The 461,373-nt window shown below is 65.5% G+C and carries 397 protein-coding genes, 4 tRNA genes, 1 other RNA gene, 2 pseudogenes and 1 riboswitch (1 of these 405 only partly in view); of the genes and pseudogenes, 120 read left to right on the forward strand and 284 right to left on the reverse strand.

What is annotated here, in order from left to right; translation table 11 throughout:
* Together KA261_10370 and KA261_10375 are read right to left on the reverse strand one after the other, a co-directional pair.
* Nucleotides 1–76 (reverse strand) — tRNA-Ala (locus KA261_10370).
* A 76-nt stretch (nt 77–152) separates the two neighbouring features.
* A complete protein-coding gene (locus tag KA261_10375) occupies nt 153–1,529 on the reverse strand; it encodes an MFS transporter (GenBank protein ID MBP7698203.1) in 1,377 nt (458 codons plus the stop codon).
* 230 nt (nt 1,530–1,759) lie between these two features.
* On the opposite strand from KA261_10375, the gene KA261_10380 reads away from it, so the two are divergent.
* The 8 genes from KA261_10380 to KA261_10415 all read left to right on the forward strand — a co-directional run bounded on the left by KA261_10380 (nt 1,760) and on the right by KA261_10415 (nt 9,046).
* Nucleotides 1,760–2,335, forward strand: coding sequence for an RNA polymerase sigma factor (locus tag KA261_10380; protein MBP7698204.1), 576 nt, complete (start codon nt 1,760–1,762; stop codon nt 2,333–2,335).
* Between the two features lies 1 nt (nt 2,336).
* A complete protein-coding gene (locus KA261_10385) occupies nt 2,337–2,915 on the forward strand; it encodes a zf-HC2 domain-containing protein (protein ID MBP7698205.1) in 579 nt (192 codons plus the stop codon).
* A gap of 27 nt (nt 2,916–2,942) precedes the next feature.
* Nucleotides 2,943–3,791 (forward strand): hypothetical protein, encoded by an 849-nt coding sequence (locus KA261_10390; GenBank protein MBP7698206.1) that lies wholly within the window; start codon nt 2,943–2,945, stop codon nt 3,789–3,791.
* 135 nt (nt 3,792–3,926) lie between these two features.
* Complete coding sequence (locus KA261_10395; protein ID MBP7698207.1) at nt 3,927–5,111, forward strand: phosphopentomutase; 1,185 nt, start codon at nt 3,927–3,929, stop codon at nt 5,109–5,111.
* On the forward strand, nt 5,108–5,812 hold the full coding sequence (gene deoC / locus KA261_10400; GenBank protein ID MBP7698208.1) for a deoxyribose-phosphate aldolase: 705 nt from the start codon (nt 5,108–5,110) through the stop codon (nt 5,810–5,812). Before KA261_10395 ends, deoC begins: the two co-directional genes overlap by 4 nt.
* Nucleotides 5,813–5,891: 79 nt before the next feature.
* The gene (locus KA261_10405; GenBank protein MBP7698209.1) at nt 5,892–6,083 is read left to right on the forward strand and encodes a hypothetical protein; all 192 of its coding nucleotides are present in this window, start codon (nt 5,892–5,894) and stop codon (nt 6,081–6,083) included.
* 81 nt (nt 6,084–6,164) lie between these two features.
* The gene (locus KA261_10410; protein ID MBP7698210.1) at nt 6,165–6,707 is read left to right on the forward strand and encodes a hypothetical protein; all 543 of its coding nucleotides are present in this window, start codon (nt 6,165–6,167) and stop codon (nt 6,705–6,707) included.
* A 62-nt stretch (nt 6,708–6,769) separates the two neighbouring features.
* Nucleotides 6,770–9,046: a DEAD/DEAH box helicase gene (locus tag KA261_10415; protein MBP7698211.1), complete on the forward strand. Its 2,277-nt coding sequence runs from the start codon at nt 6,770–6,772 to the stop codon at nt 9,044–9,046.
* Nucleotides 9,047–9,067: 21 nt separating this feature from the next.
* On the opposite strand, the gene KA261_10420 is transcribed toward KA261_10415, so the two are convergent.
* The 5 genes from KA261_10420 to KA261_10440 form a co-directional block, all read right to left on the reverse strand.
* Nucleotides 9,068–9,370, reverse strand: a complete 303-nt coding sequence (locus KA261_10420; GenBank protein ID MBP7698212.1) for a hypothetical protein — start codon at nt 9,368–9,370, stop codon at nt 9,068–9,070.
* A gap of 151 nt (nt 9,371–9,521) precedes the next feature.
* A complete protein-coding gene (locus KA261_10425; protein MBP7698213.1) occupies nt 9,522–10,154 on the reverse strand; it encodes a hypothetical protein in 633 nt (210 codons plus the stop codon).
* 11 nt (nt 10,155–10,165) lie between these two features.
* The gene (locus tag KA261_10430) at nt 10,166–11,101 is read right to left on the reverse strand and encodes an MCE family protein (protein ID MBP7698214.1); all 936 of its coding nucleotides are present in this window, start codon (nt 11,099–11,101) and stop codon (nt 10,166–10,168) included.
* Nucleotides 11,102–11,158: 57 nt separating this feature from the next.
* Entirely contained in the window at nt 11,159–11,929 is a 771-nt protein-coding gene (locus KA261_10435; GenBank protein MBP7698215.1) for an ATP-binding cassette domain-containing protein, read from the reverse strand.
* Nucleotides 11,926–12,744, reverse strand: coding sequence for an ABC transporter permease (locus KA261_10440; GenBank protein MBP7698216.1), 819 nt, complete (start codon nt 12,742–12,744; stop codon nt 11,926–11,928). The genes KA261_10435 and KA261_10440 overlap by 4 nt, the downstream gene beginning before the upstream one ends.
* 155 nt (nt 12,745–12,899) lie before the next feature.
* On the opposite strand from KA261_10440, the gene KA261_10445 reads away from it, so the two are divergent.
* A complete protein-coding gene (locus KA261_10445) occupies nt 12,900–13,931 on the forward strand; it encodes a hypothetical protein (GenBank protein MBP7698217.1) in 1,032 nt (343 codons plus the stop codon).
* A gap of 30 nt (nt 13,932–13,961) precedes the next feature.
* Here KA261_10445 and nusB read toward each other — a convergent pair whose 3' ends face one another.
* The 23 genes from nusB to KA261_10560 all read right to left on the reverse strand — a co-directional run bounded on the left by nusB (nt 13,962) and on the right by KA261_10560 (nt 40,284).
* Nucleotides 13,962–14,399 carry a transcription antitermination factor NusB gene (nusB, locus tag KA261_10450; GenBank protein ID MBP7698218.1) on the reverse strand — a complete coding sequence of 146 codons (438 nt, stop codon included), beginning with the start codon at nt 14,397–14,399 and terminating at the stop codon, nt 13,962–13,964.
* Between the two features lie 43 nt (nt 14,400–14,442).
* Nucleotides 14,443–14,913 carry a 6,7-dimethyl-8-ribityllumazine synthase gene (locus KA261_10455; GenBank protein MBP7698219.1) on the reverse strand — a complete coding sequence of 157 codons (471 nt, stop codon included), beginning with the start codon at nt 14,911–14,913 and terminating at the stop codon, nt 14,443–14,445.
* A 3-nt stretch (nt 14,914–14,916) separates the two neighbouring features.
* Nucleotides 14,917–16,128: a bifunctional 3,4-dihydroxy-2-butanone-4-phosphate synthase/GTP cyclohydrolase II gene (locus KA261_10460; GenBank protein ID MBP7698220.1), complete on the reverse strand. Its 1,212-nt coding sequence runs from the start codon at nt 16,126–16,128 to the stop codon at nt 14,917–14,919.
* 18 nt (nt 16,129–16,146) lie between these two features.
* Nucleotides 16,147–16,782 (reverse strand): riboflavin synthase, encoded by a 636-nt coding sequence (locus KA261_10465; GenBank protein ID MBP7698221.1) that lies wholly within the window; start codon nt 16,780–16,782, stop codon nt 16,147–16,149.
* A gap of 1 nt (nt 16,783) precedes the next feature.
* Nucleotides 16,784–17,887, reverse strand: coding sequence for a bifunctional diaminohydroxyphosphoribosylaminopyrimidine deaminase/5-amino-6-(5-phosphoribosylamino)uracil reductase RibD (gene ribD / locus KA261_10470; GenBank protein ID MBP7698222.1), 1,104 nt, complete (start codon nt 17,885–17,887; stop codon nt 16,784–16,786).
* 81 nt (nt 17,888–17,968) lie between these two features.
* A riboswitch (FMN riboswitch) is annotated at nt 17,969–18,092 on the reverse strand.
* A 65-nt stretch (nt 18,093–18,157) separates the two neighbouring features.
* On the reverse strand, nt 18,158–20,296 hold the full coding sequence (locus tag KA261_10475) for a response regulator (protein MBP7698223.1): 2,139 nt from the start codon (nt 20,294–20,296) through the stop codon (nt 18,158–18,160).
* Complete coding sequence (locus KA261_10480; GenBank protein MBP7698224.1) at nt 20,293–22,371, reverse strand: hypothetical protein; 2,079 nt, start codon at nt 22,369–22,371, stop codon at nt 20,293–20,295. Before KA261_10480 ends, KA261_10475 begins: the two co-directional genes overlap by 4 nt.
* Before the next feature lie 36 nt (nt 22,372–22,407).
* Nucleotides 22,408–23,991 carry a GAF domain-containing protein gene (locus tag KA261_10485; protein MBP7698225.1) on the reverse strand — a complete coding sequence of 528 codons (1,584 nt, stop codon included), beginning with the start codon at nt 23,989–23,991 and terminating at the stop codon, nt 22,408–22,410.
* Between the two features lie 159 nt (nt 23,992–24,150).
* Complete coding sequence (gene rnhC, locus KA261_10490) at nt 24,151–24,810, reverse strand: ribonuclease HIII (GenBank protein MBP7698226.1); 660 nt, start codon at nt 24,808–24,810, stop codon at nt 24,151–24,153.
* Entirely contained in the window at nt 24,810–25,370 is a 561-nt protein-coding gene (efp, locus tag KA261_10495) for an elongation factor P (GenBank protein ID MBP7698227.1), read from the reverse strand. Before efp ends, rnhC begins: the two co-directional genes overlap by 1 nt.
* A 196-nt stretch (nt 25,371–25,566) precedes the next feature.
* Complete coding sequence (locus KA261_10500) at nt 25,567–27,405, reverse strand: PAS domain S-box protein (GenBank protein ID MBP7698228.1); 1,839 nt, start codon at nt 27,403–27,405, stop codon at nt 25,567–25,569.
* Between the two features lie 36 nt (nt 27,406–27,441).
* Nucleotides 27,442–28,224 (reverse strand): prepilin peptidase, encoded by a 783-nt coding sequence (locus KA261_10505; protein ID MBP7698229.1) that lies wholly within the window; start codon nt 28,222–28,224, stop codon nt 27,442–27,444.
* Between the two features lie 27 nt (nt 28,225–28,251).
* Nucleotides 28,252–29,010, reverse strand: a complete 759-nt coding sequence (locus tag KA261_10510) for a 16S rRNA (uracil(1498)-N(3))-methyltransferase (protein ID MBP7698230.1) — start codon at nt 29,008–29,010, stop codon at nt 28,252–28,254.
* A gap of 3 nt (nt 29,011–29,013) precedes the next feature.
* Nucleotides 29,014–29,895, reverse strand: a complete 882-nt coding sequence (locus KA261_10515; GenBank protein ID MBP7698231.1) for a 50S ribosomal protein L11 methyltransferase — start codon at nt 29,893–29,895, stop codon at nt 29,014–29,016.
* Between the two features lie 13 nt (nt 29,896–29,908).
* The gene (gene dnaJ, locus KA261_10520; GenBank protein MBP7698232.1) at nt 29,909–31,081 is read right to left on the reverse strand and encodes a molecular chaperone DnaJ; all 1,173 of its coding nucleotides are present in this window, start codon (nt 31,079–31,081) and stop codon (nt 29,909–29,911) included.
* A gap of 11 nt (nt 31,082–31,092) precedes the next feature.
* Nucleotides 31,093–33,015: a molecular chaperone DnaK gene (gene dnaK, locus KA261_10525; protein ID MBP7698233.1), complete on the reverse strand. Its 1,923-nt coding sequence runs from the start codon at nt 33,013–33,015 to the stop codon at nt 31,093–31,095.
* Between the two features lie 31 nt (nt 33,016–33,046).
* Complete coding sequence (locus KA261_10530) at nt 33,047–33,679, reverse strand: nucleotide exchange factor GrpE (protein ID MBP7698234.1); 633 nt, start codon at nt 33,677–33,679, stop codon at nt 33,047–33,049.
* Entirely contained in the window at nt 33,672–34,730 is a 1,059-nt protein-coding gene (gene hrcA, locus KA261_10535) for a heat-inducible transcription repressor HrcA (GenBank protein MBP7698235.1), read from the reverse strand. Before hrcA ends, KA261_10530 begins: the two co-directional genes overlap by 8 nt.
* Nucleotides 34,731–34,948: 218 nt before the next feature.
* Nucleotides 34,949–35,353, reverse strand: coding sequence for a hypothetical protein (locus tag KA261_10540; GenBank protein MBP7698236.1), 405 nt, complete (start codon nt 35,351–35,353; stop codon nt 34,949–34,951).
* Between the two features lie 66 nt (nt 35,354–35,419).
* The gene (locus KA261_10545) at nt 35,420–37,012 is read right to left on the reverse strand and encodes a DUF4384 domain-containing protein (GenBank protein ID MBP7698237.1); all 1,593 of its coding nucleotides are present in this window, start codon (nt 37,010–37,012) and stop codon (nt 35,420–35,422) included.
* A gap of 53 nt (nt 37,013–37,065) precedes the next feature.
* A complete protein-coding gene (locus tag KA261_10550; protein MBP7698238.1) occupies nt 37,066–37,923 on the reverse strand; it encodes an HmuY family protein in 858 nt (285 codons plus the stop codon).
* A 221-nt stretch (nt 37,924–38,144) separates the two neighbouring features.
* Nucleotides 38,145–39,494: a sigma-54-dependent Fis family transcriptional regulator gene (locus KA261_10555; protein ID MBP7698239.1), complete on the reverse strand. Its 1,350-nt coding sequence runs from the start codon at nt 39,492–39,494 to the stop codon at nt 38,145–38,147.
* 76 nt (nt 39,495–39,570) lie between these two features.
* Nucleotides 39,571–40,284 (reverse strand): hypothetical protein, encoded by a 714-nt coding sequence (locus KA261_10560; GenBank protein ID MBP7698240.1) that lies wholly within the window; start codon nt 40,282–40,284, stop codon nt 39,571–39,573.
* Nucleotides 40,285–40,563: 279 nt separating this feature from the next.
* On the opposite strand from KA261_10560, the gene purD reads away from it, so the two are divergent.
* The 3 genes from purD (at nt 40,564) to KA261_10575 (ending at nt 43,281) form a co-directional block, all read left to right on the forward strand.
* Entirely contained in the window at nt 40,564–41,844 is a 1,281-nt protein-coding gene (gene purD, locus KA261_10565; GenBank protein ID MBP7698241.1) for a phosphoribosylamine--glycine ligase, read from the forward strand.
* A gap of 3 nt (nt 41,845–41,847) precedes the next feature.
* Nucleotides 41,848–42,294 carry a 5-(carboxyamino)imidazole ribonucleotide mutase gene (gene purE / locus KA261_10570; GenBank protein MBP7698242.1) on the forward strand — a complete coding sequence of 149 codons (447 nt, stop codon included), beginning with the start codon at nt 41,848–41,850 and terminating at the stop codon, nt 42,292–42,294.
* A gap of 78 nt (nt 42,295–42,372) precedes the next feature.
* Nucleotides 42,373–43,281 (forward strand): tetratricopeptide repeat protein, encoded by a 909-nt coding sequence (locus KA261_10575; GenBank protein ID MBP7698243.1) that lies wholly within the window; start codon nt 42,373–42,375, stop codon nt 43,279–43,281.
* A gap of 145 nt (nt 43,282–43,426) precedes the next feature.
* Here KA261_10575 and KA261_10580 read toward each other — a convergent pair whose 3' ends face one another.
* From KA261_10580 to KA261_10840, 53 genes and pseudogenes are all read right to left on the reverse strand, one after another.
* Entirely contained in the window at nt 43,427–44,668 is a 1,242-nt protein-coding gene (locus tag KA261_10580) for a hypothetical protein (GenBank protein MBP7698244.1), read from the reverse strand.
* A 94-nt stretch (nt 44,669–44,762) separates the two neighbouring features.
* Entirely contained in the window at nt 44,763–47,669 is a 2,907-nt protein-coding gene (locus KA261_10585; GenBank protein ID MBP7698245.1) for a T9SS type A sorting domain-containing protein, read from the reverse strand.
* A 208-nt stretch (nt 47,670–47,877) separates the two neighbouring features.
* Complete coding sequence (locus tag KA261_10590) at nt 47,878–48,162, reverse strand: integration host factor subunit beta (protein MBP7698246.1); 285 nt, start codon at nt 48,160–48,162, stop codon at nt 47,878–47,880.
* 191 nt (nt 48,163–48,353) lie between these two features.
* A complete protein-coding gene (gene sppA / locus KA261_10595; protein ID MBP7698247.1) occupies nt 48,354–49,256 on the reverse strand; it encodes a signal peptide peptidase SppA in 903 nt (300 codons plus the stop codon).
* A 12-nt stretch (nt 49,257–49,268) separates the two neighbouring features.
* Nucleotides 49,269–51,506, reverse strand: coding sequence for a LysM peptidoglycan-binding domain-containing protein (locus KA261_10600; GenBank protein MBP7698248.1), 2,238 nt, complete (start codon nt 51,504–51,506; stop codon nt 49,269–49,271).
* Between the two features lie 178 nt (nt 51,507–51,684).
* Nucleotides 51,685–52,614: a tRNA (adenosine(37)-N6)-dimethylallyltransferase MiaA gene (gene miaA / locus KA261_10605; GenBank protein MBP7698249.1), complete on the reverse strand. Its 930-nt coding sequence runs from the start codon at nt 52,612–52,614 to the stop codon at nt 51,685–51,687.
* On the reverse strand, nt 52,607–54,481 hold the full coding sequence (gene mutL / locus KA261_10610; protein MBP7698250.1) for a DNA mismatch repair endonuclease MutL: 1,875 nt from the start codon (nt 54,479–54,481) through the stop codon (nt 52,607–52,609). The genes miaA and mutL overlap by 8 nt, the downstream gene beginning before the upstream one ends.
* Nucleotides 54,478–57,087: a DNA mismatch repair protein MutS gene (gene mutS, locus KA261_10615; protein ID MBP7698251.1), complete on the reverse strand. Its 2,610-nt coding sequence runs from the start codon at nt 57,085–57,087 to the stop codon at nt 54,478–54,480. The genes mutL and mutS overlap by 4 nt, the downstream gene beginning before the upstream one ends.
* Nucleotides 57,084–58,085 (reverse strand): SPOR domain-containing protein, encoded by a 1,002-nt coding sequence (locus tag KA261_10620; protein ID MBP7698252.1) that lies wholly within the window; start codon nt 58,083–58,085, stop codon nt 57,084–57,086. The genes mutS and KA261_10620 overlap by 4 nt, the downstream gene beginning before the upstream one ends.
* A gap of 31 nt (nt 58,086–58,116) precedes the next feature.
* Nucleotides 58,117–59,211 carry a tetratricopeptide repeat protein gene (locus KA261_10625; GenBank protein MBP7698253.1) on the reverse strand — a complete coding sequence of 365 codons (1,095 nt, stop codon included), beginning with the start codon at nt 59,209–59,211 and terminating at the stop codon, nt 58,117–58,119.
* Between the two features lie 2 nt (nt 59,212–59,213).
* A complete protein-coding gene (locus tag KA261_10630; GenBank protein MBP7698254.1) occupies nt 59,214–59,579 on the reverse strand; it encodes a LapA family protein in 366 nt (121 codons plus the stop codon).
* Between the two features lie 124 nt (nt 59,580–59,703).
* Nucleotides 59,704–60,390, reverse strand: a complete 687-nt coding sequence (locus tag KA261_10635; GenBank protein ID MBP7698255.1) for a hypothetical protein — start codon at nt 60,388–60,390, stop codon at nt 59,704–59,706.
* A 108-nt stretch (nt 60,391–60,498) separates the two neighbouring features.
* Nucleotides 60,499–61,362 (reverse strand): DUF3473 domain-containing protein, encoded by an 864-nt coding sequence (locus KA261_10640; protein ID MBP7698256.1) that lies wholly within the window; start codon nt 61,360–61,362, stop codon nt 60,499–60,501.
* Between the two features lie 24 nt (nt 61,363–61,386).
* Nucleotides 61,387–62,184, reverse strand: a complete 798-nt coding sequence (locus tag KA261_10645; protein MBP7698257.1) for a CpsD/CapB family tyrosine-protein kinase — start codon at nt 62,182–62,184, stop codon at nt 61,387–61,389.
* 7 nt (nt 62,185–62,191) lie between these two features.
* Nucleotides 62,192–63,313 (reverse strand): hypothetical protein, encoded by a 1,122-nt coding sequence (locus KA261_10650; protein MBP7698258.1) that lies wholly within the window; start codon nt 63,311–63,313, stop codon nt 62,192–62,194.
* A gap of 3 nt (nt 63,314–63,316) precedes the next feature.
* Nucleotides 63,317–64,819 carry a hypothetical protein gene (locus KA261_10655; GenBank protein ID MBP7698259.1) on the reverse strand — a complete coding sequence of 501 codons (1,503 nt, stop codon included), beginning with the start codon at nt 64,817–64,819 and terminating at the stop codon, nt 63,317–63,319.
* 12 nt (nt 64,820–64,831) lie between these two features.
* Nucleotides 64,832–65,788 (reverse strand): polysaccharide biosynthesis/export family protein, encoded by a 957-nt coding sequence (locus tag KA261_10660; GenBank protein MBP7698260.1) that lies wholly within the window; start codon nt 65,786–65,788, stop codon nt 64,832–64,834.
* 167 nt (nt 65,789–65,955) lie between these two features.
* Nucleotides 65,956–67,599 carry a GGDEF domain-containing protein gene (locus KA261_10665; protein MBP7698261.1) on the reverse strand — a complete coding sequence of 548 codons (1,644 nt, stop codon included), beginning with the start codon at nt 67,597–67,599 and terminating at the stop codon, nt 65,956–65,958.
* 45 nt (nt 67,600–67,644) lie between these two features.
* Complete coding sequence (locus KA261_10670; protein ID MBP7698262.1) at nt 67,645–67,938, reverse strand: hypothetical protein; 294 nt, start codon at nt 67,936–67,938, stop codon at nt 67,645–67,647.
* 14 nt (nt 67,939–67,952) lie between these two features.
* The gene (locus KA261_10675; protein MBP7698263.1) at nt 67,953–68,339 is read right to left on the reverse strand and encodes an STAS domain-containing protein; all 387 of its coding nucleotides are present in this window, start codon (nt 68,337–68,339) and stop codon (nt 67,953–67,955) included.
* A gap of 88 nt (nt 68,340–68,427) precedes the next feature.
* Nucleotides 68,428–70,470: a SpoIIE family protein phosphatase gene (locus KA261_10680; protein MBP7698264.1), complete on the reverse strand. Its 2,043-nt coding sequence runs from the start codon at nt 70,468–70,470 to the stop codon at nt 68,428–68,430.
* A 109-nt stretch (nt 70,471–70,579) separates the two neighbouring features.
* Nucleotides 70,580–72,412 carry a PorV/PorQ family protein gene (locus KA261_10685; GenBank protein MBP7698265.1) on the reverse strand — a complete coding sequence of 611 codons (1,833 nt, stop codon included), beginning with the start codon at nt 72,410–72,412 and terminating at the stop codon, nt 70,580–70,582.
* A gap of 4 nt (nt 72,413–72,416) precedes the next feature.
* Nucleotides 72,417–76,073: a hypothetical protein gene (locus KA261_10690; protein ID MBP7698266.1), complete on the reverse strand. Its 3,657-nt coding sequence runs from the start codon at nt 76,071–76,073 to the stop codon at nt 72,417–72,419.
* A 272-nt stretch (nt 76,074–76,345) separates the two neighbouring features.
* Entirely contained in the window at nt 76,346–77,251 is a 906-nt protein-coding gene (locus tag KA261_10695; protein MBP7698267.1) for a bifunctional 5,10-methylene-tetrahydrofolate dehydrogenase/5,10-methylene-tetrahydrofolate cyclohydrolase, read from the reverse strand.
* Nucleotides 77,251–78,138: a TIGR00282 family metallophosphoesterase gene (locus KA261_10700; GenBank protein MBP7698268.1), complete on the reverse strand. Its 888-nt coding sequence runs from the start codon at nt 78,136–78,138 to the stop codon at nt 77,251–77,253. Before KA261_10700 ends, KA261_10695 begins: the two co-directional genes overlap by 1 nt.
* A gap of 154 nt (nt 78,139–78,292) precedes the next feature.
* Nucleotides 78,293–79,858, reverse strand: coding sequence for a ribonuclease Y (gene rny, locus KA261_10705; GenBank protein ID MBP7698269.1), 1,566 nt, complete (start codon nt 79,856–79,858; stop codon nt 78,293–78,295).
* Nucleotides 79,859–79,958: 100 nt separating this feature from the next.
* Complete coding sequence (locus KA261_10710) at nt 79,959–80,261, reverse strand: cell division protein ZapA (GenBank protein MBP7698270.1); 303 nt, start codon at nt 80,259–80,261, stop codon at nt 79,959–79,961.
* A gap of 108 nt (nt 80,262–80,369) precedes the next feature.
* Nucleotides 80,370–80,621: a cell division protein ZapB gene (gene zapB / locus KA261_10715; GenBank protein MBP7698271.1), complete on the reverse strand. Its 252-nt coding sequence runs from the start codon at nt 80,619–80,621 to the stop codon at nt 80,370–80,372.
* The gene (locus tag KA261_10720) at nt 80,618–83,002 is read right to left on the reverse strand and encodes a phenylalanine--tRNA ligase subunit beta (GenBank protein MBP7698272.1); all 2,385 of its coding nucleotides are present in this window, start codon (nt 83,000–83,002) and stop codon (nt 80,618–80,620) included. The genes zapB and KA261_10720 overlap by 4 nt, the downstream gene beginning before the upstream one ends.
* A gap of 3 nt (nt 83,003–83,005) precedes the next feature.
* Nucleotides 83,006–84,019 carry a phenylalanine--tRNA ligase subunit alpha gene (pheS, locus tag KA261_10725; protein ID MBP7698273.1) on the reverse strand — a complete coding sequence of 338 codons (1,014 nt, stop codon included), beginning with the start codon at nt 84,017–84,019 and terminating at the stop codon, nt 83,006–83,008.
* 17 nt (nt 84,020–84,036) lie between these two features.
* The gene (gene rplT, locus KA261_10730; GenBank protein ID MBP7698274.1) at nt 84,037–84,387 is read right to left on the reverse strand and encodes a 50S ribosomal protein L20; all 351 of its coding nucleotides are present in this window, start codon (nt 84,385–84,387) and stop codon (nt 84,037–84,039) included.
* A 37-nt stretch (nt 84,388–84,424) separates the two neighbouring features.
* A complete protein-coding gene (gene rpmI, locus KA261_10735) occupies nt 84,425–84,619 on the reverse strand; it encodes a 50S ribosomal protein L35 (GenBank protein ID MBP7698275.1) in 195 nt (64 codons plus the stop codon).
* A gap of 21 nt (nt 84,620–84,640) precedes the next feature.
* Nucleotides 84,641–85,306: a translation initiation factor IF-3 gene (gene infC, locus KA261_10740; protein MBP7698276.1), complete on the reverse strand. Its 666-nt coding sequence runs from the start codon at nt 85,304–85,306 to the stop codon at nt 84,641–84,643.
* 54 nt (nt 85,307–85,360) lie between these two features.
* Nucleotides 85,361–87,268: pseudogene (thrS, locus tag KA261_10745) on the reverse strand (threonine--tRNA ligase).
* 92 nt (nt 87,269–87,360) lie between these two features.
* Nucleotides 87,361–87,437, reverse strand: a tRNA-Val gene (locus tag KA261_10750).
* A gap of 340 nt (nt 87,438–87,777) precedes the next feature.
* On the reverse strand, nt 87,778–88,698 hold the full coding sequence (locus KA261_10755) for an HDOD domain-containing protein (GenBank protein MBP7698277.1): 921 nt from the start codon (nt 88,696–88,698) through the stop codon (nt 87,778–87,780).
* Nucleotides 88,695–89,093: a hypothetical protein gene (locus tag KA261_10760; GenBank protein MBP7698278.1), complete on the reverse strand. Its 399-nt coding sequence runs from the start codon at nt 89,091–89,093 to the stop codon at nt 88,695–88,697. The genes KA261_10755 and KA261_10760 overlap by 4 nt, the downstream gene beginning before the upstream one ends.
* Nucleotides 89,094–89,236: 143 nt before the next feature.
* The gene (locus tag KA261_10765) at nt 89,237–89,689 is read right to left on the reverse strand and encodes a hypothetical protein (GenBank protein ID MBP7698279.1); all 453 of its coding nucleotides are present in this window, start codon (nt 89,687–89,689) and stop codon (nt 89,237–89,239) included.
* Between the two features lie 9 nt (nt 89,690–89,698).
* Complete coding sequence (gene fliS / locus KA261_10770; protein ID MBP7698280.1) at nt 89,699–90,133, reverse strand: flagellar export chaperone FliS; 435 nt, start codon at nt 90,131–90,133, stop codon at nt 89,699–89,701.
* A 23-nt stretch (nt 90,134–90,156) separates the two neighbouring features.
* Complete coding sequence (fliD, locus tag KA261_10775) at nt 90,157–92,493, reverse strand: flagellar filament capping protein FliD (GenBank protein MBP7698281.1); 2,337 nt, start codon at nt 92,491–92,493, stop codon at nt 90,157–90,159.
* A 155-nt stretch (nt 92,494–92,648) separates the two neighbouring features.
* Nucleotides 92,649–94,814, reverse strand: coding sequence for a hypothetical protein (locus tag KA261_10780; GenBank protein ID MBP7698282.1), 2,166 nt, complete (start codon nt 94,812–94,814; stop codon nt 92,649–92,651).
* A 269-nt stretch (nt 94,815–95,083) separates the two neighbouring features.
* Entirely contained in the window at nt 95,084–97,714 is a 2,631-nt protein-coding gene (locus KA261_10785; GenBank protein ID MBP7698283.1) for a tetratricopeptide repeat protein, read from the reverse strand.
* Nucleotides 97,715–97,888: 174 nt separating this feature from the next.
* Nucleotides 97,889–98,356, reverse strand: coding sequence for a flagellar assembly protein FliW (locus tag KA261_10790; GenBank protein ID MBP7698284.1), 468 nt, complete (start codon nt 98,354–98,356; stop codon nt 97,889–97,891).
* A gap of 24 nt (nt 98,357–98,380) precedes the next feature.
* A complete protein-coding gene (gene flgL / locus KA261_10795; protein MBP7698285.1) occupies nt 98,381–100,300 on the reverse strand; it encodes a flagellar hook-associated protein FlgL in 1,920 nt (639 codons plus the stop codon).
* Between the two features lie 25 nt (nt 100,301–100,325).
* Nucleotides 100,326–100,664, reverse strand: a complete 339-nt coding sequence (gene csrA, locus KA261_10800) for a carbon storage regulator CsrA (GenBank protein ID MBP7698286.1) — start codon at nt 100,662–100,664, stop codon at nt 100,326–100,328.
* Between the two features lie 40 nt (nt 100,665–100,704).
* A complete protein-coding gene (gene flgK / locus KA261_10805; GenBank protein ID MBP7698287.1) occupies nt 100,705–102,096 on the reverse strand; it encodes a flagellar hook-associated protein FlgK in 1,392 nt (463 codons plus the stop codon).
* Nucleotides 102,096–102,584 (reverse strand): flagellar export chaperone FlgN, encoded by a 489-nt coding sequence (gene flgN / locus KA261_10810; protein ID MBP7698288.1) that lies wholly within the window; start codon nt 102,582–102,584, stop codon nt 102,096–102,098. Before flgN ends, flgK begins: the two co-directional genes overlap by 1 nt.
* Before the next feature lie 30 nt (nt 102,585–102,614).
* Nucleotides 102,615–103,088 (reverse strand): lytic transglycosylase domain-containing protein, encoded by a 474-nt coding sequence (locus KA261_10815; GenBank protein MBP7698289.1) that lies wholly within the window; start codon nt 103,086–103,088, stop codon nt 102,615–102,617.
* 566 nt (nt 103,089–103,654) lie between these two features.
* On the reverse strand, nt 103,655–104,779 hold the full coding sequence (locus KA261_10820; GenBank protein ID MBP7698290.1) for a flagellar basal body P-ring protein FlgI: 1,125 nt from the start codon (nt 104,777–104,779) through the stop codon (nt 103,655–103,657).
* Nucleotides 104,780–104,801: 22 nt separating this feature from the next.
* The gene (locus KA261_10825; GenBank protein MBP7698291.1) at nt 104,802–105,389 is read right to left on the reverse strand and encodes a flagellar basal body L-ring protein FlgH; all 588 of its coding nucleotides are present in this window, start codon (nt 105,387–105,389) and stop codon (nt 104,802–104,804) included.
* Between the two features lie 12 nt (nt 105,390–105,401).
* On the reverse strand, nt 105,402–106,127 hold the full coding sequence (gene flgA / locus KA261_10830) for a flagellar basal body P-ring formation protein FlgA (protein ID MBP7698292.1): 726 nt from the start codon (nt 106,125–106,127) through the stop codon (nt 105,402–105,404).
* Nucleotides 106,128–106,132: 5 nt separating this feature from the next.
* A complete protein-coding gene (gene flgG / locus KA261_10835; GenBank protein ID MBP7698293.1) occupies nt 106,133–106,921 on the reverse strand; it encodes a flagellar basal-body rod protein FlgG in 789 nt (262 codons plus the stop codon).
* Nucleotides 106,922–106,998: 77 nt separating this feature from the next.
* Nucleotides 106,999–107,730: a flagellar hook-basal body protein gene (locus KA261_10840; protein MBP7698294.1), complete on the reverse strand. Its 732-nt coding sequence runs from the start codon at nt 107,728–107,730 to the stop codon at nt 106,999–107,001.
* 360 nt (nt 107,731–108,090) lie between these two features.
* On the opposite strand from KA261_10840, the gene KA261_10845 reads away from it, so the two are divergent.
* Both KA261_10845 and KA261_10850 read left to right on the forward strand, forming a co-directional pair.
* Nucleotides 108,091–108,366 carry a hypothetical protein gene (locus KA261_10845; protein ID MBP7698295.1) on the forward strand — a complete coding sequence of 92 codons (276 nt, stop codon included), beginning with the start codon at nt 108,091–108,093 and terminating at the stop codon, nt 108,364–108,366.
* A gap of 514 nt (nt 108,367–108,880) precedes the next feature.
* A complete protein-coding gene (locus KA261_10850) occupies nt 108,881–109,132 on the forward strand; it encodes a GlsB/YeaQ/YmgE family stress response membrane protein (GenBank protein MBP7698296.1) in 252 nt (83 codons plus the stop codon).
* Nucleotides 109,133–109,336: 204 nt separating this feature from the next.
* On the opposite strand, the gene KA261_10855 is transcribed toward KA261_10850, so the two are convergent.
* A complete protein-coding gene (locus tag KA261_10855) occupies nt 109,337–110,443 on the reverse strand; it encodes a hypothetical protein (GenBank protein MBP7698297.1) in 1,107 nt (368 codons plus the stop codon).
* Nucleotides 110,444–110,704: 261 nt separating this feature from the next.
* Between KA261_10855 and KA261_10860 the strand changes: the two genes are divergently transcribed.
* From KA261_10860 to KA261_10870, 3 genes are read left to right on the forward strand one after another with little or no spacing between them, the layout of a single operon-like run.
* Nucleotides 110,705–111,946: a hypothetical protein gene (locus KA261_10860; GenBank protein MBP7698298.1), complete on the forward strand. Its 1,242-nt coding sequence runs from the start codon at nt 110,705–110,707 to the stop codon at nt 111,944–111,946.
* Nucleotides 111,943–113,577, forward strand: a complete 1,635-nt coding sequence (locus tag KA261_10865) for an ATP-binding protein (protein MBP7698299.1) — start codon at nt 111,943–111,945, stop codon at nt 113,575–113,577. The genes KA261_10860 and KA261_10865 overlap by 4 nt, the downstream gene beginning before the upstream one ends.
* A complete protein-coding gene (locus tag KA261_10870) occupies nt 113,570–114,889 on the forward strand; it encodes a sigma-54-dependent Fis family transcriptional regulator (GenBank protein ID MBP7698300.1) in 1,320 nt (439 codons plus the stop codon). The genes KA261_10865 and KA261_10870 overlap by 8 nt, the downstream gene beginning before the upstream one ends.
* A gap of 104 nt (nt 114,890–114,993) precedes the next feature.
* Here KA261_10870 and KA261_10875 read toward each other — a convergent pair whose 3' ends face one another.
* Complete coding sequence (locus KA261_10875) at nt 114,994–116,184, reverse strand: T9SS type A sorting domain-containing protein (protein ID MBP7698301.1); 1,191 nt, start codon at nt 116,182–116,184, stop codon at nt 114,994–114,996.
* Between the two features lie 254 nt (nt 116,185–116,438).
* Nucleotides 116,439–116,639, reverse strand: a complete 201-nt coding sequence (locus KA261_10880; GenBank protein ID MBP7698302.1) for a hypothetical protein — start codon at nt 116,637–116,639, stop codon at nt 116,439–116,441.
* Nucleotides 116,640–116,947: 308 nt separating this feature from the next.
* Between KA261_10880 and KA261_10885 the strand changes: the two genes are divergently transcribed.
* On the forward strand, nt 116,948–117,709 hold the full coding sequence (locus KA261_10885) for a hypothetical protein (GenBank protein ID MBP7698303.1): 762 nt from the start codon (nt 116,948–116,950) through the stop codon (nt 117,707–117,709).
* Between the two features lie 71 nt (nt 117,710–117,780).
* Here the strand turns inward: KA261_10885 and fliJ are convergent, their stop codons facing one another.
* From fliJ to KA261_10990, 21 genes are all read right to left on the reverse strand, one after another.
* Nucleotides 117,781–118,236, reverse strand: a complete 456-nt coding sequence (fliJ, locus tag KA261_10890; GenBank protein MBP7698304.1) for a flagellar export protein FliJ — start codon at nt 118,234–118,236, stop codon at nt 117,781–117,783.
* Nucleotides 118,237–118,253: 17 nt separating this feature from the next.
* Nucleotides 118,254–119,549, reverse strand: a complete 1,296-nt coding sequence (locus KA261_10895) for a FliI/YscN family ATPase (protein MBP7698305.1) — start codon at nt 119,547–119,549, stop codon at nt 118,254–118,256.
* Nucleotides 119,550–119,566: 17 nt separating this feature from the next.
* Nucleotides 119,567–120,268 (reverse strand): hypothetical protein, encoded by a 702-nt coding sequence (locus KA261_10900; GenBank protein MBP7698306.1) that lies wholly within the window; start codon nt 120,266–120,268, stop codon nt 119,567–119,569.
* Complete coding sequence (fliG, locus tag KA261_10905) at nt 120,261–121,280, reverse strand: flagellar motor switch protein FliG (GenBank protein MBP7698307.1); 1,020 nt, start codon at nt 121,278–121,280, stop codon at nt 120,261–120,263. Before fliG ends, KA261_10900 begins: the two co-directional genes overlap by 8 nt.
* Nucleotides 121,280–122,842, reverse strand: coding sequence for a flagellar M-ring protein FliF (gene fliF, locus KA261_10910; GenBank protein MBP7698308.1), 1,563 nt, complete (start codon nt 122,840–122,842; stop codon nt 121,280–121,282). The genes fliG and fliF overlap by 1 nt, the downstream gene beginning before the upstream one ends.
* A gap of 61 nt (nt 122,843–122,903) precedes the next feature.
* Nucleotides 122,904–123,224, reverse strand: a complete 321-nt coding sequence (locus KA261_10915) for a flagellar hook-basal body complex protein FliE (GenBank protein MBP7698309.1) — start codon at nt 123,222–123,224, stop codon at nt 122,904–122,906.
* 1 nt (nt 123,225) lies between these two features.
* The gene (locus tag KA261_10920) at nt 123,226–123,540 is read right to left on the reverse strand and encodes a hypothetical protein (protein ID MBP7698310.1); all 315 of its coding nucleotides are present in this window, start codon (nt 123,538–123,540) and stop codon (nt 123,226–123,228) included.
* Between the two features lie 17 nt (nt 123,541–123,557).
* Entirely contained in the window at nt 123,558–124,052 is a 495-nt protein-coding gene (gene flgC / locus KA261_10925; protein ID MBP7698311.1) for a flagellar basal body rod protein FlgC, read from the reverse strand.
* An 11-nt stretch (nt 124,053–124,063) separates the two neighbouring features.
* The gene (gene flgB / locus KA261_10930; protein ID MBP7698312.1) at nt 124,064–124,471 is read right to left on the reverse strand and encodes a flagellar basal body rod protein FlgB; all 408 of its coding nucleotides are present in this window, start codon (nt 124,469–124,471) and stop codon (nt 124,064–124,066) included.
* 178 nt (nt 124,472–124,649) lie between these two features.
* A complete protein-coding gene (locus tag KA261_10935) occupies nt 124,650–125,396 on the reverse strand; it encodes a flagellar motor protein MotB (protein ID MBP7698313.1) in 747 nt (248 codons plus the stop codon).
* A gap of 2 nt (nt 125,397–125,398) precedes the next feature.
* Nucleotides 125,399–126,163 (reverse strand): flagellar motor protein, encoded by a 765-nt coding sequence (locus tag KA261_10940; protein MBP7698314.1) that lies wholly within the window; start codon nt 126,161–126,163, stop codon nt 125,399–125,401.
* Between the two features lie 211 nt (nt 126,164–126,374).
* Nucleotides 126,375–127,730, reverse strand: a complete 1,356-nt coding sequence (locus tag KA261_10945) for a sigma-54-dependent Fis family transcriptional regulator (GenBank protein MBP7698315.1) — start codon at nt 127,728–127,730, stop codon at nt 126,375–126,377.
* Nucleotides 127,727–129,097: a PAS domain S-box protein gene (locus tag KA261_10950; GenBank protein MBP7698316.1), complete on the reverse strand. Its 1,371-nt coding sequence runs from the start codon at nt 129,095–129,097 to the stop codon at nt 127,727–127,729. The genes KA261_10945 and KA261_10950 overlap by 4 nt, the downstream gene beginning before the upstream one ends.
* Nucleotides 129,098–129,283: 186 nt before the next feature.
* Nucleotides 129,284–129,712 (reverse strand): response regulator, encoded by a 429-nt coding sequence (locus KA261_10955; protein ID MBP7698317.1) that lies wholly within the window; start codon nt 129,710–129,712, stop codon nt 129,284–129,286.
* 7 nt (nt 129,713–129,719) lie between these two features.
* Nucleotides 129,720–130,109 (reverse strand): response regulator, encoded by a 390-nt coding sequence (locus KA261_10960; GenBank protein ID MBP7698318.1) that lies wholly within the window; start codon nt 130,107–130,109, stop codon nt 129,720–129,722.
* A 19-nt stretch (nt 130,110–130,128) separates the two neighbouring features.
* Complete coding sequence (locus KA261_10965; GenBank protein MBP7698319.1) at nt 130,129–130,479, reverse strand: STAS domain-containing protein; 351 nt, start codon at nt 130,477–130,479, stop codon at nt 130,129–130,131.
* Between the two features lie 95 nt (nt 130,480–130,574).
* Nucleotides 130,575–130,997, reverse strand: a complete 423-nt coding sequence (locus KA261_10970) for an ATP-binding protein (GenBank protein MBP7698320.1) — start codon at nt 130,995–130,997, stop codon at nt 130,575–130,577.
* The gene (locus tag KA261_10975) at nt 130,997–132,334 is read right to left on the reverse strand and encodes a SpoIIE family protein phosphatase (protein ID MBP7698321.1); all 1,338 of its coding nucleotides are present in this window, start codon (nt 132,332–132,334) and stop codon (nt 130,997–130,999) included. The genes KA261_10970 and KA261_10975 overlap by 1 nt, the downstream gene beginning before the upstream one ends.
* 85 nt (nt 132,335–132,419) lie before the next feature.
* Nucleotides 132,420–133,733 carry a ribosome biogenesis GTPase Der gene (gene der, locus KA261_10980; protein ID MBP7698322.1) on the reverse strand — a complete coding sequence of 438 codons (1,314 nt, stop codon included), beginning with the start codon at nt 133,731–133,733 and terminating at the stop codon, nt 132,420–132,422.
* A complete protein-coding gene (locus KA261_10985; protein ID MBP7698323.1) occupies nt 133,730–135,031 on the reverse strand; it encodes a DUF512 domain-containing protein in 1,302 nt (433 codons plus the stop codon). Before KA261_10985 ends, der begins: the two co-directional genes overlap by 4 nt.
* A gap of 99 nt (nt 135,032–135,130) precedes the next feature.
* Nucleotides 135,131–136,417 (reverse strand): NAD(P)/FAD-dependent oxidoreductase, encoded by a 1,287-nt coding sequence (locus KA261_10990; protein ID MBP7698324.1) that lies wholly within the window; start codon nt 136,415–136,417, stop codon nt 135,131–135,133.
* Nucleotides 136,418–136,647: 230 nt separating this feature from the next.
* Here KA261_10990 and KA261_10995 point away from each other — a divergent pair, with 230 nt between their 5' ends.
* The gene (locus KA261_10995) at nt 136,648–137,259 is read left to right on the forward strand and encodes a DNA-3-methyladenine glycosylase 2 family protein (protein MBP7698325.1); all 612 of its coding nucleotides are present in this window, start codon (nt 136,648–136,650) and stop codon (nt 137,257–137,259) included.
* A gap of 32 nt (nt 137,260–137,291) precedes the next feature.
* Here the strand turns inward: KA261_10995 and KA261_11000 are convergent.
* Both KA261_11000 and KA261_11005 read right to left on the reverse strand, forming a co-directional pair.
* Nucleotides 137,292–137,362: transfer RNA gene (locus KA261_11000), tRNA-Gly, on the reverse strand.
* Nucleotides 137,363–137,468: 106 nt separating this feature from the next.
* On the reverse strand, nt 137,469–138,260 hold the full coding sequence (locus KA261_11005) for an enoyl-CoA hydratase/isomerase family protein (GenBank protein MBP7698326.1): 792 nt from the start codon (nt 138,258–138,260) through the stop codon (nt 137,469–137,471).
* 290 nt (nt 138,261–138,550) lie between these two features.
* On the opposite strand from KA261_11005, the gene KA261_11010 reads away from it, so the two are divergent.
* On the forward strand, nt 138,551–139,810 hold the full coding sequence (locus tag KA261_11010) for a T9SS type A sorting domain-containing protein (GenBank protein ID MBP7698327.1): 1,260 nt from the start codon (nt 138,551–138,553) through the stop codon (nt 139,808–139,810).
* Between the two features lie 118 nt (nt 139,811–139,928).
* Here the strand turns inward: KA261_11010 and KA261_11015 are convergent, their stop codons facing one another.
* The 9 genes from KA261_11015 to sucC form a co-directional block, all read right to left on the reverse strand.
* On the reverse strand, nt 139,929–140,282 hold the full coding sequence (locus tag KA261_11015; GenBank protein ID MBP7698328.1) for an ASCH domain-containing protein: 354 nt from the start codon (nt 140,280–140,282) through the stop codon (nt 139,929–139,931).
* Between the two features lie 169 nt (nt 140,283–140,451).
* The gene (locus KA261_11020; protein ID MBP7698329.1) at nt 140,452–141,108 is read right to left on the reverse strand and encodes a SagB/ThcOx family dehydrogenase; all 657 of its coding nucleotides are present in this window, start codon (nt 141,106–141,108) and stop codon (nt 140,452–140,454) included.
* Between the two features lie 115 nt (nt 141,109–141,223).
* On the reverse strand, nt 141,224–141,976 hold the full coding sequence (locus KA261_11025; protein ID MBP7698330.1) for an N-formylglutamate amidohydrolase: 753 nt from the start codon (nt 141,974–141,976) through the stop codon (nt 141,224–141,226).
* 7 nt (nt 141,977–141,983) lie between these two features.
* A complete protein-coding gene (locus tag KA261_11030) occupies nt 141,984–142,505 on the reverse strand; it encodes a L,D-transpeptidase family protein (GenBank protein ID MBP7698331.1) in 522 nt (173 codons plus the stop codon).
* Between the two features lie 79 nt (nt 142,506–142,584).
* Nucleotides 142,585–144,513: a sulfatase-like hydrolase/transferase gene (locus tag KA261_11035; protein MBP7698332.1), complete on the reverse strand. Its 1,929-nt coding sequence runs from the start codon at nt 144,511–144,513 to the stop codon at nt 142,585–142,587.
* 168 nt (nt 144,514–144,681) lie between these two features.
* Complete coding sequence (locus KA261_11040; GenBank protein MBP7698333.1) at nt 144,682–145,230, reverse strand: transposase; 549 nt, start codon at nt 145,228–145,230, stop codon at nt 144,682–144,684.
* A gap of 64 nt (nt 145,231–145,294) precedes the next feature.
* Nucleotides 145,295–145,711: a hypothetical protein gene (locus KA261_11045; protein ID MBP7698334.1), complete on the reverse strand. Its 417-nt coding sequence runs from the start codon at nt 145,709–145,711 to the stop codon at nt 145,295–145,297.
* Nucleotides 145,712–146,018: 307 nt separating this feature from the next.
* Nucleotides 146,019–146,885 carry a succinate--CoA ligase subunit alpha gene (gene sucD / locus KA261_11050; protein ID MBP7698335.1) on the reverse strand — a complete coding sequence of 289 codons (867 nt, stop codon included), beginning with the start codon at nt 146,883–146,885 and terminating at the stop codon, nt 146,019–146,021.
* A 256-nt stretch (nt 146,886–147,141) separates the two neighbouring features.
* Entirely contained in the window at nt 147,142–148,332 is a 1,191-nt protein-coding gene (gene sucC / locus KA261_11055) for an ADP-forming succinate--CoA ligase subunit beta (protein ID MBP7698336.1), read from the reverse strand.
* A 155-nt stretch (nt 148,333–148,487) separates the two neighbouring features.
* On the opposite strand from sucC, the gene KA261_11060 reads away from it, so the two are divergent.
* Nucleotides 148,488–149,981 (forward strand): T9SS type A sorting domain-containing protein, encoded by a 1,494-nt coding sequence (locus KA261_11060; GenBank protein ID MBP7698337.1) that lies wholly within the window; start codon nt 148,488–148,490, stop codon nt 149,979–149,981.
* Nucleotides 149,982–150,009: 28 nt separating this feature from the next.
* Here KA261_11060 and KA261_11065 read toward each other — a convergent pair whose 3' ends face one another.
* The 3 genes from KA261_11065 to KA261_11075 all read right to left on the reverse strand — a co-directional run bounded on the left by KA261_11065 (nt 150,010) and on the right by KA261_11075 (nt 152,596).
* Nucleotides 150,010–150,819, reverse strand: coding sequence for a hypothetical protein (locus KA261_11065; GenBank protein MBP7698338.1), 810 nt, complete (start codon nt 150,817–150,819; stop codon nt 150,010–150,012).
* 47 nt (nt 150,820–150,866) lie between these two features.
* Nucleotides 150,867–151,865, reverse strand: coding sequence for a T9SS type A sorting domain-containing protein (locus KA261_11070; protein ID MBP7698339.1), 999 nt, complete (start codon nt 151,863–151,865; stop codon nt 150,867–150,869).
* Nucleotides 151,866–152,005: 140 nt separating this feature from the next.
* Nucleotides 152,006–152,596, reverse strand: a complete 591-nt coding sequence (locus KA261_11075; protein MBP7698340.1) for a hypothetical protein — start codon at nt 152,594–152,596, stop codon at nt 152,006–152,008.
* Nucleotides 152,597–152,830: 234 nt separating this feature from the next.
* On the opposite strand from KA261_11075, the gene KA261_11080 reads away from it, so the two are divergent.
* The 3 genes from KA261_11080 to KA261_11090 are packed head-to-tail and all read left to right on the forward strand — an operon-like array spanning nt 152,831 to nt 156,258.
* The gene (locus tag KA261_11080) at nt 152,831–153,565 is read left to right on the forward strand and encodes a succinate dehydrogenase cytochrome b subunit (GenBank protein ID MBP7698341.1); all 735 of its coding nucleotides are present in this window, start codon (nt 152,831–152,833) and stop codon (nt 153,563–153,565) included.
* A gap of 3 nt (nt 153,566–153,568) precedes the next feature.
* Entirely contained in the window at nt 153,569–155,482 is a 1,914-nt protein-coding gene (locus tag KA261_11085; GenBank protein ID MBP7698342.1) for a fumarate reductase/succinate dehydrogenase flavoprotein subunit, read from the forward strand.
* The gene (locus KA261_11090) at nt 155,482–156,258 is read left to right on the forward strand and encodes a succinate dehydrogenase/fumarate reductase iron-sulfur subunit (protein ID MBP7698343.1); all 777 of its coding nucleotides are present in this window, start codon (nt 155,482–155,484) and stop codon (nt 156,256–156,258) included. Before KA261_11085 ends, KA261_11090 begins: the two co-directional genes overlap by 1 nt.
* 119 nt (nt 156,259–156,377) lie before the next feature.
* On the opposite strand, the gene KA261_11095 is transcribed toward KA261_11090, so the two are convergent.
* The 18 genes and pseudogenes from KA261_11095 to murJ form a co-directional block, all read right to left on the reverse strand.
* Nucleotides 156,378–157,160 carry an MBL fold metallo-hydrolase gene (locus tag KA261_11095; protein MBP7698344.1) on the reverse strand — a complete coding sequence of 261 codons (783 nt, stop codon included), beginning with the start codon at nt 157,158–157,160 and terminating at the stop codon, nt 156,378–156,380.
* Nucleotides 157,157–158,188: an aminotransferase class I/II-fold pyridoxal phosphate-dependent enzyme gene (locus tag KA261_11100; GenBank protein MBP7698345.1), complete on the reverse strand. Its 1,032-nt coding sequence runs from the start codon at nt 158,186–158,188 to the stop codon at nt 157,157–157,159. Before KA261_11100 ends, KA261_11095 begins: the two co-directional genes overlap by 4 nt.
* 107 nt (nt 158,189–158,295) lie before the next feature.
* The gene (locus KA261_11105; protein MBP7698346.1) at nt 158,296–158,502 is read right to left on the reverse strand and encodes a cold shock domain-containing protein; all 207 of its coding nucleotides are present in this window, start codon (nt 158,500–158,502) and stop codon (nt 158,296–158,298) included.
* 108 nt (nt 158,503–158,610) lie between these two features.
* Entirely contained in the window at nt 158,611–159,252 is a 642-nt protein-coding gene (locus KA261_11110; GenBank protein MBP7698347.1) for a phosphatidate cytidylyltransferase, read from the reverse strand.
* Nucleotides 159,242–161,008 carry a peptidylprolyl isomerase gene (locus KA261_11115; GenBank protein MBP7698348.1) on the reverse strand — a complete coding sequence of 589 codons (1,767 nt, stop codon included), beginning with the start codon at nt 161,006–161,008 and terminating at the stop codon, nt 159,242–159,244. The genes KA261_11110 and KA261_11115 overlap by 11 nt, the downstream gene beginning before the upstream one ends.
* 90 nt (nt 161,009–161,098) lie before the next feature.
* The gene (locus KA261_11120) at nt 161,099–162,805 is read right to left on the reverse strand and encodes a PAS domain S-box protein (GenBank protein MBP7698349.1); all 1,707 of its coding nucleotides are present in this window, start codon (nt 162,803–162,805) and stop codon (nt 161,099–161,101) included.
* A 96-nt stretch (nt 162,806–162,901) separates the two neighbouring features.
* On the reverse strand, nt 162,902–164,101 hold the full coding sequence (locus KA261_11125) for a type II secretion system F family protein (protein MBP7698350.1): 1,200 nt from the start codon (nt 164,099–164,101) through the stop codon (nt 162,902–162,904).
* Between the two features lie 26 nt (nt 164,102–164,127).
* Entirely contained in the window at nt 164,128–165,204 is a 1,077-nt protein-coding gene (locus KA261_11130) for a type IV pilus twitching motility protein PilT (GenBank protein ID MBP7698351.1), read from the reverse strand.
* 145 nt (nt 165,205–165,349) lie between these two features.
* Nucleotides 165,350–167,047, reverse strand: a complete 1,698-nt coding sequence (pilB, locus tag KA261_11135) for a type IV-A pilus assembly ATPase PilB (GenBank protein ID MBP7698352.1) — start codon at nt 167,045–167,047, stop codon at nt 165,350–165,352.
* Nucleotides 167,048–167,132: 85 nt separating this feature from the next.
* The gene (locus KA261_11140; protein ID MBP7698353.1) at nt 167,133–167,630 is read right to left on the reverse strand and encodes a roadblock/LC7 domain-containing protein; all 498 of its coding nucleotides are present in this window, start codon (nt 167,628–167,630) and stop codon (nt 167,133–167,135) included.
* Nucleotides 167,631–168,085: 455 nt separating this feature from the next.
* Nucleotides 168,086–168,655: pseudogene (locus tag KA261_11145) on the reverse strand (GTPase domain-containing protein).
* 38 nt (nt 168,656–168,693) lie between these two features.
* Complete coding sequence (locus KA261_11150; protein ID MBP7698354.1) at nt 168,694–169,035, reverse strand: roadblock/LC7 domain-containing protein; 342 nt, start codon at nt 169,033–169,035, stop codon at nt 168,694–168,696.
* On the reverse strand, nt 169,019–170,011 hold the full coding sequence (locus KA261_11155; GenBank protein MBP7698355.1) for a hypothetical protein: 993 nt from the start codon (nt 170,009–170,011) through the stop codon (nt 169,019–169,021). The genes KA261_11150 and KA261_11155 overlap by 17 nt, the downstream gene beginning before the upstream one ends.
* A gap of 16 nt (nt 170,012–170,027) precedes the next feature.
* Complete coding sequence (locus KA261_11160) at nt 170,028–170,876, reverse strand: hypothetical protein (protein ID MBP7698356.1); 849 nt, start codon at nt 170,874–170,876, stop codon at nt 170,028–170,030.
* Between the two features lie 105 nt (nt 170,877–170,981).
* Nucleotides 170,982–171,350, reverse strand: a complete 369-nt coding sequence (locus KA261_11165; GenBank protein MBP7698357.1) for a hypothetical protein — start codon at nt 171,348–171,350, stop codon at nt 170,982–170,984.
* A 2-nt stretch (nt 171,351–171,352) separates the two neighbouring features.
* A complete protein-coding gene (locus KA261_11170; GenBank protein MBP7698358.1) occupies nt 171,353–172,555 on the reverse strand; it encodes a DUF4388 domain-containing protein in 1,203 nt (400 codons plus the stop codon).
* A 109-nt stretch (nt 172,556–172,664) separates the two neighbouring features.
* Nucleotides 172,665–174,917 carry a ComEC/Rec2 family competence protein gene (locus tag KA261_11175; protein ID MBP7698359.1) on the reverse strand — a complete coding sequence of 751 codons (2,253 nt, stop codon included), beginning with the start codon at nt 174,915–174,917 and terminating at the stop codon, nt 172,665–172,667.
* Nucleotides 174,917–176,449, reverse strand: coding sequence for a murein biosynthesis integral membrane protein MurJ (gene murJ, locus KA261_11180; protein MBP7698360.1), 1,533 nt, complete (start codon nt 176,447–176,449; stop codon nt 174,917–174,919). Before murJ ends, KA261_11175 begins: the two co-directional genes overlap by 1 nt.
* A gap of 115 nt (nt 176,450–176,564) precedes the next feature.
* Between murJ and rpsT the strand changes: the two genes are divergently transcribed.
* Nucleotides 176,565–176,825, forward strand: coding sequence for a 30S ribosomal protein S20 (gene rpsT, locus KA261_11185; GenBank protein ID MBP7698361.1), 261 nt, complete (start codon nt 176,565–176,567; stop codon nt 176,823–176,825).
* Nucleotides 176,826–177,009: 184 nt separating this feature from the next.
* On the opposite strand, the gene KA261_11190 is transcribed toward rpsT, so the two are convergent.
* From KA261_11190 to argF, 6 genes are all read right to left on the reverse strand, one after another.
* The gene (locus tag KA261_11190; GenBank protein MBP7698362.1) at nt 177,010–177,825 is read right to left on the reverse strand and encodes a hypothetical protein; all 816 of its coding nucleotides are present in this window, start codon (nt 177,823–177,825) and stop codon (nt 177,010–177,012) included.
* A 249-nt stretch (nt 177,826–178,074) separates the two neighbouring features.
* Nucleotides 178,075–180,807 carry a M20/M25/M40 family metallo-hydrolase gene (locus KA261_11195; GenBank protein ID MBP7698363.1) on the reverse strand — a complete coding sequence of 911 codons (2,733 nt, stop codon included), beginning with the start codon at nt 180,805–180,807 and terminating at the stop codon, nt 178,075–178,077.
* Between the two features lie 165 nt (nt 180,808–180,972).
* The gene (locus KA261_11200; GenBank protein MBP7698364.1) at nt 180,973–181,728 is read right to left on the reverse strand and encodes a hypothetical protein; all 756 of its coding nucleotides are present in this window, start codon (nt 181,726–181,728) and stop codon (nt 180,973–180,975) included.
* Complete coding sequence (locus KA261_11205; protein ID MBP7698365.1) at nt 181,637–182,068, reverse strand: PaaI family thioesterase; 432 nt, start codon at nt 182,066–182,068, stop codon at nt 181,637–181,639. Before KA261_11205 ends, KA261_11200 begins: the two co-directional genes overlap by 92 nt.
* A 143-nt stretch (nt 182,069–182,211) precedes the next feature.
* Nucleotides 182,212–183,060, reverse strand: coding sequence for a hypothetical protein (locus tag KA261_11210; GenBank protein MBP7698366.1), 849 nt, complete (start codon nt 183,058–183,060; stop codon nt 182,212–182,214).
* Between the two features lie 52 nt (nt 183,061–183,112).
* Nucleotides 183,113–184,015 (reverse strand): ornithine carbamoyltransferase, encoded by a 903-nt coding sequence (gene argF / locus KA261_11215; protein MBP7698367.1) that lies wholly within the window; start codon nt 184,013–184,015, stop codon nt 183,113–183,115.
* Nucleotides 184,016–184,227: 212 nt separating this feature from the next.
* Here argF and KA261_11220 point away from each other — a divergent pair, with 212 nt between their 5' ends.
* Nucleotides 184,228–184,983 carry a cell wall-active antibiotics response protein gene (locus KA261_11220; protein MBP7698368.1) on the forward strand — a complete coding sequence of 252 codons (756 nt, stop codon included), beginning with the start codon at nt 184,228–184,230 and terminating at the stop codon, nt 184,981–184,983.
* Nucleotides 184,984–185,007: 24 nt separating this feature from the next.
* Here KA261_11220 and hslU read toward each other — a convergent pair whose 3' ends face one another.
* The 17 genes from hslU to KA261_11305 form a co-directional block, all read right to left on the reverse strand.
* Nucleotides 185,008–186,360: an ATP-dependent protease ATPase subunit HslU gene (gene hslU, locus KA261_11225; GenBank protein MBP7698369.1), complete on the reverse strand. Its 1,353-nt coding sequence runs from the start codon at nt 186,358–186,360 to the stop codon at nt 185,008–185,010.
* Entirely contained in the window at nt 186,357–186,893 is a 537-nt protein-coding gene (gene hslV, locus KA261_11230) for an ATP-dependent protease subunit HslV (protein MBP7698370.1), read from the reverse strand. The genes hslU and hslV overlap by 4 nt, the downstream gene beginning before the upstream one ends.
* A 10-nt stretch (nt 186,894–186,903) precedes the next feature.
* Complete coding sequence (locus tag KA261_11235; protein ID MBP7698371.1) at nt 186,904–187,818, reverse strand: tyrosine-type recombinase/integrase; 915 nt, start codon at nt 187,816–187,818, stop codon at nt 186,904–186,906.
* Between the two features lie 119 nt (nt 187,819–187,937).
* A complete protein-coding gene (topA, locus tag KA261_11240) occupies nt 187,938–190,235 on the reverse strand; it encodes a type I DNA topoisomerase (GenBank protein ID MBP7698372.1) in 2,298 nt (765 codons plus the stop codon).
* 46 nt (nt 190,236–190,281) lie between these two features.
* Entirely contained in the window at nt 190,282–190,503 is a 222-nt protein-coding gene (rpoZ, locus tag KA261_11245) for a DNA-directed RNA polymerase subunit omega (protein ID MBP7698373.1), read from the reverse strand.
* Between the two features lie 34 nt (nt 190,504–190,537).
* Nucleotides 190,538–191,152, reverse strand: coding sequence for a guanylate kinase (gene gmk / locus KA261_11250; protein MBP7698374.1), 615 nt, complete (start codon nt 191,150–191,152; stop codon nt 190,538–190,540).
* Nucleotides 191,153–191,171: 19 nt separating this feature from the next.
* Complete coding sequence (locus KA261_11255) at nt 191,172–192,047, reverse strand: YicC family protein (protein MBP7698375.1); 876 nt, start codon at nt 192,045–192,047, stop codon at nt 191,172–191,174.
* Nucleotides 192,048–192,218: 171 nt separating this feature from the next.
* Nucleotides 192,219–194,081, reverse strand: coding sequence for a PAS domain-containing protein (locus KA261_11260; GenBank protein ID MBP7698376.1), 1,863 nt, complete (start codon nt 194,079–194,081; stop codon nt 192,219–192,221).
* A 247-nt stretch (nt 194,082–194,328) separates the two neighbouring features.
* The gene (locus KA261_11265) at nt 194,329–197,160 is read right to left on the reverse strand and encodes an AsmA family protein (GenBank protein ID MBP7698377.1); all 2,832 of its coding nucleotides are present in this window, start codon (nt 197,158–197,160) and stop codon (nt 194,329–194,331) included.
* Between the two features lie 189 nt (nt 197,161–197,349).
* Nucleotides 197,350–198,027, reverse strand: coding sequence for a metal-dependent hydrolase (locus tag KA261_11270; GenBank protein ID MBP7698378.1), 678 nt, complete (start codon nt 198,025–198,027; stop codon nt 197,350–197,352).
* Nucleotides 198,028–198,124: 97 nt separating this feature from the next.
* Nucleotides 198,125–199,297 (reverse strand): tRNA 2-thiouridine(34) synthase MnmA, encoded by a 1,173-nt coding sequence (gene mnmA / locus KA261_11275; protein ID MBP7698379.1) that lies wholly within the window; start codon nt 199,295–199,297, stop codon nt 198,125–198,127.
* Between the two features lie 66 nt (nt 199,298–199,363).
* Entirely contained in the window at nt 199,364–200,539 is a 1,176-nt protein-coding gene (locus KA261_11280) for a cysteine desulfurase (protein MBP7698380.1), read from the reverse strand.
* Nucleotides 200,540–200,659: 120 nt separating this feature from the next.
* Complete coding sequence (locus tag KA261_11285; protein ID MBP7698381.1) at nt 200,660–202,594, reverse strand: BamA/TamA family outer membrane protein; 1,935 nt, start codon at nt 202,592–202,594, stop codon at nt 200,660–200,662.
* Nucleotides 202,588–206,142: a translocation/assembly module TamB domain-containing protein gene (locus KA261_11290; protein ID MBP7698382.1), complete on the reverse strand. Its 3,555-nt coding sequence runs from the start codon at nt 206,140–206,142 to the stop codon at nt 202,588–202,590. The genes KA261_11285 and KA261_11290 overlap by 7 nt, the downstream gene beginning before the upstream one ends.
* Complete coding sequence (locus tag KA261_11295; protein ID MBP7698383.1) at nt 206,142–206,801, reverse strand: carboxymuconolactone decarboxylase family protein; 660 nt, start codon at nt 206,799–206,801, stop codon at nt 206,142–206,144. Before KA261_11295 ends, KA261_11290 begins: the two co-directional genes overlap by 1 nt.
* Nucleotides 206,802–206,945: 144 nt before the next feature.
* Nucleotides 206,946–207,713: a citryl-CoA lyase gene (locus tag KA261_11300; protein ID MBP7698384.1), complete on the reverse strand. Its 768-nt coding sequence runs from the start codon at nt 207,711–207,713 to the stop codon at nt 206,946–206,948.
* Between the two features lie 62 nt (nt 207,714–207,775).
* A complete protein-coding gene (locus KA261_11305) occupies nt 207,776–208,597 on the reverse strand; it encodes a hypothetical protein (protein ID MBP7698385.1) in 822 nt (273 codons plus the stop codon).
* A 270-nt stretch (nt 208,598–208,867) separates the two neighbouring features.
* Between KA261_11305 and KA261_11310 the strand changes: the two genes are divergently transcribed.
* The 9 genes from KA261_11310 to KA261_11350 all read left to right on the forward strand — a co-directional run bounded on the left by KA261_11310 (nt 208,868) and on the right by KA261_11350 (nt 215,928).
* Nucleotides 208,868–209,599, forward strand: coding sequence for a cobalamin biosynthesis protein CbiA (locus KA261_11310; GenBank protein MBP7698386.1), 732 nt, complete (start codon nt 208,868–208,870; stop codon nt 209,597–209,599).
* Nucleotides 209,600–209,620: 21 nt separating this feature from the next.
* Nucleotides 209,621–209,854 carry a 4Fe-4S binding protein gene (locus KA261_11315; protein ID MBP7698387.1) on the forward strand — a complete coding sequence of 78 codons (234 nt, stop codon included), beginning with the start codon at nt 209,621–209,623 and terminating at the stop codon, nt 209,852–209,854.
* Between the two features lie 20 nt (nt 209,855–209,874).
* Nucleotides 209,875–211,038 carry a 3-methyl-2-oxobutanoate dehydrogenase subunit VorB gene (vorB, locus tag KA261_11320; GenBank protein ID MBP7698388.1) on the forward strand — a complete coding sequence of 388 codons (1,164 nt, stop codon included), beginning with the start codon at nt 209,875–209,877 and terminating at the stop codon, nt 211,036–211,038.
* 7 nt (nt 211,039–211,045) lie between these two features.
* The gene (locus tag KA261_11325; GenBank protein MBP7698389.1) at nt 211,046–211,813 is read left to right on the forward strand and encodes a 2-oxoglutarate oxidoreductase; all 768 of its coding nucleotides are present in this window, start codon (nt 211,046–211,048) and stop codon (nt 211,811–211,813) included.
* Nucleotides 211,813–212,376, forward strand: a complete 564-nt coding sequence (locus KA261_11330) for a 2-oxoacid:acceptor oxidoreductase family protein (GenBank protein ID MBP7698390.1) — start codon at nt 211,813–211,815, stop codon at nt 212,374–212,376. The genes KA261_11325 and KA261_11330 overlap by 1 nt, the downstream gene beginning before the upstream one ends.
* A complete protein-coding gene (locus KA261_11335) occupies nt 212,373–212,855 on the forward strand; it encodes an NAD(P)H-dependent oxidoreductase subunit E (GenBank protein ID MBP7698391.1) in 483 nt (160 codons plus the stop codon). Before KA261_11330 ends, KA261_11335 begins: the two co-directional genes overlap by 4 nt.
* A 77-nt stretch (nt 212,856–212,932) precedes the next feature.
* The gene (locus KA261_11340; protein MBP7698392.1) at nt 212,933–214,708 is read left to right on the forward strand and encodes an NADH-quinone oxidoreductase subunit NuoF; all 1,776 of its coding nucleotides are present in this window, start codon (nt 212,933–212,935) and stop codon (nt 214,706–214,708) included.
* A gap of 3 nt (nt 214,709–214,711) precedes the next feature.
* Nucleotides 214,712–215,497 (forward strand): (2Fe-2S)-binding protein, encoded by a 786-nt coding sequence (locus KA261_11345; GenBank protein MBP7698393.1) that lies wholly within the window; start codon nt 214,712–214,714, stop codon nt 215,495–215,497.
* A complete protein-coding gene (locus KA261_11350) occupies nt 215,494–215,928 on the forward strand; it encodes a 4Fe-4S dicluster domain-containing protein (GenBank protein MBP7698394.1) in 435 nt (144 codons plus the stop codon). The genes KA261_11345 and KA261_11350 overlap by 4 nt, the downstream gene beginning before the upstream one ends.
* Nucleotides 215,929–216,012: 84 nt before the next feature.
* On the opposite strand, the gene KA261_11355 is transcribed toward KA261_11350, so the two are convergent.
* A complete protein-coding gene (locus KA261_11355; GenBank protein ID MBP7698395.1) occupies nt 216,013–217,863 on the reverse strand; it encodes a hypothetical protein in 1,851 nt (616 codons plus the stop codon).
* A 426-nt stretch (nt 217,864–218,289) separates the two neighbouring features.
* On the opposite strand from KA261_11355, the gene KA261_11360 reads away from it, so the two are divergent.
* From KA261_11360 to KA261_11405, 10 genes are all read left to right on the forward strand, one after another.
* The gene (locus KA261_11360; protein ID MBP7698396.1) at nt 218,290–218,628 is read left to right on the forward strand and encodes an STAS domain-containing protein; all 339 of its coding nucleotides are present in this window, start codon (nt 218,290–218,292) and stop codon (nt 218,626–218,628) included.
* A gap of 90 nt (nt 218,629–218,718) precedes the next feature.
* Nucleotides 218,719–219,141: an ATP-binding protein gene (locus KA261_11365; GenBank protein MBP7698397.1), complete on the forward strand. Its 423-nt coding sequence runs from the start codon at nt 218,719–218,721 to the stop codon at nt 219,139–219,141.
* 29 nt (nt 219,142–219,170) lie between these two features.
* Entirely contained in the window at nt 219,171–221,459 is a 2,289-nt protein-coding gene (locus tag KA261_11370; GenBank protein ID MBP7698398.1) for a SpoIIE family protein phosphatase, read from the forward strand.
* Nucleotides 221,440–222,009 carry an NUDIX hydrolase gene (locus tag KA261_11375; protein ID MBP7698399.1) on the forward strand — a complete coding sequence of 190 codons (570 nt, stop codon included), beginning with the start codon at nt 221,440–221,442 and terminating at the stop codon, nt 222,007–222,009. Before KA261_11370 ends, KA261_11375 begins: the two co-directional genes overlap by 20 nt.
* A gap of 3 nt (nt 222,010–222,012) precedes the next feature.
* On the forward strand, nt 222,013–223,461 hold the full coding sequence (locus KA261_11380) for a HAMP domain-containing protein (protein MBP7698400.1): 1,449 nt from the start codon (nt 222,013–222,015) through the stop codon (nt 223,459–223,461).
* On the forward strand, nt 223,454–224,782 hold the full coding sequence (locus KA261_11385; protein ID MBP7698401.1) for a sigma-54-dependent Fis family transcriptional regulator: 1,329 nt from the start codon (nt 223,454–223,456) through the stop codon (nt 224,780–224,782). Before KA261_11380 ends, KA261_11385 begins: the two co-directional genes overlap by 8 nt.
* A gap of 138 nt (nt 224,783–224,920) precedes the next feature.
* Nucleotides 224,921–226,684, forward strand: coding sequence for a BamA/TamA family outer membrane protein (locus KA261_11390; GenBank protein MBP7698402.1), 1,764 nt, complete (start codon nt 224,921–224,923; stop codon nt 226,682–226,684).
* Nucleotides 226,685–227,338, forward strand: a complete 654-nt coding sequence (locus KA261_11395; GenBank protein MBP7698403.1) for a DUF4390 domain-containing protein — start codon at nt 226,685–226,687, stop codon at nt 227,336–227,338.
* Between the two features lie 98 nt (nt 227,339–227,436).
* Nucleotides 227,437–229,251, forward strand: coding sequence for a GAF domain-containing protein (locus tag KA261_11400; GenBank protein MBP7698404.1), 1,815 nt, complete (start codon nt 227,437–227,439; stop codon nt 229,249–229,251).
* A 68-nt stretch (nt 229,252–229,319) separates the two neighbouring features.
* Nucleotides 229,320–232,232, forward strand: a complete 2,913-nt coding sequence (locus tag KA261_11405) for a tetratricopeptide repeat protein (GenBank protein MBP7698405.1) — start codon at nt 229,320–229,322, stop codon at nt 232,230–232,232.
* Between the two features lie 356 nt (nt 232,233–232,588).
* Here KA261_11405 and KA261_11410 read toward each other — a convergent pair whose 3' ends face one another.
* Nucleotides 232,589–234,895, reverse strand: a complete 2,307-nt coding sequence (locus KA261_11410) for a hypothetical protein (protein MBP7698406.1) — start codon at nt 234,893–234,895, stop codon at nt 232,589–232,591.
* 49 nt (nt 234,896–234,944) lie between these two features.
* Nucleotides 234,945–236,699, reverse strand: a complete 1,755-nt coding sequence (locus KA261_11415; protein ID MBP7698407.1) for a chloride channel protein — start codon at nt 236,697–236,699, stop codon at nt 234,945–234,947.
* A gap of 192 nt (nt 236,700–236,891) precedes the next feature.
* On the opposite strand from KA261_11415, the gene KA261_11420 reads away from it, so the two are divergent.
* From KA261_11420 to KA261_11430, 3 genes are all read left to right on the forward strand, one after another.
* Nucleotides 236,892–238,046, forward strand: coding sequence for an FAD-binding oxidoreductase (locus tag KA261_11420; GenBank protein MBP7698408.1), 1,155 nt, complete (start codon nt 236,892–236,894; stop codon nt 238,044–238,046).
* Nucleotides 238,047–238,117: 71 nt separating this feature from the next.
* The gene (locus KA261_11425) at nt 238,118–238,855 is read left to right on the forward strand and encodes a hypothetical protein (GenBank protein ID MBP7698409.1); all 738 of its coding nucleotides are present in this window, start codon (nt 238,118–238,120) and stop codon (nt 238,853–238,855) included.
* A 125-nt stretch (nt 238,856–238,980) separates the two neighbouring features.
* The gene (locus tag KA261_11430; GenBank protein MBP7698410.1) at nt 238,981–239,754 is read left to right on the forward strand and encodes an alpha/beta fold hydrolase; all 774 of its coding nucleotides are present in this window, start codon (nt 238,981–238,983) and stop codon (nt 239,752–239,754) included.
* A gap of 34 nt (nt 239,755–239,788) precedes the next feature.
* Here KA261_11430 and KA261_11435 read toward each other — a convergent pair whose 3' ends face one another.
* Entirely contained in the window at nt 239,789–240,574 is a 786-nt protein-coding gene (locus KA261_11435) for a hypothetical protein (GenBank protein ID MBP7698411.1), read from the reverse strand.
* 269 nt (nt 240,575–240,843) lie between these two features.
* Here KA261_11435 and KA261_11440 point away from each other — a divergent pair, with 269 nt between their 5' ends.
* The gene (locus KA261_11440; protein ID MBP7698412.1) at nt 240,844–242,265 is read left to right on the forward strand and encodes an amidophosphoribosyltransferase; all 1,422 of its coding nucleotides are present in this window, start codon (nt 240,844–240,846) and stop codon (nt 242,263–242,265) included.
* An 83-nt stretch (nt 242,266–242,348) separates the two neighbouring features.
* Here the strand turns inward: KA261_11440 and KA261_11445 are convergent, their stop codons facing one another.
* The 23 genes from KA261_11445 to KA261_11555 all read right to left on the reverse strand — a co-directional run bounded on the left by KA261_11445 (nt 242,349) and on the right by KA261_11555 (nt 263,839).
* Nucleotides 242,349–243,797 (reverse strand): NADH-quinone oxidoreductase subunit N, encoded by a 1,449-nt coding sequence (locus tag KA261_11445; protein MBP7698413.1) that lies wholly within the window; start codon nt 243,795–243,797, stop codon nt 242,349–242,351.
* Nucleotides 243,798–243,842: 45 nt separating this feature from the next.
* Nucleotides 243,843–244,055 carry a glutaredoxin family protein gene (locus KA261_11450; protein ID MBP7698414.1) on the reverse strand — a complete coding sequence of 71 codons (213 nt, stop codon included), beginning with the start codon at nt 244,053–244,055 and terminating at the stop codon, nt 243,843–243,845.
* Nucleotides 244,052–245,650, reverse strand: coding sequence for an NADH-quinone oxidoreductase subunit M (locus KA261_11455; GenBank protein MBP7698415.1), 1,599 nt, complete (start codon nt 245,648–245,650; stop codon nt 244,052–244,054). The genes KA261_11450 and KA261_11455 overlap by 4 nt, the downstream gene beginning before the upstream one ends.
* Nucleotides 245,632–247,596 (reverse strand): NADH-quinone oxidoreductase subunit L, encoded by a 1,965-nt coding sequence (gene nuoL / locus KA261_11460; protein ID MBP7698416.1) that lies wholly within the window; start codon nt 247,594–247,596, stop codon nt 245,632–245,634. The genes KA261_11455 and nuoL overlap by 19 nt, the downstream gene beginning before the upstream one ends.
* Before the next feature lie 13 nt (nt 247,597–247,609).
* A complete protein-coding gene (gene nuoK, locus KA261_11465) occupies nt 247,610–247,912 on the reverse strand; it encodes an NADH-quinone oxidoreductase subunit NuoK (protein ID MBP7698417.1) in 303 nt (100 codons plus the stop codon).
* A gap of 1 nt (nt 247,913) precedes the next feature.
* Entirely contained in the window at nt 247,914–248,519 is a 606-nt protein-coding gene (locus tag KA261_11470) for an NADH-quinone oxidoreductase subunit J (GenBank protein MBP7698418.1), read from the reverse strand.
* Nucleotides 248,516–249,022, reverse strand: a complete 507-nt coding sequence (nuoI, locus tag KA261_11475) for an NADH-quinone oxidoreductase subunit NuoI (GenBank protein MBP7698419.1) — start codon at nt 249,020–249,022, stop codon at nt 248,516–248,518. The genes KA261_11470 and nuoI overlap by 4 nt, the downstream gene beginning before the upstream one ends.
* 18 nt (nt 249,023–249,040) lie before the next feature.
* Complete coding sequence (gene nuoH, locus KA261_11480) at nt 249,041–250,024, reverse strand: NADH-quinone oxidoreductase subunit NuoH (GenBank protein MBP7698420.1); 984 nt, start codon at nt 250,022–250,024, stop codon at nt 249,041–249,043.
* A gap of 5 nt (nt 250,025–250,029) precedes the next feature.
* Nucleotides 250,030–252,600, reverse strand: coding sequence for an NADH-quinone oxidoreductase subunit NuoG (gene nuoG / locus KA261_11485; protein MBP7698421.1), 2,571 nt, complete (start codon nt 252,598–252,600; stop codon nt 250,030–250,032).
* Between the two features lie 6 nt (nt 252,601–252,606).
* The gene (gene nuoF, locus KA261_11490; protein MBP7698422.1) at nt 252,607–253,944 is read right to left on the reverse strand and encodes an NADH-quinone oxidoreductase subunit NuoF; all 1,338 of its coding nucleotides are present in this window, start codon (nt 253,942–253,944) and stop codon (nt 252,607–252,609) included.
* Nucleotides 253,944–254,420, reverse strand: a complete 477-nt coding sequence (gene nuoE / locus KA261_11495; GenBank protein MBP7698423.1) for an NADH-quinone oxidoreductase subunit NuoE — start codon at nt 254,418–254,420, stop codon at nt 253,944–253,946. Before nuoE ends, nuoF begins: the two co-directional genes overlap by 1 nt.
* Nucleotides 254,417–255,589: an NADH dehydrogenase (quinone) subunit D gene (gene nuoD / locus KA261_11500; protein MBP7698424.1), complete on the reverse strand. Its 1,173-nt coding sequence runs from the start codon at nt 255,587–255,589 to the stop codon at nt 254,417–254,419. Before nuoD ends, nuoE begins: the two co-directional genes overlap by 4 nt.
* A complete protein-coding gene (locus tag KA261_11505) occupies nt 255,589–256,128 on the reverse strand; it encodes an NADH-quinone oxidoreductase subunit C (GenBank protein MBP7698425.1) in 540 nt (179 codons plus the stop codon). Before KA261_11505 ends, nuoD begins: the two co-directional genes overlap by 1 nt.
* A 49-nt stretch (nt 256,129–256,177) precedes the next feature.
* The gene (locus KA261_11510; protein MBP7698426.1) at nt 256,178–256,681 is read right to left on the reverse strand and encodes an NADH-quinone oxidoreductase subunit B; all 504 of its coding nucleotides are present in this window, start codon (nt 256,679–256,681) and stop codon (nt 256,178–256,180) included.
* Nucleotides 256,672–257,028, reverse strand: coding sequence for an NADH-quinone oxidoreductase subunit A (locus tag KA261_11515; protein MBP7698427.1), 357 nt, complete (start codon nt 257,026–257,028; stop codon nt 256,672–256,674). The genes KA261_11510 and KA261_11515 overlap by 10 nt, the downstream gene beginning before the upstream one ends.
* A 204-nt stretch (nt 257,029–257,232) precedes the next feature.
* A complete protein-coding gene (locus tag KA261_11520) occupies nt 257,233–257,640 on the reverse strand; it encodes a hypothetical protein (protein MBP7698428.1) in 408 nt (135 codons plus the stop codon).
* A complete protein-coding gene (locus KA261_11525; protein MBP7698429.1) occupies nt 257,637–258,689 on the reverse strand; it encodes a PHP domain-containing protein in 1,053 nt (350 codons plus the stop codon). Before KA261_11525 ends, KA261_11520 begins: the two co-directional genes overlap by 4 nt.
* Nucleotides 258,682–260,001, reverse strand: coding sequence for an MFS transporter (locus KA261_11530; GenBank protein MBP7698430.1), 1,320 nt, complete (start codon nt 259,999–260,001; stop codon nt 258,682–258,684). Before KA261_11530 ends, KA261_11525 begins: the two co-directional genes overlap by 8 nt.
* A gap of 8 nt (nt 260,002–260,009) precedes the next feature.
* Nucleotides 260,010–260,579 (reverse strand): HDIG domain-containing protein, encoded by a 570-nt coding sequence (locus KA261_11535; GenBank protein ID MBP7698431.1) that lies wholly within the window; start codon nt 260,577–260,579, stop codon nt 260,010–260,012.
* Between the two features lie 128 nt (nt 260,580–260,707).
* The gene (locus KA261_11540) at nt 260,708–262,585 is read right to left on the reverse strand and encodes a S8 family serine peptidase (protein MBP7698432.1); all 1,878 of its coding nucleotides are present in this window, start codon (nt 262,583–262,585) and stop codon (nt 260,708–260,710) included.
* A gap of 128 nt (nt 262,586–262,713) precedes the next feature.
* An RNA gene (gene ffs, locus KA261_11545) (signal recognition particle sRNA large type) lies at nt 262,714–262,977 on the reverse strand.
* Nucleotides 262,978–263,065: 88 nt separating this feature from the next.
* A tRNA-Ala gene (locus KA261_11550) sits at nt 263,066–263,138 on the reverse strand.
* A gap of 86 nt (nt 263,139–263,224) precedes the next feature.
* Complete coding sequence (locus tag KA261_11555) at nt 263,225–263,839, reverse strand: hypothetical protein (GenBank protein ID MBP7698433.1); 615 nt, start codon at nt 263,837–263,839, stop codon at nt 263,225–263,227.
* Between the two features lie 140 nt (nt 263,840–263,979).
* On the opposite strand from KA261_11555, the gene dnaX reads away from it, so the two are divergent.
* The 5 genes from dnaX to KA261_11580 all read left to right on the forward strand — a co-directional run bounded on the left by dnaX (nt 263,980) and on the right by KA261_11580 (nt 269,245).
* Nucleotides 263,980–265,638 (forward strand): DNA polymerase III subunit gamma/tau, encoded by a 1,659-nt coding sequence (gene dnaX / locus KA261_11560; protein ID MBP7698434.1) that lies wholly within the window; start codon nt 263,980–263,982, stop codon nt 265,636–265,638.
* A gap of 24 nt (nt 265,639–265,662) precedes the next feature.
* Nucleotides 265,663–265,989 (forward strand): YbaB/EbfC family nucleoid-associated protein, encoded by a 327-nt coding sequence (locus KA261_11565; GenBank protein ID MBP7698435.1) that lies wholly within the window; start codon nt 265,663–265,665, stop codon nt 265,987–265,989.
* Between the two features lie 22 nt (nt 265,990–266,011).
* Nucleotides 266,012–266,608 carry a recombination protein RecR gene (gene recR, locus KA261_11570; GenBank protein MBP7698436.1) on the forward strand — a complete coding sequence of 199 codons (597 nt, stop codon included), beginning with the start codon at nt 266,012–266,014 and terminating at the stop codon, nt 266,606–266,608.
* On the forward strand, nt 266,562–268,652 hold the full coding sequence (locus KA261_11575; protein MBP7698437.1) for a hypothetical protein: 2,091 nt from the start codon (nt 266,562–266,564) through the stop codon (nt 268,650–268,652). Before recR ends, KA261_11575 begins: the two co-directional genes overlap by 47 nt.
* Before the next feature lie 131 nt (nt 268,653–268,783).
* Nucleotides 268,784–269,245 carry an RDD family protein gene (locus KA261_11580; GenBank protein ID MBP7698438.1) on the forward strand — a complete coding sequence of 154 codons (462 nt, stop codon included), beginning with the start codon at nt 268,784–268,786 and terminating at the stop codon, nt 269,243–269,245.
* A gap of 47 nt (nt 269,246–269,292) precedes the next feature.
* Here the strand turns inward: KA261_11580 and sthA are convergent, their stop codons facing one another.
* The 6 genes from sthA to KA261_11610 form a co-directional block, all read right to left on the reverse strand.
* Nucleotides 269,293–270,687, reverse strand: a complete 1,395-nt coding sequence (sthA, locus tag KA261_11585) for a Si-specific NAD(P)(+) transhydrogenase (GenBank protein ID MBP7698439.1) — start codon at nt 270,685–270,687, stop codon at nt 269,293–269,295.
* Between the two features lie 2 nt (nt 270,688–270,689).
* On the reverse strand, nt 270,690–271,751 hold the full coding sequence (rmuC, locus tag KA261_11590) for a DNA recombination protein RmuC (protein ID MBP7698440.1): 1,062 nt from the start codon (nt 271,749–271,751) through the stop codon (nt 270,690–270,692).
* Nucleotides 271,752–271,762: 11 nt separating this feature from the next.
* Nucleotides 271,763–273,349: a hypothetical protein gene (locus KA261_11595; protein ID MBP7698441.1), complete on the reverse strand. Its 1,587-nt coding sequence runs from the start codon at nt 273,347–273,349 to the stop codon at nt 271,763–271,765.
* Between the two features lie 144 nt (nt 273,350–273,493).
* On the reverse strand, nt 273,494–274,468 hold the full coding sequence (locus KA261_11600; GenBank protein MBP7698442.1) for a PorV/PorQ family protein: 975 nt from the start codon (nt 274,466–274,468) through the stop codon (nt 273,494–273,496).
* Between the two features lie 12 nt (nt 274,469–274,480).
* Nucleotides 274,481–277,207: a T9SS type A sorting domain-containing protein gene (locus KA261_11605; GenBank protein ID MBP7698443.1), complete on the reverse strand. Its 2,727-nt coding sequence runs from the start codon at nt 277,205–277,207 to the stop codon at nt 274,481–274,483.
* Nucleotides 277,208–277,223: 16 nt separating this feature from the next.
* Nucleotides 277,224–279,890: a TonB-dependent receptor gene (locus KA261_11610; GenBank protein ID MBP7698444.1), complete on the reverse strand. Its 2,667-nt coding sequence runs from the start codon at nt 279,888–279,890 to the stop codon at nt 277,224–277,226.
* Between the two features lie 328 nt (nt 279,891–280,218).
* Between KA261_11610 and KA261_11615 the strand changes: the two genes are divergently transcribed.
* The 5 genes from KA261_11615 to KA261_11635 are packed head-to-tail and all read left to right on the forward strand — an operon-like array spanning nt 280,219 to nt 285,323.
* Complete coding sequence (locus KA261_11615; GenBank protein MBP7698445.1) at nt 280,219–281,160, forward strand: ABC transporter substrate-binding protein; 942 nt, start codon at nt 280,219–280,221, stop codon at nt 281,158–281,160.
* Entirely contained in the window at nt 281,157–282,827 is a 1,671-nt protein-coding gene (locus KA261_11620) for a HAMP domain-containing protein (GenBank protein MBP7698446.1), read from the forward strand. The genes KA261_11615 and KA261_11620 overlap by 4 nt, the downstream gene beginning before the upstream one ends.
* Before the next feature lie 27 nt (nt 282,828–282,854).
* Nucleotides 282,855–283,226, forward strand: a complete 372-nt coding sequence (locus KA261_11625) for a response regulator (protein MBP7698447.1) — start codon at nt 282,855–282,857, stop codon at nt 283,224–283,226.
* Between the two features lie 10 nt (nt 283,227–283,236).
* Nucleotides 283,237–283,605, forward strand: coding sequence for a response regulator (locus KA261_11630; protein ID MBP7698448.1), 369 nt, complete (start codon nt 283,237–283,239; stop codon nt 283,603–283,605).
* The gene (locus KA261_11635) at nt 283,602–285,323 is read left to right on the forward strand and encodes a response regulator (GenBank protein MBP7698449.1); all 1,722 of its coding nucleotides are present in this window, start codon (nt 283,602–283,604) and stop codon (nt 285,321–285,323) included. Before KA261_11630 ends, KA261_11635 begins: the two co-directional genes overlap by 4 nt.
* 121 nt (nt 285,324–285,444) lie before the next feature.
* On the opposite strand, the gene KA261_11640 is transcribed toward KA261_11635, so the two are convergent.
* Entirely contained in the window at nt 285,445–286,461 is a 1,017-nt protein-coding gene (locus tag KA261_11640) for a hypothetical protein (protein ID MBP7698450.1), read from the reverse strand.
* 3 nt (nt 286,462–286,464) lie between these two features.
* Nucleotides 286,465–288,510 (reverse strand): excinuclease ABC subunit UvrB, encoded by a 2,046-nt coding sequence (gene uvrB / locus KA261_11645; protein ID MBP7698451.1) that lies wholly within the window; start codon nt 288,508–288,510, stop codon nt 286,465–286,467.
* Between the two features lie 252 nt (nt 288,511–288,762).
* Between uvrB and rplU the strand changes: the two genes are divergently transcribed.
* From rplU to lpxD, 4 genes are all read left to right on the forward strand, one after another.
* Complete coding sequence (gene rplU / locus KA261_11650; protein MBP7698452.1) at nt 288,763–289,083, forward strand: 50S ribosomal protein L21; 321 nt, start codon at nt 288,763–288,765, stop codon at nt 289,081–289,083.
* A 66-nt stretch (nt 289,084–289,149) separates the two neighbouring features.
* The gene (gene bamA, locus KA261_11655) at nt 289,150–291,573 is read left to right on the forward strand and encodes an outer membrane protein assembly factor BamA (protein MBP7698453.1); all 2,424 of its coding nucleotides are present in this window, start codon (nt 289,150–289,152) and stop codon (nt 291,571–291,573) included.
* Between the two features lie 24 nt (nt 291,574–291,597).
* Entirely contained in the window at nt 291,598–292,128 is a 531-nt protein-coding gene (locus KA261_11660) for an OmpH family outer membrane protein (protein ID MBP7698454.1), read from the forward strand.
* Nucleotides 292,129–292,187: 59 nt separating this feature from the next.
* Nucleotides 292,188–293,204, forward strand: a complete 1,017-nt coding sequence (gene lpxD / locus KA261_11665; GenBank protein MBP7698455.1) for a UDP-3-O-(3-hydroxymyristoyl)glucosamine N-acyltransferase — start codon at nt 292,188–292,190, stop codon at nt 293,202–293,204.
* A gap of 3 nt (nt 293,205–293,207) precedes the next feature.
* On the opposite strand, the gene KA261_11670 is transcribed toward lpxD, so the two are convergent.
* Both KA261_11670 and ssb read right to left on the reverse strand, forming a co-directional pair.
* Nucleotides 293,208–293,786, reverse strand: coding sequence for a hypothetical protein (locus KA261_11670; protein MBP7698456.1), 579 nt, complete (start codon nt 293,784–293,786; stop codon nt 293,208–293,210).
* A gap of 172 nt (nt 293,787–293,958) precedes the next feature.
* Nucleotides 293,959–294,387: a single-stranded DNA-binding protein gene (gene ssb / locus KA261_11675; GenBank protein ID MBP7698457.1), complete on the reverse strand. Its 429-nt coding sequence runs from the start codon at nt 294,385–294,387 to the stop codon at nt 293,959–293,961.
* 246 nt (nt 294,388–294,633) lie between these two features.
* On the opposite strand from ssb, the gene KA261_11680 reads away from it, so the two are divergent.
* The 4 genes from KA261_11680 to lgt are packed head-to-tail and all read left to right on the forward strand — an operon-like array spanning nt 294,634 to nt 297,927.
* Nucleotides 294,634–295,449: an NAD+ synthase gene (locus KA261_11680; protein ID MBP7698458.1), complete on the forward strand. Its 816-nt coding sequence runs from the start codon at nt 294,634–294,636 to the stop codon at nt 295,447–295,449.
* A gap of 10 nt (nt 295,450–295,459) precedes the next feature.
* Nucleotides 295,460–296,170, forward strand: coding sequence for a 16S rRNA (cytidine(1402)-2'-O)-methyltransferase (gene rsmI, locus KA261_11685; GenBank protein ID MBP7698459.1), 711 nt, complete (start codon nt 295,460–295,462; stop codon nt 296,168–296,170).
* 4 nt (nt 296,171–296,174) lie between these two features.
* Entirely contained in the window at nt 296,175–297,095 is a 921-nt protein-coding gene (locus KA261_11690; GenBank protein MBP7698460.1) for a phosphatase PAP2 family protein, read from the forward strand.
* Nucleotides 297,085–297,927, forward strand: coding sequence for a prolipoprotein diacylglyceryl transferase (gene lgt / locus KA261_11695; protein ID MBP7698461.1), 843 nt, complete (start codon nt 297,085–297,087; stop codon nt 297,925–297,927). The genes KA261_11690 and lgt overlap by 11 nt, the downstream gene beginning before the upstream one ends.
* 72 nt (nt 297,928–297,999) lie before the next feature.
* On the opposite strand, the gene KA261_11700 is transcribed toward lgt, so the two are convergent.
* Nucleotides 298,000–299,604 carry a hypothetical protein gene (locus KA261_11700; protein MBP7698462.1) on the reverse strand — a complete coding sequence of 535 codons (1,605 nt, stop codon included), beginning with the start codon at nt 299,602–299,604 and terminating at the stop codon, nt 298,000–298,002.
* Between the two features lie 261 nt (nt 299,605–299,865).
* On the opposite strand from KA261_11700, the gene KA261_11705 reads away from it, so the two are divergent.
* The 3 genes from KA261_11705 (at nt 299,866) to KA261_11715 (ending at nt 302,698) form a co-directional block, all read left to right on the forward strand.
* Nucleotides 299,866–300,684 (forward strand): sulfite exporter TauE/SafE family protein, encoded by an 819-nt coding sequence (locus KA261_11705; protein ID MBP7698463.1) that lies wholly within the window; start codon nt 299,866–299,868, stop codon nt 300,682–300,684.
* Between the two features lie 144 nt (nt 300,685–300,828).
* A complete protein-coding gene (locus tag KA261_11710) occupies nt 300,829–301,647 on the forward strand; it encodes a ZIP family metal transporter (GenBank protein ID MBP7698464.1) in 819 nt (272 codons plus the stop codon).
* Nucleotides 301,648–302,245: 598 nt separating this feature from the next.
* The gene (locus KA261_11715) at nt 302,246–302,698 is read left to right on the forward strand and encodes a ferritin family protein (GenBank protein MBP7698465.1); all 453 of its coding nucleotides are present in this window, start codon (nt 302,246–302,248) and stop codon (nt 302,696–302,698) included.
* Between the two features lie 172 nt (nt 302,699–302,870).
* On the opposite strand, the gene hemB is transcribed toward KA261_11715, so the two are convergent.
* The 4 genes from hemB to KA261_11735 form a co-directional block, all read right to left on the reverse strand.
* On the reverse strand, nt 302,871–303,845 hold the full coding sequence (hemB, locus tag KA261_11720) for a porphobilinogen synthase (GenBank protein ID MBP7698466.1): 975 nt from the start codon (nt 303,843–303,845) through the stop codon (nt 302,871–302,873).
* Nucleotides 303,845–305,371: a uroporphyrinogen-III synthase gene (locus KA261_11725; GenBank protein MBP7698467.1), complete on the reverse strand. Its 1,527-nt coding sequence runs from the start codon at nt 305,369–305,371 to the stop codon at nt 303,845–303,847. Before KA261_11725 ends, hemB begins: the two co-directional genes overlap by 1 nt.
* 61 nt (nt 305,372–305,432) lie before the next feature.
* Nucleotides 305,433–307,187 (reverse strand): FAD-dependent oxidoreductase, encoded by a 1,755-nt coding sequence (locus KA261_11730; protein ID MBP7698468.1) that lies wholly within the window; start codon nt 307,185–307,187, stop codon nt 305,433–305,435.
* A gap of 96 nt (nt 307,188–307,283) precedes the next feature.
* On the reverse strand, nt 307,284–307,601 hold the full coding sequence (locus tag KA261_11735) for a TusE/DsrC/DsvC family sulfur relay protein (protein ID MBP7698469.1): 318 nt from the start codon (nt 307,599–307,601) through the stop codon (nt 307,284–307,286).
* A 655-nt stretch (nt 307,602–308,256) separates the two neighbouring features.
* Here KA261_11735 and KA261_11740 point away from each other — a divergent pair.
* Together KA261_11740 and KA261_11745 are read left to right on the forward strand one after the other, a co-directional pair.
* Complete coding sequence (locus KA261_11740; protein MBP7698470.1) at nt 308,257–309,189, forward strand: respiratory nitrate reductase subunit gamma; 933 nt, start codon at nt 308,257–308,259, stop codon at nt 309,187–309,189.
* Nucleotides 309,186–310,802: a (Fe-S)-binding protein gene (locus tag KA261_11745; GenBank protein MBP7698471.1), complete on the forward strand. Its 1,617-nt coding sequence runs from the start codon at nt 309,186–309,188 to the stop codon at nt 310,800–310,802. The genes KA261_11740 and KA261_11745 overlap by 4 nt, the downstream gene beginning before the upstream one ends.
* Nucleotides 310,803–310,836: 34 nt before the next feature.
* Here the strand turns inward: KA261_11745 and KA261_11750 are convergent, their stop codons facing one another.
* From KA261_11750 to KA261_11760, 3 genes are all read right to left on the reverse strand, one after another.
* The gene (locus tag KA261_11750; protein MBP7698472.1) at nt 310,837–311,778 is read right to left on the reverse strand and encodes a SufD family Fe-S cluster assembly protein; all 942 of its coding nucleotides are present in this window, start codon (nt 311,776–311,778) and stop codon (nt 310,837–310,839) included.
* Nucleotides 311,775–312,518: an ABC transporter ATP-binding protein gene (locus KA261_11755; GenBank protein ID MBP7698473.1), complete on the reverse strand. Its 744-nt coding sequence runs from the start codon at nt 312,516–312,518 to the stop codon at nt 311,775–311,777. The genes KA261_11750 and KA261_11755 overlap by 4 nt, the downstream gene beginning before the upstream one ends.
* Before the next feature lie 104 nt (nt 312,519–312,622).
* Entirely contained in the window at nt 312,623–314,089 is a 1,467-nt protein-coding gene (locus KA261_11760) for an NAD(P)/FAD-dependent oxidoreductase (protein ID MBP7698474.1), read from the reverse strand.
* A gap of 555 nt (nt 314,090–314,644) precedes the next feature.
* Between KA261_11760 and rsgA the strand changes: the two genes are divergently transcribed.
* Entirely contained in the window at nt 314,645–315,724 is a 1,080-nt protein-coding gene (gene rsgA, locus KA261_11765) for a ribosome small subunit-dependent GTPase A (GenBank protein ID MBP7698475.1), read from the forward strand.
* Nucleotides 315,725–315,786: 62 nt separating this feature from the next.
* Here the strand turns inward: rsgA and KA261_11770 are convergent, their stop codons facing one another.
* Together KA261_11770 and KA261_11775 are read right to left on the reverse strand one after the other, a co-directional pair.
* Nucleotides 315,787–316,641: a hypothetical protein gene (locus KA261_11770; GenBank protein ID MBP7698476.1), complete on the reverse strand. Its 855-nt coding sequence runs from the start codon at nt 316,639–316,641 to the stop codon at nt 315,787–315,789.
* Nucleotides 316,642–316,755: 114 nt separating this feature from the next.
* Nucleotides 316,756–318,993 (reverse strand): S46 family peptidase, encoded by a 2,238-nt coding sequence (locus tag KA261_11775; GenBank protein ID MBP7698477.1) that lies wholly within the window; start codon nt 318,991–318,993, stop codon nt 316,756–316,758.
* A 156-nt stretch (nt 318,994–319,149) separates the two neighbouring features.
* On the opposite strand from KA261_11775, the gene KA261_11780 reads away from it, so the two are divergent.
* The 8 genes from KA261_11780 (at nt 319,150) to KA261_11815 (ending at nt 328,720) form a co-directional block, all read left to right on the forward strand.
* The gene (locus KA261_11780; GenBank protein ID MBP7698478.1) at nt 319,150–319,788 is read left to right on the forward strand and encodes a hypothetical protein; all 639 of its coding nucleotides are present in this window, start codon (nt 319,150–319,152) and stop codon (nt 319,786–319,788) included.
* 120 nt (nt 319,789–319,908) lie between these two features.
* On the forward strand, nt 319,909–321,021 hold the full coding sequence (locus KA261_11785) for a DUF3524 domain-containing protein (protein MBP7698479.1): 1,113 nt from the start codon (nt 319,909–319,911) through the stop codon (nt 321,019–321,021).
* A 150-nt stretch (nt 321,022–321,171) separates the two neighbouring features.
* The gene (locus tag KA261_11790) at nt 321,172–324,294 is read left to right on the forward strand and encodes a VWA domain-containing protein (protein MBP7698480.1); all 3,123 of its coding nucleotides are present in this window, start codon (nt 321,172–321,174) and stop codon (nt 324,292–324,294) included.
* 121 nt (nt 324,295–324,415) lie between these two features.
* Nucleotides 324,416–325,522 (forward strand): hypothetical protein, encoded by a 1,107-nt coding sequence (locus KA261_11795; GenBank protein MBP7698481.1) that lies wholly within the window; start codon nt 324,416–324,418, stop codon nt 325,520–325,522.
* Nucleotides 325,523–325,757: 235 nt separating this feature from the next.
* Nucleotides 325,758–326,264: a TlpA family protein disulfide reductase gene (locus KA261_11800; protein MBP7698482.1), complete on the forward strand. Its 507-nt coding sequence runs from the start codon at nt 325,758–325,760 to the stop codon at nt 326,262–326,264.
* 17 nt (nt 326,265–326,281) lie between these two features.
* Nucleotides 326,282–326,494 (forward strand): DUF4266 domain-containing protein, encoded by a 213-nt coding sequence (locus KA261_11805; GenBank protein ID MBP7698483.1) that lies wholly within the window; start codon nt 326,282–326,284, stop codon nt 326,492–326,494.
* Nucleotides 326,479–327,828, forward strand: a complete 1,350-nt coding sequence (locus tag KA261_11810; GenBank protein ID MBP7698484.1) for a DUF3570 domain-containing protein — start codon at nt 326,479–326,481, stop codon at nt 327,826–327,828. Before KA261_11805 ends, KA261_11810 begins: the two co-directional genes overlap by 16 nt.
* A gap of 61 nt (nt 327,829–327,889) precedes the next feature.
* Nucleotides 327,890–328,720, forward strand: a complete 831-nt coding sequence (locus KA261_11815) for an FAD:protein FMN transferase (GenBank protein ID MBP7698485.1) — start codon at nt 327,890–327,892, stop codon at nt 328,718–328,720.
* Nucleotides 328,721–328,725: 5 nt separating this feature from the next.
* On the opposite strand, the gene KA261_11820 is transcribed toward KA261_11815, so the two are convergent.
* Together KA261_11820 and KA261_11825 are read right to left on the reverse strand one after the other, a co-directional pair.
* Nucleotides 328,726–330,876, reverse strand: a complete 2,151-nt coding sequence (locus KA261_11820) for a T9SS type A sorting domain-containing protein (protein MBP7698486.1) — start codon at nt 330,874–330,876, stop codon at nt 328,726–328,728.
* A complete protein-coding gene (locus KA261_11825) occupies nt 330,873–334,598 on the reverse strand; it encodes a S8 family serine peptidase (GenBank protein ID MBP7698487.1) in 3,726 nt (1,241 codons plus the stop codon). Before KA261_11825 ends, KA261_11820 begins: the two co-directional genes overlap by 4 nt.
* Before the next feature lie 427 nt (nt 334,599–335,025).
* On the opposite strand from KA261_11825, the gene asnB reads away from it, so the two are divergent.
* Entirely contained in the window at nt 335,026–337,002 is a 1,977-nt protein-coding gene (gene asnB, locus KA261_11830; GenBank protein ID MBP7698488.1) for an asparagine synthase (glutamine-hydrolyzing), read from the forward strand.
* A gap of 144 nt (nt 337,003–337,146) precedes the next feature.
* Here asnB and KA261_11835 read toward each other — a convergent pair whose 3' ends face one another.
* The 18 genes from KA261_11835 to KA261_11920 all read right to left on the reverse strand — a co-directional run bounded on the left by KA261_11835 (nt 337,147) and on the right by KA261_11920 (nt 355,706).
* A complete protein-coding gene (locus KA261_11835) occupies nt 337,147–337,989 on the reverse strand; it encodes a hypothetical protein (GenBank protein MBP7698489.1) in 843 nt (280 codons plus the stop codon).
* 279 nt (nt 337,990–338,268) lie between these two features.
* Nucleotides 338,269–340,512, reverse strand: a complete 2,244-nt coding sequence (locus KA261_11840) for a vitamin B12-dependent ribonucleotide reductase (GenBank protein MBP7698490.1) — start codon at nt 340,510–340,512, stop codon at nt 338,269–338,271.
* A gap of 192 nt (nt 340,513–340,704) precedes the next feature.
* Complete coding sequence (locus KA261_11845; protein MBP7698491.1) at nt 340,705–342,012, reverse strand: hypothetical protein; 1,308 nt, start codon at nt 342,010–342,012, stop codon at nt 340,705–340,707.
* 155 nt (nt 342,013–342,167) lie between these two features.
* Nucleotides 342,168–342,812, reverse strand: coding sequence for an acetate uptake transporter (locus KA261_11850; protein ID MBP7698492.1), 645 nt, complete (start codon nt 342,810–342,812; stop codon nt 342,168–342,170).
* Between the two features lie 127 nt (nt 342,813–342,939).
* On the reverse strand, nt 342,940–344,421 hold the full coding sequence (locus KA261_11855) for an ATP-binding cassette domain-containing protein (protein ID MBP7698493.1): 1,482 nt from the start codon (nt 344,419–344,421) through the stop codon (nt 342,940–342,942).
* 55 nt (nt 344,422–344,476) lie between these two features.
* Entirely contained in the window at nt 344,477–345,928 is a 1,452-nt protein-coding gene (gcvPB, locus tag KA261_11860; GenBank protein ID MBP7698494.1) for an aminomethyl-transferring glycine dehydrogenase subunit GcvPB, read from the reverse strand.
* 41 nt (nt 345,929–345,969) lie between these two features.
* Nucleotides 345,970–346,638, reverse strand: a complete 669-nt coding sequence (gene bamD / locus KA261_11865) for an outer membrane protein assembly factor BamD (GenBank protein ID MBP7698495.1) — start codon at nt 346,636–346,638, stop codon at nt 345,970–345,972.
* Nucleotides 346,639–346,650: 12 nt separating this feature from the next.
* Entirely contained in the window at nt 346,651–346,821 is a 171-nt protein-coding gene (locus tag KA261_11870; protein MBP7698496.1) for a hypothetical protein, read from the reverse strand.
* A 17-nt stretch (nt 346,822–346,838) separates the two neighbouring features.
* Entirely contained in the window at nt 346,839–347,240 is a 402-nt protein-coding gene (locus tag KA261_11875; protein MBP7698497.1) for a zinc ribbon domain-containing protein, read from the reverse strand.
* Nucleotides 347,240–347,515, reverse strand: coding sequence for a hypothetical protein (locus KA261_11880; GenBank protein MBP7698498.1), 276 nt, complete (start codon nt 347,513–347,515; stop codon nt 347,240–347,242). The genes KA261_11875 and KA261_11880 overlap by 1 nt, the downstream gene beginning before the upstream one ends.
* Before the next feature lie 49 nt (nt 347,516–347,564).
* A complete protein-coding gene (gene gcvPA / locus KA261_11885) occupies nt 347,565–348,920 on the reverse strand; it encodes an aminomethyl-transferring glycine dehydrogenase subunit GcvPA (protein MBP7698499.1) in 1,356 nt (451 codons plus the stop codon).
* A 129-nt stretch (nt 348,921–349,049) separates the two neighbouring features.
* Entirely contained in the window at nt 349,050–349,433 is a 384-nt protein-coding gene (gene gcvH / locus KA261_11890) for a glycine cleavage system protein GcvH (protein ID MBP7698500.1), read from the reverse strand.
* 26 nt (nt 349,434–349,459) lie between these two features.
* A complete protein-coding gene (gene accC, locus KA261_11895) occupies nt 349,460–350,968 on the reverse strand; it encodes an acetyl-CoA carboxylase biotin carboxylase subunit (protein ID MBP7698501.1) in 1,509 nt (502 codons plus the stop codon).
* Between the two features lie 295 nt (nt 350,969–351,263).
* Nucleotides 351,264–352,433, reverse strand: a complete 1,170-nt coding sequence (locus tag KA261_11900) for a PilT/PilU family type 4a pilus ATPase (protein ID MBP7698502.1) — start codon at nt 352,431–352,433, stop codon at nt 351,264–351,266.
* 30 nt (nt 352,434–352,463) lie between these two features.
* Entirely contained in the window at nt 352,464–352,967 is a 504-nt protein-coding gene (accB, locus tag KA261_11905; GenBank protein ID MBP7698503.1) for an acetyl-CoA carboxylase biotin carboxyl carrier protein, read from the reverse strand.
* 228 nt (nt 352,968–353,195) lie between these two features.
* Nucleotides 353,196–354,272: an aminopeptidase P family protein gene (locus KA261_11910; protein MBP7698504.1), complete on the reverse strand. Its 1,077-nt coding sequence runs from the start codon at nt 354,270–354,272 to the stop codon at nt 353,196–353,198.
* 86 nt (nt 354,273–354,358) lie between these two features.
* Entirely contained in the window at nt 354,359–354,946 is a 588-nt protein-coding gene (locus KA261_11915; GenBank protein MBP7698505.1) for a hypothetical protein, read from the reverse strand.
* Nucleotides 354,939–355,706 carry a tetratricopeptide repeat protein gene (locus KA261_11920; GenBank protein MBP7698506.1) on the reverse strand — a complete coding sequence of 256 codons (768 nt, stop codon included), beginning with the start codon at nt 355,704–355,706 and terminating at the stop codon, nt 354,939–354,941. The genes KA261_11915 and KA261_11920 overlap by 8 nt, the downstream gene beginning before the upstream one ends.
* 240 nt (nt 355,707–355,946) lie before the next feature.
* Between KA261_11920 and KA261_11925 the strand changes: the two genes are divergently transcribed.
* Nucleotides 355,947–357,491, forward strand: a complete 1,545-nt coding sequence (locus KA261_11925) for a hypothetical protein (protein MBP7698507.1) — start codon at nt 355,947–355,949, stop codon at nt 357,489–357,491.
* Nucleotides 357,492–357,526: 35 nt separating this feature from the next.
* On the opposite strand, the gene rfaE2 is transcribed toward KA261_11925, so the two are convergent.
* Together rfaE2 and rfaE1 are read right to left on the reverse strand one after the other, a co-directional pair.
* Nucleotides 357,527–358,003 carry a D-glycero-beta-D-manno-heptose 1-phosphate adenylyltransferase gene (gene rfaE2 / locus KA261_11930; GenBank protein ID MBP7698508.1) on the reverse strand — a complete coding sequence of 159 codons (477 nt, stop codon included), beginning with the start codon at nt 358,001–358,003 and terminating at the stop codon, nt 357,527–357,529.
* A 29-nt stretch (nt 358,004–358,032) separates the two neighbouring features.
* Nucleotides 358,033–359,067: a D-glycero-beta-D-manno-heptose-7-phosphate kinase gene (gene rfaE1 / locus KA261_11935; protein MBP7698509.1), complete on the reverse strand. Its 1,035-nt coding sequence runs from the start codon at nt 359,065–359,067 to the stop codon at nt 358,033–358,035.
* Between the two features lie 135 nt (nt 359,068–359,202).
* Here rfaE1 and KA261_11940 point away from each other — a divergent pair, with 135 nt between their 5' ends.
* The 3 genes from KA261_11940 (at nt 359,203) to KA261_11950 (ending at nt 360,341) form a co-directional block, all read left to right on the forward strand.
* Complete coding sequence (locus tag KA261_11940) at nt 359,203–359,538, forward strand: DUF3467 domain-containing protein (protein MBP7698510.1); 336 nt, start codon at nt 359,203–359,205, stop codon at nt 359,536–359,538.
* A 62-nt stretch (nt 359,539–359,600) separates the two neighbouring features.
* Nucleotides 359,601–359,819: a hypothetical protein gene (locus tag KA261_11945; protein MBP7698511.1), complete on the forward strand. Its 219-nt coding sequence runs from the start codon at nt 359,601–359,603 to the stop codon at nt 359,817–359,819.
* 102 nt (nt 359,820–359,921) lie between these two features.
* Entirely contained in the window at nt 359,922–360,341 is a 420-nt protein-coding gene (locus tag KA261_11950) for a response regulator (protein MBP7698512.1), read from the forward strand.
* A gap of 66 nt (nt 360,342–360,407) precedes the next feature.
* Here the strand turns inward: KA261_11950 and KA261_11955 are convergent, their stop codons facing one another.
* From KA261_11955 to aspS, 5 genes are read right to left on the reverse strand one after another with little or no spacing between them, the layout of a single operon-like run.
* Nucleotides 360,408–361,667 carry an HlyC/CorC family transporter gene (locus KA261_11955; GenBank protein ID MBP7698513.1) on the reverse strand — a complete coding sequence of 420 codons (1,260 nt, stop codon included), beginning with the start codon at nt 361,665–361,667 and terminating at the stop codon, nt 360,408–360,410.
* A 4-nt stretch (nt 361,668–361,671) separates the two neighbouring features.
* Complete coding sequence (gene ybeY / locus KA261_11960) at nt 361,672–362,103, reverse strand: rRNA maturation RNase YbeY (GenBank protein MBP7698514.1); 432 nt, start codon at nt 362,101–362,103, stop codon at nt 361,672–361,674.
* Nucleotides 362,100–364,349, reverse strand: a complete 2,250-nt coding sequence (locus tag KA261_11965) for an HDIG domain-containing protein (GenBank protein MBP7698515.1) — start codon at nt 364,347–364,349, stop codon at nt 362,100–362,102. The genes ybeY and KA261_11965 overlap by 4 nt, the downstream gene beginning before the upstream one ends.
* A 14-nt stretch (nt 364,350–364,363) precedes the next feature.
* Entirely contained in the window at nt 364,364–365,347 is a 984-nt protein-coding gene (locus tag KA261_11970) for a PhoH family protein (protein ID MBP7698516.1), read from the reverse strand.
* Between the two features lie 19 nt (nt 365,348–365,366).
* On the reverse strand, nt 365,367–367,193 hold the full coding sequence (gene aspS, locus KA261_11975) for an aspartate--tRNA ligase (GenBank protein MBP7698517.1): 1,827 nt from the start codon (nt 367,191–367,193) through the stop codon (nt 365,367–365,369).
* Nucleotides 367,194–367,586: 393 nt separating this feature from the next.
* On the opposite strand from aspS, the gene KA261_11980 reads away from it, so the two are divergent.
* Entirely contained in the window at nt 367,587–368,087 is a 501-nt protein-coding gene (locus tag KA261_11980; GenBank protein ID MBP7698518.1) for a PTS sugar transporter subunit IIA, read from the forward strand.
* A 78-nt stretch (nt 368,088–368,165) separates the two neighbouring features.
* Here KA261_11980 and KA261_11985 read toward each other — a convergent pair whose 3' ends face one another.
* Both KA261_11985 and KA261_11990 read right to left on the reverse strand, forming a co-directional pair.
* Nucleotides 368,166–371,630 (reverse strand): M6 family metalloprotease domain-containing protein, encoded by a 3,465-nt coding sequence (locus tag KA261_11985; GenBank protein MBP7698519.1) that lies wholly within the window; start codon nt 371,628–371,630, stop codon nt 368,166–368,168.
* Nucleotides 371,631–371,780: 150 nt separating this feature from the next.
* The gene (locus KA261_11990) at nt 371,781–372,686 is read right to left on the reverse strand and encodes a DMT family transporter (GenBank protein ID MBP7698520.1); all 906 of its coding nucleotides are present in this window, start codon (nt 372,684–372,686) and stop codon (nt 371,781–371,783) included.
* 234 nt (nt 372,687–372,920) lie between these two features.
* Between KA261_11990 and KA261_11995 the strand changes: the two genes are divergently transcribed.
* The gene (locus tag KA261_11995) at nt 372,921–373,652 is read left to right on the forward strand and encodes a ribonuclease Z (GenBank protein MBP7698521.1); all 732 of its coding nucleotides are present in this window, start codon (nt 372,921–372,923) and stop codon (nt 373,650–373,652) included.
* A 67-nt stretch (nt 373,653–373,719) separates the two neighbouring features.
* On the opposite strand, the gene KA261_12000 is transcribed toward KA261_11995, so the two are convergent.
* From KA261_12000 to KA261_12010, 3 genes are all read right to left on the reverse strand, one after another.
* Nucleotides 373,720–374,778 carry a serine protease gene (locus tag KA261_12000; protein MBP7698522.1) on the reverse strand — a complete coding sequence of 353 codons (1,059 nt, stop codon included), beginning with the start codon at nt 374,776–374,778 and terminating at the stop codon, nt 373,720–373,722.
* A gap of 123 nt (nt 374,779–374,901) precedes the next feature.
* A complete protein-coding gene (locus KA261_12005) occupies nt 374,902–375,585 on the reverse strand; it encodes a zf-HC2 domain-containing protein (GenBank protein ID MBP7698523.1) in 684 nt (227 codons plus the stop codon).
* On the reverse strand, nt 375,542–376,150 hold the full coding sequence (locus KA261_12010) for a sigma-70 family RNA polymerase sigma factor (protein MBP7698524.1): 609 nt from the start codon (nt 376,148–376,150) through the stop codon (nt 375,542–375,544). The genes KA261_12005 and KA261_12010 overlap by 44 nt, the downstream gene beginning before the upstream one ends.
* Before the next feature lie 281 nt (nt 376,151–376,431).
* Between KA261_12010 and KA261_12015 the strand changes: the two genes are divergently transcribed.
* Complete coding sequence (locus tag KA261_12015; GenBank protein MBP7698525.1) at nt 376,432–377,274, forward strand: aminotransferase class IV; 843 nt, start codon at nt 376,432–376,434, stop codon at nt 377,272–377,274.
* Nucleotides 377,275–377,375: 101 nt separating this feature from the next.
* Complete coding sequence (locus KA261_12020; GenBank protein ID MBP7698526.1) at nt 377,376–378,218, forward strand: hypothetical protein; 843 nt, start codon at nt 377,376–377,378, stop codon at nt 378,216–378,218.
* Nucleotides 378,219–378,248: 30 nt separating this feature from the next.
* On the opposite strand, the gene KA261_12025 is transcribed toward KA261_12020, so the two are convergent.
* From KA261_12025 to KA261_12055, 7 genes are all read right to left on the reverse strand, one after another.
* Complete coding sequence (locus tag KA261_12025; protein ID MBP7698527.1) at nt 378,249–378,983, reverse strand: creatininase family protein; 735 nt, start codon at nt 378,981–378,983, stop codon at nt 378,249–378,251.
* Nucleotides 378,984–378,986: 3 nt separating this feature from the next.
* Nucleotides 378,987–379,730, reverse strand: coding sequence for a DUF2064 domain-containing protein (locus tag KA261_12030; GenBank protein MBP7698528.1), 744 nt, complete (start codon nt 379,728–379,730; stop codon nt 378,987–378,989).
* Between the two features lie 164 nt (nt 379,731–379,894).
* Nucleotides 379,895–381,826: a thioredoxin family protein gene (locus KA261_12035; GenBank protein ID MBP7698529.1), complete on the reverse strand. Its 1,932-nt coding sequence runs from the start codon at nt 381,824–381,826 to the stop codon at nt 379,895–379,897.
* 72 nt (nt 381,827–381,898) lie between these two features.
* Complete coding sequence (locus KA261_12040) at nt 381,899–383,125, reverse strand: hypothetical protein (GenBank protein ID MBP7698530.1); 1,227 nt, start codon at nt 383,123–383,125, stop codon at nt 381,899–381,901.
* 5 nt (nt 383,126–383,130) lie between these two features.
* Entirely contained in the window at nt 383,131–383,955 is an 825-nt protein-coding gene (locus KA261_12045; protein MBP7698531.1) for a rhomboid family intramembrane serine protease, read from the reverse strand.
* A 423-nt stretch (nt 383,956–384,378) separates the two neighbouring features.
* Complete coding sequence (trxA, locus tag KA261_12050) at nt 384,379–384,705, reverse strand: thioredoxin (GenBank protein MBP7698532.1); 327 nt, start codon at nt 384,703–384,705, stop codon at nt 384,379–384,381.
* A 141-nt stretch (nt 384,706–384,846) separates the two neighbouring features.
* On the reverse strand, nt 384,847–389,070 hold the full coding sequence (locus tag KA261_12055) for a CoA activase (protein MBP7698533.1): 4,224 nt from the start codon (nt 389,068–389,070) through the stop codon (nt 384,847–384,849).
* Nucleotides 389,071–389,191: 121 nt separating this feature from the next.
* Between KA261_12055 and dtd the strand changes: the two genes are divergently transcribed.
* Genes dtd through KA261_12095 form a run of 8 tightly spaced genes read left to right on the forward strand, consistent with a single transcriptional unit; the run spans nt 389,192 to nt 397,302 of the window.
* Complete coding sequence (gene dtd, locus KA261_12060; protein MBP7698534.1) at nt 389,192–389,644, forward strand: D-tyrosyl-tRNA(Tyr) deacylase; 453 nt, start codon at nt 389,192–389,194, stop codon at nt 389,642–389,644.
* A complete protein-coding gene (maf, locus tag KA261_12065; protein MBP7698535.1) occupies nt 389,625–390,239 on the forward strand; it encodes a septum formation protein Maf in 615 nt (204 codons plus the stop codon). Before dtd ends, maf begins: the two co-directional genes overlap by 20 nt.
* Nucleotides 390,240–390,249: 10 nt before the next feature.
* Nucleotides 390,250–391,173: a DUF4115 domain-containing protein gene (locus KA261_12070; protein MBP7698536.1), complete on the forward strand. Its 924-nt coding sequence runs from the start codon at nt 390,250–390,252 to the stop codon at nt 391,171–391,173.
* 1 nt (nt 391,174) lies between these two features.
* On the forward strand, nt 391,175–391,792 hold the full coding sequence (locus KA261_12075; protein ID MBP7698537.1) for a hypothetical protein: 618 nt from the start codon (nt 391,175–391,177) through the stop codon (nt 391,790–391,792).
* Entirely contained in the window at nt 391,773–395,513 is a 3,741-nt protein-coding gene (gene smc / locus KA261_12080; GenBank protein MBP7698538.1) for a chromosome segregation protein SMC, read from the forward strand. The genes KA261_12075 and smc overlap by 20 nt, the downstream gene beginning before the upstream one ends.
* Before the next feature lie 8 nt (nt 395,514–395,521).
* A complete protein-coding gene (gene ftsY / locus KA261_12085; GenBank protein ID MBP7698539.1) occupies nt 395,522–396,460 on the forward strand; it encodes a signal recognition particle-docking protein FtsY in 939 nt (312 codons plus the stop codon).
* Between the two features lie 19 nt (nt 396,461–396,479).
* Nucleotides 396,480–396,839, forward strand: a complete 360-nt coding sequence (locus KA261_12090) for a secondary thiamine-phosphate synthase enzyme YjbQ (GenBank protein MBP7698540.1) — start codon at nt 396,480–396,482, stop codon at nt 396,837–396,839.
* Nucleotides 396,832–397,302, forward strand: a complete 471-nt coding sequence (locus KA261_12095; protein MBP7698541.1) for a 23S rRNA (pseudouridine(1915)-N(3))-methyltransferase RlmH — start codon at nt 396,832–396,834, stop codon at nt 397,300–397,302. Before KA261_12090 ends, KA261_12095 begins: the two co-directional genes overlap by 8 nt.
* 52 nt (nt 397,303–397,354) lie before the next feature.
* Here KA261_12095 and pyrE read toward each other — a convergent pair whose 3' ends face one another.
* Together pyrE and acpS are read right to left on the reverse strand one after the other, a co-directional pair.
* Nucleotides 397,355–397,933, reverse strand: a complete 579-nt coding sequence (pyrE, locus tag KA261_12100) for an orotate phosphoribosyltransferase (protein MBP7698542.1) — start codon at nt 397,931–397,933, stop codon at nt 397,355–397,357.
* Nucleotides 397,930–398,304 carry a holo-ACP synthase gene (gene acpS, locus KA261_12105; protein ID MBP7698543.1) on the reverse strand — a complete coding sequence of 125 codons (375 nt, stop codon included), beginning with the start codon at nt 398,302–398,304 and terminating at the stop codon, nt 397,930–397,932. Before acpS ends, pyrE begins: the two co-directional genes overlap by 4 nt.
* Before the next feature lie 470 nt (nt 398,305–398,774).
* On the opposite strand from acpS, the gene KA261_12110 reads away from it, so the two are divergent.
* Nucleotides 398,775–400,586 carry a DUF4153 domain-containing protein gene (locus KA261_12110; protein MBP7698544.1) on the forward strand — a complete coding sequence of 604 codons (1,812 nt, stop codon included), beginning with the start codon at nt 398,775–398,777 and terminating at the stop codon, nt 400,584–400,586.
* 122 nt (nt 400,587–400,708) lie between these two features.
* Here KA261_12110 and frr read toward each other — a convergent pair whose 3' ends face one another.
* From frr to KA261_12195, 17 genes are all read right to left on the reverse strand, one after another.
* Nucleotides 400,709–401,266 carry a ribosome recycling factor gene (gene frr, locus KA261_12115; protein MBP7698545.1) on the reverse strand — a complete coding sequence of 186 codons (558 nt, stop codon included), beginning with the start codon at nt 401,264–401,266 and terminating at the stop codon, nt 400,709–400,711.
* 31 nt (nt 401,267–401,297) lie between these two features.
* A complete protein-coding gene (locus KA261_12120) occupies nt 401,298–402,026 on the reverse strand; it encodes a UMP kinase (protein ID MBP7698546.1) in 729 nt (242 codons plus the stop codon).
* Between the two features lie 3 nt (nt 402,027–402,029).
* On the reverse strand, nt 402,030–402,623 hold the full coding sequence (gene tsf, locus KA261_12125) for a translation elongation factor Ts (protein MBP7698547.1): 594 nt from the start codon (nt 402,621–402,623) through the stop codon (nt 402,030–402,032).
* A 13-nt stretch (nt 402,624–402,636) separates the two neighbouring features.
* Nucleotides 402,637–403,425, reverse strand: a complete 789-nt coding sequence (gene rpsB, locus KA261_12130) for a 30S ribosomal protein S2 (GenBank protein MBP7698548.1) — start codon at nt 403,423–403,425, stop codon at nt 402,637–402,639.
* A 142-nt stretch (nt 403,426–403,567) separates the two neighbouring features.
* Complete coding sequence (gene rpsI / locus KA261_12135) at nt 403,568–403,960, reverse strand: 30S ribosomal protein S9 (GenBank protein ID MBP7698549.1); 393 nt, start codon at nt 403,958–403,960, stop codon at nt 403,568–403,570.
* Between the two features lie 16 nt (nt 403,961–403,976).
* Entirely contained in the window at nt 403,977–404,408 is a 432-nt protein-coding gene (rplM, locus tag KA261_12140) for a 50S ribosomal protein L13 (protein MBP7698550.1), read from the reverse strand.
* Between the two features lie 192 nt (nt 404,409–404,600).
* Complete coding sequence (locus tag KA261_12145; GenBank protein ID MBP7698551.1) at nt 404,601–405,260, reverse strand: SprT-like domain-containing protein; 660 nt, start codon at nt 405,258–405,260, stop codon at nt 404,601–404,603.
* Nucleotides 405,261–405,354: 94 nt separating this feature from the next.
* Nucleotides 405,355–406,362: an S-methyl-5-thioribose-1-phosphate isomerase gene (mtnA, locus tag KA261_12150; protein ID MBP7698552.1), complete on the reverse strand. Its 1,008-nt coding sequence runs from the start codon at nt 406,360–406,362 to the stop codon at nt 405,355–405,357.
* A gap of 15 nt (nt 406,363–406,377) precedes the next feature.
* The gene (locus tag KA261_12155; protein ID MBP7698553.1) at nt 406,378–406,794 is read right to left on the reverse strand and encodes a secondary thiamine-phosphate synthase enzyme YjbQ; all 417 of its coding nucleotides are present in this window, start codon (nt 406,792–406,794) and stop codon (nt 406,378–406,380) included.
* A gap of 20 nt (nt 406,795–406,814) precedes the next feature.
* Complete coding sequence (locus KA261_12160; protein MBP7698554.1) at nt 406,815–408,473, reverse strand: AMP-binding protein; 1,659 nt, start codon at nt 408,471–408,473, stop codon at nt 406,815–406,817.
* A 134-nt stretch (nt 408,474–408,607) separates the two neighbouring features.
* Complete coding sequence (locus KA261_12165; GenBank protein MBP7698555.1) at nt 408,608–410,707, reverse strand: hypothetical protein; 2,100 nt, start codon at nt 410,705–410,707, stop codon at nt 408,608–408,610.
* 141 nt (nt 410,708–410,848) lie between these two features.
* Nucleotides 410,849–412,135: a hypothetical protein gene (locus KA261_12170; GenBank protein MBP7698556.1), complete on the reverse strand. Its 1,287-nt coding sequence runs from the start codon at nt 412,133–412,135 to the stop codon at nt 410,849–410,851.
* A 16-nt stretch (nt 412,136–412,151) separates the two neighbouring features.
* The gene (locus KA261_12175) at nt 412,152–413,732 is read right to left on the reverse strand and encodes a hypothetical protein (GenBank protein ID MBP7698557.1); all 1,581 of its coding nucleotides are present in this window, start codon (nt 413,730–413,732) and stop codon (nt 412,152–412,154) included.
* A gap of 16 nt (nt 413,733–413,748) precedes the next feature.
* Nucleotides 413,749–414,369 carry a type 4a pilus biogenesis protein PilO gene (gene pilO / locus KA261_12180; GenBank protein ID MBP7698558.1) on the reverse strand — a complete coding sequence of 207 codons (621 nt, stop codon included), beginning with the start codon at nt 414,367–414,369 and terminating at the stop codon, nt 413,749–413,751.
* 12 nt (nt 414,370–414,381) lie between these two features.
* Entirely contained in the window at nt 414,382–415,146 is a 765-nt protein-coding gene (locus tag KA261_12185) for a PilN domain-containing protein (protein ID MBP7698559.1), read from the reverse strand.
* A gap of 7 nt (nt 415,147–415,153) precedes the next feature.
* Entirely contained in the window at nt 415,154–416,206 is a 1,053-nt protein-coding gene (pilM, locus tag KA261_12190; protein MBP7698560.1) for a type IV pilus assembly protein PilM, read from the reverse strand.
* Between the two features lie 261 nt (nt 416,207–416,467).
* On the reverse strand, nt 416,468–416,974 hold the full coding sequence (locus KA261_12195; GenBank protein ID MBP7698561.1) for a GspH/FimT family pseudopilin: 507 nt from the start codon (nt 416,972–416,974) through the stop codon (nt 416,468–416,470).
* Between the two features lie 369 nt (nt 416,975–417,343).
* Between KA261_12195 and KA261_12200 the strand changes: the two genes are divergently transcribed.
* On the forward strand, nt 417,344–419,725 hold the full coding sequence (locus tag KA261_12200) for a S8 family serine peptidase (GenBank protein MBP7698562.1): 2,382 nt from the start codon (nt 417,344–417,346) through the stop codon (nt 419,723–419,725).
* A gap of 90 nt (nt 419,726–419,815) precedes the next feature.
* Here the strand turns inward: KA261_12200 and KA261_12205 are convergent, their stop codons facing one another.
* The gene (locus tag KA261_12205) at nt 419,816–420,916 is read right to left on the reverse strand and encodes an aminopeptidase (GenBank protein MBP7698563.1); all 1,101 of its coding nucleotides are present in this window, start codon (nt 420,914–420,916) and stop codon (nt 419,816–419,818) included.
* Nucleotides 420,917–421,186: 270 nt separating this feature from the next.
* Here KA261_12205 and KA261_12210 point away from each other — a divergent pair, with 270 nt between their 5' ends.
* From KA261_12210 to KA261_12220, 3 genes are all read left to right on the forward strand, one after another.
* Entirely contained in the window at nt 421,187–421,537 is a 351-nt protein-coding gene (locus tag KA261_12210) for a hypothetical protein (protein ID MBP7698564.1), read from the forward strand.
* A gap of 271 nt (nt 421,538–421,808) precedes the next feature.
* Nucleotides 421,809–423,365, forward strand: coding sequence for a VCBS repeat-containing protein (locus KA261_12215; GenBank protein MBP7698565.1), 1,557 nt, complete (start codon nt 421,809–421,811; stop codon nt 423,363–423,365).
* Nucleotides 423,366–423,379: 14 nt separating this feature from the next.
* The gene (locus KA261_12220) at nt 423,380–424,942 is read left to right on the forward strand and encodes a VCBS repeat-containing protein (GenBank protein MBP7698566.1); all 1,563 of its coding nucleotides are present in this window, start codon (nt 423,380–423,382) and stop codon (nt 424,940–424,942) included.
* 66 nt (nt 424,943–425,008) lie between these two features.
* Here KA261_12220 and KA261_12225 read toward each other — a convergent pair whose 3' ends face one another.
* Nucleotides 425,009–426,829 (reverse strand): S41 family peptidase, encoded by a 1,821-nt coding sequence (locus tag KA261_12225; protein ID MBP7698567.1) that lies wholly within the window; start codon nt 426,827–426,829, stop codon nt 425,009–425,011.
* Nucleotides 426,830–427,171: 342 nt separating this feature from the next.
* Here KA261_12225 and KA261_12230 point away from each other — a divergent pair, with 342 nt between their 5' ends.
* Both KA261_12230 and KA261_12235 read left to right on the forward strand, forming a co-directional pair.
* On the forward strand, nt 427,172–427,963 hold the full coding sequence (locus KA261_12230; protein ID MBP7698568.1) for a hypothetical protein: 792 nt from the start codon (nt 427,172–427,174) through the stop codon (nt 427,961–427,963).
* A 247-nt stretch (nt 427,964–428,210) separates the two neighbouring features.
* Nucleotides 428,211–428,876 carry an HAD family hydrolase gene (locus tag KA261_12235; GenBank protein MBP7698569.1) on the forward strand — a complete coding sequence of 222 codons (666 nt, stop codon included), beginning with the start codon at nt 428,211–428,213 and terminating at the stop codon, nt 428,874–428,876.
* Between the two features lie 146 nt (nt 428,877–429,022).
* On the opposite strand, the gene KA261_12240 is transcribed toward KA261_12235, so the two are convergent.
* Entirely contained in the window at nt 429,023–429,682 is a 660-nt protein-coding gene (locus tag KA261_12240) for a hypothetical protein (protein ID MBP7698570.1), read from the reverse strand.
* Nucleotides 429,683–430,143: 461 nt separating this feature from the next.
* Here KA261_12240 and KA261_12245 point away from each other — a divergent pair, with 461 nt between their 5' ends.
* A complete protein-coding gene (locus KA261_12245) occupies nt 430,144–432,483 on the forward strand; it encodes a TolC family protein (GenBank protein MBP7698571.1) in 2,340 nt (779 codons plus the stop codon).
* A 206-nt stretch (nt 432,484–432,689) separates the two neighbouring features.
* Here the strand turns inward: KA261_12245 and KA261_12250 are convergent, their stop codons facing one another.
* From KA261_12250 to KA261_12295, 10 genes are all read right to left on the reverse strand, one after another.
* Nucleotides 432,690–433,739, reverse strand: coding sequence for a hypothetical protein (locus KA261_12250; GenBank protein ID MBP7698572.1), 1,050 nt, complete (start codon nt 433,737–433,739; stop codon nt 432,690–432,692).
* A 441-nt stretch (nt 433,740–434,180) separates the two neighbouring features.
* Entirely contained in the window at nt 434,181–435,170 is a 990-nt protein-coding gene (locus KA261_12255; protein ID MBP7698573.1) for a hypothetical protein, read from the reverse strand.
* Nucleotides 435,160–435,741, reverse strand: a complete 582-nt coding sequence (locus KA261_12260; GenBank protein ID MBP7698574.1) for a hypothetical protein — start codon at nt 435,739–435,741, stop codon at nt 435,160–435,162. The genes KA261_12255 and KA261_12260 overlap by 11 nt, the downstream gene beginning before the upstream one ends.
* A 4-nt stretch (nt 435,742–435,745) precedes the next feature.
* Complete coding sequence (locus tag KA261_12265) at nt 435,746–436,345, reverse strand: hypothetical protein (protein ID MBP7698575.1); 600 nt, start codon at nt 436,343–436,345, stop codon at nt 435,746–435,748.
* The gene (locus KA261_12270; GenBank protein MBP7698576.1) at nt 436,342–438,141 is read right to left on the reverse strand and encodes a hypothetical protein; all 1,800 of its coding nucleotides are present in this window, start codon (nt 438,139–438,141) and stop codon (nt 436,342–436,344) included. Before KA261_12270 ends, KA261_12265 begins: the two co-directional genes overlap by 4 nt.
* On the reverse strand, nt 438,141–439,283 hold the full coding sequence (locus KA261_12275; protein MBP7698577.1) for a hypothetical protein: 1,143 nt from the start codon (nt 439,281–439,283) through the stop codon (nt 438,141–438,143). Before KA261_12275 ends, KA261_12270 begins: the two co-directional genes overlap by 1 nt.
* 17 nt (nt 439,284–439,300) lie before the next feature.
* A complete protein-coding gene (locus tag KA261_12280; GenBank protein MBP7698578.1) occupies nt 439,301–440,260 on the reverse strand; it encodes a hypothetical protein in 960 nt (319 codons plus the stop codon).
* Nucleotides 440,261–440,268: 8 nt separating this feature from the next.
* Nucleotides 440,269–441,231, reverse strand: coding sequence for a hypothetical protein (locus tag KA261_12285; protein MBP7698579.1), 963 nt, complete (start codon nt 441,229–441,231; stop codon nt 440,269–440,271).
* Nucleotides 441,232–441,251: 20 nt separating this feature from the next.
* Nucleotides 441,252–444,443 (reverse strand): cytochrome c3 family protein, encoded by a 3,192-nt coding sequence (locus KA261_12290; GenBank protein MBP7698580.1) that lies wholly within the window; start codon nt 444,441–444,443, stop codon nt 441,252–441,254.
* A 17-nt stretch (nt 444,444–444,460) separates the two neighbouring features.
* Nucleotides 444,461–444,934: a hypothetical protein gene (locus KA261_12295; GenBank protein ID MBP7698581.1), complete on the reverse strand. Its 474-nt coding sequence runs from the start codon at nt 444,932–444,934 to the stop codon at nt 444,461–444,463.
* A gap of 175 nt (nt 444,935–445,109) precedes the next feature.
* Between KA261_12295 and KA261_12300 the strand changes: the two genes are divergently transcribed.
* Entirely contained in the window at nt 445,110–445,820 is a 711-nt protein-coding gene (locus tag KA261_12300; protein ID MBP7698582.1) for a cytidylate kinase-like family protein, read from the forward strand.
* 183 nt (nt 445,821–446,003) lie between these two features.
* Here the strand turns inward: KA261_12300 and KA261_12305 are convergent, their stop codons facing one another.
* A complete protein-coding gene (locus KA261_12305) occupies nt 446,004–446,285 on the reverse strand; it encodes a PEP-CTERM sorting domain-containing protein (GenBank protein ID MBP7698583.1) in 282 nt (93 codons plus the stop codon).
* A 269-nt stretch (nt 446,286–446,554) separates the two neighbouring features.
* Here KA261_12305 and KA261_12310 point away from each other — a divergent pair, with 269 nt between their 5' ends.
* The 12 genes from KA261_12310 (at nt 446,555) to KA261_12365 (ending at nt 455,416) form a co-directional block, all read left to right on the forward strand.
* On the forward strand, nt 446,555–447,259 hold the full coding sequence (locus KA261_12310; GenBank protein ID MBP7698584.1) for a hypothetical protein: 705 nt from the start codon (nt 446,555–446,557) through the stop codon (nt 447,257–447,259).
* 42 nt (nt 447,260–447,301) lie between these two features.
* Nucleotides 447,302–448,054, forward strand: coding sequence for a hypothetical protein (locus KA261_12315; GenBank protein MBP7698585.1), 753 nt, complete (start codon nt 447,302–447,304; stop codon nt 448,052–448,054).
* 59 nt (nt 448,055–448,113) lie between these two features.
* A complete protein-coding gene (locus KA261_12320; GenBank protein MBP7698586.1) occupies nt 448,114–448,422 on the forward strand; it encodes a hypothetical protein in 309 nt (102 codons plus the stop codon).
* On the forward strand, nt 448,409–448,792 hold the full coding sequence (locus KA261_12325) for a hypothetical protein (protein MBP7698587.1): 384 nt from the start codon (nt 448,409–448,411) through the stop codon (nt 448,790–448,792). Before KA261_12320 ends, KA261_12325 begins: the two co-directional genes overlap by 14 nt.
* Nucleotides 448,793–448,934: 142 nt before the next feature.
* The gene (locus KA261_12330) at nt 448,935–449,354 is read left to right on the forward strand and encodes a hypothetical protein (protein ID MBP7698588.1); all 420 of its coding nucleotides are present in this window, start codon (nt 448,935–448,937) and stop codon (nt 449,352–449,354) included.
* Nucleotides 449,355–449,365: 11 nt separating this feature from the next.
* Nucleotides 449,366–450,469: a hypothetical protein gene (locus tag KA261_12335; protein ID MBP7698589.1), complete on the forward strand. Its 1,104-nt coding sequence runs from the start codon at nt 449,366–449,368 to the stop codon at nt 450,467–450,469.
* Between the two features lie 137 nt (nt 450,470–450,606).
* Nucleotides 450,607–452,019 carry an exo-alpha-sialidase gene (locus KA261_12340; protein ID MBP7698590.1) on the forward strand — a complete coding sequence of 471 codons (1,413 nt, stop codon included), beginning with the start codon at nt 450,607–450,609 and terminating at the stop codon, nt 452,017–452,019.
* Nucleotides 452,020–452,022: 3 nt separating this feature from the next.
* Nucleotides 452,023–452,835, forward strand: coding sequence for a hypothetical protein (locus KA261_12345; GenBank protein MBP7698591.1), 813 nt, complete (start codon nt 452,023–452,025; stop codon nt 452,833–452,835).
* Nucleotides 452,836–452,846: 11 nt separating this feature from the next.
* On the forward strand, nt 452,847–453,221 hold the full coding sequence (locus tag KA261_12350; protein ID MBP7698592.1) for a hypothetical protein: 375 nt from the start codon (nt 452,847–452,849) through the stop codon (nt 453,219–453,221).
* A gap of 1 nt (nt 453,222) precedes the next feature.
* Nucleotides 453,223–453,564: a hypothetical protein gene (locus KA261_12355; GenBank protein ID MBP7698593.1), complete on the forward strand. Its 342-nt coding sequence runs from the start codon at nt 453,223–453,225 to the stop codon at nt 453,562–453,564.
* Nucleotides 453,561–454,310 carry a hypothetical protein gene (locus KA261_12360; GenBank protein MBP7698594.1) on the forward strand — a complete coding sequence of 250 codons (750 nt, stop codon included), beginning with the start codon at nt 453,561–453,563 and terminating at the stop codon, nt 454,308–454,310. The genes KA261_12355 and KA261_12360 overlap by 4 nt, the downstream gene beginning before the upstream one ends.
* Nucleotides 454,311–454,336: 26 nt before the next feature.
* Nucleotides 454,337–455,416: a hypothetical protein gene (locus tag KA261_12365; protein ID MBP7698595.1), complete on the forward strand. Its 1,080-nt coding sequence runs from the start codon at nt 454,337–454,339 to the stop codon at nt 455,414–455,416.
* Nucleotides 455,417–455,474: 58 nt separating this feature from the next.
* Here KA261_12365 and KA261_12370 read toward each other — a convergent pair whose 3' ends face one another.
* A complete protein-coding gene (locus KA261_12370; GenBank protein MBP7698596.1) occupies nt 455,475–456,749 on the reverse strand; it encodes an NAD(P)/FAD-dependent oxidoreductase in 1,275 nt (424 codons plus the stop codon).
* 92 nt (nt 456,750–456,841) lie between these two features.
* Here KA261_12370 and KA261_12375 point away from each other — a divergent pair, with 92 nt between their 5' ends.
* The gene (locus KA261_12375; protein ID MBP7698597.1) at nt 456,842–457,354 is read left to right on the forward strand and encodes a tryptophan-rich sensory protein; all 513 of its coding nucleotides are present in this window, start codon (nt 456,842–456,844) and stop codon (nt 457,352–457,354) included.
* 83 nt (nt 457,355–457,437) lie between these two features.
* On the opposite strand, the gene KA261_12380 is transcribed toward KA261_12375, so the two are convergent.
* Both KA261_12380 and KA261_12385 read right to left on the reverse strand, forming a co-directional pair.
* Nucleotides 457,438–459,705 carry a T9SS type A sorting domain-containing protein gene (locus KA261_12380; protein ID MBP7698598.1) on the reverse strand — a complete coding sequence of 756 codons (2,268 nt, stop codon included), beginning with the start codon at nt 459,703–459,705 and terminating at the stop codon, nt 457,438–457,440.
* 357 nt (nt 459,706–460,062) lie between these two features.
* On the reverse strand, nt 460,063–461,373 hold the 3' portion of the coding sequence (locus KA261_12385; protein MBP7698599.1) for a carbohydrate binding family 9 domain-containing protein. 987 nt of this gene lie beyond the right edge of the window; only the last 1,311 of its 2,298 coding nucleotides appear in the window; its start codon lies off the right edge, out of view — the gene reads right to left on this strand; its stop codon occupies nt 460,063–460,065.

Below are 461,373 nucleotides of genomic sequence, written 5' to 3' on the forward strand. Positions count from 1 at the left end.
TGGTGGAGCCAGGGGGAGTCGAACCCCCGGCCTCTTGAATGCCATTCAAGCGCTCTCCCAACTGAGCTATGGCCCCAAATGACCTGTAGGTTCGCCAGTATACGCCCTCCCCGAGAGGTTGTCAACTGCATTTTACGGCGCCGGCGGACCTGTCAGACTCCGGCGGCGGGAGGCTCCGGCGCTCCGCCCCCTTGTCCCGGACGCGGCCGGTTGTGCCGCGTGAGGCACAGCGGCACCGTCAACAGCGCCACCCCGAGCGAGACCTTCACGACATCATGGAAGGCCGCGACGAACAGGGCGGCCGGGTCGCCGAGACTGACCGCCCGCCGCGACCGAAAATAGGCGAAGAGAGCTGTCGCCATTGCGATCCCGATCGAGTTGCCGATGTTGCGCGCGGTCCCGATAATGCTGCTGGCCCGGGCCCGCTCCGTCGGTCCGACCGACCCCATGATCGACGAGGAGTTGGGCGTGTTGAAGATGGCCGCGCCCAGGCCGATGACCGCCAGCACGAGCATGATGAAAGCGTCTGATGAAGCGGCATCCAGGTGCAGCAGCAGATACTGCCCGAAAGCCGCCACCGCCGCTCCGCTCGTCGTGAGGAAAAGAGACCCGATGCGGTCGGAGATTCGCCCCGACAGCGGCGCCACCACGAACATGATGGCGGGGATGATCACGAGGAACAGGCCGATGCGGCTGGGGCCGTACCCCTTGACGCTTTCAAAATAGAACGGCAGGAGAATGGCCCCGCCGGCCATGGTAACGAACATCAGGATCGCCGCCGCAATCGCGGTGGAGAACTGGCGGTTCCGGAACATGTCCAGGCCGATCATGTGGCGCGCCGGGCGGCTCTCGTAGCGAAGGAACAGCAGGAACGCCCCCGCCGCCGCCAGCGCCGGCGCCCAAACCTGCCAGTCGCGCAGCGCGTGCTCCGAAACCATCGACAACGCCAGTGTGCCGGCCACCAGGGCGGTCGCGATCGCCGCCCCGCCGGCCAGGTAGATCGGGCGATCGTCCTCCGGCTTCGGTAGGAGCCGGAAATAGCGGGCCGCCAGCGCGATCCCCACGGCGCCGATGGGAAGATTGATCACGAAAATCCACTGCCACGGGAGAAACTGCAAAATGAACCCGCCCAGCGGCGGCCCGGCCATCAGCCCGGCCGCCACCATCATCACCATCATCCCGATCCCTCTCCCCCTCTGTTCCGCCGGAAAGACGGCCGTCACCAGACCCGGTCCGACCGCCTGAAACATCGCCGACCCTATCCCCTGCACTACCCGGGCGAGGATGAGCGAGTGGATCGACGGGCTCAGCGCACAGGCCGCCGACCCGAGAACGAAAAACGAGTAGGCGAACCGGTAGGCGAAGTCGTACCCCTTGCGCTCGGTCCAGGCGCCGAAGATGAGCATGAGCGAGATGATCGTCAGCGTATAGGCGAGGACAACCCATGCCACCAGGTGAATGTCCGCCCCCAGGTCGGCGGCGATCGTGGGCAGGGCCACGTTGAGGATCGACCCGTCCAGGGTCGACATGAAGGTCCCTATGGCCCCCACGAGAAAGAATCGGTGTCGATGCGCCTCGATGATGCGCTGATGTTCGCCTGAACTGCCCACGGGTATAAGTTGTTGCCGTAAAAAAGATTGACAAACTTCAGCGGCAAGCATATGCTTGCCGTCGGGGATAGTCAACAGAATTTTCACCCCGATGATTGCACAGGTGGCGATGCCGTACGTCTCTTCGATACATCATGACTTCGGGGATTATGCATAAGACTGTCCCGGAGTTAGTGGATGATTTCGTCCGAGGGAGTGACGCCGCCTTCACTGAACTTGTCCACCGGTACCAGCGGAAGGTCTACTCCCTGGCCTACCAGGTGCTCGGCAATCACCTGGATGCCGATGAAGTCGTCCAGGAGACCTTTGTCCGCATTTATCGACGACGAAAGGAGCTGGCCGAAGTAAAGTTTTTCTCGACCTTCCTGCTGCGCATCGCGTCCAACTACGCCATTGACGTCCTGCGCAAGCAGAGGGGCCACAGCCGGATGCCGGAAGATTCGTCCTCCCTGCCGGGGGAGGTCCAGATCGATCTGGCCCGGCAGGTGGCCACGCCGAGCGAAGAATTCGAGAACAGGGCTTTGCTGGAGGAGATCAAGCGGGCGCTCAGGGAGCTTCCTCCGCGACAACAACTAACCGCCATTCTGCACGACATCGAAGGGTATTCGAAGGCGGAGATCGCGGCGATGTTGGGTTGCCCGGAGGCGACCGTCCGCTCCAATCTCCATATCGCCAGATCCAAACTGCGAAAGGCCCTGAAGAAGCGCCTGAGGAAAGGGAGTTGAGATGACCTGCTCTGATGTCGTAGCGCGGCTGGATGACTTTCTCGACGGCGAGCTGTCGGCCGAAGCCGCCGGGCGCGTGCGCGACCACCTGGCTGACTGCGCAGCCTGCCGGCGCGAACATGACCTCGCCGTCCAAGTCCGCGGCCTGCTCGGCTCGGCCGCCGCGCCCGACCCCGGGGACGAGTATTTCGCCGAAAGCGAGAGCCATATCCTCGCCCGCACGGTTCTGGCCGGCGACCCAGAGGCGGTTCGCCGCGGGGGCGGCGAAGGCGCCGCGCCGCGCTCCTCCACCGCCCTCCTGCGGGCGCTGGTGTCGGTGGCGGCCTCGCTGGCGATCCTCTTCGCCGCCATCTACCTCGGATCCAGCCGGGAGCTCCTGATCAGCCGGACGATCGGCCCGGAGATTCCCGTGCTGGCGACGGCCGAGGTGCGCTCCGAGCTCGGCGACAGCCCGGTCTTCACCCGCGAAGATCGGGCCCGGATCACCCGCGGCATGATGCTCATCGGCGGGCCGGGAATCCTCGGCCGTTTCACCGCCCTGCCGCAGATAGTCAAAACCAACCCGCTCGACGAATCGTAATAGCCTCTGGGAAGGAGTCTCGGAATTGTGACCAGACTAACCGCCTGCCTCTCCGCAGTCATCCTCGCCGCTGTGCTCGCGCTGGCGGCCTGCCAGCAGGGCGAGAAGACCGTCCTGTTGCGCTACAAGTTCGCCCCCGGACTTCAGCTTGTCTACAACCAGGACATGAAGCGCAACGTCCTGGTCGCCCGGGGCGACTCGATCATCGAAAAGAGCAGCACCGCTTTCAAGGTCCGCGTCATGCAGACGATCGAGGAGGTCCGCGACGAGAACACCGCCCTCATGCGCGAGGTCGACTCCTGGTCCTACACGGTGCCGTCGCGCGAAGACACCCTCAAGCGCGACTCGGTGTCCATGGAGCGGACCATGCGCATCCTCATGCAGAGCGACGGCAACGTCCTCGATGTCAAGTTCGACGACAGCGACGACCTCCCCTCGCAGAACTACATCAAACACTTCATGGAGCAGGGCATGCCGGTGTTCCCGCCCGGCGAGGTGTCCCCCGGTTTCTCCTGGACCCAGACCGCCAAGGTGCTGCTGCCCAATGAGAACATGGAAGCCTCCACAACCTACGAAGTGGTCGCCTTCGTCCGCGAGGCCGGCTACGACTGCGCCCTGCTCAACGTCGACGGCAACCTGGTGATCCCGGTCGAGCCCAACCCGAAGGACAGCGTCCAGCGGTTCGGCGTCGACCGCATCCGCACGACCGGCAAGATGTATTTCGCGTTCCGCGAAGGCATGGTGGTGCTGCAGCGGGAGCGCTGGATCATTCAGGGCGACTACACGCGCGTCAAGAAGAGCGACACGGCGACGTACGATGTGCGGATCGAGGCGGACGTCGACTACGCGCTCGAGTCGCGGAAGATCACCCCGTAACCCGCACGCCTGCGGCCGGGCGGCCGGTTCCCGGTCTTGGTCCCGGCCAACGCGAAGCCCCCGGCGCCGCGGGCAGCGTCCTTGTGCGCCCCGTTTTCGGTTTACAACCGGCCGGCGCCGGCCTACTTTGGCGGCATGTATATCCGGCGCGCCATCATCCTTGTCATCGACGCCTGCGGGGTCGGCGCTTTGCCTGACGCCGCTGCATACGACGACGTCGGGGCCGCCACCGTCCCGCACTGCGCCGCCGCGGTCGGCGGGCTGGACCTGCCGAACTGCCGGCGCCTCGGCCTCGGCAACATCGTCCCCATCGCCGGCGTCCCCCCGGTCGCCGCGCCGGCGGCCGCGTTCGGCAAGATGGCCGAGCAGTCGGCCGGCAAAGACTCGACCGCCGGCCACTGGGAAATCGCCGGTCTCATCACCCCGGTGCCCTTTCCGACCTACCCGCACGGTTTCCCGCCAAGCCTTGTCCGAGAGTTCGAGCTCCAGGCGGGCGTCCGGACGATCGGCAACATCCCCGCCTCCGGGACCGCCATCATCGAGCAGTTCGGCGAAGAGCATCTCCGGTCCGGGGCGGTTATCCTGTATACCTCGGCCGACTCGGTCTGGCAAATGGCCGCCCACGAGGAGCGCTACCCCTTGGCCGAGCAGTATCGCTACTGCGAGGCGGCCCGCGAACTGCTCACCGGTGAGCACGCGGTCGCCCGGGTGATCGCCCGCCCCTTCATCGGCTCCCCCGGACGGTTTGTCCGCACCGCCGGCCGCCGCGATTTCTCGCTGCCCCCCGGCGGACCCACCCTGCTCGACCTGATGGTCGCGGCCGGCCGCCCCACGTACGCGGTCGGCAAGATCTGGGACCTGTTCGCCGCCCGGGGCATCACTTCCCACGTGAAGCCCGAGGGCAACGCGGCGGGCATGGAAGCGACCATCGAGCTGGTCCGGGGCGACCGCGACCATGGCCTCATTTTCACGAACCTCGTCGATTTCGATCAGGCCTGGGGGCATCGCCGCGACCCGGCGAATTTCGCCCTCGCCCTGGAGGATTTCGACCGCCGCCTCGGCGCGCTCCTTGACGCCCTGCGCGAGGATGACATGCTGATCATCACGGCCGACCACGGCTGTGACCCGACCCTGGCGCGCCACACCGATCACACCCGCGAGTATGTCCCGCTCCTGGCGTACGGGCGGCGGGTGAAAGCCGGCGTCAATCTCGGCGCCCGCGCGACCTTCGCCGACGTCGGCGCCACGGTCGCCGAGCTGTTCCGCCTGCCGGGCAGCCTGGCCGGGAACTCCTTCGCCGGAGAGGTGGGACTGCGATGAGCGACCCGCTCCTGCACGAGCTCCACCGTCGCTTCGATCACGCCGCGCTGAAACCGGACGTCACCGCGGCCGACATCGGGCGGCTGTGCGCCGAGGCGCGCGCCCACGAATTCTGCGGCGTCGCCGTCAATCCCGTCTGGATCCCCCTCTGCGGCGATCACCTCCGGGGAACGGGCGTCAAAGTGATCGGGGTCGCCGCCTTCCCGCTCGGAGCGAACCGCACCGACGTCAAGGTTGAAGAAGCCGTGAAGGGCGCGGCCGATGGTGCGCGGGAGATCGACTTGGTCGCCAACATCGGCTGGCTGGTCGAGGGACGGTGCGCGGACGTCGCGCGCGAGATCAGCGCCGTGCGCCGCGCCCTCCCCTACAACGTCCTGCTCAAAGTGATCATCGAGGCCGGCCTTCTCCCCGCCTCCCGCTGGGCCGAAGCGGCGCAGGCGGTGATCGACGGCGGCGCACAATTCGTCAAGACCGGCACCGGGTTTTTCGGCGGGGCGACCGTGGAGCAGGTGCGCGCTCTTTCTCGGGCAGCTGGCGGCCGGATCGAGGTCAAAGCCTCGGGCGGGATCCGCACGCTGGCCGATGCGCGCGCCATGCTCGCCGCCGGCGCCTCGCGGCTGGGCAGCTCGGCCTCGGTCGCGATCATGCGCGAACTGGCCAGCCCGGAACCGGGCGGCGACACCGCAGCCGGGTCTCACTGACGGCGATCGAATCCTTCGCCCCCAGGGCCTCCTCCAAGTGATTGATTTTTCCGTTTTTCTTCCGTATTCTTGTCAGCGTATGAACGGTCCGAAAGACGCCCATCACCGGCCTTTTCTCGGGATGTATTTCAAGTGCTGCCGAGTCTACTCGCGCATCTACCTGAACCGGGAGGGTTCGGCCTTTGTCGGGTGGTGTCCGAAATGCGCCGGCCAGGTGCGGGTGGGTGTGTCCCCGACGGGCCGCAGGGACCGCTTTTTCACGGCCGAGTGACGCACAACCGCCGGCTGCCGATGAAGGGCGACCCGGCGACAGGTTGCGGCCGCCCGAGCCGACGGCCGGGAATTGGGGTTCATGGCGATATTGAGATCTAAGATCGTGGTCGTCCCGCTCGGTGAGGTTGACCCGATGATGGTCAACCGGTTAGCCGCCGACATCGGCCCGGTGTTCAACCGGTCCGTCGACATCCTCAAGGGCATGAAAATGCCCAGCGAGGCCCTCAACGTCGTCCGCAGCCAGTACTATGTCACCGTCCTCTTGGCCAAACTCGAGCGCGTCAAAGCCAATTCCCGCGAAAAAGTGATCGCGGTGTGCGAAGAAGACCTCTATCTTCCCGACCAGGACACCCTGCTCGGCCACGCCGACATTGTCGCCGGAACCTCGGTGGTGTCCCTGTACCAGTTGCGGCAGGAGTTTTACGGCCTGCCCGAAGATGAGAAGAAGGTGTATCCCCGGCTGTACAAGGAGGCGCTCCACCAGTTGGCCCATTTGTTCGAGTTGCGGGAGTGCCGCAACCCCCGGTGCGTCAACTACTACAGCCAGATGATGCTCGATATCGACAACAAGGGCCGGAAGTTCTGTGATGTGTGCCGCCGTAAACTGACCGGCGTGGTGTGAACGGCCGCGCCGCCGGCGCCCGCGATCGGCTCCTCCGGCGCCCAAACCCAGACTGGCTATCCATGAACCTCGAACAAGTTCTCGATCTCCTCCGCTCCGACAAGGACATTTCTGAGAATGTGACGCACTGGCGGTCGTTCGATGCCCGTCCGGCCCGCTATGTCGATTTCCCCGGCGCCCTCGACGGCCGCCTGATTGGGGCCCTCAAGACCCGCGGCATCGACCGCCTCTACACCCACCAGGGCGAGGCGGTCGCCCACGTAGCCGCCGGCCGCGACGTGGTCGTCGTCACCCCCACCGCCTCCGGCAAGACGCTCTGCTACAACCTCCCGGTCCTCGACCGCATCATGCGCGAGCCGGAGTCGCGGGCGCTCTACCTGTTTCCCACCAAGGCCCTCTCCCAGGACCAGCTCTCGGAGCTGTACGACCTGATCCAGAAGCTGGGAGTCGATATCGGGACGTATACGTTCGACGGCGACACGCCGCAGACGGCGCGGCGGAGGATTCGCGCGGCCGGCCACATCGTCATCACCAACCCCGACATGCTCCACGCCGGCATTCTCCCCCACCACACGAAGTGGATCAAGCTGTTCGAGAACCTGAAGTACGTGGTGATCGACGAGGTCCACCAGTACCGGGGCATCTTCGGCTCCCACCTGGCGAACGTGATCACGCGCCTGCGGCGGATCTGCCGGTTTTACGGCTCCGACCCGCAGTTTATCTGCTGCTCGGCGACCATCGCCAACCCGGCCGAGTTGACCGCGCGGATCATCGGCCGCCCGGTCGAGCTGGTGGACAACAACGGTGCGCCCGCCGGCGAGAAGCACTTTCTCATCTACAATCCGCCGGTGGTGAACAAGCAGCTCGGGATTCGCCGCTCTGCCCTCAACGAGGCCGCCCGCCTGGGCGCCCTCTTTCTGCGGCAGCGCATCCAGACCATCATCTTCGCCCACTACCGGCTCTACGTCGAGGTGCTCCTCACCTACCTCCAGCGCGAGCTGCAGGGGGATTTTGGCCGCGGCGTCGTCATTGCCGGCTACCGCGGCGGCTACCTGCCGAACGAGCGCCGCGCCATCGAACAGGGTCTCCGGGCGGGGCGCATCCACGGCGTCGTCTCCACCAATGCCCTGGAACTCGGGCTCGATATCGGCAGTCTCGACGTCTCCATCATCGTCGGCTACCCCGGCACCATGGCCTCGCTCTGGCAGCAGGCCGGGCGGGCCGGACGGCGCTCGAAGACATCGCTTACCGTCATGATCGCCAACTCGACCGCCATCAACCAGTTCCTCTGCGCCGAACCGGAGTACATCTTCGGCCGCACCCCCGAATCCGGCATCATCGACCCGAACAACCTCATCATCCGCAGCAACCACCTCAAGTGCGCGGCCTTCGAACTCCCCTTCGAGGAGCACGAGTACGCCCGCGACGACGGCACCCGCGAGATCCTCGAGTACCTCGAGGACGCCAAGATCGTCCGCCACGCCGGCGCCCGCTACCACTGGTCGTCGGAAATCTACCCCGCCCAGGAGGTGTCGCTGCGCTCCGCCTCCCCGGAAAACTTCGTCATCCTCAACGAGAGCAACCGCTCCGAGGTGATCGGCGAGGTCGATTTCTTCTCCGCGCCCATCTTCCTCCACCCGCAGGCAATCTACCTCCACCGCGCCAACCAGTACCAGGTCACCCGCCTGGACTGGGAGGGGCGCAAGGCGTACGTGAAAGAGGTCTCCGTCGATTACTACACCGACGCCGAAACCAAGACTGACCTGAAGGTGCTCGATGTCGACCGGACCCGGCGGTTCGGCGAGGCCGACATTTCGTGCGGCGAGGTCACGGTGACCAGTGTCACCGTGCTGTTCAAGAAAATCAAGTTCGAGACCCACGAGAACGTCGGGTGGGGCAAACTCACCATGCCGGAGATCGAGATGCACACCCACGCAGTGTGGTACTCGTTCGCGGGCGACGTGGCTTTCCGGGTCGGGGTGGGCGGCGAGGATTTCGGCGGGGCGTTGCGCGGCCTCGCCAACATCCTCGGCAAGATCGCCCCCCTGTGGGTGATGTGCGACGCGCGCGATCTGCGCGCCGTCTCCCAGGTCCGCGCCCCCTTCACCGAGTGCCCCACCATCTTCCTCTACGAAAACATCCCCGGCGGCGTGGGGCTGGCCGAGAAGCTCTTCACCGAGCACGAACGGCTCTGCGAGGCGGTCTACCACCGCCTCCGCGGCTGCGGCTGTGAGGCCGGCTGTCCCGCCTGTGTCGGACCGTCCATGGAAATCGGGGCCGGCGGCAAGGCGGGCGCCCTCCGCCTCCTGGAGTACATGCTCGCCACCGCCCCCGTCTAGCCGGCCCCGCCCGGCCCGGACTCAGTTGCCGGAGCCGTCCCGCGCCCCCCGGCCGTGGCGCTCGAGAATCGCGTCGATTTCCTCCATCGTGAAGTAGGTCAACTGCGTCACTTTCGCCTGGGAGCGAAAGGCCGGCGGCACGACGCTGCGGGCGGCCTCCCGCGTGTCCGTCTCGACCGTGATCCAGGCCTTGTGCTCGCCGTCCTCGCACCCCCAGTCCGCGTGGGTGAGAAAATGCGATCCGGTCTCCAGGAACACCTTCACCACCCGGGCGCAGGCGACCGTGTCTTCCTCGTGGGGCACTTCGATGAGATAGCGCGGCATCGTAATCACGCTCCTTTCGTCCGACGCATTATGCAATGTATGGATCAAAATAATCTACGATACGCCTGCCCGCCGGGCAAGCGCAAAATGCATTCCCGCAGCGGCGCGTTCGTCCGCCGCCGGATGTGGGTCGCCGGCCCAGATCCCCTCTTTACCGGGGGCTGTACAGGAGGTAGCGCGCCCGCGGCGCCTCCCACCCGGCGTCCGTCTGGACCGGACGCCCCCACTTCTCCAAACTCAGCGACAGATCGATCGTGCTCACCTGCCCGTCCGCCACCACGATGCTGTCCACGAGAACGGGCCGGAAATAGTAGTCATAGGGCGGCATCGACTTGACCGGGTCGGTGATGGTCGTGTCCCCATCCGGACTCACCACAGTATCCAGCTTGGTCTCCGCCCGACCCAGCCGCGACACGTAGACGAGCAGCGTGTACCTCCCCGGCGGGACGCTGTCGAGCACGCTCTCGAATCCGTCAAACTCGCGGTACCGGAGCACCTCGTAGTTGGCGATGGAATCCATGAGCGCGTACTGGTGCAGGCCGAGTTCGAAGGGCTGGAGGGGAATCGGCCCGCGCAGGTGGTAGAAACCCCTTGAGACAATCTCGGGCGAATAGGGGCCGGTGATCAGGCGAATCACGCCGAAACCCTCCGGGACCGCAATGACCCGGTCGGGAACGACCTGGGGACGGTCCGGGTTCGGGGCAGGCTGCTCGGACTTCGAACAACCGCCGACAGCGAGGACCGACAGGGCGGCAAGCACAACGAGGATACGGCAGCGGCGCATTCCAACTCCCATCAGAAAATCGAAAACCCCAGATACTTTTTCGGATCGTCCTGAATATCCTTGACCAGCCGGTTGCTCCGGGCCAACAGAGCGGCGATCTCCACGTACAGGGTCGTATCGTTGACCAGCAGCCCGAGACTCCCTTCGGCCCGGTTGATCTTCGTCAGGGTCGAGTCCAACTGCGAGGTAAGCGCAGTCAGATTGGCGTAGAGCATGGTGTCGGTCACCAGCCGCCCGACTGTCCCCGTCGAGTCATCGAGCTTCTCCCCCACGTCGGCCATCGTGTTGGCCGCCCGGGTCACCGAGGTCAGCAGTTCCTTTTGGTTGGCCTGGAGACCGCGGGCGAGGTCGGCCATCTCGGAGGCCAGCCGCGTCATCTGCACGTACAACTCCTGGTTGGTGGCGAGCATTCCGAGCGTGCCGACGCCGGCGTTGGCCCGGGCGAGCAGCGTATCGAGGTTGGCCGCCAGCGCCTCCGCCTCACCGATGGCATTCTCGGCCGCCGCGAATACCGCTTCGGCGCTCCCCACGTCTTGGGGCGGAATGAGCGATCCCTCGGGAAGGACCGGCCCGCCGATTCCCCCGGGGATCACTTCGAGGTACTTGTCGCCGAGAAACCCGATCGTCCCGAGCTGCACCCGGGCGTCGCTTGTCACCATCTTGTGCACCGACTCTTTGACCGTGAAGGTGATCAGGACCCGCCGGAGGCTGTCGAGGTTGACGAATTCGATGCGGCGGACGTTCCCGACTTCGACCCCGGCCATCCACACCGGCGCCCCGGCGACCATTCCGCTGACATTCTTAAAGTAAGAGTGGTAGGTGAATTTGGCGGAGAAGATCGAGGTTCCGCCGCCGCTGAGCGAGGCCCAGAGCAGAACCAGGATCGCCAGCATGATGAGGATCCCCACCTTCAACCCGCCCCACTTGACACCGACCGTACTTCTCATATGCGCGCCTGTCGCTTGCCTTTTTCCTTTGGCGGCCAAACCGCCGCCGCTTCGACTCTATATAAAACGTTTTCTGCTGACTTCCGCAAACGATTCCCGGAAGGGGGCGAGGAAATCGAGCACCCGGGGATCGGCGCTATCGCGGAGAGCCTCGAAGGTCCCGTCGAACGCCACCTCGCCGGCCGATATGAGCACAAACCGGTCGGCCACCGCGAGCGCATCGGCGATCTCGTGGGTCACCACCACCGACGCCGTTCCCTTGTCCGCGTTCAGCCGCTGGATGAGCTTGAGCACCTGCTCGGTGGAACGCGGATCGAGACCCGTTGTCGGCTCGTCGTAGAGCATGATTCGGGGATTGGTCGACAGCAGCGCCCGCCCGATCGCCACCCGCCGCTGCATGCCGCCGGAGAGCTCCTCGGGCAGCTTGTCGATGATCTCGTCCGCGTCGAGCCCGACGAACCCGAGCATCTCGCGCGCCCGGCGGTCGACCTCGTCCCACGGCAGCCGGGTGTGCTCCAGCAGGTAGTAGGCGACATTTTCGCCCACGGTGAGCGAATCAAACAGCGCCCCCGCCTGGAACACCATCCCGATCTTCTTGCGCACATCGATCTTCCGTGACTCCTTCATGCGGCAAATGCTCTCGCCGTCGATGATCACGTCGCCCCGCTGGGGACACTCCAGCCCGAGGATGAGCCGGAGGATGGTCGACTTGCCGGAGCCCGACGGCCCCAGGATCACCATGGACTCCCCCTCCGCCAGCGAAAACGACACATCCCGGAGAATGGGCCGGTCGGCGTAGGCGAAATGGACGCTGCGGAGCGCGATCACAGCCACCCCTTAATGGTTGCGAACACCACCCGGGTGATGAAGAAATTCACCACCAGGATTGTGATCGACGAAATCATCACCGATTCCGTGGTCGCCCGGCCCACGCCCTTGGTGCCCCCCTCCGCGGTGAACCCTTTGTACGTCGACACCAGGGCAATGACCACCGAGAACACCACCGGCTTCAGCAAACCGATGAACAGGTTTCCGAATACGAGGCGCTCTTTCACCGCCGCCCAGTAGATCGACGGCGCCAGGTGCGCCACGAGCGTGCCGACGATGTACCCTCCGAGAATGGCCAGCACATCGGTCACCACCGTCAGCACCGGCACCATCACGAGGAGCGCGATGATGCGGGGGACGATGAGCTTCTTGCGCGGGTCGACCCCGAAGGCCACCATCGCATCGATCTGGTGCGATGATTTCATCGCCCCCAGCTCGGCCGTGATCCCGGACGACACCCGGGCGGCGATCATCAAGGCCGCCAGGAGCGGCCCCAGCTCCCGCACCACCGCGATCGCCATGATCCGACCCAGGTAGTTCTTGGCCCCCAGTTCCGCCAGTTCAACCGCGAAAGCGTAAGCCAGCCCCTGCCCGGCGAACATCCCGGTCAGGATCACGAGAAAGAGCGACCCCACCCCGACGTTGTACATTTGCTCGATAGTCTCGGTCCCGTAGAAAGGGCGCTGGAAGAGGGCCGCCGACGTGCGGAGCGAGAAGAAGAACATCCGTTGGAGCTCGAAAGCGAAGTGCTTGAGCCAGCTGTTGATCGCGCGGAGAATGGCTGCTTTCCTTTCCCACCGTCGGTTGCGCCACAAATTAGCCGCCCCGCAGCATCAAGTCAAGGTCTTTGCCCTTGCCCGGTCGGCGGCCGGACGTATATTGTCACCGCCTGTCCGGGCGGCCAACAGTCCGTCGCCGGCCGGCGTATAGAGGCCAGCAGCAACGACGTAAAGAAGGACTATGCCAGCCCATGTATAACGGTAGCGGCGCCAAACGCGGCCACGCCATCGCCCTCTTCTCCGGCGGCCTGGATTCGGCCCTGGCGATTCTCCTCATCCTGCGCCAGAACATCGAAGTCACCGCCCTCACCTTCATGACCCACTTCGGCTGTGATCTCGGCGACCGGTCCTCCTGCGGCTCGAACCCGTACCCGACCGCCGAGAAGTTCGGTTTCAACGTCAAGCTCATGCACCTCGGGCAGAAATTCATCGACATCGTCGAGAACCCACGGTTCGGCCGCGGCAAAAACATGAACCCCTGCACCGATTGCCGCATCCTCATGCTCACCGAAGGCCGGACCTTCATGGAGATGGTAAACGCCGACTTCATCATCACGGGCGAGGTGGTGGGCCAGCGGCCCATGTCGCAGATCAAGCCGAAACTGCGCCTCATCGAGGAAGAGACCGGCCTGGCCGGCCGCCTCCTGCGACCGCTCTCGGCCAAGCTGCTTCCCCCCACCATTCCCGAACGCACCGGCCTGGTCGACCGCAACCTGCTCGAGGGGATCGAGGGGCGTTCCCGCAAACGCCAGCTCGAGCTGGCCGCCGCATTCGGTCTGGAGGATTACCCCACGCCCGCGGCCGGCTGTCTGCTCACCGACGTCGGCTATTCAAATCGCCTGCGCGACCTCATGGCGCACACCGACCGGCTGACTTTCGACGAGCTGAACCTGCTCAAGTACGGCCGCCACTTCCGCCTCGCGCCCGACGCCAAAATCGTGGTCGGCCGCGACGAGGAGGACAACCGGCATCTGCTCGCGCTCAAGCGGCCCCAGCACGTCCACCTCGAGGCCCTCGACACCAACTCCCCCGTGACCCTCCTGGCCGGCCGGGACCGGTCGGAGGAGATACTCCGCACCGCGGCGGCGATCACGGCGCGTTACTCCGATGCCAAGCACGCCGCCGCCGTGGCGGTCACGATTTTCGAGGAGGGTGCGGCGCCCCGCGCGATCAGCGTCGCACCGGCCGCCGACGCCGATATCCAATTGCTGATTCTCAAGTGAAGGGACAGACTTCGCCGCCGGCCGCTCGCCCTACGTCCCCGGGCCCGTTCCCCGGTCGTTCCGCTTCACCCACGCATCGAGGATCCCGTTGACGAAGGCCGACGATTCGGCGGTCGAGAACTTCTTCGCCAGTTCGATTGCCTCGTTGAGCACCACCTTCACCGGCGTATCGGGGAACTCATCCAGCTCCACCAGCGCCATTCGCAGGATCACCCGGTCGACGGCCGCGATGCGGTTGATATTCCAGTTGACCGCCAGCTCGGCGATGGCGGCGTTGGCCCATTCGACCCGGCGCCGCGTCGAGGCGAACAGACGCTGCGCAAAGGCCGTCGCCCCTTCGGCCAGCGGCTGGTCGGCGAGCAGGTCGGCCAACGCTTCCTCCGGCCGCGCGCTGCCGAACTCGGTGGCGTAGAGCGCCTGGAGCACCAGTTCGCGCGCCTGCCGGCGGGGTTGTTCGAACGGTCTCACGCGGCCCCCCCGTCGCCTGCGGCGTTCTCCGCCGCCGCCCGCTTCATTCGATCGCCCTGTAGAGATTCACCATTTCGAGCGCCGCCTCGGCCGCGTGCCACCCCTTGTTCCCCGCCTTGGTCCCCGAGCGTTCGATCGCCTGCTCGAGCGTGTCCGCCGTCACCACGCCATAGATCACCGGGATCCCCGCCTCCATCGCCAGCCGGGCAATTCCCTTGGCCGACTCGGCGGCGATGTACTCGAAGTGCGGCGTGTCGCCGCGGATCACCGCGCCCAGGCAGACCACGGCGTCGTACTTCCCCGACCGCACCATGCGTGCCGCGACGGGCGGCACCTCGAATCCGCCCGGGCAGTAGGCGACGGCGATTTTATCCTCGCTCGCCCCGTGCCGCATCAGGCAATCAAGGGCGCCCTCGAGCAGTTTGTCGGTCAGGAAATTGTTGAACCGGCTCACCACCAGCCCGAACCGAAAGCCCGCCGCCTCCAGCTTGCCCTCATAGGTCTTGTAGGCCATACGCTACGCTCCCATCCGTTTCAGTGAGAGAAAGTGTCCCAGCTTGTCCCGCTTCGCTTCCAGATAGCGGCGGTTGTATTTTCCGGGCGCGAACTCCAGCGGCACGCGCTCGGTGATCTCCAGACCGTACCCTTCCAACCCGATCACCTTCTTCGGATTGTTCGTCAATAGTCGGATCGAACTCAGCCCCAGATCAACCAGAATCTGCGCCCCGACGCCGTACTCCCGGAGATCCGGCTTGAACCCGAGCGATTCGTTCGCCTCCACCGTATCCTGCCCGTCCTCCTGAAGCCGGTAGGCGCGGATCTTGTTGGCGAACCCGATCCCGCGCCCCTCCTGCGTCATGTAGAGCACGACGCCGCAGCCTTCCCGGTCGACCTGGCGCATCGCCGCGTGGAGCTGCTGCCCGCAGTCGCACCGGCAGGACCCGAAAATGTCCCCGGTCACGCAGCTCGAGTGGACCCGGACGAGCACGTCTTTTTTCCCCGCCACTTCCCCTTTCACCAGGGCGACGTGGTAGTGGTCATCGAGTTTCGACTTGTACAGGTGAAGGCGGAAATCCCCGTATTCGGTGGGGAAGTCGACGGTCTCCACGCGCTCGACGTTCTTTTCGGTCCGGCGGCGGTAGGCGATGAGGTCGCGCACGGTAATGAACGCCAGCCCGTGCTCCCTGGCGAACTGCGCCAGCCGGGGTACCCGCGCCATGCTCCCGTCGTCATCCATAATCTCGCACAGCATCCCCACCGGGTTCAGACCCGCCAGCCGCGCCAGATCCACCGCGGTTTCGGTGTGCCCGGCGCGCTTCAGGACGCCTCCGGTCACCGCCTGGATGGGAAAGATGTGTCCCGGCCGCGCCAGATCCTCCGGCCGCGAGGCTGGATTGGCCAGCACCCGCACCGTTTTCGCCCGGTCGGCCGCGCTGATCCCGGTCGTCGTCCCCTCCACCGCGTCCACCGACACCGTGAACCGCGTGCCGTGGAGCGCCGTGTTCCGATCCACCATCGGGTGCAGCGCGAGCCGGGCGATCCGCTCCTCGGGCATGCAGACACAAATCAGACCCCGGCCGTGTTTGGCGAAGAAGTTGACCCACTCCGGCGTCACTTTCTCGGCCGCCATGATCAGGTCCCCTTCGTTCTCGCGGTCCTCATCGTCGGCGACTATGACACACCGCCCCGCGTGAATCTCCTGGATGGCTTCTTCCACCGTGTTGAATATCTGCTCGTCCGCCATGGCTTACCATCCGCTCTGCCTGAGCTTATCCAAGGTTAAAGTATTACTTCCGGTTGATTGCCGTATCTTAATGATATATTTGCCAATCATATCGAATTCAATGTTCACCCGCCGGCCCGCCTGATATCCGCCCGCGGTCGTCCGGGCAAGGCTGTGCGGAATCAGAGATACCGCCAGCCAGGCCGATCGCACGGCATTCACCGTCAGCGAAATCCCGTCAAGCGCAATCGACCCTTTCTCGACCACGAGCGCATCGAAGGCCGGGTCGAAGGTCACGGCGATCTCCCGCGATTCCCCCGCCGATCGGGCGTGCTCGATTGTCCCGGTCGTGTCGACATGTCCGAGGACGAAATGCCCGCCGAGCCGGTCGCCCGCCCGCAGAGCCCGTTCGAGATTGAGCCGGTCGCCGCGCCGGTAGTCATTCAAAATTGTCCGCGCCGCCGTCTCGGGCGACGCCTCCACCGTGAACGTCCCCGCCCCGACCCGGACCACGGTCAGGCAGGCGCCGTCGCAGTTCACCGAATCGCCGATCCGCAGATGCTCATCGGCCAGCACCGAGACTATCGACAACACCCGGTAGTTCCCCCGCAGGCCGATGTCGGCGATCGTCCCCACGTCTTCGACCAACCCGGTAAACATCTCACTTCCTCCTCTTCGGATACCCGATGACGACGATGTCCGGGCCGCAGGTGAGTATTTCAGTGCGCGCGAAGGTCAGCGCCCTGTCGATCGAGGCGATGCCGAGATCGCCGACGGCGTCGATTCCTGTGCCGAGGAGCTTGGGGGCCACGAACGCGACATACTTGTCGACCAGCCCGGCTTTGAGAAACGACGTTGCCACCCGGCTCCCCCCCTCGACCAACAGCGAGCGCAGACCGAATTGGCCCGCCTTGCGCACCAGGTCGGCCACGTCGAGCTGCCCATCCCGGCGCCTCCGAATCGACCAGAAGGTGAGCGAGCGTCCGCGCCGGGTCCGCGCAAACCGCTCGACATTTTCGGCCATCGTCGCGATGATCGTGCGGGCGTCGGCGTTGTCGTCCAGAAGGCGGCAGGATTTGGGGAAACGCAGGGAGGCGCTGAGGATGACGCGGTAGGGATCGGGTCCGGTGACGTGGCGCACGGTCAGGGCGGGGTTGTCGCGCCGCACGGTTCCGCCCCCCACTACGATCGCATCCGCTTCGGCCCGCAGTTCGTGGGCCATCCGCCGCGAGGCCGGACTGGAAATCCATTTCGAGTCGCCGTTGCCCGCCCCAATCCGGCCATCGAGTGTCTGCGCCGTCTTGAGGATAATGAACGGCCGGCCGGTCCGATGGAAGGCGAAGAATACTTCGTTGAGCCGAACCGCCTGCTCGCGCAGGATCCCGGCCTCTACCCGGATACCCGCCTGCCGGAGCCGCCGCGCCCCCTTTCCCCGCACGCGGGGGTCGGGATCGGTGGCGGCGAACACGACGCGCGCCACGCCGTGCTCGATGAGGGCCGCCGTGCAGGGACCGGTGCGCCCGGTGTGGCAGCACGGCTCCAGCGTCACGTACACCGTGCTCCCGGCCACCGGCTCGACGGCGTTCCGGATGGCCGCGATATCGGCGTGATCCGAGCCTGCCTTCCGGTGATACCCCTCGCCGATGATGCGCCCCTGGCGGACAATCACCGCCCCGACCATCGGGTTCGGCGCGGTTCGGAACCGTCCCCGCGCCGCCAGCTCGAGCGCCCGTTGCATGTACCTGATGTCCGTCTCGTCGGCCACGAAAAAACCCCGAATGCAGAGTTTCGGGGCCGAGGCGCACGGGCCGCCGGGCGGCATACACGGCCGCACCGCCGGTCGAATCGCAATCTTCTCCCATCCGGACTGTACCGTCGGCGCCTGAATTTCACAGGCTCAGTCCCACTCTCGTGGGAGTCGCGGGCTCTCACCGCCGGTCGAGGATTTTCGCCTCGCCCCGAAGACTGTTACCGGGAATAATATACGGCGCGGCGCGCAAAAGGCAACGGTTTTGTCCTGGCTGTGAGAAAGTTCTCAGGCGCCCGCCAGTTCGTCGACGAGCGCGCGAATATCCTTGAGATGAAACGGCTTAGACAGCACCGCCCGCACTCCCTTGGCCGCTATCTCCCGCTGGTCCAACTGCGTCCCCCAACCCGTGATCATGGCGATCGGCATTTTCGGCGCCTGCTCGTGCACAGCCCCGGCCAGATCGAGCCCGGACATCCCCGGCATCCCCAGATCGGTGATCATGATATCAAACGGCTCCCGGTTCACGGTCTCCAGCGCCTCGAAACCGTTCGCGCACGCCACCGCCTGGTGGCCGGCGATCACGAGCATGTCGCGGAGAACCTCCCGGATCTGGTCGTCGTCGTCGACCACCAGGATGCGCAGCCCGGCGGCGCTCGCCTTCCGCCGCGTGGTGACCTCGGAGATCTCGGCCACCGTCGCGGGCCGCTTGAACGCCGCGGTGAACACCGTCCCGGCATCCGGCGTACATTCGTATCCGACTTTGCCGCCGTGTCGCGACACGATGCCGTGGACAATGGCCAGGCCCAGCCCCGCCCCGCGCTCCGTTTTTGTGGTGAAGAACGGGTAGAAGATCTTCTTGCCTGCCTCCGGCGGAATCCCCTTGCCCCTGTCGCACACCTGCAGCCGGTAGTCGGAGGCGTCGGCCGCCAGCGCCACCGCCACGGTGGATCCTTCCGGCGCGTGCTCCACGGCGTTTTCGAGAAGTTTTCGCAGGACGGTGGCGAGATCCTCAGCGCAACCCTCGATGACCGCGGCCTCCGTTTCGGGGCGGAATTCTATCCGGATACTCTTGCTGACCGCCAGTTCCCGCCAGCGCGCCTGGGCTGGCTGCAGCGTCTTTTGCACGAGCGCGACAAGGTCGACCGGCTGCACATCCTTGGCCCGCCCGCTGGTGGCGAACTCCTGCAGACGGCGAACCGTCTCCGCCCCCTCGGCGACCAGCCGTTCGACCTTCGCCAGCTCGTCGTTGAACTGCGGGAGTTCCCTCGCACGGAGGCGGAGCAGTTGCACGCGGCCCATGATCCCGCCGAAGATGTTGTTGAAATCGTGGGCCACGCCGGAGGTCAGATCGGTCAGCGCCGCCATCGCCTCGGCGTCGGCGAGCCGGTCGGAGGACCGTTCGAGGAGCCGGTTGGCCCGCTGCAGCCGCCGGAAGAGGAGCGCGTTCCGGAGCACCGTCTGGGCAAACACCGCAAACACCGACAGCAGCTCCCTGTCGTTCGCCGACAGGCCGTGCTCCCCCGTCGCGCCGACCGCAAGCAGGTAGTACAACTCGTCGCCGGGCGCGACCGGTAGCACGACCAGGTCGGTCAGGCCGAGGGTATCGGCCCGCGCGAGATCGCGGCAGCGGAACCGGCGCGTGTCATCCTCATCGCCCGCCGCCTCCACCTGCGTGAGCGGCTCGGCCGCCCGGAGGATAAAGTCGCACAGTTCGGACGAGGGTTTCCGGTCGCCGTACGACTCCGCGCAGCCGATTCTCCCGGTCCTGCGGTCGCGCGCCAGAAGCACCACGTACGCCGTCGGGCAGATCCGCGCCGCCCGCCCGAGCGTCGCGCTCACCAGGGCCGAGAACTTCGTTTCCTCCAGCGGCGCCTCGAACACCGGGAGCAGCTCGGAGAGGCGGGTCGAGTAGTTCTCGACCACGAGCAGTTGGTCGGCGATCGACAGGGCCGCCCGCAGCACCGACCCGACCAGATCGAGCATCCGCTCCGCTTCGCCGGCGATCGCGCCCGGCCGCTCAAACCAGTAGCCGATCACCACCGCGCACAGCCGCCCATCCTCGTGCACCGGGAGAAGGTAGCGGCAGGCGAAGCCGTTCGCGGCCCCGAAAGCGTCCGCCGCAGACGCCCTGGCCGGCAAGTCCCGCAAACCCCGCTCCGGCGGCGTCTTCTCCACCTCGGCCTCCCCCCACGCCTTCTCGAGCAACTCGAGGTTCCGAATGCTGAGGTGGCTCCCGTGCTGATACGACACGGGAATGAGCGTGCGGTTGCCCGCGGTCCGGTAAAACACGGCGCAGAAGTCGCAGCCGAGTTGCCGCGCCGCCATCAGCGAGAGCGTGTCGACCTGGGCGATGATGCCGGCCAGCTTATGGCCCGTGCGCACGTGGTAATATTTCTGAATGAGTATCCCCGAAGTGCGCATCACCCCACCTCCCGGTCATGCCGATCCACCGGCCGGTCGGGCCGGAGGGTGTTGATGTCGTGCCGGATCGCCAGCCACGCCCGCTGGGGATCGCGCCCGCGCGCGTCGCACACCCATACGTACCGACCCGCGTCGAACAGGGTGCGCCCGCCTCCCTCGCGTTCTCCCGCCTCCCCGGTCCATACCTGCATAACGTCCGCGATACTTCTCCGGCCGAGCAGCGGCGCGGGACAGGTCACTTCCACCGCGTCGGCTCCCCGGTGAGTGGCCGCCCGGATGCGCACTTCGCCCGACCGAACCGCCGCCTCCATGACCGCCAGCAGCGCAGGGTAGAGATGGTCGTAGAGATCGCGGCGCAGAATCGAAAACGAGCGGCCCGACGGCGGCCCGATTGCCACTGTCAGCGCGAGGCCCCTTAGGTCCTCCAAGTGGTGCGCCTTCCCTTCCAGCATGCCCGGCAGTTCGGCCAGCGCCCGCTCGACCGCGACCGGCTCATCCGCCGCCGACGCCGTGTCGCGCACGAGGGCGCGCAGGTGGTCGAGGCTGCGCACGACCCGGGCGAGCGCCTCGCCGGCCGGAGAATGTCCAGTCTGAGCGGCCGCGCCGCCGATCGCCGCCGCCACCTCCGTCTTCCCCAGCAGCCCTGAGAGGGTGTCGTACACGGCGTGGAAATGTCCCTCCGCCATCGCCGAGGCTGTCGCCCAGCGCCGCTCCGGTTTTCCCTGGGCATCCGCCGCTCCCGGTGACGCGTTGAGTCTCCCCTCCAACTGATAATAGAGGTCCAGCAGCATGGCGGTCGAGTCGAGGAGGCGCTCGAACTGCCGCAGTCGGAGCCCGGTCTCCGGATGGCCGAAGGCGACGAGCGTTTCGCCGCAACCGGCATCCCGCGGCCGCACGCAGTATTCGGAGCGCACGTTGTCCAGGTAGTAGCGCTTCGCCTCGTCGTCGTCGAGGAGCCCCAGGGCCGACACATCGGGCGAGAAACTGCGGCCGCCGCGCGCCGCCGCCTGAATCGCCGCGGCGATCCCCGGTGAGGATTCGGCGCGCACCGACGGCGGCATCTCGGGGCGGCCGACCGCGGCCGCGCCCCCGCCGTCGGCGGCCGCCAACACGATTCGGGAGAGCCCCATCCGGCGCTGCAGCACCTCGAAGAGGTTCTCCAGCAGCTCCCGGCCGGGCCGCCCCTGGTCGCAGGCGAAACGGAACTGGCCGCACACGTTGATCAGATCCTCGGTGATGCTCAGGCCGTCCGCATCGAGCGCGGCGATGAAGCGCGCGATCGTGAGCAGCCGCTCCCCGGCCTCGCGCGCGATGTCGCCGGGCACGGGCATGATGACGAAGGACCGGGGACGACTGCAGCGCAGCCCCTCATGCACGAACAGGAAATCGGGGGCGGCATCGAGAAGCATGGGGCGTTCGGGGAGAAACCCCGCCGGCAGAAAGTGGCGCCCCACGGCCAGCCCCTCCATCCAGCGCCCCACGGTCGCGTGCGGCAGCGTCCCCTCGAGCATGTCCCACATGGCGATGTCGCCGACCGCCGTCCGCAGCCCGTACACGCCCTCCGATTCGCCGTACACGGCCGCCAGTCCCGATGGGACCTGCTCGACGAGGAGGTTCAGGGCGTTGCGCAGCAGCCGCTCCGGCGACAGGTCGCAGGCCACCAGCGCCGCCGCCAGTTCCGCCTGCGCCGGAAGCAGCGTCGCCTGAGTCGCGATCTCCCGCGTCCGCAGCCAGTCGAGCACCGCGGCCTTGAGCGCAGCGCCGTCCGGCCGGTCCATGCCGCTGAGGAAACCGCGCACCGCCCCGCCGACCACCAGAGGACAGAAGCGACCGCTATCGTCCACCGTCAGCCCTTCCGCCGAGGCGAACTGACCCTCCGTCGCCGGCGTCGTCGGCACGAGGCTGTCCAGAGTGCCGGCCGGCACATAGAGCCATGCATCCGCGCCTTCGGCGGTGCCGAGGCGCCGGAACAACTGGGGAATGCCTCCGCCGGTGTAGAGCGCGGCTGCGGCGGGCAGCTCCGGCGGGGCCGCCTCCGGGCCGCGTGCGGCGCACCGCTTGTAGGTCGGCACATCCATGCTGCGTGACCGGGGGATTTCGCCGATCGGCGGCGATCAGCGCGCCGGCGTCTCCTCCGAGAAAATTGTTTCGATGCGCCGGGCCGACCGATCGATGATCTCCACGAAGCGTTCGGCCTCAGGGCCGACCGGGCGGGCGCGGAGCATCTCCACCGACCCGAGGATGCCGGTCAGCGACGAGCGAATCCGGCCGCGCAGCTCCGCCCGGCGGTCCGCATCCTCGCCACTCTCGCGATCCCGCCAGGTGAGCGCGCCCCAGGGTGTCTCGTGCAGGCGCACGGCCTGGGCCAGCACCGCCGCCACGGCCGCGGCGAATGTCCGGTCGTCGTCGGTGAATCCGAACCGGCGGCTCCCCCGGCGGTCGGCCAGGGCAATGATCCCCAGCGTCTCGGTTCCCGCGGTGATGGGCGACAGGAGCGCGGTCGAGAGATCGCTCTGGTATATTTGTTGCGCCTCCGCCGCCGACATCCGCTCGGCCGCCTCGGCCTGGCTGATCAGGAGCGCCTCGCCCGTCGCCTGGACCGACTGGTGCAGGGGCATGAGCGAGCGGATCAGGTACCCGGTCGCCGGCACGGCGTTCTCCACCGGGTGCGCCGCCGCCGCGGCCCGCGACCGCAGGAACTGCCCGTCGTCTTCAAACAGCGCGATCCGCACCGCAGCCGCTCCGGTCGACCGGCGAAGGACGTCGGCTGCTTCGGCGAACAGCCGGTCGATGTCACCCAGCCGGGCCGCCGCCTGGGCGGACAAACGGGCGAGCGCCTCCGACCGCTTCATCCCGCGCGCCAGCCGGTCGCGTTCCCGTTCGACCGCCACCGCCAGCCGCAGCGGAAAGCGCACCTGCGCGGCGAGGTAGCGTTCGCGCTCGCCGAATTCCTCGGCCGAGCGCGCCGCCGCGACCAGCATCGCCGCGCCGCCCGGATCGCCGAGCGGCACCAACAGCGCCGCCGCCAGTTGCTGGCGGCGAAGCACCGCGGCCAGCGCCGGCTCGAGGAAACGCTCGAAATCCACGGTCACGAACGGTCGGTCCGGAGGCGGGCTGTCATTCTCCTGCGGGAGGCCCGCCGCCTCCCGCGCCAGCGACTTCTCCGTCAAATGCGTCCCGTTGCCGCCGGCCGTATAGCGGCGGATATCCCACTCCCCGTATGCCATCGCCAGCGAACTCAATTCTCCCCCGAGCGCCGCTTTCAACACACGCGCAATCGCCGTGAACGAATCCGCCAGCGGCGCCCCGAGGGCGAGTGCGTCCTGGAGCTGGGCGCGGACGATTTCCGCCTCGCGCCGAAGCGGTTCTGACGGGACGTCATGGAGGATCTTCCCCGTCCGACGCGCCGGCAGCCACACGGAGGCCCCGGAGGCCGTCAGCACGGCCCCGGTGATCGCGAGAATCGCCGCGCTTACCTCCAGGAACGGCGGCTGCGAAATGAACGGCACAGCGGCCGTCGCCCCCGTCGCCTCGCCGAGGTAGAGCACGGCCACCAAACCGAACAGGCCGACGCCGACGACGAGATTGCGGAACTGCTCGCGGTATTGATCCGCCAGGTATTTGCCATATAGTCTGAGCAGCACCAGCAGCGCCAACATGAACAAGGCGGCGCCAAACGGCGCCCACGGCAAAGCCATACACCCTCCGGTCGGGCTAACTGATTATCTTTTTTCAGATTATCGGCAGAACCGGGGGACGGTTTATGCATCGTCGGAACTTGTCACCGGCACCGGAGGCCTCGCCGTCTCAGTTCCGTATCCCCCTGAAACACAAAGCCTTGTGGCCACGAAAAGGCCTCACGACGGGAACAAAGAAGGATTGATGACTCGCTGATAGTTCTTGAAATGGATCTTGGCCGTCTTCCGCAGTATGTCCCGCCCGTGCTGCCGCACCAGCGCGGCTCCCGCCCGATCCACGATTGCCGCCGCCCCTTTCGGCAATTCCACTCCCATTTCGCGCGAGAGCGTCTGCAGTTGCCGGATGAATTCGGCCCGGGCGATGATGGAAGCGGCGGCGACCTGTGGAATTTCCTCGGCGCGAAACCGCTGCTCGAGCGCGACCGAGTGCCCATGGAACGCCACGGCCTCGGCCACGAGGGCAGTCTTGCCGAACTGGTCGACCACCACCAAATCCGCCGGGTGGTCGCGCAGCAGACGGTCGATCGCCCGGGCGTGGAGATCGGCCAGCAGCCGATTGAGATTGCGGATTTTCTCGTAAGCCCGGTTGTATTCCTCGGGCGGCATGATTTCAACTGCGAAGGGGTAGGCGCGCCGCAACTGCTCATCGATCGTCAGGAGACGCCGGTCGGCAATTCCCTTGCCGTCGCGCACCCCCAGCCCCTTCAGGTCCGCCAGCGCGCTGTCGGGCGCCGCCAGCGCGGCGACCACCAGCGGGCCGAAGAAGTCCCCCTTGCCGGATTCGTCGACCCCGATGACGCGGCGGTCCCCCGCCGCCACTAGTTCGCCCGCTCGAGATACTCGCCCGTCCGCGTGTCCACCTTCACCATGTCCCCCTCCTTGACGAACGGCGGGACTTTCACCTCGAGCCCGGTGGACAGCTTGGCCGGCTTGGTGACATTGCTCACCGTGTCGCCGCGGGCGGCCGGTTCCGTATAGATGACCTCGAGAGTGACCGATGCCGGCAGATCGACCGAGATCGGCTGACCATCCAGGAAGAACACCCGGTACTCGCTGTTCTCCACCAGGTACCACTTGGCGTCGCCCAGCGAATCAGCCAGGATCACCACCTGCTCGAACGACTCGGTGTCCATGAAACTGAACTCCCCGGCGTTCTCGTACAGGTACTGCATTTTTCGTTCCTGGGTGTCGGGCGCCTTGAACGTGTCGTTCGAGCCGAACACCCTTTCGATCACCGCCCCGGTTTTCATGTGTTTCAGCCGCGTCCGGATGTTGGCTCTCCCGCGGCCCATTTTCACATGCTGGTAATCGACAATGTAGAACGGTTGTTCGTCGACTATTATGCGCAGCCCTTTTCTGAAATCCGACGGTGAATACATCAATTCCTCCTAGAGAATCGGCCCCAAATATAACAAAAAGTCGGATCCGCAAAAGACCTTTTTTCCCCGGCCGCCGTGGCGGCCCGGCGGGGTTTGCCGCGGCCGGAGACCCCGGTCGGCGCCCACATCCCAGGCGCGACCAACCCTCCCTTTATCCTGGTGAGAAAACAGTGCGGCGCCGGTTGCCCCGGATTCCTTACCCCCGTACCCGCATCTCCGCCGGCCCTTCGGCGGCGGCGGGCTGCGGCGCGCCGACCGGCAGGGTGATCGTAAACGTGCTCCCCCGGCCCACCCGCGAATCCACCTCGATCCGCCCCTTGTGCAGGTCGACAATCTTGCTGACGAGGGCCAGCCCCAGCCCGGTGCCCGAGGGGCGCGAGGAATAGAACGGCGTGAAGATCTTCGCCACATTCTCCGGGGCGATCCCGCAAGCGCGGTCGCGGACCCGGATAGCCGTTTCCCCGTTCCCCGCCGCCGCGTCGATCTCGATTTTCCCGGCCGCCCCGGAGTAGGCGTTGGCTGCGTTCTCGATCAGGTTGAGAAGCGCCTGGCGCAAGAGGAGCGGATCGGCGGGAATCACGACCTCGGGGATTTCGCCCACCGCAATTTCGACCCGCGGATACGCTTCCCGCGTGGCAAAACTCGCCGCCGCCTGGCCGATCAGGTCGCGCAGCGGGACCGCCTGGAGATCCGCCTGCAGCGGGCGGGCGAATTCCAGGAACCGCCGCACGAGCGATTCGGCCTGCGCCGCCTCGTCCGCGAGCTCCGCCACCGCCGGTTCCTCCACCCCCCGCTTGCCCAGCCGCCGCTTCAGAAGGTTCAGGTAGCCGGCGATCGCCCCCAGCGAGTTGCGCAACTGGTGCGCAAGCCCGCCCGACATTTCGCCGAGCGCCGCCAGCCGCAACCGCCGTTCGAGCTGTTCCCGCAACTGAGTGATCTCGGTCGCGTCATTGATCAGCAGCGCCGCGCCGATCGGCTCCCCTTCTCCGTCCCACACCGTCGAGGCCGCAATCCCCAGCACCGGTGTATCCGGCAGCCCCGCCGGCGTCACCTCCCGATACTCCCCGCCCGCTTCGTCGACAAGCGGCCCCGCGATAGCCTCTGCCAGTTCCCGGGGCATCAGCTCCGCGTGGAACCGCCCGCGCGCCTCGCCTTCCCGCAGGCCGAGAATCCGCTCCGCCGCCGCATTGATCGTCTGGATCCTGCCCGCCCGGTCGACCGTGACAATCCCCGATGGCATCGAGGCCAGCAGGTACCGGTTGAACTGCTCGAGCGAGCCGGCCCGCCGGCTGATCTCGAGGTTGAGGCGAAGCAGTTCCCGCTCTTTCTCGCGCAGCTCCGCGATCATCCGCCGGTAGTCGTTGAGCAGCACCTCGACATCGTCATCGCTCTCGTCCACCGTCCGGCCGGCCGTGCGCGCCTCTTCCTTGGCCTTCCGGAAGGGCGCAAAGATGAGCCGTGCGAGAATCACATACACCGCGGCGGTGGCCACCAGCGCAATGAGCGACATGACCAGCGCCAGCCGGTAGACGTCATCGAGGCGGGCCAGTTCCGGCTCGCGGCGGGAGACCAGGAGCAGCTTCGCCCCCCCGGGTCCCGGCGCCGCCTGGAGAAGGAAATACTCCGCGCCTTCCCCGCGATTGAGCCGGCCCGGTTTTCCGGCGACGACCTGCCGCACAATTCCCGGCACCCGGTCCGGGGGAAACCGGTCGGCCACCGCCGCGAGCCAGCGCCGCCGGTCCTCGACCGCCCGGCTCTCGGGCGCCGCCGGCAGGATCCACAGGCTCTCGAGACGGAACCGGCGCATGATTTCCGACTGCCCTTCCCCGGTCGCGCCCTCGGCCCCCCGCTCAGCCATCAGCCGGAGGACCGCCTGCCCCGCCTCGGCCAGGTGCGCCGCCACCGCCGCCCGTTTGCTCGAGCGCGCGGCGTAAAGGAGAAAATTGGACGTGAAATTCAGAAACAAAAGCAGGAAGACCAGGGCGAGAATGCCCAGTTGCACCTCGGTCTGGAACTTGTGCCGGCCGGGCCTCATACCGCGTTCGATCCCTTCCGCCTGCCCCCACCCGGGTCAGTTGAGGCCGACGATCCGGGTCAGGTAGAACCCGATGATGCGGTCGCCGTAGAGGCCGCTGATCACGGCGGCCACCGCCAGGTACGGCCCGAAGGGAATCATCCGGTCGCGGCGCATCTTCGATGAGATCAGCATGGCGATGACGCCCACGACCAGGCCGATCACGGCCGCCGCGAGAAACACCAGGAGCACTTTCTGCCATCCGAGGAAGGCCCCCAGCATCGCCGCCATCTTGATGTCCCCGCCGCCCATCGCCTCTTTGCGGAACAGCGCCTCCCCCAGCACCGCGATCAGGTAGAGCGATCCTCCACCCACGACGAGACCGATGAGTGACTGCACGATGCCGAGCCCGTTCGGTAGAAACGACGCCGCCAGCCCCGCCGCCATGCCCGACAGCGTGATCGAATCGGGAATGATCTGGTGGTCGAGATCCACGAAGATGATCACGATGAGGGCCGAGACGAGTGCCGCCCAGACAAAGAACATGGGGCTGAACCCGAGGTAGGCCCAGAAGTACACGTACGCCCCGGCCGTCATCAGCTCCACCAGCGGGTACCGCCACGAAATCGGCTGCCGGCAGAATGCACACTTCCCCCGCAGAGCGGCCCAGCTGGCCAGCGGAATGTTGTGGTACCACCGCAGCTGCGTCCCGCACTTCGGACAGATCGACCGCCCGAGGCCGAACCGCTTCTTCAGCGGCAGCCGGTAGATGACGACGTTGAGAAACGAGCCGATCGCCAACCCGACCGCGCCGATCCAGATGAGAATGAGTGTATTCATACACTCTCTGTATCGGCGGATCGGGCGCTAACTCAACTCGCCGAGCGCGTGCATGACCAGCGCGCAGACCACCGGACCGGCTGTCTCGCTCCGAAGGATGCGCGGGCCGAGACTGATCGGCGCGTAGCCGGCCGCGATCGCCCGCCCCGCCTCGGCCTCGGAAAACCCCGCCTCCGGACCCACCAGCAGCGAGACCCTTGACACGCCCGGCGGGATCGCCTGGGCCGAGAGCGGCTTTCCCCCCGGCGCGGCGTGAAACACGAGGTTCAGGGCCTCGGGGTCGGTGTACGCGAGGAACGACTCGAGGCCGGTCGGCAGGGCAATCTCCGGGCGATAGGAACGGCGGCATTGCTTGACGGCCGCCAGGGCCACCTTCTCCAGGCGGCGCACCCGGGCCGCCGCCCGCCCGGCGTCCTCCATCCTGACCTTGGATTTCTCCCCGAGAATCGGCACGAACCGCTGCACGCCCAGCTCGGTTCCTCTCTGGACCACGGCGTCGAACTTCGCCCCCGCCGACAGCCCGGCCGCCAGCGTCAGCCGCACGGCCGGCTCCCCGAAATTGCGGATCGTGTCGCGGACTCGCACGGTCACCGTCGCCCCCCGCGCTCCCGCCTCGACGATCTCCCCCCGCCGCGCGGCGCCGAGACCGTCGATCACCAGCAGGCGGTCCCCGATGCCCAGGCGCAGGACGCGCAGGGCATGGTGCGCCTCATCCCCCCGGAGCACAACCGCGTCTCCGGAGAGGTCCTCAGGGGGAGCGTAGAAGATGGGGAGCGGGGTCGGCATGGTTCAGGCAAACGTGATGGTGATCGTGCGCCACTCGTTGTCCGGGAGCACCGCCCGGTCGGCCGCGCCCAGGCGGTCGAGGCCAGCCGCCACCTCCGGAACATCCTGTTCGAGCAGCCCGGAGAGCACCAGGTGTCCCGGCCGGCCGGTCAACTCGACCAGCCGCGGGAGCATCTCCAGAATCGTGCTCTTGATGATGTTGGCGACGGCCAGGTCGTAGGGACGGTCGCCCCGGCATTTCCCGATGGAGCCGAAGAGAATGTCGTGCGGGGCCGCCACCGCGTTGCGCCGGAAATTCTCGCGGCAGTTGTCGATCGCCGTCACGTCATAGTCAATCGCCTTGATGTAGCCGGCACCCATTTTGTCGGCGAGGATCGACAGGATTCCCGACCCGCAGCCCAGGTCGAGGACACGCCCTCCCGGCTGGAGATGCTGCCGGATGATCCTCAGACAGGACCGGGTTGTCTCGTGGGTCCCGGTCCCGAACGCCATTTTCGGCTCGATGACGATGTCGTAGGGGGTGGCGATCGGCGCCGGTGCCCAGGGCGGTCGGATGACGATGTCGCCGATCACCACCGGCTGCACTGAGCGCCGGTATTCCTCTTCCCACGCCCGGTTCCTGATTTCGGTGGCCGTGACCAGCCGCCCCGGGTCGACGTCCGCGCCAAGCAGCTGCACGACATACCCCCTGACCATCGCCATCTGCGCCGCCACCGCCTCGGGGTTGGCGTAGAACAGCACCCGTGTTTCCGGGGACCCTTCCTCCTCCTCGAGCACCAGTCCGGCGCTGATTCGTTCGACGATGAAATCCGACAATGCGTCGACCTGAGCGCGCGGGACCCGCACGCGAATTTCGTAGATCGATTCCGGCGAAGTTGCCGCCATAGGCGCGCCTCCGTTACACTCCGAGTGTCTCGCGCAGTTTCGACAGGAACGATTTCCCGCCCTGGGGCGCTTTGAACGATTCACACCGCGCGAGTTGTTCGAGCATCTCCCGCTCGCGCGCCTCGAGCCTGGTCGGGACCCAGACATGGATGCGCACGAGTTGGTCGCCGCGGCCGCCGGTGTGCAGATGGGGGATCCCCTTCCCCTTCAGTTTCAGCACTTTCCCCGGCTGTGTGCCCGGCGGGACTTTCAGCTTGGCCGACCCGTCAAGCGTCGGCACCTCGACCGTTCCGCCGAGGGCCGCGGTCGCGAACGACACCGGCAGCTCCATGACCACGTTGTCGCCGTGGCGCTCGAACGTCTCGTGCTCCTGCTCGTCGAACACGGCGATGAGATCTCCGGGCGGGCCGCCGGCCGGCGCGGCGTTCCCCATCCCCTCGACCGCGAGGTAGTTTCCGCTCGCCACGCCCGCCGGGATGTTGATTTTGACGGTGCTCTCGCCGCGCACCCGCCCCTCGCCGCCGCAGCTCGGACACGGATCGGCGATGATCTCCCCCGACCCCCGGCACATGCTGCAGGTCGACACCTGCTGGACCGTGCCGAGGAACGTGCGCGTGACGGTGCGCACCTGCCCCCGTCCTTTGCACTGCGGGCAGGTTTTCTTTGACGATCCGGCCGCCACGCCGGTCCCGTCGCACGCGTCGCAGGTGACCAGCCGCTTGACGCGGATCGATTTTTCCAGCCCCGTGTTGATTTCTTCCAGTGCCAGCGGGATCCGCACCCGCAGATCTTCGCCGCGCACGGTGCGCCGCTGGCGCGTCCCGCTCCCCATGCCCATGCCGAAGAGATCATCGAAGATCGAGCCGCTGCCGCCGAAGTCGCGCATGAACGCCCGGAGCGCGTCGCCGAGGTCGAACCCCTCGAATCCGCCGCCGAATCCGCCGAACCCCGGTCCGCCGGCGCCCACCCCGGCGTGCCCGAACTGATCGTAGGTCTGCCGTTTCCGCGGATCCTTCAGCACCTCGTACGCCTCGGTCGCCTCCTTGAACTTCTCCTCCGCCTCCTGATTCCCGGGGTTGCGGTCCGGGTGGTACTTCAACGCCAGCTTGCGATAGGCGGACTTGATCTGCTCTTCGGTGGCGCCGCGGTCGACCGCCAGCACCTCGTAGTAGTCTCGTTTGTTCATCCGGGCTGCGTCTACTTCTTCTTGTCGTCGTCAACGACCTCAAAGTCGGCGTCGACCGCACCCTCGCCGCCGGGGGCGCCGCCCGCCGGGGCCTCGCCCGCCGGGGCGCCGCCCGGCGATCCCTGGCTCTGCGCCTGGCGGTACATTTCCTCGGCCAGCTTGTGCGACGCCGCAATGAGCTCGTCCTTCGCGCTCGTGATGTCCTGGAGCGACTCGCGCGGAATCGCCTCGCGCAGTTTCCTGATCGCGCTCTCGACCCGGCTCCGCTCCTCGGCGGAGATCTTGTCCCCCGCCTCCTTGAGGGTCTTCTCGGTCGAGTAGGCCAGCTGGTCGGCCTCGTTGCGGGCCTTGATCAGCTCCTCGCGCCGTTTGTCGTCGGCCGCAAACCGCTCGGCATCCTTGACCATCCGGTCGATCTCCTGTTCGGAGAGTCCCGACGAGGCCTCGATTCGGATCGACTGCTCCTTGCCCGTCGCCCGGTCCTTGGCGCTCACGTGGACGATGCCGTTGGCGTCGATGTCAAACTTTACCTCGATCTGCGGGATTCCGCGCGGGGCCGGCGGGATGCCGACCAGGTCGAATCGGCCGAGCGTGCGGTTGTCCTGCGCCATGGGCCGCTCGCCCTGCAGGACATGGATCGACACGGCGGTCTGGCTATCCTCGGCGGTCGAGAAGATCTGCGCCTTGCTCGTCGGAATCGTCGTGTTCCGCTCGATCAGCCGGGTCATGACGCCGCCGAGGGTCTCGATTCCGAGCGAGAGCGGCGTGACGTCGAGCAGGACGATGTCCTTCTCGCTCATCTCGCCGCCGAGAATTCCGCCCTGGATCGCGGCCCCGAGCGCCACCACTTCGTCGGGGTTGACGCCCTTGTGCGGCTCGCGCCCGAAAAGCTCCTTCACGAGCGCCACGATGCGCGGCATGCGCGTCATCCCCCCGACGAGGATCACTTCGTCGATGTCCGAGAACGAGAGCTTGGCGTCCTGCACCGCCCGCCGGCACGGTTCGACCGTCCGCTGCGTGAGCTGGTCGGTCAACTGCTCAAGCTTCGCCCGCGACAGCGTCAGGTCGAGGTGCTTCGGGCCGTTCTGGTCGGCCGTGATGAACGGCAGGTTGATGTTCGTCTGCATGGTCGACGAGAGCTCGATCTTCGCCTTCTCGGCCGCCTCTTTCAGCCGCTGGAGAGCCATGCGGTCCTTGCGCAGGTCGATTCCGTTTTGCCGGCGGAACTCGTCGGCCAGCCAGTCGATCACGGCCTGGTCGAAATCGTCGCCGCCCAGGTGGGTGTCGCCGTTGGTGGCGCGCACCTCGAACACCCCGTCGCCGATCTCAAGGATCGAGATGTCGAAGGTGCCGCCGCCCAGGTCGTAGACCGCAATCTTCTGGTTCTTGTTCTTCTGGAGCCCGTAGGCGAGCGAGGCCGCGGTCGGCTCGTTGATGATGCGCAGGACCTCCAGCCCGGCGATCCTGCCCGCATCCTTGGTCGCCTGCCGCTGCGAATCGTTGAAATAGGCCGGCACGGTGATCACCGCCTGCGTGACCTCGTGGCCGAGGTAGTTCTCCGCCGCCTGCTTGAGCGACCGAAGGATCATCGCCGAGATCTCCGGCGGCGTGTAGCGGCTGCCGGCTGCCTCCACCTGCACCATGCCTTCGGCGCTGGCGACGATCTTGTACGGCACCAGCTTCTCTTCCGACTGCACCTCGCTGATCCGGCGGCCCATGAAGCGCTTGATCGACGAGATCGTGTTCTCCGGATTGGTGACCGCCTGGCGTTTCGCCGGCGCGCCCACCAGCCGCTCGCCGTCGCGGGTGAAGGCCACCACCGACGGGGTGATGCGAGACCCTTCCTGGTTGGGGATGACTGCCGGCTCGTGGCCCTCGAGGACCGCGACCACCGAATTGGTCGTTCCCAGGTCGATGCCGATTACTTTGCCCATGCTGCCAAAACTCCTTCCCTCACTATCTCACTCAATTCTCTTTCCCTTCGTCGGGCGCCTCCGGCGCTCCCGTGCTGACGCCCACTTTCGCGTACCGCAGCACCCGCTCCCCCCGCCGGTAGCCCCGGCTCACTTCCACCGCGACGGTCCCCGCCGGGTGCTCGGCCGACGGCACCCGCAGGAGCGCCTCGTGCACGTTGGGGTCGAACGGCCGCCCCACCGCCTCGATCGGTGTGACGTCGTAGCGCGCCAACAGCTCGGTCATCTGACCGTAGATCAGTTCCGTGCCCTGCCGGTAGGCGTCCATGTTCCCCTCGCCGGCGGCCGCGTCGAGCGCCCGGCGGAAATTGTCCACGATGTCGAGGAGGTCCGACAGGACGCGGTCGGCGGCCGTCTTCACCAGTTCGTCGTACTGGCGCGCCTGCCGTTTGCGGTAGTTGTCGAAATCGGCCGCCGTCCGCAGCAGGCGGTCCTCCAGCTCGGCGATCCGTCGCCGGAGCTGCTCCTCTTCCGGGATCTCCCCTGGCGGCGGGCCCGGTTCGGCGTCGCCGTTTTCTACGCCGGCCGCCGGAGGCGCCTCCCCTGATCCGCTGCGCTCGACACTTTCGCACGGCTGCCCTCCCGGCGCCACCGGGTCTTCCGGCTCGATATCCTTCTTACGCATCCTTCGATTCTCCCTCTTTGCTGCTCATGCCCGAGAGCACCTCGGTGATCGCGCGCGCCGTGTAGTCGACGATCGACACCAGCTTCCCGTACTCCATGCGCGTCGGCCCGATTATGCCGATGGTCCCGGCAATACTCCCGACTTTGTATGACGACGTCACCAGGGAGCAGTTCAGAATCTCATCAAACTTGTTCTCCCGCCCGATGGTGATGAACAGCCCTTCTTCGTAGGCGCTGCTGAGAAACTCCTTGAGCGTACGGTTGTCCTCGAGCAGGCGGACAATGCGCGTGATGCGGTCGATCTCGGAGAATTCGGGCTGGCTGAGCAGCCGCTCGACTCCGGCGAGGTGGATCGCCCCCGCCGGATCATCCGCCCAGATGCGGTCCCGCGAATCGATGATGAGCTTGACCAGGCGCCCCGACCCGGTGTGGTCGGCCAGCCGCTTGCTGATCGTGGTGCGAATCTCCCCCAGCGACAGCCCGGCGAGCCGCTCGTTGAGCACCTGCTCCACCTCGCGGAGCGAGGCTTCGTCGATGCTCGTTTCGACCTCGACAATCACGCTGCGGGCCAGCCCCGATTCGACCACCACGACCGCCATGATCCGACCCTGCGACAGCGAAATCAACTCGATCCGGCGCAACACCCCCCGGTCAAAGCGCGGCGCGATCGACACTCCGAGCTGATTGGTGATATCGCTCAGCACCCGGCAGGTCTGCCCCAGGATATCATCCAACCCCCGTCCGTGGCTCACGATCACATCCTTGATCCGCTCCTTCTCCGACTCCGTGAGATCCTCCGGCTTCAGGAGGTAGTCCACGTACACCCGGTACCCCAGGTCGGTGGGGATTCGCCCGGCCGAGGTGTGCGGCTGACGCACCAGCCCCAGCTCCTCAAGATCCTGAAGCGTGTTGCGGATCGTCGCCGAAGACACTCCCATCCGGAACTTGTGGGCGATCACCCGCGACCCGACCGGATCTGCCGAACGGATGTAGTGCTCGATCAGATTCGACAGAACCTGCTTTTCGCGCTCTGTTAAATTCTCAAATGCCATAACAGCTTAGTGTTTACCCACCGGGGGCTCCTGCCATTTTGGCAGCATACCTGTCAGACCGCTAACAAATGTATACGATTTATAACGCAAGTCAAGCCCAAATGATTCCGGCGATCACAACTTCTCACGTTCAACTCGCCCCGAACCGGCCCCCAAAAAAGAAAGCCGGGCTGTTCGTCCGGCTCCATCTTCGGTCCCCTCACTTCACTGCCCGATTACTACTTCCCGTCCTTCTTGTCCGTGGCCTTCTTCGGCTCGACCTTCTTGACTGAGTCCGCCTTCTTCGAACCGTCCGCTTTCTTGCTCTCCGCTTGTTTGGCCGAGACCGACTGCGCCTTCGCTCTGGCGGCCTGCGATTCCGCCACCGCCTTGTTCTTCAGGTTCTCCCGGCGGTCATCGATCCCATTTCCATTTTCATCGACGAAGGTGTCGAACTGCTTGGTCGCCGGCTTCTTCGCCGCCGCCGGATCTTTTTTGACGGGAGCGTCCTTCTTCACCGCACCGGCCTTCGTCTCGGTCTTGGCCTTGTCGTCCTTGCTCTTCTTCTCGACCGCCCCGGCGTTTCCGCCGAGCGAGAAGAGGAGACCGGCGCACACCAGGGAAATGAATATCCGCTTGATCATTTTCTCAACTCCCTCCGGTCGACTCCCCGGGGTAGAAGCCCCGGGGAGTCTCCGTCAGTCTGCCTTTTACCGGCCGCCTTTTCCTTTGCCTCCGCCGCCCCCGCTCTTCACTGTCCCGCTGCCGCCCGAACTCTTTCCGGAGGGACTTGATCCGCCCGAAGGTTTGCTCGGCGGGGCGACGGTTGCGCCCTTCCCCTTGGAGGAGCCGCCGTCGGACGGCTTGTACGAGGGTCGCGACCCGCTCGATCCTTTGGATCGGCCCTGGTTCACTTCGACCTCGCGCCGCTGCGCATTTTCCTTAAAGCCGGAGCGGCCCGCATCCGAACCGGACTTCCGCTGGTAGTATTCGGAGCTGGTGCGCTCGCGTTCCTGCGTGACGGCTCCGCCCTGATTCTTGCTCTCCGTCTGCCCGTCCTTGCCGACTACCACGTCCCGCTTGCCTGAGGCATACCCGCTCCCGGGCCCCTGGTAGCCGTCCGACGGCTTGGTGCTGCGCCCCTCGGAGCCGGCGGTGAACTTCTTGGAAGACCGGCTGTAGGACGACTCCGCCCAATCCGGGACGAGCCCGGCCGTTTCGAACCCGCGGTCGGTCTTGACCAAATTGGTCGCCCCCCGCACGTGCGTCTTCGGACCGATCGCCACCTTCTCCACTGTGCGTTCGCCCGACGGCCGCTGCACGGCCACCTCTTCTGTACGCACACCCTTGGCGCTCGCGATCTGCTTGGTCCGCGCGACATAATCCGGGTAACCGTTCTTCACCGGGTCACGGTAGCCGGCCACCACCACTTCGCGGTACTTCGACTTCACGTGGGGCGCCGGGCGGATATGGTGATGGTCGAGCACCAGCGTGTGGTAGCGCGACACATGGATATCCGACTCCCAGCAGTACCCCCAGTGGTCGATGACGGTGATCGTGTGCCATCCGACGTACACCCGCGGCAGGTACAGCGGCGTGCAGCCCCAGTAAATGCCGTTGATGTACACGGTCGCGCCGAACGGGTAGTCGATATAGACGTTGCCCGCCAGCGTCCACGGATGGTACACGGGGTAGTAAACCGGCTGGAAATAGTACTCCTCCCACTCGTTGACGTGAATGGCCGTGCGGTCGTAGGCGAAGCGCTGCCCGCCGTAGCCCACGAAATACCGGTCATTCAGATAATCCATGTACGCCATGCGGTCGTCCCCTTCCGCCATGATGCCCGACACCGGGTACCAGTCGGGGATAGGGAACGGCTCGCGCGACGCGACAATCTGGATATTCTCGACTCCCTCGGGACCCGAGACCACGAGGTCATAGTCGGCCTGGGACGCGGGCAGCCGGTGTGTCACCCCCCCTTGGACGAAGTTGTCCTCGTTCGGCCCGGCCGGGAACAGGAGGTTCACCCGTCCCCGCGAGTCGATGCTGTAGATCGCCACAAAGGCGTCCCGGTTGGCCCGGAAATTCAGCACGATCCGATCCCCCTCATAGTACTCGCCGTCGTGATGGTTCGGCCAGATCTCGACCCCGAGGTAGCGGTCGATCTGCGCCTGGTCCCCGTACTCATACCCATAGTCGTAGGTATCGTCGCGGTCGACGCGTACGATGCTCTGCTGCTGCGACAGCGCTGCCGGCGCCGCCAGGGCCAGCGCCGCGAGCGCCATCACTGTCAGTCTGGTCACCTGCCGCAACATCGTCTATCACCTCTTTCCGATTCGTGTTCTCACTCAGTCTATTACATGGCGGGACGTCCCGCCGTCATCTCCGTCGCTCCGCCGTGGGGCGCAATCAACTCCGGGTTGTTCACCTGCGGCTGCCATGCCCACTGGAACATCACCGTCCCCGTGACCCCATCCACGCTGATCACCCGCAGCTTGGCGAAATGCTCGTCATCCGTCCAGATGATGTAGGTGTGTCCAATGATGATCTCCGCCCAGCCGAGGTTCGACCAGCCGTCGGTCGGCGCCCAGCCGATCACATCCCAACTCCCCGTGAACCCCATGTCCTGAATGTCCGTGTAGCGCGTGCCGAGGGTGTCGCCCGCATTCAGATAGAGGATACCGTCAAAAGAGTCAATCCAGACGTCGGCCGAGGGGCTTCCGGCCGACACCACGTTCTTGCCGTTGAAGTCAAAACCGGCGTTGTTTACATCGAGCGCGTAGTCCCGCAGCGTCACCACGCCCTCCGGCCGGGGCGTGTCAAAAACCGGCTCGGCCGACAAATCCGAAACCCGGCCCGCGTGGTCCACGGTCGCCAGCGCATACCAGTACGTTTTCCCGTTGTCCACCGAGTTGTCCCGCGTCGAGTCCCAGACCAGGTTCAGTTCCGGGTTATCCACGGCCGGCACGCGAAACTGCAGCGTGTACTCTTCGGGCGGTTCGTCCATCGGCGCCTCAGCCCGGTAGACGAGGAACTCCTTGATATCCCGATCGTAGGGATACATCCACCAGAGATCAACCCATCCGTCGCCGGTAATGGAGAACACTCCCTGCGGGGGCTGCGGAATCGGATCGTACACCGGATCGTCATCCTCGCAGCCGGCCAGGGCCATCAGTACCAGAATCAGACCGCCGAATGTCAACGCCTTCTTCATATCCCAAACTCCTGCCATACTGGTTTTCGTTACCTTCACACGACTATTCATCAAAAGCCGTGCCAATCGGTGCATCTCATTGCTAATCAATTTCTTATACACATAACAGGGAATCCGGAGCGGTCCGCGATGCACAAAAATTGTGCGGTCGCGCGCCGGGAAGCACAGAAATTGTCGGGGAGTCGCTGCAGCCGGGAAGCGGTAGATTTGACGGTTGGCGCCTAGCCCTGCGTGAGCCCGTATTCCTTTATTTTCGCCCGCAGCGTATTCCGGTGGATTCCCAGGAGTTCCGCGCACAGGGTGATATTCCACGCGCGCGTCTCCAGGCACCGCTGGATGTGGCGCCGCTCCACCTCCGACAGCGGCAGCACTTCTTCCGAGGCCTCGGCCGCGGGCGCCTTTTCCAGCCCCGAGAGGTCCTCCGGCGAGATGCGGTCGCGGTCGCAGACAACCACGGCCCGCTCCAGCACGTTCTGCAGCTCGCGGACATTCCCGGGCCACGCGTACGAGGTGAGCAGGCGCGCCGCCTCCGGCTCGATCCCCTTCACGTCCCGCCCGATCTTCTGCGCAAACCGCCGCACGAAGGTGTCGGCGAGTAGAAGGATATCTCCCGGCCGCTCGCGGAGCGGCGGCACGTGAATGGTGATCACGTTGAGCCGATAGTACAAATCCTCGCGAAACGTCCCGGCGGCCACCGTGGCGGCGAGGTCGCGGTTGGTGGCCGCCACGATGCGGATATCCAGCGGAATTTCTTTCACCGACCCGAGCCGCTGGATCACCTTGGCCTCCAGCACCCGGAGCAGTTTCACCTGCATCGACAGCGGCATCTCCCCGATTTCGTCGAGGAAGAGGGTTCCGCCGTCGGCCAGCTCGAACCGTCCCTGCTTTGCCCGGTCGGCGCCGGTGAACGCTCCCTTCTCGTACCCGAAGAGCTCCGATTCCAGCAGCGTCTCCGGGAAGGCGGCGCAGTTGATCGCCACGAGCCGCTGCTCGGCCCGCCCCGAGAGGGCGTGGATCGCCTGGGCCACCAGCTCCTTGCCGGTTCCCGAAGCCCCCGTGATGAGCACGGTGGCGTCTTTCGGCGCCACCAGCGAGATCATGCGCCGGACCTGCTGCATGGCCGGCGATTCCCCGATAATCTCGGTCCGGGGAAACACCTCCGCCAGCCGCTGCGCCATGGCCTGGCGGTCGACCACCAGGCGGTTCTGCGCCTCCGCCTTCTGCAGCTTGATCAGCAGTTCATCGAGATCCTCGACCGGTTTGGTGAGGTAGTCGAAGGCCCCGGCCTTCATCGCCGCCACCGCCGTCTCTACCGACCCGAACGCCGTCAGCATGATCACCTGGAGAAACGGGTTGATCTCGCGCAACCTGCCCAGCAGCGTGATCCCGTCCATGCCCGGCATCTTCATGTCCACCAGGGCCACCGGCGCGAACACCTCGTGGTACGCATCGAGCGCCTGCGCGCCGTTCTCGCAGGGATAGACGGCGAACCCGTGCTTGGCCAGATATCCACAGAGCAGGTCGCGCTGCACCGCCTCGTCGTCGACAATGAGGAGTTTTGTGTCCGCCATGTTTGCCCCGGGCCTCCCGCGGCCGGAATAAAAAAGCCCGCCGGTGACCGACGGGCTTGTCGTGCTTAAGTTCGCATCAGTCCCCGGAACCGATGATCATCTTCACGCCGGCGTTGAGGGTGAAAACGCCCGCGTTCTCACCGAACACGTAGTCGTCCGCCCCCAGGTAGGTCCCCACGGCGTCGTCGGTCATCGCGTAGTGGTACCCGGCTTCCAGGAACAGGCCGCTATAGTCGGCCGTGTAGTAGAAGAGGCCGAGCGAGGCGCCGATCGCCACCGCGGGATGATACGATAGTTCGCGGAAGATCCGCTGCTGGCCCGGGATGGCGCTCCGGTTCAGAACGGCGGTGCTGAATTTCGCGTTCTCCATTCCCACCCAGCATTTCACGAAGGGCACAAAATAGGACTCGCCCTCAAACGCATACTTGGCGTACAGGTTCGGATTGAACAGCCGGTGCGCCTGCGACCCGTCGAGGTCCGAGTCAATCCCGAACTCCGTGTACCGGAAGTTGACGCCGGCCGTCAACCGCGGCGTCACGTAGTACCCGAGATCAATGGCGATGTCCCAGCCGGTTTTGGCTCCGCGGTCGTACAGCTTGTCGGCATCCGCCTGCTGAAGCGGCAGCCCCATCCCGGTGGCGAAATCCGCGATACCGCCGACCGGAACGGCCAAGCCGCCGTACAGACTGATCTCCAGAATGTCCCGGGAGACGACCTCCTCCTGCGCGCACACCGTCGCGCTGCCCAGCAGCAGGGCCGCGGCCAACACCGATAGAAATGTCTTTGTCATTCGCAATCCCCGAATATGTGTAAACGAACTCCTAGTCAAACAAAGACGGTTCGCGCGCCGGTCGCTGTTCAAGACAAAGACCGGCCGCCGTAATTTCGGGCAATAAACATTCGGGGCTATCCTTTGTCAACAGATTATGTGGCGCCCCCGCATTCTGCGGCGCGGGCCGCGCCCCCGTTCCCGCGACCGCGCGTCGGGAGAAAAAAGCGCTTGAATTCGGGGGATATTCTCCTATAATTCAGGTTCTGGTTTATTTGACGACATGCTCGAAGGAGAGCTATGAAGGTTCTGGTGATTGGTTCCGGCGGGCGGGAACATGCTCTTGTCTGGAAGCTGAGCAAGTCCAAGAAAATCGACAAGATCTTCTGCGCGCCCGGCAACGCCGGGATTGCCCAGTTGGCCAAGTGTATCAGCCTCAAACCCACCGATACCCGCGGCCTCGCCGACTTCGCCCTCCGCAACAAAATCGCCCTCACCGTGGTCGGACCGGAAGATCCCCTCGCCGGCGGGCTGGTCGACGAATTCCAGAAGCGCCGCCTCAAAGTCTTCGGCCCCGACCGCAAAGGCGCCCGCATCGAAGCCAGCAAGGTGTTTGCCAAGCAGTTCATGCGCAAATACCACATTCCCACCGCTGCCTTCCGCGTGTTCTCCACGGCCGCCGAAGCCATCGGCTTCTGCCGCAGCGTGGAGTTCCCGGTGGTCATCAAGGCCGACGGCTTGGCGGCCGGCAAGGGCGTCTTCGTCGTCGACAACCTCAAGGCCGCCACCCACGCTCTGGAGAGACTCATGCTGGAGCGTTCTCTGGGCAAGGCCGGCGACCAGGTCATTGTCGAGTCCTGCCTGAAAGGTCAGGAAGTGTCGCTCATGTGCCTTACCGATGGGAAGACGGTCGTCCCCCTTCTGTCCAGTCAGGACCACAAGCAGGCATTTGACGGAGACCGCGGGCCCAATACCGGCGGGATGGGCGCATACAGCCCTACCACATTGATCGACAAAGAGATGCTGGAGCAGATCACCGACTTCATCCTCACTCCCACGATCAAGGGCCTCCAGCAGGAAGGGATCACCTACCGCGGCGTGCTGTATATCGGTCTCATGATCACCGAAACCGGACCAAAAGTGCTTGAATTCAACTGCCGATTCGGCGACCCCGAAACCCAAGTTGTCCTGCCGCTGTTAAAAAACGATCTGCTGGATCTTCTTCTCGCTGTTACCGGAGGCAAGCTGGCCTCGGTCGGGCGGCTTGACTGGCGCCCGGAATCCGCCGCCTGCGTCGTCATGGCCTCGAAGGGCTACCCGGGGAGCTACCACGCCGGCAAACGCATCACCGGTCTGCAGGAGATCGACGACAGTCAGACGTTCGTTTTCCATGCCGCGACAACCCTAAAAGGGAACCTACTGCTGACGGCCGGCGGGCGGGTGCTGAATGTCGTGGCGGTTGACAGGACGCTTAGCCAGGCGCTCGCCCGGGCCTACCGGTCGGTGCACAAGATTCGTTTCGACGGCGCTTTCTTTCGGCGCGATATCGGGGCTCGAGTGCTCAAAACTGCGCGGAGATGATGCATGCCCAAAGTACTCATCCTCATTGGTTCGAAATCCGACCAGGAATTCGCCGACACGTGCCGGGAACAGCTCGCCGCGCTCGGCATCGACGCCGCCATCGAGGTCTCGTCCGCCCATCGGCATCCGGACAAGACTGCCCGTCTGGCGGCGGAAGCCGAGGCGAACGGGTACGAGGTGATCGTCGCCATGGCTGGTCTCGCGGCCGCTCTGCCGGGCGTAGCTGCCGCCCACTCCAACCTTCCGGTCATCGGCGTGCCGCTGCCCGCGGCGCTCGGCGGACTGGACTCACTTCTCTCGATCGTGCAGATGCCGCCCGGCATTCCGGTGGCCGCCGTCGCCATCGGCGCCCCCGGGGCGAAAAACGCCGCCGTGCTGGCCGCCCGCATTCTTGCGCTCCGGCACCCGGGTGTCCGCGATGCTCTGCGCAAGCACCGCGCCGCGCTGTGAAAACCCTGAACGAATCGGCTGGGAACTGGTACAAATAACAAATTGGACATTGGATAGTGGAAGACTGAAGGGAGACCTATGAACAACCGTAATCGAATTCGTCTGCTCGCCCTCCTCGGCCTAGCGCTCGTGATCGGGCTCGCCGCCGCACCCCCCGCCGCGGCCGACGCCGCCAAAGCCAAAGAAGCGTTCAACGCCGGCGTCAAGGCCATGCAGGCGGGCAATGTCGACGAGGCGATCGTCAATTACAAACTGGCTATTCAGGAAGATCCGGCTTACGCCGACCCGGCGATGAACCTCGGCGCCATCTATTTCGACAAGCAGGCCTACCAGGAAGCCCTCACCGCCTTCCAGACCGCGACCGAGCGCGACCCCAAACGGGCCGAGGCCTGGTCAAACCTCGGCAAGGTCCACTACACGCTTAAGCAGTGGGTCGAGGCCACCACGGCCTTCCAGAAAGCGGCCGACCTGGAACCGAACAAGGTCCAAAACTTCATCGACCTCGGCAAGACTTTCAGCCAGCGCGACATGGCCGCCGAGGCGGCCGCCAGCCTCGAGAAGGCCCACCAGTTGGGCGGCGGCGATTACCTCTCCTGGTACTATCTCGGCAAGGCCTACGAGGGGCAGAGCAAGCCCACCGAGGCGGTGGCCGCGTATGAGAAGTCGATTCAACTGAAGGATGACTTCTACTACTCGCACTCCGCCCTCGGCAATTACTACCTGTCCAAGGAGAAATACGGGCTGGCCGCCGGGCATTTCAAGAAGGCCGCCGCGACCGGCGATACCCAGGCTTACCGTGCCGCCTACAACTATGCCATCGCCGTGCAGTCGGAAGATCCGGAGGACTACGAAGCGGCCACCGTCGCCTGGGAGTCCTTCATCCAGAGCTACAAGAACAACCCCAAGGCCGCCAAGCAGGTCGCCGGCGCCCGCGAGACGTTGAAGGCGCTGAAGGAAGCGAAGGATCAGGCCTCGAACATGCAATAGCCCGCACGTGCGGTGAGAAGTTTCTCATGGCGAACAGCCCGGTCCCCCCGGACCGGGCTTTCTTGTGCCTCCGCAATGCAAACGGCGGGTTCTCCTGCGAACCCGCCGTCTTCCCTTCATTCCGATTGCACCGAACTTGCCGCCGCTAACGCCGGTCGAACTCGACCGACGCAAAATCTTCCCACGCCACTTCCACCGTCTCCCCGTCGCCCTGCGTTACGAAGATCCCCTTGTTGTCGCTGTCGACGTCGTTGGAGCCCCGGAGCCGGAACTCCCGGCCGTCCCACAGCGTGACCATGGACGATCGGTTGGTGCGCTTCTCGATCCGTTTTATGGCTCCGAATTCGATGTCGAACTGGATGTCCTGGCTGTCGCCGTCGAGAATCTCCCAGGTGTGCGACTCGTCGTCGTCCCACCGGATCCGGCCCGTGTAGGTCTTGCCGTCTTCTGTGGCCACTTTGCCGGAGAGCGGCCGGCCGCCGTCAAACGCGTCATACGATGCGCGGTCCTCGTTCGGACGGCTGAACTCGACCCGCTCGAATTCATCCCAGCCCACGATCACCTGCCCGAATGACGGGTCGGCGACAATGATTCCGCGGTTGTCGTCGTTCACATCGTTGGTCCCCCGCAGCACGAGCTCGTCGCTGCCGGAGACGAGAGACACGGTGGCCCCGCTCGACGAGTAGCGCTCGATCGTCTTGATCTTGGCGAACTGGATCTTCCGCGACCGGTCCCCTTCCTCGCCGTCCAGCACATCCTGCCCGAAGACCTCGTCGACATCCCAGGCGATGAACCCGGTGAACGTTTCCCCCCGCCGCGTGGTCAGGGTCCCATACAGCCGTTCTCCAAAGACCGACTCGCTGTCTTTGTCGGTGAGCTGGAAAATGACTTCCTCGATATCCCCCCAGACGAGGTGCACTTCGCCTTCGCCGGGATCCTCGACCACAATCTCCCGCACGCCGTCTCCCAGATCAGTCGAACCTCCGGACAGTTCGACTCTCTGGCCCGACTTGAATTCCAAAAGCGCCCGATCGTCGCCCAGGGGCTGCAACCGCCGGAGGTGGCCGAAGCGCACGCCGCACTGGGCGGAGGGGGACCACCAGGAGTCCGATTCGGTGCCGACGGTGAATCCGAAAATCTTGATCCGCCGCTCGGTCTTGCCCCGCGTCGTGCGGTCGCTGTCGTCGCCGCCCTTTTCGGAGCTTCGGATGCCGTCGAGCATATCCGCCCAGGAGGCCTCGTTTTTGTCCCAGCGAATCAATCCCTCGTACTCGTCGCCATCGACCGTTACCACCCTCGCGTAGATGCGGTCGCCGCCTGCGGCGTGCGCACACGCCGCCAGGAGCGCTCCGGTCGCCACGGCGAGGATCAAGCGAATGCCGTTCATGTCTGTCCTCCGACACCTTTCCGGTGACCGCTGTCTTTATCTGCGTTTACGAGATTGCCGGGAAAAGGTTTAGCCCGAGGCCGAATTTGAACCCCTATTTGACCAGGATCATCTTGGCCACCAGCGCTGTGTCCGCCGTCTCCAGGCGGTAGAAATAGACACCCGAGGGGGCCTCTCCCCCCTGCTCGTCCTTTCCCGCCCAGTGAACGCGGTAGACGCCGGGGGTGTGCACCCCCTCGGCCAGAACCGCCACCCGTCGCCCGAGCACATTGAACACCTCGAGCCGGACCGGCGAGGTCTTCGGCACCGTAAACGACAGTGTCGTGCCGGAGTTGAACGGATTGGGGAAGTTCTGCGACAGCCCGACCGCGCCCGCCGCCTCCCGCTCCCCCTCCTCGCCGACCCCCCCCGGGCTCTCCAGCGCCACCCGCCCCGCCTGCACCACGGGAAACTTTGTGTCCCCCTCGTCGGTCACCACCACCGGCGAGAGCGAGTCGCTGTCCAGCGCCCGCAGCGAGACGATTCCGGTCACGCTATCGGCGGTGAAGTAGATGCGGGCCAGAAGGTACTCGCCCGGCGCCAGGGCCGTGTCGCTGGTCGTACGGACCAGTTGCACGACGATCGCCGAAGCGGCCGGTTCAATCCGGTAATAGCGGTCGAGAAAGTAGGGCAGTCCCTCCCCGAATTGCAGGGAATCGAACGAAATCAGTCCGGGCGAACACTGCAGCGGCAGAACGAGCGCCGCCAGCCGGTTGTGGATGCGTGCCCGGATCGAGGTCACACCCGACTGGCCCGGCCTGACGGTCGCCGGCTCGACTACAATTGTGTCGGTGCGCAGCGGCGCCCACGTCAACGAGACGCCAACGGACGCCGAGTCGGTATACGAGCCCGGCGCATTCACGGTCAGCACCGCCGTGTTGGCTCCCGGTGCGAGCTGCCCCGCGTTGGCCGTCAGCCGGACCGTCCCCGGCCCCACGCCGGCGGCGGGCTCCGCCTCGAGCCAGGCTGCGCCGCCGGAGACGCTCCAGATCAGGCTTCCCCCGCCAGCGTTGGCGACGGTGAAAGCGGTATCGAAATCGGCCGGGTCGGCCACGGTCGTCGCAATCGCCGGCGGGGCCACGGCCAGCACCGGCAGGTCATCGCGGACCTCCAGCACCACGGCCACCGTAGCGGGAGAATTCTCGGCGGCACCGGCATCTATGACGATTTCCGCAGCGTAGGTTCCGGCGGCCAGGGCGCGGGCGTCGATAGCCGCGACCACGACCGAGGGGGCCGACCCGCCGGTTGATCCGAGGCCCAGCCAGGGCGCGCTCTCCGCCGCCGTCCACGTCATCGCCCCCGGGCCGTCATTGGCGATCGTGAAGGCCTCGTGGAGCACGGTGTCGTATCCCTCCGGGGCCAGTGCCCGGATGGTGTCGACGGAGACGCTCAACCGGGCCGAGCGGACCTCGAGCCGCACGGCCGCGTCGATCGCCGAGTCGCTCGCCATCGGCGCGCGAAAGCGCACGTACCCGAGGTAGACGCCGTTGGGAAGGGTGTCGGAGGCGATCGCCACGGCGACCGAATCCGGCGTCGTTCCGCCGAGCGGCGCCACGGTCAGCCACCGGCTGTGCGACACCACCTCGAAATCGAGAGCGTTGTACCCCCGGTGGTCCAGGGCGATCGTCTGGGCCGGCGGTATCGGTCCGCCCACGCGCATGTCGAATGCCAGGTCGAGCGGCGTGACGGTCAGTCCCGGGCTGTTGTACCGCTTGACCGAGGCGAAAATGTCCCAAGCGACGTCCTCGCGCTGGTCCGTCCACACCACATAGCGGTAGGCGCCGTCGGCCGCCGCATCGGGATTGTACTGATTCCCCGCCGTGGCTGTGCTTCCGGCGAAATTCGCTTCCCGCACCACGCCGTCGGCATCGACCATCTGCCCGATCACGTCCCACCCCGAGGTGGTCGAATCCCCCCACACGATCACCGTGTTGCCCATCCGGTCGGCACCGATCGCGGCGCCGCGCTGCACCGGGTTCGTCCCGACGGAGTTGAGCCGGAGGTTGGCGGTGAGCGGCGTCATGGTGGTGTCGAAGCGGGCCGCGTAGATATCCGGATTGCCCGTTCCGTTGCGGTAGTCGGTCCAGACGACCGTGAACCGGCCCGCGCCGTCGGCCGCTACGTCGGGGGCCGTCTGCTCCGCGGACCCGGCGTCGGCGTTGACTTTCACGTTTGGCCCCACGCGCTGGCCGGCCGCGTCGAATCGCTGCACGAAGATGTCGTGGTGTCCGAACCGCTTATCCTGCCAGGCCACCACGAACCATCCCCGCGGCGAGCAGGCGACCCGCGGTGCGTGGCGCGCGCTGTCGAGCACGGTGTTCGCCCGCCACAGCGGCCCGGTGACATTCCCGGCCGTATCGATGCGCTTGCCGAGAATTCCCCAGTGCCCGCCGGAGTACTCGCCCCAGACGAGCACCCCGCCCCATGAGGAGAACGCCAGATCGGGCGCCTGGCGGATAGCGATCGTGTCGGTGATCCGCACGTTCCCGCCGAGCGGCGTCCCGGCCCCGCTGAACCGCTGCAGGTACACCTGGGGGTCGATGGGAAATCCGCCGCGGTAGTCCAGCCAGGCGACGACAAAGCGCCCGGCGTAATCGGCCGCCACTGCCGGCTGCGCTTTGGCCGACCCGACCGGGTCGTCGCTCACGCGGCGGTTGCCGCCCAGCCGCGCCCCGGCGCTGTCGAAACACTGGATGAAGATGTCGCCGTTGGCCCCGAGGCGGCGGTCCGACCAGACCACCGCAAAGGTGCCGTTGGCTGCGACGGCCACCCGGGGGTCGGCCTGAATGGCCGACCCGGCGTCGTCGTTGACGCGCAGGTCGCTCAGCTCGCCGGCCGCAGCCGGCCGGGCGCACAGGAGAGCCGCGCTGAACGCCGTGCGAATGAAAAGAGCCCGCCACGGGTGGCGGGCTCGAATCGCCGCATCGTTGGCTGGACGGATCGTGTCGAGGCAGCGCAACATCCGTGTTGTCCGCAGCAACGAAGTAACTTGGAGGCCTTCGGGCCGGCAGGCAATCCTGCCGCCCCGCCCAGCAATCAACACAACCTATCTGATTTTCTTCTTATGGCGATTGGCACGTCTGCGCTTTTTGCGCTTGTGCGTCTTGATTTTGAGCCGTTTCCGCTTCTTGCCGCTGGGCATTGATCCTCCAAAATCACTGGTGCGTGGTTCAGATCTCCAACTTGGTGATCATGTTTTTAAACTCATTGGACGGCTTGAACACCGGGACCTTGCGGTCCGGCACCGGCACAACGTCGCCGGTCCGTGGGTTCCGGGCCTTCCGAGCCTTCCGTAATTTGACCTTAAACGTGCCGAAACCGCGAATCTCGATGTTGTGTCCCGTCTCGAGCGATTTCTTGACGGTGTCGAGAAACGAATCAACGACAACGGCGACGTCCGTTCTGGTCAGACCGGTCTTCTCAGCAACCCGCTCAACCAAATCAGCTTTCGTCACAGCGTTCTCCCTCGACCAGGTTTATGCATTCGTGTTATTCTCTGTTTCGGTCCAGTCCTTCTCCGTCCCCGGGGCCGATAAGTTAACCCTTTGAGACACGAAAAGATACACACCGTAGAGGAAACACGTTGCCGGACTGGTTGTCAACTATTTTTCGCGCCCAAACCCAAAAAAAACGCCGTAACTGACTGTTAGCGGTACAAATACAGCAATTCCGGGCCGCTCATCTCCCGGACCAGGTCCGTCTGCGTCGCCCGGAGCAACCCCCCGAGCAGGTCAAAGACTGAAATTTGGCGTCTTTTGACCGGCCGGACCACCCTCGGCGTCCCCTCTAAGTCGGCCAGATCCGCCGCCACCTGAATCGCCTCGTTCAAACCGCCCAAAGTATCCACCAGGTGCAGGTTGAGGGCCTGGAGTCCCGTGAAAATCGACCCGTCGGCGAGCGGATAGATCTGCTCCGGGTCGAGTCCCCGCCCGTCCGCCACCGCCTGCACGAACTGCTCGTAAGTGTCCATCACAACCGACCGGAGCATGAGCCGCTCTTCCTCGGTCATCGCCCGGCCGAGCGAGCCGACGTCCTTGAGCTCGCCCGACTTGACCGTCTCCGTCTCGATCCCCACCTTTTCCATCAGCTTGCCGGCGGTATAGAACTGGAAAATGACGCCGATCGAGCCGGTGAGCGACCCGGGATTGGCGACCACGCGGTCGGCGGCACAGGCGATGTAGTAGCCGCCGGAGGCGCACACGGAGGCCATCGAGGCGACGACCGGCTTGACATCACGGGCCCGTTTCACGGCATCGTAGATTTCCTGGGAGATGGCCACGCCGCCGCCGGGGGAGTTGACGTGCAGCACGATGGCCCGGATGCCCGAGTTGTCCTTCCATTCGTCGAGCAGGTCGATAATCGGGCGCCCCATCTCCTCATCGATCGTGCCGTACACTTCGACGAGTCCGATGTTGCCGCCCAGCCCGGCGAACCGGAATTCCCCCGACTCGGCCAGCATGCCCGCGATCATGAGGCCGAAGAACCCGATCGCCCCCAGGAAGACGACCGCAATAACCACCCCGACCACTACGTCGCGCGTCCGCGCCATACCCGACGTCCTTTACTCCGTGTAGATCCTCAGCTGGTCCCCGACCTGAAGCTGGTCGGGGTTACTCAGCGCATTCGTTTCGATAATCTTCGCGATCGTGGTCCGGTACTTCTGGGCAATCTGGCTGAGCGATTCGCCGCGCCGGACGCGGTGAATCACGTAGTCGGCGGCGGCGCCGGAACCACCGCCCACGGTGAGGACCTGCCCGGGGTAAATGCGGCTGGAGCGCCCGAGGTTGTTCAGGCGGCGGATGTTCGAGGTCGTTGTCCCAAACTTCCGCGCGATCTCCCACAGCGTATCGCCGGAGCGGACCGTGTATCTCTGCGAACTGCCGGAGGACTTCTTCGAAGCCGCCGGCGTTCCGGCGTAGGTCCGACCCGCGTCGGCCGGATGGGATCCGCCGGGGATTCTGAGTTTCTGGCCCACATAGATGCGCGCCCCGCGGCCGATGGCGTTGCTCCGCCGCAGCGCATCCACGGACGTCCCGAAGGCTTTCGCAATATCCCACATGGTGTCGCCCGAGCGCACCACGTAGACGCCGTTGCGCGATTCGTAGGACCTTCCGTCGCCCCCGCCCGACGGCGCGCCGTCAAGCGGCACGGGCACGATCAGCGTCCTGCCCGCGTAGATCTTCGAGCGGCTGCTCATGTTGTTCGCGGCCAGGATGGAGTACTGCGACACCCCGTAGCGGGAGGCGATGGAGCTGACCGTCTCCCCCCGGCGAATGGTGTGCCGCACCCAGCTCGACTCCTTGGGCGATTCCATGCTCTCGTAGGCGGCCAGGAATTTCGTCCGCGACCCGGAAGGGATCTTCAGCCGGTAGTCCTTCACGTTCGGGGGCGTAAACTTGCGCAGCAGTTCCGGATTGAGGTCTTCCAGCTCGCCCACCGTGCAGCCGACTGCGTCCGCCACCACCGTGAGATCGAGGCACCGGTCGATCGAAACTTCGTCCCAGGTGAGCTCGTCTTCGAACTCGATACTCTCAAAACCGTACTTCTCGGGTTCTTTGGAGATCATCGCCGCCGCCATGATGAGCGGGACGTAGTCCATCGTCTGGCGCCGCAGGTTGAGTTTCCAGAAATCCCGCGTCCCCTGCTTGGCGATCGTCCGCTCCACCCGGCCGGGACCGCCGTTGTAGGCCGCCATGGCCAGTTCCCACGACCCGAATTTCTGGTAGAGATCCTTCAGGAAACGGCAGGCGGCGTGGGTCGACTTGATCGGGTCGCGCCGCTCGTCGATCCACCAGTCGCGGTCCAACCCGTAGAGGCGCCCGGTGGAGGCGATGAACTGCCACAGTCCCGAGGCCCGGGCCCACGAGTAGGCGCGCGGATTAAACCCCGACTCGACCATCGAGAGGTACACGAGATCCTCCGGCATCTCGTACTGCCGGATGATGTCCTTCATCATCCGGTCATATTTCTTCGACCGCCGCAGAAACTTCTCGAACGCCTCCCGCGCCACGGTCTGGAAATACACCACCGACTTGCGCACCCGCTCGTTCATGTAGACGGGGATATCGAAAGTGATCTCCTCCGGCTCGGTCGTGAACACCAGCATGGAGTCGTTGCTGAGATTGTTCGCAAGATCGCCGAACCGCTCGATCAGCACGGCGGGCGAGACGTCCCCCTGCAGATCGCCGAGCGACAGAAGGGTGACCCGGTAGTCGGCGATGACGTCGTCCAGGAGGATGCTGTAGGCCGCCGCCTCGGGCGTCTCCAGCGAGTCGCCCTCGATGTCGAGCGACGCCAGGATGGTCAGGCCCTGCTCGAAATAGTACTGGGCCTCCTCCCAGCTTCCCTCGCGGTTGGCGATCACGCCCATCGCGTGGTACTCTTCGGCCAGGTCGAGCTGCCGCCACAGCTCGTCATCCACGGCCGCTGTCGAATCCCCCACGTCCCCCATTTCCACGAGCGTGTCGGTCGAGGGCGAGGGGTCGCTGATCGCGGTCGCATTGCGGCGGTTGTATTCGCGGACCAATTCCTCGCGGGAGCGTTTGCCCGCGGGATCATGATTTGTCGCAAGGGAAGTGTCCTGGTCGGCCGGTGCGGCCGCGGCCACGGCGCCGGAGGATGCCGGCGCGGCCTTCGAACCGGAGTCGCCGGTGGCGCTCCGCGAGGATTCGGTGAAATTCGGCGGTCGGGAAATGGCGGCCTTGCCGCCGCACCCGTCCATGACCAGCCCCGATACCCCGAGTGCACATGCCACAAACAGGGCCGGCAGACGGCCGTCGGCAATCGTCATTCGTCTCATGCGTGATCCCACGGTTGCGGTTTTTGATCCCATTATCGGTCATCCGCCCACCCCCCTTTAAAGGGGCGGTCATTGTGTCAACCTGGCCAAAGTACGGGTGTAAAAACCTCGTGTCAATTTTCAACAAGCCGGCCCGGTGATTTTCTCGTACTGCGCAAAAAGTGCACAGGCCCCGCCGTCACGCGCCCTGCAGCGCCGCCAAATTGGCGCGGAGCTCCTGCATAAGTGACGGTCGATCGGCGAAAAATCGGCAATCAGCCTGGTGGCGGAACCATGTCAACTGGCGTTTGGCGTAGCGGCGGTGGTTCTGTTTGACCAGGGCCACCGCCTCGTCCAGCGCCAGGCGCCCCTCCGCGTGATCGAGCAGCTCGGTGTAGCCGATCACGTTGGCCTTCCGCACCTGTTCCGGACCGATCCGGGCGGCCAGGCCGCGCACTTCCGCGAGCAGCCCCGCCGCCATCATCTGCTCCACCCGCGCATCGATGCGGGCGTACAGTTCCGGGCGCTCCGGGGCCAGGCAGAGGTATGCAAAGCGATGCGCGGCCTTGCGGTATCGGCCGGTCACGGCCAGTTCCGAGCGTGTGCGGCCGGTCACTTCGAATATCTCCAGCGCCCGGATCACACGCACGCGGTTGTTCGGGTGGAGCCGGGCCGCCTCCAGCGGATCGATCCGCGTGAGGTGGGCGTAGAGTGCCTCCGCGCCCTGCTCCGCCATCTCCCGCTCCAGTCGCTCCCGGATCCCCAGATCCCCCTCGGCGATCTCCACAATTCCGGTCGTGAGCGCCCGCAGATAGAATCCCGTACCCCCGACCACCAGGGGTATGGCTCCGCGGCGGAGAATGTCGTCGATCGCCGCCGTCGCATCATCGATAAACTGAAAAGCGGTGTACCGTTCTCCGGGATCGATAACATCGACGAGGTGGAAGGGCACAGCCGCGCGCTCCTCGGGCGTCGGTTTGGCCGTCCCGATATCGAATCCCCGGATCATCTGGCGGGAATCGGCGGAGACGACTTCGATGGGCCGCCCGTGCGCGGCTTCGACGGCCGCCGCCGTCTTGCCGGCGCCGGTCGGCCCGCAGAGGATCGGTATGGCGCGCGGCTCAGGCACGGCCGAATTGCCTGTCGAGGTCGCTGCGCGTAATGCGCACGAAAGTCGGGCGCCCGTGCGGGCAGGAGTAGCGGTCCCGGCACTGCAGGAGGGCCTCGAGGAGGTGGACCGCCTCGTGCTCGCTCAGGCGGTCGCCCGCCATCACCGCCGCCCGGCAGGCGATCGATTGCGCCATCGCCTTGGTGAGATCCTGCCCGGCCCGGCGCAGTGATCCGAGGTCATCGAGAATGTGCAGGAACATCGTGTCGGGCGACCTCTGCCGGCGGGCGAGCACCGAGGGCGTCGCGTCGATCGTCACCGTCCGCCCGCCGAAGGGCGCCACGGCGAATCCCGACCGGTTGAGCAGATCGCATGATTCCTCAAACACGGCGAATTGCTCGGGGCTCAGCTCCACCTGGGCCGGAAACAGGAGGCTCTGCCCGCTCAGCGACTGCTCGGCCAGCCGCCGCAGAGTCTCCTCGTAGAGCACTCGCTCGTGCGCGGTGTGCTGGTCCACGACATAGAGCTCCTCGGCGCTTTCGATCAGCAGGTAGAGATTGGCGAACCGGCCGATGAACCGGAAACCCTGAGAGGGACCCGGAGCCGCCGGGCCGGAGTCCGCCGGCTGATCGCCGCGCACCTCGCCGGTCACCGTATCCACCGTCAGCCCCGGCGGCAGCGCCGGATCCGCCGCGGCCGGGCCGTCTTCCGGCGGGCGGTAGAACTCTCCGAGTTGGTCGAGGCTGACCGGCCGCGCGTGGTAGACGCCGGGGATTACGCCCTGGCGGGAGGGAGGCACGGGCACGGGACGGATACCCGGCGGCCCGCCGCCGCTTTTCTCCCCGTCGCCCGTACGCAACGGGAAAGTCGGGACGATCCCGTCCTGCCGCAGCGTCTCGCTGACCAGGCGGCGGACGGCCTCGTGGAGTTCCCGCTCGTTCGACAGCCGCACTTCCGCCTTGGTCGGGTGCACGTTGACGTCGACCTCGCGCGGGTCGACTTCGATGAGGAGCGCGCCGACAGGGAACATGCCTTTGGGAATCAACTCGCCGTAGCCAGCCAGGAATGCGTGCGCCAGCGTCGCCGATTGAATGAACCGGCGATTGATGAAGAAAAACTGCCCGTAGCGGTTGTTCTGAATCATGTCGGGGCGCCCGATGCAGCCGCTCAGGCGCACCGGCCCGGCTTCCCCGGCAACCGGCAGAAATGGCCGGCCCGGACTCAAGAGGGTCGGGACGCGTTCGGCCACGGCCTCGGCCGCCGGCGCCGCGAACATCTTCCGCTCGTTGAGCGTGTACGAGAACGCGACATCCCAGCGCCCGATCGCCAGCGCCATGGCCATACGCGAGATATGCCGGGCCTCGGTCGTTTCGGCTTTGAGGAATTTCCGCCGCGCCGGGGTATTGAAAAACAGGTTCTCGACCTCAATCGTGGTGCCCGGCGCCGCCGCAGACGGCCGCTTGGTCATCAGCACCCCCCCTTCGTAGATGATCTCGGTTCCGTGCGCCGCCTCGCGCGGGCGCGTCACCATGCGCAGCCGCGAGACGGAGGCCACCGAGGGCAGCGCCTCGCCGCGAAATCCGTAGGTGTACAGCTCGTTGAGATCGTCAAACACGGCGATCTTCGAGGTCGCGTGGCGCGCGAATGCGATTTCGACCTGGTCTTCCGCAATGCCGCAGCCGTTGTCGACAATCTTGATCAGCCGGGCCCCGGATTTTTCGACCACGATGTCGACCCGGTCGGCGCCCGCGTCGAGCGCATTTTCGACCAGTTCCTTGACCACGGCAGCCGGCCGCTCGATCACTTCGCCCGCCGCAATCTTGTTGACCACCCGTTCGGGCAGGGGGCGTATCCGCTGCGGCGCCGGGGAATCGGTCGGCCGGGTCATGCGAGATCCTCTTTCATTTTGCGCAGCGCGTCGAGCGCCTCCAGCGGCGTCATGCGGTCAAGGTCGAGGGCCCGGATTTGTTCTTCGGTTGCCGACGGCTTCTGATCGAAGAGCGTCGGCTGCACGCGCTCCTTATACAGCCCTCGTCCCAGCTCGCTGCGGGTGAATTTTCCCGATTCGAGCAGACGGAGAATCTGGCGGGCGCGGGCGATCGCCGACCGGGGCAGCCCGGCCAGCCGGGCCACCTCGATCCCGTAGGAGTCATCGCACCCGCCGGGGATAATGTGGTGGAGGAATACCACCCGGTCTTCCCACTTCTTCACCTGCACCTGGTAGTTGTGGACGGACTCGTAGATTTCCGCCATCCCGGTCAGTTCGTGGTAGTGGGTGGCGAACACGGTGCGCGCGCGGATGTGCTCGTTGATGTGCTCGACGACCGCCCAGGCGACCGAGAGTCCGTCGAACGTCGACGTCCCCCGCCCCACTTCGTCGAGCAGCACGAGCGAACGCGCGGTGGCGTTGTGGAGGATGTTCGCCGTCTCCACCATCTCGACCAGGAAGGTCGACTGCCCGCGGGCGAGGTTGTCGACGGCGCCCACCCGCGTGAACACCCGGTCGGCCAGCCCGATCTCCGCTTTCTCCGCCGGCACGAACGACCCGATTTGGGCGAGGATCACGATGAGTCCGATCTGGCGAAGGTAGGTTGATTTGCCCGACATGTTCGGCCCGGTGAGGATGTGGATGCACCCCGCGTCGGGCGAGAGCGTCACGTCGTTGGCGACGAACGAGCCGGGCGGCAGCACGGCCTCGATCACCGGGTGGCGGCCGCCTGTGATCCGCAGCCGGGCGTCCTCGTAAATCTCCGGCTGCACGTACCCCCGCTCCACCGCCGTCTCGGCCAGCCCGGAGACGAGATCGAGCTCGGCGGCCAGCTCGGCCGCGAGCTTGATCGCGGCGATGCGGGTGTTGAGGAATTCCATCAGCTCCAGATAGAGCTCTTCCTCGAGCTTGAATATTTTCTCCTCGGCCGAGACGATGAGGTCCTCTTTCTCCTTCAGCTCGGGCGTGATGAACCGCTCGGCGTTCACCAGGGTCTGCTTGCGGATGTAGTCCGGCGGCACCAGGCCGAGGTGGGACTTGGTGATCTCGATGTAGTATCCGAAGACCTTGTTGAACCCGACCTTGAGGTTGCCGATCCCCGTCCGCTCGCGCTCGGTTTTGGCGAGGCCGGCGATGTACTGCCGGGCGTCGCGGATTCCGTCGTTGAGGGCGTCGAGGCGCGGGGCGTACCCCCGGCGGAAGATGTCCCCCTTCAGGTGGGTGAGCGGCGGTTCATCGACCAGGGCGCCGGCGAGGCGGTCGACAATCTCGGTGGTATCGGGGAGGGCCGCCGCGAGTTCGGTCAATAGCGGGCTGTGCGCCGCAGCGATCAGGCGGCCGAGCGCGCGGCACTCGGCCAGTCCCTCGCCGATCGCTTTCATCTGGCGCGGGTTCAGCTTCCCGATCCCCAGCCGCCCGGCGATCTTCTCCAGGTCCGGCAGCCGCTGGGTATGTTCGCGCACGCGGGCGGCGAGGTCCCGGTCGCGCACCAGTTCGGCCACGCCCGAGAGGCGCTTCTCGATCCGCGCTTTGTTGCGGAAGGGCCGCACGAGAGCGGCCGCCAGCCGCCGCGCCCCCGGGGCCGTCCGGCACCTGTTCACCGCGGCGAAGAGCGAATTCGGCTCGGTCCCCTCGGCGAGATTGCGCAGCAGCTCCAGATTCCGCACCGTCCCGTAGTCCAGCACCATGTACTCCGCGGTGTCGAACCGCACGATGCGGTCGATGTGCGACAACCGCTCGCGGTGGTTTTCGCGGAGGTAGCGGAACACCGCCCCCGCGGCCGCAATCCCCAGGCGCGCCTCGCCGATCCCGAATCCGTCGAGCGTGCTCGTCCCAAAATGCTCGCTGAGCTCCCGCACCGCCGTCCGGTAGTCGAAATTCCACTCCGCGAACCCGGTCAGGTGGATCGCGCCATTGGCCGGATCGAACCCGGGCCGGCCGTCCTCCGCTTCCCCGCCGGTGGGGTACAGAACCTCGCGCGGTTCGAGGACGCGCAGGCGCTCGCGCACCTCGTCGGTCGGCCCCTCGTCGACGAGGAACGCCCCGGTTGACAGGTCGAGCGCAGCCAGCCCGAGCGCGCTGTCTCCCCGCGGGCAGACGGCCGCGAGCCACACCGCCTGCCGGTCCGAGGCCTCTCCCTCGATCGTCGCCGTCCCCGGCGTCAGGATTTCCACGATCTCGCGTTTGACCAGCCCTTTGGCGGTCCTGGGGTCCTCGACCTGCTCGACCACCACCACCTTCTCCCCCGCCGCGAGCAGGCGGGCGAGGTACTTGTCGGCCGAATGGTAAGGCACGCCGGCAAGCGGCACGCGCTCGTTGGCGCCGTGGGACCGCGAGGTCAGCGCAATCCCCAGAATGGGGGCTGCCTTCACCGCGTCGTCGCCGAACATCTCATAGAAATCCCCCATGCGGAAAAACAGGATCTTGCCCGGATGCTGCGCCTTCACCGCGTAGTACTGGCGCATGAGGGGAGTAAGGGAATCGTCTGTGTCCCGCGGGCCCGTCATCGCGCGACGACCTGGTAGGTTTCGTTCATCTCGCGTTCGAGGCGGGCTTTGGCGGCGGCCGCCTCCTGGTAGGCGGCGAACCGCCCGACATACACCGCCCGGTAGGTCACGCGGGAGATGGTCTTGTCGGCGATCTCGGTCTTCCAGCCGGTCTGCCGGAAGCGCTCGGCCTGGGTGCGGGCGTTGTCGGCATCGGTGAACACCCCCACCTGAATGGTGTAGTACGTGCCGGTCACCTGTTCGGCCTCGGCGGCGCGGCGCTCGACTCCTTCGGCCATGACTGCCAGCCGATCCACCAGCGCCTCGAGCCCGACCGCGTTCGGGTACGCCTCCCGCAGCACGTTGTAGTAGAAGACGGCGTCGTCGGCCTTTCCCCGCCTTGCGGCATCCATCGCCAGCAGGTATAGGGCCTGGGGGACGCCTGGTCCGGTCTTTTCGCGCGCCAGTCCGCGGAGCATCTTATCGGCGCCGATTTCCTTCTTGCTCCCCTGGAGCACCCGCGCCTTGTCGATTTGCCCCCACTGCTGCGCCAAGCCCGATCCGTACTCGACCAGGTACCGGTCGGCCTGGCGGAGGGCCGATTCGCCGGCCCCGGCCTGCTCGTCCAGCAGCGTGGAGAATCGCATCATCTGTTCGCGGTAGCGGCCGTGCTCGAACTTCGCGCGGTAGTTGACAATCACGCGCTCGAGCTTGTCCCAGGCCTTCGTCAGGGAGTAGTACTGGGCCAGCCGCAAATTGGCCAGTTCGCGGTACTCCGCCCCGACGCCCGCACCGAGCGCCACCTCCAACAGCTCGGCCGCGCGTACGGCATCGGGCTCCAGGAGCGCCTGGAAGAACAGCGTGGCGCCGTCGCGCACCGACGCCGTCGACACCCGCGACAGTTCCTGCCGCGCCTCATCGAGTTTCCCCTGGGTAATCAGGCGGTAGATGAGGTCGTCGGCGGAGGCCGGGGCGGCCGGGGCGGCGGCCAGCATGACCATGCAGAGCAGTTTTTTCATGACCGGTGGCGCGGGCGGATTCCCGTTCGGATCAGGCGGTCCCGATCATCTTGCCGCCCGGGGCCGTGCGGGCGTCGGCCGCCGGCTTCTCCAGCCGCCCTTCGAGCTGGCGAAAAAACCGGTCGATCTGCCGCCGGTTGCCCTTTTCGACGAGCAACCGGAGATAGCCGATGATGGCTTTGAGGTTTTCCGGCGAACGCTCCACGACCTCGGCCAGGAGCGTCTCGGCCTGGTCGATTTCCCCTTTCGCGTGGTAGAACTCGGCGAGCGACAGCCGCGCCTCGACATTGCCCGAGTCGTGGGCCAGGATGTTGTGGCAGATGTCGGCCAGTTCGCTGAACCGGCCCAGATCGTAGAGCGCCTTTTTCAGCCGGTCGATCACGAGATGCCCCTTGTCCGGCACCGCTTCGATCAGCTTGACCCAGAAATTGACCGCGTCCTCGTGCCGCTCCTCCAGCCGGTAGGAATCACCGACCGCCAGGTAGGCCGGCGCGTAGGCGGGGTTCAGCCCGATCGCTTCCTTGAAGAGAATCCGCGCCTTGTGGTATTCCCTCTGTTTGTACAGCTGCATCCCCTGCTGGTACTTGTAGAAGGCGAGCGGTTTTTTCGACTTGTTGTTTTCGAGTTTGAGGATGTGGGCCGCCGTGTCGAAGGCCTCGTCCCAGCTCTGCTTCGCTTCCTGGATCTTCAGCAGCTTGATATGCGCCCACCGGTTGTTGCCGTCCAGCGAGATGAGTTCCTTGATGGCCGCGGCGGCCATGTCATAATCCTTCAGCTCGGAGTAGTCCTCGGCCAGCTGGTGGAGGATGCCCATCTTCTGGGAGGGCGGCAGGCCCGCCCGGAGCGTCAGATCCTTGTGGATCTGGAGGGCCCGGTCCGGCTTGTTGCCCTCGCGGAGGATCTGCCCCAGCCGGATGTAGGCGTCGATGTTGTGGTAGTCCTCGTTGACAACCTGGCGCAGTTTTCCGAAAGCCCGCACCCGCTGGCCGTCGAGGAGGTCCCGGAGGGCCTCCACGTAGAGGGCGGTCGACGGCATGGGCGTTCGGCGCACCAGCCGGTCGTAGCCGAGGTAGAAGATGATTGAGGCGGCCAGGAGAATGAGAAATGCCAGCACGTATTCGGCCATAGCTACTCCCGCTCGTCAAAGGGCGACGTGAGGTCCCGCCGGCCCGGAACGTCCTCGTCCAGCACCTGCGCCGACTCCTCGATCGGCCGGTTGCGCAGCACGGCCAGCTCGGCCTCCAGGGCCCGCACCTGCTTGCGCATCGCCCGCCCGGCCATGGACAGGCGGATGTACACCGACACGAACATCACGAGCGACACGGCGATGCCGGCGACAAACGACCAGAACACGACTTCCACCAGCGCAACCTGGTGGTAGCTCTTCCAAATCAGGTTGACGTCGACCTTCTGGTATTCGCCGACGTTATGGATCGCAAACGCGACGACCGCGATGACGATCACGGTGATGAGCACGGCCCTGACGGCCCACATACGACCTCCATCGCTCGCTGAAACCTCAGCTTTACATGATAGGACTGCGGAAGCGCCCGGTCAACATAAAAGAAAGGCCGGTCCCCGCCGGCCTTTCCCGAACAAACTGTAGCACGCTGCCCGCTCAGCGCGGCCACTTCAGCCCCTCGATCATGGTCCGAATCTCCTGCCACACCGAGGAGTGGTACATACCTTCGCTCATCAGGTGGAACAGCAGCAGGTTGTCGCCGTTTTTGACGGCCACGATGGTCCCGGCGTAATCGCCGTTCACCCGCTTGCCGCTCTGCGCGGCCGCAGAGAGGGTGACGTTCTTCACGTACTGCGCCTCACCGAACCAGAGCGACGCCGGTAGGGAGTCGAGATACAAGAGCTCGCGCGACTTGGTCACCACCGGCTCCCGCCGCGTCCCCTCGCCGATCGACACGTCATTGAGGATCTCAAAGTACTTCCGGATATCCTTCTTCTGGTCCGATTCGTAGGTCTTCGACAACAGCGAATCGCGGAACTCCAGGGCGCTCATCGTCGTCTGCAGAACATAGACCGTCAGGCGAGGCACTTCAGTGTAGTCCTCGGCATCGAGGTACTCCGGAGGGATCTGGTAGTTTTTCTGCACGAGGACCGCCCGCACCGGGTCGTCCCCGTCCTTGATCGCCACGCTCCAGTTTCCCGGCACCTGGAATTTGAAGTCATATTTCGCGTCGACATACCAGCCGTCCTTGATCGCCCCCGCTTTCGGCTTCTTCTTGGCGCCTTCCGCCGGGATCACGCAAACAGCCAGAGCAAGAACCGCAAGTAGCAGTCGTTTAAGCATTTGTCATTAACCTCCTCTTGGTTCTCCGGTCTCCCAACCAAGGTTTACTCTTATACACATTTAGTCAAGGATATTTTGCGGAAAACGTCGCGCTCCCGCCCCCGCCGGCTACGGGCGTTCGAGAAATCCGATCTGCCGCCGCTTCAGAAGGCGCAGGTAATCGGCCAGAGCGCAGAACTCGAAATCGCTGAGCAGGCGATCGAGCTTGTGGTAGAAAATCGAGGTCGAGCCGTACATGCGCAGCCGCTGCATCGCCGTCAACCCGGCCAGTTTGGGGGGGTCGGGGTCGATCTCCCAGGGGTGCATGTAGACGACCGCCGGCACTCCCGAGGTGTTCAGCCGCCGGATGATGTGTTTCGAGTACCAGTAGGGGGAATGCCGGAGAAACCCGCCGCCGCCGATGGGGATGTTTGATCCGAGAAGGCGGTAGGTCGAGGCCGGCACTTCATACAGGAGCCGGTCGTCCTCCAGGTGCATACGGTGGATCACCCGCGGCCCGTGCGGCATCCCGTAAATGTCGTGCTTGATGGGGTAAATCGAGCTGTCGTAGTCGAATTCCAGTTCCGCCAGGATGCTGAACGCCCACGGGATGCTGTCGTTGATCGACCAGCTCGGCGCCCGGTAGCCGCGGGGGCGGCGCTGCACGGCGGCAGTGATAGCCTCCAGCGCCCGGAGGGTGTCGGCCCGGAATTCCTCGGGCGTCAACGTATCCACCCGCCGGTGGTAGTAGCTGTGGCAGGCGATCTCGTGCCCCTCCGCCTCGATCTCGGCAATCAGCTCCGGGTGGCGCTGGGCCACCCACCCCAGCACGAACCAGGTCGCCGAGACCCGGTGCCGCCCGAAGAGCTCCAGGAGGCGGTGGCAGTTCTTGGCCACCGTCGACTCCAGCCCGTCCCACTGGCGCGATTCCAGCCGCTCGGCCAGGGCCTCGACGACAAACCACTCCTCCAGGTCCACGGTCAGAATGTTCATCGACGATTCCATAGGGGCGCGGACTCAGTGCTGTTGCTTGATCGGATTGTCTTTCGAGGGGCCGGCGGCGCCCCGGCTGCCGCGCCGCCAGTGCCTGCGGCCCGCCTCGGCCGACCCCTCCGTCGGCTTGTCTGTCGGGTATTGGTAGCCGTAGTAGCGATAGTCGTAGTAGTAGGGAAGGCTGTTGTTGACGTTGTTGAGGATCACGCCGAGCACGCGGTCGCGGTGGAGTTCGAGCATGTCGACCGCCCGTTCCACCACCTCGCGCTGCGTGGACCCGGCCTTGACCACCAGGAGGAGGCCGTCGACTTTGGCCGCCAGCAGGAGCGGATCGGACACCGGCAGGAGCGGGGCGGCGTCGACGATGATGAGGTCGTAGAAGAATTTCATTTCCTCGATGATCGTGCCGATCGCCTCCGCGTCGAACACCTCGGCCGGCTGAGGCGTGGCCCGTCCGGCGGTGATCAGGTGCAGGTTCTCCAACGCGGTTTTCCGGATTACGTCGGCCGCCGCCACCCCGTTGCCGAGGGTGTCGGCCAGTCCCGGGGCCCGCTCGGTGGAGAAGAACTTGTGGATCGAGGGCCGCCGCAGATCGCTGTCGATGAGCAGGGTTTTCAGCCCCTTCTGGCGCGCCGCGGTGAGCGCGAGCAGGGCCGCGATCGTCGATTTCCCTTCCGCGAGCATGGCCGAGGTGATCATGATCGCTTTCGTCTCGCGGCTCTCGCCGTGCTTGCGCAGCCGGTGGAGGAGCCGGCGGAACTCCGTGGCGAAGGGCTGGTCGAGAGAAAACAGGTCGATGATGGACAGGGGTTTCCGCGCCATGTGGTGATTATCCTTTCGGCCCCATCGCTTCCAGCGTGGAGCGCATCCGCTCGTATTCGTCTTCCGCCGCTCGCAGCCGCTCGACCGCCTGGGTCAGGGCGGGATTGAGTTCCGTGGCCCGCCGGTACTGCGCGATCCCCTTCTGCCACCCCAGCCGCGCCCGCTCCAGGTAGCAGCGGCCCAGTTCCGTGTAGAGGTCCACGTAATTCGGATTGCGCCGCACCTCCCCCTCGAGGTAGCGGATCCGCTCCTCGATCATCTGCTCGGACACCCATTCCGGGTGGAGCACGTAGCGCATGTGGAATCCGGCCAGCTCGCGCCGCCGCCGGGCCTTCCACGCGGACTTCACTTCGTTCATCGCCGCCCACGCCCGGGTCGCCTCGCCCGCCGCCAGCGCCCGCATGCCGTCGTCGAAATAGCCGGCGTCGTACCCGACGTTGACCATGGCGGCGCGGCGGAAACAATCGGCCGCCTTGTTCAACAGCGCGCGCGAGTCCTTGACCATCTCGTTGGTGCTGGCCAGCCCGACGTAGGTGAGGCCGAGATTGAAGTAGGCGTCGCCGTAGTAGAGGTTGATCTTGACGGCTTCGGAGAACTCGCGGTGGGCGCGCTCGAACTGGCCCGCGGCCAGGAGCGCTTCGCCGCAGCCGTTGCGATAGTCGGCGTAGCCCGGCCGGGCCGTGGCCGCGGCTTCGGCGGCCGCCACCGCCTCATCGACCTCGTCGAGCGCCAGGCAGGTCATGCCGAGGTAGGCGCGGGCCAGGTGGTTTTTCGCATCCAGCGCCACCGCCGCCTGAAAGACGCTCCGCGCGTCGGCAAAGAAATTCCTGTGAAAGAGCGCCGTCCCCAGGTGCAGCATCATCTCCGGATTCCCCTCGTTCATGATCCGGCGGTAGGCCCCCAGGAGCGTCTCGAGCTCCTTCTTCCGCTCGCCGTGGGTTTCTTTCAGCAGCGAGAGGACTTCCTCGGCCCGGATGTCGGGCGGGTGGGGTTGGCTGGCGGCCTCGGCCAGCCGGCCGTCGATGTAGATTTCCGACGAAATGGCGCCGAGGTTGGCGTCGTTGGCCGTCTGGATGACGAACTCGCGGTCGTGGTCGACCAGTCTGCTCTTGAGACGATATGTTTCCATGGTCTAGCGCCTGACGCTCCTCAACTTGTCGATGCGCGGGATGGTGGCGAGCACGGGCAGCCCGAGGCGCTCCTCGATATCCTCGATCCGCTTGACCGAGGTATCGAATATCTCGGCCAGAAACACGGCCGCCCCGCCGAGGAGGAAGCCGAGCACCACCCCGAACACCATGATCTTTTTGCGGTTCGGCCACTCCGGCGCCACCGGCACCCGCGCCGGCTCGATCACCCGGTAGGTCGTCCGCTCCTTGGTTCGCTCCGACAGAATGCCGACCGTGGTCTCCTCCGACTTGAAGGCGTCCCGATACTTCCGGGCATCATCCACGCGTCGCTCGAGCTCCTGAATTTCGGCCTGAAGGCGGGGGAGGCGGTTGACCCGCTGATCGATGTTGGCCAGCGAGGTTTCGAGCTGGGATTTGCGCGACCGCGCCACGTCAAGATGCTCCTCGGCGATGAAATACCGTTTCAGCAGATCCCGTTGGCTCGCCTCATAGGAGGCAAACTGGTTGTCGACCGCCTGCTGGATCGCCCCCTCGAGCCGCCGGAGGTTGTCGTTGAGGCGGACGTTGACGTTGATGACGTTCTGCTCGTTCCAGGCGTACTTCTCCATCATGGTGGCAAACCGGGTCATCTGCCCGTCGATCTCCGTCCGCAGCTCCACGATGGAATCGGTGTATTTCAGGCGGGCCGACGCCAGGGCGAGTTCGGCCAGGCGCCCGCGGAGCTCGTCGCGCTCATCCGAGTAGTCGTCGATCTCCAGCTGGGTCTTGTCGATGTCGGTGACGATGTCGCGGCGGTTGGCCTCGGCGGAGATGTTCTCGGGAAGCTGCAGCGACTGCAGGCGCGCCTGGGCCGCGGTCAGCGAGTCCAGCATCTGCCGGTAGCGGAACTCCGTCTTCTGGAGCTGCAGGTCGGCGAAATCCTGGTTGTCGAGAATCTTCTCGAGTTCGTACTTGGTGCGCTCTTGTTCCATGATCCGCGCCAGGCTCACGACCATATCTTTCGCCTGCACCGGGTCGGAGGACTTGACCGCCAACTCGATCTGGTCCTTGCCGACGAACGACACCTCGACCCGCCCGCGGATGTCGTCCACCAGCAGGTTGAGCTTCAACTGATCGAGGGAGTAGGAGAGGTTCGCCTCACGCATCTTGGCCGCCTGGCGCGTGACCTCCGGGTCGTTGTCGAGCCCGAGCTCTTTGATCAGCTGGAAGAGGTACGTCTGCGAGGTCAGCTCGTTCTGCAGCGCCTGGACCTGCCGCCGCTGCTCCTCGCTGCTCACTCGTCCCTCCTGTTCGCGCCCGAGGATCATCCCGAGTTCGCGGGACACGTTCGACGGCTGGTCGATCCAGATGATGGTCGAGGACCGGTACACGGGCGTCATCAGGTAGGTGCTGGCGAAGGCCAGACCGGTGACGGCGATGATGGGGATGATCACCAGCCACTTCCGCTTCAGGAGAATGGCGGCGATGTCCTTGAGATTGAGCGGTTTTTCCTGCGGTGTCTGCATGGCTGTCCCGGTTTAGTCATCCCGGCGCAATTGATCGTACACGAGGATCGAGGTGGTGATCACGCCGGCCAGGGTCGCTACCGTGGTGACGTTGAACCCCTGGAAGAATCCGCTCTTGTGCGGCACGACCACGACATCCTCGCGGCCGAGGACGTAGCGGGCGGGGGCGCCGGAGCGGCTGTAGCGCTCGAGGTCGATCTCGAGCGCCTGGCCGTAGAACTCGTCCTTGCACACCACCCGCGCCTTCTTCACGTTCGCTTCGTTGGTCGGGCCTCCGGCCAGCGCAACCGCCTCGAGCACGTCGATGTTCGGCTGGTACTCGACCGGGCCGGGCGTGGTCACTGCGCCGACTACGTAGACCAGGTTTTTGCGCTCGGCCGACCGGTCGAAGCTCGCCGAGGGCAGCCCCACCGGCGTGCGGGGGATGTCGATCGTGTCGCCCCGCCGGATCTTCGGCAGCCCCCCGAGCTGGCCCGCGGCGATCGCGGCGGCCACGTTCACGACCTCGACGCGGCCGGCCTCCTCGCCGCCGCGGATAATCGTCACCCGGCTCAGGTCCCCGGTCTCGGTTACACCGCCCGCCTCATTTATGATCGTCCACAAATCCGGAATCTCTTCAAAGGTCATCTTGCCCGGATGGTTCGCCTGTCCGGACACGAACACGTAGAGGTAGTTATACTCCTGCACGCGGACAACCGCCTGCGAAATCCGCTGGTTCAGGCGCGACATCTGGCGCACGATGTCCTCCTGCAGCTCCTGCGTCGTCCGGCCCGAGGCTTTGATCTCCCCGATGATGTCCAGCGTGATCGTCCCGTCAAAGGACACCCGCAGCGTCGAATTCAGGGTCGGATCCTGCCAGAATTCGATCTCGAGGACGTCCCCGGGACCGATGCGGTATTCCTGGCCGGAGCCGATCCCGCAGGCGGTCAGGACGAGCAGCGATGAGAGCAACAACAATCTCGTGTTCATACTTTTTGTGCCAACCTCCCTGTAAGTATCCGGCATCTAATGTCTTATATACATATCGGCGCGTCGCCGAGACTCCATTAAATCAAAATACACTCTTCCAACATCTCTGTAAAGGCATATCTGCGTTTGCGCTACGGAGGCCGCGATGCTTCCCGCCGGCTGGAGATTCACGGTGACTCGGCCGGCGCGTCCCCATACAGAACCGCTTTGTTCCGCCCTTGTTCCTTGGCCTTCAGGAGCGCCATGTCGGCGGCGAAGATCAACTGGCGCGGGTTGTCGGCGTGGTCGGGGTAGAGCGCTCCTCCGAGCGAGGCTGTCGAAGTCAGGGGCGCTGCCAAACCGGTCACCGGGAACTCCGCTTTGGCCACCTCGATCTTGACCCGCTCCATGAACCGGATGGACATAGCGCGGTCGGCCTCGGGCATGATGATGCAGAACTCGTCCCCGCCGTAGCGGGCGATGATGTCGATCGATCGGATGTTGTTGCGCAGGATCCGCCCCATCTGCCGTATGAGCGAATCGCCGGCCAGGTGCCCGTACGTGTCGTTGGTCTGTTTCAGACCGTCGAGGTCGAAGAAAATGAGGGCCAGCCGGCGGCCGTAGCGCTTGGCGCGCTGCACCTCCTCCTCCAGCCGGCGCTTGAAATACCTCTGGTTGGCCAGCCCGGTGAGCGCGTCCGTCTGCGACAGCTCCTCGATCTTCTCGTATGTTTCGACGTTGGCGATCAGGTCGCGGACGTGGCCGCGCACAGTGTCGATTTGCTCCCGGGGCACCGCCCCGGTCCGGTCGCTGTAGGCCAGCAGAGCCGGCCGCCCCTGTATCGCCGGGAAGGCCGTCACGTGGTCGAGCCCGGCCTCGCGGAGGCTCTTGACCCACTCCCGCAGCCCGGGCTGCTCCTGGGCCAGCCGCGCGAGCGTGTAGACGTCCTCATTCTTGATCGCCCGCAGGACCCCCTCGACCTGCCCCTTTTCCTGCGCCGGCAGGTTCATCCGGACGCCGTCCTGCACCACCTGCGGTTCCCCCCCGCCGTTGGGCTGATAGAGGTAGGCCACCCGCTCGAGTCCGAGATCCTTGCGGATCGACTCCACCAGTTTCGGCAGAAGCGTCTGCGAATTGCGGTGCGTGACCAGCCGCAGCAGGTGGCTGGCGGCGCGCCCTTCCCCTGCAGGCGGTTTTTGTGCCGAGGCCCGCGCCCGCTCGAGCTGCTCGCGCACCAGGTCGTAGCGCGACTCATGCCACTTGATGTGGTAGGCCGCCGCGAGCGAGTGGGCCAGGCTCGCCACCAGCACGTGAAACGACGGCGATTGGGTCTCCAGCGTGCTCCGCACGAAGTACAGCCCGTAGAGGTTGTCCCGCCAGAAGACGGGGAAATAGAGCCCGAAACCGTGGGTCCGCAGCCGCTCAAGGTAATCGTCGGCGAAATGCCCCTGCAGCCGATCGAGCGGCGCGGGGCGAAAGTCGGTCGCCAGCGCAGCCAGCAGGCCCCGTTCGGCCGCCGCGCGGAGCTGCGCCCGGTCGATGTCCCGCAACCCGTGGTGGTAGCTGAGCTCCAGGAAATCCCGTTTCTTGCGGAGGAACAGGATCAGGTCGCACCCGAACGCCGTGCGCAGCAGATCCGACACTTTCCGCGCCACTTCGACGATGTTGCCCTCGACGCTGTTGCGGCGGAGGAACTCGCTGAATTCCTCGAGTTTCATGCGCCGCAGGCCTTCCACCTGGCGCCGCTCCCGGCGAATCCGGTGGACCAGGAGGGCGGCCAGCACGACCACCAGCAGCGCCAGTGCAACCGTCAGGACCGTCTGGTCATCCATTCCGCTTACTCTCTGCCAAAGAAGAACCTGCGGGGAAGCCGGGGCTCAGAACCGCCGGGCCGGACCCCTCCCGCGCCCGCGCCCAAAGCGAAACCGCGAGCGGCGGCTCAGCAAGCCATGCCGGCGGAGAACGCCGAAGATTCGCCACCACCCGGCATCCGGGAACAGACCCGTTTCACGGACGGCGCGGCTGAGTTCGGAAATACTCGCGAAGGGGTCATCCTTGACCAGGCGAAGCACCGCGGTGTCCAGATCCCCGCCGTTAAGCACCTCGTCGGCCGGCCCGATCCCGCGCGGCCCCCAGCGGTCGGCCGTCTCAACACCAAGGTCGTCAACCACCGTCAGTCCGGCGGTCACTCCGCTTTTTTTTTTGCCTCTCCGGACTCCGCGGCCCCGAACTCCCGCCGCGCCGCATCCACGCTCTCGTGCGCCCGGAGGACTCTGTCGAACTCCAGCAGCTCGTAGATCTCGTAGACGTTCGGCACCATATTCGCGAGCTTGATGTCGCCGCCGAGGTTCCGCACGTCCTTGATGTGGGAGATGAAGATGCCCCAGCCCGCCGAGGAGATATAGTCGACGCCGGCCAGATCGACCACGACCCGGTAGCGCCGCCGCTTCATCAGCGCATCCATGACCTCTTCGAGCTCCCCCGCCGTCGTCGTGTCGATCACGCCGTCGACCCGGATCTCAGAAATGTTGTCGCGCTCGCTCTCGGAGAGCGAAATGGAGATATTTTCCATGGCCGTTTCTGCAGCCGGAGCTGCCTGGGTTCAGTCGGCCTCAAGGAAAGGATTCCGCCCGATGCAGGCAAGCATAAAACACGGCCGGTCAGTTCGGCCCGCCGGCCGCCGTCGGGTTCGACGGTCTCTCCCGCGCCCCGTCGGCCGTCCCCTCGGGCGGGTCCGCGAGGCGGCCCAGCGCCGCCCGCCCGATGATGAAGGTGATATCGTCGGCCGGCCCCGACAACCCGCAGAACTCCTCGAGCTCGGCCATGAGGGCCGCCGAGATGCCCGGCAGTTTCACGTCGGGCTGGGCCAATTGCGCCTTCATGAACCGGATGAGCCGGTCGATGCCGTAGTACTGCCCCTCCCGGCTCGACGCCTCCGTGATCCCGTCGGTAAACATGAAAAACAAGTCCCCGTCCTGCAGCTCGAGCTCGTACTGCTCGAGGCGCTGCTCGAAGGTCGTGTCGATCGCGGCCGGCACGCCCATGGGCATTCCGGCCGGGTTGAGGGGGCGGATTTCCCCGCTCGCCGCGTGGTAGTACAGGAGGGGGTTGTGGCCGGCCGACACGAAATTCAGCCTCCGCCGCGCGCTGTCGTACACCGCCAGCATGATCGTGATGAACATCCCGGGCGGGATGTTCTCCCGCAGGTACTCGTGGACGAGGACGAGGGTGCGCCGCGAGGAGTGCGACTGCCCCGCCTGGATCTGGATCACCGTCCGCAGCATCGACATCACCAGCGAGGCCGGCACCCCCTTGCCCGAAACGTCGGCCACCGCCAGGCAGTACATGCCCGGGTCGATCTCGAACACGTCGTAGAGGTCGCCCCCGACGACGGCCGCCGCCCGGTAGAACGTGTCGATTTCCAGCCCCGGCAGATCGGGCAGGCGGCGCGGCATGAGGGTCTTCTGGATCTGCGAGGCCACCTCGATCTCTTTGACCATCTTCTCCCGGGCCACGATGTTTTCGCGGTCCTGGCTCACCCGGGTCATGAGGTCGTTGAAGGCGCGCGAGATTTCGTAGAACTCCTCCGCGCCCTCCAGCGACAGTTCCGAGCGCAGGTCCCCCGAGGCGAAGCGCCGGACCCGCTGGGTGATGCGCACGATCGGGTCGACGAAGTAGTTCGACAGGACCCAGATCCCGGCCACCCCCACCATCAGCAGGACGAAAGTGAGGACGAGAATGCGCCGGCGCGCCTCGGCCAGCCGCTGCTGGAGCTGCTCGGAGGAATACACGGCGTGGACCGTCCCGAACGACCGGTCCCCCTGCCGGATCGGCAGCATCAGGTAGCTCAGCGCACGCCCGTTCTCGGAGAACCGGAAGGGCACCCCGACGCGGGCCGCGTGCACCTCCGGCGGGGGCGCGTACGGTTTGCGGATGTTGTGGATGTCGTCGGAGTGGGCCAGGATCGTTCCGGCCGTGTCCGTGAGCACCACCTGCCGCAGGATGCCGGCGTTGGAGCGCACGGCGCTCACGATCAACTCGTCGAACTCGACGTCCGACCGCCGGTTGATCACGTACCCGGCGGCCTGATCCCCGATCGTGTTCACCAGCGACGCCACCGTCTCGTCGAGGTGCGATTTCATCTGCCGCGTCGTCTGGCTGTCGAAGTAGTAGTAGGCGCCCCCAACGATGACCAGCACGATGAGGAAGGTCCAGACCGAAAACTTCGCCCGCAGCGTGGCCATGTGGCGGAGGAAGGGGATGCTCTCGCTGGCCACCGGCTGCGCCTGCTTGATCATCCGCAGTTCATTGTACCCCGCCGAGGAGATGTACTCCACCGAGTCCATGATCTTCTTGATCATGTAGAACCCCAGCCCCCCCTTGCGGCCCGATTCGACGAGGCGCTGCAGGTCGAGCTTGCCGTCCGACTCCGGCTGGTACGACCGCCCGGTGTCGATGAGCGAGAAGACGATCATTTTCTTGTAGATCACGATGCGGAGCCGGATGGTCCCCTTCTCGTAGAGGTAGGCGTGGCGGATGATGTTGGTGGCCCCCTCCTCGATCGCCAGCAGAATGGGCGAGACCTCTTTCCTGGACAGCCCGGCCGAGAGGCAGGCCTCGCGGGTGATGCGCTGGAGGCTGTCGAGGTATTTCTCCTCCGCCACGACTTCGGCGTTGATCTCTTTGACGGGACGACGGAACATAGGTCGATAGTATGCGATGGACGGGCCGGCGTCCATTTAAAAAACGCGCGTCCCGGCGGGACCGCGGGTCGGGGCGCCGCGCCGTGCCGCCCCGGCAGCCGATGGCCGCCTAGTCCTGGTTGTTCGACTTGAGGCGGAGTCGAGCCTGCTCAATGTTGTCCAGCGTGGCTTCGTTGCCCGGATACCGCTCCAGCACCTTCTCCCACGCGTCGATCGCTTTCTGGTACTCCTGGTTCCGCATGAAGCGCAGGCCCTCGAGGTACAGCTGCCAGGCCTCGGGATCCTGCTGGATCTCGTCGAGCGTCGGCGGATGCTCAAGCGCGGTCTCGATGCGGCGCAGGTACTCCTGGGCCACCGGTTCGTCGGGACTGGCCGAGAGCACGAGCTCGAACTGCCGCCGCGCATCCCCGTACCGGCCGGCCTTAAACAGGTCGATGCCGGTGTTGAGGTGCCGCCCGACATCGAGACTCCGGGCCAGCGCTTCTTTTCCCCGCTGCGCCGTCACGTTGTTGGGGTCGAGGTAGAGGACGCGCTCGTAGGCCTCGATCGCGGCGACCGTGTTGCCGTCGCGCCGCGCCTCGCGGGCGGTTTCGAGAGTTTCCGACACCGCAGTCGCCATCGCCGCCTCAATCCCCGCCTTGAGCGCCCGCGCCGGCGCGTAGTTCGGATCGACCTCGAAAATCAGCTGGATCATGTCCAAGGCCGCGGGGTAGTACTCTTTCCCCGCGAAATTCCGCGCCTGCTCGAGATAGGACGCCATCATCCGGTTCAACTCGTGCTGCCGCTCGAGCAGATCCGTCTGCTCGCTCTGCTGGATCCGCTGCGTGCTCTCCATGGCCGCGATCGCCCCGATAATCTCCTGATTGTTCTCGTCGAACGCCAGCGCCCGCTGGTAGTAGGTCAGGGCGGAATCAAGCCGGAAGCGGGCGCGGAATTCGTCCGCCTTCTGCTTGTACAGATTGAACTGCCGCCGCCGCTCTTCCTCGAGCAGATCGGTGCCTTTGCGTAGTTCCGCCAGGCGCTGTTCCTCAGCCTGCTCGGCGACCGAGGGCCCGATGTCGTAGGAGATGGAGAACCGGTGCGAGTCGGGGATGTAGTCCATCAGCTTGTAGGTGTAGTCGACCTGGAACCGCCCGCGGCGGAAGCCGGCACCGAAAGCCAACTGGTCGCGGTCCCAGCCGGCCCGCACGGCATAAGCTCCGGCGAACAGGAGCTCGCCGCCGGTGTGGACCCGCACCGCCCGGTCCTCGATCTGCTCCAGCTCGAACGAGATCAGCCCCGCGATGTCGTCGCGAATCCGCAGCCCGCTGACCGACATGCCTCCGGCCACCGACAGGGGCGCGGTTTCCTCTTCCTGGTTGAGAGTGAGGCCGGCCGGAATCACGTCCCGCAGCACCATCCCCACCGAAACCTGCTCGTGCGGCCGGGCGAGCAGCCCGAGATCCGCCCCCACTCCCCAGTTCGAGTAGACGTCGAGCGTCTGGTACACGACTTTGAGCGAGGCCCCGGCGGCGAAGTGGGGGTGGAACCGCCGCCCGTAGGACAGCAAAATTTGCGATTGCACATAGTCAAACGTGCCGGTTTCAATGAACTCCTCGCGGCGCACGATATCGCCCGTTCCCAGGCGCATGACGCCGAGCCCGAACCCCCCGCGCGACACGGTCGGGTACACCCAGGCCGCGTAGTCGTAGATCGTCCCCTCGAGCAGCGACATGTGCATGGCCGTGACTTCCTGGTAGTCCAGGCGCGTCAGGCCGGCCGGGTTGTAGTAGATGGTCGCCGCGTCGTCGGCCACCGAGGTGAACCCGCCGCCCAATCCGAGCGCCCGCGCTCCCACGCCGACGGTGAAGGGCGACTCCCGCCCGGCGTCCCCGGCAGTCACCGCCGCGGCCGTCGCCAGCAGCAGCGCCGCCGCCAGCCCGCTCAGAGATCGGCGCCCCATCATGCTACTTCACCACCGCCACTTTCATGCGCGCCTCTTCGCCGGTCCGCACCACCTTGACCGCCACGATGTATACGCCGTTGTTCACCATCCCGCCTTCACCGTTGCGCCCGTCCCATGCGAACTCGATCCGCACGTCCCCCTGCGGCACCTCGTCCTCGTATACCGTCTCGCCGGTCAGCGTAAACACCCGCACCTCCACGGCCGAAGGCTCGGCGATTTCCAGTTCGAAGCGCGCCGGGCCGACTTTCGGGTTGAACGGGTTGTTCTCAATCACGTAGGATTCCTCGAGCCCCCGCCCGCGCATCACGTAAGTGCGCGAGAACAGGTACGGTCCGGCCGGCCCCTTCACCCGCACCGGGAAACCGTCGTGCGTTCCCCCCTGGAAAACGGCCTCGAACCCGTCGGTCTCCAGGCCCAGCGTGAAGGGGGGCGGCAGGCTGTTGACGAATCCGCCCCGGAACGTCAGTGACCGGGTGTGGCCCGAGGCGATAGTCAATCCGTCGAAAGCAACCGCGATCTGGTCGGCTACCGTCACTTCGGCCGGCACCGGCACACCGTCCTCGAGCACAACGGTGCGGTCGGCGACGAACAGCCGCGCGGCATCGGTCGGCCGCCCGGTGCGGTCCCGGACATCCATGCGCATCCGCTCCAGCCGGATGACGGAGACGGTCGACGATCCCTCGTTGGTCAGATCGATGCGGAACAAGTCCCGGTCTTCACCCGGACTAATCAGGTTGGATCCGAGCTCGGTGACTTTCACGAACAGGTCGGCGTCCTGCGACTCGACACGCAGGATAAAGGAGAACTGGTCCTCCTCGATGTGCGCCGGCGCCCCGAGGTTGAGGTCATGGGGAATGCGCAGGAGCCGGAACTGGAACAGGGCCGCGGTATCGAAGGACGGCGCGGTGAAGGGGAACTCGATGTGGCGTCCGACCGCGATGGGTCCCTCGAGCGTGTCCGGGGCGCCGAAATCGATGCCGCCGGTGAGCAAGCGGTAGAACCCGCTGTCGACAGCCGCCTCGCCGCGGTTTTCGATCTCCACGGTGAGCCCGAAGGGCGTGCTGTGGTCCACGACGACGGCCGGGAGCACGCCCCAGAGGCTGTAGGTCAGGCGCAGGTCCGCCGGTAGCTGAATGCGCACCAGCGCCACGTTATCATCGGGCGGCTGCACGACCGCCTGGTCGGGCGTGTCCGGCTCCGCCCGCACCTGGAATATTTCGCCCGGATTGGGCGCGGCCGCCGCCCGGCAGTCGAAATACACATCCGCCGTGTCTCCCGGCGGAATGTGGGCGACCGTTTCTGCGCTGTCATAGGTCGAGTAACCGTCGCTGGTCAGGCGGAGCGTCACCGGCCCCACGTCGATCGTCGAGATATTGGCCACCCGCGCGAGCAGCCGGAACGCCTGATCGGTGTTCACGTTGGGGGCATTCGGCGCCAGCACGTCGAGCGCCGCCACCCGCACGACCCCGAGACTCCGCACCTCCACCCCCTCCCCGCCGAAATCGAGCGCCACCGTGTCGGACACGCCGGCCGATGGGATATATACGACCGCCGTTCCCGCGCAAGCCAGCGTCCCGCCGACCTGGCTCTCGGGAACAAACAGCGCCTCCGTCGCCATCGGGTTAAGTCCCGGCGCCGGCGCCCCGTCCACCGGGGCAAAACTGGCAAAGGCCGCGAAATCGACCCCGGTGAGGCCGAACGCCGATTGGACGCCCTGCCACTCCACGTCGTAGGCGACCGCGAGATCGAGATCGAACATGAAAGCCGAGTGGTACCCGCCGGGGACTAACCGCGGGCGGAGGGATCCCGGCGCGTAAGTCAACCGCACCGGCTCCAGCACGACGGCGGTATTCGCGGTGAACGCCGCCTCATATATCTGCCCGTCGGTGTACAGCGTGACGGTCAACTCGTAGGGTGTGGCCGCCGCAGGGATCGCGGGAGCCGCGGCCGGCAGACCGCGATACTGCAGGATCCCGTCCTCGCCGGCTGTCGCGGCGGCGATGCCGGAGAACAGCGCGGGGCTGATTCCGGCCAGCGCAATGGTAACCCGCGTGGAGTCCACCGGCAATGCCAACCCGCTCACGCGCACATCGAACCCGAGTTCCAGGGGCATTTCCGGATAAAGTGTATCCGGCCCCAAAGACTCGGACACCAGGTCCAGAGCGATGGGCGCAGTGATCGTCACCGGATACAACGCGGTTTGTTCCACCGGGTAGATCCGGCCGCCGATCTCAAACTCCGCCGCCAGGCGGAGCGTCAATTCCGTTTCTCCCTCCGGCAGACCGGCGGTGGAGATGCTCAGCAAGACCGTATCGGTCCGGCCGTCGGAGCCGCCAACAAAAGTGGCCGTGCCGCCGCCCGCCGGGCTGCTCGCGAAATCCGCTTCCAGCGCAGCCGGTCCCGCCGGCGCCAGGAGCCCGCGGTTGGAGACAACCACCCGTAGCGCGGTGATCGACTCGGCCGGGAGCGCCGCCGGTGTCCCGCCGTCCGGCCCCAGCAGCGCGAGAAAGTCATATCCGCTGAACGACACCGGCTCGGTGTCGGACACGGCGTAGGCGGTTCGACCCGAGATCGTCGTTTGCGCCGTCGGTCCCCGATAGACCACACCGGCTGCGTCAAGATCGATGATGCCGCCGCTGATGAAGGCGTTGTCGTCGAGAAACGCCGGTTCCAGCGCTCCTTCCCCGCCCATCACCTCCAACGGGTCGGCCGCGAGATCGTGCCCGCCGCAGAGATTGCCGCAAGCATCGAACACGAGCACGCGGGCGGGACCGAAGAGCGGCTGCCCCACCAGTTGCTGCGGGGGGACATCAAAATCCAGCAGGGCGGCCGGCCCGGCAATCACGGTGATCAGGCCGGAGAGGGCCGTGAGACCTCCAAGGGTCGCCTGCACCCGCCCACTCCCGACCGTGCGTGTCGCCAGCGTATTGCCGCTCACCGTTCCGATCGCTCCTTCCATGAGCGACCAGCTCACCGGGGGATCATCGACCCGGTTGCCGAATTCGTCGTACCCGGCCGCCCCGAACGCCAGTAGCGTCCCCGCGGTCACCGTCGTATCGGCCGCCGGGAACACCTCCAGCGACTGAATCGCGCGCGGGTAGATCCGGAATGGATCTGACAGCACCGGGCCGGCCAGAATCATCCCCTGCCGGTCGAACGCCAGACCGGCAGCCTGATAGTAGCCGGCCGTCTGCGGATTGATTACGTCAGCTATCACCAAAGTGAGCGTTACAAGCGAATCCGTCTCTCCGGGCTGGCCGTAGACGCCGAGCCCGATCGTCACGACGTTGTCGGCGATCACGGTTTCCTGGATGACGAACTTGAGTCCGGCGTTGTCGTCGGTGAGCGCCCCCACTTCCGCGTGGTGCAGGCTGAATCCCTCGGGGAACGAGAACACGAACCCGCCGAGGCTGTTCACCAGAATCCACGGTGCGGTCACCCGGCAGGTGAGCGTGTAGCGCGCGGTGTCCGCGGCCACGGAATCGTCAAGCGCCACGGCAAACTCCCGGAACTCGACATAGACCGCAGATGACGGAGGCGCCAGGCGGCCCTCGCGGAGCAACGGACCATAGGTGTTACTGATTGCCTGGAGATCGACGGCGCCGAAGGCACGGGCCGCGAGGAGGACAGAAAGGAGTATCTTAAGCGTCAACTTCATCTGTTTCAGGCGTTGGAACCTACCTACCGGGTGTAGAAATCCTAGCGTCGCAAAAAGCAAAGTCTATGCCCTCAAACTTCGCTATCGCTGTTGCAGACTGACATGCCCGCGAGTTCGCTCCGCCGGGCCGGACGGTACGGTAACGTATTGGCATGGAATCGGTTGGAGAATCGTGAGGAAAGCGAGAACGTCCGCTGCGGGCGATTGCCGACCAAAAGATCCATCCTGTCCGCCCGGAACCGAAACGATGCGCAAGCGCTTGCGCACTTTAGCTAGGTGCTTGCATAGTCGGTTGCGCCGACCAGTGCGAGTTCGGCCGCCGCCACGGTGTTGGACATCAGCATCGCGATTGTCATCGGGCCGACGCCGCCCGGCACCGGGGTAATCCACGAGGCCCGCTCGGCGCAGGCTTCGTAGTCGCAGTCCCCGACCAGGCGATACCCCTTCTTGGCCGATTCGTCCTCCACCCGGTTGACGCCGACATCGATCACCACCGCCCCCGGCTTGACCATATCGCCCGTGATAGTCTGCGGCCGGCCGATCGCGGCGATCACGATGTCGGCGCGCCGGACCACGGCGGCGAGATTTGCGGTCCGCGAGTGCGCCACCGTCACCGTGGCATTCGCCCAGGCCGCCTTCTGCAGCAGCATCGCGGCCACCGGTTTGCCGACAATATTCGACCGCCCGACAACCACGACTTCTTTCCCCGCCGGATCGAGGCCGTAAAATTCGAGCAGCTTGACGATGCCGTGCGGCGTGCAGGGTAGCAGCCGGGGAAATCCGAGGGCCATCATCCCGACGTTGTAGGGGTGAAAGCCGTCGACGTCTTTGCCCGGTCTAATCGCCAGGGTGACCGCCATCTCATCGATGTGCCGGGGCAGGGGCGACTGCACGAGCACGCCGTGGATTTTCGGATTCGCGTTGAGATCGGCCACGATGCGCATCAGCTCGTCCTGTCCGATATCCGCCGGCCGCCGAATCACCTCGGAGTAGAGGCCGATCTCCTCGCACTTCTTGGCTTTCGACCGCACGTAGGTCGCCGAGGCCGGATCCTCGCCCACGAGGACGGCCGCCAGTCCGGGCGTCACCCCCCGCTCCCGGAGGGCCGCGATGCGCGGCTGGAGGCGGTCCAGCACGCTGGCTGCGACTTCTTTTCCGTCGATAATCTTCGCGCTCATCAGACCTCTTCCCCGTCGGCTTCATTGTCGAATTCCTCCTCCGGCGCCGCGTCCTCCGTCCCGTCGGCCGGCGCGATGTCGGTGGGCCGGAAGGTGGCGATGTCGAAGGGGTACATGATCCGCTCGATCCGGTGAGCCCGCCCCGTCTCCGATTCGATCGTGAGGACGGCGCCGGCCAGCCGGCAGTCTCCCTCGGCCGTGTTGAAGCGCTTCGGCATCCCCGTGAGAAAGCGCTCGAGCGACGGCTCTTTGTCCATGCCGATGATCGAATCGTAGGGCCCCGTCATCCCCACATCGGTGATGTAGGCCGTCCCTTTCGGCGTCACCTGCTCGTCGGCCGTGGCCACGTGGGTGTGCGTGCCGATCACCGCCGACACCTTGCCGTCGAGCCAGTAGAGCATGGCCTGCTTTTCGGAGGTGGCTTCGGCGTGCATGTCGACGATGATCACGCTGGTTTCCCGCCGCACCTCCTCGACCAGCCGCCGGGCCACCTGGAAGGGGCAGTCGATATCCTTCATGTAGGTCCGTCCCATCAGGTTGATCACGGCGATGGTGACTCCGTCCACCCGGTCGACCGAGCACCCGCGGCCGGGGACGCCCTCGGGGAAATTCGCCGGCCGGAGCATGCGGGGGTTCTCGTTGAGGTACCGGATGATGTCGTACCGGTCCCAGATGTGGTTTCCCGAGGTCTGCACGTTCACGCCGTAGGCGAACACCTTGCGCGCCATCTCGGCCGTGATCCCGAAGCCGCCGGCGGCGTTTTCGGAGTTGGCGATGACGTAGTGCGCGCCGTACTTCCGCCGCAGCGGTTTGACCATGTGCGCCAGCGCCTGGCGGCCGACTTTGCCGCAGACATCGGCGATAAACAACACGGTGACTAACGACATGAGTGAACTTTCCAGGGCGGGCCGACTGTTTTCCCGCGGCCGGGGCGCCCACCGCTTCCACCCTGCCGGCCGCACAGACTAAAGGCGGAGTTTACAACAACTCCGCCTTCAGCGCAACGAATAATCTCCGCCCGTCCGGGCGGGCGTATCGTCTCTAGCGCGCGAACTCGGTCGCCCGTGTTTCCCGCACCACCGTGACCTTTATCTGCCCGGGGTACTGCATTTCGCGCTCGATGCGGGCGGCGATGTCGCCGGCAAGAATCGAGGTCGCCAGGTCGTCGAGGGTATCGTTTTCCACGATCACCCGGATCTCGCGGCCCGCCTGGATCGCGTAGGCTTTCGCCACCCCCTTGAAACTGTCGGCCAGTTCCTCGAGCTGCTGGAGGCGCTTGATGTAGGCTTCGAGGGGCTCGCGCCGGGCGCCCGGCCGCGCCCCCGAGATCGCGTCCGCCGCCTGCACGAGCACCGGGTAGGGGCCCACCATCGGCACGTCGCCGTGGTGCGACTCGATAGCGTTGATTACTTCCGGCGCCTCTTTATACCGCCGCATAAAATCCGCCCCGATCTGCGTGTGCGTCCCTTCCGTCTCCCGATCGATCGCCTTGCCGATATCGTGCAGGAGCCCGCACCGCTTGGCCAGCGGCGCATCGAGCTCCAGTTCGGCCGCCATCAGACCGCACAGCATGGCGACCTCCTTGGCGTGGGCGAGCACGTTCTGCCCGTAGGAGGTGCGGAAGTGCAGTTTGCCGAGCATCTTGATGATGTCCGGATGCAGCCCGTGAATGCCCAGCTCGAAACAGGCCTGCTCCCCCGCCTCCCGGACGATCACTTCCATTTCCTTCTGCGCCTTCTCGACCACCTCTTCGATCCGGGTGGGGTGGATGCGCCCGTCGGCAATCAACTTCTCCAGCGCCATGCGGGCGATCTCCCGCCGCACCGGATCGTACCCCGAGAGGATCACCGCTTCGGGGGTGTCGTCGACGATCACGTCGATTCCGGTGGCGGTTTCGAAGGAGCGGATGTTCCGTCCCTCCCGGCCGATGATCCGCCCCTTCATCTCGTCGTTGGGGAGGTTGACGACGGAGACGGTGGTTTCGACGGTGTGGTCGGCGGCGCAGCGGTAGATGGAGGAGAGGATGATTTCGCGGGCTTCTTTTTCGGCGTCGGCTTCGGCCTTCTCGCGGATTTCCTTGATGTATTGGGCCGCCTCCATGCGCGCGGCGTTGATCATGTTGTCCATCAACTGCTTCTTGGCTTCTTCGGGCGTCATCTGCGCGATTTTCTGGAGGCGTTCATTTTGTCGGGCGATGATCTGGTCGAGTTCTTCCTCCCGCAGAGCGATCCCCTTTTCCCGCGCCTGGGTGGCTTTTTCGCGGTTGACGAGATCTTTTTCTTTGGCGTCGAGGTGCTCGGTCTTGCGTCCCAGGTTGGTGTCGAGTTCGGAGAGCCGTTTGTCGGCTGCGTCGAGTTCCTGCCGTCGGGCGGCCACCTCCCGTTCAAAGTCCCCTTTGAGCTTGAGGAACTCCTCGCGGGCCTCGAGGCGGGCCTCTTTCCGCCGGATTTCGGCTTCCTTTTTGGCCTCCTCGACCACGCGCTCCGCCTCGACCGTGGCCGCTGCGAGCTTCTCGCGATTCATCCGCTGGGCCGCACGCCAGGAGAGGAAGTATCCGATGACGCCGGCGACAACCGCGGCGGCGGCAACGATGATGATTTTATCCATTGCGTCCTCCACCCCGGCACCGCGTGCCGGTGGACTGATGCATGTATCTCAAAAAGGGAGTAAGAAGAGAACGGCGCGGATCGGAGTTTCGCTGATCCACTCAACGACTGTCGGAAACCGGCGCCAGCTCACGATCGAGGCGATCCAGCAGGGAATCGAGGTTGCCCTCGACCTGTCCCAGGGTCGATTCCAGTTGCTCTGATTTCTCCAGCAGCTCCGATGCGATTTGCATGGCTGCCAGGATCGCAACTTTGTCGCGAGCCTTCACCCGGCTGCTCTGCGCGATTTGCTGCATCCGCGCATTGACGAAATCTGCAACCCTGGAAATATGAGCGGCATCAGTCACACCCGTGATCGGGTAGTCCTCGCCGTATATATTCACCACGACAATGTTCGCTGCCATACTTTCAAACGCCGTTGTGGGCGGTTTGTCAGATCGCGCTTGTTCTCTCTTATCCCGCTTACAGTCAACGATTTATAATTCGAGCGGAGAATCCTGTCAAGAAAAAATTTACTGCCCCTCGGTGCGCTCCAATTCGTCCAGCCGCTGTAACACGCTGGACAGCTTGGAGGTAACCAGATCCGCCCGGTCGGCGGCCTGGAGTTTTAACCGGTGGCACTCCGCCCGTAACCCGGCCAGCTCCCGCTTCAATGAATCGTTCTCCCGGCTCAGGTCGGAGTTCTCTTTCCGAAGGGTCTGGCTTTGCCTGGTGAGGCCGCCGACCTGCTCCAGCAATTTCTGAAATTTCTCCTCAAGGTTCACTTGTCCCGCACCTCTGCGTTAAACAGTTTCTTCACCGCCGCGACCACCTTCTGCTGCGCCGCTTCAACTTCCTCGCTGGACAAGCTGCGTTCTTTGGAGCGGTAGGAGATCGCCACGGCGATCGATTTTTTTCCGGCCTCGATTTGCTTGCCCGTATAGAGATCGAAGATACTCACGTCTTCGGCCAGTTCCCCGGCCGCCGTGCGGATCGCACCGACAATATCGCCGGCCGGCACCGTTTCGTCAACGACCAGGGCGAGGTCGCGCGGGGCGGCCGGATAAATCGGCAGCGGCTCGTACGCCGCCACCCGCGAGGAAAGCGGCAGAAGCGGCCCGGTCGCCACCTCCGCCAGCCATACCGCCTGCTTGATATCCGCCTGCCGGGCCAGCTTCACCGACAACTGCCCGATGGCCCCGATCTCGGTTTCCCGCACCCGCAGCCGGAACGAAGCTCCCGGCTCCAGGAACGATACCGCCTGCGGGACGAACTCCAGCGCCGGCCAGTGGAAGTGTTCCGCCAGCCTCTCCAACCCGGCCTTCACGTCGTAGAAGTCGTGCGGGCGCGGCTTCTCCCGCCAGGTGTGCGGGGTATCGCCGGTCACTGCCAGCAGGATCCGCTCGTCCTCGATCCACTCGCCGGCCGGGGTCGGCGGGAAGTACACTTTGCCGATCTCAAAAATCCGCAGGTCGACATTGCGCCGGGCCACGTTATGGCCGAGGATGGGGACAGCCGAGAGGATCATACTGTTGCGCATGATGTTCAATTCCGCACTGGCCGTGCTGACCAGCCGCAACTGCGGAAGCTCCGGCGCCGCGAGGTCGGCCAGGCGGCTGTCGGCGAGACCGTGGCTGAGCACCTCGTCGAATCCCGCCCCCGTCAGCACCTGCCGCACCTGGTCTTTGAAGGTGTCCTCGAAATGCAGCGGCGTGAACAGCGGACCGATCGTCGACCGGGCGTCTTCCACCCGGTCGAACCCGAGAATCCTCACGACTTCTTCGATCAGATCAATCTCGCGCTCGACATCCGGCCGAAAGGTCGGCACCGTGACCCGCAACGGGTCGCCGTCCTCGACGGCGAACTCCAGCCCCTCCAGGATCTCCTTCATCTGTGCGGCGGTCAGGTCGGTCCCGAGCACGTCGTTGCACCGGCGGGGGCGCAGGGCGATGGCTTTCGGGTCGATCCGCCGGGGGTAGGCATCGACCATCCCGGCGAGCACCTCGCCGCCGCCCAAGTCGGCCAGGAGAGCCGCCGCCCGGTCGATGGCGTACTCGATCCCGTTCGGGTCAACGCCCTTCTCGAAGCGCTGCGACGATTCGCTCTGGGTGGCGAGCGCGCGGCGGCTTTTGCGGATGGTCGGCGGATCGAAATACGCCGCTTCCAGAAGGATATTGCGGGTGGTTTCGGCCACCTCCGAGTTTTCGCCGCCCATGACGCCCGCAGCGGCCACGCCGACCGCGCCGTTGGTGATCAGCAGCACCTGCGGGTCGCACACGTGGGTCTTGCCGTCGAGCGTCGTGAACCGCTCGCCCTCGCGCGCCCGCCGCACCACCACCTCGCGCGACCCGAAGCGGTCGAGGTCGAAGGCGTGGAGTGGGTGCCCGCACTCGAGCATGACGAGGTTGGTGACATCGACCACGTTGTTGATCGGGCGGACGCCCGACATCATGAGCCGCCGGCGAATCCACCAAGGGGACCGGCCGAGGGTGACGTTCCTGATCACGCGCGCGGCGTAGCGGGGACAGGCCGCGGGATCATCGAGCCGCACACTGATGACATCGGCCGCCTTCTCCGCCGTTTCCCGGAGGCGGACCGCGGGCCGCCGCAGGCGGACTCTGGCCAGGGCCGCGATGTCGCGTGCAATCCCGATGGCCGACATCGAGTCAGGGCGGTTGGGCGTCAGCTCAAAGGTCATCCGGTAGTCGGCCGCGTCCAGCGCCTCGGCCAGCGGCGCGCCCACGGGCATCTCGGGTTCGAGCACCATGATTCCGCTGTGGTCGTCCGACAGCCCCAGCTCCCGCTCCGAGCAGATCATTCCAAGCGACTCGACCCCGCGGATGGTCGCGCGCCGGACCTCGACCTCCCCGGCCAGTTTGGCGCCGAGCAGCGCCACCGGGACCTTCTGTCCCGCGGCGACATTGGGGGCCCCGCAGACCAGGTCCAGGGTCTCCGCCCCGATCGCCACCGTCGCCCGCCGGAGCTTGTCCGCGCCGGCAATCGGCGCGACCGCGCACACCTCGCCCACCACCACCCGGTCCATGTGCCGGGCGAAGGGGGTAATGCCCTCGCAGGCCGTCCCGCACAGCGTCAGGCGGCGCGCCATTTCCTCAACCGACCAGGTCACCCCGGTCAGCTCGATCAACCACTGGTAGGAGACTTCCATGAGCTAGCGAAATTGCCGAAGGAATCGGATGTCATTGTTGAAGAACAGCCGGATGTCGTTGATCCGGTACTTCAGGAGCGCCTGCCGCTCCACCCCCATCCCGAACGCGTAACCGGTGTACTTCTCGCTGTCGATCCCGGCCTTGGTCAGGACGTTGGGGTCGATCATCCCGCACCCCAGAATCTCCAGCCACCCGCTGAACTTGCACAACTGGCAGCCCGTCCCGCCGCAGAGGATGCAGGAGATGTCGACCTCGGCCGAGGGTTCGGTGAAGGGGAAGAAGGACGGGCGGAACTTGAGCTTGATATCCGGCCCGTAGAACGCCCGGCAGAAAGCGACGAGGGCGCCCTTCAGATCGGCGAGCGTCACGCCCTCGTCGACGAGGAATCCGTCCACCTGGTGGAAAGCGACGTGCGAGCGGGTGGAGATCGCCTCGTTGCGGAACGTCCGGCCGGGCGTGATGCACTTGATGGGCGGGCGGCGCGTCTCGAGCACGCGCGCCTGCACGGGGGTCGTGTGCGTGCGCAACAGCCTCCCCCCTTCGACAAAGAGCGTGTCCTGCATATCGCGGGCGGGGTGGTCGGGCGGGAAATTGAGCGCCTCGAAATTGTAGTAGTCGGTCTCGACGTCGGGCCCCTGCGCCGTCTCGAACCCCATCCCGTAGAACGTCCGGCAGATATCCCCCATCACCTGGTTGATCACGTGAACGGCGCCGACATACTGCCCGGTTCCGGGAAGCGTCGGATCGATCGTCCCCCTGGGGCCGGCTCCCTCGAGGCGCCCGGCCGCCTCGGCGAGCCACTGCTCGAGCGCGGCGCGGGCCCGGTTGGCCGCGGCCCCGACCGCTTTGCGCTCGTCCGGGGGAAGCTGTCCGAGTCCTTTGAGGATGGCGGTGATCCCGCCCTTGCGCCCGAGGTACTCGATGCGCAGTTCATTAAGCAAATCAAGCGAATCGGCGGAGCCGATTCGCTTCTTTGCTTCCTGCTCCAATCTCGCGATGTCATCCGGGAGCGTCATGTCACGCGGTCCCGGATCTACTTGCCCGACGCCATCTTGGCCAGCGACGAGAAGGTCGCCATGTCGCGGGCGGCGATATCCGCCAGCATTTTCCGGTCGAGGTTCACCCCCGCCGTCTTCAACCCCGCGATCAACTGCGAGTAGTTGGTGTCGCACATGCGGGCCGCGGCCGAGATGCGGGCGATCCACAGTTGGCGGAATTCCCGTTTTTTTGCCCGGCGGTCGCGGTAGGCGTACTTGAGACCTTTGTGGACCGTTTCGAGGGCGGTGCGGTAGAGTTTGCCGCGGCCGTTCCAGTTGCCCGAGGCCCGGTCCAGCACCCTTTTATGCCGCCGGTGGGCGGCCACGTTGTTTTTCGCGCGTGCCATCTGCGTGGTACTCCTTCGGTACGACTGTCGTCAAATCTCAGTTAGGCAGCATCCGCTTGACCCGCCCCTGGTCGGCGTGTGAGAGGATCGCCGGCCGGCGCAGTTTGCGGATCCGCTTGGGCGTTTTCTTCGTCAGGATGTGGCTCTTGAACGCCCGTTTGCGCTTGTACTTGCCGGTCCCGGTCTTCTTAAACCGCTTCGCGGCCGCGCGCTGGGTTCTCATCTTGGGCATGGTGCTGCTATCCTTCTCTCGTTACTCGTTATTTTCACCGGTCCGGTCGCCGCCGCCGTCGGCCGGGGATTCCTGGAGCTCCCCGGGCTGTTCGTCGGGCATGGCCTCGCCCGCCTCGGCCGCGCGCTCCCGCTCTTTGAGCTCGGCCCGCTCTCTCTGTTCCGCCTTCTGCTTGAGCACCTTCATCACCTCGGGCCGCGGCGCCACCAGCATGTTCATGTTCCGGCCTTCCATCTTGGGGGCGCTCTCGACGGTGGCGATGTCTTTCAGTTCTTCCGCGACCCGGTCAAGCACCTTGCGCCCGTACTCCTGGTAGGCCATTTCCCGACCGCGGAACATGACATACACCCGGACCTTGCTCCCCGACTCGAGGAAGTTGCGCACGTGTTTGGTCTTGAACTCGAAGTCGTGTTCGTCGATCTTGGGCCGGAAACGCATCTCCTTGAGCTGGAACGAGTGCTGCCGCTTTTTCGCCTGCCGGTCTTTCTTCGACAACTCGTACTTGTACTTGCCGAAATCCATGATCCGGCAGACCGGGGGGCGGCTGTTGGGCGACACTTCCACGAGGTCCAGCCCGAGGGTTTCCGCCCGTTCGAGCGCTTCTTTGGTCGGCAGAATGCCGATCTGCTCGCCTTCGGGACCAATCAGCCGCACGGGCGACACCCGGATGCGGCGATTGATGCGCAAGTCTTTGCTGCTGATAGAACCTCCTTACCTGGCGCCGGCGCCGCTCTGGGCCAGTCCCCTCGTCCGGATTTCCGCGAGCAGCATATCGCGGGCCTCCTCCAGGGACCGGACGCCGAGATCCCCGACGCCGTGTTTGCGCACTGCCACGTTCCGATTCTCGGCCTCGCGGCCGCCGACCACGAACATGTAGGGCACCTTCATCAGTTCGGCGTCGCGGATCTTGGCCCCGATCTTGTCCGATCGGTCGTCCACCTGCGCGCGAATGCCGTGCCGCTTGAGCTCGTCCGCGAGCGCCCGGCCGTAGTCGTTCTGGCTGTCCGTGATCGGAAGCACTTTCACCTGCACGGGCGCCAACCAGAGCGGGAACTTCCCGGCATAGTGCTCGATGAGCACGCCGAAGAACCGCTCGATCGATCCGAGCAGGGCGCGATGGATCATAAAGGGCCGCTTCGGCCGGCCATCGGCGTCAATATAGTGCATGTCGAACCGTTCCGGCAAGTTGAAATCGAACTGGATGGTCGAGCACTGCCACGACCGGTTGAGCGCGTCTTTAATTTTGATGTCGATCTTGGGGCCGTAGAACGCCCCGCCCCCCTCGTCCACGTCGAACGGCAGCCGGCGCACCTCGAGGGCCTGCCGCAGGCTCGCCTCGGCGCGCACCCAGTCCTCCTCGCGACCGGTCGATTTCTCCTTCGGCCGGGTGGCCAGGTAGATGTCGTAGTCCTCGAAGCCGAACGAGCGGAGCATGTGCACGCAGAAATCCAGCACCCACCCGACCTCCTCCTCCATGGCCTCCTGGGTGACGAAGTGGTGGGCGTCGTCCTGGGTGAACCCGCGCACCCGCATCAGCCCGTGCATCACCCCCGAGGCCTCGAACCGGTACACGGTCCCGAGTTCGGCCCACCGGAGCGGGAGATCCCGGTAGGACCAGCGCCGGGACCTGTACATGACAATGTGGAAGGGGCAGTTCATCGGCTTGAGCTGAAACTCGCGCTCCTCGATCGTCATCGGCCCGAGCATCGACTCCTGGTAGAAATCGAGGTGGCCGCTCGTCCGCCACAGCTCGCGGTTGGCGATGTGCGGGGTGTAGACGAGGTCGTAGCCCGCTTTCAGATGCTCGTCGCGCCAGAACTTCTCGATCTCATGCCGCACCATGGCCCCTTTCGGATGCCACAGGACGAGTCCCCCGCCGATCTCATCGGAAATCTGGAAGAGCTCGAGCTGTTTGCCCAGCAGGCGGTGGTCCCGCCTCTTGGCTTCCTCAATCCGCTGGAGGTAGGCGTCGAGCATCGCTTTCTTCGGATACGACACCCCGTAAATGCGCTGGAGCATGGGGCGGTGTTCGTCGCCGCGCCAGTACGCGCCCGAGGTCGCGGTGAGCTTGAAGGCCTTGATGATCCCGGTGTGGGGAATGTGCGGCCCGCGGCACAGGTCGATAAAGCGCGAGTGGGTGTAGAAACTGACCTCGTCGTCCGCGAACCCCTCGAGCAGCTCCACCTTGTAGGGCTCCCCGCGCTGCCTGTAGTAATCGATGGCCGCGGTCCGCGACCGGTGCTCGCAGCGGAACTCCGCGTCTTCGTCGATGATTTCCTGCATCCGCCGTTCGATCCGGGCGATGTCCTCCGGCGCGAACGGCTTGGCGACGTCGAAATCGTAGTACCACCCCTCGTCGATAGGCGGTCCGATCGCCAGCTTGACGTTGGGGAACAGCTCGACCACGGCCTGCGCCATGATGTGCGAGCTGGAGTGCCAGAACACCTGCCGCCCGTCGGGGTGGTCGAACGTGAGGATCTCGACGGTCGCCTCGGAGGGCAGCGGCGCGTTGAGATCCCGCACCGCGCCGTTGACCCGCACCGCGATCGCCTCCCGGGCCAGGCGCGGGGAAATCGACAGGGCGAGGTCGGCCCCGGTGGTTCCCTGTTCGCAGGGCCGCACCGACCCGTCGGGCAATGTGATCTGCATGGTCGCCACGAATCTTTTCCGTTTACAGCACGAGCGGATTGACGGGTGGGGTTCCCCCACTGGCAAACCCGCTCATCGTTTGGACTCACTAATGGTGGGCGATACTGGAATCGAACCAGTGACCCCTTGCATGTCAAGCAAGTACTCTAACCAACTGAGCTAATCGCCCATGTCCGTTGTTCCCCACCAACTTAAGCTATCGGCGGGCAGTTGGTTATTTTATACCCTGGGCGAACAGTTGTCAAGCCGAATTTTCCCGGCCGCGGGCAAGACCCGCGCCGGCCGAATCGCGACTCCGCCAAGGACGTCGGGCCACCGGTCAGCTTCGAATCCTGTAACCATCGCCGCCCCACCCGGTTCCTCGGAATTGCGGGACCACAAACGGGGGACACGCGAGGCGGTACCGGCCCGCCTTTCCGGGCAAGGAGACCGGACATTACCCTTGGTGAAAGCGAAAGACCCCGCGCCGTGGGGCGCGGGGTCGTCGTCGAACTCTCAGCGGGGCGCCCCTACCCCGTCAGCCCCAACATCTGCATGAACGTCTCCGCCTTCGCGTACTCGTCCCGCAGCTTATCAGCGAATCCCTCCAATCGGCCCTCATCGATCCCCAGCTTCGCCAGGGCTTCCGGATCGGGGTGGCCGATGAGATGCTGGTCCTCGCGCCCGTAGAACGTGTGCTTGGCGACGAAGTTGCCGGAGTGGACGATACAGGCGAGCAGCTCCGGGGCCGGGGCCGCGGTGGGCGAGTGGTGAAACGCAATCGCATCCCCCAGGCGCTGCGGCAGCTTCCACTGCATGGCCAGAAAGCCGCCGAGGTGGTCGTGGGTGTACCCGAGCGTCTCGCGCTCGATTTCCAGGTCGGTCGCGGTCACGTTGTCGCACCGGACGGCGGCGAACTTGGCGTACTCCTGCGCAAGGAAGCACTCGATCACCAGCTTGCCCACGTCGTGGAGCAGCCCGGCGGAGAAGGCCGAGTCGGGATCGATCATACCCCGGTCCCGCACGCTCCGCGCGATGAGGCGGGAGCAGAAGGCGGTGGCCAGCGAGTGGCGCCAGAACCGTTCCTGCCGTTCCTGGTCGAGAGTGTTTCCCTTGAACATGTCCAGCACGCTGGCCGAGAGCACGAGGTTCTTGATCGCCTCCATGCCGACCACTACGACCGCCTGTTTGACCGACTCCACCTCGCGCGCCAGCCCGTAGAACACCGAGTTGGTCAGCTTGAGCACTTTGACCGACATCGCCGGGTCTTCCCCGAGAATGGCCGCCACCTGGGCCGCCGAGGCGTTGGGGTCGCTGATGACTTTCTGAATCTGGTGGAAGACCACCGGCGGGGTGGGCAGATTGCGGATATTCGAGACAATCTGTCGAATCCGCGTGTCTATGGTCGCCGCTGGCGTTTCCACGTGCGTGCTCACTGCTTCGTGCGTCATTCGTCTTTCGGGGTCTCGGGTTGTTCCGGCGACCGCCGGCACATTTCGTCCGCCAGGCGGTCGGCGATCTGTCGCTTGATCTCGGGCCGGTCGTAGTACCCGGAGCGCATCCGGTCGCTCGCCAGCCGCATCTTCTCCATCCTCAGTCCCTCGGCGTCTTCGGGGGGCGGCGTGAGGATTTCCTCCGCGCGGGCGGCGTCGGCCAGCGCGGCCAGCCGTGCCCGGGCGTCCTCCGAGATCACCAGTTGATCGCCGGGCGTGCCGGCCTTCCGCGCTCCTCCGCCCTCCTCCGGCGCGGCGTTGTTCCTGCCTTTCCTGCGCACCGTCGTCTCATCGCCCGGCGTCCGCGCCGTGTCGAGCGACGGCCGCACCGTCCGAACCCTTCCTATGTTCATACGGCTGCCTCATGGTGTGAAAGTCCTGCTTCTATCCGGCGCACCCGCCGGCGTTACCTTCCTATGGCGCGCTCCGCGCGTCGCGCCGACCGCACCCGTGGCCCTCTCATCTCTGCCCCCGCCCGGCGGGCGGGGCCGACTCCCTACTTCTTTCCGTCCACAAACTGCGGCGACGGATCCGGTTCGCTGAGGTACTGGAGAATCTGCTGGCTGTTGCGCAGTTCCCCGAGCTCCTCCTTGATCCGGTTGACCCGTCCCTGCAGGTATTCGTCGCATTCGGACACCACGTCGACGCTCTTTTTGACCAGCGTCCGGATGCTGTTGATCGTCCTCTTCACTTCCGGGAGCGCCGCGGCGAGCCGGAAGGCTTTGGGGTGTTTTTCCTGAAGCTGCCGGATCGTCAACTCCGACCGGGCGATTCTCTGGCGGTAGCGCTCGACCTCGGCCAGCAGATCCAGGAGGTGGTCGTCGCGGTTGAAGCGGACCGCGTCCCGCTGCTTGTCGAGGGTGAGGTAGAGCGACTGGTAGAACGTATACTCTTCTTTGAGCACCGCCAGCAGTTCGCGTTCGAGTTGTTTGAGCACGTCGTAGTCCATGGCGCTCTCTCATGCCGAGCCGACGAAACCGCCGGGCGCGGCCGCCGGGGCCGGCCCGCTCGGCGCCGGATCGGCCGATTGGGCGCGAAGGCCGATCCAGCCCTCGCGAAGGTTATTGAGTATGGCAATGTTGTCGTCAATCACGCCCGGGTCGCCGGTGGCCGCGGCCACACTGATCCGGTTGATCACGTAGGCGTACAGCCGCCCGAGTTGTGCGGAGATGTCGCCGCCCCGCTCGGCGTCCAGGGTCGTGTAGAGGTGGGTGACGAACGTCTGCGCCCGCTCCAGTTGCTCCCGACCGCCGGCCGCGTCGTCGCTCCGGTACCGGTCGGCCGCCGCCCGGAAGGCACTGATGGCCCCGTCGTACACCTGAATCACCAGTTCCAGGGGCGACTTCCCCGCCATCTCCTCCCGCCGGTACGCGGCCACTTTGCTGCTCGCCATCTGTTGTTCTCCTCCCGAAGGCACTACTGCTTGCTCGTTCGAAATCCCCAGTTCGTGTTGATGCCCGCGAGTTGCGATTCGAGGTAGTTTCCGATGCTCTGCATCTCTCCGAGCGTCTGCTCCATGAGGTAGTATTTCTGCAGGAGCGACTCGCGCCGGAGCTTGAGCCGCTCGTCGATTTCCGCCACCCGTTTGGCGATCGTGTCGACCTGGGACTGGTAGCTCTTGATCCGCCGGTCGAAAGTCCCCTCCTCGGCCTTGGTCAGGCTCTCGACGACGTCTTTGAGGCGGGCGGCCACGCCCTTGGTCACCGTCACCTGCCCTTCGGCGCCGGAGATCACCTGCGTCTCATCGAGCGTCACCCGGAGCACCAGGCCGTCGGTGGTCGCGTTTCCCGTTTTTCCGGTCAGCAACTGCCCCTTGCCCTCGGCCGTCTCGCCGTTGATGGTTCCGGCCACATCTTGCCCGGCGACGCTCTCTCCGGCGGCGAGCCCGAGCGCCACGGCGGCCGAATTGTCGACCGCCTCGATTGTCACTTTCGAGGCCGACCCGTACGAGGCGCTGGCGATCGTCAGGTACCCGCCGCCGGCGCTGCTCACCCAGGTGACCGTCACCCCGCGCGGTCCGAGGTTCTCATCGGTGGCGATCCGCGCCTGGATTTCGGCCGCCAGGGCCTCGCCCGAGCTGTAGCTCCGCGGCGTGAGGTACAGCTCCTGCGACTTGATCCCGTCGACCGTGATCTTGAGGGTGTTGTTCGACCCCGTAAGCACGAGCGGCGCAGCCTCGAGATTCCCCAGATCCCCCCCCCGGTAGTACCCCTTCGTCGCCGCCTGGGTGATGTCGACGGCGTACCCCTGGCCGACTTTGGTCGCGGCCGTCGAGGAGACGAATTCGATGCCGGTGCGCGAGGCGGACCCGGTTCGCGACATGAGCGCAATGACGTCGTCGAGATTGGTGCGCAGGGCCTCTTCGAAACGACCCGCGTCGGTAATCGCGAGCCGTCCGTCCCCCTGCGTCCGGATTCCCAGCGCGTACAACTGGGTGAATTTCGAGTCGATCCCCGGAATGCGGTCGGCGACCGCGTTGCTCAGCGAGTTCCGCACCATCCACAGGGTCGCGTCGCCGAACAGGATCCCCGCCTCGTCGGCCTCCTGGTCGTAGCTATTCTGTTCCTCGATGAAATCGATGACTTCGTTGTAGCGCTTGATGAAATTCTGCACCCTCTCGCGGATCGCCGTGATGTCCCGCTCCGTGCCGACCGTCACCGTCTCCCCGGGAGCCGTCAACTGCGAGGCCCGCAGGGTCAGCCCTCCGATCACGTTGGTGAAGGTGTTGGTGGCCGAGGTCACAACGATGGGGGATCCCTGGCCGTCCTGCGAGCCGATGGCGATGCGGGCGTCCGAGGCTTCCTGCAGCGTGGGGGCGAACGTGCTCACCTGGAACGTGTCGCCGCCCGTCAGGATCCCGGCCGACAGGGTAATTTTGAGCCCGTCCGATCCGACCCCGGCCAGTTCCGTCTCCAGGTCGGCCTGGGTGACGACGATGGCGCCGCTGTTGGTCCCGTCGGTCCAGTTCAGCGTGATCGGCTCGTTTCCGACCGTGACCGTGGAGGTCCCGGCCACGGTGAAGGTGTAGATCCTGTTGGCCGTTCCCGTGTACGCCGCGGTCGTGCCGAGGAACACCTTGGCCGTCGACCCGCCCGCGAACGACAGTACTTCGGGCGCGTCGAACGACGGCGTTGCGAAATTCAGGTTCGCCCCGCCCGTCAGGTCGGATGTCACGGTGATTCGGTTCGCCCGTCCCGTCTTGTCCGCCGTGAGCACGAGCCGGTAGGGGTTCGAGGACGAGCCGTCGTTGACGATGCTCGCGGTGACCCCGGCGCCGGCGTCGTTGATCGCCTGGCGGATGCCCGCGAGCGAGTTGTTTGTTCCGTCGATCGTAATCGTCTTCAGCGGTCCCGCGCCGGTCTGAATCCGGATCGTCCCGGTCCCGAGCAGCGCCTGGGTGTCGCCGGCGAACCCCTGGGCGGCGAGCTGGTGGTTGCGCGCGAGCGACAGCACCTGGACGTCGTACGACCCGCCGGTGACCCGCCCGCTCGCCGTCGCCGAGAGCACGTCCGGGTCGGAGACGGTCACGGCCGCCGCTTCGTAGGACGAGGCCCGCACGAGCTGGGCCAGTTCGGTGTTGAGCGCGAGGAATTTTGCCTGGAGCGCCTTGAACGCGGAAATGATCGCCGTCTTCTTCGCCTGCTCCTCTTCGAGCAGGTCGGCGTTGCGCCGCTCCCCCTTGATGATGGTGTCGACGATCTCGGTCGTGTTGAGACCGGAGATTATTCCATCGATGGATCCTATCCCGGCCATCCCGCTCCTCCTGATGTCGGCGACGTCACTGTCATTGTCCTTCCGTCTCCCCGTTCGGTCCGGCGCCCGGCCGCCGCGGCGGTCGGGCCGTTCCGGTCAAGTGGCCGGGGGAGGCATTGGCCTCCCCCGGCACATGTGGTTCGGCCGCGGTTCGCTTACTGGAACAGCGACAGAATGATCTGCGGAACCTGGTTGGCCTGGGCCAGCATGGCCGTGCCGGCCTGCACCAGGATCTGGTTCTTCGTGAACTCCGACATTTCTTTCGCCATGTCGGTGTCGCGAATCATGGACTCGGACGCGGTGAGGTTCTCGGCCGCGATCCGCAGGTTGCGGAGGTTGGATTCCAGGGTATTCTTCTGGAACGAACCCAGCGTGCCGCGGGTCGTCGACACCTCGTTGATCGCCGCGTCGATGATCGCCTGGGCGTCCTGCGCCCCCTGGACCGTCGTCACGTCGATCTCGGCGAGCGAGCTGAACATGTTGGCCGCGAAGCCGCGCCCGAGCGCGCTGGCCGCCATGTTGCGCAGGCCGATCTTGGCCGTCTGGCCGACGTTGGCGCCGATCTGGAACACGAGCGAGCGATCGACGTTGTTGATCGTCTCGGTCCCGCCGGCCGAGGTCAGATCGTACCAGAGGACTACCGACTCCGAGCGGTCGGCATTGTAGACCGTGGTGTTCACACCCGCGGTGACCGAGGTCGCCGGGCCGCCGTCGAGGCGCACGTCGAACTTGGCAGCCTTGACGTCGAGCAGCGCGCTGCCGACGTTGAGGCCGGTCGAGGCCTTGGCGATCGTCAGGTTCAGCGTCCCGCGGCCCACTTCGCCGGCCGCCTTGTTGGCGATCTCAACGTCCCACGTCGAGCCGTACTTCACCCGGTCCACCGACTGGGTGTAGTTGTCGAAGCGGATCAGGGCGTCGGTCCCGGCGTTGGCGATCGAGTCCTCGGTCAGGCCCAGGATGTGCTCGAGATTGCCGGTCGCCGTGCCCAGCGTCCCCATCTGGAGGCCGTAGGCCGAACCTTCGTCCTTCGTGCGGATCTGAATCTTGTCGCTGTCGGTGACCACCGCATCGACATCATGCTCGCCCGCAGCGCCGCCGGCCACCAGGCCGAAGGCCGTCCCGAGCTGGGTGTCGATCTCGGTCACGATATCGGCCAGCGAGGTGTAGGTGCCCGCGGTCAGCGTGATCGTCTGCGACACGGTCGAGTTCGCTTCCGTGGTCGCCGTCAGCGTCAGCTGGTTCGCGCTCACACCCCGGTCGCTGGTCGCGGCGACCGCAAACAGGGCATCGGTCGCGTCGGTCGACGAGGCCGTCGTCCGGATCGAATACTGCGCGCCCTCGTTGGAGGCGGCCAGCGTGACCACGCCGGCGGCCGCCGAGGCGCTGATCCGGCCGGAGAGCACCGAGTTCATGCCGATCTCGGTGTTGATCTTGGCCGCCACCGCGTCGGCGTCGTCGCCGAGCTCGATATCGACCGCGATCGTCTGGGCCGAGGTCGTGCCTTCATTCACGTCCGAATACTGGACGGTGAAGGTGTAGGTGCCGACGTTGCCGGCGGTCGCCGCCGCAAACGCGCCCGTCGCGATCGAGGCCGCATCGGCGGCCGCCGCGATCGTCAGAGCGTTGCCGAAAGCGTCCGCGATCTGCACCGACCCGGAGGTCTTCTTCGCCACGTCGGAGGCCTGCACGATGTCGAGGTTGTGGATGTTCTCGGTCAGGTTGGCCGGATCGCCGTCCGTGTTCGCCAGCGTGAACCCGAGCGCGGTCGTGTTCAACGTCGCCGTCGAATCGGCCGTCTTGGTCGCCGTAATCGAGTGCGTGCCGCTCGTCAGGTTCGACTGGCGGACCGTCACGGCGGAGTTGTTCGAGCTGGTGATGGTGGCGATGTTCGCCTTGGAGCCGTCGAGCAGCTTCTTGGTGCCGAACTGGGTGTTGGCCGCGATTCGATCGATCGTGGCGATGGCGTTTTCGATTTCCGCCTGGTCGGCCGCCAGCTGGTCGGCGTCGTTGAACCCTTCGTTCGCGGCGTGAATCGCCAGTTCGCGCATGGAAATCAGCAAATTGTTGATTTCGTTCAGCGCGCCCTCGGCGGTCTGCACCATGCTGATCGATCCTTCCGAGTTGTCGATCGCGCGGTTGAGGCCGGCGATCTGCGCCCGGAACTGCTCCGAAATCACCAGGCCGGCCGGGTTGTCGGCGCCCTGGTTGATGCGGTAGCCCGAGGACAGCTTCTGCATGGACTGCTGCAGCGAACTGTTCGTGTTCACCAGGTTCCGGTGAGCGTTCAGCGCTGCCAGGTTGTGGTTAATGCGAAGTGACATCTGTCATCCTCCTTGAACATTTCGGGGTATCCCTACCCCGCGGTATGTGGTTCTGGTCTGGTTTGGCAACTCGTCACTTCCCATGTCGCTTGCGAAATCCGTCCTGGGTCCCGATTCCTCTTGCCCCGGCGCAGCGGACCGATCCTCCTTCTCTCCTCAACTGACTTCGACCTTTGCGTAACACCTATTGCTTATTCCAACATCGGCACTTCGGCCCCGAACTTTATCCCCGGCGCTCCCTTGGCCCCCCGGAAAGCGGAGAGACGGCCTCAGCCCGGTCTGACGGTTTCCAACAGCTCCTGCAGCCGCCGCTGGGCCGGCTCGAAGTCGCGGTCAAGTTCGAGCACCCGGCGGTAGCCAAGCATCGCCGCATCGCGGCAGCCCAGCTGAAAATAGCATTCCGACAGGCTGAAGAGTGCCAGCCGGTCTCCCGGGTTTCGCTGCAAGCATCTCTCGTACAACGAAATAGCCTGCCGATAGGCGCCTTGCCGGGCGTGCAGGTCGGCGATCAGATGCACCACCTCCGCCTGCGTCGGATCGGTCTCCGCGCTCCGTTCGAGTGCGGCAATCGCCTCGGCCGGCCGGCCTTGTCGCACCCGGGTCAGCCCGAGATTGCGCAACACCGCCGCCGACTCCGGCGCCAGTTCGAGCGCCCGGCCGTACCAGTGCTCCGCCTGTTCCAGATCCCCGGTTTTATAGAAACACCCGGCGAGATCATTATAGAGGTCGCTGTCGGGCTCACCCTCGGCCGCCAGGGCCTCGTACAGCTCGGCCGCCGGTTGGTACTGCCCCGCTTTGAAACAGATCTCGGCCGCCGCCCGCCGCCCCGCCCGATCCAGACTGCCGGTCGCCGCGGCGGCCACGGCGAACCGCGCCGCCTGTTCCCGCGCATCGTAACGCAGCAGTAGCGCGGCCTGGGCCGCCAGATCCGCTCCTTTGGTTCCCGCCACCTCGAGCGCCCGCGCCATGAGCAGCTCTCCGGCGCGCTCCCGTCCGGATTCGCGGAGGACCAGCGCCTGGCCGACTAAGGCCGCGGCCATTTGGGGCTCGGCCGCGAGCTGCCGGGCAAAGCATTGCCCCGCCTCCGCCAACCGTCCCGCCGCCAGGTGGAGGTGGCCCATACGAAGGTGAACATCGAGAAAGTCCCCGCCGTCAGCCGCCGCCTGCTCATAGCACTCCCGGGCCCGCTCGTAATCGGCGCGCGCCTCGGCCGCCATCCCCAGCCCGTACCAGGCCGCGTGGCGGCTCCGCAGGTGCACGACGATGATTTCGTCCCGCTCGGCGGACGGATCGTAGGCGGCCTGAGCCTCCAGATAGGCACGGTAGGACTCCTCCGCCTGCTCCGGTTCCCCCGTGCGCAGGTGAACGTGGCCGAGCAGCAGCATCGGATCGAGGTAGTCGTCTTTCAGCGCGAGCGCCCGGAGCGCCTGCTGGCGGGCCTCGTCATAGGCCCCGGTCAAGTAGCAGGCGAGCGCCCTCTGGTAAGTCGCCATCAGGTGAATGTGCCGTTCGCCCGGAGCGGACGGGTCGGTCAGTTCCGTCGCCCGCCTCGCCGCGTCCATTATCCGCTGCGCCGTCGCTTCGTCCGCCGGCGCCCCCAAACCCAGAAGCACCTGCGCGGTGTTGAACAGGGCGAAAGCGTTGTCGGGATCCTCGCGGAGCTGTCGCTCGAGCAGCGTGAGCGTGCGCTCGGCTTTCGCCCGCATCTTCTCCGGCGCCAGGGCGTAGCCCAGGTGCTCGATGGTCGCCGCCGCGCGCACCACCGGTTCAGCCGGGTCCAGCAGGAGCTGGTTGTGCACGATCCCCTCGTAGCGCAGGCCAAGTTCCCGCCGGAAAAGGCGCACCGAGGGCAGAAACGTCGTCAACTCGCCGTGCGCACCAGCGGCGTTCAGGATATTCACGGCGATCGCCCGCGCCCGCGGATCGTCCAGGTACCGGCGGATCGCCGGCACGTCCGCCTCGCTGAACCGCTCGTCGGCGTCGATCACGAGGATCCAGTCGCCGGTCGCCTGCGCCAGCGAATAATTCCGGTGTTTCGCGAAATCCCCCTCCCAGGCCTGATGGAAAACCTTCGCCCCGTACTCCTGCGCGATCGCGGCCGTCCGGTCGGTCGATCCGGTGTCCACCACGATGATCTCGTCGACCCAGTCGCGGATCGATGCGAGGCAGCCCGGCAGCAGCTCTTCTTCGTTTCGGACGATCAGGCAGGCCGACACGGTCGGCCGCGCCACCAGCGTTTCCGCCAGCATCCGCAATTCATCGGTCCGGGCGCAGGCCCTGAGTCCCCGCTCCACGGCCGCGCAGGCCTCGTCCCGGCGGCCGTCCCGGCGGTACGCTTCGGCCAGGCTCAGGTAGGGCGCCTGATGGCCGGGATCGGCTTTGATCGCGCGTTCGAAAGCGGTGGTGGCCGCCGCCCGGTCGCCGCGCGCGAGCGCCGCCTGTCCCTGAATCTCAAGCACCTGCGAGAGGCACCGGTAGTCCCCGGTGTACTCGTCCCCCCGCCCGTCGGCCTGGAACGCGCGGCGAAAGGCCTCGATGTATCTTTCGGCGGCCGCCTCGGCCTCCGCGTACTCGCGCAGCCGGGCGGCGACGCGGCACAAGATGTAGTGGGCATCGAGCGACTCCGGGTCGATGGCCAGCGCCCGCCGGGCTTCTTCCTCGGCCGTCAGCGCATCGTCGCGCCGCCACCGGGCCAGGGCGCGCAGACGGAAAAGGCGGCTCTTGGCCGCCGGCTCGGCCGGGAGGGTGTCCCCTCCGCCGTCGAGCGCTTCGAGCGCCTGCTCCGCCTCGCCGCGCCGGAGACACGCCTCGGCCTGGGCTAGCCGCGTCGGCCAGTCGCGGGGGAGCTGCAATGGAGCCGCGGGCGCGCCCGCCGCGCGGGCTTCGCGTATCGGCCGCATCGAGGCGGCCTTCCGACGCGACCGCGCCGCCCCGGTTCGCCGCACACCTGCCCCCGCGGTCGCGCGCCGCGGACGGCCGGACCGTATGCGTCCTGTCGCTTTTGCCATGTTTGCCTCTCTCCGCGTGCGAGCGCCGCCGCCGGCCAACCCGAGTGCGCCGGGGCCCGCGCCGCCCTAGACTTCGACGGTCTCGCGTTCGCGCACCGGTTCTTCGTCGGCCGCCGGCAGCAGCCGGTGCCGCACGCTGTAGCTCGAGTTCACGAGCACCAGTTGCTTGGCGAAATTGTTGCCCCGGTTGATCACGATCGGACCCTGCAGGTTCACCGAAATGTCCCGCGGGTTTTCCGGAACCGTCACGATCACGTACGTCTCCACCTGCCGCAGCGAGGTAATCTCCAGGTCCCTCACCTCTTCGGCGTGCACTTCGATCCGATAGTCCGGGCGCACCAGGAGGGGGTTGATCACGATGAAAGCGAGGTCCGGACGGTCGGCCGACTGCAGCCAGAGAAACGGCCGGAACTCATCCTGCTCGACCAGGAAAAACGTCGCACACCCTTCGAAACCGAGAATCGGTTTCTGCAGACGTATGAGCTTTTCCTCGGGCGCCTCGATCGGACCAAAGCGTTCTGTCTGCACTACCATAGTCCCATTTCCTCTCCGCTTGCCTTATTGCAGAAAATCCAACAGGCTCGGCTGGATAATCCGGGCACTCGCCATGAGTGCGGCTTGGTAATTGTTCTCGTACGTGGCCAGGTCCGTGACGAGCTTCGTCATGTCCGCGTCTTCCACCTCCGACAGGAGCTTCGTGAACCCGAGCTCCAGGTCGGTCAGGCGGCTGTGGGTGCGTTCCAGGCGGATATCGCGCGCCCCCACCGAGGCCCGCTGGTTGAGCAGGTGCTCGATCCCGTCATCCAGATTTTGCAGCAACCTCCCTGTCCCCTCCTGGTCGTCCGCCCGCAGCGACTCGATCAGAAGGAGCATCGAGCCCATGAGGTCGGCCCCGCCCCAGACGCCCAGCGCCTTGGCCGCCCGCCCGTTTCCGACGTCCGCAACCACCAGCGAGCGCGTCGAATCGTTGTTGTCGATTTGAATTCCCCGCCCGCCGGCGTTGATCGCAGCCGTAATATCCAGGCCGCAGCCGTTGAGGGCGTCGATCAGATCCTGCACGGTCACCATCCCCGGCGCATCGAGCGCGATCGTCCGCGTGCGCTCTCCCTGGCGGAGGACGATCTCCCCCTCGCCCAGCCCCAGTCCGTGCTGGAGCGACGCGAGCGGCGTCGTCGGCTGCAGGCGCGGGTCGAGGTCGTTCCCCGCGAAGTCGCCCGTAATGTCGCCCGCCAGGCCGAGGTCGGTCGCCGTCGTCCCGGTCGTCTCGGCCACCCGGAACGCGGCCGTCGGCGCCAGGTCCGCTCCCACCAGGAGCGACCCCACGGTTCCCGCGAGGCCCAGATTGGCTGCCGTCGTCTGGTCGGGCGCGACTTCCTCGATCCGCAGGCCCAGCGGGGGCGCCCCGGCATCGGTGATCGCAAGCCCTGTCCCGGCCGCGTTGAGGCCCATGGTCACGCCGCCGTAACCGGCCGCGCTCATGTGGGCGTTGAAGGCGGCGATGATGTCGCCGACCGTGGCCGCCCCGGAGAAGTCGATCACCTCGTTGATCCCCGCCCCGTCGGTCACCCGGATCTGGCCCGGCTGGAGGTCGACCCCGTTGCCGCTGTTCAGGCGCGCGAGCGCCGTGGCCGCCGAAATCAACCCGGTCTCGCTCGTGTCGAGCATCAGGTTGTTCCCCTCGGCTCCGGGCCGGGCGGTCAGGCTGGTGATCCCGTCCGCCGCAAGCTGCGCGTTGATGGCCGCGATGACGTCATTGAGGGTCGCTGCCCCCGACACGTCGATGGTTGACGTGAGGCCGAGGTTGAGGTCCGTAATCGTGAATGTCCCGGGCGCCGTGTCGATGCCCGCACCGTTATGCAGATCGGCCACGAGCGTGCCGCCGGAGACGCCCGCGTCGAGGTCCGCCTCGGCGCCGACCGGCCGCAACTGCCGGAGAAACACTTCCGACCCGATGAGGTTGACGGTGAGGCGGGCCGAGGCCTCGATCTGGTAGTCGATTTGGCCGGTGTCGCCGCGGTAGACGACGCCGGTTGCGGTCGAGGTGAGTGCCTTGGTGGTCGTGCGGTGGCCTGAAAACACCTGCCGCCCCTCCAGTTCGCTCGTGGCCAGCTGGAGAATCCGCTCGTAGAGGGACTCGACCTCGGCCGCCGCGCCGTTCCGCGTCACGTCATCGTAGACGCCGTTGGCCATCGCGACCGCGATCTCTTTCGCGCTCGAGACGATGTCCTTGAGGTCGCCGAGGATCGTGTCGTAGGACTGCATCCACGTCTGCGCCTGCTCGATGTTGCTCCGGTACTGCTCCCCTTTGGCGAGTTCCGTCCGGTAGCCCAGGTCGCGCTGCGTTCCGACGGGGTCGTCCGAGGGCTGGTTGATGCGCCGTCCCGACGACATCTGGGTTTCGAGCCGCAGAAACCGCGCGAGCGAGCGCTGCATGTTGAAGACCACGCGGTCGTTGAGCATGTTGGTGGAGATTCGCATCGTCACCCTCTCGGCCGACCCGCCGTCAGCTCTCGTCCTTACTCCGGTCCGTCTGCCCGCCCGGTTTCCGTTTGGGCGAGGGTTTCCGGTAATCGATCGGCGCCGGCTTGTCCTTCTCCTGTTCCTTGCCCGTGATCTTGTCTTTCAGCAGGTTGACCATGCCGAAGAGATCCCCGCGGATCGACTTCGACGCTTTGCGGTTTTCCTGCTGGATCTTCACGTAGATTTCCTCGCGGTGGACGACGACGTCGTTCGGCGCATCGATCCCGATGCGGACCTGGCGGCCGTGGATCCCCAGAACGGAGACGCGGATGGAGTCTCCGATGGTGATCGATTCGCCCAACCTCCTTGTGAGTATCAGCACAGTACCCTCCGTGGTGGTTACCGTTGAGGACTCGTCCTTGTTATCGTCCGACTACCCCCATCCTGGAGATAACCGTGTCCAGCGCCTCGTCCATGGTCGTGATGACGCGGGCCGCCGCGTCGTAGGCGTGCTGGAATTTCACCATATTGGCCATTTCTTCATCGAGCGACACCCCCTGGACAGCCTGGCGCGCACTCTCGATTTGGTGCACGAGCAGGGCGCTGTTCTCGGCGAACGAGGTCGCCTGGTGCGCCTCCACGCCGAGTTGCCCCACGAGACTGCTGTAGTAGTCGTTGATGGTGGTGGTCCCCGAGGCCATCACCCGCTCGTTGCGGAGGTTTTGAACCGCCAGCGTGATTGACCCGTCGCCCACCTCGCCGCTCGCCGAGGCGGCGATCCGGTGCGGCGCGGCGACCAGATCCTCGTTGATCCGGATCGACTCTGCGTCGGTGTAGCGGCTATCGAAGAAGTTCAGCCCGGTCGACCCGTCCAGCCCGTATCCCGTCCGGTGCACCGCGTTGACCTGCTCGACCAGGGTGCGCGCGAGCGCGCCCAGCTCCTGGAGGTAACCGGGGATGATCTTGTCGCGGGTGTCCAACAGCCCCTTCAGCTCGCCGTTCACATTTTTCAATTCGACCGCCGTATTCCGCCACACCAGTTCGTGGGTCATGCGGCCGTTGTCGTTGAGAATCCGCGTCGCGATCGGGATCGTGTCCAGACCGGTCACGATCTCCATCGCCCCGACCATCACCCGCACCGCTCCGTTCGCATCCTCGATCGTGTTCACGTCGAGCAGCGAAGAGAGCTCGTCGATCAACTGGTCGCGGCGGTCCCGGAGATCGCTGGCCCGCGACCCGTCCACTTCCTGCGTGACAATCTGGCGGTTGAGGGCGGCGATTTCGCCGGTCGTCTGGTTGATCTGGCTGGTGTAGGTGGCCAGGTCGGCGTCGACCGAATCGCGCAGCTTGTTGATGTCGCGGGCGAGGGTGTGGAAACTCTCGGTCAGCAGGCGGGCCGCTCCGATCACCCCTTCCCGGTTGGTCGCGTTGGGGTTTTTTGACAGGTCGTCCCAGGAATCCCAGAACTCGTTGAGACGGTCGGCCAGGGTGTTGTCGTTGGGTTCGGCGAACAGCGACTCCACCTGGCTCAGAATTTTCTGCTTGTAGGTCCACTGGCCGAGGGTCTTGTTTTCCTGGCGGTACTGGTCGCCGAGGAACAGGTCGCGCACGTGGCGGATATCCTCGACCGTGACGCCGGTCCCGACCAGTCCGGCGGCCGTTTCCGACGGGTAGGTCGAGCTGATCGTGACCCGCTGCCGCGAGTAGCCGGGTGTATTGACGTTGGCGATGTTGTGGCCGATTGTCTGCAGGTTGACCTGGTGCGACAGCAGCGCCCGTTTTCCGATTTCCAGTCCCGCCATTAGTCCGGACATCACACCCTCCGATCCAGGGCGACCGTGCGGGCCTCGGCCCCCGCGGCGCCCGCCGGCGCGTACGTTTCCGCCCGGGGGCTCGCAATCCGCGAAAGCAGTTCCATGGTCCGCCGGATATACTCGCGCGACCGGTTGAGCAGCAGGACGTTCTGGTTCCGGAGCCGGAGTATTCGCTCGTTGAGGTCGAGGATCGTGCCCCGGAGCGCGGCGAGGCGGTCGGCGCGGTCGGCATCGACCATCGCCACCAGCCGCGTCACCGTCAGGTCGCCCTCGATCGCGTTCGTCCGCCGGATGTCGGCGAGCACGCCTTCCCGCTCCTCGTGCAGCCGCCGGCTTTCCGCGAGCGTCTCCCGCTGGAGATCGGTGACCCGCGTGAGTTCTTCCTGGTCGTTGGCGACCAGGGCGCGCTGTTGCCGCTCGAGCAAAAGGAGAAAGCGTTCGAAGAGGGCCGCTTCCCTGCCGATGATGTCGATGAGCCTATCCACCATGTTTCTGCATCCTGCAAGACCCCTGTGGTGTTATCGGCGCGCGCCGCCGGGGGCTTTAGACTCCCCGTCCGGAGCCCCCCCGTCGGCCGCGAGCGCCCGGGCCGAATCCAGCACTTTCTCCACGTAGGCCCGGGTCTCGGCGTAGGGCGGCACGCCGCCGTGCCGCTCGACCGTGCCCGGTCCCGCGTTGTAGGCCGCCAGCGCCAGCTTGAGATCGCCGAAGCGGTCGATCAGCCGGCGCAGGTATTTGGTTCCCGACATGATGTTCTCGCGCGCATCGAACGGCTCTTTCACACCCATGTCCGCGGCGGTGGTATCCATGAGCTGCATCAGTCCTTTCGCGCCGGCCGGCGATACGGCGCGCGGATTCCCGCCCGACTCGGCGGCGATGACCGCGCGGATGAGCGCGGAATCGAGCCGGTTGGCCTCGGCCGCCTCGTCGATCCACCGTCCGAACCGCGCCTGGATGGGATCGGCCGCGTCGGCCGGGGCGCTTTCGGGCATCGGCTCGGCGGGCGGCGCCTGCACCGGCGCGCGCGGCGGCGGCGGGGCAGCGGGCGGCGCCGCGTGATTCGGCCGGGGCGGAAGCGGCGGCGGCCGTTTCGGCGCCAGGGGCGCCGGGTGCGGCTCCCCCCGGTCCAGCGGCAGCCGCGGCCCCTGTATGGCAATCGCCTTGCGCTCCCGGTCGCCGCTCTCCAGCGGCCGGATCGCCGTCGGCACGGGCGTCTGCCCGGAATCCGCGGTCACTGTTTTTTCCAGCGCTCGGCAGAGGATATCCGAGATCGACCCGTGCCCGCCGGTGGCCATGCCGCGCGCGAGCTCCAAATCAAAAAGGTCAGTGTAGGTGTCCTTGCCCAGGCTTCCGCCGAGGGGGAGGTTTTTCGCCAGGGAGCTCTCTCCCACCGTCTGCCGCATCGCTTTGAGCATCTGGTACATGAAGAGGGCCTCGAATTCCTGGGCCGCCTTGCGCAGACGCGCTCTCTCCTGCTCGGGGGTAGCGGCGGGGCCGCGCAGCCGATCGAGGTCGCCGTTCGCGACGACCGGCGCGTCTATGGGTCGCAGGGTTGACATTACAGAATCACCAGCTCCGCGCGGAGCGCCCCGGACTGCTTTAGCGCCTGGAAGATGGCGATGATGTCGCGCGGGGTCGCCCCGATCCGGTTGAGGGCGTTGGCCACGTCCGACAGATACACCGCCGGCTTGAGTTCCACCACCCGCGCTTTCTCATCCTGGACCTGGATCCGCGCGTCGCTCGTCACCACCGTCTCCCCCTGCGAGAAGGGTTCGGGCTGTGAGATCACGGGCGTGCTTTCAATATTGACCGTGATCGACCCGTGGGCGATCGCCACGGCGTCGATCGTCACGTGCTCCCCGGCCACAATGGTCCCCGTCCGCTCGTTGATGACCACCCGCGCCGGGTTGTCCGGCACCACCTGGAGCTGGCCGACGTCGGACAAGAACTCGATCCGCGCCGTCGGGTGCGACAGCGAGTCGGGCACCACCAGTCGCACCGACCCGGCATCGACCGGGTAGGCGAGGAGGCCGTACTTGATGTTGATCCGTTCCGCCACCCGGTGAGCGGTGGTGTAGTCGGGGCTTCGCAGAGAGAGGTAGATTTCACGCTCGGTGGCGTTCTCAGGGGTCGGCGGAGCGGTGACCTTGCCGCCGTTTGGCACCCGCCCCACGAGCGTGTAGTTGTTGTAGAGCTTGTTCGATTCGTCGACCTGAATGTTGAACCCGCCGATCGACACCGGCCCCTGGGCCACCGCCCGCACCGTCCCGTCAAGTCCGCTCAGCGGGGTCATCAGCAGCGTCCCCCCCTGCAGCGATTTCGCGTCCCCGATCGACGACACGGTCACGTCGATCAGCCCGCCCTCCGTCTGGCTGCTCGTGATCCGCCCGGTGACCATGACCGCCGCCACATTCTTGACCTTGACCTTCTCGACGTCCACCGTCATTCCCATCCGCTGCATCATATTGACCAGCGACTGCACGGTGAACTGGGTCCCGGTCCCGTCCCCCGTTCCGTCGAGACCGATCACCAGTCCGTAGCCGATCAGGTCGACCTGCTGTTCGTTGCGGAAGTCGGCGATATCCTTGATGCGGACCTTGTTCGCCTCCGCAGTTGTCGCCCAGGCGAGGAGAATCGCCAGCGCGATCACGAGCCCGGTCGGCGTCGCCAGTCGATGGCACATTGTTCCCACCACGTCCCGCCTCCTAGAAGAGCCAGTTGATGATTCGGGTGAAAATGCCCGGCCGAGTCCCGCTGTTCAGGCTCCCCTTCCCCGTGTAGTGGATCTCGGCGTCGCCGATGAGGTACGAATCCACCGTGTTCTGCGGGGTGACGTCCTTCTGGCGCACCACCCCGGCGAGGTGGAGCGTCTCACGCTCGCCGTTGATCCCGATCGTCCGCGATCCTTCGATCACGAGGTCGCCGTTGGCGCGCACCTCGACCACCGTCACCGACATGCGCGCTCGGAGACTCCCGTTGCGCGAGTTCGATCCCTTGCCGTCGAAGGTGCTCTCGTTTTTCGCGTCCGCCCCGAACAGCTTGATGAAGTCGAGGCTCCCGACCCCCGGTCCCCCCGAGGTCGAGGCTTCCGTGCTCTTCTCGGTTTTGGTCTGGGCGTTCTGCTGCGCCGTGTTGTTCTCGTAGATGAGCACGGTGAGCAGGTCCCCGACCCGGTTGGCCTTTACGTCCGTGAACAGCGAACGGCTCTGTCCGAAATCCTGCCCCTTGAGCTTCAGCGAGTACGGAAGCAGCAGCAGGATCAACAGGATGATGAGCGCTTTGAGCAGTTTCATCGCTCCGCCTTCCTATGGCTCCACGGTCACCGCGCCGGCGTCGGCGACGCGGGCCGTGATGACTTTGCCCGATGAATCGTTTCTCACCTTGATGGCCTCCCCGACCCGCCCCGCCTGCAGCGCCGTCCCGCGGGTGGCGATCCGGCACTGACCGTCGCGGTACACGATCTCCACCGTGCGCCCCGATTCGACGTCCGGCGGGATCTCCACGCAGGCCGTCGTCAGCACCGTCCCCTTCCGGATCATGCGGGCCGCCCGCATCCCGGCCAGTTCGCCGACCGCGGTGAGCGGCTTTTCGTACATCGTCGTCACGTCGACCCGCCGCACCTCGACCTGCTCCGGGGCGATCGGCGCGCGCATGTCGATGCGGTCGGCCGCCACCAGGACCTGGGCGAATTTCGTGATGCGAAAGCGGATCATCGCGCTCTCGACCGGCGCCCCGCCCTGCTCCACGGTCGCCTCCGCCGTAAACAGCCCGAGCGGCTCTTTGGCCGAGAGCGGCCGCAGGGTCAGTCGGGACGGCTCGGCGGCCGCGCCCGGCGCGGTCGCGGGGATGGTCCCGACCTCCGTCGTGTGGAGCCGGTTGAGGTCCACGTCGATCGCATACATCGTCGTGTCGAGCCCGTACATGCGCACCAGTTCATCGATCGCCGCCTGCGTGACCGGAACGGCCCCGCCGGCAGCCGCGAACGCGAGAAAGAGCAGGATCAGGATGATTTTCCGTATCAGCTCGGTCATGGCCGCTACCTCTTGAGGTTGTTCGCGATCTGCGCCATGTCGTCGGCGGTCTGAATCGCCTTCGAGTTCATCTCGTAGGCCCGCTGGGCGACGATCATGTTGACCATTTCATCGACCACTTTCACGTTCGACATCTCGAGATACCCCTGGTCGATCTGGCCCAGCCCGCTCTGCGTCGGCACGTCGGTCAGGGCGTCCCCCGAGGCCCGCGTGGGCGTGAGCAGGTTGCGCCCGACCGCGAGCAGTCCGGCCGGGTTGACGAACCGCGCCAGTTCGATCTGGCCGATCTCCACCGGATCGCTCTGCCCCGCCACCATGACTTCGATCGTCCCGTCGGTGCCCACCGCCAGCGCCGTCGCATCCTGCGGGATCGACACCTGCGGCAGCAGGAAGTATCCGTCGGAAGTGACTATCTGGCCGTCGCCCGAAATCTTGAAGGCCCCGTCGCGCGTGTAGGCCGTGGTCCCGTCCGGCATCTGCACCTGGAAGAACCCGTCGCCGTCGATCGCCAGGTCGAGCGGATTTCCTGTCGGGGTCAGGTTCCCCTCCGCGTACTGCCGGACGGTCGCCGAGGCGCGCGTGCCGTACCCGATCGCCAGCCCCGTGGGCACCTCGGTGCCGATCGCGGTCGCCGTCCCGGCCCGCCGGAGATTCTGGTAGAGCACGTCCTGGAATTCGATTTTCGCCTGCTTGAAACCCGTGGTATTCACGTTCGCCAGGTTGTTGGCGATGTTGTCGACATTCATCTGCTGGGCGACCATTCCGGTCGCCGCCGTCCGCATCGCTTTGATCATCTCATATCTCCTGTCTCACGCGTGCATCAATCTTCTCGCCGGATCCGGCCGCCGGCGCAAACGGGGTGATCGGCCGCTTATCCATCGCCGCCCACCCGCCGGAAGAGGTTGTCCAGGCTCTGGTCCTGGGTCGTCACCGCCCGCGCGTTGGCCTCGTATTCGCGGAAGGCCACGATCATGTCGATCATCTCGCGGACTATATCCACGTTTGATTCTTCGACGTACCCCTGGCGGATCTCAGCGTGTTCCACCGGGATCAGCTCCGTCCCCTCCGGGACGGCGAAGAGCGAGGCCCCGATTTTCTCGAGCGCCCCCACATCGGCCGTGGTCACCGGTCGGACCTGCCCGACCGCGCTCCCGTCCACCTCAATCTGCCCCGCCGCGGTCACGGTGAGCTTTCCGTTGCCGACCTCCACCGGCCCCCCTTCGGCCAGCAGCGTCGAGCCGTCGGCCAGCGCCATCAACCCGTCGCGGTTGATCGAAAACGCGCCCGACCGCGTGAGCGCGGTGCGGCCATCGGGGAGCTGCACGGTGAAGAACCCGTCCCCGTCGATCGCCAGGTCGAGCGGATTGTCCGTCCGGCTGAACGAGCCCCCTTCGAAATTCGTGTACACCTCGTCCACCATCGGCTGCTCCCAGTCCGATTTGACGGGCACGAGTTTTCGCTGGGCGCGGGAGAGTTCTTTGGTGAACACCGCGTCTTTCTTGAATCCCGCGGTGTTGGCGTTCGCGACGTTGTTCGCGATGGTCTCCTGCCGCTTGATGGCGGGCAGCATCCCGGAGGCTGATCTGAAGAGTCCTTTGATCATAGTATTTCTCCGGGGATTCCTAAAGCAGGAGGCGTGCCACAACCGGCTCTCGCCCATAAGGTCTTGCTCAGTAACAACTTGGAGAGGCCCCCGAAACCGCGGGCGGACTGCCTTCGGGAAAGAAATTCAGATCCGGTACGGACGATTTTTCCCTCTCCCTGCGGGAATACCGGATCCGGGTGGCCCTGGGCGCCGATCCAGCACGGTGACACGTCAACGCGCAGGTCGGACGCAGCGCAGCCTCGGGCCGCATTTCGGCGACGCGCTCCCAATCACGCCGGTCGATGCGTGGTCGAGGCCAGAGCGAACTACGCATCCAGTGACCATTACGTTCCGTTCTCCCTCACCCGAGTGCAGCCGGTGGTGAGCGGGACAAAGAAGTTCTACCTGACCACGATGACCGACAATACTTCCGACGAGTTCGAGATTCGGAATCTCCGCCTGACGGCGATGTTCTTCCCAACCGCATACGGTAGTGTGGAGGCCACCGGGTCGTCCGCTGACACTCCGGAGCACTCGGAGCTATATGACGCCCGGGGCGCGGTTGAAGCGGAGCGGGCGGCCGAGCTGGAGGCACAACGCAGGTTGATCGAGGCGAAAGTCCAGGGGTCGGCCCGGAACAAATCGGACAAGTAGAATGAAGTAGACGCTACTTGATGCGGCAGTCATCCGCGGCCCAGGACGACCCGACTTCTGGTGGACGGCGGTCGATTTGACCGGCGCTTACCGATACGCGGCTCTTGGCGGCCGCCCATGCATACGCCTTTCCCTGGCTCCAACGCGCGTACGGGCGGGGTCTGCCTCTGCCCCGACGCAAGGGAACCGGACATGCGACTCTCGTGAGAGAGAACCGGCCCACAGATTATCCGAGTGACGATGACATTCCTTAGGCGCCGCTTCCGTCTTGGGCTCGCCCCCCTGCCCTATGCTTCCCCATGCCTCCTTTGGCAGGTTCCAGCTCATCAATCCCCCCCGCACCACCTGGTCTGCTGCCGACACCGTCGAATTCCGCTTGCCCCCCATTTTGACAACTGCGTAATTGACCGCGAAACTAGGCGCCTGCGCTGACACGGAAATACCTGTTCTCCCGCGTCAGCCTCCCGGGCGCCTCCGGTTCGATTGGGATCCTGCAGTCTGAAAGGAGCTCTCCATGCTCAACATTCTCTGGTACATTATCGTCGGCTTCCTGGCCGGCCTCGTCGCGCGGGCGATCCTGCCCGGCGCCGACCACATGGGCTTCTTCGCCACTACAGCCGTGGGTATTGTCGGAGGCATCCTCGGCGGTCTCATCGGCGACCGCTTCAGCAAAACCCCGAGTGCGGCCAAATTCCGTCCCGCCGGCTTTATCATGTCCGTCATCGGCGCCGTCATCTTGCTCATTGTCCTCCGGCTCCTCCGCTGACACCCGACAGAGCCTCGCCGCGCGGGAGTCCCTCGGCTCCCGCGGCTTCCCGGAGGCGAGGGTATCCCGGCGCGGTCTCCGTCTCCTGCGTCAAACTAACAAAGCAACGGTCCCCCAAAACGCCGCAGGCCCCCCGGGAGGAGCGCGGCGCCGGAGAGCCTGCGGGTGCGATAGAATCGCGCTATCGGTTATGATCGTCGTGCCTCATTTCGCCGCCGCCACCGGCTGGGCGCCCACTGCGTCCGCCGAATCGACCAGCGCCCCGGCCGGGAGCGGCTCGGAGAACTGCGGCGCCGCCTCGGCCAACACCGGGATCGTCTCCGCCCGGATCAACGTCGACACCACCGGGCCCGCTTTCAGAAGCACTCCCTCCCGCTCGGTCGCCACGATCAGCTTGCGGCCGAATGTCCGCACAAGGGTGGCGGCGCGGTCCTCGAGCCTCGCCACCGGCGCCACATCGTAGTTGAACCACGACGCTACTCCCGCCGGTGTCCCGAGGTAAACGACCCACCCCGAGGCGTCGATCGACCTGATCCGATTCGACGGCAGCCCGTCGTCAGTCGTCACCGTCTCCCACCGCCCGCCATCGTAAACATAGAGCGCCTCGTCGGTGCCGACAAAGAGGTGGCCGTGGGCGAAGGCGAGGGCGTTGATGAAGTCGAACACCGCCGTGTCGCGAAGCAGATAGCGGCGCTGGAACTCCGCCCCATCCCAACGATAGAGCCCCTGTCCGCCGGTCCCCACCCACAGTTCATCGCTATCCCCCGCCATAGCGGTCACGTCGATTCCTTCGAAGAGCGCCTCATCGCCGAAAATCGAAGACGCGAAGAGCCCCGTGCTCGTCCCGATCATGAGCCGGTACTCGTGCCCGGTCAGGGCGCGAATGGTCCCGTCGAACGCCGCCGCCGCCGGTTCGAGCCCGGTCTCCCCCAACTCGTAGAGTGCGGTTCCGCCCGCATAGATCTTCCCGTTGTGCTCCGTCACGGCGTACAGCCCTTCGGCCGCGCTCACCCGCCGCTCGCTTTTGGTTTTGAGATCGGTGATAATCAGCTCGTTTCCGGCCACCGCGTAGAGGGTCGAATCGACGCGGATCATGTCGGCGATCGGAAACCCCTTTTCCCCGGTCACCGCGGGCCGGCTGGCCCCGAGCAGTTCGGCTCCCGCAATGGTGGAGGGCATGGCACCGGCCTCAGCCGCCGGCGCCGCCTGGTTCGGCTTCTCCGCTTTGCCGTCGCCAGAGCAGCCAGTAAGAGTGAACACCGCGACAGCCATCGCTATCGCCATCATTTCAAGAATCCTTTTCGTTTTCATCACTACCTCCAGAAATTCGAGGGTTCGGTTCATGTCGAGTTCCCTCATCTCAAGCGATATGCCAAATTGACTAACATATTGTCAATCAATAGCATACGTGGAATTCCCCGTGGTCGATGCCACCCCTGGTCTGTGTCTCTCATGACACAATTGTTGCGCGAGCAGTCGGTTGCCGATATAATTCAACAGGTTATCGCGTGTCATGCGTGACACACATATCCGGCAGGCCTTCTCACGTGTATACAGGGCATGAGGTCTCAGGTGACTCGTTGCTCATGGATCTTCGCGCTTCCGCTCCTCCTGGCGGCCGTCTGCGCAGCGCAGCCGGGCGACAGCCTGTGGATCGAGAGTCGCCCTCTGCAGGTCAAGTTGGACCGCCTCTACCTCGATTGCGGACTGGAGGCGCGTGTGTTCCCCGACTGCCGGTTTGTCGTGCATCGCGGTCCCGATTCGCTCTACAGCGGATGCATCGAATCCTCCTACCCCGGGGTGGCGGTCAGCTCCCCGGTCGGCGGCTTCTTCGACACTCTCCGCCTGGCCGATCTCCGCGTGTGGCTGGAGCGTGCCCCTTATGACACGCTGGCCCCGATCGTGCTCGGCCAGGTCGGCTTGCTCCCGGCGCCCCTGGCCGGCGTCGGCGACTCGACCGCCGGAGGCCGCGTCGTGTTCCGGCCGTATGCTTCGCATTTTGAGGCTTCGCTGGCATTCGAGGATCAGGTGATCGACGGGTTCTTCTCGTACCGCCGGTACACGGCGGGCGGAGAAGATGTCGCCTCAGTCAGTCGGCCCGCTCCCTTCTTCGTCGCCCTCGTTCCCAACCCGGCGCGGGCGATTGCCCAGCGTGGTTTTCTGTCCACGTCGCTCTACTATCGGCTCGATCCGCAGCGGCTGGCGATGATATTCGAGGGGGATGAGCTCCGCGCGTTCAACCGCTGCGGGGTGGGTGGCGACACGGCCGCGCGTCCCTACCCGTACGCGCCCGGCCCGGGCCGCGCGCTGCTGAACAACCTGCGCGGTCCCTCCCGCTCGGTCGTCATCGCCGTGGAGCACCCGATGTTCGAGCCGGCCGCCGGCTACTTCGCGGACATCCTGTCGCGCGATCGTTTCCGCCCCACCGTGACCTCCACGCTCGCCGGAGCCGACCTTCGCCTGGTCGCGGTTCCGCTCGGTGAGAGCGAGGCGGATGGTCTGCGCTGCTTGAGCGGCCTGCTCGCCCTCGATACTCTGGCCGGCTCGGCGGCGGCGCAGTCGCTGCAGGCTGTCAGCAGTTGCCTCGATTCGGCGGCCCTGGCGGCGGAGCCGGCGGCGGCGCTGCGGTACGTGCAACTGGCCGAGAGCGTCCTGCGCGACGACCTCGGGGTATTCCCGCTGTTTCGCCCCACCCTGTATTTCACGGCCCGCCGGAGCCTGCTCGGCGAGGTGTTCGACCGCCGGGGCGGTATCGACGTATCCGGTCTGGCCCGCGTCCGAATTCCGCAGAACCGGAAGGACTGCCGGCCATGACTTTCACGGGCCGCATCCGCTTGTACCTGATCCTCGTGGCCGTGGTGCCGACGGTCCTGGTGGTGTCGGTCATCTACCTGCTCGGGATGCGCCAGGCTGCGGCGGCCGAGCGGCGGTCGGCGCAGCACAGCCTTGACCGGTTCGCGCAGTACCAGCGGGCGGTGGCCGATGAATTGCGGCAGGCGGTGATCGCCGCCGCCGCCACGCCCTCGGCCGCGCGCGCCCTGCTTCTGCTCAAAGCCGGCCGGGCATCGGATGTCCGTTTCGACGCCGTACCGGCGGGGCTGGACTTCTTCGAAATTGCCGATTCCTCCCTGCTCGTGCAGGCCAGCGCCCGCCGCCCGGGGCTCATCGGGGAGAGGCTCCCGTCCCTGGACAGCCTGGCGGCGGACTCGGCGCCGCTGGCGTCCGTGGAGTATGACCTGAACGGCCCCCACGCCGCGCTGGCGTGGAGACTTCCGGCCGAAAGCGCCTATGTCGTCTATGCCGGCCGCTATCTCGACAGCCAGTACACCGGGACGGTGGCGCGCCTGATCGGAGCCGACGTGCGCATTGTGCTGGCCGGCGACACCGGCGGCGGGTTGTCGGGCATGGACCCCGGCCGTCTCTACGCCGAACGGGATTCGCTGGTCGCGGTGCTCGCCGGCGGCGATGCAGCCGGCTGGTTCCTCGCCGCTTCCTTCCGGTCCGGCCCCGAGCAGCGCGTTTTTGGCAACCTCCTGGTTGTGAGCGGGCTGGTCGCGCTCGGATCGGTGCTGGCGGCCGTGGCGCTCGGCCTGTATATCAGCGGGCGCGCCCAGCGGGAATTCGACAACCTCCTCACGGCGACCGCCCGCGTCTCGGGCGGTGACCTCAGCACGCCCGTCATGGCCTACGAGGAAGGGGAGTTCGCCCAACTGGCGGATTCTTTCACGGCCATGACCTTCCGCCTCCGAGACGCCCAGCGGCGGCTGGCCACGACTGAGAAGATCGCGGCCTGGCAGGCCGTCGGCCGCAAGATCGCCCATGAGGTCAAGAACCCCCTCACCCCGATCGTGATCAGCACCGACGATCTCCGCCGTTCGTTCCAGGAACAGCTCCCGGATTTCCCCAGGATCCTCGAAGAGACGACGGCGACGATCAAGTCCGAGGTGGAGCGCCTCACCCGCCTGCTCGATGAATTCGTGGGCTTCGCACGGATGGGACCGCCGGTCATCCGGGATGTGGCCCCGGCGAGACTCCTGGAACCGCTGGCCGCGCTCTACCGCGGCGAGACGGGCACTGGCCGTCTGACGTTGTCGAACAGGAGCGCGCGGCGGAGCGTCCGCCTCGACCCGGAGATGATGCACCAGGTGCTGGTCAACCTGGTGAAGAACGGTCTTGAAGCCTCGCCCGAGAGCCGGGTGGCGGTTGCGCTGGGGGACGAGCCCGGGGCGCTCGTGATTACGGTAGCCGATACCGGCCCCGGTTTCGCCCGCGACCTGCTCGAGCGCGGTCTGGAACCGCGGGTTTCAACGAAGAAGGGCGGCAGCGGGCTCGGGCTGGTCATTTGCCAGCGAATTGTCCACGACCACGGCGGCGCGATCGATCTGCAGAACCGCGCCGACGGCGGCGCACTGGTCACCCTCAGACTGCCGGTGGAACATGGCTAAGATCCTGATTGTCGACGACGAGGAGAGCATCCGCAGTTCGCTGAAGGCGGCGCTCGAGCGCCGCGGCCACGAGGTTGTCACGGCCGAATCGTACGCGCGCGGCGAGACTTTCATGTCCGGACGTTTCGATCTCATTTTTCTCGACGTGCTGCTCGGCGACGGCAACGGCATCGACCTGCTGAAGGCGGCGCTCGAGAAGAATCCCCGGCACATCATCGTGATGTTCTCCGGCCACGCCGACATCGACATGGCGGTCCGGGCCACGCGCGCCGGGGCCTACGATTTCATCGAGAAACCCCTGTCTCTGGACCGCGTGCTCGTCACGGTCGACAATGCGGTGCGGACCCGGCGGCTACAGGCCGAGGCCGACCGCCTCGCCCTGCGCGCCTACGGGGAGTTCGTCGGCGAGTCGCCGGAGATACTCAAACTGAAGTCCGACATTTTGCGGGCGGCCCCGAAAGCGGCGCGCTTTCTCATCCTCGGCGAGAACGGCACCGGCAAGGAGCTTGTCGCCAACATGATTCATCGCGCCAGCGGCCGGAGCAACGGACCGTTTGTCGCCGTCAACTGCGCCGCTCTGCCATCGGAATTGGTCGAGTCCGAGCTTTTCGGGCATGTGCGGGGCGCTTTCACCGGCGCCCGCGCCGACCGCCGGGGAAGATTCGTCGAGGCCGACCAGGGGTCGATTTTCCTCGACGAGATCAGCGAAATGCCGGCCGGCGCCCAGGCGAAAATTCTCCGCGTCATCGAGACGCGCGAAGTGACCCCGGTCGGGGCAAGCAGAACGTACTCGGTCGACTGCACGATCATCGCCGCCTCCAACCGCGACCTGGAGACGATGGCGGCCGACGGCTCGCTGCGGCAGGATTTGCTCTATCGCCTGAACGTCGTGACTTTCCACCTCCCCCCCCTGCGGGAGCGGACCCAGGACATCCCTTTGCTCGCCGATCACTTCCTGGCCCGCTTTGCCGGCGAAACCGGCTCGGTCCCGAAACGTCTCGAGCGCGACAGCCTGAAGCTGCTGTGCGCTTACTCCTTCCCAGGCAACATCAGAGAACTCAAGAACCTGATGGAGCGGGTCAACATCTACTGTGAGCGGAGTGTCGTGACTGTGGCCGACCTGAAGCCGCTCCTGCCGGCGGCCGCGCGCGGCGGTCGCCGGTCGCTGAAAGAGGCGATGGCGGAGTTCGAGCGCGAGTATCTCGAGGCCGCAATCGCGCGCCACGGCGGCAACATGACCGAGGCCGCCCGCGAGCTCGGCATCGAACGCTCCCTGCTGTACAAGAAGCTGCGCCGCCTGGAGGAGGGCTAACCGCCTCCGCCCTCGGGCGCGGCGCGCCGCCTGGCCGCCCCGCCCGCAAAAAAAAGCGCGGCCCTGCCGGACCGCGCCCTTCACTTTGTCCCTGCCGACCCGACCTACTTCATCAAGATCATCTTTCGGGTCACGACCGTCTCCCCCGCCGACAACCGGTAGAGGTACACGCCGCTGGCCACGGCACTGCCGGTGCCGTCGGTTCCGTTCCACTCGACCGAGTGAACGCCGGCATCGAAAGGCCCGTTGGCCAGCGTCCGCACGAGCCGCCCCTGGACATCGTACACGCGCAGGGTGACCGGCCCGGCCTGGGGAAGGGCGAAGGTGATCTGGGTTGACGGGTTGAAGGGATTGGGATGGTTGGCGAGTGCGAAATCGGCCGGGGCCTGCACCTTTCCGGTCGGGCCGCCCCCGCTATTGCCCTCCGGCCTCCCGCCGCGCTGCACGCGCACACAATCGACGCCGCTAAGAGGAGTGCCGTCAAGCAGCGATCCGGTCAGGACGAGCGGTGCGTAATCGCCATCGGCGGCAAACGAGACGGCCGGGGCGACCTCTGCGCGATAGAACTTGAGGGTCAGATCCATGTACCCGTCGGGGCCGTACTCGTGGCACGCGCAGGTGTCGTATGGATCGGCTTTCGGCCGGCCGACATCTTCGTAACTCCAGCGGACAACTTCGGCGCCGCCCAGCGCGAGCGTCGGCGGGTTGATCGTGCGGACGTCGAAATCCGGCGCGCCGAGAACGGCGGCCGGCAGCACGGCCTTGCCGTTGTCCGACGGTCCGACGAGATTGAGCGGGTTCGGACACGACCCGGGTTTGATGTCGAGGGAAACCTCCCGGTATGCCGGCGGGGCCGTGAGGAATCGGCAGACGGCGAAGCTCTCCCCGTTCGCCGTCCAGATCACGGGGGGCGCAGCCGCAACGGGCACGCCGTTGACCACAAAGCGCAGCGTATCCCCCGGTTCCGCGCCTTCATCCTCGGCCGAATAGGCGTCATCCCGGTAGACGGGAGCGAACCCGTACATGCCGTCGGCATGGACAATTGCCGCGCCGCAGCACATGTTGTCCGGGTCGTAGACGAAGATCGTGTCGCCCGGCGCCAGCGGCGCGCCGTCGAGCGTGGGCTCGCCGCAGTATATGTCAATCCACTCGTAGGTGGGCGTCACGGGCAGGGTGTCGCCCGCCCCCGGCAAGACGGTGACAGTCGGCACGCTCCCTCTTCCGGGCGTGCCGGCCGCCGGGGCGGCGGCCGCGACGAGTGCGCTCACCATGACGACCGCAATTAAACGAAACATTCCGAGCCTCCACACATAGGTCGACTGCACACCACGCATCTGCTTGTTTACGCGAGTCGTAGATCGCGGCAGGACCCTAATGAACCCGCGCTCCACCGCCGCCAGGGCGGGGGCGCCATGCAGTATGGGGCAAGGATAGGCAGATTTCGGCAAATCCGCAAGAGGGATTGCGCGCCGACCGGGGGCGCGGGGCTCCCCGAATTCGTCAGGACAGATCCTGGCAGCGGCGCTCTCCCCGGTCACGGGGAAGGGTCTTACTTGTCCAGACCGGCGTAGACCGCCCGGGTCCTGTCGATCAGGCGGTCCATCGCCTCGTGGAATGCCGCCTCGTCGGAGTATTCGCCGTTGCACTTCCGGTACAGCGGGCAATCGGTCTTGTACCCGAAGCACTTAAGCTCATCCGCGAGGTAGCAGGCCCGGATGTAAGTACACCGGAATACTGTCCTGGGGGTCATTTCCTCCGGCATATCCCCTGTATCGGCGGGCGGGGTGAGGTTTGTGAGACGCTCCCCGTATTCCGGGGTGGGAAAAGGGTTGCAGCACCGCTTGTGCAACCCGCCCGGCCGCGGTTGGCGGACGCCTGATCTTTCCGGTTGCGCCGCCGGTCGATTGTCCCTATATTACTTTCCGGAAAGAGCTTCGCTCATAGTTACTTACATTCACCCCCCGGTTCCGGCCGGGCAACCTGGTAGGCCAAGCGACCTTTCTTCGATAACGCGCATTGAATTTGCTCAGTTCAGTCGTGAAAGAAAGGGTTATCCGTATGCAGAGTCGGATTGCACGAGCTTGCCTGTTGTGTCTTGCCGGGATGGTTCTCCTGGCGCCCGCCGCGGCGGCGCAGGATCCCGGTATTCCGGACACGGTGCACGTTGACTCGATCGGCGCTTTCACCAACACTCGCGCCATCGTTCCGGTCAACTTCTACAACGACGAGCCGCTGGGCGGGCTGGAGGTGACGCTGCACTTCAGTTCTCCCGATGTCCATGTCGACTCCTTCTCGTTCGCGGGCGGCCGGCTGCAATCGTATTCGGTCAAGGGGACCTACACGCCTTCCGGGGGCTTCTCGATCTACTGCGTGCCGTTCGCGGGAGAACCCACGATCCCGGCCGCTTCCGGCCTCCTCGGGCGGCTCTATCTCTCGTGGAGCGTGGGAATCAGCCCGCAGCTGGTGAGCATCGACACCATCACGATTGTGAATGTCGACGTCTCCTATTCGACCAGGTTCTCGACCGCGTCGGCCGTGGCCTTCACGCCGAAATACCGGCGCGGCTGGGTGAAGATTGACCAGGGGTTCGGCTGCTGCATCGGGACCCGGGGAAATGTCGATGGCGATCCGACCGACGCCGTGACGCTGCCGGATCTCACCCGCTTGATCGGGATTTTGTTCCGCGGCATGGCCCCGGCTGATTGTCCGGAAGAAGCCAACATCAATGGCGACGCCACGCCTCAGCCGACGGTAGCCGACATCACGTACCTCATCGCCTACCTCTTCCGGGGCGGTCCACCGCCGGCTCCGTGCCAGTAGCGGCCGGAGTTGATGGTCGCAGGCCATTCAAAATGATTCTGAAGACAGCCCGGCGCCGCCGGGCTGTTTGTTTAGGCCGGTTTTCCGCGGCCCGCCCGAAAGACGTTCAGCCCGATTTCGTCGGTCTCTTTCCGCTCGCGTTGTTCGGCCTCGTGGTAGAATTCGCTGCGTCGGTGATCCTTGAGCGTGTCGTAGATCTTGCGGTTCTTGGCGGCCTCGAGAAGCGCCTCGCGTTTCTTGGCCTCGGTCTTGCGGAGGGCGCGGAGGACCTCGTCCGCCCCCAGCGTCTCGCGTTTGAGCCGATGGAGGAAGCGCGCGCATAACTGCAGTTCGGCGACGGCCAGGGTGCCCGTCTGCCGCGCGCGCTTGTGTGCGAGCGTTTCCCGGCTGCGCTCGATGAGGCCGTCGAGCGCCTGTTTCTGCCGCGCCGTCCGGCGCATCGCCTCGGCGAGTTCGCGCCGGCGGTCCTTCTCAATCTGTTCCCGCTGCTTGAGGAGCGCTTCCAGGCGAAAACGAAACTTCTTCACGCGGCGCCTCCGGGACCTCAGTCGGCGAGGAGCTGCCGGAGCTGGGCGACCGATTGGTCGAAGTCCGAGATTTCGTGAATACCCTGCCGGAAGAACGCGTCGAGCGCATCCATCTTGGCGATGGCCCGATCGATCTTGGGATTGGAACCCCTCACGTAGGCCCCGATGTTGATGAGGTCCTCGGCCTCGCGGTACACCGAGAGGAGCTCCCGCACCTGGCCGGCGAGTTCGACCTGCTCGGGCGTGCAGACCGATTTCATGAGCCGGCTGACGGAATCGAGGATGTCGACGGCGGGGTACTGGTTGCGGGCGGCCAGGCGGCGCGACAGAGCCACGTGCCCGTCGAGGATCGACCGCACGGCGTCGGAAACCGGCTCGTTGAAGTCGTCGCCCTCGACCAGCACGCTGTACAGGCCGGTGATCGATCCCTTCTCGGCCTGGCCGGCCCGCTCGAGCAGGCCCGGCAGGAGGGCGAAGACCGAGGGCGTGTATCCTTTGGCAGTGGGCGGCTCGCCGATCGCGATGCCGATCTCCCGCTGCGCCATCGCGATACGGGTGAGCGAGTCCATCAAGAGGAGAACGTCCATCCCCTGATCGCGGAAGTGTTCGGCAATGGCGGTCGCCACCAGAGCCCCCTTGATGCGGATGAGAGCCGGTTGATCGGAGGTGACGGCCACCACGACCGAGCGCCGCATCCCCTCCGGGCCGAGGTCGGATTCGACAAACTCGCGCACTTCGCGGCCGCGTTCGCCGACGAGGGCGAGGACGTTGACATCGGCGCTCGTCCCCCGCGCCATCATCCCGAGCATGATTGATTTGCCCACGCCGGAGCCGGCGAAAATCCCCAGGCGCTGTCCCTTTCCGACAGCGGTCACGAGGTCGACGGCCCGGATTCCGGTGCGGAGCGGTTCGGTGATCCGCCGCCGTTTCAGCGCCGGGATCGGTTCGCCGCTGAGTTGCCGCCACGCGCCCGTGCCGAGCGGACCCTTGCCGTCGATCGGCTGCCCCAGGCCGCCGAGCACGCGCCCGATCAGTTCGCGGCCGACCGGCACCCGCAGGTGCTCGGCGGTCGAGGTGACGATCGCCCCGGGCGTGATGCCCGTGATCGGCCCGAGCGGCATCAGCAGGATCCGGTTGTCCCGAAAACCCACTACTTCCGCCCGGATCTTGGCTCCGGTGTCGTGGTTTTCGATGGTGCAGAGCTTTCCGATCGAGACCGCCGGCCCGGCCGACTCAATCACGAGACCGACCACCTGCATCACTTTGCCGTAGTGTCGGATGGTGTGGGCGGCCCGAATCCGCTCGGCGTACATATGATAGGAGGGAGCGCTCACTGGCCGGCCTCTTCGGCGAGGAGAACCTCGCGCACGACTTCGAACTGCGATTCCAGCCGGGCGTCGACATCGCCGTGCGGCGTTTCAATCAAACATCCCCCTTCGCGAACGCGGGGGTCGGGCTCGATCGTGAGTTCCTTGATCAGGGCCGAGCCTCCGAGAAACTGCGCGATGCTCTGTTCCACGATGGGGAGGTGGCCGGGGTGGACCTTGATCCTGATGCGCGAGCGGTCGAGCAGGGTGTCGATCACGCCGTTGATCAGCCGCAGGGTCGACTCCGGATCGATCGTGACCGCGTCGAAGGTCACTTTGCGGCTGATCTGCACGACCAGGTCGAGGATCTCCCGCCGCGCCTCGTCGAGCAGCCGGTGCCGCTGTTCGATTGCGTCCGCAATCGCGGCGTCGAACCGGCTGAGCACCTGTTCGGCTTTCGCCAATCCCTGGGCGAGCCCGGCCTGCTGGCCCTCCCGATAGCCGCGCCGGTATTCCTCCTCGTGCGCCGCCCGGCAGGCGTCCTCCATTGTGAAAGCTTCTTCGACCGGGATGAAGCGCGCTCCGCCGGGGTCGGTGACGATCGCCACCGCCGGGAAGAGCCGGCCGAGGACGGCGACGGCGCGGGATTGGCGGTCATGGTCGAGTTGCCGTTCGCCCACGCACACCGTCGGCGCCGGCCGCACGTGTCGCAGTACCTTAGACAATGATATCTTCCTTGCCGCCCCGGCCGGAGACGATGATCTGGCCTTCCTCCTCGAGACGGCGCACGGCCTCGACGATCCGTCCCTGGGCCGCCTCGACATCGGACAGGCGGGTCGGTCCCATGAACTCCATCTCTTCCCGGATCATCACGGCGACGCGTTCGGAGACGTTGCTGAAGATCTTGTTCTTGACTTCATCGCTGGCCGCTTTGAGGGCGATCGCGAGGTCCTTGGTCTCCACTTCCTTCAGCAGCCGCTGGATCGACCGGTCGTCGAGCAGCGTGAGATCGTCGAAGACGAACATCATGTTCTTGACTTCGGCGGCGAGGTCGGGGTCGTCGGCCTCGAGCGACTGGAGGATGTTCTTCTCCGCCGTCGTGTCGATCAGGTTGAGGATTTCGGCGATGGCTTTGGCGCCGCCGGACGCGGACATCTGGGCCGCGGCGCCGGCGTCGAAATGCCCCGAGAGGGTCTGCTCGATCTCGTGGAGGATCTCCGGCGCGATTTTCTCCATCATGGCGATGCGCAGGGCCACCTCCCCCTGCAATTCCGGCGAGAGCTCGGAGAGCACGGCCGCGGCGTGCTGGGGCGAGAGCTGGGTGAGGATCAGGGAGATGGTCTGGGGGTGTTCATTCTGGAGAAAACTGGTCAACTGTTTCGGGTCGATGTCTTTCAGGAGCGAGAAGCCGGAGGATTTGATGGTGGTTTCGAGGCGCTGCATGATTTCGCGCGCTTTGGCGACGCCGACCGCCGATTCGAGGATCTTGCGGGCGAAATCAATTCCCCCCTGTGAGATGTACTGGCGCGCCATGAAAATCTGGTAGCACTCGTCGATCACCTTGTCCTCGACATCGGGCGGCACTTCCCGCAGATTGGCGATTTCAATGGTGATCTTCTCGAGGTCGGCCTCGGGCATCCCCTTGAGGACGTGGGCCGACACTTCCGGTCCGAAGGCTACCAGGGCGACTGCCGCCTTCTGCAGGGGCGTCATCGATTCGTACTTGAGCGCTCCCATCAGACGTCACTCATCATGGTTTTGATCGCGCGGGCGATCTCTTCGGGCTGCTTGCGGGCCGCGTCCTGCATCTCATCGACCAGGCGGGTTCGCCGCTGCTCGGGGATCACGCGCGGCCCTTCCTCCGCGGCGGCTTCGGGGGCCGCGCCCGGCGTCAGCGGCCGGGCGGGGGTCCGTTTCGGCGCCGCGGCCATGGCCCCGATCGACTGGAACAGCCGGCTCACCTTGCGCCGCAGGTACAGGAAGACCAGGAGGGCGAGCAGGACAAGGCCGACTTTCTTGGCGATTTCGAGGTAGAAATCCCGCCGGTACATGCTGTCGAGAGCCTGCTGGTCCTCGATCAGGTCGCGGCGGTCGAAGGCGATGTTGACCATTTCGATCTGGTCGTTGCGCTGGGAGTCGAAGCCGACGGCGTTGCGGACGATCGCGGCCAGCCGGTCCAGTTCCTCCTGGGAGCGGGGCTGGTAGGACATCGCCGCGCCGCCGTCCTCGGCGGCCGCCGGGGTATAGACGCCGTCCACCATCACCGCCACCGAGAGGCGTTTGATCGAGCCGATCCCGTTGATGATGTGCTCGACCGTCTTGTTGAGTTCGTAGTTGGTGATGGTCGTTTCGGTGGATCCCTGTTCCTGGCTCTCGCTGGCCTCGGCGGCCTTGTCGGTCGAGGCGTTGGTCTGCTTGGTGCGTTCTTCGCTGCGCACGGCCGGCTGGTTGGCGTCGTACGTCTCCGAGGTCCGCTCGGTCTGGTTGAAGTCAAGTTCGGCGGTGACCCGGATCACGGAGCGTCCCGGCCCGAGCACGTCGTCCAGCATCGACTGCGCCTTGTGTTCGAGATAGGTCTCGGCCTGTTTGCGCACGTCGAGCTGCGAGGCGGTCAGTCCGGCCAGCTCATCGGTCGGCTGGCCCGAGGAGAGCAGGTTGCCGTCGTAGTCGACAATCGAGATATTTTCGGGCCGCAGGCCTTCCACCGAGGCCGCGACGAGGTGGGAGATCCCGTTGATCTGCTGTTTGGTCAGGCCGCCGCTGCGCAGTTTGAGGACCACCGAAGCGGTGGCCTGTTTCTGGTCCTGCTTGAAGAGGCGGTCGGAAGGCATCACGATGTGGACCCGGGCGGCCTGCACCTCCGACAACTGCATGATCGTGCGCGTCAACTCCCCTTCGAGGGCGCGGCGGAAATTGAGGTTCTGCAGGAAGTCGGTCATCCCGAGGTTGTTCTTGTCGAAGATCGAGTAGCCGATGTTGCCGTTGCGGGGAAGGCCCTCGGAGGCCAGCGCAATCCGCGTCTTGTAGACCTGGTCGGAGGGTACCGCGATCGTCCGCCCGCCGTCGCTCAACTCGTAGGGGATCTTGTTGTCGTTCAGGTAGGCGACCACCTCGCCGGCCTCGGCCTCATCGACGTCAGAATAGAGGCGGGCGTAGGTGACGGTATTGACCCAGCCGACGAGGAGGATCGTGCCGACGATGGTGCCGGCGGCGATTCCCAGCAGCATCATGACCTGGCCGGGCGAGAGCCGGCCGACCCACGCGGCGAGGTTGCGGAAAAACTGTCTCACTTGCTCCATGGCATCATCCTATGTCACGTCCGCGGCCGGTCCCTGGCCGCGCACCCACGTTGGCTGCCGACTACAAGGGCATCTGTATAAGCTGCTGGTATCCCTCGACCAGCTTGTTGCGGATTTCAATGAGGAGCTCGGCGGCGACCCCGGCTTCCTCCGCTTTCACCATCACCTGGTGCAGTTCGACCGGCTCGCCTTCGAGAAACGCCTGCTGGATCTGCGCCGATTCGTACTGCAGCGAGTTGACGCCGCTGACAAAGTCGGAGAGCATCTCACCGAAACCGTCCTCGGCCTTCATCTCCGGCAACGGCACGGTCTTTCCAGTCGGCTCGAGCCGCGCCACGAGTCCCGGCACCAACCGGGTGAGGCCATTGACAGGTGCCGTCATGTTACACCTTCACGTCGATCAGTTTACCGAGCACCCGGGACTCGGCGGCCTCGCCGCCCAGGGCCGCTCCGAAGCGGCCGGAGTCGCCGAAGCGCTGGAAGAGCAGCTCCAGGGCCGCGCGCTCGGCCTCGGTGAGGAAATCGGCGTAGGATCCCTCGGGCGCTTTGACCGCGAGGTCGGATCCGGACGCGGCCGCCTGCGGCGCGATGGTCAGCTCGCGTGCGGCGTCGGCCGGCCGGGCCTGCTCGTCCGGGCGCTGCGGCTGCCGCTGCACGAGCTGCTGGTACGACTGAATTGCTGTCGGGTTAATCTTCATGGCTGCCTGTCACTTTCCTATATGTCCAGTGCATCTTTGGCCATCTGCTTGGCGGCGGCGATCGTCACCGTGTTGGCCTCGTAGGCGCGCGCCGCCGCCATCATGTCGACCATCTCGTTGACCACCTCAATGTCCGGCATCTTCACGTACCCCTGCTCGTCGGCGTCGGGATGCTCGGGATCGTGGATGAGCCGGTAGCTCGATTGCGGATCCCGGATTTCCTTCATGTCGACGTCGGGGACCTCCACCTCAGATTGCACACACACGCCGCGGGCGGGGAAATGCCGGGTGTTGGTGCGCTCGAGGGAGACGCCGGCGCGCCGCATGGCCTGCCGGAACGACACCCCCGTCTCGTCTTCCCGCACCTGCACGCGCTTGCGCCGGTAAGGGCCGCCCTCCGGGGTCTGCGTGGTCTCGGCGTTGGCGATGTTTTCGGCCGTGGCGTTCATTTTTGCCCGCTGGACCGACAGTCCGCGCGACGCAATCTCAATGGCTCCGAGTATGCCCGCCATACCTTACTCTCCTATCTCCCCGCTATGGCCCGCCGCAGCCCCTCAAATTTCTTCTGCAGGAGCCGAGCGGCCACCGTAAACTGAAGTTCGTTCTGGGCCATCTGCGAGACCTCCCGGTCGATGTCGACGGCGTTGAGCTCATCCGGTTTGGGTCTGGTCTCCTCGATATCCGGTTCGCGGTCGCGGTGCGCGCCGAGAGGCAGGTGCGCGGGGTGGGTCAACTCGCCGGCCACCCGGCCGGTCTCGCCGGTGAGGCGCGTGTACTCGGCTTGAAAGTCGATGTCCCGGGCGCCGTACCCGGGCGTCGACACGTTGGCCACGTTGCTGCTGATCAGCTTGTGCCGGAACGAGGAGACATCCAGGTACGCCTCGAATCTGTGGACGCCGGTCGACTTGAAGAGAAAGTCCGCTATTTTCATACGGTCACACACGGCCTCATGGTTTTTCTCGCGCTGCGTCTATGCAACGTGCGTGCCGAATCGCGGTCGGACGCCGCAGGCGGTTGCGGCCCAGCGGGTTGGACTGACGCGCGCGGTCCCACAGCGCGGGGCGAGCCCGAGTGTCAGGGAAAGTATTTCCGGAGGAGCCGGGAAAAGACTACTCGTTGGCGGCCGTGAAATACAACTGCGAGGTCGGTTCTTTGAGCGAGAGTTCCATGGTGAGGATCACGATGTCGACGCGCCGATTCATGGCCCGGTTCTCGATCGAGTTGTTGGGGCGGATCGGCCGGAACTCCCCGTAGCCGAGCGCGGAAATGCGGTCGGGCGGGAAATCGTGTTGGTTCACGAAAAAGCGCACGACCTCGGTCGCGCGGGCCGCCGAGAGCTCCCAGTTGGAGGGAAACCGCAGCGTGGCGATCTGGCGGTCGTCGGTGTGCCCCTCGATCCGGAGGTGGTTGGGCATAGCGCGGACTTCGTCGTTGATGAGATCGAGGACGTCGATCGCCTGCGGCTTCAGGTCGGCCGCCCCCTCGTCGAACAGCGCCCGGTCGACAATGTGAATCACCAGCCCGCGCTCGGTGATCTCCGAGCTGACGTCGTCCAGCCGGTTGATTCCTTTGAAGCGTTCCTCCACGCGGGCCTGCAGCATGCGCAGGTTGCCGAGTTTCAGCAGGCCATGGCCGTCCTCGGTCGGTTTCGCCTCGTCGTAGTCGAAGACGTTCTCCCCTCCTTTAAGAATGCCGTGGAGAGCCTTGGCCATCTGCCCGAAGCGCTTGGCGTCGACCTGCGACATGGAGTACATGACGACGAAGAACGCCAGAAGCAGCGTGATGAGGTCGCTGTAGGTGAGCAGCCAGCGATCGAGGTTCTCCTTGTCTTCGACCCGGCGGCGAAAGCGGCGCATGGCTACTCCTCGTGGTTGCGGTGGATCGGGGCGATGAAAGCGAGCAGGCGGGTGCGGATGTGCCGCGGGTTCTCACCGGACTGGAGGGCCATGATCCCCTCCATGATCAGTTCGAGGTGGGCGATCTCCTCCTCGTGGCGCATGCGCAGTTTGTCCGAGACCGGGAGAAAGAACAGGTTGGCCAGTCCGACTCCCCAGAGGGTGGCGATGAACGCGGCCGCGATATGGGCCGCCATGCGCGAGGCGTCCGAGGTGTTCCCCAGCGTGTGCACCAGGCCGAGGACGGTCCCGAGGATCCCCATGGTCGGCGAGTAGCCGCCCGCTTTCTGGAAGAAAGTGATGCCGCGCTTGTGCCGCGCCTCGAGGTAGGCGATCTCGGTTTCGAGGATTTCGCGGAGCGCGCTCGTTTCCGTCCCGTCGATGACCAGGCGCACGGCTTTCCGGAAAAACGGGTTCCGGATGCGCTCCATGTCGCGCTCGAGGCCGAGAATGCCTTCCCGCCGGGCCTTCTCCCCCAGTTTCACGATCTGCTCGATCGTGTCGCTGAACCGGTGCGACCGGCCGAAGAAGGCGATGCGCAGGTAGTGGGGAATGTGGTTGACGGTGTCGATCGAGGTGGTCACCGTGGTCGCCCCGAGCGTGCCGCCGACCACGATCAGGATGGGCGCGGCGAGGAAGACGGCGTCGAAGGATCCTCCCTCCATGAGGAACGACCCGCCGACCGCGCCGAACGCCACCACCAAACCTATCAGTGTCGCCAGATCCATGGGTATGTCAACTCGGTTACGACCGCACCGGGGTCACCGTCCCGGCCCGCGGCCGTGACGGGTGGGGCGGGGCGCCGGCGTTTTCGGCCGTCCGACGTCTGTGCGCCGGGCGTCCCGCACATCCTACCCCAATACTATCGGCAGGGGGGATGATTAGTGGAGGGCGGGCGGGGCGGCAACTGCCCGCCCCGTACCCGCTTGCAGAAACTGCTCAGGAATTGGACACTTCTTCGCCGTACTCGGCCAGCTTGTTGCGGATGGTCCGGGCCGAGATCCCCAGCGCCTCGGCGGCCCGGGTCTTGTTGCCGTTGAACTTCTCGAGCGTCTTGAGGATCAGGTACTTGTTCCCCTCCTCCAGTTTCATCGGCACCCGCAGAGCCGCCAGGCTGTCGGCCGCCCGACCGAGAGCCAGCTCGGCGGGGAACTCGTCCTCGGTGAGGATTTCCTTGTTCCCGGTCACGACCGCCCGCTCGATATAGTTTTCCAGCTCCCGCACGTTGCCCGGCCAATGGTAGTGCATCAGCAGCCGCATCGCCTGAGCGTCGACCCCTTTCACGGTCCGGCTGTTCTCGCGGTTGTACTTGGCGATGAAGTGCTCGACCAGTAGCGGGACGTCTTCCTTGCGCTCCTCCAGCGGGGCCAGGTGGATCGGGATGACATTCAGGCGGTAGTAGAGATCCTCGCGGAACCGTCCGGCGGCGATGTACTCGCGGAGATTCCGGTTCGAGGTGGCGACCAGCCGGACATCGACCTGGATGGTCTGGCTCGATCCCACCCGTTCGAACTCCCGCTCCTGGATCACGCGGAGCAGCTTGGACTGCAAGTTGAGCGGCATTTCGGAGATTTCGTCCAGCAGGAGCGTCCCGCCGTCGGCCAGTTCGAACCGCCCCCGGGTCGTCTTCTTGGCGTCGGTGAACGCCCCCTTCTCGTAGCCGAAGAGCTCCGACTCGACGAGGTTTTCGGGCAGCGCCGCGCAGTTGAGTTTCACGAACGGTTTGTCGGCCCGGCACGAGCTGTAGTGAATGGCCCGCGCCACCAGCTCCTTGCCCGTGCCGGAAGCCCCGGTGATGAGCACGGTCGAGCGGGCGTCGGCGATGCCCTGGATGAGGTCGAACACTTCCTTCATGACTTTGGACTTGCCGACGATGTTGTGGAACTTGTCGGCCAGGTCTTTGCGCATGAGCTCATTCTCGCGCCGGAGCGCGATCACCTCGGCGACCCGGCGGATGATGTGCTCGACGGTCTCGGGGGAAACCGGCTTGAGGAGGAAATCATAGGCCCCGTTTTTGATGGCTTTCACCGCCGTGTCGATCGTGCCGTAGGCAGTCATCATGATGACGATCGTCTGGGGGCTCGCCTTTTTCACCTGGGCCAGCAGCGCGAGGCCGTCCATGCCGGGCATTTTCAGATCGGTGACGACGATGTCGAAATCCCGCTCGTTGAGGCGGGCCAGGGCTTCCTCGCCGGAATGGGCCGCCGTGCAGTCATAGCCCGCCCTTCGGAGCGTTTCAACGAGGAATTCATTGACCAGTCGGTCATCGTCGACGACCAACACCGCGTAGTTCATCTGCGCACTCCCTGTCCTCCGGCCCGCCGGACAGGCAGGAGGAGCCGGAAGAGCGCCCCGCCCGCCGGGCGGTTCTCCGCCAGCACCTCGCCCCCGTGGGCCTTCATCACTTTCCACACTACCGCCAATCCCAGCCCGTTGCCGTCGCCCCGGGTGGTGAAGAACGGCGAGAAGATCTTCTCGAGGTTTTCCGGGGCTATGCCCGTCCCCTGGTCGGCCACCGTTGTCTCCAGCACGGTCTCATCAAGACCCAGTAGGAGCCGTTTTCCCCAGACCGCGGCGGCCTCCTCCCGGCCGTACACGCGGTAGCCGACCTCGATTTCGCCGCCGCCGGCCATCGCTTCGGCCGCATTGGTGAAGAGGTTGAAGTACGCCTGGCGCAGGAGCATCGGGTCGACTTCAATCCGCGGGTTCCGCACCCCTTCAGCCGGGGGACGCAGCGCAATGCGCGCGCCGGCGAGCCGCTCGCTGCAGTCGCGCTCGAACTGCCGCACCGTCCCCTGGAGGAAATCATAGTAGGCGATCTCCGTCCGATTGGTCTCCTCGAAACGCGTGTAGTTCAGCAGGGTGGTCACCGTCTCGTTCAGATTGCCGACTCCCTTGAGGATGTTGCCGACCAGCCGGTACCTGGGATCTTCGGGATCGAGATCTTTCTGCAGGAGGGCGGCGAACCCGCCGATGCCCGAGAGCGGATTGCGGACTTCGTGGGCGATCGTGGCCGCCATCTCGCCGAGCGCGGCCAGGGTGTTCAGCCGGGCCAGCTCCTGCTCCATGCGCTTGATCTTGGTCAGGTCGTGGAGCACCTCCACCGCCCCCGCCGACTGGTTGGCGGCGTCGCGGAGAATGGTGGTCGACACCGACAGGTACAGCCGGGTGCCGTCCGGCTGCTCGATCACCCGCTCCACCGAGTCGATCGCCTCGTCCCGCTCCACCGAACGGAGGGCGTTGGCGTCGGGGGGCGTGCCGGGGCGGACGCAGTCCCGGTACTGTCTCCCCAGAGCCTCGGGCGCCGCTGTCCCCAGGATGCGCGCCGCGGCGCTGTTGAAGTGCGTGATTACGCCCCGGCGGTCGACCGCGATGACGCCGGCGTTGATGGAGTTCAGAATGCCGTTGAGAAATTCGGTGACCGCGAGGTTCCGCTCGGTCAGCTCGGTCAGACGGCGGTTGGCCTCCGCCAGCTCGCGGTGCTGGGTCGTGAAGTCGTCCTCAAGCTGGATATACCGGCGCTGGAGGGAGTTGATGATGCGGGTGAAGGACGCGTAGGAGTCGGCGAACCGTCCCACCTCTCCCCCGGCCGCCGTATCTTCCTGCCCGCCTTCGAGTTCGGCGATAGACCTAACGCTGTCATCCATGATCGTTTCTTCCACGGCGTCTCCGGGCAGGCCCGCCGGCCACCCAACACTCCATGCTCGTGTCTGAACCACCCTACCTTAGGGCGGCTCCGAAAAGCATTCAACTAAAAACTTCCGGGAGGAAAGAGACCGGAACGATCGGCGGGGAAAAGGCCGTTGCGGCGAGGGGCGCACGGTTTGATCGCGGCTGCTTATGAGTCGTCACCGTGGCGGTGCGGCTCCGCCGGTGAGCGCCAGGGCCGCCAGTTCCTGGCGTCCCCGTTCGACCGCCCGAGGCAGGATAGTCGCCAAGTCCTGGATTTCGTAGGGTTTGATGATGTAGTCGAATGCACCCTGCCGCAGGGCGGCGATCACGGCCCGGACCGACGGTGCGCCGCTCATGACGATCACAGGCATCTTGGGCTGGTTCAACTGCAGTTCGGAAACGGCCGCTTCGCCGGTCCCTGGCCCGATTGTTACATCGAGAACGGCAGCCGCATAGGGCCGGGTCAGGGCCATTTGGATAGCCTCGCCGAGGCTCCCCGCGCCGTCCACCGCGTAGCCGAGTTGGCCGAGGTAGTCGCAGAGCCGCCGGCGCATGCTTTCGTCCCCCTCGACCACCAGCACCGGCTCCCGTGTTGCGCTTTTCATGGCCGTCCTACTCGCTTTTGGCGGCGGCTTCTTTCGCCGCCACCTGGGCCTCGACTATTTTGTACAGGTTATTGATGTTGAACGGCTTGGTCACATAATCGGCCACCCGATGCCGAAGCGCCGCCACCGCCGTGTCGACCGAGGGATACCCGGTCATGAGGACCACGGGGAGCCCCGGCCGCAGTTCCCGGAGCTCGGCGGTCAGTTCCAGGCCGTCGATCCCCGGCATGCGGATGTCGGCCAGCACCAGATCGACCGACCGGCGTTGCAGGATTTCCAGAGCCTTCTCACCGCTGTCGGCGATCGCGGTGTCCCATCCCTGCCCGGTGAAGAAGTCGTACAGCAGATCCCGGATGAGCAGTTCGTCGTCGACAATGAGAATCGATGGTTGCGGCATTGGCGGTCTCCTGTGTCGATCAGTCAATGACGGCGGCCCGGTTGGACACCAGCGCTTCTTCTTCAGTGGGAAAGATCTCGAAGATATGGGACAGCTGGGTGATTTCGAAGATCTCCTGCACGTAGCTCGCCAGGTTGGAGAGCGTGAGCCGTCCCTTCCGCAGCCGGGTTTCCTTCATGGTCGACACGAGGGCGCCCAGCCCGGAGCTGTTGATGAACTCGACGCCGGCCAGGTTCAGGTGCAGCGTGGTGCGGTCCTGGGCGAAGAGGTCTTTCGCCTTCTGCTTGAGCTCGGCGCCGCTGGCCAGATCCAGGCGCCCGTTCAGTCGGAGCACCGCCACATTTCCGAAAGTTTCGACTGTTATAGTCATCGCGCCTCCAGTACATCCCGCACGAATGGTTTCTTGCAGCCGGATCGCCGTACCCCGGGGCCTCCCGCGGGTCCGGAACCGGCCGCCGCTTCTCCTCATCCCCTTGTTCTCTCTACTAGTCGGCGGAATCGGACCGATACTTTAAGGCCGCCGGTAAGGGTCTCGCCGAAGACCACTTCCGCGGCAAAGTGCTCCATCAGCCCGATCCCCCGCCCGTGGTCGTCGAGCTGACCGGTTTGGGGCCGCGCGGCGAGTTCGGCCAGTCCGCAGTTGCCCTCATCGGCCACCTCCGCGGAGACCGTCGCCTCGTCCACCCGGACCTCCACCCACACGGTCTTGGCCGGATCGAGCCGGTTGCCGTGGACCAGAGCGTTGGTGAAGGCCTCGGACAAGGTCAACATCATCGCCCGTCGCACGTCCTCCTCAAGCCTCTCCCGTTGTGCCACCTGCGCCAGATCGTTGAGAAACCGCTCCTCGGATTCAACCACGGAGGGGTAGGCAAACCGATGTGTCGCCATCACTTCACCAGCACCTGCAAAACGGTGAAATCGTCGTGCGAATCTTCCGGCGCGCCTGACGCGAACCGGTCAATCCACTCCCGTATGCGAACACAGAACTCTTTTGGGGGAAGGCCGATCTCCATCGCGAACACTTCTTCCGCCTGTTCCCGTCCGAATATCCGTCCGTCTTTGTCGACGGCCTCGGTGAGCCCATCGGTGCACAAAAACAGGCGGTCGCCCGAACCGATCGGGCACGAACCGAGATCAAAGTGCGCTCCCGGAAACTGGCCGACAATCGGGCCGCCGGTCGACAGCCTGGCCACCGTCCCCTCCCGGGCCGACCAGAACATCCCCGGGACGTGGCCGCCGTTGCAGTAGGTCATCCGGCCCCGGGCGAGATCGAAGCGGGCGAAGAAGAGGGTGATAAACATCTCGCGGTCGCGGATGATCTCGCGTGCGAGAATCTCGTTCAGGCGGGAGGCGAGTTCATTGACCGCGATCTCGGGGCTGCGGTCGAGGATGGATTTGATGATTCCCGCAGCCGCCGACATCACCAGCGCCGCCGGCACCCCCTTGTTGGAGACGTCGCCGATGAAGACGAGGAACTCGTTATCCGACAGCGCGTGGACGTCGTAGAAGTCGCCGCCCACTTCCTGCGCGGGGTAGTAGGAGGCGCCGATTTCCACGCCGCCGACCGCATCGATGTCCTGCGGGAGGATGGTTTCCTGGACCTGGCGTGCGATCGCCATCTCCTGTTCGATCCGCTGACGGCTGAGCTGCTCCTGCATGAGGCGGGCGTTGTCGATTGCCACGGCCACGAAATTGAGGAGCATGGCCAGGCGCTCCCGATCCTCGTCGTTGAAGCCACCGCCGCCGGCCCGGTTGAGAATCAGCAGGACGCCGTAGCGCCGGTCCCTGGTCCCGATGGGCATGCAGATGACGGCGTCGATGCGCCGCCCGTCTTCATCGCGAAGGCTGAGGTCGTTGAGGATCACCGTCTGCCCGGAGGCCAGCACGCGGGTGGGCAGGTCCATACCGCCGGGAGGGGCGGTTTCCCCGGCGGGCAGCAGTTCTTCGGCCGTCTCGCCGCCCGGGAGTTTGGGGATGAGCCCCTCCTGGACGCCCCACGAGATTTCGATACCCAACTGCCCGCTTTTCTCCAGCAGGATCGCGCCCACCTCGCCATCGACCAGCCGCAGCGACATGTCCATGACGACCGAGAGGATGGCGTCGATGTCGTGAATGGACGCGATCACCGCGCCCATGGTGGCGAGATCCTGAAGGTCGGCGATCCGGGCCGCCAGCGAGGCCGCCAGCTGCTCCGGGTCGACATCGTACACCGGCCGGGTTTCCATACCGGGATTATCGGCAGCGGCCGGGCGTGAATTGACTCAGGGGGCTGTGCGACAGCGTCGGGTGCCAATCGGCGCGGGGCGGTTGCTACTTGCGGCGGAATTTCAGCCGGAGCGACACGCCCGCAAATCCCCAGCGCTCCCGCAGTTGGTTGTGCAGGTAATTCACGTACGACCTGTCGACGAGCTTGGGGTAATTGGCGAAGATGACAAAGGAGGGCGGGGCCGCGCCGGTCTGGGTGATGTAATTGAACTTGATGTGTTTGCCCTGCCGCGCCGGGGGATGGCGCCGCGCCGTCACCTCGGCGAGCCAGTCGTTGAGTTCGGGCGTGGGCAGCTGCCGCGTATTCTCCGCGTGCACCTGGTCGACCAGCGCCAGCACTTTGCCCACCCGCTGTCCGGTCAAGGCCGAGATGAAAACGAGCGGCAGATAGGAGTAGTGGGCGAGCGCCTCGTTAATCTGCCGCGCAAAGCGTTCGGCGGTGCCCGTCTCCTTCTCGATCAGGTCCCACTTGTTGACCGCCAGCACCGCGGCGCAGCGCGTTTCAACAACATCCTCGAGAATGCGCTGGTCCTGCGACGTCACGCCGTCCTGCGCGTCGATCAGCACTACGGCGACCTCGGCGCTGTCGATTGCCCGGCTCGTCCGCAGCGTCGTGTAGAATTCGATATCCTCGTGAACTTTGAACTTCCGGCGCAGCCCGGCGGTGTCGACGAGAATGTAGTTCCGCCCTTCGAAGGAAAACGGCGTATCCACGGCATCGCGCGTCGTTCCCGCGATCGGGGTCACAATGGCCCGCTCTTCTCCGGTGAGTTTGTTGATGAACGAGGACTTGCCCACGTTCGGCCGCCCCACGACTGCCACGCGGACGGCGCCGGAACCGCCGACGTCGTCCGCGGGCGCCTCCGGCAGCAGCGCCACGATTTTGTCGAGGAGCTCGCCGATACCGCGCCCGACGGTGGCCGAGACCGCCATCGGCTCGCCCAGGCCGAGGCGGAGGAAATCATACACCTCCAACTCCAGCCGGGGATTGTCGGCTTTGTTGGCCACCAGGATGGTGGGTTTGGCGGACTGCTGCAGGCGGCGGGCGATTTCTTCATCGATGTAGTCGGCGCCGACCATGGCATCGACCACCAGCAGCACGAGGTCGGCTTCGTGGATGGCGAAATCGGCCTGCTCGTAGATCAGCCGGTTCATGAGATCGCCGGACTTGGGGACCAGGCCCCCGGTGTCGATCAGGCGGAACTCCCGACCGGCCCAGTCGCACACCGCGTAGTTGCGATCGCGGGTGACGCCGGGGGTTTCATCCACCACGGCCAGGTATTTGCGGAGAAACCGGTTGAAGAGCGACGATTTCCCCACGTTCGGGCGTCCGACAATGGCCACGGTCGGGAGTTTCATGAGAAGGCCTCTTTCAGCGATGCCGCGACGTTGTATTGCCCGACCAGCACCGGTTTGGCCAGCACGCCCCGGAACTGCTCCAGGCTCAGGTTGTCCAGGAACAGATCGTCGTCGTTCAGGCAGTTGGGCGGCACGACGAGCACGTCCCAGTTTTCGTGCCGCCGGCGCGCGTGCCGCAGGAGATCCTGTCCGGTGAGCAGGCCCGACACGGTGACGGTCGGACCCCAGAATTCGTTCTTGACCGCCTCGACCTCCAGCCGCAGCCCCAATTGATCCCGGGCGTACGCGGCCACGTGCGACTCGAGAAAGGGCCGGGCCGACTCGCCGGTGAGAAAGAGCACGCGCTGTCGGCCCCGGACTTTCCGGAGCATGGCCCGGCGGCGGTTGAAGCCGGTGATCGTCTCCCGCACCATCCCGATCCCGTTCTCGAACTGGGCCATGTCCTCGTATTCCGCCCGGTTCGGGAACGTCCGGCCGCCGAGCACATAGAATTCGTCGGCCGGCCACACAAACCGGCTCCCGCGTTCGCGCCGGAACACTTTCTGGCGCCTCTCGATATAATCGATGATCCCGCCCGCCTCCTCCCGCGTGTACGTGCGCAGCTTCGTCTGCCCCTCGCGGAACCGGGTGAGCCCCACCGGGACAACCGCAAGCGTCGCCACCTGCGGAAAGAGGGCGGCCAGTTCATCGATCGTTTGCGCGAGCGCTTCTCCATCGTTGATCCCCGGGCACAGAACGACCTGGGTGTGCATGGTGATTCCGTGGCCGCCGAGGCGGCGGAGGGTCGGGACGATGGGGGCGAGTTTCTCGTTGCGGAGCATGCACCGGCGCAGGGTATCGTCGGCCGCATGCACCGAGATGTACAGGGGGGACAGGCGCTGCTCGATGATCCGTGCGAGGTCGGCCTCGGTCATGTTGGAGAGGGTAATGAAATTTCCGTGGGTGAACGACAGCCGGTAGTCCTCGTCTTTGGTGTAGAGCGCCCGCCGCATGCCGGTCGGCTGCTGGCGCACGAAGCAGAAGATGCAGTCGCACTTGCAGGTTCTGATCCGGGAGTCGTCGAGCGTCAGTCCCAGCCCGGCCGCCAGGCTCTCCCCCGCCCCCTCGTCCTCGGCGAAATCGAACGACAGCTCCCGGCCTGCCGGGTCGGCGAAGACGATCGTCACCCGCTCCTCTGCCAGTTTGTACCGAAGGTCGATGGTGTCGATCACTTCCCGGCCGTTGACCGACACGATGCGGTATCCCGGCCGGACGTAGCCGAACAGGGGGGATCCCGGATCGACATAGAGTATCTTCATCGCACATTCACCTTGCAGACATCACCTCGGTCGGAGCGCCGGTCGGGCGCGCCGCTTCTCCCCGGGAGCGACCTAAGGAACGAAATCGGGGGGCCGAAGTCAACGCCGGCCGTCGGCCCGGCTGATCAGCCGCGCGCCGCGGTTGCGGGTGATGTAGCTCCAGACCCACTGCACGAGAACGACCAGGCGGTTGTCGAATTCCACCAGGTACATCAGGTGGACGAACAACCAGGTCAGCCAGGCGGGGTAACCCCAGAAACGGAGGCGTTTGTAGGTGCCGACCGCGGCGTTGCGGCCGATGGTCGCCAGGTTCCCTTTGTCGAAGTAGCGGAACGGCCGCACCGTCTTTCCCCTGAGGCGCCGTCCGATGACCCGGGCGACATAGCGCCCCTGTTGCATTGCGACCGGAGCGAGGCCGGGCAGCGGTGCGCCGGTCTGGTGCCGGTAGCTCGCCAGATCGCCGATCACAAAGATCTCGGGACGACCGGGCACGCTCAAGTCGGGGGCCGTTTCCACGCGTCCGACCCGGTCGAGGAGGTCCGTCCGATCCCCCACCACCATCCGGCCCAGCGGACTGGCCGACACCCCGGCTGCCCACAGGACGGTGCGGCAGGGCACCACGGTCGTGACGCCGCCGGAGGCCAGGGTGACGGACTCGGGAGTGAGGTCCGTGACCAGAGTCCGCGTGCGCACAGTCACCCCGAGCTTGTGAAGCGACCGAACCGCCTTCTCAGAGAGAAAGGGCGGGTAATTCTGGAGGACCCGTTCGGCGCCTTCGACCAGGATAATCTCAGCCTGGCCGGGGTCGATGCGGCGGAATTCTCCGCGCAGGGTATGGTGGGCGATTTCCCCGATGGCCCCGGCGAGTTCAACGCCGGTCGGTCCGCCCCCGGCGACCACGAAGGTCATGAGCGCCCGGCGGGCCGCCTCATCGCTTTCGATCTCGGCCTGCTCGAACGCCGCCAGCAGGCGGCTGCGGATGTCCACGGCGTCTTCGATTGTCTTCAATCCCGGTGCCAGGGGCGCCCACTCGTCGTGCCCGAAATACTGGTGAGCCGCGCCCGCGGCCACCACCAGGGTGTCGTACGGAAAGTCGCCCGCCGAGGTCCGCACAATCCGGGAGGCGATGTCGACAGCGGTCACTTCGGCCATGATGACGCCGGCCCGGCGGTTCTTCTTGAGCACGGAACGCAGCGGAGCAGTGATATCGCCGGGGGACAGCCCGCCGGTAGCGACCTGGTACAGAAGCGGTTGAAAGAGATGGAAGTTGCGCCGATCGATCAGGAGCACGTCGACCGGGACGCGCCGGAGGTTCTTCGCCGCATACATACCCCCAAACCCCCCGCCGACAATTATGACTCGATGGCGCATGTGCCGGTTCTCCATGCTTGGAGCCTCCAGGTTGGACCGCACCCGGACCCGGTCCCGGGAGCTTCAGACTGCTATAATGGTTTGCTGCCTCGCCCGGTTCCCGGTTGCCGGGGCCCGGATTCGGCCGAAAACGAGGTCCAGTCAGTCCACGCAAGGGCCGGGTCGGCCCCGAAAATCAAACGACGGTCCCTTTTGGCTACATCTCCTCACTTGCCCGCGGCCGATTGAATCCCTATCTTCGGGCCATGCTAGTCCCGACACCGATACTCAAGCATCTGGGTGGGGCGGATCCGACGCTCGGACGCGTCATTCGGAAGATCGGTCCCCTGGATATTACGCCGCAGCCGGGCGGGTTCGACCGACTGGCACGGTCGATCATGCATCAGTCGCTGGGCCTCCGGGCCGCGTCGACGATTATCGAGCGGGTGGTGACGCGCGCCGGCGGGCCGCCGCTCACGCCCGAGCGGGTCGCGACGCTCCGGGAGCGCGACCTGATCACCTGCGGTCTCTCGCGTCCCAAAATCCGCTACCTTCGGGGCCTCGCGGCGGCCGTCGCCTCCGGCGAACTGCGCCTCGCCCGGCTGGCGCGCCTGTCTGATGAGGCGGTGATGGAGGAACTCACGAAAGTCTGCGGCATCGGCCAGTGGACGGCCGAGATGTACCTCATCTTCGTGCTTAGCCGCCACGACGTCTTCCCGGTGCTGGACGCGGGCATCCGGGCCGCCGTGGGCGCAATCTACAAGATCCCTCCGGAGCGTTTCCGGGCAGAGGCGCCGCTTATTGCCGAGCGCTGGCGACCCTATCGTTCCATCGCCTGCCGCTATCTGTGGGAGTGGCTGGACAGCCGGTCGAAATGACTTCGGGCTGCCGGCCGCCGGCCATAAGAAAAAGCGGGCGATGGGAATCGAACCCACATATCAAGCTTGGGAAGCTTGCATTCTACCACTGAATTACGCCCGCCTTGGAACCGTTCAGCCGGTCGCTTCGGCCTGAAGGCGATCTAATCTATGCCGGCCGCGCCGGGTTGTCAACTCCCTTGCCGACATAAATCGGGGGGAGCGGGCCGTTACTGGCGGATCGTGATCCGGCGCAGGCTGGCCCGGATCTCCGGCGTGTACCAAATCTCCACGAATCGTTTGATAGTGGCTTCCTCGCGGGCGACGATGAGGTCGATGACCGGTCGGCGGAGCATCGACTTGGCCTGTGCAAAAGCGTCGGGACTGATCTCCCCGAGGCGGGCCGCCTCGCCGAATGCGACCGCCTCGAACTCGCTGGCGGCGCTGCGGTTGCCGACCGACGGCCCCGGGCGTTCGGGCGCGGCGGCGAGATCGACAAGACCGATCGCACGCGCCTCCTCCGCGGTGTACATGCGGCCGCCGAAGAGAACCTCCTCGGCATGGCGCGAGCCGATCCAGTACCGCATGAGTTCCACGGCGGTCTGGAAGACGGTGGACCCGAACGTCAACTCGTTGAGCGAGATGCGGGGTTTTCCAGTCGCCATGACGCGACGGTCGCAGGCGGTGGCCAGAATGCAGCCGCCGGCGATCGCGTGGCCGTTGATCGCCGCCACCAGCGGCTTGGGAAAGAGAAACAGACCGCGGCAGAGGTCAGTGAAGTTGCGGAGAAAGGCGGCGAAGTCATCGGGCGGAAGATCATACAGCTCGGGAACGTCGAGCCCGAACGAGAAAAACGAACCGCGGCCGGTCAGAATGACCGAGCGGATGGCCGGGTCGGCCTCGAGGTCGCGGAAGGCCGCCCGAAGGCGGTCGACGAGATCGCCGTTGACCGCGTTCACCTTGCCGCGCTGGAGAGTGACCACCGCCAGGGAGCCGGAGGTAGTGATGTCTACGGTGTCCATACTTTCAATTACGCTAGCGGGGGGCGGTGGGGCAAGCAGTTCCGGCGTAGAGTTCCGGTTGGGACGGCACTCAGGATGCCGGGCTCCTCGCCCGCCCTCGGCCGGCCTGGATTCCCATCGGCGGGGGCCGGCGGGGGCCCGGAAGGCGGATCTCCCCCGGCCGAGCGCCGCTCCAATAGTCCCGCGGTGCATTATCTTCGGTCTATACACTCTATTTTGACGCGGCTACGGAAACTCCCGTACCCTTCGCCCGTATCCCGCATGGGAATCGTATTGGAAGAGGATTTGACATGGGCCGGAACGCTTTCGCATGGCTCGCCTGCGCAGTCATCGGCCTCGGCGCCCCGGGCACGAACGCCGACTGGAGCTCAGTTACCGGTTTCGACGGACTGGAAGTCACCGATTTGTTTGTGTCCCGCGACACCCTGTATGTCGCCACTCCCGGCGCTGTCCACATCCACCCGGCCGGATCGGCTGCGTGGTCGCCGACCGCCCCGCTCGGCGAGGGCATCGAGATCTCGCAGGTCATCAAGGTCGGGGGGCGCCTCTTTGCCGGAACGTACGGCCACGGCGTCTACGAATCGGTCAACAACGGGCAGACCTGGCAACCCCGCAGCGCGGGGCTGAGCGGCCTGGGATCGCTGGCCATCATGGCCTTCGCTGTCCGCGGCGACAGCCTGTACGCGGGGACGGGCGGCGCCGCGGTTTGGGTGTTCAACCTGAACGGAGGGGGCGCCTGGCAGACGTTCCGCGACGGTTTGGGGTTCACCGTCTCCTGGGACTCCTACTCGCTGCATGCGTGGGGACGCTGGCTGCTGCTCGGCGCCGGTCAGAACGCCTACATCCACCGCAACCCCGCCGGTTCCGGTCTGTGGACCGGCGTCGAGTACACCCCCTTCAGCGCGGGCGGCGAGGCGATGTGGGCATTGGCCGACCACGACGGCGCACTCTACGGAGCGGCCTCCGGCGGGCTATTCGTGAGCCCCGACAGCGGCCTGACCTGGACGCCGTTTTTCGGCCCGTGGCGCCCGTCCGATCACGGCGCGGTCGCGGCGACCGACCGCGCGGTCATCGGAATCCTCAGCTTCCTCTCCCACGGCACCTACGTGTATCTCCGCGAGGGGGACTCCTGGACGCAGATCGAACACCTCGCGGGGGTAGCGGTCCACGATGCAGTCGTATTCGACAACCGGGTGTATCTCGCCCACTTCGCCGGGCTGCTGTACCAGCCGCTTGCTCCCACCACGGTCCCCGAGCCAGCGCCTCGGCCGGGCGGTTTCGCGCTGCATCAGAATTTCCCCAATCCGTTCAATCCGGCCACGGTTATTGCCTATGACCTGCCGTCTGCCGCCGACGTCAACCTGAGCATCTACGACCTCCTCGGCCGGCACGTGGCGACCCTGGTTGATTCCCGCCGGCCGGCCGGACATCACCGGGTGGTGTGGCAGACCGCAGATCCATCCGGCACCCGCCTGCCCTCGGGGGTCTACTTGTATCGGCTTGTGGCCGATGATCGCCGGATCACACGCAAGATGCTGCTGCTCAAGTGAGCTGACTCCCGCTCCCTCCCCTCTCGCCCGGGATCAGGCGAGCCGTGCGATGGCCCGACGGGATCTCGTCATCGGGGCCGCCTTTCGATCCCATGCGAATTTGCGGACTGCCGGCCGGCTACTTTCGCGGCCTGCGGGGGCGCGGCCATGTCACTTCGTAAAGGCCCAGCCGACCTTTCCACGGGAACGGTTTGATCCGCCGCGGATTTTCGAGGATCCAGGCGAACTGCCCCGGGGACCATGGGCACATGGCGGCCTTGGCATCGGAGCGCCGGAAGGGGCGGCAATCGACGAGGTCAACGATGCCGAGGGCATGCCCGGCAGGGCCTTGGTTTGTCGGGCGGGCGCTCGAAACGATCAGGAGCCGACCGCGGTGTTTGGTGGTCCAGGTGTGGACCTCGATGGTCTTGAGGCCGGCAATAATGTTCACGGCGTGCGGGTTCCTGATACTGATCGTTCTGATGGTAGCCATCGGGTATTCCCTTGTGTCAAGTGACGGATGAAAGGCCCACAAGAATCCTGACCCGACCGGTTCCGTTGACGGCAAGAACGTCAGGGCCGCCAGGGTCCTGACCTAAACGATCCCGGAGACAGACCAACTCCAAACGGCGGGCCGCCTTTATGGGGTTGCATGCCCGTGGCTACTCCTTCGGGTAACCGATCGTCTGGGCCAGGAGGGGACGCTGGTCGGCCGACAGCGACAGGGTTTTGGCAAGTCGCTCGCTGTCTATAGAGGCGCGCACGACTGCGGCCAGGCCCGCCGAGGCGCAGTACAGGTAGGCGTTCTCGCACATGAAGGCGGCATCGGCATAGGCCATGTTCTCGCGCCGGAGGCGTTCGCCCTCGTCTTTAGGGGGATCCCCCATGCGAGTGAAGTTGGCGACATAGACCAAATTGACCGCGGCATCCTTGACGAACGGCTGCATACCCGTTTGAGCGCGGATGTCGCCGGCGAGAACCGGCTGGAGCGAGTGGTCTTTCGGCTCGTAGCGGTAAGCGGCGTCAGGCAGGGCGACATAGATGTCGATCTCCTGCCAGTTCATGGCCGACGGAGCGGTGCGTTTGCCCGATTCGGGGCGGTTGATGCCGCCCGCCGCCCAGAGGAGATCGGACAGAACCGCCGGCGGGAGCGAATCCGGGCTGAACTCGCGGGTCGACCGACGGTTCTTGATCGCCTCCATGAGCGGTTTGCCGCCGCTGGTGTCGGGCGGGGGGAGCGTGATCGGGGCAAGGTCCTGCGCCATGACCGAGGAACTGAGAATCAGGGCAGGGATGATGGTCTTGTGTATGCGCTTCATAAGAACCTCCAGGTTGAACTGTTCGCGCCGGGAATATACGAGACCGCCGGAAGAAGGGCAAGGCACCGGCGGCACTTTCTCCGCGATCGCGAGCCGTTGTGTCGGGCGCTCCGCCCTACTCCGCACGGCGCTGCAGGTCGGTGAGGAGGCGGCCGAGGAGTTGGGCGATGCGCGTGAAGCGGGCGGTCCTCTCCCCTGTGCGCTCATCCATATAGAGCCGCCGGTTGATCTCGATCATGATGCTCCGCACCCGCGTATCCGCCCGATAGTAGCCCGCAGGGACGAGCGCTCCGGCGAAGGGACGGTTGAGCGCCACCGAGAAACCGCTCGACTCCAGTGCGGCGACCAGGTGCGCCGTGAGAGCATACGGCGTATGGAAACTGTCCGTGCCGATGCAGATGTCGGGGCGGTCCGGGCTTTGGTCCTCCTCGTAAGGCAGCGGCCGCGAGGGAAAACTGTGGCAATCAATGATCAGGCAGCGTCCGAGGTGCGCCAGTTCCAGGCCGACAAGCTCGGTGAGCCGGCGATGGTGAGGATGGTAGTAAGCGGCCAGCAACTGCTCGCGCTGGGCGGCGGTGGGCGCAGTACGCAGCGGGCGGCCATCGGCCGTTCTCACATACACGACCCCCATCCCCTTCCCCGCCATCGGCTCCCGCGAGTCATCGATAAACCGCTCCGGGTCGACCACGAGGCGGCTCACCGGGAAAATCACCGGCGTGGCCGGGCGAACGCCGAGCGTGAAGAGAGTATCGGTGTGAGCATCGGTGAGAGCCAAAAGCTCGGCCCGGAGCTCGTCATCGGACAACAGCAGCGCCGCCCGCAGGTGAGCGGGAATGCGGTCCGAGGAGTGCGGGATATGGAGCAACATCGCAGCCTCAGGGATAGATGGTAATCGGAGTGCCAACCGGGACCACGCGCCAGAACTCGGCCATCTCCGGATTCGTGATCGCAATGCATCCGTTGGTCCAATCCACATACGAGTAGAGGCGCCCGAAGAAGGCATGACCGGGCGCAGCGCCGTGGATCATGATGTCCCCGCCGGGCATGCAGCCGAGCGAGTCCGCCATCCGGCGATCGCGCGGCTCCGGGTAGGAGATGTGGTAGGACAGGAAGAAACGGCTCTTCGGGTTCCGATAATCGAGCGTGTATCCGCCCTCCGGGGTCCGGCCGTCCCCCTCGCAGCGCTTCGGCCCTGCGGGGCAGCGGCCGAGCGCAATCCGATACTCCCGCAAGCTCCGTCCACCTTTCATCAGCCGCATGACCCGCTCGTCTTTGCGGACTTCTACCCTGTCGATCACTGTTCCCTCGGGCAGCGGGTCGAAGGGGCGGTTCGCCCAATACCAGATCCCGGCACACGCCAGAATGCAGACTCCCGCGGCGATTATGGTCTTTGTCATCATGGCTGTCGCGGGTTGCCTCCGGATCCGGGGCGAAAGGTGCGGTCGTTCGTATCCGACATCCCCACGGCCCGGCCCATCACTCCCGACTGCACGGTCCCAAACCGCCGCATGCGGAGGCGCGGGCAAAATGCAGGCCGCTTGGAGCGCGATCGAAGAACGCCCCGCCTGCTCCGACGCCGTCTGCCTCCGAGACGGCGGCGGCGGGGAACATCCGCCTGAGATGGTAAATCGAATCGATAACGTCCAGCACGCGCCGCTTCTCCCCCGGCGGCGCCGTCGGCCAGAGATCGTTGGTCTGGTTGCGATCGGCGGCGTCGAACCAGCGCGGACCCTCGATATCGGAATAGACAAACCGCCGGTCTCGCCGGAAAATGCCGAACCCCTCATGCTCCCACTGCCGGATATCGTTGGTATTGAGAGCGACCGTATTGCGCTCCGGCGGAAGCGGCGCAAAGAGCGACGCGCCGTTCAGGCGGGCGCGCAGGCCGGCGTTGGCCGAGTCGCAATTCGCCCCGATCGCGGCGAGGATGGTCGGGAGAATGTCGAGATTGGCGACCACCCGCCCCTCGTTCTCGCGCAGCGCGGCAAGGCGGTCGGGGTGGTCGGTCAGCCACGCCGCCGGGACATAGACGAGAAACGGGATATTCATGATTTCATCGTAGAAATTATAGAGCCGGTGCACCTGGGAGTGAATCAGGCTGTCGGTGTCGCCGTGGTCCGCGGTGATGATGATGAACGTGCTGTCCAGCAGGTGATGGCTTGCGAGCGACTCGCAGAGAAGCCGGATAGCGCGATCGAGCACGGCCGCGCTGTTGCAGTAGCGGGAGGAATAGGCCGGAGTCAGATCGGGCAGAAGGTCGCTGGCGGTCTGGCCGGGAGTGTGCAGGGCGTTGGAATTGTACACCGCGCAGAACGGCCGCCGGGCGGGGTTGGCCAGCACGCTGTCGCAGAAAAGCTGCATGGCGGCGATTTCATCGATCCCGGTGTCGTTGATGAGCGGCCGACCGGTCTGGTCCCCGCCGAGATAGAGGTCGGGACCGGGGGACCGGAAGAAGTCATCGAGGTTGGCCCAGCTGAATTGCTGCGCGCTCACGAAGGCCGTGCGGTAGCCGGCCGCGGCCGCCCAGTCCCAGACCAGGGGCATCGTGTGCAGCGTGCCGCTCTGCTCCCAGGGGGCGACGCCGGAGAGGATCGAGGGCACGCTGATGTCGGTGGCGCCGGAGTTGGTGAAGGCGGTCGGGAAGACGAAGAAGCGGCCGGACTCTCGCCGCGTCCACTCGCGAAGGAAGGGCATCGGGCAGACCGCCGAGTCGGCGGTCGGAAACGCCCGCTTGCCGAACGATTCGTTGATCAGCAGGATGACGTTGCAGGAGGAGGCGTTCCTGATCGGGGCGACCGGGAGACGCTCGGAGCGGTAGAGACCGTTGTGGACCACCGATCTCAGGCGTTTGGCCGCGACCGCACAGGAGGTGTCGATCGGCAGCTTGCGCCCCCGGGCGAAATAGATGATTTGGTTGAGGCCGACAAAATAGACGGCGACCACGACAACCAGCAGCGGCAGGTGAAGACGCAGCGAGCGCACCGGCCGCGGGCGGGCGCGCGGAACCCACACCCATAAGATCAACCCCCACAGGACGAGGAAGCCGAGGCTGTTCACGTTGAACAAATACGTACGGAGGAAGGCGGCGAAGTAAGAGGGGTTGGAGACGATAAAGCGGAGCATCGACTGCGAGATGTACTCGCCGAACTGCTCGAAAACGAAATAGGTTGCGACGAGCAGGAAAGCGAGCACAAAAGAGACCAGGAACGTCCAGGCGATGCGCAGGGCGCGGGGCAGCAGGCGATACACGAGGTCGAGCGCATAGAAAAAGCCGAGGCTCATGGCGAGGCCGGCGGCGTAGACCGCAAGGTCGAATGTCCACACCGGGCGGCGGAGGAGCGAAATGACAATGTCGGCTGCCACGAAAAGCACAAACAGCCGGAGCCAGTGCGGGAAACGGATCATGCCGGGTAGGGTAAGGAATAGGGGGCCGGGAGGCAAGCGGCGTTCAGGAGGAGTATCGCAGGATAGTGAGCGGAAGGCGGCTGCGAATGCTCGGTTACCGGAGGGTGAGCGCCGGGACGGCGACCGGGTAACTCCGGTGGCCCATCATTTATGGTGGGGGCCTCTCTATTACACGTCGACGCCGTCAATGTCAAGCAAAACGCCCGGCCAGCCGGCGTACCAGCGGCCACTTGACCATGGCCAGTCCTCCGGTTGCGCCACCAGACCGGCTCTCACCGGATTTGCATGGCAGTAGTTGATCTCCTCCCTCACTTCTTCCGGCGGACGGCAATTCCGATCGTAGCACCAGCGCCGCCAAAGAGCGGCATGGCCATCTGAACGGAAGCGGCGCCGGTTCTGGGAAAGTTGTCCCAGCACCACCCGGACAGTACGAGCTTTGAATCGGCCGATAAGACCGCCTACGTCACACTTCTCCGGCGGGAGGATAACAAGGTGCATATGATCGGGCATCAGCACCCATGCCAGGAGACGAATGCGATGTTGCACCCGGAGGGCTTTCAGTTCGGGGAGGATCAAATTGCGCATGCCGGCCGATTTGAAATGAGGGTAGTGGCGAAAGCAGGAGAAGGTGAGAAAACGGGCGACGCCTAAATCGTCATAGTGTCGGAGGCGCGGCATGAGTGGAAGATGAGCGGCCTTCCAGGTGAGGTCAATCACATTTCAAAAAGAGAAACCCACCATAGATGGTGGGCCACGTGTCCGGCGGGCAGTGATGCTGGTTTCACTTCTTGAATCGTATGGCTACGAAGCGGTTCTGTTTCTCTTTGGTTGTCCCAAAACCACTGAAAGCAGAATAGCTCATATGGGAATCTGAATCCTGCGAGAGCAGGACGATAGCATCAGCATCCCACTGACAAGCCTTTTTCTGCGCCTCGGCTATTTGCCGCTCGTGCGACACGCTAAAAAACTCGGAATTGCTTTCTTGTGCAGATATGATCACACCAAGTTCCTCAAAGGTCCCAGCTTGTGGCATATTAGCCAGTACGCGAATGTATTCGTAATTGGCCGGGTCGCTGCACCACTCCCCGTCACGCTCGACAATCCAGCTTGAACTTGGATAGGCTGCCATCTTGACAGGTGCAGCACAGGCGCTGATGAGGCACGAGACCGCGATCACGACTGTAATCAAGCTCTTCATTGCTGATCCTCCCGTCGACTCTTCCTGACCATTTCTCAGATCTTCTGTCGAATGTCCTGCTTGAAGTTATCCGACTCTCACCGGTGGTCCACGATCTATGGTACGAGCGTCCTTGGCTGCACCTCCCCGCCGTCTGTTTCAGGAGATATGTGCGACCCGAGCAGCGTGGCCCCCGAACTGGCTAATCGGCCTGCCCGCGCGGGACGCCCCACCGAGCTTCAGCAATCGCGCTGCATTAGATAATACCCCGGCTGCCGCGCCGGGGCAATCACATTTTGGGAGGGGGAGAAAGGGGTAACCCACAGCTCTATACGCCCAGCTTCTTCAGTGTTTCCGGAATCTCCGAAAACGTGCGGCAGGGGTGGGCGCCGTGGTCGGCGAGCAACTCGAGCTTCTCTTTCGCGGTGCCCATGGTCCCCTCAACGATGGCGCCGGCGTGGCCCATGCGTTTGCCGGGGGGCGCATACACACCGCCGATCATGACCAGCACCGGGGTGCGCATATCGGGGATCACGCGGGCGGCGCGTTCTTCGTAGACGCCGCCGATTTCGCCGCACATGACAACCGCTTTGGTCGCCGGGTCGCTCTCGAATTTGAGCAGGATTTCATCGAAAGTCGAGCCCAGCACCGGGTCGCCGCCGAGGCCCACGCAGGTGGTCTCGCCGTAACCGGTGCGGCTGAGCGTATCGGCGACATAGTAGGTGATCGAGCCGGAGCGGGAGACGGTGCCGACGCGCCCGCGGGTGAAGGCGATGTCGGGCATGATGCCGAGGTTGGCCTGGCCGGGGGTGATGATGCCGGCGGTGTTGCCGCCGATGACGGTGGCGCCGTGCGCGACCGCCTCCCGGCGCACGTGGAGCATGTCATGAATAGGAATGTGCTCGGGGATCACGACGAGGAACTTGAGGCCGGCGCGGATGGATTCGATCGCCGCTTCTTTCACAAACTGCGCCGGCAGAAAAATGACCGAGGTGTCGGCGCCGGTGGCGGCGACGCACTCGGCGACGGTGTCGAAGACGGGGAGGCCGGCGGCCGTCTGGCCGCCTTTGCCGGGGGTGACGCCGCCGACGATGTTGGTGCCGTAGGCGATCATGCGTTCTGTATGGAACAGGCCCGCGCCGCCGGTAATCCCCTGGACGAGGACGCGGGAGTTCTTGTCAACGAGGATGGACATCAGCGGGCTCCTTTGCGACGGGACGGGTGGAGAGGGCGGATCGCGCGGTTTCGGCGAAAGATGTCAGGACCACAAGGGGCCTGACCTACAGGAGGAGACGGAGTCCGGGAGACCGGAGTGTGGTGGTGCTGCCGGAACGCAGGTCGGCCAAGAGAATCCGGCCGGCGTGTCGGCCTTTGCCCGGCCATCGATCCTGCTCCTCTCAGCGCTGCTCGCACGCGCAAGGCGCCGCGCCCGGCTGCGGCCTCTCCCCTGCTCATGAGGCCGTCCCCCTGGCCAATTCGACCGCACGGCGGGAGATTTCCTCGATGGGAGTCTCGATGCCGTGGATCTCGATGCGCGCAAAAAGCTCGGGCGACTGAGTGCGGGCCTCCTCGAACAGGCGGACGCCCTCCTGCCACATGTTGCCGGTCATGCGCATCACCATCGGTTTGGAGAGGCCGTGCTCGCGCAGGAATTTGATGACCCCTTTCGCGAAATCATCGCAGCGGGAGATGCCGCCGAAGCGCGCGGCGAAAATGGCTTTGACGTTGGGGTTTTCATCGAGCAGGACGAGCATGTTGGCGAGGCGCTCGGGAGTGGGGCCGCCGCCGGAGTCCATGAAGTTGGCGGGGCGGCCGCCGTAGTAGTGGATGAAATCGTTGCCCATGATGCCGAAACCGGCGCCGCCGGGGAACATGCCGATGTCGCCGTCGAGGTCGAGGTACGGGATGCCCCATTCGGCCGCCCGGCGCTCGCGCGGCGTCATCTCCCCCTCCTCGTGCCGGTGGGCGATGCCCAGGGCCTGCAGTTCGGGGTGCCGGAACAGGGCGTCGTCATCGAGCGACACGCGCGCGTCGGCGGCGATGAGTTTGTTGTCGGCGGTGAGCACCAGCGGGTTGATCTCGACGAGCTTGGCGTCACAGCGGCGGAAGAGCCGGTAGAGATTCACAATGATCGGAGCCGCGCTTTTGAGGAGATCCGAGGGGAGGCCGATCTGTTTGGCAATCGCGAGGGCATCGAACCCGTAGAACTCCTCGTCGATGCGGAGGTGGTGGCGCACGATTTTCTCCGGGTTTCGGACGGCGGTCTCCTCGATATCGACCCCCCCTTCGCCGGAAGCGATGACGACGACGGTGTAATTGGCCCGGTCGATGGTCACTCCGAGGTACAGCTCACGCGCAATGTCCAGCCGGGGTTCGACCAGAACGGCGGCGACCTCGTAGCCGCGGATTTTCACGGCGAGGAGGTCGGCGGCGATGTGCTGCGCCTCTTCGGGGGTGGCGGCGAGTTTGACGCCGCCGGCTTTGCCCCGCCCGCCGGTGAGCACCTGGGCTTTGACCACCACCGGGCCGAGTTCCAGAGCGGCAGCGCGCGCCTCCTCCGGTGTACGGCAGACGCGGCGGGGGGCGGTGGGGATACCGATTTTCTCGAACAGTTGTTTACCTTCGTGTTCATAGAGGCGCATGGTCAGGGTCCTTAGTAAAGGGGCGCGCAGGGGCCGATGTTCGCGTTATTTGCGGGATAATGTAGGGAGTCGGGAGCGGGAGGTCAAGGGGTGTCGATTTCTGGGTTGGGAAATGGGGCGGAGGGGGTTTATTGAGGGCAGGCGGAGGTATTCTGATGAGACGATTCGTTCTGTGGGTTCTTCCGGTAGTAATGTGGGTGGGGAGTTCGGTCAAGGCGGCCGAGGCGCAGGTTGAGCTGACGCGGGTACTGGAGTCCGGAGATGGTATCACCGCGGTGCTGCCAATTACCGGGGCAAACGGAGAGTTGCGGGCGCTCGCGTATGTCAAGGACAAGCTGGTGCTTTATGATGACCTGTCGGCGACGAGTCTTGATACGGTCGCCATTCGCGGGCAGTGGGTCGGCCGCGTGTTGTGTCGGAGCGGTGGGGACACGACGCGGATATATGCGGTGTCGAGCGTTTGGTACGAGGGAGGCAGCCTTCCGCTGCTGACTCGAGTTGATTACGTCAACGGAGAGGTGGGGAGGGACACGTTGTACCTGTTCGACGCCGACGATTTCTGGGGACCGTGGGGGGATATGTACCCGACGGTGCTATACCTTGATCTGGACAGCGCGAGTTTCGGCGCGGGCGGCCCGATCGCCAGTTACACGTTTGACCGGTACCAGTACATCATGACACTGGGGTATTGGACCTGGTACGAGTCGAAGTCATGGTGGGTGTCATGGGACATGGGCGAGGTGATCTCCTACCGTCACGGCCTGCGAGTACAGCCGGGCGATTTGCGGAGCGATGGGTCGGCGGCATTCGCGACAACCCTACCATATGACAGGTCCCACGCAGATGAGCCGGGCGATTACTATCACTACAGCGGGACGGAAGTGTACTTCTCGGATGTCTTCGGGCTGCAAACAAGCGGCGGGGGAAGCCGAGATTTGTGGGTGGATGATTTCGTGCCCGATGTTCCCGGTGACGAAATTCTGTACTATGGCGTGAATCAGGAGTTCACCGGGGCGTTCGAGGGGCTGCGCACATTTTTGGGCTGCTACAGTATCCACGACAGCACACTCAGCCTGATGTGGCTTGATACAACGCTCGGATACACGCCGGTTGACGTTTTCCCCTCGGGGCGCAAGATAATCGGTACACGCGTCACGGCGACGACGCGGTATGATGTGTTTATAGAGTACGCAACGGGCGAGGTATTGGGGGAGGTCGATCTGGGACGGAAGACAGAGACTCAGGACTTCTTCTACACCGGAGGTGGAGCAGAACTGCATGCAACGGGACGTCTGGGGGATTCGGTGTACGTCTACTCTTTCGACGTGGCGACCGGCGTATCTGATGAGCCCGACAATGGGACGAAACCCGCGGGATTTGTGCTCCATCAGAACTATCCGAATCCGTTCAATGGCGAGACGGCGATTCAACTGGAGCTTTCCGCCACGAACAACGTCACGGCCACAATCTACAATCTTATCGGCCAGCGGGTGCGGCTCGTCACCAATGAAACGCTGCGACCAGGAACGCATCGGCTATCGTGGGACGGAACTACCGACGGCGGACAGGACGTGGCGAGCGGAGTGTACCTACTGAAGGTTCAAGTCGGGGCGGCATCGCGCGCAATTCGGATGCTCTACCTCAAGTAGAGCTGCTACGACCCTACCTGATCCGGCACTATCGAGATGAACCGGCTGAATCCGGTTGCCGGGCAAGCGTGTCTGCAGTCAGGTCGAGGCGGAACTCGACCGCGCCGTTGTGGAAATCGATGAGCCGCTTGGGCTGGTTGCGGGCGGCCGGATCGACGCACTGGCGCGGCGCGCCGGTACGGTTGGGAAAGGCGCCGGCGGCGGAATCGGGGGGGTTGCCCGAGTAATCGATCACGCGGCGCGAGAGAATCAGGGTGTTGCCGGACCGGTCGGAGAGCGTGTTGTCGCCGCAGTTCTCCCAGAAAAAGTAGATCGGGACTATGCCGTCGTCGGTTTCCAGCAGGTGCTCGTTGGACACGACCAGGCGGAGGAGCGAGGCCTCGCCCTCCACCGTGTAGCACCGGGGCTGGGTGCTGTCGGGGATGAACTGGGCGAGGGCGACGGCGTTCCAGACGAGGCGGGGGTAATTCTCGCGGCCGGGCGTCTCGAGCGGGCGCGCGGTGAAGTACTCCCAGCGGCAGGTGTCGTAGAGAGCGCCGGGAAGGACCTCGACAATCTGCACGCGGCGGTCGTCGACGGCGATCTTGAAAGCGTAGCCCGCGATCGGAAAGCCGTGGGCGGTCAGTGTCACCTCAAGGGTATCGCGCAGCCGCATGTCGGCCACGCGCACCTGCTCGATCGCAACCTGCAGCGAGGTCGGGAAGACCGGGGCAGGCTCGGCCGGGGGAGCCGGCGCCGGAGGCGGCGCCGGGAGTGGATCGGCGTTCAGTGAATCCTCCGGCCCGCCGGCGGCGGTGCCGGCCAGCAACAGGAGCGCGACTTTCAGCAGCCATGTCATGGCGTGAAGATACGCTGCGGCGGGTGGAAAGCACAGCGTTATTTGGCCTACCGCAGCAAGAGCATCTTCCGCGCGCGACTTTCGTCCCCGACGGTCAGGCGGCAGAGATAGATGCCGGAGGCGGCCGGCGAGCCGGCCCGGTCACAGCCATCCCACGAGACCGCCACCGCGTCCCCGTCGGCCCGGCCGGAAAAATCGCGGACCCGGCGGCCGAGGAGGTCGCGGATCTCCAACCGCCACGCCGCTCCGGGCGGGCACACGAAACCGATAGTGGTGCCGGCGTTGAAGGGATTGGGGTAGTTCTGGTCCAGGCGGAGGCCGGAGGGCAGGAGGGTCGGGACGGCCTCCGGGACGCCGGTAGGCACCTCGAGCGCCAGGCGGGTGGACTCGAAGACCAGTTGCCGCTTCACAGTAGTGTCGCCGACCGCCAGTTGGCCGAAGCAGTCATCGCACAGACCGGCGGTGGTCGGCGGGGGGATCCTCTCGGAGGTGATGTCGGCGCCGGTCGGATCGCGCACGTCCAGGGAGACCAGAAGGTCAGGGTCCCCGGCTTTGACCAGAAGGTTGTCGTCGCAGGCGCCCCAGTAGAACCAGACGGGGGCATACGGTTGCGTTCCCGGCGGCGCAACGGGGCGAAAGATGATGCGGACGAGGACGCTGTCGCGCGGACCGGCGCCGGGGACGTACCCGGCCGGGCGGCGGCCAAGGATCTTGGCGCTCCAGTACGTCGGTCCAAGCGACGGCGCGGTCTCCTGGAACCAGGAAAAGCGCCAGGCCGCCTCCGCGCCGTCCGCGGCAGCGACGCTCTGGCATTGGAGCAGGGTGGAATCGTAGACGATGGCGAGATTGAAGAAGGCCAGCGCCCCCGGCGCGGCGGGCGGCTCACAGGTGACCACGGCGGCCGGCGGGCCGCCGGAGCTGTCGCACGTCTCCGGGACCAGGCGAATAACCGGGTCCGCGTGGGCGGCCCCGAGCAGCACGACAACGGCCAGCAGAGACCGCCCGCGCAGGCAGACTCCGCCCCGATGGTTCCGAGTAACGGCCATGGCTGACATCCCTTTCCCCTCGGGTGCCTGGCAGCGAACAGGATCTGAGCGGTCGCGGGTGTGCTCCGCCTCGGCGCCCGGACCTATAGGTTATAGAATCGGCCCGGCGGGGAACCGCCGGGCCGGCGCTCTGACTTACCCTATTCTTTGACGACGCGGAACACGAGCGGGCCTTTCCAGGCGGGCTCCTGCGTGGCGTCCGGGTTCGGGGTCGCCAACATCCAGTACCCGCCCGGCGGGTAGAACGCGGAATCCACCTGCATGAGGCCGGTTTCGGGCACGATCATTCTGAACGAGAGCACCTTTTGGTACGGATGCGGCTTGTACTCGTTCTGAACGCAGAGGCCGCCGAAACCGAGCAGTTCCGGCATTTCGCCGTTCCAGTCGGACTCGACCGCATAGACGCCGCCGAAATTCCAGACCGACTGATCCTGCCAGCCGTTGAACCCCTTGATATCGCCGGCGGGGTTGAGGCCGTTGCCGCTGTCGGCGACGTGGATCACCCGTTTGACGGAGGAATCCGGCGAGGTCAGGGCGAAGCCGAAAGCGAAACCGGTGAAGAGCGAGTCGTTCTCGATGTAGAAGTCGACGGAGACCGGGAGACCGGCTTTGACGGTCGTGTCATTGAGGACGCCGTCGCCCGAGAGCTTGACTCCGACAGTGCCGGCCGAGCCCAGCCCGGCGCAGAGCAGCACGGCGGCAACCGCGGTCATGAGAATTCGGAACACCATTGGAATCTCCTCAAAAGCTACTGTATCTGAAACAGTTGTGATCTCTTCGCATGATTCTCAACATAGGTCAGCCGCCGGGGCTTGTCAAACGGATTCTCACGGCTGTATGTCTTATACCCGGCCGGGCGAAAATCGTCCGCGCGGGCGGCCAATCTCCCGCGCGCGGTCCGATTGTCTTTTTGTTTGACCGTCCGGGGCGGACGGCTGTATCTTCGCGACAGGAAAGGAGGGCCGATGGCGACAAATCAGATCAGTCGTGTCACCGACACAAAAGTCATCCCCGAGCCGCCGACCATGACCTCGATCGTGCGCAAGTTCTGGATGGCCGTCTCGGGGGTTATTATCCTTACTTTCGTGGTCGGGCACATGCTGGGGAACCTCCAGGTGTTCCTGGGTCCCGACCAGATCAACGCCTACGCGCAGAAGCTCCGGGCGGTTCCGGCGCTCTTGTGGGCGGTCCGGGTGTTCTTTCTCGTCTGGGCGCTGGTGCACGTGGTCGACGGCGCCGTGCTGTGGCTCCGCAACCGCCAGTCGCGGCCGCAGACCTATGTCAAACAGCGGTTCCAGGAGGCGACGCTGGCCTCGCGGACGATGATCTGGACGGGGCTGGCGATCTTCTTCTTCATCGTCTACCACCTTCTCCACTACACGCTGTTTGTGACGAACCCGGAGTATGCCGGTCTGACGCTCCCGGACGGCCATCACAATGTCTATGCGATGCTCGTGCAGGGGTTCCAGAACCCGCTCATCTCGGTTGTGTACATTCTCGCGATCTTCTTCCTCGCCGTGCACCTCACCCACTCCATTTCGAGTTTCTTCCAGACGTTCGGCTGGACGCGCACGGAGCTGCAGCCGATTTTCCGCGGGATCGCCTGGACGGCCGCGGCCATCATCTTCATCGGCTATGTCAGCATCCCGATCGGCGTGCTGACGGGGATCATCGCGCCGATGGCGGAAAGGGGGTTTTGAGGCATGAAGCTTGACAGCAAAGTACCATCGGGGCCGCTGGCCGAGAAGTGGGACAAGCACCAATTCGAGAGCAAGCTGGTCAACCCGGCAAATAAGCGGAAGTTCAGCGTGATCATCGTCGGGTCGGGGCTGGCCGGAGCCAGCGCGGCGGCCACCCTGGGCGAACTGGGGTACAACGTGGCCGTATTCTGCTACCAGGACAGCGCCCGCCGGGCGCACAGCGTGGCGGCCCAGGGAGGCATCAACGCCTCGAAGAACTACCAGAACGACAGCGATTCGGTGTACCGGCTGTTCTACGACACCATCAAGGGCGGGGATTTCCGCTCGCGCGAGGCGAACGTCTACCGGCTGGCCCAGGTGAGCGAAAACATCATCGACCAGTGCGTGGCCCAGGGAGTGCCGTTCGCCCGCGACTACGGCGGCTACCTGGACAACCGGTCGTTCGGCGGGGCGCAGGTGTCGCGGACATTCTACGCGCGCGGCCAGACGGGGCAGCAGCTGCTCATCGGGGCCTACCAGGCGATGATGCGGCAGGTCGGCCGGGGGCAGGTGAAGCTGTACCCGCGGACGGAGATGCTCGACCTCGTGCTGGTCGACGGCCACGCGAAGGGGATCGTGGTGCGGGACATGATCGGCGGCGGGATCTATTCGCACTCGGCCGACGCGGTGGTGCTGGCCACGGGCGGCTACGCGAACGTCTTCCACCTCTCGACCAACGCCAAGGGGTGCAACGTGACGGCGACCTACCGCGCGTACAAGCGCGGGGCCGCGTTCGCCAACCCGTGTTTCACGCAGATTCACCCGACCTGCATCCCGGTGTCGGGAGAGTACCAGTCGAAGCTGACGCTCATGTCGGAGTCGCTGCGCAATGACGGGCGGATCTGGGTCCCCCGGCAGGCCGGCGACAGCCGCGGGCCGAACCAGATCCCGGAGGCGGACCGGGATTATTTCCTGGAGCGGAAGTACCCGAGTTACGGCAATCTCGCGCCACGCGATATTTCCTCGCGATCGGCCAAGGAAGTGTGCGACGAGGGGCGGGGGGTCGGACCGGGCGGCCGGGGCGTGTACCTTGATTTCCGCGATGCCATCAAGCGGCTCGGCAAAGACGTGATTGCAGACCGGTACGGAAACCTGTTCGACATGTACGCGAAGATCACCGGGGAGAATCCGTACGAGTCGCCGATGCGCATCTACCCGGCCTCCCACTACACCATGGGCGGGCTGTGGGTGGACTACAACCTGGAGAGCACGATCCCGGGGCTGTTCGTGATCGGGGAGGCGAACTTCTCGGATCACGGGGCCAACCGGCTGGGCGCGAGCGCGCTCATGCAGGGGCTGGCCGACGGGTATTTCATTCTGCCCGCGACCATTTCCCACTACTTCGCCCGGACCGGGGCGAAGAATATCGGGATCGACCGGCCCGAGTTCCGGGCGGTGGAACAGGAGGCGGCCGACCGGATCAGGAAGCTGCTGGCCATCAAGGGGAAGCGCTCGCCCGACGCGTTCCACCGGGAGATGGGGAAGCTGATGTGGGAGAAGTGCGGCATGGGCCGCAACGCGACCGGCCTGCGCGAAGCGCTGGCCAAGCTCCCCGAGATCCGCGAGGAATTCTGGCGAAACCTGTCGGTGCCAGGGGACGGCGAAGAGCTCAACCAGGCGCTGGAGAAAGCCGGCCGGGTGGCCGATTTTCTGGAGTTCGCCGAAGTCCTGTGCTGGGATGCGCTGACCCGCGAAGAATCGTGCGGGGCGCATTTCCGCGAGGAGCATCAGACGCCCGACGGCGAGGCGCTCCGCAATGACGCGGACTTCGCCCACGTCGCAGCCTGGGAGTACAAGGGCGTCGGCGTCAAACCGGCGCGGCACGTGGAACCGCTCGCGTTTGAGTTCGTCGAGCTGGCGACAAGGAGTTACAAGTAATGAACCTCACACTTTACGTATGGCGCCAGAAGGACGGCCGCTCGAAAGGGCGGATGGAACGCTACGAGGCGAAAAACGTCAACGAGCACATGTCGTTCCTCGAGATGCTCGACGTGGTCAACGAGGAACTGATCGAGAAGGGCGAGGAGCCGATCGCGTTCGACAGCGACTGCCGGGAAGGGATCTGCGGGACGTGCGGGATGATGATCAACGGTATCGCCCACGGACCGCAGCGGGGCACGACCGTGTGCCAGCTCCACATGCGGTTCTTCAAGGACGGCGATCAGATCTACATCGAGCCCTTCCGCTCCCGCGCCTTCCCGATCGTCAAGGACCTCGTGATCGACCGCTCGGCGCTCGACCGGGTGATCGCCGCCGGCGGCTTCGTGTCGGTCAACACGGGCGCGCCGCCCGACGGCAACGCCGTCCCGATCTCGAAGAAGGACGCCGACACGGCTTTCGACGCGGCGGCCTGCATTCAGTGCGGCGCGTGCGTCGCGGCCTGCAAGAACGCCTCGGCGATGCTCTTCGTGGGGGCCAAGGTGTCGCACCTGGCCAACCTGCCGCAGGGCCGGGTCGAGGCGGCCGAGCGCGTGCGCCGGATGGTCTGGCAGATGGACCGCGAGGGGTTCGGCAACTGCACGAATTACTTCGAGTGCTCGGCGGCCTGTCCGAAAGAGATCCCCGTCCGGTTCATTGCGCAGATGAACCGGGAGCTGTACAAGTCCAAGGCGGCCTCCCGGGCCGGCGCGAAAGCGACGGGCGGCGCCGGCTGACCGGCGGTCCGGGCAATACATGCGAGGCAGGTTCCGGCGAACCTGCCTTTTCTTTTGGCACGCGCACCCGCGGCGGCCCCGTGACCGCGCCTCTCCCCTGCCCGGCCCGAGCCCGTCGATCAGAGCGGGAACTCCATGCCGTCGACCGCCACGACGTAGTTTTCCAGACCGGCCGCCTGGAGGGCGGCGTGAAGATCGCGGACGTGGGCCGCGCTCTGGACGTGTGTGAAGATCCATCGGCCGACGGCGGCGCTGCGGGCGAACTCGACGAGCGGGGGAAGATCCACGTGGGTGGCCTCGATGAGGACACAGGCGCAGCCGTCCACCCAGGGCCGAATTTCCTCGAATGCCTTAAGGTCGCCGCTGTACACGAGGCGCCGCTCGCCGACTGCGATGTCGAAAGAATGGCTCTGCATGCGGTTGGGCAGGCCGAGGCGGGCGAACAGCTCCCGGTTGTGGACGAGGTGGTCGTTGGCGCGGGCCGTGAGCGTGAAATCGCCGGAGTAGCGGAAGCCGTCGCTGTAACCGCACAGCCGCGGTTCGAAAGGGAGCTTCTCCCTCGGGATGTACATGGCGGCCAAAAGCGCGCGGAGGGGTTCCACGAACTCATCGGGGACAAACAGCTCAACCGGGTCGGTGCGGCCGGCGAGGTGCAGCATCTGGAGAAAGAGGGGGAGTTCCGTGCAGTGGTCGGGGTGGGTGTGGGTGACGAAGACGCGGTCGACCGCTAGCGGATCGCACCCCCTTCGCAGGAACGAGGCGCATATGCCGCCGCCGCAGTCGAGGAGCGAGTGGCGGCCGTTGACCGTCAGCAGGCAGCCGGAGCCGGCGCGGTCGGGCTGGGGCATGCCGGCCGAGGTGCCGAGAATGGTGAGTTTGTCGGCGGGGCGCGGCGCGGTCATACGAGGATGGTCCGGAGCCGCGCGACGGCTTCCTCGCAGTCCGCGCGCGGGACATCGAGGTGGGTGACCAAGCGAATACGTTTGAGGCCGAAGGCGATGGCCCACACGCCGACCTCGTTCATCCGGGCGAGCACGGAGTCGGAGGTCTCCGCGCCGTTTATGTCGGCCAGGACGATGTTGGTCTGGACGCGGGCCAGGTCCACGCTGAACAGCTTGAACTCGTTGAGCGCCGCGGCGAGATAGCGGGCATTGGCGTGGTCCTCGGCCAGGCGCCCAATGTGATGCCGCACGGCGTAGAGACCGCCGGCAGCGACGATGCCGGCCTGGCGCATGCCGCCGCCGAACAGCTTCCGCTCGCGCCGGCAGACGTCGATGAGCGCCGCGGAACCGAGGACAAGCGAGCCGACCGGCGCCCCGAGACCCTTGGAGAGACAGACCGACACCGAGTCGAAGGGCGCGACGAGTTCGGCCAGCGGGCGCCCGGTGGCGACGTGGACATGCCAGATGCGGGCGCCGTCGAGGTGGAATACGAGCCCGAACTCATCGCACACCTCGCGGACTCTGAGGATTTCGTCCTGGGGCAGGATGGTTCCCCCGTGACGGTTGTGGGTGTTCTCGAGCGCGACAACCTTGGTGCGCGGGGTGTGGAGGTTGACGGGACGGATGTGGCTGCGGACCACCTCGGCCGTCAGCAGGCCGTATTCGGTCGGGATGAGATTCACCAGCAGGCCGCTATGGACTACCGGCCCGGCGACCTCGTAGTTGACGATGTGGCACTCGCGGTCGCAGAGGAGCTCCCACCCCCGCCGCGTCTGGGCTTTCAGGGCAATTTGGTTGCCCATGGTGCCGGAGGGGACATAGAGGGCGGCTTCTTTTCCGAATAAATCGGCGACCGTGCGCTGGAGCTCGTTCACGGTCGGGTCATCGCCGAAAACGTCGTCGCCCACCTCGGCGGCCGCCATCGCCGCCCGCATGGCCGGGACCGGGCGGGTGACGGTATCGGAGCGCAGATCAATGATCTTCCTCATGGGCGGGAATATAGGGAGCGCGGAGGGCCCGGACAAGACGCGGGGGGAAAAAGAAAAGGCCGTGTTCCAGCGGCACGGCCTTTCAGAAGTCGGTGATGCAGAACAAGTCAGCGCGAGGGAAGAACGTTTTGGGCGAGGGGGCGCCCATTGCTGTGAATCAGGTCGAACAGGACTTCCTGTCCCTGACGCAAGGTCTTGAATCCGTTCATGTTAATTGAGGTGTAGTGAACGTAGATGTCCTCGGGCGAATCCGCGCTGGAAATGATGCCCCATCCCTTCAGATCGTTAAAGTACTTCACAGTACCCTTGGACATAGACCCTCCGCTAGCGGGTTCGGGTTATGACAGATATGTCAGCCTTCACTTAATTATACGGGATTTCGACCCCGGCAGACAAGCAAAAAAGGGCGGGCCGGCCGATTTTCAGCCCAGAATACGCAATACGAGGGTCATGACCAGGCCTGACAGCAGCGGAATTGTGACGTTGTCGTCGATCTGAAGGGGGAGGGCCTCGACCACGGTGGCGGCCAGAGCGCCGGCAAACGCGGCCGGGGCCGCCAGATTTGGAGTGAGTAGAGCCACGATTACCGTGCCGGCCAAGCAGGCCAGCGAGCCCTCGACCGATTTGCCGTGGAGAAACCGGCGCCGCCCGAAGCGTCGCCCGATCACCGCGGCGAGACTGTCGCCGACCACGGTGAAGGCGAGGGCGGCAACCGCAACCGCTTTGGGGAACAGGGCCACGGTGGCGACGGTGGAGGCGAGGATGTAGGTGGCACCGGTGAAATCCCCGGCCGCCTCGTGGGCCCGGATCATGCGGCCGAAAAGCGGCCCGAAGATGTCCCGCCAGAGCGGGCGCCCCTGCAGGCGCGCGAGATCGACAAAGAAGGTGCACAGGGCCACCGGGATCATGACCGCGAGCATGGTCCCGCGCCCCAGACCGAGAACGTAGTAGCCGGCCGGGATGACGAGTGCGAACATGTGCGTGGCTTTGCGCGCCAGCTCGCTGCGAAAGCTGATCGGCGGCGGAGCGGACGGCGGCGCCGAGACTGTCACATCACTGTCCATCCTGCCCCTCCTGCCGGTCGCGTATGGGGCGGAGGTCAACCGCCGGCAGGCGATTCGGGAAGGAGACGGCGAAGCGGCGGTAGAGCCGGTCGCGGAAAGTCGTGGTGATCTCGCGGAGGTGCTGATCGCGCAGGGTCTGCCGGATCTGCGTCCGCACTTTGTCCAGAGTTATCGGCGTGCGATGCTCCAGCACTTTGATGACGTGCCACCCGTACTGGGTTTGGACGGGAAAGCTGACGTTGCCATCGGGCGTCACCCGGGCCGCCTCATAGAATTCCGGGGACACGTCCTGCGGCCCGATCGGCCCGAGGTCGGCGAGGTCGCGGCGGAGACTCGAATCGCCGGGGTAGTACTGCTCGGCGAGAGCGAGGAAATCGTGGCCGGCGAGCGCCTGGTCGCGGAGGAAAGCGGCCGACGCGGAGTCGGGCGCGATGATGTGCTGGACGACGAGGGGTTTGTCGATCGGCGTCTCGCGGTAGTTCCGGCGATAGTAGGCCTCGATCTCGGCGTCGGACGGCGTCCAGCCGTCATCCAGCCCCTGCCGCAGGACGATCGTCTTCTGGTACTGGCGGCGGAGCTTGAACTCCTGCTCCCTCACGTCCGGGAGTTCTTCGATCCCGGCGGCGCGGGCCGCCTGCACCAGCGCATACCGCCGGGCGGCAATCTGGATCATCTCCCGCTTCATGTCGGGGGTGGTGTTGTCCACCCGGTGGCGCTTCCGGAATCCCTCCTCGAGGCTCTGGAGGTCGGCCATGTCGACCGTATCGCGGCCGTTGACCACCGCCGCCCACAGCGGCTTGGGCAACAGGAAGACATTGCTGTCAAGGATGGCCTCGTTGATTTCAAGCTGCATGGCCGCATCGAGCGAGTCCAGGAACGGACGGGCGAGGGAGTCGGCGGCCGCCGTGCGGAGATGGACGGTGACCTGGTCGGCGATCGTCCCCTCCAGCGGGGCGGTGGTGTCGGAGTGATAAGCGGCGACGTAAATAAGATGCCAGCTGTTCGAGGCGAAATACGGATCGGAGTACCGGCCCGGGGCGAGACCGAAAGCGACCGAATCGAAGGGGTGTTCATAGACGCCCCGCCGGACCCAGCCGATCCGCGGGCCGTAGGAAGCGATCAGGTTGTCGTGGGAATACTCGCGGGCGATGGAATCGAAGGGATGACCCTGGTCGAGCAGGGATTTCACGTACCAGGCATGCTTCTCGGCCGCCGCCGCCAGTTCCGGCTGGGTGAGGCCGCGATACTTCAGCGAATCGCGGTCGTGGGGCAGGTTCCCGGCGGCGATCAGAATGTGCGAAACGTCGACCTCCTCCGGGGTCGTGAACTGCGCGAGGTTCTGTTCGTAATACTGCCGCACGGCCGCGGAATCGACCGAGGTCTTTTCAAAGAAAGCCACCTGGCCAAAACGGCGGAGAAGGTACTCGTAGTACCGCTGGCGGTAGATGCGGTTGAGCTCGTAGTTGGCGCCGAGGTTGACGGTGTCGGCGACCAGACCGGCGAGCGTGTCCATGACGACGCGATCCAGTTCGTCGGCCACCTCCCGCTGCGACAGCCGGCCGCCGTCGGGCAGCAGAATGCTCTCTTCCAGTTTCCGGTAGAACTCGGGGAAGGTGAGGGTGTAGACGGTATCGACGCGGGCGACGACCCGGTCAAAGCGGTCGACGGATTCGTGGGTGAGCGTCGGCGGCTCGCCGCAGGCGGCGATCACGAGTGCGAGGACGCCCGTCAGCCGGGCATAGGTTCGTAAGGCCATCATCTCTCCGTCACGGTTGCGATCACACGGGATCCGGTTGGCTGATTAAGTTATACAACGGGCGGAGAAAAGCCAACCAAAATCGGGCGGTCAGCGGACGGCGGCGGGGGCCGCCGAGGCGGTCGCGGCGCCCTGGAGCTGGGGCCGCGGCATGCACACCGGGAATTCGAGCGTGACCGTGGCCCCCCGGCCGGGAGCGGAGTCGACGGCGAGGCCGATCTTGAGGGCAGTGCAGACGCGGTGGACAATCGCCAGGCCCAGGCCGGTCCCCTGGCGCTTGGTCGAAAAGAACGGCTGGAACATGCGCCGCATGACTTCCGGTGCCATGCCGCACCCGGTGTCGGCGACCTGCAGCACGACTCTCTCCGGATCGCGGGAGAAGACGCGGAAGTGTACGTCGCCGGGAGCGGCCCCGACCGCCTCGCAGGCGTTGACCCCGAGGTTCAGCAGCACCTGGGTGAGCAGGTCTTCATCTCCCGCCACGTACACCACCGATTGATCGGCATCGAAAGCCAGGCGGATGCCGGGGTGGCGGGACTCGTGGTGGGAGAGGATATGGAGGACGTCGCTGGTCAGGCGGCACAGGTCCACCTTGGTGTAGCTGGGCCGGTCGATGCGGGCGTAGAGGAGGAATTCGCTGAGGATCTTGGTCAGCCGGTCGGACTCCTTGACGATCAGGTCCATGAGGCGGGCGTTCTCCCCCGCGACCGGGAGGGCGCTCTTGAGCACCTCGACGGAGCCGGAGATGGCGGCGAGCGGATTGCGGATTTCGTGCGCGATGGAGGCGGAGAGCTCGCCCACGGCGGCGAGGCGGTCGGCCGCGCGGACCTTGGCCTCCAGGTCCTTGGCCTCGGTGAGATCGGAGAAGATGGCGATGACGCCGCGCGGCGTGGCCTTGTCCTCCTCGGTCAGAATGGAGATCGACAGCCCGAGGGGAACGCGGCGGCCCAGCGGATTGATGATCTCGAGCTCCTGGCGCAGGTGGGCGACCCGCCGCCGGACGCCGTCCATCAGGCTCCGGGCCAGGGCCGGCATGCGGTCGGCGAAGGCCTGGTCGCAGCTGAGACCCTTGATGTCCTCCTCGCAATACCCGAGGATGCGCTCGGCGGTGCGGTTGAAATAGACAATGCAGCCCTCGGCGTCAATCGTGATGAGCCCGGAATTGAGGTGGCGCAGGATATCGTCGGTCTCCAGGCGGGCGCGGCGAAGGGCGCGGGAGGCGTCGGCGAGGCGGCGATCCTGGTCGCGCAGGCGCTGGCCGAGGTAGCCGGCGATGAAGGCGACGAGATAGAAAATCAGCAGGTGCAGAAAGATCGAGTAGAAGGCGGTTTCCTGGGTGTCGAAGACCGTGCGCAGCGCCCGGAGCGACCACTCGGGATCGCTGTTGGTCAGACCGAGCCAGACGATGAAGGCGTAGGCCAGGGCGACGGTGGAGGCGATGACGAGGGTACCGACCAGACGGTAGACAAGCGCGGCCGAGACGATCGTCAGGACAAAGAGAGCCGAGAACGGGGAGTTCACGTTGCCCGTGGCGTAGATGATGCCGGATTCGACGCCGATCTCCAACAGGAAGTGCAGCGCCACCATGGCGGTGGTCACGGCGCCGAGCCGCTGCTGCTTGTCCAGGGCCAGCAGGAGCGTGAAGCCGAGGGTGACGCCGGCGTAGAGGAAGAACGGCAGGGCGAGGAAACCGGGGAATTTCATCCAGAAGACGACGACGAAGAAGACCACGAGGAAAGTGGCCAACCGGAGGGGGATGAACCACGCGAGACGGCGGGGGTGTTCGGCGCTAACCATGGTTTCCCGCACGCCGGACGGCGCCGCGGAGGGCGCCGTCCAGCAGGGTCATTCGGTGTCCGCGGCCGGCCCAGCGCCGGCGGCGGGATCTCGGGATCAGCCGATCTTCCCGATGATGTCGAACATCGGCAGGTACATGGCGATGAGGATGCCGCCGATGACGATACCCATGAAGACGATGATGACGGGCTCGATGATCGAGGTCAGAGCCGAGACCGCGTCGTCGACTTCCTCATCGTAGAACTCGGCGATCTTGTTGAGCATTTCGTCGAGGCCGCCGGTCTTCTCGCCGACAGAGATCATCTGGGTCACCATCGGCGGAAACACGCCCGATTCCTTGAGCGGCCCGGTGATCGTGTCGCCCTCAGCGATGGCCATGACCGACTTGTTGATGGCGTTGGCGATGACGCGGTTGCCGGCGGTCCGGGCGGTGATGTCCATGGCGTCAAGGATGGAGACGCCCGAAGACAGCAGCGTTCCGAGCGTCCGGGTAAAGCGGGCGACCGAGGACTTGCGTACGAGAGTCCCGAGGATGGGCATGCGGAGCATGGACTTGTCCCAGACCAGCCCGCCTTGCGGCGTCTTGCGCCACCACAGGATGAAGGCGACCAGGCCAATCAGCCCGATCGTCAGGAAGACGAAGTTGGCCTGGAGGAAATGCGAGATGTGGAGCACGATCTTGGTGGGCGCCGGCAGTTCCGACCCGAGTCCCTCGAACATCTTGGCGAAGACGGGCACGATGAAGGTGAGCATGGCGGTGGTGACGCCGATGGCGACGATCATGACGACGCTCGGGTAGACCATCGCTCCTTTCACCTTGCGAATCAGCTTGTCGGCCTTCTCGCGGTAGACGGCGAGGCGGACGAGGATGGAATCGAGGGCGCCGCCGACCTCGCCGGCTTCGACCATGTTGGTATAGAGGGGGTCGAAGATTTTGGGGTGGCGGGCCATGGCCTCGGAGAGAGTCGCGCCGCCGGAGACGCCCTCTTTGACATCGTTGATGATCCGGGCGAGCTCGCGGTTTTCCGACTGCGCGGCGAGGATCTCGAGGCACTGGACCATGGGGAGACCGGCGCCGATCATGGTGGCAAACTGCCGGGTGAAGCGGGAGACGTGGATCCGCTTGATGCCGGTGCCGATCCGGAGGCTGATTTCCGGGGCCCGCTTGCTGATGGAGGTGACCAGGATGCGGTTCTGCCGCAGGACCCGTTCGAGGTCGCCCTTGCTCTTGGCTTTGAGCGAGCCTTGGACGGCGGCGCCGGCGAGCGTCTTGCCTTTATACTCGAATACTGGCATGGCAAACGTCCTTTCCCATACTCACATTACGAAAACGCCGGAGATTTCTGGCGGGAGAGCATTTCGCCGAGTTCCTGCGTGTTCGAGCTATAGCTCATCGCGTCATTGAGGGTTATCTTGCCGGTCAGGTAGAGCTCGGAGAGCGACTGGTTCATCGTCTTCATGCCGTACTTCTGACCCGACTGGATCATCGAGTACATCTGGTGCACCTTGTCGTCGCGGACGAGGGCGCGGATCGCGGGGGTGCAGACCATGATTTCGAGCGCCATGACCCGCCCGCCGCCGATCTTCGGTATGAGCGCCTGAGACACGATGGCCTGGAGCGAAAACGAGAGCGACACCCGGACCTGCTCCTGCTGGTTGGTCGGGAAGGAGTCGACGATGCGGTTGATCGATTCCGAGGCGGAGTTGGTGTGCAGGGTGGCGAAGGCGAGGTGGCCGGTCTCCGAAATCGACAAAGCCGCCTCGATCGTCTCGAGGTCGCGCATCTCGCCCACGAGCACGACGTCGGGATCCTCGCGCAGCGCGTACTTCAGCGCGGTCGCGAACGAGGTGGTGTCGGAGTAGACCTCGCGCTGGTTGACCAGGGCCGCCTGGTGGCGGTGCAGGTACTCGATCGGGTCTTCCACGGTGATGATGTGGACGGGCCGCTCGCGGTTGATCTTGTCGATGATGGCGGCGAGAGTGGTGGATTTCCCGGAGCCGGTCGGACCGGTCACGAGGACGAGCCCGCGCGGCAGCTTGGCGAATTCCGCAATCACCTTGGGCAGACCGAGCTCATCGAACGTGCGGATCTTGTAGGGGATCTGCCGGAGGACGACAGCGATGTTGCCGCGCTGCATAAAAACGTTGCAGCGAAAGCGGCTCATCTGCTCGATGCCGAAGGAGAAATCGAGCTCGGAGTTCTGTTCGAATTTGAGCTTCTGCTTCTCCGTGAGCATGGAGTAGCACAGCTTCTTGGTCTGCTCGCTCGTCAGCACATCGTAGTTGAGGCGCTGCAGACGGCCGTCGACGCGCACGACCGGCGGCGAGCCGACGGTGAGGTGCAGGTCGGAGGCGTTGAGTTTCACCATCTCTTCCAGCAGCTCGCGGAGTGTAAACATCTCGATCTCCCAATCTATGAGGCCGGCATTCGTTTTTTCGGGCCGATATCTTCTGTACTATTATCGGCGGGCGAGGCGGAATCTTGACCGGAAAGGCCCGTGGCGGGCTCGATAAGCGGTTGGCGGACAGGCGGATTTGGAGAGATCAGGTGTTCGTGGTGACCGCGAAAACTTCGTCGATCGACACCAGGCCGGCTTTCATCTTCTCCACGGCCGACATGCGCAGGCTGAACATCCCCTGCTCCAGCGCCTTCTGGGCTATGTCGGTGTCGGGCGCGCGGTTAAGAATCAGCCGCTCGATTTCCGGGGTGATCGGCATGACCTCGAAAACCGCCGTCCGGCCGGCCGATCCGGTGTCCCCGCACTCGCGGCACCCCCGCCCCTCGAAGGCGCGGATGTTGCGGAGGAGTTCTTTCGGCGCCCCGAGGCTCTCGACCTGCTCAGGCGAGAGGTTGATCTCCTCCTTGCAGTTCTGGCAGATCTTGCGCATCATCCGCTGGGCCAGGATGAGCTTGGTGGCCGAGGCGACCAGGTAGTACGGGACACCCATGTCGATGAGGCGGTTGATGGACGACGGGGCGTCGTTGGTGTGGAGCGTCGAAAACACCAGGTGCCCGGTCAGGGCGGCGCGGATCGCAATCTCGGCCGTCTCGCCGTCGCGAATCTCCCCCACCATGATGATGTCGGGGTCCTGCCGCAGGAAGGAGCGGAGGGCGGCGGCGAAGGTCATCCCGATGTCGGATTTCACGGCCACCTGGTTGATACCGTCGAAGTTGAACTCGACCGGGTCCTCCGCGGTCATGATGTTGACGTCGACGGTGTTGATCTGCTTGAGGGCCGAGTACAGGGTGGTCGTCTTACCCGACCCGGTCGGGCCGGTCACCAGGACGATGCCGTAGGGCAGGTGGATGGCCTTGTCGAACTTGGCCAGGTCCTCCTCGCGGAACCCGAGCCGGGTCATGTCGACCATGAGGGCGTTCGGATCGAGAATACGCATCACGACCTTCTCGCCGAAGATGGTCGGGAGGACAGAGACGCGGAGGTCGACGGTGCGTCCGGAGATCTTGATCTTGATGCGGCCGTCCTGGGGCAGGCGGCGCTCGGAAATGTCGAGGTCGGCCATGATCTTGACACGCGAGACGATGGCGGCGCGGTACTTGAAGGGGAGCGGGGCCATCTCGCGCAGGTCGCCGTCGATGCGGTAGCGCACGCGGATGCGCTTCTCGTACATTTCGATGTGGATGTCGGAGGCGCCCATGCGGATGGCGTCGCCGATGATCGAGTCGACGAGTTTGACGAGCGGCTTGTCCTGAATGGCCGACATGAGGTCCATGTCGCTCGGGCCGTCTTCGGCCTCCACCACTTCGAGTCCCTCGGCATCCTCGAGCCCCTTGACGATTTCGGACAGCCCGCCGCCGTCGGCGTAGTACTGGTCGATCGCCTTCTCGATCGCCCTCTCCGGGGACAGGACGGGCTGGACGATGCAGCCGGTGATGAACTTGACGGCGTCGAGGACGTAGATGTTGTTCGGGTCGCTGATGGCGACGAGGAGGGTCTTGTTGAGCTTGGAGACGGCAATGACCTTGAATTTGCGCGCGATGTCGACGGGGATGAGCTTGACGATATCGGGGTTGAGCTCGATGTCCTCGAGGCGGATGGCGCCGATCTTGAGGTGTTTGCCGATGAACTTGGCGATCTCCTCTTCCGACTCGACGGCGCCGATGCGGACGAGCGCGGCTTCGAGCTTCTCGCCGTGTTCGCGGGCCATTCGATCGGCCTTCTCGGCCTGTTCCGGTGTGATTCTGCCGGCCTTGACCAGCATTGCCCCGATGTCTGAAGGCATAGTTCCTCGGTCAGCACCTCATGTGCTGTTTACCCATGCAGTCCCGTGTCGTCCCTCCGCCGCACCACCGCAGGGGCGGAGTCTCTCAGTCCTGGAAGATGTCGTCCAGCTTGTCCTGAGCTCCCTGGGCAAACTCGTTGGCGAATTTCGCCTGTTGCTGTTTGTTTTCCGCGGCCGTGGCCTTGATGGTGTCGAAGATCTTGGCCAGCTCGGCGGACGTCTCCTTGGCGTAGAGCCGCACCATCCCGATCGTCGTCCGGTCGTCGAAAATGACGACGAGGATCGAGCGCTCGCCGACCAGGGACATGTGGATGTGGTCCTTCTTCCCCTGGTGGAAGAGCACGGAGAACTCGGGTTCGCCGACAAGCTTGGCGATTTCCTTAGTGGACGCGAACGAGCCGGCCAGCAGGGCGGCCAGGGCGGTCGTGTCGAGCGAGTGGGTGAAGCCTTGACGGGTAATCAGGTGTCCGTCCTTGTCAACCAGGAGGGCGCATTTCGCCTCGGCTCCTTTGAGCATCTTGGAGATCAGCGCGTCAATCTGGTTGATTTCTTCTTCGTAAATAATGAGACTATCGTCAGACATTCCTGCCTCCTGGGTGGCTATTTCAATCCAAACAGACGCTTAAAGAAGCCGCGCTTCTTGTCCTCTTTCTTGCGCCGCAGGGGCGGCGCCATGTGGGGCGAAACGGCGCCGGTGCCGCTTCCGGTCGCGGCCGAGACCGGCGTCCGGGCGAGGCTGCCGGCGGCGGCGACCGACGGCGCCGAAGGCCGGGGCGGCTCGGCCGTGGTGACCGCCGCAGGCGCACTCTCGGCCGCCGCGCCCGTGCGCGAACCGGGGTACGGACGGTACTGCACAGACTCGGGGTCCTCGGCGGCGGCCGGGCGGCCCTGGCGGGCGAATTCCGCGGCCGTCGCGGGCGGCGTCTCGGTCGCGGCCGCCTCCTCGCGATCGTCCACCCGCGGAGCCTCGGGCGCCGGAGCAACCCGGTCCTCCATCGGCGTGATCGCCCGCGGCCGCGAACTGCCCGAACTCTTGGCCTTCTCCAGCACCATTTTGATAATCATCTTCAGGGTGTCGAACACGCCGTTGCCGACGGTCGCCGAGGCCTCGAACGACGGCCAGCCGCGCGGGTTGAGCTGGCGCTCGAGTTCAGCGACGGGGAGGACGCCGGGGAGGTCGCGTTTGTTGTACTGGATGACGACCGGCAGCTCGCCGATGTCGTAGCCGTACTCGCGGAGGTTCTCCTCGAGGTTGGTCAGGGATTCAATATTCTCGTCCATCTTGCTCGGCTGGCTGTCGGCGACGAAGACCAGACCGTCGACGCCGCGCAGCACGAGCTTGCGCGTCGCGTTGTAATAGACCTGGCCCGGGACGGTGTAGAGCTGAAACTTGGCGGCGAAGCCGTTGATGGTGCCGATGTTGATCGGCAGGAAGTCGAAGTAGAGGGTGCGGTCGGCTTCGGTGGCCAGCGAAATCAGCTTGCCGCGGGTGTTGCCCGGCACCTTGGCGTGGACGTACTGGAGGTTGGTCGTCTTGCCCGACAACCCCGGTCCATAGTAGACAATCTTACAGCACACTTCGCGGGCGGAGTAATTAATCGATACCATGTCGTCTCGTCCCTATGTCGTCGTTGGTCGGCATGCGGTTACCGGACGGTGCGCAGGCGTTCGATCGCGTTTTTGATCTCCAAACGGATCAGTCCGACGTTGACGTCCTTCTCGGTTGTGACCACCAGGATGCCCAGACCGGCATCGGTGAAAAACAGCTTGGCCTCCTCGGATTCGATGGTGACCTGCCGGAGAGGATGGCCGTCCAGGCGGTGGAGGCTCTTCTGGATATTGCTGGTGATCGAGGCCGCCAGGGCCCCGACCGTTTCTCCTTCGAACGAGGCGTCGAGGTCGGCGGCGATGAGAATGCCGTCGCTCCCGACGACCATGGATCCGGTGACCCCGCTGGTCTTGTTGAGCTCACTAAGAATTTCGTACATATACATTCTCCGCGTTCACGGCTCGCTCCTGGCCGTACCGTTCCGCAACATATTTCCTGACTATCTCGAGGCCTTGGGAGAAGCGGACGTTCAGGAGCTCGTCATGGTGGTGTTCGGAGACGACCATGAGGTAGAACGTCTCTTCCCGGGCGATGATGATTTTGCGATCGGGGAAACTGAGCGCGAGGCGCTGGGGCAGGCCGCCGCTGAAGCGGGCGGCGACGTCCCGGTTGTGTTCGTAAAAGAGGCGGGCCAGAGGCGCCCAGTCTTCGGCCAGGTCTCCCCCGCGCTGGAAATGGCCGAGCAGAAGGCCCTCGATATCGACGACGGCGGCGGCGCGGACAGCGGGGTTTTCGCCGATGTAGCTGGTGGCGCGGTCAAAGCCGTTGGCGTCGCCCGGCCGCATGGGTGCGGGTTCGGATTCTGAGCGGCCGTGGCGCTCCGGGTCGGACCGCCACTCGGCCGGCGCCGCGCTCGCGGCCGCCAAGCCGCGCGGGCTGCCGGCGGTGTGGGTCTTCTTGACGTCATGCATAGGCGAGTCGCCCTCCTGTCGGTCGGTCACCAGCACCGGCCACGGATGCACCGGCGCCACCACGCGCCGGACCACGGGGATGAGGATGAACGGCGCCGCGGCCACGTGCAGCAGCACCGCCGGGAGGTAGCTCGAGAGCGCCAGTGTCAGCGAAACCCGGAGGTTCATGGCATAGGCGACGGCGATCATCAGGCCGAAAGCCAGGCCGAGGGCCAGGCGGTAGAGCAGGCAGATGCCGGCCGCCTGCGCCAGCGGCAGCAGACTGGTGCGCCGCGTGAGGGCGAAGACGGCGGCCAGATACCAGGCGAGCTCGTACATCAGGTAGATGAGCGAGGCGCGCGCCAGATCGGTTCCCAGCCGGTTCGGGAAAAGCACCATCGGGATAATCAGCACGATGAGCGACAGCAGCACGATCGGCCGGCTGTATCGTCCGTTCCTGTCCATAACGTGTCCTTCGCAGCTAGGGCTGGTAGCGGGCCACCAGCTTTTCTATTCTCATCCGCAGCGTTCCCAGGTTGCAGGACTCATCGCCCACGAAAATGAAGACGCCGTCCTGCTCCCGTATGACGTAGAAGGTAGGGCCTGCCGTTTCCACGAGGATAGAGCGGACGGCCCCAAAGGAGCCTTCGAGCAGGCTTTCGTTCAGCACGTTGCCGAGTTCGCCGATGGTGGCGCCACAGCGGGCCTGGTCCATGTCCAGCTGCCACCGGGTCTCGATGACCAGACCCTCGAAATTGACGAAGAGGGCGCCCGGCACGCCGGGGATGGTCCGCGCCTCGTCGAGGATCTGCGGAACCGCCAGCGGGAGGGGCAGATCGGGTTCGGCGGCGGTCGGTCCGGGGGCAGCCGTGGGCGCCGGGGCGGCCGGCTCGGTGACGGCGCGCGATTCCTCGGGCAGTTTGCGCGCAATTTCCAGCAGGCGTTCGATCTGGGCGTTGCCCGGGTCGGCCTGGTGCAGCTGGCTCAGGAGTTTGACCGCGCGCTCGAACTCCCCTTTGTAAATGTAGATCTCCGCGAGCAGCAGCTCGACCGTGCGCGTGCGCCCGTCCAGCTCCATGGCCTTATTCGCCTCCACCTCGGCCCAGTCGTAGAGGCCGCGGTCGAGGTTGATCTTGGCCATGACCACATGTGCCGAGCCGTAGGAGGGGTGGACTTTCAGGCCGTTCTGACAGACGCGGAAGGCCTTGTCGAGTTCACCCTTCTTGCGATACGATTCGGCCAGCGCCGCAAAAATCTGCGAATTGGGATCCTCTTCGAGGATCTTGCGGCACTTGGATATCCGTTCGTCCAGCTCGGTGGTACTGTTCATCTACTGTGTCCGTAAGTCTCTTTGCTGCAAGGTCTTTTCGGTCGACAACATTTTCTGCTCACTAAATATAGAGATTGCAGCAAGTTATGTCAACTTGAATGTCCGTCAGCTCAACGTTCGTTTGATTTCCCGCACGCCGTACAAGAACAGCCCGGCCATGACCAGAAGTAACGTTGGCACAACGAACTCCGGCAATGTCAGCAGTTCAAACAGGCCACACAACAAAATAATTTCGGCCAGCGCCAGAACGGCGAAACCGCCGATGAACCACTGCCAGCAGCGGCTCAGGCGGCCGCCGCGTACTAGCGAGAAAACCTGCACGGCGCCGGCGGTACACACGACCGCGCCGACCAGGACCAGGAGATTCAGGAAGGTCGGCGGGTTGATAATGGCGGCGATGTTGGCGGCCTCGGCGCGCGAGAACGGTACCAACGCCCCGGCCAGCAGCAGAGCGGACATAATCGTGCGTTTCATATTCACCCTCTCACCATTTTGACAACGCGGGCAGACCGTTTCACGGCCTGATTGAAATTTTCTTCGATCGCGTATCGCTTCACCAAGTCGCGCCGGGTGGCCAGCGGCTCGGAAATCTCGCCCTTGACCGTCGTGACGCCGTCGCGATAGGCCCCGACGCCGAGCAGTTCGAAGATAAACTGGAGCTGTTCGGCCAGGGCGTCATCGAGGTCGCGGAACAACGTCTGGAACCGAATCGGCGCGGGAATGGCCTGGACCGCGGCGAGGAACTTGTCGAACGAGGGCATGAGGTCGGACTTGGGGTCGACGCCCGGGAAGAAGTTCAGCAGGTTGCCGCGGTACTGGGCGGCGAAGGTGGCGAAAGTGGTGTTGTCCTCGCCGAGGTACTCTTCGAAGAGCGTGCGGATGCGGTAGAAGGCATTGTTGTAGAGCCGGAAGACGATGCGGAGCACGGCCTCTTCCTCGTCCTCCTCGACCTGGTTCTTCTGCTCGCGCCGCCCGACCGCTTCGATGAGGTGATTGACAATAAGGCGGTAGATGGCGCGGCAGGTGACGAACTCGCCCATGGGCGAGAGGTTGATGAGGTCGGGGAGGGTGCGCTCGCCGTTGATGAGGCCGATGAGCCGGAACTCGTCGACGGAGATTTTGAACTCCTCCTCATTAGTCCGGGGCGACCGCGAGATCGCCAGGAGGACGTCGTCGGGCGGGAGCACTTTCTGGATCTCGAGCCACTCGTCGATGCGCCGCGTCCCCTCCATGATGACGCTCATCGTGCTGAGCTCGACGAGGAACGGGGCGCTCTTGGGGTGGGCGTTCTCATGGAACAGGAACTCGCCCTCTTTCCACGAGAACAGGTTGTACACAATCTCTTCGATCTGCTGTTTGAGGCACTCGGCGATCTCGTGCTTGTCGAAGACGCCCATGTCGATGAGGGTGGTGCCGAGCTGCCGTCCGGTCTGCTTATGGAGCGTGATGGCCCGGTCGAGATCCTTCTTCGAGAGCCGGCCGCGGTTCAACAGCATCTGACCGAGGAGGTCCTCGGCGGAGTTTACCGACGAGGCGTGAATGATGTTGCCGTCGCGGAAGGCAACTTCTTTCTGCCTGCTGGCGGTTCTGATTTCCAGCAGTCCCGTCTTCTTCCCCGTCGCCAGAAGCTGGAGGATGTCGGGGAATGATACCGTTTTCAGGTTACCGGATAGACTCATCTGCGACCCTTCTTCCTTCTCTCCACACCATGGTAGGCCCCGCCAGCGCGGGTACGCCAGTTCTCTATATGTATCGGGAGCCGCCAATCGGAACTTGACGGGAAAAGGTTCAGCGGCCGGTTTCCACGCGGACCGAGGGGGCGGCGCCGGCCGTCAGCCGCAGGCGCACGGACCCGAACCGGCGCAGGTCAAAGACGGCGGCGGGGACGGAGTCCGGTTCGGTCTGTGCAAATTCTGCACAGACCAGACCCGCGGGCGGGCGGCCGATCGAGCGGAGGTCGTCCGCGGCCGCTTCATCGCCGCAGACCAGCCAGCAGGCGCGGTCGGGGGCGCAGCGGGCGGCCGCGAGATCGCCGTCGGTCCGAAGGAACAGGATTTCGAGGCCCCGGGCGGCGAGCACCGCGCCCCAGGCGCAGAGCGCCAGGCCCTCGCCGGCCGGCGGCTCCGCCCCGCCGAAGGGGCGCCAGGGTGGACAGCGCCCGGACCGTGCCGCGATGTCCCCCATGGTGCCGTGCAGCCGGCCGTGGACAAACAGGGTGTCCGCGCGCAGGCTGTCGGCGAAGCGCGCGAGCTCGGCCGCGCCGGCATAATCGGCGGACAACAGCACTACCCGGCCGAGTCCCGGCCGACCGAGGCGTTCCAGCCAGGGGATCAGGACGCGGTCGACCACCGGGTAGTCCCGGGCGGCGAGGTTGGTGATGACCAGATCGGCCCGCTCCGCACCGGCCGGGACGATGGCGGCGGCCACCCCGCCGGGGACGCGCGTGATGTGGATGTCGCAGACGACCCGGGGCGGCCGGGGGCCGAGGGCCAGCCAGGCGAGCGCGCCGTTGAGGAGGACCAGGCCGCCAAGCACCGCCCGCCGCCGCACCGGGAGCGATCCGAGAGCGAAGCCGGCGACAATCAGGGCGGCGTAGGCAGCGACCGCGGCAGCCGGCGGCAGCGCGCCGGTGTCGAGGACGGGCGCGCGCTCTCCCGAGAACAGGCCCAGCGCCCCGAGGATGAGATCCATCAGGCGGTCCACGAGGGCGCCGGCGAGAGCGCCGAGCGGCGGCCAGACGAAATCGAGCGTGAGAGTCGCCAGCACCCCCACGACCGCCGCCGACACGAGCGGGACAATGACCAGGTTGGCCGCCGGCCCAAGAAGCGGCACACGGTGAAAATAGCAGGCGACGAGGGGAGCGGAAAAGAGCTGCGCCGTCAGCGACACGATGACCGCCAGCGACAACCACCGGGCCGGCGGGCCAAGCGCCCGGCCTTCGAGAAGCCGGTAGACCCGGGGCGTGACGAAGACCAGCCCCCAGGCGGTCGCGAACGACAATTGAAAACCGACGCTGAACAACTGGGCGGGGGCGCACAGGAGGATGGCGGCGGCGGCCAGGGCGACCAGGTTGTTCAGATCGATGCGCCGCCCCGCGAGGCGGGCCAGCAGAATGAGAGCGGCCATGACGGAGGCGCGTACAACCGAGGGTTCGCCGCGGCAGAGGAGCGCGAAGAACACAACCACCACAAGCAGAATGAGGGTGCGCGCGACCCGGCCGGTTCGGAAGGGCCGCAGGAGCACCAGGACGAAACCCACGACCACGGCCACGTTCGAACCGGACACGGCGAGCACGTGTAAAGTGCCTGAGTCGCGGAAAGCGCGATACAGGTCGGGGGGGATGTCGCGGGTGTCGCCGATGAGAAAACCCCCGGCCAGCGCCGCGGCGCGGGGGCTCAGTGTCCGGCGGAGCGACTGCCCGATGGCGGCGCGCACAGTGTCGACCACGGGGATCAGCCCAACCGCCGGGCGCGGCAGGCGGCGCACGTCCTGAGAGGCACGGACATAAGCCAGCGCTCCCACGCCCTTTACCAGCAGCGATCGGCGGGAGGCGGCCCCCTCTCCCCTCTCGGCCGCCGGATACAGGCGGGTGGAGAGCTCGACCCGGTCGCCGAACTGCACGGCCGCGCCGGTATCGGCGATTCTCAGGAGGAGACGGCCCTCGACCGCGGCCATGCGGTCGGGTCCGAGGGAATCGAGGCGGACGGTCAGCTCGATGCGGTCGGGGCGGAGTTCCGGCCAGTCATCGACGCGGCCAACCAGCCGATAGCGGGTGCGGCTATCGGCGTAGCGGCCGAGGCTGCGGGAACCGAGATCATAGGTGTCGCGGGCGAAATGTGCGGCCGAGAGGCCGGCCAAGACGAGGCCGAAAAACACGGCGGCAGCCGACGGTCGCCGGAAAACCAGGGCGGCGGCAGCCGCCACCAACCCGCCCAGCGCGGCCAGCAAAAAGGCCGGGGCGGAGGCGCGGAGGAAATCAGCGGCGAGAATGCCGCCGGCAAGAGCAATGAGAAGGAATATCCCCGGATACGCGCGCGCCATCAATTCCCCGCCCGACGTCTTCGCACTAACCTGTTTCTCAACAAGGTAATCTCGCGAGTACGCAGGGCCAAGGAAAAAGCAACGTAGAGCACGGCGCCCACCAGCGCCGGAAGAATCACCGCCAGGGTCCGTTGCGGGAGACCGTCATCGAGGGCGATGACGGCGTCATAAGGGATGACGCGCGCAACATAGAACGCCACGAGCGCGATCACGGTGATCCGCGCCGTGTGAAAGGCCAGACGGCCGAACGAAACGGCGACTCCCTTGCGCGGCAGAAACCAGATCAGCAGGCCGGCGTTGAGCAGGGCCGCCAGAGAGGTGGCCGCCGCCAGTCCGGCAAACCCGAGCAGCCACACCAGCGGAGCGTAGAGAACGAGGTTGACGACGACGGCGAGGATCGAGATTTTCATCGGAAGCCGGGAGTCCTCATAGGCATAGTAGAACGGCACGACCACGCGGACGACGGCGAAGCCGACCAGGCCGTAGGAGTAGTGCAGCAGGGCGAGCGCCGTCTGTTCGCTGTCGAGGCTGGAGAAGGCCCCCCACTGGTAGACGAGGTCGACGAGGGGACGGCCCATGAGGGCGAGGAAGACGGCGGAGGGGATAACCACGAAGGAGTTCAGGCCGACGGCGTTCAGGAAGGTATCGCCGACCCGGTCGTGCTGGCGGCGGGCCACCAGTTCGGCCACCTGCGGCAGGGCGACGGTACCGATGGCGACGGCGAACACGCCCAGGGGGAAATGCATGAGGCGGTAGGAGTAGTTGAGGTAGGAGATCGCCCCTTCCGCGAGGAATGACGCGATGAGCGTGGAGACGAGAATGTTGATGCGGCCGGCGGACAGCCCGATAATCATGGGCGTCAACAGCCGCATCACCCGCCGCAGACCGGCATCGAACAGCGAGATGGTGAAGCGGAAGCGGTAGCCGATGCGCAGGAGGGCGGGCAGTTGAATGGCGACCTGGCCGAGACCGCCGACGAGCACGCCGATCGCCATGGTGTAAATCGGCGGGTCCATCACCTTGTAGAAAGCCAGGACCACGACGATGGTGCCGAGGTTGAACATGGCCGGCGAGAGCGCCGGGAGCCCGAAGCGGCCGAAAGAATTGAGCATGCCCATGACGAGGGCCGAGAGCGACACCAGCAGCAGGTACGCCATCATGATCCGGGTCATGCTCACCGTGAGGTCGAACTTGACGGCATCGGCGGTGAAACCGTGCGCGAAAACGTAGATGAGAAGCGGCGCGGCGACGATGCCGAGGAGCACCACGAGGCCGACGACGACGAGGATGGCGGTCATGACCACGTTGGCCAGGTGAAAAGCCTCGTCCTTGCTGCCGGCGACCAGCCGCTCCTTGAAGGTCGGGACGAAGGCGGATGACAGGGCCCCTTCGGCGAACATGTCGCGCAGGAGGTTGGGGATGCGGAAGGCGGTGACGTAGGCATCGGTGGCCATGCCGGCGCCGAAGATGAAGGCCATGACCTGTTCGCGAACGAGGCCGAGGACGCGGGAGAAGGCAGTCCAGGCGGACACCGTTGTGGCTGATCCCAGGAGGGAACTTTTCTTTGCCTCAGGAGTTGACAAGCTGCCCGTGCCGCGTATATTTAAAGGTTATTTCTGAAAGCAAAGGAAGATGTGAAAGGATAGTATGCCGCATCACAAATCGAACTTCAAGCGGATGAGGCAGTCGGAGAAGCAGCGGGACCGGAACCGGGCCTGGCGGTCCCACCTGCGCGGCGCCATCCGCGACCTGCGGGCGACGGAACCCGGGGCCCCGGATCTCGCCGGCAAATACCGCACCGTGGTCTCGATGATCGACCGGGCGGCCTCCCGCCGCCTGCTCCACCGGCGCACGGCCGACCGGTACAAATCCCGGCTGGCGCGGCACGCGGCGAGCAAACCGGCCTGATCCGGCGACACCGGATCGAGCACAGCGCCCGGCGCGGCAACGCAGCCGGGCGTTCGGCGTTGGGGCGGCGGCCGGCGCGAAGTTCTCCATGGGATGAAAAGTAGCGGGGCGCGCGCAGGGGCTTCAACAAGTATTTTCAGAGGGGAGCAGAACGCGGCCGCCCGGACGGGCGCCGGAGGGGAACTCAGCGGTTGAGCATGTACACCCGGCCGTCAAAACACGCGATCCGGCGGCGCCGCGCCCGCAAAGCGATGAGCTCGGCCAGAAATGCCTGCTTCTGCTCAAGCGTAGACCGATCGGCGAGCACGGGAACGGGGAAGTCGATGTTGAGCACGCGGCACACCGCCTGAACCCGGATGAGACCGGGCGGGAAAAGCCGTCCGCTGGACACGGCCCGGCGAAGGTCCTCGAGGGTGAAGGTCGGCAGGCTCACCGTCCCCGAGTGCGGTCCGGAGTGGTCGCCCCACTCCCCCTCTCCCCCGTCCCGGACGACCGGGTAGAAAGCCCCGCTTTCGAGGATGGCCCGAAAGACCGCATCGAACGGCACCGGACAGCCGGTGAGGCTGGAGTGGCGGATCCGAACGCGGATCGGCGCGGCGCCGACAAAACCGAATATGAGATCGAGATGGTCGGGGGAGTCGGGAACGGTTTTCTCGGCGGGGAGGATCTCAATCCGGTCCGGGAAACGGGCCAGGACGCGGGTGAGATCATCGTGGGTGAACCGGGTCAGGCTGAGCGGATCGCTGTCCACCATCAACTCGACCGGGGTGCAGATCTGGACCGGGAGGTGCTCGAAGTCGGCATCGACCAGCGAGTAGTAGGTCCGGGAATCATCCAAAAGAAGAAAGTCGTCGCCCTCCAGCGGGGTGACCAGCAGAGGGTCGCGAAAGATCCCCGGCCCCTCAGGGGACAGGTCAATACGCCCGCCATCATCCCATTCAAACGGGGCGATACGGTCCTGATCGATGATACGCAGGTGCTGCAGTGCGTGAAACTCCATGGGCGAAAGTGGAGCAAGCCCTGTGCCGTCGTTGCCGGGCTGAGACAAGCGTCTAATTACCAACAGGTTGAATTGTGTCCCGGCGCCGCGGCGGGGGCGCCAAAACTCGGGGCCGGGGCTGCGGCCGACACAGATTGTGCACAGCCGGTCATAGGGCGGATTCCGGCGGTCTTGCGCCCAAAAGAAGACCGGCCGGGGCTGTCTCCCGGCCGGTCCATGTTTTCGCCCGAGACCTCTTGTCGTTGCAGCCTACTCCACGCAACCGGCCACCGGGGCCGGTCCCCCGCGGAACAGATAGCCGATGAGCGCGGTGAGATCGGCAACCGTGAGTTCGCAGTCGCCGTTGACATCGGCGTTGTTCAGCACCGGCGGCGGCGGCCCGCCCCGAAACATGTACGCGACGAAGTAGGTCAGATCGGCGACATTCACCGACCCGGAACCATCGACGTCCCCATACTCCTCCACGCTGCCGGATTCGCCGAACTGGGCTTTGACGAAGTTCATCAGCTGCGTGGCCGAGGAGTCGGTGAGGAACATGACCGGGAACGCCAGCACGATTCTCGCGCCGTGGGGCGTGGTTTTCAGAATGCCGACCGGTTGGCCCTCGCGGGCCGGATTGTCGGTGGCCGAATTGTACGTGTACAGGAGGGTGGCGCCGGGAGCGAGCTGGAGACTCGGCACATAGGGCAGGTTGTTGAAGACGTTCGGGCGGACCGTCAGGCTGGGCCAGCCGTTCTGCCCGTGGGCGCCGGCGAAATCGAAGGCCGAGTTCTCCGTCCAGGAGGCGAGGCCGAAGTCGGTGTAGACGAAGTCGTCGGGGTAGATGACGGAGCTGGTCCAGTACTGCACGGTGCGCAGACCGGCGACCAGAATATTGCCGGTGTAGCCGGCATACCAGGTGAGCGAGTCCTGTGAGGTCTTCAGGAAGTGGTTGGTGAAATCGTCGTCGAACCAGAAGATCGAGGAGTACTGCCCGGCGATCCCGCGCCGAAGCGCGGCGCCGGCGAAATCGGTCACCTCAAGGGAATACGGCGTGGGCCCCAGGATCGTGTCCCAGAAGGCCACCTGGCCCGCCTGGGTCGGGACCGAGGGGTGCTGGGAGGTTTCGTCCACGATCAGAATGCCGCCGTCGAACGTGGCGGCATAGTTGCCCGATTCGGGCGAAAGCTCCGACTCATGGGCATCACCGTCGACGGCGGAGATCCGGTAAGTGAAGAGGGAGTGCGGCGCGATGGCGCTGTCGGTATAAGACTGACCGGTGACGCCCCCGGCCAGCAACTGATAGTCGTAGTCCTCGATTTTCCGATAGATCTTATAGCCGGTGAGGTCTCCCTCGGTGTTGGGACGCCAGGAGAGGGCGATGGCCTGGAGCGCCGGGTCGGCCACCAGGGCGCTCGGCCGGCGCGGCACCACCAGCGGCGTCAGACTGTCCTCCGTGGAGTAGATCGACGGATAGGAGTCCTCGACGCTGCCTTCGGCCGTGAAGAAATACGGCTGGCCCTCGGTGAGGCCGGTGACGACATAGGAGCAGCCGCCCGGCGGGACGACGGCGGAATCGGTATAAACGCCCGAGGCTGTCCCCCAGCGCACGACGTAGCGGTAGGAGGGATCGCAGCTCTTCCAGATAACCTCGATCGACTGGCCGTCGCCCATATCCACCAGACGCTCGATTTCAGTCGGCCGGGCGGAGTTGGCGACGATGGCGAGAGCGGCCAGACCGGCTTTCACTACTTTCGTGAAAAACGGGAAATTCATCTCGCTGGTCAGGTCGAGGTTGGTGTGCCAGCCGGGGTAGTTGAACGTCCCCTCGATGCTGTTGGAGACGGGGAATCCCTGATCGATGAACGACTGGTGATCGGACCCGCCGGGCGAGTTCTCGGGCATCGTGACCAGGTCGGTGAGGCGTTCAATGGTGGCGATGTGGAGATCGCGGTAGTGCCCGTTGGCCGGACCGGCGCTCAGGGCGATGAGACGCTCGTTGCTCGGATCGTACCCGATCATGTCGTAGTTGAACATCACCTCGACGTCGGTCCCCTGGGCGGCGAACTGGGCCGCCGAATAGGCGGAGCCGACCAGCCCGACCTCCTCGGCGGAGAAGGGGATGAAGGCGACCGTCTTGCGCAGGGGAACATCCTTGAGCACGCGGGCCATTTCCATGACGGCCACGGTGCCGGAGGCGTTGTCGTCGGCGCCGGGCGCATACACGTACGGATCCGTGCCGTCGCCATACACGATCGAATCGTAGTGGCCGCCGACCACGATGGTCTTGTCGGGCTCGGCGTAGCCGGGCTTGGTCGCGACGATGTTGTAGTGGGTCCCGTAGTAACTGAACGGCTGAAGGGTGACGGTATACCCCCAGCTCTGGAATTTCTGGACGATCCAGTTGAGGGCGGCGATGATCGAGTCGGCGAAGATGTAGCGGGTCCGGAAGTTCATGAGGCGCTCGTCAAAGGCGAAGATGGAGTCCTGGCTGACGAGGTTGATGAGGGTGTCGGTCGGGAAATCGTCGATATCCAGCAGACCGGTGGCGACGGTGGTGGGCAGGTAGAGCCAGCGGACGCTCAGGGTGGTCAGCGCCTGGGCGTGGCAGCCGCGCCGCTCGGAGAGTTCGCGGGCAACGGCCGGGTCGGTCTGGAGCAGCGACATCGTCTCGTTGATCGGGACTGCCTGGCCGAGCGCCTGCATATCCATGCGGTCGCGCGGCGCCGGTCCATTGGGCATGACGCGGTACACGCCCGCCGGATCGACATCGGTGTAGACAATCTCGACCGCCAATCCCGACTGCCGCAGGAGCTGCTCCTTCGTTGCCGAGAGGCCGGCCAAAAACCGGTTGCCATCGCGCGTGTAAGCGGGGCCGACCACCTGCGCGGCCAGATCGGCCTGGAACTGATTGCGCACGGTGATCCACCCGATGTCTTCGGCGGTCGCCGAACCGGTCGCCGCGATCAGCAACAGGGCAAGCGAACCAAACAATTTCTTCATACTATTTCGAGCCTCCGGACCGAGGTCCTCTGGGTATTTGCATCATAGCATAGACGTGCGTATTGCGAAGGCGTTTATTGCGAGTACCGCACCGCGGACACGACGTATCACAACTAAGGTATACGGTAACAACAGATTGTCAATGGAAGAAAAAGCGCGGCGCTGTTAGATATCGACGCCGAATGGAGGCAGGGAACCACTTTCGGACCTTCGCTCAGGCTCCTCGGAGAACGCAATTTCCGCGCCCCGGGGCATGGCGGGCAGGTCGGCCGGCGAGAGCAAGGCCCGATTGTCCGCTTGCCTGACATAGGCGGCGGTGACTTTGATGGCACCGCAGAATTTCCGCAGCAGATTGCGGCGCTTTCGGTTAGAAAGAAGGTGGGGGCTCTCGGGGGTCAGGGCGAAGATGAACTCCGGAGTCGAGGACAGAATCCGCACCGCCTCGATCTTCTCTCCGGCGAGGCGATTTTGAATGAACCCGAGAACGGCAAAGAGCGCGCGGAATTCCAGATCGAGGATATCGCCGGTCATGCGCGTCCGGTAGAGAATCCCGTAGTCGGGGATGGCGAAGCTGACAATTGCCGAGACCATCCGATCATCGGCCGCAGGGTCCGGAATGGCCAAGGGGCAGCGGCGCAGCGCAAGATAGCAGGTGAGAGGACACACCGGCGCTTCCATGCACGACCGTTGAGCAATCCCTGTGCCCGACGCCACGGGGGCCCCGGCGGGGTCGTAGGTCGCGGCGGCGGCGGAACTTAGGATAACCTGCCGGGTCGCAGCGGCAGCGGCTTGCCGGGCCGAGTGCAGCTCGCTGCCGAGGAACGCACCGTCACTCGAGCGAGCGCAGGAGCAGGCGACGGAAATCTTCTTCGGCCTCGATGTATTTGCCGGTGGCGGAGGCGAAGGGGCGGCCGTCGGCATCGACAATCTCGCCTTCGGCAAACCACGCCCGGCCCCTCTGTTTAACGACCCGGCCGGTGCAGAAGAGCTTGTCGCCGGTGTAGACGGGGCGGTGGTAGCGGACGGTCATTTCGGCCGTGACGGCGCAGACATCTGCCGCCAACACCGCTTTGACCATCACCTCGTCGAGCAGCGCCGCCGTAATGCCGCCGTGCCCAATGCCGCAATAGCCCTCGAATCGTTCGTCGGCCACAGCCTCGGTGAGAACCTTCTCGCCGTCGAAAAAGAAGCGGGCCTGCAGTCCGCAGGCATTCTTGTCGCCGCAGACGAAGCAGCCGTGATATTTGGGGACTTCTCTCATAGCCGATAGTAGGAGGCGGCGACGGGCAAAGTCAACGATGGAATGGCGTCGGGGAGATCAAACCGTGCAGGCCGAGGCAGAAAAAGTTCGCGCCCGGCTGCGGTCGGCGGCCGGGCGCGGAAATTGAGAGTACGCAGCGGGCGTCAGCCTTCCTGCGAGCAGGCGACGCCGTCGTACGTCCAGGTGTACCCGTTGGCGGTGGCGACGACGTGCACGGCGCCGTTGTGGAATGTCGCGCTGAAATTCCACTGAGTCGGCACCGGCGCTTCGTCGTTGCGCTGGTAGGTCATCATGATGGTCGCGGTGAACCGGCCGGAGGTCGGGCAGCCGCGGTCCCAGGTGGGGCCGGTTTTGGTCACGACGACGTCGTCGAGCGCCGCTTCCGCGGCGAAGTCATAGTGCACGACCGAGTCGGCAAAGACGAACTTGGTCTCGACGCTGCAGCCGTTGGCGCCGTCGATGGTCGCTTCCTGCGTGTGGAGTCCGTCAAAATCGAACAGGCTGTAGCCCGCGCCGTTGATGTAGGTGACGGTGGTGTCGGGAGCGGTCCACGACCACCGGTGGCGGTAGAGGAGCTGCTCGAGGCCGGAGCCCTCCTGGGTCGGCTGGCCGTTGCGCAGGAACTGGATCGAGTCGTTGACGATGGCGATGTAGCCGCTCTGGCTGTGCCATTCCAGGTGGATGGTGTGCCAGCCGGAGCTGTAGGAGACGATCAGGGAGTCGGTGATACCGTTCGGATCGCCGGGACCATGGTGAATCGGATCGTCGTCGTTGGCGGGCAGGGTCTGAATCGCCCCGAGGGCCTCGGTGAACTGGGTAATGGTGGTGTCGAGCAGCGCCTCAAACTGGGTATTGGCCGCCTGGAACTGGGGATCCTCGAGGCTCCCCCACTTGGTCGGGTTGTCGTCGTCGTCGCTGCAGCCCCAGATGAAAGCCAGCGCGGCCAGAGCCAGCGCCGCGCCCGAGAGGAACAAAGACCTGTGAGAACGCATCTGCGTCTCCTTTCTCTGCAGACAGCTCCTCCCGGGCGGCCGGCCGAAGAGGCTATTGGAGCAGGAAGGTCATGATGGCCTTCTGAATGTGCAGCCTGTTCTCCGCTTCGTCGAAGACCCGCGAGTGCGGTCCGTCGATCACTTCGTCGGTGATCTCGCGTCCCCGCTCGGCGGGGAGGCAGTGCAACACGATAGCTTTCGGATCGGCCAGCGCCAGCAGGGAGCTGTTGAGTTGGTATTTTTTCAGCTTCTCTGCTTTCTGCTCGGCCAGATGTTTCTGCCCCATCGAGGCCCAAACATCGGTATAGACTACATCGGCCCCGGCGACCGCTTCTTTAGGGTCCTCGGTGAGGAGAACCCGGCTGGCCGGGTTTGCCTGGGCGCGCCGGAGAATAGCCCCGTCGGGCTGGGTGTCGGCGGCCGTACCGATCCGCAAATCCATGGGAATCAGCGAGGCCAGGTTGAGCCAGCTGTTGACGATGTTGTTGCCGTCGCCCACGTAGGCGATCTTGAAGCGCTCCCGCCCGGGGAAGCTCTCCATGACGGTGAAGTAGTCGCCGAGAATCTGGCAGGGATGCACGAGGTCGGTCAGGCCGTTGACGACGGGCACGGACGCGTACTTGGCGAGGCCCTCGACGTCGGACTGCTTGAACGTGCGGATCATGATCATGCCGATATAGCGGGAGAGCACCCGGGCGGCGTCCTGAATCGTCTCGCGTTCACCCAGCTTGATCTCGTTGTCGGTAATGTAGAGGGCGTGGCCGCCCAGCTGGTTGATGCCGACTTCGAAACTGATGCGGGTGCGCAGCGACGGTTTGGTGAAAATACAGGCGACCGCTTTGCCGGCGAGCGGCTTGGGGGCGATCTGCCCCGATTTCATCCGGGCGCACAGGTCGAAAATCCGGCGGACCTCGTCGGCCGTCAGGTCGGTAATCTGCGTGAGCGAGCGGGCCATGGCGTCTCCTTATGCGGTAGTGTCATTTTTCCGTGTTCAGTCGTGTTTTGGGGAATAAAGAGGATGGTTGGGGCGATGTCAAGTCGGGGGGGGCCGGACAGCCGTCGTCACCCCGGGCTGCCCGACAAAGCCCGCCGAATCCCTTGCCAACCGGAACCGGGCGACCGATATTCCGTAATGAACTGTGGGGATGAGAAAGGACGTTGACGACGATGACCGGACGGCGCGCGACATTTGGCATTATCCTCATCCTTCTGGGGTTCCTCTTTCTGTTGAATTCGCTGGACGTGATGTCGGTCGGGGAGGTGCTCCGCTACCTCGTTCCGCTTGGGTTCATTGCGCTGGGAATCTGGCTGATCATCCGGCGCAAGCAGCAGGATGCGGCGCTGAGTTTCGAAGCGGCGTCGGCCCCTCCTCCCCCGCCCCCGCCCTCGCCCTCTCCGGCCGGACCGGCTCCGCAGACTTTCTGGGCGCATGAGGGGGCGCAAAGCACGGCGGCCCCGGCCGGCGACGCACCCGCAGGAGGATCGGCCGATCCGGCGGCCCCGGCCGGCGGACCGCAGTTCCAATCCCCCGAGTACGGTGTCATGCGGGACGGGAAGCTCCGCTACAGCAAGCTGATCGGCGATCTGACCGTCGATCTGCGGGACCGCGCCGTGCAGCACGTCGAGGTTTCGATGGGAATCGGCGATCTGGAAATCCGTGTCCACGGGGCCAGACTGGAGGGGGGGTTGTGCCGGATGATCGTCTCCGGGTTTGTCGGCGATATACGGATCCTGTTGCCGCCCGACATGGCGGTCCTCGCGCACTGCTCGAATTTCATCGGCGACATCGATTTGCTCGGGCGCCGGGTCTCGGGTTTCAGCAGCAATCTCGACGCGCAGACCGCCAACTACGCCGCCGCCGAACGCCGGCTGTACATCGCCGCCAACAGCTTCCTCGGGGACATCAAGGTCTACCAGGTGTAGGAAGCCGCCCGGCGCTCCTTTCCGCTACAGGATATACCGGCTCAGGTCTTCGTTTTCGATAATGGCCGAGAGGGTCTTCTCGACCATCCTCGCGGTAATCACGACTCTCTTCTTTTCCGGCGGTTCGAAGAGGATTTCTTCGAGCAGCGTGGTCATGACCGTCTGCAGGCGGCGGGCGCCGATGTTTTCCGCTTCGCTGTTGACCCGCTCGGCAAACTCGGCGATGCGCCGCACCGCCTCTTTCTGAAACTCCAGCCGGATCCCCTCGGTTTTCAGCAGCGCCTGGTACTGGAGCACGAGCGCCGATTTGGGTTCCGTGAGGATGCGCTCGAAATCATCGGCGGTCAGCGAGTCGAGTTCGACCCGGATGGGGAAGCGCCCCTGGAGTTCGGGGATAAGGTCGGAGGGTCGGGCCGAGTGGAAGGCGCCGGCGGCGATGAAGAGAATGTGGTCGGTGCGGACCATGCCGTACTTGGTCATGACGGCGCTGCCCTCGACGATAGGGAGGATGTCGCGCTGTACGCCCTCGCGGGAAACGTCGGGACCGGCGGTGCGGTCGCCGCCGCCGGCGATTTTGTCGATTTCATCGATGAAGATGATCCCCGCTTCCTGAACGCGGCCGAGGGCTTCGGCGATCACCTCGTCCATGTCGACCAGGCGGTCGAGTTCCTGGGCGGTCAGGAAGCGGTGGGCCTCGCGCACCGACATTTTGCGCCGGCGCGTCTTTTTCGGCATCAGCCCGGAGAAGAGCTCCTGGAAGTTGACGCCCAGCTCCTCCATGCCCATGGGGGAGAAGATTTCGATGGTGGGGAACTGGGACTGGGGGGCCTCGACTTCGACCTCGCGTTCGTCGAGCTCCCCGCCGATGAGTTTCTCGCGGAGCTTCGCGCGGGTGGTGCGGACCGAATCCGAGGCGGGCCGTTCCCCGCCGTCCCCGGCCGGAGCCTCCGGTTCGGCGGGCGCCAGGAGCAAATCGAGCAGGCGTTCGCTGGCGCCGCGGGCGGCGCGGGCACGGAGTTCCTCCATTTTCTCCGACTTGACCATGTTGACGCCGATGTCGACCAGGTCGCGGATCATCGACTCGACGTCGCGGCCGACATAGCCGACCTCGGTGTACTTGGAGGCTTCGACTTTGAGAAACGGCGCGCCGGCGAGATCGGCCAGGCGGCGGGCGATCTCGGTCTTGCCGACCCCGGTGGGCCCGATCATGATGATGTTGTTGGGCAGAATCTCGGCCCGGAGCGGCGCCGGGACCTGCTGCCGCCGCCAGCGGTTGCGCAGGGCGATGGCCACCGATTTCTTGGCCTGGGTTTGCCCGATGATGTACTTGTCGAGGTGGTCGACGATTTCCCGGGGCGTGGGGTAGGACTGGTTCATCCGAGCGTTTCCACAGTGATGTGTGCGTTGGTGAAGATGCAGATGCCGGCTGCGATCTCGAGCGCTTTGACCGCGATCTTGTCGGCGCTCAGTTTGGGGTTGGCCCAGACGAGCGCGCGGGCGGCGGCCAGGGCAAACGAACCGCCGGAACCGATCGCCACGATCTGGTCGTCGGGTTCGATCACGTCGCCGTTGCCGCTGACGAGAAAAATGTGGCGGCCGTCGGTGACGGCGATGACGGCCTCGAGTCTCTGAAGCGCCTTGTCGGTCCGCCATTCTTTGGCCAGTTCGACCGCGGCGCGGGCGAGGTTGCCGGCGTACTCGTCGGTCTTCTTCTCCAGCAGTTCATAAAGGGCGAGGGCGTCGGCGGCCGTGCCGGCGAAGCCGCAGAGGATGGTGCCCTCGCGCATGGTGCGGATTTTCGAGGAGCGGGCCTTGACAATCGTGTCCTCGAACGTGATCTGACCGTCGCCCGCCATGGCCGCGCGGCCGTTGTGAATGATTCCGATAATCGTCGTCGAACGGGTGCGCATAGTCTCCCCTTCACTCTTTGCTTCCGGAGCGCGGGTGCGCCTTGCGGTAGACTTTCTTCATCGCTTCCGCGGTCACGTGGGTGTACTTCTGGGTGGTCGAGAGGGACGCGTGGCCGAGGATTTCCTTTATCACCATCAGGTCGGCGCCGTTTTCCAGCAGGTGGGTGGCGAACGAGTGGCGCAGGGCGTGGGGGGTGAAATCCAGCCCGCACCTCCGCCCGAACCGTTTCACCAGGCGGTCGATCGACCGCACCGACAGCGGGCCGCCATACCGGTTCAACAGCAGGGCGTCGCAGGCGGTGCCCCGGTCGGCGAGAAATCGGGCGCGGTCATCGAGGTAGGCGCGCACATCCTTGAGCGTTGCGTCGCCGATGGGGACGACGCGGACCTTGTTCCCCTTGCCGGTGACCGTGATGAGCCCCTGGCGGAGGTCGAGATCCCCCGGCCGAATGCCGGCCAGCTCCTCGCGGCGAATGCCGGTGGCGTACAGGAGGGCGATCATGAGAAAGTCGCGCCGGTAGAAATAGGTGCGCTCCGGCTGTTGGGCCGGCGGTTCCTCGAACAGCCGCCCGGCCTCCTTCTGCGGAAGGAACCGGGGCATCCTGGCCGGGTACTTCATCCGCGGGAGTTTGAACAGCCAGACCTCGGCTCTTCCCCGGGCAGCCAGGAATTTCTGGAAACCGGAGAGGGCCGACAGAAAACGGGCGAGCGAGCGGTTCGACACGCCGGCTTCGGCCCGCCGCCGCAGGTAGACGCGCAGCAGGAGCGGGTCGTTCGGCCGGCCTCCCGGCAGGGCGGCGTGCTGCTCGGCCAGAAAAGCCAGCCACGGTTCAAGGTCGCGGCGGTAGGCCTCGACAGTCCGAGGGGAACAGCGGCGCTCCTCGGCGAGAGCGCCCAAATATGCGGTCAGATCCTGCTGGAGCATACGCGGGAGTATAAATACGGGGCGGTCGGAGGGAGGTCAATACAATTGATGGCAACCGGGCGGCCGGATTCGAGCGCGGGCCCGGCCCGGGGCGACCGAAGCCGATCGGGGATTCCGAATTAGTGTGCCGGGGTGTGGGCCTCGACCGAGTCCGGGGCGATCACCGCCTTGCACCGGGGGCACTGGAGGTATTCGCCCTTCGCCTTGGATTCCTTGGCCACAAGGAAGGGGTATGCGCAGTGCGGGCAGGGGTGCGGCACCGGCTTGTCCCAGGTGGCGAACTTGCACGACGGGTAGGCGGAACAGCCGTAGAAGATTTTGCCGCCGCGGGTGCGTTTTTCAACAAGCTGTCCTTTGCAGCCGTCCTGCGGGCAGGCGATACCGAGCGTGATCGCCTTGGTATTCTTGCAGTTCGGGTAGGCCGAGCAGGCGAGGAAGCGGCCGAACCGGCCGGTCTTGATGACCATCGGCGCTCCGCACTTCTCGCACACTTCATCGGTCTTGCGGGCAGCCTCTTCTTCCGGAAGCGGGCGGGTGGACTTGCACTCGGGGTAGGCGGAGCAGGCGAGGAACCGGCCGTTGCGCCCCCACTTGATGACCATCGGCGAACCGCACTTCTCGCACTTGATGTCGGTTTCCTCGGTCATCGCCTCCTTGATTTCCTTCTGCCGTCCCTTGAGAACCTCGATGGATTTCTTGAAAGGCTCGTAGAACTCATTGAGAACCTTCACCCAGTCATCGGTGCCGTCTTCGATGAGGTCGAGCTCTTTCTCCATCTCGGCGGTGAATTTGACGTTGAAGAGTTTGGGAAGGTTTTCCACGAGGATCTTGTTCACCGTCAGGCCGAGTTCGGTCGGCGCAAGCTTGCGTTGTTCGAGCTTGACATATTTCCGGTCGCGGAGGGTGGAAATGATGGAGGCGTAGGTGGAGGGGCGGCCGATGCCGTCGGCCTCAAGCCGCTTCACCAGGGCGGCCTCGGAGTAGCGGGCCGGCGGCTTCGTGAACGACTGGTTCGGCCGGAGCTCGAGGAGCCGGAGGGGATCCTTTTCGGCCAGCCGGGGCAGAGCCGCGGCGGCGCCGTTGCCGTTGCCGTTGTCATCCGCCTCAACTTCCTCATGGTAGATCTTCAGGTAGCCGTCGAACGTGAGCCGCTGCGCGGCGGCCCGGAAGAGGAAGCGGCCGGCGGCGATGTCGATGGTCTCGACGTCGTAGCGGGCCGGGTTCATCTGCGAGGCGACGAAGCGGTTCCAGATCAGGCTGTAGAGCTTGAACTGGCGGGCGTTGAGGAAGCGCTTGACCTTGTCGGGCGGGAGCGCGAGATAGGTGGGCCGGATCGCCTCGTGGGCGTCCTGGGCGTTCTGCTTTTTCGAGTACACCTGCGGTTTGGGCGGCAGGTAGGCCTTGCCGTAGTCGCGGGCGATCAGTTCGCGGGCGGCCTTGAGGGCCTCGTTGGCGATGCGCGTCGAGTCGGTGCGCATGTAGGTGATCAGACCGGTCGGCCCCTCCTGCCCGATATCGACCCCCTCGTAGAGCTCCTGGGCCAGGCGCATCGTGACTTTGGGCGAAAACCCGAACGCCTTGGCCGCCTCCTGCTGAAGGGTCGAGGTGATGAAGGGCGCGGAGGGGCGGCGGATGCGCTCGGTGTTCTTGATCTCGGCGACGACCCAGGATTCTTTCTCCAGCTCCGCCATGTAGCCGCGCACCTCGTTCTCGGAGCCGATCGACATCTTGTTGCCGTTGTCGTTGGAATCGCCGGGTTTGACCACGCTCCGCTCGCCGATCTTGTAGAGGCGGGCCTCGAGACGCTCCTTCCCGGCGGTCTCGAGTTCGGCTGTGAGCTGCCAGTATTCCTGGGAGACGAAAGCGTTGATCTCGGCTTCGCGCTCGCACACAAGGCGGAGGGCGACCGACTGCACGCGCCCGGCCGAGAGGTTGCGGGCGACCGTCTTCCAGAGGAACGGGGAGACGGTGTATCCGACGATGCGGTCGAGGACGCGGCGGGCCTGCTGGGCGTTGACGAGATTCATGTCGATCTCGCGCGGATTGGCGATCGCCTCGAGGACTGCGCCCTTGGTGATTTCGTTGAAAGTGACGCGGCGAAACTTGGCCTTATGGCTGTTGCCGATCGAGTTGGCGACATGCCAGGCAATCGCCTCGCCCTCGCGGTCGGGGTCGGGAGCGAGATAGACGGTCTCGGCCTTCTTGGCGGCCTTCTTGAGCTCGGTGATGACCTTCTGCTTCCCCTCGATCACCGTGTAGTCCGGCTGGAAGTTGTTCTTGACGTCGACGCCCAGCTTGGACTTGGGGAGGTCCATAACGTGGCCGATCGTGGCCATGATGTCGAAATCCTTGCCGAGGAAGCGTGCGAGGGTTTTCGACTTGGCCGGAGACTCGACTATGACCAGGTTTTTCGCCATACCTTCAATGTTGTCGGAACGGGATGCCGGAAATTAACGGGTGAACTCAGCGGGGGCGTTCGAATTTGACCTTCCCCTCGATTAAGTCATTCAGCGCCACCATGGTAATCTTCCGGGAGTCGATGTCGATCTCCGGGTTGTCTTCCATCTGCTCCAACAGGGTGAGGCGCTTGGTGTTGAGCTTGCGCGCATACTTGGAGGCGACAATGACCGCTTCATAACGATTGAGGCCGGTTTTTTCGATCTGCTCGATCGGGACTTTCTTCACGCCTGTCTCCTTTACCGGTTCCGCACCGGTCGTATTAACCAATGATGTTTTCTATTTGTTCCGGCGCCAGGCGGTCGGTACGGCAGTGGTGGGCGATGATGGCCGACTCGACCTCGCGCACGGCGGTCGCAAGGGTATCGTTGATCACGGCGTACTCGAAACGCCGCCACAGGCGCATCTCCCGGGTGGCGTTTTCGAACCGCACCTGAAGCTGTTCCTGCGTCTCGGTTCCGCGCGTGCTCAGGCGGCTGCGCAGCGCCGCGATCGACGGGGGGAGGATGAAGATCGTGATCGCGTCGGCAAACACCGCCTTGATCTTCTCCGCGCCCTGGACATCGATATCGAGGAGCACGACGCCGCCCTCGGCCCGCACGTCCTCCAGCGGTTTCTTCGGCGTCCCGTATTCATACAAATGAACACGGCAGTGTTCCGCGAAAAAATCCTGCTTGGCCAGACGGCGAAATTCGTCGGCCGAGACGAAGAAATACTCGCGGCCGTGGACTTCATCCGGCCGGCGGCTGCGCGTGGTGTAGGAGACCGAGAACCGCCAGGCGGGGTTTCGCTCCAGGAGCTGGCGGCAAATCGAGGACTTGCCGCCGCCCGAGGGGGATGAAATGATGACGACTTTTCCTTTTCCGGTCGGGGTCATGAGGATGCCATCGCCCTGGTTATTCCACATTTTGCACGAGTTCGCGCAGTTTCTCGATTTCTTCTTTCATGGAGATCACCAGGCGGGTAATCGAGGCCTCGGTACACTTGGAGGCAATGGTGTTGGCTTCGCGATTCATCTCCTGGAGGATGAAGTTGAGCCGTTTGCCGACCGGATCATCGCGCCGCAGGTCGGCGTCATACTGGTCGATGTGGCTGAACATACGGGTGCACTCCTCGGTGATGTCGGAGCGCTCGGCCTGGAGGGCCACTTCCTGTTCCAGGCGGTTGGGGTCAAGCTGAATAGTTTCAGCGAGTTCCGAGATTCTGACGAGGAGGCGGTCGCGGTAGCGGTCGACACTCTGGGCAGCCTCCTTCTCGACCGCCCGGGTGATCTCCTTGATCTGGTCGAGACGCTGCTTCATATCGCGCGCCATAGCTTCTCCCTCGCGGCGCCGCATGCGCACGAGAGCGGTCATGGCCTCAGCCAGCGGGGCCTCGAGCTGCTCCCAGATTTCCTCGTCCTCGAAAGCGGTTTCGTCGCTTTTGACAACCTCGGGGAACACGAGCAGGTCGCCGATCGTAACCTCACCCCCGATATGGAGTTGGTCGCGCAGGGCGGCCAGTTGGCGAGCATAGGCCGCGGCGGCCTTCACATTAATAGAGAATCGATCGGTATTCTCCTCCCCTTCGGAGAATCCGACATAGATGTAGACTTTGCCGCGATTCACATGGCGGCCGACCAACTCGCGCACTTTTGGCTCCATCGCCGAAAACTGCCTCGGCAATCGGGCGGATACCTCCAGGAAACGGTTGTTCACGCTGGAAACCTCCACGGTGAACGTACCCAGTGCAGACTTGAATTCGGCCTTGCCGAAACCGGTCATTGAATCCATTGTCATAATTCCTGCCGAAAGACAGGGTCCAAAATAGGGGGTGGGAATCTTTTGTCAACCGCAAAACCGGGAGCGGCGTGTCACTTTTCTCGTCCGGCTGCTGCTAAGAGCTTGTCCACGAAGGAGCAAGGCGGCCAACGGCGCAGGGTTGGCGGCGCCGCGAACGATCGTTCAGGGCTGCACCGGGAAGGCGATCACGAAGCCGACGCCGGCGGTGCGGGGCTCCTCGCGCAGCGTGCCCCCGATGCTGCGGATGAGCAGCCGGGCCGCGCTGAAACCGAACGCGAAGTCGTTGTGGCTTCGATCGAGGGGGGAGTCGACGGTGATTGTCAGGCGGCAGGCCGAGGGTCCGCTAAGTTCGGCGGCGATCCGCACGGTGGCGGTCGCCCGGTCGGCACCGGTGGCGACAGCCTGGAGCAGGTTCTCCAGCGCCAGCGTCACGGCGCGCCGGGACGTTGAGACCTTGGGCATCAGGTCAGTGTGGACGCGCAGCGGCTGGCCGCCCCGGCCGCGGTTGACGTGGTTAACGACGCGGTGGAGGACGATGTTGAGGTCGGTCAGTTCGGGCGCCTGAACCCGGCTGGAGATGTCCAGCGCCGACCGGAGATCCTGCGTCAGGCGGCCGAGATCCTGAAGCGACTCGGTGAGCCGGTGGAGCTGGTCTTTGCCCTCCGCATCCAGAGCCGCGCTCCTCTGACCCAGCCGGGCGCTCAGCGCCACGGCTTCGGCGGTGTCGGCTCCGAGACGGCTCAGGAGGGTCCGCCCGAACGCGAGCACGTCGGCGGCGTCGGCGGCCAGAGCGCCGGGGACAATAGCGACAAAGGCGGTGCGGTCGTTGGGATTCTCGGCCAGCGGGAGAACGGCCAGCAGGCCGGGGCGCCCGGCGGGGAGTTCGACGCGCGCCAGCTCCAGCGCGCCGGTGCTCGGGCGCGCCGCGCCGCGCAGGAAATCATCGAGGCGCTGCCGCTCCTCGGCGGCGCCGCCGGAGAGAATCTCGGCCAGTTCCACCAGATCGACGGAGACATCCTCCACCTGGAAAAGCCGGGCGAGCACCGGATTGTAGACGGCGGTCTTGCCGCGCGAGTCCGCCATCATGGCGCCGATCCCGAGTCCGTCGAGCAGCCCGATCGCAAACTGGATGTTGTCGGCCGTGCGGTCATCGGCAGAGGGGGGCGGCGGGGCCAGCAGCCGCTGGGTGAGCTCGAGGGCGAAGCGGGTGCGGTCGGCCTGTACGCGGGCATCGTTGTCGGCGATGTCGGAAGGAAAGATCACCCGGATGAGAGCCGCCTGACCCTCGTCGAGAGCCAGGCGGGCGATCACCTCGTTCGGAGCGGGTGCGCCAAGTTCAACGGCGCGCTGGATCGACCGCTGGTCGGTGAAATCGTAGGTCTCCCCCGTGTCGGCGACCTGGCGGTGGAGAGGGCCGGTCGGGTCGATCGAGGGAAGCGAGGTGACGCCGTCGCCCGCGTCCAGCGCGCTGCTGCGCGGCTCGAGCCGGTCGGGCGAGACCAAGTAGGCGCACACCTGCACGGCCCCGGAGAACGACTGGAGTTCGCCGAGATAGCCGCGCCAGTCGGCGGTGAGATCGCGGCCGTCGAGATAGGCCACCAGCCGTCGGTAGGCGGCCGCGTGCGGGTCGCGCACGAGGTCGACGGCAACGGCGTTATCGGCCAGAAAGATGAACTGGAAATTGACGGGGTTGCCGGCGTTGAAATTGAGCGTGACGATCGCCCCGGCCCGGATGGCGGCGGCGCCGGGAACCACGAGCGTCAACCCAATGTGGTCGAACGTGATTTCGTAGTGGTTGCGACGGGAGAGAATCTCGTTGACCACGGCCCGCGAGGCTTCGTCGACAAAGTCGATGAGGGCTTTTCCGAACAGCTCTTCACCCGGGCAGCCGAAGAGCTGCTGAGCCTGCTCATCGACAAAGACAAAGCGCCCCTTGAGATCGACCTTGCACACGCCGCAGCGGGCGATCGCGCGGGCGTTCATCTCCACCGCGGCGCCCGGTTTCTGCTGTCGAACCGTCGGCATGCAAACCTCTTCCAACATCGCCCGCCGCTTGCCGGCGGCAGCCGAAGGCATCTCCCCCCGGCGGACCGCCCGCCGTCGTCCCGTACTTCGGTTATATCGGACACATGCAGGGGATTATTCACCGGCGGGGGACAACTTTGCGGGGCAGAATTGCCCCGCAGATCGGCGAGGGTTCTGCCCCGTCAGAGGGGCATCGGTTGCGGACGGCCGCGACGCGACGGTCCGGCGGGCGCGGGCCGGCCGCGGCCTACGGTTTCTTGATCAGGCCCTTGAGCTTGTCGGCGGCGCCCTCGACCGCGCTCTTGCCCGCCTGTTCGGTGATCGATTTCAAGTTAATATCAACCTTCGGGTCGTCCAGAGAACCGCCGATGGTGACCGGCAGCTTCACCTGTTTCACAGCGGAACTGCCGCCCAGGAAACTCGAGACCTCGCCGAGCACGCCTTGGGAGAGGAATTTCTGCGTGAGTTCGGGACTGAGCAGCAGCGTCCCGGTGTAGTTGACCTCGCCGGCGAACGAATAGAATCCGTTCAGTTCGAGATCGCCCATGTCGCCGAGGGCGGCGGAGAGCTTATCGAAGCGGACGCGGCCGCTGTCGACGGCGATGTCGGTCCGGGCATTGCGGAGGTTGAAGGTGCGGCCAAGCTGTTCGCCGACGAGACTCCCGACGGTCTGCAGCGCGGTGAGAACGGCGCCCGAGGTTTCCAGCCGCCCCTCGCGCATGCGCGCCGCGCTGTTCATGTTCAGCGAGTACATGATGGCGTCGGCATCCCACCCGGAGGCCTGAAAGCTGCCGTCGAGGTTGAACTTGCCGTACACGAAATCGCCGAACCTGGTGAAGCGGCGGGCGAAATCATTAGCCTCGATGTCGGTGGCGTTGAACCGGCCGTCGTAGGCCGGGGCGAGCCAGTTGTTGAGGTCGATGGAGGTCTCCCCCGTCACCGTGCCGGTGTAGACGCGGCCGACGACATTGGTGACGCGGACCACCCGATCTTTGATCGTGACGTCGCCGGTGAGATCGGAGAACGGCACGTTCCAGTAGATGACGGTATCGAAGCGCGCGACCCCCCGGCCGTCGATGTCGGGGAGAATGAAGGGGACGAGGGTATCGCCGGCGGCCGGACCGCCGTCGGCGGCGTCGCCGGAGGGGAGGGTGTCGGGAAAGAGGCTGTCGACATTGAAGCGGTGCGAGGTCATGGCGAACTGGAGGAAGGGTTTGGCCGCCCGCGTTCGATCCACCGACTTCAGCGGCAGCAGATACGGGAAGGGATCGATCAGCGATCCGGTGAGACTCAGGTCGGAAGTGGTGAACCTGATGTTGAGTTCGTCGATCCTGATCGTATCGGGAATGATCGTCATCCTCGTGTCGAAGTGTTCGATCGGTTCGGCCAGGGCGGTATCGCGGTAGGCCCCCTCGCCCACGGCCAGCGTCCCCCGCACGCGCAGGCCGGAGGGTTCGAGGATGTCACCGGCCAACTGGAGGCTGGTCTGGAGCTTGCCCGCAATCTCGGGTTTTCCCTGTTTCGGCAGGAAGGGGTTAAGCATGGCGAGATTCACCTGCGCCTCGAGCGTGCCGTCGACCGCCGGCCCGGTTTTCACCGGGTGAAGGGAATCGGCCATGAGGTAAGGGAGAAGATCGTTGACCCGCCCTTTGAACGAGAGATTGCCCGAGGGCATGCGCGCATCGAGGGCGTTGACGCGGACCACGCTTTTGTCAAAGTACACGTCGAGCGAAAACGATTCAACCGGCTCGGGGAGCATGGCGGCGGCGTAGCGACCGTTGGCCACCCGGACATTTCCCGATACCTCCAGCTCCTCCACCTGACGGACCGGCCCGGACGCCTTGACCGAAAACGACGCGTCGCCGACCAGCTCGGGGCGATTCGCAGCCGGGAGAAACGGCCGGAGCAGGCCGAGGTTGATTTCCCCGGTCAGTTCGGCGTTCACGACGGGGGCGGCGAAGTTTTCGACGTAGACATACCCCTTGAGCGGCTTTCCGGCGAACGATGCGTCGCTGATGTTGAGGCGGGCGTTGTCGCGCTTGAAGTCGACGGTGGCGGACGGGACACGCAGTTGGCCGGGCACCTGCCGGTATTCGAGGAGCATGTCGCTGATGCGGGCGGAACCGGAGTAATCGAGCGTGTCCGGGGCCCCTACGTCGTAGCGGACATCCGCCTCGAGCGCGAAGTCCCCTTCGATGGTGTAATCCTGGAGCATGGCCAACTGCGGGGCCGGCAAAAGCGAGAACAGATCGCGCACGGCGATTTGGTCGGAGGCGATGTGCCCGCGCGCGACAGGGGCCGCTCCCCCGTGGCTGAGTTCGCCGGAGAGCGCGAAATTCAGTTGATTGATGCGGACGCGGGAATCGTCGAGGAGAAGTTTCTTCGCCCCGAGATCATACTCCGCCCGGTAGCGCAAACCGAGCGCGAACGGCGGGACGGTGCCTTCGAGGACGGCGACCAGTTGCGGAATTTCCAGGTTCCCCTCGGAGCGGAAGACGTTGGCCCGGGGGTTGGCCAGTGCTGTGGACAGGGTGAAGTCGTTCAGGGCGACGCTCACGCCCGTGCTGTCGTCGATGTAGGTGAGCCGCCCGCGGTTGACGGCGAGCCGGTCAAAACTGACGGCGACGGCGGCCGCGCGGGTTTCCTCCGGCAGCGCCTGCACCGCCCGTGCCGTGTCGGTGACCGGGAAGGCGTAGTTGGCGGCGCCGCTGCCGGTCTTGTGCAGCACGATCACCGGCCGGTCGATGACCAGTCTGGCCAGGCGGTACTCGCCGGAGAGAAGCGGGAGCAGTTTGAGTTTCACGTCGATCTGCTCGGCCGTCAACATCGTATCGGCGGTCGGCCAGTCGGGCGGGTTGGCGACCGCCACCCCCCGGAGAACGACGCCGAGGCCGCCCCAGAACGATACATCGACCGCGGCCACGGAGATGGGCCGGCCGAGCGCCTGCGAACCGCGCTCGACAATGAGGGCTTTGGCTTTCTCTTTGGGGAAGAACACCATCACGCCGACGATGGCGACGATGAGGAGCGCGGCGATGGCGCCGACGATCCACGCGACTATCTTCAACAGCTTCTTCATGGTTCGACCTTCTTTTGTTGGCCCTTGCCAGGGCACGGAATAATCTCGCCATCCGACCGCGAAAAGCAACAAAAAGCGCGCGCCGAGGCGACCGCGCCGTTCTTTATAGCACGCGGCGGGGGAAGAATGTTCGCGGGGGGCAATTGGCGGGGGGCGCCGGGCAAGCGCCCGGCGCCGTGGCGAAATCGGTCAGAGCGTGTAGCGGCCGCCGGGCGAAAGCAGCTCGACCCGGGCGCCGCGGACCTTGCCCGCGAATTCCGCGGGATCGGCGGCGATCAGATCCCACGTGCCGTAGTGAATCGGGATGACGACTTTGGGCTGAAGGAACTCGACCGCTTTGACCGCATCGGCAATCCCCATCGTGAAGTTGTCGCCGATCGGCAGGAAAGCGAGGTCGATCCGGTTCATCTCGCCGATCAGTCTCATGTCGAGGAACAGGCCGGTGTCGCCCGGGTGATAGATCGTCTTCCCCCCGATGGTGACGAGGAAACCGACCGGCGGCCCGGTGTACCGGGAGGCGTCCGGACCGTACCCGCCGCCGTGATGGGCAATCGTCAGTTTCACGCGGCCGAAGGGGAACTCGTGGGAGCCGCCGATGTGCATCGGGTGCACCTTCAGCCCTTCTTTCGCGCAGAGGTTGGCCAGCTCGAAGCTGGCGATGACGGTGGCGCCGGTCCGCTTCCCGATCGCGACCGCGTCGCCGACATGGTCGCCGTGGCCGTGAGTGAGCAGGATCCACCCGATGTCGATCGTCTCCGGCTTGGCGGCCCCTTTGGGGTTGTCTTTCAGGAACGGGTCGATGATGAGTTTATGCGGACCTTCCGTGATCGTCACACAGGAATGGCCGAGCCATTGGATATGCGGCATGAGACTCCTCCTTGGCACCGATTACGGGTACGAACAGCGTTCTCTGCGTAAGTAAGGGCGCGGGCGGCGGGAAGTCAAGGGGGGCGGGGCGCCGGCGTCACGGGCCGGCGATGATGCCGCCGCCGAGCACGATGTCGCCGTCGTAAAGGACCACCGACTGCCCGGGGGTGATGGCGCGCTGCCGGTCGGTGAATTTCACGTGCACACGGCCGTCAGCCAGACACGTTATCCGGGCGTGGCCGGGCGTATGAAGGTAGCGGATTTTGACGAGGGCGTCGAAAGACACCCCGGTCGCTGTCGCAGCGCCGGCCGCGGGCGACTCGGCGGCGGCCGGGGCAGGACCGCCAGGGTTCTCACCCGCAGCATACGTTGAGGTTTGGTCCCGGGCCGGCGGAGGATGGGCCACCCAGTTGACGCGCTCGGCGACGAGTTCATCGCGGAAGAGCGAGCTGTTGGACCCGACCGTCACGCGGCCGGAGATGGCGTCGATGCGCTGCACGTAGACGGGTTCGGGGAGGGGATGCTCCAGGCCTATCCCCCGCCGCTGGCCGACCGTGAAATCGACCGTACCGGCGTGGCGGCCCAGCACCCGGCCGTCCTCGTGGACGATCTCCCCCGGCCGGCGCTTGAGCCCATGTTTCTGTTCCCACTCGCGGAGGAAGCGGCGGTAGTCATTGTCGGCGACGAAGCAGATTTCGCGCGATTCGGGTTTCGCAGCGGTGCGGAGACCGACGCGTGCGGCGAATGCGCGTACGTCCTTCTTGTACCGGCGGCCGAGCGGCATGAGGGTCATGGCGAGCGCATCCTGGGACACGCCCCAGAGCACGTAGGACTGGTCACGGGTGGCGTCGACCCCCTTGCGGATGCGCCAGCGGCCGTTCTCGCCCTGTTCGATGACGGCGTAGTGGCCGGTGGCGATGTAATCGCAGCCGATCTCGCGGGCTTTGTGGAGGAAACCGCTCCACTTGATGTCGGTGTTGCAGAGGACGCACGGATTCGGGGTTCGGCCGGCGCGGTACTCGGAGACGAAGTTTTCGATGACGGCGGCGCGGAACGGCGCGGACATGTTGAGGACGTAAAACGGGGCGCCGATGCGGTCGCACACGAGGCGGCAATCGGTGACGGCGTCGAGCGAGCAGCAGCGGCCGTCGCGGTGCCGGTCGCCGCCCACGTCGACGTAGTCCCACAGTTTCATGTGGGCGCCGACAACTTCGTACCCCTCTTCTTTGAGGAGAAGGGCGGCGACGGAGGAGTCGACGCCGCCGGACATGGCGACCAGAACGCGGGGGGGCATGGCAATCGTCTTCCTGCGGGCCGGGGACCCGGCGGTCCGGGCCTACGATTTCATCCGTTCCTGGTACAGCGGCGAAAGCGACCGCAGACGCTCGATGATCGGCGGCAGCTTGGCCAGCACGTAGTCGAGCTGCTCCCGGTTGGTGGAGCGGCCGAGGGAGAAGCGAATCGCTCCCTGCGCGACCACGCGGTCCTTTCCCATGGCGACCAGCACGTGGGACGGTTCGGTGGCGCCGGAGGTGCAGGCCGAACCGGAGGAGCAGGCGACGCCCTCCAGGTCGAGGGCCAGCAGGATCGACTCCCCTTCGACGCCGGTGAAAGAGATGTTGCAGACCTGGGGAATGCGTCCCATGCGGGTGCCATTGAGGTAGGTGTGCGGGATCGTGGTAAGCACCCGGTCGATGAAGAAGTCGGCCAGGTCGCTCAGGCGGATCCAGTCCTCTTCCATGCGGCGGCGGGCGATCTCGAGCGCTTTGGCCAGCCCAACGGCGCCGGCGACATTTTCGGTCCCGGGGCGGCGCTTCTTCTCGTGCGAGCCGCCGTACATGAGCGGCGTGAGTTTGATGCCGTCGCGGATGAACAGCGCGCCCGTCCCCTTGGGGCCGTATATCTTGTGACCCGTCAGCGACAGGAGTTCGAGCCCGAGATCGCGCACGTTGATTTCAATCTTCCCGCACGACTGCACGGCGTCGGTGTGAAACCACGCCCCCTTTTCGTGGGCGGCCTGCACGAGCGGTTTGAGGTCCTGGATGGTCCCGGTCTCGTTGTTGGCGTGCATGATCGACACAACCGCCGTCTGATCGGTCACGAGGCGGGCCAGCCGCCGGGGCGAGACGAACCCCTCACTGTCGACCGGGGCGGCGTCGGCCGTGAACCCGTGACGGTGGACCAGATACTCGCAGGCCTCCATGACGGCGTGGTGCTCGGTCGCGCCGTACACCGCGTGCCGGCGGCGGTCGCGCCGCTGGAAGGCTGCGCCGAGTACGGCCATGTTGTCGGACTCAGTGCCGCCCGAGGTAAAGTACAACTCGCCGGGGTCGCAACTGATGAAGGCGGCGACCTCCTCACGGGCCCGCTCGAGCGCCGCTTTGGCTTCGCGGCCGAAGTAGTGCAGGCTGCTCGCGTTGCCGAACGTGTGCGACAGGTACGGCAGCATGGCGTCAACCACTTCCGGGTCCACCGGCGTGGTCGCGTTGTGATCGAGGTAAATTTGATCCATAGTCTCTATTGTGCACCCTTTCTCTTCAGCGAACCACCGACGGCCGGGACGGACCGCGCCGGTTGCTAGGGAAAAACCGGCTCACGCCGTGACCGGTTCCCGCCGCAACCGGGAGGGCGGTCAGAACGCAAACAATATAGTGAAATGCCAGCGATCATCAAAGGGGATATCATCGGTCTCGATCCGACGGGCGTAGTCCAACCGGATCGGCCCGGCGGGCGAGATGATCTGGACGCCGGTGCCGTAGGAATAGGCCAGCCGGCTGAAGCTGAATTCGCTGACCCGGGTGAACCCGTTGCCGATGTCGATGAAGACCGTCTGCCAGAGGGGCATGTTCTCCAGCAACTTGTTCAGCAGGGGCACGACGGCGAAGACCTGGAGGGTTTTCCAGCGGAATTCCTGGTTGCACACGACGGTAAAATTGGCGCCCGGCAGGCTGTCGGCCAGAGTCGGGGCGAGCGTGTTTTCGGCGAATCCGCGGATCGTGTTGGCGCCCCCCAGGAAGAAGCGGTCTTTGCTGGGGACCAGTTCGGAATCGCCGAAGGCGTGCGCGTAGCCGGAGCGGAACCGGGTCGCCGAGATCCAGCCCGGCCAGACCGGGCGGTAGAACGACCACGAGCCCTCGAGGCGGTAGAAGTGCTCGTCGCCGCCCAGAAAGCCGCCGTAGTATTCGGTGCGGAGGTCGCGCACCGAGCCCTGGCGGGGCACGAAGACATCGAGGCGGCTGTCCCGGCGCAGATTCAGATAGAGGCGGCGACGGATGGACAGCCCCTCGACCTCGGCGCGCACGGCCTCTTCGAGTTCAGCCGGGACGCCGCTGATGTCGACCGACTGGTATTCGATGCCGGCGGTGACATCGGTGAGGCGGCCGACCCGGCGGGTGGTCGAGAGCGATGCGTTCCACTCCTCGACGTCGAAATCCTGCGCCTCGTGGCGGATGCGCGGCTGGTATTCGAGGGTCACCGCCAGCGGCATGCGGAATCCCAGCAGCCAGGGTTCGGTGTAGCGGAGGCGGTAGAGGTGGTCGGTGAGGCGGGCGTCGGCCCCGAGCGAGAACTCGACGCGGTTGTAGAATTCGAGGCGGCGCGAGCCGAAGAGGTTGCGCTTGCCGGCGCCGGAGGTCACGCTCCAGGTCAGGTCGGCGGCCTCGGACTGCCCGGCCCCGGTCGTGAACGACAGGTAGTACGGTTTGCGCTCGCGCACCTGAAGGACAAAATCGGGGCGGTAGCGGTCGGACTGCTGCGCCTCCTGCTGCAGTTGCAGGGTCGAGAAGTAGCCGGATTCGAACAGCCGCCGCTCGGAATCGATGAGGTCCTGGCGCCGGTAGACGTCGCCCGGCTTGAACTTGAGTTCGCGGACGGCTGTATACTCCGGGTACCGTTTGACGCCGCGCACGGAGACGCCGCCGAATCGCACGAGGGAGTCGGCGGTGATCGCATAAGTGATCGCCGTCGCGCCATCCGGTCCGCCGGTATCGACCTCCGGGGTGACGGCGGCGTAGGGATACCCGTTGTTGGCGAGGACCGCCTTCATCTCGAAGCCGGTCTCGACCAGGTCGAAGTAGTTGACCGGAGCGCCTTGCTTGAGGCCGCGGACGGCCCGCTGGAAGCGGGATTCCAAGCGCGGCGGGTACTCCCCCTGAATGCGGACGTCGCCGTAGACGCTGCGGCGGCCCTCGTCGATGACCGTGCGCACGCGGACGCCGGCGCCGGTCTCCATCGGCTCGAACGATTCGCTGACGCGCACGCCGAGGAACCCCGAACGGAGGTAGAGGTATTTGATTTCGAGGGTGTCGCGGTCGAGCGTTTCGCGCTGGAGACGGCTGCGGCGGTCGCCCTTGAGGGCCGCCCAGAAGGTGCGGGGCCGGGCGTACATCTGCTCGCGGATGCGGCCATCGGAGTAGTGCGCGTTGCCGTCGATCACGATGTCGCGGATGGGCGGGTTGTCCTTGATGAGGCGGAGCATGTCGCGGTCGACAGCGGCAGCCGGACCAAAGGCGCCGACGGCGGCCAGCGCGAGCACCACGGGCAAAACCCGGCGGGCGATTCTCACCATTCCCAGTGCAGCCTCAGGTTAAGGTGGTAGAGCTCGTCCTCGTCCCGGCGGCCCTCCAGCAGCACCCCCTTGAACCAGCGATACTCAAAGCCGTACTCCTGGCGGGTCTGGCCGGAGATGGTCGACCGGCCGTACACGTACAGACCTTCTCCCACGTATTTGCCGAGCGTCACCCGGGCGTTCCACGGGCCGAGCTGGTCGCTGTAGACCGGGTCGATTTCGAAGGTCTCGACGCCGATCCGGTTGAGCTGTCGGCCGCCGATCTGGGAGAACTGGGCATAGCCGAGGCCGAGGACGCGCTCCTCGAGCCGGCCGCCGACCGCCAGACCGTCGCCCCCGTAGTAGTTGGTGACGATGAGCGGGAGGAGATCGGACTGGGCGATGTCCTCGCCGCCGCAGGGGTTGATTTCCGGGGTTTCGAGCGTGCCGCCGACGTGGACGCAGAGATCGATGGCCTCGGTCACCGGCCCCTCGTCGCCGGTGGTGGCGCGCACGGCGGTCATGCGGGTGGAGCCGGTGATGTCAAGCTGCGGTTTCAGCGTGTCGCTGCCCTGGAAGGTCACCTTGCTGCCCGGATCGAGCCGGAAAGTTTTATCGAAGAGGAAACCGCGCCCGCGGAGGACCTCCATTTCGCCGAGGAAGCGGTAGACGCCCCGCTCGCGGACGAGGTTGATCTCGCCGGCGAACTCGGCGTCGATATCTTCATTCTTGATCCAGAAGTTCGAGAGGATTTCGACGTTGACGTTGAGGTCCCAGGTGTTCTGGGAGGTGAGCGCCCGGAGAATGGGCGAGCCCTCTCCCTCCTCGGCGAACGGCACGCGGTACTGGGCGGAGATGAGCTGGATGTCGCCGGAAACCGTCGGCGGAGTGGGGCCCTCGACGAACAGCCGCCCCTCGACCTTCCCCCGAATGTCCTCAAGCTCATAGGTGAAGGGAAATTCGTTGTCCAGGCGCACCTCGACGTCGTAGGCGAGGCTGTCGAGCGCCAGCAACTGGAGGGAGCCGTCGATGTAGGCATAGTGGCGGCGGCCGACGCCGGAGGGATCGTTGCGGTCGGTCGCATAGGCCTCGATGCGGTGGATGAGGATGCTGTCGTCGTGCATGGACACGCCTGCCGAGTCGGCGAAGATCCAGTTCTCGAGGTCGAAATACTTCAGGCGGGCGTTCTTGATGTACGCTTCCCCCTGGACGTGGGGATCGCGCGGATGCCCGGAGAGCTCGAAGTCGGCGAAGAAGTCCCCCTGCAGGTCCTCGACCGAGGGCAGGAGGAGGCTGACGAGGTCGAAGTCGCGGTCGCGGGCGTCGATGCGGATGGCCATGGGCCGCCGGGGAAAGCGCTCGAGCGAATCGGCGGTGAAAGCGAGGTCGGCATAGAGCACGCCCCGGGCCCGGTACGCCCCGGAATCCGAATAGATGCAGGCGGAATCGACGTCCAGGCGGGCGTCGGCGTAACTCAGGGCGGCCACCGCGTCGCCCAGTTCGAGCCCCGCGTAGGTCAGCGAATCCACGGCGCCCTCAAGCCGGATGACCGGGGACCGGAAATCGCCCGCCACCGCGGCCGTCGTCGACAGGTACCCGTCCATCGGAATGGTCGAGTCCGCGAGGCTGAGCCAGGGCGCGATGGGGAGGCGCTCGAGGGTGAGGCGGAGGTCCATCGACTCGTCGTAGTTGATGCGGCCGGCCAGCGACAGGCGGGCGTCGGCGTTGCCGATCTCGGCCCGCCGGAACATGAAACCGGCGGTGTCGACCTCGATGAGCATTTCCTCGGGGTTGGAGAAGCTGCGGTCGAGCAGATTGACGTGGAGCGCGCCGATGCGGAGCTGCTGGGGCTGGGCGAGGTAGTCGAGGGCCGCCGCCCCCGCCACCGTCACGTAGGGATTGCGCACGAGCGCGGTGTCGATGTACACGAGGTTGGAATCAATGCGCAGCCAGGCGTAGCCGGTGTCGTACGGCAGGCCCCAGGTGGAGCCGCGGTCGAACCAGACCTCGACCGTGCCCCGGCGGCCGGCCAGGAACCGGTCGAGATCCACCTCGGCGTACAGGGTGTCGGCGAACAGACCGTAGATCCAGCACGAATCGGAGGCGAACCACCCCCGGAGATCGGGGTCGACGGTGCGGCCGGTCAGAGTGGCCTCGGCGTAACCGCGCCCGCCCGGCTCCTCGATGAACAGCCGGGTGTTCCGATAGCGGTCGAGGTTGTTGAGATCGATCTGGACCGACAGGTTGATGTCGTCATCGTAGTCAATGACGCCGCCGGCCCAGATAACGTTCTCAAAGTAGTCGACGCGGAAGGGATCGACGAAGACCAGCGAATCGGCGGTGATGACCATCGTGCCGTAGGCCTGCTGGATCGGGAAATCGCCGAAGCGGGATTCGTACAGGCCGACGACGGTGGTCAGGCGGAGGCTGCGGCTGGAGAACGACTCCCCCTCCAGGGCGATGCGTCCGGTCAGGTCGGATTCGAAGGTTCCCGGGACGAGGCGGTCGAGGTTGAAGTTGCGGATGTCGGCCTCCAGCCGGTAGGTGTTGGGCCGGGCGGCGAAGTCGATATCCCCGCTGCCGTCGAGCGAGCAGCCGCCGAGGAGGCTGCCGTAGAGGCTGTCGAGAGTGAGAAGGTTGTCGCGGTAGTGAAAGTCGATCACGAGGTTCTGCATGTCGAAGATGCTCAGGCTGCCGGCGAGGTTCAGCGAACCCTCGGCCGCCCTGCCGACAAATGAGACCTCGCCGGCGAGATCGACCGTGCCGGGCAGCGAGACGTTCAGGTAGCGGGCGAGGTCGGCGACATCCACGTCATCGCCGCTCAGACGCACCTCCCCGGCCGGCTCGTCTTCGAAACGCACGTTCCCCTCGAGACTCAGCCGCGTCGAGCCGGAGAGCACGGAGACGCCGGTGAAGAGCAGGCGGCGGTCGGCGTAGGTGACTTTCCCCTGGCCCGCGTCGAGCTTCACACCGGGCAGGTCGGAAGAAAAAGCGAGGCGGGCGAGATCCGCCGTGTACAGCCCCTGGTCGCCCTCTACGGCGGCGGCGAAGGCGACATCCCGGACGGTCGTGGTGTCGCCGCCGCGGACCACAGTGAGGCGGCCGTGGTCGACCGTGACCTGCGAAACCAGGAACGACGGCAGATCGGAGGGGCCTTTGGCCGCTCCCGCCGGGCGGGTCAGCGGGGGCAGGAGCCAGCCGGCGACGCTGTCCTGCACGAGCGTGACGTCGAGGGAGTCGATGTACAGGAAATTCAGGATGTAGCGCCGGTTCCAGAGGTTGCGGAAGGAGTAGGCGGTGCGGAGTTCCGGGAAGCGGGCCAGCCGGTAGCGGTGCGTGCTGTCGACATAGTAGATCTCCACGTCGTGCAGCGAGAGGCGGCTGAACATGTCGCCGCCGATTTTTCCGATCCGGATGTCGAGGTTGTTCTGCTGGGCGAACATGCGGCGGAGGCGGTCGTTGGCCAGCCGCTCGATGCCGCCGAGGTAAACCAGGTAGACAGCGCCGCCGACGAGGACGGCCATGGCGACAGCCAGGAGCACGAGGATGATTTTTCTGAGCCGCCGCATCATAGTTCAATCCGCAGGCGCCGACAGATGCTGCGCGCCGTCTGGTAGCCCTCGCCGGCCGCCGGGCCGATATCCTCCACCACAGCCCGAACGAGGCCGGGTGCCGTACCCACATTGAGCGCTCCCCGCACGTGGCTGTGCAGCTGGGCCGGCCGATTCTCGATCGCCAGGCAGGCGATAATCGCCAGTTCCCGCTCGATGATCGTCAGCCCGGGGCGGGAGAGCACTTTCCCGTAGCCCTCCAACACCATCCACCGGAATATTTCCGGCGCCATCGCTTCCACCCGCTCCCGAAGCCGGTTATAGTTCTCGGCATAGACGAGGCGGCAGAGCGCCGTGCCCCGGTCAAACCAGGCCTCGGCGGCAAAGTCCGCCTCCACAGACGCGGGGGGCCTCTCCTCTTTATACTGCCGGTGGAGATGCTCGGCGGCGATCAGCATGCGGGGAAACCCAAGAAACAAATACGACTGGAGGACGATCTCGTACAGGGACGCGCGATCCAGCCCGCGTCCGGCGGCGAGGTGAAACGCCGAACTCATCGCCGGTTCATCGGCCAGCGCAATGGCCGCGGCCCAGAGCGCCAGTAGCCGCTCGCGGGTGTGCCCGTCCGGGACAAAGCAGGCCAGCCGCCGACGGAATTCATCGGTATCAGCGGTCACATTCACAGAATCCAAGTAAATGATGGGGCGCGCTGAAAGGCAACGATTTAACACGGGTCGCGGGGCGGTTCTCGATGCGCTCGGGCGCCGGCCGATCCCACAGGCTCGGCCGGCGCACAGGGAAAGGCGGCGTATCCGGAGAGACTACGGGATGTCCCGATCCGGCGGACCATCGTACTTGAACGGCGGCGGGCCGAGACGGCGCATCGGCTTCTCGCGCGTCATCTCCTCGTACACATGAGCCACCAGGCCGGGGACGCGGGAGATGATGAAGAACCCTTTCCCCAGCCGCCAGTCGAAGCCCATGTCGGAGATGACGGCGGCGATGGCGCCGTCGACGTTGATCGGCAGTTCTTTGCCGAGTTTTTCGGCCAGCGCTTTCTCGATCGCTCTGCAGAGGTCGATGTGGCGTCCGCGGTAGCCGTGGCGATCGGCGAGGGCGAAGAGTTTGCCCGTGCGGGGGTCGATATTATGGAGGCGATGGCCGAACCCGGGCATGCGCATTTTGTTCACTTTCAGCCAGTTGGCGAGCTCGCCGGCGAGTGTCTCGACATCGCCGCTCTTGGCCGCCCACTCCTGCAGGAGCTTGGCGGACTGCTCAATAGCGCCGCCGTGCGTGTCCCCGATCACCAGAACCCCCCCGGCCACGGCCGCGTTGAGGGAGTTGCCGCCGGAAAGGACGGTCCGGGCGCCGAGGACTGAGGGCGGTGAGGCGCCATGGTCGATCGATGACACCAGGACGGCGTTCATCAGCTCCGCCTCCGCCGGGGAGGGCAACTGGCCCTTCAGAATGAGGAAGACGGCCTCGGCGTAGGAGAGCTTCTCCATGATATCGGTGATGGCGTAACCGCGGACGCGGATGCGGCCGGGAGCGATATCAGTGATGGCGGTAGACCAGGTTTCCTCAGGCATCGTTCACACCTTTGTTTATATTAAGTGTCGAGAATGCGAAGAGCTGGCGCCGACAGCGCCCATCATGGGACGGCCGGCGGAGCCTCGCGCGGCAGTCTCCCGAGTTCCTCAGGATGAGCGCCGAGAGGAACAAAATTCAGCCAGAGCTGCTGCAGACTGTCGGCCGAAACCGAGAACATGCGCTGGACGGTCGAATCGAACGGCAGCGGTGAAGAATACATCATGCCGAAAGCCCGAATGCCCTCGTGGACCACGAGAAAGTCAACAAAGGAGGCGCCGAGAGCGCGCCGGATCTGTTCGGACTCGGTATCAGGGTAATCGTCAGACGCAGTGTCCGCGGCTAACTCAGCCAGGGACACAAACTTCCCCGAATCGATCAACTCCTGCGTCCGCTGGTGGTAGTTGACACCGGCAAACTCCAAAAGCGCCCTCACCCCGTGCTTCAGAAAACGGAACTTCGGCTCTCCGGGATACCACCGCTTGAGCATTAGCTGAGCCATGATCGGGCCGTAATTGCTCGGCAGCCAAAAGTGAATTACACTGGTGTCGGCGTACGGATAATACGTCCCCGTGATCTTATGCCCATGCCCGACCCCGGTGTAGAAGTAGACCTCGATGGTATCGGTGGGGACGGGGACCTGGAAAAACTGAGCGTCGCGGCGCATCAGGGCGGGAAACACGTGCGCCATTTCCTCGACATGGGCCGCCATCGGATGCCCCTCCGGGTAATGGACGCGGAGGGTGCCGTTGGTGTAGGTCTTCCAGCCGGCGTAGGGATCGTCGGCGGCGGACGGTGAGGTCTCCTTTTTGTCGGACTGGCAGGCGGCCAGGACGAGCCCGAGAGCGACCGCCAGAAAAATGCACGGAAATGGGGCGCGAAGCATCGCTTTTGAGTGCCTTCCGGTTGATGCCGCTGGTCGGCGGTGCACCTAACTGTTTACGGCCTCGCAATATATTGAGAGCGGCGGCAACTGTCAAACCGATAATCAAGTTATTATTTTCACAAATCGGCTTGACTTGCCCGGCGCCATTGGCGATATTTTTCGCAAGAGAGCAACAGGTGGCTTTGTAAGGTCGATTTTGTGGGGATTGGGCCCACCCGCCCCACCGTCGGCCGGCCCAGGCAATTGCCTCGAAGGGATGCACCGGTGTTGATGGCCAGACCGACCCCCACATACCCCTCCCCCTCGTTCGCCAAACGGGTCCTCACCATAGTCGGCGGTTACGGCAGCGGGAAATCGGAGGTGGCGGTCAACCTCGCCCGGCAGTTGGCGCTGACCGGGGGAAAACCGGTGGCGATCGCCGACCTCGACATTGTCAATCCGTATTTCCGGTCGCGGGAAGCGACCCGGCAGTTGTCCGAACTTGGCATCCAATCGATCCACCCGACGGGCGGCCTGGCCCACGCCGACCTGCCGATCATCCTGCCGGAGGTGCGCGGGGCGATGGAGCAGTTTGGCGGGACGCTGATTCTTGATGTCGGCGGCGACGACGTGGGGGCGCGGGTGCTCGGGTCGCTTGCGGACGCGGTCCCGGCTGATGACTACGAGCTGTTGCTGGTGCTGAACGCCCACCGGCCCTTTACGGCGACCGTGGCGGGCTGCCGGGCGCTGATGGCCAAGATCGAGGCCACCTCGCGGCTGGCGTTCACCGGGATCATTTCCAACACGCACATGCTCGAGCACACGACGGTCGAGACGATCCGCGAGGGTCTCCGGCTGGCCCGGGCGCTGGCGGCCGACACCGGTCTGCCGATTGCGTTCGTGGCGGCGCTCGAGGACCAGGTCAGGCAAATAAATCCTGAAGAGATAGATGTGCCGGTGCTCATGCTGGACCGTCTGCTGCTCAAGCCGTGGGAACGGCCGAGCCGCAGGCCGGGCGGCTGACACCGGGCGAGGACCGGTCTCATGCCAGGCGTACGCATAGATAAGAATCACTGCAAGGGATGCGAGTTGTGCACGAAAGCGTGCCCGCAGAAGATCCTCTCGATGTCGGACGACATCACGGTGCGGGGATACTTCTACGCGCGGCTGCACGATCCGTCCCGCTGCATCGGGTGCCGGCTGTGCGCTCTCACCTGCCCCGATGCGGCCATCGAAGTACATGCCCACGGAACGACGTTCGTCCTCGTGGACTACTGAGGATCGGAGCGGACACCATCATGGCGAAGATACTGATGAAGGGAAACGAAGCGCTCGCCGAGGCGGCGATCCGGGCGGGCGCCGAAGGTTACTTCTGCTACCCGATCACGCCGCAGTCGGAGGTCGCCGAGTACATGGCCAAGCGAATGCCGGAAGTCGGCCGGGTCTTTCTCCAGGGGGAGAGCGAGGTGGCGGTCGGCAACATGCTTTTCGGCGCGGCCTCGACCGGCAAGCGGGTCTTCACGACCTCGTCGAGCCCGGGCATTTCGCTCATGCAGGAAGCGATCTCGTACATGGCGGGGGCCCACCTGCCGGCGGTGATCGTGAACATCATGCGCGGCGGCCCCGGCCTGGGCGGAATTCTCCCCGCCCAATCGGACTATTTCCAGGCGGTCAAGGGGGGCGGCCACGGCGACTACCGCGTGCTCGTGCTGGCCCCCTCGAGCGTCCAGGAAGCCGTCGACCTCATGATGCTCGCCTTCCACCTCGCCGACAAGTACCGCAACCCGGTGATGTTGATCGGCGACGGCATGATCGGCCAGATGATGGAGCCGGTCGAATTTCCGGAGGAATACCGGGAGGATCCCCTGCCGCCGAACGACGAATGGGCGGCCACCGGCGCCCGCGGCCGCCGGCCGCGGATCATCAAATCGCTCTTCCTCGACCCGGAGAAGCTCGAGAAAAACTCCTGGGACCTGGCCGAAAAGTACGCGCGCATGCGCCGCGAAGAAGTCCGGTGCGAGTGCTACAAGGTGACCGGGAAGAACCGCATTCTGATCGTGTCCTACGGGACGATGGCGCGCATCTGCCAGACCGTAATCGACGAACTCGAGGCGGAGGGCGTGTCGGTCGGGCTGCTCCGCCCCATCACCCTCTTCCCCTTCCCCGCCGACCAGATCCGCGCCGAGATCGAGAAGAAGAATATCGAGGCCGTGCTGACGGTCGAGATGTCGACTGCGCAGATGCTCGAGGACGTCGAGCTGGCGATGCAGGGGAAGAAACCGGTCGCGTTCTACGGCCGGACGGGCGGGATCGTCCCGACGCCGGAAGAGGTGCGGGACAAGATTCTCGCGATGCTTGGGCGGACGGGCGCCCCGGCGGCGAAAGCCGCGGGCCGGGCCGCCAGGAAAACCGCCGCCAGGAAGACGGACGCCCAGAAGAAGGCGGCCGGGAAGAAGAGGTGAGGACGGCATGGGACACGCGACGACAACCATCTTTCGGCGGCCGACAGCCCTCCAGGAAACAGTCACCCACTACTGTCCCGGCTGCACCCACGGCATCATCCACCGCCTGGTGGCGGAATCGATCGATGAGCTGGGGGTGCGGGAGCGGACGGTGGGGGTGGCGCCAGTAGGGTGCTCGGTGCTGGCCTACAACTATTTCAACTGTGACTTTCTCGAGGCCGCGCACGGCCGCGCGCCGGCGCTGGCCACCGGGTTCAAGCGGCTGCGCCCCGACCTGATCGTGTTCACCTACCAGGGGGACGGCGACCTCGCCTCGATCGGAATGGCGGAGATCGTTCATGCCGCCAACCGGGGGGAGAAAATCACCACGATTTTCGTCAACAACGCCATTTACGGCATGACCGGGGGACAGATGGCGCCGACCACGCTGCCGGGGCAGAAGTCGACGACCTCGCCCAACGGCCGCGACGTTGCGCTCACCGGCTGGCCGATCCGGGTGTCGGAACTCCTGGCGACGCTGGCGACGCCTCTGTATCTCGAACGGGTGGCGGTGCACACGCCGCGGCACATCCTCACCGCCAAGAAGGCGATCCGGCGGGCTTTCGAATACCAGGTGAAGGGCGAGTGCTTCTCGCTGGTCGAGGTCCTCTCGACCTGCCCGACCAACTGGGGCAAAACGCCGGAGGAAGCGGAGCGGTGGCTGCAGGACAACATGGTGCCGTACTATCCGCTCCGGCGCTTCCGCACGCCCGAGACCACGGCGGAGGTGCGGTGATGGCGCAGTACGAAGTGATGTTCGCCGGGTTCGGCGGCCAGGGGATCATGACGGCCGGGCAACTGCTGGCCTACGCGGGGATCAAGGAGGGGAAACACGTGGCCTGGATCCCCTCCTACGGACCGGAGATGCGGGGCGGGACCGCCTACTGCACGGTGGTGGTGTCGGATGCGCGGATCGGGTCTCCGATCGTGACGACGCCCTGGTCGGTGTGCGCTTTCAACCGGCCCTCGTTCGACAAATTCGAGCCGCGGGTACGGCCGGGGGGCCTCGTGCTCGTCAACAGCTCGCTCATCGACGTGACCAGCAGCCGCACAGACATCCGCCAGCTGCTGGTTCCCGCCAACGAGATGGCGATCGCGGCCGGCTCCCCCAAATCGGCCAACATCGCGGTGCTCGGCGCCCTCATCGGCGCGACCGGAATCGTGTCGTTCGACACGGTGCGCGCGACCGTGCGCGAGAAGATGGCGTTCAAGGCGAGCGTGCTCGAGGCCAACCTGAGGCTTCTCGAGGAGGGCCGCCGGCTGGCCGCGGCCCGGGTCGGCCAGGAGGACACCGTATGAAGCACGATTTCTCAAGACTGCCGGACATCATCGGGAGGTATCCGGCCGAACCGGGGTCGCTCATCGCCGTGCTCCAGGATATCCAGAAGGAGTACAATTTCCTGCCGTGCGAGGCGCTGACGGCGGCGGCGCAGGCGCTCCACGTGCCGCTGTCGAAAGTCTTTTCGGTATCGACCTTCTACAACGCCTTCTGCCTCACGCCGCGCGGCGACAAGATCATCCGGGTCTGCATGGGGACCACCTGCCATATCCGGGGCGCCAAGCAGCTTCTGGAGCAGTTGGAGACGCGGCTGGGCATCAAGGCCGGCCAGACCACGCGGGACATGAAGTTCACAATCGAGGTGGTCAACTGCGTGGGCGCGTGCGCCATGGCGCCGGTGGTCATCATCAACGACGAGTACCACGGAGACTGCAAGGTGAGCGACGCCCGCCGGTTCACGATCGGAGCGAAGAAGGACAGGAAGGAGGCGGCCGAGTGAAAATCACCTCCCCCGCGCAACTGAGCAGGCTGCAGACCGACCTGGCGGCGCAGGATAAGAAACTTGGCAAGAAGGTCATGATCTGCTGCGGGCCGGGCTGTCTGGCTAATGGAGCCACCAAGCTCGTGCAGGCGTTCCGCTCGGAATTGGAGAAGAAACGGATCAGGGACTTCCGGGTCGAGGCGCTCAAGGAGACCGGCTGCCACGGATTCTGTGAGAAGGGGCCGCTCGTCGTGATCGAGCCGCAAGGGACGTTCTACACGCGGGTGACGCCCGCCGACGTGCCGGAGATTATCGAGCAGTCGATCCGCGGCAACCAAACGGTCGAGCGGCTGCTCTACCGGGACCAGGCCACCGGCGAGCCCAAGACGACCTACCACGAGATCGATTTTTACCGCAAGCAGACGCGCATCGCGCTGCGAAATCTCGGGAAGATCGACCAGTACTCGATCGACGAGTACATCCGGGTGGGCGGGTACCAGGCGCTGGCGAAGGTGCTGACGACGATGACGCCCGACCAGGTGATCACCGAGGTGAAGGCCTCGGGGCTGCGCGGCCGGGGCGGCGCCGGTTTCCACACCGGCCGCAAGTGGGAGTCGTGCGCCACGGCGGACGACTGGCCGCACTACGTCGTGTGCAACGGCGACGAGGGCGACCCCGGGGCGTTCATGGACCGCTCGATCATGGAGGGGGATCCGCACAGCGTGCTCGAGGGGATGATTATCTGCGCCTTCGCGGTGAAATCGAAAGACGGCTACATTTACGTGCGGGAGGAGTACCCGCTGGCCGTGCAGAACCTGCAGCGGGCGATCACCCAGGCACGCGCGTACGGGCTCCTCGGCGAGGGCATCCTCGGCACGGAGTTCTCGTTCGACATTAAAATCAGCCGCGGGGCGGGGGCTTTCGTCTGCGGCGAATCATCGGCCCTGATGAAATCGGTGGCCGGCGAGGTCGGTGAGCCGCGGGCCAAGTACGTCCGGTCGGTGCTCAAGGGGCTGTACGACAAACCGACAGTGCTCAACAACGTCGAGTCCTACGCCAACATCCCGGTGATCATCGCCAAGGGCGGCGCCTGGCTGGCCGCGATCGGCACGCCAAAGAGCACCGGGACGAAAGCGTTCTCGCTGGTCGGCAAGGTGCGCAACACCGGCCTGATCGAAGTGCCGATGGGGACGACGCTGCGCGAGATCATCTACGGTATCGGCGGCGGGATTCTCCACGACCGGCCGTTCAAGGCGGTGCAGACGGGCGGCCCCTCGGGCGGCTGCCTCCCGGCCGACAAGCTCGACCTGCCGGTCGATTTCGACACGTTGACCGACGCCTACTCGATGATGGGATCGGGGGGGATGATCGTCATGGACGAGCGGACCTGCGTGGTGGACGTGGCCAAGTACTTCCTCCACTTCCTCGTCGAGGAATCATGCGGCAAGTGCACGCCCTGCCGTGAGGGGCTCTTCCAACTGCACGAGCTGGCCAACCGGATCAGCGACGGCCGCGGGACCGAGGCCGACCTCGCCCTGATGGAGAAACTCTCGGAAAACATCATCATCGGCTCGCTCTGCGGGCTCGGCAAGTCGGGTCCCAATCCCTTCGTGAGCACGATCCGGTACTTCCGCGAGGAGTACCTCGCGCACATCCGGGACCACAAGTGCCCGGCGGGCGTCTGCACGGCCCTCATCCGCTATGACATTGTGGCGGAGAAGTGCGACGGCTGCATGGCGTGCATCCATGCCTGCGCGGTGAACGCGATCACCGGGCGGAAGGGGAAGGTGCACGTGATCAACCAGGATATCTGTACCAAGTGCGGCGCCTGTATGGCGGTGTGCCGGCGGGATGCCGTGGAGGTGGCATAGCTCATGGCAACGGTTACGATACAAGTCAACGGACGGGCAGTGCGGGCGGAGAAGGGCGAGATGCTGCTGGCGGTGCTGCGCCGGGAGAAGATCGACATCCCGGCGACCTGCAACCACGAGGCGGTGGAGGCGTTCGGCGCCTGCCGGCTCTGCACCGTGGAGATCACCAGGGACGAGTGGAAGGGCTGGAAGAACTACGTGACCTCCTGCCTCTATCCGGTCGAGGCCGGGCTGATCGTGCGCACCCACTCCGACACGGTGATCGAACTGCGCCGGACGCTGCTCGATCTCCAGCTCGCGCGGCACCCCCGCACGCCGCTCATCCAGCAGATGGCGGCCGAGTACGGGGTTCTGAAGACGAGCTACGAGGAGGCGCCGGACGGGGACGACTGCATTTTGTGCGCGCTGTGCACGCGGGTGTGCGACGCGATGGGTTTCCGGGCCATATCGACGGTGGGGCGCGGGCACGGCAAGCGCGTGGCGCCGCCGCTTGACCAGCCGCCGCCGGATTGCGTCGGCTGCCTGGCCTGCGCCCAGATCTGCCCGACCGGGTTTATCACGTACAAGGAATTCGGCGCCGGGCGGGAAATCTGGGGCAAGCAGTTCCAGATGGTCACGTGCACGCGCTGCGGCGCGCCGACCATCACCCGCGAATTCGCCGACAACCTCGCCGCGCGGCGGGAGATCCCCCGGGAGTACTTCGACGTGTGCGACGCCTGCCACCGCGCGGAGCTGGCCGGCACCATGGGGCGGATCGCCCAGTGGAACCGGGAGGAGGCGGCGCGATGAATTCCCGGTTGGTGGTGCGGCCGAATCTCTGCATCGGCTGCCGAACCTGCGAGCTGGCCTGCTCGTTCACCCATTCGGCGGACGGCAAGCCGGGGCGGTCGCGGATATTCATGCTCGACGGCGGGCACGAGAAGCTCTGGGTGACGGTCACGTGCCTCCAGTGCGACGACCCCGCGTGCGTCAAGTCCTGCCTCGTGGGCGCGCTCCGGCGCAACGAACAGACCGGGGCGATCGAGCTGAATCAGGAGACGTGCGTCAAGTGCATGGCCTGCGTGGCGGCCTGCCCGTTCGGGTGCGCGATCCTCGATCACACCCACGACCGGGTGGTCAAGTGCGACCTGTGCGGCGGGGACCCGGCCTGCGCCCGGTTCTGCCCGACCAAAGCGCTGGATTACCGGCCGATCGCGCAAGCCGCCAAAAAAGCCGGCTGAACCCGGCCCTAAGGAAAAGCCGGAGGCGTCGGCCGGAAACGGCCGACGCCTCTCGTTTTGGGGCAATATCGGAGTGAACCCGTTCTATCGGTTCGCCTCGACCTTGTTCCTGAGCGACTCCACTTCCTGCCGGAGGGCGGAGAGCTCGGCGAGGATTGATGCGACGTCCGCAGCCCCGGGGTTTTCGGCCGGCGCCGGAACGTCCCCGAGCTCGGTCAATACGGGAGCAGCCGGCTGCGCGCCGCTCCCCTCGCCGCCCGCAACAGCCTCATCGAAGCTGTAGCTGGTGGCGATGAAGAAGCAGTGCATTTGGGCGCCCAGAACAGAAGCTTCCCCGTCCAACCTCCTTGCGTTCACGTAGAAGGTATACACACCGGCGGTATCGGTTCGGAATAGCCGCATGGGGTTGAGAGTCGAGTAGTAGTTCCCGGCCACGGCCGCGCCGGGGAGCGCCCAGTTGGCATACCACCAGTCGTCGGCCGTTGTCGAATCATCCGACAGAGCGACGCTGACATCAGTGGAACCTGAGCCCGGATGATCCAGCTTCACTCTGGCCGTCGCGACAGCCAGGACCCAGCCGGGCGCGGGCACGCGAATGGTCCGGGACAGACATGATTTCCACGAGCCGGTGCAGGCCGTCGATTCGTAAAGGGCGTTTTTGGCCGACGCCAAGCCGAACTCATCGACAATGCTGCTGGAGAAGATGGCGCCCGCGGTGAGGGTGTCCCGCACCTTGACGTTCCCCATGACGTGCAGTTTGGCGGTCGGGTTGGCGGTTCCGATCCCCACCTCTCCCCCGTCCTCGATCATGAGGCGGTAATCCCCGACGCCCGTTTCACAGAAATCGAGGCCGCCGCCGTAGTAGGCGACGTGATACTTGGTCGTCCCGGCGCTCTGATAAGCGAGGGTGCCGTTGAGGGTCAACTTGTGGGTGGGCGTCTCGGTCCCGACGCCGAGGTTGCCGGAGACGTAGGTGGTCGGGCCCAGGAAATAACCGCCGAAACCGCTCGCGCTCGCCCCGTAGACGCCCCGGCCGCTCGTCGACGTCCCCATCACCCCGAATCCGTCGTTCTCCGCCCGTCCGTACACGCCGGCCGTCCCGAGGCCCCCGGTCGTGCGACCGTAAATCGCGACCGCGGTCGAGCGCACATCCAGGGGATACTCCGGCAGCGTGTTCAGAATCCCCACCTTGCCGTCGCTCGTCCAGGTCATGATTTCGGTGCCGACGTCCTGGCTCCGCAGCCCGAGGGCGCCGTCGGGAATGTTGTTGTTCGTGGCGTCGTCCATGCGAAGGTGCCAGCGGTTCTGCGGCGTTTCGATGCGCAGGCCCGTCTCCCCCCAGTTAGAGGCATGCGAGGTCTCAAGTTTCAGGAAGGCCGTTCCCCCGCTCAGGCTGCTCTCGATATGCACCTTGTCTTCCGGACTGGCCGTGCCGATGCCGAGCCAGTCGCTGGCGGTCACCAGTCGCACGTTTGCTCCGTCGTCCGCCCAGCCGGAGTTCCCGACGCCTACTGCGAAAGCGGCGGTGTCGGCGTATTTCGCCCGGCCCGAGGTGTCGGCGTAGTTGGCTCGGATCGTATAGGCCGAGCTGTTCACCGGCAAACGGACAGCCGATTCCGCTCCCCCGTCCACGGCAATCGACAACCAGCGGGGCGAACCGTCGAAGTGCGAGCGGGTTAGCGGGGAGGTCTCTCCGAGTTGCACCTCGAAGACGCCGTACGAAATGACTACGTCGTCGTGCGTCTCCACCCATACGGGGGAGCCGCCGGAGCTCGCGACATAGAGCCGGAAGGTGAGTGCGACGGTGGTGTCCAGGGGCTGGCCGAGGTCATCGGTCAGGCGGCCCTGGAAGGTCATAGTCGAAGGGACGGCGGCCGCGACGGCCGAGGCCAGCAGCAGCACGGTTGGCAGGAACAGGGCGGTTAGGGGGCGCATAATGTCACTCCGAATGGTGGGATAGTATGGTTGTTACGTTCGGACTGAACCGGGCCGGAGAAGTGCCTTCGGCGCCGGGAAGTTGTTCCTTCAAAGGTGAGCCGGCGCCTCAGCCGGATGCGCCGGCGGCCTGCGTCTACTATGGACAAGCTAACCCATTTTGGACGAAAGTCAAGCAGGACTTGGCGTTCCCGCGCACTTTGGCGCCCGCGGGCGCGACCGGGGCGCGGAGAACGACAAAACCCCTTGACACCCCTCGGAAATTTCGGCTCATTAACCAGTTAGCGGTTTTCGACCCTTCCGCTCCCCCGCGGGAGTCGCGCTCGACCCCCCGGGGACGCTACGGCCGTCCCGCACACCGGGGTCAGGAAACCATATCAGGACAGGTTCGTACGTACCTATAATCGTATCGGAGGCGAGATCAGCATGAAGATGACCGACCGGGAGCAGGATGGCGTGGTCGTGCTGGAGCCAAAGGGCAAAATCATGGGCGGGCCCGATGCCAGCCTGCTGCACGACAAACTGCACGACATCATCGAACGGGGAAGACGACAGGTCGTCATCGACCTGGGCAAAGTGGACTGGATGAATTCGACGGGGTTGGGGATCCTGATATCCAGCTACACGACCCTGCGCAATCACCAGGGGGAACTGAAACTGGCCAATGTGACGGACAAGATACAGTCGCTCCTCACCATCACGAAACTGGTGACGGTGTTTGATGCGTACGACTCGGTCGACGACGCGGTGCGGTCGTTCCGATAGCCGGAGACGCAGCGGACAGCCCAGGCGCGGAAATCATCATGACAGGCAGACCTGCCCGGCTCTGCCTGTTTTTTTGGAGACAGCACAAGTATGAAACGACCCGTCATCAAGGGAAACACCATCGTCGTCCCCTCCAGCCACGACTACCTGCCGACTGTCGACGAGTTCGTGGAGGGAATCCTGCGCGGCTGGGGAACGGACGAATCGGTGATCGCCGATATCGCCATCTCGGTCTCGGAGCTGGTCAACAACGCCATTGTGCACGGGGGCCGCGTCAACCCCGAGCAGCAGATCTCGATCGAGGTGACGCGGTCCGACAGCGCGGCGCAGATACGGGTGTCGGACCAGGGGCAGGGGTTTGACCCCGACCAGGTCAGCGATCCCCTGGCGGAGGAAAACCTCCTCAAAGAGGTCGGGCGGGGTATTTTCATCGTCCGGTCGCTGATGGATAGCGTGGATATCGACGTGAGCGCGGGCGGCACGTCGGTGACAATCACCAAGACGATCAGGTGACGCGACGCGGTCTGGCGCGAGTCTGACCTATGAACTTCGAGTTGGTACAGATAGTCCTGTTCTTGCTGACGGGGGGCTTTCTCGTCTTCCTGGCGGTGACCATCGTCCGGGACAACTTCGCCAATCGGCTCAACCGGGTCACGGCCACGATGCTGTTTTTCGCCGGCCTGGGGCCGCTCTTTTTAGCCCTCGGCGCGATCGTGCGGCTTTCCCCCGACACCGCCCTGGGCTTCGAGGAATCGACCCTCTACCACCTCCAGCACCTCTGGGAGTTCTTCTTCCCCCTGCTTTTGCTCTTCGCCTGGATTTTCCCGGAGGACCGTCTGCGGGAGTTCAAGCACAACCGTCTGCGGTACCTGATTTTCGCTCCGCCGGCGCTCCATCTCGCGCTCGTTTTGCTGTACAACCAGTTCACGGGGGTCCTGCGTTTCCTCCAGATCGAGCCAGGGGATTCGGGGTTTGTGAGCATCATCCTCAATCCGCTGGCCAAAGTGCTGTCTTTCTTGCTCCTTTCGATCAACACGATCCGCGCCTATGACCAGCAGATCTTCGGGGCGCTCAACGCCCTCTACGTCGTGGTGGCCGTCTACTTCCTGGAATCGGGCCGCCGGATGGTCACCAATCCCCGTCTGCTGACGCAGACGCGGGTGTTGTTCCGCGGGATGCGGATCGGCCTCGCGCCGTACGTGATTGCCTTTGCGGGCGGCCTGCTTTTGCCCCGCTTGTTTTCGGATGATGTCCAGGCGGTGCTGGTGGTCGCGGGGGCGCTGGTGGGCGCGGTCTTTTTGGCCTACGCCACCATCCGCTTCCAGTTCCTCGATGTGCAGTTGCGGTTCCGCCAGTCGTTCGTGTACACGATCACCTCCGGCCTGCTCGTCGGGCTGTACATTCTGCTGGTGGTGGAGTCGCGCTCGTTCTTCACGCCGCTGTTCGGCGCCCAGGCGCAGGTGGTGAGCTACGCCTTCATCATCGTCATCCTGCTGCTGTTCCAGCCGATCAACAACGCGATCGACAACCTCATCCGCACGCTCTTCATCCGCACGCGCACCGATCACCGGAACATCATCGAGCGCTTCTCGCGCCAAGTGATTTCGCTGTTCGACCCGGTCAAGCTCCGGGGGATCATTGAGGACACGCTCAAGACGGCGCTCCTGGTCGAGCGCGTCTACTTCGTGCTGTTCGACGATGAGGTCGGGGAGTACGCGCTGACCCGAAGCCAGGACCAGCCGCGGAGGATCGTGCTCAGCCGCGACGACCTTCTCCTGCGCGGGATCAACCTCCTGGACTCCCCCGCCTTTCTCCAGACGCTCGGCGACTACCTGGTGAACTCGCCGCTGGCTGAACTCCTGACCGAGCGGCAGGTGAAGCTCGTCCTGCCGATGAAGGACGCCAAGCACATGCTCGGGTTCCTGGCCCTGACCGACAAGGTCGCCGGGTACCGGTACTCCTCCGAGGACCTGAACCTGCTGGGGGTGTTGTCGAACCAGATGGTCACGGCGCTGACCAACGCCCGGCTCTATGTCGATTCGCTCGAGCGGCTTCGCCTGGAGGAGGAAGTGAGCCTGGCGCGGCAGATCCAGCTCGACCTGCTGCCCGCGGCGCCCCCCAAGCTCGAGCTGTGCGAGATCGCCGTCCATTCGACGCCCTCGCGGACGGTCGGGGGCGACTTCTACGACTTCATCCCCATTGACGACGCGCGGATAGGGATGGTGATCGCCGACGCTTCGGGCAAGGGGATGCCGGCGGCGCTGATGATCGCGCAGATCCAGGCGATCATTCGCAGCGAGGTCAACAACGGCAACCCGATCGGGGCTATCATGACGCACCTGAACGACCAGGTGGTGGCCGCCACCTCCTCGGAGAAATACGTGACGCTCTTCTACGGCGAGCTGAACCGGCGGACGGGGCGGCTCGAGTACTGCAACGCCGGCCACAACTACCCGGTGCTGGTGCGGAGCGACGGCGCGGTCGAACTGCTCGTCCAGGGAGGCCCGATCATCGGCGCTTTCCCCGAGATGCGGTACGAATCGGCCGACGTGCAGTTCCGTCCCGGCGACGTCCTCTTCCTGTTCACCGACGGGCTGTCGGAGGCGATGGACGGCGACGGCCGGGAGTACGGCGAGGAGCGCGTACGGCGCTTTGTCCGCGAACACCGCCACCGGGAGGCGGGTGAAATCCTCGAGGCCATCCTCGAGGACGTGCGGGCTTTCGACGCGACCTTCCCGCCGCGCGACGACACCACGATCATCACGATGAAATCGAATCACCTCCGGGCGGCCGAAGCCTCCAGGGAATCGCATGGACAAGAAGTATCATGACTTCGACGACGCGCGGCTGAGGGATCTCAAGGCCCGCCACTGCGGGTACCGGTTCTGCCCGCGCTGCGCCCGCCCCCTGGCGGCGGCCACGATCGACGGCGTCAGCCGCCTGGCCTGCCCCGACTCTGCGTGCGGATTCGTGTTCTACCAGAATCCCATCCCGGCTGCCGGGGGCATCGTCGTCGAGGACGACCGCGTGCTCCTGGTCCGGCGGGCGCATCCGCCCATGGTGGACTGGTGGTGCTTCCCCGCCGGGTTCATGGAATGGGGCGAACATCCCGCCCAGACCGCCGTCCGGGAAGTGGCCGAAGAGACGGGACTGATCGTCCGCCTCACCGGCTTTTTCGAGGTCTACTCGGGGACCGACGACCCGCGGGTGAACGCCGTGCTCCTGCTCTACCTGGCCGAGCGGATCGGCGGCGCGCTGCGTCCGGCGGACGACGCCGCGGAGGCGCGCTTCTTTTCGTTCGACGATCTCCCGGACCGGATAGCGTTCGAATCCCACCGGCAGGCTCTGGCCGACTACGACCGCCGTGTGCGCAGGAGGTGAGTCGTGCATTCGGCTTTCGGCTCACGCCTGTTTCGCCTCTTTCTGCTGTTCGCGCTGGTCCCCGCGGTTGTGCTCGTCACGGTCGGCTACTACCTGGCGGTCGAGCCGGGCCTGGAGCGCGGGCCGGCCGACGATGCCGTCGTCGCGCGCCTCCACGAGCAGTACGGGGCCCTCCTGGACAGCACGATTACGGCGATTCTCGGGCAACCCAACGCCCGGGAGATTCTCGAATCCCAGGGCTTTTTCATGCTCTTTGCGGGCGGCAAGGTGCAGTCGGTGTGGACGCGGCGAGAGGTCGTGCACGAGGTGGCCGCCCCGGTGGCCAGGGCGGTGGCGAGCGGACGCGACCACGGGACGGCGCCGGTCGGGGAGCGGTTGTACCGGTACGCCTCAATTCGTCGGGGCGACACGCTGCTCGTCGGCGGGCTCGCCCATTCTCCGGAGTTCGCGGCCCTGCTGGAGAGTTACCGCGGGGTGCGGGCGGACGAGTCGGCGGCGCCCGGCCTGCACACGCGTTACGCGGTGTTTCTCGCGCTGCTGTTCGGTCTGGTCGCCGCCGCGACCGTGGGGCTCGCCTACGTCTTTTCCTCGCGCCTGGCGCGCCATCTCGCCCGGCCGGTGGCGGAACTCGACCGGGCGGCCCGGCAGATCGCCGCGGGGCAGTTCGGCATCACGGTGGCCGAGCAGGGTGTCGGCGAGATCCGCGCCCTGATCGGCCAGTTCAACGCGATGTCGCAGCAATTGGCCTCCGCCACGGCCCGGCTCGTTCAGGCCGAGCGGGTGGCCGCCTGGCAGCATGTCGCGCGGCGCTTCGCCCACGAACTGATAAACCCGCTCCAGCCGATCACGGTCTCCGTCTACCAGATCCGCAAAGCGCTCAGCGGCACGCCCTCGTTCGAACTGGTGCAGCGACCGCTGGACGCGGTGGCCGAGGAGTTGCAGCACCTGACCGTACTGGCCGACCGCTTCTCGCGACTGGCCAAGCTCCCGGCCCCCAGGCTGGAGACCGTCGATCTGAGGGCGCACCTGACGTCGGTCGCCGACCTCTACCGCGGGAAGCTGGCCGGGTTCGCGTTCACGCTGGAGCTTCCGGAGGAGCCGGTCGCGGCGGCGATCGACCCGACCTATTTCCGCGAGGCTATCCACAATCTGCTCCAGAATGCGATCGAGGCCACGCCGCCGGGCGGGCGGATCAGTCTGCGCCTGGAGGCGGGGCCCGATGGCGCGGTTATCGCGGTCGAGGACGCCGGTCGGGGGATGTCAGCGGAGGTGGCGCGTGAGGCGCGGCTGCCCTATTTCACCACGCGCCCGCACGGCACCGGGCTGGGACTGGCGATCGTGGAGAAGACGGTGAGCGAACACGGCGGGCGGCTCGAGGTCCGGTCGGTCGAGAACCGGGGCACGACCGTCACGATCGTACTGCCGCACGCCGGGGAGCCGCATGATGCGTGAGCGCATCCTCGTGGTCGATGATGAGCCGCACATCACGGCCGCTTTTGCCTCGCTGCTGCAGGGCGAGGGGTACCGGGCCGACACCGCGTCCTCGGCTGAAGAGGCGCAGCGGCGGGTGGACAGCGCCCGCTACGACCTCGTACTGCTTGACCTCAACCTGCCCGGCCGTTCGGGCGTCGAGTGGTTGGCCGATCTCAACCGGCTCGGGCGGCGGCTGCCGGCGCTCGTGATTTCAGGTCAGTCGGACATCGCGACGGCGCTGGAGGCGGTGCGGCTTGGGGCGCTCGACTACCTGGAGAAACCGGTCGCCCCGGAGAAGCTGCTCACGGCGGTGCGGGCCGCCCTGCTGCTGTCCGCGGCCGACCGGCAGCGGGCGCTCATGATAGACGAGCTGGACCGGCAATCGCCGATCATCGGCGAGTCGGCGGCGATTCGGAAAGTGCTGCGGACGATCGACCAGGCGGCGGCGACCGACGTGACCGTCCTCTTCACCGGCGAGAACGGCACGGGCAAGGAGCTCGCGGCCACCCGCCTCTACCTCGCGTCGCCCCGCCGCGACAAACCGTTCATCAAGGTAAACTGCCCGGGCATTCCGCCGACGCTCTTTGAGTCGGAGCTGTTCGGGCATGCGCGGGGTGCGTTCACGGGAGCGGTGAGGGATTTCCCCGGCAAGTTCGCGTTGGCCGACGGGGGAACGATCTTCCTGGATGAAATAGGCGACCTCCCGCTGGAGTGCCAGGCCAAGCTCCTCCGCGTGCTCGAGAGCGGCGAGGTGGAACGGCTCGGTGCCGAGGAGCGGCGCACGGTCGACGTGCGCGTGGCCGGCGCGACCAACCGGGACCTCCCCGCCCTGGTGGCCGACGGGAAATTCCGGGCCGACCTTTACTACCGCGTCTCGGTCTTCGTCATCCCGCTCCCGCCGCTGCGGGAGCGGCGCGAGGATATCCCGCTGCTCGCCGGAGAGTTTCTGCGCACCCTCGATCCGTCGGGACAGACCCGCCTGTCCCCCGAGAGCGCGGCGCTGTTGGCCACGCTCGATTACCCGGGCAACGTGCGGCAACTGCGGAATCTGATCGAGCGGCTCACGATCGTGTGCGCCGGGCGCCGGGTGGAACCGGCCGACATTGCCGAGCTGTCGCCGCTGACCGGCCTGCCGGGAAGCGCGTCCGTGTCGCTGGCTGAGCGGGTGGCGGCCTACGAGCGGGAACTCATTCGGCAGGCCCTGCGGGAGGCGGGCGGGAACATCGCCGCGGCGGCGCGGGAGCTGAAGGTCGACCGGGCCAACCTGTCTCGCCGTATCAAGGATCTCGGGTTGAAGTGACGCGCACAGGAAGTGGGCGCCCCTGTGTCGGACGGCCACGGCCGCCAATCCCGGAAAATTGGCAAGTGCCTGACGATCAACAAGCTTGCCTGGGCGGCACGGAATTTGTTTTATGGCAGGGGAAAAACGGAGGATCGCATGCAGAAATTCGTGCTCTTCGGGACAATCACCGGCGCCGCAGCCGCGTGCGCCCTGTGGGCGCCGCCGGCCACAGCCCAACCCGGGCCGGAACCGTCGTACACCACCTACCAGCGCGCGACTGCTCCGGAGCCGCTTTTCCGCGTCGCTTTCACGCTGGATGAAATCTCGGTGGCGGCGGCGGCCGACAGCCTGCCGGCCGAGGCATCGGTCCCCCGGGCGGCCGTGCGCGTCTATCCCGACTCGGTCATTCTCATTGACCGAGTGGCGTGGTTTGACCGGGCCGGTCTGCACCTCCGCGATCGCCTCTGCCCGTACGACGCCATTGCGGAAACGCGGATCATCGACAGTCCAACGCGGGTGACGATCGATTTTCTCACGGTCACCGGCGATGCGGAGCGTCTCGGGCGGCTGCGCCGCGGGAACCTCATGACGTTCAGCGAGCCGATCACGGTCGGCAACCAGCAGTTTGTCCGGGGGCTCGTGCTGTCGATCACGGGGGACATCGAGGTTCTCGGCGAGGTGAACAAGGATGTGATCTCGCTGTTCGGCGACGTGTACGTCGGTCCGGGGGCCACGGCCCGCGGCGATATCGCCGGCATCAGCGGCGCGATCACGGTGGCCGACAAGGGATCGGTCTACGGGGAGCTTTACTCGGGGGGCGAGTATTTCGAACGCCGGCGCCCCCGCTTCTACCGGGAGGAGAATTTCGACTTTCTCGGCGCCTTCGTGTACAACCGGGTCGACGGCGCCACGCCGTATCTCGGTCTGAAGTTTCACGACACCGACTCGCTGCTGCCCTCGGCCTGGTTCCGGGCGGGGTATGCGTTGGAGTCCGAACGCTGGCGCACCGAACTCGGCATCGAGCAGCCCCTCTGGCGCAGGGTGCCGCTCGCGGCGGGCGCGGCCTACTATCGCCGCCTCGCCTCCGAGGATGACCGGCTGCTCGGGGACGAGGAGAATACCGCGTTCGCGCTGTTGGCAACGGAGGATTACAGGGACTACTGGGAAGCCGAGGGGGCCACGGCGTGGCTTTCGGTCAAGCCGGCGCCGCAGTGGCGGTTCGAGACGCGCTACCGCTACGAGGAGACAACCTGGCGGCGCTCCTACCGCCACCTCTGGTCGCTCTTCGGCGGCAGCAAGCTGTTCCGCGAGAATTTCAGCCAGGTGTCCGAGGCCGAGCGTCTCGCCGGCGCGGCCCTCATCGACACGACCGCGCTCGGCTGCCTGGCGTTCGTGCTCGACTGGGACACGCACAACCGGGAAGAGCCGTTCGCTTTCTCGGGCTGGCATGCCACGGCCGAACTGGAATGGTCGGACCGCGATTTCAGTTCCGATTTCGACTACCGCCGGTACACGCTCACGCTCCGCCGCTACCAGAAAGTGCACAGCCACGGGATGTTGCTGCTGCGGGCTATGCACGGCAATTCCGACGGTTTCCTGCCGATGCACAAACGGTTCTATCTCGGCGGGCTCGGAACGCTCCACGGCTATGACTTCAAGGAGTACGCCGGGACGCGATTCTGGATGGGGAACGCGGAGTACCGTTTCGAATTCCCCCGCTCCGATATCGGCGCGTCGGTGTTCTGGGACATCGGCCAGATCGCCGACGGGACGAAGCTCGATTCAGCGGTCGACATCAAGCAGTCAATCGGGGCGGCTCTCACCGTGGGGGCCGATTTCCGGGTCAGCCTGGCGCGGCGGCTCGACCGCAGCTTCGACAACGACCCGGTAGTGAACGTGCGGCTGGACTTTGTATTTTAGATGCGGTTTTTCCGGCCACAGGCACGGAGGCGGTCGCCGGCGGCCCTCCTGGCGCTGATCCTGGCGGCCGCCGCCCCGGCCCGCGGGGCCGATCCCCCCGGCGGCGTCGAGTACGACATCGTCCGCGCCGATGACTCGCTCGCTGTCTGGCTGAATCTGACTCCCTTCTTCGGCCACCCCGAATACCGGTCGCTGCAGGATGGCATCGACTACGCCTGCGAGATTGCGATCGAACTCCAACGGCCCCGCAAACTCTTCGGGGCCGTCCCGGTGACTAAGAACTCCTGCACGATCCGGCTCTCCTACCGGCTCCTGACAGAAGCTTTCAGGGTGCAGACCTCCGGGCCCGGCCAGTCGGCGAAGGAGCGGCTTTTGCTGTCGCGGGAGGAGGCGGAGGGCTTTCTGGCGGACTCGGTGGTGGTCAGGGTAGCGGCGCTGGCCGGGCTGCCCGCCGACCGAGATTATCGTATCACATTAGATATATCCCGTATTGCTTTGACCGGCATCAACTTGGCTGTCGATGACGACACCGGGAGCGTCTCGCCGGTGAAAACCCTGTTCCGCGAGTTCCTGAGGCTGACGAATTACGGCCGCGAGGAGTGGAGCACTACCTCGCGGTCCTTTTCGCTCAGCGAAGTCCTCCCGCGCCGCTGAGCGCCGTCTGCGCGTTCCGGGCGTCCGCCCACGGGTTAATCCCTTGACGGATTTTCCGATATAGTGGAAAAAGGTTATACCCTGGAGAACGTACGCGCATGAACCAGGCCCAGATAGAGAAGACAGCCAAGATTCGCATGACCGGGGTCGGAGGCCAGGTCGGAGCGGGCGCTGAGCACGTGGAACCGCTCGATGTCCTGGCGGACCTGGAGGCCACGCTGGACGAGGTGGCCGAGGCCAATCCGCGCCTGACGTCCGAAGAAACGCACACGTCCAAGAGCGTGGAGGACCTCAAGGCGCTCCTGGAGGTCTCCCTGGCCATCAACTCGTCGCTGGTGACCGACGACGTGCTGCAGATCGTCATGCGCAAAGCGATCGAGCTGATGCAGGCGGAGCGGGGGCTGGTGATGCTGCTGGACGACGCCAACCAGCTCCAGGTCCGGTCCGCCTACAATCTCTGCCGCGACGAGATGATGGACGAGGATTTCAAAGTCTCCAACTCGGTCACCTCCCGCGTGGCCGAGACGGGCAAGTCGATCTACACGTCCGATGCGCTCTCCGACGAGCGCTATGCCAACCAGCGCTCGGTTGTCGAACTGCACCTGCGCTCCATCATGTGCGTGCCGCTGAAAGTCAAGGAGCAGGTGGTCGGAGTAATCTACCTGGACAATTCGAGCGAGAGCCGGATGTTCCTCAAGTCGGACCTCTACCTGTTCGAGCTCTATGCGCAACTGGTGTCCAACGCCCTGCACAACGCCAACATCTACGACCGGCTTTTGAACCTGCAGCGCTACAACGAGTCGGTGATCGCCAAGGCGCCCATGGGCACGGTGGTGCTGGACTCCGACGGCCACATCACGACGATCAACACCGCGGCACTCGAGATTTTCGATTTCAACGGCGACAAGATCGTCCTGGTCGGAGCGGGCGACAAACCGACCCGCTTTCTCGATCTGCTCCAGGAGACCGAGGTCACCCGCTGGGCGCACATGATCAACACGGCTCTGGCTACCCAGGAGGACTTTTCCGACTCCCGCTACTTCCACAACACCGGCTACCTGGAGAAGGCGCTCTCGATCAAGATCTCGCCCATCTCCCAGCTCCCCCACGGGAAGGACGGCGTCATCATGGCGGTCGAGGACATCACCGAGAAGGTGATCATGGAGAAGTACGTGATCCTCTCGGAGAAGCTGGTGGCCAAGGGGGAAATGGCGGCCTCGATCGCCCACGAGCTGAACAACTACCTGGCCATCGCCTCCAATAACGCCGAGCTCATGGCGCTCAATATCGACCGCGAGAAATTCGACAAGGTGAAGTTCAACGCCAAGGCGATCACCGAGAACGTCTTTAAAATCAAACGCTTCGTCGACAGCCTCATGGACTTCTCCAAGCCGGAATCCGAGTTCATCAGCTACGACATCAAGCACCTCATCGAAGACCTGCTCTTCTCCCTGCGCGTGCAGCCGCGCTTCAAGCGCACCCACTTCACGATCGACCTCGATCCGCGCATCCCGAATATCGAGATGGATGTCGGCCAGATCCAACAGGTGCTCATGAACCTCCTGAACAACGCGGCCGACGCCATCGAGGAGCGGGTGGTGCAGGAAAACGCGGGTCTGGACTTCAAGCGCGAGATCACGATCCGCGCGGTCTACGAGCCCGAACGGGAACGCATCATCACCACCGTGAGCGACAACGGCACCGGCATGTCGGACGAGACGCGCAGCAAGATCTTCACCCTGCACTTCACGACCAAGAAGGGGGGCCACGGCCTGGGGTTGTCCAACTGCAAGAAGATCATCCAGGCGCACCACGGCGACCTGCTGGTTGACTCGACGCCCGGCGAAGGCACCGAATTCAGAGTGATTCTCCCCCGCTTTCAGCCGGAGAAGCCGAAGAGCGACAAAAAATGACTTCGCCCGCCCTTCCGCCGGGGTATTGCCGGACGGCGCCTCTGGGCCGGGGAGGGACAGCGGAGGTAGTGCGCGCGTTCAGCGCCGCGCTGGGGCGCGAGGTGGCGCTCAAGATCCCCTTGGCCGATGCGGATCCGTCAGGCGCGGCGCCGTTTGCGGCGCTCGTGCGGCGGGAGCGTCTTTTGATCGGCGGGCGGCGGTTCCCCGGACTGGTGCGGCTGATCGAAGCCGGCGAGGCGCCCCCGTACGTGGCCATGGAAATCTGCCCCGGACCGACGCTCGACAGGCTGGGCAAAATCGACTCCCTCTCCCTCGCCCTGAATCTCCTGGCGGCGCTCACCGCCGACCTCGAATACCTCCGGGCCGCGGGAATTGTGCATGGCGATCTCAAACCGCAGAACGTTTTCCTCCCCGCCGCTTGGGAGGGGCTTGACGGCCGGCAACTGTTCTGGGTCAAGCTCTCCGACTTCTCGCTCGGGCGCGCCGACGGGGAGTCCGACAGCGACCGCGCCGGACTGGGGACAGTCGGCTACCTGGCGCCGGAGACGATCGTCGGCGGCGCCGCCGAGCACCAGAGCGACCTGTTCGCCCTCGGGGTCACCGCCTACCAGATGCTGACCGGGCTCCACCCGTTCATGAACGGCGAGACGGAGCCGGCCGCGATCAACAGCCGCTGCCGCGAGGAGGAGCCGCCTCAGGTCGACACCCTCCGCCCCGATGTCCCAGCCGCTCTGTCCCGCCTGATTGCCCGGCTGCTTCACAAGGATCGCGCTCAACGGCCGGTCTCGGCCTGGGAGGTATGCCTCGAGTTGGAGCGGGTGGGGGCCGAGTATCCGTTTCGCCGGGCGCTCCAGCCCGGCCACTTTCTGCGCGCGGGCGCGTCATGGGAAGATGCGCGGGACGGCCTGCCGGTGGAGTGGGGGGATCACACGGACTACCTGGCCGCTCTCTCCTGGGGGTCGCCCGCGCAACTTCGGATGATTCTGACCGAGAATTTCCGGAGGGGAAACCTGGTCTATTCCGACGGTCGGTTTCGATTTCAGCACCGCCCCTACTGGCCCTGCCGGCTGCGCCGGGCGGCGTTGGCGGAATTTTCCGCCGCCCCGAGAGCGGCGCAGCGGCGCCTGGTGCGGGATGCGGTCCTCGACGGGCAGAGATCCCCGGAGGGAACGCACGCGGCCGCAACCATGCTCCTGCGGCCGTTGCTGCGGCCGTCGACCGTGCGGCGGCTGTCGGCGGCGCCGGCGGCGCAGGCCGAACAGGAGGAGCGGCACGCGGCAGCGGCACGGCTTTCTGTGCAGGCGGGAGATCTGGAACGGGCGGAACGGTGCTGCTACCAGGCCGCCATCCTCATGCAGAAGGAGCACCGGGCGGCGGCCGCGCTCCGGCTGATCCAGACGGTTCTCGATTACGCCGCGCTGGTGCGGCGCGAGTGGGAGACGGTGTCGCTGATGAAGCTGCGGGGCGATCTGCTGAAGACCTCGGGCGACACCGAGGCGGCGCACCGCACCTACCTTCAGGCGGCCGGCCTCTATGACGGCCGCCCGCCCGACCCGCTGCTGGGGCGGATCTACAATTCGATCGGCGATCTGTACAAGATGAAGCAGAAGTTCGCCGAGGGGATCGAGGCGCTGGAGCGGGCGCGGCAGATATATGAGGCGATCGGCGACGAGCTGGAGTTGTCGCACACGGTCAACAATATCGGCAACATGCATTTCGTGACCGGCCGCAGCGGCGAGGCCCTGCGCCACTACCGCCGGGCGCTGCGCATTCAGCGCCACCTCGGGTCCTCCTCGGAGGTCGCCTCCACGTTGAACAACATGGGAGCGGCCGCCGGTGTCGGGGGGCGCCTGCGCCGCGCAGCGACCCTCTTCCGGCTGTCCCTGCGGCTCCAACGGGAACTGGGAGACCTCGGTGAAATCGCCCGCACCCTCAACAATCTCGGCTATCTCCTGTTCCTTCTCGGCGAGAAGGGGCAGTCGATCCAACTGCTCGCCGAGTCGCTCGAACTCAACCGCCGCATCGGCAACCGGAAAGAGATCCTGTTCAATCTGGACAACCTGACCAATGTCACGATCGGGGCCGGGCGACTGCGCGAGTCGGCGGAATATCTGCGGGAGGGGATGGCGATTGCGGCCGAGGTTCAGGATATCCCCCACCAGGTCATTTTCAGCCGCAACGCCTCGGTCGTCATGCGGCGCATGGGGCGTATCCGCGAAGCGCTCGAGTACCAGCGCGCGGCCGAGGCCGGGGCGGATCGGACCGACGACCGGGAGGAGAGAATCCGTCTGCAGATCAACGCGGCGAGTCTGCGCGCGGCGGTCGGGGATGACGACCAGGCCCTGGCGCTCGCCGGGTCCGCGGCGCGCGAGGCCGAGCGGATCGCGTGCAAGGCAGAGCTTCTGAACGCCCTCCTGCTCGTCACGCGGCTGGCCGATGAGCCGGCGCGCGAGGATGAGGCGATCGCCCTCGTGCGCGATCTCGACCTCACCCGCGAGCGCCTGCTGGTCCGGCTCAACCGGGCCGAGCGCCGCCTGCACAGCGGCCGGGCGGCCGATGCGGCGCCGGTGGTGGAGGAGTTTCTCCTGGAGGCCGACCTCGGGGAGGACCTGGAGCAGCCGCGCCTGCTGCTGGTGCGCGCCGAATACGGGATGGCGGTCGGCCGGGTAATGGACGCCGGGGCGGACGCGCAGCGCGCCGCGGCGCTGGCCGGCCAGTGCGGTCTGGCCCCGGAAAAAATGTCGGCCCTGGCTCTGCTGGCCCAGCGACATCTGGCGGAGGGGGAGTATGAGACGGCGTTCGCGGTCAGCCGCCAGGCACTCGCGATCGGCAAGGCGATCGCCGAGAGCATCCCCGACCCCGCCGACCGGCGCCTCTACCAGAGCGCGCGGCCGATCCAGGCGATAGCAGCAACCGTGAAGCAGATACAGGAACGGATCGGGCAAAAAAGAGCGGGCAGGGACTTGACCCCTGCCCGCTAGTTCATACGACCAGCGGGTCGACTCAGCCGCCGCCACCGGGACCAAGCAGGTTGATCCCCTGGCCGCCCACGCTGAAGCCGCCCGGAGCAATACGAGCTTCGAGTTGCATGATCTCGAGCTGGTACCTCACAGACTCACCTCCTTACGCGATCTGTGGAGATGTCCTTGCGGAAAGTGCGAGGGACTTCTCCCGTTGTTTAGGTGTTGCAAATGCGCAACCCTGCCCTTAGCGCAAAGATATAAACCGCCCGTGCGATGTCAAGGGAAATATCGCGTATCCGACACGCTCGCACAAGTGACGCCGGAAACTAAATCTGCTGTCGACAATAAGATCGGAGGATAAACCTGAAGTAACACTACCACCACGACCAGAATTCAACGCGCAGGAAAGAGGCGATCTTGCGCCCCAGCTTGGCCGCCACCGAGATCCGTCCGATCTCGATCTTCGCATACCCGGTCATCCCGGCCGCCAGCGCATTGTCCTCGTTCGATACGACCGCGGAAACCAGAAACCGGGCGCTGCCGCCGAGCGACTGGGCCGCCGAGGGAATGTGGCGGACCTCCCCGAGGAACATGCGCTGCGGGTACGACCGCACTTTCAGCAGCACCGGCCGGCGCGTCTCCACCAGGTCGATGTCGAAGTCCGAGACGGGGACGAGCACCTCGATCGTGCCGCTGTTGAGAACCGAGAGAATGCGGCCGTCGTCCGGGGCGATACGCACGGTGCCGGCGACCGGCGATGTGATCGACTGCGCGTCCTTCTGGGTCTGGAGGAACTCGACGCGGGCGCGCTGCTTGTCGATCTGGGCCATCACGACGGCCTCCTGTTCGGGCTTGGGTCCGGCTTTGAGCAGGTCGAGGCGGGCCTGGCGGTTGGCCAGTTCGGCGCGGGCGAGCTCGAGGGCGGACTCGGCCGCCTCATACTGCTCGGTGCTGATCCCGTCGCGCTCCCGGAGTTCTCTCAGGCGCTGAAATTGGCGCTCCTGCTGGGCGAGCGTCGCCTGCGCGGCGTTCACCTCGGCGATGGCCTCGGCGACCGCCTCCGGTTTGGGCGGAGACTTCAGCAGCACCAGCTCGCGCCTGAGGCGGTCCAGTTCCGCCAGCGCGGCCACCAGTTCGGTGCTGAGCTGGTTCGACAAAAGCATCGCCAGCGTGTCCCCCTCCTCCACCCGGTCGCCATCGGAGACCAGCGGCGTGAGGTCAAGCGACGCCATGTCCTGCGAAACCATCTGCATGTACCCCGAGCGCGACTCGGGGTCCTCGCCGCGGCGGATGAGCGTCCGCTCGAGCATGCCGAACTCGTTCAGCCGGAGATTAAACTCGGCGATAGGGGCGACCGTGACCTCGCCCGAGACCCGGTGCGGGAAGGGCACGGCGAACAATCCGATCGCCATACTGGCACCCGCCAGCAGATAGGCGGACACGCGAACCGGATTGCGCAGCGAGGTACTCATATACTTCAGGTGTTGCACGAACCCGCGGCCGGCGGCCGCGAGGCCGTCTTTCAGCAGCGCGGTCAGCACCACGACCAGCGCAAGTAACCCCCACCCGCCGAAGTTGGCAAGTAAGAACTTGCTCGCCCAGACGAGGATCACGCCGATGAGCAGCCCCGAGTAGAGCACCGCGAGCACGGCATAGGCGAGGTAGATTCGTTTCTCGCGCCGGGGAACCGGGACACTTTCGACCGGCCAGCCAAGCAGCACCCGTCGGCTCCACGCGCCGAGGTAGCCGAACGCGCGCGCGCGAAGGTTCGGGATGTCGAGCCAGTCCGACAGCAAGTAGTACCCGTCGAGCTTGATCAAGGGGTTGAAGTTGAACAGCACGCTGATGCCGCTGACGAGTATGATGATGAGGGCGATGCGGCTGGGAAAGGTGCCGGGGACGGTCACGCGCCAGACGATGACGGCGAGCGCAAAGAGGAGAAACTGGACGAAGGGACCGACCCAGGTGACGGTCAGGCGGTGGGACTTCCGGGGAAACAGCCAGGCATCGGACACGTCGGCGTAGAAACACGGCTGGAAAAACAGCAGCAGGAACCCCATCTCGCGCACCTCGCCGCCGTAGTAATGACAGGCCAGGGCGTGGGCAAACTCATGGACGACGAGCGTCATGAAGACGGTAAGCATGATGAGAGCGATCGACCCGAGCTGGAGGAGGCGGTCCGGGCGGTAGGCGAAGTCGCCCGCGTGGGCGACGAAGAGCGCCAGTCCCACGGCGATGATCGCCAGGCCGGACGCCAGCACCAGCGGATGGTGGACGGGCCGGTACCACGGCAGAAGGCGCTCCAGGAGCCGCCGGGGGTCAAGGCCCTTGAGCTTGATGAAGAGCAGACGGGAGGCCAGGCTGCGCCGGCCGGGGGCGCGGAGCGAGACGCGGGCCGCCTGCTCGGTCCGCCCCTCATCGAGGAACTGCAGGGCGGCCAGCGATTCGATGAAGGCGCTCACTGCGCCGGCGTCGAGGTCGAGCCCGAATTTCCCGCGGAAGCGCCGGGCGATTTCCTCCGGCGCCGTCTCCCCATCGAGCTGTCCGGCCAGCCAGTACTCCGGCTCGCGCAGGCGAAAGTAGTTTCCGCTGCGGGGATCCTTGACCGTGTACACCGTCCGGCCGTCGACCACCGACGGCGCCGCAATCAGATCGGAGCGGAGCCGGGCGTAGGGTGCCATGGGGGCAATCTACAGGGGCGGCCGGGCGGGTGCAAGTTTGTACCGGGGGCTACCGGCGGAGGGTTTCGAGCAGACGCGCGTTGTAGAAATCGACCAGGTCTTCCCGCCGCAGCACGCCCACCACCCTCTCCCCCGGTCCGCCATCGACCACCGGGATCAGCCGGAGGCCGCGGGCGCTAAAGAGCTGGAAGGCCCGTTCGAGCGTATCGTCGGTCCCCAGGGTCACGACCTCCTCGTGGACGATGTCCCTGGCGATGACCAGGCGATCCAGCGTGCGCTGGCTCAGCACGGCGCGGATATCCTGAAATGAAATCACTCCGCGGAGCACCTCCCGACGGTCCATGACGAGGAAATAGGACTCCCGCGACTCCTCGATCTTCACCAGGATGTCGTGGAGGCTGGCCGAGATATCCACCGTCTCGAATTCGCGGGACATGACCTCGGCCACGCGGTGGGAGCGCAGGACGTTGACGTCGCGGCCGCCGCGAATGTCGATGCCGCTCCGGATGAGTTTCGCCGTGAAAATCGAATGCGGGTAGAGCCGGCGGGCGACGAGCGCCGCGAACACGACGACGACCATGAGCGGCAGGATGACCCGGAAGTCGGAGGTCATTTCGAAAATGATCAGGAGGGCGGTGATCGGGGCGTGGGTGGCCGCGGCAACCATCCCGGCCATCCCCACCAGGGCGTACGCGCCCGGAGGGGCGGTCGCGGCCGGAAAGAGGCGCTCGGCGACCGCGCCGAACGCTCCCCCGGCGCCGGCGCCGATGAACAGGGACGGGGCGAAGATCCCCCCGGAGTTGCCCGACCCGAGAGTGAGCGAGGTGGCCAGGATTTTGAGAAAGACCAGCGCCGCCATCAGCCAGAGCGCCATCTCACCCTGCAGCGTCAGCCTGATCGTCCCGTATCCGTCGGCCAGCACCTGCGGGAAAAAGACGGCGATTCCGCCAAGGAGCAGTCCCCCCAATGCGGGTTTGAGCCAATTGGCGATTGCCATTTTCTCGAAGAACTCCTCACAGGCGACCATCATCCGCGTGAAGACGAAACCAACCCCGCCGAGGAGCACGCCGAGCAGGGCGTAGAGGGGCATCTCCCAGCCCGAGACGAGGGCGAAGGTGGGCACGGCGAAAGCGGGATTCGCGCCCAGGACCGAACGGGTCACCACCGAGGCGACGACGGAGGAGATGATCACCGGGGAGAAGGTGGCGAGCGCGAAATCCCCGAGGACGACCTCGAGGGTGAAAATCACGCCGGCAATGGGGGCGTTGAAAACCGAGGAAATGCCGGCGGCCGCCCCGCACCCCACCAGGATTTTGATGCGGTCGCCCGACATGCGGAAGAGCTGACCGATCGTCGACCCCAAGGCCGAACCGATCTGGACGATCGGTCCCTCCCGTCCGGCCGACCCCCCGGACCCGAGGCAGATGGCCGAGGCGATCGTTTTGACGGCTGCGACGCGGGGCCGAATGATACCTCCGAGCCGGGCGACGGCGTTCATCACTTCGGGCACACCGTGGCCCCGGGCCTCGGCCGCGAACCGGAGCACGATCGCCCCCACGATCAGGCCGCCGAGGGCCGGGACAATCGGCAACCACCACTTGAACGACCCCGCCCCGAGGCTTTTGGTCAGCACCTGGTCGGTGAGACCGAAGAACAGGTGGTTGGCGAAGTCGATCAGGGCCCGAAAGGCCAGCGCCCCCAAAGCCGTAACCAGCCCGACAAATACCGAGAGCACAATCAGGATTTCGGTCGGCGACTCCAGGAACCGCTTGAGGATCCGGCTCGTGACGCGGAGCGGTTTCATACGGGCGCAATAACGGGCCGGCCTATGCGGGGGCACAAGTTTTTAGCGCCCGACCCGCGCGAAAAAAGCCTTCTGCCCACGGGGACTTCCCCGCCGACCAACCCGGAAAGCGCTTGACAACTCCCCCCAATTCAATACCTTCAACGTGAAAAAGTTCACTATGTTTGCAGACATTGCAGTGAGGACGACATCATGCGCAGTCATGCCGACGCGGTCATCGTAGGGGGGGGCATCATCGGCCTCTCGGTTGCGTTCCACCTCGCCCGCGAGAAGTACGGCCGGATCATCGTGCTGGAAAAGGAGCAGTTGCTGGGCACCGGGGCCACGTCCAAGGCGGCGGGCGGCATCCGCGCGCAGTTTTCCACCAAAGTCAATATCGAGATGTCCATGCTCTCGGAGAAGCTGTTCCGCCAGTTCAAGGAGGATACCGGCTCGGACGCCCTGTTCGATCAGGTTGGGTACATGTTCCTGCTGCAGACGGAGGCGGAGGTCCGGGAGTTTACGAAAAGCTATGAGTTGCAGCGCTCGCTCGGCCTTCCCGCCGTGCTGCTGAAAACGGATGAGATCCCGCAGTATGCCCCGCACATCAAGCTCGACGGGGTGCGGATGGCGACCTTCTGCAAGGATGACGGTCTGGGGGATCCGCACGAATTTCTCAGCGGCTACGAGCATGCCGCGCGCCGGCTCGGAGTGGAAATCGCCTTTGAGTCGCCGGTGACGGGTATTCAGGTCGAGTCGGGCCGGATCCGGTCGGTGCAGACGGCGGCAGGCCGCATCGACACCCCGCTGGTGGTCAACTGCGCCGGACCGCAGTCCCGCGAGGTGGCGGCGATGGCCGGGGCCGAGCTGCCGGTCGATCCAATTCGCCGCCAGATTGTCACGACCGGCGAACTCAGCTGGGTGGAACCGTATTTCCCGATGGTGGTCGACGTCTCGTCCGGCCTCTATTTCCATAAGGAGTCGAAAGGGATGCTCTTCGGGTGGGCCAAACCGGGCGTCAAGCCCTCATACGACATCTCGGTCGATCCCGAGTACACCGACGAGATCCTCGAGCGGACGATGATCCGCATCAAGGACGAGCTGTTGGACGAGATCGCGGTGGCCAACCAGTGGGGCGGCCTGTACGAGACGACCCCCGATCACCACGCGGTCATCGGCCGGGAGCCCCGGGTCGACGGCCTGTTCTACTGCGCCGGGTTCTCCGGCCACGGGTTCATGCACGCCCCGGCGGCGGGAGTGGTGACGGCGGAGATCCTCACCGGCAAGAGGCCGTCGATCGATATCGCCCCGCTGGCCATCGAGCGGTTCGCCGCCGGCGTGGCGGTGGAAGAGACCAACGTCATCTGAACTTGCGTTCATGAGGCAATAGAACCGGAGATTTGCCGAGCGGCCGTGCGGCCGTCGGCAAGGGAGGAGACATGCGGATACCGATCATTTGTGCCGCGCTGACGCTGTTGATCGCGGCCGGCGCGGCCGGTAGCGACCAGACCGCCGGCTCCACCTGCCCGTCGAGTCGGGCGGCGGAGGCCGGGTACAATCCGTTTGAGGAGTTCCACGCGGTCATGGCGCCGGCCTGGCACCAGGCCTGGCCGGACAGCAATTTCGCGGACCTGTTCGCCGCCGGTCCGAAATTCCAGGAGGCGTTCGGCAAGGTCGCGGAGATGAAGCCGGCGCTCAAGAGCGCCGCACGCGAGAAAGTGTTTGCGGAGCGGCGCGCCGCGCTCGGCGGGCTGGTGCAGAAATACGCCGCGGCCGCCGCCGCCGAAGACAAGGACAAGGTCTACGCCCTCATGCCGGAACTGCACGACGCATTCGAGCAGGCCGCCTCGGCCCTGCTGCCGGTCCACTATCCGGAGTTCGAAGGCATGGTGGTGACACTCAATCTCATCCTCGAAACGCACCTGCCCAAGGGGAACACCGACGGCGTAAACGGCTCGACCGAAACACTGGTGGAGAAGCTCAAAGCCCTCACCCCGGAGACGCTGCCGGAGGATCTGAGAGAACACGAAGCGGCGATCGGGGCCGAATTCGGCGCGATGAGCGAACTGGCCGCCCGGATGCAGAAGTGCTGCGAAAACCGGGACATGGAGACTTACCGGGAGCACATCAAGACGCTCGACGGCAAAGTGAAGGAGTTCATCGCAAAATACATCTGACGGCGCAGACCGACGGATGTCTGAGCGCGGCGGTCGCGTGTCGAGCAGCCGCCGATTCTCCTGGCGGGCGGTCCCGCCCCGGATGGCGCCGGCCGAGGAGGTGGCGCATGGAATCAGGAGGCGACATGAGGGTTCTCCTTTCCCCGGTCTGGGCGGTGACGGCGGCCGTACTGCTTGCATCGGCGGCGGCCGGCACCGACTTGTGGAAAGCCGCCGAGGTCACGTACACGACCTCGCAGGGGCTGGAAATGCACGGCTGGCTCCACCTGCCGGCGGCGGCGTCCCAACCCGGCCGGCCGCTGATCGCGCTGCTGCCGATGATGGGCACTGCTCACGGCGCATACGACCTGTTCCTGGATTCGCTGGCGGCGCGGCTACGGCGAGACACGACGGCCGCGACGCCGACCGTGCTCGCGCTCGACCTGCGCGGCCACGGGGCCTCGACCAGACTGCACGGCAAAGAAATTTCGTACAAAGAGATGGAGCCGGGGGACTGGGCGCCCGCCCCAGGCGAGGTGGCCGAGTTTATCCGCCGCGCGGCGCGGGACCACCCGGAGGCCATCGACTCCCTGAACATCACGCTGGTCGGCGCGTCGATCGGCGCCAATGCCGCCGCGATCGCCGCGCCGATGGTCCCAGGGGTCCGGGGAATCGCGCTGCTGTCGCCGGGCAGCGACTACCGGGGGCTCGCACCGGCGGAGGCACTGAAGGCATTTGAGGGCCGCGTGCTCATCTGCGCCGCCCGCGAGGATCGCTACGCCGCCGAGTCCGCCGGGCGACTGGCGAAAGTGCGGGAGGGACCGGTGCTGCGCATCTTCGAAGGCGGCGAACACGGAACAAACCTGATCGACCGCACTCCCGAGGCGATGAGCGGGCTGCTCGACTGGCTGGAGGAGTGACGCACTTTCGGAAGTCGACGCGGGCGGCCGGGGTCTAGGCCTCCTCTCCCCCGTCGTTGAGGTCGATCATCTTGGTGCCGTCGGAATAATCGATCGACCGGGGAGAGGTCAGGCGCATCAGTTTCTGTGTGACGTCTTTGATCTTGAGGGCGGACTGCTCGATGGTCCGCAGTTTCGCCTTGAGTTCATCGTCGAGATCATCGCGCTTGAGCAGCAGCAGTTGGACGTTGCCGAGGATGGCGGTCAGCGGGTTGTTGACCTCGTGGTTGACCGTCACCGCCGTTTCGATGACGGCGCTCTTGCGTTCCTTGGTGAGTGCAGAGCGCAGATCGGCCTCTTCCCGGTTCTGCGAGCCGGCCACCCAGGTCAGCGCGAGAACGGCCGCGAGGGTTTCCAGCAGAGCCTCCTCGGACACGATTGTCCGCGGCCCCTCCTGCAGTCCTATGACCGCGCCGTAGGTTCTCCCGGCGTAGCGGAGGGGGAGGGTGAAGGCGTGCACGGGCGGGTCGCCCTCGAACGACATGTACGCCGAGGCCAGTTGCTGGGTCTGGCGGAGGCGGTCGAACAACTCCCGCTCGAGGGCATCGAGCCGGCGGCGATAGTCTTCGCTGCGGGCGTGGCTGACATTGAGGGTGAGGACGTGGTCACGGTTCCACACCACCAGGGCGGCGGCGGCCAGCCCGACCAGGTCGGCGCTCAGGCGCAGCCCCCGCCGGTAGACCTCCTGGGGCTCCTCGCCCCCGGCGGCGTCGACCGCCAGGCGGTGAATGAGGCCGAATTTATCGACGGGCGGGCGGTCCTGTGGCCGGTCACTGTTCATCGTGTCTCATTTGAGCAAACGCGGTGCCCCGCGGCGCCGGGCGCCCGCGCGCTGGAGTAACTCTGAGGTACCCTTGAAAATAAGGAGTTTTGGGCCTATGTGCCATGAGTTTTCGCAGCCGGCCGGCCGTGCGGGAGAACCGATCCGCCGGCGGATCGGTGCATTTGTGTTCACAGACATATGCAAAATGCGGCGCTCGAATCGTTGACATTTATCCGAGCCGGGCGTATACTGGGTGTTTTCCAAGGCGCCCATGAGGAGCTAACGGCATGGTAGAGGACGTGATACATGACCACTGCGGCGTCTGCGGGGTATTCGGTCACTCCCGCGCCGCCGAACTCACCTACCTGGGGCTCTACGCGCTCCAGCACCGGGGCCAGGAATCGGCCGGCATTGTCACCTCCGACAACGGCTCGATCCACTACCACAAGGGGATGGGACTGGTGTCCGAGGTCTTCGCCAACCCCCAGGTCCTGGCCGGCCTGACGGGCGGCCGGGCGATCGGCCACACCCGTTACTCGACCACCGGGGCCTCCTCGCTGATCAACATTCAGCCATTCCTGATCACCAACCGCAGCCGCCATCTGGCGATCGCCCACAACGGCAACCTGACCAACTCCACCGAGCTGCGCACAAAACTCGACGCCCGCGGCTCGATTTTTCAGACGACCTCGGACACTGAAATCATCCTCCACCTGGCGGCGCGGTCCCGCAAGAGGACGCGCCTGGAGCAGGTTTGCGACGCCCTGGCGCGGGTCAAGGGGGCCTATTCGCTGCTGTTTCTCACCGAAGACACGCTCATCGCCGCCCGCGACCCCTTTGGTTTCCGGCCGCTGGCGCTCGGCAAGTACCGCAAGACCTGGGTGGTGGCGTCGGAGACCTGCGCGTTCGATCTGATCGGCGCCCGGTATGTGCGGGACATCGAGCCCGGCGAGGTGCTCGAGATCTCGGCCGGCGGGCTGAAGTCGCTCAAGCCGTTCGCGGCGCAGCGGCACGCCATGTGCATTTTCGAGTACATTTACTTCTCGCGCCCGGACTCGAAAATCTTCGGCGAGAACGTCGACAAGATCCGCCGCCGGCTGGGGCGGCTGCTGGCCCGCGAACATCCGGTCGAGGCGGACATCGTCATCGCCATCCCCGATTCGGCCAACACCGCGGCTCTCGGCTACGCCGAGGAGTCGGGCATCCGCTTCGAGATCGGCCTCATCCGCAACCACTACGTGGGGCGGACTTTCATCGATCCCGGCCAGCAGATCCGCGACCTCGACGTCAAGGTGAAGTTCAACCCGGTGCGCGGCGTTCTGTATGGGCGGCGGGTGGTGGTGGTTGACGACTCCATCGTGCGGGGGACGACCTCGAAGAAGCTGGTCGCCATGATCCGCGGCGCCGGGGCCAAGGCGATTCACTTCCGGGTGTCGTCTCCGCCGATCATCTCCCCCTGCTTTTTCGGGATCGACATGCCGACGCGGGAAGAGTTGATCGGGGCGCGCATGTCGGTGACCGAAATCGAGAAGTACCTCAAGGTAGATTCGCTGCGCTACCTGTCGCTGGAGGGGATGCTGTCGCTGAAATCGCTCCCTGACACGACCTTTTGCGCCAGCTGCTTCTCGGGCAAGTACCCGATGGCGATCCCAAAAATCAACGGGAAGGACCGCTTCGACATCAAGAGTTCCGGGCGGTTCGGCATTTAGCCGAAAGCTCGATCGGTCAAATGGAACGGCAGGAGCTTCCGCTCCCGCCTTCGGCATTTTTGTCGCGGCCGTCCCGGCCAATGTCACAGGAACGCGAAGAGCGCTTTCTGCGAAAAAGCCAGCAACTGCTGCGGGAAGAAGCCCAGTCCGAGCGTGCCCGCGGCCGTGACGACCAGGACCACAACCAGCGCCGGCGTGTAGGTGACCGGCGCGAATTCCCGCGCGGCGGCGTCGAAGTACACTCCCTTCACCAGACGCAGGTAGTAGTAGACCGACAAGAAGGAATTCATCACGCCGATCACGGTCAGCCAGAGGAATCCGGATTTGACGGCGGCCGAGAAGATGTAGAATTTCCCGAAGAATCCGACAGTGGGGGGGAAACCGGAGAGCGCGAACATGAACAGGGCGAGAGTCGCCGCCAGATACGGATGTTTCCGACCCATCCCCGGGAGCTCGTCGATCTCGGCTTTGCCGCCGGAGCGTGTCTCCAGCATGGTGACGATGGCGAACGCGCCGAGGTTGAAAAAGGCGTAGGCGATCAGGTAGAACAGGGCCGAGGAGATGGCGTCCTCTCCCCCCGCGGTCAGGCCCACGAGGATATACCCCGCGTGGGCGATCGAGGAGTACGCCAGCAGGCGCTTGATGTTGGACTGGCGAAGCGCGAGGACGTTGCCGACCGTCATGGTCAGCACCGCGAGGACCCAGAAGGCGTCGGTGAGGGCCTCCATCGAGGCGAACCCGAAGACGAACACGCGCAGGAGCGCGGCGAAGCCGGCGGCTTTCGGCCCGACCGAGAAGAACGCGGTCACCGGGGTCGGCGCCCCCTGGTACACGTCGGGCACCCAGGAGTGGAAGGGCACGGCGGCGACTTTGAAGCCGAACCCGATCAGGATGAGAGCCGCCCCCGCGTACATGTAGGCATCCGAGCGGGACAGGATGAAGTTGAAGTCGGCGACGATGCGGCGGAGGTCGGTCGTCCCGGCCGCCCCGAACACGAAGGCAATGCCCATGAGCAGGAACGCGCTGGCGAACCCGCCCATGATGAAATACTTGAGACCCGCCTCGTTGGACTCGAGCGAGCGCTTGGCGAAGCCGGCCATCACATAGAGCGGCACCGACATCAACTCGAGGCCGAGGAAGAGCACGACCAGGTCGGTGGTATTGGCCATCACCATCATCCCCATGGTCGCCAGCAAAAGGAGGGCGTAGAATTCGGGCCGGTGGTACCCCTTGACCGCCAGCCAGCGCTGCGCCATGAGCTGGGCGAGGATCGAGGTGCCGGCGGCGATGACTTTGAAGGCCGAGCCGAAGTTGTCGTTCGTCACCATGCCCCAGAAGCCCGATCCCTGCCGGCCCCAGGAAGCCGCCGCCAGGGCCAGCGCCACGGACAGGCCGACCAGGCTGAGGCCGGGGCTGAAGCGGCCGAGGCGGCCGAGATAGCCGGTCAGGAGAATGACCGACGCCGCAATGAGGAGCGCCGTTTCCGGTCCGATCAGGCCGAAGTCAATGCCGGCCGATGTGAGATCTATCATAGCATTTCCGAGGGCGGCGCCCGGCCGCCCGCACCGTTAGAAGCCTCAGCCGCCGCCGAAGCCTTTGATGACCTGTCCGTTGTCGACGATGACCGGGACGATAGCCTCGCCGCCGGTCAGGGCAAGCACCTTGTCCCGGGCCCCGGGAGTGCGATGGATGTCGATTTCCGTGAAGCGGATCCCCTGCTCCGCGTAGTGCTTCCTGGCCGCCGCGCAGTACGGGCAGCCTTCCTTGGTGTACATGACCACGTTGTTCATTCCGTACCTCTCTCCGGGGCCCCCAGTCCCACCGTAATCGTGTCGCCGCGCGGGGAGATATCGACGGCCGGGACCAGGTTTACCCGGAACTGGTCGTCGAGCTGCACCGTCTGCGCGCGCCCGACCCGCGTGAGAACCTGCTGGGCGGCGGGTTCGATGCGCTCGAAGAAGGGTTTCGGGTAAATGCCGATCCAGAATATGAAGATGACCAGCGGGATCAGGATGATCTTCTCCCGCCAGTCGACATCGGCCAGTTGCGCGTTGGCCGGGTTGGTGACTTTTCCGAAGATGACGCGCTGGTACATCCAGAGCATATAGGCGGCGGCGAAGATCACGCCCGAGGCCGCCAGGGTGCCGTAGACATAGCTGCGGTCGAACGCGCCGAGGAGTATGAGGAACTCGCCGACGAACCCGTTGGTGAACGGCAGGCCGATCGAGGAGAGGGCGACGATCATGAAGATGGCCGAGTAGGCCGGCATGACTTTGGCCAGCCCGCCGAATTCCTCAATGAGGCGCGTGTGGCGGCGGTCGTAGATCATCCCCACCAGGAGGAACAGGGCGCCCGTGGAAACGCCGTGGTTGACCATCTGCATGATCGCGCCCTGGAGTCCCTGCAGGTTGAGGGCGAAGATCCCCAGCATGATGAAGCCCATGTGGGAGACCGAGGAGAACGCCACGAGCGATTTCACGTCCCGCTGCACCATCGCCACGAGCGCGCCGTAGATGATCGCGATGACCGACAGCACGGCGATGTAGGGGAGGTAGGCCACGGTGGCGTCCGGAAACATCGGCAGGCAGATGCGCACGAAACCGTACGTCCCCATCTTCAGCAGCACGCCCGCGAGGATGACCGAGCCGGCCGTCGGCGCCTCCACGTGGGCATCGGGCAGCCAGGTGTGGAAGGGAAAGAGCGGGACCTTGATTGCGAAGGCCAGCGCGAAGGCCCCGAACAACAAGAGCTGCGCCCGGTAGCCGATCGGCATCTCCACGAGCTTGAGCATGTCAAACGAATACTCCCCGGAGTAGCCGTGGTAGGCGAAGAGCAGCCAGAGGATGCCGACGAGCATGAGGAGCGAGCCGAACATGGTGAAGAGGACGAACTTGATCGCGGCGTACACCCGCCGGGGGCCGCCCCACAGACCGATGATGAAATACATCGGGACCAGCATGATCTCCCAGAACACGTAGAACAGGAAGAGATCCAGTGACACGAACACGCCGATCATCCCCACCTGCAGCAGGAGCATCGAGAGATAGTACCCCTTCACCCCCTTGGTGATCGAGTTCCACGAGGCGAGGATGGCCAGAACGGTCAGGACGGTCGTCAGCGCGATCAGCAGCAGCGAGATGCCGTCGATCCCGAGGTGGTAGTGGATGCCCAGCCCGGTGATCCACGGGATGTCGACTTCGAACTGCATCCCCAGCGCCATCGGGTCGAACATTGACCAGAGGAAGAACGACAGGAGCATGGTGATGACGGCCACGATGAGCGCGACCGCCTTGATCGTGTCGTGCCGTTCCTTCGGCGCCAGCAGGAGAGCGACAATCCCGACGAGCGGGAAGAATGTGACGTAGGTCAGAATTTGATTTTCCATCCCCAATCCATTGCAAAGTAGGCGACCAGGAGGACGACGCCGAGCACGAAGAGCGTGGCGTAGCTCCGGACGCGGCCGGTCTGGAGGCGGCGAACACCCTCGGACAGGCCCTGGTAGGCCGCAGCGCTGCCGTTGGCGAGTCCGTCGATCACGATCACATCCACGAACTTCCACAGGAACATCGATAACCCGACCAGGGGCCGGACGATCACGGCCAAATAGATCTCATCGACGTAGTACTTGTTGACCAGGAGGCGGTGCAGACCGGAGAGGCGCTCCCGCCAGCGGGTGGCCAGCTCCGTCCGCTTGCGGTAGAACAGGTGCGCGCCATAGATGGCCAGGAGCACGAGGGCCACGGAGGCGCCCATGAGGGCAAGCTCCATCCCGGTCCCGTAGCCGCCGGCCGAGGCGTGCACCGTCTCCGGCGCCGCTTCCCCCCCGCCGCCGGCCATCACCGGTTCCAGCCAGCGCTCGAACCAGTTGGTCGCGCCGAAGACGTGCGGGATGCCGACATATCCGCCGACCACCGACAGCACCGCAAGGATCACCAGCGGAACCGTCATCGACCGGGGGAACTCGTGGAGGTGGTCCTTCGTGTGCTGGTCCATCCGCTCTTTTCCGAAGAAGGTCAGGAAGACCAGGCGGAACATGTAAAAGGCGGTGAGACCGGCAGTGGCGAAGCCGATCACCCAGAACAGCGGGTGGCCGTGGGCCGACGAGAACGATTTCCAGAGGATCTCGTCCTTGCTGAAGAATCCTGAGAAGCCGGGGATGCCGGCGATCGCCAGGGTGGCGACGAGCATGGTGGCGTAGGTCACCGGCAGATGTTTCCGCAGTCCGCCCATCTCGCGCATGTCCTGTTTGTCGCTCATCGCATGGATGACCGAACCGGCGCCGAGGAAGAGCAGGGCTTTGAAGAAGGCATGGGTCATCAGGTGGAAGATGCCGGCCGTGAACGAGGCTACGCCGCAGGCGAGGAACATGTAGCCGAGCTGGCTGACCGTCGAGTAGGCGAGGACGCGCTTGATGTCGTTCTGGGCCAGGCCGATGGTCGCGGCGACGAAGGCGGTCGCGGCGCCGATGACCGCCACCACGAGCAGGGCGTCGGAGGCGAGGCTGTACAGCACATTCGTCCGCGCGATCATGTAGACGCCCGCGGTCACCATCGTGGCGGCGTGAATGAGCGCCGACACCGGCGTCGGGCCCTCCATGGCGTCGGGCAGCCAGACATAGAGCGGGATCTGCGCCGATTTCCCGGTCGCGCCAAGGAAGAGCAGGAGGCAGACGGCGGTGATGAGGCCGCCTCCGGCGGTGAACACCGCGGGCGCCGCCTCACTCACGGTGGGGAAATGGAGCGACCCGACCTGCCAGAAAATGAGGAACATCCCCAGGAGGAAACCGAAGTCGCCGATGCGGTTGACGAGGAATGCCTTCTTCCCCGCGTCCGCCGCCGACTGCCGTTCGTACCAGAAACCGATAAGCAGGTAGGAGCAGAGGCCGACCCCCTCCCAGCCGACGAACATGAGCAGGAAGTTGTCGGCGAGCACGAGCGTGAGCATCGCGAACATGAACAGGTTGAGGTAGGCGAAGAACCGTCCGAACCCCGGGTCGTGGGCCATGTAGCCGGTCGCGTAGACGTGGATGAGGAATCCCACGCCGGTCACCACGAGGATCATCACGGCGGAGAGCGGGTCGAGCAGGAAGCCGATGTTGACGTTGAAATTGCCGGAGGGGATCCAGGTGAAGAGGGTTTGCTCGATCATCCGCATCGCCGGCGGCAGCGCCCGCAGCTCGAAGAAAGCCAACACCGAGAGGATGAAGGCTCCGCCCACCGACGCGCAGGCGACGGCGTTGACGGCGGGGCGGCGGAGTCGGCCCAGGAGCAGCCCGTTGACGACGAAGCCGATCAGCGGCAAAAGCGGTATGAGAAACAGGTAATCCGACATAGCGTCCCCGGCCCTACCATTTCAACAGGTTGAACCGGTCGATGTTTATCGAGTCCCGGTTGCGGAACACGGTGAGCACCATGGCCAGTCCCACGGCCGCCTCGGCCGCGGCCACGGTCAGCACGAGGAACACGAACGCGTGGCCGTCCATGACATTGAGCGCGCGCGAGAAGGCGATCAGGGCGAGGTTGGCCGCGTTGAGCATGAGCTCGATGCTCATGATCAGGATAATCATGTTGCGGGAGGCGAGCACGCCGATCGTGCCGATCCCGAAGAGCACGGCCGCGACAATCAGGTATGCGGAAACCGGAACCATGCTAGGACTCCACCTTGTGCGTTTGCGGCGGGGCGTCCTCGGCGCGGCCGCGCGTCTCGGCGCCGGCCGGCGGCCCCTCCGCCCGGTCGCGCTTGGCGATCGCCACCGCTCCGACGACCGCCGCCAACAGCAGCGCCGCCGTCAATTCGAAGGGATACAGGTAGCGCGTGAACAGGAGGCCGGCCGTGTGCTCCACCGAACCGAAATCGTCGGCAACCGCCCCGCCGGCGAAGACGCCGACGACGGCGGTTTCGGCGAAGAATCCCGCCCGGATGACAAACACCAGTTCGACCACGAAGAGCAGCGAGACGAGGTACTTGGTCAGCCGGCTGAGCGGGGCCGACCCCTCGCCGAGATCCTCCCGCCCGCGGAGATTGAGGAGCATGATGACGAAGAGGAACAAAACGAGGATAGCGCCGGCATAGACGATCACGAGGACGGCGCCCATGAAGGCCGTTCCGAGCTGGATGTACAGGACAGCCTGGGCGATGAGCGAGACGATCAGGTAGAGCACCGAGGCCACCGGGTTGCGCTGGACGATCATCATGGTGGCGCCGAACACGGCCACCACCGCCGAGAGCACGAATATGATTGCGTCGAGACTCATCGCACCTTGTCCGCCACCCCGTACACCTTGCGCACCCGCCGGTAGAGTCTCTTGAAGGGGTTGTCTCTGCGCGGGTGCGCGACGAGCATGTCGTCTTTCTTCCAGATAAATGAACTCTTGTCGCTGCTGGAGAATTCATAGTCCTGGCCGAGGAAGATCGCTTCCTCGGGGCAGGCTTCCTCGCAGTAGCCGCAGAAGATGCAGCGGAGGAGGTTGATTTCGTAAGTGCGGGCGCGCCGCTCCCCCTTCTCGTTCTCCTCCGGTTCCATGTAGATGGCGTCGGCCGGACAGGCGGCGGCGCACAGACCGCAGCAGACGCACCGCTCGGTGCCGTCGTCATACCGTTCGAGGTAGTGGCGGCCGCGGTAGCGCGGCGCCATCGGCCGCTTCTGCCGGGGATAATCGACCGTCACCGGCTTCTTGAACAGATGTTTCAGCGTGATCAGCAGGCCCTTCGGGGTCTTGATCACGGCGTTGGTCAAGGCAGTCAGTACGTCCTTCATGGCATGCGACCTCTCTCCTTAGAGCATCACAAACGCCGCCGTCACCAGCGAGTTGAGCAGCGCCAGCGGGAACAGCACTTTCCACCCGAACGCCATGAGCTGGTCATAGCGGAACCGGGGGAAGGTCGCCCGCAGCCAAATATAGAGGAACATGAACGCCAGCACTTTCAAAAAGAACCAGAGGAACGGCGGCAGAAACGGCCCCTGCCAGCCTCCGAAGAAGATCGTCGTCCCCACGCAGGAGACGGCGATCATGGCCCCGTACTCGCTGATGAAGAAGGTGGCAAAGCGCATCGACGAGTACTCTGTGTGGTATCCCGCCACGAGCTCGCTCTCGGCCTCGGGGAGGTCGAACGGGGCGCGGTTGGTCTCAGCCACCGCGCAGGTCAGGTAGAGGAGAAACCCGAGCGGCTGCTTCCAGATGAACCAGTCGGCGATCGACGCCTGCTGCTCCACCAACTCGCGCATCGAGAGGGTGTTGGCGATCAGGATTACCCCGACAATGGTCAGGCCGTAGCTGATTTCGTAGGAGATCATCTGGGCCGAGGACCGGACGCCTCCGAGGAGCGAGTACTTGGAGCCCGAGGACCACCCGGCGAGCACGATACCGTACACGCCGAGGGAGGTCACCGCGAAGACCCACAGGATGCCTATGTTGAGATCGGAGATGACGCCCTGGATCGGGCGGCCGAACAGCTCGAAATCGGCGGTGAACGGAATGACGGCGAAAGTCAGCATCGCGGGGACGAACGAGGCGATCGGGGCCAGCGTGTAGGTCACCCGCTCGGCGTTGGCCGGCACGACGTCCTCTTTGAAGATGAGTTTGACGGCGTCGGCCAGCGGCTGCAACAGGCCGTAGGGACCGGCGTAGGACGGGCCGATGCGGTGCTGGAGGTGTCCGAGCACCTTGCGCTCCATGTAAGTGGCGTAGGCGCATCCGGTCAGCACCGCGACCAGAACTGCGAGAACTTTCACCGCCGCTATGATGATGGCTTCCAGCATATCGTCTAGTCAATCACCTTGGAGATTTTCACGCGGTCGATCCGCCGTTTGCGCGTCAGCAGGCTGTTGACCGGGGTCGAGGCGAAGTTGCGCGGCGCGAGCAGGACATCGCTGTCGAGAACGTCGGAAATCCGCGCGGGCGCGACCACCTTGCCGAGCTCCGATTCGATCCGCACCGGGTCGCCCTCGTCGAGGCCGTACCGCCGGGCCAGTTCCGGCGACATTTCAAGGTAGGCCTCGCTGCAGAAGTTCGCCAGCGCGACGGATTTCTCCGTCAGGTGGCCGCTGTGGTGGGGATCATCGCCCATGAAGAGCGGTAGCGGGTACTCCTCGGAGGCCGGCTCCGCAGCCGGCTTGACCTCGAAGAATTCGCCGGAGGGTGCGGCCGTGGCGTCGACCGCCAGCACCGCGTCGATCTCGGCCTGCATCTGCTCCTCGCTCGCAAACAGCTTCCCGCCGAGCTTGTCGGCGACCAGCCGGACGATCTCCAGGGGCGGTTTCGCCTGGTGGAGCGGCTTGATCGCCCGCTCCGCCCGCTGCACCCGGCCCTCGAGATTGACATAGTCGCCGGTGAACTCGGCCCAGCTCGCCAGCGGCAGCACAACGTCGGCCAGCTCGGTCGTGGGCGTCTCGAATAGATCGGCCGCCACGAGGAAATCGAGCTTCTCGAGGGACTCGAGGGCGAACTGCCGGTCGGGGTAGAGCATGACCGGGTTGGCGCCGAGGATGAAGAATCCGTCGATTTCGTCGCGCCGCATCTGGACCATCATGCGGTCGGTGGTGCCCGGCTCGGCCTCGGGGAATTCCCCCCAGAGCTCGGCGAGCCTTTTCGCCACGGCCGGGGCCGGCGTCGGAGACACGCCGAGCCGTTCAGCGCCGGCGGAGTTGGCGTACCGGGCAAGCGCGGCGATCTGGCCGCGCCGGTGCAGGCCGAGGAGCCGGTCGAGATTGAGGGCGGCCGCCCCGATCGCATCGCGGGCGTAGGACCGGGTGACGATTTCGCCGGTGAAGAAGGTGACGCGGCCCGCGGTGGCCAGGGCGCGCGCCGCCAGTTTCACGGTCTCGGCCGCCACCCCGCACAGCCGGCACGCCTCGGCGAGCGTTTTCGGCTCCACCCGCGCCCGGAACACGGCTCCGGCGGAGGGATCGACCAGCCCCATGTCCACGGCCGCCAGTCCGAGCGCCGTGAGCAACACCTCTTCCATGCCGACCGCGTAGACCAGTTCGGCCTCGGCGATGTCGGCCGACCGCACGGCGTAGGGGGTCATCGAGAAATAGCGGGCGCCGCGGAAAGTGCAGGCCTTGCGAATACGCACGTATTCGAGCTGGTGCTCGCGGAGCAGGTCGGAGCCGAGCGTCACGATGACGTCGCTCGCGTCGATGTCCGCGATGCGGAAGGGGCGCCGGCAGAGGAGGTTGAACGGGCTGTCGGCGGCCGAGGGGAGCATGCGGTAGTCGGAGCGGTAGTCGACATTGTTCGACTTGAGGACGGTGCGGAAGAGCTTCGAAAACGCATAGAGGGCGGCGTTGTCGAGGTGCGGCGCAGCCAGCCCGCCGATGCACACCCGCCCCTTGGTCTCGGTGATTTCGCCGAACCGTTTGCGGATGACCTCGAGGGCTTCCTCCCACGACGCCGGCACCTGCTTGCCGTCCCTGCGCACCAGCGGTGTGTGCAGCCGTTCTTCGGAGTGCGCGATCTGGTAGCCGTAGCGGGTGATGTCGGCCAGCCAGCCGTCGTCCACGCCGTCGTTCCGCCGCGAGGTCACCCGGTAGATGCGGTTCTTGTGGTCTTCCTTGTAGAACAGCAGGTTGGCGCCGGTGGCGGAGAAGTTGCAGATCGAGGGCGTCGTCTGGGTCAACCAGACGCGGATTTTGTAGCGCCAGTCGGTGTTGGTCAGCGCGCCCACCGGGCAGATCTCGACGAGGTTGCCCGAGAAGGGGTTGTCCACCTGTTCGCCCGGCGCGGCGTCGATTTCGGTGATGTAGCCCCGCTCGTACGCGCCCAGGTCGTATTCCCCGAACGCCTCCTTGTTGGCGCGGACACACTTGAAGCAGAGGATACAGCGGTTCCGATTGAGGATAATTTCCGGTCCGATCCGCTTGTCGTCGAACGTCGAACCCTCGGCGCCGGAGGTGAAGCGGTATTTCTGGAACTCAAAGCGGCTGTCGTCGTAGCCGTGCCGGAAGGTGAGGTTCTGCAGATCGCACTCGCCGCCCTTGTCGCAGGTCGGGCAGTCGAGCGGGTGATTGAGCAGGATGAACTCCAGCACCGCTTTCCGTCCCTGTTTGACCAGGTCGGAGTCGGTGTGGACGATCATTCCCTCGGTCGCCTCGGTCGCGCAGGAGACCATCAGTTTCGGGAACTTCTCGATCTCGACATAGCAGATGCGGCAGGCGCCCACCGGTTTCAGCTTGGGGTGCCAGCAGAACGTGGGGATGTGAATCCCCATCTGCCGGGCGGCTTCGAGCACGGTGGTCCCCCGGGGGACCGTGACCGGGCGCCCGTCGATCGTGAGCGTGACCGTGGGGATCTCGGCCTTCTTCTGCGGCTGCGTATCTTTGACGTCCTGAGCCATGGTATTCTACTTGAATGCGAATTCCGATTTTACCAGACACCGGCCGTTGTCGATGTGGTAGCGCCACTCGTCCCGCCAATGCTTGACGGCCGACTGAATCGGCATCACCGCGGCGTCGCCGAGCGGGCAAATCGTCCGCCCGAGGATATTGCCGCACACGTCTTCGATCAGTTCGAGGTCGCCCGGTTTCCCCTGGCCCTGCTCGATCCGCCGGATCACCTGTTCGAGCCAGGCGGTCCCCTCGCGGCAGGGCGTGCACTTGCCGCAGGACTCGTGGCGGTAGAAATGGATCAGCCGGAGGATCAGCCAGACGATGCAGGTGTCTTCGTTGAAAACGATGACCGCGCCGGAGCCGAGCATGGACCCGGCCGCCTGGAGCGATTCGTAGTCGAGGTTCACCGTCTCCACCGCGTCGGGCGTCAGGAAGGGCGTCGAGGAACCGCCGGGGATGACGCCCTTGAGCGGCCGGCCGTCCCGCAGGCCCCCTCCGTAGGCCGGGTCGAAAATCAGTTTCTTCAGCGGAAATCCGAGCTCGACCTCGTAATTGCCGGGACGGTTGACATGGCCCGAGAGCGAGAAAATCTTCGTGCCGGCCGACTTCTCGGTCCCCATCGATCGGTACCACTCCGGGCCGTTGGCGATGATGTGCGGGACGGCGGCGAGCGACTCGACGTTGTTCACGATGGTCGGGCAGGCGTAGAGCCCCTCGATGGCCGGGAACGGCGGCCGGATGCGCGACATGCCGCGCTCCCCTTCGAGCGAGTTCAGCAGGGCGGTTTCTTCGCCGCAGATGTAGGCGCCGCCGCCCGTATGCACGACCATCTCGAGGTCGTAGCCGGAGCCGTGGATATTCCGGCCGAGGTGGCCGGCCGCGTAGGCCTCCTTCATCGCCGCTTCCATGCGCGCGATCGGGTGGCCGAATTCCCCCCGGATATAGATGAACATGATGTGGCAGCCGATGGCGTAGGCGGCGATCGCCATGCCTTCAATGATGGCGTGGGGGTCGCGCTCCATGAGCACGCGGTCCTTGCAGGTGCCCGGCTCGGACTCGTCGGCGTTGCAGCAGAGGTAGCGCGGTTTGGGGGAGTCCTTGGGGATGAATCCCCACTTCATGCCGGTGGGGAAGCCGGCGCCGCCCCGCCCGCGCAGCCCGGACTTCTTGACCACTTCGATCACCTCGTCCGGCTTCATGCCGGCGAGGACTTTCCGCCAGGCCCGGTAGCCGCCGTGCCGCTCGTAGGCCGCCAGCTTGTACTGCTCAGGATCCTCGACGTACCGGAACAAGTGGAGCTTCTTGTTGTCGGCGGCTTCGGCCGCGTTGGTGATGACCGGCGAATAGAACATCAGGCCTGGGACCTCAAATCATTCAGGATCTGATCGACCTTCGCAGGCGTCAGATTCTCATAGAAGTCGTTGTTGATCTGCATCATGGGCGCGGTTGCGCACGACCCGAGACACTCGACCGAGATGAGCGTGAACAGCTTGTCCGGCGTCGTCTCGCCTTTCCTGATCCCGAGGCTCTTCTCGAGGTAGGCGATCAGCGAGTCGGCGCCGAGCAGGGCGCAGGAGAGGTTGTGGCACACCTGGATCAGGTACTTCCCGCGCGGCGCTTTCGGAAACATAGTATAGAATGACGCGGCCTCGGCCACCTCGACATAGGGCACGCCGATGACGCGGGCGATCTCCCGGTAGATGTCGTCGTCGACGTACCCGAGCTGCTGGTAGGCGATCGTCAGCGCGGGGAGCACGGACGATTTCCGGCGCGGGTAGAGGGGCACTTTCTCCTTTATCTTTCTGACTGACTCGTCCGACAGAATCATCGGTCCACCTCTCCGAGCACGATGTCGATCGAGCCGATGGCGCAGATGACATCGGAAAACAGCCGGCCCTCGACCAGTCGGGGAAGGCTGGCGAGATTGATGAGCGAGGGCGGCCGGACGCGGATCCGGCGGGGCATCGTCGTCCCGTCGCCGACCACGTAGAAGCCGAGCTCGCCCTTGGGCGACTCGATTGCCTGGTACACGGAGCCGAGGGGAGCCGCGAAACCCTCGGTGATGATCTTGAAGTGAAAGATCATCGATTCCATCTTGTAGAGGACGTCCTCCTTGGGCGGGAGCACGACGCCCGGGACGTGGGCCCGGTAGGGACCCTCGGGGAGGCCGTCGATCCCCTGGCGGCAGATACGGAGCGACTGCCGGATTTCTTCCATGCGGAGCAGGTAGCGGTCGTAGGCGTCGCCGTTATGCCCCAGGGCGATCTGGAAATCGAAATTCTCGTAGCCGGAGTAGGGCTCGTCCTTGCGCAGGTCGCGGGCGACGCCGCTGCCGCGCAGCATCGGACCCGAGAGCGACCAGTTGAGGGCGTCCTCGGCCGAAATGACCGCCACCCCCTTGGTGCGGTTGATGAAGATCTCGTTGCGGGTGAGCAGGCCCTCGTAGTCCTCCAGGCGCGCCGTGAGGGTGGCGATGATATCGCGGACTTTGCGGTCGAAATCCTTGGGCAGGTCGTGGGCAAGGCCGCCGATGCGGATGTAGCTGGTCATCATGCGCTGGCCGCCGCAGGCCTCGTACACGTCGAGGATCAGCTCGCGTTCGCGGAAGGCATACAGGAGCATCGACATGGCGCCGAGGTCGAGGGCGTGGGTGCCCAGCCAGACGAGGTGCGAGTTGATCCGCGTGAGTTCGGCCAGAATCACGCGCGCCCACTTGACTTTCTCGGGGACCTCGATCCCCAGGAGCTTTTCGACCGCGAGGCTGTAGCCGAGGTTGTTCGACATCGGGGCGAGGTAGTCCATCCGGTCGGTGCACGGGAGCGCCTTGTAGTACAGCTTCGACTCCATCGTCTTCTCGATCCCGGTGTGGAGATATCCGACCACGGGCCGGGCCTTGACAACCGTCTCCCCGTCCAGCTCCAGGATGACGCGCAGCACGCCGTGGGTCGAGGGGTGCTGCGGCCCCATGTTGATGGTCACGGTCCGGGCTTCCGCCATTACCTGATCACCTCGGGCGGGTCGTTCTCGTTCCAGCTGAATTTCGGCTGCTCGTAGACCAGCGGGTAGTCCTTGCGCAGCGGGTGCCCCTCGAAATCGTCGGGCGTCAGCAGCCGCGTCAGGTCCGGGTGGCCGTCGAACGTCACCCCGAACAGGTCCCACACCTCGCGCTCCATCCAGTTGGCGCCGTGCCAGAGGTCGACGAGCGACCGCACGTGCGGGTTCGTCTCGGGGAGACGCACTTTCAGGAAGAAGCGGCTGCGGTGGGCCAATGAGCAGAGGTTGTAGACGACCTCGAACCGGCCGTGGACGGCCTCGGAGTGGCCGTGCCAGTCGACGCAGGTGATGTCGGCGAGGAAGCGGACATCGAGTCCGCCCGCCTCCATGAGGGCTTCGCAGATGTCGTAGATCTTTTCCGGATCGACCGTGAACTGCAGATCGCCGCGGAACACCTCCTCGTGGCGGATGGCCTCGCCGAAGCGCTCCCGGAGGAAGCGGCGGATTCGGGCGTCGTTTCCCTCGCTTGTTTCACTTTTCACAATCGCCGGTTCGTGTGTTTGCGCCATCGCCGTTGCCTGTCGCCTGCGGTCAGACCGCCCTGCGGCCCCACTCTTCCCGGGCGTCTTTGAGGGATTCCTTTTCGATTTTCTCGAACAGCTTGAGGATGCCGTCCATGAGCTGTTCCGGCCGCGGCGGGCAGCCGGGGACATAGATGTCAACCGGGATGATGCGGTCGACTCCCTGGAGAATCGCGTAGTTGTTGAACACGCCGCCGCACGAGGCGCAGGCGCCCATGGAGATCACCCACTTCGGGTTGGGCATCTGCTCGTAGAGGGTCCGGACCACCGGGGCCATTTTGTTGGACACGCGTCCGGCTACGATCATGAGGTCGGCCTGGCGCGGCGAGGGCCGCGTGACCTCCATCCCGAACCGGGCGAGGTCGTTGTGCGACGCAAAGGTCGAGATCATCTCAATCGCGCAACACGCCAGCCCGAACCCGAGCGGCCACATCGAGCGCTTGCGCGCCCAGTTGACCATCTTGTCCAGCGTCGTCAGGATTATCGAATCGGGGATTTTCTCTTCTAGTCCCACTTCAGCGCTCCCCGCCTCAGTTCATACAGGTAGCCCACCACGATGATCGCCACGAACACCGCCATCGCCCAGAATCCGTATGACCCAAGGTCGCGGGCGACGACCGCCCAGGGGAGCAGGAAAATCAGCTCGATATCGAACAGAATGAAGGAGATGGCGATCAGATAGAACTTGACCGGCACCGGGTTCCTGGTCGTCCCGACCGGCTCCACCCCGCACTCGTAGGGGTCGGTCTTCCGGCCCAAAACCGTCCGGCGCCCAAAAATCACTGACAGGGCGACCAGCACGGCGGCGATGCCGACCGCAAAAACAACCAAGAGCAGAATCGGGAAGAAGGTGTCAAACATAACTCTCAGCGTTCTCCAAGTCCGTCCCGAACAGTATCCTGTACGCCAACCGTTGTCAAGTCCATTTGCCGTTTCCTAAAATACTCACCGAAAGTTACCCCGTTTCCCCGAGCGAGACACAACTCGTTACTAATAATAAACTTAATATTCATGGGCACGGGGGCCTCCGACCCGTCGGTTGTGAAAAGATTAGCATAACCGTCCTCACCGCACCGACACCGTTAAACCCCGGAAAACCGGGCCGTGTTCCACGACCGCGTGCATCGCTTTCTTATCGTATGGCCCGTACGCATTTGACCGGCCATACACTTCCGCTGTGCGGCAGGCAGGGTCGATAGCGAGATATCCGCCGCCGCAAACCCGGGCGTTAGCTGTGTACAACGCATACAGATCGGGCTCGTGTTCCCAGCCTGAGGGGATGCGGCGTTCGCTGCAGAACTGCGCGACCAACCGAGCGTGGTACGGGTAGTCAGCTAAACGGCCGAAAACCAGATGAATTTCGTCCGCCAACTCGATGAGTACGAATTTGCACCGGATCACGGTCCGGCTGTCCGGCGCTTCCGTGCCGGCCAGGTCGACTACTTTCACCCGGTCGGCCTCCCACTTGCTCATGCTTCCACCCTGATGTGATTGGAGAAGATCCAGCCGCGCCTGCCCTTCCAGGCTTCCACCCGGTAAATGCCGGGAGCGTCGAGCCGGTGGATCAGTTCCTGACCCTCGTTTTCCACGGTCGTGCAGCCGTCGTGCACGAGCCGGATCCTGGCCCGCGCGGGCAGCTCGATCCGCATGTGCGCCGTCTCGGTCAACTCGATCGTCCCCCCGGAGGGCACGCGCCGGCGGCCGTTGTCGGCGCAGAAGAGGAACCGGTCGGCCTGACCCCAGCGGACGTTGGCGCCGAAGGCGCGGCAGTCGCGGATGGCTTCGTAGAGCTGATCCCGGGCGGCGACGAAGTCGCGGGACATCGGTTCCGGCAGAATGATCGTCATGCGGAGGCACTTGAAATGGACCTTGTACGGGAAGATCGCGAACCGGAAGGGCCCGACTTTGATCGGGAAGGCGTGGGCGTCGGCGCCGACGATACCGACACACTTGCGCTTCCGGCTGATCTCATCCCAGCGGCGGAGGATGCGGTCCGAGGGGCCGATCATCGACCGGCGCGGGGCGAAGGCCATGGCCAGGCGGTTGCGCGGCGTGAGCCGCTCCATCCATTCGGACATCTGGTTCCAGAGCTCGATGCCGGTGAAACCCTCGACCGACCAGTCGTCCCACGGGTAGGGGGGAAATTCGGGCATGGAGTTGCGGATCTCGTCGGGATGCGCCATGATGCCGATCGCCCCGTCGGCCGCTCCCGCCGCCACGTACTGGCGCGCAGAGAGCGAGGGCGGATACACGCCGGGGGACCCGAACAGCAGGTAGTGGTGGCGATCCCTCTCGTCGTTGTGTTCGTAGCCGATCACGACGAGCGTGTCGCCGTACATCCCCTCTCCCCCGCGCTGCCGGTTGGAGAGAGTCATGTGGTCGGCGAACATCATGAAATCGAGCCCGACCTCGCGGCCGAGGGCGATCACCTCCTCGAGCGGGAGGGTACCGTCCGATTCGGTCGTGTGGATGTGCACGGCGCCGGTGTAGTGATACCAGTCGCCGACCTTGCGCTTATCCATGGCGGGACCGTTCCGTACGAGGGACTTTGCGAAAGATGATCAATCCGACCGCCATCATCACCACCAGCGACAGTACTGCCACCTTGTACGGCAATTTGGCCTGTCCCGATGGCGACAATGCGAGGAGGTCCGAGGCAAAGCGGCCGAGCGGACGGTCGGCGCGGAAGAGGTAGACCGAGCTGGTCCAGATGAGCGGTCCGGCGACGGCGGCGGCGCGCCCGGAGATAGAGAAGAGGCCGAAAAACCGCCCGAGCTCGTCGTGCGGAACCAGTTCCCCCAAGAGCGGGCGCGAGACCGTCCACAACCCGCCCAGCGCCACCCCGACGACCGACCCGAGGATCCAGACAACCGTCATCGTATCGGTCGATACAAAGACGACGAGCGCGGCGATCCAGAGCCACACGATGCCGGCCAGGAGCCGTTTGAGCACCACCCGCTCGGCGATCTTGCCGATCACCACCGATCCGATCACAGCCGAGACGGTCGAGATGATAAGAAACGCGGTGATCCGGCTGTCGTCCAGCGCGAGCACCACGGAGCAGTAGAGCCCGATGTTGATGACGACCGTGGCGACCGCATCCTCGAAAAAGTAGTCGGCGATGAGGAACCGGAGCACGCCGGGGTATTTCTTCGTGTTGCGGATTCCCTCCCAGACTTCGCGATAGGCCCGGGCCAGGCCGGAAGCCTGCGGCGAAGGACTGGGCCGCTCCCGCACCCAGAGGAAGAGCGGCAGCGAGAGCAGCAGAAACATCACGGCGGTGGGCACGAACGCCCCCGCCTTGCCGCCGGGCGTGACGAAAGGAACCGTCAGTCCGAAGAGCTCGCCGCTGACAAACGGCAGCACCAGCACCATGCCGAGAATCGACCCGACGTACCCCAGCGACACGCCGAAGCCGGAGACGAACCGCGCCGCCGGGCCGTCCGCCACCGAGTACAGCAGCGCGTTGTAGAAGGGCTGGCCGGCCTCATAGGAGAAGTTGGCCAGAACAAACAGAGCGACCAGCACGATCAGCGCTCCCGGCGGCACGAGGGCCATCCCCCCCACCGCGAGGCAGCAGGTGAGCGTGAAGAGAAACACGAAGAGCTTCTTCTTGACCGAGTGGTCCGACATCGCCCCGAAGGCCGGCAGAAGCAGGGCCGCGAGGAACATCGAAAGAGCGAACGGGATATCGAACCAGCGGTCGTCGCGGCCGAGGTCTTCGACGATGTACCGTTTGAGGTAGAGCGAAGTGATGTTCATCGAGTAGATCGTGTTGGCGAGATCGTAGAGCGACCACCCGATGACGTCCTTCCGCCCGATAGTTGAGGCCACGCGCAGTCCTATAGCTGGAGGTCGCTCCGGATTGTCATCATTCCGGCGTGCACCAGGAGGAGGAACTCCTCGAGTTCGAGTCCGAGGCTGGTGCAGGCCGCCATGTTGTCGCGCGAGGCGCCGGCGGCGAAGCGCTTTTCCTTGAAGCGCCGCAGCATGAAGTCGGCGTCGATCACGTCGAGCCGCTTGGCTGGATGCATGAGCACGCAGGCGACGATGAACCCGGTCGCCGGGTCGGTGGCGAAGAGCGCCCAGTCGAGCCGGCTGCGGCATGGCACGTGGCCGGGGTGGGCGCGGATCGCATAGAGCATCGCGGCCGGCAGGTGATAGGGCTGCAGCCAGCTCTCCGTGACGAAGGTGTGCGCCCCGGCGTCGCCGACCGTCTCGTTATAATCGAGATCGTGGAGCAACCCGGTCAGGCCCCACAACCCGACATCCTCGCCCAGCCGCTCCGCCAGCCGGCGCATCCCCGCCTCCACGGCGAGAATGTGTTTGAGGAGATTGGTGTGCCCGATCTTCTCCAGGACGAGCCGGAAGGCTTCCTCGCGGGTGAGGCCGATGTCGCTCCGGTCGGTCATGACGCCCAATAAAGGCCCTGCGCAGAAGCGTGTCAAGGAACGATGCGGCGGCCCGCCCGCTCCCCGCCGCAGGCGGCCGCCGGACCACCGGTCCGGCGGCGCGGTTTTTCCCCGCCGGGGCAGAGAACCTACCTCGGCGTCGCCAGTCCCATCGTCTTCTTGGGATTTATGAGCTTTACCGCCCGGTCCCCGACTTGTTTTTCGTCGCAGCCGCTGAGGATGAGTTCGCGGACCTGAGCCGGGGTGAGCTCCGGCTTCAGGGCGAGGACTTTCGCGGCCAGGTTGACGACCTGCGGCGAGGCCTGGGAGGTGCCGGAGAGCTTCATGCGGTCGCCCCCGGGCACGAAACTCTCGACCTCGAAACCGTTAGCGTAGCAGTCGACGTTGCCGAAGGAGGTGAAGCCGGTTTCGTCGCCGGCCTGGTCGACGGCGCCGACGACGATGATGTTGGGGAGGTCGAAAGCGCTGGGGATGACCTCCTCGAATTTCACGTCATTGTCCTCGTTGCCGGCGGCCGTGACATAGAGGATCTCCGGCGTGTTCTGCATCGCGGCATAGAGCCCGCTCCGGCCGATTTCGAAAATCTGCCGGGCCAGTTCCCGGCGCTCCTCAGGCGTCCCGCCGGCGTTGTGCGCTTCGAGCGCCTGCTCGACGCTCGCGAGCGACCCGCCCCAGCTCATGTTGACCACCCGCACGCCGTGCTTCCGGTAGTACGCAATCGCTTCGTCGGCGGCGGCGGAGTCTTTCCGGGCCTGCTCGAGCGTGGGTTTCTCGGGGACGAGGGTATACCCGAAGGTGAGGCGGGAGGGCATGAGGCGGATGTAGGGGTTGCCGGCCATGGCGATTCCCGCCACGTGTGTGCCGTGGCAGTAGTTGCCGTAGAGGGCGATGTTCTGGATGAACGTCTGGGCCTCGGCCTGCTGCAGCCCGCTCAGTTCCTGCTTGAGCTCCGCCGCTTCCTTACTGTCCACGGCCATGCTGATGTCGGTCAGTCCCTTCATCTGCCGCTGCAGGCGCGGGCGCTCCGCCCCCACTTCGCCGATCGGGTACAGCAGATCCGGGGTTTTGTCGGAGTGGAGCGTGTAGGCGATGCCGTGCACATCGTCGACAAACCCGTTCCCGTCATCGTCACTCCCGTTGCCGGGGGTCTCGTCCGCGTTGGTCCACAGCACCTGGGCGATCGCGGGGATCTCGGTGTCGAGCCCGGAGTCCCAGATGGTCACGAGCACCGGCTGTCCCCCCTCGCTCCCGCTGAGCGCGACCTGGCGCTCGGCCCAGATGTCCGGTTTGTCGACCGCGTGCGCAGCCAGGTAAGCGTCGATCACCCCGGCGATGGATTCCCGGTAGGGGATGATCGTCCGAAGCATGGTGGCGGTTTTCAGCAGCGAGAGCGCGACGTCCTTGCTGATGACGCCGCCGGTCGAGTCGACCAGCGGCTGATATTTCGATTCCGCCAGTCCGAGGACGAGGTTCTCGGACATCATTTCGGCCATCCCCTTGGTCGACCGGAGCTGGGCCTCGACGACATCGTAGGGCAGAGCGTTGACGAGCGCGGCGTAGGCGGTCCGATAGGCCTCTGGGCGCTGAGCCTCCGGCGCCGCCATAGCCGCCGCGTAAGCCCGGCCGGTCAGACCGGTCGTCAGCTTCTGCGCCTCCTTGTCCTCCAGGTCGCGAACGGCGGCGATATGGGTCTCGTAGGCTGCGAAATCCGCCTCCAGGAGCGCGATCGCGCCGAGGTCGGAGTGGTAGTTCTTGATGGTCGTGGCATCGGGGATCTCGTAGCGCTCGAGGTCGGCCAGCAGATCCGCTTTCACGGCCGCCGCGAGCGCGGCGAGCGCCTCCGGATTAACCGGGACCTCAGCGGCCTTGACCGCGATTCGGTAGGTGTGGCGGGGGAGGTCATCGAGCTTCTCGATCTTGATCTTGTCGGCCGCGCGGCCGGTCAAGGCCAGGCCGCCAAGCAGAATCGCGAGAGCGGCGAGGGAGAAGAGCAGTGAACGTCGCATGCGGGCTCCTTATGTCAGACGTGTCGCACCATGTTATTGCTGCGTTTGTACGTTTCGGGGCGGGGTTTGGTTGCGGGCGGCCGGGAAACAAGACGGCCCGCCGGGGAAACCGACGGGCCGCGATTTTACTGTGCACCCACCGTTGAGCCGCCCCCGGACAACCCTCGAGGCAGTTGGCTCCAACCGGGCGCTCCCGCAACACACGGAACGGACTACTTACGGCTGCTACCTTCCGGTCCTGACCGGGTTCATAGGTTTCCGTTGTACGGGACCCAGCCTTCAACACCACTTACCCGTTGGCGAAGTCCGGCGACCGCACCCGCGGGTGGGAATTCGGCCCCGGTATAGCGGGTTCCGGGTACAGGGCACCGCTAACTCCCCGCCTAGCACAGGCTCGTCGCACGAGCGAACAGCCGGTGACAACAATGGCCTCCTTGCGGGAGGCCGGTCCACTGCTGTCGCGCACGCGCTATTTTTAAGTGGAGCAGATCGGGATCGAACCGACGACCTCAACGTTGCGAACGTTGCGCTCTCCCAACTGAGCTACTGCCCCAGGGATCTTCACATCACGGCCCATACTATAATCGTCCCGGAAGGATTTGCCAAGCGATTTTTTCCGGCCCCGTCTCTCCCCCTCTCCTAGTAGAGGAGTCCTGCCCGGAGAAAGAGGGAGGGTGCGATTTTCACGTCCACGGCACTGTTGCCCCCGCTCGGCGCGGCCATGAAACCGAGCTCGAGCACGACCGCCCACTTCCCCCGCGGGAGGAGCACCAGTTCGCTGAACGCCTTGAGAGTGAGGTACGTAGTGGGGCGCATGAAGCCGATGTCGGCCAGGTAGCCGAGCCCGACCGCGGCCCCCGGCCGCCAAGCCAGCCGCTGATGGTGCTTGTAAAAGGCGAGCTTGAACCCGGCCGCCACATCGATAAACCGCTCGCTGAGGGGGTGGAACCGCAAGTCGTAGATGTCGACGGAGAATAGGAGAAGAAAAGCGCGGGTCAGGGGGACATCGAAAAACACCTGTCCGCTGGGAGCAGCCTTGGGATCAAGCTCCTTGCCCGCCACGGCCACCGAATCCCAGGGCGTGGGTCGCCCGGTGAGAGTCAGGGCGCCGGTGTTGATCAGCCCCAGCTTCAGGCCCACCCCGCCGTGGGCGATGACTTTCGGCACTCCGTCGGCCCGCGTCGGCGCCGCCGAAGCGGAGGCCGGGAGCAAGAGCAGGCCGAGAACGAGGGCGCGTCGAAGTTGTTGCCGCACAAGGGGGGCCTTTCGATAGAGGATTTTCTCGCCACATAGACAGGAATTACCTGCTGTTTGTCAATACGAATAGCGGCGCCCTTCGGACGCGGAAAAATTGTGATTGGGAATGAGGCAGATATTGCATATACTGGAGAGTTATGACGTATCAGGTTCTGGCCCGGAAGTATCGCCCGCCGACGTTTGAAGGCGTTGTGGCACAGGCACATGTGACCCGCACGCTGCAGAACGCTGTGCGCAACGGGCGGGTGGGATCGGGTTATCTGTTCTGCGGCCCGCGCGGCACCGGGAAGACCACCACTGCCCGGATCCTGGCCAAAGCGCTCAATTGTGTCAACGGCCCGACCCCCGAACCGTGCGGGGTCTGCCCCGCCTGCCGCGACATTACCGGCGGCAACTCGCTGGATGTGCTGGAGATCGACGCCGCCTCCAACACGGGGGTCGACGATGTCCGGGCTCTGCGCGAGCGGATTAACCTGACCCCCGCCGGCGGCAAAAAGAAAATCTACATCATCGATGAAGTCCACCGGCTCTCGGGGGCGGCCTTCGACGCGCTTCTGAAGACGCTCGAGGAACCGCCGGAGCACGTGGTGTTCATTTTCGCCACCACCGAGCCGACGAAAGTTCCGGAGACGATCCTCTCCCGGACGCAGCGGTTTGATTTCAAGCGGGTGTCCGCGCTTGACCTGGCCCAGCATCTCCAGCATATCGCCGAGCAGGAGGGCATGGCGATCAGCGAGAGCGCGGTGGCGCTCCTGGCGCGGCGGGGGGACGGTTCGGTGCGCGACGCCCTCTCGCTTCTCGACCAGGTGGCGGCTTTCGCCGGGGAAACGATCGGGGAAACCGACGTGGTCGAGGCGCTCGGCCTGGTTGACCGGCAGACGCTCTTCGATTTTACGGGCGCGGTGGCGGCGCAGGACGCGCCGGCGGCGCTCCGGCTGGCCAACGGCATCATCGAGGCCGGCATCGACGTCGAGGATTTCTTCGCCGAGGCGCTCGATCACCTCCGCATCCTCATGATCCTCCTGACCGACCGCGAGTCGGGCGACCTGCTCAATCTCTCGGCCGAGGAGCGGGAGGCCTATCTCCGGCAGGCCGACTCTTTCCGGGTCGGCGATGTGATCCGGCTGATGAAGATGGTCGGGGACGGGCGGCGGGATCTCAAGGACGGTCTTGACGAGCGGCTCGTGCTGCAGGTGGCGGCGGTGAAGATGGCGGCCATGGAGGCGACGGTGCAGTTCGAAGAAGTGCTCTCTCACCTTCGGCAGAACCCCCCGGCGGCCTCCGGGACGGCCGACCTGTTCGGCAACCCGGCAAAAAAAAAAGACCCTGACCGACCGCCGGAGCCGCGGGGAGGCGTAAGCGCTCCGCCGACGCCGCCCATCGATCCCCAGCGAACGCTCGACCTGGCCGCAGTCCGGGCCGGGTGGGAGGGCTTCCTGGCCGAACTCCGGCAGCGCAAAGCCATGCTCTCGTCGCAGTTGGCCATGGCGACGCTGGTCGAGGTCAAGGACAACGAGCTGGCCGTGGTGTTCGGCGCCGGTGGAACCATGCCCTTGCAGATCGTGACGCGGACCGAGAACCTTCACGTGATCACGACCGCGCTGCGAGAACACTACCGCGCGCCGCTGCGTATAAAGTTCAGTCTCGACCCGCGGCGCCAGGGCCCGGGACCCACGGAAGAGAAGCGCGGACTCGACCGCGCGCAGATAGAGAAACTGATCGCCGACTCACCCCGCATCCGCAGGCTCCTCGACCTCGTCGAAGGGGAAGTTATCGGCGTGCGAAAAGTAACCTGAGCGACCCGAAAGGATAGCACCACCATGAGAGGCGGACTGGGCGACATGATGAAGCAGGTTCAGCAAATGCAGGCCAAGATGGCCGCGCTGCAGGAAGAGCTGGAAAACACCGAACTCGAGGCCTCGTCGGGCGGCGGGATGGTCAAGGTTGTCATGAACGGCAAGAACGTGGTCCGCTCGATCACCATCGACCGGGAAGTGGTCGATCCCGAGGACGTGGAGATGCTCCAGGATCTCATCGTGGCGGCGGTCAACCAGGCGCGCGAGAAGGTGCAGGAACTGCAGGCGCAGCAGATGGCGCAGATCACCGGCGGGCTGAATCTCCCGGGCCTCGGCGGCCTGCCCTTCTGAGCGGGACGGAGGCCGGACACCCATGTTCAAATCCGCAGCATCAGTTGAGCGGCTCACCAACCGCCTGGCCCGCCTTCCCGGGATCGGCCGGAAATCCGCGGCCCGCCTCGCCTTCCACCTGCTCAAACTTCCCCGCGAGGAGGCGCTGGAGCTCGCCGACGCCATTCGCGAGGTCAAGGACAAGGTCGGGTTCTGCTCGGTCTGCAACAACATCTCGGAGACCGATCCCTGCCAGATCTGCTCGGATCCGCGGCGGCGCCGCAGCCTCATCTGTGTGGTCGAAGAGACCGCCGATGCCGCCGCGATCGACCGGGTCGAGGGGTTCGACGGGGTCTTCCACATCCTCGGCGGACGGCTCTCGCCTTTGGACGGTATCGGGCCGGACGACCTCAAGATCAAAGAGTTGCTCGCCCGCATCGGGGGCGGGGACACGGAAGTGGTGATCGCCACCAACCCGAATGTCGAGGGGGAGGCGACCGCCATGTACCTCTCCCGCCTGCTGAAGCCGATGGGGGTGCGGGTCACGCGGATCGCGCGGGGGCTGCCGGTCGGCTCGGACCTCGAATATGCCGATGCCGTCACGCTCGCACGGGCGCTCGATGGGCGGCAGGAATTCTGATTGGCCGGCGATGCACCGCACCGGGACACATAGTCAACTGGGACTTCTCGCCGGCCTGACCGTGCTCCTGTTTGTGGCGGGGCGTCTGGCGAGCGGGGCGCTGGGGCCGAACAACTGGTCGTTTACGCACTGGCAGGCGTTGGCGCGTCCCTCGGCCGCCGCCTGGCTCGCGGTCGCGCTGGTGCTCGGCGTGGCTCTGGGCCGGTTCCTGCCGGCGATCGCCGCTTTCCTCCAGCCCCGGCGCAAGGCCGCGGTCGGCGCCACGCTGCTGATCGTACTCATCGTCCTTCTCCGCTGCGATTCATTCGTCGCCGGAGGGGGAAACCTCCGCATTGCCCAGATCGCCCAGACCGCGGACGTGATCCTCCCGTGGTACGAGTACGGCGCCGTGGCCGCGGTCCGGCTGTTCTACCGGTGCGGCGTGATTGCCGGACTTCCGGAGGCGGCGGCCGCCGCCGCAGCCTGGCAGGTGTTCGGTTTCGCCTGCACAATTCTCGCGCTCGCGGCCGCCTGGCGGCTGGCCCGGCTGCTTTCGGACGATCCCACGCGCCGCCTGGGATTGTTCGTCATCGTCTTTTTCGGTCCGCAGACGGCGGTGTATTTCGGCTTCATCGGCCCGGTGCCGGTGATCGCCGCCGCCGCGCTCTGGCTGGCGTATGCGCTGGTCCGGGCGGCGGAAAAGCCCTCCCCCCGCCGACTCGGCCTGGTCTGGGGCGTTTTCGCCCTGAGTGTCGCTATGCACGCGGCGATGGTTTTCGCGCTCCCGGCCGTGGTCGCCGGCACGGTTGGCGGGCTGCGCCGACGGGGGCGGCCGGGCGTCGCGCCGTTTCTCGCCGGAGCGGTCGTGTGGATCGGGCTGCCGGCCGCGCTCTACCTTGTGGCGAATGAGTACCTCCCGCTGAAAGCGTCGCTGCTGCTGGCGGCGGGCAAGCCGCCGCACGGGGATTATTCGCTGTTCTCGCCGCGGCGACTCGGCGACCTGGGCCAGGTGCTGTTCCTGTTGTTTCCGCTGGGTCTGGTCGCCCTGTACGCGCTGATCCGGTGGACGCGCCGGGCGGTGACCGACCTCGCCTGTTCGACCGCGCTCCTCCTGTTCCTGGGGGGACTCAGCGCCGTTTTCGTCATCGACCCGGTGCACAGCATTGTGCTGGATCTTCCCCTGTACGCTCCCTTCCTGGCGCCGGGCGCGGTGTTTCTCGCGGTGAGCCTGCGGGCGACTTCGGGCAGTCCGAGCATCTCTCCATCCGCACTCGGGATGATTGCCGCCGCCTCGCTCATGTTGCCGGCCGGATACCTACCCGTCTACACCCGCCTCGCGACGGTCGAGAGGTACATTACCCCCTACCTGGACCGGCACAGCGCGTACTATCGGACAGCCGCCGTGGCCCTGCGGGACGCGTATTTCTATCGGAAGGATCTGGAGCGCGCGAACTACTGGGACCAGAGCTACCGGCGGAAATCCCCGGACTACCTCAATCTCACCGGCATCGAAGATTTCATTCTGGCCCAGCGCCTTGACATCGCCCTCCCGAGCCTGAATAAACTGATCGCCCGCAACCCGTACTGGGCGGAACCGCGCGCCGTGTACGGGAAAGTGATGACCGAGCAGAGGCGTTTCGATTTGGGCAAGCCGCAGCTCGACACGGCGCTGATGCTCGAGCCGTACAATCCGCGGCGCCACATGAACCTGTACGGCTACTACCGGGACAAGGGGGAGTTTGCCCAGGCGTTGACGGCGGTCACCCGCGCGGCGGAGTTGTTTCCGAACAACGATGAGATCCGCACCGACCTGATGATCATCAGCTACCGCGCCGGGCACGGCGAGCGCGCGCGGGAGCTGGCCGAGCACCTGCTGCGGCTGGACTCGACGCGGGCCTATCCGTACGCCATCATGGGTTTTTTGGCGGAGGAGGCGGGCGACCTGAGCTCGGCCATGGCCAATTTCGAGCGCTTCTGCAGTCTCGCACCCGAGGCTCCGGAAACGCCCCAGATCCGCAAACGCGCCAACGCGATCTATCTCAAGCTTAATCCGGCCGCCCCGTGAACCCCTCCGCAGGGGCATGGCGGCTCCACCCCTGGGTCGGCCGCCGGGCCGTCGAGCGGTACGACGAAACAGCACTTGGACCGAAGCGGTCCGGGTGATAGATTGCCCCGGAGTCTCCCGAGGGTAACCGCATGCAGAAGAGCGAACAACCTGGCCGCTTTCGTTACGCCGGCCTGGGGCGCCGCTTCGCGGCCCTCATGCTCGACTTCGCGTTGGGCAGCCTGGTCTTCTTCCCCGTCACCAAGATCGCGAAGGGGGTCTGGATCCTGAGACCGGAGGAACACGCCTGGCGATACGGGTGGTTGATCACCGATCCCCTGTGCCTAATGTTTCTCGCGGTGATTTTGGCCTACTTCATTCTCTCGGAGGGCCTGCTGGGCGCGACGCTGGGCAAGCGGCTGGTGGCCATTCGCGTTGTCCGGGTGAACGGGGAGCGACCGGGGCTGGGCCGTTCCCTGATCCGCAATGTCCTGCGGGCCGTGGATGCTCTCCCCGCGTTCAACATTCTCGGCATCGTGCTGATTGTTTCCTCGCCGGAAAAAGCGCGTGCGGGCGATCGCGTGGCCGGGACGCGGGTGATCGCTCTGAGGTAATTGGGAGAGGTCGCTCTGCGCTCAGGTGACGCCAGTCCGGCGGTGATCTATCCCCGCGCGCTCAACCGCACGAAACCGTCGAGGGCCGCGACTTTGTACGCCTCCGAGAGCGTCGGGTAGTTGAACACCGTGTCGGTGAAATAATCGATTGTCCCGCCGAAAGTCATGACCGCCTGCCCGATGTGAATGAGTTCGGTCGCCCGTTCGCCGACAATGTGCACGCCGAGCACGCGGCGGGAACGTGGGTCGAAGATGAGCTTGAGCATCCCGTCGTGATCGTTGATGATCTGCCCCCGGGCGAGCTCGTAGTAGCGCGCCATCCCCACTTCGTACTCGGCCCCCTCGGCCGAGAGCGCTTCCTCCGTCTGCCCCACCATCGACACCTCCGGGATGGTGTAGATGCCGAAGGGAAGGAGGGAGTTGATGCACGAGGTGTCGCCGTGGTTGAAGGCGTGGATTGCGGCCAGCCGCCCCTGGTCCATCGAAACCGAGGCGAGCGACGGGAACCCAATGACGTCGCCCACCGCGTAAATGTTCGGCACGCGGGTGCGGTAGAGGCTGTCGACGCGGATCAGCCCGCGGTCGTCGACCTCGATGCCAAGATTCTCCAGGCCGAGATTCTGCGTGTTGCCGACCCGTCCGGCGGTGAACAGGAGGCGGTCGGCCGCGACGCGCCGCCCGCTCTGGGTCACCGTCACCACCTGGCCGTCCCGGCGAAACACCTCCTTCATCCCGTCGCCGAGAACCAGGTTGATGCGGTATTTTCGCATGAGGTAGGCAAGGGCGTCGGCGATCTCGCGGTCGAGGAACGACAGGAGCCGTTCGCGGCTGTCGACAATGGTGACGTTGACGCCGATGTGGCCGAAGATGGAGGCGTACTCGCAGCCGATGACCCCGCCGCCGATGATGGTCAGGGAGCGCGGGAGTTCATCGATGTTGATGATGCTCTCGGCGTCGTAGATGTGCTTGTGGTCGAATTCGATGTTGGGGGCGTGCCACGAGCGGGCGCCCGTGGAGATCACGATCACTTCGCCCCGCAGTTCGATCTGTGCGCCGCGGTCGTTGACGACTTCGACCGTGTGCGCGTCCCTGAGCCGTCCCGTCCCCTGGATGACTTCGATCCGGTGGCGGGCCATGTTCTGCTGGATGATGTCGACTTCCTGCTGGATCACCTGCCCTTTGCGGTACATCAGTTCGGCCACCGAGACGTTGGCGCGGACGCCGCCGACGAGTCCGTAGACGGACCGCTGGCGCAGGCCGGAGATGTAGAGCACGGTTTCGCGGAGGGTCTTGGAGGGGATGGTGCCGGTGTGGATGCAGACGCCCCCCTGGACGGAGCGGCGCTCGACGATGGCAGTGGACCGGCGCATCTTGGCCGCCTCAATGGCGGCTTTTTCGCCGGCCGGGCCGGACCCGATAACGACCAGATCGAATTCGCGCACGATCATTTGATCCTGCCCTCCCCCGCCGCCGGGTTGTCCTCGGCGGGTTCCGCCGCATCGGGACCGTGGACCCGGTCGAGCAATTCTTTCATAGCGCCCGCTTCGGCGCGCGCCTTGTCGAGATTGAGCGCCAGCATACGGGTCGACCCGGCCATTCGCTCGTGCGTCCGGTCGAGGCGCTCGAGCGCCGCCCGGACCCCGCTCACAACAACCGACAGCCGCCGGGTGTTCCCTGCCAGGCCGGCCTCGCGGTAGATCGCGGCCACCGAGGCCAAGAAGGCGTAGAGGTGGCCGGGGGAGCTGGGAATCACCCGTCGCGCCAGGGCGTAGGGCAGCAGGCCGCCCCCCTCGTCGGAGATCAGCCGGGCGTAGACCGCCTCCGAAGGAACGTACATGACCGCAAAATCGGTCGTCTGCTCGTCCGGCCGAATGTACTTGGCGGCGATGGCGTCAATCTGCACTTTGACGGCGCGCTGGAATTCGCGGGCCGCGGCCTCGCCCGCGCTCTCGGCGGAGAGACGGGCAAAGGCGTCCAGCGGGAATTTCGAATCCACGGGGAGGAACCGGTCGCCGAGGCGGATGACGGCGTCCACCCGGCTGCCGTCGCGAAACCCGTGCTGCATGGCATACAGGGCGGGGGGCAGAATCTGGCCGAGCAGGTTTTCCAGGAGGAGTTCGCCCAGGCCGCCGCGGAGCTTGGGCGGCTTGAGCAGATCGGAGAGCGCCTGGATATTGCGCCCGATGTCCTCGAGGTTCTGCGTTTGCCGCTGGAGTTCGCCGAGCCGGTGCTCGATCTCGGCCACCACCGTCAGCCGCCGATCCATGGCCGAGGTTCCTTCGGCGAGCCGCTCGTTGAGTCCGCGCGCCGCGGCGTCGAGACTGGAGCGCAGGGTCGCCAGTCCCTCGAGGTGGGCGCCGACCAGTTCGGCCCGCAGCCGGTCGACCGCCGCCTGCACCGTCTGTGTCTCGGCGGTCTGACGGCGCCGCAGCGATACGGCCAGCCCGACGACGGCGGCCGTCAGCATCGCCGTCAGCACCACCAGGAGGACGAGCGCGGGATCCATGCCGGGTCCGGTCAGTCGGCCAGGAGTTTGTGGTCCTTGGCGGTCGGCGCGAGGCCCTCGGACAGGTCGATCAGGAACCTGACCTGGACTTCCTGCGCCGTCCCACGGTAGGCCGCGGAGGGGGTGATGCCGTAGATGTATTTCCCGACCAGTTGATTGGTGGCGTAATCGTAGAGGCCGGCTTCGTTGGCGTCATAGCGGATTCCCCAGCGGTAGCCGGGAAAGGGCGTCCCGCCCTGGTACTGCTCCTCGAACAGCACCGACTTGACGTCTTTTAACCGCTTGTCGTAGCCGAAGAGGAGATTGCCCCTGGGGCCGTCGGGCCCGTTGGCCGGGAACGAGAGCGAAACCCAGCGCTGGTAGAGGCGCACTTTGACGCCGCCGTCATCGAACCCCCCCTGTTTCCTTTCGACCAGACCGGGGGCGAAGACGGCCCGCTCCGATTCCAGCCGGTCACAGTAGGCCGAGAACTCCATCATCAGGTTGTCCCAGGAACTGACGCCGACCGTCTCGTAGACGACCCGTTTTACCTCCGGCGCGAGCATGGCCGGCATCTCGGTCGACGACCCGGAGAGTTTCAGGTACAGGTCGAAGTAGCGGCTGTAGCCCATGCGGTCCAGCAGGAAGGCGGTGAACAGCCCGGCCACCGGGTAGGCCATGTCGGCCCCGGCCTGTTTCTCGAAACGGTCCATCGACACGAGCGAGTCCACCTGGACCAGCCCGTTCTTGTGCAGGAACGCCCCGAGGTAGACAAGCGACGTGGGGGCTTTCCCCCACCGGCCGCCGAGGTGCACGGCGATCCCCTCGCGCACGATCGGCTGTGTCATGAGCGGGAGCGAGCGGAGCTTGAGGTTGACCAGCAGGTGCACGACCTCATGGTTGTGCGGGAAGGTAGCGCTGATGATGTCGTTGGAGGCCAGGTCGTAGGTGCCTTTGGTCAGGTGCCCGGTGATGGTGAGGACGGTGGAGTCCGACGTGCAGTAGAAGAACTCGATTTTCTTCTCGGCGATCTCGCGCAGCACGGCCGCCCCAAGGCTGAGGGAATCGGCGGCCCGCTCGATGAACCGGTCGGCCTCGTCCAGCAGCACCGGGTGCAGGTAAGCCTCGGCGCCGGGCTGGGTGTGGATACGGAAGTACCTGGTCTCCCTTACCGGCCAGAGCGCCGCCACCCAGTCCTGCGGGTAGGTCAGCCAGAAATAGGTGCTGTCCCAGTAGGCATAGTAGGGGTGTTCCACCTCCTCGCCGTTGACAGTCTTCTTGAATTTCATCCGCACGTACCGGCCGCCGTCGAGCAGGTCCACCTGGGTCACGGCGGGGACGAGGTAGTCCCGCATAACCGGGAGATTGCGTACCACCGGCGAGCCGGCGTCGATTTTCAGGGGAATATCGGTGAAGGTGATATCGAACCGGCCGGACCGCTCGATGGCGGCCTGGGTCCAGAATCCCTCGGCCGAGGCCAGGTTTCCCGAGACGAGCAGGTCGAAATATTCCTCGAGCGTTTCAATCGCGGGCCGGGTCGAGAACGGTTCGGCGGCCGGCGACACCGCGGGCCGGAAGGCGACAAGCAGGGCGGCGAGAACAAACGAACGGCCTTTCATCGATTTTCTCCTGTTCTGGCGCTTGGTGGTACGGTCCCCAATATACATTCTTTGTACCGTCTATGTCCAGCCGGGGGTGCAAAAAAAGCCCCCCGCCGGTCCTTGCGGGGGCGGGGGGCGTAATTGCCGCGGCGGGGTCCGGGCTCAGAACGTGAACCCGACCGAGAACCGGTGGGTGTTGTCCAGCCGCCCGAAGTCCTGCCAGGCGTAGTCGATCACCAGCCGGGTCTCGCTGCCCATGGCCGTCTGGAGGCCGCCGCCGAAGGTCAGCCCCTCCTCCTCGTAGTTGATCTTGTACCCGCCGCGGAGGAAGTACTGATTGCGGAAGCCCCATTCGGCGCCGAGCGCGCCCTGCTGGATGTTGTCGTTCGGGTGCTTCAGTTCCGACGACAGGGTGAGCACCGAGTTCGGGCCCGTCTCGAGGTCGTAGGCCAGCCCGAACCGGAAGACCATGGGCAGATCGTACTGGGTCGTGATGTACGAGGCATCGGTTCCGTCGTCCTCGCGGAAGTCGATGTCGGAGCCCGTGAATTCCATCTCCGGGCCGAGGTTGCTGATGCTCATGCCGAGCCGCAGCGACTTGAACCCGGTGTACAGCTGGGTGCCCATGTCGAAGGCGAACCCGTTGGCGTTCTCGTGGTGGATGCGCTCGCCGACGTACTTGACCGTCGCGCCGAAGGAGAATCGGTTGGTCAGCATCCGCGCGTAGGACAGCCCGACCGCGTACGAGGAGGCGGAGTAGTAGTCGCCGGTCCCCTCGTACTCTTCGAGGGTCGTGATCTCCTGGTCGTCCATGGAGAGGACGGTGGCGCTCACGGCGAAGGTGCCGACGTCCTCGAAGTAGTGGGCGAGGGCGGCGTAGTTGAGATTGACGTCGAGCACCCAGTTCACGTTGGTGAAGCTGACGGCGCTGTTGTCGATCTCGGCGAGGCCGGCCGGGTTCCAGTAGGCGGCGTAGACGTCGCTGACGCAGGCCACCGAGGCGTCGCCCATGGCCTGGTACCGCGAGCCGACGCCGATTTTGAGAAACTGCGCGCCGGCCGATCCGACCTTGGAGAACTCGGCGAACGCGTTCCCCGCGATCAGCAGCAGGGCGATAATGCAAAGCGTTTTCTTCACCTCGTACCTCCTTTACTTGATCACCGCGAATCGGCCGAGGAACTCACCGTAGTCGGACTCGACGTGGTAGAGATAGATCCCCGAGGCCACCTGCTGGGCGTTGCCCGACAAAAGATTCCAGTACGCCTCACCAGTGCCGTCGGCGTGCTCGATCGTCTTCACCAGGTCGCCCGCCAGGGTGTAGATGCGGATCGTGCACTTATCGGGGATGTTCTTGAACTGCAGTTCGCCCACCGCAGTCGCGTAGTTGTTGCGCACGAAGAACGGGTTCGGCGCCACCTTGATGTTCTTCAGCGCCCCGGCGGCCGACGACGCGTTCACGTCGTCCACCTTGAAGGTGAAGCGGTCGTCCGGGCCGTTCATGGGCGCCCCGACCATGGTAAACACATCGCCTTCCGACGGGTTGTACCGGGTCTCGTCAAAACCGATCAGCCACGAGTAGGCGTACGGGAACGCCTGCGGGGTGACCGACGAGAGCGAGTCGTAGGGGTAGTCCACCACGGCCAGCAGATCGTACGGATCCCAGTCGCCGTCCGACTCGAAATCGTACACGGCGAGAGAGACGCGCTCGCTCCGGCTCGTGTTCCAGCACTCGAACGGCACCCAGTAGACGTTGTCCAGCCCGTAGAATCCGTCGAGCATCCAGGTCGCCCGGGTCGAATCGCCCGTGTAGCGGAGCTCGTAGGTGTTGCGGAAGGGCGCGTCGCTGAAGACGTCGTTCGTGTCGCCGGTCAGGGCCGGGATGGCCGGGCCGTAGAACGAACCGGCCACCAGGTTCAGGCCGTTGGCCCCGGCCGCGGTCTGCGCGGTGCTCCGCGGCGTCCGGGGACCGTTGGTCACCACCACGCGGAGGCCCTCGACGATTGGGAAGTGGCCCGGTTCGAGGTCGGTGGCGGTCTGGTAGCCGAGCACGGTGTCGCCGGTGGTTTCGTTGACCAGGTGCCAGTAGGTCTCGTCGACCGAGTCGACGAACACGACCGCGTACTGCTCGCCGGAGCGCGCATGGGCGTTGAACACGTCGGCGTAGACGGCCCCCTCCGAGGGCTGCTCCGCTCCGGAGTACGTATGCAGGAGGGTCGACTGGGCGGTGTAGTAGCCGGCGGGACTGGCCGTCGGCACCACCTTGATGACGTTGCTCACCTCGCCGGCGATGCCCCAGCCGTTCTGGAGGGGATCGACCCCGAGGACCGAGTCGCCGCGGTCGAAGGCCACCAGGCAGTACCAGTACTCGACGCCGTTGACGAGCCCGGTGTCGACAAAGGAGCGCGTGATGGGATCGCCCGGGGCGTTGACGACATACTGGGCTACGGGGTAGTAATCCTTGCTCAGGCAGTTGCTGAACAGTTGGCGTTCGTCCTCGATCTGGACGCCCCAGGTCTGGCCGCGGTCGTCGCTCCGGTACAGCTTGTAGCCGACGAAATCGGCGATCCCGCTCATCGGGTCGAGGCCGACTTCCGAGGTGTCGGACCAGGAGAGGTAGGCCTTGCGGCTGCCCGCTTTGCCGGTCAGCTCGGGCGTGGCCGGCGGCTCGGGGCCGACGAAATTGTTGTCGTACAGCTGCTGGGCCAGTTCGGCGTTGTTGCGGAAATCCGCCTCATCCTGGCCGGCGACGAGCGCGAACACTACCCGCACCGTCTTGCCGGCGGTCAGGTCGATACCGCGGGTGCACTGGACGTAGAACTGGTCGGTCGGCGGCAGCGAGGCATCGAACTGGGCGGAGTTGATCATGGCGTAGCGGCCGGCATCGTTGTCGGGCAGGTACGCCCAGTCGTCGGTGCGGAACGCCGTCATGCCGATGTTGTCCGGCGTCTCGAGCAGTTTCGTCCCCATGATGCCGGTGCGGACCAGGGGCCCCCAGCCGGGGTCGACGCCGACGACATCGTAAATCCAGGCCAGATTCTCGGACTGGTCGAAGGCCACGACATCCTGGAGGCGGCCGTTCTCGCCGGTGCCGTCGGGACCGCCGACGTCGATGTCAATGTAGAGGCCGAACGCGAAGTCGTGGTAATCGGTCGTCGAGGCGTTCGTGATGTCGTAGGAGACGAACAGGAAGTCCTCGTTGTAGCAGTAGTTCCACTGGTAGATCGTCTGCGTCACCTCCAGCCCCATGAGGGATGAGCCGCCGGCGTTGTCGGTGAACCGCAGGTGGGAATCCTGCATGGAGGTCGGGCCGCCGGGCCGGAAGCTGGCGGAGAGGCTGTTGTAGACCTCGTTGTAGTCCCACTGGTCGGCCTCCGAATCCCAGACCCGCCAGCCGCGGGCGGGATTCCCCTCGCCCGCCCCGACCGTGTCGGTCGGATCATAGAGATAGTAGCGGGCGGTGTCCGTGGACAGGAGGATCTTGTAGGGGTTGTCGGCGAAATCAGGGTTGGGGAGGGCCTGGAAATCATCCTCGGTATTGGCCACCAGGGTATCGCCGGTCGGGGTGATGCCGCCCATCCAGAGCATCAATTCGCCGAGGTAATTGCGGCCGGAGTTCCGGGGCCACTCACCCGAGGGCAGGCCGTAGTACCAGTAGCCGCCGATGTAGCCCCAGTTGTCGACGGTGGTGGCGATGTTTCCGACGTTGTGTGTGATCTGATCCCAGGTCGCCGGGTGGGGCGACAGTTGCTGGATCTGTACCGGCGCGCCCGGACGCGGCTGCGGGGGCGCCATCGCTCCCGCCGCAGCCGCCAGCAGGCACAGCGCCGAAACCGAGATCAGACAACCCGCCGTGACGGTATGGTAGAAGGTCTTCATCGTTATCTGCTCCGGTTTAGAAATTCAGCTGCAGCCCCGTTCTGATCGTCCGGGGCGGCGCGTAGTTTTGCGGGTCGTTGTCATAGAGCCGGTCATAGTGGTCGAGCGCCTGTTGGCTGACCGACAGACTGCCCATGTAATCGACCCCGTCGTTGTCCGGGAGGCCGGTGCTGGTGTAGAGGTTCACCACGTTGCGCCGGTCAAACAGGTTGTCCACTTCGACAAACAGGCTCAGCCGCGATCCGGCGCGGAGCGGGAAGTCCTTGTTGAAGCGGAGGTCGACCTTGTAGTTGGCGGGGAGGCGCCAGGCGTTGCGCTCGCCCACCCGGTTGCCGCTCTGGTCGGTCTTGGTGTACGGCAGGCCGGAGCCATAGTACCCGACCAGGGTCAGCCCCCAGTCGCCCGGCAGCTTCTGACCCAGCAGCCGGCCGTCCCAGTCGGACGGCACCCGGTAGCTCAGGACGCCGGTGACCGTGTGGCGCTGGTCGAAGTCGAGGGGGTACTCGGTGAACGGCTGCACGGTGTCGGTGGTCGAGGTGATGTACGTGTAGTAGGGTTCGAGCGCGTACGAGCCATTGCCGGTCGCGATCATGTACCCGTAGGAGACCGACCCGGTGAAGCAGCCGCCGTTGGGCAGCACTTCCAGGGCGAGGTCGATCCCCTTGACCGAGCCGTAGTCGCCGTTGGTGATGCGGGTCACTTCCCGCCCGGCGATCAGGCCGTCCTGCCGCGCCGTCACCAGATCCTCGATGTCCTTGTAGTAGGCGGTGACATTCAGGTGCCAGCGGTTGTCGAGGAGGTGGTCGAGGCCGAGCTCATACGAGGTGGTCCGCTCGGGTTCGAGGTCGGGATTCCCCAGCAGCGGCAGACCGGTGGTGATGTCGCCCTGGTAGTTCATGTAGAGGTACTGGAAGCGGGGCTCCTGGTAGTACACGCCGTAGTTGAAGTGCATCTTGCTGTTCTCCGCGATGGGGAACGAGACCCCGAGGCGGGGGGACAGCCCGTGCTTGGTCTCGGCCTTCTTCCACACCGGCGTCGCCGCGTACGGATCGGCGTTGTAGCTGATGTCGGCGTTGTGGAAATCGTAGCGCAGGCCGAGGTTGACGATGAAGTAGTCGTACTCCATCTTATCCTGCACGAAGAACGACGCGTAGGTCGGCTTGCTCTGGTACTTCTCGCCATAGGGCCGGTCGTTGAAGAACTGCTTGAAGTCCCAGTTGATGTCGTACTGCCGGAACTCGGCGCCCGTCTTCAACTGGTTCCACTTGTTCACCTGGTGCATGAAACGCAGCGAGAAGGCGTCGTACCACGTCTCGCGCAGCCGGTAGGTCGGGTAGTAGTCGTCGCCGACGGTGAAACCGACCACCTGCATGGGATCGGAGTAGTCGGGTTCGTTCAGGTAGTTCTCGTCGTCGATGGTGCCGTTGTACACGCCGGCGGAGTCGACCGCGTAGCCCGGCCATTCGTCCCAGTAGGTATCGAAGAGGTGATCCGGGGCCGATTTCGTCCGGGTGTGGAAACGGTTGACCGCGCCGGTGAGGACCGCCCGCTCGTTGAACGCGTAGTCGGTGCTGAACCCCACCAGGTAGGCCTCCTTCTCGAACACGGGGAGACCATCGAGATTGAAATCATACGACCGGTTGTTGACGTCGCGGTGGTCGTACACCGAACCGTCGGCCGAGTAGTATGTGACGTTGGTTTTGAACTTCCACCCGCTGGCGGGATACATGGTGAGCTTCCCGGTCCCGGTCCACGAGGTGACCTCGTTGTGCGGCAGGGAGGTCGGGTCGGTCAGGTACTGGCCGGCGCTGAAGAAGGTATAGCGCCGGGGGTCGAGCCCCGGGAGCGGCCCGGAGAGGTCGAAGGCCAGGGAGCGGTTGCCGATCCGTTCGAGGCCGCCCCAGTCCCCCTTGTCCACGTCGTAGGGGTGGGTGAATCCTTCGTACATCTTAAGGCGGCCGTGGTACTGCGCGGTGCCGTCGCGGGAGACCGCGCTCACGACGCCGGAGAGGGCCTCGCCGTACTCGGCCGTGTAGCCGCCCGAGGTCAGCGACAGCTCTTCCAGGGCCGAGGGGATGATCTCGATTCCCTGGGTCGCGGTGAACGGATCCTGAATGTTGAATCCGTCATAGAAGTACGTCACCTGGCCGGCGCGGCCGCCGCGGACGTGGAGCGCCTGCTCCCGGTCTTCGACCACGCCCGGGTAATTCCGCAGCACCGACTGGACGCTCACGATGTTGGGGAGTTCCTCCAGCCGGTCGGCCGTGAAGATGATGCGGGTGGCGGTCAGGTCCTGCTGGACGATGGGGTTGGCGGCCGAGACCACCACCTGCCGGCCGAGTTCGACGGGCGCGGGCACCATGCGGAAGTCCAGCGGGGTGGTCAGGTCGATGAGCACCCGCACGCCCGTTTTGGTCACCGGTTCGTACCCCATGTAGGACACGGAGACGTCGTGGGAGCCGCCCGGGAGGTTGATAATGAAGTACTCGCCGTCCACGTCGGTCAGGGCGCCCATGTCGGTGCCGACGACGCGGATGATGGCGCCGACGATCGGCTCGCCCGTCGCGCTGTCGAGCACCACCCCCGACACCTTGCCGGTGACCCCGGCCTCGGCGGCGGAGGGCAGTGCGAGAACGGCGAGGCAGCCGACCACGCAGAAGATCATGTGCAGCCGATTACGCAAGGCAAATCCTCCTCGCATATGTTTCCACAATCGAAAGTTGTTTGCTTCCTCGATTTATGTCGATGGTCCGCGCCGGGCGCGGAACGCAGCTTGCCGGTCTTTTCGAGAGTATCGGCGGCCCCTGTAAATCCTTGACACCCGGTCGGGGATCATCGAGTCCTTTTTTTGCCGGCGCTTTCCGCCGTCCGGATCAAGTTTCCGGGGGGCCGCGCCGATATCTGAGACGTGTCATGACGGCGTCACGCCCGGATTCGACGGGAAGCAACGGTGACGGCTACAACGTCGAGGAAACAGAGAGGATAAGCGTGCTCACCCGATGAACAGCGTGATGAAATGGGCGTTCGCGGCAGCCCTCGCCATGAGCTGCCTCGCCTCAGGAGCAACGCCGGGGAGATCCGAAACTGTCGCCGTGCTGATGAGCGACACGCTCACGTCGACCACGAGGACTCTGCAGGGGGCCAAGAAGACGATTGAAGCGGCCAATCCGGGGATTGAGCTGCGCACGTTCATGATCGGCCAGTCGCCGGCCGGCGACCAGGCGGTCGCCGATTCGGTCCGGAGCTGCAATCCCCGGCTGGTGCTGACCATCGGGAGCACGGCCACAGGGATCGCCCAGCACCACCTGCCGCAGGTCCCGATTGTCTTTGCCGGCGTCATGTACCCGGTCCTCTCCGGGTTTGTGCAGACGATTCAGGAACCCGGCGGGCACATCACCGGGGCGTCGCTGGATATTCCCAACGAAGTTCAGTTCCGCTACTTCAAGAAGATCATCCCGGGGATCGAACGCATCGGCGTCCTCTACACGGCGAACACGGCCAGCCTGATTGCCCCGGCCCGGGCGGTGGCCCGGGGCATGGGTCTGGAATTGCACGCGATCGAGATCCGCGACAGCCGCGAGATCCCGCAGGCGCTCGATTCGCTGGCGTTGACGGTGCAGGGGGTGTGGTCGGTCGCCGACCCGGTGTTGTTCGACCCGCAGGCGACCCGGTACATTCTGCTCAACACGCTGCGCAAGAATCTGCCGTTCATGGGTTTTTCCCGCTACGTCGTGGAGTCGGGCGCTCTCTTCGCGCTCGATTTCGACTACAAGGCGGTGGGGATCCAGGCCGGGCAGATCGCCAACCGCGTGCTCGCCGGCGAGGCTCCCGCCTCCGTCAGCGTCTCGGCCGCCGACGTCATCTGGTTCCACTACAACGAGAAGACCGCCCAGCACATTCACGTGACCATCCCCGACGAACTGGTAGCCGTGGCCAAGGAGGTTTACCGATGAGCTTCCTTGAGCGCATCATGAGCTTCCGCCTGCGCACCAAGTTCGTCGTGCCGATTTCGCTCTTGCTGATCGCCAGCATTCTCACCGTGAGCGGCTACCTCATCAAGCGGCAGGCGGACGGCTTCCGGCGCGAACTCCGCACGAGCGGCGAGACGATGGTCCGGATCCTGGCCATGAACGCCGAGAGCGGCGTCCTCTTCGAGTCGCGCTACGAGCTCCAGGAGCTGCTCCAGATTCTCAACCAGTTCGACGCCGTCACCTACGCCGCCATCTACGCGGAGGCCGGCAAGCCGCTCGCCTCCTACGGCATGTGGAGCGAGAGCGACATCGTGGTCAAGCGCGCGCTCGACCGCGGCGCCCGCGCCGACACCATCGGCGGCGGTTTCTACGTGAAGAATGCCGACGGCCACGAGTTTCTCGAACTGAACTACCCCGTGTACTCCCGGAAAGAAATCCTCTCCCGGGAGACGCTCGGCATGACGAGCGGGATCGACCAGTCGCTCGGCCAGCGCTACGTGACCGAACAGATCGGGTCGATCCGGCTGATCCTCTCGCTGGCCAAGGTCAACCTGTCGATCGCCGAGGCCCAGAAAACCGCCATTCTGCTCACCGTGGTGATCCTCATCCTCACCATCCTCGTCCTGACTTTCTTCGTGCGCGTCGTCACCAAGCCTGTGCAGATGCTCGTCGCCGTCACCGACCAGGTGAGCCGGGGCGATCTCAGCCGCCTGGTGGAGATCAACCAGTTGGACGAGATCGGCCACCTCGCCAACACGTTCAACAAGATGATCGCGAGCCTGCGCCAGAGCCGCGAGGAGATCGAGGAGTACAACCGCAATCTCGAGGAGAAGATCATCGAGCGGACGATCGCCCTCGAGGAGGCCCAGGCCCAGCTCATCCAGTCGGAGAAAATGAGCGCCATCGGCCAGCTCGCGGCCGGCGTGGCCCACGAATTGAACAACCCGCTGGGGGGCATCCTCGGGTACGCCCAGTTCACGCTCGAGAAGATGAAGAAGAATGCCGCGGCCGCGGGCCTGACCAAGGAAGCCGAGAGCTACATCCGCTATCTCACCGATATCGAGACCCAGGCCCGCCGGTGCAAGAACATCGTCCAGAACCTCCTCCGTTTCTCCCGGTCCTCCCACACCACGGAGTTCGAGGACGTGGACGTGAACCAGGTGATCGAAGATACGCGCACCTTTGTCGAGCACCAGCTCCTCATGAATCAGATCTCGCTGACGGTCGACCTGGCCGAAGATCTGCCGTTGATCCAGGCCAACGCCAGCCAGTTGCAGCAGGTCTTCACGAACCTGATCATCAACGCCATGCACGCCTCCCGGTCCGATTCGCAGATCCGGATCGAGTCCCGTTACAGCCCGGCCGTCGGGGAGTTCGGCGGCGCCGTCGAGCTCCGCTTCATCGACCAGGGCCACGGCATCCCCCCCGAAATCATCAACAAGATCTTCGAGCCGTTCTTCACCACCAAGGAAGTGGGCAAGGGGACCGGCCTCGGCCTCTCCGTGAGCTACGGGATCGTCAAGGAGCATGGGGGGGAAATCAAGGTCGACTCGGCGGTCGGAAAAGGCTCCACTTTCACTCTGATATTCCCCGTTCAGAAACACCCGGTCGACGCCGATAATTCTCTAAAGAGCGGGATAGGAGTGTAAGTACTTCCGAACTTGCGGGATGTTTCAATGGATGAATCGGTCAGACGTTCCGTCCTCGTCGTGGACGACGAGGAAATCATTCGCAGTTTTCTGTTTGAAGTGCTCAGCGAGGAGTACGACGTCAGCCTGGCCTGCGACGGCGACGAGGCAATCGAGCAGATCCGGAAGAGGCGCTACGACGTCATCATTACGGATCTCAAGATGCCCCGGGTGTCGGGCGAGGAGGTCGTCAAGTTCGCCTGCGACAGGGATCCGCAGTCGAAAGTCATTGTGATTTCGGGCTTTTCAAGCCTATACACGGTCAGTCAATCCATAAACAACGGCGCCTGCGCATTCCTCTCGAAGCCTTTTTCCATCAAGGAACTGATGCGGACGGTCACGAATGCCCTGTGCGCCTAGGGACACGGCAATGGCACGAATACTGATCATCGACGATTCCGAGGTTATTCGCAACCTGCTGGAAGAGTATTTGACCGACGCCGGGTACGAGGTCGAGACGGCCTGCGACGGCCGGGAGGGGATCGACCGGGCTCTGGGGGGGGATTTCGACGTGGCTTTCTGCGACATCCACATGCCGCACAAGAACGGGTACCAGGTGTTCCGGGAGGTGAGGCGGCGCAAGCCCGGGATGGCGTTCATCATGACCGACTCTCTGCCCGATCAACTGGCCGAAATGGCCCAGAACGAAGGCGCCCACTGCTGCCTGACCAAACCGTTTGATCTGAACCAGGTCCGCCGCGTCCTGGAGACGCTGCTGGCCAAAGCGCGCACGGTATGAGCGGCACGGAAACTCGCAGTATAAATGTCCTCGTGGTCGACGACGAGACCATCGTCCTGTCCCTCGTGCGCGATGCGCTCGAGGACGAGGGGTATGAGATTACGACCGCGGTCGGGGGGGACGAGGCCCTGCAGGCGCTCGACTCCCGGCCCGTCGACCTTCTCATCACCGATATCCGCATGCCGCACATGGACGGTACCGAGCTGGTGCGCCGCGCCCGCGAGCGCAACCCCCACATCGGCGTCATCTACATGACGGGCTACGCCAATCTGAATTCGGCCAAAGACGCGATCAAACAGGGCGCCTTCGACTATATCCTGAAACCGTTCGAGCTGACCGAAATCCGCCAGGCGGTGCACAAGGCCGCGGGGAAACTCCGCGAGCGGGCCGGGCAGGACTCGGGCGAACAGCTCGAACGCCTCTCCGACCTCAACCAGATGCTCGTCACGGTCGGCGACCGCAAGTCGCTGGCGAGCGTCTCCCTTCGTTTCGCCATGATGCATTTCGACGCCACCCAGGGGGCCCTCCTCCACTGGGACCGGGAGCGGACCGCGGTGGAGACGATCACGATTCACGGCGACCAGCTTCAGGAGACGGCGCTGGACAGCCCGGCGGTGCGGGAGTTCATCCGCGCCATCGACCCGGCCTCGTTCCGGGAGCCGGTCATTGTCACGTCGCCGGAGCGGCACCCGCTGGCCGGCCCGGCGGCGGCCCCGGAGATCCGCGCGGCCCTGTTCCCCTCCTGGCTCACCGAAGGGAGCGCCATGGTCGTCATGCCGATCAACCGCGCGAACATTCTGTATGGCATCATCATGATCAGGTGCTCCCCCGACGCCACTGCGCTCACCGGGACCGACACCCGGCTTTTGAACATCGCCGCCGGCCAACTGGCCGTTTCGCTGGAGAATCTGTTTCTGCTCGAGGAGACGCAGACCGCCTACGCGCGGCTCAAGGAGATGCAGGACGAGACCATCCAGCTGGAGAAACTGGCCACCCGCGGGGAGATGTCGGCGGAGATCGGCCATGAGCTGAACAACTTCCTCGGGGTCGTCGCCGGCAACATTTCGCTGCTGGACCACCAGCTGAAGAAGTCGGGCGCGGCCACGGCCGAAAAGTACATGAGCGCCATCCAGACCAACATCGAGAAGATGAAGCAGTTCACGAGCAACCTCATGGACCTCACCCCGATCGCCTCGAAAAAGGAAACGGTCTACTTCGACCAGGTCCTGGCCGAAGTCATCGACTACCTCACGCCGCAGAAGCGTTTCCGGGGAGTGTCCATCGACCACACCGTCGACCACGAGTCAATTCCGTTCGAGGCCGACAGCATCCACATCCAGCAGTTGCTCTACAACCTGTTCAACAATGCGGCCGACGCCACCCGCGGGTGCGCGCGCCGGGAGATTGTGTCGCGCGTCGAGTACCGGCCCGGCGAACCGCACTTCCGCTTCGTCATCCGCGACACGGGCGTCGGCATCGAACCGGAACTTCTCGCCAAGGCGTTCGAGCAGAAGTTCACGACCAAGCCCGACGGGCACGGATTCGGCCTGCTCGTCTGCAAGCGGATCATCGACGCCCACAGCGGCCGCCTCCACGTCGACTCCACACCCGGCGAGGGGACCGCGATCAGCATTGAATTCCCGGTGGCCGGTGCCGCGGACAGCGTCGACGCGACGGCCGGGCAGTTCGCCATCACCGACAAGATCCCCGTCGGCTGACCCGCCTCTCCCTCACAACGCCGCGGAACGAAAGCGGCCGCGCCCCCGGGGACCGCATGCCAGCCGGAGGAGGCCAGCCACGGAGGCCCGGCGCCCCTGCGCCGCCGCATCTCGGGAGCTCTCAGGGGACAATCCGGTAGGGGACGCACCAGCCGGTCCAGGTCAGTTGCGAGTCGGGCGGCTGGGTTCCCGGAATGGGGACGTATTCGAAATCCTGCATGAACAGGAACTCCCACAAACGCCCGGCCGTCCCCGGCATCTGGAGGGTGTCCACGAAGCGCCCGGGACCGGCCGGCTGCATCACGCGCACTTGCTCGCCCGCGGCCGTCGCGGCCGAGAGAAGCCGGTAGCGCGTCCTCAGCGACACATCCCGGCAGTCGGCGACAAGGCGCTCGCCCGGCCCGACGGCGCCCAAGCGATCGAGCCGGCGGAACACCTGGCGGCTCGTCTGCGCCGCGGTGACCGTGGAGCAGGGAAGCGCCGGATTGCTCGTCGAGAGACACTCGCGCACGTACAGATACGGGATCTGGTCGTAGCCCGCCAGGTCGCCGGCGAACTCCGCCCCCGACTCCGTCCGCACCGCCATACTCCCCGTCGGCGCCGCGCCCCCGTTGTAGGCCCACAGTTTCCATCCGACATACGGCTGGTCATCGCCGCCCAGTTTCAGGAAGTAGCCGTAGCGCGTGATCGCCCAAACGTGCGACGCCGTGGCCGTCTCCTCGTCCTCGGTGCGCGACAGCCGGACGTAGAAGTAGTCGTCGACGGTGGCCTCCGAGGCCCAGAGGCGCCCGAAGGGATTGCCGTAGTCATGGTAGCTGCGGTAGTACTCCACCGAGCCGTCCGGCCAGGTGCGTTTCTTCACGGTGTCGATTTCGGTGTCAAGCGTGATGATCCGCCGGGTTGAATCGACGACGATGCGGTACCGGGCGGGATCGTTCGGAATCCGGTATTCCTCGGTGGGGAACAGACCGGTGGTGCGGAAGAGGTCGACGGCATCCTCCGAGGTGGCGAGGTACCGGAGCAGTATGTCGCGGTCGACGACGACGGGAACGTCCTTCTCTCCACAGCCCGCGAGCGCGGCGGCCAGCATGACGGCGCCGGCGGCGGCGCGGATGAACAGAGGCAGTGGTCGCGGCATCGGCTATTTTCCCTTTTTCGGTTTCGGGTTTTTCCGCCCGTCTCCGCGCAGCGCATTGATTTCGTCGCGGATCATGATGGCCGTCTCGAAGTCGAGGTTCTCGGCCGCCTTGCGCATGGCCGCGAGCATGAACGCGAGCTGGTCCTCGCGGGACATGCGGGTGAAACTGCTCGGTTTCTCGAAGCGCGGCGCCTCCTCGGGCGTCTTGCTGTCGGCGAACTGGGTGGAGCGGAGGATCTCCTCGCGCGTCTTGAAAATCGTTTCCGGGTCGATGCCGTGCTCGCGGTTGTAGGCGGCCTGCTTCTCGCGGCGGCGGCGGGTCTCCTCGATCGCCTTGCGCATCGATTCGGTGACTTTGTCGGCGTACAGGATCACCTCCCCGCCCTTGTTGCGGGCGGCCCGTCCGGCCGTCTGGATGAGCGACCGCTCCGAGCGGAGGAATCCCTCCTTGTCGGCGTCGAGAATGGCCACCAGTGACACCTCGGGGAGGTCGAGTCCCTCCCGCAAGAGGTTCACTCCGACAAGGACGTCGAACTCCGCCAGGCGGAGGTCGCGGATAATGCCCGTGCGGTCGATCGCGTCGATCTCGCTGTGCAGGTAGCGCACCCGCAGGCCGAGCTTCTCCATGTAGCCGGTGAGGTCCTCGGCCATGCGTTTGGTGAGCGTCGTCACCAGCACGCGCTCGCCGCGCTCCGCCCGCCGCCTGGCCTCGGCCAGCAGGTCGTCGACCTGCGTCCCGAGCGGGCGGACGGTGATGACGGGGTCGAGCAGACCGGTCGGCCGGATGACCTGCTCGACCACGATCCCCTCCGCCTTGGTCAGTTCGTAGTCGGCCGGGGTCGCGGACACGTACACCCGCTTCAGCACCACCCGCTCGAACTCCTCGAATACGAGCGGCCGGTTATCCAGCGCCGAGGGCAGGCGGAAACCGTGCTCGACGAGAACCTCCTTGCGGCTGCGGTCGCCGGCGAACATCCCCCGCACCTGGGGGATGGTCTGGTGCGACTCGTCGATAATGGTCAGGAAGTCGTCGGGGAAGAAATCCAGCAGGGTGAAGGGGCGCTCGCCCGGCCGGCGCCCCGACAGGTGCCGGGAGTAGTTCTCGACCCCGGAGCAGTACCCGACCTCTTCGAGCATCTCGAGATCGTACTTGGTGCGCATCTCCAGCCGCTGGGCCTCCAAGAGCAGGTTGCGGGAGCGGAAGAACTCCAGCCGCTCGGCCAGTTCTTCGCGGATGCCGCGGATCGCTTCCTGCATCCGCTCGGGCGAGGTGATGAAGTGTTTGGCCGGGTAGATGGCGATCCGGTCGCGCTCGCGCAGCACCTCCCCCGTCAGCGGATCGATCTCCGTGATCCGCTCGACTTCGTCGCCGAAAAACTCGATCCGCATGGCGTGGTCGTGGTAGGCCGGGATGAGTTCGACGGTGTCGCCGCGGACGCGGAAATTTCCCCGCGAGAAGTCGATGTCGTTCCGGTTGTAGTGGATGTCGATGAGCTTGCGGATGACCTGGTCGCGGTTGTACTCCCCCCCGCGCACGAGCGGGATGTACTGGTTCTTGTATTCGACCGGCGACCCGAGGCCGTAAATGCAGGAGACCGAAGCCACGATGATGACGTCCTGGCGCTCGAGCAGCGAGGCGGTCGCGCGCAGCCGCAGCCGGTCGATATCCTCGTTGATCGAGGTGTCCTTCTCAATGTACGTGTCCGTGGTCGGCAGGTACGCCTCCGGCTGGTAGTAGTCGTAGTAGCTGATGAAGAACTCGACGGCGTTGTCGGGGAAGAAAGCCGTGAGCTCGCCGTAGAGCTGGGCGGCGAGCGTCTTGTTATGCGACAGCACGAGCGCGGGACGCCCGTACTGGGCGATCACGTTGGCGATGGTGAACGTCTTTCCGGAACCGGTGACGCCGAGCAGCACCTGGTGCATGCGGCCTTCCCGGAGCCCCGCGAGCAGTTGGGCGATCGCCTGGGGCTGGTCGCCGCGGGGCGAGAACTGGCTGCGGAGCCGGAACGGGGTGTGGCCGGCGGCGGTCGGGGCGGTTGGTTTGGCCATGTGGTTCATCGTCCTCCACTGACGCAGGTGCGCCGCAATATATGCAATACAACCGAGGGGGCAATGGCGATTGTTCGCGGCCGGCCCTGGTGCCGGTCGTCCACAATTGGAACCCGTTGGGCGACCGCGGGTTTAAAAGGTGATTTGGACGTCTTCGACGCAAGTTTGGCCTTGACTTGGCGTGCAAAAGGTATACTTTATGCGGTTTAACCTGATTTGGGATAACAGCTTTCCACGTTTGGAGGAATGTTCATGTACGCTGTCTTCGAAGTCGCCGGTTTTCAGTATAGCGCTCAGGAAGGGGATGTCCTCCGGGTACCCCACCAGAAAGCCGACCCCGGCACGTCGCTGGCCATCGACCGCATCCTCTTAGTCCGCGGCGACGGGGCCACGGCGATCGGTACGCCGACGGTCGCCGATGCGCGCATCGATGCGGAAGTTGTGGGTGAAGGCCTGGCCGACAAGGTGCTCATCTACAAATATAAGCGCCGGACCAAGTACCGCCGCACCCAGGGGCATCGCCAGCGTTTCACCGAGATTCGCATCAACAAAATCCACGCCCCCGGCGCCTGAGCGCAGTTGAGTCGGACGAACGGACCCCGAGCAGGGATTGCTCGCGCCTGTCTCTTGGCGGCGCTGGTGCTGAGCCTGTCGGCTCACGCCCAGAATACCGCGGAGCAGTTTCGGGTGGTCGATATCCAGGTTGAGGGCAACCGGGTGGCGACCCGGTCGCTCATCCTGGGCGTCGCCTCTCTTGAGGTTGGCGCGGTTCTTTCGGTCACCGACGTCTCCGAGTCGATCCGCCGCCTCTACGCCCTCGGCATCTTCCGCGATGTCCGCATCGAGGCCGAGGAGGTGACCGGCGGCATCCGGATTTTCATCATTGTCGAAGAACTCCCCAAGCTGGCCGGGTTGGCATTCGAGGGGAACAAGAAGCTCAAGGACGACAAACTCCGCAAGGAGATCGGCCTGGGCGTGGGCGGCTACATTTCCCCCTACCTGATCGAGAAGAGCCGGGCGAAGATTTTCGACCTGTTCGCCGCCGAGGGATATTTCCGGGCCAAGATCGAGCCGGAGTTGATCTACGGCGCCGATTCCGTCGAGGCGGTCCTGCAGTTCAACATTCGCGAGCGCGACAAGGTCAAAGTCGAGCAGGTCGTGGTCACGGGCAGCCGGCGGGTGGAGGCCGGCGACCTGGTCGGCAGGATGCGCAACCGCAAGCGCGGTCTCCTGCGCACCTCCGACTTCGCCCAGGACAAGTACGACGAGGACCTGCAGAAAGTCATCGACGAATACCACAAGCGCGGTTTCATCGACGCCTACCTCATCAACGATTCGCTGGCGATCGACACGGCCCGCAACCGGATGACCATCTACCTCGACGTCTACGAAGGCCCCCGTTACTATTTCGGCGAGACGTCGTTCAAGGGAAACGAGAGGCTCTCGGCGGACCATCTCGCGAAGCTGCTGAAGCACAAAGCGGGGCAGGTGTTCGACTCCGAGAAGTACGACGCCTCGCTCGGGGAGGTGGCCTCCGGCTACTACGATATCGGCCACCTCCACGTGGAGATTTTCGACGAGCGGTCGACCCGGTCCGACTCGCTCATCGATATCACCTACGACATCACCGAGGGGCTCCCCTCCAACATCAACCTCGTGAAGATCGTCGGGAACTACAAAACCAAGGACCGGGTGATCCGGCGGGAGCTGTCGACGCTGCCGGGCCAGGTGTTTGACCGGACGGCGCTGATCCGGTCGATCCGCGACGTCATGGCGCTGAACTTTTTTGACAAAGTCGAGCCGCGCCCGGTGAACCTCCCCAGCGGCGACGTCGACCTGGTGTACGAAGTGGCCGAAAAGCAGACCGGGCAGGTGTCGGCCGGCGCCGGGTACAACAGCCAGGACAAGGTGGTCGGCACGTTCGGCATGGGCATCCCGAATTTCCGGGGGCTCGGCCAGAACCTGTCTTTCAACGTCAGTCTCGGCAAATCGTACAACTCCTTCTCGGTCTCGTTCACCGAGCCGTGGATGTTCGGCTATCCGACCTCGTTCGGAGCCAGCGCCTTCTCTCTCAACCGCCGCTGGTACGGCGACTACACCGAGGGGCGGGCGGGCGGCTCGCTCCGCCTGGGGCGACGGCTGCGCTGGCCGGACAACTATTTCCGCGTCTACGCCTCCTATGCCCTGGAGCGGACGCGCTACTACGATTTCGACGCGACCTTTGCAGCCTCCAATTCCTACCAATCGCGGTACTACTACAACAACCCGGAGACCATCTCGCCGGCGGATTCCCTCATGGCCGCCCGGACCTATGGGCCGTACCCGGGTTCCATTCTCGAGTACGAAGACTGGCAGACGGCATCGCGGGTGTCGCTGACGCTTCTGCGCGACTCGCGCAACCTTCCGGAATTCGCCACCAAGGGTTCCATCCTCTCGTACACGCTCGAGTTGACCGGGGGGCTCCTCGGCGGCTACTGGGAGTACACGAAGCACGACTTCGAGGCGGCCAAGTTCATCCCGCTCATGTGGGGCTGGGCGCTCGCCGCCAAGGCGCAGTACGGGGTTGTGACGGCCCCGGCTGGCGACGCCCGCATCATGATCTCCGACCGCTTCACGCCCGGCGGCACCGCCTACGACGGCATCGTCCGCGGCTACGACGACGGCAGCCTGACGCCCGACTCGGCCATCACCACCGACACGATCTTCTACTACAGCAATGAAAACGCGGTCATCGGGGTCGATCCGCCCGACGGCAGGTATTTTCCGCTGGACACCACCCGGGTCCGCGGCAAGTACATGTTCGTGGCCAACGTCGAAGTGCAGATACCCATCGCCGCCCGGCAGCTCTACGGCCTGCTGTTTTTCGACGCCGGCAACTCCTGGCTCTACCGCCGCGACATCGATCTGCTCAATGACCTGTATAAGAGCGTGGGATTCGGCTTCCGCATCATCGTCCCGGGCATCGGCACGTTAGGGTTTGACTTCGGGTACCCGCTTGACGATGTTGAAGGCGAACCGAGAAGCTGGAAGCCCCATTTCCAGATCGGAACAACATTCAGATAAGAATACGAGCAAGTGAGGATTCGCATGCGAGTAACAAAAGCTGCATCAGTTCTGTCCGCCGTCCTGGCGCTCACAGTCATCCTGTCCGGGGCGGCCGCCGCCCAGACCCTGAAGATCGGTTTCGTGCGCGACGACCGCATCTACGCCGAATACACCGAGTGGCAGCGCGCCCAGGAAACCTGGGAGACCGACCGGAAAGCGTGGGACGACGAAGCCAGCGCCAAAGAGCAGGAACTTCAGGAGCTCACCGCCGACTACGAGAAACAGCGCCTGATCCTCTCCGACGAGAAGAAGCGGGAGCGCGAGGCGGCTATTCGGGCCAAGCGCGAGGGTCTCGACGCCTACACCAAGCAGATCTATGGTCCGGGCGGCACCGCGGAACAGCGGGAGGCCCAGCTGATCGAGCCGCTGTTGACCAAGATCCGCCAGGCCATGGAGGCGGTGGCCACCGAGAACAGCTACGACGTCATATTCACCCTCCAGGGGATCGGCTACATCAAGGAGGAGTACGACGTCACGGACAAGGTGCTGGCGGCCCTGAACGAAATGGAGTAAAGCTCCGCGCCGCCGCCGATCCCCGGTCGGAGGCGGGCGGCCGCGGGGCGCGAGGACTCATGGCCTTCACCGTTGCATATCTGGCCGAGCGCGTCGGAGGGACCGTTGCCGGCGACGGCAGCGTGGAGATCGGGGCAGCCGCGCCGATCGAGACGGCCGGTCCCGGCGACATCAGCTTCATCGCCAACCCGCGCTACGCGCGCTTTCTCGCCACGACCCGCGCCGGCGCCGTCGTCGTGAGCCCGCAGACCGAGTGCCCCCGGCTCCCCCTCATCCGCCACGCGCAGCCCTACCTTGCCTTTGCCTGCATACTCGACCTGCTCTACCCCGATGAACGCCTGGTCGCTCCCGGCATCGACCCGCGCGCGGTGGTGGCCGCGGGCGCGGTCGTGGACCCGACGGCCGGGGTCGGCGCGCTCTGCCACATTCGCGAGGGGGTGCGCATCGGCGCCGGGACCGAACTCGTGTCCTCGGTTTTTGTCGGGCGCGACGTCGTGGTCGGGGACAACTGCCGCATCTACCCGGGGGTTTGCCTCATGGACGGCACGCGCCTCGGCAACAACGTCATCATCCATTCTTCGACGGTGATCGGGTCCGACGGTTTCGGGTTTGCGCCGTCACCGACCGGATTGAAGAAGATCAAACAGGTGGGGTGGGTGGAGATCGATGACGATGTGGAGATCGGATCGAACTGCTCGGTTGACCGCGGGGCGCTCGGACCCACCCGGATCGGCCGGGGGACCAAGATCGACAACCTCGTGCAGATCGCCCACAACGTCGAGATCGGTCGGCACGCGATCATCGTGTCCCAGGTGGGCATCTCGGGCTCCACACGGGTCGGCAACGGCGTGGTGCTGGCCGGCCAGGTCGGCCTGGTGGGGCACATTGAAGTCGGCGACGGCGTTCAGGTGGGGGCCCAGTCCGGGGTCGCCCGCTCGGTTCCCGCGGGCAAGAAAGTCTTCGGTTCGCCGGCCCGCGATCTGGCGGAGACGGGCCGCATCGAAGCGGCCCTCGTGCGGCTGCCGGAACTGCTCAAACGGGTCAGGCGGCTCGAAGACAAGCTCGGCGGCGAGTAGGTCTCACGTCTTCAGGCGCTCCTCAATCTCCGCGATCTTCTCCCAGTTCGCCTGCATCTGCTCAATAATGCGGACCAGTTGCCGGTGTCCATCCACAACGGTAATCTCCCGCATCGCCTCGAGGAGTTCCCACTGCTGGCGGTTGATCACTTTCCACTGGGCGATTTGGTGGCTCAGATTCGAGGTGGCGAGGTTCAGTTCATACACCAGTTCCTGCACGTGTGGCGCCGGCTTGCGCCCCTGGATTCTGGAGGCCAGGTCGCCGTTGGCCAGCGCCTGCAGGCGGTCGCGTATGACGGTGGCCGGCTGGCGCAACTGGGCCGCCGGCACCATCAGCAGGACGCACAGTGCCGTGATCGCCGCGACCGCCGCCGCGATCATGTACGGGACCAGCGTGAGAGCCGCCAACTCCACGCCGCTGCCGATCTGCTCAAGCGTAGAGCGGGAGAGGGTCCAGTTGAAGGCGATGATGATCAGCGCCGAGAGGGTGACGGCGGACCCAATGAGGAGCATCGCCCGGGTGGCCACCTGCTGGCCCTCCGGGGTATCGGTACGGGGGATGAAGCGCGAGGCATACGACATAGTCTGTCCCTCCTATGATCGTTCCGAGGTAACCTTGTAGTCGGCTCATCGACGGTGGGGCAGGCTGGGCTTAGCCCAATCTCGGCGCATTCTCCGGAACTCGCCTGAACAGTAAAAGGCCCTGTCATCCAATGGATTACAGGGCCCCGTGAAACCGTTGGTCAGGGTTTAATCAGAACGGAAGGTCGTCCTCGGCGGGTGCGGCTCCCTCGGGGGCCGCGGCGTCTTCCGCGGCCGGGGCACGCTCGCCGCCCCCCTGGCCGCCACCCTCCCGGCCGCTGCCGATAAACTGGAAGTTCTGTACGACGATTTCCGAGATGTGCCGCTTGTTGCCGTCCTTGTCATCGTAGGACCGGTTGACAATCCGCCCTTCGATATAGACCTCGCGCCCCTTGGCGAGGTACTCGTTCATAATCTCGGCGGGGCGTCCCCAGGCCACGATGTTGTGCCAGGTGGTCTGCTCCTGTTTCTGGCCCTCCTGGTTGGTCCACCGCTCGGTGGTGGCCAGGGTGAAAGTCGTGACCGGCCGACCGCTGGCCGTGTACTTGAGCTCCGGGTCTTTGCCCAGGCGGCCGATGAGGATTGCTTTGTTGACTCCCATAATCATTTACCTCTAGAGGTTAGGCGCACTCGTTCTCCACCTGCTGCGGCGGCCGCTCCGGAACCACGGCCTGTGCACGAGCTGGGGCGCGCCGCGGTCGAGAGGTCCGCGGGCTCACGCCGGAGCATCTCCGCACGGAACGAACGGGACCTGCCGTGCGTTCATGGGTACAATATTTAGCTTGTCTGCACAAGCGCAATCACATATTTAGTGGCGATTTCGAAAGAATCTATTGTGTGCTCAGCCATGGAAGCTCGCCCGGAAATCGACCTCGACCGCGCCGTGACCACGATCACGCGGTTTCTCACCGGCAAGCTGCTGCAGTCGGGCCTTGACGGCTATGTCGTCGGCGTATCCGGGGGGCTGGACTCCGCCGTGGCGGCTGCTCTGGCGGTTGCGGCGGTCGGTCCCGACAAAGTACTCGGTCTGCTTTTGCCCTACCGAACTTCATCGGCGGAGTCGCTGCACGACGCCCGTCTGATGGTGGAACGGCTCGGCATTCCGCACCGGGTCATCGACATCTCGCCGATGATCGACGCTTACTACCCACGGATCACCGATGAGCTCAAGCGCCGTGCCGGCAACAAGATGGCGCGGGAGCGCATGGCTATCCTGTTCGACGTCGCGCTGGAGACCTCGCGGCTGGTTCTCGGGACCGGCAACCGCAGCGAAATTGCGCTGGGCTACACGACCTGGCACGGCGATTCCGCCTGCAGCGTCAATCCGATCGGCGAGCTGTACAAGACCGAGGTGCGCCTCCTCGCCCGCAAGCTGGCGGTCCCGGAACCGATCATCGCCAAGCCGCCCACCGCGGATTTGTGGAAAGATCAGACCGATGAGGGGGAGATCGGCGTCACCTACCCGCAGATCGACCGCCTGCTGGCCCGGATTGTCGACCAGGGCGTTCGTTCCATGAGTCAACTGGCGGCGGAGGGTTTCCCGCCCACCGAAATATCGCGGGTCGTGTCGCTGCTCAACCGCAACGCCTTCAAGCGCGCCTTGCCGGAGGTCGCCCCCCTGCAGCGAAAGCCGATCCCGGCGAACGTGCAACTCTCGGAATAAGGGGGTCGTTATGCCCGAGTCGCCCGGCCTGCTCTATCTGGTTCCGACGCCGATCGGCAACATGGCCGATCTGACCCGTCGGGCGGAAGAAATGCTGGCCGCCGCCGACCTGGTCGCCTGCGAGGACACCCGGCACAGCGGCCGGCTCCTCAAGGCCCTTGGTCTGAATAAGCGGTTGATCAGCTACCATGATTTCAATGAGCGGACGCGCGCCGAGCAGCTCATCGACCTCATCCGGCAGGGACAGACGGTGGCGGTCATCACCGATGCCGGCTCGCCCGGCATTTCGGATCCGGCCTACCGCATCGTGCGCACCGCCATCGACAACGGCATTACGATCATCCCCTTGCCCGGTCCGACCTCGATCATCCCGGCCCTGACGGCATCGGGGCTGCCGACCGACCGGTTCTTTTTCGAGGGGTTTCTGCCGCACAAGTCGGGAGCGCGCCGCACGCGGCTGGCCCGGCTGACCGAGTTTGACCACACCCTCGTCTTCTTCGAATCGCCCCATCGCGTGGTGCGGTCGCTGGAGGACATCCGGGAGGTGCTCGGCGATCGTCCGGCCTGCCTTGCCCGGGAGCTGTCCAAGCTGCACGAGGAGTTCCTGCGCGGTTCGGTCTCGGAGATCCTGGCCGCACTCGGCGGGCGCACGGTCCGCGGCGAGATCGTTCTCATCGTCGGCGGCGCCGATTCGCTTCGGCAGCCTCGGGAGGAGGGCTGAGCGCGTGGGTCCGGCTCTTTCTCGCTTCTACCTTTTCGATCGGATCCTCTTCGGATACTGCCTCTTCATGGTCGGGCTGCTGCTGGCAGTCGGGCGGCCTCTCGGCATCTATCGGGACGAGCTGCTGTTTTATTCGGCGATGGCGCTTCTCGTGCTGGTGATCGCCGGCCGGCTGGATCCCGCCCGGAGCCGGTTCTCCCATGCGCTGCGGCTGCTCTACCCGGTGGCGATCCTGGTCCCGTTTTACCGGGAGACGGGCGGCACGATGTTTCTCTTTTTTGACCACTTTCTCGATGCCCACCTGATCGCTTTCGAGACGGCTGTCTTCGGGCAGGAGCCCACGCTGTTTATCGACCGCCACCTCCTCCACCCGGTTCTGACCGAGGCGTTCATGTTCTGCTACTTCTGCTACTACCTCGTCATTCCCGTGTTCATGATCGCCGGGTACCTGCGGGGCCGCTTCGAGGTGGTCAAGAGCGCCCTGGCGGCGGTCCTGCTGACGTTCGCGGTCTCGTACGTGGTGTTCTTTCTGTTCCCGATCGAGGGTCCGCGCTGGCGCCTGACCGGCCAGTACCTGCACCCGGTCGTCACCGGTTACGTCTTCACCGATTTGGTGGGGCTGACCCAGCAGTACGGCTCGGTGCGGGGCGGGTGCTTTCCCTCGACCCACTTTGCCGTGACCTTCGTGATCCTCCTGTTCACGGCCCGGTATTTCCGCCGCGGTTTGTGGCTGATGGCGCCGCTGACGGTCGGGCTGGGGATCGGCACCTTTTGGGGGCGGTATCACTACGTGTCGGACGTGGCCGCCGGCGGGCTCATCGGGCTCGCCGTGACCCTGCTCCTCTGGCGCGCGGCCCCGGCCGACCGGGCGGGGCAAATGACAGAAGTTCGAAAACTGGAGGCACAGACACCGCATGCATCCTGAACTCTTCCATGTCGGGCCGGTTCACATTCGCAGCTACGGGCTCATGCTGGCCATCTCGTTTCTGCTGGGGGTGCTCTACATCTGGCGGGTCGCCCGCCGCGACGGGAAACCGTTCGAGCCGCTGCTCACGGTCGCCTATCTCATGACGATCGGCGGCATCATCGGCGCCCGGCTGTTCTACGTGCTGGTCCACCTCGATGAGTTTTCGGGGAACTGGACGCGGACGTTCAACCCGTTTTCCTCGAGCGAATTCGGCATCGCCGGGCTGAACCTCTACGGCGGCGTGCTGGCGGCCATTGTCGCCTCGTTTGTGTACCTGCGCGCGAAGAAGCTCTCGGTCCTGGACACCTTCGACTACTTCGCGCCGACTCTCGGACTCGGCCTGCTGTTCACCCGGGTCGGGTGCTTCCTCAACGGGTGCTGTTTCGGGACGCCCACCGAACTTCCGTGGGGAATCAGCTTTCCGGAGGGTTCGCTGCCGTACTACATTTTCAGCGACGCCCACCTGCACCCGGCGCAGTTGTACAGCTCTCTCTATGGAGGGCTGCTCCTGATTGCGCTGCACTACGTTTTGCGGCACCGCCGATTTGTCGGCCAGGCGGTCGCTCTGCTGTTCATGATCGAGGCGGGCTTCCGCTATGCGATCGAGTATGTGCGCTACTATGAAGATGAAATGCACCTGACGGTAGGATCAATGCATCCGACCTACAACCAACTCGTATCGCTCGGGCTGTTCGTGCTCGGTCTGGGGCTGTATCTCTACCAGAGGCGCCGGGCGCCGCTGTCGCGCGCCGCCGCCCCGCCGGCCGGAAAGCTCAGACCGGCGAAGTAGTCCGCGCGGGGACCGCGCCGAGGGCCCTCTTATCGGCCCGCCTGGCGACCGCGGGACGGCTCCGGTTTTCTTTCAATCCCCGCCGCCGCTCGTGCGCAGGAGCACTCCCTGGGAACCGCAGATCCAGCCGGCCTGGTCGTTCAGGAAGAAGACGTCCTGGAGGGTCGAAGTGACTCCGCTCGCCTGCAGGCGCCATACCTCTCCCCCGTCGTCGGTGCGCAGGATGACGCCGCCGGTTCCGACCGCCCACCCGGTGAGCGGGTTGACGAACATGACCGCGCGGAGGCTCGCCGGGGAGGGCCGCCCCTGGACCTCCCAGTCCTGCCCGCCGTTGACCGTGTGCAGGACCGCGCCGTTGTCGCCGACCGCCCACCCCTCGTTCGCACTCACGAAGCCCAAGTCCCAGAGATCGTCCTGCACCAGGCCGTTCGCCTGCGGGAGCCAGGTCGCGCCGCCGTCGACGGTGTGGAGGATGGTCCCATAATTGCCGACCGCCCAGCCGCGCGCGGCGTCCGCGAACCAGACACTCGCGAGCGCCCGGCTGGTCGTGGAGTTCTGCGCCTCCCACGTGAGGCCGCCGTCGACGGTGTGAATGATCACGCCGTCGTTTCCGACCGCCCACCCGCGGAGGGTGTCGGCGAAATGGACGCCGTTGAGCGCCGCCGTCACTTCGTCCGGGGCGAAGCGGCGAAGCCAGGTGTCCCCGCCGTCGGGGGAATAATAGATGAACGCATTCTTGCCGACCGCCCAGGCGCGCCCGGACGACGCCCACACATCCCCCAGGCCATCGAAGAACTCGTTGGCAGTGCTCACCAGGGAATCCCACGTGTTCCCGCCGTCCGCCGTCCGCGAAATCACGCCGTCGCCGGATGTCGGCAGCAGCCCGACGGCAAGTCCGGCCTGCGTGTCCCCGAACCAGATGCCGAAGAAGTCAAACGAGGAACTCAGGCTGGTGCGCAGCCAACTGGCCACCTCGAGGCGGACCGGGATGCGCCCCGGCGTGCGCGCCGAGGAAGCCTGGACGACGATCGTGTCGTAGTACACTCCCGGCGGCAGGCCCCGGAGATCGACCGACACCTGGACCGTGGTGGGCGCCGCTCCCCCGGCCGGGGAGAACTGGAGCCACGCCTGGGAACTCGAAAGGACGAACGGGAGCGGCGTCGAGCTGGCCCCGAGGATCGTGACCAGTTGCGGCGGCGGATTGACATCGCCGGTCACCGCGCGGAACACCAGGTTCGGCGGGTTCACCTGAACCACGTTGGCGATCGTCACGTGTACCGGGATCGCTACCGGCGAATTGGCGGCCGCGGGGGCCTCGATCCATACCGTGTCGAAATGCTCCCCGGCCTCGAGGCTGCCGGTGGTGAAAGCGATGGCGAAACTGTCGGGGGCCGCCGCTCCCACGGTGTCGACGATCGACCCGTAGTACAGGTAACACCAGGTTCCCTTGCCGGCATAGGCGGAGAACGGGAGCTCGCCGTCGCCGCCGTTGCGCACCTGGACCCACGCGCCGCTCGGGCTGGATCCGCCGTACGAGGCTGTCCCCGACACCGCTTCCGGCGTGACCAGAAGCTCCGGCGGCGACGATTTGACCGAATCCTCGCTGCAACTGCCGATGACGATCGGCAGAAGGGCGGCGAGGAGAATCACCGGAACGACACGGGCGGGTTGTGACATCACAGTCTGCTCCTGGTGCGATGAGTCGCTTGCATGCGTCAAGAAGTCCCCGACCCCTGCCAAAGTCAAGGATCTTGTTCTCCTGACACGGTCAGTCCCATAGTAAAGACGCGGGCCGGGGGGAAATGTTTACTCCGGCCGCCCGGTCCTGGGCGGACCGGTGTCCCAGGCGCCCTTTCCACATCGAAATCTCGGCCCGATCCTCCCCGGCGCAAAAACAAAATCCTTGCCTTTCCGGGGTTTTCCGGTGCACATATCGCAATGCTGCACTTTGTCGGTTACGCGACCGTCGGACTCATCATCGGCACCTTCGGCACCATTATCGGTGTGGGCGGGGGGTTCCTGCTTGTCCCCCTGCTGCTGTGGTTATATCCGACGGCCGAACCGGAGGTGCTGGCCGGCATCTCGCTGACCGCGGTGTTTTTCAACGCTTTTTCCGGATCCCTCGCCTACGCCCGGCTCAAGCGGATCGACTACCGGTCGGGCCTGACTTTTTCTTTGGCGGCGCTGCCCGGGACCATTCTCGGATCGCTGTCGACGACCTACATCCCGCGGCACCTGTTTGATGCCGTTATCGGCCTTCTGCTGCTGGCCGCGTCCAGTTACATCGTGGTGCGCCCCAATCGCGAGAAGGCGCTCCGCGGAGGCGCCGTCGCGGGCCATACGACGGTCGTGTTGACGGATGCCTCGGGCGCACAATATCGCTACGCCTACAACCGCCGGATCGGCGTGGGCATCAGCTTCTTCGTCGGCTATTTCTCCAGCCTCCTGGGCATCGGCGGCGGGGTCATTCATGTCCCGGCCCTCATCCAGATCCTGAATTTTCCCGTCCACATCGGCACCGCCACCTCCCATTTCATTCTGGCCGTCATGACTTTCGCGGGAAGCGCCACTCACATTGTCATAGGCACGCTGGCCGATTCCCTCCGCATCATTCTGCCGATTTCGCTGGGGATGATCGTCGGAGCGCAGATCGGCGCCCGGCTGTCGGGGCGGGTGCGGGGGACCTGGATCACCCGGAGCCTTGCGGTGGCTCTGATGCTTGTCGGGATTCGGACGCTGTGGCAAGCTTTCAAGTAGCAGCCGGCCGCGGGGAGGGCGTGTTTTCGGCTGCAAATCCCGGTTGATCTGAGGGGCCGCTTCCGGTATTATGGCCCCGACCTGAACGGCCCGGCGACACCGCCGGCCGGGCGACCCAATGCCGACGAGTTGCGCGGAGGACAGATGCAGATCGAGAATTGGTTTGTGGGACTTAGTCCGGTTGTCCAGGCTCTCATGGGCACGCTCTTCACCTGGGGACTCACCGCCCTCGGAGCCGCCTGCGTTTTCCTCACCCGGCAGCCGAGCCGGAAGCTGCTCGACGCCATGCTCGGCTTCGCCGCCGGCGTGATGATCGCGGCCAGCTACTGGTCATTGCTGGCGCCGGCCATCGCAATGGCTGAGAACAAAGGCGTTCCCGCATGGGTGCCCGCCACCGTCGGGTTCCTCCTGGGGGCGGCCTTCCTGCGCAGCCTCGACATGACTCTCCCCCACCTCCACCTGTTCGAGAAGGTGGAAGCGGCGGAGGGGATCAAGACCCGCTGGCACCGGACGACCCTGCTGGTGCTGGCCATCACTCTCCACAATATACCCGAGGGGCTTGCAGTCGGAGTCGCTTTCGGCGCGGTGGCCGCCGGCCTGGAGTCGGCGACCCTGGGCGGCGCGATCGCCCTGGCCCTGGGCATCGGCATCCAGAACTTCCCCGAGGGGCTCGCGGTCTCGATGCCGCTGCGGCGCGAGGGAATTGGCCGCGGGCGCGCTTTCTGGTACGGTCAGCTGTCCGGGACGGTCGAGCCGATCGCCGGCGTGGTCGGCGCGGCTCTCGTTCTCATCGCCGAGCCCATCCTTCCCTACGCCCTCGCTTTCGCCGCCGGGGCCATGATTTTCGTGGTGGTCGAAGAAGTGATTCCCGAATCGCAGAGCGGCGGCCACCCGCACTACGCCACGCTCGGCGCCATGCTCGGGTTCGCGGTCATGATGACGCTCGACGTCGCCCTCGGATAGAGGCGCGACCCCGGCCCTCCGAGCGCAAACAACAACGGCCGCGGGAGCGCGGCCGTAAGCGGTCGGGCCCGGGCGGGCCCGACCCTTTGGAATCGCAAAGTTTACTTGCCCTTCTTGCCGCCCTTGGGCGACTTCTTCGCGGCCGGCTTCTTGGTCGCGGCCTTCTTCGCGGCGGGCTTCTTAGCGCACGGCGCCATGATGAGAACTCCTCGGAATGGTGTTGTCGTTGTGGTCTCGAATACTCGAGAACCGCTGCGTACACGCAGCCAGACCGCGCGCGGCCTGACTCACCTTGAGGCCGCGTGCGACTTCCATCGCCGGACGGCCTTTGCGCCAGACATTACACAATCCACAATCCAGAGTCAAGTTTCAAACAGGCGGCGGCGCAAGAAATTTGGCCCGCCGGGACGCGGTCCCCGGCAGCGGATCTCGGAGACCCTTCCCGGATCCGCCGGGTGAGCAGAGTATCTCGCGACGGCCTCCGCCCCCGGGGCCCGCCCGGGCGAACTAGCCATTGCCTCCGGCCCGCCCCTGTACTATACTGCCGGCGAAAATCAACGAGCCAGCCAGGCTCGGGACGACCGGCAGGAGGACATGCATGAGACTCAAGACCGCACGAGAAATCCTCGATTTCGCCATCCAGAAGGAGCAGGAGGCCGCGGATTTCTACAACGATCTGGCCGAGCGGGTCGACCGCCCCGGCATGAAGAGCGTCTTCAAAGGCTTCGCCAAGGAGGAACTGGGCCACAAGGCGAAGCTCGAATCGGTCAAAGCCGGCAACCGCATGCTCGCGGCGGAGAAGAAGATCCTCGACCTCAAGATCGGCGACCACCTGGTCGAGGTCGACCTGCGCCCTGACCTGAGTTACCAGGAGGCGCTCATCATTGCGATGAAGGCCGAGAAAGCCGCCTTCAAGCTCTACCACGACCTCGCCGGCACGACCGATGATCCCGCGCTGCGGGAGATGTTGCTCGGCCTGGCCCAGGAGGAGGCGAAGCACAAGCTCCGTTTCGAGATCGAGTACGACGATCAGATCCTGATCGAGAACTGAGCTGGGAGCACGAGCGCTTTCGAAAACGGACCGCGCCGGGCACGGCAACACCGGCGTTAGGATCCGTCAAACCGTAACGGGATGCGATCGGGTCAATGCCGCCGCCAGGCACGGAGCAGGCCGACGCAAGTCGGTCGCACCGCCGGCGTGGGCCGGGCGGGAGCGGCGCTGTTCATGCCCCCAGCCACTCGGCCGCATCGGGGGCGTGGTATGAAATGATGATGTCGGCCCCGGCCCGCTTGATCGAGGTGAGCACCTCCAGCGTCAGCGTCCGCTCATCGGCGAGACCGCGTTCGGCCGCGAGCTTGACCATGCTGTACTCCCCGCTCACGTTGTAGGCCGCAAGCGGCGCGGGGAAGGCCGCCCGCGCTCGGGCGATGACGTCCAGATACGCCAGCGCCGGCTTGACCATGATGATGTCGGCGCCCTCCGCGAGATCGAGCTCGATCTCCCGCATCGCCTCCCGGCCGTTGGCGGAGTCCATCTGGTAGCCGCGCCGGTCGCCGAACTGCGGCGTGGAACCGGCCGCTTCGCGGAACGGGCCATAGAAGGCCGAGGCGTATTTCGCGGAGTAGGCCATGATGGGGATCATGGCGTGGCCGGCCGCATCCAGCGCGTTGCGGATCCGCCCCACCCGGCCGTCCATCATGTCGCTCGGCGCCACCATGTCGGCGCCTGCGGCCGCGTGGCTCACCGCCTGCGCCGCGAGAATTTCCACCGATTCGTCGTTCTTGACAATTCCCTTCTCGACCACTCCGCAGTGCCCGTGGTCGGTATACTCGCACAAGCAGACGTCGGTGACCACCACCATCTCGGGGAGCGCGTTCTTGATTTCCCGGATCGCCTGCTGAACGATGCCGTCGGCCGCCAGCGACGACGACCCGGTGGCGTCCTTTTCCGCCGGCGTGCCGAAGAGGATGACGGCCGGGATGCCGCGCGTGAAGGCGCGCCGGGCCTCGTCCACCGCCTCCCTGACCGGGAAATTGAAGATCCCCGGCATGCTGGCGATCGGCTCCGCCCGCTTGACGACCTCGCTGACGAAGATCGGGTAGATGAAGTCATCGGGGGTGAGGGTCGTCTCGCGCACGAGCCGGCGCAACGCCGGGGTGCGGCGGAGGCGGCGGGGACGGTGGATCGGGAAAGCCATCAGGTCCTCCGAATCGGATGCGTCTGCACAAACTCGGTCAATTCATCGATCAGATCCGGGATCGCATGCCGGGCCGCTTCCAGTCCGACGGTCAGCCCGCGCGCGCGGGCAGCCTCGGAGGTGGAGGGGCCGATCGACACGACCAATCCCGGCGCAATTATCCGGCTTATTTCCTCTCCCGTCAAGTTCGCATACAGACCGTCCACGCCGCTGCCGCTGGTGAAGATCGCCGCATCGGGCGGCGCCGCCGCGAGCATTTCTTTCAGCCCCGGGGGCCAGACTACGTGGACCGTTTCGTACACCGTCATGGGAATGAGCTCCGCTCCGGCGGCGGCCAGCGCGGCGTCGGGCGTCGCGGAGGCGAGATTCCCCCGCACGCGCACGACCGCAGCCCCGCGCAGGTCGGTATGCGCCGCCAGTTCCTTCGCCAAATCGCTCCCCGTGGCCTGCCCCGGCACAAAATCGGGAAGCAGACTGAGAGCGCGGAGCGCCTCCGCCGTTCCGCTGCCCACCGCCGCCACGCGGAAAGCCGCGAGACCCCGGACGTCGAGCCCTCGATCGCGGTGCTGTTGGCTGAAATGGCGGACGCCGTTCTCGCTGGTAAACACCAGCCACCGCCGTTCCGCGGTGCAGGCCTCGAACCGCTCCCACGCCGCCGGGTCGAAATGGGCGCGGGTGGCGATTGTCGGCAGCGCCAGCACGCGGGCCCCGAGCTCCCGCAGCCGACGGGACATCGGGGCCGCCTGATCGGCGGCCCGAGTGACCAGAATGCGCAATCCCCGAAGCGGGCGGCGGAGATCCTCCTCCGGCCGCGGGGAGGGCGGTTCGGCGCACGCGCCGAGGTGAAGCCCCAGCGGGGCTGTGACCCTGTTTCGCCGCACTGCGTCCGCAATGTCGGCGAGGGTCCCGGTGATGAGGCGCGGCGAGGGGTCCGGGAGCGGTCCGGCCGAAGCCGGCGTATCGGGCGCCATGCCGCCGCCGATCAGCCGGTCGGCTATCCACGCTGTGTCCTGCGGCTCCGCAGAAAGCACGATGGTCGCCCGCGGCGCCTGGGCCACCCAGTCCCAATCGATGTCCGCGCAGCGCTCTTCTGTCGTCCCGTGCCCGGCGATCAGGATCACCGCCGACACGCGGCCTGTGTCGGTCGAGTCCATCCCCGCGCAGGCCGAGGCGGCCCAGGTCGATGCGGATCCCGGCACGATTTCCCACAGAATGCCGCGGCGGTGCAGGAAGGCGGCCTCGTCCATGGCCCGTGCGAGGCAGAGCGGATCGCTCCCGTGCAGCCGCACCACCGTCTTCCCCGCGCGCGCCAGGTGCGCCAGCAGCTCGCCGACCGACTCTGAGCGGCGGACTCCCGCCTTCGCCTCTCCGACATAGTGCTTCTCGGCCGATTCCGGCAGCGCCGTAATCAACTCGTGCGGAACCGGTTCATCATACACCACGGCATCGCACGAGGCGAGCAGCCGTTGCGCTTTCACCGCGACCAGTTCCGGATCATCGGGATCGGCGCCGACGAGATACACCATACCGGCCGTCATTTCACCTCGTTAAGCTTCATCGCCATTTTCAGCCGCGTGGGCGTTCCCTTCAGTTACCGTCCCGGTCCGGTCCGTCCGAAATGGAGGCCTCCAGAGCCGCCATTCCGCCGCCGACCACATGCACCCGCTCGAATCCGTGCGACCGCAGCAGGAGCGCGGCCTGATAGGCCCGCGCTCCGCGGCGGCACACGACGTATGTATCCCGCCTGCGGTCCAAGCTGTCAAGCTGCGCGCGGAGTTCCCCGAGCGGGAGGTTGAGGAGGCGCCGAGGCGCTCCGGGCACCGCGAGCGGCCTCTCCGCCGTCTCTCCGCGCTCCCGCACATCGAGCCAGAGCGCATCGGGCGGCGCCTCCGCGAGCGCCCGGACGGCGCCGACAAACTCCACTCCCCGCTCCTGCGCCTGGGCCATCGCGGCCAGGTGGTGGAGCGGATCCAGCGCTTCGGCGTAGGGCGGAGAATAGGCATGTTCGAAATCCAGCAGATCCTCCACGATGGCGCCGCGCTGCAGGAAACTCGAAAAGACGTCGATCCGCCGCACCACTTCTCCCGCGCCGACTGCCTGCAGCCCGAGCAGGCGCCGGTCGGCCGGATCGTAGACGAGTTTGGCGATCACCGACTCGTGCTCGGGGTGGTAGTCCGGGCGGTCCGAAAACGACCCGGTCACCGCCCGGGCCGCAAATCCCGCCTCGGCCGCCGCCCGCTCGGTCAGCCCGACGGAGGCTACGTTGAGGCCGAACACCTTGACCGCCGTCCCCCCCGCCACTCCGGCCAACCTTGCCTCGCCGCCGGTCATGTGCTCGGCGATCACCCGCCCGTGTCGATTCGCCAGCGACCCCATGGGCAGGGACAACGGCCGCCGCGAGATGAGGTGGGTCGACTCGATGCAATCGCCGGCCGCGTAAATATGCGGATCCGATGTCTGTAAGAATTCGTTCACCCGTAGGCCGCCGCTTGCGCCGATAGCCAGCCCGGCCGTCCGCGCCAGCGTCGTCTCCGGTTGCACGCCGATACAGAGGAAGACGAAATCGCCGGTACAGGTGCGGGCGTCCGTTCCGTCCTCGCCTGAGAGGAACTCGACCGCAAGCCGGTCGTCATCCTCGACCACCCGCCGCACGGTCGCTCCGGTCACCAGTAGCACGCCGTTGCGGGCCAGTTCGCCCGCAACATGAACCGCCATGTCCTCGTCGAGCGCATAGGGCAGGGCGTGGCGTTCGCGCTCGATCACCCGCGTGCGGATTCCCCAGAGGCCGGCCGCCGCCTCCGCCAGTTCACACCCGACCAAACCCGCCCCGATTATCACCGCCTCCCCGATCTTGCCCTGTTCCGCGAGACGGCGGAAGGCGATCGCATCCTGCGGCCGCGTGAAATGCCGCACCCGCTCGCTTCGGCAGCAGGGAAACGGAGGGGTGCGCGGCGTGGCGCCAGTGGCGAGGACGAGCTTGTCGTAGCCGTGCGCGAAGGTCTCCCCGGTCGCCGTTCGGCGCACCGTCACCGTCCTGCGCGCGCGGTCGAGGGCGATTACCTCGGCCTTTGTCACCGCCGTGAAACCCTTGTAGTCGCGGAAGAACTCAGGCGAGCGTTCCGCCCCCCAGGAGGTGCGGACGAGGGCATCGGGCGAGGGGATCTCTCCGGCGGCCAGCCACGGCAGACCGCAGGTCGCAAACGACACCCGCTCCCCCTTCTCGAACAGGGTAATCCGCCAGTCCGGGCGGCGCCGCGCGAGAGTCGCGGCCGTTTTGGGACCCGCCGCGGCCCCGCCGATCACGACGACATCCGACCGTCCAGAGACTGCTATCGTTTCCACGCATGTCAGGGCCGGCCTACGCCACCCCTGGAGTCTTCTCCTCTCTCCGGCCCGGCTCGCCGGCGCTGCGGCTGCGGGAGGGCCCGGCGATCGCGCTCACACACAACCGGTCGGTTTGGCCAGCCCGGCCACCTTGCAGGCCCCCTTGGCCGGACCCGAGGGGAACAGCTCATAGATCTTCTTTAGCGGAAAGCCGGTTTCTTTGCACAGCTTACGGATCATCGGCGCGATGCCGTACTGGGTGTAGTAGTCCCGCAGATAAGTGATCAGCTTCCAGTGTTCATCGGTCAGGGCGGTCAGTCCTTCGGTTGACGCCAGCGCGAGCGCAACCCGCTCGTCCCACTTCGCCGGCTCTTCCATGAATCCATCCTCATCGACTGAAATCGAGACCTCTTCCCAGGTGAGTGTCGCCATTGTCGTCCTCCGCTGCCTGTCAATTATATCCGCACACCATCATTTGTTCAAGCTCTCGAGGCTTTGCACGCCTCCCAATATACCTGCCCGTGCGGCCTTCCGCACACTTTTTGCACCATCGCCGTCGGCGCCTGCACCGTGTCTCCGCCATCCGCAGTCAGGGCCGCAGACGCGAAGTCCGGGGGCGCCACCGGGCGGGAGACCCGGCCGCCCGAAACGGCCGCTGCATCCTCTCGCATACCCGTCCGGGCGTGCGGCCGTTCGTGACCCGGCAATATAATATGCGCGTGGCTGAGGGGCTAATCTGATTGAGTCGAGACCGCGGGCCGATCCGGTTCGCCGGACGCGAGCTAACCAAGTTCGCCTTGACGGCGCTGCGGAGGGAATCTATATTTGACCGTCTTTTTTGCGGAGAACCCGGCGGTGTGCCCGTGGTACGCCCCGAATGCGGCCCGGGAGAGACACTTCACAGATTCGTCGGCCGTCCCGACACGTCCCGGGACAGGAATGTGACCTTTCCCCGCCCCTTCGCCGCCTGACCCCCAGGTTCCAGGGCCATCGCCGGCCCGGCCCCGGTCAGCGGAGCCCTTCCGATCGAGCCCGGTGAATGGAGCGGCGCGGGATTACCGAACCCGGGGGGGCTGAGGAGAACCCGATGAGCGGTCTGCAACTGCTGTTTTACTTCGCCCTCGCCGCGCTTGTCGTTGGAACGGGCTACAAGGTGGTTCGGATCGCCCGCATGCCTCTCCACCTGCGCTGGGACCTCTACCCCGTGCCGCACGAACGCGGCAAGGGGCGCTACGGTGGCTCCTACTATGAGGAAGTCGACTGGTGGACGAAGAAAGTCGACACCACCCTGGTCGGCGAGATCCGAGAGATGGCCGGGGAGATCCTGGCCCTTCAGTCGCTTTTCCGCCACAACCGTCAGCTCTGGATCTTCTCCTTCCCCTTCCACCTCGGGCTGTACCTGCTCGTTGGCTTCGTCCTGCTTCTCGGGCTGGGCGGCGCGATTGTTGCCTCCGGCGGTGCGGTTGCGCCTGAGGGCGGCGGGTTCGGCGCTCTCGTGTACTACGTCACCGGCGTGTGCGGGACGGCGGGGGCGCTGCTGGTGATGCTGGGCGCTGTCGGGCTTTTTGTCAGCCGCCTGGCCAGCCGCGACCTGCGCTCCGCCTCGGTGCGCACGGACTATTTCAACCTCCTGCTCTTGAGCGCCGTCGGGGCCACCCTTGCGGCGACGGGGCTGGGATCCGACTCCGGTTTCCACCAGGCCCGCGCCTTCGTCCAAAGCCTGCTCACCTTCTCGAATGCCCCGGCGCTCTCCGACCTAATGAGGGCCCACCTGATCCTCGCCGCCGCTTTCATGTGCTGGCTTCCCCTGACCCACATGACCCATTTCGTGGGCAAGTACTTCACCTACCACAAGGTGCGCTGGGAGGATCACCCGAACATCCGCGGGAGCAGAATTGAAGCGGCGGTCGCCAAGGCGCTTGGCTACCCGCTCACCTGGTCCGCCCCGCACGTCGGGACCGGCGCCACCTGGGGCGAGGCCGCCGCAGGCCCGGACGATGAGGAGAAGGAGCAGAAGTGAGCGGGCGGAAAGTGTCGATCCGGGATTTCTGTCGGAAAACCGGCCAACTGGTCGAACTCGATCCCGGCCGATTCCTCCCTCTTCCCGAGCCCTACGACAGGCCGGAATGGAACGCGCGCCTCAAACCGCTCTCGGAGGAGGCGAGGAAGAAGTACGAGGTCGATCTCGACGGCGTCGCAGCGGTGAAATTCCCCCGCCCGCAGACCGACGCCGAGAAGCAGGAACTCGTGGAGAAATTCCTGGCCGGTCTCCGGAAGTTGTTCGAGAAAGAGAACAACTGGACTTTCATGCAACCGCTCTTTCTCACGATGGAGTACTGCGCGCGGTGCCAGACCTGTGCCTCGGCCTGCCCGATTTACACGGAATCGGGGCGGCTCGACATCTATCGCCCGACTTTCCGCTCCGACATACTTCGCCGGCTCTACCGCACGTATGTCAAGTCGGGAGGGAAGTTCACGGCGAAACTCACCGGCCACGACATTGAGGCTTCCTGGGAGATGATCGCCCGGCTCATGGAGCTCTCCTACCGCTGCACTCTCTGCCGCCGCTGCGCCCAGACCTGCCCGATCGGGGTCGACAACGGTCTGGTGACGCACGAGCTGCGCAAGATATTCAGCCAGGAGATGGGTATTGCGGCCGACTCGCTGCACAAACTCGGGTCCGTGCAGCAACTGGCGGCCGGTTCCTCGACCGGCATGACGACGGCTGCCTTCCTCGACAACATCGAATTTCTCGAAGGCGAGGTTGAGGAGCGGACCGGCCGGCGCTTCCGCTGGCCGATCGACAAAGCCGGCGCCGACGTGCTCCTCATCCACAACGCCGGCGAATTCCTCGCCTGGCCGGAGAACCCCGAGGCTTTCGCGATCATCCTCGACGCCGCCGGCGTCAGCTACACGCTCTCCAGCGAGGCGGTCGGGTACGACAGCGTCAACTACGGCGTCTGGTACGACGACGTGCAGTTCGCGCGGGTCGCGCTTCGCCACGCCGCGATCGCGAAGAAACTGGGGGTGAAGAAAATCGTGCTCGGCGAATGCGGCCATGCCCACAAGGCCCTCACCGTCGTCGCCGACCGCATCTTCGTCCGGGAGTACAACGTCCCCCGCGAGAGCGCGCTCACCTTCCTGCACCAGATTCTTGTCAAGGAGAAACGGCTTGCGCTCGATCCGTCCCGCAACGACGACATCCTGACCACCCTCCATGATCCCTGCAACGTGGTCCGCCTCATGGGCATCGTGCAGCCCCAGCGCGAACTCCTCCGCGCGGTGAGCAACCGGTTTCGCGAAATGGAGCCCCACGGCGTCACCAACTACTGCTGCGGCGGCGGGAGCGGATTCGCCATCACCCAGGACCTCAACTTCCCGGACTGGCGCAACTCCCTGGCCGGCCGGGCCAAGCTGCGGCAGATCCTTGACGTCTTCCAGGACGTCCTCGACCCCGGGCACAAGAAGTACGTGTGCGCTCCCTGCTCGAACTGCAAGGGGGCGCTGCGGGACATGTTCGCGGCTTACGGATTGTTCGAACGCTGCAGCATCCTCTACGGCGGACTCGTCGAACTGATCGTCAACGCCATGGCCGATGTCGAGAAACCGTTCCTCGAGTGGGAGTGGCGCTGAGCCGCGCCGGCTTGTGCCGCGCGCCGCGGTCGGGTTAGCGCGACAGCAGCCCGCCGATAATCACCTCGATCGCCTCATCCTCCGACAGCCCCCGCGACATGAGCGTCTCGAGTTGTTTGCTGTCGACGCTTCCGATGGCGGCCTCGTGCGTGATGTGCGCTTTCGGATGCCGTACGTCGACGATCGGCACGGCCTCGGCCTGCCCGTGGTCCTGGATGATCTCTTTGCAATCGACATGCCCCCGCGCGTAGGCCGCGCCGGCCGTGAGCTTGTTGTACACTTTCGCCGTCGCCGTGTCCCGCACCGCGATCTTCGAGGTCAGCACCCCGGTCGCGTGTTCGCCGACCAGGTGGGCGGTCTCGTTGATCCGAATCCGGTCGTCCCCCCGTCCGGAGATGCGCGCCGCCATTTCCAGGAGGCTGTGCGCGCGGCAGGTGGCTTCGTAGTCGATGTCGATATTCCCGACCCGTCCCTTGATCAGCTCAAACTCCGTCCGGAACCGCGCGCGCGGCCCGACCTCGACCACCGCCTTGGGGACCACGACCACGCCGCCGCTCGGGCTGTGGACGTGGCGTTCGAAGTAGGCATACTCCGCCCCCTCTTTGATTTCGATGGCCGCGTTCATGAGGTGCTGCACGTTCACCGCGAAGGGGAAGGTGCAGTGGGCGAGCAGCGATACTTTCGCCTGGACGCCGATTCTCACGTCGAGCACGATCCGCTGCACGCCCTCCTTGGGCAGCATGCCGAAACACAGGTGCACCGGATTGGCGACCACCGCCCCCTCCTGCAGCGCGATCTGCGCCTCGATCCCGTCGCTGAGCTCGTTGACATCGATCGTGAGCCCGGGCACCGCGTGCATCCCCAGCACGCGGTTGTAGTTGATCTCCATGTGCGCGACGTTCGGATCCTGCAGTTGGTGCGGGTCGGCGTTGATGCTCTTGTAGAGGTCGTTGATGAGCTGTATGGAGGTGCTCATGATTCACCCCCCCTGCCGTTCCGGTCGGGGGCGTTCTTGTGCTCGCAGGGCATGCACTTCCCCTCGAAGTAGCGGCGGATTTTCGCCACCGTCCCCTTGTCCACAACCGTCCCCTTGCACAGCAAGAACGCGTGTTCGGCCTGGTCGAGCACGGCCAGGCTGTGGGTGATCAGAATGACGGTCGTGCCGCGCTGCTTGAGCAGCTTGACCGCCTGGAAGATGCGCTCGATCGACTCGATGTCGATTCCCGAGTCGGGCTCGTCGAGGATCGCCACTCTCGGCTCCATGGCGAGAATCGAGGCCAATTCCACCTTCTTGCGCTCCCCGCCGCTGAGCGTCTTGTCGACCGCGCGGCGAAGGTAATCCTCCGGGTTGAGGCCGACCTCGGCCAGCGTCCGGCACAAGTTGTCCTTGCTCTTGTCCCGGGCCGCGCTGGCCAGGAATTCCCACACGGTCAGTCCCTCAAACCGGGCCGGTTCCTGCCAGGCCAGCGTGATTCCCCGGCGCGCCCGCTGGTCGACCGGCAGGCTCTTGATCGATTCCCCCTGAAAGCGAATGTCGCCCGAGTAGCCGTCATACCCCGCCAGGCCCATGATGGTTGCGGCCAGCGTGGATTTGCCCGCCCCGTTCGGTCCGACCACTGCGTGGACATGCCCCTCCCAGAAGTCAATGTTCAGGTCCTGGAGAATCGGCTTGTCGTTCAGCGACAGGCTCAGGTTGTCGATCGCCAGCACACCCATGGGCGGGTCCTTTCGCGACGTCTCCGACCCGCGTCCGCGGGTTCGATGGTTGACTGTTCCGATACAATAAAGGGTCGTTTGCCGGCAAATGCACGAGAAATTTTTCACAATCGCCGCCGGTCCGCCCGACCCGGCCGCCCCCCGCCGAACAGGTCTTTCAAAACCAGGATGGCCGCATGATACCCGCACATGCCGTGCACTCCGCCGCCGGGCGGCGTCGAGGCCGAGCAGATGTACACCCCCGCGAGCGGCGTCCGGTAAGGCGCCCGCCATCCCGCGGGCCGGGTGAACAACTGCCGCGCATCGAGTACGCCGCCGGTGATATCGCCGCCGACATAGTTCGGGTTATACCGCTCCATGTCCGCCGCGTGCAGGGTATGCCGGCCGATGATTACTTCGCGAAACCCGGGTGCGAAGCGCTCAATCTGCGCTTCGATCGCCCCGGTCATGTCGATTGTCGAGCCGTTCGGGACATGGCAGTATCCCCAAGCAGTGTGTCGGCCCGCGGGCGCCCGTGAGAGATCGAACAGGGTCGGCTGCGCCAGCAGCACAAACGGCCTCTCCGGATGTTTCCCGGCCCATACCAGCCGCTCCGCCTCCGCCACCTCCGCGAAGGTCCCGCCCACGTGAACGACACCTGCCCGGCGACATTCCGGCGCGGTGAAGGGAATCGGTTCGCGCAGTGCCCAATCCACCTTGCACACCCCCGGTCCATGCCGGTACTGGGCGAGTCGTTTGCGGTAAGCCTCCGGCAGCCGGGTTCCCGCAATATCGAGCACCTGCCGGGGCGAGAGGTCGAGCAGGACCGCTCGGGCCGGGGGAAGGTCCTCCAGGCTGCGAATCTCGCGATTGAGGGAGATCTCGACTCCGAGCGTGCGGGCGTGCGCCGCGAGAGCGTTGGCCAGCCGCTGAGCGCCGCCGCGGGGCATCGGCCAGCCCGCCGTGTGGGCGGCCGCCCCCAGGACGAGCCCGGCCGCGGCGGAGACCGGCCGGTCCAGCGGCAGCACCCCGTGCGCCGCCGCCCCAGCGAACAAGGCCCGCCCGCGCGCGGAGCGAAAGTGTGCGTCCGCCACCCCCCGCGCCGACCGCAACGCCCGCATCCCCAACCGGGCCATCGCGGCGGGATGCCGGGGAAAATGCAGGGGCGCCAGCGCCTCCGGGAACAGCTTGTCCCACCCCCGCACCAGCGGCGCCATCAGGCGAAGGTACCCGGCGCGGTCCCCCGCCAGATGCCCGGCCGTATCCTCCATTGAACGCCACACGGCCGCCGCCGAGCCGTCGTCCAGCGGGTGCGCGTAGGCGATCGGCGGATGCACCCAGTCGAGTCCGTAGGCCTGCAGCGGCAGCCGCGCCAGGAACGGCGACCCGGCCGCGAGCGGATGGACAGCCGAGCAGACGTCGTGCACGAACCCCGGAAGCGTCAGCTCGGACGAGCGGAGTCCCCCGCCCGGGGCGGCGGCCCGTTCGTAGACGGCCGCGCTCAGCCCGGTCTCAGCCAGGGCAATCGCGGCCGCCAGACCGTTGGGGCCGGATCCCACGACCACTGCATCATACTCCGTATGCCTGCTCATCACGTCGCCTCGGCGCCGTCGGGAAAACGCCCCCGTGTCGCGCACAACCGGCCGCGCCTGTCACTACAACACGCCTCCCCCTGTTCGGTTCGCTCTCGGAGAACCACGGGCGGAGGATCGGGCCCCCTCGCCTCCTCATTTTTCTTTACAACTTTCCGAAATCATGTATCGTAGGGAATAAGGAATTAGCGCGCCGGCTCTCGTTCATGGACGGCCGGCGACCCCACCGCCACCGCGGGCGCCGCTGCCCGCCGAGAAAGGAGTTTTTGATGTTGGCCATTGTCGTAGGCACCGCGGGGAACTCACACGCTCGAGGACTGGGCCGCTAGCGCCGCCATCTCTTCCTGAAGCGATGCGCCGCCGGCGTATCGCCGCTCTGTCCTTCCCGAATCCCCGGTCTTCGCCCCCTCCTCCGAAGGCGTGAGGTCGTATTCCCCGCTCTCACCCCAACAGTCAACCCCGACGGCCGTACGGCCTGAGGGCGCCGCACCGGCATACGTCTTCGCCGTTGGCGCCCCGGGGAAATTCGGACAATGTGTCGGAGAGCAGCATATAATGGACCTGACTGAATTCGGATTTGATGATCGCTGGGGCGCGCTGATGGCCCCGTACGCGGCAGCGGGACTGGTCCCGGCCCGCGTGGTCCGACAACATCGCGAGCGCAGCATTGTGATCGCCGCGGCGGGCGAATTGACCGGCGAGGTCGCCGGCCGCTTTCGCCGCGACTCGGCCGGCCGGAGCGACTACCCGGTGGTCGGCGACTGGGTGGCCGCGGAGATCGCGGGGGACCGGCTCGCGGTCATTCACGCCGTGCTCCCCCGCCGCAGCGCTTTCACGCGCAAGGTGGCCGGGAACCTGACCGAGGCGCAGGTGGTCGCCGCCAACATCGACACCGTCTTTCTCGTGACCGGTCTCGACGGCAATTTCAGCCTCCGCCGCATCGAGCGCTACCTGACGAGCGCCTGGGACAGCGGCGCCTCTCCGGTGATCGTGCTCAACAAGGCCGACCTGTGCGGCGACCCGGCGGAAGTACTGGCCGGCGTGGAGGCGGTCGCGCTCGGGGCGCCGGTGGTTGCGTTGAGCGCCCTCGACGGGAGCAACGTAGAGGCCCTGCGGCCATACCTGGTTCCCGGCCGCACCGCCGCATTGCTCGGGTCCTCGGGCGTGGGGAAGTCGACCCTCATCAACCGTCTCCTCGGCGAGGAGCGTCTCCCCACCCGCGAGATCAGCGACCGCGCCGGCCGGGGCCGCCACACCACCACCCACCGGGAACTGGTGCAGCTTCCCGACGGCGCGCTCCTCATCGACACCCCCGGCATGCGCGAGCTGCAGTTGTGGGCCGATGAGGACAGCCTCGAACGCGCTTTCGACGACATCGAGGCGCTCGCCGCCCGCTGCCGCTTCGCCGACTGCCGCCACGAAGCCGAGCCCGGCTGCGCGGTGCGCGCGGCCGTCGACGCCGGATCCCTCGACCCGGCGCGGCTCGAGAGCTATTTCAAGCAGCGCCGGGAGCTCGCGTTCCTCGGGCTCAAGATGGACGAACGCTCCCGCCGGCAGGCGGACAAAAGCCGGGGCCGGCGTTTCGCGCAGATGAGAAAGGAGATCAAGCAGCGCAAACCGAACTTTGACAAGTAGGCAAAAAAAAGACCCGGCGGACTCGCTGTCCGCCGGGTATCGTTTCGCGGCCGGCCGCGCCGTCAATCCGCCACCACCGCTCGCATTTCCTGCAGCGCCGGGATGGCATCGAGGCTGTATTCCCAGATGGCCATGTTTCCGTCGACGGTACTGGCGTTTGACTCGATGACTTTGCCTGGGAAGGTGACGATGAATCTGACCTTGTGCCCGGCAAAGGCTTTGGCAAACTCGTTCTGCTGGCTGTCGACGTCGGCCGGTTCCATAGTCCCGGCCTCTCCCGCATCGTCCGAGGCCGCAGCTTCCTCGACCGTCTCGTCCGCAGGCGCTTCTCCGGCCTCCTCCGGCTCAGTCGCCTCTCCCTCCTCGGCCTCGTCCGCACTTGCCCCTTCCTCCTCCATTCCCGGTTCCTCCTCGTCGCTCCCCGACTCCAGCGGCCGTCGGTACAGCCAGGTGCCGTCGGGTTGACGTTCGAACGTAATCCCGCTGAGGCCGGCCTCGGCGAGTCCGGTCGCGTCTCCCTCTTCGTCATCCGGGGTGAGCAAGTTGGAGACTCCGGCCGCGGCGTTGAGATCGGCGAACGTGAAAGTCATGTCCCAGATTTTGTTGGCCTCATCCTCCGACGCCCGGTACGAGACCAGTTCCACGCCCTCGGTTGTTTGGGCGATCGCCTGCCGGATCGAATCCTCCGACAGCTCGGCGAATCCGAGGTTTACCTCGGTCGAATCCTCGCCCGCGAGCGCAGCCATCGACTTTGCGAAATCCTCGAACTGCTGCAGGTACTCTTTGTTGACGGCGTAGTGGAAGGAGACTTTCCCCGACCCGTCCTTGTCGATCACCATCTGCTCTTCGTAATCAAAACAACCCGCGGTCAGCCCGGCCGCGAGCGCCACCAGCACCAGCACCCAGGTGCGCCTCATGATACACCTCGTGATAGTTGATTCGGATCTGATTTTTCTACCGGACATTAATCGTGGCCGCCGGGTCGCCTGTCAAGCATCAACTCGGCGCCCGGTTGCGGCGCGCCGCGGATTTCACCGGACCGTCAGTTCATCCAGAAGCGCGCGGTAGCCATACACCTTGTCCAGAAGAAACAGGATGTAGCGGACATCCGCCACCACCGCCCGCGAGAGGTTGCGGTTGTAGCAGAAATCCTTGTGCACGCTCTCGATATTGGTGTCGAAATCCAGGCCGATCAATTCCCCTCGGCCGTTCAGCACCGGACTGCCGGAATTGCCGTTGGTGCCGTCGTTGGTCGTGATGAAATCGACCGGCACGTCGTTCAGGTGGGCGTCGACATACGGCCAGAAATCGCGCCGCCGCCAGACTTGTTTCAGTTCGGCCGGCACGATAAACGGTTCTGCTCCGGTCTCTTTCTCCATCACCCCGGTCAGACTCGTAATGTAATCGTGGGTGACCGCGTCGCGCGGCGAGTAGCGGCGCACCTCGCCGAAGCTGAACCGCTTGGTTCCGTTGGCATCCGGGTAGAGGCGGTCTCCTTTCCACGCTTGCAGCGCCCGCATATATTGGCGTTCCAGCCGCCCTGCCGCGCTCGCGAAGACCCGCTCTTCGGTCTGCATCCGCTCGAACTCGGGTCCGAGCGCCGCCGCGAGGTCGATGAACGGATCGCGCAGGCGCCGCAGGTCCGCGGTCGACATGCGAAACATCTCCCGCCGCGCCTGCTCCTGCCCGACTTTGGTCTGCGCGAACATCCGGTCGAGCAGTCGGTCCAGGAACCGGTCGCGCTCCGGCCCGCCGGCGAACAGGCTGTCGACCGCGGCCAGCCGCTGCCCGTCCGGCAGCGCCAGCGCCTGCTCGAGCCAGTAGCGCATAAACACGCGGTCCATCGCCGGGACGAGATTGATCTGCGCCTGCTCCAGGCGCCGCAGCACGCGGAGCGAATCCCGGTCCTGGTAACCGCTCTCGCGCTCGGGGTCCGGTTTCTCCCGCTGCTCCGCCCATCGATACACCTGCCGGGCCAGAGAGAGGTGATCGACATACCAGACCATGCCGAGCACTTCCCGCCGCTCGCGCGCAGCGGCGTGGGCATCGTAGAGACTGTCGAATGCCGGGATCAAACCGCCGAAACGCTCCCAGCGCGCGGAATCGCCGCGCAGGAAAACCGTCAATTCGGCCTCGGCGGCCGCCGTCCTGGCCACGACGCTGTCTCTGGCCAGACCGGCCACCAGCCCCTGCGTCTTCTTCATCCGGTTGCTGATCCCCTGCACCGTCGAGGCCATGCGCAGAGCGATCCCGGGATTCTCCGCTCCCGCCGAATCGATTTTCGCCAACAGCTGCAGGGACCGGTCGATCGACCGCGGGTAGGTGAAGTTCACCGCCTCGGCGATGGCGCGCGCCACCGTGTACCGCTGCGTCTTCCCCGGATAACCGATCATCATCGTGAAATCCCCCTCCTTGACTCCCTGTGCCGACACCGGCAGCCACGCCTGCGGCTCGTACGGGACATTGTCCCGGGAATACTCGGCCGGCTTTCCATCGGGCCCCACGTATGCCCGGAGGAAGGAATAGTCTCCCACGTGGCGGGGCCAGATCCAGTTGTCGATCTCGTCGCCGTAGTTCCCGATCGCCATCGGCGGCGCGTGCACAATGCGGACGTCGCGGATGCGCAGGAAGGTTGTCAGCGTGTATTTCGTCCCGCCGTAGATCGGGGTCACCTCCGCCTGGATGTCGTCCCGGCCCTGCTCGGCTTCCCGGACAATCTCTTTCGTAATCCGGTCGAGCGCCTCATAGCGCGCCAGGCCGTCGAGTTCCTCCGGCACCGCCGCCAGCACCCGGTCGCTCACGTCCGCCTCCGCCAGCGTGACATACACGCTCGTTCCCACCGCGCGGATCTCCTCCGCGGGCGTGGGAGCGTAGAAGCCGTCCCGAAGGTAGTTGTGCTCGACTGTCGAGGCGCGCTGGATCGCCCCGAAAGCCACGTGGTGGTTTGTGATGATCAGCCCTTTCGGCGAGACGAAGGAGGCGCTCCCGCCCCCGAGGTTGATGCAGGCATCCGCAACATCCGGCCGCGCAGTGTCGTACATCTGCTCCCGCGACAACCGGAGCCCCCGGGCCTGGAGGCTGTCCCAATCAAGGCGGTCGAGCTCATACAGCGGCCACATCCCCTCGTCGGCGGCGGCCCCGCCGCTCAGAGCGGCCGCGATCGCGACTGCCGTCATCAGGCTGCGAGCGCCCCCGCGACGGCCGAAGCGAACTCCTCGGAACTTCAGGTAATCCCCCGCGCCGAGCCTGGTGTGGAAACGAAGACGCATACGCCAACTCCTGCTCAGGTTTCCAGCAATCTGGCTCATGACACCAAAACTGGCAAGCGCTAATCCTTGGCCGGGCGGTCGAATTCGCTGCTCAATTACCGCGCCCGCCCAGCCGATATACCTATCAGGTACACCGGACCTTCCCTGGAGGATGATATGCGCAAAAACGCCCCCCTGCTGATCGCCCTGTTTCTTGCGACCGCCACCCTGGCCCCAGCCGTCGACTTCGGCTTCGGCCTCCAGGTGGATGACGAAGGGCGCAAGAGTTTCTACCTGGCAGTCAGCAACCACTACCAGGTTCCGGAGAAAGAGATTGTGGTGGTCCGCGAGCGGCACATTCCCGATGAAGAGATGCCGGTCGTCTTCTTCCTGGCCGCCCGCTGCAACGCCTCCCCGGCGACCATCATCGACCTGCGCCTCGGCGGCAAGTCCTGGATGGACATCACCCTGCAGTTCGGCAAGACCGCCGAGATATTCTATGTGCCGGTCGAGGACGTGTCGGGCCCGCCCTATGGCCACGCCTACGGCCACTTCAAGAAGCATCCGAAAAACCGGTGGGGTGAAATCCGCCTGAGCGACGACGATGTCGTGAACTTCGTCAACCTCAAATTCATCTGCGACCACTACGGCTGGACCCCGAACGAGGTCATCAGGATGCGCCAGGACGGCCGCGGTTTCATCGACATCAACCGCGACATCAAGGACCGGAAGGCGGGCGCGAAAACACAGGCCAGCACCGGATCGAAAGACCAGCCCGCCAAGAACAAGGGCAAGGGGAAAGACAAGCAGAAGTAATCCATCCCTCAACACCGCCATCCCCGACACGGGCCGCCTCTCCGGCGGCCCGTGGCTTTTTTGGGGGAGCCCGATTGACAAGGGCCGGGCGGCGGCGTTCCTTGCAGCCGGAGATCGGTGATGCATCTGCTCGCCCTGGAACCATACTACGCCGGCAGCCACCGCGCCTTCGTGGACGGTTGGATTGCCGGCAGCCGCCACCGCTGGACCTTGCTCACCCTGCCGGGCTACAAGTGGAAGTGGCGGATGCGCCACGCGCCCTTGACCTTCTGCGATGAAATTGCGGCCCGCCGGCGAGACGGCGAGCGGTGGGACGGTCTCTTCGCCACCGACATGGTCGACCTCGCCCAACTGCTGGGGCTGGCCCGCGCCGCTCTCGGCAACCTCCCGGCCGTTGTCTACTTCCACGAGAACCAACTCACCTACCCCAGTCTCCATGCCGGGGAGCGGGACTACCACTTCGCCATGACGAACTTTTCGACGGCAGCGGTCGCCGCGGGCGTCTGGTTCAACTCGGATTTCCACCGCCGCGAGTTTCTCGAGGGGTTGCGGTCCTTTTTCCGGCGGATGCCCGACTACCCTCCCCTGGCCTGGGTCGACCGGATCGCCGCGCGTTCGGAGGTGTATCCCCAGGGGATCGCCCCGCCGCGGCCGCTTTCAGCCCGGCCGCCCGGACCGCTGCGGATCCTCTGGGCCGCCCGGTGGGAGCATGACAAGAACCCGGAGGACTTCTTCGCCGCCATGCGCGCGCTCCGCTCCCGGGGGGTCGATTTTCGTCTCAGCGTGATCGGCGAGCAGTTTTCCGAGGTACCGGCGGCCTTCGCCGAGGCCCGGCGGGAATTCGCCCCGCTCATCGACCGCTGGGGTTATCAGCCCGACCGCGCGGACTACGAGCGCGCCTTATCCGCCGCCGACCTCATCGTATCAACCGCCCGCCATGAATTCTTCGGCGTGGCCATTGTCGAGGCGGTCGCCGCCGGGATCCGGCCCGTGCTCCCTCAACGCCTCGCCTACCCCGAGATATTCCCCCCGCAATCGTTTCCCGACTGGTACTATGACGGTACGGTGGCCGGGCTGGTCGACAAACTTGTCATGCTCGCCCGACGCTTCGCCGAGACCGGCTCCCTCCGGTCGCCGTCCCTCCCCGCCGGGGCGTCCGCGGCCGAGCGCTTCTTCTGGCCTGTTCTCGCCCCGCGGCTGGACGACGCCCTGGAAGCCGCGCTCCGGCGATAACCGTTGACTTCGCCCGACGACGGCCCGTATCTTGCGTTCGGCAGCAGCGTGGGGACAGCCTCTGCGATCACCCCGCGCGGTCACCCTGTACTGGCTGGACGAAACTCGCCGCCATTATCGAATTGACGACACAAGGAGAGTGTGGAGAAGATGCGCAGAATAGTTGCAGCCGGGCTGGGCGTTGTGCTGCTGGCCGGCCTGCTCGGGGCCGCCTCCGGCCTGATCGGCCCGGCCGGCGATCCTTTTGACCCGACACTCCTTCGATCCCGCCCGCTTCAGTCGGGGGATAGCGCCGGCGACACGTCTCTGTCGATCACCGTGGAGCGGTCAGGCTTCCCGCTCATCCGCGTCTACGCCGACGTCCTGGATGAGAGCGACGGGCCGGTTGCGGGTCTCGCGGGGCCCGACTTTGCGGTGACCCAGGACGGTGCGCCGGTCTCTTTTTCCCTGCTTCCCGCGGCCGAGATTGGCTGCCCGGCGGCATTCTGCCTGGTTTTTGACGTCAGCCTGAGCATGGCGGGCGAGCCGCTCGCCTCAGCCCGCCGGGCCGCCCACCGGTTTGTTGACCGGATGGGGCCGTTCGACCGCGCCGCCGTGGTCTCCTTTGCCGACTGCGCCATGGTCAATGCTCCGTTCACCGACGACCGCGCCGCTCTTCACGCCGCCGTCGACTCGCTCGTTGCTCTCGGTTTGACCGCCTCGTTCGACGGCGTGTACCTGGGCGTCCAACTGGCCGCCGCCCAGCCGGGCAACCGTGCTGTCATTGCTTTCTCCGACGGCTGTGACAACAACAGCGCCTACTGCGATCTTCCGGCCGACGGTTGGGCCGACGGCTACGAGGACGATTCGGCGCTTGTCTGCGATCTCGCCCGCGCCGCCGCCGTCTCCGTCTACACTCTCACCTTCGGCACCCTCGACTCCGTCTGCGGCGATGCAATGGAGGCGTTCGCCCGCGGCTCCGGCGGTCTGCATCGGTACGCATCGGATGCCGACGCCGTCGACTCCGTTTTCGCCGCCATCCAGCACGCCGTGTGCAGCCGCTACCTGATCACCTACTTCAGCCCCGACTCCGCCGCCGACCACGATTTCCATCTTGTCGAAGTGTGCGCGACGCTCGGTGGCGCCGTGTGCTGCGACACCGCGGTCTATCGCGAACCGGCGGTCCCGACAATCCACCTCGCCCCCACGACCCTGCAGCTCAGCGACACCTGTCAACCGGCCGCGGAAGATATCACGATTGAAGCGCTCGCAGAGGATCCCGGCGGCGCAGGGCTTCAGGATGTACGGCTCTTCTACCGCCAGGTGGGAGCCGCTCCGGAGCCGTACCGGGATGTCGCCATGATCGCGGTCGGCGGGGACCGGTATGCGGTGGTCCTCCCGGCCGGCGCGTGGCCGCCGGACGCGGCGGGCTTCGACTATTTCATCAGCGCGGCCAACGGCGACGTCACCGTCACCCTGCCCGCCGTCGATCCCTTCCAGCTTCCCTTCGCGGTCAGTTTCTGTCCTAACCAGCCGCCCGAGATTTCTGCGGCGGCCGCGGTGTGTGTCGACTCGGGTGCGCTCCTCTCTGCCGTCGTGCGCGACGATCCCGACGGTGTCGCCCGTGCCATCGCCGTCGTGTTCGACGGCGGCCTTCCGAGTGTGTACGACATGCTCCCGGTCGGGGGCGATACGTTTGCGGTTGCCCTTCCGCGCGTGCCGCAAAACGCCCGCCTCCTCCTGTCTGTCCGGGCATGGGATAATCTGGGCCTCTCCCGCACAACCGTGCCGCTGGATTGGCACTGCGGCCTGCTGCCCGAGGACAACTGGATTGCGCTTGTCTGTTCCGGCCCGGTTTTCGCCGGCCGATCGCTGCGGCCGGGCGACTCCCTAAGGGTTTTCGATCCCGACGGCGTCCTCTCGGGGAGCGCCGTGGTCGGCGATGATTCCACCTTCGGCTCGCTGCGCGTGGTCGGCGACGACCCCTCCACTCCGCTCGTTGACGAGGGCGCGGAACCGGGCGACCTGCTGACCTTCACCCTGAACGCTGTTGAGGTCCTGCTGACGCCGCCGGTTTTTTTCAGGGCGCCGGGCGACACTATCGAAGTCTGCGATCGCGTCTCCTGCCGGCACTTCGCGCTTGACCCGGGCTGGCACCTCATCTCCTGGAACCGCGCCTTCCGCGCCGACATCGACTCCCTCGTCTCGCTCCTCGGCGGCGCCGCCTGTGTCGACGTGGTCCTGGGTTTTGAGCGGGGCGGTCTCACGTACGATCCGAATCTGGTCGAATTCTCGACCCTCTTCGAGGCCGATTACCACCGCGCCTACTGGCTCCGGCTCGCCTGCCCGGCGACGTTCGATATTTGCGGAGGAGCGATCGCGCCGCACGACACGCTCCCGGTGCGCCGCGGGTTCAACCTGGTCCCCTGCTGGCCCGACAGTTCGCTCCCCGTCGAGACCGCCTGGGCCTCCATCCTCGAATTCACCGACGTCGGCCTGGGCTTTGACGGAGGCAGCCGTATCTGGCTTCCCGACGGCGACAGCGCCAACACGCTCACGGAGCTCGCCCCCGGTTTCGGCTACTGGGTCCACGCGGACCGGGACGGATACCTCGTGTATCCGGGATGGTCCTCTCCTGCCGGCCGGCCTCTGCCGGACGAACCCTTCGGCCTGGCCGCGCCGGCCGTACCGGCCACCCAGACCTGGATGTCGGTCTACGGCGTCGGGCCCGCCTGCGACGGCCTGCCTGTTGCTGATGGCGCCGTCATTGAATTCCACACATCGGGCGGCGTGCTCTGCGGACGGGGGGCGATTGAGGACGGGATCCTTCCCTTCACCCCGGTCTACGGGGCCTCCACAGCCGCGCCCCTCTACCCGCGGCCGGGGGACACGCTCACGGTTTGGGTCGACGGGTCTCCGGTTCTCCCGCCCCTGGTCTTTCAGGGTCACGGCAGCCGTGTCCCTTTGCCGGCTCTCCGGTCATCCGCATCGGGCCCGGATTCTCCCCGCCTGCCTTCCGCCTACGTCCTCCGGCAGAACTACCCGAACCCGTTCAACCCGCAGACTGTCATCTCCTTTGACCTGCCGCTTCCCGGCCGGGTGGCCCTGACTGTCTACAACATCCTCGGCCGGGAGACCGCGGTGCTCGCCGATCAAAGGTACCCCGCCGGGACCCATGCGGTGATCTGGGACGGGCTCGATAAGGACGGACGGCCGGTCGGTTCGGGAGTCTATCTCTACCGGTTGGAGGCAGGCGGCGCGGTGTTGAGCCGCAAGATGCTGCTCTTGAGGTGAGGGGCGGTAGCATTTGCGCCGCGCAGGATCGAGTTGCCCGGCGGCCCGAATATGCCGATATTGTCCGTGTCCCCTGATCCGTTTCCGCAAGACGCGGGCAGGCGTGGGGAAAGGAGACTCGATGTCGCACGTGGTCGGATCCCGTTGGGCCGCGCTCATTCTGCCGGCCGCGCTCGTGGTGGCTTTCTCGGCCCGCTCCGAAGTGATCTCTTATCAGGGCCGTCTGACTGATCCCGACGGGCTCCCGATCGCGGACAGCCTCTACTCGATGACCTTCTCCCTCTATGCCGACTCCACGGGCGGCGCCCCGCTGTGGCAGGAGACGGCCACCGTTCCGACCTACCGCGGTCTGTTCGTGCACCTGCTCGGGGCCGTGAGCGACCTCCCCTCGGCCCTGTTCGCCGATCACAGTGCGCTCTTTCTGCAGGTCACGCTCGGGGGAGCGGACCTCGCGCCCCGCACGCGTCTCGCCGCAGCCCCGTCGGCCATGGTTGCGCGCCAGTTGTACCTGACCGATGCTGCCGGCGGCTTGCTCGGCCGCACGGTCAATGATTCGGGCGGCGCCTTCATCCTCTACGACACCGCCGGCGCCCTCGGCATCGCGCTCCGCGGCGGCCGCGCCTCCGATTCGGCCGTCGTGTTCCCGGACTCGGCGATCAACGCCGACGAGATCCTCGATGAGCCCGGCATCGTCAACGGCATCAGCAGCGATATCATCACGCTCTCGACCGCCGAGATGACTGACCTGGTGACGGTCGAGATCACCATACCCTACGACGGCCTGATCGTCCTCTACGGCAAGTGCTACGCCGTGCTATCGGGCACCACCGGCCCCAACGGCGCGCAGGTGCAGATCGACGCCGTCGAGGGGGGGCTCCCGATTTTTCCGTACTACACGCAGGCCGGCCTGAGCGGCTTTGTCAACACCGGCGCCAACTACTTCCCCGCCGTGGTCACGCGCACGTACTACAAAGAGGCCGGCACGTACGAATTCCGCCTCGAGGCCAAAGCGACCCAACCGTCGCCGGCGCTCGCCCAGACCTGGGACCATGTCCTCACCGCCCTGTATTTCCCGACCGCCTACGGCTACACGACGGTGAGCACGAAGACGGCCGGGGGGGTGGCCACACCGCCGCCCGGCTCGGACAGCCGGGGGAGCGGCCGCCTCGGGGAGACCATTCGGGACGACGCCCCTCTGGTCGGGGACAGCGCGCGCACCGACCGGTGACCGCCGGCGGCGGCAACCCTTTTCATCGCTGCGCAAAAAATGGCCAATTTGGAGCCGTCAAATCTTTTTTGGAACCGGCGCCGGCGGCCCCGGTTAGAAATCACAGCGGGACCGGGATGTCCCCTTCCCCGCCATTCCGATAGAAGGAGCGTGTACCGCCGATCGATAGCGAAACCTGAATTACCGCCTCAACGGACCGAGCGCTCGCGCTCGCCGGGAAAGGAGCCGCTGATTCATGATCGCCTTCGTCCGCCCGCGGGGAGTGGGCGTGTTGCTCGCCGCCCTGGTGCTGTCGGCCGCCGCCGTCCCCTGTCTGGCCGCCCCGCCCGACTCCCTCAACGCACTGCAGACCGCTCTGGCGGATTCGCTCGACCTGAACGGCAAGGTCGTGTATGTCGACTTCTGGGCCTCGTGGTGCGTGCCCTGCCGCCACTCTTTCCCCTGGATGCAGGCCCTCTCCGACAAGTTCCGCAACCGCGGTCTCGAGATCATCGCCGTCGGCGTCGACCAGGACCACCGCGCGGCGGTGAAGTTCCTCGAGGAGAACCGCACCGCTTTCCCGATCGTCTTCGATTCGACCGGCCGTCTGGCCAAGCTCTATGAACTGGAGGCGATGCCCACCTCCTTCCTCTATGACCGGAGCGGCCGCCTTGTCTCCACTCACCGGGGCTTCCGCCCGGATGAGACCGACAGTCTCGAGGCGGCCATTGTCCGCCTGCTCGACAAGGGAGGGGCGCAGTGAGACGGCTTCGATTCTTCGTGCTTTCGGCCGGGGCTTTCGCGCTCGCGGCCGTCCTCTCCGGGTGCGCCGCCGTCGGCGTGCAGGTCTGGGAACGCGACGTTCTCTCCAAACCGGAAATGCAGATGGACAGCCATGCGCTCGACCGCGCCCTGGATGACCACATCTATTTCAGCAAGGAGGCTTCCAGCGGCGGGCGCAGCTTCGGCGGCGGGGGATGCGGATGCAATTGACCAACCGGCCGCCTCTCCGAGGCGCGCTCAGCGCCCTCACCGCGGCCCTGCTCGGGACCGGCGCGGCCGCGTCCGAGGGGCGGAATCGCGTGGAATCGTCGATCCTCCTGTATTCCGAGGTCGACCGCGTGCAGGCGGCCGAAGCGATCATCGGCCTGGGCCGGGCGCTCAAGGGGGACCGGATGCTCAGCGCGCGGCTGACCCTCGACGGCCTCACCGGCGCCTCGCCCAACGGCGCCACGCCGTCGGCCCGCGTGCAAACCTTCACCCGCCCCTCCGGCGAGGGCGGTTATTCCGTAAAGCCGGGCGAGATTCCGCTCGACGACACCTTCAAAGACACGCGCTACAGCTTCGACGGCAGTCTGGCTCAGCCGCTCGACCGCCTCACCACCATTGTCCTCGGCGCCCACTACTCGGGCGAGCATGACTACACATCCCTGGGGGCCAGTGTCGGTCTCTCCCGCGACCTGAATCGGAAGAACACGACGCTGTCCGCCTCGGCCGCCTATTCGCGCGACCGGGTCCGCCCCGAAGGCGGTCCTCCTGACCCGCTGAGTTCGATGAGCGCGCGGGCCGACGACGATGATGACGACGACGCAGGCGAGCGGGAGCTCGCCGCTCAGGATGACGACGGCGACGACGATGACGACGAGGACCGTGAGAGCGACGCCGGCGAGGGGAAGAACGTGTACGACGTCGTCTTCGGCCTCACGCAGGTGCTTAATCGACAGACCGTCCTCCGTCTCAACTACTCCTACAACCACTCGTCCGGCTACCTGAACGATCCCTACAAGATAGTGAGCGTTGTGCAGGGACCGGGTGGTCCCGACGCCGGCGAACCGGTCGATTACCTCTATGAGGCCCGTCCCGACGGCCGCGCCAAGCAGGCGGTTTTCGCCCAACTGCGCCGCTACCTGAGCGGGCACACGATCGACCTCTCCTACCGCTACTTCTGGGACGACTGGGGCGTGACCTCCCAGACCGTTGAACTTTTCTACCGACTGCCCGTGAAAGCCGGGCACGCGCTCCAGCCCCACGTCCGCTGGTACCGCCAGACGGAGGCGGACTTCTACCGCGTTTTCCTGGTCGAGGCCGCTCCGGCGCCGGCCCATGCCTCGGCCGACTACCGGCTGGCTCCGTTTCACGCGGTGACGGCCGGGCTGCAGTACCTGTTCCCGGTCGGTCAGGGGGTTCAGGTGAGCCTCGGCGGCGAGTACTATCACCAGGCGGGGGATATCAGCCCGCCCCGTTCGATGGGCGTGCTGAGCACGTACGAGTTGTTCCCCGACATGGACGCCGTCATGGTCCGGGCCGGATTCGACTATGAATTCTAAGGCCGCGCCGGAGTGCTCTGTCCGGAAGGGCGGATCCCACTGGACGATTTCCTTCTCCGCCATGGCGAGTCCCTGCGAGATTCTCATTCGCTGCCGCCGCCGGAGCGAAGCCGAACACGTGGCTTCGCTCGCGGCCGCGGAAACGCGCCGCATCGAACGGAAACTCAGCCGGTACCGCGACGACAACATAATCCACGCCATCAACGCCGGCACCGGCGCGGCGGTGGAAGTCGATGACGAGCTCGCGCGCCTCCTCACCTATGCCGACCAGTGCTACCGCCTCAGCGGCGGCCTCTTCGACATCACCTCCGGCGTCCTTCGCCGGGCCTGGAAATTCGACGGATCGACGGCTTCGCCGGACCGAGACCTGATCGAGTCGCTGCTCGGACGGGTCGGGTGGGAGAAGGTCGAATGGGATGGGCGGCGCCTGCGCCTGCAACCCGGCATGGAAATCGATCTCGGCGGTCTCGGCAAAGAGTACGCGGCCGATCGGGCGGCCGACCTCGCGTTCCGCGCCTCGGGGGCCCCCCTCATGGCCAACTTCGGCGGCGACATCCGGGCCCTCAGCGCCGACCCCGACTCGCCGCCGTGGGTCGTGGGCATCGAGGACCCGCTGCGCGAGGGAACCGCCGTCGGTCGAATAGACCTCAGCAACGGCGGCGTCGCCACCAGCGGCGACGCGCGGCGGTTCTGCCTGGTGGAAGGCGTGCGGCTGGGTCACATTCTCAACCCCCGCACCGGGTGGCCGGTGGCCGATGCTCCCCGAAGTGTCACGGTTCTGGGAGACTACTGCGTCGAGGCCGGGTTCCTGGCCACCCTGGCCATGCTGCACGGCCGGGCGGCCGAGGACTTCCTCGCCGGAGAAAAAGTCCCTTACCACTGCATCCGGTAGGCCCCCTACTTCACGAAAACCATCTTCCTGGCCCCGGCGGCCTTCCCGGCCTCGAGCCGGTAGAGGTAGACCCCGCTCGCCACCGGCGCCCCCGCGCGATCCGTGCCGTCCCACAGCGCTTCATAGATCCCCGCCGCCCGGTACTCATCCACGAGCGTTTTCACGCGCTGCCCGAGCACGTTGTAGACCGCGAGCCGCACGCGCGCTCCCTCCGCCAGAGAATAGCGGATCACCGTCTCACCGTTGAACGGATTCGGGTAGTTCTGGTCGAGCGCGAACCGCCGCGGCAGTTCCGGTTCGGGATCCACGCCCGTGGCCACGCCCAGGCGGTAAATCTTCACAGAACCGCCGTCCGAGGCCGCGACCATCTCTCCCGACACTGCGATGACGGTGCCCGGGTCCCCGCCGTACTCCGCCAATTCCGGCACTTCCCGGTCGAGACGGAAGACCCCGATCCCCGTGGTTCCGACCGCAAACAGCCCCCGCCCCGAGATGACCGCATCGCTCGCCGTGAACGGCATATCGATCCAGCTCTCGACAGAGAGCGCTCCGCTCGGCAGGAGACGGGACACGAGAAGCTGGTCGCGGACGAACACGAGGAGGCGGCCGCTGTCCCAGACCATCACGGAGGCCTGCGAGGGAAGGTCGGTGATGCCGGCCAACTGCGTGCGGAGATCCGGCCCGATTCGATACGACCAGATCTGGTCTTTCCCCGTGGCCAGGAAGACCATCGTGTCCGTGAGGCAGGATGCGGTGATCCCGAACTGCTGCTCCCACGGCTCCTGCGAACTGACCCGGCCGGAGTCGTTGATCGTAAAGACCTGCATAGTGCGCAGCCCCGTGACGGCGATCGCCCGAAGGGAGTCGTGCCGCAGGCGGGGCAGAAAGACGATCCGCCCCGCCATCGTGTCGTCCAGGGTGATCGCCCGGTCGACGAGGAAGGAATCGGCGAAGAAGGGCCGGCGGATCACCACAATGGTGTTGATGCCGGCCATGTAGGCCAGGAGAGTGTCGCCCGTCACCGTCAGCGCCTGCATGCTGTTCAAGTGGGGCAGGAGGGCGAAGTCCAGGTGGGGCGCGAGCGTGGAGTCAAACGTGTAGGCCTCGATCGGGTTGTGGCCGCCCGACGTGAACAGTTTGCCGCCGCCGAACGCCAGCGCCTGCACCGGCCCGGAGCGATACAGCCCCGGCCCGCTTTGCCCGAGGTCATCGATATTCACCAGAAACAGCCCGCCGGCTTCGCGGGGCAGCACCAGGTAGCGGGTTCCACCCCGGGTGAACAGCGCGCCGTCGGTCACCACGCCCTCAATCGCCATCGCGGCCCGCACCTCGCCGGTCCCCCGGTCGCGCACCTCAATGGAGCGCGGCGCCACGGTCACCATCGCATCCCCGCTCAGGTACACCCGCTGCGGCCGGTCGCCGTCGGGAACCGCGGGCGCGACGAGCGACTGCGGCCCGGGATACCGCCCGATGACGACCCCGCCGGACCGTCCGATCATGGCCGAAGTCGAGTCCGCCTGCGCGAACGAAAGAACTTCCTGGGGCACGTAGAGGTAATCGAGAAAGGCCGCCGACCCCGCCCCGGCCGGGTCGTAGCGCATGATCCCGTTGTATTCGTCGAGGACATACAGCCAGGGTCCCTCCGCCTCCATCTGCGTCACCATAATCCCCACCATGCTCGTGTCAAGGAGCGCGGCCGTTCCGGCCGGTCCGATCGCATAGCGCCACAGGCCCTCGAACCACCGCGACAGGTAGAGCTGGGTGTCGACGAGCGCCCAGTCGGCGAACGCCGCCCCGGGAGCGAACTCCCAGGCGGTCACCAGTTCGGGCAGCATCGCCGCGTCGTACGCAATCAGTCGCTGGTCGGCGGTGTGCACCATGAGGCGTCCCTCCGCCATCCGCACGGCCGCTGGATAGTAGTCAATCTCGTGCACGCTCTCTACGACAAACTGGTTGAGGCTGTCCGACCACCGGCAGACCGTCACCCCTTCGGACGAGAACCCCACGGCGAGCGAATCGACGACCTCTACGAGGTCCATCCGGTTCCACAGAATGGTGTGCACCGGCCCGTCGGCCAGGTCCGCCCAAGGCGACCCTGTCGGCGCCGCCAGCACCAGAACGACCGCGAGAACAGCCGCCGCCGATTGCCGTGTCATTCGATCACCGCCATTCGCCGCGAAAACGCCGTGCCGTCCACGATCAGCCGGTAGAAATACGTTCCCGGCGCGAGGGCCGCCTCGGAGAAATCCATCTCCTGGTCCCCCGCTTCCATCATTCGCTCCGGCAGCGTTGCGACCCGCTTGCCGGCGGTGTCGTAAATCTCGACCGCCACACGCGCCGGGGCGGGGAGATTGAAGCGCACCGGCGCCGTCGCCCGACCGACCGCCCTCGCCTCGCCGGCCGCCGACCGCTGCGCCTTGCGCACCCGAGCCGGGCCGTCCGAACTCTGCGGCGCAGCCTGCGACCCCGGGTAGATGCCGCTGTTCCCGTTGTCGTACATCCAGCGAAACGTGTTCCGCCCCTCGTCGTAACTCCCCTCGAAATCCCACACCAGCAGGCTCTGCTCGTCGCTCAGCAAGGCGAGTTCGACTTTGCCGTCGTTGTCGAGGTCATCGACCAGCGGGACCTGCCGCCCCGAGGCCACGGTCGCCGACGGTGCGGGCGTCCGTTTCGGCCAGCCGGCCACCGGCACGGCCGCATAGTCCAGGATGTAGAGCAGCTCCGGACCGGTCCCCGGCAGCAGGTGCCCGGCCCGGAAGATGATCTCCGGGTACTCGTCCCCCATGATATTCGCCACGGCCGGGGTCGCGAAGGTTGCGTAGTCGTAAAACGCCTCCCCGGGAATTCCGCGCGGTCCCGTCGCGTACGGCGTGCCGTCCGCCCGGAAAATAAAGAGCGCGGCCTGATCGAATTCGAAATAGGTCATGAGAATTTCCGGCGTCCCGTCGCGATCCAGATCGGCGACCACCGGGTAGGAGGCGATCCAGCCGATCCACGAGTCGTCGATCGGCACCACCCAGCTCGCGAAATCATCGGTTCCGAGAGTCTTGATCCACACGTGCTCGAGATCATCGTCGCCCAGGCCGGTCGTGATCGCCTCCGGCAGCCCGTCGCCGTCAAGATCCGCCAGGACGCTGCCGCTCACCGAGGCGATTGTTTGAATGGTCGGGACGTCCCTCCCGAAAGCCGGGCGGCCGTTGGCCCCGTCAAACAGCCCCATGCCGGTGTGGGGGTTGGCCGAGCTGAAGGACGCGCACACTTCCCGCCGCCCGTCGCCGTCGACATCCGCGGCCGTTGCGAAGGGCGAGGTGTCTCCCCCGGTCAGGTACGAGGGGGATATCCGCGCATCGAATTGACCCCACATCTTCCGCGAGTAGAAGTACCTGTCGCCATTGAAGCGGAAGGCAATGAGCTGTCCCAGCCGGTTGATGAACAGGATGCCCGAATCGGGCACTGCTCCCGGGGGCGAACCGCGGCGCAGCTCGACAATCACCGGCGCCGGGAACCCGTATTCGTAGGGGGTCATGCCCGTGAAACAGGCCTGCGGCCAGCCGGGCGCGGCCGTGCCGTCGTCGCGAATCACGTGGAGCCCGGTCGAATCGGTGACTATGATCTCGTCATGGCCGTCGCCGTCCACATCATACACGGCCGGCACGCAGCGCACGTCGCGCCCCGCGAGCGCCGGGAAGCCGCTCAGCAGTTCTCCGTCGGCCGCCCGATACACCGCGAGTCCCCCGGACGTGGCCGCGATCAGTTCTTTGGAACCGTCCCGATTGAGATCCGCGCTCACCGCCGTCATCCCCCCCCAGCCGGGGATCCGCCGCGGCCATCCGTCGGCGAAAGCCGAAGTCACCGTGATCCCGGCCGAATCCCCTTCCACACCGGTTGCGAAATAACCGTAGAGGTACAGGGTGAACGCCCCTGTATCGGCCCCCGAGGCCGGCCAGGTATAGAAGAGCGAGTCAAATACCTCCCCGGTCCCTGCAAAAAGCCGCACGACATTCCCGCGCGGTCCGCGGCTCTTGACCACCAGCGAGTCGAAATCGGGTCCGTAAGCCGACCCCCTGACGGGGATCGCATAGTCGAACGTCATTCCGTCGGCCGGCGACGACATCGCCAGCACATTCGTCGGCGCATACGTCACCGTCACTGTCCCGCTGCGCCCGTAGCTGTCCGTGAGGCGGAAACTGAGCAGTCCCGCCGCGCCGGGGTTGCGAAAAACCGCGAGCACCGAATCGGGCGGCAGGCCGTTGCCGGCGGCGAGGAAGTGCCAGGCCTCCGGGCTCAACCCGGTCGCGTACTCGATCGTCCACCCATCGTCGTAGCCGCCGATCGTTCCTCCCTTGATAATGATGTCGCCGGTGTGGCGGCTGCGGTGTTCGGGCGCGGTGAGGTACATGCCGCCGCTTTCCATCAGACCGAGGGAGGCGTCGATATTGAGGTACCCCCAGCCGCAGAGCGAGTCTGGGCCGGGCAGATCATCCCCCTGGTTGAGCGGATCGACCAGGTCGGTCGCCCCGTGCTTCAGGATGGCCACGAGCTCGCCGAGCGACAGGTCGGGGCGGAACGACAGCAGCATTCCGGCCGCCCCGCACACCATGGGCGCCGCCATCGACGTCCCGTCCGAGAGGTAGTAGAGGCTGTCGACAATCCGCACCTCCGGCTCGTAGGCCGGGTAGGCGGCGTACATGTCGGTCCCCGCAGCCCGCAGCGACAGGATGTCCAGGCCCGGGGCGATGATGTCGACGTGCGAGCCGAAGGTCGAGAAGTAAGTCAGCTCTCCGTCGGAGTTCCCGGCCCCCACGACCAGCGTCGAATCCAGGTCGAACCCGGCCGGGTAGAACCGGCTGTTGTCGCCGCTGTTGCCCGAGGCCATGCAGACGAGCACGCCGTTTTCCCGCGCGAAGTTGATGACCTCGCGCAGGAATTGTGATTGGAAGGGCGAGCCCCAGCTCGCGTTGATCACCCGCGCCCCGTTGTTCACGGCATAGAGGATGCCGAGCCCGCCGATCCTCGTGGTCCCGTTCGGGAAAATCTTCACCGGCATGATCTCGATCCACGGCGCGATTCCCACCACTCCCGCGCCGTCGCCGTTCGCTCCCACGATCCCCGCGCAGTGCGTCCCATGACCGTCCTCGTCGCGCGGGTCGGCGTCACCCGCCGGATCGAAGAGGTTGCTGGTATCCCCCGAAATATCGTACCCGGCGGTGTCGTCGATATATCCATTGTGATCGTCGTCGCCGCCGTTGCCGGGAATTTCATCGAGGTTCCGCCAGACCCGTCCGGCCAGTTCCGGGTGATCCGTATCCACGCCTGTGTCGATGATCGCGACGACCACTTTCTCGGCCGAATCCGCCGGCGGCGACTGGTACTGGCCGACCAGGCGCACGTCCCTCCCCGCCGTACCCCGCTTGATCACGCGCTCATCGTTGTATGCCCCATCGATGCGGTTGATTCCGAAATACTCTTGCCCTGTATTCAGCAGATGCCATTGGCGCGGGAACAGGGAATCGGCGGGCAGTTCGAAGAGTTCGAGGAAGTATTCCGGCTCCACCCATTCGACATTGCCGCGGCCGAGCATGTCCGTGATGTCGGCGGCCGCCGCGGCAGGCCGCTCAGTCGCCAGGAAGTATACGCGCTCCAAATCCTCCCGGCCTGCAAGTCCGGCCTTCAGTCCGCCCGGCACGACAGGGGTCAGCCGCTCGCGGCCGCCCAGCGCCTGCCGCACCGCCGCCGGATTGACCCCCGGCGCCAGCTTGACAATGAACGCGCCCGGCACCGGCCCGCTGTCGCCGCGCGCCGCGAACCCCGCCGAGGGCCAGGCGAGAACCGCCACCCATGCGGCCGGCCACAGGATCATCCGCCGGAGTTGTTTCATCGTCACCTGGGAAGCACTTTTGACTGGCCGCGGCTGTAGCATACTCTCCGGTTTGCCTCAGGTTGAGATCCCCCCCGTCCTTTTGTCCCTCCTCAGAAACGTCCGGCGTCGGCCGTTTGTTCAAGGGGTGCAGCGTGGTACTGCCGACGCCACCCCAAGATATGCCAATCCCCCGCCGTGTCAATCCGCAAGTGCCGGGCCGCGGCCTCTGCGAAAACAACTGATTGATCTTGTAATTGCCGTTCTAGTAGTATGTTACGATCACTATATCAACTGTTAGTTTATATCATTCTCGAGAACGACAACAACGACATTTCTTGCCCCCGGCCGGCGAACCTCGTATAATCCACTCCGGCCTCTGGAGAAGGTCCGCGTTCATCCTTCCGATATTAGGAGCAAGCAACATCCGACTGAGGCGCTGAAGAGTATGTGTGGAATAGCCGGCTACTTTCAACTGGAGTCTCCCCGCCCTCCCGACCGGGCGCTGATCGGCCGGATGGTCAACACGCTGCATCACCGGGGCCCGGACGAATTCGGCGCCTACCTTGATGATCGCTGTGTACTCGGCCAGGCCCGCCTCTCGATCATCGACCTCGCCGGGGGATCGCAGCCGATGTGCAACGAGGACGGGTCGCTGTGGATCACCTTCAACGGCGAGATCTTCAACTACCTCGAATTGCGCGAGGAGCTCGTCGGCGCCGGCCACGTTTTCCGCACCCGCTGCGACACCGAGGTCATCATCCACGCCTACGAGCAGTGGGGCCGCGACTGCCTCACCCGTTTCAACGGCCAGTGGGCGTTTGTCCTGTACAACCGGCGCGACCGCTCGCTCTTTTTTGCGCGCGACCGCCTCGGCGTCCGCCCTCTGTTCTACGCCGTGCACGGCGGCGCCTTCTACTTCGCCTCCGAAATCAAGGCCATCTTCTGCGCCCCGGAGATTCCCCGCCGCCTTGACCTGAAAGGCCTCGATGAGATCTTTACCTGGTGGACGACCGCGCCGCCTCGCACTGCTTTCGAGGGCATCCACGAACTCGAGGCGGGCGCCTGCGGCGTCGTCCGGAACGGCCGGGTCCGCACGGAACGCTACTGGTCAATGGAATTTCCCGAGACCTTCGACCGCCGCCGCCCGGTCGAGTCGTGGGCGGAGGAGCTCCACGCCCTTCTGGTCGACGCTGTCCGGCTGCGGTTGCGCGCCGACGTCCCGGTGGGCGCCTACCTCTCCGGCGGGCTTGATTCCTCGGCCACCACCGCGCTCATCAGGCATTTCACCGACACCCGGGTCGAGTCCTTTTCGATTGCCTTTCAGGATAAGGCGTATGATGAGTCGCCGTTTCAACGGCAGATGGCCGAGCACCTCGGCACCAACCACCACGTCGTGACCTGCACCTACCGCGACATCGCGGAGAATTTCCCCGCCGTCATCCGCCACACCGAACGCCCCATCGTCCGCACCGCGCCGACGCCGCTCTTCCTGCTCTCCCGGCTCGTCCGGGAGAACAACTTCAAGGTCGTCCTGACCGGCGAGGGCTCGGATGAGATCCTCGGGGGATACGACATTTTCAAAGAGACGATGATCCGGCGGTTCTGGGCCCGCCGTCCTGATTCCGCCTGGCGCCCGGCTCTACTGAAACGCCTTTACCCGACCCTCCCCCTCTCCGGCGCCCGGGCGAAATTCTACCTCGAGACTTTCTACAAGGCCGGTCTCCGCGACACCGACCGCTGCTCCTACTCCCACCAGCCCCGCATCAGCACGACCACCAAGATCAAGGATTACTTCACCCCGGAGGTCCGCCGGATTCTCGATGGTCACAGCTCGCTGGAGGCTTTCTGCGTCGACCTGCCGGACTCGTTTTTCCGCTGGCATCACCTCTGCCGGGCGCAGTATCTCGAAGCACGGTCGCTCTTATCGGGCTACCTGCTCTCGTCGCAGGGGGACCGCGTCGGCATGGCCCACTCGGTCGAGGGCCGCTTCCCCTTCCTCGATCACCGGGTTGTCGAATTTGCGGCGACCATCCCGCCCTGGCACAAGCTCTTCGGCCTGAAAGAGAAATTCGTGCTGAAACGGGCGATGGCGCGCGAGTTGCCGGAGGAGATCACAGCGCGCGTGAAACAGCCGTACATGGCCCCCGACTCCAACAGCTTTGTCCAGCCCGACTCGCCGGGCTACATCGCCGACATACTCGCCGAGTCCGAGATCGCGCGCACCGGTTTGTTCGAATCGGCCGCGGTCCAGCAGTTGCGCGAGAAGGCGACCCGGCTCAAGCACGCCCACTTGTCATTCAAAGACAACATGTCGATGATCGGCATTCTCTCGACCCAGCTGCTCATCCACGCTTTCATCGACCGGTTCCAGCCCGCCCCCGAACCCGGCCGCAGCGCCTTTTCCGTTTGGCACGAAGCTTAGGCCGGGCAAACACCATCCGTATCGACGGTCGATCGAGAATGTCAGCGGTGAGATTCGCCCCCGTGAGAACTGCCGCTCCGGACTGAGTCATGAGACGCGCGCCGGCACCGTATCAGGAATACCCTGCGCCCGGCCTGCCCCCCCTTACTTCCCGTCCGCCCCCCTCTGCTGCAACAGCACCTGCAGCTCGTCCGGAAAGAGCAGGTTCTTCATGATCTTCTCGTAGTTCAGATCGGTCCGGATGCTGTTGATCGTAATGAAGACCAGTTCCTCCCCCGTTGACACGAGGTACAGGCGATTCCGCTCGACCTCGCACACGCCCTCTTCCCGCCGCCGTCGCGCCCCGCCCTTCTCGGGGAACAGTTCGATCACGTCGCGAAGCGTTTTGTGCACGTGTTTGAATCCCTTGCGGAACTGCTCTTCGCCGGCCGCCGACTTGAACTTCCCGTCCAGCGTCATGCTGTAGGCGTGCTCGAAACCGGGGATGTCGGCGAAGCGGTCGTGGAGCGACTCCCTGACCGCGATCGGCGGCACCGGCGAGGGGTACGGCCGAGCGGTGGGCGCCGCGGGCGCGTCATCGGGAAGATCCGGAAGCGGCTCCGGACCGGGCAACGCACCCGATCCGGCGGCCGGAACTGCGGACGCCGTCTCGCCCTCCATGGCCGGCCGGGCGCCGCGGCGAAACACGATGGTCGGCTCCTGAGCGGCTCGTTCGAGCCGTTGCCGCGCCTCGCCGGTGGGATCGGTGATGAGCGAGAGCACCTCGGCGTGTTGGCGCTTCATCACATCCTCCGCGAGATTCTGCTCCTCCACCGAACCGATCGCCTGCTCAAGCTTCTTCTCGAGCTTGTGCAGAACCTGTCCCTGGTTCAGAATGGTTGTCGTGATGCGCGGGTAGGGGCGGGGCGCATATTCCGTCTGCACCTGCAGCATGCTCTCCCCCCGCTTCACCAGCGAGGTGCGTCCGGCCGGTATGAACGATCCCACAGTCAGCTTACCCTTTGCGATCTCACATCGCTGCAATCCTGGCCGTCGCCCACAGGCAATCCGGGCGGCGCGCATTCACTTCCGACAGGCCGGGGTCGGCACCGGGTCCCTGCCGCTCTGTCTTGTCTCTCCGCCCCGGCCGGCTGCGACCCCGGCGAGCCGGCCGCGGAGAGCTGCCGGGCCGGGCGCCTCGGAATCCCGGCGACGCGCGCGGCCTCGAGGGAGCACACGCCGGCCGCCCGGCGGGAATCGGCCCATTATACTCTGATATCGGAAGAATCAACAGTTAGAATAGCCGCAGGCGCCGCAGGAAAAACACCCCGCCTCGGCGTGCATCAGGCCGCCGCACTCCGGACAGATTTCCCCGTCGGGCTCCGGCGCGGCCCCCCCGCGCACGCCCGCCTCGGCGCCAGAATGCCTGTGCAAAACTTGCGCAATGGCATCGGGGATCGAGGCCACCCGCGCGCCTCCCGAGAATGTCTGGCTCGCCCCGCCGATTCCCCGCAGTTGACGAATAATCGCCTCGACCGGCACGTGGGAGCGCAGAGCCAGCGAAATCAGCCGGCAAATCGCCTCGGTATCCGCCATCGTCGTGTACCCCGATTTCCCGATGTGGGCAAACACCTCGAACGGCTGGCCCTGGCGGGTGTTGACGGTCACGTACAGATTCCCATAGCCGGTTCGGATTTTCTCGGTGATGCCCTCCAGGACGGCCGGCCGTTCCATGACCACCGGCGCAACCGTCGCCCCGGCCGCCGGCCGCGCCGACAGCACCTGGTTCGGCCGGGCGTTGTCCCGATAAATCGTGATTCCCTTCAGCCCCATCCGGTAGGCCTGCCGGAAAGCCGTGCGCACGGCCTCCCGGGTGGCCGATTCGGCGAAATTGATCGTCTTGCTCACCGAGGAGTCGCAGTGTTTCTGGAACTGCGCCTGCATCCGAATATGATCTTCGGGCGAGATGTCGGCCGCGGTGAGGAATGTCGCTCGCAGCTCTTCGGGGATTTCCGCAAGGTCGCTGATCGAGCGCCGCTCCGCCACCTTCCGGATCAGGTCGTCGGAGTAGAATCCCCCGCGCCGGGCCGCCGCCTCAAAGAGCGGGTTGACCTCGGTCAGGCGCGTCCCCTCCATGATGTTGCGCTCGAAGGCCACCGCATAGTAGGGCTCGATGCCCGAGGAACAGCCCGCGAGAATCGAGATCGTCCCGGTCGGCGCCACCGTCGTCACGGTCGCGTTGCGCATGGCGATACCTTCCCGGCCAAAGAGCGAGTGCTCCCAGTTCGGGAATTTGCCGCGGGTTTTGGCCAGTTCCGAGGAATGATTCCGCGCCTCGCTGTGCACGAACTGCATGACCCGCTCGCCGAGCGCGAACGCCGCCTCGGAGTTGTAGGGGACGCGCAACCTGACCAGCAGGTCTGCCCACCCCATGACCCCCAGCCCGATGCGGCGGTTGCGCCGGGTCTGGGCCGCGATCTCCGGGATCGGGAATTTGTTCTGATCGATTACGTTATCCAGAAAGTGCACGCCCGTCCGCACCACCCCCGCCAGCCGCTCCCAATCCACCCCCGCCGCGGGATCGCTCGGGGCGTAGTCGCCCGGAAGCGGCTCTCTTGCGAAACGCCCGAGATTGATCGACCCGAGATTGCACGAATCATACGGCGGCAGCGGCTGCTCGCCGCACGGATTGGTCGCCTCGATCTGTTCGAACGGGAAGGTCGGGTTCCCCTCGTTCATCCGGTCGATAAAGACAATCCCCGGCTCCCCCGTCAGCCAGGCCTGCTCGACGATCAGGTCGAAAATCTCGCGCGCCGGCACCCACTGCTCCTCCCCCTCGACCACGTGGGCCTGCCCGGTCTGCGGATTAACCAGAGCGTACTTCGAGTCCGCCTCCAGCGCCTCCATGAAGGCATTAGTTACGGCCACCGAGATGTTGAAATTGGTGATCCGCCCGGTGTCCAACTTGCAGGAGATGAACTCGCGAATGTCGGGATGGTCCACGCGGAGGATACCCATGTTCGCCCCGCGCCGCGTCCCCCCCTGTTTGACTGCCTCGGTCGCATGGTTGAACACCTCCATAAACGAGACCGGCCCCGAGGCCACTCCGGAGGTGCTGCGTACCCGCGCATTGCGCGGGCGCAGCCGCGAAAAGGCAAACCCCGTCCCGCCGCCCGACTTGTGGATCAAGGCCGCCTGCTTGACCGCCTCGAAAATCTCCTCCATCGAGTCCCCCACCGGGAGCACGAAACAGGCGGACAACTGCCCAAGCGCCCGTCCGGCGTTCATCAGGGTCGGGGAATTCGGAAGGAAATCGCCGTCGGCCATGACGTTGAAAAACGCCTGCGCGGTTCGCTCCACCTGCGCATCATCGCCGCCGTACACGCGGTCGGCCTCGGCGATCGCGCGGGCGACCCGGACAAACAGCTCAACCGGCGTTTCAATCACCCGGCCGCTGGCGTCCCTGGCCAGGTACCGGCGCTTCATCACCGCCATCGCGTTGGGGCTCATGTGAATTTCACGCGTCTGCATACAGAGACAGTCGCTCCCTGTTCTTTGTATCGGACAATCGGCCCGTCTCTATTATAACGCGAGGGGGCGGAGAATGTGCATCACATTTTGGCCCGGCCGCGCACCCTCGCCCAAGCCCCCTTTCCGCCGTCCGCCCTCCAATCCGCGCCGACCGGGGCGTCGCGCCCGCACGCCTGCCCCGGCCGCGGAGGTCTAGAATTTCAGAATCGTCGAGAACAGCACGCGGGAGTTGTCGACATGATCGGTCTTTGTGACCTTGCCGTACTTGTCGCGGCAGAGCTTGCCGTCGGCGGTCCGGGCGGCGTAATCGGCGCGGGTGTACTCGGTCTCCAGGGCCACGCTCAGACTCCCCGCCGTTGCGACCACCCGCGGGGATACCCGCAGGACGCGCTTGATGTCGCTGGTGTTGTCGACACTCGCCCCCCGCACCGTCACGTCCGTGCCGTCCACCCGGTAGCTGTACACGACAACCGAATCGTCGGCGCCGAGATTCTCCGTGTACCCGGCCCACAACGCATACTGCCACCGGGGACCGTGCCGCACAATGATCTCGGACCAGATGGCGAAACAATCCACGGTCGTGTACGCAACCGCGTTTCGTTCGGGGTCGAGCACGTCGGTGACCGCGTACCCCCCGAGCATGGTCAGATCGTAGAGATTCTGTCCGTACACGCCCTGCACTTTGCCGGTGAGCGACGGCGTGTGGTACTTCAGGAACGCCATGGCCGCCGCCGAGGAAATTTCTTCATCGGTCTTGAAGGCGCCGTCTTCGCCGGTCGTCTGGAGCAGCGGGCGAAGGGTCTTGAACTCCCCGCCCACGCCGGCGAGTAGTTCGCGCGCCCCGCCGTCGGCCGCATGGCTGAAATGCACCTGGGCATTGAGATCGGGAATCGAGGAGTTGCGCAGCGGCGCCGACCCGCCCCCGCCGGCAAAATCCCGCTGGGCGGCGGCCGCCGCGATCAGGCGCAAGGGCCCGAGCCGGTGGGTCAGGCGCACCTGCGGATTGCGCGCGAACGGTTGCATCGGCGCACCCGTGTTGAACGAGATCACCTCGGAAAAGCACGCCGGCACGAACAGCGGGTGCCAGTACTGCCCGAGCAGCAGCTCGGTGTTCGTCCAGGCCAGTTTGGCGTAGGCGTGGCGCAGCCGGAACCCGTTGGCATCCACGAGCGCCGCGCTCTCGTTGCCGAAGAAATCGGCCTCCAGAACGCCGCTCACTTTGGCCCCGAAAGCATCGGGAGCCGTGATTGCCCCGGTGAGCCGCGTCTGGATCGCCAGGTAATTGAAACTCCCCCGATCGTTGACATCCTCGCCCCGGACGTCCCGGCTGATTCCGGCCGGGTACAGCAGGAAATGCCCCTCGCGCAGACTGACCGTTTGCCGCGAATCGTGAAAGAAATCGCTCTTCACAAAGCCCGAGAACTTGATGCCGAAATCCTGGCCGCAGAGGCCGGCCGCCGGCAGCGCCAGGAGCGCTGCCGCAAGCATAACCTTCTTCATGAACCACCCCGCCGCTTCCCCGACTCCCCGCCGGGGATCCATTGGTTGTTCGCGGAGCGCTCTGCCGCGCCGCCTGAGCGCGGGAGCCTCCTGAGCGCCGACAAAAAAGCGGGGCGGAACCATCCCGCCCCGACCGTCTCCGGATATCCGGTTCGTCACTTCGCAACCGCCCCCAGCGGCCACAATGTCCGGCCGTACACCTCATTGAGCACCTGCGCCAGGCCGGCGTACACCGCCGACAACCCGCAGATGATTCCTTCGATTCCGGCCAGCGTCTTGATGCCCGCGCTGCCCGTCGCGTCGCCGATCGCCAGCAGGAAGAACAGCACAGCGAGCGAGGCGAACACGAACTGGAGGGCGCGGTTGAGCCGGAGCGTTCCGACAAACATCACCGCCGTAAAGATTCCCCACATCGCCAGATAGGCCGCCATCGCGATCGCCTCCGGCGCCGCGCCCCAGCCCAGCTTCGGCAGCACGAGCAGAGCCACGAGCGTGAGCCAGAACAGCCCGTATGACGTAAACGCCGTCGTTCCGAACGTATTTCCCTTCTTCCACTCCATGATGCCTGCGAACACCTGCGCCATCCCGCCGTAAAATATCCCCATCCCGAGAATCATCGCATCGAGCGGAAAGATTCCGGCGTTATGGAGATTCAGCAGCACCGTCGTCATGCCGAATCCGAGCAGCCCGAGGGGAGCCGGGTTGGAGGTGGTGTCCCTGATCACCCGGGCCGCGGTTTCGCCGCTCCCCGTCTGCGCCTGTTCTTTGCCCGTGTCCGCCTTGATCCCTGATGCTTCCATGTCGACCAATCCTGTTAGAGTCGTTGCCAACCTCTCACCTGCACCACGCGCAAATATAGACAATGCGCCCCGCGTTCATCAACTGCAAAATGAGAGCGGGGCCGGCCCGGGGCCGCCTGGCCGGGCGCTAACCCGCCCACGTGACCGGCGACACCGCCCGGCGCAGCTCGGCCGCTGCAAAGAACTCGTCCGCTCCGATCAACCGGTATTCCCGATCCCGGCCGAGGACCAGCACGCGGTCGGCGAGCGCCCGGATGACGTCGCCGTCGTGGCTGATCACCACCACCCCCGCTCCCCCCGCGCGCAGCGTCCGCGCCAGCCGGATGAACCGCCCCACCCCTTCCTGGTCGAGCCCGCAGGTCGGCTCGTCGAACACGACAATATCCGGGCGCAGCGACAGCACCGCGGCGAACGCCAGCCGCCGTTTCTCTCCGCCCGACAGCCGGAACGGATCCCGCTTTCCGAACACGGTCGGATCCAGTCCGGCCAGCCGCAGCATGGCGTGTGTCTCCGTGATCGTCAGCGGCCGCCCGATATTCTCGGGGCCGAACTCGACTTCCTGTTCGCAGGTCGGGAGGAAGAACTGCCGCTCCGGCTGCTGGAGGATCGCGCTCACCCGCCCCGGCGCGCTCTCCGGAAACACCGGCCCGCCTTCCGGGCCGATGTAGAGGATCCTTCCTGAGGTCGGTTCCAGCACCCGGCACAAAAGAAGCCCGAGCGTGCTCTTTCCCGATCCCGAGGGTCCGACGACCCCGAGCACCTCGCCGGACTGGACGGTCGCGTTGAGCGGCGGCAGCACCGGTCCGATCGCGGCATAGGCGAACGCCGCCTCCTTGAGTTCGACGCGCGCCACCCGGCGGTCCTTCGCTGCGATACTCGCCGCGCCGCTGCCCTCTCCGTCGCTGGCGCGCGGGTCGAAGGCGATGGCCGTTTCGCGGCAGAAGGCATCGTCGGCGAAGATTCGCTCCGGCCGGCCGTCGGCCGCCACGCGGCCCTCGAAGAAGACCATCAGGCGCGGGTACTGCCGCGCCGTCTGCGGATACTGCGTGATGTGAATCTGGATCATCGAGGGCTGGCTCCGCCGCAGGTTCTCCAGCTCGGTCCGCAGCATCGCTTTCCCCGCTTCGTCGAGAAACGAATCCGGCTCGTCGAGCACGAGCACAGTCGGCTCGCTCACCATGACCGCCGCCAGGGCCACCCGCTGCTTTTCACCGCCCGACAGCTCCGCGGTCAGGCGCTGCCGGAGATGGGCGATCGAGAAGCGCTTGAGCGTCTGGGTCACCCGCCGGGCCATGACGTCGGGCGGCACGGCCGCGTTTTCGAGGGCGAAGGCGATCTCCTTCTCGACCGTCACCGCCACCATCTGGTTGTCGGGATTCTGAAAGAGGATCCCCGCCCTGGTGTCTTCCCCGCGCTGGTTCCGCACCGTCACCCGTCCCTCGGTCGGCGCAAACAGGCCCGCGGCGAGGCGGGCGAAGGTCGATTTCCCCGACCCGTTGGCCCCCATGACGGCCACCGACTCGCCGGGCTGAATGAGCGCCCCGACGTTGGCGAGGGCCGCCGGCGCCCCCGCGCCGTAGCGATATGTCACACCTTCGAAACGAACCATAAAAAAGCCGATGCCCAAAGAACAGGCACCGGCTCCCATTCACAAGCGGAATCGTTCACTCCGCAAAACAGACATCAAGCGTCCGCGCCGCCGCCGTCTCGTCCAGCCGGCGCACCGGGGTGTGGTGCGGCGCCGAAGTCACGAGCTCGGGGTCGGTGTCCGCCTCGCGCGCGATTTGGCGCATGATTGCCGCAAACCGGTCGAGCGTCTCCCTGCTCTCCGTCTCCGTCGGCTCGATCATGAGCGCCTCCGGCACGATGAGCGGGAAATAGTTGGTCGGCGAGTGCACGCCGAAATCGAGCATCCGCTTCGACATGTCCGCTGTCCGCACCCCTTTCTTCTTCTGCCGGTTTCCCGACAGCACGAATTCGTGCATGCAGTGGACATCGTAGGGCAGATCGAAAGCATCCTTCAGCAGCGCCTTGAGGTAGTTGGCGTTGAGCACCGCGTTCTCGCTGGCGCGCCGCAGTCCCCGGCCGCCGAGCGTCTTGATGTAGGCATAGGCCCGCACCTGGTTGGCGAAATTCCCGTAGAACGCGTGCACCCGCCCGATCGAGTGCGGGCGGTTGTAGTTCATGAACAGCGTCCCGTCGTCCGCCTTTTCCAGCACCGGGAAGGGGAGGAACGGGTCGAGTTCCGCGGTGACCCCGACCGCTCCGGCGCCCGGCCCGCCGCCGCCGTGCGGCGTCGAGAACGTCTTGTGCAGGTTGAAGTGCATGATGTCGAAGCCGACGTCGCCGGGGCGGAAGATGCCCATGTTGGCGTTAAGGTTCGCCCCGTCCATGTACACGAGTCCGCCCTTGGCGTGCACGATCGCGGCGATCTCCCGGATGTGGGTCTCGAAAATGCCGAGCGTGTTGGGATTGGTCATCATGATCCCGGCCACGTCCTCGTCCATCGCCGCCGCCACCGCCTCGGGCGGAATGACCCCCCTTTCGTTCCCCTTCACCTGCACCGTGGAGTAGCCGACGGCCGCGACCGAGGCGGGGTTGGTGCCGTGAGCCGAATCCGGGATGATGACCTTCGAGCGCTTGTTCCCTCTGCTCAGGTGGTAGGCGCGCATGATGAGCAGCCCGGTGAACTCCCCGTGCGCCCCGGCCACCGGCTGGAGCGATATCGAGGGAAACCCCGACACCTCCGACAGGAACTGCTGGAGATCCCACATCAGCCGGAGGATGCCCGGCGCCGAGCTGCACGGCGCGAGCGGGTGGTGGTCGCGGAAATCCGGCAGCGCCGCCGCCGCATCGTTCAGTTTGGGATTGTACTTCATCGTGCACGACCCCAGCGGATAGAACCCCTTGTCGATGTGATGGTTTTTCACCGACAACCCGACAAAGTGCCGCACCGCCTCCCCCTCCGTCACCTCCGGCAGGGCCGCCTCTTTCGACCTGCGGAACTCCGCCGGCAGGGCCGCGAGCAGGTCGGCTTCGCGCGACGCCGTCGGCGGCAGCGTATACCCGGTCCGCCCGGGCTTTGACTTTTCGTATATGAGAATTGGCTCGTCCATAATTGTCCCGTGCGACGGGGCTCTTGCGGGCCCGGTCGCTGTTATTCCGATGGCTCCTCGCCTTTAAGTTTCCTCAACTGCTCTTTCGCGTAGTCCGCGGCTTCCGACTCCGGCCAGTGGTCCAGGAACTCGCTGAAGGCGGCAATCGCCTGGGCGGTGTCGTTCTGCCGTCCGAAAGCGATCGCCCGGTAAATCTCCGCGTCCTCGGCGAACCGCGTCCCCGCAAAATCGGCGCGGATCTGCTCGAACATGGCCAGCGCCGGCGCGAAGTCTTTCGCCCGAAGGTGGGCGTCTGCCTGCGCCACCCGCGCCTCGCCCGCCAGCGAATCCGTCGGCGCCCCCATCGCCACCACCCGGTCGTACCACTGGTCGGCCTCCGCCACCGCCCCGCGGTACTTGTACTTCTCGGCAATCGCGAACGCCGAATCCCGGTTCTGGTTGACCTCGAACCGGGCCGCCATGTCGTCCAGCGTCCCGATTCCCCGGGCGTAGTTCCGGAAGGTCCCGATGTACTCGTCGGTCTCGCCGAATCCGACGAAGCGGTCGATTTCGTTGCCCTCCTTGTCGACCAGCACCGAGGTCGGATAGCCCATGATGTTGTAGCGCTGTTTGGTCAGGGTATCGACCTCGGCGTTCAGCTTGACCAGCAGCATTTCGTTGGTGAAGAACGCAATGGCCTTGGGATCATCGAACACGACCGTGTCCAGCATCTTGCAGTACTTTCACCAGTCGGTGTAGAAGTCGACGACGATGTACTGGCCCGCCTGCGCTTTCTGCAAGGCGTCGGCGAGGTTCTCCACGAACGGCGCCTGCACTGCCGCCTGTTCCTTCTTCGCGCACTGCACCAGCACCGCCGCCAGCGCGAGCGCCGCGATCACTGCCCATTTTTGCATGCTGCCGTACCTCCTAACTAGTTGTCCTCGCGTTCCTCGAATCGCCCGAACTCGACGGCGGCGCTCCCCAGCACGCCGGCGAGCGCCATCTGCGCATCCCGCTCGAACTCGCGCGGGACCATGATCAACTGCCCTTCGTCGCCGGCCCGCCGCAATCCCGCGGCCGGCGCGGCGCTCCGCCCGGCTCCGTAGAGGGGGGTCGGGAGAATGACCGACGGGATATTGCCGGCGTCGAGCGACGCCTTGGCGATCTTCGACTGCCCGCTCGTGAGCACCCGCCCCATCGCCACCCAGCTGCGGTCCGGCCGCTCGGCCGCGCCGCCCGTTCCCGGACGCGCCTCCGCCAGAGCGGCCCCGCACGCGGGGCACACCAGGACGTCAAGCTCGTATTCCCACCGACAGTTCGGGCAGTATCCCACTAATCTTCCTTTCGCCGCCACTTGTCCCCGAGAGTCGCGTCGAGCACGTCGATCGCCTCGTCGCGAAACTCGGCCGGCACGGATATTTCGAACGACGCCGGTTTGGTCTCATAGATCGGATTGAGGGGGAGTCCGACGTTGCCGAAGAAGCCGGACCGGGAGATCACGACGGCCGGGACTTCGCACGCCTGGAGCGTTTCGCGCGCCATGTCCGCGAACGGCTTGTCGTCCACCGTCCCCACCACCACCCAACCCTGTTCCGCTTCCTGCTTCACTTTGCTCCCACAGATGTAACACCGTTCCGGATTCCCTTGCAGGGCCATATTACATTCGGGACAATACGCCACTCGCCGCCAACTCCTTTAGGCCGTCGGCCAGCCGTCCAATCTCCGCCTCGGTCCGTTTTTCGGTGAGGGCGACGATCAAGCAGTGGTCGAGCCCCTGGTACCAGCGCCCGGCCGCGACGCCCGGGAGGACTCCCCGTTCGATCATTGCCAGGATGATCTGCTTGGCCGGCTTGGGCGTCCGGATGGCGAACTCGCGCACGAAGGGTTTCGGCCAGTACAGTTCGTATCCGTCGATCGCCGTCAGCGCCCGGGCCGCCTGCTGCGCCCGCTCCATCGACAATAGCGCCACCCGCTTCAGGCCGGTCCTGCCCAGCAGGGTCAGGTAAACCGCCGCGGTGGTCGCACAGAGAGCTTCGTTGGTGCAGATATTCGAGGTGGCCTTCTCGCGGCGGATATGCTGTTCGCGCGTCTGCAGCACCAGGACAAAGCCCGGCTTCCCTTCGACATCCGTCGTCCGCCCGGCCAGCCGCCCCGGCATGCTGCGCACCAGATCTTTCTTGACCGCAAACATCCCCAGAAGCGGCCCGCCGAACGACACCGGCAGTCCGAGGGGCTGCCCCTCGCCCACCGCGATGTCGGCGCCCCACTCTCCCGGCGTCTTGAGCACGGCCTGGGCGATCGGGTCGAACGCCAGCACCAGCTTGCCGCCCACGCGGTGGATCATCTGTTCGACCGGGCCGATCTCCTCGAGCCGGCCGAAGAAATTCGGCTGGGCAAGAATCACGCCGGCCGTGTGCTCATCGATCGCGTCCTCCAGCCGATTCAGGTCGGTCACGCCGTCGGCCATCGGCGCTGTCACGATCTCCACGTCGAGACCGGAGAGGTAGGTCCGGATCACCTCCCGATACATCGGGTTGAGCGTCTCGGCCGCCACCATGCGGTTGCGCCCGGTCGCTTTGACCGCCAGCATGGCGGCCTCGGCCGCCGCCGTCGCCCCGTCGTACATCGAGGCATTCGCCACGTCCATCCCGGTCAGACGGCAGACGTGGGTCTGGTATTCGTAGATCGCCTGGAGCGTTCCCTGCGCCACCTCCGCCTGGTAGGGAGTGTAGGCGGTCATGAACTCCGGGCGGCTGGTGATCGCGCCCACGGCCGCGGGGATGAAATGGTCATAGACGCCGCCCCCGGCAAAGCCCGCCAGACCCTCGCGGCTCTCGCGGGAGAGCGCTTCGATTTCCCGGAGAAGCTCCATCTCCGAGAGCGCCGGGATGTTGAGTTCGCGCTTGAGGCGCAGCTCCGAGGGAATCCCCTCCAGCAGGTCCTCGAACTTGTCCACGCCGATGCGCTTGAGCATGTCGCGGCGATCATCGTCGGTATTCGGTACGTACGGCATCGCTGTTTACTTCCGATCCTTTGTGTTGTTTCGCCCGATTCCGGGGGTCGCTGGTGCGCTTTCGGGGCGGCCCTCCCGGCGCGCCGGCCCGGAGTTTACCCGGGGGCCGGGCCGGTGCGGCGCCTGGGCCTAGACCGCCGCCAGCAGTTTCTGATAACCCGCGGCGTCGAGCAGGGCGTCCAGCTGGCCGGGGTCGGACACCTCAACCTTGATCATCCAGCCCTCGCCGTAGGGGTCGCGGTTGATCACCATCGGATCGTCCTCGAGCGCGCCGTTGACCGCCGTCACGCGTCCCGAAACGGGCGCGAACATTTCCGAGACCGCCTTCACGGCCTCGATCGTGCCGAACGCCTTCATCTGTGTCACCACACTGCCGACTCTGGGCAGTTCGACGAAGACGATATCGCCCAGTTCCCCCTGGGCGTAGTCGGTAATCCCGATGGTCGCCGTTTGTCCTTCGCGGCGAATCCACTCGTGCTCTTTCGTATACTTGAGTTCCGCGGGTATGTTCACCGGATCCTCCAATGAGCCTCACGTCCTTACTGCTTGTTATCCGATGCCGAGTCGGGCGCGCCCGTCTCGACCGTTTCTTCCTCCGCCAGCACTCCGGCCTCCGACCCCCGCAAGAGCGTCAGCCGGCTCACTGTTTCCCCCGCCGCGATCGCCTCCTCCTGCGCCTCCTCCGGCGCGGGCGGGGCCTCTTGTCCCTTGCGGAAGCGCTGCTCGAGGAAATTGATGTCGTAGCGGCCGGCGACGAAGTCGGGATGTTCGAAAATCTCCCGATGGAACGCCACCGTGGTCGGCACGCCCTCGACGATGAATTCTTCCAGCGAGCGGCGCATCCGGACCACGGCCTCCTGGCGCGTCCGCCCCCTGACGATCAGTTTCGCAATCATGGAATCGTAGTGGGGCGGGATCTGGTAGCCGGTGTACACGGCCCGGTCCACCCGCACGCCCGGTCCTCCGGGAATGTGCAGCCCGGTGATCGTCCCCGGCGTCGGCCGGAAATCCTTTTCGGGGTCCTCGGCGTTGATGCGGCACTCGATGACCGCCCAGCGGGGCTTGATCTCCTCCTGGGTGTACGGAAGCCGCTCGCCCAGCGCCACCCGGATCTGGTCCTGCAGGAGGTCGACTTCGTAGGCCTCTTCGGTCACCGGATGTTCCACCTGGATCCGCGTGTTCATTTCCATGAAGTAGAAATTGCGCTGATCGTCGACGAGGAACTCCATCGTCCCCACCCCGCGGTATCCGACCTGGGCGGCGCCGTTGAGCGCCGCTTCGCCCATCCGCCGCCGCAGCTCGGGCGTCATGAGCGGTGAGGGCGTCTCCTCGATCAGCTTCTGGTGCCGCCGTTGAATCGAGCAGTCACGCTCGCCGAAATGCAGGTAGTTGCCGTAGGTGTCGCCGATCACCTGGATCTCGACGTGGTGGGGATTGAGCACGACTTTCTCCAGGTAGAGATCGGGGTTGCCGAAGGCGTTCCCGGCCTCGGCCGAGGCGACATGGAAGCCGCGCTCCAATTCCGCCACATCGCGGCAAATCCGCATCCCCTTGCCGCCGCCGCCGGCGACCGCTTTCAGGATGACGGGGTAGCCGACTTCTTCGGCCACCGTGGCGGCTTCCCGGAACGTCGCCACCGCACCCTCCGATCCCGGAATGCAGGGCACGCCGGCCTTTCTCATCAGGTCTTTGGCCTGGACCTTGTCGCCCAGTTGCCGGATCTGCTCCGGCGTCGGGCCGATGAACGCCAGCCCGCATGACTCGCAAATCTCCGCGAAATCGGCGTTTTCCGCCAAAAAACCATAGCCGGGGTGGATGGCGCCGGCGTTGGTCACCTCCGCCGCCGCAATGATATGCTTGAAATCGAGATACGACTGCCGGGCCGGGGGCGGCCCGATACATACATCCTCGTCGGCGAAGCGCACGTGGAGGGCATCGCGGTCGGCTTCGCTGTACACCGCGACCGTCTTCAGCCCCATCTCACGGCACGCCCGGATCACCCGGAGAGCGATTTCGCCTCGATTGGCAATGAGTACTTTCTCGAACAAGCACAGTCCTTTCGTCTTTTCGTTGACAGCCCGGACAGGGTGCTGCCCGGACCGCACGTCACAGATAGGTATTATACCCTATTCGTCCCCCGAATTCAACTCAATAAACGCTCCCGCGCGTCCGGTGTTCCCCCCTTTCTGGGACGATAAGATATTGTCGCACAATCACTAACAAAGAGGCGCAGAGGATGCGCATAAGGAAAAGAGACACCCCCATCGGGGTGTCTCTGGATAAGCGGTGCTTTGTCCGGATCGGCGCGGACCCGGCGGGGGCGCGGCCTTCGCGCCTCCCCGCTCAGTACTTGAGGAATCCGCCCGACGCCTCGGCGGAGTGCTGGCGGGACGGTTTCTCGGCGTCCCCGGACTCGTTCTCGTTCTGGTCCCAGCGGTCCGAGGTCCCGGTAATGCCCTTGACCCGCAGGTCGAAATCGTCCGGGTTCGAGGCCTGCTGTATGGCTTCCTCGAAGGTGATCTTCCCCGTCTTGTACAGCTTCATGATCGACTGGTCGAACGTCTGCATGCCGTACTGCACCGTCCCCTGTTCCATCAGTTCCGGAATGTTCACGGTTTTTTCCGGATCCATGATGGCTTCGCGGACGGCGCCGGAGTTGATCATCACTTCCACTGCCGGCACCCGCCCGGGCATATCCGAGCGCACGAGGAGCCGCTGGCACACGATCGCCTTGAGCGTGCCCCCCAGCAGCAGCCGGATCTGCTGGTGCTGGTGGGGCGGGAAGAACGAGATGATACGCGAGATTGTCTCGACCACGTTCAGCGTGTGCAGCGTGGTGAGCACAAGGTGCCCCGTGTCCGCCGCCGTGAGCGCGATCGACATCGTCTCCAGATCGCGCACCTCGCCGATCAGGATCACGTCGGGATCCTGGCGGAAAGCGTGGCGCAGGGCCGAGGCGAAGGTCTCCGTGTCGCCGCCGACCTCGCGCTGCGAGATGATCGACTTCTTGTCCCGGTAGATGTACTCGATCGGGTCTTCGACAGTCAGGATGTTATCGTGGCGGGTCCCGTTGATTTCCTCGATCATGGTCGCCAGGGTGGTCGATTTACCCGACCCGGTCGTGCCCGTGATGATGATCAGTCCGCGCCGGGTTTTCGCCAGCTCGCGGATCACGGGCGGGAGATGCAGTTCTTCGAATGTCGGCACTGTAGTGTTGACCGCACGGATGGCGATCGCGGTGGTTCCCCGCTGACGGAACAGGTTGATACGGAAGCGGCCGAGTTTCGCCACCGACAGCGCCAGGTCCATTTCATTTTTGCGGTAGAACCGCTCGCGCTGCTTCTCGTTGAGAATCTGGCCGACAATCTGCTCCATGATGTCGATTGTCAACGGATCGGTGGAGATCTCGTCCAGTTTGCCGTTCACCCGAAGGTGGGGGCGCACCCCGACCCGAATATGCAGGTCGGACGCTTTCCGGTTGAGCATCTCAACCAGCATCTGCTTGAGATTCATGGGGAAACCCCTTCTGCTGTTCGCCTGTTCTCAGTCGGGTTCGATCAAGAACAGAGTCTGCCCGAATTCCACGGGCTCGGCGTTCTGCACCAGTATCTTGGCGATCCGGCCGCTGACCTCGCTCTCGATCTCATTCATCAATTTCATCGCCTCCACGATGCACACGACCTGGCCGATGCGAATCTTCTGGTTGATCGTCACGTACGGTTCGGCATCGGGGGCCGGGGCCGCATAGAAGGTCCCGACCATTGGCGACTTTATTGATACATATCGGCTTTCCTCAGCCGATACTTGAGCCGGAGCAGCCGCCGGAGCAGTGGATACGGGCTCGGAAGCCGCTGGCGCGGAAGGAGTTATTGGCGCCGCAGGGGGTGCCGGAGCCGTCGCCACCAGCGCGGTTTGCTGATGGCCGTTCGATGATGCCTCCGCCCGATGGATGATCTTCACTCGTCGACCCCAACTGGATACCTCCAGCGAGGCCACATCCGACTCCTCCACCAGGCGAATGAGCTTTCGTATGTATTTTTCGTTCATAAGAAACATCTTTTCCTGATCCGCCCTTCTCTCACGTTGCCGCCTTGGCAAGGGCGCCGCCCGTACTCTCCCTTTTACCCGCGGGCCTCACGCAAAGGCGTTCTTCCCGTACATCCGGGCCATGCGGTCCCGGCTTGGCCTGTACCGAGCTCTCCCTCCGCCCTACCGGTCGTGTCCGGCCGGTCGCTGCCGGCGCAGGCATCCGGCGAAATGATAACCAGAGCGCAGCTATAACTCCAACAAGTTTTTTGGCGCCCGGTTCAACACTTTCCCGCCCCCCCGGGTCACCACCACGTCGTCTTCGATCCGCACTCCCCCCCACCCCGATATGTAGATCCCCGGCTCCACCGTCACCACATTGTTGGGCTGAAGGATGTCGTTCGACAGCGGCGACAGCCGCGGCCCGACGTGGACGTAGTACCCGATCCCGTGGCCGGTTCCGTGCCCGAAATGCTTGTCGTAACCCGCCCGCTTGATGATGCCCCGGCAGACGTTGTCCACCGCCTTGCCCGCCACGCCGGCTCGGACCTTCCTGATCCCCGCCAGCTGCGCCCGGAGCACGATGTCGTAGATTTTCCGCTGCCGCGGCGAGGCTTTCCCCACCACGACCGTCCGCGTGATGTCCGAGACATACCCGTCGATCGTGGCCCCGAAATCGAACGTGATGAAGTCCCCCTTCTCGATTTTCTTGTCGGAGGCGGCCCCGTGGGGGAGGGCGGCCCGCCATCCGGAGGCAACGATGGTTTCGAACGCCGGTTTTGAGGATCCCAGCATCATCATCTGGTACTCGAGTTCGGCCGCCAGTTCCCGTTCGCGGATTCCCGGCGCCACCAGGCTCAGCACCCGCTCAAACGCCGTGTCCGACACGGCCGCCGCTTTCCGGATCGCCGCCAGCTCTTCCGGCTCCTTGACCCACCCGAGGTCGGCCAGGACATCCTCGGCGTTCGCCAGCAACACGCCCGGCCAGACTTTCCGGAGCCGCGTGTGCTGGGCCAGGGTCAGGTGCGCCGCATCGATTCCGTACCGCGTGTTGCGGTCGGCAAGCCCCTTGAGGTCTTTCAGACCCTCCAGAAGGTCTCCCCCCCGCGCGATATGCACCCTGGCCCCCGCGACCTCTTTCCTGGACTGATCCTTGTACCGGAAGTCGGTGAGAAACTCCGCCCCGTTCGACCCGATCACAAGCAGCCCGGCCGATCCCGAAAACCCGGTCAGGTAGCGGATGAAATCCAGATGCGTGACAATAAGCCCGTCGAGATTGCTCTCCCGGAGCTTCTTCCGCAGCGCGTTGATCCGTTTTGCCGACATGAGATATTTCTCCTCCATCGAGGTGAGCTTTTTGTTCGCTTGCCCCGGCGACGCGGGTCGCCGGCCGCCGGATATGGGAGAGCGCCTCACTGTGACCCGTCCCTGGCTTCCGCCCAGGACTCGTAGGCTTGCCGGAAGAGCCCCGCGATCACCGCGGCTCCTTTGAGATTGGGTTCAATCACCCGGCAGAGGTACTCGCTCTCATGGCCGTCGAAAGCGCCCGAGATATCGGCCAGAGCGCCCCCGCATTCCCGCACGTTCTGCTCAATTCCGCGGTTGAGCCGCCGCAGGAGATGCAGCAGATTCTCGGGCAGTGGGGAATCGGGTCTGTAGATGTTGCCGACAATCAGCAGGGATAGGGGATTCGACTTCCTGATCTCAAGGAGAAGCGCCCGGTGCGCCCGCACGACTTTCGCGATGTCCGCCTCGGTCGCCCGGATATCCGCCACCGCCAGGGCGTCGTTGCCCCCAATGGTGAGCGTGATAAGATCCGCCGCCTCCCCGGTCGGAACCTCCGCAATCGTGCAGCCGTCGCAGGTGCGATCAAGGAGAATCCAATCCTGACCCAGGCACTCGTGAAACTGGCGCACGGCGCCGCCGCCGATGACGCCGGTGTACTCATCGATACTCATGCTGTCCCCCAGAGCCAGGTAGACCTTCCGTCGGTCAGTCACTGCGCACCTTCCTCTCCGCTTGCTCCAGCTTTTCCTTCAGGCGGGGGACCGCCGAGCGGCCGTAGAGCACGCCATAGACCTCGGCTGCGAGCCGGTAGTGTCCCTGGGCGAGGTACAAATCCCCGACTGTCTCGGTGTAGAAAGGCACTTCGCGCAGGCGCGCCCGCTCCGCCGGCGCGGCCGCCTGTTCCCCGTCCCGTTTGAGGGTAATGGTCCGCAGCGGCGCTCCCGTGCCCGTCGCGCGTCCCTCGCCGGCCGGTCCGTTCCCCGCCGCGGCCGTCCTGAGCTGTTCCCCTGCCCCGGCGTTCGACGGTGACGCGGTCTGGTCCTCTCCGGAGGCGGGCGACCCGGGTTCATCCGCCGCCCTCTCTCTCGCGCGCCAGTCGCACCGCAGCTCGCGGCAGTAGGGGTCGATTTCCAGCACTCGCCGCCAGTGGGCCACCGCGCCGTGCACGTCCCCTTCCGCCCACTTGATGTCGCCGAGATATTTCAGCGCCGCGGCGTTTTCGGGATCTCGCGCCAGCACCTCATAGAACTGCTCGGCGGCCGATTCCACCTGCCCGGCGTGGTACAACGCCCGCGCGTAAATCAGCCGCCCCGCGACCGCTCCCGGCTCTTCGGCCAGTCCCTCGCGGCAGAGTTCGACCGCCCGCGAGTATTTTCCCGCGGCGAGCGCGGCCGCCGCCGGCGCCGGCCAGTAGGCACCCGCCGCCGGCCGCTCGACCGACGACTGCGCTTCCTTCGGGTTCAGGTCAAACATAAAAGTGAAGGTACCGCAAAAGGCGCGGCCGCGCAAGCGCCGGGCGGGGCGAAGTCGCCCGTTCTCTCTCTTCGGCGGCTCCCCGGCCGGATCCGGCGCTTCCGCTTGACTTTGCTGCCGCGGTGACCGTACTTGCCAATGTGGAGCGGTTTGCCCACACGCGGGCGTGAATTCCAGCGCAGGGTTAGGCCACAGACTGATGCTTGGCCACCCTCGATACAACAAGGAGGAGGTTTTTTCATGAGTAAGTGGGTTTCCACTCTCTTGGGTTTGCTGCTGGTTGCGTCCTCGGCGGTCGCCGGCGGAGGCGAGGTGTGGATTGCGACGTTCGACGGGACTATGGGGCTCCAAGATCAGGCCCGCGGCATCGCGGTGGATCCTTCCGGATGCGTGTTTGTCGTCGGAGAAACCAATTACGCCTCGGAACCGGTCGAAATCCCATCAAGCCTGCTGCTCATCAAGTTCTCGCCGGATGGCGACACCCTGTGGACGCACGTGAACGACAGCGCATCCAGTGCCCGGTATCTCGTCGTCGACGACAGTGGCTGTGTCTATGTAGCCGGCGAGTCAAAGTCGGATACCGTCGATTTCCTGGTCCTCAAGTACGGCCCCGAGGGCGACTCGATTTGGGCGGCGACCTACAAGCACCCTGTCTTTACGAGCGATGAGATCCGCGGCATTGTGCTCGACCCGAACCGCAACCTGTACCTGTTGGGCGATGTCGAGGATTTGGCAGACGATGAGGACATTGCCCTTGTGAAAATTCTGCCGGATGGTTCCATCGACTGGGTTTCCATCCTCTCCGGTCCTGCCGGCGACGATCAACCCGAGGGAATAGCTGTCGACAATTCTGGTCACATCGCTGTCGTCGGCTCGAGCAGGAATTCCGATAGCGCGACAACGGCGATCTGGACGATCATGTACGATGCGTCGGGCGATACAGTTTGGACGGCGCGTTACGGGGGCTCAACGACCTGCTATGCACTCAGTGTGGGAACGGACGACGAGGGAAGCGTGTACGTCGCCGGGGAGCTCGGGGAGTACGAAACCGCGGACTGCATCTTCATCAAATACAGCGCGGCGGGCGTTTTTCAGTGGGACTGGACCTACAGCGGCCCTGCCGGTCTGCGCGATTACATCGGTGACCTGCACGTCGGCGGAGACGGTTCCGTCTGGTTGAGCATCGTCCGTGACTACGACTTCTTTGGGTACGATCCTCGATCCCTGGTCGGAGTGCGACTCAATTCCGATGGAAACGAGCGATGGGCGCGCACGTTCTACTCGCCGTCGCCCACGGGTGATGGGTGCGAGAGCGGCGGTACGTCCGTGGCTGTCGATGCGAACCAAAACGCTGTCTTCGGTTACTCCCCCTGCTGGCCCCATACCGTGAAATACTCTCCCGAGGGCGACCTGCTCTGGTGGCGTCCCTTCGCGGTAGACTCAGCGGGCTTAGGGACCTTCCGGGATCTCGCCGCCGACCAGGATGGCAACGTGTACGTGATCGGGGAGGTGCCGCAGCAGGTATCCGGCACCGAATGGCTCGAGGACATCGTTCTCTACAAATACCCCGCCTCCTGCTGCCTGCTGCGCGGAGACATGAATGAAAGCGGCGGCGTCACCGTGGCCGATATAACGTTCCTCATCGGATACGTTTTCCGCGGCGGACCGCCTCCCTACTGCCTCACTGAAGCGGACGTGTCCGGCGACGGGCACGTCACGGTCGTCGATGTCACGTCCCTGATCGCGTACGTATTTCGCGGCGGTCCGGCCCCGGCCGGCTGCTGAAACCGGCGCGGCGGGAGTCCTCCCGACTCCCGCCTCTACCCTTTCGCGGCTTTCCGCAAAACCTGCGTGGTCGACCGCCCCGGCGTCAGTTTCACGCGCCGCACGGTGCCGCCGTGCGACCGCACGATATCCCTCCCCACGATTTCGCCCAACTTGTAGTCCGATCCCTTCACCAAGACATCCGGCCGCACCTGCCTGATCAATTCGTACGGCGTGTCCTCGCCGAAAATGACGACGTAATCGACAGCGCGGAGGGCCAGGAGAACGGCGGCCCGATCCGCCTGACTCTGGACCGGCCGTTCCGGTCCTTTGAGACGGCGCGTCGAAGCATCCGAGTTCAGCCCCACTATCAGTATGTCCCCCATAGCCTTGGCTTTTTGAAGGTACTCCACGTGCCCGCGGTGGAGGATATCGAACACGCCGTTGGTGAAGACAATTTTGTGGCCGCGCCGCCGGTGGCGGGCCGCCACCTCGCCGATCCTCCTGCGCCCTGTCGGCCTGGCCCTGTTCATTGCGCCGCCCGTCGGACCTTTCTCCCGTGCTACGCCTGCGTCCCCGTCGATCCCCTGGTCACCAGCGTCCCGTTCTTGACGTTGCGCAGCAGTTCCGCGTAGAGCTCTGCAGAGGACACGGTCGCGGTTCCGACCTCTCCGACGGTGATGCCCGCCCCGGCGTTCGCGACAATCGCCGCCTCGACCAGCGTCGCCCCCGCGCACACGGCGGCCACGAAAGCCGCGATCACGGTATCGCCGGCCCCGGTCACATCGAACACTTTCCGGGCGAAGGTCGGTATGTGGGTCGGTTCGGCGTCCTGCTCGAACAGCGACATACCGTCCGGCCCGCGGGTGATGAGAATCGACCGGGCCTCGAGTTCCCGCAGCAGGCTGTTCCCGACATCGATCAGGTCGGCCTCGGATACTATCCGCCGCCCGGCGGCGAACCCGGCCTCGTGGTGGTTCGGGGTGATAAGCGACACGCGTTTATAGTTGTGGAAATGCGTTTCTTTGGGGTCGACGGCCACAAACAGCCCCCGCTTCCGGCAAACCTCCATCACGCTGTTCAGCAGCGACAGCGTAATGACGCCCTTGCCGTAGTCGGAGATAATCACGGCGTTGACCGACTCCGCGGCGGCCGTGAACTTGGCCAGCACCATCCGTTCCACGTCGGGGTGGAGTTCGTGGCGGTTTTCCCGGTCGGCCCGCACCACCTGCTGGCTGTGGGCCATGATGCGGGTCTTGATGGTGGTCTGGCGGGACCGGTCGCACACGCAGTAATCGGCCCCGATGCCGTGCTGTTTGAGCAGTTGGCTGAGTTTGACCGCCGCCTCGTCTTCACCCACCACCCCGACGAGGAGCGGTTCGTCGCCCAACGCCCGGATGTTTGCGGCCACGTTGGCGGCGCCCCCCAGCAGGAGCTTGTCGTGCGAGATTTCCACGACCGGCACGGGCGCCTCGGGCGAGATGCGGTCGACGCGTCCGAAGAGGTACTCGTCGAGCATGATATCCCCCAGGATGAGCACCCGTGCCTTCCCCAGCCTCGCGATCACTTCCGCTATGCGTTCCGCACTCAACGACACGGGCAATGCCTCCTCTTGGCCGCGATCGGTCCGCGGCGGCCCTTTCCGCCGCTTCTCTGTTGACTTGCCGGCGGAATATATTACCATGCTTGATCATGCACAAGCACTTTGAAGTCCGCGGAAAGGAGCCTCCCGATGCAGCAGCAGCCGCCGCAGCAGCAAATCGCCGTGGAGTTCGATGAGAAGGCCGCCGAGGGCATTTATGCCAACCTCGCCCTGATCATGCACTCCCCCACCGAAATCATCATCGACTTCGCCCGCGTGATGCCCCGCCTGCCGAAGGCCAAGGTCCTCTCGCGCATCATCATGACCCCCATGCACGCCAAACTCCTCCACCAGGCCCTGACTGAGAACCTCAAGAAGTTTGAGGCGCAGTTCGGCGAGATCAAGACTTTCGGTTTCCCCGGCGGGGGCAAAGGTCCGATCGGTTTTGAGTCGGGCGTGCGTTTTGTCGATCCGGAGAAGGAGTAAGGGGCGCCCGGGCCCGGCTGTTTTTTGTTGCCTCGCGGCGCGCGCTCCGCTACCCATGGGGCATGGCGCTGGCAACCAAACCGGTCACCCGCTGCCCCTTCTGCAAGGAGACCATCCTGGAGGGGGCGGTCAAGTGCAAGCACTGCCACTCGGAGTTGAGCGCCCCCCCGGCGGCCCGTCCCAAGCGCCTGGCCCGGCTCAACACTTTCCGCATCGGCTTCCTTGTCGGCGTGGTCTTCACCCTCATCCTCGTGATTCTCGTCTACCGGCATTTCGCCTGAACATGTCCCTGGCTGTCCACTCAAGGATCCTGCGCCACCTGCCGATACTACAACAGGATAGCGGCGCCGGTTGAGGCGCGGCCGCGTCCTGAGGGCCTTTTCGTGAACACAGCGAAAACCACCATCCTGGTCGTCGACGATGAGCCGGCGATCCGGCAAATACTCCTGCGCAGCCTTTCGTCGGCCGGCTTCGACACAACGACGGCCACCGACGGCGCGGACGCCCTCCTCAAAATGGCCCAGCAGCCCTTCGACATCGTCATCACCGACATCACCATGCCCCACATGGACGGAGTCGCGCTGCTCGGCGAGATCCGGTCCCGTTTCCCCGACACCAAAGTGATCTTCATCACCGGCCAGCGGCTCGCTCTCATGGACAAGGCGGTGCGCGAGGCGGACGTCGACGGGCTGATCAGCAAGCCCTTTCGCAACCATGAGATCGTGGGCCAGCTGCGCCAGCTCTGCCTGTGCCGCACCCACCACCGCGCCCCGTCCGACCCGGTCCCGCCCGCGCCGGCCTAGGCGCCCCGCGGCGCCGGCCCCGGCTTCCGCTGTTCAAGATAACCCGTTCCGTGAACCGATCGTCCCCTACCGCCGCACCTTGACGGCGACGATCCGCTGCCCCTGGACGCGCTCGACCTCGAATTCGAGATCGTGCCACCGGATCACCTGCCCCTCCCGGGGCACCGACCCGACCAGGTCGTAGATCAGCCCGCCCACCGTGTCGTAGTCGCTCTGCTCGAAGTCGGTGTCCAGGAAATCCTGCAGGTCCTCGACCAGAAGTCCGGCGTTGACGAGAAAGGCCCCGTCGGTCAGCTTGACAATCTGCTCCTGCTCCCAGTCGTGCTCGTCCCGGATTTCGCCGAAGATTTCCTCGATGATATCCTCGAGCGTCACCAGCCCCGACACGCCGCCGTACTCGTCCACGACCACCGCGATGTGCATGCGCTTATGCTTGAACTCGCGGAGCAGTTCGCCGATGACCTTGGTCCCCGGTATGAAATACGCCTTGCGCATGTGGTCGGTCACCCGGAACTCCTCCCCCGGCTCGGGCAGGTGGTTGAACATGTCCTTCACGTAGGCGAGGCCGAGGATGCGGTCGATGCTCCCCTCGTAGACCGGGTAGCGCGAGTGGCCGTCGCGCATGACCAGCCGGCGGATCTCCGGAAACGTCATCGATTTTTCGATCCCCACGATGTCGATGCGGGGGATCATGATCTCCCGGGCCACCGTCTGGTCGAGCTGGAAGATCTGCCCGATCATTTCCTTCTTCTCTTCCTCGAGAATGCGCTCGCCGATCCCCGCCTGCTCGGCGAGCGTCTCCAGCGCCCGCTCGACGAGGTCCTCTTTGTCCTCGCCGGTCACGTCTTTCGGCGGGCGAATGCGCTGCAGCGCCCGCCGGTAGCGTCCGACGAGCGGGAAGAACAGGAAGTAGATGATGCCGACGAGCCAGAGGTGCCGCAAAAGCCGCGCCCGGTCGGCCGCGGCCGCCGATCGCCTCGGCATGTACTCGACGAAGAAGATGTACAAGAGCCAGGTCAGGAGCATGCCGAAGAGGCGCACGACAGTTGTCGGCCACCCCGAAATCGCACCCAGGCGGGGAAGGAGCTGGTACATGGCCACGGTGACGATGATCAGCGCGAACGACTTGTAGACCGTGGCGCTCTGCACCAGCGCGAGCGGATCGTTCGCGAGCTTCTTCACAAACCCCCGCCGCCGGGCCGACTGGTTGGGGGAAAGCTTCTCGACCTCCTCCGGGTCCACGTAGACGGCCAGCGAGAACAGCGAGATCACGTAGGCGGTGGCAAACCCGGCGATGATGGCGAAAACGTAGAGCAGGTCCAGCATAGGGCTAGGCTCCCCTCACCGCGGCGAGGTAGCGCTCCTCCCGCGTGCGCATGGCGGCGGCCTCGGCCGGGGTGTGGTGATCGTACCCGAAAAGGTGCAGCCACCCGTGGCAGGCCAGCCGCAGGATCTCTTCGCCCAGCCCGACCCCGTAGGCGGCGGCCTGGGCCCGGGCCACGGGCACGGCGATATAGACCTCGCCGTAGATCTCGTCCGCCTGCTCCCCGGCCCCCTCGTGGAGCGGGAAAGCGAGCACGTCGGTGGCCTTGTCCCGCCCGCGGTACGTGCGGTTCAGGCGGCGCATCCGGCGCCCCCCGGTGAACACGAGGTTGACCTCCCCCGCTTTCCGCCGCTCGCCCCGGGCCACCGCCCGGAAGAGCCGCTCGAGCCGCGCGCGCGGGACCCGCACGGTCGTCTCCTTGTATATCCGCAGCTTCACACCCGCTCCTCGGCCTTCTCGTCTTTCGGATACTCCACGCGGTGGTGGAAGGCGGCGATCAGCACCTGGGCGAAGGCCCGCTTGATCTTGGCCAGATCCCGCAGGGTGAGCGGGCACTGGTCCAGTTCTCCCGATTCGAAGCGATCGTTGATGATGCGCTGGATGAGGTTGTCGATCCGCGCGGGCGAGGGGTGGTCGAGGGTGCGGCTCGCCGCTTCGACCGCATCCGCCAGCATCGCGATCCCCGTCTCGCGCGTCTGCGGTTTCGGCCCCGGGTAGCGGAATTTATCCATCACCGCCTCCCCGTTGCCGGCCCGCAGGGCCTTGTCGTAGAAATACTTCTGCACCATCGTGCCGTGGTGTTCTTCGATGAAATTCAGCACGTCGTCGGGGATGTCGGCGGCCTCGCCGAGCGCCCGCCCTTTTTTGACGTGCGAGGAGAGAATGAGCGCCGACATCGAGGGCGAGAGCGACTCGTGTTTCGATTTCACGGACAGCTGATTTTCGACGAAATACTCTGGGATTTCCATCTTGCCGATATCATGGTAATAGGCGCCGACCCGCGCGAGCAGCGAGTTACCGCCGATCGCCTCCGCCGCCGCCTCCGAGAGATTGCCGACAATGATCGAGTGGTGATAGGTGCCGGGCGCCTCGAGCGCCAGCCGTTTCAAGAGCGGGTGGTTCAGGTCCGACAGTTCCAGGAGGGTGATGTCGGTGGTGATCCCGAAAACCGACTCGAAGACGGGGAGAATGCCGATCGCGAGGATCACGCAGGCGAACCCGTTGGCCAGCCCGTAAGCCATGAGCGCGGGGATTTCGGTTGACGGCGCGAGCTTGAGGTTTTCGACAAAGAGGATGAACACGGCGTAGGCGAAGGCCGTGTAGATCATGATGCGGAAGAAGTGCGCCCGCCGCCGCACCCGCCGCGCGCTGAACACCGCCACCGTCCCCGCCACCACGGTCATGAACGTCAGCGTGAAATCAAACCGGTGGACGATGCCGACCAGGACCGCCAGCACGATGGCCGACAGGACCCCGACCTCGGCGTCGAACAGGATTGTCAGCACGATCGGCAGAAAAGCCACGGGGTAGAGGTAGACCGAGAGGTTCCACCGGTCGAGGAGGTAGATGAGGAACAACTGGATGGCGTAGACGGTCAGAATGGCGATGAGCCGCTCATTGGAGTAGAACACCTCGCGGCGGAAGTGGAAGAGAAACAGAAAGAGGGTCGAAAAGGCGCCGAGCACGAGGATGACCCGCGCGATCGCCGGGACCAGGTTCAGCAGCCAGCTCTGCTCGGCCGCGCGCGCCCGCTGCATCTGCACCAACTGCCGGAGGATGCGCTCCTGCCGCTCGTTCACCCGGCTGCCGGCGCGCACGACCACCGCCCCTTCTTCGACCGTCTCCTTCACCGTCTGAATCTGCGTGAGCTCCTCGTCGAGCCGCCGCGTGTACTCGGCCATGTTGACGTGGAGGTTGGGCTGGAGGAAGGCCCGGCCGACGAGGTAGTGGAACTCGACATCGATCGGCTCCGTCGCCGCCAGCCGGTTGAGCGTCGACAGCAGCTGGGCATCGGCCATCTCCAGGAAGAGCAGTTTGTCGCGGTGGTGGATGTTCTCGCGCTCCCCGCGCCGGATGAGCACGTTTTTGTTCCGGCTCTCGGGGATGGAGTTCTTGCTCGGCAGCACGCCCACCCGGTAGATATCCTCCTCGTAGATGCGGCGCAGCCGGGTCTCGACGTCGCGCAGGTTGCCCCGCCCCAGGGCGTCGAGAATGGCGCTCCGGGTCAGGCGCGCGTAGCGCGCCTCGAGGGTGTCGGCGATTTCATCGACGCGCGCCTGCCAGCGCGACAGACGGCTGACCGAGTCGGCCGCGGCGAGGAACCGGTGCAGCCCGCCGAGCGCCTGCCGCACGGCCGTCGAGTCGTAATCGACCACGAACGGCACCGCCAGCCGGACCATCTCCTCCTCGTCCTCGATCTCCCGCTCCGTCTTGCCGACCGTGATCGCAAACGGCGCCACCACGTCGGCCGGCGCGACCTCGCCGCGCCGCGGGACATCGAACGGGTCGTAGAGCTCCTCCCCCGGGTAGAGAATGCCGACGGCCAGGGCCACGGCCGCGAGCATGGCCGCCTTGGTCGCGCGGCTGCGCGCGGTATCGGTGATGGTCAGGCGTGATTCGCTCTGCACTTTCAGCAGGCGCTTGATCGCACGCTTGATCCGCAGGAGTATCGAAGTGATCAGCATGGCCGCCCCGCCCTTCAGCGTTTCTTCGACCGGCCCTCGTGGGCCTCGTAGGCGCGGATGATGTCCTGCACCAGCCGGTGGCGGATCACGTCCCGGTCGGTCAGGTAGATGAACGCGATCCCCTCGATCCCTTTCAGGATCCCCTGGACTTTCACCAGCCCCGAGCCGCGGCGGTCGGGCAGGTCGATCTGGGTGATGTCGCCCGTGATGATCGCCTTCGACTTCTCGCCGATCCGCGTAAGAAACATTTTCATCTGCGCCGAGGTGGTGTTCTGGGCTTCGTCGAGCACGACGAAGGCCTCGTTGAGCGTCCGCCCCCGCATGAACGCGAGCGGGGCGATCTCGATGATGCCGAGCTCCAGAAGGCGGCGGATCTTGTCCGGCTGCATCATGTCGTAGAGGGCGTCGTACACCGGGCGCAGGTACGGGTCGACCTTGGCCCGGATGTCCCCCGGGAGGAACCCGAGCGACTCGCCCGCCTCAACCGCCGGCCGGGTGAACACAATCCGGTTGACCCGCCCGGCTTTCAGTTCCGCCACCGCCATGGCCACCGCGAGGTAGGTCTTGCCGGTCCCCGCAGGCCCGATGGAGAAGACGATGTCGTTCGCGCTCACCGCCTCCACGTACTTCGTCTGCCCGATCGTCATGGGACGGATTTCGCGCTTGAGCGAACTGGTCAGCAGCGACTGCGTCGAAATGTCCTGGGCCGGTCCGAGCCCGCTCTCTTTCACCATGACGATGGCGTAGTTGAGGTACTGCTCGGTCACCGCGTCCCCCTGCTTGATCCGCGTCACCAGGTCATTGAGCAGGCGCACGACCTTCTCGACCACGTCGGGGAGGCCGTCGATGACGATCTTGTCGCCGCGGGCGACAATCCGGCAGGCGAACCGCGCCTCGATGATGCGCAGGAACACGTCGTTCTGCCCGAAGAGCAGGCGCTGGTCGATGCCCTCGATCGTGAAGGACCGGACCACGCTCTCGTCCAGATGGGCATTCATATACGGCGGACCGGTCCGCCTACTGCTCCTCCCTGATTGCCAGCCCCAGTTCCGCCAACTGGTGTGGGTCGATCTCGGCCGGCGAACCGTCCATCAGCGACATCGCGTTGGTCGTCTTGGGAAAGGCGATCACGTCGCGGATGGACTCGCCCCCGGTCATGAGAGCGGCCAGCCGGTCGAGACCGGCCGCGATGCCGGCGTGGGGGGGCGCACCGTACTCAAGCGCCCGCAGGAGAAATCCGAACATCCGCTCGGCCCGCTCGTCGTCGATCCCCAGGATGTTGAGGATCCGCTGCTGGAGATCCCGCCGGTTGATCCGCTGACCGCCGGAGGCGATTTCCCAGCCGTTGAGCACCAGGTCGTACTGCATCGCCCGGGCCCGCCGCCACGGATGGCCGGGGTCGGACACCGGCAGCGGGCTGGCAAACCCGGCCTCGATCAGCGGCACATCCTCTTCCATCGGGTGCGATACGATATTGTGCGCCGCCTGTAGGGTGCGCGACTCCTCATCGAATTCAAACAGCGGGAAATCCACGACCCACAGGAACCGCCACTCGTTCCGGGCCGCCAGCCGGTGCGCCCGCCCCAGGTGCAGCCGCAACTGCCCGAGGATCGCTTCAGTCTTCGCCGGGCGGTCGGAGACCAGGAACAGGGCATCGCCGGTCGCGGCTTTGGCCTGGGCGCTCATGGCCGCCGCCGTCGCCTCGCCCAGGAATTTCAGGATCGGCGATTTGTCGCCTTCCGCGGTCCTCAGAATATACGCAAGCCCCCCGGCCCCTTGTTGCTTCGCCAGCTCGGTCAACTCGTCGAGCTGTTTGCGCGAGTATGCGGCTCCGCCCGACAGCACGATCCCCTTGATCACGCCGCCGCGCGCCGCGTTCTCCCGGAACACCTTGAATTCCGACGCCCCCGCGATCTCGGTGAGGTCGACAATCTCCATGCCAAAGCGGAGGTCGGGTTTGTCGATTCCCCAGCGGCTGATGGCCTCGGCATAGGTGTAGCGCGGAAACGGCGTCGCCACGGCCGCCCCTGCCAGGTTCTCGAACACGTTCGCCATCAGGCCCTCGATGACCGCGAACACGTCCTCGGGCGTCGCGAACGAGAGCTCGACGTCGATCTGCGTGTGTTCGGGCTGGCGGTCGCTGCGCAGATCCTCGTCGCGCAGGCACCGCGCGATCTGGAAATACTTGTCGAAGCCCGCGATCATGAGGATCTGCTTGAACAACTGCGGCGACTGCGGAAGGGCGTAGAAGCGGCCGTGGTGGACGCGGCTCGGCACCACGTAGTCGCGCGCCCCTTCCGGCGTCGAGCGAATCAGCAGGGGAGTCTCGATCTCCAGGAAGTCCTGCGCGCTCATGTATTTGCGCACACACATGGTCAGATCATGGCGGAACCGGATGCGCTCCTGCAGCGGCCCCCGCCGCAAATCCAGATACCGGTACTCCAGGCGCAGCTTCTCGCTCGCGCTCGTCTCCTCCTCAATCTCAAACGGCGGCGTCTTCGATTCCGAAAGGATCCAGAAGGCCTCGGCCACCACCTCGATCCCGCCCGTGAGCATGCGCTCGTTCGCCGTCCCCTCCGGGCGGTGCCGCACTTTCCCCGTGACCGCCACGACGTACTCATGGCGGACACGCTGCGCCTCGGCCAGCATGTCCTTGTCGAACGTTTCCGGGTTGATCACCACCTGGGTGATGCCGTAGCGGTCGCGCAGGTCCAGAAAAAACAGCCCGCCCAGGTTTCGGTAACTGTTGACCCATCCGTTAAGCCTGACGGTTGTGCCGACATGAGCGGGGCGCAATTCCCCACAGGAGTGGGTGCGTTTCACTTCCGAAAATTTGACCACCAGAGAAATTTAACTCCTTGCTGTCAAAATATTTATCGGCACGTTCGGGCCCAAGGTTCAGGCCGCCGGCGCCGCTGACGTACCGGGAAAGTACACTCCCCCCGACCGAATGTCAAGGTTGCCGGTTCCCCGACCGGACAGACCCGGCGGCCGCCGCCCCTCCCTATGGTGCCGCCACGGACCTTATGCCCGGCGACATCGGATTGACAGGGAGCCGGCACCTGTCGGTGGCATCAATTGATTTGCCCGGCCTCAAGCGGGTAACTGGCCCGGTGACGGCCTGAGTCACCGGCAGCGTCGCACTCCGGGGTACGGAGGGATCTCCTGTTGACAATCTCGCAGGCCGTCACGTATACTCTCCTTCATGGTTAACCGGTTGCGACCGATAGAATTACTATGAATATCTCGCGCTACATGACGGAAGATGCGGTCAAACTGGAAATGGAGACCGTCATCGATCCGCCCGAGGAGGGCCAGTCGATTGAACGCTGGCGGGAGCAGGCCAAGTCCCTGATCCTCCTCGAGCTGGTCGACCTCCTGAACGAGACTCACCGCGTCGGCAACCGCAACAAGCTCCTCATCGACTTTGTCAACCGCGAGAAAAAAGCTTCGACCGCGATCGGCCACGGCATCGCCTTTCCCCACATTCGCTCCATGCAGGCCACCGAGTTCATGATCGCGTTTGCCCGTTCCCATACCGGCTACGACTACGGCGCTCCCGACTCGGCGCCGGTCCGCCTTTTTTTCATCATGGCCGCCCCGCCCTACGAAGACAACCTCTACCTCAAGGTCTTCAAGGCCCTCGCGGAGATGCTGCAGTACGAGTCATTTCGCGAGGAGCTGCTCAGCGTTACCTCGCCCGGCGAAGTTCTCCGCGCCATCCGCGCGATGGAGTGAGAATCGGCGGGCATCACCGGCAAGAGAAAACCGGGCCCCGAGGGACCCGGTTCGGCAAAAGTCAAACTGGCGCAAGGCTCACGGACACGGCGCCGGCGCCGCCCCGCCCCGGAAGAGGTAGCCGACCAGGAGCGTCAGGTCCGACACCTTGATCTCACCGTCCCCGTTGGCGTCCCCGTGCTCGGCGCAGACCGGCGGCACGCCCCCGCGGAAGAGGTAGCCGACCAGCAGCGTCACATCGCTGACCTTGATTGAACCGTCGTTATCGTAGTCGCCGCGCCGGGTGCAGCAGCCCGTCGTCTGGGTGGTTAGGCGAAAAGTCTCGGTTGACACCGTCATGCCCGAGAAGCGGTCGCGGGCTTCCACTTTCCAGAAATACCGCGTGCCTTCGTCGAGCGGGCTGAACAGCACGACTGTGGTCTCGGCCAGCTGCACGTAATCATACAGGGCGAACAGCGAATCCTCCGAATACTTGAGCGTGTACGAGACGGCGTCGCCCAGGTCGCCGTCGGTCGAGGCCTGCCAGACAAAGGTCGGGTGCACGGCGACCGTGTCTCCGTTGGCCGGCGCGAGAAGCGAGAAGGCCGCCGGGGCCTGGTTCACGGCGTTGACGAGGAATGTCCCCACGGCCGACCACGGGCTGTACTCGTAGCCGTCCCAGGCCCGCGCCCGCCACCAGTATCGGGCGTCGTCCGCTAGCGGCGTCGACACCGTCCACACCGTGTGCGGGGGCGCCTGCGTGACCCCGGCGGCGGCCGCCACCACCGTCGTCAATCCCTGGTCGGCGTACACGGCGAACTCGTACGTCTGCACGTCCCCATCGGGGTCGGTGGTGTTGGTGACCTTGAGCGTAGGCGTCGCCGTCGTCACCAGCGAATCCTGCGCCGGCGCCACGAGGAGTCCCGAGGCGCTCACGGCGTTCATTCCGAACTCCAGGCGTTCCCACTCGGACCAGCTCGCGCCATTGGACACGCGCACCCGGAAGACATAATCCTGGCCGTCCGCCAGCGGCGCGCCCGCGTACACAGCCGAGGTGTCGGCGCCGGCGGCCGCCCCCGGCGACCACATGTCATCGGCGTTGAAACAGAGATCCCCCGTCCCCACCTGGACCTCGTATGCGACCGCCGGGCCCCCGGCCGTGTCGACCACGCTCCACGAGAACTCCGGCGTGTGGTCGACCAGCCGGAGCGGCGAGGTTCCGCCGCCCACCGCCACCGCCGTGATCGACGGATTCTGCGACACGGAGTCGGCGGCAAAGAAGTCGAGCACCCGCTGCAGCACCATCTGCTTCGTCGCGTAACCGTTGGCGACATACCCGTCGGCGACGCCCTCAAGACCGAAGCTCGCCAGCACGATCTTGTAGGACCCCGCCCAGGAGAGCATCGTCACGCCGCCCACCGGCAGCTCAAACTCGGCCGCCGACCCGTTGATCGCCGTCATCTTCTGCGGGTCGTCCTGGTTGTCCCCCACGTTGTATCGCAGCTTGTAGCCGTCACCGATCGCGCTCCCCGCCGCCCCGTTCATGATCGGGTAGTACTGATCCCCAAGGTAGCCGGCCTTGAGGTAGTTGCTCAGGAACGACGGGGCGTCCCCGTTCAACTCCCGAACAATGACCTGACCGGTGAGGAACAGATTGCCGCCGTTGTCGAGGAAGGTTGTCATCGCGGCCACATCCGCCGCCGAGAGCACGTCCGGGCGGTCGTCGCCGGTGAACCAGACGACAATCGCGTAGCGCGATAGGGTGTCGGCCGGCGGCGTTCCAGACACCGCCTTCGTCCATTTGGCGAACGGCACGCGCAATCCGAAGAGCGCCTGTTCGTACGCCTGGTTCCAGTTGGCCCCGTTGTCGTCGTCCACCAGCAGCACTTCCGGGCCGCCGACGTGCAGTTCGAACCCGTAGGTGCGCTCCGCACCGAGCTGGTCGGCATCGACCGTCAGGAAGAACGAGTCGATGCACGGCGAGAAATCGGCCGGCACGTCGAAGATGATCGGATTGAGGGCATTGCCGCCGGTGCCGCCCGACCCGGCCACGGCCCCGATGTTGACTGTGGGAGTGATGAATACGATATCGTTGTTGTCCGCTGTCAGCGTCCCCGTCACGTTGGTGGCCGTCGCCCAGGCATTCTGCAGCGTGAAGGTGAAGGTCATGCGCTCTCCGGTCTCGACAATTCCGTTGCCGTTGCCGAAAGCCGCATCCGAAAACACGCCCGATAGCAGTTGGAAGCGCGGGCGCGTGAGGGCGATGTCGAAGCCGGCGGTCATGACCGAGTCGGAGGCCGAGATGGTCCACACCGCGGTTCCGGTGACGGCGCCGCCGTAGGCCCGGGTGTTGGGCGTTGACAGATCGTCGAAATCCGCCTTAGTCCCGGCCGACCAGACGTCGCCGCCGTCCCCCTGGTTGGCGCCGCTCTCGAGCTCAAACTCGCCGTCGGCCTGCTCCACCGCCACTTTGGGATGGTTCTCATCCCAGTTCCCGCCGATGGTCTCGTCGATGTGGTAGATGAGCAGTCCTGAGCCAGGGATGCCGACGTCGTACCCGGTTCGCCGCCGGTTCTCGATCACGAAATACTGCGACCCGACGGCTCCATTGGTCCACAGCCGGTAGGCGGCCGGCTCGTGGTAGCTGCTCGGGATGGCGACATTTTCGGCGCCGGCGGTGATGTTCGTCAGGGTCAAGAACCCGAGCTCCTTCTTGCACCACGCATCCATAAAGGCCGGTTTACGTCCTCCGATATTCCAGCTCCCCCCCGCCATGAGCGACCAGTCGCCGATGCCCGAGGACGAATAGTCGCCGTCGTACAGATCGGGTAGGCCGATAAAGTGGCCGTACTCATGCGCGTACACGCCCATTGTCGACAGGCCGGTGGCCGAGTTTTCCTCCGGCTCGGTCGTGTAGGAGCTGATGGTCACGCCGTCCAGGTACTGGGAGGTGCGCAGACTCCACATGTGCGAGTGAATGTCGTTGGGATCCCCCGTCTGCTCGTATCCGGTGCCGGAGTGGACGATGAACACGCCGTCCACCCAGCCGTTGCCATCAGCGTCAAACATCGAATAGTTCACTAGCGGGTCGGCCAAAAGCACCGCATCCTCGGCCATTTTCTGCGCATTCTGCGGGTAGGTCCCGAACCCCTTCTGGCCGTCGACATAGTAGGCGTACGTCTGAGGCGCCCGGACCCAGCCGACCACCTGTCCTTGCATGATGAACGTGCCGTAGGAGTTGTCCCGATAGAACTCGGCCATCGAGTAGTGGTTGTCGCCCGGGTCAAACGAGAACAACAAGTGCATGAAATCGGCGGGCTGACCGTACACCAGTCCCCCCGAGGCCGGCTGGTCGGAAAAATCGACGAGGATCACGAGCACGCGGAAGGTGTCGACCGCCCCAGGCGCGAGTTGGAAGGCCTGGCCGGCGGCTTTGTCCGGCGATCCGATGCTCGGGTTGGGCGCCCAGACCCCCTGGGCGCGGGCTTCCTTGAGGCTCGCCGCCACCAGCGGCAGCTCACCCGAGGCCCGCAACTTCTCCACAAGCTCCGGCGCCAGCGGCATCGCGCGGGGCGCATCGACAACCGCAAGCGGAAGCAGAGCCGCAATGGCGAGTAACAGACTGGCAGTTAAGCGTCGGCGGGTACGAGAGGTAGGCAAGATATCTCCTCCTGAACAACTCTTTCTTTCAAAATACTTTATCGGCCGGAATTGTCAACGCGATTCGAGGGTGCCCGCACGATTGGCGGCGCCGCCGCGCCGCACCCGCCGCTCCGCCAGATACACGCCCAGCAGCACCAGCCCCCCGCCGATCCCGGTGAACAGCCCGAAGTGCTCCCCCAGGTAGGGTACCGCCAGGGCGGTGGTCGCCAGCGGTTCCAGATAGAGGAACACCCCGGCCCGGGCCGCGCCCAGCTTTGCCACCCCCTCCTGCCAGAACCAGAACGCCAGCCCCTGCACGACCAATCCGAGGAAGAGGAGGGCGACGACCCCCCGCACCGGCAGCGCCGTCACCCCGGCCAGGCCGGCCGATCCGAACATGAGGGTGAGAATGACCGCCGCCGAGACCGAGAGCACAAGGAACGGCGTCACCAGCGGTCCGCACCGCCGGGAGAGGTCGCGGGTGAGGATGGTGAACACCGCCCAGGTGTGGGCCGAGGCAAATACGAGCCAGTCCCCGGCGCTCTGCAGCCACCCGAGCGTAAACAGGCGCCCCTGCGACACCAACAGCAGCACGCCGGTCGTGGCCACGGCGATCCCCGCCGCCGCCTTGGCCGACAGGCGCTCCTTCAGAAACACCGCCGACAGGACCGCCAGCACGAGCGGGGTCACCGCGATCAGCCACCCGGTGTTGGTCGCCGTGGTGTACTGCATCCCGATCACCTGCACGAGGAAATGGATGGTGATCGCGGCCGCCGCCGCCAGAATCCAGGGATACTCCGCGCGCGGCACCCGGATCGGCCGCCGCTTGGCCAGGAGCACGGCCCCCATAACCGGAAGCCCGAGCAGGTAGCGCAGGCCGATCACCTGCAGCGGGGTGAGGTACGCCAGGCAGATCTTGGTCGCCACAAACGACCATCCCCAGACACACACGGTGAGCACCAAGAGGAGGCGAATCATCATTTCTCCACACTGCACCGGGGAATGTGACGGGCAATTACCGCTCCGCCCGCTCCCTTGTCAAATGGAATCGCCGCCCCTCGGGGGGGGACCGATTCCCCGCTTGCGCCGCCCGGCGGCGTGACCGATATTGGCGCAGCTTCCCATACCGGGCAAGGGAGCCGCCCCGCCGTCCGGCCTGCGCCGCGCCGCGGGTGCGCGAAATCTTCGGTCGCTGTCAGCGGAAAGGACACCATGGGATTGATCGCCGACGCACTCGTCTGGAAAGGCAACCGCCTGGAGGCGCGAGTGCTGTACTCCCGCGCGGGCGTGGCCCAGCACATTCTCGTGCGCACCGACCGTTCCGGCATCCTCGTCGACACCGGCGACGGCTGTCTGCGCGATCTTCTGGCCGCCGGAATTCGGCTGGATTCGCTCGGCGGTCTGCTCTACACGCACGGCCACTTCGACCATGTGGGGGGGCTCCACACGCTCCTCGGGTTTCTCCGCATGATCGGCCGCACCGCTCCGCTCCCCATCTGCGCCCCCGACCGCTGCACCGAGGTGTTCGCCCTCGCCCACACTTTCCGCCGCTGTTACCCCGATCACCTTCCCTACCCCCTGGTGCTGCGCGAGCTCCACCCGCACGAGCGGTTCGAGCTCGCGGGGCTGCCGATCGAGGCGTACCCGATGGCCCACGCCGGGAGCATCGACCGCGGCGGCATTCTCGATCCCATCCCCGCCTTCGGCTACCGCATCACTTTGGAGGGAGAGACAATCGCCATCACCGGCGACACCGGCCTGTGCGATGAGGTCAAGGATCTGGTCCGCGGCGCCGACCTCGCGATCATCGAAGCGACCTTCGCCGACGACGACCGGTGTGAACCGGAGATGCTCGCACGCGTGCACCTGTCGGAGTCGCTGGCCCGCGACCTCGGCACCCTGGCCAAGTCCTACCTGCTGATTCACCGGGCGGAGCGATCGTGAGGAGGGCACAGGTATCCGGTGCCGGTGGGAGCGAGCGAGAGCGGGGCGGCGCGCGAGATTGACGATCCTAGCGGAGCCGCTTCTGGAGATCTTCGAGCGCCCGCTGGAGCCGCTCCACCTCCTTCCGCAGGGAATCGGTGACCTCGGCGGGGTCGCTCACTCCCGGCTGCGGGGCGAAGAGATCCTCCCACCGCGGGTCATCGAGCCGCGCCGTCTCGAGCGCCACGACGTAGGGCATCTCGCGGCGCAGGTACCCGATCTCCACGCGCGTCCCCGGCGGGTTGTTGCGCACAAGGCTGCGCAGCTCTCCGGCCGATCCGACGGCGACGCCGTTGACGGCGAAGAGCAAGTCTCCCGGCGAGAGGCCGGCCCGGGCCGCGGGCGACCCCGCGGTCACCGAGGTCACGAGCACTCCCCGGTCGATGATCCGCCCCGGCGTCCGCCCCGACTCCACCAAGGACGCCGGGTAGCGAATCTCCAGGCCGGGAGAGACATCGATATCCGCGATCTGCACCCCGACATAGCCGGCGTAGCGGTCGCCCTGAGCGACGAGATGGGCCACGGCCTCGGGAATCTCCGAGGCGGGCACAGCCAGGCCGACTTCCGCGAAGCGTTCCCGGCCGATCCCGCCGGTGATGACGCCGACCAGCTCGCCGGCCATGTCGAACACTCCGCCCCCGACCGTCCCCGAGGTGATCGGCGCGGTGAACTGCATGATTCCGTCGTTGCGTAAGCCGCTGCAGAACCCGAGCGTGGGCGAGGCCCGCACGCCGTAGGCATTCCCGATCGCGATCACCATCTGCCCTGCACACTGGCGGTGCCGGCACAGCGCGGCCGGTACGCCGAGGGGGCGGTCAACAGCCAGTACGGCCAGTCCGGTGATGTAGTCCACGCCGCACAGCCTCGCCTCGAGTGTCTGGTCGTCATAGTGGACCAGGATCTGCTCGCGGCCGGCGACCGAGGAGGCCGAGGCCAGAACATGGCCGGCGCTGTCGTAGATGAGCCCCGAGGAGACGAGGGTGTGGATAGTCTGCCCCCCGGCCCCGCCCACCCCGCCGTACATTCGGGGCTGGATGGCTTCCACCGTCACGATCGAGCGGGAGGCGCGGTAAATGAGTTCGTTCACGCCGTCCTCCAGCCGGAGGAGCGGGCTGTCGGCGGCGCCGACCGATGAGATGGCAAAAAGAACCGCCAGTGCGCACGCCCGTGCGCGCTTGCTGGCGGTCAAAAACAGGTGCGTTAGCATTCGTCAGTAGGTCTGGTCAACCTCCCTCGCAGTGCCATCCGGCGTTTGGTACGACCGAATTACCGGACGAATCCGATAGACCTCCGACACGTAGGGCGAGGCCCCGGTCGTAGCCGCGACATTGGTCGCCCCATACGTCGGCAACCCGTGAAATTCAACCTGCGCGCCAACCGCCTGGGAAAGCCGGTTGAGCCGCTCGGCCCGGGCCATCTGCGCCGCCAGCGACCAATCCTTCTCCAGATTCACCGTCAGATTCGGATTGTGCGTCGGCTGCGCGGTCATGTACCGGGTCGAGGGATCGCCACCCAGGTCGGCCATTGCCGTCTGTGGCTCCTGACCGCCCGAGAGCATCATGATCCCGACCAGCGTCAGGACGCAGACGCTCACGGCGACCGGGGCCACCGCCGCCCACCGGACCACCGGCGCGCGCTTCGGCAGGTAGGCCTTGGTGCGCGTTTCCGCGAAGCGCTCTTCCGCCAGCCGATGGAACAGCTTGGTGGTGAAGTCGGCCGACACCGTGCGCGCCTTCACCTGCTCGGCCGCGGCAAAGAGACTACGGTACTCGCTCTCCTCTCGGCGACATTCGGGGCAGGTCGATAGATGCTCGCTCACCGCCAGTTTCCGCCGGCCGGAGAGTTCCTCTCTACAGTAGGCTGACAGGAAGGAGCGTGTTCTTCGACAGCGCATTCTGACCCTCCAGTTTGGGTAAGAGCTTATCCCTGAGCATCAGGCGGGCCCGGTTCACTCGCGACTTGACCGTCCCCAACGGTATGCTCAGAATTCTTGCCACTTCTTCGTACGGCATCTCCTGAAGATCGCGGAGCATGAACGCCAGCCGGTACTTCTCCGGGAGTTCCTGCACCGCTTCGTCGATGACCTGGGGGAGGCGGCTGGGGAGTTTCATCTCGACCGCGAACTCCGCCTCGTTCCCCTGCATCTCGGTGATGTCGTAATGTTTGAACCGCTTCCGCTTCCGCAACTCGTTGCGGGCGAGATTCAGTCCGATCGTATAGATCCAGGTTGAGAAACAGTGCTGGAAATTGAAGGACTGCCGATGCTGGTAGACGCGAATAAAGGTCTCCTGCACGATATCCTCGGCTTCCTCCTGCGATGACAACATGCGACCGATCACGTTCATCAGCCGGTCCTTGTACCGTTCGACCAACTCGTTAAAAGCCACCATGTCGCCGTCCTGCACCCGGTGCATGAGTTTGTAGTCGATCTCTTTCTCGGTCTCTTTGTTTTTCGCCATCGTCGTCCCGTCCTTCGTGCTATGTCTCTGGTACCCGCCAGAGTCCTGGAAGTTCCACAATCTTTCCTCGCGGCCCGCCATAAGCAACAGAAATTTAACAACTTACCGCAGCCGGCCAGGGGCCGTGCGGATCCCGCCGGGATTACGTCTCTTGGCCAGCCGCCGGTCCGTCGTCCCTAATACCCGTTCGAAGGCGCAATCTTCCCCGGCGGCGGCGGTGTGGACTTATTCGCTGCTTGACAATCCCGGCCGCCGTTGTACCTTAGCCCCCTGAAAGCCATATGGTTAAGACGACCACCACGATTAACGGCCGACTGGTCCCCAAGCGGGAGGCCATAATCTCGGTCTTCGACAACTCGCTGCAGTACGCCGAGGGGCTGTTTGAGATGTTGCTGGCGGTGGACGATCGGCCAATTTTCCCCCGCGATCACCTCCGCCGCCTCCAGCGGGGATCGCGGGTTATCGGGCTCGAGCTGCCGGTCACACCGGCTCAGCTTGAGCGCTGGATGGTCAAGACGCTGCGGGCCCATCCGGCGCGCATCAAGAAACTCCGCCTGACCATCACCGCCGGCGAATCAGCCCGCTGGTTCGGCCGGCCCGGCCGGCCGCAGGTGATCCTCTCGGCCGGTCCGCACCGGATGCCGACCGTCCCGTTCCGTCTCTGGGTCTCCGATTTCCGAGTCGACCAAAATTCGATCCTCCACAGGATCAAGACGCTCTCCTACGCACTCCACGCCGCCGCCTTCCGCCAGGCGCACCGTCGGCGGTGCGACGACGCCCTCCTGCTCAACGAGCGCGACGAAGTTGCCGAGGTCACTTCGGCCAACATCTTCTGGGTCGACCGCGGAACCATCTACACGCCGCCGCTCTCGTCAGGCTGTCTCGACGGCGTCACGCGCCGCATCGTGCTGCGCGAATGCCGCCGCCTGAAACTCCCCGTCGCCGAGCGACCCGCCTTCCTGAGAGACCTCTGCGCCGCCGACGAGGTCTTCATTTCCAGTTCCACCAAGCTCGTGATCGGGGTCGGCGGCATCAGCGGGCCGGGCGGCGGCTGCACAATCCCCCAGGGACCCGTCACCGGGCAGCTCTTCCGTCACTTCCGCAAACTGGTCGGCCTTGACTGACCGGCGGGCGCGGCGCCTCCGATGTTTTTGTTGCTTTAGCCCCCCTGCCGGAGCTATTGCTTGCGGTAACTGATCATTCGGAGAGCAATCGAGGCCGGTGTATGAAAGTCCGCTTTGTCTGTCTGTCCGCTGTTATCCTGTCAGTCGGGCTGTGCGCGCTGGCTCGGCCCGCGGCCGCGCAACCCCAGGAGCCCGTCCAGCGCGTCCCGCACGGCAGCACGAGCCTGTACGAACTGCCGCCCCGCTGGCTGGTCGACATCCCCACCGCCGGCACCCTCCCCCGCGGTTACTGGGACGTCGTCATCCGCCTCTCCCCGTACGGTGCGGCGACCGGCTACATCGATATCGGCCTCTCCAACCGCTTCCAGCTCGGGCTTTCCTACGGAGGCATCGACATCATCTCGGCCTCCAGTCCCGACTGGAACCCCGACATGGGCATCAACATCAAGTTCCGCGTGGTCGATGAGCTCGAGTACTTCCCCGCCGTCGCCCTCGGCTTCGCCTCGCAGGGGAGCGGGCCGTACAACGACGATCTCAAGCGGTACACGTTCAAGTCGCGCGGCTTCTACGGCATCGTCAGCCGCAGCTTCTACTTCTACCAGTGGACGGCGGGCGGCCATTTCGGCGTCAACTACACGCTGGAGAACGACGTCGACGATGAATCGGACGTCAACTTCTTCGCCGGCTTCGACGCCACATTCAAGTACAACCTCGCGTTCTTCGCCGAGTGGGACGCGGCGCTCAATGACGACGCGAGCGCGCTCCCCGGCGGCGAGCCCTATACGTTCGCCGGCCGCGGCCGCGGCTACCTGAGCATGGCGGTGAAGTGGCTCTTCACCGATAATCTGCAGCTGGAGTTTATCGCCAAGGACCTGACGCTCAATCGCCGCGAATCCGACACCTTCTCCCGTGAAGTGCGGATCACGTATATCGATCGGTTTTGATGGCGCACGCGGGGCCGGCGCCGGCCGCCCCTACAGCCCGAACTTTCGCCACCGCCCGAGCACCATCGCCGCGAACTCCCCCACCGCGTCGATCACTTTCTCCCGGTATTCCTTCGCCCGCCGGTCATCGAACTCCGGGTACCCCTCCCCCGCCTTGTACAGGAGGATGGTCCCCGGCACCGGGTAGACATCGGCCCCCGGATTAAACGTGTAGGCGAGATCCGGATCGTACCGCTCCCGGTCGGCCAGGGCGGGATCCATCGCCCAGATGTACGCCGTCTCGTCGGTCCCGGCGTGCCCGCCGATGTGGCCAAAGAAATTCTCGGTCATATCCGCGCACAGCTGCCACCAGTGGATGACCGCGATGTTCGCCCGGCGCTCGGCGTGGAAGGCGTACGCGACGTCTTTCAGGACGGCGTTATTGCCGCCGTGGCCGTTGATGACGATGACGTGGCGGAAGCCGGCGGCGGCCAGCGAGTCGAGCACGTCGCGAACGTAGGCGCCGAAGGTCTCCGGGCGGACGGTTGCGCCGCCGTTGTAGCGCAGGAGGGACTTCGTAATGCCGTAAGTGACCGTCGGCGCCACCAGTGCGTTGAGGCGCTCGGCGATATGGCCGGCGATGTCCTCGGGGATGTAGATATCGGTGCCGAGGCAGGCCGCGCCGTGCGCCTCCACCGTCCCCACCGGCAGCACGGCCGTGTCAATCTCCGCCGGCACCAGTTCCCTGATGCGCAGCCAGCTCAGGCGCTGCAGGCGTCGTTCCACCACTCACTCCATCCGCGAAAGCAGGCGCTCGATCACCAGCTCCGTCTCGCGGGCCGACAGCTCGTCTCCCTCGAAGCGAAACTGGTTGATGTCCCGCACCATGAGTTCCAGTTCGTCGGGATCCTCGACGCAGTACCAGATTTCCAGCTCCGCCCAGCGCAGCTCCTGCTCGGTGAACGCGTTCGACACGTCGTGGTAGATCGACGGCGATTTCCAGTCGAACTCGGACAGCTTCACCCGGTACTCCGACGACATTCCGATCACGTAGTATCGCCCCTCGGGGGTGGGCCCGAACACGGCGTCCGACTCCCGCAGCATGCGCAGGGCGCGGCACATCTGGTCGGTCTTGACCGTGGGGGTCCGGCTGCCGATCACGAGCACGTGCCTGTAGCCGGCCGCGAAGGCGTCCTGAAACACCTTCTCGATTCGCAGGCCCCACCGCTCCATCGGCAGCTTCACCCCCTGGAACCGATTTTTCAGCGCGGTCGCCCGCTTGCCGCTCGATTTCTTCCTGAGGTACTCCGTTATGATCCCGACCAATCGCTCGCGCTCCGGCAGTTCGGCATAGTACAGGCGCACGTCGACATCGGCATCGAGAGCGTGGTTGATCGTGTCGGTAATGAAAGCCTGGTGGAGAAAGCGCAGGGAATCGCCCTGGATGGCGCCGAGCTCCATCTGCGATCCGTCTTCAGTCGGCTCCTGGACGCACACGGCGATGACTGAATCGTTCTTCTTTGTCCGGGCCATACGTCCCTTACGAGTTAGGGTCCTCTGTCACGCCGGAATATACATGCCGGGATTCGGCGGCGTCAAGGTTCGCCGAAAGAGAATTTCCGGAAAAGCGGTCGGGGAGAGCGGGCGCGCAAGCGCGCGGAGAGGGAGCGGGCCGCGGCGCCTGAAGCGGGGCGGGGTCAGCGCACGCCGGCCAGCGCCGCGATCATCTCGTCCGGCCCGACCACGCCGCGGAGCACCCGCCGCACCGTTCCCTGCGAATCCAGAAGGAGCGTCGTCGGCAGCGAGTAGTGGCTCATGCCGAAGCGCGCCATGAACGCTCTCGTGGCCTCGCTGTCGGCGCTCTCGAGCTGGACCTTGATCGGCACGAACCGCTCCGCCACCTTCGCGGCCACGTCCGGATTCCCGAAAGTCTTCTTCTCGAGCACGCGGCAATTCGCGCACCACGTCGCCCAGGTGTCGATGACCACCGGCTTTCCCTCGCCCTGGGCGCGCGCCAGGCCCCGCGGGAGATCGGTTTCCCAGGCGATCAGGTGCTGCGGCGGCGCCGCGGCGCCCGCGGCCGGGAGCCGCCGGGCGAGGTCGGGCAGCACCACCCCCGTCGACACCAGCACGCCCACGAGCAGCGCGATTCCGATCACGAGCGCGAGCACGCCGAGGAATTTCTTGAGCCGCGGGAAAAACGGCGAGCGCGGTGTCAGCCGGTCCATCCCCCCGCCGAACACGCCGTAGCCGACCAGGAGCAGCCCGGCCAGCAGCGCCGTCACCCACGGCGCCAGCAACGTCCGCAAAAAGTACAGCGCCATGAGCAGGAGGACGAACCCGAAGAACTTCTTCACCGACTCCATCCACTCCCCCGAACCCGGCAGCTTGCTGATGGCCGAGGAGAATGTGCCGATCAGCAGGTAGAGCGTCCCCAAACCCATCGCGAACACGAACAGCACGAGGAACCCGATCACGGGCGAGCCGCTGGTCGCAACGTAGATGAGGATCCCGGCGACAAAGGGACCGACGCAGGGAGACACGACGAGCGCAGCCACCACGCCCAGGACCATGACGCCGAAGAGGCCGCCCCCGCCCGCCCGTGCGCCGAGCTTGCTGCGCAGCGCCAGCGGCACCTGCAATTCGTACAGCCCGAACATCGAGAGCGCAAATACGATGAAGACGGCCACGATGGCGATGACCACCGGCGGACTGGCCAGCCACGCCCCGAACACCCCGCCCACGAGCGAGACGATCAGCCCCATGACGCCGTACACCACCGCCATCGACACGACGTACACGAGCGAGAGCCCGAACCCCCGCCCCATCGACCGCTCCCGCCCCGCGAACACGCTCACCGTTATCGGGATCATCGGGTAGGTGCAGGGCGAGAACGAGAGCAAAAGCCCGGTGATAAAGGCGAGTCCGAGCGCGAGGAAGTAGCCCCAGAACCCGTGTTCGCGCACGAGCCGCGCCAGGTCGCTCTCCTCCTCCGCCGGCGCGTCCGCTCCGGAGCGGCTCTCCAAGGTATCCGTCGCCGGGGCCGCCGGGGTCGCCGGGGCCGCCGTTGTGCCGAAGATCGCCTCGTTGGCCGGAACCCCCCCGCTCGCGACCGGCACCCGGAGGGCGGCCGCGACTGTCTGGGGCGCACGGCACTCAATGTCGTTGCAAGGCTGGTAGGTGACCCGGACCGCCAGGGTCGCCGACCCGGCCGCGCCGGCCGAGACGGCAATCGTGAAGGGGATGATGGTGCGGCCGCTGTAGACATCCATCGTGTCGCCCAGCAGCAGGACCGGCTGCCCCGCCGGGTACGCCGGACGGCCCGGGGTGATTCCCGGAACGGTGTCGAACTCCACCTTCGCAGGAATCAGGTACTCGTCGCGGGGATGCGCCGAGTTGACGTGCCACGGCGGCGGGATGTCCAGCACGACCGCCGCAGTGCAGGATTCCCCTGCCGCCGCCGCCGTCACCGACAGGACCGTCGAGACCGCGATGTTCGGTTCCTCGGCCCCTCCGCCGAAATCCATTTGTCCGCCCGACACGGGCGCCGCGAGCATGAGGGCGAGGGCGGGAACAAGGGAGAGGAGCATGAAGGAACGGCGGCTCCGCCGCCGGTCTGATCCATTCATAGTGCTGTCAATCCTGGCTGAACACTCCGCCGTCTGTCGGCGTCCCATCCGCAGAACGCCTCGTCGAGGGTTTTACGCCTGACGGTCCTTCCGGGTCCGCAACTGCGCGATAACTTCGGTCTTGATCAGGTGGGCGAGTTTGTCGGCATCGAGCTTGCCGACAATTTTCGCGGCGATCCGTTCGGCCAGTTCGGCCGCCAGTTGCCGGGTGAAGAGCGCCACCCGGTCGGGCGTCACGTTCTCGACCACCTCTTCCCACGAAGCCGCCTCCGCCTTCCGGGGAGGCGTCTCCTGGAGCGTGAGGCTCTCGGGCTCCTCGGCCTGGAAGCGCTCGATTTCCCGCTTGAATTCGTCGATGAAGCGCTCCACTCCGGCGGTTTCCCCCTTCTTTCGCGAATCGGGATAGGTTGCCGGGTTGAAGCGCTCCAGGGTGGAGGCCGGGTCGGTGAAGGTGAGTTCTTCGGCCGGCGCCGGACCGGCCGCGGGGCGCGCCGTTCCGCTCTCCGCCGGGGCGTTGGCCTCGCGCTGCATTTCGCTGACAAACCAGTGGTAATCGTGGGCCGAGTCGGAGTCCGAGCCGGATCCGCCGGAAAATTCGCCCGGTCCGCTCAGCCCGTACTGATTCGGGAGGATGTCGAGCCCGCCGGTATCGTCGGCCGCCGGCGGCGCCGTCCGCGCCACCTTGCCGGTTCCCGGCCGGCGAATGTCGGTCGCTTCCTCGGTGATCATGATGGACTCGACGCGGCCCGTCCTGTTCGCGTCATCGTTGTCGTCGCCGCGCCCGTAGGCGGCTATCCCCTCCTCGCGGGACAGCCCGCGCAGGGCGCCGGTCTGCTGCGTCCGTTCCATCACCTCCGACGCGGTGACGTCGATCGGCCCGGTCGCGCCCATCCCGAGGGCGCTGTCCAGCAGGTCATCGCTGAACGCCTCGAGCGGATCGCCCGCGCCGCCCGACTGCACAAACGCGGTCACCCGGTCCAGCAGATCGCGGGGGTGAAAAGGAGATGCGATCACCGCCCCGGCCGCCACTCCCGGCACCTCCCGGCCCGCCTCGGCGATCACCAGCACGGGAGCTCGGGAGCCCTGGGTACCGTCGGCGGCGCTCCGGTAGAGCGGGGCGTCCTGATATATGAGGTCGGCTCCCACGAGCACGAGGTCCGGTTTTCCGGTCTGGAGCACCTGCACGGCCGCGTCGCTCTCGGTGACCGCCACCACGTCGTAGCCGTGCTGGCGCAGGATCGTCTCCGCCACACTCCGGGTCGCATCGGACCGTTCCGCCAGCAATACTTTTTTTCGCATTCTCGCTACTTGTCTTCCCCGGGCTTGCCCGATAGCTGCGATGACGCCTCTTCGAGGAACCTCCGTTCCTCCGGCGTGAGGTTGTCGATGCCGACCTCGTTGATTTTGTCGAGGATGGCGTCGACCCGTTTCATTATGTCCTCGGCCCTTTCCCTGTTTTTTTGAAGCTTGGCCTCCTGGCGGCGATGACGCAAGTTTTTAATTGAGCGCCCGAAGCGCAGCCACCGCCAGTCGGTCTTCATGTAGACGACCGCGAACAGCGCACCGCCCAGGTGCGCCATGTGCGCGATGCTCGGTCCCCCGGCGAGAAACACGAGCACGATCATCCCGGGAATGGCGTACTTGACCTTGACCGGCACCAGAAAGTAGATATACAGCAGCCGGTTGGGGAACATGAACCAGTAGGCCACGAGCACGCCGTAGATCGCGGCCGAGGCGCCCACAGTCACCGCCGCCTGTCCGGAGTTCAGCGCCAGCGTGGCCGCCCCGCCCGACAACCCGGCCAGCAGGTAGAAGCGCCGGAACGCGCCGGTCCCCCACGTCTGCTCGATTTCGGTCCCGAACATCCACAGCGCGAACATGTTGAAAGCGACGTGGAGGAACCCGCCGTGGAGGAACATGTAGGTCAGCGGGGTATGCAGCCAGATCGGAAACTCGCGGAAGAACCGGGCCGGGGTGAGCCCGAGGTAGGAGGTGATCACCGGGAAGATGAGTTGGAGAACGTACATCCCCCCATTGACAATAAACATCCACTTGATCCAGGGGGAGACTCCGCCCGGACCAAAACTCATCCCGCGCGCCGGCCCGTCGTATTGCTGATACTGCCTCATCCGTCTTAGATATCGGTTGCCGTGCCGGATCCGATCATGAGCGCATCCGTCAATTTCTGTCGGGCGCTTCTTTCCGTACCGCCTCGTCGGTTGTATCCTGTTGATCCCGTTTATCTTCCACCGGAAGATCACAGCGCCCGGGCAGTCAGCCCGCGCCGAATTTGGGCAGGACTCGCGTGATCAGCACCAGCCAGACAACCAGAAAAACCGCCAGAACTGCGATGTCGTACCAACTCATATACTAGCGCTGTCCTCCGGGAAAAATCAAGTCCATTGTCCGCGCTCTCGGCACGGGCCGTCTGCTTCTGTAATCGGCGGCCCCCGCCAAAAGTTCCGCGCGGGGCCGCCGGAGGGGTGGGCGCAAAAACGCCGACGGCTTCAGTGGCCGCCGGCGCCTGTGCCTGCACTGCCGAGAATCGAATTCTAGGCGAGAACTTTCTCCAACCGCTGCGTCAACTGCGACTTCGGAATCGCCCCCACCACCCGATCCAGTTCCTCGCCGTTCTTAAAGAAGATCAGCGAGGGAATCGACATGATCCCGAACTTGCGCGCCACTTCGGTATTCGAATCCACGTCGATCTTGGCGACCTTCACCCGGTCGGCATACTCCCGGGCGACTTCCTCGAGGATGGGCGCGATCATTTTGCACGGTCCGCACCAGGTCGCCCAGAAGTCGACGATCACCGGCTTGTCGGCCTGAATCACTTCCTGCTCGAATGAATCATCGGTCACCGTAATCGGCTTGCTCATGACTGTAGTCCTCCGTATCTGTCAGGCGTCACCACGTTGTCTGCTGTAACACATCTTCGCGCCGGCGGTTCCTTCGGCGCTTCCGGCGCAAGACACAATGATATCGCCCGTGTCTCGGCCCGCCAAGCGAAATCCGCCGGCCTAAGCGGAGCCGTTCGGTCGGCTTTCGATCGGCGCTCGCTCGGCCGCGCCCCCGCTTGCCCGCGCGAACGTCCGCACCTGTTCGGCAAACGCCTCGAGGCGCGTCTCCTCCCCCGAGTCGCGAAGTCCCTCGTAGCTGATATTCAGCCAGGGGACCTGCCCGAGATCCTCGGCGACCCGGCGCGACAGCGACGACACGATGGTGCCGGGCATGCAGTTGAACGGCATGGCGTTCACGATCCCGGCCGCCCCTTCCTGCACCATCTCGATCGCCTTGCCGATCGAGAGGATCGCCTCCCCCTTGAAATCGATCGACAGGTAGCGGCTTGCCAGTTTCATCACGCGCTCGACCGGGTAGTCGTGCCGCAGGTCAAACTCTTCGCTCATGGCCGCCAGAATTCTGTGCTCCATCCGCGTCTGCGATATCACCTGGAGCGTTCCCTTGAGCGTGTTCCTCCAGTCGCGCTCCAGCCACGAGTCGCGGCGGAACGTCAGGGAGGTGTAGAGGGGCCATTCGGTGAAAGTAGCCAGCCGCACCTCAATCCCCTGCTGTTCGAGTTTTCCGATGAGGTGGTTGTTCGAAAAGCGATTGTGCCGGAGATAGATCTCGCCGACCAGGCCCACGAGCGGCCGGTCCGGTCCCTCCGCCCGCAATTGTCGGAACGCCCGCGCCGCCTCCCGTCCGAGCTCCGTGAGCGATTCGTCGTGCACCAGCGCGCGATCCATGCGCGCGAGAAAATGGTAGTACACCTTCTCCGCCTCCCCCGGCGTGCGCTCGTACGGCCGCGTCCGCAGCAGCATTTTCTGGAGGCCGTCCACGAACACCAGCCCCCGCCAGGCGGTCTTCCGGAAATCCGTCCCCTGCAGCCCGAACCCGTCTTCGTATCCATCCTTCGAATTGGGCGAATAGATCGGCACGTCGGTGAACCCGAGATCATCGAGCACCATGCGGTGAAAGGGCGAGTACAGACCGAACCGGCACGGTCCGTCGGCCCCCGGCATGAAGAAAACCGAGCGCTTGCGGTCGAAATCCGGCCGCCGCACGCGCCGGATGAACTCCCCGGTGGTCACGACGCAGGGGAAGCACTCCTTGCCCGAGGTGAACTTCTTGCCGTACTCGAGCGTCAACTCGTCCGGCTCGTCGAGGACTTCAGCCGTCAGCCCGTAGCGCGCGAAGGCCGCCCGGAGGGCGTAGGCGTGGTCGCACATGTTCGGGATATAGATCGTCTTTTCGAAGGGGCGGAATTCGTCGCGCCCCACACTGAAACTGCCGACCGGTGGCGTGTACCGGTAGAACCGAAGGGAGTCGACGAAGGCCTCGCACCGCGTCACCAGTCCTGCATCCGCCGAGTGCTCGTCCAATTCCAGTTGAAGGTACGGCTTCCCCGCCATCTGCTTGCGGAAGAAGTGGGTGATGAAGGAGTCCGGTCCGCACCCGAACGAGGTGATGTAGACGGCAAAGAGACCGGGGTGTTTCCGGATGAAGTCGGCCGCCTGGAGGATCCGCCGGCCGTAGCGCCAGTACATATAGGGGAACTCGGAATCCGCCTGCTCCGCCGGGAGGAAGTCGATCGGGATCGCCCGGTAGCCGAGGTTGCGGAGCTTGTCCGGCAGGTCCAGCGACAGCCGCCGGTCGAACCCGTTGTAGGGGCGGCTGACCACGACCAGCATCCGCTCGTCGGCGCCCAGCTCGCGCAGGGCCCGCTCTCCCGCCTCCCGCACGCCCTGCCGGTAGGACCGGTAGGCTTTCAGGCCCGCGGCCACCGAGCGGTTGAATTCCCGCTCCGAGAGCCCGAATTCCCGGACCAGTCCTTTGAGTTTCTGCTGCAGCACGGCCACCGAGTGGCTCAGCGAAATCTGCGCGCTGACGAATTTCACCCCTTCGGCGGCAAAATCAAACCGCGCCTCCAGCTGCGACCCGATGCTCTGCACGTAGGGGCAGATGTAGGCCCCCTCGGCGTCGTCCTCATCCTGGTCCGCCACCTTGATGAGCGACGGCAGGAAGATGTAATCCACCTTGCGCTGCAGCAGGGCGTTCACGTGCCCGTAGACGAGCTTGATCGGGAAGCACGTTTCGGCGGTGAACAGCTCGAGCGCGTCGTCCACGATCGCCCCGCTCGACATCCCCGACCGCACCACCTGGAATCCGGCGGACTCGAAGAACGCCTTCCAGAACGGGTAGTACTCGTAGAAGTGGAGCACCATCGGAATCCCCACCCGTCCGCGCCAGCGGGCGGGCGCGGGGACCTCGACATACCGTCGGAACAACAGCCGCTGGCGCCAGGTCAGGTAGTCCGGCGGCAACGGCCGGTCGTCGCGGCGGCTCACGTCGTACCTCTCGCACCGCGCACCGTAGAAGAGCGGCTCCTCTCCCTCGATTTCCACCTTGTGGATCTCGCACTGGTTGGAGCAGTCCTCGCAGGCGAAAGAGGAGAGGTCGTAGCGCCGTTTGTGCAGATCGAACCCTTTGAAGCGGGTGCGGAAGCCCGGTTCGGCGACTTTCTCCATGGCCAGGATCGCCGCCCCGATCGCCCCCGTGACGTCGTGGTGCGGCGGCACGGTGACGGTCTTGCCCGTGAGGTTTTCGAAAGCCGCCACCACGGCCTTGTTCCAGGCCACTCCGCCCTGGAAGAAGATGCGGTCTCCGATTCGGCGGTCCCCGACCACCTTGGTGAGGTAGTTGGCGGCGATAGAGTAGGCCAGGCCGGCGAGCAGATCGTCCTTCCCGGCCCCCGTCCGCTGGTGGGCCACGAGGTCGGACTCCATGAAGACCGTGCAGCGCTCCCCGCACCCGACGGGGCACTTTGCGCCCAGCGCCCGCTCGCCGAACTCCCGCTCGATGTTGATGTCGAGTTTCTCCGCCTGCTCCTGCAGGAACGATCCGGTCCCGGCCGCGCACGCCTTGTTCATCTCGAAGTCCACGACCGCCCGGTCGTCGATCGAGATATACTTGGAATCCTGTCCGCCGATCTCGAAGATGGTGTCGACGGTCGGGTCGATGTTGACGGCGGCCGTCGCCTGGGCCGTGATTTCATTGCGCACGACGTCGGCCCCGACAAAGTCGCCGGTCAGGTATCTGCCCGAACCGGTTGTTCCGACCGCTTTCACCCGGACCCGGCCGCCCACCTCGGCGCCGATTTCCTCGATTCCCCGGCGCACGGCCTCGATCGGCCGCCCCTCGGTCATGAGGTAGCGCCGGGCGATCACGCGGCGGTCGGCGTCGATCAGGACCACGTTGGTCGAGAGCGACCCGACGTCGATTCCGAGAAACACCTCGCGCCCCTCGATGTCGCTCGGCCGGTCGGCCAGCGTCACACCGTAGTGCTTGCTCTCCGGCGCGCGAAAAGCGAGGGCGGGCCGCCCCGATTCCGCGACCGCCCGAAACCGGTGGTAGGAGGCGATCCGGTCGGGCGGGAACTCGCAGAGGGCGTCGCCGTCCTCGGCCGCCAGGAGGGCCGCGCCGAGCGCGCCGATGACCTCGAAGTGTTCCGGGACGATCAGTTCGCCCGGGGCGAGGCCGAGGATTTCGGTGAAGGCCCGGATCATTCCGGGGTTGTGCGCCACCCCCCCCTCGAACGCGATCGGCCGGTCGAACCGTTTCCCCCGCGCGATCGAACTCTTGAAATTGCGCGCCACGGCGAAACACAGCCCGGCCACGATGTCGTAGTCGGGCGTGGCGATCTGCTGCAGGTGGATCATGTCCGATTTGGCGAAGACCGAGCACCGCCCGGCGATGCGCGGCGGCTTCTTCGACTTCAGCGCCAACCGGCCGAACTCATCCTCGATCGAAATCTTCAGCCGCCCCGCCTGCTGGTCGAGAAACGACCCCGTGCCCGCCGCGCACTGCGCATTCATGGCGAAATCGCTCACCGTCCGCCGCCGTCCGTCCAGCACCAGCAGCTTGGAGTCTTCGCCCCCCATCTCGATGGCGGTCCGCACGTCCGGGCAGACATGGAAATTGCCCGCGGCGATCGAGGCGATCTCGCCGAAGAATTTCCCGCCCAGAATCCCCTGCGCGGTCTTGCCGCCAATGCCCGTCAGCCCCAGCGCCACCGGGCGTCCCACCAGGTCGGCGTGGTCTTCCCGAAGGATGCGCTGCAGGGTTTCGAACGGTCCGCCGCGGAATCGCTCGTAGCGCTTGCGGACCGCCCCCCCATCGTCCAGTCGAACAGTCTTCACCGTGACCGAGCCGATGTCGATGCCAAGTACTGTCGGAGTGAACATGCCGGCAAAGAACGGCGGCGGCGCGCACGGGGCAAGTCTTTTTGCGCGGGCCGGCGCGCCGTTTCCCGTTGTCTTTTTGCCGCCGCCGCCTATATTCAGGGACTTAAGTGGAGACTGTCCGATGAGAGTTGTCCTCCAGCGCACGACCGGCTGCGAAGTCCGGATCGGCGGCCGCCTTCATGCCGCCGCGGGTCCGGGCCTGCTGCTCTTGTTCGGCACCGTCAGCGGCGACGCCGAGGCTTCGTGCGCCTGGCTCGCGGACAAGATCGTCAACCTGCGCATTTTTGAGGACGAGGCCGGCAAGATGAACCGCTCGGCGCTGGAGGTGGGCGCCGAGATGATGGTCGTTTCGCAGTTCACGCTCTACGCCGATACCCGCCGCGGCCGCCGGCCCTCGTTCGACGGCGCGATGGCGCCCGACCGGGCGGAGCAGTTGTACGACCGTTTCGTGGAACTTCTCCGGGACACCGGCCTCACCGTCGCCACGGGCGTGTTCGGCGCCCACATGGACGTCAGCCTCACCAACCATGGCCCGGTTACATTTATCCTCGAACATGGCGTACCCGCAGCTTGAGCGGCTCGCGCGCCGCCGCCGGCTCGTCCTGGGGTCCAGGTCGCCGCGGCGCCTCACCCTGCTTCGCGGCATGGGCGTGGCATTCGACCAGTTGATCCCGGAGGTCGAGGAGCGCCGCCTCCCCGGCGAGCCTCCGCTTGCCTACGCCTGCCGACTGGCCGAGGACAAGGCGCGCTGGCTCATGCCCCGCCTGGCCCCGGATCAGGTCGGGCTCACCTGCGACACGATCGTCATTCTGGGCGACGACGTCCTGGAGAAACCGTCCGACAGCGCCGAGGCGCTGGCCATTCTCTCCGCCCTCTCGGGCACGCGCCACGTGGTCTCCACGGCGATCGCCTGGACCGCCGACCGCCGATTGCTCGCCTCCGGCTACGAGACCACCGAGGTGTATTTCCGGCCGGTCACCGCCGCCCAGCTTCGCGACTACATCGCCACCGGCGAGCCGATGGACAAAGCGGGGGCCTACGGCATTCAGGGAATGGGGGCGTTTTTAGTTGACAGAATTGATGGGAATCTGGATACTGTCATAGGTCTCCCTCGAACGCTCGTCGAGCAGCTCGCCGGAGAAGCGATCAGTCAGTTGGAACATCTGTAAGATACTGCACATGGGTGAGTTAGAGACAAAATTTGGAGAATTGCTCAAGCTGGAGCGGGAACGCCAGGGGATGCGGCTTGAGGATCTCGCCGCCAGCCTCCGGATTTCCGAGGCCAACTTGCGGGCGCTGGAGGCGGGCAACCCGGCCGCCCTTCCCTCGCCGGTCTATTTCAATCTGTTTGCCAAGACCTACGCCGAGTCTCTCGGTATCGACTATGCGGCCACCATGGATGCCATCAAAGCCGACATGACTGAGATAGAGGTTCCGGAACCGCGGAAGGCGAAGAAAGGCAAGGCGCAGCCGGCGCCGCAAGCGGCCCCGCCGCCCCCTCCGTCGGCCGCCGAATCGTTCGCCGAGTCGGCGGCGGCCGAACCGGCCGCCGCGGGCAGGAAGGGCCGCACGCTGGTGGTCATCGGGTCGGTCGCGGCCGCTCTCGTCATCTTGGCGGGCGGATACTTCGCGGTCACCCAGTTGCTCCGCGCCGACAGCACGCAGCCGGTCGACGCAAGCGAGGAGGCGCGTCTGCAGACCGCGTACCGCAACTACAATTGGACCGTTCCTCCCTACCGGCCCTCCGACTCGCTGCGCCTGCGGCTGAACTCGAAGGGGGATGCCTGGACGACGGTCTTTGCCGACGGCGACACGTCCGTCGTCCGCAACCTGAGGCCCCAGGAGGACGTGCTCATATCGGCGCGCCACCGGCTGCTGGTGTCGATCGCCGTCCCCTCCAAAGTGACCGTCGAGCTGAACGGCCGCCCGGTTGACCTGGCCTCGCCGGAGACCGGGCGCATCTCGCTGGTGGAGATTACACAGGCCAATCTGGATTCCATTTTCACCGCTGCGCGCCCCGACACCGCCGATACTCTCGCGCCCGCCGATTCCGGCGGCGCTCCGGCGGCGCCGGCCCCGCCCGCGGGAGGAGCGACGCCCTGACATGTTGGCCGGCATAAAGAGATTCACAGCGCGCTCCCAGTTGAGCCGCCTGCGCAAGCAGATGACGCCGGGGACATTCCAGTACCCCGAGGCTCTCCGCACGGTGCGCAAAATCCTCGTCTGTCTCCCCGCCGAGCTCCGCGAGCTGACGACCGTGAAGCAGTTCCTTCCGGAAATCCGTGACCTGTTCAAGACCGCCGACATCACCCTGCTCACCGCCCCCGGCCTTCAGATCGCCGACATCTTCCCCCGCAAAGGGTTCAACATCCTCACCCCGTCGGCCGACCAGCTCAACTGGAGCGGGCTGGCCCGGAAGAGCTATCTGAAGTTTCTCCAGGACTACCGCTTCGACGTCGTGATCGACTTCGGTCTGGAGGCGACCGATTTCACCTCGAGCGTGCTCCTCTCGCTGCCCCAGGCGGTGCGCATCGGGCGCGGCAACCACCTCGGCTGCCCCTACTACAACCTGCAAATCAAGACGCGGTACCTGCGGGATGAGCGCAACATCTACCGGTCTCTTCTCGACACGCTGCGGCTGTTGATCGACGGTCGTCCGAAAGACGAACCGGCCGGACCGCCCCCCGATGATCGGAGGCATGGTGTATCTCAAGAAACTTGATATCCTCGGCTTCAAATCGTTCGCCAACAAAACTACAGTCCACTTTTCCCACGGCATCACGGCCGTCGTCGGGCCCAACGGCTGCGGCAAGACCAACATTCTCGACTCGCTGCGCTGGGTCCTTGGCGAACAGAAAACCTCCCTCCTCCGAGGCGCCAAGATGGAGGAGGTCATATTCAACGGCACGGCCGAGGTCAAGCCGATGGGCATGGCCGAGGTCTCGCTCACGGTTGTCAACGACCGCGGCATTCTCCCGACCGAGTATTCCGAGGTTCAGATCACGCGCCGCCTCTTCCGCAGCGGGGAATCGGAATACCTCCTCAACCGCGTTCCCTGCCGCCTCCGGGACATCCAGGAGCTCTTCTACGACACCGGCGTGGGGGCCCACTCCTACTCAGTCATCCAGCAGGACATGATCGATGCCGTCATTTCCGACAAAGCCGAGGAGCGCCGTTTCCTCTTCGAGGAGGCGGCCGGCATCACCAAGTACAAACAGCGCAAGCGCATAGCGCTGCGGAAGCTCGAGGCCACCGAGAACGACCTCCTGCGCCTCAAGGACATCTACGCCGAGGTCCAGACCCAGGTTCGCTCGCTCAAGCGCCAGTACCGCAAGGCCGAGCGCTACCAGCAGGAGCTCGACCAGGTGAAGGCCTGGGAGTTGTATCTCGGCGCCCGCCGCGTCCGGGCGATCGAGGCGGAGAAGCGCGAGCTGCGCGCCGTCCTCGATGAACTCGCCGACGGCATGACCCGGGGCCAGACGACGGTCGACCGCCTCTCGGCCGACATCGAATCCGAGCGCCGGCGGCAGACCGAGCTGGAGCACCACCTGGTGGAGATCGGCGCCGCGGTCTACGAGGTGACCGAACGCGCCCACGCTCTGGAAAAGGAAATCTCCGTTCTGACCGAGAAGCGCCACAGCGCGCGCGCCCTCGTCGAGCGCAACGAGCGCGAGCTGGCGGCCATGCGCGAGCGGGCCGCGGTTCTCGACCGGCAGCAGTCCGAGGCCACCGCCCTGGGCGAGCGGCAGCGCGCCGAGTTCGAGGACACCGCCCGGCAGGTGGCCGACGCCGAGAACGCCCAGGCGGAGGCCGACCGCAACCTCCTGGCCGCCCGCGCCTCGCGCGAAACCGAGAACCGCAGCCTCCTCGAACTCGAGGGCAAGCTCTCCTCGGGCAAAGCCGAGGAAGACACCCTCCGCGAACAGGAGCAGGAACTGGCCGCGCTTCTGGAGGACTTCCGCGGACAAATGGAGAGCCATCGCGGCGAGGCGCAGACGGCAGCCGATCAACTCGCCGCGGCCCGGCAGAAGCTCGCCGACGTGACGGCGCGCAAGGCCTCGGCCGAGCAGGCGCTCGCCGATCTCACGGTTCGGCTCGAATCCCTCCTTGACCTCAGCGGCGAACTGGCCGAGGAGCTCTCCTCGCTGGCCGCCTCGCTCGAGGCCGGCCAGGCGCGCAAGCATCTCCTTGAGGACATGATCCTGCAATTCGACGGGTACAAGTCGGGCGTGGTCGCCGTGCTCGAGGAGGCGGACCGCTGGGAGGGCGTCCTCGGCACGGTCGCCGACCGCTTCGTACCGCAGGACGGTCTGGAGATCGCGGCCGAGGCGGCCCTCGGCGACATGGCGGGGTACCTGATCTGCGACCGCCGCGAGACGGCCGAGCGGATCATCGACCACCTCCGCGCCGAGAGCCGGGGCCGCATCGGCATCCTCGTGCCTGATACCGGCATGCTCAATCCGGTCACGCGCCGGCCCGACCTCTCGGCCTACCCGCAGTTCATCGGCTGGCTCGACCAGTTCATCTCGACAGCCGACAACCTGCGCCCGCTCATGGAGGCCGTTCTCGCCCGCACCGCGGTATTCGCCGCCGGCCAGGACCCGGCGCCCATTCTCGAACGCCTCCCCTTCGGCTTCCAGGCGGTGTCCACGGACGGCCGGGTGTATGCCAAGAACATCATCGCCGGCGGCTCCGATGACGCTTTTCCGCTGTTCCGGCGCAAGGAGAAGGTGGCCGAGCAGCAGCGGGAGATCGACGAGCTCCAGGCCCGGCAGGCTGACACCCACCGCCGCAAGAACGAGGTGACGGCGCAGATCGCCGCCGCCCGGGCCGAGTCGGGATCGCTCGCCCGGGGGATCGAGGATATCGCCGAAGAAATGGAAGCGGCCCGCGCCGCCATCGCCGAAATCGAGTTCCGTCAGCGCACGCTGCAGGCCGATCTCGAGCGCATGGACCGCGAGCGCCGCCAGGCCGGCGACAAGCTCGAACGCATCCGCCACCGGCAGTACAGCCTCGGCCTCGATCACAGCCGCCTGGCGGGTCAGAAGGACAGCCTGGTGAGCACGATGACGGCTACCGACGAGCGTCTGGCCGACCTCGAGCGTGCCGCCGTGCTGGCCGCCGATCGGGTCTCCCGCCTGCAGGTCGCGGCGGTCGAGGCCCGCAGCCGCATCGAGCAGACCGAAAGCCGCCGGACCCACGTCGCGGAGTTGCTCGATGAGATCGCCCGCGCCACGGCCGAGAAGACCGAGGAGATCGGCCGCGCCGAACAGGAGATTTCCGACAGCGCCCGGCGCATCAATGAGCTCGAGGCCGCGCTCCGCGAGACATTCGCGGAACGCACCCGCGTCACCGATCAGCAGGCGGCCCTCCGCGCCGAGCAGGCCGAGATTATGGACCGGCTCACCGGCTGCGAGAAACAGCTCAAGGAACTCCGCGCCGAACGGGAATCCCTCTCCGACCGCCGCCACGAAAAGGAGATGCGCCTGAACACGCTGGAGTCGGAGGCCCGCGCCATCGGCGACCGCGTCCGCGAGGACTACGGAGTCGACGTCGCCGCGATCGAGGCGCCCAAGCCCGACCCGGCCGTCGACGATCAGGATGCCGTCCACATCCTCGCCGAGCAGAAAGAGCGCCTCAAAGAGTTCGGCGCGGTCAACCTCCTGGCTCTCGAAGAATACAAGACGGCCGCCGAGCGGGAGAAATTCCTCGGCGAGCAGCTCACCGACCTCACGACCGCCCGCAACGACCTGCAGACGACGATCAACAAGATCAACCAGACGGCCCGCAAGCTCTTCCACGACACCTTCGAACAGGTGCGCGGCAACTTCCGCAAGCTCTTTGTCGAGCTCTTCTCGGGCGGCGAGGCCGACATCCGCATGATCGATCCCGACGATCCGCTGGAGAGCGACATCGACATCACGGCCCGCCCGCGGGGCAAGAAACTCCTTTCGATCACGATGATGTCGGGCGGCGAGCGGGCCCTCACCGCCATCTCCCTCCTCTTCTCGCTCTACATGGTCAAACCCTCGCCGTTCTGCATTCTCGATGAGATCGACGCGCCGCTCGACGATGCCAACTGCCGGCGCTTCCTCCGCATCATCGACACTTTCTCCGCGCAGACGCAGTTCATCATCATCACCCACAACAAGATCACGATGGCGGCGGCGGACAATCTCTACGGCGTGACCATGGGACAACCCGGCATCTCGCAGCTCGTCGCCGTTCGCTTCAGTTCCGACGACGCGGGCACTACGACGGTCGACACCGAGCGGCCGATCGAGATCGGGGCGCGCGCAGGCGCCGGGGAACCGGAACCGCCGCGCCCGCGCCCGTCCACAAAGGACCGGGAGCCGGAACCGGAATTCGAGCTGCCCCAGGTGATCCGCGACCGCCTCCAACAACCGGCGGCTCCGGACGCCGAATCCGATAACGCGAGTTGACCGCGCCCATGGCCTTGTTCAATCCGCTCGACAAGCTCAAGAATTCGCTGGCCCGCACCAAGGACAAGCTCCTCGGCCGGCTCAGCGAGGTTGTTCGCCGGCGCGCCATCGACGACGATCTCCTTGAGGACATTGAGGAGATCCTCGTCCAGGCCGATGTTGGCCTGCCCGCCACCGAACGCCTCATTGCCCGCGTGAAAGAGGCCGCGCGGGAGCGGCGGCTCACCGAGGGGGACCAGATTATCGACCTGCTCAAGGAGGAGATCGTCGCGATCCTCTCCCGCACCGGCCGCCCGCTGTTTCCCCCGGGCGAACCCCGGCCGGCCGTTTGGCTCATCGTGGGCGTCAACGGCGTCGGCAAGACCACCACTATCGGAAAACTGGCCACGCTTTTCTCGCGCGAGGGGAAGAAGGTCAGCATCGCCGCCTGCGACACGTTCCGCGCGGCCGCAATCGACCAGATTTCGATCTGGGCGGAGCGCAGCCGCGTGGCCCTCATCCGCCCGCAGGAGGGCTCCGATCCGGCGGCGGTGGCTTTCGACGCGGCCCGGGCCGCCCATGCCCGCGGGCTGGACCTCCTGCTTGTCGACACCGCCGGCCGTCTGCACACGAAGTCCAACCTGATGGAGGAGCTGAAGAAGATCCGGCGCGTGATCGCCAAGGCCGCCCCCGAGGCCGCGATCTCCACCCGCCTCATCCTCGACGGTTCCACCGGCCAAAACGCCCTGTCGCAGGTCAGGGTCTTTACCGACGCGGTCGGCTGCGACGGCCTCATTGTCACCAAGCTCGACGGCACCGCCAAAGGAGGCGTGATGATCGCCGTCGCCCAGGAACTCAACGTCCCCGTCGATTTCATCGGCCTCGGCGAGGGGATCGACGACATCCAGCGGTTCAACCCGCGCGAGTACACGGAGGCCCTCTTTGCCGACGAGCCGGCTAAGCGTTGAGACGCACGCGCGCGAGGAGATGATCGACGTCACCGCGCAGGTCCGCCGCGCCGTCCGGGAATCGGGCGTCGCCTCGGGCATCGCCGTCTGCTTCGTGCCGCACACGACCGCGGCGGTCACCATCAACGAGAACGCCGACCCCGACGTGGCCCGCGACATTCTCTACAAGCTGGACAAGGAGATCCCGGCGGCCGACGGCTACCGCCACGCCGAGGGGAATTCCGACGCCCACGTCAAGAGCACGCTGGTCGGGGTCTCGGCGCACGTGCTGATCGAGGGCGGCGACCTGGTCCTCGGCGCCTGGCAGGGAATCTACTTCTGCGAGTTCGACGGCCCCCGCCGCCGCCACCTTATCGTCAGAGTGATGTCCGGTGCTTAACATCACCGTTCTTGCCGTCGGCAGGGACAAGGACCGCTGGGTATCGGAGGCGGTCGCGCACTACGAGAAACTTCTTGCCCGCTGGTGCCGTCTCGCCTGGCGCATCGTGCCGTCGCCGAAGCATTCGGCCGCGCTCTCTCCCGAGGAGATCCGCCGGGCGGAGTCGGCGCGCCTGCGGGCGGCGCTCGGTCCCGGGTACATCGCGGCCCTCGCGGCCTCCGGCCGGACGGTCGACAGCCCGGCTTTCGCCCGGCTCCTCGAGCGCTGGCACACGGTGTCGGGGAGCAACCTCACTTTCGTCATCGGCGGTCCCCACGGTCTCGACCGGGACCTGCTCTCTCGCGCCGACACGGTTCTCTCCCTCTCCCCGCTCACTTTTTCGCACCAGCTCGTGCGGCTCATCCTGCTGGAGCAGCTCTACCGAGCCTTCTCCATTCTCCACGGGACCGACTACCACAAGTAGGGCGGTCCGGCCGCCCGCGGAGCGCGGCCTCGTCGGGCCCGGCGCGGCGCGGTCAGAACTTCCGGCTGCCCCGCTGGGTCAGCGGCATCGCTTTCGCGCACAGGGGGCACTCCGCCGGATCCCAGCTCTCGGCCGCCACGGTCGCCAGCGCGGCGAACGGATAGTCAAACCTGACCTTCCCGTTCGACCGATCGAGCATGAGCCGCAGCCCGACGATCTCGGCGCCGTACCGGCGGACCAGGGCGATCACCTCGTCCACCGACGTTCCGGTCGTCAGCACGTCATCGACAATCGCCACCTTCTGCCCCGGCTCGAGGTGAAACCCCCGCTTGAACACCCGCCCCTTGCCGTCGTCCGCCGCCTCCGCGTAGATCGCTTCCACGCCGAGGTACCGCGCGACATCGTAGGCCAGGATGATCCCCCCGGTCGTCGGCCCGACAATCGTCCGGACACCCGTGGTACGGAGCGTGTCGGCCATGCGCGCGCACAGCCTGGTGCAGAGCGCGGGTTGTTTGAGCAGCGTGAACTTTTCATAGTACACGTCCGAGTGCCGTCCCGAGGTCAGCTTGAAATGCCCGGTCAGAAGCGCCCCGGACTCCTTGAACAGGTTCACCACGTCATCCTGGCTCATGAATCCTCCGTTATGACCGCCACGGCGGCGGCATGCGTTCGCTCGTGTGTGATTGACAGGAAACACCGCGCGCGGCCCAGGGCCGCCCGGATGTCATCGGGCAGCGAGAGCACCGGCTGTCCGGAGGCGTCGTTGGTGATTGCGATCGCGCGGTAGGCCGGGCGCTCGCTCAGCCGGTAGCCGAGGGCTTTGATGACCGCCTCTTTCGCGGCGAAGCGCCCGGCCAAAAACACAGACTTGTCGTGTCGACGATTGAGGATGGCGAGTTCCTCCGCCCCCAAGATGCGTTCGGCGAAACGGTTGCCCCAGGTTCGGAGATCCCGTTCCATCCGCGCGACTTCCACAATGTCCAGTCCGATTGCCTGAATCATACTCTTTTCCGCGGCTGAGGCCGGCGAGGGAAGATAGGCAGCGGCGCGATTTCCCGCAACAGAGTCAAAAAACTAATTGCTTCCGGCGCCGATGGGACGTACCATACAAGTGACGGGGAGAGAGAAATGTAATTTGAAAACCTCTTACACTGGACTAATGAAGGTCGTCTCTTCGTCGCTGCGCACACGCCGTGACCCGTCCTTTGGACGGTAGCGAAAGCAAGACGCGGGAAGTGACTGTAAAAACCCTTTACCGTACCGTAATGGTGTGAGTCCTTTCAAATTCCGTGGCTCTCGACCCGCAAAAGTAAACCGGCCCACTCGTGGGCCGGTTTTTCTTGTTATCGCCGAGTTCGAGTCCGGCTCCCGACCCGCCCCCCGCCCGGCAGCCGAAAAGTTGTAAGTTGCCGTACCACTGCGGTCTTCGTATAAAACCCGCAGACAGAGAATTACTCGAGGAAGGAATCGATATGAAACTGCCGTCGCTGGCACAGCTTGCGGCCGAGTATGGCCGGACGATTCGGCGTTTTCCCCTTGTGCTGGTCTGCGCGCTGCTGGGAACCCTGGCGGCCTTGATTCTTGTGGATCAGGAGGGCAGCCGCGAGGCGTCGGTTCTCTACAACATCCTCCTGACCGCCATCCTTGCCCTTCCCGTGATGACGGCCGTGAAGCTGGCCGCAGAGAGGAGCAGCGCACCCGCGAGCAGCGCCTGGCCGGCTCAGGCGGCGGCCGCCGCCCTGCTGGTGGTGTACGCCGCCACCGTTCCGACCGACCTCCCCCGCGCACCTCTGGTGCATCTCCTGCGTTTCTTTGCGCTGGGGATCGGGTGCACGCTCCTGGCCTCGGTGTGGCCGTTCCGGCAGAAAGGGGAGGACAACCGCTTCTGGCATTTCACCAGCCTGGTCGTCTTCCGAATCATGCTCGCGGGGGCGTTCGCGCTGGTCCTCTTCGCCGGCCTGGCGCTGGCGCTGGCCGCGCTGGACAATCTCTTCGGCATGGCGATACCGTCGAAGCGGTATGCGGAACTCTGGATCCTTACCCTCGGGCTCTTTGCCGTCCCCTATGTTTTGGCCGGACTGCCCGAGGATTGGAGCGCGCTCGGGACGGGGAGCGATTATCCCCGGCCGCTGAAGGTGCTGGGGCAGTATGTTCTCCCGCCTCTCGTCGCGGTCTACTTCGTGATCCTCTACGCCTACATCGCCAAGATCATCGTCACCTGGAGCTGGCCGCAGGGCTGGGTGGGGCGGCTGATCATCGGCTTCTCCGCGACCGGCATCCTCGCCCTCTCGGTGCTCGATCCCATGCGCGAGAGGACGGAGTCCCTGTGGATAAAGAGAGCGTCCCGTTGGTTCTACCTGATCCTCCTCCCCCTCATCGTCGTCCTCTTCCTGGCGCTCTGGCGGCGCATCTCCGAGTACGGTCTGACCGAGGGGAGGTATCTGGGCCTGGCCGTGGGCGTCTGGCTGGCCGTCATCGCCGCGTACTTCCTTCTCAGCCGTTCCAAGAGCATCAGGATGATCCCCGCTTCCCTCTGCGCCTTCGCCTTTTTGATCTCAGTCGGTCCCTGGGGAATGTTCAGCGTCTCGGAGCAGAGCCAGATCCGGAGACTCCGGGGGATGCTGACTGCCGATTCGATCCTGGTGAACGGCGCGGTGACAAAGGCGCCGGCCCCGGTTCCCGCCGATCACGAGGTCCAGATCAGCGCGATTCTCATCTACTTGTACGAGGTGCACGGCTTCTCCGCCCTGGAGCCGTGGTTCGGCGAGACCCTCCGCGCGGACACGGAGGATGCCGGGAATCGGTTCAAGGGGCCGGAGTACGTCGCCGAACTTCTGGGCATCGAGTTCCATCCATACGATACGCCCGGGCGGGAGCAGTACTTCGCGGTCCGCATTGATCCGCAGACTCCGATTTCGGTCGCCGGATACGACCACATGCTGCGGGCCGGCTACGGCGGGCGGGCGGCTGCGCCGAGTCCGGCCGGCGAGCCGGTCGCCGGCGCAATCGAGACGGCCGCCGATTCCGTGGTCGTGAGATTCGTGCTCGACAGCACGACCACCGATTCCGTCACCGTTTCGCTTCGCCCGCTGATCGACCGGATCGTCGCGGCGCGGGCAGACGCCCGCGGTTCGGAGATCTCCGGCGAGGAGGCGATGATCGAAAACGAAACGGGAGGAGTCAAGGTCAAGGTGGTCATGCTGCAGGCGGACATCCGCCGGGACGACAGCATCACCGTGCTGAACTCGTACGATGCCCTGATTCTCTATTCGCGCAGGAAGTAACGGCGGCGTTTGGCCGGTTCGCGGCCGCGCGCCGCGAGGTCCGGGCGGGCCCGTCTCCCCGAAAAAAAAAGAAGGCAGGAGGGTGTAACCTTCTGCCTGTCAATGCTTTGCATGGACGGATACTAGACCTCCATGACCTCCTTCTCCTTGACCGTCAGGAGAGAATCGATCTCTTTGATGTGCTCATCGGTCAGCTTCTGCACCTTGTCCAGGCTCTTGCGCATCTCATCCTCGGAGATTTTCGAGTCCTTCTCCGCCTGTTTGAGATGTTCGTTCGCGTCGCGCCGAATGTTGCGCACGGCGACGCGGGCCTCTTCCGCCAGGTGCTTGCACTGTTTCACCAGCGTTCTGCGCCGTTCCTCATTGAGCGCCGGGATCGGCACGCGGATGATTTGTCCGTCCACCATCGGGTTGAACCCGAGGTCGGCGGCCTGGATCCCCTTGACCACGTTGCCGACCGTCGACTTGTCGAACGGCGTCACCACCAGCAGCCGCGGCTCGGGGGCCGTCACCGTGGCCACCTGGTTGAGGGGCATCTGGGTGCCGTAAGCTTCGACAGTAACGGTGTCCAGCAGGTGCGGCGAGGCCTTTCCCGTGCGGACGGTTCCGAATTCGCGCTTGAGCGTCTCGATCGTCTTGTGCATCCGGTCGTGGGCGTCTTTCTCGATCTTGTCAACCATATCGGTGCCTCCCTCAATGGCACGTTGCGTGTTATCCCGCCGACGTCACCAGCGTCCCGACGTCTTCCCCGAGCACCGTGCGGCGGAGATTGCCGGGACGGTGCAGGTCCACGATACGCAGGGGGATTTGGTTTTCTTTCAGAAGCGAGATCGCCGTGGCATCGATCACCCGCAGCTCCCGCGTGAGAATGTCCATGTACGACAGCCGGGGGTAGAACGTCGCCTTCGCGTCCTTGCGCGGATCGGCCGAGTACACCCCGTCGACATTGGTCGCCTTGATCATGAGGTCCGCCCCCACCTCCATGGCGCGCAGCGAGGCCGCGGTATCGGTGGAGAAATACGGGCTGCCGGTGCCGGCCGCGAAGATGACGACCCGCCCCTTCTCCATGTGCCGCACCGCGCGCCGCCGGATGAACGGTTCGGCGAAGGCTTCCAGTTTGACCGCCGACATAACGCGGGTGTAGACGCCCATGTGCTCGAGCGTGTCCATCATCGCCAGGGCGTTGATCACGGTGGCGAGCATCCCCATGTTGTCGGCGGTCACCCGGTCCATGCCGAGCTCGGTGGCCGCCAGGCCGCGGAAAATGTTCCCGCCCCCGACCACGATGCCGATCTCGCACCGGAGCTGCTTGACTTCTATGATTTGGCCGCAGACGGCTTCGACGGTGGGGCTGTCGATGCCGAACTCGCGGGCGCCCATGAGCGCCTCGCCCGAGATTTTGATGAGAACCCGCTTGTATAACGGCGCGTCTGTGTCCATACGCTACTCACCGAGCCGGAACCGTGCGAAGCGCCGCACCTTCATGTTCTCTCCCAGCCGCGCGATCGTCTCCTTGAGGTACTCCTCGATCGTCTTGTCGGCGTCCTTCACGAACGGCTGCTCCATGAGCACGACTTCGCCGAAGTATTTCTCGATCCGGCCGTCGACGATCTTGTCGACGATCTTCTCCGGCTTTCCCTCTTTGAGCGTCTGGTGCCGGTAGATTTCGCGTTCCTTGGCGATGAGCGCCGGATCGACCTCGTCCCGGCTCACCACCAGGGGGGCGCTGGCCGCGATGTGCATGGCGATGTTGCGCGCGAATTCTTTGAGCTGGTCGGTCCGCGCGACGAAATCGGTTTCGCAGTTGACCTCCACCATCACGCCGAGCTTGTCGCCCGGGTGGACGTAGGTGGCGATGACGCCTTCGGCGGTCGCCCGGCCCTCCTTCTTGGCCGCCTTGGAGATTCCCTGCTCGCGCAGGTAGTCGATCGCTTTGCTGAGGTCCCCGTGCGTCTCGGTCAGGGCCTTCTTGCAGTCCATCATGCCGGCCCCGGTTTTTTCCCGAAGCTCTTTCACCAGTTGTGCGCTTATGTCCATGTGTCGAACCTTCTTACTCAGCTTGGTCTTTATTCGCGACGTCGTGTCGGCCGGCCGCCGGGGAGTGGCCATTACCCGGCGCTCCTTCACGCTCCGACGCCGCGAGCATCTCGGTCACCACCGTGCTCTTGGCCTCCACCGCCGCGTCGACCAGCGCGTGCATCAGGATCCGGATCGACTTGATCGCGTCGTCGTTGCCGGCGATCGGGAAATCGATCAGGTCGGGATCGGCGTTGGTGTCGACGATGCCGATGATGGGGATCCCCAGCTTGTGGGCCTCGGCCACCGCGATTCGCTCCTTGCGGGCGTCGACGATCACGACCAGCCCCGGGAGGTGGCCCATCTCCTTGATCCCGCCGAGGTACTTCTGGAGCTTTCCCGCCTCGTGCTCGATGCGGGAGCGTTCTTTCTTGGAGAACTTCTCGAGCGTCCCGTCCACCCGCATCTTCTCAATATCTTTGAGTTTTTTGACCGAGTGCTTGATCGTCTGGAAATTGGTCAGCATGCCGCCGAGCCAGCGTTCGGTGACGTAGTAGCCGCCGCAGCGGGCGGACTCTTCCTTGATCACGTCCTGGGCCTGTTTTTTGGTTCCGATGAAGAGGACGGATTTCCCCTTGCCCACCGTTTCCGCCATTTTGCGGCGGGCCTGTTCCAGGGCGTTGACGGTTTTCTGCAGGTCGATGATGTAGATGCCGTTGCGGGCGGCGAAGATGAACGGCTTCATTTTGGGGTTCCACCGGCGCGTCTGATGGCCAAAATGGACCCCGGCCTCGAGCAAATCCTTTACCTGGGGACTAACCATGGAATGCCTTCGTGTTGAGCGGTTAGGTCTTTACCCCGACATCGCCTCGACCCGGACCCGCGGATTCGGGGACCGCCGGATCGATCCGTCGGGATTGTATATTTTCCCGCCGAGGCGGGAATGGCAAATCTTCGTACCCGGCTTAGCGCTTCGAGTACTGGAACCGTTTGCGGGCTTTCGGGCGGCCGTACTTCTTGCGCTCCACCTCGCGGGGGTCGCGCGTGAGCAGGCCGTTCTGGCGCAGCGTCGGCCGGAAATCTTCATTCAGACGGGCCAGCGCCCGGGCCACCGCCAGCCGCACCGCCCCCGCCTGGCCGCTCAGTCCACCCCCGCTGGCCCGGCACACGACCGCCACCTTCCCGGACATCTCGGTGATCGTGAGGGCCTCGGTGGCGTGGACCACCAGCGGATCGCGTTTCAGATAGGCGGCGATGTCGGACCCGTTGATCGTGAAACCGCCGTCTCCGTTGGTGATCACGGCGCGGGCGACACTGCATTTGCGACGTCCCGTCGCGGCGTACTCAGTCTTCTCCATGGGCAAACGTCAAACTCTACAGCTTATAAGGTTCCGGTTTCTGCGCCTGGTGGCGGTGCTCGCCATCGGCGTACACGTGCAGTTTCTTGATCATCTTCCGGCCCAGCCGGTTTTTCGGCAGCATCCGCCGCACCGCCAGCCGGAACGTCTCCTCGGGTTTTTGCCGAAGCATGGTGGAGAGACTCGTGCTCCGCAGTCCGCCCGGATAGCCCGAAAACCGGTAGTACGTCTTCTGCCGGGGCTTGTTTTTCCCGGTCACCCGGATGCTGCGGGCGTTGACCACGACGACGTGGTCGCCGGCGTCCAGGTGGGGCGTGAAGATGGGCTTGTTCTTGCCGCGCAGTATGTTCGCCACCTGCACCGCCGCCCGTCCGAGGATGTGCCCTTCGACATCCACCACCCACCACTTCCGGTTGTTCGGGTCAACTTTCGGAATAAACGTCTTCATCTCTATATTCTCATAACCTCATAGTTTTCACCGTCAAGACAGCCTGCAAGTATACTGCATTCCGCGTCAATGTCAATACGGTTCAGCAAAATAATTGGCCTGGCCTTCGGACCGCCGCCTCCCCGGGGCAGTTCCACTGGGCGAGACGCAACTTGTTGGGAATCAACCGATAGCAGGACCGCTCCCAGCCCCTCACGTCCCCGAGCGCGGCACCCGAGGCCTTTTCCGCCGGAGCTTGAACCGGGGATCGTAGCGCCGGTTGGCCGAGCAGTAGGTGCACGAGGCCTGCACCAGCCTCCGCTGACGGGGGTACTCCGCCCCGCACCCGGGACACTCGTAGACATACTTCGGGGGCCGCCGGAGATTCGGGTGTTCCCGCGCTTTCAGCGAGGCGCCGATCCGGACCGCCTCCGCCTTGAATTTCGCGTCGTGGTGGTAGTGGCGGATATGGATCATCTCGTGCTTGAGCGTATCTTCGAGGTCCTGAGGAAAAATCTCGTGGTACCGCCGCCCGATCTTGATCAGCCGTCGGTTTGGTGAATACGATCCGGCACAGGTCATCCGCGTCGAATACTCGATTTTCACCCGCGGCAACCTCCCCCCGAAATACTTCCAGTTGTAGTAGTCGAACAGCCGATAGAGTTCATCGAGCCCCGGCAGCTCGCTGGTCGGCCTGGCGGCCGCGCCGTCGGTCCGCGCCGCCACCTCGGGGCGCGCGGCCTGGGTCGCCTGCCGGATTTTCGTATCGACCGTAGCCGGCGGCGGGGGGGCGAGCGTCTCAAACTGAAACAGCTCGTAGTTGCACGCGCGCATCGCCGTTTTTTGCCGCTTGCTGTCCACTCTCGCCTTCACCTGTGTATCCGTGATGTATAAGCTATCGGCATTCCGAATCTCAACATTAAACGCCCGGCCGCGGGCGGCGCTCGTGTCCGGGTTCACGGGAGGATCACCCCGGGGCCCGGCCCCCCGGTTTGATTCCCTGGTCAGTAATATAATACGTCACCAACTGAAACGGGGTCACATCGAACGCCGGCGAATACACTTTGACCCCCTCGGGAGCGGTCCTCCGGCCGAATCCGCCCGTCACTTCGTCGGCGGCCCGTTCCTCGATCGGGATCTGCTCCCCGGCGGCCGTGTTTTCATCGAATGTCGAATACGGCGCCGCCACGCAGAACGGGACGCCGTGCCGGGCGGCCAGCACGGCCAGGGGATACGTGCCGATCTTGTTGGCCGCGTCGCCGTTGCGCGCGATCCGGTCGGCCCCCACAATCACGTGCTGCACTTTCCCCTGCCGCAGGACGGTCGCGGCCGCGCTGTCGCAGATGAGAGTCACGTCCACTCCGGCCTGGAGCAGTTCCCAGGCCGTGAGCCGCGCTCCCTGCAAAAGCGGCCGGGTCTCATCGGCATACACCCGCGGCCGTTTGCCGGCCTCCTGGGCCGCGTAGATCACCGCGAGCGCGGTGCCCTTCCCCCCGGTGGCCAGGGCGCCCGCGTTGCAGTGCGTCAGGATTCCGTCCCCCGGCTTGATCAGGTCGGCGCCGTATTGCCCGATGCGCTCGCAGAGCCGGCGGTCCTCGTCGTGGATCGCCTCCGCTTCCTCCCACAGGATCGCGAGCGCCTCCCGGCGGGTCAGCGGCGGCGCCTGGCGCACACGCCTCATCACGCGGTCGACCGCCCAGGCCAGATTTACGGCTGTCGGGCGCGCCGCTTTCACCTCGTCGGCCGCGCGCTCGAGGTGGGAGAGCGCGAAGTCCGCCGCCTTTTCGACCGCCAGCGCGAGCGCGTAGGCGGCCGCGATCCCGATCGCCGGCGCCCCGCGCACATCGAGCCGCCGGATCGCCGCGATCACGTCCCGGTAGTCGTCCAGCTCCAGGTAACTGAACGCCAGCGGGAGCTTGGATTGCTCGATCACCCTGATCTTCTTCCCGATCCGCTGAATCGCCTCTACCGCCATGTTGTCAGGCCCCCGCTACTCGCCGATAATCTGCACGGCCAGCCGCCGCCGGCGCGCCTTGTTGTCGAAATCAAGAAACACGACCTGCTGCCACGTGCCGAGCGCTAGTTTTCCCGCCGTGAACGGAACGGTGAGATCCGGCCCGATGAGCGCCGAGCGAAGATGCGCAAACCCGTTGCCGTCGTGCCAGGTCCGGTCGTGGTGGTAGCTCCGGTCCGACGGCACAATCCGCTCGAGCAGTTCCGGAAGGTCCTTCTGCAGGCCCGGTTCGAATTCGATGGTGGTCAGTCCGCCGGTTGATCCGGGACAAAAGACGGTGACAATCCCCGACCCAATTCCCGACGCGCGCACGAGATCGGACAGTTGCGCGGTGATATCGACGAGGTCGCAGAACCCGGCCGATTCCAGCGCGATTTCCGCCGCGTGAACCATAGTATCTCCGCCCGCTCTCCCTATTGGTACAGGTACCGCTTCACCTTCTTGGAGGACGTCTTTTCCAGTTCTTTCTCCCGTATCTCGCACCCGGTGATTCGCTTGTACGCCGCCACGCGGTTGTTGACGTCCTGCACCGTGTCCTCGATCGCCTGCCGCACCCGGTCGGCGTCCGGGTTTTCCGGATCGATCCCGAGTTCGGCGGCAAGGTTGTCGAGCGCGGGCACGATGATCGCCCGCACTTCCTCCCCCTGCTTGCCCGCCTTCGCTCTCCCGAACACCACGCACTCCTGCACCCGGCCCGAGGCCAGCAGCTGCTCCTCGAGCTCTTCGGGATAGATGTTTTTCCCCGCCGCCGACACGATCACGTTCTTCTTCCTCCCCGTGATCCATAGGTGGCCATGGCGGAAGCGCCCGAGGTCGCCGGTAAAGAGCCATCCGTCGCGCATGAGCGCCGCGGTCGCCTCGGGATTGTCCCGGTAGCCGATGGTATTGGCCTCGCTGCGGACCGTGATTTCGCCGACACCCGACTTGTCGGCGCCCTCGATACGCACTTCCACGTTGCGCAGCGGGGGCCCAACCGACCCGAAGCGAATGTTGTCGGGCCGGTTGACCGAGATCACGGGCGAGCACTCCGACATGCCATACCCTTCCATAAAATCGAATCCGATGAGGTTGAAGAAGCGGGTGATGGCCGCCGGCATGGCCGCCCCGCCGGAGACGAACATCCGGATCGAGTCCAGCCCGGCTTTCGCCCGCAGCGGCGCGAAGAGTTTCTTGCCCAGCTTGATCCCGACCTGCCACGCCGCGCCCGAGGCGGCGTACATTGTCCGGAAGGCCGCCCGCCGACCCGGCGGCGCCGCTGCGATCCCCCGCCGGATCGAATGGTACATCTTTTCGAACAGGAGCGGCACCCCGCACATGACGGTCGCCCGGCTGCGGCCGATATCTTCAAGTATTTCTTTTGACCGCAGCGCGCGCGCGTAGACGACCGTGCAGCCGGTCATGAGCGGGGTGAGCAGTCCGCAGGTCATTTCGAAAGTGTGGTGCAAGGGCAGCACCGACAGGAAAACGTCGCTCTCGTCGAACCGCAGCGAGTCCTGGATCGCGCCCAGGTTGGCCAGCAGGTTGCGATGGGTGAGCTGCACTCCCTTCGGCGTCCCGGTCGTGCCGGAGGTATAGATGAGCACAGCCACGTCCGCCGGCGCGGCCGCCCCGCTTTCCGCCGGGTCCGGGGAGGGGCCCCCGGCCTCCCACACGCCCTCCAGCGGGATGACCGTCACGCCGGGCAGTTCCCGGGCCGGCTTGTCAAAGGCCCGCGAGGCCACAACCCGCGCCAGACGGCAGTGGCCGGCCAGATAACCCATCTCCTGCGGCTTGAGAGTTCCGTCGATCGGCACAACAGTCCCGCCCGCCGCCAGGATCGCCAGGTGCGCAATTCCCCACTCGGGACGATTCTCCGCAAGCAGCCCGACCTCGGTGCCGCGGGTCACGCCCTGCGCCCGGAGTTCGCGGGCAAACCGGCGTACGGCCGCGGCCGCTTCCGCGTAGGTGTACGCTCTCCCCCGTCCCCCTTCGGCCCGGAAAGCCGTCCGCTCGGCATGGGCAGCCGCCGAGGCGAAGAAAGCCTCGGGAAGAGAACTATCAGCCCGGGCGCTGTCGCTGGCGTGGTCCGACATGTCGCCAATGTAGAATCGGCGGTGAAGCGCGCAAGGGAAAAGTCCGGTCGGCCTCTCCGGAAAGGCCCCAAAGGCAGCCGCCGGAGCGCACGCCCCGGCGGCCGGATGTCACTCTCCCGGCGGATGCCGGGGGGTTACTCGACGGTCACTTTGTAGGAGAGGATGACGCCCCCCCGCGGGTCGGTGTCGGTGAACGTCAGGTTGACGTCACCCGGGGCGGCGGGGGCGGTCCACACGAATCCGCCGGCTTCCCCGTTTCCGTTGGTTTCCTGCGAGATTCCGCTGACCGTTCCGCCGGAGGCGCTCAGCACGATCGTATGGTCCCCCAGCGGGTTGCCGAATCGATCGCGGATTTCCACGGAATAGCGGGCCTGCTCCCCCGGACCCACTTTTGCCGGCCCCGAGGTGACCATGCAGTTGGCCGTGTAGGCTGTTCCGGTCAACATCGAGACCGGGTAGGCCGCCATGGCCCCGCCCGACCAGTAGTACACGATGTCGACGGCTCCGATGCCGTTGTCCTGCCCCCCGGTGAGCGAGAAATCGTTCGAGAGGGTGCTCGAGGTGATTTTGACCCGTGCGCTTGACATGTTGCAGCCGTCTTCGAGCGTGCCGGCTTCGACCTGAAGGTAGTTGGCGTCGGCCTCAAACGGCGTTCCGTCGAGCACGAAATTCCCGTTGAGATCGGCCGCCGAGACCCACACGACAGCCTTGCTCGCGCCGTCGGCCAAGATCGAACCCGGCACGCCGGCCGCCCAGATGGTGTCGGGAAGGTGGGAATTGATGAAATAGCAGGTGTCCACCACCGTCCCGCCGGCCGTTTCGGCCGCCACCATGACCTGTCCGTCGGCCCCCACGCCGGCCTGCGTCCCGGAAATCCAGACAGTCGAGGCGACCCCTTCGAGATCGCGGGTGCGGGCCTCGTGCGATTTCATGCTCCCCTCGTCGGTGGTGAAGTACACCGCCGTGTTGTCGACCACGGGATTCATGTAGACGTCGGAGACGACCGCGACGATACCGACCTCCCGGCCGACATTGTCCCAGTAGTCGATGTTACAGACGTCGGCGCCGACCACGAGGTGCGCGGGCGGACCGGCCGAGACCATAACCTGGGCGGCGTTGGAGAGGATCGTGTCGCAGTACGCCCGGATTCGCACCGTCCCGGCCGCCGTGCCCGACTGGATTGGCGCCTGCGCCGTCCCCTGGCTGTTCGTCACGGCGCTGTACGGGCCGTACCCCGCCGTGTCGAGCCGCTCCCCGCCTCCCGGACCATCGGTGATAATGAACGAAATCGGCAGTCCCTCGGGCACCGGATTGCCCCACCCGTCGTAGGCGGTGGCGGACAGGACCGCGGTCTCCATGCCGCCGGTGGCGCGGACCGCGAGGTTGATGCTGTCGGAGTGCAGGAAGATCGAGCTGATGCGCGCATTCGGCGAGAGCTGCAGCGCCTTGTCCGCGCTGCCGCCGATCGTCTCGTCCCCGATAGTCGCCTTGACATACACCGTCCCGGCGCTGTTGCCGGCCACGAACACCGCCTGCGCCTGGCCGGTCCCGCCGGACACCGGGATGCTCGAGGGAATCTGCCCCATTGCGTCCCAGTTCCCGTTTCCGTTTACGTCAAACACCAGAGAGTCGATTCCGGGCGTCCAGATGCCGTTGGCGTCCTTGTCCGCGAATTTCTCCCCCGCCGCAAATACAATGGGCGTCCCGTCCGGCACCGGCTGGCCGAGCGCCTGGCGCGCCGTCACCGTCACCAGGCTTGTATCCGTCCCGTTGGCCAGGAGCAGCCCGGGCGCGACGGTGATTGCGACGCTGCCGGTCCCCTGTTGCGAGGAGGTCACCACGACGCCGGTGGAGGCGGTGCGCACTGCGGAGCCGATCTCCGTGCTGGCCGAGAGGGCGACCGTTCCCGCCTGTGCAGCCGTGAATATGGTCGCCGCCACCCCGTCGGCGTCCGTCGCCGCGCTGGGCGGCGTGAAATAGCCGGCCCCGGCCGGTTGGACCGCGAACGTCACCACCAGATCGGCGATCGGCGCTCCGCCGTTCCTGACGGTTGCTTCCACGACGGTCGAGGCGTTGACGGCCACCGTCGAGGGACTAGCGGACACCGTGACCGTCGGCAGCGCCACACCGCCGCCGTCGTCGTTGTTCGAGGAACAGCCGCCGAGGAAGGCGGCTGCCCACGCCGCCGCGAGCGCCGCGAGGGCGGCGCGGCATCGAAAGATACGCTTGGCCATAGTCTCACCCGGTCCTTGTCTGTTTACCGTTTGGCTTTCGGCCTGCCGGCCGGGGCGCCCGCGGTCGCGCGGAGCGCCAAGGGAAAAGGCCCCGTCGGTTACCCGCCTGGGGCCTTTTCACATTGATGCGCCGGCTCTCCGTTACTTTTTCATCGCCAGATCGTTCTCCACGATCGTCGGCGTCACGAAGATCACGAGGTCGCGCACCTCGTTCCGGCTCTGGGTGAACTTGAACAGCCGGCCCAAAAGCGGGATGTCCTTCAGCAGCGGCACGCCCACTTCGGCGTCGACCTTGTCTTCCGTCGTCAGACCGCCGATGACCGCCGTCTGGCCGTTCTCGACGATCACGTGGGTCTCGGCGTTGTTGGTGTTGATCACCACGCCGTTGGGGTCGAACTCGTAGGTCGAGCGCTCCGGCCGCAGGTGCATGAGGATCTGGTTCTCGGCCGTGATGTGCGGCGTCACCGTGAGAATCGTGCCGACTTCCTCGAACACGATCACGACGTTGCCGGACTCGTCAAACTGCTTGACCGGGATCTTCTGGCCCATCTGAATGCGGGCTTCCTTGTTGTCGATCGTGGTGATCTCCGGGTGCGCCACGATCTTGCCGCGCCCGCTGTTCACGATGGCTTTCACGACCGCCTCGGCGTTCCAGTTCGGTCCGAGGGCGTGCACGGTGTACCGCCCGGCGTAATCGGCGCTCCGGGCCGTAAGCACTTCGCCCGTCTGCCCGATGTTCACGTGGCCGCCGTCGGTCGCCGTCGAACCCGTCACGCTCCAGTCGACGCCCAGTTCCTCAAGGTCTTCCGTGAATATCTCCAGCAGCTGGGTCGAGATCTTGATCTGCTGGGCCGGCTGGTCGAGCTGGGAGATATAGGCGAGTACGGCATCCATGTTGGTCGGGACTTCCTGCACGATAATCGAGTTCGAGCGCGGATCGCTCGTCGCCTGCCCGCGCACCGTCAACAGCGACTTCACGGCCGCGACGATGTCGTCCGAGGTCGAGTTTGAAATGTGGACGATCTTGGTCTGCAGGGGGACGAGTTCTTTGGTCTCGGCGAGGTGGCGGTTCTGCTCGCTCACTTCCTTGCGGTAGTCCTCGGCCGGGAGGACGCGGATGTACCCCTCCTTCTCATCGACGACGGCGAGGTTGTAGGTGCGGCCGATGATGTCCAGGGCAGTCCGCCAGGGCACATCAACCAGCCGGATGGTCACCGTTCCCTCGACCTCGGGAGCCACGACGACGTTGACGCCGCCGTAGTCGGCCAGGAAGTTCACCACTGACCGGATTTCCGCAGCCTGAAACTGCAGGTTCTTGATCGGTTCTCCGGGCGTGCCGGCGTTCTGAGCGGCGGCCGGCACGGCCACGGCGACCGCCAGCAGTATGGGCAGCAGCCGCCGCATGAGTTTGTCACAAGCGTTCCACATTATGCGCACCTGCCTTTCAGTTTTCGCTTTCGAGGTTGAGGGCGACGGTTCGACTCCAGCCGTACTCAAATATCTGGAAGAACACGCGGTCGGTCTGGATCCTCAGGACATACCCCTTCTGGATCTTGTCCCCCTCGCGGAGGATGTAACCGTACCCGTCCTTGTCTTCAAACAGCGCGCTGTTGCCGAGGGGCGACTGCAGCACGCCCACCAGCCGCAAACCCTCGACGTTGGGGATGCGCCGTTCGATCGGGCTGTTGTACTGCTTCGTCTCGTCGATCAGCGTCTGGAACGGATCGCGCCGTCCGCCCGGTTCGTACTTGATCACCAGGCGCGTCGGGAACTCCGCCACCAGCGTCCCCTTGATCTTGGTCGGATCGGTGGGCGAGCGGCGGAACCGGGCGGTGCCGCGGGCCGCGGCCTCGTCGGACGGCGACTCGTCGTCTGACGACTCGACCGCCGGTTCGAGATCCTCCGGCTCCGGCACGTCCTCATCCTCCTCCGGTTCGGCCGATTCCTCCGCGGTCGGCGGGGTCGGCGCCGGGGTCGCGGGCGCGGCCTGCGGGGTCACCGTCGCCGTGCTCGCCAAGGGCTTGGGCGCAGGCGGCGGGGCTGTCGGCGAGGGCTTCGGGGCCGCGGTCACGGACGCCGGGGGCGGCGTAGTCGACGGCTTGCCGGCGGTCGGCGCCGGCGTCGCCGCCGGCTTGGCGGTCGGCGTCGGTTGCGGCGCGTTCGCCTCGGACACCCGCATCGGCTCCGGCGGTTCCGGCTTGATGTCCGGCTTCCGCGGAACGTCCGCCGTGATCGTATCCGGTTTGGCGACCGAGGGCAGCGCGGGTTTCGGCGTCGGCGCACCCGCAGCCGGCTTGGGCGTCTCCGCCGTCTTGGGCGGGGCGGCCGCTTTGGGAGCCTCGGCGGTCGGCGGGGTCGCGCTGGGCGTCTGCACCCGGCTCGGCGCCGGCGGGGCGGATTCGGTCTTCGTGGCCGCTACGGCCGCCGGCGGGGCCGCCTGCTCCGGATTGGCCAGGCTCGCCGCCCGGTCGGTGTTGATTGACTGATTCACCTCCGCCGTCGTCTTGTGCGACGGGGGCGGGGGCATGGTCGGCCGGGCCTCGGCCGGGGCCTGGGCTACGGCCGGCGGGGCCGGCTTGGCCTGCCCGACCAGCCAGGTCTTGCTCGACCAGGCCGCAAACTGCTTTCCCTCCGGATCCGGGAACGACACCGTGATCCCGGTCGCATCGGAGGCGATTTTGTACACGCTCTCGCGGGTCATGTCGAACACGAGGCGCACGACCTGCTCGGGCTGCACGGCGAACTGGCTCGTGCGGATTTTCGTCACCGGGCAGGCCGGCAGCTCGAAGAAATCCTTCTGCCCCAACTGGTGTGTCGCCGCGAGCACGTCGACGATCACCCGGAAGGGCCGGCCGTCCTTGGCGGGCTCAGGCTGGTGCGAGAACCGGACCGCTCCCTGCACGTCGATGCGCGCCACGGTATACCCGTCCTGCCAGGTCAGCCCGACGTTCGTCACCTGGGCGGCGAACGCAGAGCCCGCAGCCAAAATGACAAGCGTGCAAACCAGTGCTACTGCATTCTTCATCGGGTACCTCACTTAATTACAGAACGAGTTCACTGAGACGTTCCGATTCCTTGACAAAGTATGTCGACAGGCTGAACTTCGCCGTCACCGTCTCCTTCTTCGACAGGTCGGTCAGCCCCGTCTTTTCATCCTTGGCCGGTTTGTTCACCATGAGCTTCATCGCGTTGACGTCCACACCGGACACGTTGGCGATGAAGGGGAAGTTGGCGACGTAGCCGATGAAGCCTCCGAAATCATGGTAGGTACCGGTCATTTCGATATCGAAGGACGCCACATTATAGAAGTCCTCCGGTCGGATCGCGCGCGGCTGCACGCGCGTGATGCGCGTGCCCGTCAGCGAGGAGGCCGTGTGGAGCTGCACGAGCAGCGACGGGATCTGTTTGACCTCGGGGAGCAGGGCCTCGATTTCGTGGTACCGCTTCATCAGATCCGTGTACTCCTGCTGCAGGGCATCCAGCGACTTGGCCTTGAGCTCCACGTTGCGCAGGTTCGTCGTGATCGTCTCGAACTCCTGGCTCTTCAGCTCGATCTTGCTGTCGTACGGGACGTACAACCGCGAGTACCAGAAGTAGGCCACGATGAAGAAGGCCAGCACGGCCAGCGCGATCTTCTGCGTCTTTGAGTCTTTGAAATCCATAGCCTATCTTCCTCAGTTTAAGCTCTTGTGGCGCGCCGGCGCGGCCTGCTCGGTCTGCTCCGCTTCCGCCTGCGCCACCAGCCCCTGGAGTTCTTCTTCCGAAAGATAGTGCAGCTGGGCCGAGAGGACGAAGTTGTAGGCCCGGTACTCGCCGAGCTGCGTTTCCTTCGTCGACACCAGCTCCACCTCTTCAAAGTAATCCGACCGCATGGTGTTGATCATAAACGAGGCGAGGGCGTTCAGGGTAAAGGCGTACCCCTCGACCTCGACCGGCATCACTTTCGGGACGCTCGGGGTGGTGGTTGCCGGGGCCGCATTCGGCTGACCGGCCTGGCCCGCCGGTGCGGGCTGCCCGGCCGGGGCGCCCGCTTCGGCGGCCGCCATCTTGGCCGTGTCCGCCAACGGCGCCTTCTCGGTAAAGCGCGCCAGCCAGACGAACTCCGGCACGTTGGCGCTGATATCCTCGAGGATCCGGACCCAAGACGACCGGTGGCTGTCGAGGCGCTCCACGGCCGCCATCCGGGCCGAAATCTTCGCCTTCACATCCGTCAGAGCGTCGACCAGCTTGATGTCCTTTTCCAGCATGGCGGCCCGCTGGCGCGCTTTGACGATCCCGTCCTCCAGCGAGGAGAGCTGGTTCATCTGGTACACGGTCACGCCCACCAGCATCAGCACCACCCCGGCCGCCGCGACGACCGCGTAGAGGCCGGTCTTGCCGAAGGAGAAGCTGGCCTGCTTCTTCCTGTATCCCTTGGGCAGCAGGTTGATTTCTATCATGGTCGACCTACCTCACCTTCCGCATGGCCAGTCCTACCGATACCGCCAGCAGCGGCGCAATTTTCTCTGGCTGGATGTATTGGAAAAGCTCCGGATCGTAGTCGATCTTCCGAAGCGGATTCGCGATTTCCAGGGGGATGCTGAGTTTGGACTGCAGCAGTTCCGGCAGGTAGGGCGTCAGCGCACCGCCGCCCGAGAGCACGATCCAGTCGATCGTGTCCACCCGCGACTGCGACTTGAAGTAGGAGAAGGCCAGCTCGATCCCGGCCAGAAGCTCATCGGAGGCCGAGACGATCGTCGCCTTAAACATGTCCTGGTCGATCGAATCGGTCATCTCTCCCTTGATCGCCTTGCTCGTCAGCTCCGGATTCAGCCGGAACTCCTTCTGCACGGCGTTGAATATCTCCCGCGTCCCGGCCGACACGTCGCGCGTCGAGTGGTAGAGGCCGTCCACGAGGTACGTGAGGTTCGTCACGTCGGCGCCGATATTCACCAGCGCCGTCACCTTGGACGGGTCCACCTCGTAGTTGTACTGGTAGGCGTTGTAGATCGCCAGCGCGTCGTCGTCGACCACGACCGGCCGCAGCCCGCAGTCCTCGATCATCTCCATCTGCATCTGCAGGAATTCCTTGCGGGCGGCCACCAGCAGCACGTCCATCTTGTTCGCCGCGTCGTCGACTTTCACCACGTGGTAGTCGAGCGACACGTCGTCGACGTCGAACGGCGCCCGCTGTTCGGTTTCGAACAGGATGGCCTGCTCGGCCTCGGCCCCCGTCTTCTTGTCGATCGTGAACCGGTCGGTGATCACGCCGTGGCCGGACAACGAGATGACCACGTTCTTGATCTTCGGGTCCGTCTGGTCGATCAGCGACTGGATGTTGAAGATGACTGCTTCCCGGTCCCGGATTTCGTCGGCGACGATCGCCTCGGGGGGCAGTTCGCGGATCCCGATCGCGCTCACCGCATACCCCGACTTGGTGTGATCCAGCTTCACCAGCTTGATGCTGCTGGCGCCGATGTCCAGACCGACCGTGCTTTTGCTTGCTCGAGCGAATGGCATATGCAACTCTTCGGTTAGGGGAGTGATTCTTTTCTTTCTCTTTGTATCGGCACGATCCGCCGCCGATTTATCCCTCGTCTCGCAAGGTTTGATCGCCGGCCGCTTCTTCTCATATGGCAACCTGTTCAGAGTCTGATACTTTATCGGCGGCTTCCCCCAACCCTTTACCATTATTTCCGGCCCGTTCTGCCGCCCGTGCCAATGAAAAAGGCCCCCCTCCGAGAGCGGAAGGAGGCCTCGCGGCCCGACCGGGCCATGTCTTCAGTAGTAGCTGGTGGAACTCTGGACCCGCCCCGTCGAGGCCAGAATATTGTGGGAGGCGATCCCGACCATAGCCTCCGTGGAGGCCAGGCAGACGACGTTTCCGCCCCCCGTGAACCGCGCCGAACCGTTTGGCGCAAAGCAGATTACGTCGCCCACAACATCGGTGCCGAGAAAGTTGAACTCAGGCGGCAAGGTGTCGGCGCGAAGGACCGAATCACCGGTGTCGAACTGATTCAAAGTCGGGCTGACCAGATCCTTGAAGAGGTAGACAACCCGATGCGTGCCATCAAAATACACGCCGTACTGATCCTTGTCCGTGATCGCCGAGCTGCGGGCGAGCCGAAGGGTGGAGGTCAGGTCGCGATTGACGCTCCGAAACCGGATTCGGTCCATTGCCCCGTCAAAGCGCGGCACGGCCAGGGAGGCGACGATGCCGATGATAACAACCGTCACCATCATCTCCAGCAACGTGATGCCCCGGCTTGATGTGCGCAGGTTTTTCATAAGTAACCTCTGGCTTATCTGCGGCGCCGGACCGACCGGTCGCCGGTGCTTGCTTTCAACTTCACGCGCGCTGTGTGCAGCATGAGCCGTGCCCCGCCGCCGGGATTTCTCTCCGGCCGCCTCATCCTACGCTCTCTCCTGTCCGATAACGCCTTAGAGGCCATCCTCGGACCCGGCGGCGGCCCGGCGGAACATTTCGCGCGCCGCCGCCCTTAAGAACTGTGGGACCGCTCCCATACTGGTGGGAGCGGGACAATTTCCCGTTGACGGATTACGAGAACGGGCTATCTTGAACTCGTACCGACGTGTTCAGACCGAGACAAATCCGCCGTGGTTCATGGCATAAACTGCGCTGAAAGGAAGTACTGCATGTCACGCTCTCGGCTCCGCGATCTCCTCACCTGTGCCGTTACAACCGCCGCCCTGGTCGCGGCTGTCGCGTTTTCCGCCTCGGCTGCCGACCGCCCGGCCATGCTGCTGACCGACCAGCCGGTCGTTCAGGCGAAAGCGGCGCCGGTCCTGTCCGACCGCGCCCGTGCCTATCTGGCCGGGCAGGCCGCCGACACGGTCGGCGTGTGGGTGTTTTTCACCGACAAGGGTATCCGCACGAAAGACGAATTCAGCGCCCGCGCCGCCTCGGTGGCGATGACCGACAAGGTGCTGCAGCGCCGGGCCAAAGTTGACCGCGACCGCGTCCTCTTCGCCGACCTGCCGGTAGCGGCCGGCTACGTGGACGCCGTGGTGGCGGCCGGCGGCCACCACCGCCGCACCTCCCGGTGGCTCAATGCCGCCAGCTTCGACCTCCCCGCGGCCGATCTCGCCGCCGTGGCCGCGCTTCCCTTTGTCGCGGAAATCCGCCCGGTCGCCGTCTTCAAGCGCTCTCTGCCCGACCTCTCGGAGGTTCGCTCCGACGGGCCGGGGTCGGCGGCCCTCGCCCCCGACGCGCTCAACTACGGCTACGCGCAGGCCCAGCTTGAACAAATCAACGTGCCCGCCGTCCACGAGAAGGGACTCGACGGCTCGGGCGTCACGCTGGCCGTCTTTGACACCGGCTTCCGCAAGACCCACGAGGTGTTCGCCAACGCGTTCGCCGAGGGCCGGGTGCTTGCCGAATGGGATTTCGTTTTCAACGACGGCAACACCGATTATGAGCCCAGTGTCGACTGGTCCTCCTCCACCAGCCACGGCACTCTCACCTGGTCGACGAGCGGCGGCTACAAGTCCGGCCGGATCATCGGCCCCGCCTACAGAGCCAACTTCCTCCTCGCCAAGACGGAAGACGTCCGCAGCGAAACCTCGGTGGAAGAGGACAACTGGGTGGCCGCGCTGGAGTGGGCCGACACGCTGGGTGCCGACGTCATCACCTCCTCGCTCGGGTACTCCGACTGGTACTCTTACAGCGACATGGACGGGCAGACCTGCATCACGACTATCGCCGCCGCCACCGCGGCCGGTCTGGGCATCGTGGTCGTCAACTCCATGGGCAATGAGGGTCCCGGCTCGGGGACGCTCACGGCGCCGGCCGACGCTCACCCGATCATCGCCTGCGGCGCGGTCGACATCAACGGCAGCATCGCCGGCTTTTCCTCGCGCGGTCCCACGTATGACGGGCGCATGAAACCCGAGGTGGTGGCCTGCGGCGTGTCGACCTCGGCCGCGACCAACGGCTCCGACGTCAGCTACGGGACCGCCAGCGGCACTTCGCTATCGACGCCGCTCGTGGCCGGCGCGGCGGTCCTGCTGGTGCAGGCCCAGCCCTCGTTCACGCCCGAGATGATCCGCCTCGCCCTCATGCAGACCGCCGACCGGGCCTCCAGTCCCGACAACACCTACGGCTGGGGCCTCATCGATGCCGATGCCGCGACCTCATGGGGCGTGAGCATGGCGGCCGATTCCACCATCAACAACGGCCCGCTCAAGGTGCATTTCACCGGCACCTCCGCTCTGGGTCCGACCAGTTGGCTGTGGCGTTTTGGCGACGGCGACTCGGCGACCGTGCAGAACCCCGCGCACACCTACAGCAACCCCGGCGCCTACGACGTCTCCCTCACGGTGGAGACGTCGGAGTTCGGCCAACTCACGACCAGCCGCCCCCACTTCATCATCATCCTTGGCGACACGGCCCACTACGGTTCCGACTCGACCTTCGCCGGGAGCGACCTGGTGGTTTCGATCAACGTGACCAACTCCCAACCGCTTGCGCGCCTGGTCGTCCCCCTCACTTTCGGCAGCGCCGCCTGGCTCACTTTCGACTCGGTCACGCGGGGCGACCGCACGGCCTATTTCGAGCGTTTGAATCCGCTGAATTCGAACGATCTCACGCGCGAGTACGTGTACGAACTCCTCGCCGACTTCGGCGGGGGCTCGCCGCCGCTCGCGCCGGGGTCGGGCGAGGTGCTCAAGCTCTGGTTCTCGACCGACGAGCTCGCCCTGGGCGGGCAGAGCATCCTGATCGACAGCATCGCCTCCCCCTACGTCATTTCGTTCGAGGCCGGTTACCTGACCTACTCCCCGACGGTCGCCGCCGGCACCGGCGCCCTCATCGACGTCATGCGGGGGGATGTCAACTATGACCATGATCTCAGCATTGCGGACGTCACGCACCTGGTCGCCCATTTCTACCGGGGCGGGCCGCCGCCGGTCTGCCTTCAGGCGGGGGATGTCAACCGCGACTTCATGATGAGCGTGGCGGACCTCACCTACTATGTCGCCTATCTCTTCCGGGGCGGGCCGCCCCCGCCGACGCCGTGACGGCGCCTGCCCGCTCGCTCGCAACCACAAATGCCGCGGCCGGTGTCTTTTCAGACACCGGCCGGTTTTTTTGCGGATGCGCCTCCCGCGCTAGATCGTGAACTTCCCATTCCGGTAGATCACTTTCCCGTCGGCCAGAACCTCGGCGTCCTTGCGCATGTCGCAGATCATGTCCCAGTGGAGTGCGCTGACGTTTTTTCCTCCCGCCTCGGCGAAGGCCCGGCCGAGAGCCATGTGGAGCGTCCCGCCGATCTTCTCGTCGAACAGGATGTCTTTGGAGAAGCGGTCGATGTCGTAGTTGGTGCCGATCGCGATCTCCCCGACATACCGTGCCCCCTTGTCCATGTTGAGCATGCCCGTGAGGTACGCCTGGTTCTTCGCCGCCGACTCTTTCACCACCTTCCCCTTCTTCAGCTCCAGGCGCACGTCCTCGACCTCGCGCCCGACATAAATGGCCGGGAAGGAGAACCGGATGACGCCTTCGGCCGAATCTTCAATCGGGCAGGTGAACACCTCGCCGTCCGGGAAATTCTCCGTCCCCGCGCAGTTGATCCATTTCCGCCCCTTGACCCGCATCTTCAGGTCGGTGTCGGCGGACCGGATATGCAGGCGGTCCGTCCGGTTGAGGATTTTCACCAGCCGGTCCTGCTCCTTTTTGACTTTGGTCCAGTGTTTCACCGGGTCGCCGCTGGTGACGTGGCCGGCCCGGTAGACGAAGTTTTCCCACTCGGCGAGCGACATGCTCGCTTCCTGCGCCTCGGCCTGCGCCGGGAAGAGCGTGCCGCACCAGCGCAGCGACTTGGTCTCCATCCGCTTGAACAGCTTGTCCGACAGCGGCCGCTGGCACTTCCGCTGCAGCGCCTGCCGTTTGGGATCGACCCCCGACAGGTGGCGCGTGTTGGCCGTCCCCCAGATGTGCAGAAACACATCCATCGTGTTCACCTCGGTCCGTGCGATCGGAGAGATGTACGCAAACTGGGCGTCGGTTCCCTTCTTCAGGAAGATCTCGTCGTGCTGCGGGATAATGACCCGCACATAGGGAATGGCCCCGATGCGCACGGCCTCCTCAAACACGGCCGTCATCAGCGGCAGCGTCACATACTCCCCCTGGATCTTGAGCAGTTCCCCCTTCTTGAGCCGCAGCGAATAGTGCACGAGCACCTGGGCAAGTTTCTCGGTCCGCGGGTCCATACGTCGCTCCTGGTCAAAGTGGTTGTATCGCCAGTACCTTCAGTCTGGGTCGCGCAGGGCAATAACGGCCTCCGCGTCCGGTTTGTAAAGCTCCCGCCGTCACTTTCCGGGCCCCGCCGCCGGCGGGCCGCGGCTGATATTCCCCTTGACCGAATCCTTTCCCCGGTTCTATCGTAGGAGTGAGCGGAGACCGGGAATCCGGGGCCCGCGCCCGGCGACGAACGTGTGCGCAGGCAGTGCGCCGGGGCGCCCCAGACAGGAGGTGTGTCCATGAACGAATCCGCCGTCTATGTCTCGCCGTCGACCGCCCGCAGCCTCTGGCAGGAGTACCGCATTTACGAACGCCATGTCGAGTTCGACACCCACATCGGCACCGTCACCATCCCGTTCGACAACATCGAGAGCGTCGAGGTGCAGGGGTCGGATGTCAAGGCGCTCCTGAGAGGCGACCTCAGGCTGAAAGGGTTCAAACCGGCGATCAAGCTCGACTGGGCGAATTTCACCGAACACGTGGTCCTCGACAAGAAGACCGGCGCGTGCAAGCGCTTCCTCTTCACCCCGCAGGACCCGCACGAATTCAAGGCCGTGCTCGACCGCCTGATGGCGAAGCACCGCGGCTGACACGGCGGCGGTCTGTCATTCATGGTGAGGTCGACTGCGTGCGGGGCGAGCTGTCTTTCACATCGCGCCACGGAGTTCTCGCCCAACAACGCATAATTGCACGCCGAGACTGACGCAATCTCCGCCCGCGCGGATGATGTAACCTCACGTTTGTCCCCCCCCTTTTCCGCTCCGCGACGAAATCCGCGGCTCGGGTGGTACCCACCCCTCCACCATTTCCTTGACAAACTGCTTCTTTATGGTATGTATGAAGGAGCCATGAGGAGGCTTGATGCGGTTTCTGCTTTGGCTATGCATCGCGGTGTTATCGTCGCCGTGTGCGGGGTTGGCCGCCGGCCCAGTCGTTATCGATACCCTAATCTCCGATACCGTCGCCAGTTGGTTCGGGATGAGCATTGTTCCTATCGGTGATCAGAACAATGACGGCTACGATGACTTTCTCACATTCGAGTTGCCGAGGAAGCTCTATCTGTGCCTCGGCGGCCCCGTAGAAACAGGGATCACGATCACACGCATTGACACGGCTGGATCCCCGTTAATCGGAAACCTGGGTGACATCAATGGCGACCATATCACCGATTTTGGGTGCCCCATCCGACTTTCCAGTATAGACAGTTATCGTCTGGGTGTTTGGTACGGCGGCTCGCCGCTAGATGACGGTCCTGATCTTGTATTTGGGGACTCTACGTATTTTCCAGGGGTTTCGGCCCCGGTGTTAGGAAACGACATCAATGGGAATGGTACGCTTGAGTTGATCAGCAGCCACTCCGACAATTGGGACTACCCGTTGCTGATGTTTTTCGAATTGGGAGGTCACGCTGATTCGATGCCCGATCTCTTGTTGAGGGCGCCAGGTACTAACATGGCCATGGCCGATGGCGTCATCACGGGTGATTTTAACGGTGACAGCTTCGACGATCTAGTTACGAACATGCGAAGTATACTCAACGACTCCGTTAAGGGGGAGGTGCTGCTGTACTGGGGGGGACCGGGCTTCGACACTATCCCTGATGCTCGGATCACACGGCGAGGCGAGTACAGCTGGCTGTACGACACATTCGGCACCCGTTTGGAGTCACTGACGGATGTCAACGGGGACGGCTGGGATGACTTCTTCATTCACTACAGGGGCGGCTCCGGTGATTCGCTCTCGTGGATTCACTTCGGCGGCCCCGCCTTCGACACGGTTCCGGATGTGATTCTCACCACTAGAAATCAAAAAGCCCGCCTTGCTGGTGATGTCAACCACGACGGTTACGCTGACCTTATCACAGGGTACGCTACGTCTTTCTCCGGCCTCGGCTACGCCGACATCTACCTCGGTGGCCCTGACTTCGACAGCATCCCTGATGTCGTCATTGACCACTCCATGTTTTCCGGCTACTATAACTATTTTGGACATGAGGTGGCCGGTATCGGCGACGTCAACGGCGACGGGATTGATGATTTTGCTGTAGCTTCATCCCGCGGCAGCGGCTATCCCTGGGTCATCTTCATCTTTGCCGGCTGGGATGATGCCGTCAGCGTCGATGACACCCTCGACCCCGAACCCGCCCTCCCCACCAACTTCACCTTAGACCAAAACTACCCCAACCCCTTCAACCCGATCACTACCATATCCTTTTCGCTGCCCCGCGCCGAGACTGTCACCTTGCGCATCCTTAACGCCCTTGGCCAGACGGTGGCGGTGCTGATAAACGAGCAGCGGCTGGGGCCGGGGGAACATGCGGTCGTGTGGGAGGCGGAGGGGTATGCCAGCGGGGTGTACCTGTACGAACTGGAGTACTCCAGCGGCCAGCAGAGCCGGAAGATGGTGCTGATTAAATGAAGAAGGGAGGCCTGATGCGGTTTCTGCTTTGGCTATGCATCGCGGTGTTATCGTCGCCGTGCGCGGGGTTGGCCGCCGGCCCAGTCGTTATCGATACCCTAATCTCTGATACCGTGGCGAGTTGGTTTGGCATGCGCATTGTACCGGTGGGAGATCAGAACGGAGACGGGTATGATGATTTTCTGACCTATGAGTTACCCAGAAAACTCTACCTCTGTTTGGGCGGACCCGCGGAGTTTGGCATCCAGTGTTCCAGGATTGACAATGAAACCACCAGCCTCTTTGGCAACTTATCGATGGTAAACGGCGACAGCATCCCAGACTTTGGAGGCATCCGCAACGCCCCAGGTGGCCGCCGACGCCTCGCGGTCTGGTATGGCGGAACTCCCCTTAGTGTCATTCCAGATTTGCTTTTAGGTGACGACACTGTGTATCCGGGGCAAGCTTTCCCCGTGTACGGTAACGACATCAACGGTAACGGTTCGCCTGAGTTAATCGCTGGCCATTACGATAACGCTCTCTTCCCCTCCCTGCTGTTTTTCGAACTTAATCAGGATTTAGACTCGACAGTAGATTTTCAACTATGGGCACCTGAACACCTCGATTATCCGGTATTCGGTCGCGCAATTCTAACGGGTGACTTCAATGGCGACGGGTGGGAGGACTTAGTCACGAACATGCTATTTAGTGCCCAGGCCGGCGTAAGTGATCAGGTGCTTCTATACTGGGGGGGGCCGGCCTTCGACACACTGCCAGACGCCAATATTGTCCGGAGTATGACGTACGATCCCGAGTACATTAGCTTTGGTCAGCGCCTCGAGCACTTGGGTGACCTTAACGGCGACGGGTGGGATGATTTTCTCATCAACTATGGGGAAGGCGGTTCCGAGGACTCATGCTCCTGGGTTCACTTTGGCGGCTCAGACTTTGATACCGTACCTGACATCACCATCTGCGATTGGGCATTAGAGGCCCGCCTGGCCGGTGACATCAACAATGACGGGTACGACGATCTCATCAAGGGGCGGTCAACCTCATTTCAGGCTATCGGTCAGGCCAATATCTACCTTGGTGGACCAAACGTCGACAGCATCCCCGATGTCGTCATTGACCACTCCATGTTTTCCGGCTACTATAACTATTTTGGACATGAGGTGGCCGGGCTGGGCGATGTCAACGGGGATGGTATCGATGACTTTGCCGTGGCGTCGTCGCGAGGAGCCGGTTTCCCCTGGGTCATCTTCATCTTTGCCGGCTGGGACGATGCCGTCAGCGTCGATGACCCCCTCGACCCGGAACCCGCCCTCCCCACCAACTTCACCTTAGACCAAAACTACCCCAATCCCTTCAATCCGAACACGACGATCCGCTTCTCTTTGCCTCATGCTGAGATGGTCAGCCTGCGCATCCTTAACGCCCTTGGCCAGACGGTGGCGGTGCTGGTGGATCAGCAGCGGCTCGGCGCCGGTGAGCACGAGGTGCTGTGGGACGCCACCGAGTATGCCAGCGGGGTGTACCTGTACGAACTGGAGTACCCGGCCGGGAAGCAGAGCCGGAAGATGGTGGTGCTCAAATAACCCCCGTAAAAAAACCGGCGCCTCCTACGAGCGCCGGTTTCCGAACTCTCATCCCTGCGTCGGCGACTAATCCGCCTGGGCTTTCTTCTGCCCCTCCGTGATCAGCTTGGTGTACTGACCGCTCTGGAGTATCTCGACCGCCTTGCGCACAGCATCGTCGGTCCTCAGCACGATCTCCTCGTATACCCCGGTCTGCCCGGCGATGGCCGACACGATCTCCCGCTTGATCGTCCGGCGGATGTAGTCTTTCGACTCGTCGAAGTCGTGGCTCTTCTCCAGCTCGACCAGGGTGTTCAGGCTGTCGAGCACCTCGGCGAGGAGGTCGACCTTCTTCTCGCGCTCGGCCGTTTCCCGCAGTTTCTCCAGCGAGGCCTCCAGCGACGACGTGTAGTCGAACTTCTCCTTCTTGATGTACTGCCGGAAATCATCGAGCATCCCGTCGGTCACCTCGACGTCCGGCTTGACGCTCGGGTGGTCGGCGACATACTGGACGGCGTAGTTGAAGAACAGCCCCGACTGGTACAGGTTGATCTCGATCGGCTTCCAGGTTTCGCGGGCGATTTCGATATCAGGCACGATGCCGCCGCCGCCGTAGACAACCCGGCCGCCGTTCGTGTAGTAGATTTCCTCCGACGAGACGGCGAGGGAGTCGGCCGGCTTCTCGGGCGCCGCCTCGGTTTCCTCGTCCTCGAGGGCCGCGTGCGACCCCGGCTTGGCCTGTGTCTCCGGCTTCTGGATGCACCGTCCCGAGGGCACGTAGTACTTGGCCGTCGTGAGCTTGAGCGCCATGCTCCCATCCGACGAGATCGGGAAAATCTGCTGCACGAGCCCCTTGCCGTAGGTCGTGTTGCCCACGATGAGGCCGCGGTCCCAGTCCTGCACGGCGCCGGCGACAATTTCCGAGGCTGAGGCCGTGCCTTCATCGACCAGGATCACCAGCGGCTTGTCCGGCGGGAACAGCGGCGGGCGCTCCGCGCGATAGTGGCGCTCGGTGTTCTCAAAACGCCCTTTGGTGTAGACGATCTCGCGCCCCTCCTGCAAGAACAACTCGGCCGTCTCCTTAGCCTGATCGAGCAGTCCCCCGCCGTTGGAGCGCAGGTCGAACACCAGCGCCGTGATCCCCTTGCCGTTGAGATCGCTGATCGCCTGGCGCAGTTCGTGCGAGGTCTCCTCGGCGAACCGCGAGAGCCGCACGTACCCGATCGTCGTCCCCGGAATCACCCCGGCATAGTTCACCGACTTCAGTTCGATCAGCGCTCGTTCGAGCTCAAACTCGATCGGCTCCTCGATCCCGTTGCGCTTGATCGCCAGCTTGATCGACGTCCCGGCTTTGCCGCGCATCATTTTCGACGCCTCGGCCGAGGTCATCCCTTCCGTCGACTTCCCGTCGATCGCCCAGATGATATCCCCCGCCCGGAGACCCTTGTTGTAGGCGGGCGTCCCCTCGATCGGGGAGATGATGACGATGCGGTCGTTGCGCTCGTCGATCTGCATCCCCAGCCCCTCGTACTTCCCGTGCGTCGACTCCATCAGGGCGTCGTACGAGCTCTTCTCCATGAGCACGCTGAAGCGGTCGAGATCCGAGAGCATCCCGTTGATGCCGGCCTTGATGATCTCCTCGGTGTTGACCTCCTCCATGTACTGATTGCGGATATTGAGCGCCGTATGGGTGAGCTTCTTCACGTCCATCAGGAAGGAGTCGCGGTCCTGGCGGCGGCTCTCGAGGGCGGCCGAGTCGGGCGTCTCTTCCAGGTTGATGTGGAAGGTATCCGCCCAGAGCACCGGTTCTTTGGGGTCGGACTGCTGGGCCTCGCCGGAGCCCACGAACCAGATCAAGCCGAGCGCGAATACGGTGACGCCGAAGAGCTGAACTGTGAAGCGAACCATACGGCCTCCAGACTCATTGAGAGTGACGAACACAATGTATCGTAAATCGGAGACTTGTCAAGTTTGCGGACTTTTTCCGAAGTACGCTGTATCTGCCTGCAAATTCTACGCTTAAGCCGGCGCAGCGGTTGCACCGAAACTGACCACCGGCGGATGGCGCATAAATAACTTCTTGCCTGCCGACTGCTTAGCACGTTAATACCACTGTATCGGTCATCGGCAACCGTTCCCGGAATCGGGGCGGCAGTCGCGCGGGCAACGCAACACGTTTCCCGATAAGGTATTAGCTGCAAGACTGGACGTTGTACCGGCAACAACATTGTTGCCTTTCTGAACAGTAGAATGACGGGCAATCGACCAAAGTTCCGCAACTCCCCCGCCGCAGCCCTTCTTCTGCATTTGCTGGCTCCGGGGTTCGGCCATTTTTACTGGCGGGAGTACCTCTTCGGCGTCTTCATTTTCCTGGTCCTCCTCATGGCCGGAGCGCTGTTCGTCCTCTCCCTTCTGATCGATCTCCCGTTCTATGGCCGGCTGATCATATACGGCCTTCCGATCATTTTCTATCTGATCTCTTTCGGCGACCTCTACCGGATCGCGCGGCGCGAGCATACCGCCCGTCCGCAGACGAGCCGCCGGGCGCTGGTGATCTGGTTGCTGGCCGCGGCCTATGAACTGGTCTGGCCGCTGGCCCCGCTGAATTTCGCCCTCCTGAATGCTCCGTCGGTCTATGTCATGCGCGAGAACAACCTCGCCCCGGTATTCCGCGATGGCGACTTGCTGAAAGCTTCCCGCCTCGCCTACACCTTTCACACCTGGTTTGTCAACAAACCGATAGTTCACGCTCTACCGGACCGGTTCGCGGTGGTCCGGGTCACGGCCGAGGGCCGGGCGCTCACGGGGATCGTCCTCGGCCTCCCCGGCGAGGAGGTCGAAGTTGTCGACGGGGTGGTGGTGGTCGACGGCACTCCGCAGGTCGTTCCGACTACCGCGAGCCGCCTGCTCAACGGCGACTATCCGCTCACACAAGCCGGCGGCTACTCACTCCTGATCGCGCTCCCCGAATACGGCCGCATCGCCCGGGTTTATGAGATTCCCCTGGGCGACCTGATCGGCAAGGTGGAGAAAGTATTGTGAACGCCACGGCCGCCATGTGGCGGGAGCACAGCGCGAGATGCGCTCGAGGTCTGGATCTTCGTGGGCCGGACGCTTTTCTTCCGTTCCGCAAACACGCCCGTCAGGACCATGAAGGCCCTGAGCTACAGAAATCCGCGATGACTCAGTGCCCTCTTGTAGGTCAGGACCCTTGTGGTCCTGACGCTCTTCTTCCGTTCCGCAAACACTTCCGGCGTGACCGCCACTATCCGGAGGCGGGCTACTGCCGATGAGCCGGATCAAGAACCTCATTTTCGACCTCGACGGCACCCTGATCGACTCCTCCGAGGGCGTCGTGGCGGCATTCCACTACGCCTTCGCTGCCGCCGGCCTTCCGCTTCCGCCCGCCGAAGAAGTCAAGCGGTTTATTGGGTATCCGCTCGAGACAATGTTCGCGCACTTCACCGACTACTCCCCCGAACGCCTGAGGACGTACTTCCGCGAGAGAGCCGCCGAGACGATTGTCGCGTCGACGGTCCCGCTGCCGGAGGTTGAGCCGACGCTGGCGGCTCTCCGCGACCGGGGTTTCCGCCTGGCCATTGCGACCACCAAGATCGTCGCCAACATCGAGGGGATCCTCGACAAGCTCGACTGGCGGGGGGTGTTCGAGGCCTACGCGGGCGGCAATGAAGTGCAGGCGGTCAAACCCGACCCGGAGATTTTCCGCCTGGTCCTCGCGCGGCTCGGCGCCGTTCCGCGAGAATCGCTTGTGATCGGCGACACGATCAACGACATCCTCGCGGCGCAGGCGGTCCCGCTGCCGGTGATCGCGGTGGCCTCGCCGTGGGAACCGGCCGGCCGAGTCCTAGCCGCCTGCCCAGATTTCTTCCTCGACTCGATCTCCCAGCTCCCGCGTGTGCTCGACGAGATCAACACCCGCAGATCGCCGGGGTGACGGTTGCTGCGCACGAGAGAGTTGGGCGCACAGCCGGCCCGAACAGACGTGTCCCCCTGAGCGGAGCCGGGGTCTCACACGGGCGGCGCAGTGCCTCCAAGAATAGTCCCACGCGGCTTCCTGCTCGCGGCGATTCGGTCGGGGAGCTACAACGTCACGTCGAGGATCTGCTCGCCGGTTTCGTCGGCCTGGGCCACGATGGAACCATCCGGCGCGACCACCATCGAGGAACCGCCGAACCGGTTGACGCCGTCGCTGCCGACGGCGTTGACGCCGATCACGGTGGCGCCCAGTTCGCGGGCGCGCTGCGCCAGCAAGCGCCGCCAGTCTTCGATGCGCACTTGCGGAAAGGCCGCGGGGACGATCAGGTACGGGACGGCGAGTTCGGCGAGGCGGGCGAAGATGTCGTCGAAACGGAGATCATAGCAGACGGCGACGCCGAAATCGCCGAAGGGCGTGACGAAGAGGCCGGGGACCTTCCCCGGCCGATAGATGCGATCCTCGCCGAACGGCGGGAAGAGATTGATCTTGTCGTAGACCCAGGTCTGGCGGTGCCGGCGGAAGAAGTAGGAATTGTACCGGCCCTCCACCTCGACGCGGACGGCGCCGAACATGACGCCCACCCCGAACGGCACGAGCCGCTGCAGGATCCGATCCACCGGTTCCACCGGCCGCGGCTCGTAGAGGCAGCCGGTGGCGGCGAGCTCGCCGAAGCAGACGAGGTCCATTCCGGCCCGGTCGGCCGCCTCGACCCACGGCACGAGATCGAGCTCAGCGATGTGTTTTTGTACGATACGCAGCTTCACGGCGGCTCTCCCGGCGTCCACAGACAATACGGGACAGGGAACGTTTGCGTTAAGGTAGGGGGCGCAACGCGCCAGGCAAGTAAATAGCGCGGGAGGCGGAAAAACCGACTTAACAGAAGGAGTCGGCGGAAAGGGGGTACCCCACAGCTCTGCGGTGGGGGCTTTGCGTTATTCACTCACAGTCATGTTCACCATGTCCACCCGCACGGGCACGTAGTGCCTTCCCAGGCAGGAATTGTAGCTCGACCATTTCCAGTCGGCAGGGCAACGGCCCACCGCAGAGCTGCGGGCGACCAGCCGCTCGCCTTGCGGCCGGCGAGGGGGTGCGACATCGGCGGAAGCCGCCCGCCGGCCGTTGAAAAATACCTTTAAACCCGGCCGGCTTTTCTCTATTATCCCGGTACAATCGGAAAACCGTGCTCCGGAGATGTGGGTGTATGCGCCGAGGTGAGCAAGTTGTGATGGTTCTTCTGTGTGCGATCGCGGCGGTTCTGTCTGTGGCCGCGCCGGCCGGGTCGGTCACTGTCCGCCTGGGCTATTTCGAGGCGGGGGAACACCCCCTGCACTATGTGCTTCGCGACGAATTCATCCGCCAGCTGGAGAACATGGCCCCGGCCGACACGCAGTTCGTATTCATTCCGAACGGCTACCGGTCGGCCTCGTGGATACGGGACAGCAGCCGGGTGATGGCGGCGAGCCTGGCGCGCCAGGGGGGGATTGACATACTGGTGGCGATCGGACCGTGGGTGGTCGAGGACCTTCTCGCGGCCGGCTACGCGGGGCCGATTCTCGGGGTGCGACAGATCGATCCGTTCGGCGCCGGGCTGATCGACTCCGGCGGGCGGCCCGCGGCGCCCAACCTGACGGTGCAGGACATGCCGGGGAAGATCGAGGACGATATCGGCGTGCTGCGGGCGATCGCGCCGGTGAAGAAGCTCGGAGTGCTGTGGTTCGACACGGGGCCGGAGCGGGATTCGATCATCGCGCGGGCGGAGCGGCTGGGCGCACAGGCCGGGTTCGAAACGGTGACGGCGGACGGCTACGACGTGAACGGTACCTATGCCTTCTTCAAGGCGTTTTCCGCGCTGCCGCCGGATATCGACGGTCTGTATATCGGGCCGACCTGGGGAATGACCGTCACCGAGGCCGCCGATTTCTTCCGCATGGTGATGGGCCGGAAAGTCCCCCTCATGACGTGGGAGGGGCGGTACCAGGTCACGCGGGGGGCGTTCGCGACCAACTACGCCTATGGGCTGGTTTCGGAGGCGCATTTCCAGGCGCTCAAGGCGCTGCGGATCGCGCGCGGCGAGCGGCCGGCCGATCTCCCGGTCCGGTTCCGGGGCGGGTCGGCGCTGGCGCTCAGCGGTCCGGCGATCCGGCGGCTCGAACTGCAGGTGCCGGCCGAGGCGCTGCTGTCGGGCGAACTGATCGACGACGAACCGCCGCCGGCGACCGAATGGTACACGCTGGCCGATGCGGTGGGGCGGGCCCTGCGGAGCAATCCGTCCTACCTGGCGACCTACGATGCGATCGAGGCGGCGGTGCAGGGCGCCCGGGCGGCCGGGGCCGGGTACCTTCCGCAGGTGTCAGTCGAGGGGCAGGCCGGGGTGGTCGATCACCACACCACCCACAACACGGTCGAACCGCTGGGGCGGCAACAGGCGCGCGCTTCGCTGGTACTCGACCAGACGATCTTCTCGCCGGCGCTGCTGAAGGCGCGGAAAGCGGCGGGGCAGCAGGAACGGGTGGCCGCCGCGGCCCAGCGCCAGGCGCGCCTCGATCTGGAACTCGCGGTCGAAACCGCCTGCCTCGGATACTTGCAGGCGCTCGACGAGCAGCGGGTGGAGCGGCGCTACCGGGAGCTGGTCGAGCGGACGCTCGAGTATGCGGCGGCCGAGTTCTACCTTCGGGATGAACGCGAGCCCGACCTGTCGCGCTGGCAGGACGAGCGCAACGACGCCATCACGCGGGTGCTGGAGGCGGAGAACAACGTGTACACCGGCCGCGTGCTATTGAATCTGCTGTTCAACCTTCCGCCGGAGCGGCCGGTGGCGCTGGACACGAACCTGGTGACGGCCCGGCAGGTGGTGGGCGCCGATTACGAGGCCCTCTCCCCGCTGGCGGTTCAGCCGGACCGGCGGCAGCAGTTCGAATCATACCTCGTCGATCAGGCGCGGGCGGCCAGCCCGACGCTGGCCGGCGAGGATGCCCGGCTGGAGGTGCAGCGGACGCGGGTGGACGAGGCGACGGCCAGGCGATGGCCGACGCTTGATCTGCGGGCGGCGTTCAATATCGCCGACGAGATCGACGACGATCGGGGGATCATCGACGAGCGCACCGACACCTGGTCGGTGTTCGGGCGGATGAAACTGCCGCTGTATCTCGGCGGGGCGGTGGGGAAGGAACGGGCGCGGCTCAAAGCGAGCCTGAGCGAGATGGAGTATCGGCGGGATGCGCGGCTGCTGGAGGTCATGGCGAACATCCGGCGCGAGACCGGACGGTTGATCACGAATATTGCCGCGCTCACCCGCCACGGGCGGTCGGTTGAACTGGCGCTCCACGCCATGGGGCTGATCATCAACGACTACGAGGCGGGAAAACGGGATATGACGGCGTTGCTGGAGGCCTACCGCCACGCCCGCACCGCCGAGCTGACCGCTATCGGGACGCGCTATGAGTATCTGCGGGCGATGGCGCGGCTCGTCCACACCGTGGGCTGGTCCCCCTCGGAGAACCTGCGGGCTTTTCCCGAGGAGTTCCGGGAGCGGGCGCGGGAGGGACTGGCGCCGGCGGGGCAGTAGTCTTTTCCGGTCGCGGCGGCGGCCCCGGATCACTATCACACTTCGAGTACGCCGAGCGCGTGCTTTCCCCCTGGGCCTTGGCGGGCCCTCGTTTTCGGAAGGGAGGAGAGTGGATACCATGCGCCGGTCTTTGGCTGTGTCGGACCCGGCCAAAAAAGAAGGAGAGCCCGCGGGCTCTCCTTCCCTAATTCAGCGGAAAAACGGGATCACGGAGCCTGCACGTGGCACTGACCGCAGAGGATCTTGTAGTTGGTGCCGTCACCGTTCTCGCCCGGGTTGGCTTCGCCGGTGGCCCAGATGAGACCGAAGGCGCGGGTGTTGCCGTGCGCCTTGTGGCAGCTCATGCAGCTCGGGGTGAGCGTAGTCGGAGCGCCGGTCCAGGCCGCGCCCCAGGTGCCCCAGTTGCCGGTCGCCGACATGACCTGCACGCGGTAGGCCTGGCCGGTGAACTTGCTGAGGCTGGAGTGCCCGCCGGTGAGAGCGCCGATGTTGGCATCCGCGGTGGGGTGGCGCAGCCACTCGGTCTGCGTCGGAGCGGCCGTGTTGCGCATGTTGGCGCTGCTCGACGAACCGTGGAAGTCGGTGTGGCACTGCTGGCAGAACGCGCCGTAGCCGGACGCGGTCACGTTCGGCTCGTTGAACTGAACATTCTGCATATCATAGTGATTGCCGCCGTAGGTCGCGGACAGCTCGAAGATGTCCTTCGTCAGATCGTTGGTCCCGATGGCGTAGGTCATGTACGGGGTCGCCGGAGTGCCGTTGATGAAGATGTTGGCGTTCCGGTAGATGCTCTGACCGCCGGAGGTGCGACCGTGCTGCGTGTGGCAGTCGATGCAATTCAGACCGTGGTCATTGCTGAACGTGCCGCCCGGAGCCACGTCGGTCGAGCCGAGCGTGTGGCCGGCAGCGTCGTAGTAGGGAGCGACGTTGTCGCGGTTCAGGGCGCCCGCCTGGCGACCGTTGGCCGTCACGTTGCCGCCGTTCTCCGCCAGGACATCCGGAGCAAACGTCTGGTTGTCATGGCACGAGAGGCAGAGCGTGTTGACCTCGTTGCGCAGCAGGAAATGATAAGGACCATCGGCCCCAAGCCCGACCGTGATGCCGGAACCGTCGGCATTGTAGCCGTGGGTCTGGCTGTAGTGCATCACGTGGCACTCGGCGCAGTTGAGGGTCGTGCCGGTGTGGTAGTCGCCGGCCAGCGCACCGCCGGCCAGAAGCGCCACCGCGGCAACTCCGAGCAGGAAGACAGTCTTCATGCTGCTTTCCTCCAGTTTCGTGAAAGCATACTTCCACGGGGTGGAATGGTGATAGTATGGGTGCATTGTGAGTGATTGGGCGAATCCGAAGTTTGGAGACCTGCGTGATCTATATTTGTGATTCCTGTCACAAGCGATGGTCGAATCATTCCGGTGGTTGGCCATTCTCGTTTCCAAGTTTCTCGATCAGGGAACTTCTCAGTGCGTAGACCTAAGTTGGTTCATCCGGTGATCTGCGTTCATAACTGGGCAAAGGATATCAATAAAGCTCCTATTTGTCAAGAACTAAATGACACTTAAATGACACAAAATATCATCATTGCTCCGAAATGAGACGTTAAGCCATTCCCTAACATCTACTTGAAAGTACAGATTCGTCCCGGCATATGTGTACATATTGGCAGGGATTAGATCCGGAGAATCCCGATATTCTGGGTTATCTTAGTCGATCACAAAGCGTTGGACGCGACCACCGGCTCGCTCCAGAACGTAAAACGCGGTACCATTGAAGGCAATATCCCCAGGGTAGCGAAACTCCCCCGGCTTCAGGCCGAAACCGCCGACGAACGCCAGAAACGCTCCGTTCGGACGGTACACCTTGACCACCTGCCGCAGACCGTCGGTCACCCAAACAGTCTTCTCCCCCGCCGTGTCGGTCATGACAGCGATGCCAGAGGGGAAGGACAGGTCGGCCCGGTCGACATCGTGGCCGGCAAAACCGCGGAGGTACCGGCCGGAGAGATCGAAGAGTTTCACGGCCGGCTCGGCGTAGAGGTCGGTTACGTAGAGGGTGCTGTCATCGACGGTGAGGGCCATGATGGTGCGGAACGGGGACTGGGCGGGGTCATCGACGCCGATAGTCCGCTCCAGGGCGAAAGTCTGATCAAGGATGAGCACCCCCGCGACGTCGCCGGCGGTCGCCACGATGGTGCGGTCGCCGGGTCCGAGGGCAACCGCCTGCGGGCGGAGGGAGAGCGCCGTATCGCCCAGCAGGAGGTCGAGGCGGAGGCGTTCGAGCAGGGCGCCGCGAAAATCGAGCACGTCGAGACACTCGCTGTGGGTGTCGATGAGGATGATCTCGCCGCGGCTGTTGACCACCAGGTCCCGCGGCTGCCCCTTTACGGCCCGCCCGCTCGCGGGGTCGGGGACGAAGTGGAGAAACGAGTACTTGGGCTGGAGGAGGGCGTCGTAGACGACGACGCGGTTGTTGCCGGCATCGGCGACGAACACTTCCTGCGCGTGGGGGTCGACGAAGAGGGCCATGGGGCTGCGGAGCGGCTGGTCCCAGCCGTCATCGGCCGCCAGCGCGGTGATCGAGATGCGGGCGTTGAGCTCGTCGCCGGCGCTCTGCGCGCTCGCGGAGGGGGCGGCGCCCGCCAGGAGGGCGGCGAGGGCGGCGCCGGGCAGGCAAAGAAGGCGGTTACGGTTCATGGAACAGCCCGCCGATTTCGGCGACCGTTTTCTTGACCATCGCCAGAGCCAACTGGTCGGCGGAGCGGATGGCGCCGATGCCGAACACGATCTCGCCCTTGTCCCCGCGGCCGTTGTTCGCGGCCACCCACACGGTTTCACCGGTCTTGCCGTCGAGCAGACGGCAGTTGTAGGAGACCGTGGGGACTACCCCGAGGAAGCGGTCGTCGCGCTGGTCGAACTCGAGCACCGATCCGACCAGGAGGTAGTCCAAACGGAGCAGGGCGCAGAGGCTGTCGATTTCGGCGCGCGTGATGCGGGTGGCGGAACGGATGCGGTACTGGCGGAGGCCGGCGTAGACGTCGCCGTGCTCGGCCAGGTCGATGCGGCCGAGACCGGCGAGGAGGGTCTGGAAGTGGGAGGTGACGATTTCGGCGGCGCTCTCGGTTCCGCTGAGGTTTTCAAACGGCAGAACCGCAACCCGGGCGCCGGCCGGGAGGAGTTCCTCGACGCGCGGGACGGCGGTCATCTGGGAGGCGCAGCCGCCCAGCACAAGCATCAAGCCGGCGAGCAGGAGGCGAAAGAGTGCCACGGCGCTACCTCGCAATCTGTCCGAAGGCGCCGGCGACTTCCCGGCACACCTTGGTGGTCATCTCCCCCAGCGTGTGGGTTTCGCCGAAGGAGAAGATGGGGAATTTGGGCCCCCCCTTGCGGCTGGTCTCGTAGGACCAGACGACCGCGCCGGTTTGGCAGTCGACAAAGCGGACGATGACGGCGACGAGGGGGAATTCAGTCTGGCCGGAGCGGACCATGCCGTACTGGGAGACGGCGCCGACGAAGATTCCCTCGACCCCGGCGGCCTGGCCGAGCTGGAAGGCCTGTTCGCTCGTGAGGTCTTCGAGGGCGTTGGCAAAGTCTCCCTTGATCGTTTCGGACGCGGCCTTGTTGAAGTCGCCGGCGTTGGCGACGCTCACGGCGTCGAGCATGAGCAGCTCGGTGATGAAACTCGCAGTCACCTTCTCCGCGGCGTTCTGGTCGGAGGTGAGGTTGGCGAAGGTGAGGACGCCGACTTTGGAGTAGAAGCCCATGTCCGCTTCGCGGTTGACGTACAGGCGTCCCACGGTGCAGCCCGCCGCCAAGGCGAGGAAGGCAGCGCCGACGAGCAGACGGACGAATGTGGAAATAGTGCGGTTCATATTTGGAGTGTCACCACCGTTTGAAACGATTCATCCACGGTTTGGAGACCGCCGGTATTATCGGTCTCGTTTCGGATATAGGCAAGCGAGAGTGTCGTGCGCGGGGACAGGTACATGATGAGCTGGCCGTTGACGGTCGCGGGCCGCTGGTCGACCTCGGCCACGCCGCCGGGCAGCGAAATCGCGCGCTCCCGACTCTCGCGCCGCCGGTTGTAGGAGGCGTAGACGCTGAACGCCCGGCGGAACGAGTAGCTCATGTAGCCGGTGAGGGAGGTCGTGCGGGACTCGACGGCGCCGGTGTAGGTGCTGCGAATCACCGTGAGGTTCATATTCAAATTGTCGCGCGGGATGTAGGTGAGCCCGGCGTTGTAGTTCTGCGAGAAGGCGGAGCCCAGTTTCAGCACGCCGCCCTCGGACAGCGCCGTCACCGTAAACCGTCCCTCAAGCCGGCGGCTGAAATCCACCCGGGCGTCGAGCGAACGAGTGAACTGGTAGCGCCGGTTGGGATCAACCGGGTCGCTGTTGCGGGTGAGCGACAGGTCCAGGTAGGTGCGGATGTACGGGAGGGGCTTGAAATTCAGCGCCGCGTTGTAGGTGTCGAGGACGTAGTCGCCGTCGTCGGCCAGCCCCACCACGTCCCCCTCGCCGTCGAGCACGCTCTCGGTGCGCTCGGACTGCTGGAAGATCGTCCGGTTGAAAGTGAGGCGGGTGTCGACGCCGCCCCGCAGGTAGCGCGTCGCTGTGGCGCCGACGTTGACATACTCGGTGACAGCGTAGGCGCCCGACTGCCCGCTGATCTGGTACCCCTTGCCGACAAAGCCGGTGAGGTAGCTGGAGGGCGTGTATTCGGCGCGGGCGGCGAAATTCTGGTCATCGGCGTCAAACTCGGCGGCATTCGCGGTCGAGCGTGTGAAGCGGCCCGACCAGGAGGCGGCCGCGGTCACGTCGGCCAGCGCCGTCACCGAGACCAGGGCGGAGGCGGAGTGGGTGCGGGAGTCCTGCGCCAAGGCCCCCGCGCTCTCCCTCCGCGTGTCGTAGTAGTTGTAGGTGGCCGAGAGGTAGGCAAGCTCGGGCCAGGAGCGGCCGGCCCCGAGCGTGCCGGACCAGGTTTCGGTGGTCGAGGAAATCCCGCCGGGGAGCGTGCTCCGGCGGGCAAGGTTGTTGTAGTTGGCGCGCACGTTCAGCGGCCCCCGCGCGTAGCCGCTCTCGACCACCCAGTTGCGGCTGAGCCCGCCGAACTGCGGGACCTCCTCCCGATCGTAGTTCTTCACGCGCGAGTAGACCACCGCGAGAGTCGGCAGGTTCTCGTACGCGACCGCGGCGGTCGCGCGCCAGTCGCGGTAGTAGACGTCGAACGCGTCCCCGGTCGCGATCGACTGCGACCGGCGCGTGTACGGCGAATAGCGGGCCGTCAGCGTGTAGCCGTAACTCTTTAGATCGAGGTAATAGATCGGCTGATACTCGGCGTGTTCGAGAAAGGGGTATTCGCGGCGCTGGAGGTTGGCTGTGAGCCGGAGGAGGTTCTTCGTAAACAGCTCGTCCTCGTAGGACAGGAGGAGCGATTCGCGCGTGACGTTGTCGGACTGCCCGACCACGGCGGTGTCGGCGACGAGTTCGCCGCCGAGAGAATCCGCCCGAACATCGAGCGCTTCCTGCCTGAGGTGTTCCCAGGAGAGGCTGGCGTTGCCGAACAGGCGCTGTGCGCGCACCGCGGCAGCGTCCCATCCCGGCGGCAGCAGAATGGCGGCCGACAGCAGCAGCGACGAGCGCAGAAGACGGCGACGGAGGAGGGGCATCAGAAGTCCCCCGGCGCCGGCCCACCCGGAGCGCTGCCGGGGGCGGGGTTGTGCACGTTGTGGGAAGTGGGGCTCGAGTAGTCGCGGCCGTGGCAATCGTAACAGTGCGTGACATCGCCGGCCGCGTGGGCCGGGACGTTCGACGGCAGCGGACTGAGGATGAGCCCCTCGACCGAGGCCGAGCCGCCCGGGCTGTCCGAGGCCGGGTGACAACCGAGACAGAAGCGGCGGACCTGGGCGTTGTCGGTTTTGATGTCGGTCAGCCCGTACCAGCCGGGACGCTGGTCGGAGAGCAGGTAGTGGTTGCCGCCGAGACCGCCGTAGCCCTCGGAACCGTGCGGGTTGTGGCAATCGTAGCAGGGGAGGCGCGCGCCGGAGGGCACGTAGCCGCCGCCGGATCTCACGCCGTGACCGCTCATGCGGCCGGGGTTGATCGAGCGGTCATAGTAGTCGGCGATCGTGCGCGCGGTATCGTCCATCGCCACCGGGCCGTCGAGACTGTGACAGTTCAGGCACAGGCTGTAGTCGGCCGGCAGCAGGCCGACGTCGCTCCCGACGATCCCGTTGTAAGTCGTGTCGAGCATGTCGTGAAGGTTGCCCGACCCGTGCACGGCGTGGCAGTTGGCGCAGGAACCGTCGCCGTAGAAGTCCTTGATCGGCATATCGGGATCGGCGAAGTGGGGCGAGTACCGGGGGTCTTCCCAGATGATGCGTCCGGGCCAGCGCACGCGGTGCTCGACGCCGGGCACGCGCCCGCCGCCGCTGCCGAATTCGAAATAGCCGGGATCATCGGAGCCGAGCGGCAGGCGGTCGGACTCCTGGGCCGGATAGCCCGAGGTGGCGCCGGTGGGACGGTCGGCATGGCAACCGCCGGCGGAGGCGGCGAAACAGAGGCGGTTGGCGTTCGGCTCGAAGAGGCCGTAGTCGTTGCCGGCGGCCGGATCGTGGCTGGTGTGGCACTGGGCGCAACTGCCGCGCGGGAGCTCGGTCAGGCGCCAGACACCTGTAGCCTCCGAGCCGTGGGGCGAAGCGCGGTAGTGGCCGTTGTCGGCCCGGAGCGCGGCGGCCGCCAGCAGCGAACCGGCAGCGGCCGCGACAAGGGCGGCGCGCAGGCGAGGGGTCGGGCGAAATGCTCTCGTCATACTTGCTCCGCAACCTCTCACTGATTGTGGCATTGCTGGCACCCGGCGAGATGGCCCTCGCCGCCTTCCCGGTAGGGCCACCGCAGCCCGTACTCGAACGGCCCGCCGTGCGGACGGTGGCAACTGATGCACACGACTTCATTGGAGGCGGCCGCTTCCCGGGCGCTCACGTAGTCGTCGGCCGCGGGCGCTTCGAAAGGGACGCGCGGGATGCCCGCCGAGGCGCCTCCGGCCGGCGGGAAGCCGTCGCCGATACCGGCCGTCCAGTGCGCCGGGTCGGTGTGGCGGTCGGTGAAATACGCGTCGAGCGCGATGTCGCTCGGGTGGCCGGTGAAATGAGCGGGCGGAACGCCGGCGTTGTCCGCCCGCGCCTGATCGTGGCAGGCGAGACACCACGCCGAGGAGTTCTGCCGGTAGGCGATGTTGTCGCGCTCGTAGGCGGCAACGGTCGCCGCCGCGCTCGGCGGATCCCCCGGCTGAAACCGCGAAAAGACATCGCCGCCGTCGACCAGCACGATCGAATCCCCCCGGTCGGCGGGGTCGAAGCGCAGGTTGCGGTAGTTCGAGTTGCCGTGGACCGCGTGGCAGTGAGCGCAGGTGAGGTCGACCAGTTCGGCCGAGGTTTGGAGCGGGGCGAGCGTGGGAATCCCGAGATTGTGGCCGCCGCGGTTGTCGGCGCCCAAAAGACCGAACCAGCCGCCCGCGCTCTCCCCGGAGGGCGTGCCCTGGTACATCTGGACGGGGCTCTGGACATCGGGGGCGGTCGGATTGCTCCCGTCGTGGCACGACAGACACAGCTCGTTGATCGAGCTTTTCAGCAGGAGGACCGAGTACGGTCCGCCGGCGACCGGTTCCCCCTGTTCAGAGGAGTGCTGCAGGTGGCAGTCCTGGCACATCAGGCTCTCCCCCGTGTGCCACTGGCCCGCGGCCGCGGCCAGGGGAAGAAGGACGGCGATGGCGCAGACAGTAACTCGCATGGCCGTTCTCACTGCACGCGGTAGAAGAGGGCGCGCCCGAACTCGTCGAGGACGAGCACGCGGTTATCGATGGTGGTGGTCATCGCGGCCGGCCGAAAGAGCGGCTGGGGAAAGGGCACGGCGGCGACCGCGCCGCCGGCGGGATCGAAGATGCGGAAGGCGGCCGCGGTGCGGTCGGCCACCCAGATCAGGCTGCGGCTGTCGGCCGTGCCGCCGGCGGCCTCCCAGCCGCGCTCCTCGCCGGGGCTGCTCCAGCCGAAATACAGGAGGAATTTCCCCTCGGCGGAGAAAAGCTGGGCCGGGTAGTTCTTCTCGTCGGTCACCACGAACCGGCCGTCGGCCAGCGGCACGAGCGCGCTCGGGACCAGGACTTTCCCCTTGCCCGAACCGTGGGGAACCGCGATCCCCTGATAGCCCCAGCTCTCGTCGAAGCGCAGAACCTCCCCCGTCTTCCGGTCGAGCGCCAGCCAGCCGCGCTCGGGGGTGCGGAGGAGCTGGTCCAGCCGGCGGTGCGGTTCGAGAACCGGCGCGAGATCGGCTATTGAGTCGAGTTCGGCCGGGTTGTCGCGGATCAGCCGCAGGATGCGCAGATCAGCTGTGCGGGTGAAGACGAGTTCATTTTCGCCGGTGAAAGCCACCGCGAGCGGGCGGCCCAGGTCGACGGCGCCGCCGGCCGACCAGAGCGGGCGGCCGAAGTAGTCGATGACGGCGATCCGGTTGGCCTGGGGATCGGCCACCGCGATCTGCTCGCCGCTCGGCGACACGGCGAGCGAGCTGGGGCGTTCGAGGCGAAGGCCGTCGGCCGCAATGACAATCTCGCCGTCGAGCGTCTGGGCGGAGACGGCCGCGGCGAACAGGAACACGGCGCTAAGGGCGGCCGCACCAATCGCCGGCCCTCGCCGACACCGGGCGCGCGGCGATGAACTGCCGGCGAGCCCCTGTGCTTCCGTGTCGATTCGTTTCCGCTCCATGGTCGTCACCCCGGCCGCCCTCAATGCGAGAGGCTGTGGCAGGTGATACAGAGTTTCCGGTCGCGATCGCCGAGGAGGATCTTGTCGTACTCCGAGGAGTGCGGCGAATGGCAGCCGACACAATTGAGATCCTGCTTGGTCCGCGGGTCGATGACGCCGGCGCCCATCGGGTGGTAGTGCGTCTCTTTCGCGTCGGCGTGGCAGGTCATGCACAGCTCCATGATGTCGGGGGTCGAGAGGAGGCGCTTGTAGTCGCCGGCGTGGACCTCATGGCAGGTGCGGCAGTCTTCGAAAGCCGCCTGGTGTTTGAACTTCCCGCTGAACTCCGGCGTGTTGTGGCAGGTCAGGCAGACGGCCACGCCCTGCTTTTTCTGCAGCGCGCCGGTGTAGCCGACGTGTGGACCGTGGCAGCCGGTGCAGCCGTTGTCGTCGCCGACCGGCGCGTGCACGACCGGCCGGTCGAGCGTCCTGGCAAAATCCTCGTGGCAGGTCAGGCACAGCGTCTTGACCGGCGCGATAAGCCGGGCGGGCTGTTTGCCGACGTGGCAGGAACCGCACTGGCCGGCCGTGAAGGGGGCGTGCGCTCTGGGCATGAGGAGACCCCCGCCGCCTTTCGGGGCGGCGTGCGCCTCGTGGCAATTCTGACAGTCGGCCGCCGCGACCGCAAAACCCGAATGCGCGGCCGTCATCTCCCCCGCCGAGGCGTCGTGACACGAACCGCAGAGGTTCTCTTTCGAAACGGTCAGCAGCGACGCGGTCGCGCCGGCATGGGGCTGGTGGCAGGCGGTGCATTCGCCGCTCACCACCGGGGCGTGCGGCTGGCCGTTCTTGATCTGCTGCTCGAGGTCGGCGTGGCAGGCGAGACAGAACGTCTCCGCCGGCTTGTTCTTGAGCGCCGTGAAGGCCGAGGCGTGCGGGCGGTGGCAATCGAGGCACTGGCCGTCGGCAAACGGCCGGTGCTGCACCGCGAGATCCATCTGCGTGCGGACGTCGGCGTGGCAGCCGGTGCAGAGCGCGCCGCCCTCGGCTTTCAGCATCTTGTCGTAGTCGGCGGCGTGGACGCCGTGGCAGGCGCCGCACTCGCCCGCGGCGAAGGGGGGGTGCTGATGGGCCAGGCCGGCGGATTCGCCGACCTTCTCGTGGCAGGCCGAGCAGACCGAGGCCATGTCGCCGGACAGCGCCGCTTCCCCGTTCGGCCCCTTCGCGTGGCACAGATCGCAGCTCTTCTCCGCAAACGGGGGATGGAGCCGCGCGCGGACGAGTTTGGGCTGTTCGGAGATGTGGGGGTTGTGGCAGTCGAGGCAATTGGCGGAGTCGAGCGCGAAACCGTCGTGAGCCGCCTGCAGGCCGGCATCGACCGCATGGCACGCGGCGCACAGCTCAGGGGCGGGGGCGGTGACGAATCCCGGATTGGCGGAACCGTGCGGCGCATGGCAGGCGTCGCAGTTCCCGGCGGCCACCGGAGCGTGCACGCCGGGCCGGCGGAATTTCTCCGCGAGGTCGTCATGGCACGTGTAACACAGGTCGGAGCTGAGGCCGGTCAGGCGCGGCAGCTGCGAGACGACGCGGCCGTCGACCACGGCCCGCTGCATGCGCCCGGTCACGAGGTTCTCCTGCATGGCGCCGTGGGGGTTGTGGCAGCCGCTGCAGTCGCCCGCGCGAGCCGGCGCGTGGACATACGCGGCGGTTACTTTCAGATCATCGTAGTCGTGGCAGGTCGCGCACACGTCCTTCTCGTGCGCCGCCAGCAGATGGGGAGCATTGGCGCCGTAGTGCGGGACATGGCAGCTCCGGCAGTCGTCGGCGGCCGGGGGATGCGGCACGGTCATGCCCAGCCGGCCCTGCACGTCGGCGTGGCAGCCCACGCAGGCGTCCGCCCCCTCGCCCCGCACCAGGTGCGGCGCCGTCGAGTAGTGCGGACTGTGGCAGGCGGCGCAGTCGGAGGTGAGGTAGGGCTGGTGGCCGGAGAGCGCGCCGAGGGCGGCGTCGTCGACGGCGTGGCAATCGGCGCACAGCTCGGAGGGATCTTTCCGCAGAATCGCGGCGGTCTTGCCCTCGTGGGAGGCGTGGCACTGCCGGCAGTCGTCCGCGGCGGCGTGGACGGTCGCGGCCGAATCGCGGGCGGCTTCGAAATCGCTGTGACAGGACAGGCAGAGATCGGCCTCGGAGCGCGCCAGGAGCGCGGCGTTGGCCGAGCCGTGGACCTCGTGGCAGGAGCTGCACTGGCCGAGGACCGCCGGCAGGTGCGGCGTGAGCCCCTTGCCCGTGAGCACCTCGCTGTGGCATTGGCCGCACAGTTCCTCCTGGGGCGCCGTGAGAAGGCTCCCGAAACGGGAGGAATGCGGGCGGTGGCAGTCGGTGCAGTTGTCGCCGGTCATGGCGGCGTGCGGGTGGGCGAGGTTCGCTTTCTCGGCCACGTCCGAGTGGCAGGTGACGCATCCGTCGCTGGGCGACACGCCCTCCGCGAAGGCCACCCGGCCCCGATCGTCGGGGAGGCTGTGGCAGGTCTCGCAGTCGCCCGAGGCGAACGGCTCGTGGGTCCGGTCGGAGAGAAGTCCCTTGCGCCCGGCGGCGTGGCCCGAGTGGCATTCGGTGCAGGCGAGGCCGGCGACATGGCGGGCGCCGTGGGCCGCCGTCATCCGGCTGTCGGCCGGGGAATGGCACGATCCGCAGAGGTCGTTGGCCGGAGCGGTCAAGAGACCAGTATGCTCCGAGGCATGGGGCGCGTGGCAGCGGGTGCACTCGAGTTCGTTGAAGGGCGGATGGGGCACCGCGGCGTGAAGCGACGAGTCCAGCTCCGCCTTGTGGCACATGAAACAGGCGCTCGGATCATCGAGCCCCTCCGGCGCCGCCCGGAGCAGCCCTTTCTTGTCGGAAGCGTGCGGATCGTGGCAGTCCCAGCACTTGCCGTCGGAGACCGGGAAATGGACGCTGGCCTTGTCGAATTCGGCTTTCAGATCGGCGTGGCAGGAGTAACAGAGATCGTTGGTTGTCGCAGTCAGCACAAGGGTCTGGGCGAAACCGTGGCGTTTGTGGCAGGACTCGCAGTTCTCCTCTTTGGTGGGCTGGTGGATGAATTTCCGGCTGGTATAGAGCTGCTTCTGTTTCTGGTGGCAGTCGTAGCAGGTCTTGACCGCCGAGGCCGCCGGGGCCAGGACGAGCCCAAGCAATAGCGGTACGATCAGGAACGCGGCGCGGGAGAATGTCTTCATTGCCACGTGACTCCGCCTTATTTCTTGTCGGGTGCGGGAATATACTGCGCGGCGACCTTGAAGTCGAGCAACTTGAAGCCGAGCAGGTCGGTGCGGCGGTAGTGCGGCGCATCGACATAATGAAACGCCCAGCTTTCCTGTACCAGCGTGTCCGCCTGCTCAACGCGGATCCGTGCCGCCGGATTGTACAGCGTGTCGGACATCTGCAGACCCTTCCCCTCGGTCGTAATCCCAAGATGCGGATTGAACAGGATGATGCGGGCTTTCCACTCCTCCTCCCCGATGAAAAACGGCTGGTCGAACCCTACCGTGTCAACCTGGAGAAAATCCGGGAAGAGCCGGTGGCGCGTCTCGATGATGTAGACATCACCCGAATGATCGACGGTTTTGGTCGAGTCGACATCGGCCGCCGCCGCGGGAAGGGCGGTCAAGGCCAGAAGAACACCAACGAGAAGCGGTCGAAGGGCGGACGTATGGCGAAGAAGCTTCATGCGACATTTCCATTCTGTATCGAAATTTGTGAAAAAAGTAACTAAAATTGTCCTGTTGTCAAGCGCATTCTGCCGCATGGCGGCATTTGACGAGCTCCGGAGTCAACGTTTTTAATTGTACCACTTCGTACGATATTCTATCCTGGCGTATAACCTAGCAGGGAGATGTGGCGCCATGACCTCAGTAGAAGCGCTTATCAATCGGCAATTCATGCGGTGGGAGCGCGAGCAACTTCGACGGCAGGAGCAGGAACCTCCGGCAGCCGCCGTGCCGCCGATTATCACGGTGTCGCGGCAGACGGGGTCGCGCGGGTCCTACTTCGCCTCCCGGCTGGCGCTGGCCCTGGACTACCAGCGCATCCATCGCGAGGTTATCGATGCCGTCTGCGCCTCATCGGGCTACTGCCGAAGAATCGTGGAGTCGCTGGATGAGAGGTACCGGTCAAATCTGGAGTTGCTGATCGAGTCGGCGTTGAGCGGGACGGGGATCGACCGCTCGGATTTCACCCGCCAACTCTACCGGGTGGTGCTGTCGATAGCCCGGCTGGGAGGGGTTGTGCTGATCGGCCGGGGGGCCAACTTTATTCTGGGGCCGCGGCACGGATTCCACGTGCGGTTCATCGCGCCGCGCGAGCGGCGGGTCCGAAATCTGGTCGCCTACAAAGGGACCACCATGATCGAAGCATCGGAGATGATCGACCTGTCGGACCGGCGGCGGCGCGAGTTCGTGCGCAAGATTTTCGGGGCCGAAATCGATGATCCGAGTTACTACGACATGATCATCAACGCCGACTGCATCGACATCGAGGAGTTGGTGGAGGCAGTCGCGATCGCCTACCGGGGGAAGTGCAGCAAGCTGGCCAACCTGGGCAACGACATTCCGTAAATCCCGGCGAGGCAGGCGGGGGCACGGCGCCCATCAGGCGTTCGCCGAACCGCGAGACCCCGGTCCGGTCAGTCCCCCCGACAGTGCGGCGGCTTTTGTCGATCCGGCCATCCAACAAAAAAGGCGCCTCCTGAGCGGGAGGAAACCCAGGAGGCTCGGAAGGGTAGAGGTAGGGGAACGGACTTATGCTTTTTTGGGCCGCAGCAGGCGCATGGCTGCCAGGCCGGCGCCCAGCAGGATGAGCGTTCCCGGCTCGGGGACCTGCGGCGGAGGTTCATCGCTGTAGACCTTGGCGTCTCCATGCACGTCGGGCGATTCGACGGCGCCGACCGACTCCTCGTTGTCGCTCTGAGGAATCCAGACGCCGAAGACATCGTCAAAAGCCACCGTGAGCACGATGACGAATATGATAACGGCGATGACCCATTTCATTGGATTGCTGTGCGTGTCGTGAGAAACTTTCATGGCGTCATCCTTCTTTCGTTTACCGAATCTCCCGGTTCACTCCAATCTCTGCCGCTTTAATCAGAGCAAGCACCGTGCCGCAGCGGGACGCGGCCGTCCCCTGGCCGCCCGCAGTCCAAGCCGCAGAGCAGCTTAGGGGCAGGATTATGGACTTGTCCCCATAGTCCGGGGTCGGCCCGAGGTCGGCATTATTCTGCACAAATTCGCGCCCTCATCGGTGGAGAATGCCGCCGGCGCGGTCTAGGCAAAAAACCGGAGGAGAAATCGCCATGGACACCACCCTGGGCCGCGCGACCGCCCATCTGGCCGAACCGGACGACCGGCGAGGCGCCGGCGATCTCATCGCCCTGATTAACCGCAACATCAACCCCCCCGCGCCGGTGACCGCCGACGCCGCCGTCATTCGCGCGATGTATGTCGTCTCCGACGAAATCAACAGCTTCGGCGGCTGCTTCCCCTCCGACGAGCACGCGGGACTGTGCCGGCTGCTGGTCGATTCGCCGGTCATGGTCGGACACCGCCGGGACCGCCTCCCCATCGCGCGGAATTTCCACGCCGAGGAGGTGGTGCGGGACGGCCGACCGTGGGTCAAGTGCTGGTTCTACTGGCTGCGGGCGGCCGACGGCGCGGAGACCCTCCGCGAGAACATTGACGGCGGCATCTACCGCGAGTGCTCGATCAGCTTCACCTTCCTCTTCCCCGAATGCTCGATCTGCGGCAAGGACATCCGCGCCTGCACTCACCAACCCTTTGCCCGGTACGCGGACGGCGACGGTGAAGCGGTCTGCCATTTCCGCTACCGCGGGATCGAGCGGGTGCTCGAGACCTCGCTTGTGTACCGGGGGGCCCTGCCCGGCACCCGGCTGACCAAGGACCTCCGCGACCGGCATCCCGTGCGAATCCCTGATGAGACGCTGATCGAGGCGCCGACCGAGCTGCCCGCGGCGGAGCGCTATCTCGTGGCGCCGGCGTAAGAGGGGATTCCGGTCGCCGCGGCGTGCAGCGGGCCGGGCGAGTTGCGGCTGCGCCGCCTGGACAATCTCGACCTCCCTCCCGCCCTCGCCGGCCGCTGGGCCGCCGACCGCCTGCCGCCGTTCGATGAACTCGGCGGCTACCTGATCGGACGGCAGGGGAAGACGCGCTGCGCGCTTGCGGAGACGGAGTGCTTCCTGCGCGGCGAGCCCTCGCCCGTGACCCGTCTCGAGCTTCGGCTCCTCCCCGGACCGGACACGCCGCCCCTGAGAGCCGCCGGTTCCGGGCGGTTCACAGTCGGTCTGCACCGAAGCGAGATCGGCACGCTGCCGCAGATCGATCGCCTGGCGGCGCGTCTGGCCACGCGCGCCGGTGTCCGCATCTGGCCGACCACTCTCTCGCTGCGCGAACACGCCGGCTACCGCTACCGGCCGCTTCTTGACCGAACCGCCCCGGGGGGCGGCTACACCCTGCGGCAACCCGACGCAACCGGCACAGCGCACCTGGTGTTCGCCGACCGCGATGCGGTGCATCGCTTTCGTCTCCGACAGTTCCAGCTTCAGCGGCTGCTCCACGGAGCGAAGTTTCTGGCCGACCGCTGCCCGGCGACTGACGACGGGGCGCCCGGGATCACGACCGCCGAGGACCACCGGCGCCTGAGCGGACCGCTGCTTGAGTCGGTGCGGGATGCCGACGCCTTCCGCCTCCGCCTGGCGGGCCGTCTGGCGGGCGAGTACGTGTTGCGGCCGGTGACGATCGACGGGGAGCGGCGGCACCTGTTTTACCGGTGCACGTAGCCGCAAGGAGGCGGCGCACCTGACAAATCTGCGACTCCTGAGAACCAACGGAGGTGCATATGCCCAACGCGCATGGCCCCGGGTTCAACCTGCTCGGGCCGGTCATCAACATCGTCACCATCATCATGGGCGTGGTCACCGCCTATTTCGTGACGATCCAGTCGCTCAAAATCGACCTGGCGGCCAAAGCTGAACGGGCGGTCGTGGAAACGCTCGACAAACGGCTGACCGCGTTCGAGGTGAGCCTGACCGAGGGAGCGGTGACGCGCGATCAGTTTTACGAATTCGCCCGGGACACCGAGGCGCGCCTGGCGCGCATCGAGCTGTACCTGGCCCAACAATCGGAGGACGAGCGTGGAAACAAATGAAACCCTGATCGAGCAGGTCGATGACCTCGCGGCCGCCTGGACGCCGGACAATCTGTGCGAGCTCGATTTCGACCGCATCCGCGACCTGCTTGGGCGGCACCGCCGGCTGCTGGCGGAACACGAGTCGCTCCGGGAGGATCTCGCCGCCCTGCGGCAGGACTATGTCGCCCGGATCGGGGGCATGGCGAAAGCGATTGCGGCGGTCACCCGCCGGACCGGCGCGGCGCAGGCGCACGATGCCGCAGCGGCAGTTCTCGAGTATCTTCGGACGCTCGAGACGATGACCGCGGCGCAGTTGATCGAGCAGTACCGCCTGGCCGGCGCGCGTTTCCGCGATGCTTTCCCGACCAGTTTCGGCCGCCTGCCGTGAGTGAGACGGCGGCGTGGCGCCGCCGCGCGCCCGGCCGCCGCTCTGTCCCGTGGGACTGACCGTCCCGGCCGCGCGGGAGCACCCGCCTCCCGGCCACCCTGCCACCAAGACCGATCGTAACCCCCACTCCGTGAGGAGACCTATGACGATTCGACCGCAGAACCTTGAAGCCGTCGCGCCGGTGCTGGCGACTTTCGCAGTCCACCAGACCGGCGGCGTCGACGATCTCAAAGACGCCCACCTCGGTGAGCCGGTGATGCTGACCGGCAGCAACGAGGCGGGCCCGATCAGCAACGGCGGCCAGCTGCTCGGGAAGCTGGTTGCGCTGACACTCGCCGACGGCGACGACGGGAGCCGCCTGGCGACCGTGCAGATCGGCGGCGTCTGCCGCCTGAAGATCTCCGCCACTTACCCGGCGGCGGGCAACCGCGTGGTCGGCGGGACCGCCGGCACGGTCAAGCAGGCGCCGGCCGTCTCGGGCGACCCGGCCGGCGGCAACATCGCGCGCGGCACCGTGCTCGCCGTCAACGGCGCTGTCGACTGCACCTTTCTCTTGAACTGAAGGAGACCGCTATGACGTTCGAACAGTTTCTTCGCTCGGCGGCGCTGACCGGCGCGCCGCGGGAATGCGACCGCGAGTGGGCCGGAGGCGCCGTCGACCTGAGCCGGACGGCCGGGATCGAGATCACCCGCGCGCTCTACGGCGAGGCGGAGGCCCGCGGCCTGAGCCTGTCGGAGTTGCTCGAGCTCGACGACTACGACCCGAGCCCCGCCGGGGCGCCGCTCGACGCATTCGAGCGCCAGCTCGCGCTGGCCGGGATCCGCTTCGGCGGCAAGACTCCGACCACGGTCGAGCAGTTCTACCAGCAGGCGCCGGCGCTCCTTCCGGAGTTCATGCGCCGGGAGATCCGCGCCGGGCAGGCGATGCGCCCCGAACTCCGGCGCCTCATCGCCAACACCGCGATCATCGCCTCCAACACCTACACCCCGTTCTTCATCGACACGACCGACGCCGCCTGCTTCTCGCTCCGGCCGGTGGCCGAGGGCGCGGAGACGCCGCAGGTGCTGGTCACCGAGCAGAACCACGCCGTCCGCATCGCCGACTACGGCCTGGCCCTGAAAGCCAGCTACAAGGCGCTCCGCTACCGCACGGCCTCGCAGTTCCGCGTCCTCCTCTGGTACATCGGGTTCCGCCTCCAGACGGACAAGATCGGGATGCTGGTGGAGACGATTCTCAACGGCGACGGCAACGACAACGCCGCCGCGGTCATCACCTCGGCCGCCAGCGGCGTGCTGGCCTACGACGACCTGGTCAACCTCTGGTCCCAGTTCGCGCCGTTCGAGATGAACACGATCATCTGCGGTGTCAACCTGATGAAGGAGATCCTCACCCTCGACGAGTTCAAGGACCCGATGGCCGGCTACCGCTTCCAGAACACGGGGGACCTGTTCAGCCCGCTGGGGGCGTCGCTGGTGCGCTGCGACGAACTGGCCGCCGACCTGATTGTCGGCCTCGACAGCCGCTTCGCGATCGAGGAGGTCGTGACTCAGCCGCTGACGATCGAGTACGACAAGATCATCGAGCAGCGCTTTGAGGAGGCCGTGATCAGCGAGTCGGTCGCCTATGCGAAGGTGATCCACGGCGCGGCGGTCGTGCTCGATACCGTTCACGCTTAACCACCGGGGCCGGCGGCGCCGGGCGAAGGGGCGGGCTGCAGCCCGCGCCGGACGCCCGCACCACCCGCCGGCGCGGCGGACGGCCGGGGCCGGGGCGCACCTCCCCCCCCGGCCGCGCCCCATGGGAAAGGAGCCACATGCGCCAGACTATCTGTCCTTCCACCGCCCTCCACCCGCTCGGCGCTCCGCCGGGGCGGAAACTGCTGCGCGTTTCGTCCGGCCCGCACGCCGGGCGGGAGGCGGTGCTCTTCCAGGCCGCCCCGGGCGAGATCGCCTGCGCCTGGGCCGACCGCCCCTACGCCGGCTGGTCGCCGCCCGCCGCCGTCACCGCCCAGGCCGAGGACTCTCCGTTCGACGCGGCGATCATGCCGGACGGGACGATTCACCTCGTGTACACCGAGGCAGGCACCGGGTATCTCGCCGCAAGGAAGCTCACGCTCACCGGCGGAGCGTGGGTCCCCGGTCCCCCGGTCACAGTCGTCGACCGGCCGATCGCCCGCTACCCGAGCCTCGCGATCCTCCCCGACGGCGCGCTCTGGGTCTGTTGGACGGGGATCGAGAGCGGTACCCACCGGTTGTTTGCGAAGTCCTCGAGCGATGGCGGGACAACCTGGGGCGCCGGTCCGTCTGACCCGGGGGAGTCGCTCACGCTGGGAGCATCCTCGGCCTTTGGCCGGCTGGCCGTCGGACCGAGCGACCTGTACGCGGCGTACACCAACGGCGGCATGCAGCTGTGCGTGCGGTCGCGGCCGCTCGGCGGCGGCGCCTGGGGCACGAGCACCAACCTCGCCGCCGGCGAGAACTTCGACGAGCACTTCGACGTCGCCGCCGGCGTCGACGGCCGGCTCGGTGTCGTCTGGGACAACGGCGCGCTCCGCTACCGGGAGTTCGACGGCGACCAGTGGGCGCCGACGGTCGTGCTCGACGGCGCGGGGGGATCGTGGCCGCAACTGGTCTTCATCGATTTCGCTCCGCTGGTGGTGTACCTCTCGGAGAGCGGAGCGGGCCAGGCGATGCCGCTGTATACGACCCGGCAGGGCGGCGCCTTCGTCGCGCCGGCGGCGCTCGATGGCCGCGCCGCCCCCTTCGCCGCCGTCGCCCTGTACGACACGGTGAGCGCCTCGTGGGCGAACCTCACCGCCGAGGCTACCGGGACCGCGCCCGCCGATATCGCCCATCCGGTCTCGGGCGCCCTGCTTGCCCACGCGGGCGACGCCCTCTACCTCGGCATGGAGGAGCGCTTCCGCTTCGCGAAAGTGCGGCTGTCCTCCGCCGGGGCGGGAGGCAGCACCGTCTGCAGCTACTGGGACGGTTCCGCGTGGGCGGCCATCACGCCCGCCTCCGGCCCGTACAACTTCGACGTACTCGAGCACGACCTGCTCCTGTGGAACGACTACAACACCGTGCCGGTCGACTGGCAGAAGAAGCCGGTCGCGGGCGCGGTACACTTCTGGGTGAAAATCGAGGCGCTCGCCGATTTTGCAGCCGCCCCGGTGGGCAGCCAGATCACCGCCGTCTCCCGCGTGACTGCCCTCACGGTGAGGAGGTGAACAGTGTCGTACACCACCGATGAACTGGTGCGCCGCCACCTCGCCGACACCCGGCCGCTGGCCGACCGGGTGACCGACCAGGCGATCGTCCTGGGAGAAAGCGGCTGGGTTCTTTTTTGGCGCGGACCGATCGAGGCGGGGACGGTCGTCGTGAAAGCCCTCCGCGGCGCGGCGCCGCTCCGGCGCGCGCTCGCCCTCGCGGGCGGAAGCGCGGCGCTGGGAGTCGCCCCGGTCGTGCCGGGGTCGGTCGTGGCCGCCTCCGACAGCTCGCTCGGGACGATTTACGCCGAAAACGTCGATTTTGTCATCGATTATCCCCGCGCCGTTTTCTATGCCAAAGCCGGCGGCGCGCTGGCCGACGACGCGTCGGTAACCGTCTGGCTGCGCGAGTACACGCTGTGCGCGCCCGGCCTCGACTACGCCCTCGATGCCGAGGCGGGGGCGCTCCGGCGGCTCGCCGGCGGGTCCATCGCCCCCGTCGAAACCGTCCGCCTCGACTACACGCCGCTCTACGCGGCCGGCGACGACATGCTGATTGCGGCGGCAGTGGCCGAGGCCAACGGCCTGGTGGGTGCGGCGGTCGACCCGGCCAGGGCGTTCGGCGCCGATCCCGCCCTCGAGGCGGCGGCAACCTGTCATGCCCTCGCCGTCGTCTGCCGCGGATCGGCCGCCCGCGTGCTCGCCACCCGTCCCGAACAGGAGAGAGCGGCCGCTGCCTGGACCCGGCTCTCGGAACTCTACGCCGACCGCGCCGACCGTCTGCTCGCGGCCTTCCATCCGCCGGCTGCCGGTCCCGCCGCGCCCTCGGCCGTGTGAAAGGAGGAACCATGCTGACTCCGCTTAACGACGTGCTGGCCCGCCGCCTGTGGTTTATCCCCGGATTCGTCGTCTGGGGCGTGCCGGGGCTGAGCGAAATCGACTTCGTGGCCGCCGAGCAGATCGGCGGCGCGACCGCGCTCCGCCACGGCGCCGCCGTCCCCGGCGGCGGACCGCAGACGGTGCTCTACGCCGACCTCGTCGACCACCGGGGGAACGCTCTGCCGGCGGCGCTGGCATCGCCGCGCGTGTGGCTGCGGCCGCAGGGCGCGACGCCTGCCTTCGTCGTGGGCGCCGAAACGCCCTCGTCCTTCCGGGTCGCGCGCGATCCCGACGGCGCCGGGCCGGTGACCGCCGATCTCTTCGTCATCGAAATGGGCGACTGAGATGGCTCCGGGCGCCCAGATCCGCGAACGGCTCCTTTGCGAATGGCTCGCGCGCCTCGAATTGCTCATCGCGGGGCACTTCGACGCCCTGCTCGGATTCGCCCGGCCGAAAAGCCGGAGCCGCTCCGGCGGCGCGTCCGGCCCGCCGCGCAGCGCCCAAAACGCCAAAGTATCGGAGTTGATCAAAATGATCCAACTGTATGCCCGGCTGGCCGACAGCCGGCCCGGAACCGACGAGTTCTGGGAGATGATCGAACGAATCCGCCAGGAGAAATTGCCGCTCCGGCCGACCGGGCAGCTTCCCGCGGCGGAGGCGAGCCCCAAGAAAGGACGCCGGCCATGACGCGCTCGGCGGCCGTGCTGCTCGCGGCGCTGACGCCGCTTCTCGCCGAGGCCGCGCGCATCGACACGCTGCGCGGACCGTCGCAGATTGAGGACGCCACCATCTACGGCTACCTTACCTGCGACGGCGAAATCAGCGGCGAGGACTGCCGGCGCTACAACACGGGCAACTGCCTCTATTTCTCCGTGGGAACCCAAGGCACCGGCAACCATCGCGCGGTGCTGCGCTTTCCCGGATGGGACGGCGTCGTGCCGGATTCCTCCGTCCTGGAATTGTTCTGCGAACTGGAGGACGACGGCGCCGACCGGCGGATCTTCCTCTATCCCCTCACCCGCCGCTTCGTGGAGGGCGTCGAGGGATTCGGCGCGGGCGGCATTCCCGCCGACAGCGGCGTCACCTGGAACCACGCCTGGCTGGCTCACGGCCGGGGCGACTCGCTCTCCTGGACCTCGCCGGGAGGTGATTTCACCGCAGCCGTGGCGTGCACGCTGATCGCCGCCGACAGCGGCAAATACCAGCGCGTCGCCGGTTTCAACCGCATGCTCGCCTACTGGGATTCCACCGGGTCCGATCCCGGCGTCATCCTGATCGGAGAAAACGTCTTCCCCGCCAACACGGCGAAAAAGACCTTCACCTCGGCCGAAGGCGCCGGCGACCGGGCGCCGCGGCTGTTGTTGTACTATCCCGGCGCTCCGGTCGCCGCCGGACGGCGGCGGCTGCAGTCGACAGCCGCCCCCGCGCGCTGATGATCCGACGAGAAAGGAACGTGCCCATGAATTATCGGCTTGCTTTTATACTCGCGCTGCTGCTGCCGGGGATGTCGGCCGCCGCCCGGATCGTCCACAACCGCACGACGCTTGCGACCGGTGAGGATTCGCTCGCCGTGGCGTTCCAGGTGCTCGACAGTCTCGGCAACCCGACTGAGGCCGATTCGATCTTCATCTCCGTGATCGGTCCGTCGGGCGGCATGACGGCGGTCGACTCAATGACGCCGGCCGACGCGCGGGTCTCGGTGACAGCGCCGGGTGGTCAGCCCGCCTATGTGTTCCACTGCCAGGTCTCGGCCATCGACGGCGCCGGCGCACCGGGCGTTTACGCGCTGACGGTGATGGCCAAATCGACGGCCCTCGGGCTGGCGACCCAGACGGCGGCGGCCTTCCAGATCGTCGCCGCGCCGTTGTCCGAACGGCTCGCCCTGCTCGATGATACCGTCCGGGTGAACGGCGGAGTGATCGACAGCAACCGCACCGAGCGCGGGATGGCGATTGGCTCGGGCGCCGTGTCGGTCGTGCTCATCGCCTACGACTCGACCCGCACCCAGGTCATCCCCGGCGTCCGCGTCGTCATCCGCGATCTCGCCCAGACGCTCCTGCACGGCCTCGGGTTCACCGACGTGAGCGGCGCAGCCGCCTTCAATCTCGACGCCGACTCGGTGCTCGCGGTCGCGGCCGCTCCCGGTTACCTCTTCCCGCCGTTCGACACGCTGGCGATCGTCGGCGCGACCATGGACACGCTGTTCGGGACGGCCTCGTACCCCGAACCGCCGCCCGCGGGCGGCCTGTGCCGTGTCTGGGGCTGCCTGTACGGCATTGACGGATCGCCGCAGGCCGGGGCGACGATCTCCGCGATGCTCCCCTCGGGCGTCGCGCGCTTCGGCGGTGCGGTCGTGGCGCCCAGCCCGGTGAGCACCGCCACCGACAGCACCGGCCTCTTTCAACTGGACCTGATTCCGTCGGAACTGCTGGAGAGCGAGGATCCCCGCTATGACCTGACGATCTTTCGGCCCGACGGCGTCATCCTCCGCCAGCGGATCGCCGTCCCGAATCAGCCGCTCTGGCAGTTGGAGTGGTAGGACCGCGCCCTTCAGCGCCAAGAGAGGGGCATGGCCGCCGCCTGGCCGTGCCCTTCCCCTACTTCACCCCCGCCATGCTCCGGCCGGCGATCCAGCCGGTGGTCCAGGCGCTCTGGAGATTGAACCCCCCCGTGAGACCGTCGATATCGAGCACCTCCCCGGCGAAATACAGCCCCTGCCGCAACCGGCTCTCCATCGTCCGGAAATCGACCTCCCCCAGCGCCACCCCGCCGCAGGTGACGAATTCCTCTTTGAAAATCCCCCGCCCGGCCACGGCCAGATGCGTCTCTGTCACCTGCTCGGCGAGGACCGCCATGTGCTCCCGCGTGACGGCCGCCCACGCGGTCTCCGGCGGGATCCCGACTGCGGCCGCGATCCGGCTCCAGTAGCGCGAGGGGAGCGAGACGGGGCTGTCGCCGTGCGCCAGCCGCTTGCCGTGCGCCTGCTTGTGCGCTGTCATACCGCGGTAGACCTGTTCGGCCGTGGAACCGGGGACGAAATTGACCACCAGTTCCGCGCGGTAACGGCTCTCGTGAAGCGGACGCGCCGCCCACGCGGAGAGCCGGATCACAGCCGGCCCGCTCAGCCCCCAATGGGTAATGAGCATCGGTCCGCTCTGTTCGAACCGTTCCCCTCCCACTGCGAGCCGCAACTGCACGGATTCGAAACTGACTCCCGCCAGCCCCTGCAGGCGCAGGTCGGGAACGGTGAAGGTGAACAGCGACGGCACGGGGGGAACAATGGTGTGGCCGAGCGCCTGAGCCAGCGCGTGCCCCGGCCGACCGCCGCCGGCGGCGATCAGCAGGCGGTCGCATTGCTCGCGGCTCCCGTCGCCCGCGATGACATCGAACAGCGGCGCATCGTCGGTGTCCCTTCCCGCCGGCGCCGCCTCGCGCACACGCGACCCCAGCCGTATCCGCACGCCGGCTCGCTCCGCCTCGCGCAGCAGGCAGGCGACCACCGCGCCCGAATCATCGCTCGCCGGAAATACTCGCCCGTCCGCCTCCGCCTTCAGGCGCACCCCCCGGCCCTCGAGCCAGGCGATCATGTCGCGCGGCTGGAACCGCGCGAACGGCCCGCGCAGCTCGCGCTCCCCGCGCGGGTAGTTCTTCACCAAATCCGCGGGCTCGAAACAACGGTGCGTGACGTTGCACCGTCCGCCTCCCGACAGGCGGACCTTGTCGAGCGGCGCGCCGGTCGCCTCCCACACGATCACCTCGCCGGGCCGGCCGGTTTCGGCGGCCGCGATCGCCGCAAAGAGGCCGGCCGCCCCTCCGCCGACAACCCCCAGCCGCAGCCGGCGCCGGTCGGATCTGTCCTTGTGATTCGCCACGCGAGGTAGTATTGTATCCGGAGGAAGCGGTTACAAGCCCAAACTCCGCCCCGCGCGGAGCGGACCGGTCGGTCCGCGGCGATGGAGGTCGCATGATGACTGCCCAGGAAAGCGCCCCCGCTCCCCGAACTCAGCCCCGCCGGCGGGCGGTTGATATCCTCGGGTTGCTGGGATGGTTGATCCTCGTGTTCGCGGTGTCGTTCGCCGCCTCCCGGTACATGCCGGGCGAGTGGTACGCCCGACTGCACAAACCGTCGTGGACTCCCCCGAACTGGATGTTCCCGGTGGTGTGGACGCTGCTGTATGCGGCGATGGCGGCGGCGGCCTGGCTGGTGTGGCGGCGCGATGGTTTCGCCGGGGCGCGGGCGGCGCTCGTCCTCTTCCTGGCGCAACTGGCGCTCAACGGCGTCTGGACCTACCTCTTTTTCGGCCGGCAGTGGGTGGGGTTGGCGCTGGTCGACATCCTGGCGCTGCTCGCCGCCGTGATCATCACCATGGTCCTCTTCCGCAAACACGATCGCCGGGCCGGGTATCTGCTCGCCCCCTATATCGTCTGGCTGGCCTACGCCTCGACCCTTAATCTCGGCGTTCTCGTTCTCAACTGAGCGGCGGGCGGCCCGAGGGATAACAAGGGTGCGGCGGCGGCATCGCTGCCGCCGCCTGCCCTATGGCCACGGCGACGCCGCAGTCACTTCAGAAGCAGCATCTTCCTGGTCTCCACGAAATCGGCCGCCGTGGCGCGGTAGAGGTAGACGCCTGACGCATACGCCGAGGCGTCCCACTCGACCGTCACCGATCCGGGCGCCGAGGCGCCGTGGAATTCCCTGATGAGCTGGCCCAGCGTGTTGAAGATCTCGATCCGCCACTCGGCGGCGACGGGCAGATCGAACTGAATGGTCGTCGCCGGGTTGAACGGGTTCGGGAAGTTCTGGTGCAGGGCGAAGGTCGAGGGGGCCGTGGGCTCGACCTTCGCGTTGGGGTCATCCGGAATGTCGTCATCCACATTCCCGCTTCCGCACGACGAGCAGCCGGTTCCGGTGGAGCTGCACTTCAGAGTGATGGTGGAGCCGTTCGTGGCGGCGTACATCGGACCGCCGGCCGCGTAGTCCCACACCTTGCCGTTCGTGACCGAGATCCCGATGCCGTAGGGTTTTCCGCGAAGGCAGGGAGATTTCAGCCCGATGCGGAGCCGGCAGACTTTCACGGGATCGCCCGTCGGCCCGACGCCCGCGAACAGGGAATTGGTCTGGATGTCGTAAGTGTGGTAGTTGACGAAAGTGGGAATGACCCCGGTCATCCGGTCGATGATCCCGTAGATGCACGCCCAGGTGGGCACCGTGATGCGCACGGAGAAGGAATCGATGGCGCAGGTCCCGCGAACGTAGAAGTCCACCTCGCCGCAGGCCGTGGAAGAACTGCCGCCGCCGGCGAGGAGTTGGCCCATGAGAACCTCCACCGAGTCAAACGCCCCGCCCGACCAGGCGTCCAGGATGCCGTTGACGGAATCCGCCCGGAGGCACCCGACCGTGTCGGGGACGACCGTTCGGCCGTGGCCGATGCCGAAATCGTGGATAAATTTCGGACGGAGGTAGCGGTTGTTCCAGCTGGGCGTGAATCCGGCCGTGTCGAACCGCACCTTGAGCGTGACCAGACTGTCGAAGTCGCCGCCGCCCGGCAGGTAGTTGGCGCGCGCGGCGTCCCAGGTCTGGTAGACCGCCGTCAGGTCGCCCTGGCTCAGATCGAGGAACTTCACCGCGGGCGCATAGTGGTCGATCCCCGCGAAGTCGAGGTTGGGTGTCCAATCGATGTTCATGGTCAGGCCGGTGTCGGATTGCGACCCCATGCCCGCGGCGAAGGTGCTGCGCATGAGCACGCCGAATTTCAGCAGCTGCCCGTCGTCCTGCATCGTCACCGGCTCGCCCAGGTAGCGCGCCCGGTAGGCGGCCGTGTCGGCCATCGCAATCGTGACCGACGGGTCGCTCACAGCCGCCGGATCGATCGAACCGGAGCACTCGCTGACCCACACCGTGAGCCAGCCGGGTACGGCGTTCAGCACCGTCGAGGTGTTGCCGAGCGGACACCTCGGCGCCAGCGTGAGGTGAACGAGCGGGAAGTGGTGGCCCTCATCCACGCCGCTGAAATTCAGCGCGGTGATGACGATCGTATCGCTCCGCAGCGTGACGGTGCCGCCGAAGTAGGGCGGCATCTCAAACCCCCGGAATTCCAGCTTGGCGGTGTCGAACGTGTACGCCTGCCAGACGAGGCTGAGGCGAAAGTCGGTGGTCGCGTACTCGGTGAGTACAAACTCCTCGCCGACCTCACCCGTCACCGCGGTATCGGCGATTTCCAGCGTGATATGGTATGCCGAGTCGGGCATCCGGTCGACCGAGCCGTCGTCCCACCCCTCGCTTCCGGGCGAGTAGATAATGCCGTTGACAGTCACCGAGTTGTCCATCCCGTTGCGAGAGAAGTTCACGCCGCCGGGCAGCGAATCCTGGGGCCAGCACTCGTGGATGAACCTCAGGCGGCCATACTCGCGCGTGCCGGCCGAGGCCGTATGCAGCGGGCTCGTTGTGTCCAGCGTCATCTGCATCTGCACGACTCCATGCGGGCTTTCCTGAGCATCGAAGTAGGCGTACCAGCCGGGGTCGGCCTCCGCTGCCAGAAAGCTCATCCGCGTGGTGTCGTACAGCACTTTTACGTGGATCTCGGTGATGGCGCCGTTGAGCTGCTCGAAGAGGGAGTCAAAACCGATGCCCAACGATACCGTTGCGACCTGGGCCGCCGAGTCGCTCACCGTACCCGTCACGTAGGCGAGGCCGTCGCCGAGGGCAAAGGTCACATGGTCCGACGTTTCGGACATGACCTCGGAGAACGCCGGCCCGGCCGCCGACGCGGCCAGCAGGAAGCCGGCGAAAAACCCTCTCATAATGCACGTGTGCGTCAATGCATGCATAGAATCCTCCCTGGAAGTTTTGAAACGTGTGCGCGTAGTCGTGGACGAACAGATTTCCTGTGCCCGGTCTCACCTCCCTTCGCCGCACCGGATGATGCCCGGCACCCCGATTGCCCGGCGCGCGGCGAGCCCCGCGCGGCGCGCCTCCGAGTCATCATCACGCTATTCGAGTAATAACCGTGTCCCCGCCCCCGCCCTGCGTCTCCGGACCTCCCGGTTGAGCCGGCAAAATTCTACACGCCGCGGGGCCAGGCTGTCAAGAGATTTTCTGGGCGGTCCGGCGGCTCCCGCCGGGCATAGAAAGGCGGCGAAACCCCGGGGTTCCGCCGCCGGCTGCAGCCTCCCTCGAAGAAGGGGTCATGTTTGGAAGAGGTATTGCAGTTTCAGGAAAAACCGCCGCGACGACATCCGCCACTGGTCCGGTTCATCAGTCCCGGCCGCGAGATTCTGGTAGTCGTAGGTCGTCCCGACATAGAAGACGGAAAACGGGCTGAGCTGGTAGGAGAGAAGCGGGTCGATATCCCACCGCTCCGACCCGTCGTTGTACTGTACCACCAGCCGCAGCGACAGCTCCCGGGTGGCCTGGAACTGGACGCGGGTCCGGGTGATGTGCTGCTCGTACAGGAGTTCGTCGGTGGCGACGTGGCGGCTGCGGGTGAAGGTGTAGCTCGGTTCGATCATCAGCCGGTCGAGCGGCTTGAGGTCGACCTCGATCCCCCCGGTCACTTGATTTCCTGTGGCCGACTGCCGTACGGCCACGTCGCGGCCGAACGACAGGTCGCCGTTGAACGCGAGCGCATTGCTGATCACGCCGCCGGCGCCGATCCGCACGGCGTAGAGACCGTCGAACTGCACGCCCCCCCAATTCTCGTCACCGGCCGTGTAAGTGAGCGAGGCATAACTCTGCCAGAAGCGGAAATTCGCCTCCAGCCCGGCCGTGCCGTGCGTCCATTTGATCCTGCCGTCGTAGTTCCAGCGCCGGTCGACATAGATATTCGGCGCCAGGCGCTCAATCAGACGGCCCTCGCCGTAGAAAAGGTAGTACGCGTTGACGAACGCGTTCCGGTAGTCGTTCCAGGGATCGTAGCCGGTCTGGGTCCGATAGGTCGGATCCACCTGGTCGTAGTTGAGACGGAAATTGAGGTGCCGCCCCTGGCGGCGGAACTGGGTGATGAGGGCGTTGCCGGAGAACGACTCGCCGTCGGTGAGCACCGTGTGTTTGCCGTTGTCGAAAGTCATGCCCTCGAAGCGCTCGGGCTGCCCGAACAATTCGGGCCGGTCGGGTTCGCCGGTGTAGCTGGCGACCACCTGCCCGACCCAGCTGTAGTTGCGGGAGAGCCGGATGTCCGCATCGAGGCTCGCCACCGTCCCGTACCCCCCCCAGTCGTAGCGGCGGTCGGTGAGGATGAAACCGCCGCGCGAGTCCTGCCCGAACGAGAGCGAGCCGCGCAGGACGTTGACGGTGCTGGCGCCGGCGCGGAGGCTCCCCCCGCTCTCTTCCAGCGGCACGGTGTAGGGCGAGTTCTCATCCCGGGCGCTGAGAAATCCGAGCCGCCACCGCCCGGCCCGGCCGGTGAGTTTCGCCGCGTACCGGGGATCCCAGATCGTGCGCGAGGAAAACGAGTTGAAGAGCGTCTGGAAAATGTCCGCCCCCTCCTGGAAAAATGG

The sequence above is a fragment of the Candidatus Zixiibacteriota bacterium genome, assembly GCA_017999435.1.
Lineage (GTDB): Bacteria > Zixibacteria > MSB-5A5 > GN15 > FEB-12 > JAGNLV01.

What these genes read in the sequence shown, in the direction of transcription:
- KA261_10375 (MBP7698203.1), bottom strand. Translation starts at nt 1,529, where the DNA reads ATGTCGACCCTGGACGGGTCGATCCTCAACGTGGCCCTGCCCACGATC.
- KA261_10380 (MBP7698204.1), top strand. Translation starts at nt 1,760, where the DNA reads ATGCATAAGACTGTCCCGGAGTTAGTGGATGATTTCGTCCGAGGGAGT.
- KA261_10385 (MBP7698205.1), top strand. Translation starts at nt 2,337, where the DNA reads ATGACCTGCTCTGATGTCGTAGCGCGGCTGGATGACTTTCTCGACGGC.
- KA261_10395 (MBP7698207.1), top strand. Translation starts at nt 3,927, where the DNA reads ATGTATATCCGGCGCGCCATCATCCTTGTCATCGACGCCTGCGGGGTC.
- deoC (MBP7698208.1), top strand. Translation starts at nt 5,108, where the DNA reads ATGAGCGACCCGCTCCTGCACGAGCTCCACCGTCGCTTCGATCACGCC.
- KA261_10405 (MBP7698209.1), top strand. Translation starts at nt 5,892, where the DNA reads ATGAACGGTCCGAAAGACGCCCATCACCGGCCTTTTCTCGGGATGTAT.
- KA261_10410 (MBP7698210.1), top strand. Translation starts at nt 6,165, where the DNA reads ATGGCGATATTGAGATCTAAGATCGTGGTCGTCCCGCTCGGTGAGGTT.
- KA261_10415 (MBP7698211.1), top strand. Translation starts at nt 6,770, where the DNA reads ATGAACCTCGAACAAGTTCTCGATCTCCTCCGCTCCGACAAGGACATT.
- KA261_10420 (MBP7698212.1), bottom strand. Translation starts at nt 9,370, where the DNA reads ATGCCGCGCTATCTCATCGAAGTGCCCCACGAGGAAGACACGGTCGCC.
- KA261_10425 (MBP7698213.1), bottom strand. Translation starts at nt 10,154, where the DNA reads ATGCGCCGCTGCCGTATCCTCGTTGTGCTTGCCGCCCTGTCGGTCCTC.
- KA261_10430 (MBP7698214.1), bottom strand. Translation starts at nt 11,101, where the DNA reads ATGAGAAGTACGGTCGGTGTCAAGTGGGGCGGGTTGAAGGTGGGGATC.
- KA261_10445 (MBP7698217.1), top strand. Translation starts at nt 12,900, where the DNA reads ATGTATAACGGTAGCGGCGCCAAACGCGGCCACGCCATCGCCCTCTTC.
- KA261_10455 (MBP7698219.1), bottom strand. Translation starts at nt 14,913, where the DNA reads ATGGCCTACAAGACCTATGAGGGCAAGCTGGAGGCGGCGGGCTTTCGG.
- KA261_10465 (MBP7698221.1), bottom strand. Translation starts at nt 16,782, where the DNA reads ATGTTTACCGGGTTGGTCGAAGACGTGGGGACGATCGCCGACATCGGC.
- KA261_10480 (MBP7698224.1), bottom strand. Translation starts at nt 22,371, where the DNA reads ATGGATGTGCCGACCTACAAGCGGTGCGCCGCACGCGGCCCGGAGGCG.
- KA261_10485 (MBP7698225.1), bottom strand. Translation starts at nt 23,991, where the DNA reads ATGGCTTTGCCGTGGGCGCCGTTTGGCGCCGCCTTGTTCATGTTGGCG.
- efp (MBP7698227.1), bottom strand. Translation starts at nt 25,370, where the DNA reads ATGTATTCACCGTCGGATTTCAGAAAAGGGCTGCGCATAATAGTCGAC.
- KA261_10500 (MBP7698228.1), bottom strand. Translation starts at nt 27,405, where the DNA reads ATGAGGCCCGGCCGGCACAAGTTCCAGACCGAGGTGCAACTGGGCATT.
- KA261_10505 (MBP7698229.1), bottom strand. Translation starts at nt 28,224, where the DNA reads ATGAATACACTCATTCTCATCTGGATCGGCGCGGTCGGGTTGGCGATC.
- KA261_10510 (MBP7698230.1), bottom strand. Translation starts at nt 29,010, where the DNA reads ATGCCGACCCCGCTCCCCATCTTCTACGCTCCCCCTGAGGACCTCTCC.
- KA261_10515 (MBP7698231.1), bottom strand. Translation starts at nt 29,895, where the DNA reads ATGGCGGCAACTTCGCCGGAATCGATCTACGAAATTCGCGTGCGGGTC.
- dnaJ (MBP7698232.1), bottom strand. Translation starts at nt 31,081, where the DNA reads ATGAACAAACGAGACTACTACGAGGTGCTGGCGGTCGACCGCGGCGCC.
- dnaK (MBP7698233.1), bottom strand. Translation starts at nt 33,015, where the DNA reads ATGGGCAAAGTAATCGGCATCGACCTGGGAACGACCAATTCGGTGGTC.
- KA261_10530 (MBP7698234.1), bottom strand. Translation starts at nt 33,679, where the DNA reads ATGCGTAAGAAGGATATCGAGCCGGAAGACCCGGTGGCGCCGGGAGGG.
- hrcA (MBP7698235.1), bottom strand. Translation starts at nt 34,730, where the DNA reads ATGGCATTTGAGAATTTAACAGAGCGCGAAAAGCAGGTTCTGTCGAAT.
- KA261_10540 (MBP7698236.1), bottom strand. Translation starts at nt 35,353, where the DNA reads ATGATCAAGCGGATATTCATTTCCCTGGTGTGCGCCGGTCTCCTCTTC.
- KA261_10550 (MBP7698238.1), bottom strand. Translation starts at nt 37,923, where the DNA reads ATGAAGAAGGCGTTGACATTCGGCGGTCTGATTCTGGTACTGATGGCC.
- KA261_10555 (MBP7698239.1), bottom strand. Translation starts at nt 39,494, where the DNA reads ATGGCGGACACAAAACTCCTCATTGTCGACGACGAGGCGGTGCAGCGC.
- KA261_10560 (MBP7698240.1), bottom strand. Translation starts at nt 40,284, where the DNA reads ATGACAAAGACATTTCTATCGGTGTTGGCCGCGGCCCTGCTGCTGGGC.
- purD (MBP7698241.1), top strand. Translation starts at nt 40,564, where the DNA reads ATGAAGGTTCTGGTGATTGGTTCCGGCGGGCGGGAACATGCTCTTGTC.
- purE (MBP7698242.1), top strand. Translation starts at nt 41,848, where the DNA reads ATGCCCAAAGTACTCATCCTCATTGGTTCGAAATCCGACCAGGAATTC.
- KA261_10575 (MBP7698243.1), top strand. Translation starts at nt 42,373, where the DNA reads ATGAACAACCGTAATCGAATTCGTCTGCTCGCCCTCCTCGGCCTAGCG.
- KA261_10580 (MBP7698244.1), bottom strand. Translation starts at nt 44,668, where the DNA reads ATGAACGGCATTCGCTTGATCCTCGCCGTGGCGACCGGAGCGCTCCTG.
- KA261_10585 (MBP7698245.1), bottom strand. Translation starts at nt 47,669, where the DNA reads ATGTTGCGCTGCCTCGACACGATCCGTCCAGCCAACGATGCGGCGATT.
- sppA (MBP7698247.1), bottom strand. Translation starts at nt 49,256, where the DNA reads ATGGCGCGGACGCGCGACGTAGTGGTCGGGGTGGTTATTGCGGTCGTC.
- KA261_10600 (MBP7698248.1), bottom strand. Translation starts at nt 51,506, where the DNA reads ATGAGACGAATGACGATTGCCGACGGCCGTCTGCCGGCCCTGTTTGTG.
- mutL (MBP7698250.1), bottom strand. Translation starts at nt 54,481, where the DNA reads ATGACCCGGCCGACCGATTCCCCGGCGCCGCAGCGGATACGCCCCCTG.
- mutS (MBP7698251.1), bottom strand. Translation starts at nt 57,087, where the DNA reads ATGACGGGCCCGCGGGACACAGACGATTCCCTTACTCCCCTCATGCGC.
- KA261_10620 (MBP7698252.1), bottom strand. Translation starts at nt 58,085, where the DNA reads ATGAAAAAACTGCTCTGCATGGTCATGCTGGCCGCCGCCCCGGCCGCC.
- KA261_10625 (MBP7698253.1), bottom strand. Translation starts at nt 59,211, where the DNA reads ATGGCCGAATACGTGCTGGCATTTCTCATTCTCCTGGCCGCCTCAATC.
- KA261_10630 (MBP7698254.1), bottom strand. Translation starts at nt 59,579, where the DNA reads ATGTGGGCCGTCAGGGCCGTGCTCATCACCGTGATCGTCATCGCGGTC.
- KA261_10635 (MBP7698255.1), bottom strand. Translation starts at nt 60,390, where the DNA reads ATGCTTAAACGACTGCTACTTGCGGTTCTTGCTCTGGCTGTTTGCGTG.
- KA261_10640 (MBP7698256.1), bottom strand. Translation starts at nt 61,362, where the DNA reads ATGAACATTCTGACCGTGGACCTGGAGGAGTGGTTTGTCGTCGAGGCC.
- KA261_10645 (MBP7698257.1), bottom strand. Translation starts at nt 62,184, where the DNA reads ATGGCGCGGAAACCCCTGTCCATCATCGACCTGTTTTCTCTCGACCAG.
- KA261_10650 (MBP7698258.1), bottom strand. Translation starts at nt 63,313, where the DNA reads ATGGAAACATATCGTCTCAAGAGCAGACTGGTCGACCACGACCGCGAG.
- KA261_10655 (MBP7698259.1), bottom strand. Translation starts at nt 64,819, where the DNA reads ATGCAGACACCGCAGGAAAAACCGCTCAATCTCAAGGACATCGCCGCC.
- KA261_10660 (MBP7698260.1), bottom strand. Translation starts at nt 65,788, where the DNA reads ATGAACACGAGATTGTTGTTGCTCTCATCGCTGCTCGTCCTGACCGCC.
- KA261_10665 (MBP7698261.1), bottom strand. Translation starts at nt 67,599, where the DNA reads ATGGATGACCAGACGGTCCTGACGGTTGCACTGGCGCTGCTGGTGGTC.
- KA261_10675 (MBP7698263.1), bottom strand. Translation starts at nt 68,339, where the DNA reads ATGGAAAATATCTCCATTTCGCTCTCCGAGAGCGAGCGCGACAACATT.
- KA261_10680 (MBP7698264.1), bottom strand. Translation starts at nt 70,470, where the DNA reads ATGTTCCGTCGTCCCGTCAAAGAGATCAACGCCGAAGTCGTGGCGGAG.
- KA261_10685 (MBP7698265.1), bottom strand. Translation starts at nt 72,412, where the DNA reads ATGGGGCGCCGATCTCTGAGCGGGCTGGCGGCGGCGCTGCTGCTGGCG.
- KA261_10690 (MBP7698266.1), bottom strand. Translation starts at nt 76,073, where the DNA reads ATGAAGTTGACGCTTAAGATACTCCTTTCTGTCCTCCTCGCGGCCCGT.
- KA261_10695 (MBP7698267.1), bottom strand. Translation starts at nt 77,251, where the DNA reads ATGAGCGCGAAGATTATCGACGGAAAAGAAGTCGCAGCCAGCGTGCTG.
- KA261_10700 (MBP7698268.1), bottom strand. Translation starts at nt 78,138, where the DNA reads ATGTCGTTAGTCACCGTGTTGTTTATCGCCGATGTCTGCGGCAAAGTC.
- rny (MBP7698269.1), bottom strand. Translation starts at nt 79,858, where the DNA reads ATGGATAAAATCATCATCGTTGCCGCCGCCGCGGTTGTCGCCGGCGTC.
- KA261_10710 (MBP7698270.1), bottom strand. Translation starts at nt 80,261, where the DNA reads ATGGCAGCGAACATTGTCGTGGTGAATATATACGGCGAGGACTACCCG.
- KA261_10720 (MBP7698272.1), bottom strand. Translation starts at nt 83,002, where the DNA reads ATGGAAGTCTCCTACCAGTGGTTGATCGAGCTGACCGGGGTGACCTGG.
- pheS (MBP7698273.1), bottom strand. Translation starts at nt 84,019, where the DNA reads ATGACGCTCCCGGATGACATCGCGAGATTGGAGCAGGAAGCAAAGAAG.
- rplT (MBP7698274.1), bottom strand. Translation starts at nt 84,387, where the DNA reads ATGGCACGCGCGAAAAACAACGTGGCCGCCCACCGGCGGCATAAAAGG.
- rpmI (MBP7698275.1), bottom strand. Translation starts at nt 84,619, where the DNA reads ATGCCCAAGATGAGAACCCAGCGCGCGGCCGCGAAGCGGTTTAAGAAG.
- KA261_10755 (MBP7698277.1), bottom strand. Translation starts at nt 88,698, where the DNA reads ATGACGCACGAAGCAGTGAGCACGCACGTGGAAACGCCAGCGGCGACC.
- KA261_10760 (MBP7698278.1), bottom strand. Translation starts at nt 89,093, where the DNA reads ATGAACATAGGAAGGGTTCGGACGGTGCGGCCGTCGCTCGACACGGCG.
- KA261_10765 (MBP7698279.1), bottom strand. Translation starts at nt 89,689, where the DNA reads ATGGACTACGACGTGCTCAAACAACTCGAACGCGAACTGCTGGCGGTG.
- fliS (MBP7698280.1), bottom strand. Translation starts at nt 90,133, where the DNA reads ATGGCGAGCAGCAAAGTGGCCGCGTACCGGCGGGAGGAGATGGCGGGG.
- fliD (MBP7698281.1), bottom strand. Translation starts at nt 92,493, where the DNA reads ATGGCCGGGATAGGATCCATCGATGGAATAATCTCCGGTCTCAACACG.
- KA261_10780 (MBP7698282.1), bottom strand. Translation starts at nt 94,814, where the DNA reads ATGTCACTTCGCATTAACCACAACCTGGCAGCGCTGAACGCTCACCGG.
- KA261_10785 (MBP7698283.1), bottom strand. Translation starts at nt 97,714, where the DNA reads ATGCGGCCGATACGCGAAGCCCGCGCGGCGGGCGCGCCCGCGGCTCCA.
- KA261_10790 (MBP7698284.1), bottom strand. Translation starts at nt 98,356, where the DNA reads ATGGTAGTGCAGACAGAACGCTTTGGTCCGATCGAGGCGCCCGAGGAA.
- flgL (MBP7698285.1), bottom strand. Translation starts at nt 100,300, where the DNA reads ATGCGAATCTCCACCAACATGCTCAACGACCGCGTGGTCTTCAACATG.
- flgK (MBP7698287.1), bottom strand. Translation starts at nt 102,096, where the DNA reads ATGTCCGGACTAATGGCGGGACTGGAAATCGGAAAACGGGCGCTGCTG.
- flgN (MBP7698288.1), bottom strand. Translation starts at nt 102,584, where the DNA reads ATGGTGGATAGGCTCATCGACATCATCGGCAGGGAAGCGGCCCTCTTC.
- KA261_10815 (MBP7698289.1), bottom strand. Translation starts at nt 103,088, where the DNA reads ATGCCCGAAAGCGCCCCGGCCGACGCGGCCGATCCCATCCAGGCGCGG.
- KA261_10820 (MBP7698290.1), bottom strand. Translation starts at nt 104,779, where the DNA reads ATGTGCCATCGACTGGCGACGCCGACCGGGCTCGTGATCGCGCTGGCG.
- KA261_10825 (MBP7698291.1), bottom strand. Translation starts at nt 105,389, where the DNA reads ATGAAACTGCTCAAAGCGCTCATCATCCTGTTGATCCTGCTGCTGCTT.
- flgA (MBP7698292.1), bottom strand. Translation starts at nt 106,127, where the DNA reads ATGACCGAGCTGATACGGAAAATCATCCTGATCCTGCTCTTTCTCGCG.
- flgG (MBP7698293.1), bottom strand. Translation starts at nt 106,921, where the DNA reads ATGATCAAAGCGATGCGGACGGCGGCGACCGGAATGGTCGCCCAGCAG.
- KA261_10840 (MBP7698294.1), bottom strand. Translation starts at nt 107,730, where the DNA reads ATGATCAAAGGACTCTTCAGATCAGCCTCCGGGATGCTGCCCGCCATC.
- KA261_10850 (MBP7698296.1), top strand. Translation starts at nt 108,881, where the DNA reads ATGCTCAACATTCTCTGGTACATTATCGTCGGCTTCCTGGCCGGCCTC.
- KA261_10855 (MBP7698297.1), bottom strand. Translation starts at nt 110,443, where the DNA reads ATGAAAACGAAAAGGATTCTTGAAATGATGGCGATAGCGATGGCTGTC.
- KA261_10865 (MBP7698299.1), top strand. Translation starts at nt 111,943, where the DNA reads ATGACTTTCACGGGCCGCATCCGCTTGTACCTGATCCTCGTGGCCGTG.
- KA261_10870 (MBP7698300.1), top strand. Translation starts at nt 113,570, where the DNA reads ATGGCTAAGATCCTGATTGTCGACGACGAGGAGAGCATCCGCAGTTCG.
- KA261_10875 (MBP7698301.1), bottom strand. Translation starts at nt 116,184, where the DNA reads ATGTTTCGTTTAATTGCGGTCGTCATGGTGAGCGCACTCGTCGCGGCC.
- KA261_10880 (MBP7698302.1), bottom strand. Translation starts at nt 116,639, where the DNA reads ATGACCCCCAGGACAGTATTCCGGTGTACTTACATCCGGGCCTGCTAC.
- KA261_10885 (MBP7698303.1), top strand. Translation starts at nt 116,948, where the DNA reads ATGCAGAGTCGGATTGCACGAGCTTGCCTGTTGTGTCTTGCCGGGATG.
- KA261_10895 (MBP7698305.1), bottom strand. Translation starts at nt 119,549, where the DNA reads ATGTACGCCGAGCGGATTCGGGCCGCCCACACCATCCGACACTACGGC.
- fliG (MBP7698307.1), bottom strand. Translation starts at nt 121,280, where the DNA reads ATGGGAGCGCTCAAGTACGAATCGATGACGCCCCTGCAGAAGGCGGCA.
- fliF (MBP7698308.1), bottom strand. Translation starts at nt 122,842, where the DNA reads ATGGAGCAAGTGAGACAGTTTTTCCGCAACCTCGCCGCGTGGGTCGGC.
- KA261_10915 (MBP7698309.1), bottom strand. Translation starts at nt 123,224, where the DNA reads ATGACGGCACCTGTCAATGGCCTCACCCGGTTGGTGCCGGGACTCGTG.
- KA261_10920 (MBP7698310.1), bottom strand. Translation starts at nt 123,540, where the DNA reads ATGAAGATTAACCCGACAGCAATTCAGTCGTACCAGCAGCTCGTGCAG.
- flgC (MBP7698311.1), bottom strand. Translation starts at nt 124,052, where the DNA reads ATGGCGGGCATACTCGGAGCCATTGAGATTGCGTCGCGCGGACTGTCG.
- flgB (MBP7698312.1), bottom strand. Translation starts at nt 124,471, where the DNA reads ATGAAAATAGCGGACTTTCTCTTCAAGTCGACCGGCGTCCACAGATTC.
- KA261_10935 (MBP7698313.1), bottom strand. Translation starts at nt 125,396, where the DNA reads ATGCGCCGCTTTCGCCGCCGGGTCGAAGACAAGGAGAACCTCGATCGC.
- KA261_10940 (MBP7698314.1), bottom strand. Translation starts at nt 126,163, where the DNA reads ATGGATCTGGCGACACTGATAGGTTTGGTGGTGGCGTTCGGCGCGGTC.
- KA261_10945 (MBP7698315.1), bottom strand. Translation starts at nt 127,730, where the DNA reads ATGAACTACGCGGTGTTGGTCGTCGACGATGACCGACTGGTCAATGAA.
- KA261_10955 (MBP7698317.1), bottom strand. Translation starts at nt 129,712, where the DNA reads ATGAAAAGCGCAACACGGGAGCCGGTGCTGGTGGTCGAGGGGGACGAA.
- KA261_10960 (MBP7698318.1), bottom strand. Translation starts at nt 130,109, where the DNA reads ATGCCGCAACCATCGATTCTCATTGTCGACGACGAACTGCTCATCCGG.
- KA261_10965 (MBP7698319.1), bottom strand. Translation starts at nt 130,479, where the DNA reads ATGACTATAACAGTCGAAACTTTCGGAAATGTGGCGGTGCTCCGACTG.
- KA261_10970 (MBP7698320.1), bottom strand. Translation starts at nt 130,997, where the DNA reads ATGGCGACACATCGGTTTGCCTACCCCTCCGTGGTTGAATCCGAGGAG.
- KA261_10975 (MBP7698321.1), bottom strand. Translation starts at nt 132,334, where the DNA reads ATGGAAACCCGGCCGGTGTACGATGTCGACCCGGAGCAGCTGGCGGCC.
- der (MBP7698322.1), bottom strand. Translation starts at nt 133,733, where the DNA reads ATGAAACTCCCGACCGTGGCCATTGTCGGACGCCCGAACGTGGGGAAA.
- KA261_10985 (MBP7698323.1), bottom strand. Translation starts at nt 135,031, where the DNA reads ATGAAGATACTCTATGTCGATCCGGGATCCCCCCTGTTCGGCTACGTC.
- KA261_10990 (MBP7698324.1), bottom strand. Translation starts at nt 136,417, where the DNA reads ATGGAGAACCGGCACATGCGCCATCGAGTCATAATTGTCGGCGGGGGG.
- KA261_10995 (MBP7698325.1), top strand. Translation starts at nt 136,648, where the DNA reads ATGCTAGTCCCGACACCGATACTCAAGCATCTGGGTGGGGCGGATCCG.
- KA261_11005 (MBP7698326.1), bottom strand. Translation starts at nt 138,260, where the DNA reads ATGGACACCGTAGACATCACTACCTCCGGCTCCCTGGCGGTGGTCACT.
- KA261_11010 (MBP7698327.1), top strand. Translation starts at nt 138,551, where the DNA reads ATGGGCCGGAACGCTTTCGCATGGCTCGCCTGCGCAGTCATCGGCCTC.
- KA261_11015 (MBP7698328.1), bottom strand. Translation starts at nt 140,282, where the DNA reads ATGGCTACCATCAGAACGATCAGTATCAGGAACCCGCACGCCGTGAAC.
- KA261_11020 (MBP7698329.1), bottom strand. Translation starts at nt 141,108, where the DNA reads ATGAAGCGCATACACAAGACCATCATCCCTGCCCTGATTCTCAGTTCC.
- KA261_11025 (MBP7698330.1), bottom strand. Translation starts at nt 141,976, where the DNA reads ATGTTGCTCCATATCCCGCACTCCTCGGACCGCATTCCCGCTCACCTG.
- KA261_11030 (MBP7698331.1), bottom strand. Translation starts at nt 142,505, where the DNA reads ATGACAAAGACCATAATCGCCGCGGGAGTCTGCATTCTGGCGTGTGCC.
- KA261_11035 (MBP7698332.1), bottom strand. Translation starts at nt 144,513, where the DNA reads ATGATCCGTTTCCCGCACTGGCTCCGGCTGTTTGTGCTTTTCGTGGCA.
- KA261_11045 (MBP7698334.1), bottom strand. Translation starts at nt 145,711, where the DNA reads ATGAAGAGCTTGATTACAGTCGTGATCGCGGTCTCGTGCCTCATCAGC.
- sucD (MBP7698335.1), bottom strand. Translation starts at nt 146,885, where the DNA reads ATGTCCATCCTCGTTGACAAGAACTCCCGCGTCCTCGTCCAGGGGATT.
- sucC (MBP7698336.1), bottom strand. Translation starts at nt 148,332, where the DNA reads ATGCGCCTCTATGAACACGAAGGTAAACAACTGTTCGAGAAAATCGGT.
- KA261_11060 (MBP7698337.1), top strand. Translation starts at nt 148,488, where the DNA reads ATGAGACGATTCGTTCTGTGGGTTCTTCCGGTAGTAATGTGGGTGGGG.
- KA261_11065 (MBP7698338.1), bottom strand. Translation starts at nt 150,819, where the DNA reads ATGACATGGCTGCTGAAAGTCGCGCTCCTGTTGCTGGCCGGCACCGCC.
- KA261_11070 (MBP7698339.1), bottom strand. Translation starts at nt 151,865, where the DNA reads ATGGCCGTTACTCGGAACCATCGGGGCGGAGTCTGCCTGCGCGGGCGG.
- KA261_11075 (MBP7698340.1), bottom strand. Translation starts at nt 152,596, where the DNA reads ATGGTGTTCCGAATTCTCATGACCGCGGTTGCCGCCGTGCTGCTCTGC.
- KA261_11080 (MBP7698341.1), top strand. Translation starts at nt 152,831, where the DNA reads ATGGCGACAAATCAGATCAGTCGTGTCACCGACACAAAAGTCATCCCC.
- KA261_11085 (MBP7698342.1), top strand. Translation starts at nt 153,569, where the DNA reads ATGAAGCTTGACAGCAAAGTACCATCGGGGCCGCTGGCCGAGAAGTGG.
- KA261_11090 (MBP7698343.1), top strand. Translation starts at nt 155,482, where the DNA reads ATGAACCTCACACTTTACGTATGGCGCCAGAAGGACGGCCGCTCGAAA.
- KA261_11095 (MBP7698344.1), bottom strand. Translation starts at nt 157,160, where the DNA reads ATGACCGCGCCGCGCCCCGCCGACAAACTCACCATTCTCGGCACCTCG.
- KA261_11100 (MBP7698345.1), bottom strand. Translation starts at nt 158,188, where the DNA reads ATGAGGAAGATCATTGATCTGCGCTCCGATACCGTCACCCGCCCGGTC.
- KA261_11105 (MBP7698346.1), bottom strand. Translation starts at nt 158,502, where the DNA reads ATGTCCAAGGGTACTGTGAAGTACTTTAACGATCTGAAGGGATGGGGC.
- KA261_11110 (MBP7698347.1), bottom strand. Translation starts at nt 159,252, where the DNA reads ATGGACAGTGATGTGACAGTCTCGGCGCCGCCGTCCGCTCCGCCGCCG.
- KA261_11115 (MBP7698348.1), bottom strand. Translation starts at nt 161,008, where the DNA reads ATGGCCTTACGAACCTATGCCCGGCTGACGGGCGTCCTCGCACTCGTG.
- KA261_11120 (MBP7698349.1), bottom strand. Translation starts at nt 162,805, where the DNA reads ATGGTTAGCGCCGAACACCCCCGCCGTCTCGCGTGGTTCATCCCCCTC.
- KA261_11125 (MBP7698350.1), bottom strand. Translation starts at nt 164,101, where the DNA reads ATGCCAGTATTCGAGTATAAAGGCAAGACGCTCGCCGGCGCCGCCGTC.
- KA261_11130 (MBP7698351.1), bottom strand. Translation starts at nt 165,204, where the DNA reads ATGTTTACACTCCGCGAGCTGCTGGAAGAGATGGTGAAACTCAACGCC.
- pilB (MBP7698352.1), bottom strand. Translation starts at nt 167,047, where the DNA reads ATGCCTTCAGACATCGGGGCAATGCTGGTCAAGGCCGGCAGAATCACA.
- KA261_11140 (MBP7698353.1), bottom strand. Translation starts at nt 167,630, where the DNA reads ATGTCTGACGATAGTCTCATTATTTACGAAGAAGAAATCAACCAGATT.
- KA261_11150 (MBP7698354.1), bottom strand. Translation starts at nt 169,035, where the DNA reads ATGTACGAAATTCTTAGTGAGCTCAACAAGACCAGCGGGGTCACCGGA.
- KA261_11155 (MBP7698355.1), bottom strand. Translation starts at nt 170,011, where the DNA reads ATGGACAGGAACGGACGATACAGCCGGCCGATCGTGCTGCTGTCGCTC.
- KA261_11160 (MBP7698356.1), bottom strand. Translation starts at nt 170,876, where the DNA reads ATGAACAGTACCACCGAGCTGGACGAACGGATATCCAAGTGCCGCAAG.
- KA261_11165 (MBP7698357.1), bottom strand. Translation starts at nt 171,350, where the DNA reads ATGAAACGCACGATTATGTCCGCTCTGCTGCTGGCCGGGGCGTTGGTA.
- KA261_11170 (MBP7698358.1), bottom strand. Translation starts at nt 172,555, where the DNA reads ATGAGTCTATCCGGTAACCTGAAAACGGTATCATTCCCCGACATCCTC.
- KA261_11175 (MBP7698359.1), bottom strand. Translation starts at nt 174,917, where the DNA reads ATGGCGCGCGCGTATCCGGGGATATTCCTTCTCATTGCTCTTGCCGGC.
- rpsT (MBP7698361.1), top strand. Translation starts at nt 176,565, where the DNA reads ATGCCGCATCACAAATCGAACTTCAAGCGGATGAGGCAGTCGGAGAAG.
- KA261_11190 (MBP7698362.1), bottom strand. Translation starts at nt 177,825, where the DNA reads ATGGAGTTTCACGCACTGCAGCACCTGCGTATCATCGATCAGGACCGT.
- KA261_11195 (MBP7698363.1), bottom strand. Translation starts at nt 180,807, where the DNA reads ATGAAGAAATTGTTTGGTTCGCTTGCCCTGTTGCTGATCGCGGCGACC.
- KA261_11200 (MBP7698364.1), bottom strand. Translation starts at nt 181,728, where the DNA reads ATGCCGACGGCCGCCCCTTCGCCTCCGCCACCGGCAAATACATCGAGG.
- KA261_11205 (MBP7698365.1), bottom strand. Translation starts at nt 182,068, where the DNA reads ATGAGAGAAGTCCCCAAATATCACGGCTGCTTCGTCTGCGGCGACAAG.
- KA261_11210 (MBP7698366.1), bottom strand. Translation starts at nt 183,060, where the DNA reads ATGCGTTCTCACAGGTCTTTGTTCCTCTCGGGCGCGGCGCTGGCTCTG.
- argF (MBP7698367.1), bottom strand. Translation starts at nt 184,015, where the DNA reads ATGGCCCGCTCGCTCACGCAGATTACCGACCTGACGGCCGACGAGGTC.
- KA261_11220 (MBP7698368.1), top strand. Translation starts at nt 184,228, where the DNA reads ATGACCGGACGGCGCGCGACATTTGGCATTATCCTCATCCTTCTGGGG.
- hslU (MBP7698369.1), bottom strand. Translation starts at nt 186,360, where the DNA reads ATGAACCAGTCCTACCCCACGCCCCGGGAAATCGTCGACCACCTCGAC.
- hslV (MBP7698370.1), bottom strand. Translation starts at nt 186,893, where the DNA reads ATGCGCACCCGTTCGACGACGATTATCGGAATCATTCACAACGGCCGC.
- KA261_11235 (MBP7698371.1), bottom strand. Translation starts at nt 187,818, where the DNA reads ATGCTCCAGCAGGATCTGACCGCATATTTGGGCGCTCTCGCCGAGGAG.
- topA (MBP7698372.1), bottom strand. Translation starts at nt 190,235, where the DNA reads ATGGCGAAAAACCTGGTCATAGTCGAGTCTCCGGCCAAGTCGAAAACC.
- gmk (MBP7698374.1), bottom strand. Translation starts at nt 191,152, where the DNA reads ATGACCCCGACCGGAAAAGGAAAAGTCGTCATCATTTCATCCCCCTCG.
- KA261_11255 (MBP7698375.1), bottom strand. Translation starts at nt 192,047, where the DNA reads ATGGATTCAATGACCGGTTTCGGCAAGGCCGAATTCAAGTCTGCACTG.
- KA261_11260 (MBP7698376.1), bottom strand. Translation starts at nt 194,081, where the DNA reads ATGCCGACGGTTCGACAGCAGAAACCGGGCGCCGCGGTGGAGATGAAC.
- KA261_11265 (MBP7698377.1), bottom strand. Translation starts at nt 197,160, where the DNA reads ATGAAGAAGCTGTTGAAGATAGTCGCGTGGATCGTCGGCGCCATCGCC.
- KA261_11270 (MBP7698378.1), bottom strand. Translation starts at nt 198,027, where the DNA reads ATGCCGCATATCCAATGGCTCGGCCATTCCTGTGTGACGATCACGGAA.
- mnmA (MBP7698379.1), bottom strand. Translation starts at nt 199,297, where the DNA reads ATGTCCGGCGGCGTCGACTCCTCCGTCGCCGCCCTTCTCCTCAAAGAA.
- KA261_11280 (MBP7698380.1), bottom strand. Translation starts at nt 200,539, where the DNA reads ATGGATCAAATTTACCTCGATCACAACGCGACCACGCCGGTGGACCCG.
- KA261_11285 (MBP7698381.1), bottom strand. Translation starts at nt 202,594, where the DNA reads ATGGTGAGAATCGCCCGCCGGGTTTTGCCCGTGGTGCTCGCGCTGGCC.
- KA261_11290 (MBP7698382.1), bottom strand. Translation starts at nt 206,142, where the DNA reads ATGCGGCGGCTCAGAAAAATCATCCTCGTGCTCCTGGCTGTCGCCATG.
- KA261_11300 (MBP7698384.1), bottom strand. Translation starts at nt 207,713, where the DNA reads ATGCCTGAGGAAACCTGGTCTACCGCCATCACTGATATCGCTCCCGGC.
- KA261_11305 (MBP7698385.1), bottom strand. Translation starts at nt 208,597, where the DNA reads ATGCTTCGCGCCCCATTTCCGTGCATTTTTCTGGCGGTCGCTCTCGGG.
- KA261_11310 (MBP7698386.1), top strand. Translation starts at nt 208,868, where the DNA reads ATGGCCAGACCGACCCCCACATACCCCTCCCCCTCGTTCGCCAAACGG.
- KA261_11315 (MBP7698387.1), top strand. Translation starts at nt 209,621, where the DNA reads ATGCCAGGCGTACGCATAGATAAGAATCACTGCAAGGGATGCGAGTTG.
- vorB (MBP7698388.1), top strand. Translation starts at nt 209,875, where the DNA reads ATGGCGAAGATACTGATGAAGGGAAACGAAGCGCTCGCCGAGGCGGCG.
- KA261_11325 (MBP7698389.1), top strand. Translation starts at nt 211,046, where the DNA reads ATGGGACACGCGACGACAACCATCTTTCGGCGGCCGACAGCCCTCCAG.
- KA261_11330 (MBP7698390.1), top strand. Translation starts at nt 211,813, where the DNA reads ATGGCGCAGTACGAAGTGATGTTCGCCGGGTTCGGCGGCCAGGGGATC.
- KA261_11335 (MBP7698391.1), top strand. Translation starts at nt 212,373, where the DNA reads ATGAAGCACGATTTCTCAAGACTGCCGGACATCATCGGGAGGTATCCG.
- KA261_11340 (MBP7698392.1), top strand. Translation starts at nt 212,933, where the DNA reads ATGATCTGCTGCGGGCCGGGCTGTCTGGCTAATGGAGCCACCAAGCTC.
- KA261_11345 (MBP7698393.1), top strand. Translation starts at nt 214,712, where the DNA reads ATGGCAACGGTTACGATACAAGTCAACGGACGGGCAGTGCGGGCGGAG.
- KA261_11350 (MBP7698394.1), top strand. Translation starts at nt 215,494, where the DNA reads ATGAATTCCCGGTTGGTGGTGCGGCCGAATCTCTGCATCGGCTGCCGA.
- KA261_11355 (MBP7698395.1), bottom strand. Translation starts at nt 217,863, where the DNA reads ATGCGCCCCCTAACCGCCCTGTTCCTGCCAACCGTGCTGCTGCTGGCC.
- KA261_11360 (MBP7698396.1), top strand. Translation starts at nt 218,290, where the DNA reads ATGAAGATGACCGACCGGGAGCAGGATGGCGTGGTCGTGCTGGAGCCA.
- KA261_11365 (MBP7698397.1), top strand. Translation starts at nt 218,719, where the DNA reads ATGAAACGACCCGTCATCAAGGGAAACACCATCGTCGTCCCCTCCAGC.
- KA261_11370 (MBP7698398.1), top strand. Translation starts at nt 219,171, where the DNA reads ATGAACTTCGAGTTGGTACAGATAGTCCTGTTCTTGCTGACGGGGGGC.
- KA261_11375 (MBP7698399.1), top strand. Translation starts at nt 221,440, where the DNA reads ATGGACAAGAAGTATCATGACTTCGACGACGCGCGGCTGAGGGATCTC.
- KA261_11385 (MBP7698401.1), top strand. Translation starts at nt 223,454, where the DNA reads ATGCGTGAGCGCATCCTCGTGGTCGATGATGAGCCGCACATCACGGCC.
- KA261_11390 (MBP7698402.1), top strand. Translation starts at nt 224,921, where the DNA reads ATGCAGAAATTCGTGCTCTTCGGGACAATCACCGGCGCCGCAGCCGCG.
- KA261_11395 (MBP7698403.1), top strand. Translation starts at nt 226,685, where the DNA reads ATGCGGTTTTTCCGGCCACAGGCACGGAGGCGGTCGCCGGCGGCCCTC.
- KA261_11400 (MBP7698404.1), top strand. Translation starts at nt 227,437, where the DNA reads ATGAACCAGGCCCAGATAGAGAAGACAGCCAAGATTCGCATGACCGGG.
- KA261_11410 (MBP7698406.1), bottom strand. Translation starts at nt 234,895, where the DNA reads ATGGCACCCTACGCCCGGCTCCGCTCCGATCTGATTGCGGCGCCGTCG.
- KA261_11415 (MBP7698407.1), bottom strand. Translation starts at nt 236,699, where the DNA reads ATGAAACCGCTCCGCGTCACGAGCCGGATCCTCAAGCGGTTCCTGGAG.
- KA261_11420 (MBP7698408.1), top strand. Translation starts at nt 236,892, where the DNA reads ATGCGCAGTCATGCCGACGCGGTCATCGTAGGGGGGGGCATCATCGGC.
- KA261_11425 (MBP7698409.1), top strand. Translation starts at nt 238,118, where the DNA reads ATGCGGATACCGATCATTTGTGCCGCGCTGACGCTGTTGATCGCGGCC.
- KA261_11430 (MBP7698410.1), top strand. Translation starts at nt 238,981, where the DNA reads ATGAGGGTTCTCCTTTCCCCGGTCTGGGCGGTGACGGCGGCCGTACTG.
- KA261_11435 (MBP7698411.1), bottom strand. Translation starts at nt 240,574, where the DNA reads ATGAACAGTGACCGGCCACAGGACCGCCCGCCCGTCGATAAATTCGGC.
- KA261_11440 (MBP7698412.1), top strand. Translation starts at nt 240,844, where the DNA reads ATGGTAGAGGACGTGATACATGACCACTGCGGCGTCTGCGGGGTATTC.
- KA261_11445 (MBP7698413.1), bottom strand. Translation starts at nt 243,797, where the DNA reads ATGATAGATCTCACATCGGCCGGCATTGACTTCGGCCTGATCGGACCG.
- KA261_11450 (MBP7698414.1), bottom strand. Translation starts at nt 244,055, where the DNA reads ATGAACAACGTGGTCATGTACACCAAGGAAGGCTGCCCGTACTGCGCG.
- KA261_11455 (MBP7698415.1), bottom strand. Translation starts at nt 245,650, where the DNA reads ATGGAAAATCAAATTCTGACCTACGTCACATTCTTCCCGCTCGTCGGG.
- nuoL (MBP7698416.1), bottom strand. Translation starts at nt 247,596, where the DNA reads ATGTCGGATTACCTGTTTCTCATACCGCTTTTGCCGCTGATCGGCTTC.
- nuoK (MBP7698417.1), bottom strand. Translation starts at nt 247,912, where the DNA reads ATGGTTCCGGTTTCCGCATACCTGATTGTCGCGGCCGTGCTCTTCGGG.
- KA261_11470 (MBP7698418.1), bottom strand. Translation starts at nt 248,519, where the DNA reads ATGAGTCTCGACGCAATCATATTCGTGCTCTCGGCGGTGGTGGCCGTG.
- nuoI (MBP7698419.1), bottom strand. Translation starts at nt 249,022, where the DNA reads ATGAAGGACGTACTGACTGCCTTGACCAACGCCGTGATCAAGACCCCG.
- nuoH (MBP7698420.1), bottom strand. Translation starts at nt 250,024, where the DNA reads ATGCTGGAAGCCATCATCATAGCGGCGGTGAAAGTTCTCGCAGTTCTG.
- nuoG (MBP7698421.1), bottom strand. Translation starts at nt 252,600, where the DNA reads ATGGCTCAGGACGTCAAAGATACGCAGCCGCAGAAGAAGGCCGAGATC.
- nuoF (MBP7698422.1), bottom strand. Translation starts at nt 253,944, where the DNA reads ATGTTCTATTCGCCGGTCATCACCAACGCGGCCGAAGCCGCCGACAAC.
- nuoE (MBP7698423.1), bottom strand. Translation starts at nt 254,420, where the DNA reads ATGATTCTGTCGGACGAGTCAGTCAGAAAGATAAAGGAGAAAGTGCCC.
- nuoD (MBP7698424.1), bottom strand. Translation starts at nt 255,589, where the DNA reads ATGGCGGAAGCCCGGACCGTGACCATCAACATGGGGCCGCAGCACCCC.
- KA261_11515 (MBP7698427.1), bottom strand. Translation starts at nt 257,028, where the DNA reads ATGTTTGACACCTTCTTCCCGATTCTGCTCTTGGTTGTTTTTGCGGTC.
- KA261_11520 (MBP7698428.1), bottom strand. Translation starts at nt 257,640, where the DNA reads ATGAGCAAGTGGGAGGCCGACCGGGTGAAAGTAGTCGACCTGGCCGGC.
- KA261_11525 (MBP7698429.1), bottom strand. Translation starts at nt 258,689, where the DNA reads ATGGATAAGCGCAAGGTCGGCGACTGGTATCACTACACCGGCGCCGTG.
- KA261_11535 (MBP7698431.1), bottom strand. Translation starts at nt 260,579, where the DNA reads ATGACCGACCGGAGCGACATCGGCCTCACCCGCGAGGAAGCCTTCCGG.
- KA261_11540 (MBP7698432.1), bottom strand. Translation starts at nt 262,585, where the DNA reads ATGCGACGTTCACTGCTCTTCTCCCTCGCCGCTCTCGCGATTCTGCTT.
- dnaX (MBP7698434.1), top strand. Translation starts at nt 263,980, where the DNA reads ATGACGTATCAGGTTCTGGCCCGGAAGTATCGCCCGCCGACGTTTGAA.
- KA261_11565 (MBP7698435.1), top strand. Translation starts at nt 265,663, where the DNA reads ATGAGAGGCGGACTGGGCGACATGATGAAGCAGGTTCAGCAAATGCAG.
- recR (MBP7698436.1), top strand. Translation starts at nt 266,012, where the DNA reads ATGTTCAAATCCGCAGCATCAGTTGAGCGGCTCACCAACCGCCTGGCC.
- KA261_11575 (MBP7698437.1), top strand. Translation starts at nt 266,562, where the DNA reads ATGCCGTCACGCTCGCACGGGCGCTCGATGGGCGGCAGGAATTCTGAT.
- KA261_11580 (MBP7698438.1), top strand. Translation starts at nt 268,784, where the DNA reads ATGCAGAAGAGCGAACAACCTGGCCGCTTTCGTTACGCCGGCCTGGGG.
- rmuC (MBP7698440.1), bottom strand. Translation starts at nt 271,751, where the DNA reads ATGGATCCCGCGCTCGTCCTCCTGGTGGTGCTGACGGCGATGCTGACG.
- KA261_11595 (MBP7698441.1), bottom strand. Translation starts at nt 273,349, where the DNA reads ATGAAAGGCCGTTCGTTTGTTCTCGCCGCCCTGCTTGTCGCCTTCCGG.
- KA261_11605 (MBP7698443.1), bottom strand. Translation starts at nt 277,207, where the DNA reads ATGAAGACCTTCTACCATACCGTCACGGCGGGTTGTCTGATCTCGGTT.
- KA261_11615 (MBP7698445.1), top strand. Translation starts at nt 280,219, where the DNA reads ATGAAATGGGCGTTCGCGGCAGCCCTCGCCATGAGCTGCCTCGCCTCA.
- KA261_11620 (MBP7698446.1), top strand. Translation starts at nt 281,157, where the DNA reads ATGAGCTTCCTTGAGCGCATCATGAGCTTCCGCCTGCGCACCAAGTTC.
- KA261_11625 (MBP7698447.1), top strand. Translation starts at nt 282,855, where the DNA reads ATGGATGAATCGGTCAGACGTTCCGTCCTCGTCGTGGACGACGAGGAA.
- KA261_11630 (MBP7698448.1), top strand. Translation starts at nt 283,237, where the DNA reads ATGGCACGAATACTGATCATCGACGATTCCGAGGTTATTCGCAACCTG.
- KA261_11635 (MBP7698449.1), top strand. Translation starts at nt 283,602, where the DNA reads ATGAGCGGCACGGAAACTCGCAGTATAAATGTCCTCGTGGTCGACGAC.
- KA261_11640 (MBP7698450.1), bottom strand. Translation starts at nt 286,461, where the DNA reads ATGCCGCGACCACTGCCTCTGTTCATCCGCGCCGCCGCCGGCGCCGTC.
- uvrB (MBP7698451.1), bottom strand. Translation starts at nt 288,510, where the DNA reads ATGGCCAAACCAACCGCCCCGACCGCCGCCGGCCACACCCCGTTCCGG.
- rplU (MBP7698452.1), top strand. Translation starts at nt 288,763, where the DNA reads ATGTACGCTGTCTTCGAAGTCGCCGGTTTTCAGTATAGCGCTCAGGAA.
- KA261_11660 (MBP7698454.1), top strand. Translation starts at nt 291,598, where the DNA reads ATGCGAGTAACAAAAGCTGCATCAGTTCTGTCCGCCGTCCTGGCGCTC.
- lpxD (MBP7698455.1), top strand. Translation starts at nt 292,188, where the DNA reads ATGGCCTTCACCGTTGCATATCTGGCCGAGCGCGTCGGAGGGACCGTT.
- KA261_11670 (MBP7698456.1), bottom strand. Translation starts at nt 293,786, where the DNA reads ATGTCGTATGCCTCGCGCTTCATCCCCCGTACCGATACCCCGGAGGGC.
- ssb (MBP7698457.1), bottom strand. Translation starts at nt 294,387, where the DNA reads ATGGGAGTCAACAAAGCAATCCTCATCGGCCGCCTGGGCAAAGACCCG.
- KA261_11680 (MBP7698458.1), top strand. Translation starts at nt 294,634, where the DNA reads ATGGAAGCTCGCCCGGAAATCGACCTCGACCGCGCCGTGACCACGATC.
- rsmI (MBP7698459.1), top strand. Translation starts at nt 295,460, where the DNA reads ATGCCCGAGTCGCCCGGCCTGCTCTATCTGGTTCCGACGCCGATCGGC.
- lgt (MBP7698461.1), top strand. Translation starts at nt 297,085, where the DNA reads ATGCATCCTGAACTCTTCCATGTCGGGCCGGTTCACATTCGCAGCTAC.
- KA261_11700 (MBP7698462.1), bottom strand. Translation starts at nt 299,604, where the DNA reads ATGTCACAACCCGCCCGTGTCGTTCCGGTGATTCTCCTCGCCGCCCTT.
- KA261_11705 (MBP7698463.1), top strand. Translation starts at nt 299,866, where the DNA reads ATGCTGCACTTTGTCGGTTACGCGACCGTCGGACTCATCATCGGCACC.
- KA261_11710 (MBP7698464.1), top strand. Translation starts at nt 300,829, where the DNA reads ATGCAGATCGAGAATTGGTTTGTGGGACTTAGTCCGGTTGTCCAGGCT.
- KA261_11715 (MBP7698465.1), top strand. Translation starts at nt 302,246, where the DNA reads ATGAGACTCAAGACCGCACGAGAAATCCTCGATTTCGCCATCCAGAAG.
- hemB (MBP7698466.1), bottom strand. Translation starts at nt 303,845, where the DNA reads ATGGCTTTCCCGATCCACCGTCCCCGCCGCCTCCGCCGCACCCCGGCG.
- KA261_11725 (MBP7698467.1), bottom strand. Translation starts at nt 305,371, where the DNA reads ATGGTGTATCTCGTCGGCGCCGATCCCGATGATCCGGAACTGGTCGCG.
- KA261_11735 (MBP7698469.1), bottom strand. Translation starts at nt 307,601, where the DNA reads ATGGCGACACTCACCTGGGAAGAGGTCTCGATTTCAGTCGATGAGGAT.
- KA261_11740 (MBP7698470.1), top strand. Translation starts at nt 308,257, where the DNA reads ATGAGCGGTCTGCAACTGCTGTTTTACTTCGCCCTCGCCGCGCTTGTC.
- KA261_11750 (MBP7698472.1), bottom strand. Translation starts at nt 311,778, where the DNA reads ATGAGCACCTCCATACAGCTCATCAACGACCTCTACAAGAGCATCAAC.
- KA261_11755 (MBP7698473.1), bottom strand. Translation starts at nt 312,518, where the DNA reads ATGGGTGTGCTGGCGATCGACAACCTGAGCCTGTCGCTGAACGACAAG.
- KA261_11760 (MBP7698474.1), bottom strand. Translation starts at nt 314,089, where the DNA reads ATGAGCAGGCATACGGAGTATGATGCAGTGGTCGTGGGATCCGGCCCC.
- rsgA (MBP7698475.1), top strand. Translation starts at nt 314,645, where the DNA reads ATGGACCTGACTGAATTCGGATTTGATGATCGCTGGGGCGCGCTGATG.
- KA261_11770 (MBP7698476.1), bottom strand. Translation starts at nt 316,641, where the DNA reads ATGAGGCGCACCTGGGTGCTGGTGCTGGTGGCGCTCGCGGCCGGGCTG.
- KA261_11775 (MBP7698477.1), bottom strand. Translation starts at nt 318,993, where the DNA reads ATGCGTCTTCGTTTCCACACCAGGCTCGGCGCGGGGGATTACCTGAAG.
- KA261_11780 (MBP7698478.1), top strand. Translation starts at nt 319,150, where the DNA reads ATGCGCAAAAACGCCCCCCTGCTGATCGCCCTGTTTCTTGCGACCGCC.
- KA261_11785 (MBP7698479.1), top strand. Translation starts at nt 319,909, where the DNA reads ATGCATCTGCTCGCCCTGGAACCATACTACGCCGGCAGCCACCGCGCC.
- KA261_11790 (MBP7698480.1), top strand. Translation starts at nt 321,172, where the DNA reads ATGCGCAGAATAGTTGCAGCCGGGCTGGGCGTTGTGCTGCTGGCCGGC.
- KA261_11795 (MBP7698481.1), top strand. Translation starts at nt 324,416, where the DNA reads ATGTCGCACGTGGTCGGATCCCGTTGGGCCGCGCTCATTCTGCCGGCC.
- KA261_11800 (MBP7698482.1), top strand. Translation starts at nt 325,758, where the DNA reads ATGATCGCCTTCGTCCGCCCGCGGGGAGTGGGCGTGTTGCTCGCCGCC.
- KA261_11810 (MBP7698484.1), top strand. Translation starts at nt 326,479, where the DNA reads ATGCGGATGCAATTGACCAACCGGCCGCCTCTCCGAGGCGCGCTCAGC.
- KA261_11815 (MBP7698485.1), top strand. Translation starts at nt 327,890, where the DNA reads ATGGCGAGTCCCTGCGAGATTCTCATTCGCTGCCGCCGCCGGAGCGAA.
- KA261_11820 (MBP7698486.1), bottom strand. Translation starts at nt 330,876, where the DNA reads ATGACACGGCAATCGGCGGCGGCTGTTCTCGCGGTCGTTCTGGTGCTG.
- KA261_11825 (MBP7698487.1), bottom strand. Translation starts at nt 334,598, where the DNA reads ATGAAACAACTCCGGCGGATGATCCTGTGGCCGGCCGCATGGGTGGCG.
- asnB (MBP7698488.1), top strand. Translation starts at nt 335,026, where the DNA reads ATGTGTGGAATAGCCGGCTACTTTCAACTGGAGTCTCCCCGCCCTCCC.
- KA261_11840 (MBP7698490.1), bottom strand. Translation starts at nt 340,512, where the DNA reads ATGCAGACGCGTGAAATTCACATGAGCCCCAACGCGATGGCGGTGATG.
- KA261_11845 (MBP7698491.1), bottom strand. Translation starts at nt 342,012, where the DNA reads ATGAAGAAGGTTATGCTTGCGGCAGCGCTCCTGGCGCTGCCGGCGGCC.
- KA261_11850 (MBP7698492.1), bottom strand. Translation starts at nt 342,812, where the DNA reads ATGGAAGCATCAGGGATCAAGGCGGACACGGGCAAAGAACAGGCGCAG.
- KA261_11855 (MBP7698493.1), bottom strand. Translation starts at nt 344,421, where the DNA reads ATGGTTCGTTTCGAAGGTGTGACATATCGCTACGGCGCGGGGGCGCCG.
- gcvPB (MBP7698494.1), bottom strand. Translation starts at nt 345,928, where the DNA reads ATGGACGAGCCAATTCTCATATACGAAAAGTCAAAGCCCGGGCGGACC.
- bamD (MBP7698495.1), bottom strand. Translation starts at nt 346,638, where the DNA reads ATGCTGGACACGGTCGTGTTCGATGATCCCAAGGCCATTGCGTTCTTC.
- KA261_11870 (MBP7698496.1), bottom strand. Translation starts at nt 346,821, where the DNA reads ATGCAAAAATGGGCAGTGATCGCGGCGCTCGCGCTGGCGGCGGTGCTG.
- gcvPA (MBP7698499.1), bottom strand. Translation starts at nt 348,920, where the DNA reads ATGCCGTACGTACCGAATACCGACGATGATCGCCGCGACATGCTCAAG.
- KA261_11900 (MBP7698502.1), bottom strand. Translation starts at nt 352,433, where the DNA reads ATGAATCTCAAGCAGATGCTGGTTGAGATGCTCAACCGGAAAGCGTCC.
- accB (MBP7698503.1), bottom strand. Translation starts at nt 352,967, where the DNA reads ATGAACGAAAAATACATACGAAAGCTCATTCGCCTGGTGGAGGAGTCG.
- KA261_11910 (MBP7698504.1), bottom strand. Translation starts at nt 354,272, where the DNA reads ATGTCGGCAAAACGGATCAACGCGCTGCGGAAGAAGCTCCGGGAGAGC.
- KA261_11920 (MBP7698506.1), bottom strand. Translation starts at nt 355,706, where the DNA reads ATGTTTGACCTGAACCCGAAGGAAGCGCAGTCGTCGGTCGAGCGGCCG.
- KA261_11925 (MBP7698507.1), top strand. Translation starts at nt 355,947, where the DNA reads ATGAGTAAGTGGGTTTCCACTCTCTTGGGTTTGCTGCTGGTTGCGTCC.
- rfaE2 (MBP7698508.1), bottom strand. Translation starts at nt 358,003, where the DNA reads ATGAACAGGGCCAGGCCGACAGGGCGCAGGAGGATCGGCGAGGTGGCG.
- KA261_11940 (MBP7698510.1), top strand. Translation starts at nt 359,203, where the DNA reads ATGCAGCAGCAGCCGCCGCAGCAGCAAATCGCCGTGGAGTTCGATGAG.
- KA261_11945 (MBP7698511.1), top strand. Translation starts at nt 359,601, where the DNA reads ATGGCGCTGGCAACCAAACCGGTCACCCGCTGCCCCTTCTGCAAGGAG.
- KA261_11955 (MBP7698513.1), bottom strand. Translation starts at nt 361,667, where the DNA reads ATGCTGGACCTGCTCTACGTTTTCGCCATCATCGCCGGGTTTGCCACC.
- KA261_11965 (MBP7698515.1), bottom strand. Translation starts at nt 364,349, where the DNA reads ATGCTGATCACTTCGATACTCCTGCGGATCAAGCGTGCGATCAAGCGC.
- KA261_11970 (MBP7698516.1), bottom strand. Translation starts at nt 365,347, where the DNA reads ATGAATGCCCATCTGGACGAGAGCGTGGTCCGGTCCTTCACGATCGAG.
- KA261_11980 (MBP7698518.1), top strand. Translation starts at nt 367,587, where the DNA reads ATGAATATCTCGCGCTACATGACGGAAGATGCGGTCAAACTGGAAATG.
- KA261_11985 (MBP7698519.1), bottom strand. Translation starts at nt 371,630, where the DNA reads ATGCCGCTGGCGCCGGAGCTTGTGGAGAAGTTGCGGGCCTCGGGTGAG.
- KA261_11990 (MBP7698520.1), bottom strand. Translation starts at nt 372,686, where the DNA reads ATGATTCGCCTCCTCTTGGTGCTCACCGTGTGTGTCTGGGGATGGTCG.
- KA261_11995 (MBP7698521.1), top strand. Translation starts at nt 372,921, where the DNA reads ATGGGATTGATCGCCGACGCACTCGTCTGGAAAGGCAACCGCCTGGAG.
- KA261_12005 (MBP7698523.1), bottom strand. Translation starts at nt 375,585, where the DNA reads ATGCGCTGTCGAAGAACACGCTCCTTCCTGTCAGCCTACTGTAGAGAG.
- KA261_12010 (MBP7698524.1), bottom strand. Translation starts at nt 376,150, where the DNA reads ATGGCGAAAAACAAAGAGACCGAGAAAGAGATCGACTACAAACTCATG.
- KA261_12015 (MBP7698525.1), top strand. Translation starts at nt 376,432, where the DNA reads ATGGTTAAGACGACCACCACGATTAACGGCCGACTGGTCCCCAAGCGG.
- KA261_12020 (MBP7698526.1), top strand. Translation starts at nt 377,376, where the DNA reads ATGAAAGTCCGCTTTGTCTGTCTGTCCGCTGTTATCCTGTCAGTCGGG.
- KA261_12030 (MBP7698528.1), bottom strand. Translation starts at nt 379,730, where the DNA reads ATGGCCCGGACAAAGAAGAACGATTCAGTCATCGCCGTGTGCGTCCAG.
- KA261_12035 (MBP7698529.1), bottom strand. Translation starts at nt 381,826, where the DNA reads ATGAATGGATCAGACCGGCGGCGGAGCCGCCGTTCCTTCATGCTCCTC.
- KA261_12040 (MBP7698530.1), bottom strand. Translation starts at nt 383,125, where the DNA reads ATGCGAAAAAAAGTATTGCTGGCGGAACGGTCCGATGCGACCCGGAGT.
- KA261_12045 (MBP7698531.1), bottom strand. Translation starts at nt 383,955, where the DNA reads ATGAGGCAGTATCAGCAATACGACGGGCCGGCGCGCGGGATGAGTTTT.
- trxA (MBP7698532.1), bottom strand. Translation starts at nt 384,705, where the DNA reads ATGAGCAAGCCGATTACGGTGACCGATGATTCATTCGAGCAGGAAGTG.
- KA261_12055 (MBP7698533.1), bottom strand. Translation starts at nt 389,070, where the DNA reads ATGTTCACTCCGACAGTACTTGGCATCGACATCGGCTCGGTCACGGTG.
- dtd (MBP7698534.1), top strand. Translation starts at nt 389,192, where the DNA reads ATGAGAGTTGTCCTCCAGCGCACGACCGGCTGCGAAGTCCGGATCGGC.
- maf (MBP7698535.1), top strand. Translation starts at nt 389,625, where the DNA reads ATGGCGTACCCGCAGCTTGAGCGGCTCGCGCGCCGCCGCCGGCTCGTC.
- KA261_12070 (MBP7698536.1), top strand. Translation starts at nt 390,250, where the DNA reads ATGGGTGAGTTAGAGACAAAATTTGGAGAATTGCTCAAGCTGGAGCGG.
- KA261_12075 (MBP7698537.1), top strand. Translation starts at nt 391,175, where the DNA reads ATGTTGGCCGGCATAAAGAGATTCACAGCGCGCTCCCAGTTGAGCCGC.
- ftsY (MBP7698539.1), top strand. Translation starts at nt 395,522, where the DNA reads ATGGCCTTGTTCAATCCGCTCGACAAGCTCAAGAATTCGCTGGCCCGC.
- KA261_12090 (MBP7698540.1), top strand. Translation starts at nt 396,480, where the DNA reads ATGATCGACGTCACCGCGCAGGTCCGCCGCGCCGTCCGGGAATCGGGC.
- pyrE (MBP7698542.1), bottom strand. Translation starts at nt 397,933, where the DNA reads ATGAGCCAGGATGACGTGGTGAACCTGTTCAAGGAGTCCGGGGCGCTT.
- acpS (MBP7698543.1), bottom strand. Translation starts at nt 398,304, where the DNA reads ATGATTCAGGCAATCGGACTGGACATTGTGGAAGTCGCGCGGATGGAA.
- KA261_12110 (MBP7698544.1), top strand. Translation starts at nt 398,775, where the DNA reads ATGAAACTGCCGTCGCTGGCACAGCTTGCGGCCGAGTATGGCCGGACG.
- frr (MBP7698545.1), bottom strand. Translation starts at nt 401,266, where the DNA reads ATGGTTGACAAGATCGAGAAAGACGCCCACGACCGGATGCACAAGACG.
- KA261_12120 (MBP7698546.1), bottom strand. Translation starts at nt 402,026, where the DNA reads ATGGACACAGACGCGCCGTTATACAAGCGGGTTCTCATCAAAATCTCG.
- tsf (MBP7698547.1), bottom strand. Translation starts at nt 402,623, where the DNA reads ATGGACATAAGCGCACAACTGGTGAAAGAGCTTCGGGAAAAAACCGGG.
- rpsB (MBP7698548.1), bottom strand. Translation starts at nt 403,425, where the DNA reads ATGGTTAGTCCCCAGGTAAAGGATTTGCTCGAGGCCGGGGTCCATTTT.
- rpsI (MBP7698549.1), bottom strand. Translation starts at nt 403,960, where the DNA reads ATGGAGAAGACTGAGTACGCCGCGACGGGACGTCGCAAATGCAGTGTC.
- rplM (MBP7698550.1), bottom strand. Translation starts at nt 404,408, where the DNA reads ATGAAGACGTTTATTCCGAAAGTTGACCCGAACAACCGGAAGTGGTGG.
- mtnA (MBP7698552.1), bottom strand. Translation starts at nt 406,362, where the DNA reads ATGGCGGTAGAGGCGATTCAGCGGATCGGGAAGAAGATCAGGGTGATC.
- KA261_12155 (MBP7698553.1), bottom strand. Translation starts at nt 406,794, where the DNA reads ATGGTTCACGCGGCGGAAATCGCGCTGGAATCGGCCGGGTTCTGCGAC.
- KA261_12160 (MBP7698554.1), bottom strand. Translation starts at nt 408,473, where the DNA reads ATGTCGGACCACGCCAGCGACAGCGCCCGGGCTGATAGTTCTCTTCCC.
- KA261_12165 (MBP7698555.1), bottom strand. Translation starts at nt 410,707, where the DNA reads ATGGCCAAGCGTATCTTTCGATGCCGCGCCGCCCTCGCGGCGCTCGCG.
- KA261_12170 (MBP7698556.1), bottom strand. Translation starts at nt 412,135, where the DNA reads ATGTGGAACGCTTGTGACAAACTCATGCGGCGGCTGCTGCCCATACTG.
- KA261_12175 (MBP7698557.1), bottom strand. Translation starts at nt 413,732, where the DNA reads ATGAAGAATGCAGTAGCACTGGTTTGCACGCTTGTCATTTTGGCTGCG.
- pilO (MBP7698558.1), bottom strand. Translation starts at nt 414,369, where the DNA reads ATGGATTTCAAAGACTCAAAGACGCAGAAGATCGCGCTGGCCGTGCTG.
- KA261_12185 (MBP7698559.1), bottom strand. Translation starts at nt 415,146, where the DNA reads ATGATAGAAATCAACCTGCTGCCCAAGGGATACAGGAAGAAGCAGGCC.
- pilM (MBP7698560.1), bottom strand. Translation starts at nt 416,206, where the DNA reads ATGCCATTCGCTCGAGCAAGCAAAAGCACGGTCGGTCTGGACATCGGC.
- KA261_12195 (MBP7698561.1), bottom strand. Translation starts at nt 416,974, where the DNA reads ATGAAAAACCTGCGCACATCAAGCCGGGGCATCACGTTGCTGGAGATG.
- KA261_12200 (MBP7698562.1), top strand. Translation starts at nt 417,344, where the DNA reads ATGTCACGCTCTCGGCTCCGCGATCTCCTCACCTGTGCCGTTACAACC.
- KA261_12205 (MBP7698563.1), bottom strand. Translation starts at nt 420,916, where the DNA reads ATGGACCCGCGGACCGAGAAACTTGCCCAGGTGCTCGTGCACTATTCG.
- KA261_12210 (MBP7698564.1), top strand. Translation starts at nt 421,187, where the DNA reads ATGAACGAATCCGCCGTCTATGTCTCGCCGTCGACCGCCCGCAGCCTC.
- KA261_12215 (MBP7698565.1), top strand. Translation starts at nt 421,809, where the DNA reads ATGCGGTTTCTGCTTTGGCTATGCATCGCGGTGTTATCGTCGCCGTGT.
- KA261_12220 (MBP7698566.1), top strand. Translation starts at nt 423,380, where the DNA reads ATGCGGTTTCTGCTTTGGCTATGCATCGCGGTGTTATCGTCGCCGTGC.
- KA261_12225 (MBP7698567.1), bottom strand. Translation starts at nt 426,829, where the DNA reads ATGGTTCGCTTCACAGTTCAGCTCTTCGGCGTCACCGTATTCGCGCTC.
- KA261_12230 (MBP7698568.1), top strand. Translation starts at nt 427,172, where the DNA reads ATGACGGGCAATCGACCAAAGTTCCGCAACTCCCCCGCCGCAGCCCTT.
- KA261_12235 (MBP7698569.1), top strand. Translation starts at nt 428,211, where the DNA reads ATGAGCCGGATCAAGAACCTCATTTTCGACCTCGACGGCACCCTGATC.
- KA261_12245 (MBP7698571.1), top strand. Translation starts at nt 430,144, where the DNA reads ATGGTTCTTCTGTGTGCGATCGCGGCGGTTCTGTCTGTGGCCGCGCCG.
- KA261_12250 (MBP7698572.1), bottom strand. Translation starts at nt 433,739, where the DNA reads ATGAAGACTGTCTTCCTGCTCGGAGTTGCCGCGGTGGCGCTTCTGGCC.
- KA261_12255 (MBP7698573.1), bottom strand. Translation starts at nt 435,170, where the DNA reads ATGAACCGTAACCGCCTTCTTTGCCTGCCCGGCGCCGCCCTCGCCGCC.
- KA261_12265 (MBP7698575.1), bottom strand. Translation starts at nt 436,345, where the DNA reads ATGAACCGCACTATTTCCACATTCGTCCGTCTGCTCGTCGGCGCTGCC.
- KA261_12270 (MBP7698576.1), bottom strand. Translation starts at nt 438,141, where the DNA reads ATGCCCCTCCTCCGTCGCCGTCTTCTGCGCTCGTCGCTGCTGCTGTCG.
- KA261_12275 (MBP7698577.1), bottom strand. Translation starts at nt 439,283, where the DNA reads ATGACGAGAGCATTTCGCCCGACCCCTCGCCTGCGCGCCGCCCTTGTC.
- KA261_12280 (MBP7698578.1), bottom strand. Translation starts at nt 440,260, where the DNA reads ATGCGAGTTACTGTCTGCGCCATCGCCGTCCTTCTTCCCCTGGCCGCG.
- KA261_12285 (MBP7698579.1), bottom strand. Translation starts at nt 441,231, where the DNA reads ATGGAGCGGAAACGAATCGACACGGAAGCACAGGGGCTCGCCGGCAGT.
- KA261_12290 (MBP7698580.1), bottom strand. Translation starts at nt 444,443, where the DNA reads ATGAAGACATTCTCCCGCGCCGCGTTCCTGATCGTACCGCTATTGCTT.
- KA261_12295 (MBP7698581.1), bottom strand. Translation starts at nt 444,934, where the DNA reads ATGAAGCTTCTTCGCCATACGTCCGCCCTTCGACCGCTTCTCGTTGGT.
- KA261_12300 (MBP7698582.1), top strand. Translation starts at nt 445,110, where the DNA reads ATGACCTCAGTAGAAGCGCTTATCAATCGGCAATTCATGCGGTGGGAG.
- KA261_12305 (MBP7698583.1), bottom strand. Translation starts at nt 446,285, where the DNA reads ATGAAAGTTTCTCACGACACGCACAGCAATCCAATGAAATGGGTCATC.
- KA261_12310 (MBP7698584.1), top strand. Translation starts at nt 446,555, where the DNA reads ATGGACACCACCCTGGGCCGCGCGACCGCCCATCTGGCCGAACCGGAC.
- KA261_12320 (MBP7698586.1), top strand. Translation starts at nt 448,114, where the DNA reads ATGCCCAACGCGCATGGCCCCGGGTTCAACCTGCTCGGGCCGGTCATC.
- KA261_12330 (MBP7698588.1), top strand. Translation starts at nt 448,935, where the DNA reads ATGACGATTCGACCGCAGAACCTTGAAGCCGTCGCGCCGGTGCTGGCG.
- KA261_12335 (MBP7698589.1), top strand. Translation starts at nt 449,366, where the DNA reads ATGACGTTCGAACAGTTTCTTCGCTCGGCGGCGCTGACCGGCGCGCCG.
- KA261_12340 (MBP7698590.1), top strand. Translation starts at nt 450,607, where the DNA reads ATGCGCCAGACTATCTGTCCTTCCACCGCCCTCCACCCGCTCGGCGCT.
- KA261_12350 (MBP7698592.1), top strand. Translation starts at nt 452,847, where the DNA reads ATGCTGACTCCGCTTAACGACGTGCTGGCCCGCCGCCTGTGGTTTATC.
- KA261_12355 (MBP7698593.1), top strand. Translation starts at nt 453,223, where the DNA reads ATGGCTCCGGGCGCCCAGATCCGCGAACGGCTCCTTTGCGAATGGCTC.
- KA261_12360 (MBP7698594.1), top strand. Translation starts at nt 453,561, where the DNA reads ATGACGCGCTCGGCGGCCGTGCTGCTCGCGGCGCTGACGCCGCTTCTC.
- KA261_12365 (MBP7698595.1), top strand. Translation starts at nt 454,337, where the DNA reads ATGAATTATCGGCTTGCTTTTATACTCGCGCTGCTGCTGCCGGGGATG.
- KA261_12375 (MBP7698597.1), top strand. Translation starts at nt 456,842, where the DNA reads ATGATGACTGCCCAGGAAAGCGCCCCCGCTCCCCGAACTCAGCCCCGC.
- KA261_12380 (MBP7698598.1), bottom strand. Translation starts at nt 459,705, where the DNA reads ATGCATGCATTGACGCACACGTGCATTATGAGAGGGTTTTTCGCCGGC.